Origin of the sequence: Ochrobactrum quorumnocens (assembly GCF_002278035.1) — a bacterium.
Classification (GTDB): domain Bacteria; phylum Pseudomonadota; class Alphaproteobacteria; order Rhizobiales; family Rhizobiaceae; genus Brucella; species Brucella quorumnocens.
The window spans coordinates 1-461,373 of sequence record NZ_CP022603.1 but is presented as its reverse complement, the minus strand read 5'-3'; the positions used below and the strand labels follow the sequence as shown (position 1 = coordinate 461,373).

The window sequence follows — 461,373 nt, the reverse complement described above, 5'->3', positions numbered from 1 at the left end:
CAGACACGTCGTTGATGACGATCACTTCAACCGCATCGACCCATGCCGAATTTGGCTTCCAGTAGCTTTCATTGCGCGTGAAACGCGAACGCACGCCTGGCTGGAAACGCTCGAAAACGAAAGGTCCGGTGCCAACCGGCTTGTTGAAATCGGTCCAGCCCTTCGGAACCACGAGGAAGTGGTAGTCAGACAGGATGTAAGGCAGATCAGCATTGCCGCTATTCAGCGTAATCTTGACTGTGCCAGCGTCAACCTTGACGACATCGGTGAATTCTGACGCCAACGAGCGCGCACCGGATGTGGTTTCGCCGCGATGCAGGTTGATCGAATAGATGATGTCATCGGCATCAAGCGTCTTGCCATTGTGGAAAGTCACGCCCTGACGAACCTTGAAGGTCCATTCCTTGGCGTCGGCAGATGGCTCCCAGCTTTCAAACAGCTCAGGCACAGCCTTGTTGTTGGCGTCGATTTCGACGAGGCCGTTCATCAGCATGTAAGCCTGATTGACCGGAACCCAATCCTTCAGAAGGCGCGGATCGAAATTGTCGGTGGTGGAGCCGCCGCCAATGCCGAGCTTAAGAACTCCGCCTTTCTGTGGGGTGCCCTCCGTTGCGGCGGCTGCCGGCGAGGTGTTCAGGCCGCTCATGCCGGTGACGGCGAGGAGGCCAAAACCTGCGGCGCCTGTCATGAAGGTGCGGCGGGAGAGGTTAAAATCGTTTCGGTGCTCAGTCATGCGTTACCCCTATTGAAGTCTTAGCTTGTATTTTATGCATAGCTAATTCGATTTTGCGGGTTGGACTAGCCCACACATCCCTCCGTTTTCAAGGGTTCTAGGTGGTTTTTCTGGTATGACTTTTATGCATACCCCCATGCCAAATGTCCTCTTGGCTTTTACGCGAACAGGAATAAAGGAGCACTCCACAGTGACCTGCGGGGGCATATTCTTCTGTAAAAGAAGCGGCTTCTGCGATTGAATTCTTGCTGATCGTGGAGATCAAAATGGGTTTGCCGGATATCGTTGGCTTGTTGGGCGCAGTCTTTTATCTTTCTGCTTATGCCCTGATTCAGCTGCGGATTTACACGGTGGACGATGCCATCATCACGGTGCTCAATATCCTGGGCGGTATAGCGCTAATCTATTCACTTTCGTGGAACTTCAATCTGGGTTCCATCATCACGCAAATCGCGTGGCTTGTCTTTACAATTGTTGGCTATGTGCGTTTCCGCGTGATAGCGCGCCGCCGCGCAGCTATTGTACCTGCCGAATAAGTATCATCATCTTTATGTGATCGAATCTGCTCCGTTGCTGGTTATCAGCCAATCGGACACTTCACGCACAATTTTACGCTGATGGCGGTCGGCTGGCCGCATCAGATAGAAATAGGCGTCGGATCGCATCATGTGTTCGTGGACAGGTACAAGCGTACCTGCTGCAAGCTGCTCCTTGATGAGCCATGTCCAGCCAAGCGTAATTCCTATACCTTGTGTAGCCGCTGCAACGCAGAGGCCATAGTCACCTAGCCGCCATTCAAGTGCGCCGGGAGGAGGAGAGAGGCGGGCATCCTGCCACCATTCTGGCCAACCTTGCCATTCGCGCATTGTATCTTCTATTGAAAGAAGAACAGGTGTTTCCTGCTCCATAATACTGGCTGTGCCGGGCGCTGAAACCGGAACGACTTCTTCACGTCCGAGCACTGTGAGGTTCACTCCAATGGGGCGTTCTTTGCGATAGAAAAGGGCTAGGTCAAATTCGTCCAGACGTAAATGCGCCACATCGTCGGTTACGCGCAGCCGGATTTCGATACCGGGAATTTCTGCTTTAAGCATTCCTACACGCGACAGGAACCATTGATCGGCAATCCCACGTGAGCAGGCTATGGTGATCTGTCGAGGGCCGGTCCATGCACGCAGACCGTCGGTGACTGCGGTCAAATCACCAAGCAAACGGCTGACATCGGAGGCGTAGCTTTCACCCATAGTGGTCAGCTGAACGCCGACGGGGAGGCGATTGAACAGCTTCGAGCCGATAAAGGCTTCCAGCTTGCCAATCTGACGACTGACAGCACTCTGAGTAAGGCCGAGTTCCAGACCCGCGCGCGAAAAGCTGCCAAGACGCGCAGCACTGTCGAACACAACGAGCGCGTTAAGCGGCGGCATAGATTGGCGTCCACCTGCCATGAAAATTCTCCAGAAGAATGAGGCTGTTGTTAATGCGATCTCGCCTCCACTGCAAGATCGCTCAACATGCGCGAATGCGCCCTTTTTTGATTTCTTCCATTTTGGAAGAAGTTCAATTCGGAACGACTATCTAATCATTTCACAAACTTTTCGGCATGGTCACGCTGAACCAGCATTCGTTAAAAACGAGGTCTATCGTGATCGATAATCGTACTGCCCCTTATGCAATTTTCCTTCTTCGTCTCGCACTAGGCATTCTTTTCCTTGCCCATGCTGGACTGAAAATATTTGTATTCACACCTGCAGGAACTGCAGCATTCTTTGGTTCGCTCGGTCTGCCGGGCTGGTTTGCCTATGTCACCATTCTCTGGGAAGTGGTTGGTGCAGTCGCGCTGATTATCGGCATTTATCTACGTGTTGCAGCCGTTGCTCTGATCCCGATCCTTCTGGGTGCAATTTTTACGGTTCACGGCGCTGCCGGGTTCTTCTTCACCAATACTAATGGCGGTTGGGAGTTTCCCGCATTCTGGATCGTGGGCGTTCTCGTCGTAGCACTGGCCGGCAATGGCGCCTATACTATCAAGCCTGCTGCGTCTGGCCGGTGAACAGTAGATAGCCGTTTAACGAATTCTCGCGGGGCAGGGTGTCTCTCCGCGTAGCTTACCTGATTACGAGGAAAGCGCTATGCTGGTAGATGGGAAGTGGACGGAGGACTGGCAGCCGGTCCAAGCCAAGGACGAAAAAGGCGGCTTCGTGCGCCAGATTTCAGGCTTTCGAAACTGGGTAACGCCTGATGGCAGGGCGGGGCCGACAGGCGAGGCGGGTTTTAAGGCGGAAGCCGGTCGTTACCATTTATATGTTGCTTATATCTGTCCGTGGGCCTCGCGCACGTTGATCGGACGTAAACTTAAGAGACTTGAAGATGTTATCTCTGTATCTGTGGTGGAACCTGCTCTGACCAATCAAGGTTGGCGGTTTGGCGATTATCCCGGTGCAGATCGTGATATCGTCAACGGCGCGACCTACATGCATGAAATCTATACGAAAGCCGATCCGCATTATACTGGCCGTGCAACCGTACCTGTGCTGTGGGACAAGCATAAGCAGACCATCGTCAACAATGAGTCTGCTGATATTTTGCGTATGCTCAATTCAGGTTTTGGCAACCTAGCTCGATCTGATTTCGATCTTTATCCAGAAGCATTGCGTTCAGAGATCGACGCGTTGAATGAACGTATTTACCCACGCCTCAATAATGGTGTTTATCGGGCCGGTTTTGCCACGACACAAATTGCGTATGACGAAGCTTTCCTCGACGTATTCGGTATGATGTTTGAGTTGGAAAACAGGCTCACCGACCATGGTCCGTTCTTGTTTGGCGATAGTCTGACAGAAACAGATATCAGGCTGTTTGTAACTCTCGTTCGCTTCGACGCTGCATACCATGGCTTGTTCAAATGCAATCTTCGCCAACTTAAGGATTGTCCGGGCCTGAGCGCATGGCTATTGCGTGTTTTAGAAATTCCGGGTGTCTGCGAAACAGTCAATATCGACCACATTAAACGTGGCTATTATTCAATCAAGACATTGAACCCGACAGGTATTGTACCGCTTGGCCCTGATTTACCCGGGATACTCAGTGTTCAAATCTAAACGATTGCTTTAATTATTTCCATATTCTGGCTATTTTACGCAAAACACGCGTAAAAATAGCCAAAATGGAAACAGTCAATGGATCGGCTTGATAGTGAACGGATGTTTGTTGCCGTACTGGATACGGGCAGCTTTTCTGCGGCCGCTCAGCGCCTCGGCACAAGCAGCGGGCAGGCCTCCAAGCTCATATCCAAGCTTGAGGCTGCTCTGGGCGTTCAACTCATAAAAAGGACCACCAGAGCGCTTTCTCCGACCGAGGTCGGGTACGCATATTATGAGCGGATCAAAGGGTTGTTACATGATTTTGATGCGCTGGATGCATCTGTGCGTAATGCATCTGGTGCGCCGAGTGGGCGAATAAGGCTTACCGCGCCCATGTCTTTCGGAACGCTACAGCTGACACCGGTGCTGCTTGCATTTGCCAAATCATTTCCAGAGATTCAAATAGACGTCAATTTTTCCGACCGTATCGTCAACCTCGTGGATGAAGGCTTTGATATTGGGGTCCGGATAGGTAAACCGCTGGATAGCACTCTCATCGCAAGGCGATTGTGCGATGCCCGCGTCGTACTCGTGGCCGCGCCGGGTTATATTCGTGAGCAGGGCGCACCGCAGCATCCACGCGATCTATCCAGACATAATTGTATCGTCGATACGAATTTCCGCGAGCCGTTTGTTTGGCGCTTTGTACCGTCGTCAGATGGTGAAACGCAATCTGTCAGCATTTCAGGGCGGCTTCAGTTTTCAAATGGTGAAGCCTGTCTGCAAGCTGCGAGCGCTGGATTGGGGATTGCACACGTACCCACTTTTATAGCCGGTCCATTCATTCGTGATGGTGAGGTGCAACGGTTGCTCGGTGAGTTTGAAGACAGACCACTTGGTATCTATGCGGTTTATCCGCCAGCCCGGCATCTGGCTATAAAGGTCAGAGCGCTGGTCGATTATCTGGCCGATAACTTCCGTGGGGAACCAGCATGGGATCGCGGCTGGAACTCACATCTCTCGTAGATTTCAAGGGATATTCTGGAAGTCTTATTTCTCGTTGAATCGATACCATCCGCGAAAGACCCTTACAAAGTGTGCATGATGGTCTCTTCCAGAAGTGGCGGCGTTACTACTTAGATAGACCTTTAAATGAGCCAGGCGCGTCAAAGGTAAATACTCAGCTAGGCATGCAGCACTAAACGGCTCCATCACAATATTTTCCATTCGCACGATGCGATGAATTACTGAGTATATTTGGCCATCTTTGGCTAATCGCTCCTGGCTGATGCGCTTTTGGGGAACTGCAAAGTTTCGTGTCTCATTCGTCATGAGCTCGTTCCAATCCATGTCTTATCTAGGCCGAATACGCATGATCGGTTGGCTTGATAGCTTTTGTAAAACAGTAAACCCAGCTTCATTTTCCAGAAGTTGAATTGCAGCGTCCGCGACAGCCGTTATGCACGAACGCGGCATTATTTCTCACTGCGTTTGCTCGTTATGGACGTGACGCGCGATGAACGTGAGCGGGAAAAACCACCGCATGAACGCCTTAAGATATTGGCCAGTTTCGTCCAATCTTTTGATGGTGCTGTCATTTGATGATGAGCCTTTTTCAGTTCACCTTTACTGGCAGCGTGCTTCTCGTCGTGTTGTGGATTGATGGGCAAAGCTCGCTCTGTAGTGTTGTTGATATTTTCTGCTGCCATGATGCCTCCTGGTGATCTGTTTAACGCTTTCGTGAAGTGCGATCCGAACAATGAGAAAAAGTCTTCGGAAATGCAGTTCGCTAAAACAATCTATTAGAACGCTCTGACGAGCGCGCTGCCGGTATTAGTCAAAGGAATATCGAACATGTGGCGACTGCTGCGGCAGCATCGATAAAAGACCTGCCAACAGCAGGTTTTACCTGTTCTAATTTGTTCATAGGTGGATCCGATATTCCGGGATTGGATACACCAAATTATGTATTAGTATTCCACCATACTACCTTTAGTCGTAAATCGCGCATGAATTCGTGGGCGAAATGATCTATGTATCGTTGAATAAAGTGAAACGGGGAGAAAAAGCCCGTTATTACAACCGATAAGCCATTGGTATCATTCATAAGTAGCATCAGAATGCTGAAACCAACTGGCTGCAAAAAAATGTGGCAGCCATGTTGAATTGTCACATCTGCTGCAAAGTTAAAAATGTCACTTTGATTTCTTTGCGGGCACGTCGACCAGCCCCGCTCTGTCCGGCTAGTCGGGGTTGCAAGGGCAGAGCGGGGCGGATGGTTTGGCTTTCTCGGCTTTTGCTTTGGGCCTATCGGATAGGCCCAGTCGGCCTCGAACTGAGCGGGCCACGCTTCATCTGAGCTTATAATAGAAACTTGCCAAGGGCATCCCGAGTTTCTTCGTTCTGCGACATCACAGTTCCTCACATCGATCGATGGCCCATGCGACATTTTCCACTGTGCCGCGAAGGGCATTCTCAAAGACTTCTTCCAGCCTGATCCGGAGCTGGTAGCATCGGAGCCTTTTGGTATGGCGAAGACGATCGGTACAGTGGGCTTCGAAGAAGCGAGCCTGTTTTTCCATGCACTCCAGCCAGTTGCGCCAGAACAAGATATTGGCGACATCATAGAGTTTTTGGAAAAGCTATCCCAAGTGCATCATGCCGTTGGTGAGGCTATCTGATTATGCTGCTTCCTGCAAAAGGGAGGCGAACACTTCAGCGGGTGTCTTGAATCCAAGACACTTGCGCGGGGTTGCGTTGAGATCATGGGCGAGGGCAGTCAACTGCGCCTGGTTGACCTGCGTCAGGTCAGTGTTGCTGGGCAAATAACGTCGAATGCGCTTGTTGATGTTCTCAATAGCACCTTTTTGCCATGGCGAGTTTGGATCGCAAAACCAGCTTCTGGCCCCCATTCCATCCTCCAAAGCCCTATACCCCATAAACTCGGAACCGCGATCAAAGGTAAAACTGCGGCGTGCGTGATAAGGCAGTGTAGCAAAGGCCTGAATGATTTTGTTCATGATAGGCTTTGAGTGCCGACTGTTGTTTTTGATGATGACGCAATAACGACTTTTGCGTTCAACAAGCGTCATGACATTGGCTTCTCCCAGGTCACGATCAAAGATAATCAAATCACCTTCCCAGTTGCCGAATTGCAGACGATTGCCAATAAAATCAGGGCGTTGATGAATGCGAAACGCTTCTGGAATACGGGAACTGCGCGATCGTCTGGTGCCGCGTGGGCAGCGTTTTGTTCGCATCTCGGCAAGGTGTTCAAACAGCTTCAGCCCATATTCTTCCTTTGAGTAAATGAAGCGATAAATCGTTTCCGCACACAGTCGTATCGCGCTCAGACCATGGCGAACCAGTCGGCCGCAGATCTGCTCTGGCGACCAATGGGCTTCCAATTGTTCAATGACAAACTTGCGCAGCTCTGGGTAACGTCTGAGCTTGCGCAACCGTGTTCTGCGGTCTTTGCTGATATTGTCGGCAACAACGCTGTGATAGCCATTATAGTCTGGTATCTCAGTGTCCCGAAAGCTGTTACGCTTGATCTCGCGATAGATCGTCGAGCGATGACGACCCATCAGCCGCGCAATGTCGCCGAGAGGGACTTTGAGCTGTTTAAGTTCGAAAAGACGGCGACGTTCACGCAAAGTGATCTGTGAATAGCAATTCGACATCCAATTTCCTCCATGGCTAACCTCATGAATTCATTGACATGTTGCAGTTTAAAATAGAATGTACCCCCCTACATGTCGTGTCAAAGCTGATTAGAGATGCGACACCGGTGGCCAGATAGAAATGCGACACTTCTTGATGAAGGACGCAGCGCCAAGCCCCCGATCTGACCGGCTGGTCAGGGTTGCAAGGGCAGATCGGGGGCGGATAAGGGAACGCCTCTTCGGGCTTTAGCTTTCCTCCGAGATCACCGCCTCAGCGGTGCTCAAATGAGAGCGTTGGATATGGAGCCATTGTTCCGGGAACGGCTGGTAATCCTCAGAATGCTCCGTCTTGTATTCGCCCCACCCTTGATATTTCCAATATCTGGTCATCACGTCAAAATGGCTGTGCCCACTCAAAGTCCCGACGCGAATTGCCCCTTCGTTGAGAAGTGATCGAAATCCGTCCCCCATAGGGCCAGCTTGGCAAAGCCCAGGGAGCATTTGGCCATCAGGTTCGGGATCAAGCCATAACTCAAAGATTAGCTCTTCTTTCATGGAGTGAGTATACGAAAAATGTTCGGGCTCTCCAGTATATAATGCCCGCGTTGGTCAACCTCATTTCCCAGCTTCTATTCGCGCCAGCGCCTTCTCACGTCTGGCAATGACCTCCGGATCGTTCATGAAATCGGTCCTGCGTCCCGGCTTGCGCCCACGTTTCTGATAACCATTACCGACGCTGCCATCGCGTATGCCAAACATATGGTTTGTCTGACCTGTTCGGCGCGGGCCGCTCCGTTTCTCTTCGCGTCCAGCTTGCATCTCGGCGACAATTGACAGCATGTCGTCCAGCCGCTTGTTATCGACAACCTCCGCACGATGCACCGAGCGCAACGTGTCGAAGGTTCTGTAGGGCAGGGAAAAGCTCTCGTGCATGATCTCGAGCCGGCCGTCCGGATAATCGCAGACGATCACCTTCTGGCCCGCCAATGGCCTGGAAATCTCGGTCGGGTCGAGAATGAACAGCACCTTGTCGTAGCGCAGCGTCAATGACTGCGAAAGGGTGCGGACTTCCTTGCGGCACATGGCGCCATCAAGGTTCTCATGCTCGGCCAGTGGCCGGTGCATGTCCTTCGGATTGCGTGGTTGCTTGCCGAAGCGAGTGTTGAAATCCATAATGAACTCAGTGGCATAGGCATTGGCGGCCTCGATCGTGTCGATGCCGCGCAGCCGCATCTCCTTGACCAGCCGATCCTGCAGCGTCTGGTTGGCACGTTCCACACGGCCTTTGGCCTGTGGGGTGTTGGCACAGATGATGTCGATGTTCAGCTCGTAAAGCGCCCGGCCGAACTGCGTCAGACCGCTCGTCCGGTCTTTCTTCGACGCATGGAGCGAGCGGAAAACGCCGTGCTTGTCGCTATAGAAAGCCAGCGGCTTGCCCCATTGCTGCAGATAAGCCTTCGTCGCATGCAGATAGTCGAACGTATTTTCCGATCCGGCAAAGCGAAGATGCAAGAGCTTGCCGGTGGCGTCATCGATGTAGACGAGCAGGGCGCATTTGGGGCCGCGGTTCTCGAACCACCAGTGATGCGAGCCGTCGATCTGCACCAGTTCGCCAAAGCAGTCGCGCCGGCCGCGTGGCTGGAAAACCCGTTTCTTGCGTTCCCGGCGCGAGATCCAGATGCCGGCCTCGGTCATCCATTGCCGCAGCGTCTCCTTGGCAACAGAGATCCGGTGCAGTTCGATCAGCTTCTCGCGCGCCAGCGTCGGACCGAAATCCAGATAGCGTTCGCGGATCAGGTCCAGCGCCGTATTACGGAAATCCTCGCTGTGACGCCGGTTGCTCGGACGCGATCGCTTCTTGGAAACGAGGCCAGCTGGACCATCCCGGTCATAGGCTTGCAGCAGCCTGTGAACCTGACTTCGACTGAGGCCAAGCAGCTCAGCCGCCTGGACAACACTCAGGCGTAGATCACGGATCTTCTGGACGACTTCGAGGCGATGCAATTCTTTCTGCGACATGGTGATCAAACAGGGCATGACGACTCCAACCGCTCATGGTCTCAACCAGACTGAAGATCGTCATCCTTGCCTCCAACGTTGACATTGACCAGCACCTCAAGAGGCGACACGTCGCATCTCTAACTGGCCCAACTGTCGCATTACTAAATAGCCCCTACATGTCGCGATCACATAACGTATGTTATGGAACAATGATGCACATATAGCCAGCGCCTTATTGGGATGACCCATCTGAAACGAATTTAATATGATGCCCTGATGATCCGGCAAACTCGGCTTATAATCAGTGTTTTCCGGGACCCGAAGTCGATGATCAAAATTTAGGCGAATCGTATGTCTCAAACTGGATGAAACTGCCTCCAGCGGCAGCGCGAAAGTGCCGTAAAATAAGGAGTTTTCGTGATCTCTTAGCGTCTTGTACTAAGCATAACCCTTTCGTTTAACAGCTACTGCGTACCAGATTTTTTCCTTCTAGATTAGCTTTGCTGCAGTAAATCCACCAACTAATTCAATGCGTTGAGAACTTCTCTTGCAAGAGCTAATCTTATCCATAAGATGAAAACCATTTCAAAAATTACCAAGGAGGGGTTCTTCGTGTTCCGCAAAACTTTACTGACAAGCGTGTGTCTTCTGGCATTGATGGGCGCAGCATCGGCTGAGACTGTTCTAAACCGTGGCAATGACACCGATCCGGCCACGCTTGACCATCATCGCACCTCCACAGTTTCCGAAGGCAATGTGCTTCGTGATCTCTACGACGGTCTGACCATTCAGAATGCGGATGGCGAAGCTATCCCCGGTGTGGCGAAGTCCTGGGATATTTCCGAAGATGGCACTTCATACACTTTCCACCTACGCGATAATGCCAAGTGGTCGAACGGCGATCCGGTCACAGCTGGTGATTTCCAGTTTGCTTTCCGCCGTCTGATGGACCCGAAGACCGCTGCGGGCTACGCCAGCATGCTGTTTGTTATCAAAAACGCTGAAGATGTTGCTGGTGGCAAAAAGCCAATTGATGAGCTTGGCGTTGAAGCAGTCGATGATCACACGCTGAAGGTTACGCTGAACTCCCCTACTCCTTATTTCCTTGAACTTCTAACGCACCAGACGGGTTTCCCGCTGCACCAGAAGAGCGTTGAGGAAAATGGCGACAAGTTTACGACACCGGGCAAGATGGTGACGAATGGCGCTTATGAGCTTGTCAGCTTCACGCCAAACGACAAGATCGTCATGAAGAAAAACCCGAATTATTACGAAGCGGATCAGGTTAAGATCGATACGATCAACTGGATTCCATTCGAAGATCGCGCCAGCTGCATGCGTCGTTTCGAAGCCAAGGAAGTTCAGGTTTGTTCTGACGTTCCTGCTGAGCAGATGGATTACGTGAAGAAGAACCTCAGCAACGAATTCCGCATGGCACCTTATCTCGGCGTTTATTATCTGCCAGTCAAAGGCAAGACTGCCGACAGCAAGTTGAAGGACCCTCGCGTTCGTCAGGCTATTTCCATGGCAATTGATCGTGACTTTATTGCAGAGCAGGTTTGGCAAGGCACCATGCTGCCGGGCTATTCTCTGGTTCCTCCGGGCATCAATCATTACGTCAAGGACGCGCCAAAGCTCGACTATTCCGATGATATGCTTGATCGTGAAGACAAGGCCAAGGAACTCCTGAAAGAAGCGGGCGTTGAACCAAACACGTTGTCGATCGAACTGCTCTACAACACATCTGAAAACAATAAGAATACGATGGCGGCAATTGCCGACCAACTTGGCAATATCGGCGTGAAAGCGACACTCAACGAAACCGAAGGCGCCACTTACTTCAACTTCCTGCGCGAAGATGGTCCATTTGATATAGCACGGGCTGGCTGGATCGGTGATTACAACGATCCGCAGAACTTTCTCTACATCAGCCAGAGCGATGTCAGCTTCAACTATTCCAAAGTAAAAAACCCGGAATATGATGCGAAAATGGCTGAAGCTGAGAAAATCCTTGATCTCGATGCCCGCGCCAAGGTTCTGGCTGAAGCGGAGCAGCTCAAGCTCGACGATATGAGCAATATTCCGATCCTTTATTATTCCTCGCGTGCTCTTGTTTCTGACAAGATCGACGGTTGGAACGACAACCTTATGGACAGTCACAAGACCCGTTGGCTTTCGTTCAAACAATAAATTTTCAGTTCGGGCTGCACCTATTGCATCGGCTCAAAAATCGGAAACGATTTAGGGCCGATGCGTAGATCAAATAAGTTGGAGCGATCTTTGTGCGTCCGAAAGGACGCACGGTACTCTGGTGGCGCAGCCCCTTTTTCTTTCGACCTTGGGAGGGTCGAAAGGTCCCTTTTTCATGGGGCGTATATTTTAAAATTTTATGGGAGTTCTCGATGGTTCGCGAAATGTTATTGGCAGGCGTTTGTCTGGTTTCGCTAAGCAGTGCCTCTTCAGCTGCAATTGTACTTAATCGTGGAAATGACATGGATCCATCGACACTGGATCAACAGCTCACCACAACGGTCCAGGAAGACCGTGTTTTAAAAGATCTTTATGAGGGCCTGGTCGCTCAGGACAGTCGCGGTAAGGCCGTGCCAGGCGCTGCCACGTCATGGGAAATTTCGCCCGATGGCCTCACCTACACATTTCATATGCGTGAAGATGCCAAGTGGTCCAATGGTGATCCTGTCACCGCAGGTGATTTCGAATTTTCCTTACGCCGTTTGATGGACCCCAAGACTGCGGCTGGCTATGCCAGCGTTTTCTACTCGATCAAAAATGCCGAACAGGTCGCAACTGGCCACATGTTCGTTGATCGGTTGGGCGTGAAAGCTTTGAATGACAAGACACTTCAGATCGCGCTGAATGCTCCGACTCCCTATTTCATTGAGTTGCTTACCCACAACACTGGTTATCCCGTCAATGCCAACGCAGTAAAGGAATTTGGATCGAAGTTCAGCCAGCCAGGCCATATGATTAGCAATGGAGCTTATGAGCTCGTCAGCTTCAACCCTAACGATAAGATCGTCATGAAGAAAAATCCCTACTATTGGGATGCTGAGCATGTTCAGATTGATCAGGTGAATTGGATACCGTTTCAGGATCGCTCCAGCTGCATGCGTCGCTTCGAGGCGAAAGAAGTAGATGTCTGCTCTGATGTTGCTGCCGAACAAATGGATTATGTGAAGGCGAACTTCGGCAAAGCTTTCCGTCAGACACCTCTGCTTGGCGTCTATTACATCAACATCAAGGGAGAGCCTTCCAGCAAGTTGCGTGACCCGTGTGTCAGGCTAGCTATTGGAATGACGATTGATCGCAATTTTCTGTCACAGGAAGTGTGGCGTGGCACAATGCTGCCTGCCAGTTCTATGGTGCCGCCCAGCATCAATAATTACGTGAAGGACGCGCCGCAGTTAGATTACGCCAAACAGGACATACTGGATCGAGAAGATGAGGCAAAAAAGCTTCTCGAAGAAGCAGGCGTCACACCTGGAAGCCTTTCGGTGGTTCTGAAATACAGCACGTCAGAGAACCATAAAAATACGATGGCGGCCATTGCCGACATGCTTAAAGAGGTTGGCATCAGCGCCACGCTCGATGAAGCCGATGGCACGACCTATTTCAATTATCTTGAGCAGAAAGGCATGTTCGACATCGCGCGTGATGGTTGGGTTGGCGATTACAACGTTCCAAACTCGTTCCTGTCATTATTCACAAGCGACAGCTATTTCAATTACGCGCAATGGTCGAACAAAGGCTACGACGACAATCTGATGAATTCGCATGCCACGCACTGGTATCGATAAAAGGCTAAATAAAAGCAGGAACACTCTTAGAGAGCCGTGCGCCCGCAGGCGCACAAAAGGACGCTCTAAAATTCAAAAGGCTGCATAATTTTCTTCAATCGGGTTCGATTTAAAAATTATGCGGAAATGGGATTTGCCGGATCGCTTCAAAGCGGTCCGGCAAAGAAGGGAAATAAAAATGCTGGGCTACACGCTCCGACGATTGGGTAGTGCAATACCCACGATCTTTATAATAGTGACTTTGACTTTCTTTCTTATAAGACTGGCTCCCGGTGGGCCTTTTGATCTGGAGCGTCCGATCGACCCTCTGATCCTTGAGAACCTCAAGAAAGCCTATAATATGGATGCGCCGCTTTGGCAGCAGTATCTGATTTATCTGGGCAATCTGCTGCGTGGTGATCTTGGACCAAGCTTCACGCGTCGCGATTTTACCGTGAATGACCTGTTTGCTTCCGGTCTGCCGGTTTCGGTCATGCTTGGCGCTTTGGCGCTTAGTCTTGCTGCGATTATCGGAACATTTCTTGGTACAATTGCAGCACTGAAACAGAATTCTTCCATCGATTATTTCGTTGTAGCACTTGCCACTTTCGGTATCACAACGCCCAACTTCGTTGTTGCTCCCCTCCTCAGCCTGCTTTTCGGTGTCATTCTTGGCTGGGTCCCAGCCGGAGGCTGGTCGTCTGCGAATATCACTTACTGGATGTTGCCGGTGCTAACTCTGGCTTTGCCGCAGGTTGGCGTTATTGCGCGCCTCGTGCGCGGGGCAACCATTGAAGCCTTGCGCGCTAATCATGTTCGCACCGCCCGCGCCTATGGTCTGCCATCGCGCGTCGTGGTCGGCGTACATGCCTTGCGTGCTGCGATGCTGCCCGCTGTTTCCTATCTCGGCCCGACAGCTGCAGCACTTCTTACCGGCTCTGTTGTCGTTGAAACCATCTTCGGCATTCCCGGCATTGGTCGCTACTTCGTGCAGGGCGCGTTGAGCCGCGATTACACGATGGTCATGGGCACCGTGGTTGTTATTTCCGTTTTCGTCGTGGTGTTTAATCTCATCGTCGACCTCCTTTATGCATGGCTTGATCCGAGGGTTCGCTATGACTGATTTTACTGCAGCCGTGGAAACAGAAAAATTGGGTTCAGTCCAAAGCCGCTCGCTCTGGCAGGATGCTTGGTTGCGTCTGCGCAAGAACAAGGCAGCTGTTACAAGTGCCATCGTCCTCATCGTGCTGGCACTTGTCGGCATTTTTGGACCCATGATCAGCCCACATCCTTACGACAAAATCTATCCGCAGTTCGTGCGCGTGGTTCCAAGTCTGGAAGCATATCCGCGTGCCGATACGATTATGCCGGGACTGGAACGCGAACTTGCCCGCGCCCGCCTTGACGCGTCAGCGGAGCCGGAATTGACCGGCAACAGTGTGTTGGTTAACTTCACCACCCAGCGCCCGACCGATGAGCGCGTGTTGCGTTATTTCCAGCGCTCTGACCTGTTTAGCAATCCGAAAATCGAACTTGCTGCAGATGGGTTATCGGGCAAGCTTACACTCAACGTCTCGCGCAACTATTTTGTACTCGGTACAGATAATCTTGGCCGCGATTTGATGACACGCATCTTTATCGGTGTGCGCATGTCGCTGGCAATCGGCTTGTTGGCTTCGGCAATGGCTTTGGTGCTCGGCGTTGGATATGGCGCGATATCGGGCTACCTCGGCGGGCGCGCCGACAATGTCATGATGCGGCTTGTCGATATTCTCTATTCCCTGCCCTTCATCTTTTTCGTCATATTGATGCTCGTCTTCTTTGGGAGGTCGATTTTCATCATCTTCATTGCCATTGGTGCAACCGAATGGCTGGATATGGCGCGCATCGTGCGTGGGCAGACATTGAGCCTTAAACGACAGGAATTCGTGCAGGCAGCGGAAGCGCTAGGCGCAACACGGCGTGGCGTCATTACACGACACATCATTCCGAACGCGCTCGGACCGGTCATCGTCTTCGTGACACTGTTGGTGCCCAAGGCAATTCTTCTTGAAAGCCTTCTGTCATTCCTCGGTCTCGGTGTGCAGGACCCACTCACCTCGCTCGGTCTTCTCATCTCGGAAGGTGCGCAGAACATGCGCGGCGCAAGCTGGCAATTGATCTGGCCTGCCGCAACCCTCACCATCATTCTGTTTGCGCTGAACTTCCTGGGCGATGGCCTGCGTGACAGCCTTGACCCGAAGGATCGCTGAGATGACGAACGAAAACATTCTAAGCGTGCGCGACCTGCGCGTTACCTTCGATACAAACGACGGACCGGTTGAAGCCGTCCGTGGCATCAATCTGGACGTCAAAGCTGGTGAGACGGTTGCCATTGTTGGTGAATCTGGCTCCGGCAAAAGTCAGACAACCATGGCAATGATGGGCCTGCTGGCCCAGAACGGTAGGGCTACAGGGCAAGCGCTTTATCGCGGGCAGGACCTGATCGGTATGACCGATAAGGCACTCAACAAGATACGCGGCGCAAAGATCACAATGATCTTTCAAGAGCCGATGACCTCACTCGATCCGCTTTATCGCATCGGCGATCAGTTGGCAGAACCGTTGCGTTATCACCGGGGTATGAGCAAAAAGGAAGCGCGTCCGCGTATTCTTGAACTGCTAAAACTGGTTGGTATTCCAGAACCCGAACGCCGCATCGACAGCTATCCTTATGAGCTTTCAGGCGGACAGCGTCAGCGTGTCATGATTGCCATGGCGCTTGCCAACGAACCGGATGTTCTGATCGCTGACGAGCCGACGACGGCGCTCGACGTCACCATTCAGGCACAGATACTCGACCTGTTGGCAGATTTGCAAAAACGGCTCGGCATGGCCGTGGTCTTCATCACGCATGATCTCGGGATCGTCCGCCGGTTTGCGGATCGGGTTTATGTCATGCGTTACGGTGAGGTCGTTGAAACCAACGAAACGGACAAGCTCTTCACTGCGCCTAAGCATCCTTATACGAAAATGCTTCTTGATGCCGAACCGGAAGGCGAAAAGCTCTCACCGCCTGATGAGGCACCAGTGCTGATCCGCGCTGATAATGTGAAGGTCAACTTCCTTATCAACAAACCATGGCTGGGTGCTGCAACCTATCTCACTGCCGTCAACGATGTTTCACTGACCCTTAAACAGGGCCAAACCATCGGTATTGTTGGGGAATCCGGTTCGGGTAAATCGACGCTTGGTCGTGCTATTCTGCGATTGCTGCCGTCCGACGGACGTGTGGCTTATCTTGGCAAAGAGTTGCCTGTTGAATCGCAGGCCATGCGGCCAAAGCGCCGCGAATTGCAACTTGTGTTTCAGGATCCGTTCGGTTCTCTAAGCCCACGCATGACGGTAGGCCGCATCATTACCGAAGGACTTTTGATCCACGAGCCGAACCTGTCGGCCAAGGAACGCGACCGCCGTGCCTGTGAAGCGCTTAAGGAAGTTGGCATGGATCCGGCGATGCGCAACCGGTATCCGCACGAGTTTTCCGGTGGTCAACGTCAACGTATCGCGATTGCCCGCACCATGATCTTGAAGCCGAAAGTGATCGTACTTGATGAGCCGACAAGTGCGCTCGACCGTTCGGTTCAAAAGCAGATCGTCACTCTCTTGCGTGATTTGCAAAAGGATTATGGACTTTCCTACATCTTCATCAGCCATGACATGGCAGTGGTCCGTGCGGTATCAGACTACGTGATCGTGATGAAGAACGGTAAGATCGTGGAACAAGGTGATACGGAGCAGGTCTTCGATAATCCGCACGAGGAATACACCAAAGCGTTAATGGCGGCGGCACTGAGCGAAGAACGTTTCGGAACTGATGCATAGTTATAAATTAGCAATAAAAACGGGGCATTGGCCCCGTTTTTTTATAATGTAATACAACTCTAAAAAACAAGCGAACGGTGAGCCGAGACGCCTGCGGTAACTCCATCCGAAACAGACCACGCAACGCTGTGCGCGCCGCGTGTAACATCGCCTGCCGCATAAATTCCCGCAACACTTGTCGCTTTCATCTCGTCTGTCTTGATAGTTTTACCAAGCGGCATTTCTTCGAGTGTGCAGCCGAATTGTTCGGTAAGAGAACTGCTGAGCCGGTTGCGGGGAGCAATATATAGCGCCTCTACCGAAGTCATCCGGCCATCAGCCAATTCGATTTCCGACAGAGAAGTCCCCTCGCCTCGTAATCCCACAACTTTGGCAGGTTCTATAGTTATGCCGCGATTTTCCAGTTCTAGGAGAGTCGCTTCGTCTGGTTCATTGCCACCATTCAAATAGAATGTTGTCGGCCCCCATTCTGCGATTAGCATGGCCTGATGGGCTGACATTGGTGAAAGGTTCAGTACACCAAGTTTTCTGCCGCTGAACTCATAGCCATGGCAATATGGACAATGGATAACCGAATTGCCCCATCGTTCCGGGAGTCCCGGCACATTTGGTAATTCGTCCGAGATACCAAAGGCAAAAATGAGCCTACGTCCGCGCACTGTCTCGCCTGTATCGAGTTCGATTGAAAACTCATCAATCTCCCCGGTTCCACCAATGGCCTGTCCTTTGGTTATTTCGACACTGGGATAGGCCAGCACCTGAGCTCTTGCCGTTTCAAGCATGGCTGCCGGATTGCTGCCATCCTGCGCAAAGAAGCCATGCGAGTGCTCAGCAAAGCGATTGCGGGGCTTGCCTGCGTCGATCACGCGGACAGATCGTCTGCCACGAGCGATGTAGGTGGCAGCGGTGAGCCCGGCAAAACTTCCGCCGATAATGATTGCATCATGATGCGTCATGAGCTGTCTCCAAATCGAATGTCGCGCCGCGTTCGAGGGCGCGTTTATGGAAATCCTCGCTCAACATGGCGAGTGACACTTCTCCAAAGCGTTTCAACAGGAGTTTCTCTGCGTCATGAAACGCTTTGTTCAGAGAGGCATTCACTGCCTGCTCAACGATGCATCCCGGCATTTCGGTGCGATTGCTCATGGCAAGCAGCGACGGTTTGCCGATAGCATCATAGATGTGTCGCAACGTGACCTTTGATAGATCACAGGCGATCTCCCAACCACCACCATGTCCTTTTTCGGAGCGAACATAGCCCTGCTCGCGCAGGCCGCCCATAACGCGACGGATCACAACAGGATTGGTGCCCATTGCTTTCGCCAGCACCTCGGAAGTCACCGGCCTCTGATATTCAGCCATGTGAAGGAGGACGTGCAGAACGCCCGATAATTTGCTGTCTCTCTTCATGTAACTTTATATGTTACGAGTCTTGTGCATTGTCAAGCGGACAAAATTTGGAAGCAATTTTCGGGAAGCGGTGGCAGGGCTTTATGCTAAGATCGCTCAATGAACGATCTCTTTTCCAATCTAGAAACGCGTGAAAATCTGACAGACGGAGCGATGCTTTTGCGCGGCTTTGCTCTTGCGAACGCCAAAGACGTTATCAGTGCATTACGAAGTCTCGCTGAAGAAGCACCCTTTCGCCACATGACCACCCCGGGCGGTTTTCGCATGTCTGTGGCGATGACCAATTGTGGTTCATTCGGTTGGGTCACAGATCGCCGCGGCTATCGTTACAGTCCAGCCGATCCTGAAACTGACAGGCCATGGCCCGAGATGCCGGATGCTTTGCTTAATCTGGCTGAAACTGCTGCGCAGGAAGCGGGTTACGCTGCATTTTCACCCGATGCCTGCCTCATCAATCGCTATGAACCGGGTGCAAAGATGTCGCTTCATCAGGATAAGGACGAGAAGGATTTCACCAATCCGATTGTGTCCGTATCGCTTGGCCTTCCCGCGACATTTCAGTTTGGTGGTTCGCAGCGCAATGACCCCGTGCGCAAATTTGTGCTGTATCATGGTGACGTGGTCGTCTGGGGTGGCCCCTCAAGGCTGTTCTATCATGGCATTCTGGCGCTTAAAGACGGCGAACACCCGCAGCTGGGGCGCTATCGCTACAATCTGACATTCAGAAAAGCGCAATAGAGCGCCGTGCGCTATCACAGTGTAATTATGCAATAGTCGAAACCAAACGGGGATCGTTCTTACAAGGACGATCCCTGATTGAATTGCTTTAATTGAAAGCGCCGCTGTCACTTTTGCTTTCAGGACGCTCTTTGGCAACTTTTTCGCGATAGCCGCTGGCGCGATAGGCCGAAATTGGTTCAATCGCCCCACCAGTTCGGCGACGTGCTTCGGCCAATATAGGCTCAACATCTGTGCGATACGCACGTTTCAGCGTGTCTGATGCCATCAGAGCATCGTTTTCCTGCTGATAGGTTTCTAGAGCCTCGCGATCCACCAACAGTGCTTGCGCATAAGCACGGCGTATTTCGTTTGCTGAAGAGATGAGGCTTTCCAGCGGATCAGTCACATTATGCGACTGATCAATCATGTGAGCTGGATGAAAGTCCTTCACACCGCGATAATCCGCATCAACCAATTCGTTGAAAACAAGGAACAGGCGATAAGGATCAATAGACCCCGCATCAAGATCATCATCGCCATATTTGCTGTCGTTGAAGTGAAAGCCGCCAAGCTTTCCAAACTGCATCAGCCGGGCAACGATCATTTCGATATTGGTATTTGGGGCGTGATGGCCAAGATCAACCAGACATTGCGCTTTTGGACCAAGCGTTGAGGCTATGAGGTAATTTGTACCCCAGTCCTGCACGACCGTCGAATAGAAGGCTGGCTCGTACATCTTATGCTCAGAGAACAACCGCCAATCATCCGGCAGCGCCTTATAAATCTCGCTCATCGAATGCAGATAACGCTCGAAAGCGCGGGTGAAATTCTGCTGGCCCGGGAAGTTTGAGCCGTCAGCAAGCCAAACCGTCAGCGCCTTGGAGCCAATAGCATTTCCGATTTCAATACACTCAATATTGTGCTCAACGGCCTGCGCGCGGACTGCCACATCCACGTGCGTAAGTGAGCCATACTTATAAGAATGTTGCTGATCGGCTGAATCCGCAAACGTGTTGGAGTTCATCGCATCAAAGCCAAGCCCCAGGGCAGCGGCATGTGCCATCAGCTCTTTCGGATCGGCTTTATCCCATGGAATGTGCAGTGAGACATTTGGTGTTGCGCGCGATAGCTCGTTGATAACGGCGCAATCATTGAGCTTGTCAAAAATACCCCGTGGTTCACCGCGCCCCGGAAAGCGACCGAAGCGTGTGCCGCCCGTTCCCGCACCCCAAGACGGTACGGCAACATAATACTTCGCAACCTTTTCGGTGATTTTTTCGATTTCAATGCCGCGGCGTGCAAGGTGGTCGCCAAGCGCCTGATAATCGCTCTTCAATGGGCTTTCGTAACCGAAATTATGCTCAGCGATGAAATCGGCTGCAATACGTTGTTCCGACATGGTTCCTCCCAGAATGCCCTCAATTTCTTGGATAAAAGGCAGGAAGGCAAGATCGCCTCGCCCGCCTTTTCAATGATCAGCGCGGGAAGCTTTGCTGGTTTCCGGCATCCACATTAATGATATTGCCGGTAGATTTGGCCGAGGCATCACTCGCGAGGAAGTAGATTGCTTCCGCAATATCTTCGGGCAGCACATTGAGCTTCAAAAGGGAGCGCTTGCGGTAATGTTCCTCGAGCTCCGTGACGTCGATTTTGGAAGAAGCTGCGCGCTGCTCCCGCCACTCACCATCCCAGATTTTCGAGCCACGCAAAACAGCATCAGGATTGACGACATTCACCCGAATGCCGATCTCTGCGCCTTCGAGTGCCAGACAACGTGCCAGATGAATTTCGGCCGCCTTTGCAGTGCAATAAGCGGATGCGCCGGGTGACGCGGCCAGACCGTTCTTGGATGCCACGAAAACAACATTTCCGCCAAGCTTTTGACGCCGGAATAACCGGAATGCCTCACGAGAGACAAGAAAATATCCTGTAGCGAGAATGTCAATATTGCGATTCCACATCGAAAGCTCGGTAGTTTCGATGGGTGCCGATGATGCAATACCTGCATTGGAAACCAGAATATCAATGCCACCAAGTTCAACACTTGCCTCGATGAAGGCGCTTATCACGGCCTTCTCATCGGTCACATTCAGCTCAACGCTACGCACCTGATCCGCGCCGAAGCGTTTCGACAAATTATCATGAGCGGATTTGAGCGACCCTGCGTCAATATCAGCCAGAACCACGCAAGCACCCTCGCCTGCAAGATGTTCTGCGGTCGCGTAACCGATACCACCTGCTCCACCGGTAATGAGTGCGATACGCCCTGCTAGGCTTTTCGGCTTTGGCATCCGCTGGAGTTTTGCTTCTTCGAGCAACCAATATTCGATGTCGAAGGCTTCCTGCTCCGGCAAGCCTTGATATTCGGACACGGCAGATGCGCCGCGCATGACGTTGATCGCGTTGACGTAGAACTCACCGGCAATGCGCGCTGTAGCCTTGTCGCGTGCAAATGACAGCATACCAACGCCCGGGATCAGGAAAATTACCGGGTTTGGATCGCGCATTTTTGGCGAATTATCGCGCTTGCAGCTCTCATAATAGCGGGTGTAGTCAGCACGGTAGGCTTCTAACGCGGCGTCCAGTCCGTCAACTATACGATCCACATCGGGCTTGGCTGGGTCAAAATCGATTACAAGCGGGCGGATTTTCGTACGCAGGAAGTGATCCGGGCAGGATGTGCCCAGGCGAGCCAACGGCTGAAGATCTTTCGCGTTTACGAATTCAAGCACAGCCTCCTGATCATCAAAATGACCAAGCTTGCGTTCGCTGTTTCCAATAAGACCGCGAATCTCCGGCATAAGACGCGCGGCAATGGCGCGACGTTCCGGTGCTTCGAGGCTTTGTGCGACAGCTCCACCGAAAGCAGCTTTATCGTCGGTCTTCTGATCAAGCCATTCGATAGCCTTGTTGATGATTGCTAGGGTCGTTTCATAACAGGTCTTTGCATCATTGGCCCAAGTGAAAAGACCATGACTTTCAAGGACTACACCCTTTACCTTCGGATTTGACTTCACAAAGGCTTCGAGGTCGAGGCCAAGCTGGAAGCCCGGTCGGCGCCAAGGCAGCCAGCCAATATCATCGCCAAAAATCTCGGCGGTCAGTTCGCGGGAGTTCTTAGATGCGGCGATCGCGATGATCGCGTCAGGATGCATGTGATCGACATGGATGAATGGTACAAAACCATGTAGCGGCGTATCAATGGAAGCGGCGCGCGGATTGAGGTTGAAGGTACAATGCGGAAGAAAGCCGACCATGCGGTCTTCATCATCACCCCCCTTGTAAATACCCTTCAGTGCATCAAGCTTATCCTGATAAAGCGTGGCAAAGCCATCCAGCTTGATCGTGCCAACATCGCCGCCTGAACCTTTGACCCAGAGAACCTGAACTTTCTGGCCTGTCAGCGGATCAATTTCCTCCACCTTTGCAGACGTATTGCCGCCGCCATAATTGGTGATGCGCTTGTCGGAGCCAAGGAGATTGGAGCGATAAAGCAATTTACCCGGTTCATCCAGCGTCGCTGCCTTGGCATCATCCCAGCGGTTATGCAAAAGCCTGCTTTCGGCCACCATGTCATCCTCCCGTTTTATGGTGAAGACCTGATTGCGCACTTTCTTTTTCGCGCACAAACGATCATGTTGGCGACAGATATGGCGTAATGTGCAAATTAATGTCAATCACAAACGATCAAAAATAAGCAATACTATTCTTACTTTGCATAAATATGATTGTTTATGATTGACACTGCCCGCATTTGTGTTTGATACAAGAAAAAGGAGGAGCCATGCACGAAAGAGAGCGCCACCGTATTATCCTGAGCGCGGTTCAGGAGAAGCCGGTGATCACCATTCAGGATCTGGTGGAATTGACGGAGGCGTCCGAAGCGACCCTTAGGCGCGACATTGCATCGCTTCATATGCAGGGCCGTATCAAGCGAGTACGTGGTGGCGCAGAGGCCATTCATCCACCACAGCTTGGCAGTCTTGCTGGCCGACCTTTTAAAGTATCGGAAACGGAAAATACTGACCGCAAGCGTGCAATCGCTCGCGAAGCTGTGTCGCTTTGCGAGGAAGGCGACAGCATCATTATCAATGGTGGCTCAACCACTTTTCAGATGGTGCACTACCTCGCAGCGCGTCGATTGCAGGTTCTGACCAATTCCTTTGCCATTGCCGAACACCTTCTGCGTCAGTCCAAAAGTACAGTTATCGTGCCTGGCGGAGCCATTTATCGCGATCAGAGCCTTATTCTTTCGCCCTTTGATAACGATGTGATCCGTAATTTCTACGGTCGACGCATGTTCATGGGCTGTCAGGGCGTCAGCCCTCTCGGCGTGATGGAATCGGACGCACTGATCATTCAGAGTGAACAAAAACTGATGGGCCAGGCAGACGATATTGTTCTGATGGTCGATTCATCGAAATTCACCCGTCGCTCCAGCCTTATTCTCTGTCCTCTCGACCGTATCAGCACGCTGATTACCGATGATGGCATCTCGGATGAGGCGCGGCGGATGGTGGAAAATGCAGGCATCAAGCTCATCGTGGCTCAGGTTTCTGCCAATGCCGGTAAAGGCAGCGAACGGGGGGAAGCCACAGAAGTCGCCTGAGCCGGACTTATCAATCTTAATGTTCTTAATCGGGAGGAATAGGACATGAAACTTTTCAAGAAACTGGCAATGGGCACGGCGTTGGCCGTTGCCTTCATGGCGACTGCCGCTCAGTCTGCCGACATGAAGATCGCACTTGTCGCGAAATCGCTTGGTAACGGCTTCTTTGAAGCGGCCAATAAAGGCGCACAGGAAGCCGCCAAAGAATTGGGTGGCGTTGAGGTCATTTATACTGGCCCGACAACAACCACTGCTGAAGGCCAGATCGAAGTCATCAACTCGTTGATCGCTCAGGGTGTCGACGCAATCGCTATCTCGGCCAACGATCCGGATGCTGTTGTTCCAGCGCTCAAGAAGGCCGCACAGCGCGGCATCAAGGTTATCTCTTGGGATTCCGGTGTCGCCGCCGAAGGTCGTATTGTCCATCTTAATCCCTCGTCAAATGATCTGATCGGCAAAATGTGCCTGACGCTAGCAGCTCACCATTTGCCGGACGGCAAGGGTGATTTCGCAATCCTGTCGGCAACGACCACCTCGACCAACCAGAACATCTGGATTGACGAGATGAAGAAGCAGCTCAAGGATTTTCCGGGCCTCAATCTCGTAACCACCGTTTACGGTGACGACCTTGCCGACAAGAGCTATCGCGAAGCGCAAGGCCTCCTCACTTCCAATCCAGCTGTGAAGGTGATTGTGGCGCCGACCACCGTTGGTGTACTCGCGGCCTCGCAGGCAGTTAAAGATGCAGGCAAGATCGGCGATGTTTATGTGACCGGCCTTGGCCTTCCATCTGAAATGGCTGGTGCCATCAAGTCGGGCGCGACCAAGGAATTTGCGATCTGGAACCCGATTGATCTCGGCTATTCCGCAACGCAGATTGCCTATCACCTCGTAAAGGGTGATGCAGATGGCAAGCCGGGCTCGGAAATCGAAGCTGGCCGCATGGGCAAGATCAAGATTGGCGAAAACGGCGAAGCGGCAATGAGCGATCCGTTCGTTTATGATGCCTCGAACATCGACGAATTCTCCAAGGTCTTCTGATTTTAGATTGAGACTTGATTGAGGTTGGCGGTGTAAGGCAGCACCTGACACCGCCATCATCTTCCGAATTTATTTCAGGTATTTCTGATGAATGCAGCTTTGCAAAAAAGCGGGCAATCGACCTTGTCTGCGGAGCCTGTTGATGGAACGGTTCAACCGTTGCTGGAGATGCGCGGCATTACCAAGACATTTCCCGGCGTCAGCGCGCTCGATAATGTCAATATTGCGCTTTACCCCGGCAAGGTAACTGCACTCATTGGTGAAAACGGTGCAGGCAAATCGACCCTCGTTAAGATCCTGACCGGGATCTACCAGCCCGATGACGGCGAAATCGTTATCGACGGCAAAGCATTGCGTTTTGCGACAGCGCAGGATGCGACCAATGCGGGCGTAACAGCAATTCATCAGGAAACCGTACTTTTTGACGAATTATCCGTCGGTGAAAATATCTATCTTGGTCATGCGCCACGCACAAAGCTTGGTTTTGTGAATTGGAGTGCCGTTTATGCACGGGCACAGGCCCTGCTCTCCTCACTTGAAATTACTGTCGATGCCCGCATCAAGCTCAAGGAGCTTTCGATTGCGCAACGACATCTTGTGGCGATCGCACGTGCGCTGTCGGTTGATGCGCAGATCGTCATCATGGACGAACCAACGGCAGCACTTTCACGCAAAGAGGTCGACGATCTTTTTCGGATCGTCGAGCGCCTGAAGGCGCAAGGCAAAGCGATCCTGTTTATCAGCCACAAGTTCGATGAAGTTTATGAAGTCGCCGATCATTATGCGGTTTTCCGCGATGGTTGTGCGGTGGGACACGGACTTCTGTCCGAAATGAACGAAAAAGAAATCGTCCGGCTGATGGTTGGACGTTCTGTGGCGAAAGCTTTTCCCAAGCAGGATTTTGCGCTTGGCGACACGGTTCTCAGTGTTGAAAATTACTCGCATCCAACCGAGTTTCGCGACATTTCATTTCATCTCAGGCGCGGCGAAATTCTCGGCATATATGGGCTTGTTGGTGCAGGTCGTTCAGAGTTCGCGCAATCATTGTTTGGCATGACAACACCTTCTGAGGGGCGTGTAACCCTGGAGGGCAAGGAAATCAGAACACGCCGCTCTGGCGAAGCCATCGCGCATGGCATTGTCTATGTTCCCGAAGAGCGCGGTCGGCACGGCGCAGTTTTGCAAATGCCGATTTTCCAGAATATTTCCCTGCCCTCGCTTGGACGCACATCGCGTCATGGGTTTCTACGAATGGCGAAAGAATTCAAGCTCGCGCGTAAATATGCCGAGCGGTTTGATCTTCGCGCCGCGGCACTTTCTGTACCTGTCGGAACGCTTTCTGGTGGCAATCAACAGAAGGTTGTTATTGGCAAATGGCTTGCAACCAATCCAAAGGTCATCATTCTCGATGAGCCGACCAAGGGCATCGATATAGGTTCCAAAGCCGCCGTTCATGAATTCATCAGTGAGCTTGCTGCCGAAGGTCTCAGCATTATTATGATTTCGTCGGAACTGCCTGAAATCATTGGTATGTCGGATCGTGTCATGGTCATGCGTGAAGGCTTGGTGGAAGGTATTTTTGATCGAGCAGGGCTTGATGCAGAAGTGTTGGTGCGTGCTGCAACGGGGAATGCGGGTTGAATATGAAACAGCTTCTCAAACAGCGCGAAGTTCTACTGCTTGTTATCATTGCGATTATGATCGGGCTGTTCTCATTGCGCGCACCTGGCTTTGCCTCACCACGTAATCTGGCAAATATCTTCAATGACACGTCGATCCTGATCATACTGGCACTGGGCCAGATGTCGGTCATTCTCACTAAATCCATTGATCTTTCCGTTGCGGCCAACTTGGCTTTTACCGGTATGGCTGTGGCGATGCTCAATGCAACCTTCCCGGAGCTACCACTGATCCTCCTGATCATAACGGCCATTGGCATCGGCGCGATCCTCGGCGCAATCAACGGTATCCTCGTCTGGAAGCTTAATATCCCGGCGATTGTGGTCACGCTTGGCACACTCACCATCTATCGCGGCATGGCCTTTGTGCTTTCTGGCGGTGCGTGGGTGAATGCGCACCAGATGACAGCGCCGTTTCTGAATACGCCACGCACCGTCTTCCTTGGCCTGCCTTTGCTGGGCTGGACAGCTATCGTAATTGTTGCGCTGGTCTTTGTGCTGCTGACACGCAGTTTCTTTGGACGCGCGCTTTATGCATCGGGCGGCAATCCAACAGCCGCGATCTATGCCGGCATCGATGTCGGACGCACACGCTTTTTTGCCTTTGTACTCTCTGGTTCTTTGGCAGGGCTTTGCGGATACCTCTGGGTGTCGCGCTATGCAGTTGCCTATGTCGATATCGCCAACGGGTTCGAGCTCGATAGTGTTGCAGCATGTGTGATTGGCGGCATTTCAATTGTGGGCGGCATCGGCACAGCAGTTGGTGCGGTGCTTGGCGCTTTGTTTCTCGGCGTGATCAAGAACGCCCTGCCCGTCATCAATATTTCTCCCTTCTGGCAAATGGCGATTTCCGGCGCTGTCATCATCGCCGCTGTGATCTTCAATGCACGACAGGAAAAGCGCGGTGGCCGCATCATTTTGCGTGAGAAAGCCGCAAAGACTTATGAGGAGCCAGCCGCGTGAGCGAAATAACCGAACGTCGTCAAATCCCTGATCGGCTTGGAACCTCCTATACGCGCCTGTTCGCCAGCTGGGAAATGTTGCTGCTTGGCGTTGCCATTGCGATCTTCATTGCAAACGCCTTTGCCTCGCCATTTTTCCTCAATGCTTGGAACTTGTCGGATGCGACCTTCAATTTTACGGAAAAAGCACTCATCGCTTTTGCCATGACGCTATTGATCATATCCGGTGAAATTGATCTGTCGGTCGCAGCAATTATCGCACTGGCCTCCACAGCGATGGGAGCTGCGGCACAAGCAGGCGTCGGCACGCCCGGATTGGTCCTGATAGGTATTGGCACCGGTCTTGTCTGCGGAGCAATTAATGGGGGTCTTGTTGCAGGGTTGAAACTCCCCTCCATTGTGGTCACCATTGGCACTATGAGCCTCTTTCGCGGTGTTTCCTATATCGTGCTTGGCGATAAAGCTTATGGCGGCTACCCGGCAAGCTTTGCTTATTTCGGGCAGGGCTATGTTTTCTGGGTTTTCTCATTTGAATTTGTGCTGTTCATTGTTGCCGCCATCATTTTCGGCACGCTCCTTCACTGCACTAGTTTCGGCCGGCGGATCTATGCCATCGGTAACAATGAATTCGCAGCGCGCTTTTCAGGTATTCCGGTAGAGCGGATGAAGTTCACCCTGTTTCTGCTAACCGGCGTCATGAGCGGCACTGCTGCCGTCTGTCTTACGTCTCGCCTTGGCTCCACCCGGCCTTCCATCGCACAGGGATGGGAACTTGAGGTGGTGACAATGGTCGTGCTTGGCGGTGTGTCTATCCTGGGCGGTGCAGGCAGCATCATCGGCGTAGTGATTGCCGCTTTCGTTATGGGACTTGTGACCTTCGGGCTTGGGCTTCTCAATGTGCCAGGTATTGTGATGTCTATCTTCATTGGCCTTTTGTTGATCATCACGATTTCGCTTCCGATCCTTGGCCGAAAATTCAAGGCGAGGCACAGGATATGACGACTGAGCGCTATGCTTTCCGGATGCAGCTACATCCCGGTATGGAGGCTGAATATCGCCGCCGCCATGACGAAATCTGGTCTGAACTCGTTGATCTTCTGCATGAGGCGGGTGTTTCTGATTATTCAATATGGCTGGATGAGGATACGCATATTCTGTTTGGTGTGCTGACACGCACCAAGCCGAATGACATGGCAGTCTTGCCCGATCATCCTGTGATGAAAAAGTGGTGGGCGCATATGGCGGACATCATGGAAACCAACCCCGATAACGCGCCGATCTCCTCCAACCTCAACCTTGTATTTCATATGCCATGAAGCGCATTGCCATTCTCGATATCGGCAAGACCAATGCCAAGACCGTTCTTTTGAACTCAGAAACGGGTGAAGAGATTGCGGTTCGTCGCACACCGAACACGGTCCTGCGCGATGGCCCATATCCGCATTATGACATTGAGGCTTTGTGGCGCTTTTTCATCGAGAGCCTGAAAACCTTTGCGAGAGAGCCGGGTTTTGATGCCATATCAATAACGACCCACGGTGCAAGCGCTGCCCTGCTTGATAAAAATGGCGAGCTTGCCATGCCTTTACTCGACTATGAGCACGATTACGGGTCTGAAATTCGTGCAGCTTATGCTCGCATCAAACCTCCTTTTGAAGAAACGTTCTCGCCGACACTATCGCTGGGGCTTAATGTCGGTGCGCAACTTCACTATCTGAAAAAGGAATTTCCAGATGATTTTGCGAATGTGCACCGCATTCTGACCTACCCGCAATATTGGGCATATCGGCTTACCGGAATTGCTTCTGTGGAAGTTACATCGCTCGGTTGTCACACAGACCTGTGGTGTCCAAAGAGCGGCACCTTTTCTTCGCTGGTCGAAAGTCTAGGTCTTGAAGGTAAGTTTCCGCCCTTGCGGTCCGCTTTTGATGCGCTTGGAACACTGCGCCCGGAAATAGCCGATGAAATCGGATTATCGCCCCCCGTACCGGTTCACTGCGGGCTTCACGATTCAAATGCATCGCTGCTATCACATCTCATGGATCGTAAGCCGCCGTTCTCAGTTGTCTCTACTGGTACTTGGGTGGTGAGCTTTGCGGTGGGCGGCAATCTTGAGGGCCTCGATCCGAAGCGCGATACGCTGGCAAATGTCGATGCCTATGGTCGTGCTGTCCCCTCCGCCCGCTATATGGGTGGGCGGGAATTCGACCTTATGACCGAAGGCATCGATGCACCTTCATTGAAGGAGGGTGCCAGAATGGTTGAGGAGGTTCTGAAGCGTGGCGTCATGGCGCTGCCATCTGCTGTTCCGGGCTGCGGTCCTTACCCGGACACAAGTCTGCGCTGGATCAATACAGAAAGTGCCAGCTCGGAAGCGCTTTATATTGCTGCCTGCCTTTATGCGGCGCTGATGACGGAAGCATGTCTTGATCTGTTGGGTGCGGATGGGCCGATTATTGTCGAGGGACCATTTGCGGCAAACAGTTTCTATCTCTCAGCATTGGCCGGATTTTCAGAGCGCGAAGTGATTGCTGTTTCGGGCTCGACTGGAACGGCATTAGGTGCAGGTTTATTAGCAGGGGCCACAATTCCGGTGATGCACAATCAAAGATATCTAGCCGATATTGACCAGTATAAAATTTATAAAAAACAATGGGTAAATCTATCTAATTGACAGTTTAATTTATCAAGAAAAGCCCGGATTTCACATCTGAAATCCGGGCTATCATTTATTAGTTCAGTGCCTTGTCCCGCGTTTCCACATTGATGAAGAACGCGATGATCCCGGCCAACGCCAGCAATCCGGCAAACATTGCCACCGCCACGTTGAAGCTTTGGCTGATGACCAAAGCGAGGGCAGACGGTGCGAGCAATCCACCAAGACGAGCCATAGCGCCTGCCGCACCCATTCCGCTTGCGCGCAAGGCTGTTGGATAAAGCTCAGGCGTGAACGCATAAAGTGCCCCCCACGTTCCGAGCAGAGCAAAGCTCATGATCAGGATTGAAGCACCAACCAAGGTCGAGCTAACCGCAACTGTGAAGAGCGCGCAGGCAGCAGCACTGATGAAGAGAAAGCCGATCAGCGTTTTCTTGCGGCCCCATGCTTCGACGCCATAGGCTGCAAGCGCATAACCCGGCAACTGCGCCAGAGCAACGATAACCAGAAAGCCATAACCGCGTACAAAGCCAAAACCGTCACCTGCAAGCTTTGCCGGGATCCATGTGAAGATGCCGTAATAGGAGACCGATACAAGGAACCAGATCGCTAAGGTGGTCAGCGTTCGCTGACGTAAGTTCGGCGATAACAGCTTTTCGTTGGTCACCATAAGCGGCGCGATAAGAATCGTCTTGGGTGGCAGTTCGGCCTTACCGTTCTTACGCAGAACGCGATTCATAACGGCTTTGGCTTCTTTAGTCTGGCCGATTTTGAGCAGGTGCATTGGCGATTCCGGCACCCAGAAACGCAACCAGATGCCGATCAACGCAGGAGCAGCAGTCACGACAAAGATATAGCGCCACGCGTCTGCAACGCCTGCAAGGCTTGCAGCCCATGCGGCCAACGCAATGATGACGGTGCCAACGGCCCAGAAACCTTCAAGCATCACCAGCCAGCGCCCGCGGTTCTTTGAGGGGAGGAACTCCGCCATCATCGCATAATCGACAGGCAAGGTGCCACCAACAGCGATCCCCGTCAGAAAGCGCAACCCAAGCAGAATGGCAAAATTGGGTGAGAAAGCTGATAGCAGGCCAAACACGGCATCGCAGGCAACTGTAATAAGAAGGACGCGACGACGACCATATTTATCAGCGAGCCTGCCGAAGAGCGCAGCACCTATAAGCATCCCGAGAAAGAATAATGTGCCGGTCTGCAGAGCTTGCGGGACGGTTAAGCCGAAAGTCATTGCAATCGAAGCGGCAGTAAAGCCTACGGCCAGCACTTGCATGGCATCTGCAGCCCAGACCAATCCAAATACGCCGAGAAGGTTACGCTGGAAGGGGCCGGCTCCGGCCTGATCGAGCGTTTGTTCGATAGTAACTTTCATGCCGCGCTGATCCCCTCTTTCCGGCCAAAATTCTACGGTGCTTTTGCTGCGCCTCTCAATGACATCTGTCAATGATAGTCCGGCGAAAAAGCCCTGCTTTTGCTTAAAGTGAGCATAAGTAATGTATCGGTGCGACTTTCATGACACTCTCAAAGGGCTGCTATACTCCGACTCGGCGTTCGTGTCCCAAATGGATGCTGCGCGCTGGCGGGCGAGTCGAGCAAGTCGTGTCACACTGAGTCTTACGGTGGGTGCGCATACAGCCGCAATCGCAACTGTAAACCTTGCCGCGAGGTGGCTTAATCGTCATATTTTAAATTAATAATCTTTTGTATCTATCTGGTATTTATATATATTTACCGTTACCCTATCATTTTCGAGACTACTTTATGACTGACCCCATCTGAGAAATTTGTCGGTTTCGAGTGAATTATGAAGGGGGTTGTTAACCTTCATTTTTTATTACTAAGGCTCATTCGGGCGACATATCTATGGTTCAGGTATCATGCGTAATTTGAGAGAAAACTTTCCCCATACTAATGGTAATCGTGCAGAAACTGCTTCCGAGCAGAAGCCGCAACGCGACCCGTTGGGAGCGCATTCACCGGATTCGGATGGAGCGTGGAAGGCGCATTTTTCGCTTGGAGCAAATGTGCGCTTTACGCGTACGCCGGAGGTTGAACTCGTTCGACGTCGCGGCGAAGATTTGCCGGATATCAACGGTCGTACGAAGGGTGCCGTTTCAGAAGCCTCTCCTGCTGAAGTTGAGAAGGCTGCGGAAGCCCAGCCGATGGCTGTCGCTGCTCTTCAGCAGTCGGTATCACAAAATATGGTTCGCACGCCCGTCGCACCTGTTCCACCTGTTGTGACGGCCGCCCCTGTCGCTCCGCTCGCACAGCCGGTTGAAGCTGCACCTGCGCAGGTCGCTGTGACGGCGGAGGTTGAGCCGATTAGCTCAAGCAACCCCATCAGTAATGCAACTGTTTCTGCATTCGCTCATCTGTCAGATTTCGCGTTCTGGGAAAGCTTCGATTTTGATTCAGCTCCGGCACAGCCTATTGCCGCTGTCGTCGCAGAAACACCAAAGCGCCCTGCTCCAACAGTTGAATCCATCATTGCGCAGTTCCGCACTGTCGAGTGGAACAAGCAGAAAGTTGAAGAAGTACCAGTTGCTGCGGTCGCGCAGCCAGTTGTCACCGAGCCTGCACCACAGCCCACTGTAGCAGCTGTCGCAGAAGTGAGAATTGAAGCGCCCATCATGCCTGAGCCTGTTGCTGTTCAGGTTGAAGCACCTGCGGCACCAACTGTTGAAGCGGAAGCGCCGAAGGTCGAGGAAGTCGTCGCAGTATCTCAGGAACCTATCGAAACCGATGTGGTCCTGAATGTTGTCGACGAGCAGTTTGTTGAAGAGGCAGAACAGCCCGCGCCGGTTGCTGCACCTGCAAAAACTGCACCTTCTATTGCGCTTTATCAGCCTCAGCCCCTCCCCCGTACGGAAGCTGTCGTCATGCATGGCGACTACGAGTTTCCGCCGCGCGATCTGCTTCAGGAGCCTCCTTCGCTAGATGGCAATGTCATCACGCAGGAAATGCTTGAGCGTAGCGCTGGCCTGCTCGAAAGTGTACTGGAAGATTTTGGCGTGCGTGGCGAGATCATTCATGTTCGCCCCGGCCCTGTCGTTACGCTCTATGAATTTGAACCTGCACCGGGTGTAAAGTCTTCCCGCGTCATCGGTCTGGCGGATGATATTGCGCGCTCAATGTCAGCATTGTCGGCCCGCGTTGCTGTTGTTCCAGGCCGTAATGTCATTGGTATCGAGTTGCCGAATGCCAATCGCGAAACGGTTTATCTGCGTGAGATGATCGACTCCCGGACGTTCGAATCTTCGAACTATCGTCTGCCGCTTTGCCTTGGCAAAGGCATTGGTGGCGAGCCGATTATCGCAGAACTGGCCAAGATGCCTCACCTGCTCGTAGCTGGCACCACAGGCTCGGGTAAGTCGGTTGCCATCAACACTATGATCCTATCGCTGCTCTACCGCTTCAAGCCGGAAGAATGCCGTCTGATCATGGTCGATCCAAAGATGCTGGAACTCTCCATCTATGATGGCATTCCGCATCTGCTGACGCCTGTTGTTACCGATCCGAAGAAGGCCGTTGTGGCTCTTAAATGGGCCGTGCGCGAGATGGAAGACCGCTATCGTAAGATGGCACGTCTTGGCGTGCGCAACATCGAGGGCTTCAATCAGCGTGCAGCTTCCGCCAAGGGCAAAGGCGAAACCGTGATGTGCACGGTGCAGTCGGGCTTTGACAAGGAAACAAGTGAACCCACCTACGTTCAGGAAGAACTCGATCTGACGCCAATGCCATACATCGTGGTTATCATCGACGAAATGGCTGACCTGATGATGGTTGCTGGCAAGGATATTGAAGGTGCCGTGCAGCGTTTGGCGCAGATGGCGCGCGCCGCAGGTATCCACCTTATCATGGCAACGCAGCGTCCTTCGGTTGACGTTATCACTGGCACGATCAAGGCAAACTTCCCGACCCGTATCTCGTTCCAGGTCACGTCCAAGATCGATAGCCGAACGATCCTCGGCGAAATGGGCGCAGAACAGCTTCTCGGCCAGGGCGACATGCTGCATATGGCTGGTGGCGGCCGTATCGTTCGCGTCCACGGACCATTCGTTTCTGATGAAGAAGTCGAAAAGGTCGTCAATCATCTGAAGGAACAGGGCCGCCCAGACTATCTGGCGACTGTAACCGAAGATGAAGAAGATGATGACACAGCCCAGGACGCGGCGGTGTTTGACAGCTCTGCAATGGGTTCGGAAGATGGCGACGATGTTTACGAGCAGGCCGTCAAGGTCGTGATGCGCGACAAGAAATGCTCGACCTCCTACATCCAGCGCCGTCTAGGCATCGGTTATAATCGCGCTGCCTCGCTCGTTGAACGCATGGAACAGGAGGGCCTGGTTGGCGCTGCCAACCATGTCGGCAAGCGCGAAATTCTGACTGGTAGTCGCGACTGATTGGTCAAAATAAGAGCGTCAAAAAGCCGGGTCGCGTGAGCGTTCCGGCTTTTTTTATACGCACGGACAAGGGCTTACGCAGGGTTGCAAAACGCCGCTTGTCAACTTATCCATTTAGGTTAATAATTGGTTCATTCGTACATTCTTGACTACCGGACGGCGTAGCTTTCGAAGTTATCGCCGCGCCCAAAAACAGGGAGAATGATCGATGAAAAGCATAATCGTTGGACCCAGCGACAGAGATCGAGTGGTCACACAGCAGGTATTGCAAAACATAAAATCCCAGATGGAAAAGCCGTCCGAAGATCGGACACAGGTTTGCAATGTTTTGCGCCTTTCTAAAGGTGGTTATTCGCATCGCAGACGCAGAGTTCATAAAAGCGCATAACCTGATTTATATATGCCAGCGCCATGTCCGCTCAGAGGACATCAGGCGCTGTTTTTTTGGCTAAATCATGTCGCATCTAATCGTAACCACTGCACGCGCTCTATCTCTTTGTTTTTCCGCGACATGCTCTAATATGCTCTTTCAGTAACATTCTTTTGCCGTGCGCTGCACTTTCTTAAGTATGCCTTCTGGGGTATCTGAGGGCAGTTTGTCCCTCGCCCAAGTTCAGGAAACTGCCATGTCCGCCCCGGCCCAAACAAATGAAGCCCCTCAAAAGAAGAAGTCGCGGTTCTTCCTCGGTTTTTTGTCAATTCTGGCTTTTGGTTTGTTTGCCTTGTTTCTTGGTCTGGGGATTTGGCAGGTAGAGCGCTTACAATGGAAGCTCGATCTCATAGCGCGTGTTGATGCACGTGTGCATGCCGAACCAATTGCAGCTCCGGGGCGTGATGACTGGGCCAATGTCAATCAGGCTGAAGATGAATACAGGCATGTCGCACTGACCGGAACCTATCTTAACGACAAGGAAATACTTGTTCGTGCTTTGACCGAGCGTGGTTCAGGTTTTTGGGTTCTTACCCCTTTACGCTCTAACGATGGTGCTCTGACATTCATAAATCGCGGTTTTATACCAGACACCAAGCGTGATCCTGCATTGCTGGCCGAGACGCAGATTGACGGGGAAACGACTGTAACTGGCCTTTTGCGTATGCCTGAGCCAGATGGCTTTTTCCTTCGCCCCAACGATCCCGTCCGCAATGAATGGAACTCGCGCGACGTGGTGGCTTTTGCCGCCAAAGAAGGCCTTGGCACCGTAGCGCCTTATTTCATTGATGCCGACGCACAGTCAAACCCGGGCAACGTGCCAATTGGCGGTCTGACTGTCGTCGCTTTCCGCAACAACCATCTTTCTTATGCGATTACATGGTTTGCACTCGCGGCGATGGTTGCCGGTGCCGCCATTTTTGTCTGGCGGCACGAGCGGAAGGCAAATAGCTAGACATGCAGCGCATGGCCGAGCGCCTTCATGCTGGCTTCGGCAAAGCCTTCACTCAGCGTCGGGTGGGCATGGATCGTACCGGCAATATCTTCCAGACGTGCACCCATTTCGACGGCTTGAGCAAAGGCTGCTGATAGTTCCGAAATGCCTGCCCCAACTGCTTGAATACCAAGGATGACATGATTGTCAGCTCGCGCCACAACGCGGATCATGCCGTCCTCCCTTTCGATGGTCATCGCGCGACCATTGGCCTGAAATGGAAAAATTCCGGTCTGAATATTGTGTCCTGCCTTGCGGGCATCGTCAGGCGATAAGCCCACAGTCACGATTTCAGGATCTGTAAAGCAGACGGCAGGAATGCAGCGTTTATCCCAGACCTGCTTGCCGCCTGCAATAATTTCAGCCACCATTTCGCCTTGCACCATAGCTCGATGCGCAAGCATCGGTTCGCCGGTCACATCTCCAATCGCGTAGACACCGCGCATGGAAGTGCGGCATCTATCGTCAATACGAATAAAGCGCCCTTCCATATCAAGACGGATCTCGCTCAACCCCCACCCATCCGTCTGCGGCTTGCGTCCGACCGTGACAAGCACCTTGTCTGCATCGATTGAATGGGTAGCACCATCGGATGTCGTGACCTCCAATGCTGTGCTGTCCGACTTCATGCCTTTGGCGGAGGTATTGGTGAGTACCTCAACACCAAACTGTTTCAGCCGCGCCATGACTGGTCGCGTCAGTTCCACATCATATTGCGGCAGAATGCGGTCAGTTGCTTCAACGATCGTGACTTTCGAGCCGAGTTTGGCAAATGCCGTGCCTATTTCAAGCCCTATATAACCGCCGCCAACGATTGCCAGTTTTTCTGGTATTTTTTCGAGAGCGAGTGCTTCGGTCGATGAAATAATATTGCCGCCAAACGGCAACGAGGTAATTTCTACCGGCACAGAACCCGTCGCAATGACGATGTTTTCAGCATGGATTGTCTGGCGTCCGGTATCGGTATCGACCAGCACGGTCTTGCCATCGATGAACCGGGCCTGTCCCTGAAACATGCGCACATGGGAGCGTTTTAGAAGACCCGCCACGCCGCTGTTAAGCCGGTTGACGATACCGTCTTTCCACTCAAGCGTTTTGACAAAGTCAATTGCGGGGTTTTGTGTCGTAATGCCAAGAGAACTCTTGTTTGCGAATGTTGTGAGGCGATGAAACTCGTCTGCTGCATGGATCAGCGCCTTCGACGGAATGCAGCCGACGTTCAGACATGTGCCGCCGAGACGCTTTTTTTCGACGAGTACGGTATCAATGCCAAGCTGTCCTGCACGTATGCCGCAGACATATCCGCCGGGACCACCACCAATGATCAGAAGTTTGCAGGAAATTTCACTCATAGTGTCAGCCTTCCACAAAGATCATCGCAGGTGTTTCGAGCAGGCTTTTTAGTTTCTGCACAAAGACGGCAGCGTCCCAGCCATCAATCACGCGATGGTCGAAGCTGCACGAAAGGTTCATCATCTTGCGCGGCACAAATTGTGTGCCGTCCCACATCGGGCGGACGGCCATCTTGTTAATACCGACAATCGCAACTTCCGGTCGATTGATGATTGGTGTCGTGGCGATTGCACCGAGCGGTCCGAGCGATGTGATTGTGATTGTGGAACCGGACAGCTCTTCGCGCTTCGCAGTTCCATTGCGTGCAGCTTCTGTAACGCGCGTGAGCTCGGTTGCAGCTGCAAACACACTCATGCTTTCAGCATGACGCACGACCGGAACGATCAGCCCGTTCGGCGTTTGCGTAGCAATCCCCATATGCACGCCGCCGAACTGACGGATAATGTCGGCTTCGTCGTCAAAATGTGCATTCAGTCCCGGCTGCTCTTTCACAGCCTTAACGATTGTGCGGATAACAAAAGGCAGCAGCGTTAATCTCGGACGCCCTTCCTTCTTTTCATTATTGAGACCCGCGCGCAGTTCTTCGAGCTGCGTAACATCGACCTCTTCGACGATGGTGATATGTGGGATATGACGTTTGGCTTCCGCCATGCGTTCGGCAATTTTGCGTCGAAGCCCGATTACTTTGATTTCATTAATCGAGGTATCGGCAACATATCCAGCTGTTTGCGGCGAACCACCTGCTTCCAGCTTGAAGTATGCATCCATGTCTTCATGTGTAATACGCCCTGCAGGGCCTGTGCCACGAACACGTCTGAGATCTATGCCTGCATCCCGTGCTCGCAGCCTGACCGAAGGTGTCGCGAGCGGCTTTTCGCCCTCTGCGCGCACGGGCCCTGCTCCGGTGAAGGTACGATTTATGGCTTCGCGTTTGGGCGCGGCGGGCTTTTCTGGAACCGGTGTTTGCAAAAGAACCGGTGCCGCTTCTTCAGCCTTTGCCTTGGGAGGCTCGACTGACGCCGATGGCTCAGTCTTTACGGATTCTGGCTTTACAGATTCTTGTTTGCTATCCGCAGCGCCTTCGATTTCAAGTCGTACGAGTTCGGAGCCTACCGCAATTTTTTCACCGATTTCGCCATTGGTCAGCACGACCTTACCGGCACGTGACGATGGAATCTCTACCGTCGCCTTATCGGTCATAACGGCGGCAAGCAGGTCATCTTCGCGCACGATATCACCGACCTTCACATGCCATTCGACAAGCTCGGCCTCGGCAACACCTTCTCCAACATCGGGGAGCTTGATTGTAAAATGAGCCATGTTTCTCTCCCCTCAAGCTTCCATGATCGATGTGAGCGCGCGCCCAACCCGGTCAGGACCAGGGAAATAAGCCCATTCCTGCGCATGTGGGTATGGCGTGTCCCAGCCGGTCACACGAACGATTGGCGCTTCGAGATGATAGAAGCAGTCGCGTTGCACGAGGGCTGCAAGTTCCGCACCATAGCCACAGGTAAGTGTTGCTTCATGCACGATCACACAGCGCCCAGTTTTCCTGACGGAAGCCATAATGGTTTCCGTATCAAGTGGTAACAGCGTACGCAGATCGATGATTTCAGCATCGACGCCTGTTTCTTCTGCCGCTGCAAGAGCCACATGCACCATGGTGCCGTATGCCAGCACGGTCACATCATTGCCTTCACGACGAATTGCGGCCTTGCCAAGTGGTACAGTGTAATAGCCTTCGGGCACATCACCCAAATCGTGCTTTTTCCACGATGTGACTGGCTTGTCATGGTGGCCATCGAATGGGCCGTTATAAAGCCGCTTCGGCTCAAACATGATCACCGGATCAGGATCTTCGATGGCTGCCAGCAGCAAGCCTTTCGCGTCGGCCGGCGTTGAAGGCATTATCGTTTTCAAACCCGAAACGTGGGTGAAAAGTGCTTCCGGGCTCTGGCTGTGGGTCTGTCCGCCATAGATGCCGCCGCCCGAAGGCATACGGATCACCAGAGGGCAGGTAAATTCACCCGCCGAGCGATAGCGCAAGCGTGCCGCTTCGGAGACAATCTGATCATAAGCCGGATAGACATAATCCGCGAATTGCACTTCGATACAGGGCCGCAGGCCATAAGTCGCCATACCGATGGCTGTTCCGACAATACCAAGTTCGCTGATAGGCGCGTCGAAACAGCGTTCTTTGCCATATTTTTTCTGCAAACCGGCAGTGCAACGAAACACGCCGCCAAAATAGCCGACATCCTCACCGAACACGACGACCTTCTGATCGCGCTCCATGGCAATGTCATGGGCGCTCTGAATGGCCTCGATCATGGTCATTTTCGTTGTCTTGGTCATGTCTTAGAACCCCGCTTCGTGGCGCTGGCGGATCAGATGCGGCGGCGTTTCGGCATAGACATCCTCAAACATGTCGCGCATGGAAGGCTTGCGTCCGTCATGCAATGTGCCGATGGCCTCCGCCTCGCGCTGCGCTGCCACAACCATGTCCATCACTTCCGCTTCGGCCTGCTTGTGGCGTTCATCACTCCAAACGCCGCGCAAAATGAGATGGTTTTTCAATCGCAGGACTGGATCGCCCAAAGGCCAAGCATCGCTTTCAGCTTTCGGACGATACGCGGACGGATCGTCGGATGTTGAATGCCCACCGGCCCGATAGGTCACATATTCAATGATTGTCGGGCCTAGATTACGCCTTGCGCGCTCGACAGCCCATTTGGCCACTGCATGGACAGCCAGATAATCGTTACCATCTACACGCAATGACGGAATGCCGAAACCGTGGCCGCGTGCTGCAAACGTACCCGAGCCGCCGCGCGCAATGCCCTGAAATGTCGAGATCGCCCATTGATTGTTGACGATATTCATCACCACAGGCGCTTTGTAGGTGGATGCAAAAACAAGTGCCGCGTGAAAATCACTTTCTGCGGTCGAGCCATCGCCGATCCAGGCAGCGGCAATCTTGGTATCGTGGCTGATGGCCGATGCCATGGCCCAGCCAACAGCCTGCGTATATTGCGTGGCAAGATTACCGGAAATGGTGAAGAAGCCATGCTCCTGTGACGAATACATCACCGGCAGCTGACGGCCTTTCAGCGGGTCCTGTTCGTTGGAGAAAATCTGGTTCATCATCGTGACCAGTGGATATTCGTCAGCGATGAGAAGCCCCGCCTGTCGATAGGTCGGGAAATTCATATCACCTTTACGCAACGCCTTACGGAACGCGCAACTGACCGCTTCTTCCCCCAGATGTTGCATATAGAATGATGTCTTACCCTGCCGTTGCGCCATCATCATGCGCGCATCATAAGCGCGCAGTATCATCATGTGTCGCAGGCCCTCTTTCAGCTCATCGTCAGTGAGGGTTCCAGCCCACGGACCAACCGCCTCGCCATCCCGATTGAGCACCCGGATGATGCTGAACGCCAGATCGCGCATGGCTTCCGGTTTTTCATCTATTTCAGGGCGGCGCACGCTGCCTGCTCGCGGGATTTTAACATGGGAGAAATCCGGCGCATCGCCGGGCCGCCATTCCGGTTCAGGAACATGCAGGGATAGGACGACATCGTCGCTCATGCGGGCATACCTCGCAAAACTGGCACAAAATGTCGAACGGGTGGATTGTGATTTTGTTCCGGCAAAGCATCTACGCTCTTCCGATAGCCAAACTTAAACAGATTGGCTTCATTCCTCCCATGCGACGTGAAGCCGGTTTTCCTCCTCCGATTTCACTTCATTCAGGGTGGAACGGCTTTCAGAATAAAGCAAGATTATTCTTGACTGGCCTTGCTCAATAAAAATCCAGTTAGTTCCCACGAGAAATATGGACCGTTGAAACCCGCTGTCGAAACAAGCTTATACAACTGATTTCATATATGTTTTTTATGAGAAGATTGATTGCGTATTGCGCAATATTATTTCCTTTCGTTGACGGAAAGGTAAGTACCAATTGGTACTGATTGGATGTAACCGCCGAGAAAATTATGCGCTTTGCTGCCATGTGAGGCATTTTGTCCACAGCTCCAATAGCTGTGTTTGTTGCCGGATTGTAGGAATCGATTTGGTTTTGGCACCAAATAAATAAATGGCCCGTTTCCGGGCCATTTCTGTTGGTAGTCTAATGATGCTTGATGCCTTCGCGCGCCAGTTCAGCGGTTGGGTCTCCGGCAAGGCGCTTACGCGCCCTGTCGTCCATCAACTCATACCACATGGCGTTCAATACGGCGAAAGCTACAGCAAGCGGCAGGCCAAGAAGCCAGGAGAAATACCACATCTTGCTCTTCCTTTCTTAGTTTGAGCTAAAATTATGCTCTCATTTTAAAGTGTTAGAGTGACCTTTGTGCGCCCAAGTGGGCGCACGGCGCTCTAATAAGCGTGGTTGCTTTCGTCTTCGATCATTTCCTTATCAACCTTGCCCCACAGAACCTTATAAACCCACGAGGTATAGGCGACGATGAGTGGAAGGAAGATCAAGGTTACAACCAGCATGATGAACAAGGTCATGTGGCTCGACGATGCATCCCAGACTGTCAGGCTCGAACGGGGATCGATCGAAGATGGCAGAATGAACGGGAACATCGAGACACCGACTGAAGCGATAATGCCCAAGACGGATAGCTGTCCGGTGAGTATCGGTGCGATCTCACGTTTGCTGCGAAACATGATGAAAAGCAGCAGCGGACCGAGAATGCCAAGTGCCGGTGCGATCAGGAGGATCGGATAGTTCATGTAATTAACGAACCATGCACCGTGATCCAGTTCAACGGCCTTGCGCAGGGGGTTCGATGGTCCTCCTGTCACCACAGCACTGGTGATTGTGTAGCCCGATACCCAGAGCCAGCTGATGATGCCTGCCACCACGTAAAGTACGGTCGTCAGCAACGCTGCAATGCTGCCAAATGAACGCGCCCTTGCCTGCACCTCGCCAGTGGTCTTCAGCACCAGCCATCCCGCGCCGAGCATCGTCAGCATCGTGACGGAAAGCACACCGCAGAGTAGTGCGAACGGATTGAGCAACCCGAAGAATGTTCCGTCATAGAAGATCTGAAGATCGTCGTTGAAACGGAATGGCACGCCTTGCAAAACGTTTCCTACCGCAACGCCGAAGATCAACGAAGGCACGAAGCCACCGATGAACAACGCCCAGTCCCAGCCCGTACGCCACGCCACGCTGTCGCGTTTCGAGCGAAACTTAAAGCCAACCGGACGCAGGATCAGGGCAAACAATATAAGAAACATTGCCAGATAGAATCCTGAGAAGGATACGGCGTAAAGCGGCGGCCAAGCGGCGAAGATAGCGCCGCCGCCAAGGATCAACCACACCTGATTGCCTTCCCAAATGGGACCGATGGTATTGATGACAATACGCCGCTCGACATCCGTTCTACCGGCAAACGGCAACAAAATGCCGACGCCAAGATCGAAACCATCCATCGCAGCAAAGGCGATCAGCAATACACCGAGCAGCACCCACCAGATGATGCGGAGTGTTTCATAGTCCAACAAGTCGCTGAGTATCATGATCTTTACTCCGCTGGCGCAATGCTTACAGGTGCAAGCTTTGCTTCTGGTTTGCTGTCGGGTTCAGGCCCGGCTTTGATCGCGCGCAACATCAGGCCCATTTCGATGATGAACAGGACTGTGTAGATCGCTACAAATCCGACGATCGTCAAAAGAACCGTCGAGGCACCAAGATTGGAGACGGCAACCGCTGTTGGCAGAATACCTTCAATAATCCAAGGCTGTCGTCCGAACTCAGCGACAATCCAGCCCATTTCCGCAGCGATCCATGGCAGTGGAATGGCAAAGACTGCAACTTTGAGCAGGAATGGATGGCGATCCAGCTTGCGCCGCGCAGACAGCACGAAGAATGTGCCGGTCAACAGGATCAAGAAGAAGCCGATGCCGACCATGATGCGGAACGCCCAGAACAAGGGCAATACGCCCGGAACGGTGTCATTGGCCGCCTGCGCGATTTGCGCATCAGTTGCTTGACGCGGATCATCGACATAGCGCTTCAGAAGCAGCGCATAACCCATCCATTGGCTATTATCGGCGAATACATCCTTGACGTCCTGCGGCACAACGCTTGTATCGCCTGCAGCACGGATTTTCTGAAGCGCATCATAAGCGATGATACCCTTACGGATATGGCCCTGCGCATTTTCGACGAGCTGCTCAATGCCTTCGATTGGTGTTGTCAGCGAGCGTGTACCAATCAGACCCATGACCCAAGGAATATGCACGGCATAATGGGTTTCACGTGCTTCCTGATTTGGAAAGCCGAAGACAGTGAATGAAGCCGGAGCCGGCTCTGTTTCCCACATGGCTTCGATGGCCGCGATTTTCATCTTCTGATGTTCATTGGCGAGATAACCGCTTTCGTCGCCCAGAACGACCACTGAAAGAGAAGCCGCGAGACCAAACGACGCCGCAACAGTCATCGACCGCTTGGCGAGCTCGGTGGAGCGACCCTTCAACAGATACCAGGCAGAAACGCCGAGTACAAAAATCGAAGCCGTTACATAGCCAGCCGAAACGGTGTGTACGAATTTCGCCTGCGCCACCGGGTTCATCAGAACCGCAAAGAAGTCGGTGATCTCCATACGCATCGTTTCGGGATTGAATGCTGAACCAACCGGGTTTTGCATCCAACCGTTGGCGATCAGAATCCATAGCGCGGAGAAGTTTGACCCGGCTGCGACCGCATAGGTCGCCATGAGGTGACCGACCTTGGACAGACGATCCCAGCCAAAGAAGAACAGGCCAACGAAGGTTGCTTCAAGGAAGAAGGCCATCATGCCTTCAATAGCAAGCGGCGCTCCGAATATGTCGCCGACATAATGGCTGTAATAGCTCCAGTTCATGCCGAACTGAAACTCCATCACAACGCCGGTCGCGACGCCCATAACGAAGTTGATACCAAACAGCGTACCCCAGAATTTGGTCATCTGCCGCCAGATGAGCCTTCCGGTCATGACATAAACGGTTTCCATGATGGCAAGCAGCACGGACAGACCCAATGTCAGAGGTACGAAGAGGAAGTGATAAAGTGCCGTAATTGCAAACTGCAATCTCGACAGGGAGACAATATCGAATTCCATCTCTTTAAGCCGGCAAATCCGGCCCTCCTGATGTTACGAGCTGCTACCGATGCTGAACCGGCTCACAGCCCCCCTACTTAAAATTCACCTCAAAGATTTGAGGGCTTTGTCGAAAGAGGGTTCTCCTTTGGTCATCGAATGAACGAGCGCGCCTTGATCCAAAACAATTGCACGATCACAAATGCGTGCTTCGCGTTGAATATGCGTCGCGATCAATAAAGTACGGCCCTTGGCCTGTTCACTGAGGCGGCAAAGCACATCCTCGGCAGTTGCCTGATCGAGCCCTTCAGTGGGCTCATCAAGGAGCCATAAAGGAGAATCGGTCAGGAACAGTCGGGCCAAAGCAAGGCGTCTGGCCTGACCACCAGAGAGCCCAAGTCCCCCCTCGCCCAAAACCGTATCCATTCCCTCGGTCTGGGCGTCCATGAAGTCGCCTAGACCGGCGGCTTCTAATGCGGCGTTTAACTCCGCATCGCTTGCATCTGACTTCGCGAGCTTGAGATTGTTACGAAGACTGTCTTTGAACAGCTCAGTTCGCTGCGTCAGAAGTCGTGCTGGCAAAACTCGGACATTGCCGTCCTCGGCATTGATCTCGCCAGCCAGCACATTGAAAAGAGTAGACTTACCAGCGCCACTGGTGCCGATGATCGCCAAGCGTTCGCCTGTAAAGATGTTCAGATCAACCGTATCAAGAGCTTTTGCTACAACACTTTCATGGCGAACGGTGACATGTTCCAGGTTCACGGCATAGCCTTTTGCAGGCGCCGCCAGCGTTTGGATGTTGTCCGGTGCTTCAAGTGCGGGAGCGACGCGGCGCGCAGCGAGTATTGTGCGGCCGAGTTCCATTGCACCACGGCGCAGTGCTGCAAATGGCTCCATCGCGCCAAGGATGATAAGCAATCCGAGCGCCGCTACCGGGGCATTGATCAATCCAGCTTGCATGAGTAACCCGACACCGATCAGTCCGCCCGCCAGTAGGCCAGCATGAAGAATGCCAAGACCAGCACCGGTCGAAATTTCAATGCGGTTGAGAACGCGGTCGCTTGATGCGATGTAGCTATCGGCCCGCATGATGCTTGCATTCTGACTGTTCATGCGCCCAGCCATTATGAGTTCAGTTTGACCTGCGACCAGATCGACCGTCCGCGCACGCAATGCTTCAGTGCCTTTGGCGCGCTGGCGCATTGGCTTTTCAGCCCGTTTAGCCGCAATAAGTGGCAGTCCCAGTCCGATAAAAAGCAACGTCAACGCAATGATCAAACCAAAAAGCGGATACATCAGACCAAGCGCCACACCAGTGATGAGCGCTGTTACGAGAGCTGCCCCTGCTGGCACAAGGACGCGCAGATAAAGTGAATCAAGTGCATCGATATCAGCAGTCAGTCTGAATAGAAGCCGTGCTGGTCGTTTGAGCAATGCACTGGCCGCTGCCGGGCGGGCCCAGCTGCGGAACAGCTTTTCGCGTAGCGCTGCGAGAATGGCGAGCGTCGCATCATGCGTTACAAGACGCTCCAGATAGCGCGCGCCTGTACGTAAAATTGCCAGAAGTCGAATACCGGCAGCTGGCGCAAAAACATCGAAAACTACGGCAGTTGCAACACTTAAACCGGCAATAGCAGTGGCTGTAATAAACCAACCGGAAAGCCCGAGCAGCGCGATGCCCGCGAGAACCGTTGCTGTTGCGGCTGCAATGCCCACATAAAGCATCAACGCTTTTGTGCGGAAGAAAAGCTGCAGGATCGGGCCGAGCGATTGAAGTCCCTTCATTCTGCTGCCCTTTTCTGCCAGATTTGCCCATTGCCACTCAAATCATTGAGCCGAACCACGCGATCCATACGGCTTGCGAGCGTCTCATCATGTGTTGAAATGATGAGCGTCTTGCCCTTGGCAAGACTGATCAGAGTATCAGCGATGCGATCCGCTGTTTCATGGTCAAGATGTGCCGTTGGCTCGTCAGCGAGAATGATATCGGCGTCTTGATCAACAGCGATCCGCGCTAAGGCCAATCGAAGTGCTTCACCACCGGAAAGCCCGGCACCATTTTCGCCGATTACTCCGGCTCCGGTAATGCCTGCCACATGGCTCAAGGCCATCTGGTCGATGATAGACGCGGTCTTCTCGACACCGGCATCGCGACCAAGAGTTATATTGTGTCGGGCGCTGCCTGCAAAAATATGGGGCTTCTGGCCAACCCATCGCATTCTTGTACGCAGGGTTGCAGCCGTTTCATTTTGAAGCGTAACACCACCAATCCGGATTTCACCTTCCTGTGGTGCCGCCAATCCAGCAATCAAAGCAAGCAATGTCGACTTGCCATAACCGCTAGGGGCGAGAAGTGCCACGTGCTCTCCCGATTCAATATCGAGATTAAAACCGCTGAAGACATCCTCACCAGTGCAATACCGAAAGCGGACATTCCGAAGCATCAGCGAAGGCGCGTTCTCGACTTTCTTCACAGCAGTAATGCCACCAACCACAGGCATTTCGTGCATTGAAAGTTCTTCGAGCGCATCAATGGCGGCTTCGCCAGATGCCCTGTCATGCCAAACGGCGGAGAGATCGCGCAGAGGTTCAAAGAATGCGGGGGCAAGCAAGAGAATAAACAAGCCTTCAGCGAGGCTTAGCTTATGTCCCCAAGCACCAAAACCTAAAGGTCCGAGCAGATGAAAGCCGATGTAAACCGCCACCATAGCAACGCCAAGGGCCGCGAAGAGCTCCAGAACGGCAGATGACAGGAAGGCTATACGCAGAACAATCATTGTCTTGCTGCGTAGTGTCTCGGCATTATCACGGAGACGTGTCGCGGTCATATCGACAGCATTAAAGCTGCGAATTGTTGCAAGCCCACGCAGACGATCAAGCAGAAAACCGTTCATGTCGCCCAACGCAATGAGTTGCTTTTCACTGGCAGCTTTTGCACGCCAGCCAATGAGCGCCATGAAAATCGGGATCAAAGGTGCTGCTATCAGCAGGATCGTTGCTGCTATCCAGGAAAACCAAAACACGACGACAAGGATTGCCAGTGGCACGAGCATAACTCGAATGCGAACTGGTAAAAAGCGAGAGAGATAGGGGACAATCATCTCAGCCTGTTCAGCGAGTATGCTTGCAGCTTCTCCGGAAGACGGACGGGACGTATCAAGGGGAGAGCGGTGCGATAACGCCGTTACAGCTTTTTCTCGTAGCTTGGCCAACTCACTTCTGGCTGCATCGAACGCCTTTTTCGCGCCATGTGCGTCCAGAAGATTACGCACACAGCCTATAAGAAATAGTCCCGCAGCAAGATAATAGATTGTGGCATCAAAGCCTGTATTAGCGAGATAGCCTACGCCATAGGCGAGAAGTGCAGCCTGTGGCAGCCATAAAAGTGCTGCCACAGCTTGAAACCTTGCCCCCGTTTGTAGCAGAGACGGAACTGGACGCGGACGACGTTTGTCGCCAGAGGTTTCGCCGTCTTGTCGTGCCGCTTCTTCCGTTCGGGGGGCAACGGGTTTCACTCTCGCTTAGGCTCCTTTTTGGCCGATGTTCTACCCCTTCCCAGAGCCACGATCCTGTCGGTCGTCTCCAGAAAGCGGGTAACCTTGGCGCCAAGCGCCAGCAGGCTGGTCAATCTGTCGGTATCGAGTTTCTTGACGTCGTCGTACCAGTTGGTTAGCCGCTCGATGAGCGCGTACATGTCCTTCATGCGGTCTTGCGCATATTGATCGCCGGCGTCCTGCGGCTGTTCCATCAGGACTTCGCGCAGAACTGTAAGGGTTGGGTCGATCTCGCGCTTCTTGCGCTCTTCGGCAAGCGTTCGCAAAATCACCCATACATCGCCCGGCGTCGTGAAAAAGTCGCGACGATCACCGGGTATGTGCTTTAACAGCACAAGATTCCAGCCCTGCAACTCGCGGATGCCCATCGAAACGTTGGAGCGCGAAACACCAAGCGCATCAACGATATCGTCCGCACACAAGGGTTCAGACGATAAATAGAGCAGCGCATAAATCTGTCCAACCGTACGATTGATACCCCAGCGACTACCCATCTCTCCGAAGTGGAGTACAAACGACTGAACAATTGGCGATAATTCCAAGTTCTCTCTCCCGTAAATTCTGAACTTTCAGAAATTACTGAAATTCAGATAATTCAAATGGCCTCAACCTTCAATCCGCATGTCTGGATGCAAGGTGCATATGGACAATTGGCCGCAGCCTTCAGCACTCCTCCAAATGCCTCAAGCCGATGCTTCCAACCATCATTTCTGGTCGGAAGATGAAGGAAGCTCTTTGCTGTCCTGCGTTTGATCACGATGAATCACCGCGCGGCTTAGCAACATGAGCGTTACCGGCGTTGTGATGACCACAAAGACGGTAATCAACACTTCATGCAGAATCGGCTTGGATTGCAAGATGGAGAAAAACATGATGGAAGCAATCAAGATTCCACCGGCACCGAACGAAGAACCAATAGTTGGCGCATGAATGCGTTCATAAAAACTCTTAAAACGAACAAGTCCAATGCAACCGACGAGCGTCAGGAAGGCGCCGGAAACAAGAAAAAACGAAATGACGATTGCGGCCCAGACGGGCAGATCAGCAGCTCCGATCATTCGATGACCTCCCCGCGCATCAGGAATTTGGCAAGTGCAACAGTGGCTACAAAACCGAGCAATGAAATGATAAGTGCGGCTTCAAAATAGATGACGCTGCCTGTGCGCATGCCAAAAGTAAGCAGCAATAAAAGCGCATTGAGATAAAGGGCGTCAGTTGCCAGTACGCGATCTTGCGCACGTGGTCCGATGAGCAAGCGATAAATCACACAGCCCATGGCGGCGATGAGCATGATCTGTGCGGCGAGTAGTGACCAGAAAAGAATAACTGCGCTCATGCCGATTGCTCCTCTTTCACTATGTCTCGCGCCCCGAAGATGCGAATGAGTGGCTGTTCATAACGTTGCTTGATCGTTGTTCGCCAGGTTTTGGCATCTTCCAGATCAAGAACGTGGATCGTCAGCGCCTTACGGGCAACGTTGTAATCAACCCATGCAGTTCCCGGCGTCGTTGTGATGATACAAGCAAGGATTGCCAGCCCTGTCCGGTTTTCAAGATCAAGCGGAATGACCACGAATCCCGGATGGCGCTCCTTACGCCGAGACAGGATCAGTTTCACGACTGCAATGTTCGATGTGAGGATGTCGATGCTGACGGCCCAAAACAGCCACAACATGGTCGGTATCGAGCGCAAATGATTTTTCTGTGGCTGAAGCGCTGTCATCGCATGACAGGCAAAGAGCGCAATAACGATGCCCAGGATCAGCTGAGCGCGTGTAAACCCGTTCAGCAGAAGCCAAAACACTATCAAAGATACAAAGAGCAGCGGGAAAGGTAGAATTTTTCTCATTTTACCTCCACCGTTGCTCCGCCCACACGCGGGGCGTCCAGGACACTGTTGATGTAGTCTTTCGGATTGTGCAGCGAACGAGCTGTTGCATCCATATAACGCATGGCCGGACCTGCTGCGATGGTGAGTGCCAGGCAGACGGCCAGTAGACCCGCTATAGGCACCACTTCGCGGACCAGAACGCGCGGGACATTGCCCTCAAGCGACGCCCAGAATGTGCGAATGCCTGTGCGGGTCATCGCAATCAGCGCCGAAAGTCCAGAAAGCAGGATAAGCGCGATCAGTGCCCAACTTGCCGGGCTGACTGGCATAGCCAATGTCGGTGCGGCTCCATCGCCGTTGAAAACGGCTGCAAGGATCAGGAACTTCGCGATAAAGCCAGAGAATGGTGGCAAGCCGATCAGAAGTATAGCCACCACGGCAAAGCAGGTGCCGAGAATGGCGAGGGTTGCAGGCAGTACTACGCCAACTTCCTCTTCCTCTTCTTCTTCCTCGTCGTCGCCATAGGCTTCCATCGTGACCGCAAGAACGTTTGCCGCAGCATCCTGACCACGCTCGACAAGTTCGATCAGCAGGAAGAAAGCAGCAATCGTCAGTGTGGAGCTGACCATGTAGAAGAGTGCTGCACCTGTCATCGCGGTGTTGCCGCTGCCGATGGCGGCAAGCAATGTGCCGGAGGATACCAGAATGCTGTAGCTCGCAAGACGACCCATAGCCTGCGATGCGACCACTCCAATCAGGCCAAAGGCCAGTGTGACCATGCCGCCGTAATAGAGCCAGTCGTTACCAAACCCGTAGGATTCGCCAGCTCCAATACCGAACATGAGCGGTGAAAGACGCAAAAGAACGTAAATGCCGACCTTACTCATGATCGCGAAAATAGCCGCAATCGGAGCCGCAGCTGCCGTATAAGCAGGTACGAGCCAGAAATTGAGTGGCCACATACCGGCTTTGACGAGGAACGCAACGGCGAGAATGGCAGCGCCTGCTTCAAGGAGCATACGATCTTCTGGCGCAACCTGCGAAATCTTTTGCGCCAGATCCGCCATGTTAAGCGTACCCGTCACGCCGTAAATCAGACTGACACCAATCAGAAACAGTGACGACGCAACCAGATTGACCGCGATATAGTGCATGCCAGCTTTAACGCGTGCCGGACCTGAACCATGGAGCGCCAGGCCGTAAGATGCTGCAAGCATAACCTCAAAGAAAACAAAGAGATTGAACAGATCGCCTGTCAGAAACGCGCCATTAAGGCCCATGAGCAGAAGCTGGAAAATCGTATGGAAATTCGGGCTTGCCTTGTGCCAATGGGCAAGCGCAAAGCTGAGTGCTGCCAGTGCAAGCACACTGGTTAGCATCAGCATCAACGCAGCAAGCCTGTCGAGAACCAACACAATGCCGAATGGTGCGGGCCAGTTGCCGATCAGATAAACTGGTGCTTCCGGTGCTTTTTCGCTCGCAACGCCGAGTAGCGTGTACGCAATGTAGATCAAGCCGATGATAGAGATCGTATTGATCGTCATTTTGAGCTTGCGCTTGCGTTCGTCGAACATCAGCAACAATGCAGCTGTTACAAGCGGCAAGAGAATGGGCGCGACGATGAGGTGTGCCTTCCAATCCATCATCAATTCTCCTTGCCGTCGACATGGTCGGTGCGTGTCATTCCGCGCGATGCGAGCAACACGACAAGGAAAAGCGCAGTCATTGCAAAGCCGATAACGATCGCTGTCAGAACCAGTGCCTGAGGCACAGGATCGGTATATTGCGCGGCCTGAACATTAATGCCGGAATCAAGAACAGGAGGTGCATTGGTGCGCAAACGGCCCATCGAGAAGATGAACAGATTAACCGCATAAGAGACAAGCGCCAGACCGATGGCGACCTGAAACGTGCGTGGGCGCAGGACCAGCCAGACACCAGACGACATCAACACGCCGATTGCTATAGCGAGAACCAGTTCCATCAGTTCTCCTCCTTCGCAGCGGCAAGTTTTTCAACACGATGTTTACGGATCGACTGGTGAGCAAGCGCAATCAACATCAGAACCGTGGCGCCCACGACGAGAGCGAAGACGCCGATATCGAAGATCAATGCGCTCGCAACGGGCATTTTTCCTACATATGGAATATCTGCATACTGGAAGAACGTGGTCATGAACGGGTAACCGAATATCCATGCACCTGCACCAGTTGCCGCCGCTATCAACAAGCCGAAACCGATCCAGCGCACAGGAAGAATACGCAGGTGGTCTTCAACCCAGCGCGTACCAGCCGCAAGATACTGCAAAATGAATGCAACGGCCAAAGTGATACCGGCTGCAAAGCCGCCGCCCGGCAGATCGTGACCGCGCAGGATTAGATGAACTGCAAGCACGATGATGACCGGGAACAGCCACTGCATGATCACAGAGGGTACAGCCAAATAATCGGTGAGGGTTTCGCCCTTCTCGCGATCTTCCATAGCCTCATCATACGCATCCTGAATCTTCTGCTGTGCAGTTGAGCCAGTGCTGTCTGGTGCCGGACGGAAACGGCGCAACAATGCGAACACAGTTAGGCCAACGATGCCTAGAACCGCGATTTCACCGAAAGTATCGAAGGCGCGGAAATCAACCAGAGTGACGTTTACGACATTTTTGCCGCCGCCGCCCGAATAGGCGTTTTGCAGGAAGTAGTCGCCAATGCTGACAGGCGATGGGCGGGTCATCATCGCATAGGAGATGATAAACACACCGACACCACTGCCAATAGCCAGCGCGAAATCGCGATAACGGCGAATTCTTGGCCCGAATTTCACCGGAATCGGATCTGGATCTTCCCAGCGCTTTGGCAGCCAGCGAAGACCAAGCAGGAGCAGCACGGTCGTCACGATTTCCACCAGTAGCTGCGTTACGGCAAGATCAGGCGCTGAGAGCCATACAAACGTTATACAGGTGATAAGCCCTGCCCCGCCAAGCAGGATCAAAGCTGCAAGACGGTGATATTTTGCCTGATAAGCAGCGCCAATTGCACATGCTCCGCCCAAAATCCAAAGGCCGGCAAAAATTGGATCGACAGGCTGCACGCCAAGCATACCCGCATGGATGCCATCTTCGAAAATTGGCCATGCGGCTGCAACGAGAGCAACGGCCACGACAATACGCAGCTGTGGCTGGAGACGACGCGTGCTAAAGAAATTTTCGGCCTTACGCGCCCAGTTCCATGAGACCGTGACGAGCACACGCTCGAAAATACGCTGACCCTGTAAATGACGGAAGAAGGGTGGTCCATCTTCACTGGTCGCCAGATAATTTTTCAGCGCCCAATGCAGAATAATACCGCCAATCATGGCAACGATACTCATCATCAGCGGAAGGTTAAATCCGTGCCAGACTGAAAGGCTATATTGCGGTGCTGCATCTCCAAGCACTGAAACCACAGCCGAGTGCAGGAAAGGTCCGATTGCGATATTCGGAATGATGCCGATCAACAGGCAGAGTAAGACCAGAAGCTCGATCGGGCGACGCATCCAGTGTGGCGGCTCGTGCGGTGCTTTCGGCAGGTCATGCGGTGCAGGGCCGAAGAAGGTCGAGTAGATGAAACGCACCGAATAAGCGACCGTGAATATACCTGCTAATGTGGCAATATAAGGCGTGATTGTATCCAACGACGATGCCATGTGCGTTTCGACGGCTTCGGCAAAGAACATTTCTTTGGATAGGAAGCCGTTGAGCAGCGGAACACCGGCCATGGAAGCGCTCGCAACCATTGCAAGCGTCGCGGTGTAAGGCATGGCGCGAGCAAGACCACTCAGCTTGCGCATGTCACGCGTGCCAGTTTCATGGTCGATGATGCCCGCTGCCATGAACAAAGACGCCTTGAAGATGGCGTGGTTGACCATGTGGAAGATCGCTGCAACAGCAGCAAGCGGACTGCCAAGGCTCAACAGGGCGGTAATAAGCCCAAGATTGCTGATGGTTGAATAAGCCAGCAAACCTTTGAGGTCCTGCTGGAATACCGCAAAGAAGCTGCCGATCAACAAGGTTGTCAGGCCGGCAAGACCCAAAATCCAGAACCATTCTTCGGTGCCCGCAAATACTGGCCACAAGCGCGCGAGCAGGAAGACACCCGCTTTCACCATCGTTGCCGAATGAAGATAGGCGGACACAGGCGTCGGCGCTGCCATCGCATTGGGTAGCCAGAAATGGAACGGGAACTGCGCCGACTTGGTGAAAGCGGCCATAAGAATAAGAACCAGCGCGACCGTGTAGAGTGGATGCGCGCGAACGACATTTCCTGCTTCAAGAACTTTGTCGAGATCGTAGCTGCCAACAATGTGACCGAGCAAAAGCACGCCTGCAAGCAAGCAGAAGCCGCCAATACCGGTTACTGTCAAAGCCATACGCGCGCCATCGCGGGCGCTGGCATTGTGATACCAGTAGCCGATGAGCAGGAACGAGAAGATGCTGGTCAGCTCCCAGAACACGGCGAGCAGAACAATGTTGCCCGACAGGACGACGCCGAGCATCGAACCCATGAAGGACAACAGGAACGAGAAAAAACGCGGGACCGGATCTTCCGGTGACATGTAATAGCGTGCGTAAATGACAACCAACAGACCGATGCCGGTAATCAGCATGGCGAATAGCCACGCAAAACCATCCATCCGGAACGTTACATTCAGGCCGTAGTTCGGAAGCCAGTCAATTGATCCGCGAACAACACCTCCGTCCGCGACGATGGGGTAAAGGCTTGCTGTAATGATAAAGGCTACAAGCGCAATCGCCGCTGTAAACCATGCTGAACCTGTGCGATCAACACCCCTGAATAGACCTGTTATAGCGCTGCCAAGAAACGGTAAAAGGACAAGCAAGAAAAGCATTCTGCCGTCCATCGTCATGCGCCACAGGCCTCCATTCCGTAATCAATGTTGATCCGAAGCAGGCACCGCTCATGAAAACAGCAACAGGAACGCTCCGGTAAGTTGTCGAGAGGAATCATATATTCCGATGTCTTTATTATGACCGGCTAGGGGTTATTATGGCAATAGCTTTCAATGGCTTATCGCGATATTTTGAATCGTTTTAGTCTACAAACACGCCAGAAAACAGCTTCCTTAGTGCCAGATTTCCACACAACCGCATTCTATCGGGCATATTGACGCGCAATTTTGCAACCGAATGACAGCCTGCACCGTGTGCGTTGGCGGATTAATTAGTGATTCCTAACCTTCCAGAAGCGTCTTAGCGAGTTTCTCTGCTTGAACGCGAATATCCGGCACGGCCGTCACTTCCCAGAAGACACCTTTTGTTACCGGTCCAATCGCGAAGATTGGCCCTGACGGTTCGCCACGCGCATTCAAGACTTGCAGATCTGCTGTAACGTCAAGGCCTAGATCGACAGCGTCAGGCTTTGCAAGTCCGTGCTCCATCAGACTAGTCAGCGCGAGATTGCGCGTCGTTGAAAATCGCGAACTTCCGCCACGACAATCAATGATCGTTTGAACATCAAGCTCCTCAAGTCCAACGCCCCATCGTTTGCGATAGCAAATTATGACGTGATCAGCTTTGTTCTTAACAGAAGTGAGATGTGCAGCGGTGATTGTGAGCTGCCCCGATTGCTGTGCAATTTGAATGCGATCAGCAACCTCCGGGGCCATCCGGTGACGATGTACGTCCCACCATGGCCGTAGGTGCCGCAGAAAGCTCTGGCGTTGCCTCACAGGTAGTCTGTTCCAGATGTTCTTCGTGTGAGGTCGCAATCCATCAATTACGCTGCGCCAGCTTTTACCCTCCGCCTCACATTGAACAATCATCTTACGAACAATATGCAAAAGCCTAGGCAATCCATCGGCAACCAGTAGCGCATCCGCGTCGATTGGGAATGGTTCAGCCGGTGCATGGCGTGCAGGCAGCAAACCACGCCGGGAAATCGCATGAATCTTGCCCTTGTGTCCCCTGTCTAGCAGTGAAATCACACTGTCGACCATGGACAATCCTGTGCCAAAAATCGCTACCGGATGATCGGAAGGAATGTCGAAATAGCCGTCACTGGACCAGTATTCGGTCACATGAACGCCAGATGTCGCAATTGCGGCTTCATTGCCTGTGGCGACAATAATAGTATCTGCGGGGAAGGTTTCACCTATAGAGTTTGTTACCTGCGGACGCAGGCCTTCAAAAGAGACGTCGGAAACATCTGAAGTTTCAATGAAAATTCGCGGCGCATCACTCTCGATATATGGTTTGAGCAAATCATTGAGGTATAGCCGATAAAGAGCGCGTGGCGCGAAGGATTGCGGCTGCCACGCAGTTTCCGTCATTGAGTGAGAATTGTTTTGAAGCCAGTTGAGAAAATGTTCTGGCTGATCTGGAAACGCGCTCATATTGCTGGCGCGGACATTCAACAGATGATTGGGATTTTGCGTTGAATAGGCAATCCCTGCCCCTAAATCACCGGAACGCTCGAAAACACGAACCGTCGTTTCTGGGGAACGGCCAAGCAATTGTGCGGCCATGAGAACACCACTCGCACCACCTCCGATAATAATAAATGACTTCAAACGATCGTAACCTCGTAGTGCTCAGTCAGTTATGAACTGGCGGTTCACACCGCCTTTTTCTTTGGCGTTCCCATATTCCGATAAATTTTGTCAGATTTCGAATAAAAACGAAAGGCAAAAGCTAAATTATCCCAAAAATCAGCATCGCTCAGTTCACAGAACTGAAACAATTAAGCGAAGAAACGCGTCATCTGTTGACAGTGTGTTTCAGAAACATGGGCTGGCTTCTTGTTCAAAAATCACAATATTTTGCATGAGATTTTCCCAAGCGCTGCAATAAGTTTGCAGCACAGAATCGCTGTAAAAACAGGACACTGATGATGAGCAATAGTTATATCGCCGCCCTTAAGAAGCGTCGTACACAATACGCACTCGGCAAAAACCTTCCCCTCTCCCAGGATGCGACTGCCGAGCTGATCCGCGAAGCAATTAAGCATTCGCCATCCTCCTTCAATTCGCAAAGCTCGCGCGCTATTGTTCTTTTTGGTGCTGAGAGCGACAAACTCTGGAACATCGCCAAGGAAGAGCTCCGCAAAATCGTTCCTGCTGATGCTTTTGAGCAGACCGAAGCCAAAATCAACAGCTTTGCTGCTGGCGCAGGCACTGTGTTGTTCTTTGAAGACCAGAATGTCGTTAAGGGCCTTCAGGAGAACTTTGCACTCTATGCAGACAATTTCCCGGTTTGGTCGGAACAGGCTGGCGGCATGGCACAGCTTTCGGTTTGGTCGGCACTTGCCAATGCAGACATCGGTGCAAGCCTCCAGCATTACAATCCGCTGATCGACGCCGAAGTTGCCAAGACCTGGGATATTCCATCGTCATGGAAGCTGCGTGCGCAGATGCCATTTGGCTCGAATGAGCAGGCTTTTGGCGACAAAGCTTTTATGGATGATGGCGAACGCTTCAAGATATTCGCATAATACATTGCTATTGATTTATGAAACGGCTGGAATTTTCCAGCCGTTTTTATTTTACGGCTAAATATCTCCCGCCATTGTGCCCCCTTTAAAAACGGAATCTAATACTTCCACGTTCAGGAGAGTCGTCACCGGAACGAGTTGGGAATTGATGAGCATGTCCGAACAACGGACGTGATCTCCAGGGGAAAACACATGAAATTCGGAACTACATTACCTGTTATTGCTTGGCAGAATGGGACACTCACCACCAGACTGATGCGTACGTCCATTCCTGCGGCGCTGGCATTCGCTCTTTGCCTGTCAGCCTCACCAAAGGCCGTGGAAGCCGCTACGCCAGCCGACACGCTCGTCATTGCGATGAGTATCGATGATATTATTTCGCTCGATCCAGCAGAAATCTTTGAAATCACTACGTCTGAAATGCTGACCAGCACTTATGAACGACTGGTGACGACAGACACGAAAGATCCAACCAAGATCATACCACAGATCGCCGAGAGCTGGACTTTCTCCGACGATGGCAAATCGATCACGTTCAAAATTCGCGATGGCCTAAAATTTGCCTCCGGCAACCCTATTACGGCGCATGATGCCGCCTATTCGCTCCAACGCGCAATCAAGCTCGACAAGAGCCCTGCATTTATTCTGAGCCAGTTTGGCATCACTGCTGAAAACGTCGACCAAAACGTCGTTGCAACCGATGACAAGACATTCGTTTTCACGACCGGCAAGGCCTTTGCGCCAAGTTTCGTCATGAACTGTTTGACCTCCAGCGTCGCATCGATTGTCGATAGCAAACTGGTCAAGGAACATGAACAGAAGACCGAGAAGACGGACACGTATGCTTATGATACGGACTTCGGTTATGACTGGCTGAAGAATAATTACGCTGGGTCTGGGCCATTCGCTTTGAAGCAATGGCGCGCCAATGAAGTTATGCTTCTGGAGCAAAACGAGAATTATTCTGACACCAAGCCGGCCATGAAGCGCGTTATCTATCGTCACGTGAAGGAAGGCGTGTCGCAGCGTCTTCTGCTACAGGCTGGAGATATCGACATTGCGCGCAATCTCGAACCGGGTGACATTGAAGAACTTGGCAAGGATGCCAAGTTCAGCGTTATCAACGCTCCAAAGGGCCGCATTTATTACCTTAGCGCGAACCAGAATGTGCCGGAACTAGCCAAGCCTGAAGTGCGTCAAGCACTGAAGTATCTGATTGATTACGATACGATTGAAGCAACCCTGATCAAAGGAATTGGCCGCAAGCATCAATCCTTCTTGCCGGTCGGCATGTTTGGTGCAGTCGATGACAAACCTTTCAAGTATGATGTTGAGAAAGCAAAGGAATTGCTTGAAAAAGCAGGGCTAAAAGATGGCTTGAGCATCACGCTTGATGTTCGTAACAACCAGCCATACGTTGGCATTGCTGAAAGCATCCAGCAAACCATGGCCAAGGCCGGGGTCAGTGTTGAAATCCTACAAGGCGATGGCAAGCTTACGACCACCAAAGTTCGTGCCCGCAAGCATCAGCTTGCATTGGGTATTTGGGGTCCAGATTATTGGGACCCACACACCAACGCCGTCACATTCACTAACAATCCGAATAACGGTGATGAGGTAAATTTGCGGACAACCGCCTGGCAGGCTTCATGGGATATTCCAGAACTGACCGCCGAAACCATGGCAGCGGCAGAGGAACGTGATACGACCAAGCGTGAAGCCATGTATCATGATCTTCAAAAGAAATTTCAGGAAGATAGCCCGATAACGGTCATTTATCAGCAGATCGAAACGGCTGTGACGGTTTCAAACGTTCACAACTTCGATATGGTCGCCGATGCGAACTATGTTGCGACCGTAACAAAAGACTAAAAAGTAAAAGCCGAGTGGATTAGAGTATCGATCGGAATCAATAGATCGGTACTCTAACACTTTTCGGGATGCGCTCTGACCCCGTCTTTTCTCTACTGATCAAAACTGAAAGACGGCAACTGCTCGAGCGCCGACTTCAGCGCTTCAGACCAACTTTCCGAAACCGTCTGATAATAAGGGTCGCTTGCTTCAAAGCGCCTGTGTTCGCCGAGCTCGAGGCTGTCGGTCTCATAAATCTGCATATCAAGCGGCAGCCCTACCGAGAGATTTGCCTTCAATGTCGAGTCAAAAGAAACGAGCAGCAGCTTGACCGCTTCCTCGAAACTCATTGTCTCCTGATAAGCGCGCACCAAAATTGGCTTGCCGTACTTGTTCTCACCAATCTGAAAAAATGGCGTATCGACCGAGCTTTCGATGAAGTTGCCTTCGGGATAAATATAGAAGAGCCGAGGCTGTCCGCCTTTGATCTGCCCGCCCAGAATGAACGATGCGCCAAATGCGTCCGCACTCTGCCCGCCTGTTGCCGAGTTCGTAATGACTTCCTTGACCGTATCGCCAATGAGACGTGCCACCTGAAACATGGAGGGTGCGTCGAATATTGACGGGTGCCTGTCCTCTGGCGCCTTCATGCGCTCTTCAAGCAGGCTCGCAACGGCTTGTGTGGTAGCGAGATTACCCGCCGATAAAAGCACAATCACACGTTCGCCAGCTTTGTTCCAGCTACGCATCTTCGAGAATGTCGAGATATTATCGAGGCCTGCATTCGTCCTTGTATCGGACATAAACACAAGGCCGCGATCAATTTTCATTCCAACGCAATAAGTCATCAGCAGTTTCCGGCATGCAATTTATAATCATAGAGCATTTCCAGCAAAAGTGCGCAGCGGTTTTGCGTAGGACAATGCGACAAAACAAACACTTAGAGCATTACTTCTCATTCAGTCATGAAGCACAATGTTCTTAACAATCACTGCCCTACATTGATGTGGACCGCAAGGCTTTCAACAGCGCCTCCAAGCCTTACCCCGGAAATTGGCGCTGCATCGCGATAATCAAGCCCCGTTGCCAGACGAACATACCGATCATTTGGGCAGACATTATTGGCAGCATCAAACCCTACCCAGCCAAGTCCATCGATATGCGCCTCTGTCCATGCATGGCTCGCGGTTTGCTCATCGATGCCTTCCATTAACAGATAGCCGGACACATAGCGGGCCGGAATTTTAAGCAATCGCGCTGCAGAGAGAAAGATATGACTGTGGTCCTGACAAACGCCCCTACCCGCCTCGAGTGCACTTTCTGCATTGGTCGCGACGCTAGTCGTGCCAGGCATATAGGCAACTGCAGTATGAACTGAATTCATCAGTTCATGTAACAATGCAAGACGTTCCTTATCTTTCGGCAGATCACCAGAAAGTGCGCGGATGCGATCGCCGGGCATCGTCAGGTGGGTTTCGCGTTCAAACAGCCACAGAGGCGCATAGCCATACACTGGACCCAGAACGCCAACACGATCTTCCACTTCAACATTGCCGCTCGCGGTAATGATGATCTCGTTCACATTGCGGGCATGCTGGACAAGATCGGTCTTGTTGCCGAAGCCATCGATATAGGAAACTTCAGGCTCGCCGCCTTCAATCTTAAGTTCCCAGTGTTTGACCACTTGGCCGGGTAAAGTCGGCGGGCGCAGCCGCAACCGCTGAACCGCATAGGGAACCGGGTTTTCATATCGATAATGCGAAACATGCCGGATATTGAGCAACAAGCAATCACCTCAATAAAAATTATAGGTTTCAGCGATCTCGTTGCCGAGCCGGTTGTTGCGGGAAATGAAATCAGTCAGGAACTCATGTAAACCGACATCGAAAATTGCACCAATCTCCTGATTTTGCAGGGTTGCATAGATTTTCTCGCCCGTCTGGTGACAAACAGCGCTATCGCCATAATCCTTGGCTAGATAGTTCAAATGTCCGTTAATGCTCTGATAGCAATAATTGAGCGATCGCGGCATACGCCCATTGAGGATCAGATAGTCCGCGACATGCGCAGGACGATAGTCACCATCATAAACCCAGCGATACGACCGATGTGCTGAGACTGATCGGAGAATCGACTCCCACTGATAATTGTCCAGCGTGGTTCCGACATAAGAAACAGCCGGCAGGAGCACATAATATTTCACATCGAGAATACGTGCCGTATTGTCTGCGCGTTCGATAAAAGTGCCGAGCCCCGCAAAATCGAAGATCTCGTTACGCAGCATCGTCCCGTGAAACGCACCGCGGATCAGTGCTGTCTCGCGTTTGATCTGATCGAGCAGCGGCGGTAAATCGGCTTCTTTCAATGGCTTACAGAGCGACTTTTTAAGGACCATCCACGCTTCATTGACGCTTTCCCACGCTTCGCGAGTTAGTGCAGTTCGCACCATACGTCCATTGGAACGTGCGTTTTCTATGCAGGACATGACGCTTGACGGATTATCCATATCCCGAAGCAGAAAGTCAGCGACGTTTGCAGCATTATAAGCGTGATATTTCGCCGAGAACGTCTGGCTTGCGCCTGCCGATACCACCACAGAAGACCACTCTTCCGGTGCATCCGATGTTTTTGTAAGTGCCATACGCAATCCCGCATCAACCAGACGCGCCATGTTTTCAGCGCGCTCGATATAGCGGAACATCCAGTAAAGCCCGTTTGCCGTACGGCCAAGAAGCATAAATTCATTCCCCTTCAACACGCTCCGGTCTTATCGCCGGTTTTGATGCGCAATTCCAAAAACTATTATCTTATACCAAAGTTCATTGAGTAAGACTCATCGGACTTTGATTAAGCCCGTGTGGCGATTGAACATTTTCAAGGCGTGATGCGTCAGCATCTTAGCACCTTGGTATTAGAGCGGGCCGAGTTAAGACTGAATCATTAGAACCGCTCTTACTATTTGTTTTTGCGCCTTTTCCCACACAAAACCGCTTCGCACTTTTGCTGGAAATGCTTTAGTCGTCGAGTACCCAAGTGTCCTTTGTGCCGCCGCCCTGACTGGAGTTCACAACGAGCGAGCCTTCCTTCAGCGCCACACGCGTCAATCCGCCGGGTGTGATGCGAATGCGGTCTGACACCAGTACGAACGGCCTAAGATCGACGTGGCGTGGAGCAAGGCCGCTTTCAGTGAAGATCGGTGTCGTTGAAAGTGCTAATGTCGGCTGCGCAATATAGTTCCGAGGACGGGCTTTCAGTTTCTCCGCAAAAGTGTCGCGTTCAGCCTTGGTCGCGGCCGGGCCGACTAGCATGCCGTAGCCCCCTGAGCCATGCACTTCCTTGACGACAAGATCGGCAAGATTATCGAGCACATAGGCCAGACTGTCAGGCTCTGAACAGCGCCAGGTCGGAACGTTTTCCAAAATAGCCTTGCGACCGGTATAAAACTCAATGATCTCGGGCATATAAGAGTAGATCGCTTTATCGTCGGCAATTCCTGTGCCCGGCGCATTGGCGATTGTGATGTTTCCAGCGCGATAGACATCCATGATGCCTGCGACGCCAAGCGTGGAATCTGGTCTGAATGTTAGTGGATCAAGATAATCATCGTCGACACGACGATAAAGCACATCGATGGCGCGATAGCCTTTCGTAGTGCGCATGGCGACACGCCCATCCACAACGCGCAGGTCACTCCCCTCTACAAGTTCCACGCCCATTTGATCTGCCAGAAAGGCGTGCTCGAAATAGGCCGAGTTGTAGATGCCAGGTGTCAACACTGCCACCGTTGGCACACCTTGCGTTCCGGGTGGTGCCACACTTGCGAGTGATTGGCGCAGCAATTGCGGATAGTTCTCGACTGGGCGAACCTTCACATTCTGAAACAACTCTGGGAACAGTTGCATCATAGTTTCGCGGTTTTCCAGCATATAGGAAACACCGGAAGGTGTTCGCGCATTGTCTTCAAGCACATAGAATTGGTTTTCAGCCGTGCGCACGATATCGACGCCGATAATGTGCGTATAGACATTTCCGGGTGGGCGAAACCCGATCATTTCCGGAAGAAATGCTTCATTATTGGTAATGAGTTCTCTTGGGATACGCCCTGCCCGGACGATTTCCTGTCGATGATAGATATCGTCCAGAAAAGCATTGAGCGCCATCACGCGCTGCTCGATGCCTTGTGAAAGTCGTCGCCATTCCTGACCTGAAATAATACGCGGAATGATATCGAATGGGATCAGACGTTCCGCTGCGTCTTCATCGCCATAAACCGCAAATGTGATGCCTGTCTTGCGAAAGACGCTTTCAGCATCCTGCGTTTTCTGCAGAAGTTTGTGTTGATCCTGCTGGTCGAGCCACTGCTTGAGAAATTCGTAAGGTTGGCGGACACTCCCGCCATGATTGAGCATCTCATCGAATGGCTTCACTGAATTCCCCTTCTTTTCGCTAATATTCAGCTTCAAATCAGGGAAATGCAAGTGTGCATATCATGCAAAAGCGCAAGGCTGGGTTGCGCAATTTCGTCGCGACAGCGGCTTAACGATAGTTTCTAATCCCGCGCAACTGGTATTCAGCGCTGGATTTCAGCCGGGACGATGGGCTTTGACAACCGCCGGATCGGTCTCGATGCGACCTGCTCCGATTAAATCAAGGCAATAAGGCACAGCCGGGAAAATGGCCTGTAAGGTCATTGCGATGGATACAGGTTTACCCGGCAGATTGAGTATGAAGCTCTTGCCGCGACTGCCAGCGGTCTGACGTGAGAGTATTGCCGTTGGTGTTTGCTCGAGGCTTGCGCGACGCATCTGTTCGCCAAAACCCGGCAACTCTTTATGTAAAACAGCATTCATTGCTTCCGGTGTTTCGTCACGTGGACTAGGACCTGTGCCACCTGTGGTCAGGATCAAATCGCATCCAATATTGTCTGCGAGATCGATCAGCGTATCACGCACAGATTCCATGCCGTCCGGAATGACGCATTTGATGATTTCATAGGGCGTTACAATCGCGCTTTTTAGCCAAGATTCGATTGCCGGACCGCTCAAATCTTCGTATTCGCCGCGGCTTGCACGGTCAGAAACTGTAACGACGCCGATTTTCACTATCGCATCCTCTTCATTTGGCTTTTGTCTTGGCTTATATCGTTGTATCTCAGGCTTGTGAAGGTTTGGCTTCCAGGCGGAGGCATCACGAAAACAGTTGAACAAATCCGCTTTAAAATGCTGTTGCTTTCCTTTGAAATTCGAGCTTCAATCAAATAATTTAGGGGGAGAATACCATGCCATTCAAAGGCAGCCAATATCACGGAACGTTCACGCCCGAGGACTTGCAGTTGATGCAAGCCGCCTATAATCGAAGCTGTGCTTTGTTGGAGCGTTGTCCAACCACGCATGAGGCCAAAAACGATCTAGCACGTGCCATTATCAGGACATTTCAATCCGGCGAGTGCGACCCAGAGAAAATTGCTGCAATCGCAGCGCGAGTAGAGCATATGCGCAGTTGAAACCAGTTACTGAATGTAAACTATCCCTATGTATGGTAGTAAAGCGTTCAGATTTACTAAGGACATGCTTTTAGAACGCATCCCGAAAAGTGTGAAACGGTTTTCGGTAAGATGCGTGTTAAGACAAGTGAGTGGAGCGCCGGTCTGGTGTAATCAGATCGATAAGCGCTCTAAACTATCGTCAAGGTTATGAAATTCGGTCAATCACGACCAAACTGCGAATGAAATGATATGCCGTTTTCGAGAGATTATTATTTTAAGCGTTTCAAGCCCGCTGAACTGGAACAGTTGCAGGCGGCCTTTATAGAGACGTGTCAACGTTTAGGGCGTTGCCCGATAACCTCTCCTCAGAAAGATGAAATGGCGCGAGAAATCATTCAGATTTATGAATGTGGTATTTCAAATCCTGACAAAATTGCCGATCTCATGATGCAAATTGAAAGCGTGAAGCCAAAGCCGTTTGCAGAACAGGTCTTTGAGCAGGATTTTGATCGCACCGCGAAAACCGCCTGACATTTCTGCTAAAAATCTGGAAATTTATCTGACATTCAACAGGTGGAAACCTTCCTCTCTTAAGTAATATATTATATTAATAACATAACATATTGTTTTAGTTTCATAATAGTTGCTCCCATCACAGTCACTCGCTCATGCGCCCTTAAGTCTTTCGTAAACTTTGGATTCAGCTTTGTGCGGTAATCTTTGGTTAGCAATTTGCTCGGGAGGAGCGTTGCGAGTTTTGGTGGATGGCATTTCTGCAACCTTTTTTGGTCTGGCTGTAGAGCGCCTGAGTTTTGTGTACGGGTATCATGCGTTTTTCAGTTGTGTCAGCAATTGCCCTTGCCTGCACCGCTCTGGCGGGTTGCACGTCAAGTTCCGGCATCGACAGTCTCATGCCGCAGCCATCTGCTGAGCTGACCAGCTCCGTGGTCCGGCCATCTGCACCTGTGATAGAAACAGCGAGGGCGTCGCAATCGATGCCCGCCGCCCCGCAGGAAGAAGTTCTTGCTTGGGCCGGTCCCGTTCCCGATGCAGGCCCGTTTAAAACCGAGCCTCCCGCTCCCTTGACGCAGCGCCCTGAACAAAGGGTGGCGGCGCCTATTTCAGTTCCCAAGCCAGAAGTTGCCGCCTATCCGCCTGTGCGTCTTGCACCTCAGCAACGTTCGCGCGTCTATAGCCAGCGCTTCCGGGATGCAAAGCCAATCAACTTCGGAAGCGTATCGCCGCGTAGGCACGCCGTACACGGTGTCGACGTCTCGCGCTGGCAAGGTAATATTGACTGGGCTACGTTGCGCCAGAATGGTGCTAACTTCGCATATATTAAAGCAACGGACGGTGGTGATCATCTCGATCCGATGTTCCGCAAGAATTGGCGCGATGCAAAGGCAGCAGGCCTGAAGCGCGGCGCTTATCACTTCTTCTATTGGTGCCGCGTCGCAAGCCAGCAGGCCGATTGGTTTATCCGCAACGTGCCGGTCGATCCTGACGCATTGCCACCTGTTATCGACGTGGAATGGAATGGTGATTCATCCTGCAAGCGCCGCCCATCTCCGGCACAGGTACGCGAAAAGATGCAGGTCTTTATGGATGCACTTGAGCGCCATTACGGTAAGCGACCGGTTATCTACACGGCACCAGATTTCTATGATGATAATCTCAAAGGTGCATTCACGGATTATCCGTTCTGGCTGCGTGCGGTGGCCCAGCATCCATCAAAAGTCTACCCCGGCCGTCGCTGGGTCTTCTGGCAGTATTCTGGCTCAGGCTTGTCTCAGGGCGTTAATGGTAAGATCGATTTGAACGTCTTCCATGGCAGCGAAGAGCAATGGCACAAATGGGTTGACCGCTTCGCCAGTCAATCTTGATATTTAGAAAGCTAATCCCCGCGAGGGGATTAGCTTTTTTTGTTTAGGACTTGCCGATATTTTCGAGGTCATAAGGCGTTGACTGGTACATCTCATTGATCCAGTTGCCAAAAAGCAGATGCGCGTGGCCACGCCAGCAGTTCTGTGGCTTACGGCTGACATCATCATTTGGAAAATAATTGGCAGGCGGTGGTGTTTCCGGTTGAAGCTGGATATCCCGGAAATACTCATCTGCAAGCGATGTCGTATCATATTCAACATGGTTGAACATGTGTAGCGCGCGATGCTGCGGATCTTCCAGCAAGCACAGGCCGCTTTCTGGACTGTCAACCAGAACCCTCAGGCTGCTTTCTGACGGGATGTCGTCTTTGCGCACTTCTGTCCACCGAGAGACTGGGATTGCGAAGTCATCTGAGAAACCGCGCAAATAAGGCGAAGACGGTGCCAAATTCTGCTGGCTGTAAACACCGGAGGCTTTACCGGGCAGATCATATTTACTCATGCCGTGAAAATGATGCACAGCAGCTTGCGCAGCCCAGCAGATATTCAGCGTGCGATGAACATGCGTCTGCGTCCAGTCGAAAACGCGCTGCATCTCATCCCAATAAGTGACTTCCTCAAATGGCATGCGTTCAACTGGCGCGCCCGTAATGACAAAGCCATCAAAGCGCTCATCACGCACCTCTTCCCATGGACGGTAGAAGGAAAGCATGTGGTCGGCTGACGTGTGACGTGCAACGTGATTGGTTATGCGCACGAGCGTTAGTTCGAGTTGTAGCGGGGTAGCCCCCAGCAGCCGCGCAATCTGCGTTTCTGTCGTCGCTTTATTCGGCATCAGATTAAGAAGGCCAATTTTCAACGGCCTGATATCCTGACGGATAGCATCCGCCTCACGCATGACCATAACGCCCTCGGCTTCGAGAACACTGGTTGCGGGCAGATCGTCAGGAATTTTAATAGGCATGTCGCGTCGGTCCTTCTTTATATCAGAGCAGACGCGCGTGGCTTTATCCGTATACTTGCCGGTTGGCCACATCCTTCCTTTTTTAAGGAAGTACCACCTTGCCCGGAAAGGCAGGTTGGCGTTGGGCGTCGCCCCAACTCTTGATGTGACGCTACTTCTACTCAAACTGATGCGCGCTGACAAGAGTGTTTAAACACTCGCCACTCCAACACTGCGGAATTTTATTCTGTTCACTCACGTAATGAAGGCGGTCAGATCGCCCTTAAAGAGCCAAAGACGAAAAGAACTGTCTTTTCAATGCAAATGATGAGCTCCGAGTGGAAAGCATCACAATCGATACGTTCTGGGAACCAGCCGTCATTTCGCGCGTTTTTCCTTTATCCGGCGGATATGTTAAACTGGCGGAAAAGGGAGGGAAAAATGAGCAATATTATTTTCTGGATGGCGCTTGTCATTCTGCCGATTCTGGCAGGAACAGCTTTCGCCTATCTTCGTCATATGCATCACGGCGATGATTTTTAAGACGGTCCTTTAATGATGAGGCTAACTAACTGGCTTGACGAAATAGATTGATATCAACATTACTAGGCAATGCCAGAAGTTCGCGACGTCCCGTTTGAAACCACGCTTCTTGTGCGTGACACTTGTTTATGTCTGCATGTACAGCGTGCAGCACGCGCACTTGCGCGCTTTTTTGATGAGGAGCTGCGCCCATCGGGCTTGAATAACGGGCAATTCTCGCTGCTCATGTCACTCAATCGCCCTAGCCCACCTCCTATGAAACCAGTGGCTGAGCTTCTCGCCATGGATCAGACCACCCTCACCGCAGCACTAAAACCCTTGCAGCGAAATGGCTGGGTCGAAGTTGTCGTTAATCCGAAAGATCGTCGCGAGCGGCTTCTTGTTCTAACATCTGAAGGACAATCAGTGCTTGCCTCTGCCGTTCCTATCTGGATGGCAGCGCATGCGAAACTTGAAAACACTTTTCCCGGCAATAAGCTTGAGTTATTTCGTCAAGAATTAGTTTCACTTTGCCGTTAGTCTCTTTACCATCCACCTGATAGCGTTAGTTTGCAAAGCACGACTATCTTTTGACGAGCGTGAACAGGCTTCACGCCAAATGCAGGTGTAAAATCTCAATGAGCGGACCGGATACCCCCCATATCCTCGTCGTTGGTGCAGGCTTTGGTGGCCTGCAATTTATCCATGATCTGAAAAGCGCGAATGTTCGCATTACGCTTGTCGATCAACGCAATCATCATCTTTTCCAGCCGCTGCTTTATCAGGTTGCGACAACAATCCTCGCCACGTCTGAAATTGCCTGGCCAATCCGCCACCTTTTTCGGGATCGCAAGGATGTCACAACCTTACTCGGCACAGTTGTCGGTGTGGATACTGCGGCACAAAAAGTGCAACTCGAAAACGGTGAGGAAATTGCTTACGACACACTCGTGCTCGCAACGGGCGCGCGCCACGCTTATTTTGGCAATGATCGTTGGGAAAAAGTTGCTCCGGGTCTGAAAGCGCTGGAGGACGCCACGACCATTCGCCGCCGTTTACTTCTCGCATTTGAGCGTGCGGAGCGCGAGACTGATCCTGCGAAGCAACAGGCATTGCTAACATTCTCGGTGGTTGGTGGGGGACCGACCGGCGTTGAATTGGCGGGCATTATTGCAGAGCTCGCCAAGCAAACCATGTGGCCGGAATTTCGCAATATCGACACGCGGCAAGCACGCATTCTGCTTGTTGAGGCGGGACCACGTATTCTGGCGGCGTTCCCCGAAGATCTTTCGACTTACGCGCAAAACGCATTGCAGAAGATTGGTGTTGAAGTCCGTCTCGGCGTGCCCGTCAAGGAAATCACCGAAGACGGAGTGACCGTTGGTGAAGAGTTCATCCCTTGCAAAACAGCCATTTGGGCTGCTGGTGTTGCGGCATCACCTGCAGCGGTATGGTTGGGCGCTGAAAGCGACCGCGCTGGCCGCGTTCGCGTTCTACCCGACCTGACCGTAGCTGGTCATGAAAACATCTTCGTGATTGGCGATACGGCGTGGGTTGAAGGTCCGGACGGAAAACCTGTCCCGGGTATTGCTCCGGCGGCCAAGCAGCAGGGAGCCTATGTTGCGAAGGTCATTCGCAGCCGCACGTCGGGAAAGGCAATTCCAGCGCCATTTCGCTATCGCCACCAAGGAAATCTTGCGACCATCGGTCGTGGTGCGGCTGTGGTCGATATGGGACGCATCAAACTAACCGGTGCAATTGCTTGGTGGGTATGGGGTATTGCCCATATCTTCTTCCTGATTGGTACGCGAAGCCGAGCCGCTGTTGCATGGAGTTGGCTCTGGACCTTCATATCAGGCCAACACAGTGCGCGCCTGATTACGCAAGGCAAAGCCGCAGAAGACAATAAATGAAACAAAACGGCCCGCCAAAAGCGGGCCGTTTCTGTTGCCTGAGATATTACTCTGCAGGTTGCAAAACCAGTTCGCCCACTGGCTCCGGTTCTATGACTATCGGTTTGCCATTCATCGCGGCATTAAGACGCTCGACATCCAGTTCGTTTTCCCAACGCGCGACCACGATGGTCGCAACTGCATTGCCGACAAGATTGGTCAGTGCACGGCATTCCGACATAAAGCGGTCGATACCCAGGATCAACGCCATACCGGCAACTGGAACCGCAGGAACAACAGAAAGCGTGGCTGCAAGAGTGATGAAGCCAGCACCGGTGATGCCCGCTGCACCCTTAGAACTCAACATAGCCACAAGAAGCAGCAGAATCTGGTCGGTTAGCGAGAGTGGAATATCTGTCGCCTGCGCGATGAACAGTGCTGCAAGCGTCATGTAGATATTCGTGCCATCAAGGTTGAACGAGTAGCCAGTTGGAATAACGAGGCCAACGACGGAGCGCTTGCAACCTGCCTTTTCCATTTTGTCCATGAGGCTCGGCAACGCGGCTTCCGAAGAAGATGTACCAAGAACCAGCAGGAGCTCTTCCTTGATGTAGCGAATGAGCGCAATGATCGAGAACCCGTTATAGCGAGCAACAGCACCCAACACCACGAGTACGAACAACAATGCCGTGATGTAGAATGTAGCGATGAGCATTGCCAGATTGGCAATAGACCCGATGCCATATTTGCCGATTGTGAATGCCATTGCGCCGAAGGCACCAATTGGCGCAGCTTTCATCAGGATCGAAACCAACTTGAAAACGGGTGCAGTCAGCATCTGCAGGAAGTCTGTAACTGGCTTGCCTTTATCGCCAACCATGGCAAGAGAGACGCCGAACAGGACCGAGAAAAACAGAACCTGAAGAATGTCTCCTGAAGCGAATGCGCCAACGATTGTGGTTGGTATGATGTTGGACAGGAAGCCGCTGATCGTCTGTTCATGCGCCTTTTCGGCGTAATTTGCGACCGCGCTTGGATCAAGCGAGGCCGGATCAATATGCATACCTGCGCCCGGCTGCACAACATTGGCAACGATGAGACCAATGATCAGTGCCAGTGTGGAAAACGTCAGGAAGTAGATCATGGCCTTACCGGCCACGCGCCCGACTTTCTTCATGTCGGTCATACCGGCAATGCCGGTTGCTACCGTCAGGAAGATCACCGGAGCGATGATCATCTTCACGAGCTTGATAAAGGCATCGCCCAAAGGCTTCAAAGAGGTGCCAAGCTCAGGATAGAAATGTCCAAGCAAAATACCTGCAGCAATCGCGAACAGAACCTGCACATAAAGTTGCTTATAAAATGGGATTGGGCGGCGTGGTTCAGCCACAGCGCCATTCGGTACGGCAATCATGATGTCCTCCGTTTGGCTCTATCTGGATCCCGTCCAGCCTCCCGAGCCTTTCGTCCTCTTGTTCAGCGGCCCTCGCCGCCGCTCACATCATGATTTGCAAGGACTATGCCAGTTTTCATTAGGTGATTAATATATTGAAATATAATGGTAATTTCTTTGTTCGCCGAATATTGCGTTTCATTTGTGCGATTTATCGCACATATATCTTTTCATGAAGTGCGGATTAATGCACAATAAGCTTTATGAAGGAAGCGCCTGTCTCAACGATCGAAACAAGCCCGTCACCCGCCAGCAATCGCCGGACATGGTGGATATTTGGTGTGATTTGCGCTGCCATTTTCGCAATGGCTTTCTGGTTTGTTGGCAATGCGGCGCGTGGCCGTGCTTTGCTCTCATTGGGTGAACAGACGCGAATAGATGCTAATCTAAACACGGCCCTCCTCCGTACTGTTCTGGAGAAACAGCGTGCACTTCCATTGGTTCTATCCAAAGACAAAGAACTGGCGGATGCGCTTGCAATGCCGAGTGCGGTGGTTGTGGACCAGTTAAACCGTAAACTGGAGGCACTCGCTGAAGGCACGCAAGCTGCTGTGATCTATCTTGTCGGCCTACACGGCTATGCGATATCGGCCAGCAACTGGCGCGAGCCTGACAGCTTTGTCGGCAACGACTATAAGTTTCGTCCCTATTTCAATGATGCTCTGAAAAATACCAATGCCGAATACTTTGCGCTCGGTAACGTTAGCCTTCGTCCAGGACTTTACATTTCGCGTCGGGTAGACGGGCCAAACGGACCGCTTGGCGTCGTTGTGGTGAAACTATCGTTCGATCAGCTCGAAAGCGATTGGAACGAAGCCGGTCGCCCGACTTTTGTGACAGACAATAGAAATATCGTGCTGATCACGACCATGCCGTCTTGGCGGTTCATGACCATTGGTGAACTACAGCCTCAGAATGTCGAAACCATCCGTAATAGCCTCCAGTTTGGCAATGCGCCTTTGAAGGCATTGCCACTATCGCTAAAGCCTGTGGCTGGCGATGATATGGTGCTGGTCGATGCCATTCTGCCCGGCTCGGCACGCAGCACGGACTTTCTGGCCATTCGCTCCCACGTGCCGAGCACACCATGGTTGATGTATAGCCTTGCTCCCATCAGACAGCCGGTTGAAGCGGCTATGCGTGAAGCGCGCCTGATTGCCTTCATTCTACTTGCGAGCATCGCCACTGTTGCAGGTATCCTATTGCGTCGTCGCCAACGTGTTGTTGCACGAATCGCCGATGCACAACGCAGACAGATTGAGCTGGAGCAGCGAGTAGCGGAGCGGACTCGTGATCTCATCACAGCGCGTGACCGTCTCGAAGCGGAAATCGGCGACCACCATAAAACGGAGACCATGCTGCAAGGTGTTCAACAAGACCTCGTTCATGCAAACCGACTGGCTATTATGGGGCAAGTAGCAGCGGGTGTCGCACATGAAATTAATCAGCCCGTCGCGACAATCCGCGCTTATGCAGACAATGCCCGCACCTTCCTTGATCGAAAGCGCCTGGATGAAGCAGCTGATAATCTGGCTGAGATTGCATCGCTTACGGAACGCATCGGAACCATTACAGGCGATTTGCGCGCGTTCGCTCGTAAAGGTCATCGTGCCTCCGAGCCTGTGCCGCTTGCACAAGTAATTTCCGGCGCATTGGTGCTGCTTCGCAGCCGGTTTGCGGGAAGTATGGATCAGCTCAATATCGAACTGCCTGCGCGTGACCTCTGCGTAGCCGGACATTCAATTCGACTTGAACAAGTGCTTATAAACTTGTTTCAAAATGCTCTGGAAGCTGTTGAAAATAAAGGTAATAAAGGTCACATAGAAGTTAGAACAAAAGCTCTGTCAAAAAGCGTTGTGCTCACAGTTTCTGATAATGGCCCCGGTATTCCGCAGCAAATTCTGGATAACCTTTTTACGCCGTTCAACACCTCTAAGGAACGGGGCCTTGGGCTTGGTCTGGTGATCGTCAAAGAAATTCTGACCGATTACGGCGGCAAGATTTCAGTGAAAAGCAGCGCGTATGGCACTCTATTCCGCGTGGAATTTAAGAAAGCATGATGAACATTCCAGTCATACTCGTCGATGACGACAAAGCACTACGCCGTGCAACCAGACAGACATTGGAACTCGCGGGTTATGAAGTGTTGGATTTTGCTAGTGCCAGCGAAGCATTGGCCGCTATCAGCGGTTCATTCGAAGGGGTGATCGTTACAGATGTGCGAATGCCACAGATAGACGGGCTTGAGCTATTTGCCCGCATTCGTGAAATTGATCCCGATTTACCAGTTATTCTGATCACAGGTCACGGTGATATTCCTATGGCAGTTCAGGCCATTCAGGATGGCGCTTATGACTTCATTGCCAAGCCTTTCGCGACGGATAGGTTGGTTCACAGCGTTCTGAGAGCCGGAGAGCGGCGCAAGCTTGTTCTGGAAAACCGCAGTCTGCGTCAGATGGCCGATGAAGCGCAGAATGATATGCCGCTCATAGGCCAAACGCCCGCGATTGAAAATCTTCGCCGCACGATACGCGACATTGCCGACACGGATGTCGATGTGCTGATTGCAGGAGAAACCGGCAGCGGCAAGGAAGTTGTGGCTCAATTGCTTCACGATTGGGGCCGAAGACGAAAAGGCAATTTCGTTGCACTCAACTGCGGAGCATTGCCTGAAACTGTGATCGAAAGCGAATTGTTCGGCCATGAGGCGGGAGCTTTCACCGGTGCTCAGAAAAAACGTGTTGGTCGTATTGAGCACGCGAGCGGCGGTACTCTGTTTCTTGATGAGATCGAAAGTATGCCAGCCGCAACACAGGTAAAGCTGTTGCGCGTGCTGGAAATGCGCGAGATTACCCCACTTGGAACCAATGAAATCCGGCCAGTTGATCTTCGCGTTGTCGCAGCAGCCAAGATTGATCTCGGCAGCCCCGACCAACGGGGTGATTTTCGCGAAGACCTCTATTATCGGTTGAATGTCGTCACACTGACCATTCCGCCCTTGCGCGAACGCCGCGAGGATATTCCCCTTCTTTTCTCGCATTTTCTTGCGCGTGCTGCGCGGCGCTTTAATCGAGATATTCCCGTACTGGACGCCTCCACGCACCGACATCTCATGGAGCATAACTGGCCTGGCAATGTCCGCGAACTTGTGCATTTTGCGGAGAGATTTTCGTTGGGCGTGTCCGCTCCTGCCAAGTCTGCGCCGGTTCTGGATGAACAAGCAACGCTACCAAAGCGGCTTGAATTTTATGAAGCGACACTCATCCGCGAGACGCTTGCAACAAACAATGGCGATGTGCAGCAAACGCTCGAAGCCCTCGGCATCCCGCGTAAGACCTTTTACGACAAGATGCAGCGCCACGGCATAAATCGAGCGGATTACAAATCCGACGGCTAACACTTCCTTTTATCGAGGTGCCGCGATCAGGTGGCCTGTTGATGCATGTTGCATAACGTCCATCTGAATGCCGTAAATCTCTTTAAGCTGTTCCGGAACCATAATGCCGGTCGGTGTCGATTGCGCGATGAGACGACCGCTGTGTAGTGCGAATACAGCATCGCAGAAACGCGAAGCCATATTCACATCGTGAAGTACGACGAATACACTCAGGTTCTTTTCATGCGAGAGTTTCTGCACAAGCGAGAGAACATCAATCTGGTGAGCAATATCGAGCGCCGATGTCGGTTCGTCCAGCAGCAGGCATTCTGCATCCTGTGCGACCAACATTGCCAGCCAAACGCGCTGACGTTCGCCACCCGAAAGCGTATCGACCATGCGATCCACGAAACGCGAAATACCCGTCAATTCGATGGCTTCATCGACCTTTTGACGGTCAATAGCGCTAAAGCGACCAAGAGCGCCGTGCCATGGATAACGACCAAGTGCCACCAGCTCTTTAACCAACATGCCCGATGCTGCCGCTGTTTGTTGCGGTAGATAAGCGAGCTTGCGCGCAAACTCGCGATCACCCCAATCGTTCAATGGCTTGCCGGCAAAACGCACTGTTCCGCCCGACGCGGGATGCTGACGGGCCAGAATTTTCAGAAGCGTCGACTTTCCCGATCCATTATGTCCGATGAGTGCTGTCAGGCTTGCCGCTGAGATCGACATGGTCAACGGCTGCAACAAGGTGCGCCCGGGAACTGCGAAGCTGACATTCTCAAGTTCGAACAATGCGGAAGTCATTAATTTGTCCCGTTTTCGGATAGCTGCCGTGCGTTAAAACTATGTTTGGCCGGTTGATAGCAAAACATGACGAATATATACATGTTAAAATTGTTTCATCAGGAAAAATCCTATTGGGCTTCCATCCGCATATGAAAAGCCGCATCGAAGACGTCTGTTTGCTGGACGATCTTCATTATCGCGTCTGGAACGGCGCCATCGCGGATGTGTGGTCAGTCGAATGCGGTCCGGATGCGCGTGGAGAATATGTTTCGCAAGCCCCACGACTTTTTCTGGTGCTTGAAAGCCGTGGTGAACTGGCTATCAGGCCTGAGCAAAGCTCCCGTGCCATTGCACAAACCGCAGAGCAACCAAAACTTTGTTATATACCCGCTGGTATGACGATCTGGAGTCGCGTCACCAGACCGGGAAAGCTGAAACATCTTGATCTGCATCTCGACACCTGCGCGCTCCAACAGCGCTTTGGCAATGCGCTTGACGTTAATGCCATGGAGCGCCCGCGCCTGCTCTTCTCCAACACAAAAATAGAACAGATCGGCACTCTGCTTGCTGAAGAATGCCTGTCTGACGCGCCATTGCATGGGCTATATGGCGAAGGACTGATCAATGCGCTTGTCAGCGAGCTGTTTGAAGCGCGCCCCGAACAGGCAGCACGCACGAGCAAGCTTTCTCCGTGGCAGCTGCGCCGTGTCACTGATTTCATCGAGGATAATTATTATCGCATTATCCGCCTTCAGGAGCTGGCTTCACTGGCAGAGTTGTCAGAATCCTATTTCTGCAGCGCATTCAAAGCATCAACCGGCGTTTCACCTCATGCCTGGCAGATGAAGCGGCGCATTGAACATGCGCGGTTATTTCTCCTGCAGCCTCGTGCTTCTCTGCCTCATATAGCGGCTGTCACCGGCTTTTCTGATCAGGCCCATTTTACGCGCGTATTCAAGAAGTTGACCGGTATCACGCCAGCCGCATGGTTACGTTTGCAATCATAAAACGATCCTGTGGCTGTTTCGTCATATTAGCGAAATATCGTTCAATTTAGCAGAATATCGATCAATCTTCGCGATATATCCTGATGTAAATACTCATATTAACTTGCAGCTTGATCAGAGTTCGCAATGATTGTGCCTGAGAATATATCCAGAGAGGAAATTCTCGCGTTACGCAGGCACTTATCAATTTATATGAGGGGCCATAGCCGTATGACAATATCGATGAAGCAAAAAATGATGACGCTGTTGGCAAGCGGAACGGCTCTCGCCCTGCTTCCATTCACAGGTGCGTCGACTTACGCACAGGATGCTGACACATCGATCCGTCTTGATACAGTTGTCGTACAAACTGGCAATGGCAAACCATCGGACGGCACTGCACCGGTAGAAGGCTTTGTTCCGGCTGCAACGACCACAGGCTCGAAAAGCAGTGTGGCGATCGAAAAAATCCCGCAATCTGTTTCTGTCGTTGGGCGCGATCAAATGGACGCTATTGGCGCACAGAAGCTTGATGAAGCTTTGCGTTACACGCCGGGCGTACTCGGCCAGCCTTTCGGCGTCGATAACGATACGAACTGGATTTATATTCGCGGTTTTGAAGCGACGCAGTACGGCACCTACTTGAATGGCCTTCAAAACTTCAGCTATGGTTTCGGTGGCTTCCTTATCGATAGCTTCGATATAGAGCGTATTGATGTTCTGCGTGGTGCTTCTTCAGCACTTTATGGCGGCACCAATCCAGGTGGTATCGTCAACTATATCAGTAGACGTCCGACCGGTGAGCCCATCCGCTATCTGGAAGCTGGCATTAACAGCTATGGTAACGGTTATCTCGGCTTCGATATCGGCGATAAAGCTACCGAAACCGTCAATTACCGCATCAACGGTAAGATTCAGGGTGGCGACAACTACACTGACTATTCCAAGGAATTCCGCGGCGTCATTTCACCGAGCATTGAATATAAGCCGGATGAAACAACGCGCCTGACCATTCTGGGCAATTATACGCATCTCGACCTGACACATGATGGCGGCGGTTTCCTCCCATATTATGGTACTGTCGTTCCTACCGAGTTCGGCAAGATTTCGCGTAAGACAAATCTGACTGAACCAGATCTGGACGACTATAAGCGGGAGCAAGCCCAGATCGGTTATGAATTCGAACACCAGTTCGACAATGACTGGACCATTCGCCAGAATGTTCGCTACGGCTTTGCGCATGTCAAAGAACATAGCCTTTATGCATATGGCTATAATTATCTCCCACAGCCTGCTCCCGGCGATCCGAATGTCTCGCGCATCAACTTCAAACACGACACGACTGTGCATACGTTTCAGGCCGATAATCAGCTTGAAGGTACTGTAACTACCGGCGCCCTGACCCATAATCTGCTGTTCGGTGCGGAATATAGATATTTCCGCATCAATCAGATGCAGCAAACAGGCGGTGCTACACCAATCAACCCGTATGATCCGGTTTATGGTGAGCCGCAGGGGCCGATGTGGGACCCTTACATCGATCAGGATTTGCGACGTCATCAGCTCGGCGTCTATGCGCAAGATCGTATCGAATTTGGTGATGGCTGGATTGTGACGGCAAATGGCCGCTACGATTACGTCTGGACCGATGCGACTGGCCTGCCTGCATACGAGTATAATACAGGTCGCCTTTCTGGCCGTGCCGGTGTGGGTTATCAGTTTGACAACGGTCTTACGCCTTATCTTAGCGTTGCAACTTTCTTCAATCCGATCATCGAAACGCTTTATGACGGCAGCTATGCCCAGCCAGAAACGGGCACGCAATATGAAGTCGGCTTGAAATACCGCCCCGAACTGTTCGATGGTCTAATCACCGCATCGCTGTTTGATCTGACCAAAGAAAACGCAGTGACCGGCAGCAGCTTCGCTCGCGAACAGCTTGGCAAGGTCAATTCGCGCGGTCTCGAACTGGAAGTTCAGGCTAATATCACCGATGCATGGAAGATTACCGCTTCTGTCACGGCCTATGATCTCAAGATCAAAGAAAACGAGAGTAACGAGGCGCTTATTGGCAAGAGGCCATATCTTTTGCCTGAACAACAGGCTTCGGTCTTTGTTGAATACAAGGTGCCGGAAGGCAAGCTGGAAGGTGTAACTCTGGGTGGCGGTGTCCGCTATGTCGGTTCCTCTTATGCCGACGAAGAGAACACGCTAAAAGTGCCAGCAGTTGCCCTCGCCGATTTGAAAATCGGCTATGAAAAGGACAATTGGGGCATTGATCTCAACGTCACAAACCTGTTCGACAAGAATTATGTTGCCGGATGTCAGGGTGTCTTCGTCTGCGGATATGGCGAAGGCCGTAAGGCGCTTCTGAAGGTTCATACCAAGTGGTAAAATAGAAATCAGATTAAAATTAGATAAGAAAAACGCCCTGAATTCCCATATTCATGGCGTTTCTTTAATTCATATATTACAAATAGATAATAAGTTTTCTTAAAAGATCAATTCAGGACAAACTCAACAATCATCCGGCGGCGGAAAACATCCCGTCACCTGATGAACCTGCCTGTACCGCATGAAGGCGTTTGTAGCGCCCATTCTTTACAGACAGAAGTTCAGCATGACTGCCCTGCTCGACAATCTGACCACCCTCGACAACCATAATTCGATCTGCGTTGACGATGGTGGCAAGCCGATGCGCGATTACCAGCGTCGTGCGACCTACGGAAAGCTCCGACAAAGATTGCTGGATCGCGCGTTCAGTTTCCGTATCAAGTGCAGAAGTTGCTTCATCGAGGATCAGGATCGGTGGGTTGCGCAGGAAAATGCGCGCAATGGCGAGACGCTGCTTCTGCCCACCCGAAAGCTTGACGCCACGTTCGCCGATAATCGTGTCATAGCCTTCTGGCATTGCAGCAATGACAGCATCAAGACGCGCACGACGGGCGGCGTCGGCAATGTCCTGATCACTTGCGTCCAGGCGACCATAGGCAATGTTTTCGCGGATGGTCCCCGCGAACAGAAAGACATCCTGACTGACAATTCCGATATTGTAACGCAGCGATTTCAAGGTCATATCGCGAATGTCGATGCCGTCGACCAGAATTGCCCCACCACTGACTTCGTAAAACCGCGGCAATAACGAGCAAATCGTCGTCTTGCCTGCCCCGGACGAACCAACAAAAGCGATTGTTTCGCCCGCACGGATAGCCATGTTCAGGCCATCGAAAATCGGTCGCTCTGAATTATAGCCGAAGCCAACATCGCGATATTCGATATCACCTTTGAGGCGTGCAACCGATTTCGCATTCGGACGATCGGCGATATCAGGACGTGTATCCAGAAACTGGATATAGCGTTGAAAACCGGCAATGCCCTTCGGATAAGTCTCGATAACCGAATTGATCTTATCGATAGGGCGGAAGAAGACATTAACGAGCAACAGGAAGCCGACAAATCCGCCAGCAGTCAGCTCGCCGCGCAAGACAAACCAGGCACCGGCAAGCATAACAACGACCTGCACAAAACGCATGGAGAGATAAGATAGCGACATAGAGGCTGCCATGATCTTGTAGGCGGCGAGCTTTGTTTTCTGATAGTTCTCGTTGCTTTCCGCAAAGAGTTTGCGTTCATGGTCTTCATTGGTGAAGGCTTGCACGACGCGGATGCCACCGACATTTTCTTCGATACGGGCGTTAAAATCGCCGACACGACGATAGAGAGCATGCCATGTGGTGGTCATGCGGCCACCGTAGCGCAGCGTGACATAAGCACAAAGAGGCACGATAACCGCTGTGATTAACGCCAATGGAACGTGAACCCACATCATCAGGCAGAACGCACCAATCAGCGTCATGATAGCGATGAACAGATCTTCCGGTCCGTGGTGGGCGACTTCGCCGATCTCCTCGAGATCCTTGGTCAATCTGGCAACCAAATGGCCAGTTTTCTGATTATCGAAGAAGCCGAAGGACAGCTTTTGCAAATGGTCGAAAGCCTTACGGCGCATCTCGGTCTCGATATTGATGCCGAGCATGTGTCCCCAATAGGTCACGATAACCTGAAGAAACGCATTGAGCACGTAAATCCCAAGCAAACCTATGGCTGCCAGTGAAATAAGGCCGAGCTGGCCAGTTGGCAGCAGCCTGTCGATGAAGAGCGTTACTGCAATCGGAAAGGCAAGCTCCAGAAGACCCGCGGCCACAGCACTTGAAAAGTCCAGTATAAACAAACCGCGATGCGGTCGGTAATAGCTGGCAAAGCGTTTCAACAAATCGGCCATGGCGTGGCTCCTTCTATTCACAATTAGTAGGGTGCCTAGCGCATTCCGTTTGGGAGTGAAAGGTTATTATGACCTCCTGGATCGGCATTCTTTGGGTAAGGACATTTTTCGATAGAGTGGGCGGCGTTTGATTGTATTTCTACCGCTCACTCTAGATTCCGCTTGCTTTAACCAGCCATGAAACCAACAGCATCCTTGTTCCAATAACCGGCAACGAGTGTACTTTCCCTACTCTTACCGAGTGTTTGCCGCCAATACTGTCGAACAATCTTGGCCTGATCCGCCTCGCCCGCAAACCAGCCGAAACTATCCGGACCTTCTGGCCATTCTGCTTCGCAGAGAACTTGCGTCAATTTTTCTGCGGCACGTTTCTGATCTGAATCCACAATCCAGTCGACGGAAACACCTTGTGGATGCCGCAAAGTTTGTACGTCTTTTTCACTATCAACTGCGATGATAACGCGACCCGTCACGTCTGCGGAAAACTCCTCAAGCATACGTCCAATAGCTGGTAATCCGGTCGCGTCGGCACCAATGAGATAACGGGCTGCCTGGCGCAACGGACGTCCCACAGGTCCCGTCAGGCCGATAGTGTCGCCAATCTGCGCGCCTTTAGCCCACTTGCAGGCCAAGCCTTCCACTTCATGCAGATAGAAGTCAATTTCTAGCCAGCCTGCATCGATATCAAGACCACGGATCGTATAGGCACGTGATGCCGGTTTGCGCGCTTCATCTGGCCAGAACGGCAGGCCGTTTGGTCCCATGATAGGCCATACAGGCCGAGATACCTCTTCTGTTGGAAGCAGCAAGCGAACATGCATTGCGCCAAAGAGTGAAAACCGCTTCAAATCTTCACCTGCCAGCCGCACGCGCAACATATGCGGTGTGAACAGGCTCGTCGACAGCACACGCATCAACCGAAACTGTGGCAAAACCTGTTCGCCTGCATGATCGCCTTGCCACACAATCTCCGGCGCTTCTTCTTTGGTGTAAAGCTTGATCGCCACCGCCGCGAGGTCTTTCAGACGATGCAGGCCGATATCCTCATCAGCGAAAAGCGAAACGCGATAGCCGCTATCAGCGGCATCGATTTCGATTCGACCGAAATCGTAACCGAATGAATGGCGACCTTCATGACTACCATATTGCGCCTGATAGGAATGCAGCCGATCAATAATGTTCGGCAGATAGGCTTCACCGTTTTGAAGGCTAATATGGGAATGGCTTGTCAGCTTGGAGGTCGGTACTGATGACATCTTAGACACGGCTTTTCTCAATCTTTTCTTTCCACAATCTCATAGCATAAACATGAGTATTCTGGAAAAGTTTATCATTTTGATTAAGGCTTGTTAGGGAATGGTGGGCGAGGCAAATCGCCTCGCCTGCTGCAAAGTTATCCGCCGATGCGACCGGTGATGGCGACCATAAAGGTACGCCCCTTTGCCTGTTCGATATCCGTGCTGGTAGCCCAGCCAGTCTGTGCATCGGTATAGGCTTTGTTGAAGAGGTTATCGACGCCGAAGTCGAGCTTCACATTGTCCGTAACCTGCCAGTTGGCGAAGACATTTACGAGATCCACGCGCGGATAGACTTTGACGCCGCCTGTTGTAAGCGCGCGATTGACCTTGCCCACACTTTCATATTCGACACCGTAGACGAGCTTTTCGTCAAACGCCTTAAGGCCGAGCGTTGCACTAAGGTTGTTGAGCGGTGTGTTGCTTAGGCTTTCGCCTTTGTAGACACCATCCTTCATTTCCGCGTCGGTGTAAGAAGCTGCGAGGTTCACGTAGCCCCACCAGTTGTCATAGGTGCCTTCAAGCTCAACCCCGCGCAGACGTGCATCGCCGACATTCTCAGATGTCGTCACGTTGCCGGTCTTGACGGTGTTGATGTAATTCTTGACGTCTGTATGGAAGAAGTTGAGCTTGGCGCGGACCTGATCGCCTGCATCCAGAATGCCGTCCTGGCGAAGATTGACACCGAATTCATAAGAGGTTGCGACTTCAGGCTTCAAGAGCAGGTTCGGTTCATATCCCGAACCGTGCGCTCCGTTCTGCCTGAACATATCTTGCATGTGGGGAACACGATAACCCTGCGAATAAAGGCCGTAGAACTGAACGCCATCCCACGGTGTCACACCGACGCTGAAACGCGGAGAAACGCGATTGCCATCAACGCTGACGTCTTCCGAAGGCAGGACATTGGTGGCCTTGGTCGTGCCGTCGAGACGATAGCCATCGTAACGGAGAGCACCGATCAGCTCGAGCCACTTCTGATAATCGCCCTGCCATTGAATAACACCGCCATAAGCCTGCTGTTCACCGTTGCCGAAGTTGTCGGTGTCGGATTTTCCGCGCATCTTATAATAATCAACGCCATAGGTAAGCGTATGGCTCATGGTCGTCGTTTCAAAGCGCGAGCTGTTATAGGCGCGGAAACCGGCTGTCGAAACGTCGTAATAACGCGTCTTGCCGATACTGGCCTTTGGCCAAACCTGATACTGATCATTGTCGGTGTCGCTGTAATAGGCATTAACCGACAGGTCCCAAAACGGATTATCGTCAGGCTTATAGGTGTAGTTGCCGGTATAGGTGCTGACGATCGTTTCGGCATTATAACGCGACAATGTGCTGGATGTTGATCCGCTGCTGCCTGTCATGATGTCGTTATATTTCTGGCGCTGGAAACCGAGTTTTACTTCGTGACCATCGGCCGGGCGGATCGTAACTTTGCCCAGACCGCTGACGACGCGTTCTCCTGTCCAGCGGACAACATCGCCATCGCCATTCTTATAGGCATCACTATCACGATAGTTGATATTGCCAATGACATCGAAATTTGGGTTTAAGCGATAGGCGCCAACCGTGCTGGTCATCCAACCGTTTCCGTTACTTTCGTAACGCAGCTTTTCGCTCAACGCCCAGGTTTCGTCGTCGCGCAGGAAATCGCCGGCATCTTTGGTTTCAAAGGCGACAAGACCGCCGATACCCCCAGAACCATAGGCATTGGAAACAGGCCCGCGAATAACCGTTACCTGTTTGAGCATTTCCGGGTCAATATAGAATGAACCTGAGCCGTGACCGACGCGCCAATAGTCCTGACGTGCGCCGTCAATCGTTACTGCGACACGGCCATATTCCTGAAGGCCGCGAATATTGATGGATGTCGCCGGATCATCACCATTCAAAGAGGCATGGACACCTGGTGTCGAACGGAAAATATCAGCGGCAGTAGTTGCCTGAATGCGATCCAGCTGCTGCTGCGTGATGACACTCGTTGATGCCATCGCATCAATAGCGGCCTGGTTCTGAATATTGGGTGAAATGGTGATTGTATCGAGCTGAAGTGCCTGCTCTTTCTTTTGAGCTTGCTGTCTTTCCTCAGCTGTCTTCTGATTCTGAGCAGTCTGCCCAAAAGCGGGCATCGCAATCAGGAGACTTAAACCAATTGCTCCACTTAAAACTGTTGTTTCCAACAGATAGCTGCCAAGTCTCGACTTCATTTTCATTGCAACCCCCGAATTGGCCTTCACCGCCATGCCACTAAGATGATAAAAATACTCATATTAATTGGAGGCTATATTAATCCTGATATTATGAGTCAACTTTAATTATATGAATGGGGATAAGGGGTGCGCGCAGGTTGTGAAATGTGAGGCATTGCGTGGCTTTAATCGATTAAAGAATACAGCGTTAAGTTTGCCGAGTTAAGTCATATCTGATGTCAAATAGTGTAATTTTTTGCAGAACGGTGAAATAATTACACTATGTAAGTTGGGGAATGAAGACGTTGTAATTAAAGCTTGGTAGCTATTTTGCATCAACACTTAAATGTACATTAATTTCAGTAATTTCTGAAAATTAGAGCTGAATATAAAGGGGTTGCTTTTTGATCGCTTGCGGTTATTGTCGGCTCCACTTGGAGGAGGATCGAGCCGCCCCAGCGCGTTTATCGCTGCGGGGCGGTCTCTTTTTTTGAGCTATTCATAAATGCATAACTGCCTTGCAGCATCGCCTCTTGTAAGTGGCGGGCCTCGCTCCTATTTTGGGCTTGTTCAGTTTCACTCCTCCTCCCAGAAACTGAACGCGAAGCGCGGCACTCCTCCTCCCAGTCGCGCTTTACAGATCAGCCCGTTGCACACTCCTCCTCCCAGTGCAGCGGGCTTTCTTGTTTTTAGAGCACATCCGAAGATGTGTGAAATGCCTACGCGCTGCGTAGATTCAATCGTTTGGAGCGTGCTTGTGTAGCGCCCAAGTGCACACACGGCGCTTTATCCCTGTGCACTTCCCGAGTCTTTTCAATCAGCTTTCTTTTGCGGAGCGACATCTGTCTTCTGTTCTTGTGCGAGAAGAGACCAGGCAGCGATAAACATGGCAGCAATCATCGGGCCAACGACAAAGCCATTAATTCCCACCAGCGAAATACCGCCGATTGTCGAGATAAGCACGACAAAGTCGGGCATGCGCGTACCTTTACCAACCAACGGCGGGCGCAAGAAGTTGTCGATCAGGCCAATCACGAAAACGCCTACGAATATCAGAACTGCTGCTTTTATCCAGATGCCGTTGACCATGAACCAGATGGCGGCGGGTCCCCAAACGAGAGAAGCGCCGACAACCGGAAGCAGTGAGAAAATCGTCATCATCACGCCCCAAAGCAATGCCGCCTCGATGCCAAGAAACCAGAAGGTCAAGCCGCCAAGTGTTCCTTGAATAAGCGCAATGATGATGTTGCCTTTAACCGTGGCGCGAATAACCGCAGTGAACTTTTCCAGAATTTGGCCGGTATATTCTTCGCTAAGAGGAATTGTTTGGCGAATTTTGGCACCCAGCTCAGCGCCATCGCGGAACAGGAAAAACAGCAGATAAATCATGATGCCGAAGCTTATGAAGAACTGGAGCGTGTTCTGGCCAAAACTCACCAACCGACCAGCAAAGATCTGACTGCCCTGCAAAATGGCGGATGAAATGCGCGAACGCCATTCAGCAAAACTGCCGAGTTCAAAACGAACCATCCATTCTTCAAGTGAGTCAGGCAACGCTCCTAATATGCTGGTGATATAGCTATTGAGATCAAACTCACGCGTACTGAGCCGCTGATAGAGCGAGTTGCCTTCCTGAACCAGCGATCCAAAGATCAAAAGCGTTGGAATGATCACCAGACAAATACACATCAACACCGATAACAGCGCGGCAACATTGCGTCGGCCATTCAGAACTCTCAGCAGCCATTGTTGAACAGGGTAGAAAATGACCGCAAGGATGACGCCCCAAAGCACTGCGGAATAATACGGAATAAGCAGCCATGCGAAGGCTATAGTGACCAGAGCCAGAAGAATGTAGAAGCTTACGCGCTGGACGGACATGAGATCTCTTCAGTCTGGAGTTGGCATCAAACGTGAGTGCAATTCAATTTGCATCCAACAAACCCTAAATCATTTGAGCCAAAAGTGCGAAGCGGTTTCGTGGAAGACGAATACGTTAAAACAAATAGATAGAGTGGTTTCAACGATTCAATATTGAATGAGATCATTCCCCTGATTGGGCATGTGACGTTTACAGGAATGATCAGGGACAAGCCGTTATAATGAAGTATTTTATCCATTTCTAATAAGCATTGTGACCACGCCACTTCCATATTGTTTATGATGATAATTAATATTGTTGACAATTTTTAATATGTGGCGTTCAATCCATCATGCTCTTCTCCATCAAACGAGAGAGGGGTGATTTAAACAAGGGGAATAAAAATGTTTAACAGACGCGCAGTTATTAAAACTGCGGCGCTGGGCGCCGTGTCACTTTTTGCGCTCATGTCCGCCAATGCCTCCCAAGCAGCAGACAAAGAACTCAAAATCGGCTTTGTCGGTGTAACGAGTGGACCGGCTGCATCATGGGGTACTTCCAACGTTCGTTCGATGCAGGTACGTGCCGACTGGCTCAATGAGTCCGGTGGTGTGAAAATCGGTGACGATACTTACAAAATTAATATCGTCACATTCGATGATCAGAAAGATCCAAAACGCGCCATCGCTGGCATGGAAAAAATGGCTCAGGAAGGCGTACATTACGTTGTCGGACCTAATGTCGATGACGGCGCAGCCGCTGTTCGTCCAGTCGCCGAGTCCAAAGGGATTATTTACTTCCCTTATTCATTCCCGAAAGAACTTTACACGCCGCCAGCATCCAATGCCGTTCTTGGTATGATCGCTAACTATCAGTCAGGTCCGGCGATCTATAAATATCTCAAGGACAATAAGGGCATTAAGAGCGTTGCGTTCGTCGCCGCCAATGAATCTGATCCACTGAGCCAGCGCGATAGCGGCATTGAGGCTGCCAAAGCTCTTGGCCTTGAAGTGGTCTCTACCAGCGACGCTTATCAGAACGACACACGTGACTTCACGCCGGTTCTGACGCCAATTATCATGCAGAAGCCTGATCTTCTCGTTCTTTCTGGCGTTGCGCCCGGGAATGCGCCTCTTTTGATCCGTGCTGCACGTGAACTCGGTTACGAAGGCTTCATTTCAACAGAAACCGCACAGGATGCCAAGGTTCTTGAAGAAGGCGCGGGCGAGCTCGCGAATGGCTTCATTTCCGTAGGAGGTGCTTCTACGCCAGAAATCGCGTCTGACACCATGAAGGAATTCGTTGATCGCTACACCAAAGCCTATGGCGAGTATAATGACGAGTCCAACACCAAGGTTTATGCGCTCGATTACATTATCGAAACAATCAAAGCCAATCCGGCAGCAATCGATGATGTCAAAGAATTCATGAAGACCATGGATACCTTCTCGGCAAAGAATCCTTTCGTGAAGGGTGATGACGCGAAGCTGACTTATGTTGGCACAACGTCATTTGGTCAGAAGCGCCAGATCGGCATTCCTATGGTTGTTACAGAATACAAGGACGGCAAGTTCGAAACGCTGTTTGTGGCGCAGGTCGACTAAACGACAGCGCTTAAAACAATTGCCTGATGCGGTGTCGATATATTCCGCATCAGGCCTCCCAACCATAAAGAACTGTCACGGAGGCTTTGGCGTAGCCCTGTCTCCGCAGGGGGAGTCTGCCTTCATGGAACAAATTATAGCCAATGGGCTGTATCTTGGTGCGCAATATGCACTGATCGCGTTAGGTTTGACGCTGATCTTCGCTCTGATGAACGTCCTCAATTTCGCGCACGGCCAGATGTATGTGCTCGGCGGCTTCGTCACTTACACGATCTATGGCCAGCTTGGATTACCATTTGTCGTGGCATTGCTCGCTTCAGCAGTCACATTGATGATTGTGGGCGCGTTGATTGAGAAGCTGTTGTTCAGACCCGTTATTAAACGAAGTCTGCGAGATGAAAGTACGATGCTGCTTGCAGCGGCGGTCGCGTTCTTTCTTGATGCAATTATCCTTCTACTCTTTGGCGAAAAGCAGCGTGGCGTACCGAAAATCATAAACGGTGTCTTCGTTTCTGATTGGCTGATAATGCCTTATGACCGCATGTTGATCGGCGCGCTCGCCGTCATCTTCATCGCAGCTTTCGTTCTCTTTATGCAATTCACGAAACCCGGTCGCGCCATGCGCGCGCTCGCTCAAGACCGCGTAGCTGCGCAGTTGATGGGTGTGAATGTTGACCGTTACTCCATGATCGGCTTCGCAATGGGGGCTATGCTGGCAGGCCTGGTCGGTGGTCTGTTGGTCGCCATTACCGGTGTTAATTCAGGCATTGGTGGAGCAATTTCCATCAAGGCTTTCATGATGGTGATGATTGGTGGCGCAGGTGTCGTCAGCGGTGCAATTGCCGGTGGCTTCATCCTTGGCATGTTGGAGTCGGTCGGCCTCACCGTGCTGCGTCCTTACGGTGATATCACCTATCTCGTCATCTTTGCCGGACTGATGGTCTTCCTCAGTCTTCGCCCGAATGGGCTTATGGGCAAACCTTGGGGTTGATGGGGGCAATCATGACAAAGACAACAAAAATTCTCGGTGTCGTTGCCTTTCTCGCACTCGTGCTAATTGGCATTCCGCTGCTCATCGAAGTGACCGGACGTAGCGACCTCTATTATACCCTGACCTCGGTAGCTCTGTTATCTATCGTCAGCGGTGGTGTGTGGCTTACCTTCTACATTGGCCGCATCAATATCGGTCAGGGTGCCTATGCACTGATGGGGGGCTATGTCTCGGCCATTCTTATGGTCAAATACGGCGTTTCTTTCTGGCTGACACTACCATTGGCCGGTCTGTTCTGCGCCTTCGCCAGCATCCTTATTGGCATTCCGATCCTGCGACTGCGCGGCGTTTACTTCGCCATGGTCACTCTGGTGCTCACAGAAGTTGCGCGTCTGCTGGCGATGGCCCTACCAATCACCAATGGTGCGAAAGGCATGGTAAGCATCCCGATGCCCGGTGGCATATCAATATTCGGTCTGACCATTTTGCCAGATTTCGCAACGCTACAGAACCCGCGTGCAGCTTTCTATTATGTGTCGGTTGTATTGATGGTGCTGTGCTTTGCCGGACTTTATCGGCTTATTCATTCGCGTATTGGCGGGCTTTGCCAGTCGCTGCAACAGAATGAAGAACTCGCCTCCTCCATTGGCGTCAACATCACCTATCTGCGCGTACTGGCCTACGCCATTTCCTCTTTCCTTGGCGGTCTTGGCGGCGCTATGTTTGTGGCAATCTCGCAGTCAATCTATCCTTCAAGCTTCACCGTCACGGACTCCGTTAACTTCATGCTCAACTGCTTCCTTGGCGGCCTTGGCTATGTTTTCGGTCCCATCATCGGCACTTTTGTTCTCTATTTCGGTTGGGATTTCCTGTTCCAGACCGGAAAGTTCCAGCTCCTTATCTTCTCAAGCCTGTTGATCATTCTGATGTTGTTCCTGCCTAACGGCCTGCTCAGCCTTCGACTGACTGGCAAGAAAGGATCGAGATCATGAGTGCACTTCTAGAAATTAAAGGGCTGACGAAGCGTTTTGGTGGACTTGTGGCGGTCAACGACGTTTCCTTCTCGGTCAAGGAAAAGGAAATTCTATCGGTGATCGGACCGAACGGTGCGGGAAAGTCGACCCTTTTCAAGCTGATCGCGTCCTTTATCACACCGACGACTGGCGAAGTTCGCTTTAAAGGTGAATGTATATCGGGGCTTGCTCCGCATATTGTTGCCCGTAAAGGCGTGGTTCGCACATTTCAGGAAACAACTATCTTCAAAGGCATGACGGTGCGTGACAATGTGATTGTCGCTCATCATTTGCGCGCCAAAGCAAGTTTCCTCGGATGTTATGTCGGCACGGGGCTGGCTCGACAAGATCAGGAGGAGTTTGGCCGCTCTGCGGACGAAATTCTGGATTTTCTGGGACTTGGCAGTCAGCGCAATGAAGTTGCACAGAACCTCCCACATGGCCATCTTCGCGCACTTGGCATTGCGATCGGACTGGCAACGGAGCCTAAAATCCTGCTGCTTGATGAACCTTTTGCGGGCATGAACCACGACGAAACCGTCAAGGCGGTGGAAATGGTGCGCGCGGTGCGAGACCGTGGCGTTACCGTTCTTCTCGTTGAGCACGATATGCCAGCCGTCATGAATATCTCCGACCGGATCGTTGTCATCAATTTCGGTCAGAAGATTGCGGAAGGCACGCCCAAGGAGATTCAGGAGAACGAGAAAGTCATCGAGGCCTATCTTGGCGCAGAAGATGAAACGATTGGATACTGATCATGACAGAGCTTCTGAAAGTTACTGATGCTGAACTCTATTATGATCACGTCTATGCCCTCAAAGGCGTTTCGCTAACGGTCAACCAAGGCGAAACAGTCGCCCTCATTGGTGCGAACGGTGCTGGAAAATCCTCAATTCTGCGAGCGATTACAGGGCTGAACAAACTGCGCAAAGGCGAGATTTATTTCGAAGGACGTCGTCTTGATGGCACCCGTTCGGATACGATTGTTGAAATGGGTATCGCTATGGTTCCGGAGGGACGCCGTGTCTTTCCTTATATGAGCGTACGCGACAATCTCTTGATGGGGGCTTTTACGCGATCCGGTAAGGCGGAAATTGCCAACACGCTGGAAATGGTGATGGGCCGCTTCCCTCGTCTTAAAGAACGCTACTCGCAAGCAGCTGGCACTATGAGTGGCGGTGAACAGCAGATGCTCGTCATCGGGCGCGCGCTGATGGCAAAACCTAAGTTGTTGCTTCTTGATGAACCATCACTGGGCGTCGCACCTAAGCTGGTGCAGGACATCGCTCGTTCAATCGTGGCCATCAATCGTGATGAAAAAGTGAGTGTTCTGCTCGTAGAGCAAAACTCGCGCATGGCGCTTCGTATCTCACAGCGGGCTTATGCGCTCACCACCGGCAAGATTGTGCTCTCGGGTAATTCAGAAGAGCTTATCTCAGACGAGCGCGTGAAGAAACTCTATCTGGGGGGCGAAATCTAATTCGCGACACCAGATCAGCAGCCGTATCGTGGGGGCATGCACGGCTGCTCGAATTCGGCTTAGAGGCAATGCTGTGCCTAAAGCATTTCCGGAAATCAAGATCAAGATTTCCTTTTAAAATAACAACTTGAAGCGTGGAGCGGAATTTATAATCGCTGTGCGCTTCAAGCCATCAACAACGATAAAAAAAGATGGTTTGAGGAAATGGACATACTTGTCGTCAACCCGAATACGACCGCTTCCATGACGCGGAAGATCGGCGAAGCTGCGCGCAGCGTAGCAATGGCCGATACCAATATCATAGCCGTCAATCCCAAGGACGGCCCACCCAGCATAGAAGGTTACTTCGACGAGGTATTTGCAATTCCTGGCTTAATCGGAGAAATGCAGAAGCATTCGTCGGCTGATGCTTGCATCATAGCTTGTTTCGACGATACGGGATTAGATGCTGCACGTTGTGCCAGCACAATGCCTGTGATTGGCATTGGTGAGGCTGCGTTCCACACGGCGAGCCTGATTTCAGGCAAGTTCAGTGTAGTGACCACCCTCTCCCGCTCGGTGCCTGCAATCGAGCATAATCTGGTTCGTTATGGCTTGGCGACGCGTTGCACTCGTGTAAGAGCCAGCGATGTTGCTGTTCTGGAATTGGAAGTTCCCGGCTCTGATGCGAGAAAGCGAATTTCTGAAGAGATAGCGCGTGCAATTCGGGATGATCATGCTGAAGCAATTGTGTTGGGCTGTGCGGGCATGGCCGATCTCGCTGCGTCCTTATCGCAAGAACATGGTTTGCCGGTGATTGATGGCGTGACAGCTGCAGTCAAGCTCTGTGAAGGGCTGGTAAGCTTAGGTTTGAAGACATCCAAACGAGGCGGATACCTTCCGCCACGGACGAAGGCCTTTGAAGGAATATTTGAACCATATTCACCAGGCCGGTGAATTGCGCATAAAGACGGAGCGGTTCCAGTGACTGAGGGTTGGCGGGAGCCGCTTTGTCTAACCTATCGATCCCATGTTGTAGATCAAATTGCCGAATTTGTTGACAATTATTGAGGTGAGTTCGATATGTACGTGAGAAGCTCTACGTGTTCGTAGAGTTTCCAGCGAACTGAATAACCTGGCAACCGGACACAAATGAATTCTTTTGGCTCTAACGCACCAGACACAACTGATAACGGCAATAGCAATGGGGGCGCGCGCTGGCACTCCGTTTATCAAGGCCTGCGTGACGCAATAGTTGGCCATCAGTTACTACCCGGCACCAAACTGCCGGAAGATGAGCTGGCAACGATATATTCTGTCAGCCGTGCAGTCGTGCGATCAGCCCTACAGGCGCTCTCGCATGATCGACTTGCGCGCCTTGAACCCAATCGCGGCGCATTTGTTGCAGAACCCTCGCGGGAAGAAGCGCGAGAAGTGTTTGAGGCTCGGACACTGATTGAGCCCGAAGTCGCAGCACTTGCAGCCAAGGTGGCAACGGCAGAGGATATTGCCAAGCTTCGCAAACATCTGGATGACGAACACGCGGCGCTTCATGCTGGCCGCGACAGCGATGCAATCAGGCTTTCGGCACGCTTTCACCTTGATCTTGCAGAGATTGCGGGACATTCCATTCTGGCGGGTTTCGTTGCAGAGCTGTTGCCGCGCTCATCGCTTATCATTGCGCTTTATTGGCAGCGCCGGGAAACGACCTGTGAAAGCCATGCACATAATGCGCTTGTTGACGCTATTGAGCAGCATAAAGTTGAAGAAGCTGAATCCCTGATGAAGACGCATATTCTGGACCTACTTGCCGGCCTCAATCTTGATCGCATGGAAAAAGAGCAGAAGCGCCTCTCCGATATTCTCCGTTAAATAAAAAGGCTGACCTTTGATCAGCTTTTTTATCAGACTTAAAGCATTTGCCGCAAAATCGCGAAGCAGTTTTGCATAAGGATAATGCGTAAAAACAAATAGTTAGAGCAGATTCAACGAACAAGCTTTGCTCTAACGCGGAAAACGTTGATTTTCCTCCAGAACATTCAGATCCATATGATTGCGCATATAGCGTTCTGATGCCTTCTGTAATGGTTGATAATCCCATGGATAGTAAGCACCGTTGCGGAGTGCTGGATAAACCACATGGCGGCGCGCCTGGCTTGCCCGTACCTGGCTATCATAAAGTTCAAGGTCCCAGCGTTGCGCGGCTTGGCCCGAAAGTCGCTCTAGTGTTTCTTTATGTTCAGGCGAAGCAGCCAGATTTTTTAATTCATCCGGATCATTGACGAGGTTGAACAATTGCGGCGGGTCAAATCGGCAAAGATTCAACTTCCACTCGCCTTCCCGCAAAGAAACCATCGGCGCGATGGTGCCCTCAGCGGCATATTCCATAGGCACTGCGCCACGCGGCTGCACACCTGAAGCAACATTGATAAGCGATACACCGTCCGTCCACGGCATGATGCCTTTAAGGTCTATACCCGCGAGATCAGAAAGCGTTGGCAGCACATCAAGCGTGGAGACGGCTTCTCCTACCAATCCCGGCGTTAACTGGGGTGCGGCAATCATCAGCGGTACGCGTGCAGAGCCTTCAAAGAAGTTCATCTTGAACCACAGACCACGTTCCCCTAGCATATCGCCATGATCGGAAGTGAATACGATCAGTGTGTTCTCGCTCATACCGCACCGCTCAAGCACATCAAGCAGATTGCCAATCTTGTCATCGACATAGGAGATATTGGCAAAATATGCCTGCCGAGCGGCTCTTATCTGCTCGCTAGTAATATCATAGTCTTCGGCCTTACAGGCGCGCAGCAGACGCTCGCTATGTGGGTCGATTTCGCATTCCGGCAAAGGCCCAATTTTCGGATCAAGCTCTGGAATATTTGCATAAAGATCGTGGAAACGCTTGCGGGCGACATAGGGGTCATGCGGATGTGTGAAGCTCACGGTCAAACACCAGGGGCGTTCATCATGACCACGCGCAAGATCGTAGAGCTTGGCTTCTGCCTGATAGGCGACTTCATCGTCATACTCGAGCTGATTGGTGATTTCTGCCGTTCCAGCACCGGTGATCGAGCCAAGATTATGATACCACCAGTCAATACGTTCGCCCGGCTTGCGATAATCAGGTGTCCAGCCAAAATCGGCAGGATAAATGTCTGTCGTCAGGCGCTGTTCAAAGCCGTGCAACTGATCCGGGCCGACAAAATGCATTTTGCCTGATAGGGCCGTCTGATAACCCGCATTGCGCAAATGGTGCGCATAGGTCGGAATTTCGGACGAAAACTCCGCTGCATTGTCATAGACGCCGGTTCGGGAAGGCAGTTGTCCCGACATGAACGATGCGCGTGCCGGAGCGCATAACGGGCTTGCTGTGTAGCAATTTGCAAAACGCACCGAGCGCTCGGCTAGTTTGCGTAAGTTCGGCGTGTGCAGAAACTCCGCGGGGCCATCAGGAAAGAAGGTTCCGTTCAGCTGATCAACCATCAGAACGAGGATATTCGGCTTTTTCATTTGGCTGTGACCATAAATTAAAAGAAATCAACGCAGAGCGGCGGACGCTGAAAACGCCCGCCGAAAAAGAATGCTTAGAGCATTTTCTAGCAAAAGTGAGTGAGCCTTCTGCGTTGGATAATGCGTAAAAGCAAACCGATAGAGCGGCTTCAACAATTCAGTCTTAACTGGAACTGCTCTAGCGGATTTTACAGGCCAAGTTTTGCCTTTACCGCTGCCGCTCCTGGTTCGCCTTTGAAGGTGGTGACACCCTCGAGCCACTTATCGATATGCTCCGGATTAGCCTTCAGCCATGCGGTAGCCGCCGCTGGACCTTCGGTCCCTTCATTCAGGATCTTGTCCATCACCTCATTTTCAATATCGACAGTGAAAACGAGCTTCTTGAAAAAGTTCGCTGCATTCGGGCATTCGCCCGCCCAGCCAGTGCGCGACAGCGTATAAACTTCCGCGCCGCCATAGTTCGGGCCGAAATAATCATCACCACCAGACAGATATTCAATATTGAGCTTGGTGTTCATCGGATGCGGCGCCCAAGCCAGGAAGACCACCCATTGCTTGTCCCGGTTTCTACGATCAACCTGCGCAAGCATAGCCTGTTCGCTCGATTCTACGATCTTCCAGCCATCGAGCTTGAACTTCTTGTCTTCGATAATTTTCTGAATGTTCTGATTGGCCGGGGCGCCCGGCTCAATGCCATAAATTTCTTTACCAAATTTGTCGGCGTGAGCCGCGAGATCTGCAAAGTCCTTCACGCCGTCTTTGGCGACATAATCTGGTACAGCCAGAGTAAACTTTGCGCCTTCAAGGTTCTTGACCAGTACTTCAGCAGCCTTGGCGCTATCGAGGTCATCGCGGAACGTCTGTTGCGCTGGCATCCAGTTGCCAAGGAACACATCGGTGTTGCCAGTTTTAAGGGCCTCATAACCAATGGGCACCGACATCGTTTTCACGTCGGCCTTATAGCCCAGACCGTCGAGCAGTACGCTGGCGATGGAATTTGTTGAGGTAATATCTGTCCAACCCGGATCAGAGAGACGAATAGTTTCGCACTTTGCAGAATCTGCTGCAGAAGCCACGCCCGTAAGCCCCGTGAACGCTGCCAGTGCAAGTGTCGTCAGTTTGAGATAGCGCATTCATTTTCCCCTGTTTGGCTCTGACGAAATCCGATCCATAAAATCAAATTTCGTTATGTCTTGCATTCTGCCTTTAAGGAAAACATCTTTAAGGATAAGGGAAAAGACATTCATTTTTTATTGGAGACATAAAGGATATTTATGGTTTCTTCATCATGGGATCTTGGCAGTCTTGGCGTTTTTGAAGCGGTCGGGCGTTTGGAAAATCTGACCCTTGCGGCGCGCGAACTGGGCATGACTCAACCAGCGGTCAGCTATCAAATAAAACGAATGGAAGACCGGCTGGGCGTTTCACTATTCGCAAGACGCGCACGTGGCGTAGAAATATTGCCCGAGGGACGCATACTTTATGAGGCAGTGCGTCTTGGCCTTGATGGAATCGAAGAGGCCATTCAGCAAATCAGACGCAGACAACGGACACCGGGGCTTCGGATAGCCACGGATTATGGCTTTGCCGCCTTCTGGTTGATGCCGCGTGTCGCAAAATTCCGTCCGAAATATCCAGAGGTGGATGTTCGCATCACAGCATCATCCATGTTGCAGCCGCTTGATCACAGAGAGGCAGATATCGCCATTCTGTTTGGTTCGCGGGAGGACTTTCCAAAAGACGCGATTGCTTTTGTGGGAGAGTCCGTTGTGCCGGTCTGTTCCCCCGGCTTTCTCGATCAGCACGGGCCGTTTCCGAATGGAAAGGGGTTAAGATCAACAGCACTTTTGCATCTCGATACCTTGCAGGGTGATCGTTGGTTTACGTGGCCGACCTGGCTTGATGCGATTGATCAGGAAATTGACGACGGTAATTATGGGTTGGTGTTCAACACTTATAATCTGGTGCTAGAGGCGGCAATTGCCGAACAAGGGGTAGCCCTTGGGTGGGCCGGACTGATCGACGGAGCGATTAAACGGGGGCAGCTTGTTCCTGCTTGTGATGTGTCTCTCACGAGTAAGAAAGGCTATTGGCTGGTATTCAATCCCGATATTTCGGACGCCAGCAAGGCATTGTGCATGGAACTGCTTGAATCTGAGCCAAATCTATAAAAACTTGAATGCAAGACCTGAGATCAGCGCTTTGACATAGCGTTGCTTCTGAAAGTTACCATTGAGCGATATGCGCTTTATAGCCGTTGGCTTTAAAGCGTCTGATCGCTGCAAAACTGCTGGCTGAGTCGTAACGGCTGCCACAAAGCCAGCCTTGGCTGTCATTTCTATTTCTCGTTGGCCGACCGCCGAGCACCAACCGTAAGGGTATGAGAATGATTTGGGTCGATAGCCGACACAGTCCTCAATTGCAGCGGTTGATCCATCTATTTCGTGGGCAAGACGTTCTTCATTCACACGTCGAAGGTTAACATGCGCGATCGTGTGTCCGCCAATGTGAACGAGCGGATCGTTCGCCAACGATTTTAGCTGTGCACGGTCCATAACCAGGTTTTCGACAATTACATGCGGATCAATCTTGCATTGCGTGGTTGCAAGTTCGTCAACACGCCGAACAGCCTCATCTTCATCAAAAAAACGAACAAATGCAGCTAATCTGTCAAACACTGCATATTTTTGCGTTACCGTTTCGGTGTGTATTGTCTCCAGCCCTTTACCAAAATCGAACCTGATCTGCGGATTATTTCTCAATAGCACTTCTGTCGTTTCCCACCAGATTGTATGGGTGCGATCGACAAAGCCCATTGTCGGAAAAACAGTATAGGGAATACCAAACTTAAGGAAAATCGGGGCTGCAATCTCTGCATTGTTTCGATAACCATCGTCGAATGTGAAGGCCACAAATTTTCGATCGTCGAAGCGGTCTGCGAGGAGGCCAGGCAAATCATGCAGATGAACAGGCGTTAGGCCAGCTTCAAGCACAGTATGAATTGTCTCTGTAAGAAACTCAGGTGTAACCTTCAGAATGGAATTGGGCTGAAATCCATCAGTCTGGTTTGGGCCAACATGATGCAGTGTGAAGACCACGCCGCGTCCACTAGCAGCCGGAAAAATTTTACCCAGACCCGAAAAGGCAATTGCGTTCAAGCCGGCCCGGATAGCTCCATATCGCATGTTTAGCCTGAAAGATTGCAAACACACCATGTTCGAAAACGCTCCCCCGCGCACTGACATACGTCAAGACTACAAGAATGCAAGATCAGTGTTGGATGCTTGTGCATCTTTGAACTCTCGTTGCAGCCATTCCATAAACACGCGCACGCGTGGCGAAAGCTGACGCTCTCGTCTGTAAAGCAGCGAAACAGGCGTCGGCTTTGGAGGGAAATCCGCAAGCACTTCAATGAGTTCTCCGGATTCCATCAGCTTTGTAACATGATAGATCGGAACTTGGATCAGGCCTAACCCTAGGCGCGCGGCCGAAACATAAGTTTCGGCCGCATTGACTGATATCGGCGCAGGCAAACTGATCTCGACGACCCTACCCGCGACTGCAAACTCTAAAGGCAGCAAACCACCGGTCGATGTTGAGTGAAATCCAACCATCTGATGACCGTGTATCAAACTGTCAGGATGCCTGGGCATCCCATGGCGTTCCAGATAGGCCGGAGAAGCCAGCGTGCTCTCTTTTAGCAAGGCAACGCGGCCAACAATCATGTCGCTATCCTGCAGTATGCCGGCTCTCAACACACAATCCATGCCTTCACGGACGAGATCGACGAAACGGTCGCCTTCACTCATGTAGATCTCAATTTCGGGGTAGGTTTCGAAGAAGCGTGGCAAGGCCGGTAGAAGAAAATGGCGGGCAAGCGTGCCATGCACATCAATGCGCAATATTCCTTTCGGCTTGGTTCCTGCAAAGGCGCCTTCCGCGTCTTCCAATTCTTCGATAATAGAAATGCAGCGCCGATAATAAGCTTCACCGTCAAGTGTTGGGCTTACATGACGGGTCGTGCGCTGAAGCAGACAGACACCAAGACGCTTTTCCAGCTGCTTGATCGCATCCGTTACAGTCGATCTTGGCAGCCCCAAATCTTCCGCAGCAAGTGTAAAACTGCGTCGTTCTGTAACGCGGGTAAAAACCCGCATGGCATCAAATCGGTCCATAATATTATTCGCCATATTCGAATAGTGATGCCGAACTATGCATGATTATCCGGCATTATAGAAGCGCTATGTTTTGTCTCGAACTTGGAGCGTTCATTTCTGCCAATCGACGCTCAAACATCTATTTTCAACGCGCATCTCTCTTTGAGATGCGTTCCAAAAGGAAGTTAAGCTAATGCCTGCAAACAATAACAAGGTTGCAATCGTTACGGGTGCATCACGTGGCATAGGTGCTGCTATCGCACGCCGACTGGCAAAAGATGATTTCACTATTATCGTCAATTATGCAGGTAGCAAGAAAGCAGCCGAAGAATTGGTGGCTGAGATTATCCAGTCCGGGGGCCACGCGGTTGCACATCAGGCAGATGTTAGCGATCCGGCAGCCGTTAAGCACATGTTTGAAAGCGCTGAATCCACCTTTGGTGGCGTTGATGTGCTGGTCAACAATGCTGGAATTATGAAGCTTGCTTCTGTGAAGGATGGTGACGATTCAGTTATAGAAAGCCAGATTGCGATCAATCTCAAAGGCAGCATCTATACAATGCGGGAAGCGGCCCAGCGCCTGCGTGATGGTGGACGTATTGTCAATTTCTCGACAAGCGTGGTGGGCCTGAAGCTTGAAAATTATGGTGTCTATGCTGCAACGAAAGCTGCCGTTGAAACACTGACAGCAATTCTCGCAAAAGAACTGCGCGGTCGCGGCATCACTGTCAATGCGGTCGCTCCCGGGCCAACAGCAACAGATTTGTTCTTGAACGGCAAATCCGACGACCTTATCGAGCGATTGGCTAAAATGAACCCGTTGGAAAGGCTCGGAACTCCTGAAGATATCGCTGCAGCAGTCGCGTTTCTGGTGGGGGAAGACGGACGTTGGATTAACGGTCAGGTTCTACGTGCAAATGGCGGAATGATCTGATTTCCATTAGGTAAAGAGCGAGGATTTCCCTTGCTCTTTACTCTGGTTCAAGCTTTGCCCGTCGTGGCATTCCAAAGGGGCTCTGCAATTTTGGCCATGAAAATCACAATCAGCGAACCAAGCACAAAACCGAACACGCCATCTGCAAAGGCTGTTGCAAACCAGTTTACGGTGCTGGCGAGGCCTGTTGAAACATAGGCTGCCAGGTCGGCGGCAGTTTCCGTAATCCACGCAAAAGGCTGATGAACGCCCAATCCGTGCAACCCATGGATAAATATATTGCCCCCAACCCAGAGCATTGCTGCTGTGCCAATGATTGTAAGCACTAACAGCAGCTTAGGAACCGCGCGAACTGTAAAGCGTCCTAATGCCCGTGTAGCCGAAAGACGACCCTTTCGCGCCATTAACACGCCGAAATCATCAAGCTTTACGATAACTGCTACAACGCCATAGACCAGAACGGTAATCATGATGCCAACGACTATAAGTGTGGCAAGCTCGATCCAGATTGAGTTGGTTTCAATCATCGAAAGAGCCAGCGTCATGATTTCAGCGGAAAGAATGAGATCGGTTTTAATGGCACCTGCGACGCGCTTTTCTTCAAGCGCAGTTGGGTCTTTATCCTCTTGAGAGCCATCTTCATGGTGGTCTTCACCAGGAAACAATTTATGCCAGACCTTTTCGGCACCTTCGAAACACAAATAGGCACCGCCAATCATCAAAAGCGCGGTAATTGCTATTGGTAGAAAATAATCGAGTGCCAGAAGAACAGGAATAAGCAGAGCTTTATTTCTAAGGCTGCCCATTGCAATTTTGCCGATCATTGGCAATTCACGTGCAGCCGTTATGCCAACCACATAATTGGGTGTGACTGCAGCGTCATCAATCAATACACCGATGGTTTTGCTGCCCGCTTTTGCGGCGTTGGCGGATATATCGTCCACTGATGCCGCAGCAATTTTTGCTATCGCTGCAACATCATCCAGAAGGGCAAGAAAGCCGCTCATATAGTCTCTCCGCTTCAAGCATTTCCAGCAAAAGTGGGAAGCGGTCCCAACGATCCAGTCCTAACTTGAATCGCGGTAACGCGCCATCATCTGAGCGCAGAACCTGTCATCATGTGACAGGGATAACGCTTCCAATAAATCTACATTGCAGACTTGCATATAATTCGGCAAGTCACACACAGCGCTCATCTCAGGGTTTTCCAGTGGCTTAGCGTGTTTTAGTTTACGTACTCAAACGAAAAAAGGCGGCTAGTGCCGCCTTTCATGCTTAGAAACTCTGATTGCTGTCGGCTTTACCGTGCAGCAAGGATACCCGCGATAAGACCGGTTGCAGCAGTGACCAGCAAATACTGGTTATCTACCTTTACCCAATGCTGGCCACGGCCTGGCTTGCGAAGACCATATCGCTTGTAATCGCGAATTTCCTGATGACGACGCCAGTCACTGTAGCGTTCACCACGCGACCAACGCTTGTGCCCCTGATCCCGGCGATCATAGCGCCGGAACTCCTTACCATGTGATGGACGAGCAGGCTCTACACGATTGTAACCGGGCTTACGTGGTTGATGGTAATCCTGAGCCTGTGCAAGAGGCGCACCAACAAACGAAAGAGCAATGGCGGCGAGAACGGCTTTCTTAATCATGGAACACTCCTTTTGTGTTGATACGAATGTATCGTCGCTGGAGTGAACGCGAGATGAATAAACTAGGATCCAAACATTAAATAAAATCAATGTGATTAGAATAGAATTGGGCGACATTTAAAGCGCGTAGCTTTCAATGTCGCCCTTGGAATGCGTGGCCCATACTACTCATACCAGAAACAGAGCGAGCGGTACGAGTATAAGAAATGCAGCTGCAACGCCTGTTTCAATCTTCGAATATAGCAACATGTTAGCCTCCATCATGGTTAATGACAGATGAACAACGCAACTGTAGCGATTTGGTTCAATCAGGCGTCGAGATAAGCGATAACTTTTATGAGATGCCCCGACGGGTTGGGCTTCAGAAACACCATCGGCAAAACCCGAACGATATTCCGCCCAAAAAAGGGTTATTGTTTAATGATCATAATCATTTACGGCCTAAATATTTGATAATAATGTTCAGAGGCTCGATGTTGAGCGGGTGGGTAATAATCATGAAAAGAATAAAAATTGCGGGCGCCGCATCGGCTGCCCTGTTTATGCTTGTCGGTGTAGCGAAAGCAGATGATCTGGTCTTTGACCTAAAGAATGGTACGAATTCTGTTCTGACGCATTTTTATACTTCTCCAGTTGGCGTCAACAACTGGGAAGGCGAAGTTTTTGGACAACAGGTGCTCAATCCAGGCGAAACAATCGAAATTACAATCGCCGACGGTCGTCGCGTGTGCAAATACGACATGCGTTTTGAATTTCAGGAAAGTGACGATCTGGACACGACGACAGACACGCAGAACCTTTGCGAGCTCAGCACCTATACCATCGAGGAATAGAGCATGTCGCGCTCAAATGGATTCATCTGGCGTTCGCGAACATGCCGATAATTGAAGGAAACTAGAGCGAACGCCATTGGTGCGATTGAGCGCGACACGCTCTAGGTTTAGTTTTGGGCGAGGAATAGCGGCTGGACCTGAAAGTCCAGCCGCTTTTTTTGATCTGTTTCAGATCCCTCTCCCCAGAGCTACCACTGCGCTGCGCATGGCTTTGGAAATAGCTGCGAATTTGAGCGCCTGCCAATAGCGATAATCATTGACCAAAGTGGCCGATAGCCAGCAATCGCCACGATTGCCGGCGCGTTCCCAGCCCATAAGGCCAGCGTCGCGTGCGCGAGCGAGAATCCGTGCCGTGTTGCTTTGTGACATTCGATATCGGTTGGATATGCCGTTTGATGTCACCTGCCCTATCCATATACGGTCGCCGGAAAGCTCCCAGGGTGCACGCGAAGCGACATCGTGCAGGATATTGTTTCCAGATTCCGCGCGCGTAAAATTTGCGATGCTCGCCACAGGCCTGCACCAGTCGCTGTTGTGCAAAACTTCGCGGGTCATAAGCGGCTGAGCATATCGTAACAGTTCAGGCTTCGTCTGCATAAGTAGAGCGCGATTGCCGCCGTCCATCAAGTCCAATGCAGCAAGATGTGTCGTCAGCCACAAATGGATCAAGGCCTCCGTTTCCGGCTTCGCACGGAACAATTGCTGTCGGCGATCAGAGGTCGGAATTGCCTCGAGCAACTTATAGTGGCGAGTTTCCTGCAGAAATGCCAGCGTCGTGTTTTTGCTGGCAATAGGTGTGCCTTTAAGAAAGTTAAGCAGGTTCGTCGGCGAGATAGGTGGATTATCCGGATTGGTTACGTGTTCGAAATGGACGGCAAACGTCGCTTGGCTGAGCAACCATTTCTGCATGTCGGAAAGATAACGTACTTCGCGCGGTAATCGAGCTGTGATTGCGAGAAGTTCTTTTGCGGCAGATGTAAGACAATCACCAAAGCGCGGGGAATAGCGCAACTCGGATGCTTCGAAAGCCTGAGGCAGAAGGCTCAATTCTTGAATGGACAACGCGGCTTCCATGATTGTAACTGCATCCGAAATTTGCAGGTGGCTAAGTGCCTGATATTTTAGCTCAATCGTATACAGCTTTTGGAACCAGATTTAAGCAGGTCTTTTCGTCGCTTTGACAACTCTGCAAACCTTCAACTTGTCCAGAAAATATGCTTGCTTTGGTTCAGCATAAACAAGGTACCGCATGACAGATATTCCAACCCCTGCAATTCATACCCGCAAGAAAAAAATCATTGTATTTGACACCGAGACGACGGGGTTATTGCCATATGATCGAATTATCACGCTTGGCGCAGTGAAAATTGAAGGTGATGAGCTACTAAACCAGTCGCTCTATTTGATTTTCGACCCAAGAAAAGACAGCTCATCGCAAGCCGAAGCGGTTCATGGCTTTGACAACTGGATGACACGCTATCAGGATCTGTTTGCTGATCGCGCAAGCTCACTACACCAATGGTTCAGATGGGCAGACGAACTGGTCGCCCACAACGCTGAATTCGATATGCGTTACATTCAAAGAGAATTTCGCAAAGCGGATGTTGAGATGCTTACCCAGCCGGTTCGTTGCACAATGATGCGCGCCAGGCTCCTCTGGGGAGGCGAATCCGCCAAGCTGGACCATTGCCTTTCCAGAATTGGTTTGTCGCGCGTAGGAGCCCGCCACGGCGCTCTGGAGGATGCTTATTTGACGGCGGGGCTTTACTTGCATCAACAAGGATCAAGAACGCCGTTGCCGCCAATAAATGCTTGGCAGGAACCAGAGAATATAAAGCCCTACCCGAGTCGTCCTTCGGGTCAGCTTCCTCGCCGAGCACCAAAGCGCAGGCAGGGAGGTGTGGACCTCTCCGAATGACCACGTTCCGACACCTGCATTTAATTCGACAAGGTATGGCCGCTAAGGCTCTATGGCCCGGGGGAGAACGAGTCGTATTCCTGTAGTTGTTTTGTGCGAGCTTCGATCACGCTCGCTCTACAGCCGGGATAATGAAGCACTTGACCTTCCCTGCCCCAATCGCCATTTGCGTAGAAATTGCAGGACGATTCCTTATAGCTATTCCACAGCCGCTGCTCAGCCAGCAGGTCGGTTTTGGTTTGTCCGTCGGCCCCCCCATAAACTTTCTTCCACGCAGCATTCAGCTTATTATCAGCGCGCTTTAACCAGTCACCACCACACTGCCCCCAAGCAGTATTGGTTCCATCGGACTGCTTAATGCACTTGTCATAGACACTATCCGCAGCAACCGGCGAAACGGAAAAGGCGATAACAGCAGCAAGAATAGATCTTTTCATAGTGCCCACCCAGTTAATCTTAGTATTAATAATGTAGTTATGCATCCCCAAGTCAAGAGATAATAAAATCCCTGCCAGCTACTGAACTGACAGGGCAATATTATGGATTGAATATTTTAGATATCTCTAATTGTGAGACTCCCGTTTTTTGGGAATAAAGTAGCGATTACCGCGGTCGCGATAGTGCCTCTCAGACCTATGATGACGCTCGCCTCTCCAGTCGCGGGACGGTCGATCGCGATGCCAGCGAGGCGGTGGCGGTGGTGCATTGCGACGCACACGTACACAGCGTCCACGACGGTCCGTTACACGGCCTGGTCCACAGCGATAATCGACTTTATGCGTCAACCCGGTCTGATTGGTCGGCTCTGGCATGGAAACAGGCGCTGCATTCGCGCCAAATGAAAACATAGCCATGGCAGCGGCCAGCGAAATCACAGAAAGCTTCATATCTTTCTCCATTCATGAGACTTGGCGATGTTGGATAGGATAGTCGAACAACAGGATTCGATGTCATCACTTTGTATTTTCAACATGCCGATATCGTTGATGTTTTCGAAATTGGAACCTCATCAGCGCTTACGAAGAATAAGAAAATAAATCAGAACCACGGCGACCAATGGAACGCCAAACAGCCACATCACACCTGCGGTCAGCATATTTCTCTCCTGCTTACGTAGAGATATAACTGCGAGGATAGCAATCCGGTTCCACGCTTGATGAAACAAGCTGCGATTCTATAAAGTAAAATCTGTTTGAGATTGTTTTGTAGGCAAAGAAGCGAATCATTAGTTCGATCCATAACCATCGATCAATGATCGCGAGCGTGTCTAATGTCCACTTATATATTCGAAAACGGAACTGATATGATTTTGAGCCTTACAGAGAAACTTAGTCTCTCCAAATACTTACAAGAAGTAATTGGCTCCCCGGGCCGGATTCGAACCAGCGACCAACCGGTTAACAGCCGGTTGCTCTACCACTGAGCTACCGGGGAAGAGGTGCTCGTTGCGTCAGCGAGGTGGCGTATAGCAGGAGGATTTCTGATTTGCAAAGCCCTAATTTCGATTTTTTCCAACTTTTTGCATTCTGATCGTGAAACCCTATATTCTCTGGTACGTTTCTAGATATGAAGCGCCCCATTTTAACCTGTGAGAAATGTCGAGTGACCGAAGAATACGAACCCAAACCACGAAAACGTGCAATTGTGATTCTTGGAAAGCGAATCCCGATGCCGCAATCGGTCATGATGCGACGAACACTTGGCGGTTCACTCGTCGTCGGTGGAGCATTGGGATTCTTGCCGGTCCTCGGCTTTTGGATGTTGCCGCTCGGTTTAATCGTCTTATCTCACGACTCTCATCGCGTACGTCGCTTGCGACGCAGAAGCGAAGTTCACATCTGGCGCAAATGGCTAAAGCGTGGTTCGACGACGACGGCGGGTTAAGAGCGTCATTGCCAACGGTTAAATAACAGACGCTCTCCGTTTGTCCCTGTTCAGGGCGTGCGGTATCTTAGGTGTGAGCTCCGGCGCCTAATCTCACCAGGTGTAAGGCGTCTGTATTTCCGCAATGCTGTTGTGAGGTGGCTCTGGCTTGAGAAACTTAATCGTGCCGCGATGGTGCTGATTGGCATATCTGTTTCTCTCAGCCATCGCTCGGCCTCAGCCAGCCGCAAGCTCATGAGATACTGAGTGGGGTTTGTCCGAAGCTTTCCCGGAAACGCGTTGCAAAGTGCCCCGCTGATATACCCAGTGCCGAAGCCATATCAGGTACTGACACTGGTTCACGGAACTTATCTTTCAAATAAGCTTCTATTTGAGAGCTGCATAGCTGCTGAGGCCGGCTGACGTCACCATTGAAGATTGAACGATCATCGCATTTCGCTGCAAAAGATGGACAAGAACAGAATAAAGGGAGGCAAGATAGTTTTGCTCTCCCCCTGCGGGTTCCATCAACTGCTCTATCACAAGCTGGCATACCTGCAGACACTGCTTACTAGAGAAATTGACAATCTCGGCCACCGTGGACGCAGCATCTGTCCCGCTCTCTTTATCAATCTCGACCAAATTGCCAGCTATTGGGATAGTTAGCTGCAAATACTCCGCAGCTTCTGTCCACCAGATTTCCAGGGTTTGGTTTGCGGGAACAACGAAAGCGGTTCCAGCGGTAAAACTAGACACTCGTTCTTCACTGCATCCAGGTTTCCACTTTAGATTGTGCACAGGCTCCAGCAAAATCACTGCGCAATTTTGATCCGAGGAATAAGTATGCTAGCCGAATTCAGTCATGCCATAGGTGAAGCGACTTAGTACAATCCACCATTCCGGGGTGCAGATTTGATCCCACTCGCCCTTTTGTACCAGACACAAGTTCATGTAAATTATTAATATTATCAGTACTTGAACGCCTCCCTGTCCCCGTCTCAAAAAATCAATATGAGAATGAATTCGAGTGTATGCACGTCGTTAATCACGGAATTTACTTGTACAGTTGATATAAAAATCGTCCGAAACGTCCCTAAGCTAGACGTATCCACCATGCGCGAAGTTACACAATATTAATTTAAAATACACCTTATAGGTGCATTTCCTAACAAATATTTGTGACCAAATAAATTCGGTTCGTTTGCAAATGATTTGCAAAAGCGCTTGTGAGTCGCCATTATCTAATTTATGCAATTGCAAATTATTTGCATTAAGGAGATGGGAATGATTCGACCTTTCATGCGGGCTTTGACGGCTGGTCTTGCCGGGAGTGTGTTGTTTTGTGCAGTATCTGGAGCTGCCTTGGCAGCTGAAAAATTCAAAGCTGTAACCACATTTACAGTGATTGCGGACATTGCACGCAATGTTGCAGGTGACGCGGCAACGGTTGAATCAATTACCAAGCCAGGCGCTGAAATTCATGAATACCAGCCAACACCCGGCGATCTTATAAAAGCGCAAGATGCCAAGCTTATCCTGTGGAATGGCCTTGGGCTGGAGCTATGGTTCGAAAAATTCTTCTCACGCCTGAAAGACGTGCCGAGTGCCGTTGCGTCTGACGGGGTTGTGCCGATGGATATCAATGAAGGCCCATATAGTGGCAAACCCAATCCCCATGCGTGGATGTCCCCAACCTCGGCTCTCATCTATGTCGACAATATTCGTGATGCCTTTGTAAAATATGATCCGGAGAATGCGGAAACCTACAAGGCGAATGCTGAAAATTACAAAGCCCAGATTAAAGCTGCAATTGATCCGATCCATGCTGAGCTTGATTCAATTCCGGCAGACAAGCGCTGGCTGGTGACGAGTGAAGGCGCGTTCTCTTATCTCGCACGAGATTTCAACCTGAAGGAGCTGTACCTCTGGCCGATCAATGCTGATCAGCAAGGCACGCCGCAGCAGGTTCGCAAGGTGATTGATGCCGTGCGCGAGAACAACATTACCGCTGTGTTCTCTGAAAGCACGGTTTCCGCCGCTCCAGCAGAGCAAGTTGCGCGTGAAACTGGGGCGAAATACGGCGGTGTCCTCTATGTTGATTCTCTTTCAGAAGCCGATGGCCCCGTGCCAACATACCTTGACCTGCTGAAAGTCACCTCGAGCACAATCGCAAAAGGCCTCAAACAATGAATGTCCCGATCAGTCATCACGCTGAAAATCTCGCCGCGCTTGAACAAAGCGCGGCTAAAGGTTTGAACGTGAAAGATGCGACTGTAACCTATCGCAACGGTCACACTGCCTTGCGCAATGCGACGTTCAATATCCCGACCGGAACGATTACAGCACTTGTGGGTGTGAACGGTTCGGGCAAGTCAACTTTGTTCAAAGCAATTATGGGCTTTGTGCGCCTCGCCAAAGGTGAAATCACAATCCTTGGCGTGCCGGTTAAAGAAGCGCTCAAGAAAAACCTTGTCGCTTATGTGCCACAAAGTGAAGAAGTTGACTGGAACTTCCCTGTTCTGGTCGAAGACGTCGTCATGATGGGGCGTTATGGCCATATGGGCATGATGCGAATTCCCCGTCGCGCTGATCACGAGGCGGTCGAAACCGCCTTACGCCGTGTGAACATGCTCGAATATCGCAAGCGTCAGATCGGTGAACTCTCGGGCGGGCAAAAGAAGCGTGTGTTCCTTGCCCGCGCCCTTGCTCAGGATGGCCGCGTAATCCTACTCGATGAGCCATTCACTGGTGTGGACGTGAAGACGGAAGAAGCAATCGTCACACTTCTACGCGGACTCCGTGACGAAGGTCGCGTGATGTTGGTTTCAACACATAATCTAGGCAGTGTACCGGAATTCTGTGATCGAACGGTTCTGGTTAAAAATACCGTGCTCGCCTATGGCCCAACGGAAGAGATTTTCACGCAAGCCAATCTAGAAAAGACGTTTGGTGGCGTTCTGCGCCATCTGGTTTTAGACGAAGCAACCAAACAAAATCGCTCAGCTGTCGGCGTAATTACCGATGATGAGCGCCCTTTCGTTCTCTACGAGCAAAATGCAAAGGGACACGATTGATGGCTCTTCTGCTCGAACCGTTTCACTACGGCTACATGATAAATGCGATGTGGGTTTCTGCCCTTGTTGGTGGTGTTTGCGCGTTTCTTTCGGCCTATTTGATGCTTAAAGGCTGGTCACTCATCGGTGACGCCCTCTCCCACTCCATCGTTCCGGGCGTTGCGGGTGCCTATATGCTGGGCCTGCCCTTTTCCATCGGTGCATTCTTCTCCGGTGGGCTTGCGGCGGCGGCGATGCTGTTTCTCAATCAGCGCACCAAGCTCAAAGAAGATGCAATCATTGGGCTTATTTTCACAGCGTTTTTCGGCCTTGGTCTTTTCATGATTTCGCTCAGGCCAACCTCGATCAGCATCCAGACAATTGTGCTTGGCAATATTCTCGCCATCACCCCCGGCGACATCGTTCAATTAGCGATCATCGGCTTCGTGTCGCTCGCATTGCTTCTGTTGAAATGGAAAGACCTCATGGTGGTCTTTTTTGATGAAAGCCATGCGCGATCGATCGGCTTGAAGCCAACCGCACTCAAAATCATGTTCTTCACGCTGCTTTCGGCCTCAACGGTTGCAGCAATGCAGACGGTGGGCGCATTTCTTGTCATCTGCATGGTCGTGACACCAGGTGCGACGGCTTATCTTTTGACAGACCGTTTCTCACGGCTTTTATGGATTGCAGTCATTATCGGTGCGCTGACAAGCTTTATCGGTGCTTATGTCAGCTATTTCATGGACGGGGCCACTGGTGGGATTATCGTCGTGTTGCAGACACTCGTTTTCCTCACTGTGTTCTTTCTCGCACCAAAACATGGAATGCTGGCGGCCAGAAGACGCGCCGCAAGCGCATTGCGGGAGGCGCAGTCATGAACTGGTTTGACATGCTTTTAATGCCATTTCAGTTCGATTTTATGGTCTATGCGCTGATCGCTTCGGTGCTGATTGCAATACCAACCGCCCTGCTCTCATGCTTTCTGGTGCTTAAAGGCTGGTCACTGATGGGCGATGCTATCAGTCATGCTGTTCTGCCGGGCGTCGTTATTGCCTATATGGTGGGACTGCCCTTTGGCATCGGTGCTTTCGTCGCAGGCATGATTTGCGCTCTGGCAACCGGATTTCTCAAAGAAAACAGCCGGATCAAGCAAGACACAGTGATGGGCATTGTTTTCTCCGGTATGTTCGGGCTGGGTCTCGTGCTTTACGTATCGGTACGTGCAAATGTACACCTCGATCACATTCTGTTCGGTGATATTCTGGGCATCAACACGGGCGATCTTATCGAGACAGCTATCATCGCTGCGGTGACAGCCGGCGTTCTCATCGTCAAATGGCGCGATTTTCTGCTTCATGCATTCGATCCGGCGCAAGCGCGTGCGGTCGGATTGCCGGTAAGGCTTCTGCATTATGGGCTTCTGTGTCTGATTTCGCTGACGATTGTCGGTGTTCTAAAAGCAGTCGGCATCATTCTTGCCATCTCTTTGCTCATCGCGCCCGGCGCAATCGCTTTTCTGCTCACCCGCAGGTTCAGCAGTATGATGATTGTCGCAGTCGTTGTTGCAGTCTTTTCATCATTCATGGGTGTTTATCTGTCTTTCTTTATCGACAGCGCCCCTGCTCCTACAATCGTTCTGCTGATGACCCTAATTTTCATTGTAGCGTTTCTGTTCTCGTCTTGGCGCACCGCCCGAACAGAAGCACGACATGATGCTGAAACGGCCTGAATGAATTACCTGTAGGCTGTCTTCAAGCGCGACGCATGTCTTTATCCCAAAACTGATTTCTGCTTTTGGGAGACATGCCTAACGTATCGGAACAGCTTGCGTGCAGCGTGGACAGCTTTACAAAGCTGTCCACGTTTTGCACACCTGCGCAGCGCCAGTCATACGACTGTTATAAAACCTCGTTAGATAGCCATATCAACGGGCGGCAAATATATGCTGCTCACGATTTTCCGCTGCAATTCAATTTGTCGCTTGTCGAGGTAAATTAAAAATGCTTCAATCCAGATTGCACGGCTGTGCAGAAAAAATAATACCGGCCGTCGATCCTGGGGAGGATACGCAAATGCCTGCGTTTTTGGAGGTAGCGGATGCACGCGTCCGTTATGGCAATAATGAGATTCTTAAAGGTGTAGACCTTTCGGTCAAGAAAGGTGAATTCGTAGCGCTGCTTGGCTCGTCGGGATGTGGAAAGACAACCTTGCTGCGTGCGATTGCCGGCTTCAACACGCCGAGCGATGGAGCGATCCGCGTCGGCGGTAAGGAGGTCACTCGCCTTCCGCCAGACAAGCGCGGCATGGCTTTGGTTTTTCAATCCTATGCGCTCTGGCCACATATGACGGTGGCGCAGAATATCGGATACGGTCTGCGAATTCGTGGAACGTCAAAGGACAAAGTTCGTCAAAAAGTTCAGGAAGTAGCGCGCCTTTTGGGACTTGATGCTCTTCTCGATCGCAAGCCTGCCGCACTTTCCGGCGGTCAGCGCCAACGTGTTGCACTGGGCCGGGCATTGGCTATTGAACCTGATATTCTGCTGCTCGATGAACCGCTCTCTAATTTGGATGCGCGCATCCGCCTGTCGGTTCGTCATGAAATCAGCGCCTTGCAGCGTCGTCTGGGTATTACGGCGGTTCACGTGACCCATGACCGCGAAGAAGCAATGGTTATGGCAGATCGCATCGTGATCCTAAACAATGGCGAAGTGGCGCAAGCCGGGGCACCGGAAGAAGTCTATAATCATCCGGCTTCCGATTTTGTTGCCGCTTTCATGGGGGCTGAAAACCTCATTGAGCTGCCTGTTACAGTCAAAGCTGACCGTATCGAGATTGCTGCCGGACCACATAACAAGGCGAGTACAATTCCGGCAGGCCGCCGTAATTTGTCGGATGGGATAGCGGCAGCACGTTTTCGCAGTGAAGCAGCAAAGCTCGCAGTGCCGGGATCGCCCAACTCCGCCACAACGCCGGAACTCATTCTGTCCGGAACGGTCGACCAGACCAGCTATCCTGGTGGTCTTTGGCGGCACATGGTGAGCGCAGGCGGCAGACACCTGCTGGTCGATTCAGCGGAAAGTCACCAGCCCGGTTCACAGGTAGAAATTCGCATTCCCGAACAGGCTTTATTTTTGTTCGACAAGTGATTTGATCGACCAAACTGTAGGCTCTAGAGCATTGCACAGGTGTGCACCACTCCAAGGACTGACTCGAAAGGCGATCTTAGCAGTGTCAACTGCTCACCACAGGATTGCGGGCCGTCAATCGTCCGCAGCCGCACAAAATTCCCGATCATACCTCACCGGATATCCAATATCCAACCGTCGAAATCTTCCGCTATGCGGATCAAAAAAGCAGGAATTATTCGATGAAGACGATTCTGAAAACAGCTCTCGTCCTTGGTCTGACGGCATCACCCGCCGCAGCCGATGAACTGACCGTGCTAACCGCAGGCGACCAGAACATGGTTGACTATGTGAACGAGTATCTCGGCCCATTGTTCGAGAAGGAAAATCCCGGCACGACGGTTCGCGTTGTTGGCACCGGCCCCGGCGATGCGGGTTCACAGAAGATTCTCGAGCGCTTTGAAGCACAGTCCAAGGCTGGGGTTGAAAAGTGGGACGCGGATGTCGCCGTCGTCCATGAGAAGTTTGCTGGCCCAATGGTCGAAAAGAAATTTCTAGAAAACTACCGCAGCAAGATCGACAGCGGCAAGCTCGTAACGCGTGGCAACGCCAAAATGGCGCTTGGTACCGATGTTGATGGCTATGTCATGCCAATGTTCAACAGCCAGACTGCCCTTGCGTATAATCCTGCGCTCGTTGCCAATCCACCAAAGAGCTATGACGAGCTGGTTACATGGGCCAAGGAAAACCCGAAGCAATTCGGCTATAATGGCATCAAGGGCGGCGCTTCCGGTGTAAGCTTTGTGATGGGCTGGATTTATGCCTATGGCGGCGATGCCGACAAACTCATGAAAGGCCCGTTTGAAGAAGGCGAAGCCAAAAACTGGGACAAGGCTTTTGCCTCACTCAAGGATTTCACCACCGATGCAACGCTGACGCCCGGCAATGCAGGCACGCTCGACATGCTGAGCCGTGGGGAAATCGCTATGGGTCCAGTCTGGGTGGACATGTTCTATTCTTGGAAAGCCAATGGTCAGCTTCCACCAGAAATGAAGCTCGTTCTGCCTTCGCCTGGCATGCCTGGCCAGCCGATGCATTACGTGATCCCTGAAAAGAGCGCCAACAAGGAACTTGCTGAGAAGTTCGTGGCACTGGCAACCAGCCCGAAAGTTCAGGCTGAAGGCATTGTAAAACGTTTCAACTGGTATCCGGGCATTGATGCAGATCACGTCAAGGCGGAGCTTGATGCCGATACGTGGAACAAGCTTTTCACCGACATTTCGCCTGAAGATCTGGCCAATTACGGCAAGCCTTTCCCGATCGCCCCATACAACACTGCGATACTGGAAGCTTACGAACGTCAGGTTGGCAACTGATAAAGGCCTAGACCGGGGGCGTTAAACACGCATCCGGTCGATAATTCAAAAATTCGGGGAATATTCATGTCGCAGAGAATGACGGGTTTTCTGCTGGTCGCTCCAGCGCTGGCCATCGTGCTGTTTCTGTTCATCGTACCGCTATTTGGTTCGATAAGCGGCGCATTTCATGTTGGTGAAAACTGGGGCTTCGGCAACTTCACAAAGGCATTTGAGCTTTATTCAAGCGATATGCTGTTTACCGTTGTGATTGTCACCCTCTCCTCAGCGCTGATCGCGCTTTTTGCGATTGCTATTGGCGGATATTTGACCCTTGGATCCAATCAGCGCGCCGTAACCGTTCTGCGCTGGCTTTATCGTTGGCCACTGTTCATTCCCTTCATCGTCGTCGGCCAGATATTGCGCACATTTCTCGCCAAAAATGGTCTGATGAATAGCCTGCTGATCGAAAGCGGTGTTCTGACACCACTCCAAGCCATGAGCTTTCTCGACTGGCGCGGCATCGTGATCGCATTTGTCTGGAAGCAGACGCCATTTGTCACTTTGCTACTGGCTGGCGCAATGGCATCGATTGATCGCAGCACCATTGAATCGGCACGTAATCTTGGCGCAGGACGCCTGCGCATTCTGATCGAAATCGTGCTGCCCCAAGTGCGCCCGACACTGCTGGTGGGCTTGATCCTCAGTTTCGTCACCATGATGTCGGTGCTTTCCGTTCCGCTTATGATCAATGCCCAATCTCCAACGATGATCACCGCCAATATGGCTTTCCGCATCAATGCCTATGGCGATTATGGCGTTGCCAATGCGCTCGGCACTATCTCGCTCCTGATGACCAGTCTGGTCGCGTGGATTTATCTTAGACAAACCATGAAGGAGCACGGCTGATGAGCACTGCATTTGACTGGCGTTGGATACCACGCGGCATCGTGCTTGGCCTGCTGGCCTTCGCCATCTTCGGACCGTTGGCCAATCTGCTTCTTTGGGCTGTCGCTGAACGCTGGTATTTCCCGCATACGCTGCCTATTCAGTACGGCTTTTCCTTCTGGGCGAATGTGTTTTCGGCGCGGGGCAATGCGCTTTCATCGCTCGGGACCAGCGTGGTTATTGCAAGCCTGACAGTCGTCGTCTCGCTCGGCCTTGCTATTCCGGCTGGCTATGCGCTGGCACGATTGAAACTACCGTTTCGCGGGCTAGTGTTGCTGATCCTCTTGATCCCGCAAGCCTTTCCAAACTTGCCGATTTACGTCAACATCGCGCAGATGTTCTATTCGCTGCGTCTGAATGGAACGATTACCGGCGTTGTGCTGGTGCATGTGACGCATGGTCTGGTTTATGCCGTGTGGATCGCGACCGCTGCGTTCTCAGCGATTGATCGAGAGCTGGAAGAGGCAGCGCGCTCCATGGGCGCATCAGCCATGAAGACTTTCTTCCACATCACATTACCGATTGCAGCGCCTGGCCTGCTCGCCAGCGCAATCTTTGTGTTCCTTGAATCACTTGATGAATTCACCGGGACATATTTTGTGGGCGCACCCGACATTACAACATTACCGCTCATGCTCTATACAGCAAGCTCGGGTGGCAATTATCAGATCGCATCGATCAGCGCATTGATCCTGCTGGTGCCTTCAATTGCCTTCATGTTTGTGGTTGAGCGTTTCCTGAGAGCCGATGTGCTTTCCAAAGTGGGTCGATAGCAATGGCAGATAGTGATCGCGGTCATGATGAGCTTTCAGAAAATCTGCCCCGTTTTATCAGCGCGCATGAGGTCGCGGTAGAAGCCGGTGTATCTCGCTCTGCCGTGTCTCGAACGTTTACGCCGGGTGCCAGTGTGTCGCCTTCCACGCGTGAAAAGGTGCTGAAAGCAGCCGAAAAGCTCGGCTATCAGGTCAATGATCTTGCACGTGGCTTGTTGGCCAAGCGCAGCCGAATTGTTGGCATGATCGCTGCTGATCCAGCCAGTCCGTTCCGTTCGCGCCAGATTGCAGCGCTTTCACGCAGGTTGACCGCGCGTGGCAGCGTTCCCGTACTGATTCCAACCGGACAACATGGTGAAAATCTGTCCGCGGCGCACCAGACGCTTCTCCGCTATCGAGCTGAAGCAACTGTCGTTCTGTCCGGCATGCCGTCGTCATCGTTTGTCGAACTCGCGCAACGCAATGGACATACATTAATTGTCGTTGGTCGTAACGAGGATGGCCCCGATCATATCCGTATCAATAACCGACAGGCTGCAGAAACAGCGGTTGACGTATTTGCAGCACGTGGCATGAAACGATTGGGGCTGGTCACGTCCAATGTCCGTAGTCCCAATTTGTTGGAACGCGAAGAAGCTTACATCACACGTGCCGAAAGCATTGGTCTCAAGGTCAGTGTTCAGCGTGGCGAACTGACAGACTACGACGGTGGCTTTGCCGCAGCATCCTTGCTTTTGAGCGAGCGTGACCGGGTTGAAGCTGTGTTCTGTGTGAACGACTTGATGGCTTTCGGTCTGATTGATTGCGCCCGTGATGTCTTCAATCTCTCGATACCAGATGATCTTTCGGTGATTGGCTTCGACAATGTCACTGAAGCGCGCTGGGGTGCCTACAGGCTCACAACTTTCGACCAGAATGCCGAGCGTTTGTCAGCCGAGATTATTCGCCTGCTCGACGAACGGCAGAGTGCACCCAACGCACCGCCTCAAATGGTGATGATTGATACGCCGTTGATCCTGCGGGGAAGCGTGCGGCCACTCAAAGCTGATAATGCTGCTAACGGAAGCAAATCCTGAATGTCTGACTATTCCATATGGCTCCGCCCCGCACAGGACGATCTTAAGTTTCTTGAAGAAATTGTCCGGGATTTAAGCCAGCGTTTCAATTCAACAGTATTCGAACCACATGCAACGCTTGTCCCTGACATGAGCTATTCAGCAGAAGAGCTTCTGCCAAAAGTGATCAGCCTTGCGATCGGACGCAGGCCGCTTGAGCTGTTGATTGAAGATGTGACCGGAAGCGAAGCCTATTTTCGCTCATTCTATGCGAGGCTTGAGAAAGCACCGCCCCTGATGCGGCTTAAGCAAGACTCTCTTGAGATATCCAGTGAAGCCAGCTTGCAAAGCTTCATGCCGCATGTCTCGCTGGCCTATGGTGTTGACGATTCAACGCTCAAACAGACCGAAATGCAACGCCTCGCCAATAAGCTTTCAGGGCGAAAGCTGCGATTTGACCGTCTTGTTATTGTGAGTTCATCAAGCGACACGCCAATTGATGAGTGGCATGTAAAACACGAGATTTATCTTAAAGGTTAGGCCAGCCACCATATATGTGGCTGGCCTTCTATAATTAAAGTGGACGTGGATAGGTACGATAGACTTTTTCAATATCTACCAGAACATCGTCTGAAAGATTTACTTCGCTTGCAGCGATATCTGTCTTGAGCTGCTCCACTGATGTCGCACCAATAATGACCGAGGTCATGAAGGGGCGTCTCAGCGAAAAGGCGATTGCCATCTGCGCGATATCGAGATCGTGCTTCTTCGCAACATCAATGTAAGCGCGAATGGCAGGTTCTGAATAGGAGTTATCGCGCCAAAGGCCGCCGTCAGTAACAGAGGCACGTGAGCCTTCCGGGATCTTTCCGCCAAGATACTTTCCAGTCAGAACCCCGGCAGCGAGTGTGGAATAAGCGAGCAAACCAACGTCTTCGAATATGGAAACTTCGGCCAGGTCGAAATCAAACTGGCGCTGCAGCAAGCCATATTCATTCTGGATTGACGCCATACGCGGCAGCCCGTGTTCTTCGGCAATTTTCAGCCATTGCATCGTGCCCCAGGCTGTTTCATTGGAAAGACCGACATGTCGGATTTTGCCTGCGCGAACTGCATCTTCGAGACCGAGAAGAACATCGTGAATCTGCGCGGTTTCGGCCTTCGGGTCAACTTTGGATGGATCAAAACTCCAACCCTGACCGAAGTGGTAGTGCGGGCGGGATGGCCAGTGGATCTGGTAAAGATCGATGTAGTCCGTCTTAAGACGGGTCAGGCTGTCATTAACCGCCTCGGCAACACTTGCGCGACTTGGCTTTGCACCACCGCGAATCCATTCCTGACGTCCACCGCCTGCAATTTTGCTGGCGAGGATGACGCGGTCGCGTTTTCCTGACTTTTTGAACCAGTTGCCAATATAGGATTCAGTCTTGCCATAGCTTTCCGAGCTCATCGGAATGGCATAACCTTCGGCCGTGTCGATGAAGTTAACACCGGCATCAATGGCATAATCAAGCTGTTCGTGGGCGTCGTTTTCAGTATTCTGCACGCCCCATGTCATGGTTCCAAGGCAGATTTCAGTTACATTGAGGCCCGTGCGGCCCAAAGTTTTCATTTTCACGAGATTTTTCCGGATCGGTTTGGCCGCAGAACGCGGATTGGACGGAGGTCGAATTGATAACCCCCAGACACCGCCGCTGACAAGACCGCTCTCTAAGATTTGAAACCGCTTATAGGAAACGTTTTGCCGAATATGGCGTCGGATCCGTAAATGTCTTCTCGCCCGCCATCATTTCGGCCAACAAGCGGCCGCTGGCTGGTCCAAGCGTCAGACCATGATGGGCATGGCCGAAATCAAACCACAGCCCTTTATGGCGTGGTGCTGGCCCGATCACTGGGCGCATGTCTGGCAAACAAGGCCGCAAACCAAGCCATGGTTCCGCTTCGACAGCCTCTCCCAGTTGTGGTAAAAGTCGGCGCGCCACCTTTTCGGCTCGCTTAAGCTGGATAAAGTTGGCAGGCGTGTCGGGCGAAGCAAACTCGATACCTGTCGACAGGCGTACGCCCTGCACCATCGGCGCAAGTACATAACCCGCTTCCTCATCGACCAAGGTGTGACCGAGCCGCGCACCATCCTGCATTTCAAAATGCATATGATGACCACGCTTGATACCAAGCGGGATTGCATAACCGAACTTCTGGAAAATCAACCCCGATTGCGGGCCAAGCGCCACCACAGCATCGCGTGCAGAGATTGGACCTTGCTCGGTCGTCACTTGCCAGCCATTTCCGGTTTCAACAAGCGAGGCTGCGTCCCCATGCAAAAGAGTTCCACCGTTCTGACGGAAAAGATCGGCGTAGGCTTGCACAAGGCCGCCCGGGTTTACGATTGTCTTCGGATCAAGCCAATGAATGCCGCCAGCAACCGCGCCAAGTGTTGTTTCCCTCTGCCTCAGAGTATCAGAATCAAGGACATCATAGGCAAGATTATAGGGCTGCAATTGCGGCAGGCGCTGAACGGCTGCATTAAATGCGTGTTCATTGCGAAACACTTCGATCCAGCCCTGCGAACGAACAAGCCTTTCACAGCCAGCTTGAGCTATCAGCGTGTCATGTTCTCTAACGCTCGCTTCAATAAGCGGCAGCATCGCGTTTGTTGCAATCTTCAACCGTTCAGGTGAGGATTCACGCCAATATTGAAACAACCAACGTGCAATGCGCGGTACATAAAACGGATCATAACGCACGTCTGAACGGCGATTAAGGCCATAGCGCAAAAGCGCGCCAAAGCCCTGCGGGAATGAATAAGGAATAACGCTTGAGCGTTCGATGAGGCCGGCATTACCAAAGCTCGTGCCCTGCCCCGGTTCACCTCGATCAACCAGAACAACAGAACGGCCCCGCGCTTGTAAATGCAACGCTGCGGAAACGCCCACAATACCCGCGCCCAGAACGATGACATCTTGTTGCTGCATGGTATTCCCGCCAATCCCATAAAACGAAAGAGCGTGCTGACGATTTGCCAGCGCGCCCTTGCATACATCAAAGAGTGAAACTTTTTACAAGTAACTTATCTTGGATTGCTGCATAATTCCCTAAACATGAAGCAGGTTAAGGTAAAATTATGCAGCAAGTCTAAACTGTTAGAGCGATCTTTGCGCGCCCTATGGCCGCACGGCGCTCTAGTAAATATCGAAGTCGAAATATTTCTTCACCACAGTTGCGTAGGTGCCGTCCTCACGGATTTTCTTGATTGCTGCGTTGAACTGCTCACGCAGATCGTTGTCGTCCTTACGCACCGCAATAGCGGTGTCTGTCTGCGTACCCGGCACATCGCCAATCAATTTGCAGCACTCACCACCATCGCCCTTGATCCAATCGGAAATCGGGAACTTGTCCGAAATGACTGCATCAAGACGGCCGTTTTTAAGATCGGCATTGGCTTCGTCTGCAGTCGGGTAAAGCTTCACATCAGCACCGGCCTTGCCGTAGACGTCTTCGGCATAGGTCGCCTGCGTAGTCGATCCTTGTGCGCCGATTGATTTACCCTTGAATGCTTCTGCATCAAGCGCTGTGATCGGGCTATCTTTTGGCACTGCAACCGAAAGCGGTGTCGAATAATATTTGTCGGTGAAAGACACCTGCTTCTGGCGCTCTTCGGTTACGCTCATCGAAGCGATGACTGCATCGAACTTGTTTGCCTGTAGTCCTGGAATCATGCCGTCCCAATCATTGGCAACGATTTCACATTTGGCTTCCATTGCCGCGCAGAGCGCCTTGGCGATTTCAACATCAAGCCCTTGCAACGAGCCATCAGCCGCGACGAAATTGAACGGAGGATATGCACCTTCCGTAGCAATCTTGATTTCTTTCCACTCCTTGGCCTGCGCTGGAAGCGCAACAAGAATGGAGGCAACGCCTGCGAACAGGATGGATTTCAACATGATATTCCCCTTGACCGTTGTTATGGTTCTGTTTTGCAGGTTTCCCGCCCGCATATTTATTCGTTGAATGAAGCACCGGACGCCTCATGTTTCAAGTGAGACATTTGGAGGCGTCCGGTTATTTTGTATCAATAGATGTCGAAGTCGAAATACTTCTTGCGGATCGTTTCATAAGTGCCGTCGTCACGGATTTTTTTGATTGCCGCATTCAACTGTTCCCGCAGATCATCGTCACCCTTGCGCAAAGCTACCGCAATCTTGGTTTCTGAACCTGGAATATCCCCTAGGAACTTGCAGCAATCAGCGCCTTGTTTCTTCAACCAATCAGCTGCAAGGAACTTGTCAGCTGCAATCGCATCAAGGCGACCGCTTTCAAGGTCGGCATTGGCTTCGTCCGCCGTCGGGTAAAGCTTCACATCTGCACCAGCTTTACCGTAAACGTCATCGGCATAATTGCCCTGCGTGGTGCCAGCCTGCGCACCGACTGTCTTGCCGTCGAATGCCGACGGCTCAAGCGATGTGATGTCGGTATCCTTGGGAACAACAACGGCTAGCGGTGTGGTGTAATAGCGCTCGGAGAATGCGACTTGCTGTTCGCGCTCTGGCGTAATTGCCATGGATGCGATCACGGCATCAAACTTGTTTGCCTGCAGGCCGGGGATCATGCCGTCCCAATCATTTGCAATGATTTCGCATTTGGCTTCCATGGCTTCGCAAACAGCGTTGGCAATGTCGATATCGAAGCCAGCCAGCTTGCCGTCTGGAGACATGTAGTTGAAGGGTGGATATGCGCCTTCGCTAGCGATACGGATTTCTTTCCATTCCTTTGCCTGAACAGGCATGGCAAAAACGACAGTGGCCAGACCGGCCAGCAAAACTGATTTAAACATCGCTTCCCTATTCCAGTTATTAGTCGCGGGCTTTGTTAAGTTCTCAGTCCGGCTTGCCTGCAAAGCAGAACGAATTCAACTGCAACTTTGGTGTCATTGACTGAACGCAAAATGACCCGCTGCGTGTTTAACGCAACGGGTCACGTATGGCCTCAACGGTGCTTTCAGGCAACGAGACGCGTCGAATGATCGTCTTGTGCATAGGCTTTGCCGAAGCGGTTTGCGAGGAACGCATCAAGTGTGATGTCTTCCTGACGAACGAAACCCTTCTGTGCGATTTCGCCCTTGGCCAGCATGTCGAGCACGGCACAGATGGCCGAAGCTGTGGTGATCTGGATGCCCGAGCGGACGATCTTGCCAACCTGATTGGCATAAACCTTGTTCGCGTAGGTTTCCTGAACCAGACGGCCGTTCTTTGTACCGGAAACGGTTACGAAGATCACGATAACGTCCTGCAATGTGCTTGGCAGAGCATTTTCGAAAATGTCCTTGAGCACTTCACGGCGATGACGAAGACCGAGATCGTTGAGCAACGCCTTCATGAGTGCAACGTGGCCCGGATAACGGATCGTGCGGTAGTTGAGCGTGCGTACCTTGCCTTCAAGCGTGTCGCAAAGCGTGCCAAGGCCGCCCGACGTGTTGAAAGCTTCATAGGTCACACCGTCAAGCGAGAATTCTTCGCGTTCTTCGAGCGCTGGAACCTTTGTCAGCTTGCCATTTACGATGGCTTCGCATGGTTCGATATATTCATTGATCAGACCGTCGGTGCTCCAGGTCAGGTTGTAGTTGAGAGCATTCGATGGGAATTCTGGCAGAGCACCAACGCGCATACGCACGTTTTCAAGCGTGTCGAAGCGCTTTGCGAGGTCATAAGCAACGATCGAGATGAAGCCCGGAGCCAAACCGCACTGTGGAATGAAAGCAGTCTTGGCATCCTGTGCCAGTTCCATGACACGCTTGGTGCTGGCAACGTCTTCGGTGAGGTCGAGGTAATGAACGCCAGTCTTGGCTGCAGCTTCAGCAATCAGCGTGGTCAGCTGGAATGGAGCGGCACTTAATACCGCGAATTTGCCCGCCAGAACTGCTTCAAGTGCCTTGGCATCTGCGATGTCCAGAGCCTGCGTCTTAACTTCCGCACCAGTGTCCAGCGCATCGAGCTGTGCCTGCGAGCGGTCAACAACCGTTACAGCATAATCACCAGTCGAAGCCAGAAGATCGGCAATGGTCGCGCCAATTTTGCCCGCGCCTACAACAACGATCTCTTTCATGTATTTTCCCCTTCAACAAATAAGTTGGGTAATGCAATTACGATGGATACAGAATCTCACAAATTTCGGCGAAAAGAAGCATTTAAACCGACGATTTCACGTTGTTTGTTTGTGCAAAATGACGTATCTAATATGCATTATGACGACAAATGCAGACCTTACCCTTATCGCCCTATTGCGTGAAAACGCCCGCGCCTCCACTGCAGACCTCGCAAGGCGGCTCGGTGTGTCACGTACGACCGTGCAAAGCAGGCTGGAAAAGCTGGAAAAACGGGGTGTGATCGAGGGCTATACCGTTCGAATCGCGCCGGAATTCGAACGTGATCTGGTTCGTGCCCATGTGCTGGTAACGGCGTTGCCCAAGTTTGCACCAAAGGTTGAAACTGCGTTGCGCAGCATCATGGCAGTGCGCACGCTGCATTCTGTCAGCGGCCATTTCGATATGATTGTTGTGGTGGAAGCGCCGTCAATTCAGGAACTCGACATTGTACTCGATAAAATCGGGGCGCTCGAAGGTGTTGAGCGCACCATGTCTTCAATCATTCTTTCGACGCGGATTGATCGGTAATCAATCCTTAGAACTGCCTTCCCAGCCAGCATAAAAGACACCGTTCTGTGTCTCCATAAAATGCGCGACGGCGTCAATTTCATCTGGATCGATTGAGGTACTGACAAGCGTTGCGAGTATCTCAACAGTCTCTGCATTACGATCTGTAAGCTCTATATCGCTAACGGGATATTTCGCCTCTTCGAGTTTTTCAACCAGCAATTCACGCATTTCTTCCATAACTGAATGCGAGACTATTACGCGAACCTCATAGGTTTGTTCGAGCGCCTGCTCGCTGATGGGAATGCGGTTGATGAGCTTAACAAGCGGCCGCAGCAACGTATTGCCGAGCAAAACGTAGATTGTCAGCAAAGCTGCTTCTGCCAGCATATCTGTGCCAGCACACGCTCCAACGGCTGCCGAGCACCAGAGGGTGGCCGCCGTATTGAGGCCACGAACACTCATGCCCTCCTTCATAATGACGCCAGCACCAAGAAAACCAACACCGGAAACCACGTAGGCGATCACACGTAGCGATTCCGCGCTGCCTGCGAGACGCGCAGCCAAATCAACAAAGGCCGCAGCACCCAATGCTACGAGCGCATTGGTTCGCAGCCCTGCAGTTCGCTGACGATACTGTCGTTCAGCGCCGATCATTGTGCCAAAGATAAAGGCGGCGGTGAAACTCACCGCCGTATCAAGGAATGGATAAAGGTCAAAGGTATTCAAAAATTGCATGGTCAAAAATCCAATTTTTGCCAGTGCGTTAGCAGGTTAATTTAAACCCTTTATGACAATTTTATTAGTCCGACTAATTGCCGACGAATTCAAACTTATCGACATCGACAAGCCCGCGATCCGTGATCTTCAGATGCGGGATGACCGGCAGAGCAACAAACGCTAGCTGCAAAAATGGTTCTTCTAAAACCGAACCGAGCTCTTCAGCCGCATGTCGCAGTTCGCGAAGCTGTTCACGCACGGTTTCATAAGGCTCTATGCTCATCAGCCCAGCGATTGGTAGCGGCATTTCAGCCAATACTTTACCGTCAAGAACCACTACAAAACCGCCTTCAATTTCACCAAGTCGGTTAGCGGCAGCGGCGATATCTTCGTCCGACACACCGACCACGCAGATATTATGGCTGTCATGGCTGACAGTTGAAGCAATCGCACCTGCTTTCAAGCCAAATCCATGCACGAAACCGGTAGCGATATTGCCATTCTTTCCATGCCGTTCAACCACTGCGATTTTGACAACGTCGCGATCAAGATCTGGTTCAACGCCATGCGCTCCGACTTTCAGATCAAACTCGAGGCTTTCGGTAATGATCTTGCCCGGAATAATGCCGATTGCACGCGTCTTTCCACTGTTGGATTGTGATCTGAAGCTTGATGCACTAACAGTTGGCGCTTTCACGCTGTTGCGACCGACTTCCGCAACTGATCCACGCGTTGAGAACAGTTCTTCCGAAACCACCCTGCCCGCAGACAGAACGATTTCAGCATTGCAGCCTTCAAGAGTGTCGACGATCACGAGATCGGCGCGCTGCCCCGGCGCAACAAGTCCGCGATCAAACAGCCCGAAAGCGCGCGCTGCCGAAACACTTGCCGCGCGATAAATAGCAAGCGGTTCAACACCACCAGCAATTGCCGTGCGGATGAGATAATCAAGATGGCCCTGATCAGCGATATCGAGTGGATTGCGGTCATCCGTGCAAAGCGCCAGAAACTGCGAGTGCCTCTCTGTGATAATCGGCATCAAAGCATGCAGGTCTTTGGAAACCGAACCTTCACGCACAAGCACATGCATACCCTTGCGCATCTTTTCGAGCGCTTCCTCAGCACTTGTCGCCTCGTGTTCAGTGCGGATACCGGCTGCGATATAGCCATTCAGATCTAGCCCTCGCAGCAGTGGCGCGTGACCATCTATGTGGCGTCCCTGAAAGGCTTTGAGCTTCGCCATACATTCAGGGTCTTTCGACAAGACGCCCGGAAAGTTCATGAACTCAGCAAGCCCAATAACCTTGGGGTGGTCGGCAAAAGGCAGCAGATCGTCGATCAGAAGTTCGGCACCAGAGGTTTCCATATGGGTTGCAGGCACACAGCTTGAAAGCTGCACCCGAATATCCATGATCGTTTCCAGCGAGCTATCGAGGAAGTATTGTAGGCCTTCGACGCCCAGAACGTTGGCGATTTCGTGCGGATCGCAAATAACTGTGGTGACACCTTGTGGCAGTACGCAGCGATCAAATTCATGCGGGGTCACATTGGATGATTCAATATGCAGGTGCGTGTCGATGAAACCCGGCACGACGATGCGGCCCGAAATATCGATTTCCTGCTTGCCCCGATAGGTGCCAAAGGTGCCCACGATGCGATCACCGCTAATCGCAATATCGCTTTCAACGAGTTCGCCCGTCACGAGATCGAAGAAGCGGCCGCCTTTCAATACGATATCGGCGGGTTCGCGACCGGCACCTTGATCGATCATCTGCTCAAGCATTGGCTCACTCCATTCACATCATTTTCGGAATCAATTTTCCGAAAATAACACAATGAAGCTTGTTCAACGCTGATATTCAATCATGCGGCTGCGGTTAAGAACCAGTTCAAGACGATCTTTGTCGAGCATATGGATACAGATGCGCTTGTGCCAAGGCCCATCGCGCAATGTGAACAACGCCCGGCCATTTCCGAGGTCTTCCAATGGCATGACCTGTCGCGTTGGGCCAATTCCCATAATGATATGGCCGTTATCGATGGTGAAGGAGGCACCATAAAGTCGTGCGGCCCACTGGCCATCAAACTCTTTGCCTGCGGGGCGAGCGGTTACAGACTTCAATTCGCGCGCTACATGGCCGATTTCGCCTTGCAGCGCATCACCAGTCCAACGCAGCTTCATTGGCGATGACGGTGACAACGACGAGAACCAATCATCGCCGATATTGTAGAGACGATCTTCAGCACCAAGGTAATTGGCGACGCCTTCACGCATCTCGATCCAGAATGGCCCGGCTTCCGTTACGTATAATCCGTCTGGAATAGTGCAGCTGGTATCAGGCAGATCCAACCCGTTGAGCGCTGCCATGCAGTCACGCGCGATTTTATAAGTGTCAGCGTCTTCGCGGTTACTAACAACTATCATGCCGGTTTTCTCAGCCGGATCAAGCATAAAATAGCTTTTGTAACCCGGATGCGATCCGCCATGACCAATGAAGCGCTTTCCGTCAATTTCATTCCAGCGCAAACCGAGACCATAGCCGGTCGGTCGACCATCGTTGAGAAACCGCTCGATCGAAAGTCTCGAAAGCAATTCGTTTAACGACCCTTGGTCTTCCAGGAGAGTCTGCGCCCATTTAGTCAGCGCCATACCACTACCTGCAAGACTGCCTGACGCGGAAAGCTGAAGGCCAGCCGCACTTTCCTGCCATTTGTCTCCAGACTTCCAATAACCCGGCGCAAGTCCTTTGACAGGATCGGCCCAAACATTGGGGACATCAATGGAATCGCTGATATCGGATTTCACAAAATCCTTGAAAAATAGTCCTTTACGCTCAAAGGCTGCTTCAACAAGCCTATAACCGGTATTTGAATAGGAAATTTCGCTACCGGCGTTAAAGTTCAGCCGGTTGATTGTTGAAAGAAATTCTAGAAGGCTTTCCGCATTGGTATGCGTGTAGACAGACAGCCCCAAAAGCGTCAGGCACTCGCGCACATCCGGCAAACCCGCCGTCATATCAAGCGCCCGTCCGACAGAAACGTCAGCTAATGGGCTTTGCAGCTCCGGCAGATGATCTCCAAGCCGATCATTGAGGCTAATCACATCGGCATGGTGCAGTACCATGGCACAGAAAATATGCTTGGTTATGGATGCGTAACGAACAACCGTGTTGGCTGTAAAAGGAACGCCTGTCGCGAGACTTTCCAAGCCACCGGCATATGCAAACTTCACGCCCTGCGGATCAAACCCGATAATAACGCCGCCAGGTTCGTTCTTGCCCCATGTTCTGGAATAAAGCTTTGCAGACAATGAAGCTGCATTCCAGTCAGTGCGAATGGGCATAAAAACTCCGTCATGCGGTTTCCGGAACAGAAAACTGCTCCATATATGCGAATACTCTAGTTCCTGGTTGTAAGGGTTGACTATATATTGAGCGCCACCAACAGCAATCCTCACAGGTTGGGAGCCACATAATTGAGATTCTTGCACTCACGCAAGCCCCTGAGTTTACTGAATTTTATATAGCGCTCTTGATGGGAGCAGGAAGGTCGTTTCAATTCTGCAGAGTGAAGAATGGACGAGGGCACAGTTTGTGAGTTGGCTAAAGGGCCAAGAGCTGTTGTTGTTATGCTAAAGCGATATCTTGAAAAGCTATCCACATCTTCTCCCCAATATTATCGATTCTTTTTCGTTTTTTTTCCTTTTAACCATTAACATTTTCGGTTTTATTCTATTAAAGCGATCTAGAAGTTGATCCAGTGAAATTGCAGTCATATAAGTGTAATAACAATAATGCAGGTTCCGGCACCCTGAGCGGTGGATTCCACTCTCGATGTTCACGCAACCTCATTTCCGAGGAGGAAATATGCTTACCCGTCTGATCACGACTTCGGCGCTGACTGGCGCCCTTGCCCTCACCATTGGTTCGCAGGCTTTCGCACAGACGGAGCTTAGCTGGTGGCACGGCATGACCGGTGCCAACAACGAAATGGTCAATGAACTTTCCAAAGAGTTCAATGAAAGCCAGAGCGAATACAAAATCGTTCCGGTCTATAAGGGCAGCTATCCTGAAACGTTGAACGCAGGCATCGCCGCATTCCGTTCAAAGCAGCCACCAGCAATCATTCAAGTTTTCGATGCCGGTAGCGGCGTCATGATGGCCGCCGAAGGCGCGATGGTTCCAGCAGCTGAAGTGCTCGAAAAGGGCGGCTTCAAGTTCGACAAGTCGCAGTACCTGCCGGGTATCGTTGCCTATTATTCGAAGCCAGACGGCACAATGCTGTCCTTCCCATACAATTCGTCTTCGCCGATCCTTTATTACAACAAGGACGCTTTCAAAAAAGCTGGCCTTGACGAAAACAACCCACCAAAGACCTGGCCGGAAGTTTTTGAAGCAGCCAAGAAGATCAAGTCGAGCGGTGCATCTGCCTGCGGCTTCACTTCGACCTGGCTCACCTGGATTCAGACTGAAAACTTTGCTGCCTGGAACAATGTTTCCTACGGCACCAATGAAAACGGCCTCGGCGGCACCAACGTCGAACTCAAGATCAACGAACCGCTTTTCGTTGAGCATTTCCAAGCCATCGCTGATCTGGCCAAAGACGGCACTTTCCGTTATGGCGGGCGCGTTTCTGAAGCCAAACAGCTCTTCACCTCGGGCGAATGCGCAATGCTGACGGAATCTTCGGGCGGCCTCGGTGATGTCATCAAGTCAGGCATGAACTACGGCATTGGCCAGCTTCCTTACTATGAAGGCCATGGCCCGCAGAACACTATCCCGGGTGGTGCCAGCCTCTGGGTCTTTGCTGGCCTCAGCGATGAGCAGTACAAGGGCATTGCTCAGTTCTTCAACTTCCTTTCGCAGACCAAAATTCAGCAGAAGCTGCATGAAAAGTCGGGCTACTTGCCAGTGACGATGGCTGCTTATGAAGCAACGAAGAACTCGGATTTCTATGAAAAGAATCCGGGCCGTGAAACACCCATCCTCCAGATGATGGGCAAAGCACCAACGGAAAACTCCAAGGGTGTGCGTCTCATCAACCTGCCGCAGGTTCGCGATATCCTCAATGAGGAATTCGAAGCCATGCTAGGCGGTAAGCAGGATGCAAAGACTGCGCTTGATAACGCCGTAAAACGCGCAAACGAAGCGATTGCAGCAGCACAATAATCTGATGAACTAGAGCGTGCCGCCTGCCCTTAAAAGGGTTTGGCGGCATTGCTATCCGCAAGGAAACTTCCCGTGCAGAAAGTCACGTTTCCAAACAAGATCTTACCCTACTTCCTGCTGGCTCCGCAGATCATATTGACTGTGATCTTCTTTTTTTGGCCAGCAAGTCAGGCGATTTATCAGTCATTCATGCGCGAAGACGCATTTGGACTGAAATCTACATTCGTTGGGCTCGCCAACTTCACCACCGTTCTGGCTGATCCCAATTATCTGCATTCCTTCAAGGTAACGATTGTCTTTAATCTTTTGACCGCATTTGTAGCCATGGGCGCAGCATTGTTGCTTGCAACGGCCGCTGACCGTGTCATTCGCGGCAAGACATTTTATCGTACATTGTTGATCTGGCCTTACGCTGTGGCACCCGCTGTTGCTGGTATGCTTTGGCTTTTCATGTTCAATCCTGCCATGGGTACGCTTGCGTATCTGCTGCGCAGCTACGGAGTTGCATGGGACCCACTGCTTAATGGTAATCAGGCGATGGCCATGATTGTGGGTGCTGCGGCATGGAAACAGATTTCCTACAACTTCCTGTTTTTTGTTGCAGGCCTTCAGGCAATTCCGAAATCACTCATTGAAGCGGCGGCTATTGACGGCGCGCGCGGTGCACGACGGTTCTGGTCAATTGTGTTCCCGCTTCTGGCACCAACCACATTCTTTCTGTTGGTGGTCAACACGGTTTATGCCTTCTTCGACACATTCGGCATTATTCATGCCGTCACCGGTGGCGGCCCTGCCAAAGCTACTGAAACCCTGGTCTACAAGGTTTATAACGACGGCTTCGTCAATCTTAACCTCGGCTCCTCATCGGCGCAGTCGGTTATTCTGATGATTATCGTGATCGCCCTGACCGCATTCCAGTTCCGCTTCATCGAGAAGCGCGTGCATTATTCGTGAGTGAGGCGACCATGATTGAAAAACGCCCAGTCTCCAATCTGTTAGGCCATCTGATCCTGATCATTGGGATCATCGTTGTAGCCTTTCCGATCTATTACACCTTTGTCGCTTCGACGCTGACCTCTGGCGATATCATTCGCCCGCCAATCCAGCTTGTGCCCGGTGGACACATGATGGAGAACTATGGCGATGCCATTTTCGGTGGCGTTGAGCGGGTCGTTGGTGTCAGTCTCGAGCGACTTCTGTGGAATTCGTTCGTGGTGGCAATGCTGATCGCAGTCGGTAAGATCATCATTTCTTTCATGTCGGCATTTGCGATCGTGTTCTTTCGCTTTCCGTTCCGCATGTTCTTCTTTTGGATGATTTTTGTCACGCTGATGCTGCCTGTCGAAGTGCGTATCCTGCCGACCTATAAGGTCATCGTTGACCTCGGCATGATCGACACCTATGCGGGCCTCACGCTACCGCTTATGGCATCGGCGACGGCGACGTTCCTGTTCCGACAGTTCTTTCTCACCATTCCAGGTGAGCTGGTTGAAGCTGCACGCATTGACAATGCAGGTCCGTTTCGCTTCATGCGTGACATTCTGCTGCCGCTGTCGAAGACGAATATCGCTGCCCTCTTCGTCATTCTCTTCATTTATGGCTGGACCCAGTATCTGTGGCCGCTGCTCGTCACCAATGATGCAAAAATGAACACCATCATTATCGGTCTGCGCCGCATGGTGGATTTCGCTGATGCTTCCACGCCGTGGAACTACGTCATGGTAACGGCCATTCTGGCTATCATACCGCCGATCCTTGTGGTGGTATTGATGCAGCGCTGGTTCGTCAAAGGTCTCGTTGAAACGGAAAAATAATGAGCAAGATCATTCTTGATAATGTCCGCAAGAGCTATGGCGGCAACATTGAAGTCATCAAAGGCGTTTCGCTGGAGATCCAAGACGGTGAATTCGTTGTCCTCGTCGGCCCGTCGGGCTGCGGTAAGTCGACACTTCTGCGCATGATTGCAGGGCTTGAAGGCATCAGCTCTGGCACGATTGCTATTGGCGACCGCGTTGTAAACGATGTGGAGCCCGCTGAACGCGACATCGCAATGGTGTTTCAGAACTATGCGCTCTACCCGCATATGTCCGTGCGCGACAACCTCGCCTATGGCCTGAAAAACCGTAAAACACCGAAGGACGAAATCGAACGCCGTATCGCCAAAGCGGCAAAGGCGCTCGAAATTGAGCCTTTCCTTGATCGGAAGCCACGCCAGCTTTCGGGTGGTCAGCGCCAGCGTGTCGCTATGGGTCGCGCTATCGTGCGCGAACCGGCTGCATTCCTTTTTGATGAACCACTGTCGAACCTTGATGCGAAGCTTCGGGTGCAGATGCGCGTTGAAATCAAGCGGCTGCAGCGCGCGCTTGGAACGACAAGCGTTTACGTGACCCATGATCAGATGGAAGCCATGACCATGGCGGACCGTCTTGTCGTTCTCAATGCAGGTAATATCGAACAGGTTGGCACCCCAATCGAACTCTACGAAAAGCCTGCTTCTACCTTCGTTGCGACTTTCATCGGTTCGCCTTCCATGAACCTGCTTGAAAGCGGTGACAACAATGTCTGGCAGCCAGGCAATGCTGTGCCCCTTCCTTCGACCAAGTACACCTTTGGCGTACGCCCTGAAGACATCCGTATCATCGAAAACGGTGAAGCTGACGCAAATGGGTTCAACACCGAAGTGCGCATTGATGCCATTGAGCTGGTCGGTGCGGAAAGCTATATTCATAGCTCTCTCGCCGATGGAAAATCGCTGATTTTCCGCGTCGCAGGCCGTTCAGAGCACGCGATTGATGAAAAGATCAAGATTGGTGCGCTTGCCAAAGACATCCATATTTTTGATGCCGATGGACGCCGCACAGGCAACTAATGTTAATATCGGGCGTTCTGGATTTTGAGCGCCCGATAGATACGAATGCGAATTAATTTGCCGTTTTCGTTTTCTTTTTTATGCGCTACACAACGGTAGAATATTTTTCTCTTTTTGAGGAATGCGCGTAGAATGACCCATCCGCAGATACTGTCCTTTGCCGTGATTATTCTCATGATGGGGGCATTTATCTGGGGTAAGTTTCGCTACGATATTGTGGCTCTTTGCTCACTACTGCTGGCTGTTGCGGTTGGCGTCGTTCCCTTCGATCAGGCCTTTACAGGTTTCAGCGACGATATCGTTATCATCGTTGGTAGCGCACTCATCGTTAGTGCAGGCGTTGCTCGATCCGGCCTCATGCAAGAAGCCGTCCAGCGTTTTCTTCCAGAAATGAACAGCGTGCGTTTGCAACTTGCTGTCCTTGTGGCAATCGTCACAGTTCTATCCGCATTCGTAAAAAATGTGGGCGCACTGGCAATCATGATTCCGGTCGCATTTCAGTTTGCGCGCCGTTCCAACGTTTCGCCATCCACATTTCTAATGCCGATGGCATTTGGTGCGCTTCTTGGCGGCTTGATGACACAGGTCGGCACTTCGCCCAACATCGTGGTTTCGCGTATTCGCGGCGAGATGGTGGGCGAGCCTTTCACCATGTTTGACTTCACGCCGGTTGGCGCTGTGTTGGCAGCGGTTGGGTTGATTTATCTCGTTACTTTTTATTGGCTGGTACCCGAGCGCACACGCGAAAGCGTCTCGCTGGACGAAGCCATCAAGATCAAGAATTATGCGTCAGAAGCAAGTGTAGCCGCCAATTCCTCCGTCATTGGAAAACGGATCAGCGACCTCATCAAGCCCGCGGAAGGCGAGGCCATGGTGACGTCAATCATTCGGAAGACGAGCCGCATTACACCGCTGCCCGACACCGTTCTTCTCCAAAACGACGTTGTATTGCTAGAAGGAGATCCCAAGGCGCTCGATCTAGTGGTTAGCTCAGGAAAGCTCAGCCTGTCTAAGAACCGCAATCCATCCGATACGAGTGGGTCGACCGAGATCGAGGCTGTTGAAGCAGTTATTGGAACCAATTCCCGGCTCGTCGGCCTAAATGCTCAACAACTCGATCTATATGCCCGCCATGAGGTCAATCTGCTCGCTGTCAGCAGACCAGGAGTGCGTATATCGGAGCGTCTGAGTGAAGTGCGCCTTAACTTTGGTGATGTGGTCGTCTTGCAGGGCAGACAGGCGAGCCTGTCCACCTTTCTTACAGAGTTTGAACTGTTGCCGCTCGCAAGACGAAAACTCATGCTGGGTAGCGTGAGGCGCGGTCTGATCCCATTGGCAATACTGATTGCGGCAATCGGTGCCACGGCACTCAGCTTAGTTCCGGTAGCAGTTGCGTTCTTCGCAGCAGCAGTCGCCATGCTGCTCTTTAAAGTTATCCCGATCAACGAAGTTTACGATGAAATTGACGGGCCCATCCTGGTGATGCTTGCCGCTCTCATTCCCGTTTCCGATGCGTTACGCACAACGGGCGGCACGGAGCTTATTGCTCAATGGCTTTCCAGCATCGGCCACCAGTTGCCGCCTGCTGGCGCTCTCGCGCTCATTCTTGTCACTGCAATGATGGTGACGCCGTTCCTCAACAATGCAGCAACCGTGCTGGTTATGGCACCGATTGCGACGAGCTTCGCATCGGGGCTTGGCTTCAGACCGGAAGCATTTTTGATGGCTGTGGCGATCGGCGCAGGTTGTGACTTCCTCACGCCAATCGGCCATCAATGTAATACATTGGTGATGGGGCCGGGCGGCTACCGTTTTAGCGATTATCCGCGGCTCGGCCTGCCGCTTTCAATCATCATCGCGCTTGTAACGATACCGACGCTGATGTTCTTCTGGCCGTTAAAGTAGATTGTCTGCACGCGCAGTCGACTGGACCCAGCTGAGACTTTCGGCAACTATTTTCTCAATCGGGTCAGCCACATCAGCTCGAAATACAAACGGCTCGCCGACAGGGCTTTCCAAGGTCGCAAGCTGACTTTCAAGCATTGTCACCGGCATAAAATGGCCGGTACGGTGGCCCATATGCTCGTACAGAACATCAAAGCTTCCATCGAGGAACACGAACAACAGCGGGCCATCTGATGCGTTGCGCAAGCGATCACGATAACTTTTTTTCAGCGATGAGCAGGACACAATGATACCGTTTTCTGCTTTCGCCAGTCTTTCTCCAATTGTATCGAGCCACGGCCAGCGATCTTCATCCTGCAAAGGAATGCCGGAGGCCATCTTGTCTACATTGGTTTTAGGATGGAGGCTGTCGCCCTCTAGAAAAGGCAGAACAAGCGCTGCGGCCAACTTCTCTCCAACAGTCGACTTTCCAGAGCCGGAAACTCCCATTACGATAATGTGCAACTTCATTTTCCTTAAAATGTTTCGAGCTGAAGATTAACGCGACTTGCCGCACCAACGACGTGGTTCCGCATGACTTCGCGCGCCTTCAGGGGATCACGCAGCGCAATCGCGTCTCGAATAGCAGTATGCTCTGCAATGGTGATTTCGACGATCTCTTCAAGCACAGCGCGGGCGCGGGCCGCCCGAATTGCCTGACTTATCCGCTCTGCAATGAAGCCTAAAACGAGCGGGAAATATTCATTATGCGTTGCAGCTGCAAGCGCGCGATGAAATGTCAGATCGGCAGAAATTCCCTCATCCGTCCATTTTTCTGTTCCGTTCATCGCTGACAGCGCTTCATCGAGTTTGCACATATCCTCAGCTGTGTGATGCACAGCAGCAAGGCCAGCCGCTTCAATCTCAAGAGCCATACGCAATTGAAATAGGCTTTGGAAATGATCTCGATCAGCAAGTGTTTCTGGTTCGATGCGGATTGCATGACGACGATCTGGCTCGGTGACAAAAGCTCCAACGCCCTGCCGAGTTTCGATCAGCCCCTCATTGCGCAGCTGAGCAATTGCTTCGCGGATAACGGAACGGCTGACGCCAAAGCTTTGTGCGAGATTGTGCTCGGTGGGTAATTTATGCCCAGGCAGAAAACTACCTTCTGTAATCTGGCGCACAATTTCAGAAGCAATGCGGGCGGGTAGCTGCTCGTTGCGTCTAATTTCACCGAACACGTCCTGCTCCTCCCTGTATATCCTCTGCCACTGATTTGTCGTCAGTTTTTGCCCGAGTCAAGCGAAAGCTGGCACCCAGGGTTCATGATCGCATCGGGATCAAGAACGTGTTTCAGGCGGGTTAGAAGCGCTTTGCGTACAGGATCAAGACGGTTCTCGAAATCCTCCCGCTTTAGACGACCAATGCCATGTTCCGCGCTAATGCTACCGGCATAGCGATCAAGCACCCCGTTGATGGTTTGCTTGGCAAGTTTGATGTTCTTGTCCTTGCTCGCAATATCCAAATCGCTAGGTGGAATGACGTTGAGGTGCACATTCCCGTCCCCAACATGCCCATAAGAAATAGCCAAACAATCCGGCAGAGCTCCCGCCAGTTCAGCCTCAGCCTCGGCCACAAATGCGGCCAACTTTGAGAGCGGTACAGATATATCTGTGCGCAAATGCTTGCCGCGGAGCGCCTGCCCCTCATTCATCCCTTCGCGAAACTGCCAGAGATTTTGTGCTTGCATGCGTGAAGAAGCTATCGTGCCATCGAGCACAAGACCGCTTTCCAAAGCTTCGCCCAAAAAGGCTTCCATGAGTGCCGCTGTATCGACCAGACCAGAGCCTGATATTTCCATCAATACATAGGCCGGATATTGCCCTAAAGGCGCTACGAGGTCAGGTATTGCCTCTTGTGCGAGGGTAAATGCCATTGGTGGCATAAACTCGAACGCTGACATCAGATCACAACACTGAATGCGCGCACGACGATAAAGCGCAATTGCATCTTCCAGCGAATTGAGCCCAAGCATTGCAGTTTCAATCTTGTCGGGCAAAGGCATCAGCTTTATTGCAACAGCGGTGACAATCCCGAAAATGCCTTCAGCACCGATAAACAGTTGCTTAAGATCAATTCCGCGATTGTCTTTCCGCAAAGTGGAAAGCCCATTAAAGATGGCTCCATCAGGCATTACCACTTCAAGACCCAGCACCAGTTCTCGGGTCATTCCGTAGCGGAGAACGTTGACACCGCCGGCATTGGTACTGACGTTACCGCCAATCCGGCAACTTCCCTGTGCGCCCAATGAAAGCGGAAAGAACATGCCCTGTGCGGCGAGTTGCGTTTTCATTTCAAGGAGAATGCAGCCAGCGTCTACAATCGCCGAAAAATCGTCGGGATCGACTTGCCGGATGCGGTTCATCCGTTCAAGGCTCAGTATAACAACAGCGCTTTGACCATCGGGAACCCCGCCCTGCACCAAACCTGTGTTGCCACCTTGCGGAATAATGCCAAGACCAAGCAAGCGGCACGTTTTGACAGCTTGCGAGACCTCTTCTGTGTTACGCGGCCGCAAAATGGCTACGGCGGCATTCTCCACATCGCCAGGAAAGTCGCGGCAATAACGCGGCATCGCCTCTGGATCGGTCAGCACCATATCCAATCCGAGCGCCTGTTTCAGTGCTGCTTGCCGGTCAGTATTCATATTGAACGATTCTCGCATTTTAAACCTCAAGCCATACGATCATGACCTGTGCCATCATAAATCTCTGATCTATGCGAACATCAGCTGCACGGCATGCTATTTCATTCCAATTCTGGCGCTCGACGCATAAAAGAGTTTTCAACCATTGAATATATAGTTATCAGACAACCCAACAATATAATCTTGGAGGAATTAGATTGTGATGTTTTCAGCGTGGCCAAAAGCGGCCAGCATTTGATTTGAACATCACGCCTTCATTCAGCAAATCCAATCATTCACATCTTGAACTGAACAAACCGGGAGGAATATCCGTGCAAGACAAGCATACTCTGAACTCGTCCGTCATCCTGCCAGAAGACAACGCTTCGGCAGTGCTCATCGGACGTGTATGGTCGAAGGCAGAAAATGGTCCCTGCCCCGTATTGATCGCAAACGGCCGTGTGCATAATCTTTCAAACATTTCTGCAACCGTCTCAGGTTTGCTGGAGCGTAAGGAGTTGGTTGGCGAGTTGAAAGAAGTAAGCCGATTTGCTGATCTCGGCGCGCTTGACGACTATCTTTCCGGCGAAAAGGGTGAATTGCTTGCGCCAATTGATCTGCAGTCGATCAAGGCCGCAGGCGTAACCTTCGCTGACAGCATGCTTGAGCGGGTAATCGAAGAACAGGCCAAGGGCGATCCAAGCCGTGCTCGCGAAGTGCGCGATCGTCTGGCACCGGTGATCGGTGACAGCTTGCGCGGTGTTGCTGCAGGCTCCGAAAAAGCGGCACAAGTCAAAGCATTGCTTCAGGAAATGGGCCTGTGGTCGCAGTATCTGGAAGTTGGCATTGGCCCGGACGCTGAAATTTTCACAAAGTCACAGCCAATGTCTGCAGTCGGCTGTGGCGCGACCGTTGGCATTCTGCCAATTTCTCAGTGGAATAATCCAGAACCGGAAGTTGTTCTGGCTGTCGCTTCTGATGGCCGTATCGTTGGTGCAACGCTCGGAAATGACGTCAATCTGCGCGACGTCGAAGGACGTTCTGCATTGCTGCTTGGCAAAGCCAAGGATAACAACGCATCTTGCGCAATTGGTCCGTTCATCCGACTGTTTGACGGCGACTTCACCATGGACGTCCTGCGCAAGCTCAAGCTTTCGCTGAATGTAAACGGCACCGATGGTTTTGAGATGACCGGCGAAAGCCCGATGGAAGCAATCAGCCGCGACCCCGAAAATCTTGCCGGACAGATGATGAACCGTAATCATCAATATCCAGACGGCGCTGTTCTTTTCCTCGGCACCATGTTTGCGCCGGTCAAAGACCGTCGTGGCGCGGGTCAGGGCTTTACCCATGAAATTGGTGACAAGGTAGACATTTCGACACCAAAGCTTGGGCGTCTGGTCAATTGGGTGGATCGCACCGATAATTGCGCAGAATGGACGTTTGGCATTCGTGCGCTGATCCAGAACTTGCAGAAGCGCAACCTACTCGACAAGATCTAAAGTCAAAGGCCGCATATCATTTTTGATATGCGGCCTTTGATTTAGAGCGCATCCCGAAAAGTGTGAAACGGTTTTCGGACAAAGATGCGCGTTAAAACAGATAATTAGAGCGCCGATCTGATCCAATCAGATCGAAACGCGCTCTAATTCAATGGAATGGCATTTCCGACTTTTGAAGACTGGTAGGCACCAGACATCGCGTCATATTTGGCGCGAATGGCATCAAGTCGCTTTTCAAAGCGGGAACGATCCGGCTCGGGCAGCGAAGCCACCATTTTGGGGATCGAATGGCTGTGCCAGAAGCTATTGTCGCGGTTATAGCCGCCTGGTTCTAGAGTGAAGACTTCTTTGAGTATTTTCAGATCGTGTGGGATCGAAAACGCGTCGCGGGAATCCTCATGACTGAACAGATAATAGAAATTATCAAAGCCGCTCCAGGTAATTGCCGAAAGGCACATGGAGCAAGGCTCGTGCGTTGACAGAAAAACCATACTCTTCGTATCCGGGCGCCCCTGCTCCGGCATTTCATAGAAGCGCTTCAACGTATGCACTTCACCGTGCCAGAGCGGATTCTCGGTCTCGTTGTTGGTTTCAGCAAGTACAAGAGACAAATCAGACTTGCGCAATAATGCTGCCCCGAAAACCTTGTTGCCATCTGCAACGCCCTGCTCCGTCAGGGGAATAATGTCTTGCTCGATGACATCAAAAAGCTTCTCGAGCAATTTCAATTCTTCCGGTGTCATGCCCTTAACTCCCAAATAAGGTAGACTGGAGCATTTCCTGTTTAAGATGAATCGTTGGAAATGCTGTATATCTTTGTTTTTGTGCACATCTCATTTCGAAAACCGGTTCCCACTTTTTGGGGATGTGTTCCAGATAATGCACCAAGAAAAACGCCGGGGTGTTGCCCCGGCGTTTGTTGTTATTCTGGGAAGAATGCGAAGCGGATCACGAACAATGCCGCCACGATCCAAGTCGCCAAGTGCACCTCACGCGCTTTGCCGGTTACAGCCTTCAGGACAACATAGCTGATGAAGCCAAAAGCAAGACCGTTTGCGATCGAGTAGGTGAAAGGAATTGAAAGCGCGGTAAGAGCTGCTGGTGCTGCTTCCGTGATTTCATCCCACTTGATTTCCGACAATTCACGCATCATCAGGCAAGCGACATAAACGAGCGCTGGCGCTGTTGCATAGGCAGGTACGGAACCAGCCAGTGGCGAAATGAAGAGCGCCGCGAGGAACAGCAGAGCAACAACAAGCGCCGTCAGACCTGTACGACCACCGGCCTGAACGCCCGAAGCGCTTTCGACGTAAGCTGTCGTTGAAGACGTGCCCAGCAGCGAGCCACCAAGAATTGCCGTGCTGTCTGCGAACAAAGCCTTACCAAGACGGTTTGGCTTGCCTGGTTCGATCAGGCCGCCACGTTTGGCAACGCCAATCAGCGTGCCCGTCGCATCAAACACTTCAACCAGGACAAAAACCAGAATGACGTGCAGGATACCGGTGTGCAGCGCTCCCATGATGTCGAGCTGCAGGAAGGTTGGCGCAAGACTTGGAGGGGCGGAGAACACGCCGCCAAACTGGGTGATGCCCAGCGATATCGATGCGATGGTGACAACAAGGATACCGATCAGGATCGCACCGCGAACCTTGAGCGCATCAAGAGCTGCGATGATAAAGAAGCCACCGATAGCGAGAAGAGGACCAGATTCACGCAAGTCACCAAGACCTACGAGCGTTGCTGGATTGTCAACGACGACGCCTGCGCTCTTCAACCCAATCAGGGCTAGGAACATGCCGATACCGGCAGCAATCGCGCTACGCAACGAATGCGGAATGCCCTCGACCAGCCAACGCCGGATACCCGTTACCGTCAGGAACAGGAAGATAATGCCGGAAATGAAGACCGCACCGAGTGCTTGTTGCCATGAGAAGCCCATAGCACCGACAACGGTAAAGGCGAAGAAGGCATTGAGGCCCATGCCTGGTGCCATGCCAATTGGCCAGTTGGCCACGAGCGCCATGACAATCGAGCCCAATGCTGCCGCAAGACATGTAGCAACGAAGACTGCGTTGCGATCCATGCCTGTTGTAGACAGAATATCAGGGTTGACGAAGATAATGTAAGACATCGTCAGGAAGGTCGTCACACCAGCGATGACTTCCGTTCTCACCGACGTGCCATGTTCCTGCAATTTGAACAGCTTTTCCAGCATGATCCCTCCAGGGCAAAAGCTCGCTTTCAAAGGCACCAATGATCAGCCGAGGGCAATTGCTTGCGATCAGCTGGATAAGATCGGTGCAATCTATTGCGATTGCCGTATTTGTTAGCCGCAGCCGCATTTTGCGCGAGCGGATTTGTTCCCCATACACCCAACGCGATCAAAAACACAGTTCTGCCGCAAGAATGCCTGTTTATTAACGTGATTTAGTTTGGACTGACTTTCGAAAGCGCGCCAGTCACCTATTCGGGCTTTATTTTTTGAAAGTGCTTCAAAAATGGTAGCTGCCTAAGTTACAGCTACCAAACCTATCTATATGATTAAGCTAATGTTTTCAGAATAATACCTGTGCCATACATGCCAAGGGCAAAAAATGTATGAGCGACGAGATTGAGAATACGGACATTTCCGGCATTTGGCAAACGCGATGCTGCCCAGCCGATTCCCAGGCCTGGTTGCAAAAGAAACCAGCCTGCTGCCACGGTCAGGATACCGAATATCCAGACGGGAAGGAAAATTGGATTCGCAAACCATGCCGCGCCGCCGTAAAGCGCAAATATAATGCCGTAGAGAATGCCAACCGCATAGTGACCGATCCAACCCAAGGCAACTTCATGCGCATAGGGTTTTGAAGCCGCAATATCATCATGAAATATCTGGCCTTTTCGTAAATGCCAGAACCAGCGACCCACAAGGCCCCAATTTGGGCGAGACTGCCCCGGAAATTGCGTAAGAACCAATGCCCAGATGTCCATAATGATCGTCGCGCCTAAGCCGATCAAAGTTCCATTTATGATGAGATTGAGCATGGTGAGGTCCTTGTGCCGTCGGGCAGCCACATAACCGTGTGACCGCCCGACACGCAAGGCATATAATCAGTCAGAGTGAATGTTCGGCAATAAAACAAAATGCAATTATGCTTCACATTAACAGTTAAAATAACTTTCGGTCATGAAAGACTCAATAAATTGGCGGCAATGAAGACAGGTGAGTTAGCAGTAATAACTATTCACAGACCCATCTTCATCGCCAGCCCCCGCATCACATCAATACTCCTTCAGCCACCTTCCACTCAAGTGGCAGATGTCCCAAATAGAATATCGTTTTGTCTCATTGGATGGAATCGCTGTCGGGCGCGAATAAATATGACACCACTTGCAGATAGCAGATATCTTATGAAATTTCCTAGGCGTTCAAAATGAGCGACCGATAGAATAAATTTACAATATACATATAAAAAACAAAAGCGCCGGGACTGGAGTACCGACGCTTTGTTATTTTATTTCAGTTTCACTTTCGGGGCGATTAATTATCAGCCGCGCCATCAGTGATTACTTACCGAAAACTGCGCTCTGGATCTGCGAACGCGAAACGCCGATATCGGCAAGAAGATGGTCGTCCATTGCACCCAGTTCACGCATTGCGCGACGGCGGGAAACGTACTGCTGGAATTTCTGACGAATGTTCATTTCTTTTCTCCTCGTTGGATGCCTGTTAAATAGTCTTTTGCACAAAATTCCACCACGGATATGATTGCAAATGAGGCATGCGTTTTCGATGGAGCTCGCCTTCTTGAAAACGCCGCAATCGCCTACGTCGTAGGGGATTGCGGCCGGTCATTATTTTGAATTTTATAAAATTGCCTTTTGCAAAACCGGCTTTAATCGATTAATCCGGTCAGCGGAGGAGATTATCTCTAGCCCATTGCGGACACCACCATGCTTTACGGTATTTTCCTCGCGTTTGCGTCCTATGCTGCATTCGCTGTAAGCGACGCCTGCGTCAAGTTTCTCGACGGCACGCTATCGCCCTATGAAATCGCCTTTTATGGTGCTGTTCTGGGCTCTCTTGCCATACCCTTTGTCAAGAAACCCGAAGATCAGTGGCTCGATATGTTTCGAACCACAAATATAAAGCTCTGGTTACTTCGTACACTCACCGCTGCAATGGGTGTCATTGGCAGTGTCGTAGCCTTCACGCATCTTTCTATGGCCGAAGCTTTTGCGCTTATCTTCCTGCTCCCGGCATTTGTGACGATACTCTCGGTGATTTTCCTCAAAGAGCAGGTTGGCTGGCGTCGATGGTCAGCGGTCGTGATCGGCTTTATCGGCGTTATGGTTGTTTTGCGTCCGGGCTTTCGTGAATTGTCTATTGGTCATCTGGGTGCACTCGGCGCAGGCTTGGGCGGCGCATTCAGCATCATCATTTTCCGCGCCATGGGCAAAAAGGAAAAGCGCATCTCGCTTTATACGGCCGGGCTTGTCGGACCGATCCTGATCTGTGGCGTGCTTATGATCCCAAGTTATCAGCCCCCGTCTGCCGTTCAGTGGGGCTATCTCGCTGGTTATGGCCTGCTTGCGGCGCTTGCCAACATTCTGCTGATGCTTGCAGCGCATCGTGCACCTGCAAGCGCGATTGCCTCACCACAATATAGCCAGATGCTCTGGGCGATCCTGTTTGGCTATTTCATCTTCCACGACCATATCGACCTTCCGATGCTCATTGGCATCATATTGATCACGATTTCAGGCCTGTTCACGTTTGTACGCGAACGCCAGCGCGGCGTGGAAGGACCAGCAGCCGTTGCCACTTCCGATCCATCGCCTGCCTTGGCTGAAGAAAAATAAGGCGGCACATATCGCACACTCGTGATCTTTCCGATTATTTGAAAGGCCTGAAACGGGTTCCCAGTTTCAGGCGACGTGCTATAACATGCTCGGAATTCCCACCAGCACTCGCGCGTCTTCCAGAAAATTAGTCTGATGTCGAAAGCGTCGAACGCGGGTCTGCGCGGAAGAACGAGATTTAAAAGGACGAATACAATGACCGAGACGCGAGCAATGTGGACCTATTACAAGGGTGAATGGCGTGAAGGCGATGTGCGCATACTTGGTGCCGCATCGCATGCAACCTGGCTCGGGTCGCTCGTTTTCGATGGTGCGCGTCTGTTTGAAGGCGTCACACCGGATCTTGATCTTCATGCCGCCCGCGCAAATGATTCAACACGTGCGCTTGGACTCGCCCCCACTCTGAGCGGCAATGACATTGAAGCGCTGGCCCGCGAAGGCCTGAAGAAGTTTGCGCCCGACACAGACGTCTATATCCGCCCCATGTATTGGGCAGAGGACGGAGACGCCAGCACGGTTGCTGCTGCTCCTGAATCGACCGACTTTGCCCTTTGTCTCGAAGCCATTCCCATGGTCGAGCCAAAAGGCTTTACCGTTACGACAACATCGTTCCGTCGTCCTTATCTCGAAGTGATGCCGGTCAATGCCAAGGCTGCATGCCTTTATCCGAATAACGCCCGCATGCTGCGAGAAGCCAAGGCCAAGGGCTTCCACAATGCGCTTGTGACCGACGTGCTCGGCAATGTTGCAGAAACTGCGACGTCAAATGTGTTCATGGTTCGTGGCGGCGAAGTTTTCACGCCGGTTCCCAATGGCACCTTCCTCAACGGCATTACGCGTCAACGCGTGATTGGACTTCTGCGTGAAGCGGGCGTCAACGTTCACGAAACGACACTTAAGGTTCAGGACTTCCGCGAAGCAGATGAAATTTTTTCGACCGGCAATATGAGCAAGGTTGTGCCAATCATCGGCTTTGATGAACGCAAACTGGAGTATGGTGCTGTTACCAAGCGCGCGCGTTCGCTCTATTGGGAATGGGCACATAGCTGATAGAAGCGCTGATAAGCCATTATTTTACTTGCATCACGGTAACTGTCTGAATGCTTGAACATACCCCGTTGTTTATGACAGTTGCCGTTATTGCGGCTTTTCTGGTTGGGCTGTCGAAAGGCGGCTTGCCGTCAGTCGGAACGCTTTCGGTTCCACTGATGGCGTTGGTTATATCGCCGGTCACAGCCGCCGCTCTTCTGCTGCCAATCTATGTTGTCAGCGACATGTTCGGCCTATATCTCTACCGCCATCATTTTTCAGCGCGAAATCTGGCGATCCTTACTCCTGCCGCTATTGTCGGCATCGGGCTTGGTTGGTTGTTCAGCTCACATCTTTCAAGCACGTTCATTGGGATGCTTGTGGGACTTGTTGGCCTCTTTTTCTGCTTCAATGTCTGGGTGGGCGCCAGATATCGCCGTCAGGCGCGCAAGGCGGATATTCCCGGCGGAACGTTCTGGGGCATTCTGACTGGTCTTACGAGCTTTGTTTCGCATTCGGGCGCTCCGCCCTTCCAGATGTATGTGTTGCCACAGCATCTTGAAAAGCTTGTCTTTGCCGGCACTTCGACCATCCTTTTTGCGATCGTCAACGCGGTTAAACTGATCCCCTATTGGCAATTGCAGCAGTTTTCCAATCTCGACTGGTCGCTCGGTCTTTGGCTTTTGCCTGCCGCAATTATTGGAACATTTGTCGGCGCAAAGCTCACCCGCATCATGCCAGACGGTCCGTTTTTCCTGTTGGTTCAGCTGACGCTTTTCGGACTTTCAATCAAGCTGATTGCTGATTGGATTCTACCCTTCTTCGCGGCTTAAGAAGACCTTGCCAGCAGCATTCCCATAAGCCACTCTCCCGGTGAGGGAGGACGCGGGTATGAAAAATGCGGATGCAATTATCATTGGCTCAGGTCTGGCGGGGCTTGTAGCTGCTCAAGAGCTCACGAGCGCCGGGCGGAAAGTCATCCTTCTTGAACAGGAAGGCGAAAATTCAGTCGGCGGACAAGCGTTCTGGTCGCTTGGTGGGCTGTTTATGGTCGACAGTCCCGAGCAACGACGTCTCGGCATAAAGGATAGCCTTGATCTGGCTCGACAAGACTGGCTTGGATCAGCGCAATTTGATCGCCCGGAAGATTATTGGCCCAAACAATGTGCTGAAGCCTATTTGCAGTTTGCAGCCGGTGAGATGCGATCTTGGCTGCACAGTCTCGGTATGCGCTGGTTTCCCGTTGTTGGCTGGGCAGAACGCGGAGGTGCTCAAGCACACGGTCACGGAAATTCCGTTCCGCGTTTTCATGTGACATGGGGCACTGGCCCCGGTGTGGTCGCTCCCTTTGAACGTCTGATGCGGGAGGCTATTTCAAATGGCTTGCTCACACTGAAATGCCGCCACCGTGTCAATGAAATTGTCATGACCAACGGACAGGCAAGTGGAGTTCGCGGGGATATTCTTGTGCCTTCCACAATCGCACGCGGACAATCGTCATCACGTGACACCGCCGGTCAATTTGAACTGTCAGCCAGTTGCGTGATCGTAACATCGGGCGGTATCGGCGGCGATCCAGAACGTGTCCGTAAGGCATGGCCGCGCGACAGGCTCGGCAACCCACCCGAAAATATGGTGCTAGGTGTGCCTGCGCATGTGGATGGCCGCGGCATCGACATAGCCGTAGCTGCAGGTGGACACGTTATTAATGGCGACCGTATGTGGCACTATACAGAAGGTATTCGCAACTGGCGCTCCATCTGGCCCAATCATGGCATCCGTATTCTGCCGGGACCGTCATCGATGTGGTTCGATGCGGAGGGCAACCGCCTGCCCTCACCCTATCTGCCTGGTTTCGATACCCTCGGCACGCTTAAGCATATTCTGGCAACGGGTTATGATTATTCATGGTTTATTCTCACTGAGAAGATCATTCGCAAGGAGTTTTCTCTCTCGGGCTCCGAGCAAAACCCGGACCTCACCGGCAAAGACTGGAAGCTTCTGATCAAAAGCCGCCTTGGCAAATCGCCGCCACCTCCTGTTAAGGCATTCATCGATCATGGCGAGGATTTCATTACTGCAACCAGTATTGAACAACTTGTCGTCAAGATGAACCGGCTAACCGGAGAAAAGCTGCTGAACCTCGCTCATATCCGCAACCAGATCGAAGCGCGTGATCGCGAAGTTACCAATCGTTATTCCAAGGACGCACAGATCACAGCCATCCACAATGCACGTGCTTATATTGGCGACCGGCTGACACGCGCGGTTCCGCTTCACGCGTTGCTTGATCCGAATAACGGTCCGTTGATTGCCGTCAAACTGCATATCCTGACCCGGAAAACCCTCGGTGGACTGCATACAGATCTAAATTCTGCTGTTCTCAACGAGAAAGGCGAGCCTGTTCCGGGCCTTTATGCAGCTGGAGAAGCAGCAGGCTTTGGTGGTGGTGGCTATCACGGGTATAATGCGTTGGAAGGGACTTTCCTCGGAGGCTGCATATTCTCTGGCCGAGCTGCAGGAAGAGGTGCAGCACGTGCGCTTTAGAGAAATGCGGAACCACACCTATCGTCCCGCGTTCGGTAAGTAGTGAATGACGTCAACGGAGGCACATCATGGTTGAGCTGGTCAATAATATCGAGAATATCGAATTCATTATCTCCAAAGCGCGTGAATATGACGTTCAGGTGCCCGCAGTTGATGAAAATTCCGGCTCAAATGCCTCCGATGACGGCGATATTGATATCCTTGATGCCTCCATCGACAATCCCACGCGTAAGGAATTGGCGGCAGCCATTCGTTCTCTCAATGAAGACGAAAGAGTAGAGTTATTGGCCTTGGTATGGGTCGGGCGCGGCGACTTCAGTGCTGAGGAATGGGAAGAGGCTCTCTCAACCGCAAGTGATCGCCACAATGGACGCGAGGCAAAGTATCTGCTCGGTATCCCCCTCCTAGGTGATTACATTGAAGAGGGACTGGAAACGCTGGGCATCGAGTTTGAAGCTTACGATAATGAATAAGAAAAATTGATACATCCATCGAACCTTCTGTTTTGACGCAGCCTCTTATGGCGGCTAGTCTCCGCGCAAATCAGGGAAACGCGTGGAATATCGCCTCTCAAAGACAACATTCCCATCAAAGACAGCATTCAAGGAGGACTTCATCATGCTTCAGAAAAATCTGGATCAAAAAACGGATTTCTATATCGACGGCGCGTGGCGCTCCCCACTTGAAGCAAAATCGATTGAGGTCATCAACCCGGCGACCGAAAAGCCTTATGCAGTAATTTCTGCAGGTTCAGCCGCTGATATTGATCTCGCAGTTGCAGCCGCTCGCAAAGCGTTTCCATCATGGAGCGAAACGCCCGCTGAAGAACGTATCGGCTATATTCGCCGTATTGTTGAAATTTATGAACGCCGTCTTGAAGAAATGGCTCAGGCAATTTCCAAGGAAATGGGCGCGCCAATCAAGCTCGCACGTGAATCTCAGGCTGCTGCCGGGCTGTCGCATACCAAGGCGTTCATCGCAGCTTTTGAGAATTTCGAGTTTGAAGAAATTCTTTCACAAAAGCATTCCAATCAGGCCATCGTGCGTGAACCGATTGGCGTCTGCGGTCTGATTACGCCATGGAATTGGCCGATGAACCAGATCGCACTCAAGGTCATTCCCGCAATTGCAGTGGGCTGCACGGTTATCCTCAAGCCGTCCGAAATCGCACCGATGTCAGCCATGCTGTTTGCTGAATTTGTTGATGAGGCAGGTCTGCCAAAAGGCGTGTTCAATCTTGTCAATGGCGAGGGCCCGGTTGTCGGTGAAGCGATGTCGCAGCATCCCGATATCGACATGATGTCATTTACTGGTTCAACCCGCGCAGGCACCGCTGTTTCTCGCGCGGCTGCAGCAACCGTCAAGCGCGTGTCGCTTGAACTCGGCGGCAAATCGCCAAACATTGTGTTCGCTGATAGCGACCTTGAAAAGGCCATCGAGCGCGGTGTGAACCATTGCTTTGAGAATACCGGCCAGTCGTGCAATGCCCCAACACGTATGCTGGTTGAACGTTCGGTTTACGATAAGGCGGTCGAGTTCGCCAAAAAAGCAGCCGCGAAAACCACTGTTGATGATCCGGCCAAGGACGGCGAACATATCGGTCCTCTTTCCTCTTCGATCCAGTTTGAAAAGGTTCAGGCGTTGATTCAGAAGGGTATTGATGAAGGTGCGCGTCTGATTGTTGGCGGCACAGGACGTCCCGATGGTATTTCGGAAGGTGACTTCGTCAAACCGACAATCTTTGCTGATGTGAACAATGATATGACAATCGCCCGTGAGGAAATCTTTGGCCCTGTGCTGGCGATGATCCCTTTCGATACAGAAGAAGAAGCAATCGCCGTTGCCAACGACACACCTTATGGGCTTGCGGCCTATATCCAAACCGGCAATCCAGAGCGGGCCAAACGTGTTGCGCGCAAGCTCCGTGCAGGCATGATCCAGATCAACGGAACGTCGCGTGCACCCGGAAGCCCGTTTGGCGGATACAAGCAGTCCGGCAATGGTCGTGAAGGCGGCAAATGGGGTCTCGAAGACTTCATGGAAGTCAAGCTCATCAGCGGCTGATAAACCTCCTCAGAGCAAACAAAAAGCGCCGGTTATCCGGCGCTTTTTTATCTGGGATTTCTGCCAGCTACCATAAGCGGCACAACAGGCACATGATACCCTGGTACCCCCGAACCTGTTCCTTGACGGAACCATCAAGGAATGGGTTTAATTAGTAAGAGGAGCCCAGCTTCAAGCTGGCGAATTCCGGGGAATCCAGCAGATCCTGATGATGGGCGCGTGCCACATCTGGATGTGAGCGCAGACGGCTCTTAAGATTGTTCTGGCCTACTTCGCGGAAGAGCGTATTGAGCGGATCGACTGTTACGCCGCGTTCCTTCGTCTTCAGTTCTTCCGGCAAATCGATAACAGGGATCGTCGCGTCATAGCGAGCGCCTAGGAAGAAGGCGACTGAGAAGCGCTCAGTTCCAGCAGGTGGTGCGACAACGCCATGAACATCCGCTTTCACGAAGCCGTTGGTTGCCAGTTCAAGCAACTCACCAGTGTTGATAACAAACGTACCCGGCACCGGCGGTGCATCAATCCAGACACCGTCTTCACGCTGCACGCGCAGACCCGGTACAACGTCTTGAAGCAGCACAGTCACGAAGCCGCCGTCCTTATGTGCACCAACGCCCTGCTCGCTTTCAGCGACGTCACGACCCGGATAGCGAATAATTTTCAGAAGCTGGGACGGGTGAGGCTCATAAATCTGCGCGAAGAAATCTTCGCTCTGACCAAGCGCCTGCGCAATGGCTTTCAGAACATCTATACCAACGCGTGTGACTTCCGCTTGATAGGCAAGCAATAGTGGCTTCAATTCAGGCAGTGCTTCTGGCCACTGATTAGGACCAATCAAACGCTTCCATGCCGGGCTGTCAGGACCCAATTCGGTGGGTTCTGCTTCGGTGTTGATATCGAGTTGCTCACGCCAATCCTGCTCGCCACGGGTGCGTTCAAGACCGGCACGGTTATAGCCGCGGAAATGCGATGTGTTGATCATTTCGATCTTGAGCTTTTCTTCCGTGGGCAAGGCGAAGAAGCGCTTGGCCGTAGCCACAACATCAGAGATCAGTTTAGGGGCAACACCATGGCCTGTCAGGTAGAAAAAGCCATGATCGTGAAGCGTGCGGCGAAGTTCATCAATGAAGCTTTTCCTTTCTTCAGGTGAACCATTGTAACGAGAGATATCAAGCAGCGGCAGGTTGATCGGATGTGAGTGTGCGGTCATTTTATGTCTCCTCTAAATTTCAGCGTGAGCGGCGGCTGCGCGCTATGCGATGATTGACGACCCGGGCGGCATAATCGCCCGTAACTTGAATGGACTGAACGATGGCAACAAGAATGATCACAACGGCGATCATCACTTCTGGCATAAAACGCTGGTAACCAAAGCGGATACCAAGATCGCCAAGACCGCCACCGCCAACTGTTCCCGCCATTGCTGAATAACCGACAAGGCTCACCAGCGTGACAGTCTGGCCTGCGATAATTCCAGGTAAAGCCTCGGGCAGAAGAACCTTGAATATGATCTGTAACGGCGTTGCACCCATACTTTCAGCAGCTTCTATAAGACTTTGATCTACCTCACGCATTGCGGTCTCAGCAAGGCGCGCATAGAGCGGAATGATTGCAACTGTCAGTGGCACGATTGCCGCGTAAGTGCCGACCGTCGTGCCTGCCACAAGACGGGTAAACGGAATGATTGCCACCATCAGAATGATGAAAGGCGTGGACCGCACCAAATTGACGATAGTGCCCGCAATGCGGTTGAAAACTGGTCGCTCAAGGAACTGTCCTGGAGCGGTCACAACCAACGCGATGCCGAGCGGCAAGCCGATCAGGGTCGAGAGAATTGCGGAAGCAGCCACCATCATGATCGTCTGCTTGAGTGACTCCAGCAGCAGGTTGACAAGCGCAGGTGAAAGCAGATCAGACAACATGGCCGAGCACCTCTCCATGCAGATCGAGCGAAGTAAGATATGCGAGGACGTCAGCAAGATCAGGCTCGCCGTTTTCAGCGATCAGCGTCATGATTCCGAGCGGCTTTCCGCCGATATAATCGATGCGCCCATGCAAGATATTTGGTTTGATACCAAAGCGCTGAACAAGTGTTGCCACCACCGGTGAATGGGCAGCCTCCCCCGAAAAGATAATCCGCAATACAGGGTTCGATCCGGGAACTGCTTCTGGCATCAGTTTTTGCGCAACTTCAGGCGGCAGATCATGCGCTACGATGCTCGAGAGAAACGACCGTGCGATGGTCGATTTTGGAAAAGCGAAAACATCAAATGTCGGGCCGCTCTCAACCACGCGTCCCCCCTCGAGTACTGTCACATGATCCGCAATCTGGCGCACCACATCCATCTCGTGGGTTATCAAAACGATGCTCAGGCCAAGACGACGATTGATATCCTTGAGAAGTCCCAAAATTTGTTCGGTTGTTTCAGGGTCAAGCGCAGACGTAGCCTCGTCTGATAAAAGGACACTTGGCTCCAACGCCAAAGCACGTGCAATGCCCACACGCTGTTTCTGCCCGCCAGACAACTCGGACGGATAAGCATCGGCCTTTCCATCCAGCCCTACCAGATCAAGCAGTTCAGAAACGCGCTTGCGGATGCTTTCGCGCGGGACTCCAGCCAATTCCATAGGGAGAGCTATATTAGCTGCAGCACTTCGAGAGGAAAGAAGGCTAAAGTGTTGGAATATCATGGATATATCGCGACGAGCCTGTCGCAGTTCACGACTGTCCAGTTGGCTCACCTGACGTCCAGCGACGAAAACATCACCTCTTGTTGGCTGCACAAGACCATTAAGGCATCGTACCAGCGTGCTTTTACCAGCGCCTGAACGACCAATGATACCGTGTATAGATCCTTTGCCGACCTGCAACGAAACGTCGTCTAAAACCGCGCCAGCTTTCGGATCATAGGTCTTGGTCAGTGACTTAACCTCAATGATCGGCGGTACGGAGCCGACCTGGCTCCGTGCTGTTTTAGCTATGCGAACCGAAAGGTTCATCTCACCATCCCGCAATGATATTGCCTTCGAACTTCTGTTCGATAAAGGCTTTGACTTCTGGCGACTTGTAGGATTCGATCAAGGTCTTGACCCATGGCGCATCCTTGTTCTTTTCCGCAACGGCGATGAGGCAGAAATAGTCGGACAGTTGGTCTTCAATCAGGATTGCGTCGCGGCTTGGAACTAGACCGGCGCTCAGCGCGAAGTGAGATGTGATTACCGAAAAATCGACATCTTCCAATGAACGAGCAAGCTGGGCGGTTTCCATTGGAATGATTTTTACTTTCTTCGGGTTCTCAACAATGTCGAGCTCTGTGGCATTGAATGCCACGCCGGGTGTAAGCTTGAGAACACCGCTCTTTTCAAGCAGTTTCAGCGCGCGCCCAGCATTGCTTGGATCATTAGGGATTGTGATCTGTGCACCTTCCGGCAGATCTTCGAGCGTCTTGAACTTATGCGAATAACCCGCCATCGGCAGCAAAACGGTGTTGCCGCCAACCGCTACGAGATTAAGTCCGCGATCCTTGTTTTGCTGATTAAGATAAGGCGTATGCTGAAAGCCGTTGGCATCCAGATCGCCATCATTCGTAGCCGGATCGATCATCGCGCCATCGGAAAACTCAACAATTTCGATCTGAAGCCCCTTGGCTTTCGCGATCGGCGTCAGAGCTTCGGCAATCTGGGCATGCGGACCGGACGTGACACCGAGGCGTATTTTTTCGGCCAACGCAGGCGATGCTGCCAGCATAGAAAGCAAGACCGCTGATAGAGCGCCACGAATGAAAGGGGTATATTTCATGCAAATGTTCCTCGAAATGATTTTTTGGCCGTTTCTTAAGCGGTTGTTTTTACGCATGTCTTTATCCCAAAACCGGCATCCACTTTTGGGAGACATACTTTAGGAAGCCGCGCGCCAGTTTTGTTTTGCTGACCACTGACCAAGCCGTTCGACAGCTTTTGAAAGGGTTTCTTGCTTCTTAGCAAAGCAGAAACGGACATGGCTTTTGACATCACGCTCGCCGTAGAAAGATGAAACCGGTACCGGCGTCACGCCTGCCTCAAGCGTTAGACGGCGGCTGAAGGCAAGATCATCGCCATCCGGATCAAGCGCGCTGATATCGGCGACGGCAAAATAGGTTGCCGGAGCATCCGCAATCTCAAAACCCGCGCCCCGCAAACCGCTGAGCAACAGATCACGGCGCGCTGCCAGCGCCTCACGCAGATTGATGAAATAACTGTCAGGCAAAGAAAGACCGACAGTCACAGCGGCTTGCAAGGCAGGCGGAGTGGTAAAGGTCACGTATTGATGAGCGCGGGCAATCGGCGCGAGAAGTTTTGCGGAAGCTGTCACATAGCCAACTTTCCAGCCCGTTACTGAAAAGCTTTTTCCAGCGGAGCCGATCCGCACAACGCGATCTCGGATATCAGGCACCGCAAAGAGCGAGTAAAACGGCCTTCCGTCGAAGATCAAATGTTCATAGACCTCGTCGGACACAATCGTCAGATCATGCTTGATCGCAAGGGAGGCCAGAAATTTCAATTCTTCAGGATCAAAAATCTTGCCAATCGGGTTCATCGGCGTGTTGATGACAATCAGCTTTGTCTTTGATGTGATAGCTTTTTCCAGCGCCTCACGCGGTAATTCCCAGTGTGGCGGCGTCAGGCGAAGTGGCACGACCTTGCCGCCTGCACGGCGAATAAGCGTTGCATAGGCATCATAAGCGGGCTCAAAGACGATGACTTCATCGTCGTGGTCGAGCAGCGCAAGAAAGGTATCGGTCAGCGCTTCCGTTGCACCGGAGGTGACAAGAACCTCTGACTCCCAATCTATATCCAATCCGAGAAACCGGCGCGCATTTTCCGCCACTGCTTTGCGCAAAGATGGAATTCCGAGCATCGGTGGATATTGATGAGGGCCATCACGCAATGCATGAATTGCGGCTTCAACCAGCTCCTGCGGCTCAAAGCCTTCTGGAAACCCTTGTCCGAGATTAATTGATCCAGTTTCAGCTGCAAGGCGCGACATGGATTCAAAAATGGACGTGCCTGTTGCACCAAATATTGGATTGACCATCAAATCGCCCCGCTGCCTATTATGAGTTACGGCGGAACGATAGGGCTTATAAAAATATCAAACAAAGCATCGACTTGCTGTTCTTAATCTGTAACCGGAATGCTTTTCCCTAAAACAGCATAAGTAGAATAGTTTTCGACGCCTGCTTAAAAATTGATCACAAAACTCCAATAATCAGTTCTGGTGGCGTTCCTTCCAAAGCTCCTCAGCCTTTTTATGGAATTGGCCATAGCTGTCATTATCGGCTGCGAGCACCGTCATCAGCGCCATGGCGGTTGAAGCGATGACCGTCAGCTCGGCTCGTTCATCGGCCGCAGCACCAGACCAGACAGCGAGCCAGTATTCAAAAGTCGTCAGGCTTGCATGTTTGTCAGTCACTGCCTTCGACAGAGTGGGTAATGTCAGTTCTGATTTTTGACCACCAAACCATCTGTGGATGCTATGTGCGTGGTGTGGCACCAGCTCAGCCACATCGCGACTTGTCGAGACGACCGAAACAGAGGGCCAGTCGAGTAAGGCTCCAGCATCGCGATGCAATTCACGGTAGGCAGGCTGCGTCACACCAAGGAAAGAGGCTGACAGTCCCATCGGATTGAGCAGATGCGCCAGACTGTTAATAGAGGATCGTGAATCAAAAAGTGGATAGAGCGCGAGCAACGCATGAACCTGCGGTGCGAAACCGGCCACCGGCATGAAGCAGATGCCATGCGCTTTCAACGCACTTTCTGCCAGCGTGAGCGAGCCGGTAATCGGCATGTTGAGAGCTTCAGCGGCCAGCTCAAGCTTACCTGAAAGATCTCCCATACCGCAGTTGCCGTGAAGTGCTACTGGATAGCCAGCTCGAGCGACAAGGATTGCTGCCAGCATGAACCACGGCGCTTGATGGGAGTTCGGTGAGAGATAGGCAGGCCAATCAAGTGCTGGTAAGCGGATATTCGCTTTTGTTGAGCAATATTTACGCGCTGCCTGTGTCATGCCTGCAAGTTCAGGTGCCGTTTCACCACGATAATGAATTAGACGTAACAACGCACTGATTTGCATGGGATCTGCCTCTCCTGCAAATATCGTATTAAAGGCATCTTCCGCTTCATGCATTTCCAACGGGCGCGTATAGCCAACCTTTCGCCCGGTGATTGCTATGTATTTTGCCAGTCGTCGCGCAGGATCGTGTTCATCCTGAATATTGGCGAACTGTGCCGCGAGCTGTTCCGGTGTTGGGTGATTTTCAAGTTTCACGACTCTCCGGATTCCGAGCGGCGGGGGAGCCGCAATGGCGCTCGTGCGTGCCCAACCATGTCTGTTGTTGCAATGAGCTTGCGACGCATCATTGCCATCGAAATTCATCAGCGCTTCAGCTTCATTTGCCAAACGTCGCAAGCGCCCGCGTAAAGCTTCTGCTTTGGGAGTGGCGATCATGTTGCGTCCAGAACGAATGAAAATAGGATCGTCAAACTTCTCGCGTATCTGTCCGAGCAACCGGCTCATGGCGGCCATACTCAATCCCATCTGCTTGGCAGCACCTCCGACGCTTCCTTCCACAAGAAGTGCATCAAGCGCAATCAACAGGCGTAATTGGCCGAGTTTCTGGCTTTCGCCATCCACAATGCCCGCCTCCGTCTGTGATTTCATGCGCTTGCCAGACATTGCTGCTTCATCCGTTCAGTTGCGTTTTACGAAACTTAGAATCGTTATAAAAGATGATCGTTGACGTCATCTTGTTGCCATACATAAGGAGAGCGGAAAACTCAACTTTAAGGGTGACATTTATGACCAGCTTGTTTCGGGGATTGCGCGCTCATGGGACGCAGAACAGGCAATTGGCCAGCAAATCGCTTTTCGCAAAAGCCATTCTTGCGGGTACATGCCTTTCGACTGCACTCATTCTGAGTGGGACGGTTTCTTTTGCACAGACAACCTCAGTAGAGGACCAAGCCGCGAAAAAGAAACAGGCTGAAGCGCAAGCCGCAGAACAAGTAAGCGCCGATGGCGGCATCAAGCTCAATCAGATCGTGGTGTCTGCAACGGGGTTCGAACAGAACATTACTGACGCGCCTGCAAGCATTTCGGTTGTACCGGGTGAAGAACTCGAAAAAGGTTCTTATCGCGATCTGGGCGATGCTTTGCGCGATGTACAGGGCGTCGCCGTCACTGGTGCGGCTGCCGAACGCGATATTTTCATCCGTGGCCTACCCGGTAGCTATACGCTCATTCTGGTTGACGGAAAGCGTCAGAGCACACGTGATGCCCGCACCAATGGCAATTCCGGTTTTGAACAGAGCTTCCTGCCGCCAGCCAATGCGATTGAGCGCATCGAAGTTATTCGCGGTCCGATGTCATCGCTTTATGGTTCCGATGCAATGGGCGGCGTCATCAACGTCATCACCAAGAAAGTTTCAGACAAGTGGAGCGGCTCGCTGAGCTTCGACACCACGGTGCAGCAGCACTCGAAGTTCGGCAATTCGGCTCAGGGTTCTTACTATATGACCGGGCCTCTCGTACCGAATCTGGTTGGTGTACAGCTTTGGGGTCGCGGTCTTAAGCGTCAGGAAGACAGCATCATCAGTGGCACGCCTGAGCAACGCGATATCGATATCACCGGTCGCGTCACGATCACGCCGAACGCTGATCATGACATTCAGTTTGAAGCCGGTCGCGCAAATTTGCGCCGCGATTCGACTGTTGGCAATACGATCAATCCTGTAGCAACGGGCAGCACAGCACCACTCGACTCCTATAACTACAATGACCGTAATCATTGGTCGATCAGCCACACAGGCCGTTGGGGCCCAACGACTTCAGAATTCTCTTTCATGCAGGAAACGGCTCAAAGAACGAACTACAACTGGAACACCGCAAGAGGTGAGTTTGTCGAGAACCTGCGTTCTCCGCATATCCGCAACTCCACTCTCGACGGAAAGTTCACAACGCCGTTTGAGCTCTATGGCAACCATACGCTCGTGACGGGCGGCCAGTTTATTGACGCCACACTGACAGACCAGAATCCCGGCAACCGCTCCGGTCTGGATGAACAGTTCACAATCAAGCAGTGGGCACTTTTCGCTGAAGACGAATGGTGGCTGACGCCTGACTTCGCCCTGACTGGCGGTCTACGTATGGATCACCACGAAATCTACGGCTCGCATTGGAGCCCTCGTGGCTATGCCGTTTGGCACGCTACCGACCAATTGACCCTTAAGGGCGGTATCTCAACCGGTTTCCGTGCTCCAGAAATTCGCACGATCGCGCCCGGTTACGCTTACACGACAGGCGGCGGGAATTGTACTTACGGTCCGACTGGAAACTGTGGCGTAATCATCGGAGATCCAAATCTACAGCCGGAAAAGAGCACGAGCTATGAAGCCAGTGCCCTTTGGGACAATCAGCAAGGCCTGCGTCTCGGTGCGACGTATTTCTACACCGACTTCAAGGACAAGATCGCCAGCAACATTCAGTACGACCCGATTACCGGTCAACCGCTTCGCTGGGCTCAGGATCCAAACTATGTCCTCTATTACAGTTATAACATCGATGAAGCTGTCATTCAGGGTGTGGAACTGACGGCGGATTGGGAAGCAACCGACACGATTAAAATTCGCGGTAGCTATACCTATACCGACTCGGAGCAGAAGACCGGCGAATATGCTGGCCTGCCATTGGCCCGCACGCCAAAGCACATGGCAAACATTCGCGCCGATTGGGAAACACCTGTCGACGGTCTGACTGCATGGGCGGCTGGGAACTATCACGGCCCGGAAATCAATGCTGGCCTGCGTATCGGCACCCTCGGTGAACCTTATGCCTATAATAGCAAAGGTCAGGTTATCGCCCGCAAATATAAGGGTTATGCCACTATAGATCTCGGCGGTTCTTATGAGTTCAGTGAGAACGTGACGCTCAACGCTGCCGTCTACAACATCTTCGACAAGAAGGTCACTGTGGATGAAACAAATAACGTGGTTGAAGGCCGTCGTCTTTGGCTCGGTATGACCTCGCGCTTCTGACACTCTATGACGCCAGCCGCTTTTGGCTGGCGTTATTATTTATGAAATGGATGCTCTCGTGAGCAAAACAAAGAACGTTTTTTTTAAGGTTTGTCTCATGCTCGGAAGCGTGCTTGTGAATGCAACCGCGCAGGCAGAAAAGCCGCAAGTCGCTTCTTTTGACATGCAGGCGAACGGCATCGACTATCGAATTTTCGTTGCTGCTCCGGCAGAAAAAGCGCCCTCGAATGGTTTCCCTGTCGTCTATATGACTGACGGAAATCGTATGCTTCCAATTGCTGCAAAGTTAATGGAAGAAAATCCGAAACTAAACGCTGTTTTTGTAGGCATCGGCTATCCAACTGAAGACAAGGACGAGATTGTTCGTCTGCGCTATTTCGATCTCACGCCGCCAACACCAAATGATCTGATCCCAGTCCGATTCAATGTTCCCAAGACTGGCGGACGTGATGCCTTTTTCGACTTTTTAGATCAACAGGTCAAAGCGGAAATTGAAGGTCGCTTTCCAATCGATCCAACCAAACAAGCTCTGTTCGGCCATTCGCTTGGCGGTCTTTTTACGCTTTACGCGTTGTTCAATCACACAGATTCTTTCCAGACTTACAGCGCCGGTGATCCATCAATCTGGTGGAACGGTCGCGCAATTTTGGCCGATAAGGATCAGTTTGTGAAAGCCTTCAAGGCCGGTCCAAAACCTCTGCGTCTCCTGATCGAATCCTCTGGCAAGCGCGGCGAACGTCCCAGCCAATCGCAAGAAGAAACAGATCGCCTGAAGACGTTACGCGGTGGCCCATCAGGCGCGGATATTCAAGCCGAACTCAAGCAACTGCCCGGATTTGAGGTTGCATATCGTCGTTTCGACAATGAAAGCCACGGCTCGATGATCCCACTGACGGTTGAAGACAGTTTGAAGTTCATCCTGCTCAATGAGACGCCAGGCAAACAAAACAACTGAATTACCATCTTCCGGCTTTGACTGGAGCAAAACTGGACTATAAAGCACAAGATTGACGAAAGGATTGAACGCCATGCTGAAATTCAGCCAACACTTTTCCCGTCTATGCGGCGCAGCACTTGTTGTCGCAGCGCTTGCCTCCGGCGCTAACGCCGCTGACGTCTCTGTCAAACATGCGCAAGGCGAAACGACCATTGCGACAAATCCTGAGAAAGTCGTTGTGTTCGATTTTGCGACGCTCGACAACCTTGACCGTCTGGGAGTTAAGATCATTGGCGTTCCCGGCAGCATCGCTTTCCCAGAGTATCTCAAGAAATATGACAGTGCTGATTACGCCAAAGTCGGCACGCTGTTTGAGCCAGATTACGAAGCCGTCAATGCCGCAGAACCCGACCTCATCATCGTAGGTGGTCGCTCGGCCGCGAAATATGGTGAACTCGCGAAAATTGCCCCGACAATCGACCTAACCGTCCCTGCCAAGGAATTTATTTCCGGCACCGAAGCCAATGTCGAAAAGCTTGGCCAGATTTTCTCCAAGGAGACGGAAGCTAAGGCCGAAGTTGAAAAGCTCAACAGCGAACTCGCAGCGCTGAAAGACAAGGCCAAGGGTAAAGGCAAAGGCCTGATGGTCCTGACGTCTGGCGGCAAGATCAGCGCCTACGGCCCCGGCTCGCGTTTTGGCGTGCTGCATGACAGCTTTGGTGTCGAGCCAGCAGCCCCTGACCTTTCCGTTGGCAATCATGGCCAGCCAATCAGCTCGGAATTCATTCTGGAAACCAATCCGGATTGGCTTTTCGTACTGGATCGCGACGCGGCAATCGGTCGTGAAGGCACATCTGCCAAGCAATTGCTCGACAATGAACTCGTGCGTCAGACCAACGCCTGGAAGAAAGATCAGGTCGTCTATCTGAATGCGCAGAACTGGTATCTCGTCGGCGGTGGCCTTGGTGCGCTGCACAGCACAATCCGGCAGCTTTCGGAAGCTTTTGACAAAACGAAATAAAGCGCATCCCGAAAAGAGGGAACCGATTTTCGGACAAGATGCGCATTGAAACAAACCATTAGAGCGCGATCTGATGTAATCAGATCAAAAGGTGCTCCAATATCTTCTGACCCAGTCATTTCGGGCCGCACAATTTGTGGCCCGATTTCATGACAAGGCAAGAGAACGGGAATTAAGCGTGAAGGCACTCGCCGCGGCTATAATTGTTGTCGTCATACTGGCTTTTATCAGCCTGTTTATCGGCGTCAGCGATGTATCGCTCAGCACACTGTTTGGTGCAAATAGCACCGATCGGGCGACCGAAGTTCTTTTGATCAGCCGCATACCGCGTACGCTTGCAATCATTCTTGCCGGCATGTCGATGGCCGTGGCGGGCATGATCATGCAGATGCTCACCCGCAATCGTTTTGTCGAGCCATCAACTGCTGGCACAGTTGAATCTGCGAGCCTCGGCATTCTGTTGGTTATTCTATTTGCATCCGACACCCCGGTCTTCGGCAAGATGTTGGTAGCATCTGTCACTGCTCTCGCAGGCACAGCCCTTTTCCTACGCATTCTGCGTAGTATTCCGCTTCGTTCGGTTCTCGTAGTGCCGCTTGTCGGCATCATGCTGGGTGGTGTGATCAGTGCCGTGACGACCTTCATTGCCTATCGTTATGATCTGCTTCAAGCCCTAAATTCATGGGCAACGGGAGACTTCTCCGGTGTCTTGCGGGGGCGCTACGAATTGCTGTGGTTGTCGTTTTTCCTGACCGTCATTGCCTATATCGCGGCTGACCGGTTCACGGTTGCCGGTATGGGCGAGGATTTCACAACCAACCTCGGCCTAAACTATCGCCGCGTCGTAACACTGGGGCTTGTGATCGTTTCAATGGTCAGCGCCTGTGTGGTTGTAACAGTAGGCATGATCCCGTTTCTGGGGCTTATCGTGCCCAATGTGGTGAGCATGTTCATTGGCGATAACATGCGCCGTTCCGTGCCATGGGTGGCTGTGCTGGGTGCGGGTCTTGTACTTGCCTGCGATATCGTCGGGCGCCTGGTCCGCTTTCCTTATGAAATCCCCATCGGTACCATGATGGGCGTCGTCGGCAGTGCGATCTTCCTCTATCTGCTTTTGCGCCGGGGATCACGCCTTGCTTAAACGTCCCGGCATAATCATCGCGCTTCTTGCAATCCTTGTTATTGCTTCCTGCATCGCCTTCATGACGCTGGGTGCAAAAGGTAGTTGGTCTTTCATCTTAAGCTTTCGAGGCACCAAGCTTGCGGCAATGGTGCTTGTTGCCTATTCGATTGCGGTCTCGACGGTACTGTTCCAGACAGTCACAAATAACCGCATCCTCACACCCTCGATCATGGGGTTTGATGCACTTTATATTTTGATCCAGACACTTGCAGTCTTTGCAGTTGGTGCCATCCATGTGAACGGGATCGGACCCAATGCGCGTTTCTTTGCCGAAACCGCCATTATGGTGGTTTTTGCCAGCACGCTCTATGCATGGCTGTTTTCGGGCGCTGCTCGCAGCCTGCATCTCGTCATGCTTGTCGGGATTGTCTTTGGTGTCTTTTTCCGAAGCCTGTCGAACCTCATGCAGAGGATGATCGACCCGAACGAATTCGCCGTACTTCAGGACCGCTTCTTTGCAAGCTTCAACAGTGTTAATGCGGATATTCTGCTTCTTGCGGCAATCATTGTGGCGATAGTCACAGTTTACGGTCTGCGCTTTCTCAATATGTTCGACATTCTGGCACTTGGCCGCGACCCAGCCATCAATCTGGGCGTCGATCATCGTCGAGTTGTGCACCGCATTCTGCTGATCGTTACGATCCTTGTTTCCGTATCGACTGCCCTTGTTGGGCCGATAACCTTCTTCGGCCTGTTGGTCGCCAATCTCGCTTACATGATTGCTGGTTCGTCAAAGCACCGCGTCGTGTTGCCCGTCGCCGTCTTGCTGGCAATCCTTTGTATTGTCGGCGGTCAAACCATTCTTGAGCGCGTTTTCTCATTCAACACCGCGCTCAGTGTCATCATCGAGTTTCTGGGCGGGCTCGTCTTTATTATCCTTCTCGTCAGGGGGAACGCACGTTGATCGAAATAAACAAAGTCAGCAAATCCTATAGCGATGCAATCGTTGTCGATGATGTCACGCTCAAATTGCCAGCGCGTGGCATTACCTCGATCATCGGGCCAAATGGCGCTGGAAAATCGACTTTGCTTTCGATGGTCAGTCGCCTGCTGCCAATGGATGAAGGCCGTGTCACTGTAGATGGGCTGGATGTTTCAACCACGCCGGGCGATGTGCTGGCAAAACGCCTTTCGATCTTAAGGCAAGAGAACGCGATCAATTCACGCCTGACCGTGCGCGATCTGGTGACGTTTGGGCGCTACCCGCATTCCAAAGGGCGGCCAACGCACGAAGACTTCAATCACGTTGAACAGGCAATCGGCTATCTCGGGCTTGAAGAACTGGGGGAACGCTTTCTGGACGAACTATCAGGCGGGCAGCGTCAACGCGCCTTCGTAGCGATGGTTCTCTGCCAGAATACAGATTACGTCCTGCTTGATGAACCGCTCAACAATCTCGATATGAAGCATTCAGCTTCAATGATGAAACTGTTGCGGCGTGCAGCAGACGAACTTGGGAAAACAGTCGTACTGGTCCTGCACGACATCAATTTCGCGTCCTGCTATTCCAACCATATCGTTGCCATGCGCAAGGGCAAGGTCGTTCATCAAGGGTCACCGGAAGAAATCATTCACCCGGATATTTTGCGCGATATTTACGAGATGGAGATTGCCGTCGAAATGATTGGCGGCAATCGTATTGGCATTTACTATCTCTGATTAAGCGACAGGCGTGGTCGGCAACAGTTGCTGTAAGGCGTCATAAGCCGAGAGAACGGTTTCCATCTGCGCCGTATGACCTTTTACAAAGGCATCGCCATAAATGGTTTCGTCCGGATATTCGGTAATCAGGGTCAATGGAACCGTGTGACGGTCATCAACACCGACCATGCACGGAAAACCGTTGATGATGCGAAAGCCGGTTTCGCCTGCATGTTGCTCGAACAGCTTGATCTGAGCGTTGTTGTACTCAACAAGACCGTTGATCGCGCCAAGATGCCTGGTCACGTAATCCATAAGCTGTTCGGCTTCTTTTTCCCATGACGCATGATGGCGAATAATCAGGAAAAAGCCCTTCGGTAGCGTCCACATCGCAAAGGAGCGTGGGACATAACCCGACAGCGGCCGTGTCCACTCATGCGATGGATAACCATGCAGATTGACGTGAAGCTTCGCATTCGTGAGCGCTTCCGCCTCTACGCGAATAGCCTTCTCATAAAGCCCCTCACCGCTGCGATACTCCAGATCGTCACCCAAAGCAGTATAACGTGAAGCATGATGCATATGATGCGGCTGCAACGCACAGAGACGCTTGTGAATTTCATATCCGTCAGGGTTTTCCTGCGGCGAAATTGAGAAATGCGCTCCATTACGTGCTGCAAGACGATTTGCTGCACGCAATGCACCGACGACGCCTGTGGTCTCATTCGCATGCTGACTGGCACTGATCATCATCGGTGCATCGCTACCTTTGACAAAGGTTGCGCGCACGGTGCGGCCTGAACGAGTTTTTGCTTCAAAAGGCGAGCCGCCAAGCTTTGCAATCTCACGACGGATTTGATCAGCGGAAAGCGGTGCCTGTGCATTTTCAAGCACCTGCTCGGCAGTCAAGGCATCTGTCGTCGAAAGCGGACGTGTTTCAATTTTGACTGAAGCTTCTGTATCGCGGAAGCGCACTTCCGGTACAATCTGACCCGGCTGCAATCCGCGATCGCCGACAGGACGACCTGACTTCTTCTGGAATACTTCGAGAAGCGAGAAATAAATATCCTCGTGCAGCGCCTCAGTAAGGCTCAGCGCTTCCTCATCATACGGCAGGCGCCGATCCGTGATCGGCAAGCTGACTGAAATATTCAGCTCTTCAAAGTAGGGTTCGCCCCGACCCCAGTCATGGACCGCAACGGTCGAAATCGTATCATGAAACAGCTTCTCATAAGCTGTCTCAAAGCGCGCATTTTCAACGCTGCCTTCATGTTCGACAATCAGCCAGCCTGTCGGTGAAACAAGCGTTTCGCCAATAAAATCTTCATGCACGCGATTGGGCGCGAAGACCCGGTGGCTTTCATTACGTCCATCAAAAAAAGTAAGGTCAACTTCATAGATGAAATCGTCCTTGCCGGATGCGCTAAAGCTAATTTCAGCCTGTGGCAGAAGCGCCGATAGTGGATAGGTTTCCAGCAAAAAGCGGTTTTCTACGCAATTATTATGGCGAGGATAGCGAATTGATGCCGCTTTGAGTGCGGCGCCATCTACCTCTTCAAGGAAAAAATGCAGAAGCGGCTTATAGGCCGAGCGCAGCTTGGCATTGATCCCTGCTTCACGCAATTTAGTTTCCGCTGAATAGCGGCTTGGCTGATCATCGAACAACCAGGCCTCAACCTTCGCACCGCGCATTTCCGGCTTTGCAAAGCGTTCGATCAGCAAATTGATCGAACGCGGATAGGTCTTTTCAAAAATCACGCTCATCGCGAAGTCCTGCCAGTTGGATCGAGGCTATCACGCAGCCAGTCACCCAGAAGGTTAAGACCGAGCACGGTGAAAAGAATGGCAAGGCCCGGGAAAAGGCTTACCCACCACGCAGTCTGCAGATAAGTACGGCCGTCGGCCAGCATTCCACCCCAGCTGGGAATGGTTGAATCAATGCCGAAGCCCAGGAAGGTCAGGCTGGATTCAAGCAGGATATTGTTGGCGACATTCAGCGTCATCAAAACGATGACAGGACCCAGCAAGTTAGGCAGAAGATGCTGGAAAATGATGCGCCAGTCCTTCACGCCAATCGCACGAGCCGACAGGATGAACTCACGTTCGCGCAGCGACAGCACGGAACCACGCACCAATCGTGCATATTGCACGCATTGCGAGACGATCAGCAGAATGATCGTGTTGAGCAGTCCGCCACCAAGAATGGCCATGAAGGTAATCGCAAGCAGGATGAACGGCATTGCGAGCTGCACATCGACAAAGCGCATGAGCGCCATGTCCCAGAAACCGCGATAATAACCCGCAACAAGCCCCATGATGGTGCCAATGATTACTGAACCGATCACCGAGACAAAGCCAACGAACAGCGAAATCTTGCCGCCGATGACTACGCGCGCAAGCACATCCCGCCCAAGCGGATCGGCGCCGAAAATATGTGCTGGATTGACGAATGGCGGCATGAGACGCGCCATGAGATCAATCTTGTTGGCACCGGCTGGAAACAAATAGCCTGAGAAAATTACTGCAAGACAGATTACGCCGGTGAGCGCAAAGCCAACCACGAACTCCAGGCTTGCAAAGCGCGAGTACACGAGGCTCGATGTTTTGGTCGCCATTTGCTCTACTCCGTACGAATGCGCGGATCGACAAGGCCGTAGGCGATGTCCACCAGAAGATTAACGCCGATAATCAGCATCGACAGAATTGCGATTGTGGCCTGCAAAACCGGATAATCGCGGCTGGCAACAGCTTCAAAGGCAAGCGTACCCATGCCGGGCCAGTTGAACACGCGTTCAACCACAACGATGCCGCCCAAAAGTCCACCAAACTGAAGACCGATATAGGTAATGAGCGGAATGGCGCAGTTACGCAATGCGTGCTTGTAGAGTACCTTGTTCTCGCTCAAGCCTTTAGCACGGGCGACCATGATATATTGCGACTGTAGGGTTTCGAGCATTGATGTCCGCACCAGACGAACATTGGTTGCCGTCAGAATGATGCCCATGGTCAACGCTGGCATCACAAAGCTTGCAATACCGCTCATGCCACTCGGTGGCAGCCATTGCAGATAGATACCAAACAACAGCACCAGCATGGTGGCAAGCCAGAAGTTCGGAAAAGACAGGCCAACGAGCGAACATATACGAATGAGCTGATCGGCCCATTTGCCGCGCGATACAGCGGCCTTAATGCCAAGCGGTACCGAGATCACAATAGAAACGAACAAAGACGCGAAGGCCAGCATCAATGTTGCAGGCAGCGCGCTTCCAACAAGAACCGAGACTTGAGTACCGCCAAGAAAGCTCCGCCCGAGATCAAGTGTGAACAGTCCTTTGAGGAACTGCCAATACTGCACGAGGAACGGCTGGTTCAAACCCAGCCCTTCACGGATACGCACAAGATCGGCTTCAGTAATACTACCCGCACCTTGCGTCAGCATCAGTGCCGGATCGCCCGTGAGGCGGATCGCAAATGCGACGAGCAGCGTCATCGCGATCAACACGAATAACGCCTGCAAAATTCGTTTTATGAGAAATCCGGCCACCAGAGCGCCTCCGAAATGCTGCGGCAAGCCGATGATAACCGGCTTGCCGTATTAGTTACTACTCAACGGTTACGTCGGTCAGACGCAGACGGCTGTCAGGAACCGGAACGAAGTTCTTCACACGCTTGTTGACGCCGAAGATTGCCTTCAGGTTGTAAAGCGGCATTTCGAGAGCCCGATCGGCTGCATATTGCGCGATTTCCTGAAGCAGCTTTTCACGCTCGCCGCGGTCGAGAACAGAACGCTGTGCTTCGAGCATCTTGTCGAGCTTTTCGTCCTTGTCGTACGGGTTCCACTTTTCGCCCGAATGATACATTGAGTAAGCAGTGTTATCGTAATCGAAGGTCCAGCCGCCCCAGGCCTGCTGGAACATTGCGCCGGTCTTGCCCTGCGGGATGATGTCGTTGAGCAGAACGTTGGTGTCATAAGGCTTTATGGTTGCATTAACGCCAACCATCTGCAGGAAGCTTGCGATGGCCTGTGCAACTTCATTAAAGCTCGCATCCTGACCACGCACGTCGATCTGCACCGTTGCACCCGGCTGCACGCCGGCTTCTTCGAGCAGCTTCTTAGCCTGTTCAGGATCGTAAGATAGTGGCTTCATGTTCGGATCGAAACCAAACGAGAGCGAACCCTGGAAGCTTGCGATAGCTTCCGCCTGTCCAGCAAGGATCGACTGAATGATCGCATCACGATCCACGGCCATGATGAGGGCCTTGCGGACACGTTCATCTTTGGTGATACCGTCGGCGGTGTTGAAACGCAGAGCGTAAACCGTTGGCCCTGAGGTCGTTACGAGTTCCAACTTCGGATCGCCTTCAATTGTCGGGATCATGCCAATTGGAATTGTCGGTGGGATGACAATGTCAACGCGACCGGCCTGAAGTTCGGCTACAGCAGTCGAAGGCTCAGTGATGAAGCGGTATTCGACTTCTGAAAGCTTTGGTGCGCCACCCCAATGATCAGCAAAGGCTTCGAGCTTGATGCTGACCTTCGGTTCATAGGAAACAACCTTGAACGGGCCAGTTCCGACCGGATGCGTGTTGAAATAATCGTCACCCTTTTCGGTGATGTATTTCGGCGGAACGATCATCGCGCCATAACCGGCGAGCTTGGTGATCAGGACCGGATCAGGGGTTTTAAGGTGGAAATCGACAGTCTTGTCGTCGATAACTTCAACCTTGTCGATTGCGATATAGTTGGAACGCTGCGGACCTTTCGCGCCATCTTCGCCAAGCAAACGATCAAAGGTGAATTTTACGGCTTCCGCATTGAACGGCTCGCCGTCATGGAACTTGACGCCTTCGCGTAAGGTGAAGCGGATGCGCTTGCCTTCGTCGAGTTCTTCCCATGAAGTCGCCAAGCCTGGAACGATCTTCAAATCAGGACCGCGATAAACCAGACCGTCAAAAATATTGGTGGCGACCGACGCCCAGTTGACGAGGAATGTGTCGATCGGGTCCCAGCTGCCCGGGTCCTGCGGCGATGAAATGGTCAGCTTGCCGGCGGCAAACGCCGGAGCAGATGCAAACACAGCCGCTGACAGAGCGGAAGCCAGCAGAGCAGCTTTCAGTGTTTTCTTTATCATTATTTTTCCCCTTTGGGTTTGTGGAGCATTTCCGGCAAAGGTGTGAAGCGGCTTTGCGTAGGAATAATGCGACGAAAACTACTTCGGTCGGTCAGGCGCTTTCGGCGACAAAATGCCCTGACGCAACCTCGCGATGATTATAGATTGTAGGCTTGTCATCGATACGACGCGTGGTGCTCGGAATTTCACCTTCCAATGCGGCGCGCTCAGTCCGAACCGAAGGATCGGCAACAGGAACAGCCGACAACAGACGCTGCGTATAAGGATGCGACGGCGTCTCAAAAACCTGCCTGCGCGAACCGAGCTCCATGATTTGACCGAGATACAGAACAGCAACGCGGTGGCTCATCTTTTCAACAACAGCCATGTCGTGACTGATAAAGAGATAGGCCAATCCATGTTCCTTCTGCAGATCCATGAACAGATTGATCACCTGAGCCTGAATGGAGACGTCGAGGGCAGACAGCGCCTCATCCGCAATAATCAGCTTGGGTTTTGAAGCCAATGCGCGCGCAATGCAGATACGCTGTCGCTGACCGCCTGAGAACTCGTGAGGATAACGCGTTGCGTGTTCCGGTCCAAGACCTACACGCTCAAGCAACTCAGCCACGCGTGCATTAATGGCCTTGCTATTGTCGAGAAGACCATGAGTGCGGATTGGTTCAGCGATTGAAAATCCGACAGTCTTGCGCGGATCGAGCGATGCGAACGGGTCCTGAAAAATATACTGAACTTCACGGCGCATTGCGTAGCGCTCGGAAGAACTCATCCGAGAGTAGGCTTTGCCATTGAATCGAATATCGCCAGCCAGCGGCGACTGAAGCTGTTGGATTGTGCGCCCAATTGTTGACTTGCCGGAACCGGACTCGCCAACGAGCGCCAGCGTTTCGCCGGGATATATATCGAAACTCACTTTCGATACGGCGTTGCAGACATGGGTGACTTTACCGAAAAGGTTTTTCTTGATCGGGAATCGCACATAAAGATCGTCAACAGCCAATAGCGGCTTGTCGCTATAGCTCGCCGTATCCTGAATGCGCTCCTCCCCGGAAAGAACAGGCACACCATCGCGCATCATCATGACCGGCATACGCTTGGGGAATGCTTCGCCTGTCATGCTGCCAAGCTTGGGCACGGCAGACAAAAGCGTTTGCGTGTAAGGGTGCTGCGGCGCTTCGAAGATACGGCCAACCGGGCCCTCTTCAACCTTCTTTCCCTTCCACATGACGACGACATCATCAGCCATTTCTGCCACCACGCCCATGTCATGCGTGATGAAAATGACTGCCATTTCAAGCTCTTTCTGCAAATCCTTAATAATATGCAGGATCTGAGCCTGAATGGTGACATCGAGCGCTGTTGTTGGTTCGTCGGCAATCAGAAGCTTTGGACGACATGCGAGCGCCATGGCAATCATCACGCGCTGACGCATCCCACCGGAAAGCTGGTGCGGATAACGCCTGAGCAGCCCTTCCGCATCCGGCAGGCGCACCATTTCCAAAAGGCGCTTACCTTCTGCGAGAGAAGCAGCTTTAGACATGCCCTCATGCAGCATAAGCACTTCGGAAAGCTGATTTCCGATGGTAAATACCGGATTGAGCGATGTCATCGGCTCCTGAAAAATCATCGCGATGTCTTTGCCGCGAATGCCGCGCATAGCCTTCTGATCAGCCTTCAACAGATCGCGCTCGCCATCCGGACTATTGAACAAAATGCGACCGGACGGAAATTTTGCACCGCTCATATCTGCGAGCCGCATAATGGAAAGCGACGTAATCGACTTGCCCGAACCCGATTCACCAACGACAGCCAAAGTACGTCCGGGCGCGACGGAAAAGCTCAAATCATCGACTACCCGGCTCGAGCCAAATTCTACACTGAGGCCCTCGACCGTCAGCAGAGGTTTTGAAACAGATAAGTTCAACTCGTTTCCGTTCAAAAGCGTAACTCTCTTATAACGTGATGGCAGACCGTGTGGCCTGATTGAATGCACCGGACATGAAACGCAGCAATGCCGCCACTTCAGATAAGGTCTCTTCAGATGGACGCGCATTGGCTGTGGAATCAACCAGAAGACGTTCGCGGATTTGCGCATAGCGGGCGCAAGCCTCCGCGCCCTTCTCCGTAATTTTGACCGTCTTTTCCTTGGAAGCCTTGCCGGTTGTCAGCAGTCCGGCTTTTTCCAGCTTGCGGATAGCGTAAGTTGCGATGTGCGTGTCTTCTATATCCAGCACGAGGCATATATCCGCGAGCTTCTTCTCCCGCCCGCGGTGGCGGATCGAATGCAGGATCAGTACTTCTATGGGAGAAAGTCCCGGCAAACCAGCGGCTGCCATGCAGCGAACCATCCAGCGCGAGAAAGCATGCGATGCAAGAATAAGGCCATACTCAACTTCGGACATACCGGGAGAGCCGCCTTCGGCGAGATGAGCAGACGAAACAATAGGACCGAGAGAGGCAACAGAACGCAGATGCTTTGGCAGTGAAACTTCATCGAAGCCCTGCTCTGGCATTTCTGCCGCTATTTCCGAGTCTCTCTTATTCCCCATTATGGTTGCTCCCTTACTTATGTGAATTTTATGTCACCATCTTATCGACATTTTGTCAATAAAGTGGGAGTATGAAAATCCGAAAAGATTTAGAAATACACTGTCTTCATGCATGAGGGAGCCAAGAATGAGCGGAACGGGAAGCGGGGTGTGGGACTTCTGGATCGACCGTGGTGGCACATTCACCGACGTCATCGGACGCGACCCGCAGGGCACTCTTCATGCACGCAAGGTTCTCTCCGAAAACCCGTCAGCCTATAAGGACGCAGCCGTTCACGGCATCCGTTTGCATCTTGGCCTGACCACTGGCGAGCCAGTTCCAGCAGGGCTGATTGGCGAAGTGCGCATGGGCACCACCGTTGCCACGAATGCACTTCTCGAGCGTAAGGGCGAACGGCTGGCACTTATCACCACCAAGGGCTTCCGTGACGCTCTGCGCATCGGTTATCAGGAACGCAAAAACATCTTTGCGACCGAAATAATCAAGCCAGAAGCGCTTTATAATAGTGTGACCGAGCTAAATGAGCGCGTCCGTGCAGACGGCACAGTCGAAAAAGCGCTCGATCCTGCCGAGGCAGCAGCTGCGCTGCATTCTCTTAAAGAACAGGGCTATAAGTCGATCGCAATTGCCCTCATGCATGCCTATAAGTTTCCTGAGCATGAGGCTGAAATCGCTCGCATTGCGCGCGAAATCGGATTTGAACAAGTATCCGTCAGCCATGAAGTCTCTCCCCTGATCAAGCTTGTCGGGCGTGGCGATACGACTGTGGTCGATGCTTATCTTTCGCCTGTCCTTCGCCGCTATGTCGCACAGGTTTCCAATGAACTCGACGTCGAACGCACTGGCGCTCGCGTTATGTTCATGATGTCATCGGGTGGCCTTACCGCCGCTGATCTGTTTCAGGGCAAAGATGCAATTCTGTCCGGCCCTGCGGGTGGTGTCGTAGGTCTCGCCCGTACCGGTGAGACTGCCGGATTCGGTCAAGTCATCGGCTTTGATATGGGCGGCACGTCAACCGACGTCGCCCATTTTGATGGCGAATATGAGCGCGCCTTTGAGACAGAAGTCGCGGGCGTCCGTGTTCGTGCGCCGATGATGCTGATCCATACAGTCGCTGCTGGCGGTGGCTCTATCCTGCATTACGATGCTGGACGTTTCCGCGTTGGACCAGATTCGGCGGGTGCAAACCCCGGCCCTGCCTGCTATCGTAATGGTGGGCCACTCGCTGTCACAGACGCCAATGTCATGCTTGGCAAATTAATCCCCGATTACTTCCCTGCGATTTTTGGACCTGAGCAGAATCAACCGCTCGATGTCGCGCGCGTGCGTGAGTTGTTCACAGATCTGGCCGCTCAGATTGGCGACGGCCGTTCGCCGGAGACAGTGGCAGACGGCTTCATCCGCATTGCTGTGGCCAATATGGTCGAGGCGATCAAGAAAATCTCCGTCCAGCGCGGCTATGATGTCACCCGCTACGCGTTAAGCTGCTTCGGTGGGGCTGGCGGTCAGCATGCTTGCCTCGTTGCTGACGCACTCGGCATGAAGAACATCCTTATTCATCCAATGTCGGGTCTGCTTTCAGCCTACGGTATGGGTCTCGCGGATATTCGCGCAACGCGTCAGAAAGCTCTGGGCGTATCACTTGATGCTTCGGCACCTGCCGCACTGAATGTCCTTGCCGAAGAACTCGCACTAGAATGCGTTGCGGAACTCACAACACAAGGCATCGAAACCGATGCCATCAAGCGACATCTGCGTGCGCATATCCGTTATGCGGGTACGGATACGGTGCTTTCAATTGAAGCAACCTTCCCTTCTGAGGACAGCGCCCAACGTTTGCGTTCGGAATTTGAAATCGCACATAAGCGCCGTTTCGGGTTCATTGCAGAAAACAAGGCATTGGTCATCGATGCTGTTGAAGTCGAAGCAGTTGGCGGTGGTGCAGGCGAAACGGAAACGAGCCTCCCTCTCGAAAGCGATCTGGAGGCGGAAACCGCGAAGCGCTCTAGCTTCTTTTCCCATGGGGAATTCCATGATGCAGGCGTTGTTATTCGCGAGAAGATCCAGCGTGGCCAGACTGTTACCGGCCCTGCAATCATCATCGAAAAGAACCAGACGATTGTCATCGAAGATGGTTGGCAAGCCCGCCTGACCCAGCATGATCATATCGTTCTGACACGTATCAAGGCACTCCCTTTGCGCACAGCAATCGGTACAGAAGCCGATCCGGTGATGCTTGAGATTTTCAACAATCTCTTCATGTCTATTGCAGAGCAAATGGGCGTAACGCTCCAGAACACGGCCTATTCGGTCAACATCAAAGAACGTCTCGATTTCTCTTGCGCCGTGTTTGATGCAGAAGGCAATCTGGTTGCCAATGCACCGCACATGCCAGTGCATCTCGGCTCCATGGATGCGTCCGTTGCAACGGCTATCCGTGAGAACACAGATATCAAGCCGGGCGACGTGTTCCTGATCAACGCGCCTTACAATGGTGGAACGCACCTGCCCGATTTGACCGTCTGCACGCCAGTGTTTGACGATGAAAATCGTGAAATTCGGTTCTGGGTTGCAAGCCGTGGTCACCATGCCGACATTGGAGGCATCGCGCCTGGTTCAATGTCGCCCTTGGCAGTGAACATTGAGCAGGAAGGCGTCTATATCGACAACTTCAAGCTGGTTGATCGTGGTACTTTCCGGGAAGATGCTCTCTCAACACTTCTGACAGGCGCGACCTATCCGGTGCGCAACCTCACTCAGAACGTCAACGATCTGAAAGCGCAGATTGCGGCTAATGAAAAGGGCGTCGCTGAGCTTAAAAAAATCATCGGCCTCTTCGGCGAAGATGTCGTCAAAGCTTATATGGGCCATGTTCAGGACAACGCAGCTGAAAGTGTGCGCCGTGTTCTCGACAAGCTGCCAGACGGTCATTTCACCTATGAAATGGATCAGGGTTGCCAGATCGAAGTTCGGGTCACAATTGACCGCGATAAGCGCGAAGCAACGGTCGATTTCACCGGCACCTCAGAACAACGTCCAGACAACTTCAATGCACCCGAACCCGTAACGCGTGCTGCAGTGCTGTACGTGTTCCGCGTGTTGGTTGAAGGCGACATTCCGATGAATGCCGGATGCCTGCGGCCGATCAAGATCATCGTTCCGCAAGGCTCGATGCTCTCTCCACGCTTCCCGGCTGCTGTTGTAGCAGGCAATGTCGAAGTCAGTCAGGCAGTCACCAATTGTCTGTTTGGCGCAACCAAGGCGATGGCTGCAGCGCAAGGCACCATGAATAATCTCACATTCGGCAATGACGAGTATCAGTATTACGAAACCATCTGCTCCGGCGCGCCAGCCGGGCCGGGATTTAATGGTGCTGATGCGGTCCATACGCATATGACCAATTCCCGCCTTACCGATCCAGAAATTCTGGAAACACGTTTCCCGGTATTGCTGGAAGACTTTCATATCCGCGAAGGCTCTGGTGGAAAGGGTAAGTGGCATGCAGGTGATGGCACCAAGCGCACGATCCGTGCACTGAAGACGCTCGACTTTGCAATTTTGTCTGGTCATCGTCGGGTAGCACCATTCGGTCTTGAAGGCGGCGAACCGGGTCAGACCGGACGCAACGAAGTGCGCCGCAAGGATGGCACCGTTGAGGTGCTCGGCAATTGCGACCAGACCGTGCTTGAAGCAGGTGAAGCCTTTACCGTTGTGACGCCAACAGGCGGTGGCTTTGGTAAAGCCTGATTACAGAGACAATCGATCTACAAACGCCGCCGAAAGGCGGCGTTTTTCATTGTGGTTCAGCATGTCTCCCAAAAGTGGGAACCGGTTTTGGGGCAAAGTCATGCGTGAATATAAAATACGCCGTACTTTAGAACCAGAAATTGCCAGATCCCGATATGCGGATTCAGATTGCTGTAATTGATAATAAAGTAGAAATAATTTCTTCATGGGAGGCTACGGCTGCGATTTTAGACGCTTCATTAGAATTAAATTCCTGTATTTTACGTCTCACCGAATAATTTTACAGGTAGCCTCAAAATGAAGTTCGCAAAAATCCTCGCCACCGTTGGTGTTCTCCAGGCAGCCCTCCTCTCGACCGCACTGGCCGGTGAAAACCTTGACGCCATCAAATCGGCAGGCGTGCTGAAGATCGGCACAGAAGGCACCTATGCGCCGTTCACCTTCCACGACAAGGAAAACAAACTTGTCGGTTTTGACGTGGAAATCGGTGAGTCTGTTGCTCAGAAGCTCGGCGTGAAGCCTGAATTCGTCGAAGGTAAGTGGGACGGTCTTATTGCCGGTCTCGATGCCAAGCGTTATGACGCCGTCATCAATCAGGTTGGCATCACTGAAGAACGCCAGAAGAAATTCGCTTTTTCCAACCCTTACATCGTTTCCAAGGTTGTTCTTATCGTCAATGACAAGAACGATACGATCAAGGATTTTGCTGACCTGAAGGGTACAAAGTCTGCTCAGTCGCTGACCAGTAATTATGGTCGCATTGCCAAAGAAGCCGGCGCAGAACTGGTTGCAACCGACGGCTTTGATCAATCGGTCCAGCTGGTGCTGACCGGCCGTGCCGACGCGACGCTCAATGACAGCCTGTCGTACCTTGATTTCAAAAAGCATCAGCCAAACGCACCTGTGAAGGTTGTCGCTGAAAAGGAAAATGCAGACGCTTCAGGCATCATTGTTCGTAAAGGTGATGACGATCTGGTCGCTGCAATCAACAAGGCTCTTGATGAAATCAAGGCTGACGGCACTTACGACAAGATTTCGCAGAAGTACTTCGGCCAGGACGTTTCGAAATAATTTTCGAATAAGTGCAATTAAGGAAGCCGGAACATGTTTCCGGCTTCCTTTCGTTGTGCCTATATACCGTTCTGAAGCGCATCATTTCTGGAATCTCCCATTTAAGGACCGAACACGTGCCCGATTGGCTTCTACTCATGGCAGATTCCCTGCCCACCCTGCTGTGGGCCGGGCTGATGTTCACCATCCCTTTGACAATTCTGTCCTTCATATTTGGGCTGTCCCTCGGGCTTCTTACAGCGCTCGTACGCCTGTTTTCCCCGGTTTGGGTGTCGCTCATCGCACGCTTTTACGTGTGGATTTTCCGCGGCACACCAATGCTGGTGCAGCTGTTCGTGATCTTTTACGGCCTTCCAAGCGCTGGCATTTATCTCGACGCCTTTACAGCAGCAGTCATTGGCTTTTCGCTCAACGTCGGCGCCTACAGTTCCGAGGTCATTCGCGCTGTTATTTCCTCAGTGCCGAAAGGCCAGTGGGAAGCCGCGTATTCGATTGGCATGAGCTGGCGTCAGGCGCTGACCCGCACCATTCTGCCACAAGCAACCCGCACTGCTGTTCCGCCGCTATCGAACACCTTTATCTCGTTGGTAAAGGATACCTCGCTTGCCGCAGCGATTACAGTACCTGAGCTTTTCCAGTCAGCACAGCGCATCGTTGCGACGACCTATGAACCTCTGATCCTCTATATCGAAGCCGCGCTGATTTATCTGGCGCTCAGCACTGTCCTGTCCCATCTTCAGGCTCGGCTCGAAAAGCGCTTCAGACGCTATGGCGGAACATTGGAGACAAACGCATGATCGAGCTCAAAAATATCGTAAAAAGCTTCGATAACGTTGTTATCCTCAATGATATCAATGCGAAGATCGCTGAAGGCACAGTTACGGCACTTGTCGGCCCGTCGGGCGGCGGCAAAAGCACCTTGCTGCGCTGCATCAATCTGCTTGAGATTCCAACTTCCGGCACGCTGGTTCTTGGCGGACAAAGCATTACGCTCGATCCTGATCGTAAGCCAAGCTGGCAGGCAATCCAGTCGATCCGCCGCCAAACCGGAATGGTGTTCCAGAACTTCCAGCTCTTCCCGCATCAGACAGCGATCCAGAACGTGATGGAAGGCCTCGTAACGGTCCTGAAATGGCCAAAGGCAAAGGCGCAGGAACGGGCAATGGAATTGCTGACAAAAGTCGGAATGGCGCACAAGGCCGATGCATGGCCTGCAACCCTTTCCGGCGGGCAGCAGCAGCGCATCGCCATAGCGCGTGCGCTGGCTCCTTCGCCGCGTGTGCTTCTGTGTGATGAGCCGACGTCAGCACTTGATCCAGAGCTCGCATCCGAAGTTGTAGATGTGTTGAGCAAACTGGCCAAGGAAGGCACGACAATGGTCATTGCGACGCATGATTTGCGTCTTGCTTCCAAGATCGCGCAAAATGTCGTGTTTCTGGAGTCAGGCAACATTATCGAGACTGGCAGCGCGCATGATGTCTTCGTCAATCCGGCGCGCGAACGCACCAAACAATTCGTAGCTACGATCAATGCGGCACATAGCTACGATATCTAACGCTCACCAGAACAACTTATACTTCGAGATCAGGGGCTTTTGTGCACAACGAAAGCCCCTGATCATATGTGCCCTATTAAATTCATTCGTGGTTTTATCAATTTTCCAATGTCACTTCCCTGCCTGCCCCTTGGTAAATGCCCAAAGCGCTGTTACATTAAGGACAACGTAAAAATTGAAGCGCCTTGCTTGCGTCCTTTCAGGTTCGCGCGGCGCCATAAGGATAAAAACCTTGAAGAACCCCGAGGAGCGCCCTGCAGGAATGGCGCATCAAGGGGCGTCCGGTGGACAAACGGGCAATCTACAGACCCGGAATCCGCCCGAGAACGGCAAGCGCAAACCGCGCAAGGAAGCCGTTTCAGAAGTCGGCAAGGCACCCAATGCCTCCGATTCAGGACGCTCAGACACGGAAAGCAAGGGCTCGCAAAGCCAGCGCAAGCGTGCACGCCGTCGCAATCGCGGAAAAGTATCTCGCGGTACGGAAACGCATACGCAAAAGCCAGTCATTGCTGAAGCTCCTACTGTCGATGCCAAATCTGTCGACGGCAAACCAGTTGGGAAAATATCGAATCGCCGTCGCCGCGCCCGCAAGAAAAAGCAGGCCCGGCAGCAAAGCGGTTTGCCTTTGCATGCAGACAATGTAGCGAAGGCCCAGAATGCTGCTCCCCGCTCAGATAACTCTCAGGGGCAATCACAGCAATCCAAGCGCAATCAAAGTGGAACGCATCTTCCGCGCAGCAATGTGCAGGAAGCACCGCTTTATGCAGCGCTGGATCTTGGTACCAACAATTGCCGCTTGCTGATCGCCTCGCCAACACGCCCGGGCCAATTCCGCGTAGTCGATGCATTTTCGCGCATTGTTCGCCTTGGCGAAGGCCTTAGCTCATCTGGTCGTTTGAGCGAACATGCCATGCAGCGTGCAATTGATGCGCTCAAAATCTGCCACGATAAGCTTGCAGCACGTAAGATCAGACGTGCACGCCTGATTGCGACTGAGGCTTGCCGCTCGGCAGCCAATGGCGAAGAGTTTCTCGCTCGGGTCCGTGAAGAAACCGGGCTTGAACTTGAAATCGTTGACCGCCAAACAGAAGCGCGCCTTGCTGTATCTGGTTGTGGAACACTGGTAACGCGCGAGACCGACGCAGTCGTGCTTTTCGATATTGGCGGCGGTTCGTCAGAAATCGCACTGATCGATGTATCCCAGCGCCGTTCGCCGCGTCTTGCCGAACATATCACGGCATGGACTTCCCTCCCCGTCGGTGTTGTCACTTTGGCCGAACGCTTTGGTGGACGTAACGTCACGCAAGAAAGCTTCGACGCCATGGTCGGCCATGTCACGGAACTTCTGTCCGGGTTTGCGGAACGTCATTGTCTGGGCCAGCTCACCGCAAGCTCACGTTTTCACCTGCTCGGTACATCCGGCACCGTGACCACACTCGCCGGAATCCATCTCGGACTGGAGCGCTATGATCGGCGTCGCGTCGATGGTATGTGGATGGGATCAGAAGAAGTGACACAGATGACAAGCCGTCTCTTGTCATGGGATTTTGACGCGCGGGTTGCCAATCCTTGTATTGGTGCCGACCGAGCTGATCTCGTGCTGGCGGGCTGTGCCATTCTCGATGCCATACGCAATGTCTGGCCCAGTGAAAAACTTCTCGTTGCTGATCGCGGACTACGCGAGGGCATATTGACCGAACTCATGTCGCGTGACGGTGCCTGGCGCCATAACCGCGCCCAAACTGCCAAAGCTGGCAGTAAAACCGACGTAAGAAACAGGCATTGAAGATGAGCAAAGCAGGCGGAAACAAAGGCGGCACGAAAACCGGTGGTCGCGGCGGTGCTGGCACAAGCAATCTGCGCGTTCGCGTGAAGAAAAAAGCCGGAACGATCAAGGAATCCTCGCGGCGCTGGCTGGAACGTCACCTGAACGATCCCTACGTGCACAAGTCGAGAAAAGACGGCTATCGCTCACGCGCGGCTTATAAGCTGATTGAAATTAATGATCGCTACGACCTTCTGAAAAAAGGCCAGAAGATCATCGATCTGGGTGCAGCACCCGGCGGTTGGTCGCAGATCGCAGCTAAGATTGTCGGTTCCACCGATGAAAATCCGCAAGTCGTCGGCATCGACTACCTGCACGTTGATCCATTGCCCGGCGTTATTCTGCTGGAAATGGACTTTCTCGATGAAACGGCACCAGAGAAGCTGATGGAAGCGCTCGGCGACAGGCCGGATCTGGTGATTTCGGACATGGCGGCACCGACGACCGGTCACCGCCGTACGGACCATTTGCGTACCGTGCATCTTTGTGAAGTGGCCGCCGACTTTGCGGTTTCAGTGTTGAAGCCGGGTGGGCACTTCCTCACCAAGACATTCCAGGGCGGCACTGAAAACGACCTGTTGGCAATGCTGAAACAGAAGTTCCGTTCCGTTCATCATATCAAGCCACCAGCATCGCGTGCAGAATCTGTTGAACTGTATCTGCTTGCCCGCGATTTTAAGGGTTAGTCGTGGCGCGATAAGATAGGTTGAGAAAAAGGCGGCTTTCAAAGCTGCCTTTTTATTTTCCATTAGCGGAATCCGCGGCCTCTAAAGCTGTGCGCTCTTTGCTCTTTGACTTGAGGATTGCCGGGCCGGAAAGCTCACGTCCAGCATCTGGCGCCAGCTTTGCAAACCAGAAGAAGGCTGTGGCCGAAACAGCTGCAACGACAAAAAAGCCAGTATGGAAATCCGCAAGCTGCAGCGGAGCATCCCGCACAGCTGTACTGATTTCAAGAATGCCACCCGCCATCGCAACACCCAGCGCAATTGAAACCTGCTGTGCAACGGCTGTAATCGGTGTCGCCTGACTTGTCTTTGCATCTGGGATTTCGGCAAAAGCCAACGCATTGACGCCGGTAAAGAACATCGAGCGGAAAAATCCGCCAATCAGCAGGAAGCCGATGATGAATCCATAAGGCGTTTCAGGAAAGAACAGGCCGTTTGCGGCAATGAATGCCGCTGAAATCAGTGAACCATACATCAAGGTTCGGCGGAAGCCGAACAGGCTAAAGACGCGCTTAGCCCCAAACTTCATGCTGATAGCACCAATCGCGGAAACGAATGTCATCATGCCTGACTGAAACGGCGTCATGCCAAAACCAAGCTGAAACATCAAAGGCAGCAGAAACGGAATTGCGCCGATACCCAGCCGGAACACGCTGCCGCCAAAAACCGCAGAGCGAAAGACCTGGTTATCGAAGAGTTTCAGGTTGAGAAGCGGATCGCTGACACGACGCGCATGAAGGATATAAAGCACCGAACAGATCAGCCCGACAGCGACTGTCACAACACCGATCACCGGCGGCAGAGCCGGAAGGCTTACAACCGACAGGCCGAACACGACGCCCGACATGGCAATGCCGGATAGGAAAAATCCGGGCCAGTCGAGGGGCTTTATGATCCGCTCATCATTGTCGGGCAAAAAACGGGTCGCAAACCAAATTCCGATTACGCCGATTGGAACGTTGATCAGAAATATCCAGTGCCACGAGAAGAAAGTCGTTATGAAGCCGCCCACAGGCGGGCCAACCAACGGCCCAACCATCGCAGGGATCGTGAGCCACGCCATGGCTGAGACGAGTTCGCTTCTGGGTGTCGAACGGATGAGAACCAATCGCCCGACCGGCGTCATCATCGCGCCACCCATACCCTGCAAAAACCTTGCGCCCACAAAAGCAGCAAGCGAGTTGGACGCAGCACAAGCCAGCGAGCCAACCACGAAAATCGCAATCGCTGCCCGGAAGACATTCTTGGCACCGAATCGGTCGGCCATCCATCCGCTCACCGGAATAAAAACCGCAAGAGAGACAAGATAAGCCGTCAATGCGAGTTTTAACGCAATTGGACTGGTGCCGATATCCGCGGCAATTGCAGGAAGCGATGTTGAAATAACGTTCGAGTCCATTTGCTCCATGAAAAGAGCAATTGCGAGCACGAGTGGAACGATCCGGTTCAAGATGAAAATCCGAATAAAAGCAGAGAATTAAGGACGACTTCGTCAGTCAATCACAACTTCTGCTTTATGTAGCGTCCGCGCGAAATTTGCCAGTTAATTTCACGTCACAATGCGGTGACTATCTCACAAACCAACCAATATCGGGGATCTGGGCACTTTCTCACGGGCTGTTACACTCGTTCACATTTATGTAAAATGGGTTGCGCTACCCGTAACGGGCTGTTACATTTCGTTACAGTTCTCGAGCTTTAGAATCCGATGTGGAGGCGTCGCGGTTCAAGGAGGTAGAAAATGAGCGATATTACAAGAACAGCGATCGTCTATGGAATGATGATCATTTCGCTGAATACCGCACTGGCAATCGGTCTTCTTGGGTTGGACTTCCTGCGTTAGACGCAGCATCCACAAAATAGAATTTTGCCCTCCAGGCAAGCATGAAAAAGGGTGTTCCTAGTTTTGGGAGCGCCCTTTTCATTTGGAGCGCCAATCTGCTGCAATCAGATCGGCGCGCCGAATGGTTGCAGTGTGCAGTTAATGGGTCGTTCCATAGGCAAAAGTCAAACCATCAGCCAGCTTGCAGTCAAAAACCTTTTCTCGGTTATAACGTCATATGTTCTTGGAAAGTGCGTTTGAACGGTAACCGTTGCACTGTCGTCCGACATCAAGCGATAACGGATAAACTCAAGGACAGGTGTACCGTCTTCTCGAACAGTCATATGCGCAGCCGAGAATACAATCGACGGATTGGAGTTCGACAGCTTCATAAAAGACTGAACAATGATCCCGCCCTGGCCTTGCCCTTAATCTTATCCCCGGACACTTGCTGGAATGCGTCAAGTTTCAGCAACGCGGATGCCCTGCCGCCTGCTAAAAGATGCGAGCCAAAAGCTTCATACTGACTATTAGTCTAGCATGTGCTGCCCCCGAAAGGACGGTAGCGGTCAACACGATTGCCAGTTTGGTGTTCCAATGCATCACATGAACTCTCCGTTCAGTTTCCATGCATTGGAAGCTAGTCATATCCACTGCTCGAGCTATTCCAAAGAATAGCCCGTTAAAATGAGCCGCTATAAAATCCGACCCTGAGTTGATGGATCGAAAAACACCGACTTGTCGAGATTGAATGCAAGCCGCGACCTTTGGCCTGCAACAATACGGGCATCAGCACGTAAACGCGCGACAACCTGCTTGCCACCAATGCGCGTCACAGCGAATGTGTCCGATCCTGCTGGTTCCACAACATCAATCAGGCACTCACCTTCAACCACAGCTTGAGCATTGCGGTCAGCGCCATCAGGATCGGTCAGGGCTTCAGGGCGGATACCAAACATGACTTGCTTGCCCACATACTCGCGGAGGCTTTGTGGTGCTGTTTTCAGCGGCAGCTTCAGCGTTTCACCCTCGCCCTGCTCAAGCACGACCGCAAGCTCTGAGCCGTTCTTTTCGATGCCGGCATGAAGAAGGTTCATCGCAGGTGAGCCCATAAAATCCGCGACAAACATATTGGCCGGGTTGTTATAGATTTCAGCCGGAGTGCCGAATTGTTGCAAAACGCCGTCCTTCAGAACAGCGATCTTGGTCGCAAGCGTCATCGCTTCAATCTGATCATGGGTCACATAGACAATCGTGGTCTTCATGCGATGATGCAACCGCTTGATCTCGGTTCGCATATCAACGCGCAGCTTGGCATCGAGGTTCGAGAGCGGCTCATCGAACAGAAAGACCTGTGGATTGCGCACCAGAGCGCGCCCCATCGCTACACGTTGCCGCTGACCACCAGAAAGCTGACTTGGTTTGCGGTCCAGCAGATGGCCGATCTGCAGAATATCTGCGACTTCCTGAATGGCTTTCTCGCGTTCAGGCTTAGGCACTTTGCGAATTTCCATCCCGAAAGCGATGTTTCCGCCCACGGTCATGTTCGGATAAAGCGCATAGGACTGAAACACCATCGCAATATCGCGCTGCGAAGGATGCAGGCCGGAAACGGAGCGATCATTGATCAGAATATCGCCAGACGTAATAGGCTCAAGACCGGCAATTGTGTTCAGCAATGTGGACTTGCCGCAGCCTGATGGGCCGACGAGTACCAGAAAGCCGCCTTCCTCAATCTCGATATTGATATCCTTCAAGACCGAGACATTGCCGTAGGATTTGTAAAGATCAGTAATTTTCAGAAATGACATGTCAGACTTATCCCTTAACGGCACCGGACATCAGGCCGCGCACGAAGTAGCGCCCGGAAACAATGTAAACGATCAGCGTTGGCAACGCCGCCAGAATGGCAGCTGCAAAGTGAACGTTATATTCCTTGACGCCTGTGGAGGAGGAAACGAGGTTATTGAGCGCCACAGTCATGGGTGTTGAATTTGCACCAGAGAAAGACGCTCCGAATAGGAAGTCGTTCCAGATATTGGTGAACTGCCAGATGACCGAGACGACGATGATCGGGCCAGACGATGGGAGAAGAATGCGCGAGAAAATCTGGAAAAAACTAGCTCCATCGATCTGCGCCGCACGTACCAGCTCGGTCGGAAATGCCTCGTAATAATTGCGGAAGTAAAGCGTCGTGAAGCCGATACCATAGACCACGTGAACGAGGATCAGACCCCAGATCGTGCCCGCAATACCGAGCATTCCCAGAACGCGCGCCATTGGGATAAGCACAATCTGAAACGGGATAAAGCAGGACAGCAGCAACAGGCCGAAGAAAATATTGGAGCCGCGAAAGCGCCATTTAGTAAGCACATAGCCGTTCAGTGCACCGACAACTGTGGAGATGGCAACGGCAGGCACAACCATCAGGATCGAATTGATAAAGAAGGGTTTGAGGCCTGTAGGCTGCACGCCGATTTGTGCAGTCGACCACGCTGAAAGCCAGGGTTCAATGGTCCATTGCTGCGGCAGGCCCAGCATGCCGCCCTGACGAATTTCTTCCAGCGGCTTGAAGGAATTCACCAGCATCACATAGAGCGGCAGCAGATAATAAATTGCGAACAGCAGCAGCGCAGAATAAATCAAAGCGCGTGTCAGCTTGCCACTGTTGATGGCGTTTTCCTGGGTCTGGGCGCTCATGACCGCGACCCTCCACGAATTTCCGAATAGAGATACGGAATGATAATCGAGAATATCATCACAAGCATGATGATTGCCGAAGATGCACCGATACCCATCTGATTGCGGGTGAACGTATAGGAATACATGAAGGTCGCGGGCAATTCGGTTGCCTGTCCGGGTCCACCGCCAGTTAACGCGATCACAAGATCATAGGCCTTGATTGCAAGATGCGCGAGCACCACAAAAGCCGATAAGAACACCGGGCGCATCAAAGGAATGATGATGCGGCGATAAATTGTTCCGGTCGAAGCGCCGTCGATCTGCGCCGCTTTGATGATCTCGTTGTCAACGCCACGCAGACCAGCAAGGAACATGGCCATGACGAAGCCTGACGACTGCCAGACGGCAGCAATCACCAGACAGTAAATTGCCATCGTGTTGCTCTTGATCCAGTTGAACGTGAAACCTTCCCAGCCCCATAGGCGAACCGTGTGCTCAAGCCCGATACCCGGATCGAGAAACCATTTCCACGCCGTACCCGTCACGATGAAGGAAAGCGCCATCGGATAAAGGTAGATCGGACGCAGAAAGCCTTCTCCGCGGATCTTCTGATCGAGCAGGATTGCCAGAAAGAGGCCGATAACCGAACAAATGATGATGTAAAGCGAGGCGAAAATCGCTAGATTGGTTACCGCACGCCACCAGTGTGGCAGTGCCCAAAGCTTTTCATAATTTGACAGGCCAACAAAGCCGTAGGACGGCAACATGCGACTGTTTGTGACAGAAAGAACGCCTGTATAGATAATAAATCCATATACAAAGACGAGGACAATCAAGAAGCTCGGCGCGAGAACCAGCTTGGGCACCAGTTCTTGTAGTCGGCTGTTACGCTGCATATTTGCGCCATCCTGTTTAAGCTACCGCTTCCTGCTGCCCGCTTGTTTAAGAGCGCATTCCGAAAAGTAACAAATGATTTTCGGATCAGATGTGCGTTAAGACAAGACCTTAGAGCGCAGGTGTTGTGGGCGGTATCAAGCCATTATTTTCAATGAATTATAGCGTATGCAATGAGAGCATCCGGGCGTATCCCGGACGCTCCCCAGACAATCTCTGTCTGCTTACTTCGCGCCTTCCACGGCGGTAACCAGTTCCTTGACGGCGTCTTCCGACGAGAGCTGACCGTTAAACTGACGGGTTACGACGTCATAGATCGCATTCTTAACGGAAGCCGGATTTGCATAGCCATGAGCCATGGAACCGAGCATCGTCCCCTTATCCGCAGCTTCTTTCACATCAGCGATGGCCTTCTTGCCGCAAGCGTCGAAATCGGTGTCAGGCACATCGGTACGTGCAGGAGCCGAACCCTTGACCACATTGAAGGCCGACTGGAATGCTGGGCTTTCGATAGCCGAAGCCATTTCGAGCTGTGCAGGCACCTTGTCGTCAGCAACCTTGAACATCGCAAACATGTCGGAGTTGAAGGTCACAGAACCCTGTGTTTCTGGGTAACGCATGCAGACAAAATCTTCGCCCGGCTTCTTACCAGCCTTGATGAATTCGCCTTTTGCCCAGTCACCCATGAACTGTACGCCAGCCTTGCCTTCGATAACCATTGCCGAAGCAAGGTTCCAGTCACGGCCGGAGAAGTTGTCGTCCACATAAGAACGCAGCTTGGTCATGCGGTCGAAAGCTTCCTTCATCTTATCACTACCCAGAGTTTCCGGGTCGAGATCGACGAAAGCCTTTTTGTAGAAGTCCGAACCAAAGGAGAGCACGACGGCATCAAAAATCGTCGCATCCTGCCATGGCTGACCGCCGTGAGCGATTGGGGTAATACCCTGTTCCTTGAACTTGTCGAGGAGCGCTACGAGTTCATCCCAATTGGTTGGCTCTTTACCGCCAGCCTTATCGAGCGCTGCCTTGTTGATCCACATCCAGTTGGTGGAGTGAACGTTTACAGGCGCTGCAATCCAGTGACCGTCATATTTGGCAAATTCCTGCAGAGGTGCCGGGATAACCTTGTCCCAACCTTCTTTGCCTGCAACCTCATCGAGATTGCCGAGGGCACCCTGCTCCGACCAGTCGCGGATATCGAAGCCGAGCATCTGCACTGCAGTTGGCGCATTGCCTGCCGTAACGCGCGCACGAAGAACCGTCATGGCTTCCGTACCGCCGCCGCCTGCAACTGGCATATCCGTCCAGCTGATGCCTTTGCCTTCGAGGTCTTTCTTCAGAACATCAAGGGCCGCAGCTTCGCCGCCAGCTGTCCACCAATGCAAGACTTCAACGTTCTGCTTGTCTTGTGCGCTGGCCGTAGCAGGTGCCATTGCTGCAAGCATTGCACAGGCAGCTGTGCCCATCGCGGCCATTCTGAAAAACTTATGCATGTGTCTACCTCCCGTAGAACTCTACAAAACAAAATTTCGTCGGATGCTGTCGTCAGGCATCAGGCCCGCACACCCAGAAGATCGTTCAATCTGCTTTGAGACCTCCATCCCACTTATTTCTCGCAGCTCCTTCTGCGATTGACAACGTTGTCTTTTTTGAATGAAAATCATCTGCAAGACAAGATGTGTTCTTAGGATAGGCTCAAATACGGGATATGTGTCAATATGGGTTAGGTGAGAAAAATCGACCCGTTCAATTCAAGCAGGTGGATGGTTGGAAAAATTCACCAAATATCCCAGCAAAATTAAATACTTGGTTCGTTCATCATATTTCTGATGACAAAACTTCGCTCAGTTCAGAAAATCGGCAAAATGCAACGCATTCCGCTTTTTAAAGTAGTATAAAATTACCGTGAGCGGGCTAGACATTATCCTCCAGAATGCATAATTTCCGTTCGCTCGCACAATGGTGTGCGGGTTTGTTCTCGGGGCGGGGTGAAACTCCCCACCGGCGGTATGAAGAGCGATCTTCGAGCCCGCGAGCGCCTGCAACAGAAAGCCGATTCGGCAGTTTGTTTCAGGGTCAGCAGATCCGGTGAGATGCCGGAGCCGACGGTTAAAGTCCGGATGGAAGAGAGCGAAAGAATGTTTGGTTGCGCTTAAATTGGCGTGACTCGCGTTCCTTTGTGCGCCCTGATTCTAGTTTCGTGAGGAACCTATGAACCAGAGCTATCCGAACAAGACATCCTTCAAAATTGCCTTCATTCAGGCACGCTGGCATGCGGATATTGTCGATGAAGCACGTAAAAGCTTCATCGCCGAACTGGCCGCCAAAACTGGCACCAACGTAGAAGTTGATGTTTTCGACGTTCCCGGTGCTTATGAAATTCCACTTCATGCAAAGACACTCGCCAAGACCGGCCGCTATGCCGCCATTGTGGGGGCTGCTTTTGTGATTGACGGTGGCATTTATCGCCACGATTTCGTTGCTACTGCCGTCATCAACGGCATGATGCAGGTACAGCTTGAGACTGAAATTCCGGTGCTTAGCGTATCGCTCACCCCGCATCATTACCATGACAGCAAGGAGCATCACGACTTCTTCTTCAACCATTTCAAGGTGAAGGGTGTCGAAGCCGCGCACGCAGCTTTGCAGATTGTTAGCGAACGCGCCCGCATTGCGGCACTCGTATAAATAAAGATTAGCCAGCCTCAAATCTGATACCAAAGTTCATTGAGTGCAACTCATTGGACTTTGGTTAAGCCCGAGTGGCGACTGAACATTTTCAAGGCGTGATGCGTCAGCATCTTGAGCCGCCTTGGTATGAGAGGCTGGCTATTGAATAACAATGCGCTCAGGATGGGTGTAGACGTCGAAATCGTCGCCTCTGACGAGCGCCACAAGCGTCAGTTTGGCCTCTTCTGCTGTGCGGATGGCAAGAGCCGTCGGTGCTGAAATCGCTGCAAGCAGTGGTACTCCGAGAATAACGGCCTTCTGCACCATCTCCACTGAGACACGGCTCGTAATGGCAACCAGCCCGCTGTTTGCGGGTTTGCTTGCGCGAGTGAGCGCGCCGATTAGCTTGTCGAGCGCATTATGCCTGCCAACATCCTCGCGAACCGCAAACAGCCCCTCACCCGGCACAAAAAAGCCAGCGCCATGAACTGCGTGTGTCTGCTTATTCAATTGCTGCGCGCGCCCCAAGGCATCCATTGCAGCAACAATTGATCCAGTTTTCACCTGAAAGCTATCCGCCTTGATCGCAGATAATGGGCGTATGGCCTGATCTATGGAATCGATTCCGCACAAGCCGCAACCGACCGGCCCGGCCATGAAACGGCGACGAGCGACAAGCATTTCCTCCCGCTGTCCGACAAGCCGCATCTGAACATCAATGCCTTTTTCAAAGACTTCAATGTTCAGATCCTCGATTTCGGATATGCAATCTATGACGCCTTCGGTCAGGCTGAAACCTACTGCGAAATCTTCGAGATTATTGGGTGTAGCCATCATGACGGCATGCGTCGTGCCATTATAGCTCATGGCTACAGGCACTTCCTCCGGGACGTCACGGTTGCTTTCGTGAAAACCGGTTTCACGACGAGCAAGACGCGGAACACTTTGGCTGATGTTCTGCATCGTCATATCGTTCCGCTGCCTGTCGTTTCTGCCCGCATGTGGAATTACTATCCAACACCTCTGCAGCAAGCAAGTCCAGCGGCTCAACACTTGCGGATAAAGTCGATAACGAGCTATACCCGCTAACCGGAAATGAGCCTTTCAGCGATTTACAATACAGGTGGAAAAACGATGGATATTCGGCAGATCGACGACAATTACTCAGTCACCGGCCAAATTTCGCCAGATGATGTGCGTGATATTGCGGCTGAAGGTTTTCAGACGATTATCTGCAATCGTCCCGATGGTGAAGGCGGTGAAGATCAGCCAAGCTTCGCCGAAGTTGCCAAAGTTGCCGAAAAGGCTGGCATCAAGACCTATTACATCCCGGTTGTTGGCGGCCAACTGACCCAGGAGAATGTCGATGACATGGCCTCGGCTCTCACTGAAGCCGAAGGCCCTATTTTGGGCTATTGCCGTTCAGGCGCCCGTTCTACGAATATCTACGGTATCGTCCAGAACCAAAAGCGCGGATAAAGAACGAACGCAGACTATGTGGACGGTGTTGCCGCAGAGGCATTTGAACAGTCTTTGCAAACATGGCTATCACCGTCCAGAAACGCGTGGGCCAGAAAAGCGCGCATCTGTAAATTTGGTACGGCGCACATTATGCGCCGAATATTGGCGATAATAGCCCATGCCTGTGCGGATGGCTGTCGCAACGACACCGCCAGCCACCATCATCCAACCAATAATCATTGGCCAGTTGAAGCTTTCAATTCCACTGCTCAGAGCGACGATGACAACACCCGCCCAAAGAACTGCTGCGGTACGGCGCCAGAAAACGGGATTGAGTTCATCGAAGACAGCCTTCCACAAAGAGTGCACAAGGCAGGCGAAGAAAACGGCGGCAGCCAAACCAATATTCAGCAACTCGACCGGGAGCCATTGTTGCGTATCCAGCATTGTTTTCATCATCCAAGTCATGCCCAGAGTTTTTAAGACCAGCCCGTATGGCTATCGTGTCTAAATCCGAGACGTTGTTTCCATGTGCCCATTCAGCTTTCGCTTTGTGGCTTCAACGTGGTAGAAGCATGGAACCCCCTCCACAATACAGTCACATATTATTGCGTTCACGCGAAATATCGTGTTGAAATCATTAAGATATCTCGGTCAGAGGGCACCTACGCACCGCTGCAAAGCCCTTGATAGAGCTAGACTTTTTGGATTTATGGAACTTCGAAAGCGGGAAAGTACTGCCGCGTTAAAGTCGCGATACATAACGGCTTTGTAACAATTTGATATTGCAGAACTTCCACCGTTAACTGCGTTGTCCACCCAAACGGCGTCCCACGCGGGCGAGCAGAATAACCGGCAATATGCCAACTGCCACAATTGCCAATGCTGCAACTGACGCCTCTTCATAGGTTCCACGCGCAGCCTCGCCATAAAGATGGGTGGCAAAAGTCTCTATATTGAGCGGGCGTAACAGAAGCGTTGCAGGCAGCTCCTTCACGCAATCAACAAACACCAGAAGCCCAGCAGCAACGATAGCCGTTTTTGAAAGCGGCAGATGTATCTGGCGGAATGTTGTCGTTACCCCTCGCCCCAGAGTGCGTGACGCATGATCAAGCGATTGTGGAATGCGTTCGAGCCCCGCATCTATACCTCCGGCAGAGATTGCCAGAAAGCGCGCTACATAGGCGTAGATAATGGCAGCGCCTGTACTGATCAGCAGCAGCCCCGTTGAAATACCAAAAAAGTAACTGAAGACCCCATCGAACAGCCGATCGACCGCACCTGAAACGATCATGATGCCAATTGCAATCACCGTGCCGGGTGCCGCATAGCCCATGGTCGAAAAACGGTAGAACCACCGCGAGGCAGTTCCCGGAAAGAGCCGCATCGCATAAGCCACCACCATACCAAACAGCAGGACCAGAACAGTTGCGACCGAAGCCAGCATCACCGTGTTGAACGCTTCACTGGCAAGGCGGGGAGAAATGCCCGCAAAACGTATGCGTTTAACCGCCTCAATTACGAGATAGGTCGCAGGCATGATAAAGCCGACGATTATTGGAGCGGCACAGAGCACAAAAAGCCAAAGGCCATTGATGCCGCTTACCCTAAGCGGTTCAAACCCACGCGAGTGGCGAATATTGGATGAGAAGCGTTGCTTGCGCCGCGCCCAGCGCTCGATTGATACAAGTGCGACAACCAATAACAAAAGCGCTAGGGCGAGCTGTGCAGCACCGGGCAAATCAAAGCGCGTGACCCATGTTGTGTAGATCGATACCGTCAATGTCCGAACGCCAAGGAACTCGGCGGCACCAACGTCATTGAGCGTTTCCATTAAAGCGAGGCTTACACCGACGGCAACAGCGGGACGCGCGAGTGGCAATGCCACGTGCCAGAAAATTCCTCTGCGGCTAACGCCCAATGTGCGCGCTGCTTCAATCAGGCTGGCCGATTGTGTGAGGAACATCGCCCGTGTCGGAATATAGACATAAGGATAGAGAACGAAGCCGAGCAGGATAATACAACCGGTCATAGATCTTATATCCGGCAAGCGAAACTGGCGTGGCGTATCATAGCCAAGCACAAAGCGGATCGCACTCTGTACTGGTCCGATCGGATGCAGAATATCGAGATAGGCGTAAGCGACAATATAAGTAGGAACCGCGAGGGGCAGCAAAAGCGCCCATTCGAGCACGCCACGACCGCGAAAATCATATGCCGTTACAAGCCAGGCTGCAGACGTGCCAACCAACGCGGTGATAAACCCGACACCCGCCAGCAAGATAACCGTATCAGTGAAGGCCGTCGCAAAAATTGTTGAAAACAGATGGCCCCAAAAGCCGGAAGAGCCACGAAGCGCTTCCACAACCAATGCCAAAACAGGCAAGCAAACCAGCAGTGCAATCAGTCCTGAAAGCCACAACCAGCTGCTCCCGGAACGGCTGCGATAAGGCATGGATGACGATGCGGCTTGCACAGGTTCCGGCACTTTGGTCGACCTTCATATTACAACGCCGGCGCAATGGTTTTGCACCGGCGTCATTTTTACAAGAATAATCAGCTTTTAGTTATCAAAGCCGACTTTGTCGACCAGTTCGCTGGCCTGCTTGCGATGCTTTACGATTTCCGAAAGCGGCACCTTGTCGATCTTCAGCTCGCCAAAGGATGCAACAATTGGATCAACTGGAGCGCCTGTCTTGACCGGATATTCGTAATTGGCCTTTGCATACAGCTGCTGAGCTTCGTCCGAAGCAAGGTATTCGAGAAGCTTGACAGCTTCGTCCTTGTTTGGCGCATTCTTGGCAACAGCAGCACCGCTGATGTTTACCTGCGTGCCGCCGTCCTGGAACGTTGGCAGGATGACCTTGATGCCATCGCCCCATGCCTTCTGCTCGTCGCCGCTTTTACCTGAGCGCATCAGGCCAACGTAATAGGAGTTCGCGACTGCGATATCGCAGATGCCGCCAACAATATCCTTGGCGCCGTCACGGTCACCACCGGCAGCCTTACGCGCCAGATTAGCCTTGAGGCCAGTCAGCCATTCTTCGGTCTTTTCTGCACCGTGATGAGCGATGTAATCAGCAATCAGCGCGGTGTTATATGGATGCTGGCCAGCACGGATGCAGATCTTGCCCTTCCACTTCGGATCAGCCAGTTCTTCATAGGTGATCTTGTCGAGTTCGAGATCTTTGTCTGCATAGACAACGCGAGCGCGCATCGACAGGCCGAACCAATTGCCATTGGCATCGCGAAGTTGTTCAGGCACTGCATCTTTCAGAGCCTGGGATTCGACCGGCTGGGTGAGGCCCTTGTCGACAAGATCAACCAGATTGCCCGCATCGACCGTCATGAGAATATCGGCTGGCGATTTGTCACCTTCAGATGCCACACGCTCGGCAAGGCCATCCTTCAGGAAAACAGTATTAACGGTCGTTCCGGTCTTTTCCTTATAGGCGTCCAGCAGAGGCTGGATCAAGCCAGGTTCACGCGTCGTATAAATGTTTACTTCATTTGCATTGGCTGCACCTGAGAGAAACGTCGCCGCCATAAGAGCCAGTCCAGCACGCGCGATCTTGGGCATTTTACCTCCGGTAGAATTTGGTTCATTTGAAACGATAAGTCATGCAATCAGACTATAGGAAGCGGTATATGCAGGGTCAATAAACTACGCCCTAAAATATGAGTTATTTACTCATTTTTTGCAAAAACCAACGCTTTGCTCCAGTCGATCTGCACACAGACATGCGTTGCTCCGGCGGCAATATACTGATCTGTCCGCACACGGAGGCGGACGTTCTGATCATCCAGATAGACAGTCAGCTCTTCCGTTTCGCCCAAATAGGTGCGGCTTTCGATGCGACCGCACAATCCGTCTTGTACTTTAGTCTCAGTAGATATGACTTCTATATCTCTTGGGCGCAAATAGACGGCGACATCTCCGGTTTGTCGCATATTATCTGGTAATGCCAATGCGCCGACAGGTGTCTGAACGGAAACATCATCTACCCTCCCATCGAGGGCGTTAAAATCGCAGAAGAAATCCGCAGCGTAGCGCGTTGCAGGCTGGTTATGGAGTTCGCGGGCTGGACCGGCCTGAATGATCTTTCCAGAACGCATCAACACCACGCGGTCGCCCGTGGACAAGGCTTCTTCAGCCTCGTGCGTCACAATAATGACTGGCGTACCCAATGCACGAAGCAAAGCAATAGTCTCGCTTCTGACACGCGCACGCAAACCGCGATCAAGATTGGAAAAAGGTTCATCCATCAGCAGCAAATCAGGCTTTGGTGCCAACGCTCTGATAAGAGCGACCCGCTGCTGCTCTCCGCCCGAAAGCATATGCGGATAACGATCCGCCATTGCTACCAGACCAACCAGCGCAAGTAATTCATCAACTCGTGCTTTCGCCTCGTCCTTGCGCATCTTACGCAAACCGAACAGCACATTTTCCCTTACCGTCAGATGCGGGAAGAGCGCATAATCCTGAAACACGACGCCTATATTGCGTTTTTCGGGCTCTACGAAGATAGAAGAACTGACGAGCGTCTTACCACTCATGGTAAGCTGACCTTCATCCGGCGCGTCGATCCCTGCAACAATCCTTAAGAGCGAGGTCTTGCCGCAGCCGGAATGACCGACGAGACAGATGATCTCTCCCGGTTGAACATCAAGCGAAACATCATCAACGGCGCGCACCGTACCAAACTGGCGACATATGCCTGAAAGCGTCAGCGCCGGAGCAGTATTCCTATCCAGTCTGGTGTTTTGCAGAGTGCGTGCGTCCATAGATGAGGCCGAGAGTCCTGTTATCATCAGATGGCATATAAATGCAGTTGAACGACTTTGCCAATAAAACCCGACCAAAGGTCTCAGGCATTTGCTAAAACATGCTGGAACGCACAATAATTTTCTGCACTATCCAGTTGAAAAAGCTCGTAAATCGCGCAATGTTTCTCCGGTGTTAATTCGATATTCGTATTGCAGGAGTCTGATAATGGGGCCGATCACCGACAAGGTGGCAACCGCCGAGCGTTTGCCACAGGGAACGAAGGTCGCCGTTATCGGTGGTGGTGTGATCGGTGTATCGACAGCTCTTTTCCTGGCAGAGCGTGGCATTCCTGTCGCTTTGTTTGAGAAAGGCGAAATTGCAGGCGAACAATCAAGTCGCAATTGGGGTTGGTGCCGCAGAACCGGACGCGACAGTCGAGAAATGCCACTTATTGTCGAGAGTATGCGCCTCTGGGAAGGTATGAATGAACGTACGGGCCGCGAAACCGGGTTTCGTGTTACGGGTATCGCTTATACCGCCGAGAAGGAAGAAGAAGTCGAGCGCTATTCGCAGTGGATTAAAATCGCCAGTCAACACGGTATTGAAACAGAACTCTTAAGCAGCAAACAGGCGACCAGCCTTGCCCCCGGACTCACGCGTCCGCTCAAAGGCGGTATGATCACCCCACTCGATGGGCGTGCTGAACCACAGAAAGCAGTTCCTGCCTTCGCAGCCAAAGCGCAAGAACTGGGTGCCGTCATTCTGCAAAATTGTGCGGTGCGCGGCATTGAAACAACCAATGGACGCGTTTCCGCAGTCCTGACCGAAAAAGGCCGCGTTGCCTGTGAGGCGATTGTGGTGGCAGGCGGGGCCTGGTCGCGGTTGATCATATCGGACTTCAAGGCCCGCCTTCCGCAACTCAAAGTCAAATCATCGGTGTTTCGCACTGCCCCTATTGAGGCAGACGTCGATCCGGCAATTGCGTTTTCAGATTTCGCGCTGCGTAAGCGGCTCGATGGCGGCTACACGGTCGCGAGCCTTGGTGGCTCGATTGCGGATATCGTACCTGACAGTTTCCGTTTTTTCCGGGACTTCCTTCCATCGCACTCGACCGAATGGAAATCTTTGCGTTTTCGCTTCGGTGAGCGGTTCTTCGAGGAAGCCTTCCAATGGAAGCTTCGGCCCGCAGATCAAGTTTCGGTCTTTGAAAAAATCCGCATACTTGATCCTGAACCGCACCGCGCTGCGAATGCGGCAGTATTGGCCAAACTCAAGGCTGCTATTCCATCCTTTGCATCAGCAACAATTGCTCAGGAATGGGCCGGTCTCATTGATACTATGCCGGATGTCATACCAGTAATTTCACCCCTGCCCGATATTGATGGTCTTATCGTTGCAACAGGGTTTTCGGGGCATGGGTTTGGCATCGGGCCGGGTGCCGGGCGACTGGTTGCAGATATGGTCAGCGGCGAAACGCCAGTGGTTGATCCGTCGCCGTTCCATATTTCGCGTTTCTCTGACGGTTCAAAAATCCGCATAGAGAATTGGGGTTAAAGCATTTCCGGTAAAAGTGAGAAACAGCTACTCAGGGAAATCAGTCCGCTCGACTGATTTCTTACCCAAGAATGATGCGTAAAAAGCTGATGAAACTTTACTCAATTACGCCACAGGCAAAACGCGCACCGCCACCACCAAGTGGCTTGGGTTGGTCGGCATAGTTGTCTCCACCCATATGCACCATCAGTGCTCGACCTTTAATGTCGTCCAGTGACTTAAGGCGTGGCGCAACAACCGTTTCACTGACCTTACCGTCCGCATCAGCCTTCAACAGCGGTAAATCGCCCATATGACCATGACCTTCCGGACCCATGTGGTGTTTCGAACCTTCCGGATCGTAATGGCCACCGGCGGCTTGAGCCGGAACCATTTTCCCATCCTGTTCCGCAGGCGCACAACTGCCCTTTTCATGAACATGGAAGCCATGTTCACCACCGGGAAGTCCATTTAAATCCGCTTTGAATGAAAGGCCGCCAGCGCCTTGGGACACGGTTACGGTTCCCATCTCCTTCCCCTGCCCGGTTTCCAGAGCCTCGTACATTTTAACGGTCACGTCTTGGGCAAAGGCTGGTGCTGCAATAAGTGCTATCGATGAAGCTAGAACGAAAGATCGCATTATCTCCTCCTCTTATTTAGTTTGGTGATAAGCGGTAAACGCACAGCGAAGCGAATTGTTCGAAACTTATAAAACTGCGCGTCGTTTCTGAACGACGCGCAGAATACTTGTTGATCAGGCCGTTACGAATTGCGCCATCATACCAACGTCTTCGTGTTCCAACACGTGACAGTGGAACATGAACGGATGATCGCGCGTAGCTTCGCGATCAAAATGAACCAGAATTTCGGCCTTGCCATTGATCAGAGCCGTATCTTTCCAGCCTGTTTGATGGACCGGCGGTGCCTCGCCATTCAACGAAAGAATGCGGAACGACGCTCCGTGGATATGGAACGGATGCGCCATTTCTTTGGTCATCAGCTCCCAGATTTCCCACGATCCAAGCTTAACTTCGGCATCAATGCGGCTCATATCGAAAGGCTTTTCCGCGATGGCCATTTGAACGCCTGATGTGAGCGCCTGCAATGCAGGGCCGGTGTCGGTATTGTTCCGACCCGAATGCATGTCGTGATCGCTAATAGCTGGCATGTTATGCCCGGCATGTGGATCGCTCGACATACCGCCCATCATAAGCTTCATGTTTTCGGCCATACGTTCATCGAAGAAATATGACCGCCTGCGCACCGAAAGCTTTTCGTCAGGCTTATCGGGACCATCAAGCGTGGCAGGCAAAGCTTTCACCGGACCGTCGATTTTGTCATCCACGATGAACTGCATCAAAGACAGGTCGTCACCACCGCTGTCATCGCTGGCCGTGAGCAGATCCAAAGTGCCTTTCGATTTGGAAAAATCGACCAGAACTTCATAGCGCTCGCCCGGGCTGATCGTCAGGCGTTGGACTGTATCGAGCTTGCTTATATAGCCACCATCCGATCCGATGACGTGCAATGGCTGATCATCGCTGAGACGCACATGGAAATTGCGCGCATTGGCACCGTTCAGAATACGTAACCGCACAATGGATGCCGGAACTTGCGCTTGTGGGGCAATCACACCATTGACGATTAGCGTGTCGCCGCGAAAGCCGTGCATCAGATCCATGATATCGGGCTGATAAACCTTGTCTCCGTCGACAACTCTGCGATCCTGCAATACGAGCGGGATGTCATCAATTCCGTAGCTCTCAGGCAGGCCACGTTCACTATCCTTGCCATCCGTAACAATCATCAGCCCGGCAATGCCCATATGCGCCTGTCGGGCGGTGTCCCCATGCAGGTGCGGATGGAACCAGTTAAACGAAGCAGGCTGATTGACGGTAACTTTCGGCTCCCAGCTTTTACCTGCTGCGATCACATTATGCGGCCCACCGTCCAGAATGGAGGGAACGAAAAGACCATGCCAATGAAGGGTTGTTTCCTCATCCATACCATTTTCAACGGAAAGCGTGACCGCCTCTCCATTCTTCAAGCGGACAACCGGACCAAGATAAGTCCCGTTAATCCCTGCTGAAGCCGCACCACTTCCTTCGATGAAGGAATGTCGCCCCTTTTGAACCTTCAGCTTCACAAGGCCTGCGGCATCCGGTTCTATTAGTGACGGGATCGGCAAAGCCTGTGCTTTTGTTTGTGCCTCGGCTGCACCATGCTGCATATGTTGCTGATGGGCGTCTTGCGCGAAGGCCTCAAAAGGCCAGACGACAGATAAAGCAGCCGCGCTTGCACCAAGCGTCAGCAGACGGCGGCGAGTCATACTCGTCATGATTATTCTCCAGATAATATCTCGATCAACGCGCATCGTGTCCCAAATCGCTTCACGAATTGGGAATGCGCTTATTGCTGCCGAGAGGTGGCAGCGTTTCAGAGGATTAGATCTGGTAAGATATTGGAGGGCGTAACACGCCAAATGGATCGCTGCTATTCAATGCGGCAACGCGCGGTGGAAGCCCGAATTCATGATCCGGCGTAAACAGAGCAAACTCAGAGGTAAGCTGTATAATCCCGCCACAGCTCATCATTACACAGGCGGAAGATGCCTTCTTGCTGTGATCGCTCGGAGCTGAATGCCCGCCACCATGCTTTTCGACTTTTACAATCGAGTGGCAGTCGGTGACTGTTGCGATCTGCGGAAGATCGTGCGCCATGGCATAACAAAGTTGCGTCGAAACCAGAAAAAGCAGCGAGAATAGAGCAATCAGCATACGAGAGGGCATTCGCAAAACAGAGTGTTTGCGAAAGTTCACGCCGATAATGCTGTATCTGAAAGACTGCGCAGTCATTATGATTCCAAGTTGCGGAATTCAGCTTAAGGCTGCCTTAAGGCAATTAAAAGACCTCAGTTCTTTTGCTCGAATTCAGCTCAAACATTCATATTGTTTCGAAAACACCACAATCGAAATCAGAAAATTACGCGGAAGCCCTTTTAAGCTTGCGGTTTCGTATTTTGAGGCACTAAGAAGGCAGCATCTCGGGCTTCCCCCAAAAATGTTCAGCCCACAAATATGGATATGGATCAATGACTGTCGCTCAAGCAGTTGTTCCGAAGAAAAATTCTGCGCGCCGCGTTTTGGCCGCGAGCATGATCGGCACAACAATCGAATTTTTTGACTTTTATATTTATGCCACCGCTGCGGTAATCGTTTTCCCGCACCTTTTCTTCCCGGCAAGTGACGGCAACTCCGCGTTGCTCCAATCTCTGGCAACATTCGCAATTGCCTTCTTCGCACGTCCTATCGGCGGCGCGCTGTTTGGCCATTTCGGCGATAAGGTCGGCCGTAAGGCGACGCTCGTGGCAGCACTCATGACCATGGGTATTTCCACAGTCGCAATCGGCTTCCTGCCAACTTACGAATCCATCGGCGTATGGGCAGCTCTGCTGCTTGCTCTCTGCCGTCTGGGTCAGGGCCTTGGTCTTGGTGGCGAATGGGGCGGTGCTGTTTTGCTCGCGACTGAAAATGCGCCGGAAGGCAAGCGCACTTGGTACGGCATGTTCCCGCAGCTTGGCGCACCTGTCGGCTTCATTCTCGCAACAGGCATCTTCCTGATCCTTGCTGAGCTGCTGACTGAAGAACAGTTCATGTCTTTTGGCTGGCGTATTCCGTTCATCGCCAGTGCTCTTCTGGTTGGTGTTGGCCTCTTCATTCGTCTGAAGATCGCTGAAACACCAGAATTCCAGAAGGCGATAGATAAGGCTGAACGCGTCGAAGTTCCGGTCGCAACCCTGTTCAAGAAACATAAGGCGAGCCTTTTCCTCGGCACCATCGGCGCTGTTGCAACTTTCGTTCTGTTCTACCTCATGACCGTGTTCTCACTTGGCTGGGGTACGCGCGCGCTAGGCTACAGCCGCGAACAGTTCCTTATTCTGCAGATGGTTGGCGTGATCTTCTTCGGCCTCACCATCCCGCTTGCAGCACTGCTTTCCGATAAATACGGCATGCGCCCGGTTATGATCATCGTCACAGTCCTGATCGGTCTGTATGGCTTCATCATGGCTCCACTCTTCCTCAGCGGAACTGTTGGCGTTCTTGCCTTCCTCGTTATCGGTTTTGGCCTGATGGGACTGACCTATGGTCCAATTGGCGCAGCTCTTGCTGAACCATTCCCGACCTCAGTTCGCTATACGGGCGCGTCACTTACCTTCAATCTGGCAGGTATTCTCGGCGCATCGGTTGCTCCATATATCGCAACGTGGCTCGCAACCCACTATAGCTTCGACTATGTTGGCTACTACATGTCTGCCGCCGCAGTCGTCTCATTGATCGGCTTTGCATTCATTTCGTTCAAACGCGGTGAATAAGCCTCGTTAAACGCCGATAAAAAGCCCGCGTGGAGCGATCCACGCGGGCTTTTCTTTTGGAACCAAATCAAACTTATTCGGTATCAGCAGCTTCCAGAGCAATCGCAACCGACTGGATGATCGACGCGAAACGCGCGGCGGTCTGGATCACTTCGGTTGTCACATTTGCTTTGCGCAATACGTCTTCATGCGCGTCAATGCACATGCCACAGCCATTGATTGCCGAAACGGCCAGAGACCACAGTTCGAAATCGACCTTGTCCACACCTGGATTACCGATAACGTTCATGCGCAGCTTGGCTGGCATGGTGCGATAATCCTTGTTGGTGGCCAGGTGCACGAAGCGATAATAGACATTGTTCATGCCCATGATCGATGCAGCCGACTTTGCAGCCTGCACAACACTCGCATCAACCTTACCAGCTGCTTCAGCAACCAGCGCCTTGCGCACATCCGCATTGCGCGAAGCAATACCGCAGGCAATGAACAGGCCGTATTTCTGCTGTGGCGTCAGCGTTTCATCGCTCGCCATGGAAGAAAGGTTGAGACGAACATCCTTGGCGAAATCCGGGATTTTTGACTTCAGATCATCAATGGACATGGAACCCTCACTATTTGTCATTATGTGTATTAGATAAACAAAAGGCGGGCCTTAACCCGCCTTGTCTCAGATCGTTAAGGCTTGTTAAGCAGCCTTGAGCGTTTCGCCACCGACTTCGCGGTTGCATGGGCAAAGCTCGTCGGTCTGCAGAGCGTCGAGAACGCGCAGCGTGTCCTTAGGAGCGCGACCAACATTGAGGTTGGTTGCATAAACGTGCTGGATCGTGTTGTCCGGATCGACGACGAAGGTGTAGCGGTAAGCAACGCCATCTGGCGAACGAACGCCGAGGCCGTCAACCAGCGAACCGTTGGTGTCAGCAAACGACCAGATTGGCAGCTTGTCGAGGTCCTTGTGATCGCGGCGCCATGCGAGCTTCACGAATTCGTTGTCGGTCGAACCACCGAGAACAACTGCGTCACGGTCTTCGAAATCCGAAGCCAGACGTGCGAATTCAGCGATTTCGGTTGGGCAGACAAAAGTGAAGTCCTTAGGGTAGAAGAAGATGACCTTCCATTTGCCTTCGAAGCTTGCTTCGGTAACTTCTTCAAAAGCCGAAACGCCGTTTTCTTCGTGGAAGTTGAAGCCAGGCTTAACGCCAGTTACTTTGAAAGAAGGAAGCTTGTCACCGATACCGAGCATCTCATACCTGCCTGTAAATTCGTTGTTATGCAGAAAATTCAGAAGTTTCAGAACTAACTGCTTGCGAGTCATATATAGGCATTCTAAATCAATCGGTCAAAGCGATTAAAACGATCCAATCCATCGATTTTAACGATGAGGATAAGTTTCAGACTGAAGACCATGCTCAACATCAGTGTTCGTCAACTCCACTATTTTATAGCCCTTGTCAAAGCGGGCTCTTTCTCGCGTGCAGCCGAAGCGGTTGGTGTCACGCAATCCACCTTAAGCGCGGCCATTCAGACGCTGGAAGCCGAGATTGGCGTTACCCTGATTGATCGCACCGGGCGGCGAATGCAACTGCTGCCTGCCGGAGAAGATTTCCTCAACCGCGCGCGCGAGATCGTGGCTTCCATTGAAGAATTGCCGGAACATGCAAAGCAGGCCGAACGCCCGCTGACCACGCGTCTTCGACTGGGCGTCATCCCCTCTATTGCCCCTTTCCTGCTGCCAAAGGTATTGCCCAGGACCGCGCAGGCATTCCCCGAACTGCAACTGAGTGTTCGTGAAGGTTTGACCCGTACTCTCCTCGACAGTCTTCGCTCGGGAACGCTTGATGTGGCGCTGGTCGCCCATCCATATGATCTCGACGACTTTGAAGTCGCAGAGATTGGCAAAGACACGTTTTTCCTGGCTGTGCGCAGAGACCACGCTCTTGCAAATCGCGATAGAATTGATGCCAGCGACTTGCAGGATCAACCGTTTCTCTTGCTTGAAACCGGCCACTGTCTGCGTGAGCACGTGATGGCCGCCATCGGTTCCAAACCCACACATACCGGTGGTGATGTTCATGCAACAAGCATCATGACGCTGGTACAGCTGGTGGAATTCGGCATGGGCGTAACGCTCTTACCTGAGGTCGCTATCAAGGCAGGGGTTACACGTGGTAGCGAAATCAGCATCGTGCCTTATGAGGGACAGCATAATTTCCGCTCACTTGCCTTGGTATGGCGTGCCAATGCCGCTCGGCGCAATGAATATCAGCTATTTGCCACCCATCTGCGAAATCACTGCATGAAGAAGTAAATTACAGAATGCCCCAGGCGCGAAACCGTCCGCGTCCGGTTATTTCCCGCAGGTTGAGATCGGAAATCAGCTTCAGCGCGCCCTGCTGCGTAATCTCCAGTTCTTTCTCAACCATCTGGCTTGAAACCAGTGGACTGCGCATCATCATATCGACAAGTTGCGGCAACCGTGAATTGGAGCGCCGGCCTTTTAACTTGCGCTGCATCTGTTCACGCGCAAGCATCAAACGGTCATGTTCTTTCATGCTCAGTTCCGCGGCCTCCTCTACCGCATCAAAAAAAGTCTTAAGCCGCAGCAATCGGTTGGTTGAACGCCGTTCATCAGGCCTCTTTGTGCGAAGACCTATATTGAGCGCTGGCAAATGATGGGCAGCAATGCCCGCCTGGCGCAAATATGCGGCAGCAAGCAGCCGACCGATCCAATTTGATCGCTGAACCACTTCGAGTGAATACCATGCGTCATGCATCAGTGCGGCGCGTAAAAGTGGTGGGAAGTGAGCCGTTCTGGCAAAAAGATCGCGCCACGCCTGCAGGCGGGCATCTCCATCCCAATCGTCATCGTAAAGAAGTGAATCCGCGTCAACTGGCTGTAGTTTGGGTTGCTCTTTGACAATGCCTTTTAGCAGAGCGTCGGTACGCGCCAGTAAGGCATCTACATCATCAAGAAGAGGATCGCTCTCATCGTCTTCCAGTTGACTATAGTCACGCATTTCTTCGCTGCGAACGTCAATATTCCGTCCGAGAACCTGCTGCATACCTGCCGGACTCAACGCCCAACCCGGTGCACGGCCAAAAATCTGACGTCTCAAACGCAACACGGAATGCGCAATCGTCAGCGCGTGGCTCGGTGTGCGCGTGTCCATGAGCGCATCATGCAGCACGAGATCTTCGAGATGCACCAGTTCACCCTCAAGCCACATGGATGCAACGGCATCATGCATATGCATGCGCTCAAGCATTCCATCGCGGATCGGAGAGCGTGCAAGCCGCTCGTCAAGTCTCGTCAGTGCAGCCGTGGCATTCGTCACGGGCACAAAAAACTCTTCGAGCGGCAGCTTGTCGATTTCATAAGCCATGTTCCGCATATCGCAGTCGATCGCAGAGAAAGGCAAATGAAAATGAATGCTTAAGCCAGAACTTCCGCAACTTTCACAGTCCGACCTTCTTTGACAGAAAGAAGAGCTGCTTCCGCAAGCGCCAAAGCCTGCAAACCATCTTCAGCCGAAGGCGTCGGCGCCTTGCCACTATCAATAGCATCAATGAAAGCTGCAATTTCTGCAGCATAAGCCTCCGTGTAGCGGGTCATGAAGAAATCATGCAGCGGTGGACGCGTATAACCAGCCTTGGAAGCAATTTCGATGGAAACAGGGCGCTGGTTTTCAGCCGAGACAGCGCCTTCCGAACCATGCACTTCAATGCGCTGGTCATAACCATATGATGCACGGCGCGAATTGGAAATCACGCACTGACGACCCGACGCGGTGGTCAGGATGACGCTGGCACTGTCAAAGTCGCCGAGTTCACCGATCTTTGGGTCCACCAGAACCGAAGCAGACGCAGACACCGTTGCAATTTCTTCGCCGAGCAGAAAACGCGCCATGTCAAAATCATGGATGGTCATGTCGCGGAAGATGCCGCCCGATACCTTGATATATTCCGCAGGCGGAGCACCCGGATCGCGGCTGGTGATTGTCACCATTTCGACCTTGCCGATACGGCCATCATTGATCGCCTTGCGGACAGCGGCAAAATGCGGATCAAAACGGCGATTAAAACCAAGCATGACCTTGCCGCCAGTTTCCTTGATGACGCAGAGGCAAGTCCGCACGCGCTCGATATTGAGATCAATCGGCTTTTCGCAGAAAACAGCCTTACCGGCGCGCGAAAAACGTTCAATCAGATCAGCATGTGTGTTGGTTGGCGTGCAGATCAGCACAGCGTCCACATCCGTCGACTTTTCAATCTCGTCGATTGTACGAACTTCCGCACTAGCCGCATCGGCAATTGCACGCGCTGCGTCCTGATTGGCATCAGCCACCGCAATCAGTTGAGCCCTCTTGTCGGAAGCGATTGCGCCCGCATGTACTTTTCCGATACGACCAGCGCCAAGCAGAGCAAGACGTGTAACCATTGCCTTCATTCTCCCAAAACGGCCAACGACGATTGACCGACAAAACAGATTCTCTATTCCGTTCTGCGCATTTCCTGATTATGTCACGGATGCAAAGCGCAATGGAATATTTATTCTATTTTGCTAGATTGTGATATATGGGATGTCAAGAGAACGTTTCTGAAAGGATGGCAATGGACCCCGAACAAGCTGTTGCAGCACAAGCCGATACTTCCGCCAGTGTGCCAGCCCCGACGAATGTCAAAGAATTTGAAGCGAGACTGCTCGAAGTGGCTGACCGATTGCCAAAACGTCTCAAACAATGCGCCGATTTTGTTGCTGCCAATCAGGACCGTATCGCTGTCTCGACGGTCGCGGAAATGGCAGAAGGTGCAGGCGTTCAAAGTTCGGCCTTCATGCGCTTTTGTCAGATATTGGGCTTTTCCGGCTTTTCGGAAATGCAGAAACTTTTTCGCGACTCCTATGCTGGCGGTTGGCCCGATTATTCCACGCGCCTTGAGCATTTACGCGAAACAGCAGCGGGCAGCGCCCCTGCCTTGTTGGCCGAATTCGCAGAAGCCGGACGCACATCGCTTGAAGGCCTTCTGAAGACGATTGAACCCGACGCGCTTGAAAAGGCCGTCAAACTGCTGGCGAATGCCGAAACCATCCATATTATTGGTGTTCGTCGCGCATTTCCGGTTGCGAGCTATCTGGCCTATGCGCTTGAAAAGATGCAGGTTCCGGCAATGCTTCACAGTACCGTTGGCAAGCTGGAAAACCAACACGCTATCCGCAAAGGCGATGTGCTGCTCGCGATTTCGTTCTCGCCCTACTCGCCAGAAACCATTGCCATGGCAGAAAACGCGAGTGAACGAGGCATAGACGTCGTTGCGATAACAGACACAATTGTCAGCCCAATGAGTAAATTTGCCAACCAGTCGCTACTTGTCTCTGAAGTTGATTTCGGTGCTTTCCGTTCTCTTTCCGCAACGCTGTGCCTTGCCATTACGCTTGCTGTCGCTGTCGGCACAGAGCAGCAGTCTTAATATTTAATCGGCATTCTATTTTTCGGTTGAAATGGAATAATAAATCCATTTTAATCAGAAATAGAATGGCTACTGCGTGTCGTGAGTCCCAGGCAGCCTTTCCGGGCTACCGCATCGGTCCAAAAATCGATTCAGATTTTTGGATAGCACGATGCGTAGATCAAAAGAGTTAGAGCGTCCTTTGTGCGTCCTTTCTGACGTGCGGCGCTCTGATAAAAGCATGCGCCGAGGGAGGACTTTAATGAAGCGGCTGGATTTGATTACGATTGGCCGATCTTCGGTAGATCTTTACGGTGCACAGGTTGGCGGCCTTCTCGAAGACATGTCATCCTTCAACAAATATGTCGGCGGCTCTCCTACCAATATTGCGACTGGCACTGCGCGACTGGGCCTTAAATCGGCACTCATTACCCGCGTGGGTGATGAACATATGGGGCGCTTTCTGTTGCGCGAACTCGCACGTGAAGGCGTAGATACACGCGGCATCGTCACCGATCCACAGCGCCTGACAGCACTTGTCATTCTCGGTATTCGCGATCAGGAACATTTCCCGCTGATCTTCTACCGCGAAAACTGCGCTGACATGGCGCTTTGCGAAGACGATATCGATCCCGATTTCATCGCCGAGGCTGGTTGTGTGTTAGCTACCGGCACACATCTATCGCATCCGCGCACCGAAGCGGCTGTCATCAAGGCACTCAAGCTTGCCCGCGAAAATAATAGCCGTACCGTGCTTGATATCGATTATCGCCCCAACCTCTGGGGACTCTCCGGGCATGGCGATGGTGAGAACCGCTTTATCGAGTCCGCTTCTGTCACCATCAAACTGCAATCGACGCTGCATCTCTTTGATCTCATTGTCGGCACCGAAGAAGAATTTCACATTGCAGGCGGCTCTACCGATACTCTGGAAGCATTGAAAGCCGTCCGCAAAGTGACGCAGGCAGCGCTTGTCTGCAAACGCGGCTCACTCGGCGCTGTCGTCTTTGACGGCGAAATTCCCGACAATCTCGACAAGGGACAATCTGGACAGGGCTTTCCGATCGAAGTGTTCAACGTGCTTGGCGCAGGTGACGGCTTCATGTCTGGCCTGTTGCGCGGTTGGCTCAAGGGTGAAGATTGGCCAACCAGCCTGAAGTTCGCCAATGCATGCGGTGCCTTTGCAGTGTCGCGTCATGGCTGCACTCCTGCTTATCCAAGCTGGGAAGAGCTGCAATATTTCTTCAAGACCGGCATTCGCGACAAGGCGCTGCGCAAAGATCTGGCGCTTGAACAGGTACACTGGTCCACAAATCGTAATCGTGAATGGCCGCATATGCGCGTCTTCGCTTTTGACCACCGTATTCAGCTTGAAGAAATGGCACAGGAAACCGGCGCCACCGATGAAAAAATTGGTGAATTCAAGGAATTATGCCTGAATGCTGCATTAGAGGTTTCAGGCGGAGAAAATGGCTATGGCATTCTTTGCGATGGTCGTCTTGGACGCGATGCGCTTTACCGTGCTGCTGGCACTGGGCTGTGGATCGGACGCCCAACAGAGTGGCCCAGCTCACGCCCTTTGGAGCTTGAGCCTGAACTCGGCCCCGATTGCGGTGGCCTTGTTGAATGGCCCGTCGAAAACGTCGTGAAGGTTCTATGCTTCTATCACCCTGATGACAGCGCCTACGTAAAGGCACAACAGGAAGCCACCGTGAAGCGACTTTTCACGGCTGCTCGCCGCAACCGTCTCGAGTTTCTACTGGAAATCATTCCGTCCAAGGTCGCACCCATTGATGACTTGAGCACTGCCGCGGTCATTGAACGCTTTTATGAAATCGGTGTTTATCCAGACTGGTGGAAGCTCGAACCGCTGAAGACAAAGGAAGCTTGGAGCAACGCTTGCGACGCGATCACTCGCAACGACCCTTATACGCGCGGCATTGTGGTTCTGGGACTTGATGCCCCTGCTAGAGAACTTGAAGCAAGCCTTAAAGTCGCGGCAGGCTTTGATCTCGTTAAAGGTTTCGCCATTGGTCGCACCATTCTGGGTGACGTTGCCCGCCAATGGCTCGCAGGCAAGATGATTGACGCCGACGCGGTTGCTGAAATGGCAAAACGTTATCGCGGTTTCTGCGATCTTTGGGATAGGCTGCGACAGAAATAAGCGCATCTCTGGCACAGGTGGAGGCCTGTCTTCTGAGTTTGCGAGAATGCGGATTTCCGCCGGGAGGAAAGATGAAGACCGTTCGACTGACAGCCGCACAGGCGCTTGTGCGCTATATTGCCAACCAGATGACTCCGGAGGGCGAACCTTTCATCGCTGGTGTCTGGGCTATTTTCGGCCATGGCAATGTGGCAGGGCTTGGCGAAGCGCTACATGGTATCCGCGATAAGCTCGTTACATGGCGCGGCCATAATGAACAAACCATGGCGCACGCAGCCATTGCCTATACCAAGCAGCTAGGCCGTAAACGTGCCTGCGCCGTAACATCGTCCATCGGCCCTGGTGCAACCAATATGGTGACGGCAGCAGCTCTCGCTCACGTCAATCGCCTGCCGGTTTTGTTTATTCCCGGCGATGTCTTCGCCAATCGCGGCCCTGATCCGGTCCTACAGCAGATCGAGGATTTCAACGACGGCACCATGACCGCCAATGACTGTTTCCGCCCGGTGAGCCGCTATTTTGATCGCATCACCCGTCCAGAACAGCTTCTGACCGCCCTGCCGCGTGCCTTCCGGACAATGACCGATCCTGCCGATTGCGGGCCTGTAACGCTGTCTTTCTGTCAGGACGTGCAGGCAGAAGCCTTTGACTGGCCGGAAGAGTTCTTCGCGCCAAAGGTTTGGCATTGGCGGCGTCCACCAGCGGACGAGCATGAGCTTGCAGCAGCAATTGCCGCGATCAAGGCGGCAAAGACGCCTGTTATCATTGCTGGCGGTGGCGTGCATTATTCCAGCGCACATGAAGCGCTGAGAAACTTTGCGGAAACCCACAATATTCCTGTCATCGAAACGCAGGCTGGTAAGTCCGCTCTGCCGTGGGATCATGCGCTCAATTTTGGACCCGTCGGCGTAACAGGCGCAGACTCTGCCAACGCAATTGCAGCAAGCGCAGATCTGATCATTGGGGTGGGAACACGCTTTCAGGACTTCACAACCGGCTCATGGGCGCTGTTCAGACATCCGGGCCGCAAGCTGCTCTCGGTCAATGTTCAGCCATATGATAGCAGCAAGAACGCCGCAATTTCGCTCGTTGCAGACGCAAAAATTGCGCTCATAACGCTCTCTAATGGCCTTAAAGACTATAAACGCAGCACTCTCGACAACACGCTCAAAGCGCATTGGTTTGAAGCAGCGGATCGTTTCACTGCAGCTCCCGGTGATGCCAATCAGCTTCCCACCGACATGCAGGTGATCGGCGCAGTTCAGCGCCAATCAAAAGAAAACACCGTCGTCATGTGCGCGGCTGGCACCATGCCGGGTGAATTGCACCAGCTCTGGAAAGCCGGACGCCCCATGTCCTATCACATGGAATATGGCTTTTCCTGCATGGGCTATGAGATCGCGGGTGGCCTTGGCATCAAGATGGCTGAACCGGACCGCGACGTGATCGTGATGATAGGCGATGGCTCTTACATGATGGCCAATTCCGAGCTTGCCACCTCAGTGACGATGGGCATCAAAATCACCGTCGTCCTCACCGATAATCGCGGCTATGGCTGCATCAACCGGTTGCAGATGACAACGGGCGGCGCTGAATTTAACAACCTCCTCGACCACACAACCCATGTGAACCCATCCAATATCGACTTCGCAGCCCATGCGAATGCGATGGGTGCGGATAGCAAAAAGGTTGGCTCAGTCCGCGAGCTCGAAGATGCACTTGCCGAGGCTCGCAACAGTCCGCGCACGACCGTGATCGTCATCGATACCGATCCTTATCCAACGCCTGAAACTGGCGGCTGGTGGTGGGATGTGGCAGTGCCAGAAGTATCGGAACGCAAAGAAGTGCGTGCCGCACGCGAAAACTATGAAGCCCAGATCAAAGAAAGAAACTGACCGATGATCCTCTATGGCACCAACCCGATTGCCTGGTCGAACGATGATGATCGCAGCCTAGGCGCGCATATAAGCCTTGATCAATGCCTAGACGAGGCTTCAAAAATCGGCTTTGACGGAATAGAAAAAGGTCATAAATTTCCGCAGGTAGCACGCGAACTTAAAGCAGTACTCGAACCACGCAATCTGCACTTCGTATCTGGCTGGCATTCACTCAATCTGTTGACCTGTTCGGTCGAAGACGAGAAGGCTGCTATGCAACCAGCGCTTGATCTTCTGAAGGCAATGGGCTGCAAAGTCATCATTGTTTGCGAAACGTCGAACGCCATTCACGGCGATGACGATAAGCCGCTTTCTGAGCGTCCCGTTCTGGAAGAAGCCCGCTGGGAGGCTTTTGGCGCAGGCGTTGAAGCACTAGCCGAATATGCCTCAGCACAAGGTATCGCACTCGTCTACCATCATCACATGGGCACGATTGTTCAAAGCGAAGACGAGATCGATCTTCTCATGAAGCATACCGGGCCTCACACCAAGCTACTGCTCGACACAGGCCATTGCCTGTTTGGCGGCGGCAATCCGGAACGCGTTGCGAAGAACCATATGGGCCGCGTTCGTCACATCCATGCGAAGAATGTGCGCCCGGCGATTGCGACGGAAGTACGCGATCAAAGCCTGTCTTTCCTCGAAGGTGTGCGTCGCGGTGTTTTCACTGTTCCAGGTGATCATGAAGGCGGTGTCGACTTTGTGCCGGTGCTCAAGGTTGCTGCTAAACATGGATATCAGGGCTGGCTGGTCATCGAAGCGGAGCAGGACCCGGATGTCCGCAATCCATTTGAATATCAGTCGCTAGGGCTGAAGTCTTTGAAGGCGTTCGCGCACGAAGCAGGACTCGATAAAGGAGACTGAGCAATGGCCAATCTGTTACGCAAACCCAATGGCACGCATGGCAAGGTGCACGACATCACGCCGGAAAGCGCCAATTGGGGTTATGTCGGCTTTGGCCTCTATCGTCTGAAAGCTGGTGAAACCGCAACGGAGAAAACCGGTGACCGAGAAGTCATTCTGGTTCTGGTCGAGGGCAAAGCAAAGCTCAAAGCCTCCGGTGAGGATTTCGGTGAAATGGGCGAGCGGATGAGCGTGTTTGAGAAACTCGCCCCGCATTGCCTCTATGTGCCAGCTGAGAGCGATTGGGATGCCGTTGCGACAACGGATTGCGTGCTTGCTGTTTGCACAGCACCTGGCAAACCGGGCCGCAAGGCACAAAAAATCGGACCGGAAGGCCTGACATTCGATACGCGTGGACAAGGTGCTAACACCCGCAACATCTTCAACATTGCCATGGAAGGCCGCGATGTCGCCGACAGCCTCTTGGTGACGGAAGTTTTCACACCACAGGGCAACTGGTCATCCTACCCGCCGCACCGGCACGATGAAGATAATTTCCCTGATATGACCTATCTGGAAGAAACCTATTATCATCGCCTCAACCCCTCACAGGGCTATGGTATTCAGCGGGTTTTCACCGAAGACGGTAGTCTTGATGAAACCATGGCCGTCTCTGACGGTGATGTCGTTCTCGTGCCAAAGGGACACCATCCTTGCGGCGTGCCTTATGGATACGAGATGTATTACCTCAACGTCATGGCTGGTCCCATCCGCAAATGGCGGTTCAAGAACCACCCGGATCATGATTGGATTTATAAACGCGACAACCCATCCGCATAAAAAATGCCTCGCATATGCAGGGCTAGCGGGGGCGGCTGCGCGTCCGCGATTTTCTGCGCAACTCATAGACATTCATCTGAGTTAAGCGGGTCATCCATCTTGAGAAAGTTATGGACAGGATGCGTTCGCCTGTATTTTAAACAGTGCTAAATCTTCATGGCGCTTTCAGCAAGGTCCTATAAATTAGCGTTGCTGAGTCTATTTGGGGGCTAGCATGGGGATATCCCGAGGGGCACGTTATGAAAATTATGACTTCGATGCTGTTGACGGCAGGCGTTTTGTTGTCCACTGCTTACGGTGCTGGTGCACAGACGGTGGGCGATTGGGTGCTTGGAAATTACAAAAATGCTGGTTACTGGTTTCCGGGCGTTATTGAAAAGTTGCAGGGTGATAAAATTACTGTTCGTTATGACGATGGCGATCGTGAGAGTGTCAGCATTAGCGCGGTTCGTCCTTATGACTGGAAAATTGGCACGAAAGTCGAGTGCAACTATAAAGGTGCAGGCGATTGGTATCGTGGCACGATTTCATCTTTAGCCGGCGAGAAAATTGGCATCGCTTATGATGACGGTGATAAAGAAACCACAAAAACGGGCCGCTGCCGGACTAAATAGTTTGCACGGAAGCGGCAATTTTCAAGCTGAAATTGCTATTCTATAGATGACCGGGTCCTGCAAACGCAGGGCCTTTTCATTTACAGCTTTGCAACCTTTTTCAGATCATCGATTGCACCGGGCGCAGCTACAAACACCTTGTTGCCCTTGGTCAGTTGCTCACCTTCCGTTGGAAATGGATGCGCATAGCCGCCCGCTTCCTTGACGAGGCAGAAACCGGCCATGCAATCCCATGCGTGCATGTAAGGCTCATAATAGCCAACCAGACGACCGGCCGCGACATAAGCAATCATAAGCGCGCCTGAGCCGTTGCGGATGAATGTGCCACCCGCTTCAAGCAGGTCTTCTACAATTTTTGCAACCACTTGCGGCGTGACATAATTATTCGCGCCGATGCCTGTCACCGAGTTGCGAATGTTGCGGGACGGGTCAAGTGTCAGTTTCTTGCCATTAAGCGTTGCACCCTGCCCCTTAGCCGATGCGTAAAGCTCATCAAAGCAAGGTGCCTGAATAACACCGATGACTGGCTCGCCATCCTTGAGAACCGCAATGGAAACACACCAGTTCGGCATTCCATTGACGAACGGGCTGGTGCCATCGATCGGATCGACCACCCATGTAAAGCCTGAGCTACCTGCATTCAGCCCATATTCTTCACCCAGAAAGCCATCGTCGCTGAAAGCTGCCGAAACGCGCTCGTTAATCAGCTGCTCGACATTGCGGTCAGCAATGGACACCACATCCTGCGGATCGCGCTTGATTTCAATCACAAGCGTCTCGCGGCGATTGAAGTAATCGAGTGCCAGCGCACCAGCCTCGCGCGCAATGTCTTGCGCAAGCTTAAACCGTGCTTCAAGCTCTTTTGAAATGTCTGATGTCATGCTTGGTTTCCAGTCAGAGGGAATAAAGGCGCATGGTTCATGCGCTCAATTGTTGATGATGGCAAGGCCGCGTGGCTTGAAATGGATAGCCACATCCGTTTGTGGCGGAAGTGCTTCTTCAACAGCCGGATCGACAATGAAAAGCTTGCCGTGTTCAGTCTCGATTTCATATTCGATATGATCACCGAGATAGGCGGAATGGGCCACGCGTCCGGGGAAGTCTCCGCCACTCTGGGCTTGCAGGCTCACCGCATTTGGGCGAACCGCCAGCTGTGCTGGTCCTAGCCTTGCATGTGATGATGCAAGGCGATGACTGAGCTTCCCAATACGAATGACAGCTTCTCCATTTTCTGCGCTGACAACTTCACAGGGAACGACATTTGCCTCACCCATGAAGTCTGCAATGAAGGCAGAGGCGGGAGACTCATATAGATCGCGCGGGCTGCCTTGCTGCGCTATATCGCCGTCTTTCATGACAATAATTGTATCGGACACAGCCAAAGCTTCGTCCTGATCGTGGGTGACATAAACTGCTGTAAAACCAAGCCTTTGCTGTAGTTCTCTGATTTCGGTCCTCACGCGACGACGCAGCCGCGCATCGAGATTGGAAAGCGGTTCATCAAGCAGCAGCACCTGCGGCTCCAGCACAAGAGCACGCGCAACTGCAACACGCTGCTGCTGCCCGCCGGAGAGCTCTGCCGGAAGGCGATGTCCCATACCGGCAAGGCCAACAAGCTTCAGCCCTTCCTCCGCCCGCTCACGCGCTTCCTTCTTCTTTAATCCAGAAGATTCAAGCCCATAAGCAACATTATCGAGCGAACTCATATGCGGAAACAGCGCATAGGATTGAAACACCATCGATACATCGCGCTCGTTGGCGGGAAGCATTGTCACATCCTTGTCGCCGATCAGAATGCGGCCTGAGGTTGGATGTTCAAGGCCCGCCAGCAGACGCAGGGTCGTGGTCTTCCCGCAACCGGATGGGCCGAGCAACGTAACCAATGTGCCGGGTTCAACGGTGAGCGAAAGGTCAGGCAGAGCGGTGAAATTACCGAACTTCTTCGTCACGTTTTGAAAGGTAACGGAGCCGGGACGGATCGTGGTCATACGGCTTTCTCCTGTTGAACGGTTTTGATCGGCGTGAGCGTTGCGACGCGATTTTCGCGCCGCAGCCTGCGTTCGCCGACAAGAAGCTGGAAGGTGACGATCACAACCACCATGACGAGGATGAGTGCCGAAGAATAGGCGATCGCCACACCGAACTCGCCATTTTCGACAAGGCCTACGATGTAAGAGGTCGCCATGTTGTATTCCGCCGAAACAAGGAAGATCACGGCGCTGATCGATGTGATGGCACGCACGAAGGAATAGACGAGCGCTGCTGTGATCGCAGGTCGCAGAAGCGGCAGGATCACCTTGCGGATGGTGCGGAAACTACCTGCCCGCAGGGTAAGCGAAGCTTCATCAAGGCTCTTGTCCAGCTGGCTCATCGCAGCAATCCCACCGCGCACGCCAACGGGCATATTGCGGAACACGAAACAGGCAATCAGGATCAGTGCTGTGCCCGTCATTTCAAGCGGCGGCAGATTGAAAGCCATGATGTAGCTGACACCAATGACCGTTCCTGGAATGGCGAAGCTCAACATCAGTGCGAACTCAAACACACTGCGCCCAAAAAACCGCTGTCGCACGATCAGATAAGCAGTGAGCAGCCCAACCGCCGCGGTGAGCGGTGCCGAGATAAGCGATATCTCCATCGTGGTCCAGAAGGAGTTCCACGCAACGCCCGTCCAGGCAAAGCCGCTATCGGTCCACGCAACCGAGAAAGCACGACGATAATGATCAAAGGTCAGTGAATTATCGAGGCCCCATGTACGTACAAAGCCACCAATAAGGATCATCAAGTAAACAACGACCGTGAAAATCATCCATGGAATAACAAGAGCATAGACGCCGATCTTGAGTCCATTTGGCAGCGCGGCATGTATGCCGGAATCACCCTTGCCGGTGACGGTCGCAAAGTTTTTGCCCGATAGCCACAAACGCTGGATAAGAAACGCAGACAGTGTGAAGCAGAGCAGAACGATCGCGAGAACCGCAGCGCGCGACGGATCGTTTTGCGCGCCTACAACGGCAAAGAATATCTCGGTCGAAAGCACACCATGGCTGCCACCCAGCACCATCGGGTTACCGAAATCCGCCATGCTTTCGATAAAGGCAATCAGGAATGCATTGGCAAGACCCGGCGCCATAAGCGGCAGCGACACACGATTAAACGTTCGCCAGCGATCAGCACGCAGAGTTTGCGATGCTTCTTCCATTGAAGGAGAAACGCCCTCAACAACGCCGATCAAAACCAGAAAGGTAATGGGCGTGAACGAAAGCACCTGTGCGATCCAGATACCCGTAAGGCCATAAAGCCAGCGGCCCGGTTCAACGCCAAAGAAGTAGGAAATCTGTTCAGTTACCACACCAGCGCGACCGAACAGCAATGTGAGCGCCAGACCAATGACAAATGGTGGCGTGATGATCGGCAGCACAGTGAGAATACGCAGGCCCTTCTTAAACGGAAAACCCGTACGCGTTGCAACAAGCGCAAACGAAAGCCCAAGCACTGTGGAACCTGTGGCGGTCATCAGTGCCAGCCACAGCGTGCGCCATGCAACGCCGCAGCGCCCGTCGCCAATCACACAGGCAAGGCTCCAGATCGAGGAATCCTGAATGTTGCCGATGAAACCATCGGGATTAAAAGAGCCATCAAAGTCCTGAACCGAACCTGCAAACATGCTGATGATCGGATAGAATACAAAGACACTGACAAGGGCTACCAGCAACGTGATGGAAGAGACAACAAAAGCATCACCTTTCATCACCCCACGTTCAGCTAGAGCGAACGAAAAAATCAAAAGAAAGCATAGGCCTGTCAGAACAGCACCCGCACCGAACGCTGGTTGCCCGTCTGCAAGCTGCCCGAAGAATGTTTCGCTTAAGGCCCAGTTCCAGCCGGTAAAGCCGATTGCCAGCCCCTGCAACGCGAGGAATCCAGCGCCCAAAAGGCTCGCACCGATCAGAACAGAGGTGCGTTTTTCCACAGACATCGCAAAACGTGCAAACCCACATATGAGCATAAGCACCGCGACTACAGCGAGCCAAGGTCGACCGTAAGCGAATATTTGCAAAATGCCCGGAGCGTTTTCGGCTTGACTGAAAAACCCGTCAAGCCAGCTGAAGCGGAAGAAGCCTTGCTCGATGCGGTACCAGGGCAAGATAAGAAACGCTATCAAAGCCAGCGCCAGAACCACATCAAGCCGTCGATTGTGTTGTTTCATATTCTATCCGCTTTTCTGCTCATTTTTTGCTCATGGCCTGCAAAGTGGACGCAATTATCCGTCTCCCGCCTGATGAAGGCGGGAGGGTTCGTCACGAAAGTGGATTGCAACCGCGGATGCGGTTAAGTTTTAATTGGCCTTGGCACCAATTTCCTTGTCCCAGCGTTCAAGGATTTCCTTGCGCTTGGTCGGTTCGCCATAGGTCTTGAAGTCGTAGTCGATCAGCTTGATATCCTCAAAGCGCGGTGACTCTTTCGGCACTTCGGCGTTCTTGTTGGATGGAAGCTGGAAGGATTTTGCATCCTTCATCTTCGACTGCACTTCTGCTGTTAGCGCCCAGTCATACCATTTCTTGGCATTCTCGAGATTGCGGGCACCTTTGATGATTGACATGGAGCCGATTTCGTATCCCGTCCCTTCGCAAGGCGCGATGGATTTGATCGGGAAGCCTTCGGCAGTCATCGCAACTGCATCATGCATGAAGACAATACCAATGCCGTTTTCGCCACGCGCTGCCGACTTTACGGGCGCAGAGCCGGACTTGGTATATTGCGAGACGTTGGCGTTCAGTTTTGCCAGATATTCAAACGCCTTTTCCTCGCCCATCAATTGTATGAGCGTTGCAAGAGCCGTATAGGCTGTGCCGGATGAATTCGGGTTGGCCATCTGGATTTCGCCCTTATAGGACGGATCAAGCAAATCAGCCCAGCAGGCCGGTTCCTTCAGGTTCTTTTTCTTGAAAATGTCGGTGTTGTAGCCCCAGCCTAGCGCACCAGCATAAACGCCGACGGTGCGAAATTCAGAGCTTTCTGCCTGCTTCTTCGCCCAATCCTGCAACTGGTCGAGCATTGGTGACTTATATTCGAGCGTCAGTCCTTCGGATGCAGCTTGCAGATGCGGGTCTCCTGTACCAGCCCACCAGATATCAGTCTTTGGATTACGCGCTTCAGCGCGCACTTTCGCATAGGTTTCGCCGGAAGACAGGCGCACCATATTGACTTTGATATCCGTTTCTTTCTCGAAGTTATTCTTCATTTGCTCGCAGATCACGACATCTGCCGAGCAGATGAGATTGAGATTGCCTGAAGCCTGTGCCGAAACCGCAAATGATGAAACGCCAGCGGCAAACGCCGCGGCCATAAGTGCCCAACGCATCATTATTCCTCCCTATGATCAGCGCCTCCACGCTGTGGCTTTTTGCAAGCCTGTGCACAGTCTTTGCCTTTTAGGCTTATGTGTCAATCTGCTTTTGTAAATTTCATTCTGAAAACTCTGGAAACAATCTAATAATTCTGTTTCTGCACAGCCTTGCAATGATATGCAAACAAAAAAAGGCGACCCGAAGGTCGCCTCTTTCGAAGTGTTATAAAGGCTTATCAGCCGATGGCCATGAGGCTGGCATTGCCGCCCGCGGCTGTTGTGTTGATGGAAGTCGAAACCTCTTCAAGCAACCAGCTCAGGCAATAGCAGTCTGCATTCTGCGCCAACTGCGCCGAGGTTGCAGCCTGTGTCAACACGAGCGGACCTGGAAGCCCGGCCAGCTTCTTGTTGATATCGGTCAGGCGTTCACCCTCTCCTTCAACAAGCGCACCGGCGAAAGGCGCATCCGCCTGCCAGTCCTTTGTCCAGACAACACGAGCAGCGACGCTTGAAGGCAAGTCCTTCAGAACATTGCGCAAGCCTGAAGCCTCGTCGATCACGGCGTCGTTGCCAGTGGCAAGTGCAGCTGTCAGCTGACGATAGAGGCCTGTTTCTGTCTGTGGAGCCAGTAGAATGCGACCACGCGCATGCAGCGCATAGAGGTTGCGTTCGCCAACCGGACCCGGAAGCTCAATATTCAGACCAAGTGCTGAAACACTGCCAGTTTCGCGTGCTGCTTGCGCAAGTTCGTTCATGCCGCGATTGCCGAGCCATTTTGCGAAATCATTAAGCGCAGCATCGGTGTGAACTGAAGCCATACGCGGCGGGATTGGCGCTGTTTCGACAAGGCGACCGAGATAGAGCGGACCACCAGCCTTCGGGCCCGTGCCGGACAGACCACGGCCACCGAAAGGCTGGACACCCACAATCGCACCAATAACATTGCGATTGATATAGATGTTACCAACCCGGATGCGGTCGGCAACATGAGCGATGGTTTCATCAAGGCGTGTATGCAGACCAAAGGTCAGACCATAACCGGTTGCGTTGATGTCATCAATCAGGCGATCCATGTCATCACGCTTGTACCGCACCACATGCAGAACCGGGCCAAACACTTCGCGTTTCAGATCACGGAGGCTATCAATCTCAACGATTGTCGGCGCTACGAAAGTGCCCTTCTCTGTTCCCGATCCAAGCGGAAGCTGCTCAACCTTGCGACCCATATCGCGCATCGCCTGAACGTGCGTTTCGATAATGTCCTTGGCTTCTTGCGTGATAACTGCACCGATATCAACCTTGAGCTGGTCGGTACGGCCAATGGAAAGCTCCTTAAGCGCACCCTTGAGCATCGTCAAAATGCGGTCGGCGACATCTTCCTGCAGACAAAGCACACGCAGCGCCGAGCAACGCTGACCGGCGCTGTCGAAAGCCGAGCCAATCACGTCGAACACGACCTGCTCGGCGAGAGCGGACGAATCCACGATCATTGCGTTCTGGCCACCTGTTTCAGCGATCAACGGGATCGGCTTGCCATTTGGCAGCAGACGCGAAGCAAGCTGCGCCTGAATGAGGCGTGCAACTTCGGTCGAGCCGGTGAACATTACGCCACAGGTTTCCTGCGCTGCAACAAGTGCTGCACCGATGCGGCCATCGCCAGGCAGAAGCTGCAATGCATCAGCAGGAATGCCAGCTTCGTGCAGAATGCGAACGCCCTGCGCTGCTATGAGTGGGGTTTCCTCAGCAGGCTTTGCCAGAACAGGATTGCCCGCAACAAGAGCGGCTGCAATCTGTCCGGTAAAGATTGCCAGCGGGAAGTTCCACGGGCTGATGCAAACAATGGGACCGAGCGGCTTGTGAGCAACGCCCAGTGTGCGGCGGGTCTGTTCTGCATAGTAACGCAGGAAGTCAATAGCTTCGCGCACTTCTGCAATCGCATTTGGCATTGACTTGCCAGCTTCACGCATGATGAGGCCAAGCAGTTCCGGCATTTCGCGCTGCATGATGTCGCTCGCGCGATCGAGGCAAGCTGCACGGTCAGCCGGCGAAACTTTAGACCAGCTTGCGGTTGCTTTTTCGGCTGCCTTCATTGCCGTTGCAACATCGGCTACTGCGATTTCCGTGACTTTGCCAACCACATCGGAATGGTCGCCGGGGTTAAGAACCGGACGTGTTTCACCCCTGACCTTGGCACCCGCAACCTGCGGCTCGGCAGTCCAGGCACGCGAGGCATTGGTTTTAAGTGTTTCGCTCAGTGCGGCCAGCTGCTCTTCGTTGGAAAGATCGAAACCTGCCGAGTTTTTGCGAATACCGTAAAGGCCTTCAGGAAGATTGATCTGGTCGTGGCGCGCGCCAACCACAGCCATCAAACGAACGACTTCTGCAGGATCGGCAATCAGTTCATCAACCGACACGCTCTTATCGCCAATGCGATTGACGAAGGACGAGTTGGCACCGTTTTCAAGCAGACGACGCACCAAATAAGCAAGCAGCGTTTCGTGCGTGCCGACAGGCGCATAAATACGTGCCGGACGACCAAGCTTTGATGCACCAACCACTTCATCATAAAGCGGCTCACCCATGCCGTGCAGGCACTGGAATTCATAAGAGCCGGTTTTGAAGTCTGGACCTGCCAGATGGTAGATCGTGGCGAGCGTCTGCGCATTGTGTGTTGCAAACTGCGGGAAGATTACATCCCGCGCGCCAAGCAGCTTACGGGCGCAAGCAATGTAGGAAACGTCGGTATGAACCTTGCGGGTATAGACCGGGAAATCTTCAAGGCCGTCTACCTGCGCGCGCTTGATTTCCGCATCCCAATAGGCACCCTTGACCAGACGAACCATGACGCGACGATTGGTGCGACGCGCAAGGTCAATAATAAAATCAAGTACAAACGGGCAGCGCTTGCCATAAGCTTGGACCACAAAGCCGATGCCTTCCCAATCAGCGAGATCAGGGTCTTCACAAAGGCTCTGCAGAAGGTCGAGCGAGAGCTCCAGACGATCTGCTTCTTCAGCATCGATATTGAGGCCGATATTGTACTTCTTGGAAAGAGCTGCGAGCGCTTTCACTTTTGGCAGAAGCTCGTCCATGACGCGCTCGCTCTGCGCGCGAACATAACGCGGATGCAGTGCCGAAAGCTTGATTGAAATACCCGGGCCATCATAGATGCCGCGACCGGCCGAAGCGCGACCAATCGCGTGGATCGCAACCTCATAATCCTTGTAATAGCGTTCTGCATCAGCCGCAGTAGTGGCTGCTTCACCCAGCATATCATAGGAATAGCGGAAGCCGCGTTCTTCAAGCGACTTTGCACGCTTGAGTGCTTCATCAATGGTTTCGCCAGTGACGAACTGCTCGCCCATCATGCGCATGGCCATATCCACGCCACGACGGATAACCGGCTCACCGCAACGAGCAATGAGGCGCGTGAGTGCTGCCGAAAGGCCGCTGTCATTAACGGTGTTCGTCAGCTTGCCGGTGACAACAAGGCCCCAGGTCGCGGCATTAACGAACAGCGAGCGACCACCGCCGACATGCGACTTCCAATCGCCGTTCGAAATCTTGTCACGGATCAGCGCATCGCGCGTTGCCATATCCGGAATACGCAGCAGAGCTTCGGCCAGGCACATCAGCGCCACGCCTTCCTGGCTCGACAGTGAATATTCATGCACCAGACCTTCGACGCCTGTGCCTTTATGCTTGGCGCGCAGCGCTTCGATCAGCTTACGAGCTGTCGCGCGAACCTGCTTTACCGTTTCTTCAGGCAAGGTTGCCTGCTGAACCAGCGCGGTTACGCATTCTGCTTCAGGCCGACGGTAGGCATCGGTGATTGCCTTGCGCAGGGGCGTCTCCTCGCGGATCGGCGGCGCGAAATTCTGGAAAACAGGAGTGGGAGCGGATATCTTATCAGTCATGGTGCAATGCTCGCGAAAACAGGCTCAGGCCCAGTTCAACTGTGCTTTTATGTGGGGGCACACTATCATCAGCGCAAATTGCATTCTGCCTTCATTTGATCCATATAAAGACAATTCGATCTTATTAAAGTGACTTCCAGAGGCAGTTTGAATGCGAAAGATAGACTCTGTAGACGATCTGGATCAGTTCGATCGCCGCATTCTTGAAGTGCTGAGCGATGATGGTCGCATCGCTATGACCGAGTTGTCAAAAAAAGTCGGTCTTTCCAAGACACCGTGTCAGGCGCGCGTCAAACGGCTGGTCGATGAGGGCTATATTTTAGGCTTTCGCGCGGCCATAAATCCGGAAAAACTCGGCCTCGATCATATCGCTTTTACGACTGTAAAACTATCGGACACACGTGAGACTGCACTCACAGCGTTCAACGTCGCTGTGCGCAAGATACGCGAAGTCGAAGAATGCCACATGATCGCGAGTTCCTTCGACTATCTCTTGAAAGTGCGAACGCCCAACATCCGACGTTACCGCGAGGTGCTGGGCGAAAAAATTTCGAGCCTGCCGAATGTGGCAAGCACCTCCACCTTTGTGGTGATGGAGTCGGTGAAAGACAACCGCCCGGTAAGGGTTTATCCGGGCGCGCTGTAACTGTTCATTTCACGCTTGTCCCGAAAACTGGTTCCGCTTTTCGGGATAGGGTTTATAGCGCTTCGTCTGCCAGGTAACGCTCAAGCGTTTTGGCTGTTCCATCATGCCAGATGCGCTTAAGCGCTGCAGAGAACGCGGCAACATAAGCCTGATTGGAAGCGAGTGAACCGAAAATATCGGTCATTTCGAGCCAACGTAACGGTTCATCCTTGGCAAGTACCGCATGCTTCACCAGACGATCCCATGACGGATCATTCGGCTCGATAACCGCACCACTATCTGTCGTTCCGTAGCAGTAACGGCACCAGAGAGCAGACACCAAAGCAAGCCCAGCGACCGAGTGGCCTTTGGCCAGACGGTCCGTAACAGTCGGCAGAATGAATTTCGGCTGGCGGTTCGAGCCGTCGAGGCACAGACGACGGATCGTGTCGCCGATCTTCGGATTGGCAAAGCGCTTATCGATGAGCAGACGGTAGTCTTCCAGAACAGTATTCGGCACTGGCGGCACTTCTGGAATGATTTCTTCCTTGGTGAGCTTTTCCAGATATTTCCGGATCAACGGGTTTTCCATCGCTTCATGAACGAAGTGAATGTCGAGAAGTCCGCCCGGATAAGCAATTGCCGCATGGCCGCCATTGAGGATGCGAATTTTCATCAGCTCATAGGCATCAACCTGATCGGAAAAGGTAACACCGACCTTATGTAGCCTTGGACGCCCGGTTGGGAAATTATCTTCAACAACCCACTGCTTGAAACCTTCGCAGAAAACCGGCCAGCCATCCTCGACTTCGAACTCATTCAAAGCAATTTCGCGTTCACGTACACCCGTTGCGGGTGTGATGCGATCCACCATGGAGTTGGGGAATGCGACATTCGCTGCAATCCAGTCTGCGAAGTCTGGATCGCTGAGTTTTGCGAGCCCGACAACCGCATCTTCCGTCACGTGACCATTGCCCGGGATGTTGTCACAGGACATCACCGTAAAGGGTTCAACTTCTGCCGCGCGGCGCTGTTTCAGCGCCTGCACGATGAGACCAAAGACGGTCTTCGGTTTATCAGGATATGCTCCGTCAGCGACAATATCAGGATGAGCCGCATCAAAGTGCTGACTAGCCGGGTCGATATAATAACCGCCCTCAGTGATCGTCATAGAAACAATGCGAATATCGGGCGACGTGAGATAATCCATCAGGGCTTTACGCCCCTCCTCCGTCGAAATAGTCACATAATCAACAATGGAAGCGGTAATTCGCGCTTCCGAGTGTTCCGCTTCCTGATCAACAACAGTCGTCAGCCAGTCCTGGGCTTTGAGCGTATCGCGCATGGCATCATCGCTTGCCCTCACACCTGCGCCGATCAACGCCCAGTCGTGATCCAGACCAAGCCCGAAGAGATCATCCAGATAAACAGCCTGATGCGCGCGATGGAAATTACCCACGCCAAAATGAACTATCCCGGGTACAAGGTCTGCCGGATCATAACCAGGCTTGTGAACTTTGTTGAAGCTCTTGAGCGTTGCTCGCGACAGCTTGGTCATAACCATAATCCTCCTCGATGAATCCAGACAACCCAGCCTATGGCCTGATCTCGCGGCGGGCAATATCTCTTTATAAGTATCGTTCATTACAAATGAAAATGGCGGGCAAGGCCCGCCATTTTCATTTTCCATTTAGAGTGATCAGTTCAGACCGAGCGTGCCTCGCAGTGTCGAAAGATCTTCTGCGAGCGTCGTGATCGCGCCAGCCATGACCTTGCGATCGTCCTCAGTCAGCTTATCGTATAATTCATAGCCGTCGCCATTCTTGTATTTCACAAGAATGTCGTTGACGGTTTTGAAGTTGGCATCCGACTTTTTGAGAAGCTCAGGATTTTCCTTCTCGATAAGGGGACGGAAGAGTTCTACGATCTTCTGCGAACCATCGACATTGGCTTGGAAATCCCAGATGTCTGTGTGGCTGTAACGATCTTCTTCGCCAGAAATCTTGGTAGCCGCGACCTCTTCCATAAGGGCTGCTGCACCGCCGACAACCTTTTCAGGTGGGAAGGTCATGTCCTTGATACGCTTCTGCAGCTCGACAACATCCGAATAGAGCTTATCGGCATATTTATCGAGACCTTCAGTCGAGTTCTGCGAGAATAGGCCATATTCGAGACGATGGAAGCCAGTAAAGTCGTCAGACTTTTCTGCATCTTCATGGTCATCTGCGCGGCTATCGATGGAGGCGTCGAGGTCTGCAAAAAGCTCTGCAATCGGCTCGATCTTTTCGTAAGAAACACGCGAGGATGGATAAAGTTCTTTCGCCTTCGCCAGATCGCCAGCCTTGATCGCGTCGGTGAAAGCCTTTGTGTCTTTCACGAGAATATCAAGATTGTCCTGAACGTAGATCTTGTAGTCAGCAATCGGTTGAACCAGATCGAGTGGGGAGACTTCGGCCTTTGCAGCACCGAAGCTGAGGGACAGAGCGACGACACAAGCCGACGCGAGCAGTGGCAGACGATATTTCATGTTTACCTCTCCGTGGTGATAAGACCTTCACCCACGCGCGTTCTGCGGCCCACTCGCCTGCAGGAGTGCTCGTGCGTAAAAGTCATCCTGATTTTTCACGCCGGGTAGCGTGAAGAAATAACCGCCGCCGACGGGCTTGATATACTCTTCCAGAGGTTCGCCATCGAGGCGCTTCTGAACGGTGATAAAGCCCTTTTCCAAATCGGCCTGATAAGCGATGAACAGCAGCCCCATATCGAGCTGGCCGGACTTCGTGACCCCGTTGGAATAGTTGAATGGACGCCGCAAAATCAGATGCTGCTCGGCATTGGCATCGCGTGGATTGGCCAACCGAATATGAGAATCCATCGGCGTAACCTTGCCTTCCGGGTCCTTCGAATAGTCCGGAACGTCAGCTTCGGTTTTACCGTCGAATGGCGCGCCACTATCCTTATGGCGACCAAAAATCGTCTGCTGTTCCTGCAGCGGTGTGCGATCCCAGCGCTCGACGAAATTACGGATGAGACGCACGACCATATAATTGCCGTGAGAAGCCCATTCCGGCTCATCTTTGCCCGGCTGAATCCAGACAACTCGATCCATCAATCCCTTGTCGGCAGCATCAGGATTGGCAGAGCCATCGCGGAAACCGAGGAAATTGCGCGCACTTTCCTTCGCTTTGGGCGAATGCGGCGGCTGAACCGGCACTGAACCTTCTTGTTTCCAGCGCACCATCAGAAGATCAGGCATGTTCTTCATGATATCGCGCAGCGCATGGATATTAGTGTCTGCAGTGTTGGAGCAAAACTGAATTACCAGATCGCCATGGCACAAATCCTTTTGCAACGCGTCATTGGGGAACCCCGTCATGCGTTGCAACTGTTTTGGCTTAAACGGCTTGAGCCCAAAACGATCATCAAAAAGCGAGCTACCCAGACCCACCGTGATCGTCAGGTTATCAGGGGTAACAGTCGGCCCGAGAATGCCGGAATCGGATGGCGGAAACTTTGGATCAAGCGCCAGTGGCTCGCCACCCTTCATGAGAAAGGCTGCGCGCTCTGTCAAAAGTCTGAACATGCGTTCGAGACCCGCGCGATCACGCGCCAGAACATCGAAAGAGGCCACGAGACCAGTTGCAGGGCGTGGTGTCACAATGCCGGGTTGATGCACGCCATAAAATGGCTGGCTCTCCTGCAGCTTGTCGCTTTCAGGTGCATTCGTCACGCTTTCCGATGAAAGCGCGTTGTTAGAGGCGCGCGCGTTAGCCGCCTGCGATGCAAGTACGCTCGCGACACCTGTGGCACCGGCACCGAGCAAAAGGGCGCGGCGCGTTGGCGATGTTGGGTTGTCTGTTTCAGAACTATCGTCTTTGAAAAATTTCTTGGTCATTAATCCACTCCAAGTTGATCGCGGAGTTTTGAAAACTGGTCGGCGAGAGCAGTCGCGCCGTCCTTGATCTTCGCCTTCTCGTCTGTAGAAAGCGTGTTGTATGCCTTGCCATTCTGAGCACTTAGCAGCGCCTTCACGGCAGACACCTGAGCATCAATCCCTTCAAATGCCTTAGAATCGACTTTGACGATGATCGGACGCAATACGTCCGCCGTCTTTGCGGAGCCTTCAACAAGGCCTGCAAATACCTGCAAATCTGTGTGTGCATAGCGATCATCGCCTGCGTCAGCAGCGGTAGACGCAAAGCGGTTGAGCGCTGACGATGTGCCTGCCAGCATCCGGTCAGGCGAAATACGCAACGCACGGATGCGGTCTTTCAGACCAGCGGCATCCTGCACGAGCTTCGTTGCTACAGGCTGAAGGCCATCCAGCGACTTCTGCTCAAAAAGCCCGTACTCAATGCGATGAAGACCACCGAATGCTGGGTCCTGCTCACGCCTTTCAAAGAAATCGGCGCGTGCATTGATTGCCGTATCAAGATCAGAGAAAGCTTCTGAAACGGGAGCAATACGGGCATAGGCTTCGCGCGCCGGTGCATAAGCAGTCTGTGCGGCTTCGATATTGCCGCTTGAAACGGCATCCGAAAGCGTGGCAACAGCCTTCTGGAACTCAGCGACTTCGGTAGCCAGATAAATCTGATATTCAGCCAACGCACCAAGGAAAGCGGTCAGCGGCATCTTACCCTTTTCTGCTTCGCTGCTTGCCGATGGTGTCACAATCAGCTTTCCGCGCGGATTGGAAAGAAGGCCGCAAGTAATCTGGTATTCGCCTGGCGAAAGCTTGGCGGAAAGCATCTGCTTGAAGCCCGGTGCGATATTCTCGCGCTCTTCTAGAACCATCACGCCGTCGAGAATTTCCCATTCAACCGAGCGGTCGGACTTGTTGACGATTTCAAAAACCGTGCGCCCAGCCGGAACCGTCAGTTCATTTGGATCGCAGCTTTTCGCGTTGACCACGATCTGTACTTTGCCATCACCATCTGCATGGCGCGATTTATCTGAAACGCGCGAGGCGTAATAGAAAGCAGCACCTGCCGCCAGCACCAGCAGAATGGCCAGCACCAGAACCGCTCGCACGAGGTTGCGGGAGAATGGTGCAGCAGGTTTTGGGCTTTGCGGCTTGGTCATGGAAAATCTCTTCGATTAAACTGTGTGCTTCGCGGCTGCGCTCTGCGCAGGTGCGGAAGACGGCATCAGGAAAATAATGAGCGCAGGCACGAGGAAGCCGAGATAGGCAACCACTTCGCTGATCGTCGGCGTTGCGATATAGCCGAAGATACCAGCCAGAACCGAGCCAAGCGTGCTGTCGAGCGGCAGGATTTCGCTCGTGTCGAACACGACCGTCTGGAAGTGGTTCCAGATACCAGCCTCATGCAGCGCCATCACCGAATTTGCGAGAATGCCCGCTGCGATAATCAGTATGAAAACACCGGTCCAGCGGAAGAAGCGGCGCAGATTGAGTTTCAGGCCACCACGATAGATACCGTAACCAACCAAAGCGGCAAGCAGAACACCGAGCAATGCGCCAAGCGGTGCCGCGCCACCTTCGCTCTGCTGGAATGCGGCGAGCAGGAAGAAGACCGACTCAAGCCCCTCACGGGCCACAGCAAAGAACACCATCAGGATCAGACCGAAGCCCTTATGCGTGGGCGTTTCAAATGCCGCATCAATGGAATGATGCAGTTCCGCTTTGATGGAACGAGCCGCCTTACGCATCCAGAAAACCATGGACGTCAGCACGAAAACGGCTATGAGCCCGATAATGGCCTCGAAAAGCTCCTGCGCCCTTTGCGGGAATTCTGCGCTTACAAGCTGGAGGATTGCGCCAACTGCCAGCGACATCGCCAGGGCCAGCAGCACACCAATCCAAACAACCGGCATCCAGGCGCTGCGTCCGGTCTGGTGCAGATAGCTCGCGATAATGCCAACGATTAGCGCAGCTTCCACGCCTTCGCGGAACATGATGAGAAATGGTACGAGCATTCGAGTTCATCCAAAAGGCAGAGTGATCAATCCGCCCCTTGATTGACACTCTTCACAACCGGCACAAGCCTTCGTCTATTTGTCATCTTTCTATATCTACGCGCGCACCGCTGCAAGCCAAATGAAGTTGACTACCATGGGAATGTTTTAGAATTATTCTAACTATTTCAGAAACTTACAGCGATGTAAGTTAGCTACCCCTGATGAGACTGCAATTTTTTTGAGGTACAGTAAGCCTTTGAAAAGGCTTCATAGTGAAGCCTTTTCGCGTATTGAATTGCGGCTATCAAGCCTCGGCTACCATCCGAAATTCTATCGAATTACCGTTTAATATTTCCGGGCAATCCCGCTTTGCCCGCTTCCGACGGGTTAAGCCTCACATAGTCAGCCTTCAAATCTTCCGATGTTTTGCGGCTTCCGTCGTGACTCCAGCCAGGTGGCGCGATCATATATAGAAGACGTTGGCGCAAGGTCAGGCCCGGCGAGAACACGTCCTTCAACATACCGAACCATTCATGGAACGCCACGCGCACGGGATTGAACGTGCCAACATTCTTCACAATGCCGTAGCGCGGCATATCTTCCGGTAATTCTTCGACAAATGTGCCAAACATCCGATCCCAGATAATCAGCGTGCCCGCATAATTGGCATCGAGATAGCGCGGGTTCGTGGCGTGATGTACGCGATGATGCGACGGCGTGTTGAAAATATACTCGATTGGCCGCGGAAGTTTGTCGACGGCTTCGGTATGGATCCAGAACTGATAAATCAGATTAAAGCCGTAGACAAAAGCAATCACTGCCGGATGAAACCCGAGCAGAACGAGAGGGACCTGCAGCACGAACATGCCTGTCATCTGCCCGGTCCACGACTGCCGCAAAGCGGTTGTTAGATTATAATGCTGGCTTGAATGATGGTTGACGTGCTCTGCCCAAACCCAACGCACGCGATGCGCTATGCGATGGTAGCAGTAGTAACGCAGATCATCGAAAATGAAGGCGACAACGAAAACCCACCAATGCAGGCCCAGGTCGAAGAGCCGAAACTGCCACACCCACAATAGCGCAACGACGGAGACAAAACCGAGCAGCAGACCGGCTGCAACATTCCCCGCCCCCATCAGCAGGCTGGTCAGAGCGTCGCGTGTTTCGAACTCTCCCCTCCGTTTCCAGTAGCGGATCGCAACCAGCTCGATCAAAATTCCCAATACATAAAGTGGAATTGCGAGGCGCGTCACATCCAAGAATACCGGATTGCTATTCATGCAGCTTCCCCTCGTAAGATGGAACCGACAGCCAGTCTTTCACCTTCTTCCGATCTATCGCGTCGGTAAAGACCAGTTCGACCTTGGGCCAGGTGAAATCTTTCATATGCAGTATGAGTTCGGTATTGCCGTTCTCCACAAGTGCGAGAACATCGGACGCAACCAGACAGCGCGTCAAAAACCGATCCCCAACGCTATGCACCAGCCCCGTTCCAAGTCCTGCCAGCGGAAAAAATGCTGTGCCGCGAACTTCGGTGTAGCAAATTTCACCAATCTCGATTTCGGGATAATCGAGATGGAAACGCTCTTTGACCGTTTCGTCGTCAGCAAGAATGCTGCGCTTTGTTCCCCCACCCAAAAAATGAATTGCCAGAACGCCAAGCCCTATCCCGGCGATAACCATAAGTAGAAGCAGCCGCAAATCCATGAACTCTCCCGTTCGCAGCGATGCCAATCAATTTCCCGACTATACTCTAGACATGAGGCCACGCGAATACACCCGCAAAACTTAGGGGCTTGATTTACGAGTCGCAGTTGCCTCGGCAATGCAACAGGAGATTGTTTCGATTTGGAGCACCGTGAGCCTGCATAACGAGCTCAAACATTGACCAATCAACTGCCTGAAACAGTCAAAATTCCGAAAAGTTTCAGAATTTTCCGAAATGGTCAAAAATTTCGTGTTTCAGGGGTTGAAGAATGGTTGCAACCGGTCCATATGACAGGTGCTTACCGCTTGCGCCTCCTCCCATTGCGCGCGGTAAGTGTTCCCCTCTGGAGGTTTGCCTTTATGGCACCTTCATAACTTAGCCGGACTTTTTAGTCCGGCTCTTTTTTTGGCTAAATTTCAGTAAGTTAGAACTAAAATAAAAAGCGCTACGTTACCGCAGCGCTTTCAAAAATAATGACAGTTTTCTGACGGAAATGACTGTTAGAGAACATGGTTCTTGCATCATTTCCGCTGCAAAAAGACGTTCCCAATTCTTTCGCCGACAAACAAAACCGGCATTAGAATCAGGTGATTTTATTTCTGTCGGAGCGATAGAGTACCGCTCCGACCTGTCGCTTTACAAAGTGTTAAAACACCACCAGATATCAACCGTAAGACGCAACCGGCGGGCAGGAACAGATGAGGTTTCTGTCACCACCGACATTGTCGACGCGGCTGACCGGCGGCCAGTATTTTGCCGTCGTGTCAAAATCACCACCAAGGGCACTCGCCGGGAACACAGCTTCCTCACGCGTATAAGGGTGAGTCCATTCTGTTGCCAGAGTATCACCTGCCGTATGCGGCGCGTTGGCAAGCGGATTGTCATCCTTTTGCCAGATGCCGTCGGCAACCTTCTTCGCCTCGCCTGCAATGGCAATCATCGCATCACAAAGACGATCGATTTCCGACTTTGGTTCAGACTCGGTCGGTTCGATCATCAGCGTTCCGGCAACCGGCCACGACATGGTCGGTGCATGGAAACCGTAGTCGATCAGGCGCTTGGCCACGTCTTCTACGGTGACGCCTGCGCTGTCTTTGAGCACACGCGTATCCACGATGCACTCATGCGCCACGCGATCATGCGCGCCGGTGTAAAGGATCGGATAAGCGTCCTTCAGACGATGCGCGATGTAGTTGGCGTTGAGGATTGCAGCCTCGGTCGCCTTCTTCAATCCAGCGCCGCCCATCATGCGGATATACATCCACGTAATGACCAGAATGGATGCACTACCAAAAGGTGCAGCCGAAACCGCGTGCTTGGAACCGATATCAACATGACCCGGCAGATAAGGTACGAGATGTTTAGCAACGCCAATCGGACCGACACCCGGACCACCGCCGCCATGTGGAATGCAGAAGGTCTTGTGCAGGTTCATATGGCAAACGTCGGCGCCAATATCGCAAGGACGAGCAAGGCCAACGAGCGCATTGAGGTTTGCGCCGTCGAAATAGACCTGACCGCCATTGTCATGGACGATTTCGCAGAAAGCCTTGATGCCTTCTTCGAACACGCCATAGGTCGACGGATAGGTGATCATGAACGCGGCGAGATTATCGCGATGCTTTTCAGCCTTGGCTTTCAGATCATCAATGTCGATATCGCCGTCAGGACGGCAATTGACGACGACAACGCTCATGCCGGCCATCGAAGCACTGGCAGGGTTGGTGCCGTGTGCGGATGATGGGATCAGGCAGATATTGCGATGACCTTCGCCGCGCGACTGGTGATAGTGACGGATTGCGAGAAGACCCGCATATTCGCCCTGACTACCAGCGTTTGGCTGTAGCGAAACACCTGCAAAGCCGGTGATTTCGCAAAGCCACGCTTCGACATCCGAAGTCATCCTGGCATAACCGGTTGTCTGCGCGGCTGGAGCAAATGGATGCAGATTGGCAACTGTGTTCCAGCTTACCGGCATCATTTCTGCTGCTGCATTGAGCTTCATTGTGCACGAGCCAAGTGGGATCATTGCACGGTCAAGCGCCAGATCCTTATCGGCCAGACGACGCAGAAAGCGCATCATCTCGGTTTCGGAACGGTGCGAATGGAACACATCCTGGGTCAGGAAGCCTTCGCCACGTCCCTTGGATGGCACGAGAAGATCGTCATTGCCGACTGGCTTTGCACCAAACAGAACAGCGAGTGCTGCAAGATCGTCTTCGTTCGAGGTTTCATCAAAGGTCACACCAACCGTATCCGCATCGATGACGCGGAGCAGACGGCCACCCTTGTCGGCTTCGTCTGCAATGCTTGCGGCTTTGCCCGAAAGCTTAATCGTGACCGTATCGAACAGGCTGTCGCCTGCGATTTCGATGCCAGCAGCCTTGAGGCTCGTTGCAAAGCGCGACGCAAGACCGGCAACACGCGTTGCAATGGCCTGAAGGCCTGTCGGGCCATGCCAGATGGCGAAGGATGCAGCCATATTGGCGAGCAGCGCCTGTGCGGTGCAGATGTTTGATGTCGCCTTGTCACGACGGATATGCTGTTCACGCGTCTGGAGCGCCAGACGATAGGCAGCACGGCCATGTGCATCAACCGACTGACCGACAATGCGGCCCGGAATGATGCGGGTCAGAGGCTCGGACACTGCGAGATATGCAGCGTGTGGACCGCCAAAGCCCATCGGCACACCAAAGCGCTGCATGGAGCCAACAACCATATCCGCGCCCCACTTTGCAGGGGCTTCCAGAATTGTCAGCGCCAGTGGATCAGCGACAGCGATCACCAGAGCGCCTTTGGCCTTTGCATCGGCGATGACAGCGGTGAAGTCGCCATAAACGCCGCGTGTATCCGGCCAAGGTACAATGACAGCAGCCGTGTTGTCATCAACCGTGCTTCCAGCTTCAACCTGCCAGCCAAGCGGCTCGGCGCGGGTGTTGATCACATCAACAGTCTGCGGATGCAGATCGCCTGCAAGCAGAACGCGCTCACGCTTGTCGCGATGATGACGAACGGCAACTCCAACAGCTTCAGCAACGGCAGTTGCTTCATCCAGAAGCGATGCACAGGCAACCGGAAGACCGGAAAGCTCGGCAACAAGCGTCTGGAAATGGAACAGCAGTTCCAGACGGCCCTGGCTTATTTCCGACTGGTAAGGCGTATAGGCCGTGTACCATGCCGGGTTTTCAAACAGGTTGCGCTGGATAACTGGCGGCGTCAGCACGCCATGATAGCCCGCACCGATGAAGCTCTTCTTCACCACGTTGCGGTCCATAATTTCGCTGAGTTCCGCAAGCGCTGCGTGCTCGCTCAAAGCTGCTGGCAGATCAAGCGCGCGGTTGAGCCGGATCGAAGCCGGAACAGCCTGCGTGATCAGCGTTTCCATGGAAGGAAGGCCGAGCGCTGCAAGCATTGCGCGCTCGTCTTCAACTCTTGGCCCGATATGACGGGCAACAAAGGGTAGAACCTGTTGCGTCATTTCATTATCCTACGAGTTTGTCGTAACCAGCTTTGTCTAGAAGACCCGAAAGCTGGCCTTCATCGGAAAGCTTCAGCTTGAATAACCAGCCTTCGCCTTCTGCGGCCTGATTGATGAGTGCTGGATCGCTCGATACGGCATCGTTAACTTCAACCACTTCGCCATCGACCGGCGCATAAACGTCGGAAGCAGCCTTGACGGACTCTACAACGACGATGCCCTCGCCCTTGGAAACGGTGCGACCGACTTCCGGCAGATCAACGAATACGAGGTCGCCGAGCTGTTCCTGTGCGTGGATCGTAATGCCGACAGTGGCAACGCCAGCTTCGACGCTGATCCACTCATGATCTTCGGTGAACAGGATATTGGCCATGGATATCATCCTTTGCGATAGCGATGTGGTGTGAAGGGAAGCGCTGAGACGTCAACGGGAACCTTGTTACCGCGTACTTCAGCGAAAATGCGGGTGCCGGGCTTTGCGAGACTAAGCTCGACATAGCCCATGGCGACCGGAAAACCGGCGGACGGACCAAACCCGCCCGAAGTGACGGTGCCGACCTGACGGCCGCTCTCGTCAAAAAGATCAACGCCTGCGCGCACTGGCTGGCGACCTTCAGCCTTCAGGCCAACGCGCTTTGCGTCAACGCCCTGCTCCAGTCTAGCAAGCACGGCTGGCGCGCCGTTAAAAGCGGCCTTTTCGCGCACTGGCTTGGAAATTGCCCAGGTGAGACCAGCCGAAACCGGATCGGTCTCTGGCGTAATGTCCTGACCATGCAGGCAAAGTCCGGCTTCAAGGCGCAAGCTGTCACGGGCGGCAAGGCCGATCCACTCGACACGCTCATCGGCGAGAAGCTTCTTCACCAGTTCACGCGCTTCGTCGGCAGGCAGGCCAACTTCAAAGCCGTCTTCGCCGGTATAGCCTGAGCGGGTCATGAACCAGCCAGCCTTTGGCTCAAAACCGTTCATGAAAGAAAGATCGGAACCAGCAAGTCCCAAATCTTTAATGACGCTATCTGCTTCTGGTCCCTGAATGGCGATGAAAACGCGGTCAAGCGGATTGACCTTTACGTCCTTGCCAGCGGCTTCTTCCTGAAGATGCTCAATATCTGCATCAGCATTGCCAGCATTGGCGACAACCATATAGCGATCTTCGCCAAGGCGCGTGACGATAAGATCGTCAAGAACGCCGCCTTTTTCATTAAGGAAGAAAGTATATTTCGACTGCCCTACCCCAAGCGCTGCGGGATCAAGCGGACAGGTCTGCTCCAGAAGTTCCGCCGCTTCCGGGCCGGACACTTCGATCAGCTTCATATGGGAGATGTCAAAAAGACCGACATGAGCGCGGGTGTGAAGGTGCTCCTTCATCACGCCGAGCGGATAAGTGATCGGCATGTTCCAGCCAGCAAAGCCGCCAAAGCGCGCGCCAGCTTCTTCATGCAGGTCATGCAAAGGCAGAGTATTCAAAAATGCGGTATCGCCCATAACAACTCCAGAGTCGCACGTATGCCCCCGCGAAATGCGGTTGCTTCGTGCCCCTCTGTCTCAGGCCTGAGAGACTCGCATGGCTATATAGAAAGCCATACTTACACCTTCGGCGCGGAGTTTCCCCCGACTTTCCAGAGTTGCCTTACCCGTCTGCGGTTCATGGTACCTGAGAGATTTCGGGCGATTTCCCCTTCGGTGGCCAACTTGCGTCAGCTCTCTCCCGCAGACAAACAGTGATGGAACATCCTCGCAAAACGTAATGCTCCACCACACGACATAAGTCACTTAGCTTAAACCGTTTCTGGAGTCATGTAGAATTATTGTCACAAGACGACAATTCCCGGGGATTTTGCGACAAAAATTGCACAGCTCTTTCCCAATAAGCCGAAAGAATAACTTTAAGTTTCATGCAAGCACGGCGATAGGCAGCAAGCGCATTGACAGTCATTTCATTCGAAGGAATATTCTCTTGTGTAGACGTAAAATTGGTTTGGCAATCGTTCTGTCTTTATCGAGTGCATCCGTAGCTTATAGTGACGAACCATCCAAGGCAGATTACCTTTCTTTTGCAGAGCGATCATGGAAGCATTTTCAATGCGGCTATCTGCATGAAGCCGCTATGGGCCACAATATAACCGGCATACAGTTTACGCGCCGGGGCTTTGAACTCGGCAAACAGTTCTTTGATGCGGTGAAAGACGGGAAAATAAACCAGATGGATTTTACCCTGAAAACGCCGCGTGATTTTTGGGTCGGCATCACAGAACTATCGCCCGAATTCGATCTCGGACGCGCTTCGATCATTGCACAACATCAAATCGCAAGTGAAATACTTGCCTTTAATGAAAACCTTCCTGCGACACTCAACGACATCAAAGACAGCGGGTTTCAGATCGATGACGAACAAACCGCAAGCAATGCGATTGAGCGCATCAAAACCGAAAACTGCGATTATGAAGATCTGGGCTTTTCAGCAGAGATAACAAAGAGCATGCGCGAGAATGCTCTGCGCGGCCCCATGCTTTTAAATGACCGCAAACCACCGAAAAAAGGGTGATTTGGTCAGTGCGCCTGATGATTGTGATCACATAATGACCAAGCTGCGCAAAAGACGTGCAATCGACAGGCTAAATTGCACAGCAGCTATGCAAATCTGTCTCTGCAACTTTCAGATCAACCCACCTATATGCTGTTGGCAACAAAGAGATTTGATTTTTTGACTAGGTGAGAGAAATGAACCTGATCCGCTCGTACAACAACTGGCGCCGTTACCGTAACACTGTAAACGAACTGAGCCGCCTGAGCCCACGTGAACTGAACGACCTCGGCATCATGCCTTCGGAAATTCCGTTCGTCGCACGCAAGGCTGCTGCTCGCTGATAGCGAATTCCGAAAAGCGTAAAGCGGTTGTATAACAAGCGACGCTGATCTCGGAAGGCAAGCGCCGAATACAGGCCACTAGATGGCCTATTAGGGACCGCGCCCTACAAACCGTGCGGTCCTCACAGTTTTCCAATTATCGCCGGGGCATCCCTCCTCCCATTAGCCTCGGTGATTATAAAGATCGGAACTCCTCCTCCCAATCCGGTCTTACCCTAAACACACCCGTCGCTTCCCCTGCGACGGGTGTTGTTTTTTGTGCACTTCATTAAGATGCAAGTAATGCCTTTGCCCGGCCTGCGCGATCCAATACAACCGACAACGCGAACACGCCGAGGCCTGCAACGGCCAGTAACGCGCCAACAGTGCCCGTCGATGTCCAGCCAAAGCCCCACGCCACCGCTAACCCGCCAAGCCATGCGCCAATTGCATTGGCGAGATTGAGTGCAGAATGATTGAGCGCTGCGGCCAGCGTCTGTGCGTCAGCGGCCACATCCATCAAGCGTGTCTGTAAAGCTGGAACAAGCGCAAACCCGCCGCCAACAAGCAGGATATTTAAAAATGCCGTGGCTGGATGTTGCATCAGAAACGGAAAGACCAGCATGACGGCCATATCGTAAAGCAGCACCATTCCCACTGTTCCCATGACAGTGCGGTCGGTCAGTTTTGAGCCAACGACATTGCCCAACACCATGCCAAGACCGAATGTGGCGAATACAACCGGCATCCACTTTGCGTCGATATGCGAGACTTCCGTCACTGTGGCAGCCACATAGGTAAAGACGGAGAACAGACCGCCGGTTCCAATAGCGCCGATACCGAGCGTCAGCCAAACCTGTTTGCGGCGAAATGCACCCAGTTCTCGCAATGGAGATGCGCCTTCATCGGCAGGCTGCTTCGGCACATAAATCATGACCAGCACCATTGTAAGAATGGCAATCAGGCCAACGGCTGCAAACATCGCGCGCCAACCAGCAGCTTGTCCCAGCCATGTCGCCAAAGGCGTTCCGCACAATGTGGCAATGGTCAGCCCCATCATAACACGCCCAACAGCCTGCGCACGCTTGCCAGGCTCCGCCAATGATGCCGCTACCAACGAGGCTACGCCGAAATAGGCGCCGTGCGGAAAGCCTGCAACAAAGCGCATTATATAAAGACCGGTATAGTCATGCATGAATGCGCTGGCGAGATTGCCGAAAGCAAAAAGCCCCATCAGCAAAAACAGCAGCTTGCGACGATCGAGCTTTGCACCCAGAACGGCCAGTACAGGCGCACCAATCAACACACCCAAAGCATAGGAACTGATAAGATGCCCGGCGCTTGGTATGGTGACATTCAGATCGCGCGCGATATCGGGCAAAAGCGCCATGATCGCGAACTCTCCGGTGCCAATACCGAAGCCGCCGATGGCGAGTGCAAGTTCTGCAGGCCTTGCGGATGCACGCGGCGATGTTTCCCGCAGCGCTGCGGAGGACTTTAACTGAGACATGAATGAGCCTGAAGGGAGCGGAGGATGTCGGACAACCCTACCATTCCTTTCAGGCAAAGGCGATACGCATTGTTGTGATGCGGTATCGTATCAGCGCGCCGCGACAGCCTCGATTTCGACCTTGAATTCCTCTCGCGTAAAGCCGGAAACAATCATCAATGTCGAGGTTGGTGCTGGCTGTGGAAACAGCCGGTCACGCACGTCCATATAAGGGCGCATATAGGCACGATCCGTTACATAGGCATTGATACGCACGATGTCAGAGAGTTCCATGCCACCGTCGCGCAGGATGCGGCGGATATTCTCAAAGCAAAGCTCTGCCTGTGCGCCCGCGTCTTCAGGTACCGAACCATTTGGTCCAATGCCAAGCTGGCCAGAACAGAAAACCAGCTCTGCACCGGCACTTACCTTCACGCCGTGGCTATAGGCAGCAAAGGGAGCCGCCATATCGGTAGGCAACAGATGTTTCAAAACAGTCATCGTAAATCCTCAAACCTTCGGTACTGACGCGAGCAGTTCTTTGAGACGCGCTGGACCTGATGAAATGTCATCTACTGTGGGATTTATCCCCGCAGCCAAAAGACGCCGTGCAATCATGTGATCGGTCGGACGATTAATTGAATCGACAGCAACCAGCCTGTCGCCTGCAAAATGGAACACCGAGAAAGCATTATCTTCCAAATTGCCCGACAGAATATGACGGTCGGCATCAAAGGACAGCCCAGCCGTCTGCAATTTCATGTCACCCTGATCCGACCAGAACCACGCAACATCGCGGAAAGGCGTGCCGCGCCCGACAATCGAACGTGCAACGTGCTTGGCCTGATCAGTAGCATTCTGAACCGATTCCAGGCGCACGCGCCGTCCGGCATGAAAATGTTGATAGCTGACACAATCACCTATTGCATAAACATGCTCGACGGATGCGCGCATATGCTCATCGACTATGATGCCATTATCGACGGCGAGTCCGGCTTCGGTCGCAAGTTCGACATTTGGAACTGCGCCCGTACCAAGTACCACCATATCGGCAGGATAAACTGTGCCATCTGCCGCCGTTACGCCTGTCACACGTCCATTTTCACCTTCAATAGAAGTGACACCAAGTCCGGTCAAAAGCGTAATATCCGCAGCGCGGCTGCGTGCTTCGACATGGGCAGAAATATGCGTTGCAACAGAACGCCCAAGAACGCGCGGAGCAGCCTCAATCAGTACGGTGTTTTTACCAAGTGCTATGGCACTATGCGCCATTTCGAGGCCGATAAACCCACCGCCGATAATCACGACATTCTGCACCCTCGGCATCATGTCTGCTATGCGGCGCGCATCATCCAGACGGCGCAGCGTCACGACACCTTCAAGAGCGACGCCCGGAACGTCCGGGATACGCGGGCGGGCGCCAGTGGCGAACACCAATTCCGACCAAGTCAGGATGACACCGTCGTCAAGAGTGACAGTCTTGTCAATGAGCGAAACGCCATCGACGCGGCGACCGAAAAGCATCTCAATATTGTTATCGCGATAGGTGTTTTCCGGGCGAAGCACCAGAACACCACTTTCAGGAGCTTTCAGATAAGATTTGGATAAAGGCGGCTTGTGATAGGGGATATCTTGCTCATCATTGATAAGCACGATTTCGCCAGCATACCCTTCCTGCCTCAGACTGATTGCAGCCTGCGAGCCCGCGTGGCCCGCACCAATAATTATGCATCTGTTGTCCATAGGACCTCCGGAAAATTCCCGCGCATCATAATCATGATGGCAGGCTGTCGCGTGGCGAATTCGTCACGGATTCACACCTTAATTGCATGCATCTTTGAAATTTTAAACATTTAGTTTGACCGATCGGTCAGATTGTTTAGTAAGTTCTGTGCTTCAACATGCGGCCATCGCCAGCAGCCAGCCCAAAAGCACGCCTAGAAGCAAGCCCCGAGGCAAACAAGGAGCGCCACCTTGAAACGATATTGGTCCGATTATACGAGCGAAGCGTTCTCACGCCTCGATCGTGAGAAGCTCGTAGCAGTTCTGCCCGTGGGGGCGATTGAACAGCATGGGCCTCATCTGCCGGTCGCTGTCGACGCGGCAATAGTGGACGGCATGGTCAAGGAAACCATCGCGCGCCTACCTGACGAAAGCCACGCGCTGTTTCTCCCAACTCAGGCCATTGGCAAGAGCAATGAGCATAGCCTTTATCCCGGCACGCTGACTTTCTCTGCTGAAACGATTATCCGCATGTGGTGCGAGATTGGCGACTGTGTAGCCGCAAGCGGCGTGCGCAAGATGGTGCTGCTTAACAGCCACGGCGGCCAGATCAGTGTCATGGATATTGTCGCGAGAGAACTGCGCATCAAACACAACATGATGGTGGTCAGCGTCAACTGGTTTGCGCTCGGCATGCCCGAAGGCATCTACAGCGAGCATGATCTCAAGCACGGCATTCACGCTGGCGACATGGAAACATCAGTGATGCTGGAACTGCATCCAGATTTGGTCGACATGTCAAAGGCGCAGGATTTCCGAACGCTTACGGAAACTTTTGCAAGCGAATACAAGCATCTTTCATTGAATGGCGGCGCAAAGCCCGCCTGGCAGATACAGGACATCAATCCTTACGGCGCGGCGGGTGATGCAACGCTTGCAACGGCCGAAAAAGGCCGCAAAACCATCGACTTCGCTGCTGAGCGGTTGGTCGAGGTGCTGGATGAAATTGAACGTGCGCCACTCTCGTGGTTCGCAAACAAACCTGCCTGGTGAGGAGGATGAGCGTGGCCCCCAACTCGCAAGCCCCATCTTCCCTGATTGATATCAACGGAGTCTACAAGCAGTACGGCACCGGTGTCATGGCCGTGAGCGATATGTCGCTCAAAATCGAACAAGGCCAGTTCGTTAGCTTTCTCGGCCCGTCGGGCTGTGGCAAGAGCACGGCTCTGCGCATGATCGCTGGGCTTGAATCTATTTCCGCAGGCGATATTCGCGTCAACGGCCATACACCGGGCAAAGGACCGGTTGGTGCTCAGGACATCGGTTTTGTGTTTCAGGAACCAACGCTGATGCCGTGGGCCAGCGTTTTCGACAATGTTTATCTGCCGCTTCGTCTTTCCGGCCTTTCTCGCAAAGAAGCAACGCCGCGCGTGGACGAAGTGCTGGCGCAGGTTGGCCTATCCCGTTTTGCCAACGCCTATCCGCGTGAGCTTTCCGGCGGCATGAAAATGCGCGTGTCCATTGCCCGCGCGCTGGTCACGCGTCCTCGTCTTTTGCTTATGGATGAGCCGTTTGCAGCATTGGATGAAATGACCCGCTTCAAGCTCAACAATGACGTGTTGCGGCTCTGGCAAGAGCATGGGCTGACGGTGATCTTCGTCACGCACAGCGTTTATGAGTCTGTGTATCTGTCCAATCGCGTGATCGTCATGGCAGCGCGTCCCGGACGTGTGGTTGCCGATATTGCCATTGAGGGCAGCTATCCACGCGCTGAGAACTTCCGCACCACGGAAGCTTATGCAAAGGATTGCGCGCGCGTTTCTGATGCACTCACCGCGACGCTTTCGTCTCAAGACATTGACCACTGAGGGCGGGAAAATGAACCAAATGCAAAACCAACTGCCAGTTCTTAATTCCGAACAACACCGCCTCGCCCGCCGCGATCGAAATCTGCGTATCATTATGCCAACACTTGCGATCATCATCGCACTTGGCATTTGGGAAGGCCTCGTACGCTTTTATGAAGTGCCGCATTACCTGATCCCGGCTCCGTCGCTTATTGCAGAAACACTGGTGAAAGACGGACCGTCACTGATGACGTCAATGTGGTTTACGGTCAAGCTCACGCTGATCTCGCTTCTTTGCGCGATTGTCGGCGGCGTTCTGCTCGGCATGATCTTTGCCCTCTCCCGACCGATTGAAATGGCATTCTTCCCATTCGCCGTTATTCTTCAGGTGACACCGGTTATCGCTATTGCACCGCTGATCCTGATCTATGTGCGCGATACGTTTTCAGCATTGCTGATCTGCGCATGGATCGTCGCCTTCTTCCCGATCCTGTCAAACACCGTCATCGGTCTGCGCAGTGCGGATCATAATCTGCGCGATCTGTTCAAGCTCTATCGTGCATCGCCTTGGCAGCGTCTGCGCTACCTGCTCGCGCCAAGCGCTTTACCTTATTTCATGGCAGCACTTAAGATTGCCGGTGGTCTTTCACTGATTGGCGCAGTCGTCGCTGAATTCGTTGCTGGCAGCGCTGGCCAAAGCACAGGCCTTGCCTCGCGTATTCTGGAATCAAGCTTCCGCAACGAAATTCCGCGCATGTTTGCAGCGCTGTTCCTCGTTTCACTGCTCGGCATTGTGATCTTCCTTATCACAAGCTGGCTGTCGCGCCTTGTCCTTGGACGCTGGCATGAAAGCGAGATCCGCCGTGAACGTTAAGACTGGGGACGATGAGTTACTGAAAGGCGTAGCCGTAGCTAACCTCAGGGGGTATTACGACATCGGCCTAGATGCTGGGCGCATTACATCGCTTACGCCTTCACAGGCAACAAATGGCGGCTTTGTCACGCCACTTCTCGCCGACGTTCACGTACATCTCGACAAAACCTTCACTATTGAGCGTATTGCCCAACGGGGTAGTGCCAAGGTCGAGTGTCTCTTCGATGCGATCGACCTGATGAATGTTGATCGTCAGACTTGGAACGCCGATGATATTCGCGTGCGTGCTACACGCGGACTTGAGGCAGCTTTTGCGCAAGGCGTAGGTGCCATGCGCAGCCATGTCGACTGGACAACGCCTGAAATGCCGACCGCATGGCCGGTTCTCAATGAGCTGCGGGACGAATGGAAAGACCGCATTGATCTTGAGCTTGCAGCCCTTATTCACGGCGATATCGTGCTTGATGCAGGAGTTGAAATTGCCGAACGAGTGGCAAAAGATGGCGGCGTTCTCGGCGCTTTCTTTTATCGCAATGCCGATCTGGAAGCCAAAGTCGAAGCAATGTTTCGTCTGGCCGTTCAGCATAGTCTCAAGCTCGATTTTCACGTCGATGAAGGGCTTGAACCAGAAGCTGACGGCTTCTCACTGATCGTGGCTGCAACCAAACACCACAAGATGAGCGGACGCGTTCTTTGCGGCCATGCTTGCTCACTTTCTCTGCGTTCACCGCAAGAACTAAGCAGCATTCTCGATGCTGCTGCGGATGCGGGAACCGCTCTCGTTTCGCTGCCGACTTCAAATCTCTATCTGCAAGACAGGCTTGGCGGAAAATCGCCGCGCCAGCGTGGTGTAGCGCCTCTCATAGAAGCGCGTCGGGCAGGCATGGACGCCATGCTTGGTTCCGACAATGTGCGCGACGCTTTCTATCCTTACGGGGATTACGATCCGCTTTCGGTTCTTCGCCTTGCAGCCCCGGTCTGCCACCTTGAGCCGGATGATTGGCTTGACAGCGTCACCACCCTGCCCGCCCGCTTCATCGGGAGTGACTGCGTTCAGGTGCTCTCTGAGGGCGGACCTGCTAATTTCATCTGGCATGACGCCACAGACATTAACGACCTCATCAGCCGTCCGCAGGCGCGTCGCGTCATCTGGCGTGATGGAACTATAATTTAATCGGAGAACCCCATGAATTCTGTCGCACCGCAGCGCATCTATGACTGGGCAGCATTTCGCGCCGAAATCGAAGGCATCCGCATTTATGACGACCCCAAGCAGGTCGAACTGCGTTCGCGCGATTATTTCTGGTACAGCCCGATCCTGACCGAAGATATCGGCCATTACCTTGGCGATCTCGTCGTCATACCAAAAGATCAGGATGAGGTGCGCCGCGTGACAGCGGCTGCAGCCAAGCTCCGTATCCCAATTACTGTTCGCGGCGGCGGCACTGGCAATTACGGCCAATGCGTTCCGCTTGAAGGCGGTGTCATCCTCGATATGACCAAGATCGACCGCATCATCGCAATTGAGCCGGGTAAGGTTCGCGTTGAAGGTGGCGCACGTATTTCGCGCCTTGACGATGCTGTGCGCGAAACGGGTCAGGAATTGCTGATGTATCCGTCCACCCGCCGCATCGCCACTATTGGCGGTTTTTTCTCGGGCGGTTCAGGCGGCATTGGCTCGCTTCGCCATGGCATGTTGCGTGACGATGGCAATGTCTTTTGTGTGAAGGTTCTGACGGTTGAACCAGAACCAAAAATCATCGAACTGACAGGTCGTGATATCCACAAGGTGCAGCACGCTTATGGTACCAACGGCATCATTCTTGAGCTTGAAATCGGCCTGACGAAAGCAACGGAATGGGTGCATACTGCTGCATTGTTCGATACTTATGAAGCAACGCTAAACTTCTGCCTGAAGGCGCTGGAAAACAACCTCGACTGCTATCTACTGACGACTGTGGATCGCCGTTTTGCGCGCTTCTACACCAAGTTTGGCGAACTCTTCCCATCCGATAAGGATGCCGTTTTCGCGATGATCGCGCCACAGGAAGTCGCACGTTTTGAGGCGCTTGCAACCGAGTTCGGCGGCAAGGTCTCTTTCTCGATGACGCTCGATGAATTGCACAAGGCTGGCCTCCAACCCGCTTATGAATGTGGCTGGAATCATACAACCCTTCAGGCGCTGAAAGCGGAACCGGGCTGGACTTATTTGCAGGTTGCCTATCCTCGTCCGTTTGATGTGGCGCTGGTCAATCGCCAGATCGAACGCTATGGCGAAACGCAATACATGCATCACGAAATGGCGCGCCTTGAGGGTGAAGTGCAAATTTTTGCCTTACCGCTCGTGCGCTTTGAAGGCCGTGATCAAATGTATCGCCTCATCGAAGAGCTGGAACAGGTCGACGGCTGCGACATCTATGATCCACATGCCTACACGATCGAAGACGGTGGCATGAAGGAAATCGACAATGTTCAGATCGAGTTCAAGAAGCAGGCCGATCCTTACGGTCTGCTCAATCCCGGCAAAACTCGCGGCTGGACGGCCGACATGGCATTGAAGAACTAAAACCAGGGGAACCAGAATGAAAAAGACACTCGTTGCAGCCCTCGCTGCACTATGCATGGGCCTTTCCGCACAGATGGCCTATGCGCTCGACAAAGTGACGCTCGGCACCAACTGGCTGGCACAGGCAGGTCACGGCGGCTTCTACCAGGCTCTTGCCGACGGAACTTATGAAAAATACGGCCTCGACGTAAAGATCGAGATGGGCGGACCGCAGGTCAATAATCGTCCGATGCTCGCCGCTGGACGTCTCGATTTTCTCCTGACCGGCAATCTGCTTTTGTCATTCAACAACGTCGCCAATGGCGTGCCGACCACAGTTGTTGCAGCTTTCTACCAGAAAGACCCGCAGGCGCTGATGGCGCATGAAGGCGAATATAAGGACTTCAAAGACCTCGCAAATGCGCAGACGATCCTGATTTCCAAGGATGGCCAGTTCTCGTTCTGGCCGTGGCTAGTCAAAGATTTCGGCTTCAAGGACGAACAGCTCCGCCCTTATGGCTATAGCCTGGCTCAGTTCCTCAGCGACAAAAAGGCTGTGCAGCAAGCCTATGCAACTGCCGAACCTATCTATGCCGAAAAGGAAGGCGCCAAGGTTACAACCTTCCTGCTCGCAGATCAGGGTTACAGCACCTATGCGAACACCATTGAGACGCGTCAGGATCTCGTCGAAAAGAATCCAGAACTTGTGCAGCGCTTTGTGACGGCTTCCATCGAAGGCTGGACCAACTTCCTCTACGGCGACAACAGCAAGGCCTACGAACTGATCCTCAAGGACAACGCGGATATGAGCAAGGAAACGCTGGATGCGGAACTTGCACGTCTCAAGGACCTGAAGCTCATCGACAGCGGCGACACGCTGGAAAAGGGCATCGGCGCAATCGACATGAACCGGGTCAAGCAGTTCTACGAACTGGCTCGCAAGTCGGGCATCGTCAGCGGTGACGAATTGGACATGACCAAGGTTGCCACCGACGCGTTCGTAAACAAAGGCGCAGGTCTGGCCATCAAGAAGCAACTGGACCAATAAGCGCCTATATTTTAGATAGCGGCTGGCACGTATGACAATAGATGACCAGAATGACGACAACGAACTGACCGGACGAGACAAGGTTCTCGGCCGCAGGCGTCGTATTCAAGGTGCTATTCGCACAGCCGCTATCGATGAGTTTGCGGAAAAAGGACTGGTGGGCGCATCAACGCAAGGAATTGCCCACCGTGCTGGTCTCACCAAGCCGCAGCTTCACTACTATATTTCCAGCAAGGAAGAGCTCTACGAGGATATTATTGTCTTCATCCTCGATGATTGGGAAGAAATTTTCCTCGGAGCCAGCACCGAACAGGACCCGGCCAAGGTGATCCGGCAGTATATTCGCGCAAAACTCGCCTATAGTCAGAAAAACCCCAAAGCCTCTCGGCTATTTACTACCGAGATTGCCAACGGTGCGCCCTATCTCCGCCGTCATTGGGCAAAACACGTCAGTGCGACCCACAATGCGGTAAAGCTCATCCAGTCATGGGTAGATGATGGCCGTATCAAGCCGGTCGATCCGCTTCTGTTTCAAATGCATATATGGGCTGTCACACAGCATTATGCTGACTTTGAAACACAGGTTCGCAGCATGATGGAACTGAGCAAGGACGAGCCACTCGATCTTGACCGCATTGAGAAAGAAGTTTCAACGCTGTTTCTCCGCGCTTGTGGACTTGAGTGAAAACCTCGCAGAAATACCAGCTTTTCCGTTAAAGCCTAAAAATGTCAAATTTGGCATAAGGCGAGCAAGAATCTGGTTGCATCCATAATAAAACGTGCGTTAAAGTTGCCCAAACAAGGTTTAGTGACCTCAATGAGTTAGTCCTAATCTTGACGGTATCAGGTCAAGCATCGACCAACCCTTGGCGGGGGGCGATGCATTAAGGAGCAGGTTCTTGGGGAGGAACCTGCTCCTTTTCATTTTACCAGAGCATTTCTGGTTTAAGTTGAATCCTGGAGAATGCTCTGTCTTTGTGCTTTACGCACATCTTGTTCCGAAAACCGGTTCCCACTTTTGGGGATGTCTCAGGACTTCACACATGCAAAAAGCCCCGGCAAATACCAGGGCTTTGTTGTATTCAATGATCTGACGGAATGTTTATTCAGCCAGCCATTCCTTGATCCGATCAGGATGCTCGGCAATATACTTGTCGACAGCCTTCTCGTAAGATGTTTCCTGCGCTTCAAACATTGCGGTTTCAAGCTCATTGATCGGAATGCTCATCTTGGTGAGGAAAGCGGCGGCCTTAGGGTTATCTTCCTTGAAGCCCTTACGTGCAATCGCGTCAACATGTTCTGCGCCGCCCAATGCGCCTTCCGGATCAGCGATATAACGCAGCTTATATTTGCCGAACATCCAGTGTGGGCTCCACGACGTGGCAACAAACCAGCCATCAGAACGGGTCGCGCGGTCAACAGTCGTCAGCATCGCGGCTTCACTGGAAATATTGAGCTTATAGTCCAGCCCATATTTCTTGATTGCTTCGTCCGACAGACGGGTCAAACCTGCGCCCGGATCGATGCCTTGAATTTCGCCCTTAAGCTTCTCACGAACTTCCGGCTTTTTCAGATCTTCAATCGAGCTGATTTCGCTTTCAGGAATATAGTCCGGAACGATCCAGCCAAGCTTTGCGCCTTCATATAGCGGGCCAAGGTTTTCGACCTTGTCTTCGACGCGCTTGTAATAATCCGCATGAGTTTCAGGCAGCCAGGCCATCATCATCGCATCGATGTCGCCACGGCTAACACCCTGATAAAGCGGCGCTACGTCAGTCTGCACCAGCTCCACTTTCTGACCGAGATTGTCCTCGATAAGCTTCGCAGCAAGTTTGGTCACAAATTCTGCGTCAGACCATGGAGCCCAGCCAATTTTGACTGTTTTGCTGTCTTGCGCGAAAGCCGCTCCGGCAGTCATGCTGCCTGCAACTACTGCTGCGAGACCGATTTTTGTTAGCTTGCCTAACATGGCTTCTCCTTTTCCGATTAACTGTCGTTCCCGTTTATTTGCGCGGTTACAGCAAAGACGAATGCACGGTAACCGCTCAATCTTTTTGTTTTCACGCATTATCCAATGCGAAAGGCTCACGCACTTTTGCTGGAAATGCTTTGTATTCATACTTCCTGCTTACGGAGCGCAGATGAGGACTGCTCACCCGCCGTCTTTTTCATAAAGGACAGCCTTTTGAAGAAGCCCAACACGCCCCCCGAATTTCCTTTGCCAAAGCTTTGTGTAATGCGGTCGAGAATAACGGCCAGAATGACCACGGCGAGACCGCCCTCAAAACCCTTGCCCACATCGAGACGCTGAATGCCCGTAAGTACCGTGTTCCCGAGACCACCAGCACCAATCATCGATGCGATGACCACCATCGAAAGCGACAGCATGATTGTCTGGTTCATACCCGCCATGATTGATGGCATGGCATTTGGAAGCTGAACCTTGAACAGCAACTGCCGTGAGGTGCAGCCAAATGCCAATCCTGCTTCGACGAACTCGGCATGGACCTGACGGATACCAAGATTGGTTAGACGCACAACCGGCGGCATCGCAAAGATGACTGTTGCAATCGTGCCCGGTACGGCACCAAGACCAAAAAACATCGCAGCCGGAATGAGATACACGAATGCGGGCATCGTCTGCATGAGATCAAGCACAGGGCGAACAATGGAAGCCACCGCATCGCTGCGGGCCATGGCGATACCAAGCGGAATACCAATCACCACCGCGATGATTGTGGACGCCAGTACCAGCGACAAGCTTTCCATAGTGCCATTCCACAGCCCCATATGGATGATGAGTGCCAGCGCGAGCGCAGTGAAAATCGCAAACTTCCAGCCTACACGCCAAAGCGCGAGCAATGTGAGAATTCCGATACCCGCCACAGGTGGAATGGAAAGAAGTGCATTCTGAATTCCGTCAGTGACGAAACCAATTGTAGCGGCGATCATATCGAGCGCTGGCGTAAAGTGGTCAAGAATGTAGTTGACCACCACGTCTGCCCATCCGCCAATACTAAAATTCAATTCCATATTTTACCGTCCATTTCAGATTTTGTTGCCTCTGGATTGGACCAATCCTATTAATTGCTGGCCTATTAATTGCCGGTCTCTTGCCCGGCAGGCATATGCGCGATGGAATTCAGCCAGCGCGGCCGAGCGTTTCAAGCAGTGCCGATTTACTGATCGCCCCAAGATAGCGGTTGTTCCGGTCTGTCACCGGTACCGGCCATGGGCTCTCAGCAACACGCATCAACAGTCCGGAGAGTGGCGCATCGGCCTGAATGGCAGCAGCACTGTCGAGTTGATCATCGCCCGGCTTGAAACTTCCGCTGGCAAGAGCATCACGGGTAACGACGCCGCGATAAATCCTGTCAGCGTCAAGCAGGACACCATATGTCTGCCCGCTCGCATCAAGGCGCTCTAGTGCCGAAGTCAACTGTGCTGGATTGAACATGATCAGCTCGTCATCGCGAGCGACATCGGACGCCTTGAAAACGCGCGAAACATCAACATTGCGGAAGAATGAGCGGACGTAATCATTGGCAGGTGAAGAAACGATCTCGTTCGGCGTTCCAACCTGAACAACCTTGCCGTGCTGCATGATGCAGATACGGTCGCCTATTCGCATTGCCTCGTCGAGATCGTGGCTCACAAAAATGATTGTACGGCTGTTTTCGGCCTGAAGGCGTTTCAACTCATCCTGCATCTCCGTGCGGATCAAAGGATCGAGCGCGGAGAAAGCTTCGTCCATAAGCAGGATTGTTGGCTCACTCGCCAACGCTCTCGCAAGACCGACACGTTGCTTCATACCGCCCGAAAGCTGATCTGGCATACTATTGGCATAGGGTTCGAGCCCCACAGCGGCCAGCGCTTTCAATGCTTTTTCGTGGCGCTCGGCTTCACCCATTCCAGCCACTTCAAGACCGAAAGATGCGTTGTTCAACACCGTGCGATTGGGAAGCAGCGCAAAAGACTGAAACACCATGCTCATGTCACGGCGGCGAAGATCAATCAGCTCGCGCTTCGACATTTTGACAATGTCACGGCCATCCACTTCGATGGAACCGGCTGTCGGTTCAATAAGACGATTGAGCAGGCGCAGAAGTGTAGATTTACCTGAGCCTGAGAGGCCCATGATGACGAATACTTCGCCTTCTTTAATATCGAAGGTCGCGTCATCTACGCCGATTGTGGCACCATGATCACTGTGAATCTGAGCCTTTGATTTGCCTGCACGCAATTCCTGCATTGCGCGCTCCGGATCGTCGCCGAAGACTTTAAACACGCCACTTAAGCTTATCTTTGTCTTAGCAGGCGACTTCATACTATCTTCCTTGTATAAAATACCATGCATAATGCTTAACCCCGCAGTGCTGGCGGGTTTAATCTCCTTTTTAACATCATTATTTCTTCATTCTTGCGCGAATTGGACATGCGCAACTTGCAGGCAGCGAACGGCCCACAGAGAATGATTAGCGATTGGTGTGACGTATTTATATAGACCATTTCCCGACATGTCCACCCACAGTCATGGATTCATCTCTGCGCGACCCGTCCCCTTGTTTGTTTTTGATGGGTTGCGCGACGAAATATGCGGACTAACCGACGCATCCGATTATCAGAAATAATCGGCCAGCCTACCAACAATAGTAATCCTGTGAAAGCGCCACACACGAGCGAGCTGCGACAAATATGCAATTAGCTGCGACATGAGGCAATTTAGTATTCGTAGAATATAATTTCGCTTAATTGCAGTAAATTTGTGTGATTATACTTTTGCCCTATCTGGTGCCATTTGCCAGAAAAATGGGCGTAGATCAAGCGATCCGCGCCCATAGAATTCTCAAATTAAACTCGGCCTAAATTAGCTATTAACCATATATCCAATGAAGCCCGTAATACGCCAACGTTCTTCGTGCCGACGGCAAAAATAAAGTGTCTGCCAATCCAGCCGATCATGTGTTCCATCGATCTTTGCGATCGTTCCATCGAACTTTTTGCGCGCGACAGCAATGTCGCCATTGATCTCAATGACGCTAAGTCGAGTTGCACGAAACACGCCATCAGCCAGAGATTCGGCATATTCGGTAGCTGCACTATCGGCAGCCTGACGTAACCATTCATCGCGATAGGCGGTCAAAGTTGGAAACGCAGCATCCCATTTGTCAGGATTAGCTTCTCCATGGGCATGAATCCCCACAAACCGTGACTCATCAAAATCATCGGCAACAAGCGCCCAGTTTTGGCCGACAAACGCCTCGATATCGCGGCGCACGAGCATTTCCCAAATCTGCTCACGATCCCTGTCGCCGGCAAATGGATTGATGGCTTCTTTCATACTGGCCCCTTTATTAATTCAGCTTTCCACGCGCAGCCACCGGCAAGATGTCGATAACATCGTCGCCTGATATGAGATGCACTTCATCAAAGAGATTGGACACAACGCACACATGGTCGGGAATGACCCGCACCTTGTCACCCACTTTCAGCCCGGCAATATCACCCTTGAGCGTGCCGTGTTCTTCACTCAAGCCTGTGACACGCGCATCTGGCCTCTCGGCCAGTTCTCCGAAATCGACAAGTCCCAACGTGTCACTCGAAAGCGACTTGGAACCAGCATCAATTATTGCACGGTCGGGGGTTGGATGGCTGACGATCGTCGAAAGCACAGTCAATGCACAGTCATCGAGCACTGCTGCCCCCTGCCCGACTTGATAACGATCGAAATAGATATAGGTGCCGGGCCGATATTCCGTGATCACGCTCTCATTGGGAGAACGCCACATATCCGGTGTGCCGCCACTTGAAATGGTTTCACATTGGAGGCCGTTCGTAACGAGCAGGTTACGTGCCTCCACAAGCCATTGTTCAGCTTGTTCGGCTTTGCCCGTCGCCGGATACGTCATCAACCCACCAAACTTGAGCCCCTTGCTCTGATCAATATGGCGCGCGAGTTCCAGCGCCTCTTCCGGCATCTGGACGCCGCAACGTCCCATGCCGGTGTCGCATTCGATCAGCACCGTAAGCGGGCGCCCATCGTTGGTGAAACGCTTTTCCAATCCTTCGAGGCTCGTGAAATTATCGACGGTCACCGAGATCGTTATGCGCTGATGAAGCGAATGGAGCCTGTCGAGTTTTTCCTTGCCTAGAATATTATATGGAAGGAAAATATCGACAATTCCCGCATCTGCCATAACCTCAGCCTCGCCAAGCTTCTGGCAAGTAATCCCCACTGCGCCTGCTTCAAGCTGGCGGCGCGCAAAGAACGGCAGTTTGTGGGTCTTGATGTGTGGACGAAGTTTTACACCAATAGCGTCGGCGTGAGCTTGCGCCTTCTTGATGTTGGCCTGGACACGATTAACATCAATCAGAATCGCCGGCGTATCGATTTCATGGACAGTTTTAGGCCGTGTCATTGGTCAGTCTCCCATCAGTCACCCAGGGGCAAGCGCGGATCATCAATCTTGAGTGTGTTTAAACTGTGCTTGATACGACGCAGGCTCTCAAGCACCTTCGGCCCATGAACTTCAGCCGTTGCGGTTGCAATCATGTCCAGTATTGCCATCAAGGCAAACCGCGACGATGTTGGCTTATACAAATTACCGTCTTCATCGGCTTGAAACGGAATGACGGTATTGGCAGCTTTTGCGAGATCAGATCCTTGTGCAGTGATAGCAACCGTTTCCGCACCATATTGCCGGGCAACCAAAATCGCCTCGACCACAGAGCGAGCATAACCAGAAACCGAAAATGCAATCACCGTAGTCTCACGCGTTGCCACCGCCGCATACATGCGCTGCAACTGGCCATCCACCTGCGCCAGAACCGGAATACCTAGTCTGAACAGCCGATTTTGCAACTCTGTCGCCATCATGGAAGAAATGCCACCCGAGCCCACGCAAAGGACCGAGCCCGAAAAGGCAATCCGTTCGGCAATTTTCATGACGACAGACATGTCGAGATTATCGCTGGCACGATGAATAGCTGCAACTGCGGCATCTGTAACAGCAGAGGCAATACGCGCCTCGCGAATATCGCGAGCGGGCGCTTCCGCCGTCAGGTACTGACCACCAATTGCCAGAGCCTGCGCCAGGAAAAACTTGAAATCTCGCACGCCATCGCAGCCCAACCCGCGACAAAACCGCGTGACTGTGGGCTCACTTACTTCCGCACGCGCCGCTATTTCAGATATAGCAGCTTTGGATGCGTAATCAGGATCAGACAAAACCAATGCAGCCAGTCGGCGGTCAGATTTTGACCCCTCCTGTGCTGCGGCATGAAGCCTTGTGATAATATCCGCAACCTTGCTCATGCGAGTTCTACAGCGGTAAACCGCTTTCCTTATCAAATAGATGGATGTGTTCGGGCTTTGCCGTTACAGGGACTCGCTCTCCCGGTGCAAGGTGAATACGCTCACGGAATACTGCTCTCACAGCTTCACCGGCAATTTTCCCATAAACATGGGTTTCCGGCCCCGTGGGTTCGACGACCTCAATAGCAAGCGTAAGCCCCTCGCCGTCTTTCGCGACGATGAAATTTTCCGGCCTGATACCCAGTTCCGCGCCCCGTTCCGATGTCGTGCGCCCCGGAGTTGCAATCTCTTCGCCGTCAGTGGTGCGGAATCTACCACCCTCAATCACAGCACCCGGAATGAAGCTCATCGACGGTGAGCCGATGAATCCGGCTACAAACTTATTGGCAGGATGATCATACAGTTCGAGCGGTGCACCGATCTGCTGAATTTTTCCCTGATTCATAACCACGATGCGGTCAGCCATGGTCATGGCTTCGATCTGATCATGCGTCACATAGATTACGGTTGATTTCAGCCGATGATGCAGTGCCTTGATTTCGGTGCGCATCTGCACACGAAGCTGTGCATCCAGATTGGACAAGGGTTCGTCGAACAGGAACACCGACGGTTCGCGTACAATTGCCCGGCCCATCGCAACACGCTGACGCTGGCCGCCTGAAAGCTGACGCGGATAGCGGTCGAGATAAGAATGCAGATTGAGAATCGATGCGGCTTTGTCCACCTTTGTCGCTGTGGTCGAGCTATCCTCGCCGCGAATGCGTGGACCAAAACCGATATTCTCGCGCGCAGTCATATGCGGAAACAGCGCATAAGACTGAAACACCATCGCGATATTGCGTTTTTGCGGTGGCAATTCATTGGCGCGTTCGCCACCAATGATCAGATCGCCACCGGAAATTGGCTCCAGTCCCGCGACCATACGTAAAAGTGTGGACTTACCACAGCCAGACGGACCAACGAGGACGAGAAACTCGCCATCCTCAATCTCCAGATCAACGCGATCCAGAACATTCATCTGTCCGAAAGATTTGGTAATTCCACGCAGGGAAACATTTTTCATCACTCAGTTCCCACCTAGGATATCTTCAATAAAAGGTCTGCAACCGGCCATGAGTCCGGCATCGACCGGCAGAATTGTGCCGGTTATGCCGGACGCCCGGTCAGACGCGAGAAAGGCAACCGCTTCGGCCACCTCATTAACGTTGACAATACGGCCCAGCGGATAAAGGCGCTTGAGCTTGTCGAGAACAGCGGGGTCTTTCGCGATGCGATGATCCCATGCAGGCGTATGAATAGAGCCGGGGCATACAACATTGGCACGCAATCCCTGTTGCCCATATTCAACCGCGATAGCGCGTGCAAAAGCATTGATGCCGGCCTTGGCTGCTGCATAGGCTGGATTGCCGAAATGCGAAAGTGCGTTAACCGAGGATATAAAGACAAAAGCCCCACGGCCGTTGGCCGCCATTTTCTGTGCAAATGCCGTCGAAAGTGAACAGACGCCGGTCAGATTGAGATCAATTTCCTGGTTGATTCGCGCCTGATCAAGCTTTTCAAATGATTCCGTCCGGGTCCATCCGGCATTATTGATAACGATATCAGGCACGCCGTCGGCATGTGTAATGGTGTTTACGGCAGACTGCAGCGAGTGGCGGTCAAGCAGATCAAATGCATGACGACTGTAAAAATTATCAGCCTGCATGACTTCCAGACTGGAATCACAGCCGATAATTTTCGCTCCGCGCGATGAAAACATTTTCACAAGCGCTGTGCCGACACCGCCCCCGGCACCGGTAATCAATACGGATTTTCCGGCAAATTCGCCTGAATGCTCCACTCTCTTCCCCTTTAAAAGCACTTTTCGCGCATACTTATTCAGGCCAGCCTAAAAGTGAAAATGTAAGTTTGCAACAAAACTTTTTACTTGAAAGCGCAAAATTTGCCGATAATGTAAGAAAATAACAAAAATCAAGACGTCTTCACATGAAGCATGGGCAAACAAGGGAACGGGAAAATGTCTATCAATAAATGGAAGGCCGGCCTTTTGGCTGGATTGAGCATTCTGGCAATTGGCTCAGCCGCACAGGCTGGCGAAGTGCGTATGACGGTCGCTGAATATAGCTCGAAGACCGGCCCATACTTTGAAGAAGTAAAGAAGGCTTTCGAAGCCGAGAACCCAGGCATCACGCTCAAGTTCGAGATCGTGCCATGGGATGTGCTTCTTCAGAAACTGACCACCGACATTTCAGCTGGCACCAATGCCGATCTTTCGATCATCGGCACGCGCTGGCTGATCGACTTCGTGCAGCAGGGCATCGCCGAGCCACTTGATGGCTATATGGACGATGCATTCAAGGGACGTTTCATCGAAACATTCCTGTCGCCTTCGGTGCTAGAAGACAAGACATACGGCCTGCCGATCGCTGCATCCGCTCGCGCCATGTACTACAACAAAGACCTGCTCGAAAAGGCTGGCGTCGCCAATCCACCAGCAAACTGGGATGAGGTGAAGGCCGCAGCAGAGAAGATCAAGGCGCTTGGCGGTGAGAATTACGGTTTCGGTCTGCAGGGCAAAGAAATCGAAACTGACGTTTATTACTATTATGCGATGTGGTCGCAGGGTGCAGAAATCCTCAACAAGGATGGCACTTCTGGCCTGAGTACACCGGGTGCGCTTGAAGCTGCCAAGCTCTACAAGTCGATGATCGACGGTGGTCTGACCCAGCCAGGCGTCACATCCTATGCGCGTGAAGATGTTCAGAATCTCTTCAAGCAGGGCAAGGTCGGCATGATGATCACTGCCCCGTTTCTGTCGAACCAGATCAAAGAAGAAGCACCAAATCTCAAATATGGTGTGACTGCAATTCCTGCTGGTCCAACGGGTGCTCGCGGCACTTATGGCGTAACGGACTCCGTTATCATGTTCCAGAACTCGAAGAACAAGGAAGAGGCCTGGAAGGTTCTCGACTTCCTGTTCCAGACAGAATGGCGCGCCAAGTTCACACAGGGTGAAGGCTTCCTTCCTGTGAACAAGGAAGAAGCGAAGATGGATTATTACGTTAATAATGCCGATCTCGCTGCTTTCACTGCCTTGCTCCCTGATGCGCGCTTTGCGCCAATCATTCCGGGCTGGGAAGAAATCGCCGATATCACGTCCAATGCGATGCAGAGCATTTATCTTGGTCAGGGCGAACCGGAAGCCGTTCTCAAGGATGCCGCCGCGAAGGCAGATGCAATCCTGAAGAAGTAATCTCACCACCCCGGCAGCAAACGCAACTGCAGATAATTTAGAGCGGTTCGAGTTAAGACAGAATCGTTATAACCGCTCTAAATATTTGTTTTTAAGCATTATTCTACGCAAAACTGCTTCGCACTTTTGCTGAAAATGCTATAATCTGTTCTGCTGCCGGGTCCCTTTTCTTCCTTGGAATTTTTGGCCGATGCAAAATCGCACCCTGCCCTATTTTCTGATCCTGCCAAGCCTGCTGCTGGCTGCGGTAGTGATCTTCTGGCCGGTCGTGCATCTCTTTGAGATCGCCACGCATGATGTGAACCGTTTCGGGCAATTGCGCGATTTCAACAATGGTGCAAACTTCTCTGCCCTTTTCGCGTCACCGGATTTTCTGAACGCATTGTGGCGAACAGCCGGCTGGACCGTAGCCGTTGTCGGTGGTGCGCTTGTCGTTTCCATACCGGTTGCGGTCATCCTAAATATGGATTTTTACGGTCGGTCCATCGCGCGCGTCATTGTTATGCTGCCGTGGGCCGTCTCTTTGACTATGACGGCCATCGTATGGCGCTGGGCGCTGAACGGCGAAAGCGGAATGCTTAATTCCGCATTGCGTAATCTTGGTATTATCGACAGCAATATTCAATGGCTGGCCAGTGCCACGACCGCATTTCCAATGCAGATTCTCGTTGGCATTCTGGTCACTGTGCCGTTTACAACCACGATCTTTCTTGGCGGTCTCTCTTCCATTCCTGACGACCTTTATGAAGCATCGTCATTGGAAGGTGCCAGCCTCTGGCAACAGTTTCGTGAAATCACCTTGCCGCTGCTTAAGCCATTTGTGAACATCGCAATTGTTCTCAACACGATCTATGTGTTCAATTCATTCCCGATCATCTGGGTAATGACGCAAGGTGGACCGGCAAACACGACCGATATTCTTGTAACCCATCTTTACAAACTGGCTTTCAGGCTCGGAAAACTCGGTGAAGCTTCGGCTGTCTCGCTGATCATGCTGGCCATCCTTCTCGTTTTCACAGCTATCTATATCCGGCTATCCATGCGGAGCGAACGCACATGATCGCATCCAAAATCAAACGCACCATCCTTGCCTGGATCATCCTCGCTCCGCTGATCGTGCTGACGCTGTTTCCTTTTGCGGTCATGTTTTTGACTGCCGTCAAACCACCACAGGAAGTGCTGTCACCGACCTGGTGGCCGAGTGAATTCCGCTGGCAGAATTTTTCTGAAATGTGGGTGCGCACCGGCTTTGGCAATGCCTTGCTAAACTCATTCTATGTCTCGATCATCGCATCAGTTGGTGCGATCATCGTATCTATTCCGGCAGCCTACGCCATGTCGCGTTTTCACTTTGCCGGTCACGGTGCTTTTCGTCAGTTCTTGCTGGTCTCACAGATGATCTCGCCGATCGTTCTGGTGCTTGGCCTATTCCGCCTGCTTGCAGCTTACGGATTGATCGAGAGTGTCACGGCGGTTGGCGCGATTTACATGGCCTTCAACATCGCCTTCACCGTTTGGATGTTGCAAAGCTATTTCGACACCATTCCCAAAGACCTTGAAGAAGCCTCCTGGATGGAAGGTGCTGGCCGCTTCAAAACGCTTGTCAAAGTGTTCCTGCCGCTCTGCATACCTGCCATCGCCGTAACCGCTATCTTCACTTTCATCAATGCATGGAACGAATTCGTGGTGGCTCTGACCATGTTGCGCAGTCAGGACAGTTACACGCTTCCAATCCAGGTTTTCTCGCTGGTGGCGGGCCGATATACCGTTGAATGGCACTATGTCATGGCCGCAACGCTTGTCGCCACTCTACCCGTCGCGATCCTATTCATATGGCTGCAGCGTTACCTCATCAAAGGTCTTTCGCTCGGCGCTGTAAAATAAGCGGAGTTCAACATGTCCAAGAAACAGGCATTCGGCGCATCACATGTGCCGCTTTCCCCCGCCGTGCGCGCTGGCGACACCGTCTATATTTCCGGTCAGGTACCAATGGGCGCAGATGGTAGAATTGTCGAGGGTGGGATCGAAGCGCAAACCGCGCAAGTGCTAGAAAATATCAAAGCGGCGCTGGCCCTTGCAGGGGCCAGCATGGAAGACGTCGTCAAAACGACCATCTGGATCGAAGATGCGCGTGATTTTGGGCGTATGAATGCGGTTTACGCGACCTATTTCCCGAAAGATCCTCCAGCACGCACAACGGTCGAATCCCGTCTGATGATTGACATCAAGATCGAGATCGAAGCCATCGCCTACGCACCGCAAAAATAGCCCGGGCAGACCATATGCGTATTTTCACCGCGTCGCTTGCTACTGAAACCAATACATTTTCGCCCGTACCAACCGACCGCGCGTCGTTTGAAATGGCTTTTTATGCCGCCCCGGGCAAACACCCTGATACGCCGACGCTGTGTTCATCGCCAATCGTGGCATTGAGAAAGCGAGCCGCTGCAGAAGGTTTGACAGTAATCGAAGGCACAGCCACTTGGGCTGAACCGGGCGGTTTGCTGCAGAAGCAAGCCTTCGAAGAACTGCGTGATGAAATCCTTGAACAATTGAAAGCTGCGATGCCGGTGGACGCCGTGGTGCTTGGCCTGCATGGAGCCATGGTTGCCCAAGGCTATGATGATTGCGAAGGCGATTTACTTGAACGTGTGCGTGCAATCGTGGGACCTGACATTCTGGTTGCCAGCGAGTTCGATCCGCATAGTCATCTCACGCAAAAACGCGTCGAAAACCTGAATATTTACGCCGCTTTCCTCGAATTTCCTCACACGGATTTTTATGAGCGTGGCGAACATGTCGTGTCGATGGCGCTCGATACCTTGAAGGGGAAAATCAAGCCCGTCATTTCCACTTTCGACTGCCGCATGATCGGGGTGTTCCCTACAAGCAAGGAACCGATGCGCTCGTTCATTGATCGTATCAAGGCCATGCATGGCAAAGACGGAATTCTATCCATCTCCGTCATTCATGGTTTCATGGCAGCGGATGTTCCTGAAATGGGGACGCGCATTCTTGTCATTACCGACAACGACCGCGTAAAAGGCGATGCGCTCGCGGAAAAACTGGGGCGAGAGCTTATCGGGATGCGCGAGCAGACATTGATGACCATGTACAGCATTGATGACGGTATCGACCGCGCGATTGCGGCACATACGGTCAATGCGGCAAAGCCCGCCGTGATTGCCGATGTGTGGGATAATCCAGGTGGTGGTGTTGCGGGCGACGGCACGCATATTTTGCGTCGACTGATAGAGCGCGGTATCCAGAAAGCCGCTGTTGCGACCATATGGGATACACTGGCCGTCACTTTCTGCCATGCAGCAGGCGAAGGCGCCGTGATCGATCTGCGTATAGGCGGTAAATCTGGTCCACAGGCCGGAGAGCCAATTGATGCGCGCGTGACGGTTATGAAAGTATTGCCCGAAGGCTGGCAAAGCTTTGGCCTTAGTCGTGTCACGCTCGGACCTTCGGCAGTCGTGCGAATTGACGGGACGGAAATAGACGTCATCCTCAATACCAACCGCACGCAAACTTTTGAGCCGGATGTTTTCTCCAATATCGGCATTGATCCGATGCTGAAAGACATTCTGGTCGTCAAATCGACCAATCATTTTCATGCGGGCTTCGCGCCGATTGCAGCCGAGATCATCTATGTCGATGCGCCGAGCTCTTATCCCGTCAATCCGAGAGCTACGAACTACCAAAAAATGACGCGGCCAATATGGCCGCGTGTAGATAACCCTTGGGCGTAAAATAAAAAGCGCGTGAAGCTTCCCGCGCTCTATTTTTTTAGTGCGCCAGGAATGTTGAGATCATAGGCACGTATGTAATCAGAGCCAACAAAATAAACAGCCCCAGATACATGCTGAATGCTTGACGGGTAAAGTCACCCACTCGGACTTTCGCAATATTACACACCATCAGCATGACCGTACCAACCGGCGGTGTCAGCGTGCCAATCGAAAGATTGACGATGACCACAATACCGAAATGTACCGGATCGATGCCCAAAGCCTTCACTGTCGGCATTAACAGCGGCACCAGAACGATCATCAGCGCAGTGCCTTCAATAAGCGCACCAAGCACGAGCAGGATAACGTTGACCGCAAGCAAAAATGCATACGGATTGCTGGTGAATGTCGAGATGAGCTGCATCAGCGACTGACCGGCTTGCTCAAGCGAAAACACCCAAGCAAGTGCTGACGAGGCCATGATAACAAGCATGACCGAAGCTGTAGACTTGGCAGTTTCGACCAGGGAATCCACCACATGCGATACGCGCATTTCGCGATAGATCACAAAACCGATAATCAGCACCAGAGTGACTGCTACCGCGCCAGCTTCCGTTGGCGTGAAGATATTGAGGCGAATACCGCCAATGATTGCGAGTAAGAGCACGACCGCAGGCCAGGCAGAGGCTAGTGTGGATGCAACTTCGGCACCGCTCATTCGCTTCTCGCGGCTTGGCTTATAGCCGCGCTTGACGGAAGTTATATAAGCCGCAATCATCAGGATAGCTGCACCAAGAATGCCCGGAATAACACCGGCCATGAACATCTTGCCGATCGAAACATCCGCGATCAGGCCATAGATGATCAGCGCAATACCCGGAGGAATGATTGGCGTGATCAATGAGCCGGCCGCCGTTACAGCACAGGAGAATGCTTTGTCATAACCACGCTTGACCATTTCCGGCACCATCATGCGGGTCAGCATGGCGCTGTCCGCAAGATTGGACGCACTGACACCGCCCATCAGGGTCGAAACCATGATGTTGGTAAGCGCCATCCCACCGCGCATACGGCCGACCAGAATATCAGCAACCTTGATTAGTCGCTCGGCGATACCGGTATGCGACATAACAGTGCCAAGCATGATGAAGAACGGAATAGCGAGCAGAGACGTATTCTGTGCAGGGCTGATAAAACGCTGAACAGCGATTGCGATTGGCATCTGATTAAAGAAGATAAAGTAGGTGAAAACAGCAATCAGAATAGCAACGTACAGGCGCATGTTGAGCGCGATCAGCGCCAGCATGATGAGAACGATAGTGGTAAGATTCATGCCTTGCCTCCCGCAAAGGCGGCGCGCAAGGATTTGAAAGCGCCAGTAAACATATAAAGAGCGATGATGACGAACCCGACAGGCACTGCGATATCGATCCAGTAATAGGAAATCCGCAAAACGTCAGTTACTTTGAACTGAGCCGCTACCGACAGCTTGTATCCGGCATAGGAAACATAGAGCAGAAACAGTCCCGAAAGGATCGAGATGATTGAATTAATCACCTCGCGGATCTTTTCGGGCAAAATTTCTACGAGCATCGGAATAGCAAGATGCTGGTTGTCACGTTCCGCTGCGACACTGCCAAGCATGATGATCCAGATCATCAACAAGCCAGAAATTTCTTCCGTCCATTGCAGCGGCTGATGAAGCCAGTAGCGCATCACCACGGCCACATTAAACAGCGCAAGCAGAATCAACAGCGGAGCAGCTGCAAGCCAGTCGATCAGTTTTTCAAAAAGTTTCATCGGATTAAATTCCATGCAGATGCCATGCCGCAGTTAGACTGCGACACGGCAATATCCGAATTGAGATGGATCAGTTCTTCAGCTCTTCTTTGATCTTTTCGTAAAGACCTGGCGACCATTCTGGGAACTGCGTGTAGACCTTTTCAGCAAGTGCCTTGAAAGGAGCACGGTCGACATCGATCACTTCGACACCTGCTTCCTTCATCTTTTCGATCATTTCATTGTCTTTTTCGATCGTAAGCTTCTGGCTGTAGAGACCTGCATCATAAGCAGATTCATGGATCATCTTGAGTTGTTCTTCTGGCAGTGTCGAGAAGAAGGCTTCACCGCCGACGATCAGCGCAACGTTGGTCAGATAACCGACCTTGCTCAGATACTTGGCTTCTTCCTGGAATTTCTGGCCATAAAGAACCGAAATCGGATTTTCGACGCCATCGATCACACCCTGCGCCAGTGCCGGGAAGGTTTCACCCAGGGGCATAGGGGTTGGTGTTGCGCCCATAGCTTCAAAAGTTTTGATCTGCATGACGTTGTTTGGCACGCGGATTTTCATGCCTTTGAGGTCTTCAGGCGTGCGGATCGGCTTTTTGGAAATGATCTGACGAATACCGTAAAGATAGTTCGGCATTACGATGTGAATGCCCTTCTTTTTCAGTTCTTCGCTCTTCTCCTTGAACCAAGGACCGTCATAGACCTTGAAAAGCTGTGCCGGATCATCAGTCAGGAACGGGCCATAAAGCACGCCGAGGTCCGGATCATATTCTGCCAGAAAGCCAACATCGGAAATGGTCACGACGTTGAGACCCATCATGGCCTGCTCTGTCACGTCTTTTTTGGAGCCTAGCTGCGAGCTTGGATAAAGCTCAAGCGTGATTTCGCCATTGCTGCGCTTGGCGAGATCGTCTTTCCAGTAATGCATAACCTGGTCAAAAGGCTCGCCGGGATTGTTTTCATAGGCCACTTTGATCGATACATTGGCGGCATAGGCAGCCATGCTTCCTGCCAGCAACATGCCAGCGGCGATCATACCGGTAACGAGTTTCTTCATCAGTATCCTCCCTTTCAGGGTATTCGAACAAATGGCCACGAGGCCGGTTTCCTCCACTAGCGCTCAATCCCGTCCTTCCCGGCACAGAGCATTTGCTTCGATTCAGTTGCGTTCAATGATGATCTTCAGAACATTGCGATCGCCATCCCAATAAGACAGCGCCTGTTCGGCATCCTCGAACGGAAATACCTTCGAGATAAGCTGATCCGCATCGTCCCCAAGCTTTTCCAGATGCGCGATGACCGCCTCGAAATCAGTGAGTGTCGCGTTGCGCGATCCCATGATGTCGAGTTCTTTGAGATTGAAGAACTGGGTCTGATACGTCACCGGCGACTTAGAATAGCCGACATAAACAACTCGACCAGCAAAGCCCGCCAGATCAACAGCCTGCGTGAAGGTAATCGGTAGTCCGACAGCTTCAAAAGCCACATCCACGCCATCGTCGTTGGTTAATTCTTGTACCTTGGCAACGACATCCTCGCCGCCTGGCAGCGCATGCGTTGCGCCTAACTTCAAAGCCAGTTCGCGCTTTTCCGCACTTGGATCAATCGCGATAACCTTGGCTCCACGCGCAACCGCACCGATCAGCACGCCCATACCGATCATGCCACAGCCGAGAACGGCAACCGTGTCGCCAGCGTTGACCCGCCCGCGTTCAACAGCATGAAACCCGACAGAAAGCGGTTCAACCAATGCCAGATGACGTGGTGCCAGGCTTTCGTTCAGAATGAGCTTTTCGGCTGGAAGCACAATCTGTTCTGCCAGTCCGCCATTCTGCTGAACCCCGAGTGTCTTGTTGTAGCGACAGGCGTTCAACCGGCCTTTACGACACGATGAGCAGGTGCCGCAATGGGTGTAAGGCAACACGATAACGCGCTTACCCTTGGCATAAGCAGCACTCACGCCCTCACCTGTTTCGATGATCTCGCCACCAATTTCGTGCCCCGGAATACGGGGAAATTCGACCAGAGGATTTAGCCCTTTGAACGTGTTCAAATCGCTGCCGCAAAGTCCCACATGACGCACGCTCACCCGGACTTGACCAGGCAGGAGGGGGGCTTCGGGAATTTCAGCAAAACGAGTAACGTTTTCGCTCTCGATACGCAGAGCTTTGACCATCGAAATATTCCTGTCAGTCGTCATTGAATTAAGGGCAGATCAGGGAATTAAGGGCAGATCAGGTTACGGCACCGACCTGCCAAGGTACGAATTCGTTATCGCCATAGTCGTAGATTTCGCTGAGCGTCTGCTCACCTGAAGCGACTGCGATAATGTGTTCGAAAATGCGCGTGCCAGACTCTTCGATGGTTTCGTCACCTGTGACGATGCCACCGCAATTGAAGTCCATGTCTTCCTTCATGTGCTCGTACATTTCGGAATTGGTCGCGATTTTGATGCAGGGCGCTGGCTTGAAACCTGAAACCGATCCGCGACCCGTCGTGAAGCAGATCACATTGCAACCGCCGGCAACCTGGCCCGTGACAGCAACCGGGTCATAGCCCGGCGTATCCATGAACGTGAAACCCTGTTCCGTGACGGTCTCAGCAAATTCATAGACGGCCTTAAGCGGCATCGAGCCACCTTTGGCAACAGCACCCAGCGACTTTTCGAGAATGGTGGTCAGGCCACCAAGCTTGTTTCCGTGCGATGGATTGTTGTTCAGCTCGTCACCGTTGCGCGCCGTATAATCACGCCACCAATCGATACGCTGCAACAGCTTCTCAGCTACCGCAGGCGTAACAGCGCGGCGCGTCAGCAGATGTTCTGCGCCATAAATTTCAGGCGTCTCGGCCAGAACGGTCGTGCCACCATTACGCACGATAAGATCAGACGCATAACCCAAAGCCGGATTTGCAGAAATACCCGAATAACCGTCAGAGCCACCGCATTCGAGCGCGACTTTCAGCTTCGACAAAGGCTGCGGAGTGCGCTTGGCAGAATTCACCAGTGGCAGCATTTCCTTGATCTCAGCAATAGCGTGGTCGATGGTCTTGCGTGTGCCGCCATGCTGCTGGATTGTCATGGTGCGCAGACGTGCGCCCTCTTCCATCCGATAGTGTTCCATGATCGGCGCGATCTGGTTGGTTTCACAACCAAGGCCAATCAGCAGAATGCCGCCGAAATTCGGATGCTTGGCGTAGCCCTGAATTGTCCGGGTCAGTAGGCGATAGCCTTCCGATTTGGTGTTAAGCGCACAGCCACTGCCATGGGTTAGCGCCACCACGCCATCGACATTCTCGAAGCCATCGAGACCGCCCATGCGGTTAAAATAATCCGCGATATAGCGCGAAACCGTAGCCGAGCAGTTTACCGATGAAATGACACCAATATAGTTACGCGTACCAACACCGCCGAACCCGCGATCATAACCCATGAACTTACGACGCTCTGCTTGCGGCAGCATTCCGCGTTCTTCGATATCAACCGAAAACTGATGCTCATGTTCTGATGGAAGCATTGCGAGATTATGCAGATGAACATGCTCGCCAACAGCAATATCCTGAATGGCAACACCAATCACCTGACCATATTTGTGCACTTCCTTGCCGGCCGAAATATCGCGCAAAGCCACCTTGTGGCCACGCCCGATCAGATCGCGTGCGATGATATCGCCAAGCCCAATTGGGTCTCCTGCACGGACCGAAATGCGCGCTACCGCCACATCGTCGGACGGATGTAAAAGGATTACCGGCGTCACAGCCGAAATAGCCTTATCGTTCATAGTTCTGACCTCACTCCCAAATCCGCTACAGCAAATGTTCGAACCTAATCCCGAGGCTCGTTCTCCATCCATCGCTGCTTTGATGTATCCAGATGCGTTCGCATCGCTGCCTGTGCCAGAAGCGGATCCCTCGCTTCAAGGGCAGCAAAAATCTTCTCGTGTTCCGCCAAAGCATATGTCCATGTTTCGGCGTTCTCGTAACGCGTACGCATCTGCGCTGTGAGTGGACTATGCCGCTCGTCAAACAGGTCGCGTACAATACGCATCACGACCGAATTCCCAGACTGCTCGGCAATAATGAGATGAAACTGTCGATCCAGTTCGATGGGTTTGCGACCGGCCTCAATCTGCAACCGCATGGCATCAAGGTTGCCACGCAGGCGATCCAGCGCATCAAGCGTGATATGGCTGCACGCCATGAGCACAGCACTACCCTCAATCAGTGAGCGCGCCTGCATGATTTCAAGCGGACTTTCGCCAATCGAGCCCCCTTGTGCTGGAAGTCGCGTTTCTTCGGCCGCAACATAGATGCCGGAGCCCATGCGGATTTCAACATTGCCTGCAATTTCAAGCGCGATGAGTGCTTCACGCAATGACGGTCGCGACACGCCTAGCTGATGCGCAAGTTCACGCTCAGCGGGAAGCCTGCTTCCAGCCGGAAAATGCCCCTCGCGGATCAACAGCCTGACCCGGTCGGCAATCTGTTGGTAAAGCCTCCGTGGTTCCACGGAGCCGATGTGCTCACTCATGCTCTCTCCCAAATTGGCCTTACCATATTTTGAAGACACAGAAAGTGCAATATCACCTATATCATTGTTATTGCGTGATTTTGATGATTTTGTCAGTTTTGTCGCAGCTCGCTTTAGATGACTTTTAAAGAGTGGCTTGACCAATTTTACTCGCTGGAATAGCTATTCCAACCTATTCAAGGGAGGACTTCATGACCGATCAGCCATCGATTCTACAGTTCGGAACGAGCCGTTTTCTGCTCGGACATGCGGATTTCTTCATTTCGGAAGCGCTTGCAAAGGGCGACGCAATCGGAACGGTCGCAATCGTTCAGACCACCTCCAATCCAGAAAGTGCGCGGCGCATCGCAGCGCTTAATAGCGGCGAAGGCTATCAGGTCATCATTCGCGGCCTCACAGGTGGCGAACCAATTGATGAGAAACATCAAGTCAAAAGCGTGATTGCCGCTTATTCCGCTCATACGGATTGGCAGACGATCCGCACGCTGGCAACAAAGGTTAAGGTCATTCTGTCCAACACGGGCGACAAGGGTTTTGAGCTCGACGCCAGCGACGATGTTTCTTTGCTCACCGAGACAGCCCGCCTTCCAAAAAGCTTCCCCGCAAAGCTACTTGTGCTGCTGCACAATCGCTGGCAGGTCAATCCTGATGCTTCGCTGTCGATTTTCCCTTGCGAGCTAATCTCACGCAATGGCGACAAACTACGTTCGATTGTGCTTGGTCTCGCGGAAACGTGGAGCTTGCCCAAGGCTTTCACTCAATGGATTGAAAGCAAATGCGTCTTCGCCAACAGCCTCGTTGACCGCATCGTATCAGAGCCGATTGATCCGGTTGGCGCGATTGCCGAACCCTATGCAATCTGGGCAATCGAGCAGGCGAATGGCCTGACGCTGCCCTGCACGCATCCCGATATCGTCTTGACGGACAATCTTGCACTCTATGAGCGTCTCAAGCTTTACTTGCTCAACCTCGGCCATAGTTTCATTGCCGAACAGTGGCTGAACGGCAATCGTCCGAAAGATGAAATCGTGCTGGAAGCAATCAACGACGAAACGATCCGCAACGAGCTTGAGGCGCTGTGGCGCGAAGAAGTTCTGCCGGTTTTTGCCGCAGATGGCCTTGGCGAACAGGCGGAAGCCTATGTTGTTACCGTTCGCGAGCGCTTCCTCAACCCGTTCCTCAAGCACCGCATTGCTGACATTGCTTCAAATCACGCAGAAAAGAAGCAGCGTCGCTTTGCGCCAATCATTGCTCGCGCGAAGGAGCTCGGCCTCGATCTGGAACAGCGTCGTTTAAAGACGGCTGTCGGCTGAGCCAGTCGTTAAGTTCAATTTCGGCGCGCTCCAGCGCGCTGTAATTCAAAAGCTTGCGCAAAAACGCGACTGTCACGGCACGAGCGCGGAGGTTGAAACGCCCTTCCTCCAGCTCACCCTTATCCTGATAAACACCCAGCTTTTCATAGAGTTGCTGTAATCTGTTCTGCACACTTCGCAGTGACAGATTGCGCCGCCGTGCGATCACCCGATCAGTCAGCCCGAGTGCGATATCAATCAGAATTTCATATTCGCTTTCGCTGAAACCGCTGGCGTGACCAAGACTTTTTTGCTGCAAACCACGCACTTCGCGATCAATCACACATTGCGCTTCGACAAAAATGCTTCGTAACGCCAGTCGCAATTTGTCATCAGATGCCGACTTCAGCACGTAGCCATAGGCGGCCCCTTCCGGCACGATGCGCGAGACACCACGCACATAGGCTTCATCAGCATAATTCGACCAGAACAGGATGCGGGTTTCCGGATTTTCCTTCCAAATTGTGCGGGCCGCTTCGATGCCATTTCGCCCGCTCATTTGTAAATCCATTACGATATGGGCGGAACGGTGCATCCGCGCGAGCTTCTCGCCCGCTGAACCATTGTCTGCTTCCAGCACATCGTTGCACTCCGGCAATGCTGCGCGGATCGCTTCGCCCAGATAGGTACGATGCAACGGATCATCTTCCACGATCAGAACCTGCATCCTATCCTCCACTTGACTGACATATTTCCGATGGCAGATGGATCGTCACGCATGTGCCGCTGCCCTCCGTATTCTTTCTGATGGCAAAGCTCGCCGAAATCAGTCGCGCACGTGTGCGCATATTGTCGATACCATGACCAACACGCTGCGCCTGACGGTCCATACCAATACCATCATCCATAACTTCGACCAGAAGCCGCCCGCTTTTATCGCGAAGACGAACACGGATTTCCCCGGCTAGCGCATGGCGGATCGCGTTGTTGATGGCTTCCTGCACGATTCGGAAAAGCGAGGTCGCAACCGTCTCCTCGAGCTCCTCCGTCATACCTTCGCTATAGTCGTCCAGAAACCACTCGATTGCAGCCCCGCTTTCGCGAATTGAACGATCAAGATGGTTCTCTGTTGCCTGTGCGAAGCCAAAAAGCTGCAACACAGAAGGCTTTGCTTCTTCAATGATTTGACGCAAATCCTGCATGCAGTGCTGTAGGCCACGAAACAGCGGTTCCAGTTGGTCCCCGGAAAGATCGGGGGCACGCGTCAAACGTTCGACATGACGCGCTAAACGGGTCAGATCTGCCAGCGTCTGATCATGCAGATCCATACCGATGCGATGCCGCTCAATCTCCAGCGCTTCGGTGAGTTTGAGGGCGCCAAAGCGCAATCCTTCCTCCCTCGCGCGCGCTTCCGTCTCAACAATGGCTGATCGTTTGGCCTGTTCCGCAGCACGGATTGCAAAGAAATATGGGGCCAGAAGATCGGCAATCGACTGCGCGTTTTCAACATCCCGTATTGAATAGCAGCCCGATTGCAAACTGGAGCAACTCAGCGCCCCGATAATATCCCCTTGCGCCTTCAGCGGCACATGGAGACGGGCCTTGAGATCATGTTCGATGATCGGCGTTGAAAATGATCCCTCGAAATGAAACCGAGTGTCGCTGCGTGCATCATCCGTTAGCAGATATTCAACTTCACCGGATAGAAGAGTGCGAATTGGACTGCCTGATAAAAGTGCTGGCGGATTTCGGCTCCAGGCCGTCTCGATCCCGCTTTCATAGGCGATGTGAAACTTACCATCGACCATCTTGATACAAACGTCGAGGTGGTCATAGGGCAGGATATGATTGATCTCTGCTGCCACCGCTTGAATGATGGAATCGAAATCCAGCTGGCCAGCCAGCAATCTCGAAATATTGAGATAATGGTCGAGCAGGCGCTCAGGCGCTAGTTCCAGCAAGCGACTCTCCTCCCAAAGACAGATTGCTTTGCTTCTTATCATACGCCGTTAGCCAATAGAGCGCTGCGCCCTACCGGGCGTATTAAAGTCGCTCTAATATCTTAAATAGCTGCGTAATTTTATCTAAAACTGACTTCAGTTTAAAAAATTTTGCAGTGGCGCGTCTTGCGGGTTCCCGCAATTATGCTGCAGGAAACCGCATCATGGTTGCTGCGATCAGCCTTCACAGAACCACGCATTTATTTCATTCTCGCTTCACCAGAAAATTGCCCACAAGACAATAGGTAATGTGATGCGCAAACTGGGACCGTTGAGGAGCGGTCGTGCGGGAGGCTTCGCACAAAAGGATTCAAACGGACCGAAGCGTCAAGAACGCTGCGGCACCGCAAATTTGTAACCGGGAGGAATAAAATGAAACTTGGGAAAATTCTTTTGGCATCCGCAGCACTCGCCACTGTGATGGCGACTGGTGGTGCATTTGCCGACACAGCGTCGAAGAAGATCGCCTTCTCGAACAATTATGCTGGCAACTCATGGCGTCAGGCCATGCTTCAGAGCTGGGATAAGGTAACGAAAGAAGCTGTCACTGCCGGCACGGTTTCTGCAGCAGACGCTTTCACCACCGCAGAAAATCAGGCGACAGAGCAGGCCGCACAAATTCAGAATATGATCTTGCAGGGTTATGACGCTATCGTCATCAATGCAGCGTCGCCGACGGCACTCAATGGTGCAGTTAAGGAAGCTTGCGATGCGGGCATCACGGTTGTTTCCTTCGACGGCATCGTAACCGAGCCTTGCGCATGGCGCATTGCGGTGGACTTCAAGGCGATGGGCGAAGGTCAGGTCGAATATCTTGCAAAACGTCTGCCTGAAGGCGGCAATCTGCTTGAAATCCGCGGCCTTGCCGGCGTTTCGGTGGATGATCAGATGCATGCCGGTATCGAGGAAGGCGTCAAAAAGCATCCGAGCTTCAAGATCGTCGGCTCAGTCCATGGCGATTGGGCAGCCGACGTTGCACAGCGCGCGGTTGCCGGTGTTCTGCCAAGCCTGCCAAAAATCGACGCTGTCGTGACGCAGGGTGGCGACGGTTATGGCGCAGCGCAAGCATTTGCCGCTGCAAAGCGCGAAACACCAATCATCATCATGGGCAACCGTGAGGACGAACTGCAATGGTGGAAGCAGCAGAAAGACGCGAGCAGCTATGAAACCATGTCTGTTTCGATTGCACCAGGTGTTTCAACACTTGCTTTCTGGGTCGCGCAACAGATCCTCGACGGCAAGGAAGTCAAGAAAGACCTCGTCGTTCCGTTCCTGAGCGTTAGCCAGGAATCGCTCGAAAAGGACCTCGGCAACACCCAAAAGGGTGGCGTTGCCAATGTCGAATATTCGCTTGAAGACGCACAGAAGGTCATCGCGGAAGCGAAGTAATCCTTTTCCTCCCGGGGTAGGCGTGTCTCATGCCTGCCCCTCCCTCATCTCTAATACAGTTCGGGTGCATGTCTGAAACAATCGACAAACGCGAGGTCGTCGCCGCACGCAATATTCGCGTGCAGTTCGGTGCGGTAAAGGCACTGGATGGCGCTGAGCTTGTGATCCAGGAAGGCGAATGCGTGGGGCTTGTCGGCCATAACGGCGCGGGCAAATCCACCATCGTCAACGTCATTAATGGCGGGCTTTCGCCGCATGAAGGCAGCATCTCCTACCATGGCGAAGAAGGCCACGGCGTGGCGACTGCGCGCAAGCACGGTATTCGCTGCGTCTTTCAGGAATTATCACTCTTTCCTAATCTGACGATTGCCGAAAATGTGCGTATCATGCAGCGCGACCTTACGGGCGCGAACTGGCGCGGCAAGGCGGTCGACCTCATTTCGCAAAAGCTCAGCGAAATTTTTCCCGGCCATAAGATTGATTGCTCTTCAACAATCGATGAGCTCTCGATTGCCGAACGGCAGATGGTAGAAATCTCCATTAATTTTACAGCCCCGAGCATAGCACCTAAACTGGTTATTCTCGATGAACCTACTTCGTCGCTTGATGCGGGTATTGCAGCTCAGTTGATGGCCTATGTCCGCCGCTTTGTTGGCACAGGCGGCTCAGTTATCCTTATTTCGCATATGCTTGGTGAAATTCTCTCGACCTCAGACCGCATCGTCGTGATGAAGGATGGTAAGGTCGTTGCCAGTCGTGCGGCAAAAGATTTCACCAATCGTAGCCTTGTGGAAGCCATGGGCAGCGTGGAACGCGAGAAATCTGCTCGTCGGGCGGCTAAGACCGATTCAAGCGGCAAACCTGTGCTCGCATCCACCAAGCGTGCCAATGACATTAAGCCGTTTCAGGCTTTCAAAGGCGAAGTTATCGGGCTTGCGGGACTTGCCGGTCATGGTCAGACAAAGATGCTGCTCGATCTTTATTATGCTCGTCGGCCAAACTGGTTGCCTGCGCGCAATTGCGAGATAGCCTTCGTGGCGGGGGATCGCAGCCTCAACGGCACGTTTCCGCTCTGGAGCATCCTTCACAACCTCACGATCGGTTCGCTTGACCGTCTTTCATCCATGAAACTCGTTGATGAGAGCCGCGAAGATACGCTTGGCGCGCAGTGGAAAGACAAGATCCAGATCCGTACACCGGATATGGGCAATCGTATTCTGTCACTCTCCGGCGGCAACCAGCAGAAAGTGCTTTTTGCGCGCGCACTCGCGACAAGCGCCAATGCCATTCTGATGGATGACCCCATGCGCGGCGTCGATGTCGGCACCAAGCAGGAAGTCTACGAAATTCTGCGTCACGAAGCTGAAAATGGCCGAACCTTTGTCTGGTATTCCACCGAAATGGACGAAATCGAACTGTGTGATCGCGTCTATGTCTTCCGCGACGGTGCAATCGTGACAGAACTCGTCGGCGACGAAATCACGGAAAAAAGCGTGCTTGCTGCATCATTTGAGGGAGGACACGAATAATGCGCCTCTCCGCATCATCCCTTCGCCTGCTAACGCCGGTTTTCTCACTCGCTCTGTTGCTGGCCGCTGTCTTCTACATGCAGCCCCGCGCCATGAGCTATACCGGCCTCAATCTCCTGTTCAATCTGGCGGTGCCGATTGCACTCGCTACGATTGCGCAAATGCTCATCATGGCGGTCAACGACCTTGATCTTTCGATGGGGACCTTTGTGAGCTTCGTGGTCTGTGTGGCCGCTACTTATCTCAACACTAATCCGGTCATCGGCGTTCTGATCCTGGCCGCAGCCATTGCCGCCTATGCGGCCTTGGGTGCAATCATCCACCTGCGCAATCTGCCGTCCATTGTCGTAACACTTGGTATGAGCTTTGTCTGGGGCGGACTGGCCGTTCTGCTGTTGCCCTCGCCCGGCGGTCAGGCACCAGACTGGGCACGCTGGATCATGACCACCAAGCCACCATTTGTGCCAATGGCTATCGTTGCCAGTGTGCTGGTCGCTATTGTCACCCATTTCATTGTCATGCGCACCACTTTCGGCGTGCTGATGCGCGGCGCAGGCGGCAATACGCGCTCCATCGAACGCGCAGGCTGGTCCATCACCGCAATCCGTGCAGCTACCTACGCATTGGCTGCTTTCTTTGCCGTGCTTGCCGGTATTGCACTTGTTGGCCTCACGACGTCAGCCGATGCCAATATTGCGCTGCGCTATACGCTGCTCTCGATAGCCGGTGTCATTCTCGGAGGCGGTGAATTTGTCGGCGGCCGTATCTCTCCCATCGGTGCCGTCATTGGCGCACTAACGCTGACGCTTGCAGGTTCGTTCCTCTCCTTCATGCGTATTTCGCCAGACTGGCAGATTGGCGCGCAAGGTGGAATTCTGATCGTCGTTCTGGCCCTGCGTCTCTTCCTCAACCGTCTCGACAGCCGTGGGAAAAAGCAATGACCGCAATTTCTGTTCTCACAAGCCGTCCATGGATTTGGTCTTTCGTTGCAACCATCGCGGTCTGGATCATCACCGTACTGTTTACGGGCGGGGCCGGAGCCCATGGTCTGTCCTATGCAGCTTTCACTTTCGCATCCTTTTCTGTGATTGTTGGCCTCGGGCAGATGTTCGTCATAACGCTAGGCCCCGGCAACATCGACCTCTCGGTGCCTGCTACTATGACGCTGGCTGCAACATTGGCCCTCAAGCTGATGGATTCCCAAGACAGTATGGTGCTGGCCGGTCTGGCCGTTGCTCTGCTGATCGGGCTGGGAATTGGCATTTGCAATTATGCGCTTATCAAGCTGCTGCGCATTCCGCCCATCATCGCGACCCTGTCGATGAGCTTCCTAATCCAGTCGACTGCAATCTGGAGCAATCGGGGCTTACGTGTAAAACCGCCAGAAGTTCTGGCACAGTTCACTACGTCATCAACGCTCGGCATACCCAACGTTGCTATCGTGGCGCTTGTACTGTCCCTCATCGGCTGGGTACTCCTTAAAAAGAGCATCTATGGTCGGTGGATTTCGGCGATTGGGCAAAACCCGTTTGCTGCACGCATGGCAGGCGTTCCGGTCGATGGTACGCGTTTCATCACCTATCTGCTCTGCGCTGTTCTCGCTTCTCTTTGTGGGTTTCTGCTTGCCTGTTTCTCGGGCGGAGCGGCACTCAACATGGGCGCTGAATATCTGCTGATGTCGATTGCCGTGGTTATCATCGGTGGCACAGCTGTTGCAGGCGGCGATTCCAACATCCCCGGCATTTGGGGTGCCGCACTCTTCATGTTCCTCATAGTCTCGATGCTCAACACCTATGGCTTCGGTGCCGGTGTTCGTCTCGTTCTGACCGGACTCACCATCATTGCGGTGATCTTCCTGGCCAGCAGTCGCAGACCTGAGCGTTAAACAGCATTCCTGGAGTAATTTTGTTGTCCCAGAATAATTCAATTTACGAAATCCACGACGAGCGTTTCAAGCAGATGATCGTGGCAAGCGCCGATCTTGATGAACTTTATACGGGCTGTCGTTGGGCCGAAGGACCGGTTTGGATCAGCGATCATAATTGTCTGTTGTGGAGTGACATTCCTAACGAGCGTATCTTGCGCTGGGTTCCTGAAGGCGGAGTTTCTGTTTTTCGGCAACCGTCCAATTTCGCCAATGGCAACACACGCGACCGCGAGGGACGGCTCGTTACCTGCGAGCATGGCGGACGTCGCGTTACACGCACGGAAATCGACGGCAGCATCACCGTGTTGGCCGACAGCTATCAGGGAAAGAAACTGAACGCTCCCAATGATGTCATCGTGCGTTCAGATGGGACTGTCTGGTTCACCGATCCGACCTACGGCATCATGGCGGATTATGAAGGCTACAAGGCCGAACCGGAACAAGCGACACGCAATGTTTATCGCCTCAATCCGACAACCGGCGAGCTTATGGCAGTCATCACTAACTTTAATCAGCCAAATGGTCTCGCCTTTTCACCCGATGAAACAAAGCTCTTTGTTGCCGATAGTGCATATAGTCATGACGAGAATGCACCACGCCATATCCGCGTTTTCGATGTCGCGGATAACGGCAAGAGCGTGGCGGGTGGCAAGATTTTCTGCACCGTCGATAATGGCCTGCCAGATGGCTTTCGTTTCGACACAGACGGCAATCTGTGGACCAGTGCGGGCGACGGCGTTCATTGTTTCTCACCGCAGGGCGAGCTTCTCGGTAAGATTAAGACACCACAAACAGTGGCAAATGTGACCTTTGGCGGACCACGCCGCAATCGTTTGTTTATCACCGCGACCAAATCGCTCTATGCGGTTTATCTGACGGTCACAGGCACACAGTATCCTTGAATAAAGTACGGCGACCATCCGAAAAGGCTGGTCGCCGTTGAATAAATCTTACACTAATTCATTTGAAAAATTACATTAGCCACATGCCCGCTTTAGGTTCTGCCTCCCGCAGCACAGACATGCCAACATCTATACCTTATTCAAATTTGAACCATCATCGATCCACGAAATCGCCCATAGAAACCGATTTAGGTTCACACATCTGGAACCCAAAATAACGATGCATCGCAATATGATTGCATCGATCACTCCGGTGACGCGATCTCAATTTTTACAATCGAGAAAGCGCTTTTCCAAATGCGACATGCGCCCATATAAACAAACCCTCAATGAAATAGAAACAGCTTGTCAACTAAATCACTCGCAACGACGTGACAAACTTAAGAAAAAATGAAGGTTTTCACAAATTTAGTAGAAAACCATCATTCTATATACTAGCGAATACTTTAAATAACGCCCATTTATTTCGATCCTAATTGATGAATATTACCAAAGGCGAATGAATGGTTTCTATGCCGCTATGCCGACTGCTTAAGTTCTAGCGCGGCATAACCCGGCACACGATAGCGAATATGACATCCATGCACACCGTGATATTCGACATCCACCTCGACGCCGAAAACACTGCGAATACATTCGGCTCGTAAAACCTCGCGCGGCGTCCCTAATTCTACAATCCGCCCCTTGTTCATAATTGCAATACGGTCGCAGAACATGGCAGCATGGTTCAGGTCATGCAGTGCGGCGACAACAGTTAATTGCTGGCGCCGGACCAGATCGAGCAACCCGATCTGGTGACCGATATCGAGATGATTTGTCGGCTCGTCCAGAAGTAATATCTGCGGGTCTTGTGCTAATGCACGGGCGATATGTACGCGTTGACGTTCTCCACCTGAGAGCGTGTGCCAGTAACGATCCGCCAGATGTGCCATATCGACATTGGCCAGGGCGCGATCGACAATGGCATCGTCCTGTTCTGACCACGGAGATAAAGCGCCGAGATATGGTGTGCGCCCCAGCTCCACCGCCTGCCTCGCGGTGATACGCTCAGTCGTTCCGGCCTGTTGCTCAACAAGTGCCAGCTTGCGCGCAATCTCACGCCGGTTGAATTTCTGGATTGGCTTGTCGCAAAGTCTTACTTCACCTGAGCGGCTTCGCCTTACACCTGAGAGCAAAGACAGAAAGCTCGTTTTGCCCGAGCCATTTGGCCCGATGATGCCGAGAAATTCGCCCTCTGTCACAGCGAGTGAAACATCGCGCAGGATTTCAACGCCTCCTGCCGACCAGCAGACGTTGTTTGTAGAAAGCATCATGATTGTGCCCTTCTCTGTCCAAGCAGCAGCGCAAATGCTGGGGCACCGACCAATGCCGTAATGACTCCGATCGGCAAAACCTGACCGGGAATGATAATGCGGGACACAATATCGGCGAGGATCATGAAGATTGCCCCGATAAGTGCTGCCGCAGGCAACAATCTGCCATGACGCACACCGACCAGCATGCGGGCCGCATGGGGAATGACCAGACCGATGAAGCCAATGGAACCGACAATCGACACCATCACCGCCGTCATCATGGCGCTGACACCAATAAGAACAGCGTAGACGCGCCGCACGGGAATTCCAAGCGACGCAGCAGATTCCGAACCGAAGGTGAAAGCATCTAACGCACGGGCATGCCATAGACAGATCAGAAGCCCCGCCACGCAGGCGGGCAAAGCGAGCGCCACATCCGGCCAGCGCACACCAGAAAGATTCCCCAACAACCAGAACATGATACCGCGCGCCTGTTCGGCGTTTGCTGCCTTCGTGACGATGAGAGATGTCAGCGCGTTGAAAAGCTGCGAACCCGCAATGCCGGCTAGAATGATCGCACTGTTTCCGCGCCCTGCCCGCAATGCGAGCAGGGAAACGAGAACAAAAGCAACGATTGCGCCAATAAACGCTCCCACTGACAACGAGAGCACACCAGCACCAATTCCGAGAATAGCAACGCTCACTGCCCCCGTTGAAGCCCCGGCAGAAATACCCAGAATATAGGGATCAGCCAGCGAATTGCGGAGAAGCGATTGCAGAACCACACCTGACAAGGCCAGTGCCGCACCGCAGCAAGCTGCGACAACAGCACGGCTCAGCCGATAGCTCCAAACGATACCTTCATCAATCGGCGCGAGTGGGTAACCGGCATTCCAGACGCGGTTGGCGATGGTTTTAGCCACCACGTCCAGAGGTATTGCGGTTTCGCCAATGGCAGCACCCAGCCACAAAGCAACAAAGAGCAGGACGAGCGCAAGTGCTCCCCAAAGCACCCGGGAACTCATCGTGGTTTTTAATGAAATGCCTGCCGTGGCTGCCTTTGACGTCACTTGTTCATATCCGAACCGGCGATATCAGCAGCCAGCGTTTCAATGCCTTCGATCACTCTCAGCGACGTGCTCATCGACTGCGCATCGATATCAAAAACATACCCGTCTTCAACAGCAGGCATCAACTTCGTCACTGGATCAGACTTGAGAAACTCGTGTTTGACTGCAATGTCATCAGCAGGATAACGACGACGATCCAGCTTTGCTGCAACGATCATCGACGGCCCCGCCTTGGCGATGGTTTCCCAACCCACGGCTGGCCATTCTTCTTCACTCTCAATCACATTCTTGATGCCGAGTGCAGAAAGGATATAGGCAGGAGCGCCGAACTTACCGGCAACATACGGATCAGCATCAACCTGCGTGCTTGAGAACCATGCAACCGCTGAGAGCTTGCCATCGGAGGAGCCGATCTTTTGGCGGGCCGCGTCTTCACGTGCCTTGAGGTCTGCGATCAGCTTTTCACCACGATCCTGTACATTGAAGATCTGAGCCAGTTCGCCGATTTCCTGATAGACGATATTCATCGTGAATGGCGCTGTGCGAATACCATCGCCGCCACCTGAATTATCTTTGCCAACGCAATCGGAAGGCGATGTATAGGCAGGAATACCTAATTCTTCGAACTGTTCCGGCTTTGCGACAATGCCCATTGGGCCAACGTGCCACTGGAAATCCGCTGTAACGATATCTGGCTTCTGCGCCAGTACGCTTTCAAAACTCGGATCGTTATCTGCCAGGCGCTTTACCTTGGCATTCACATCTTCAAAGCCTTTGAGGACTGGGCCGAACCAAACGGCCGTACCCACAACTTTGTCGCCGAGGCCAAGGCTGTAGAGAATCTCGGTGCTGCTCTGACCAACGGCCACTGCCCGCTCCGGTGCATGTTTGAAGGTTACATCGCGACCACAGTTTTTCAGTGTTAGCGGATATTGGGTTTCAGCTGCCTGCGCTGCGAAACTGGTTGCGAAAAGAGCGACTGCGCCCAGAAGTGCGCTAAATGGCACTTGGCCTGAAAGTTTCATTTAAATCCCCGAAATGACATGAGAAAAAGCCGCATCAAACGGCGGAAGCGATCCGGCGCATGAAGCAGACTGACATATCCGGGGATATGAATGACAATGGGAGGCGACGTCTTACGACGTTTAAAGCTGTCATAACCAACTCCTGCTCCGGGCATCCCCGCCCGTGACAATGGACTACGTTAGACGGCAGGTCTCCTGGCTTGCGGATATTCGCTGTTCATCTGCCTTCCCGAGCCGTTTTTAAGTGACTCAGTGGCATGACGCTTTTGGGGCGTCACGAGGATGAACGGCAATCCGCTTACAGTTGCGGGGGCAGCCACGGTCTCGGCCCCTTTTGGGTCGTCCTCACCGTGTTCCCTATTAATCCCCTTCACTCTCGGTCGGGGGAACCGTCGTAACTGTATTACATTCTGGTATTATACGCGTCAAGCGAAGCCGAAGACTTAATCGGCTATATAAAACCGTCGCATCAGACTTTTTGCTAATACTGTCAAACGAGTAAAAAGTTGAGGGGAACCTTGCTGGTATATTGCAATTCTCTGCTGTAGTCTCCAGATCAAGAGTCTCTGCCCGGGAAGCAGAGGATTTTGAGGAGGGCTGTCAAAAGACAGCAGCAAAATGCGCGCAAGTGCATTCAGGGAGGATTTATGCGTAAATGGATTCTGGCCATTACATCCGTGACGGCGCTCGCGATAGCGGGAGCAGCTTCGGCGGAAGATTATAAGGTTCTAGCACCAGCAGCACCGGGCGGCGGATGGGATCAGACAGCACGCACAATGCAAAGCGTGCTTCAGGACGAAAAGATTTCCGGTAGCGTTCAGGTTATTAACGTTCCGGGTGCAGGTGGCACCATTGGCCTTGCCCAATTTGTCAATCAGAACAAAGGTGATCCGAGCCAGCTTATTGTGGGTGGATATGTCATGGTCGGCGCAATTCTGACCAACAATTCTCCCGTAAATCTTGATGCAATCACTCCGATTGCTCGCCTTACCGGCGAGTATGAAGCCATCGTTGTTCCAGCTTCTTCAGATATTCAAAATCTGGGTGATCTCGTCACCAAGCTCAAAGCCGATCCCGGTTCTGTTTCCTGGGGTGGCGGTTCTGCTGGCGGCACGGATCACATCACCGCAGGACTTTTCGCCAAAGCCATTGGCGTTGACCCGACCAAAGTCAATTACATCGCCTTCTCTGGTGGCGGTGAGGCACTTGCTGCTATCCTAGGTAATCAGGTCACCGTGGGCATTTCTGGCTACGGCGAGTTTGATCCACAGATCAAGGCTGGCACGCTTCGCATCATCGGTATTTCCAGTGACGAACGGGTTGAGGGCATCGACGCACCGACCTTTAAGGAAAGCGGCGTTGACGTTTCGATCCAGAATTGGCGCATGGTGGGCGCTGCTCCCGGCATTACTGCGGAACAGGTAGCGGGCATCAACACCGATGTTGAGAAGATGGTGAAGTCGGAATCCTGGCAGAAGGCCCTCAAGGATAAAGGCTGGGCCGACACCTATCTCGCAGGCGATGCGTTCAAGGAACAACTTGCCAAAGACGTGGCGTCTACTGAAACTATCCTCAAGGAAATCGGCCTCGTCAAATGACAGGACCTGAACAGCAGGCAGAGCGCCGTTCCACAGAAACGGCGCCAGATTACGCAGCTCTTGTGATCGCCCTCATTCTGGGGGCGGTTGCTGTCGCAATTGCCTGGTCCACGGCCTATGGGAATAACGTTCTTTCGTACTCACCGGTCGGGCCAAAAACAGTACCCTACATCATCGCAGCCGGACTGTTCATTCTGTCTATATGGACGGTGATCAGCGCATTTAAGGGTGAGTTTCCAGAGCGCGAGCATCAGGAAATTGCGCCGATGGCCTGGATCATCGGTGGGTTGGTCATTCAAATGCTGACGATGAAGACCCTGGGCTTTTCCATTGCAACGGGCTTGCTCTTTGCGGCAACGGCGCGCGGATTTGGTTATCGCAAGTTCTGGATCAGCGTCCCTGTCGGCATCGTCTTTGCATTCGCAATCTGGTTCATTTTTGCACGCGGCCTGCAGCTTTCGCTGCCATCAGGTTGGCTTGAGCATCTGGTTTAGAGCGAGATAACAATGGATACTGTCACTCTTCTCGCCAACGGACTTCTGGTGGCGCTTGAACCAGCGAACCTTATTTATGCGCTGATTGGCGTCACACTTGGTACGGCTGTTGGGGTGCTTCCGGGCATTGGTCCCGCACTCACTGTGGCGTTGCTTCTACCCGTTACCTATAAGCTGGATCCTGCTGGATCGCTCATTATGTTCGCGGGTATCTATTACGGTGGCATGTATGGAGGATCGACCACATCGATCCTGCTCAACACGCCTGGAGAAAGCGCTTCCATCGTCACGGCATTGGAGGGCAATAAAATGGCCCGAGCGGGGCGTGGAGGGCCAGCACTGGCGACCGCCGCCATCGGCTCATTTATTGCAGGGCTCATCGCTACTCTGGCATTGGCATTCGTTGCCCCCTGGGTGGTGAAGTTCGCCCTCTCCTTCGGTCCATCCGAGTATTTCGCGTTGATGCTGCTCGCTTTCATGACGGTGTCGGCAGCTTTCGGCGATTCCACTTTGCGCGGCCTCACCTCACTTTTCGTCGGCCTGACGCTTGGCCTGATCGGCATCGATCAACTGACCGGACAGGCACGTCTTGTGATGGGGACACCGAACCTTCTCGATGGCATCAATGTTACCACGCTTGCGGTGGCACTCTTTGCCATCGGCGAAACGCTTGCAGTCGTTTCCAAGAAATTGAGCCCTGACGATGAAGTTATTGCGGTCAAAGGCTCTGTCTGGATGACCAAGAATGACTGGAAGCGCTCTTGGATGCCATGGTTGCGAGGAACGGCAATCGGTTTTCCTATCGGCGCAATGCCTGCAGGCGGCGCAGACGTGTCGAGCTTCCTTTCCTATTCGGCAGAACGTCAATTCTCCAAACATCCGGAAGAGTTCGGTAAAGGCGCGATCGAGGGCGTTGCAGGGCCGGAAGCCGCGAACAACGCATCAGCTGCAGGTACTCTCGTACCCTTGCTGACGCTCGGGCTGCCAACGACAGCGACGGCTGCAATCATGCTTGCCGGGTTCCAGCAATTCGGTCTGCAGCCCGGACCGTTGCTCTTTGTGACAAATGCTCCACTGGTTTGGGGGCTTGTCGCAAGTCTTCTGGTCGCCAATCTGATGCTGCTGGTTCTGAACCTGCCGCTTATCGGTCTATGGGTGAAGATGCTCACCATCCCACGCCACTGGCTTTATGCGGGTATTCTGGTGTTCGCCACACTCGGCACCATTGGCGCCAATGCATCGACATCGATGCTATTCGGCCTTCCGGTTTCGTTCGAGCTTGGCCTGCTTTTGGCATTCGGCCTGCTCGGTTATGTGCTCCGGCGCTTTTCCTACCCGATTGCTCCTGTCGTCGTGGGACTTATTCTTGGGCCGATGGCAGAGAAAAGCCTCCGCCAGGCACTGCAGATTAGTCAGGGAAACCCAATGACGCTGATAAACTCATGGGTGTCGGTGACGTTGATCGCATTGGCACTCGCCGCTGTGGTCGTGCCGATGATAATGCGTCAACGTGGCAAAGGCGAATTGCTCAAGCAAATGGCTGCCGACGAAGACTAAAAAGCAAAAAGCCCCGGAAAACCGAGGCTTTACGTCATTCAGCAATTATAATCTTAGTCATTGATTTTACGGAACTGAGCCACGTCGATGCCGAGCGTCTCAAGGTCTCTGGCAGTCGGTTGATGACCGACTCGCAGGGCAGCAGACGCGCGGACGGCACTGCCGAATTGCGCAAAAGCACGACCGAAACGATTATTAAAACGGGCAAACATTTTCATCTCCATCACGGACGCTCTATTGGTCCGCTTCCTAAAAGATGGTGTCGTTCAACCGCTGTTTAAACATCGGACTTTGCATGTCAGCCATGCGCTATCTGCATGTGCTGATATTCCTCCCTATTGATCGGGATCAATGAGACTCCGTCCGACAACTGCCAACCTGCTTCTTATCAAAGGAAGGAGAAGAATATGTCCAATACACCACACACCCTCGGTGAGGAGTTTCCAGGAAAGCTTGTCACAATTCACGCGTTGAAGGCAGCCGATCCACGCTTTGCCCGCATCCTTGAAGAGTACGATTCAGTTAATGACCGTATCCATCGCGCGGAAACTAAGATCGCACCCGTCAGCCAGGAGGAGGAAACGAACCTTCGCAAACAGCGGCTCGTTTTGAAGGACACAATCGAACAGGCTCTCGCTCCGCTCTGAGCTGTTTCTTGTAAGCAGAGCGCTCAACTCGGATCGCTATTGTCCGAAGCAACCTTTTGCTCCAGTTTACCGACAAGGATCAACATGGCGACGGCAATGACTGTCGCCATGATGGCGATATGCCAAAGTCCAAGGCCGCTGGCCAAGCCAATCGCCGCCGCTAACCACATGCCGGCACCTGTGGTTATTCCAGTTATCTTGCCTTTGGCGAAAATGATGAAGCCCGCAGCCAGGAATGCGACACCGCTTGTAATCGCCTCTACCAGACGTGACGGGTCCATGCGGATATTCTGATCATCAAAAACAGGCACATTCACCAGTTCGAGTGAGACGATGGTAAAGGTCGCCGAAGCCAAACAGACCATCATATGGGTCTTTAATCCGGCAGGCCTTTGCCGCCATTCACGTTCAAGCCCGATGATTGCTCCCAGCAACGTTGCCAGCAGCATACGCGCCAGAACAACTGGCAGGCTTATCAAATTGTCGTGTGTAAATTCGGCCCAGAATTGTTCCATTCCCGTCAACGGAAATGAACGGCTTTTGTTCCAACCTGCTCGGATAGAAAAGCCTTCGATGCCTATCTAGGGATCGTTTTACTGGCCCTGCCCTGATGCAGGAGGCACAGTTTCTGTCGCTGCTGGCGGAACTGAGCCTTCGCTATTTGAAGGAACGTCAGGCGCAATGACATTACCGAAAATTTCGACGAGAAACCAAACCACTGCTGCCGCAGCAATACTCACCAGCAAGATAATCAGAACTGGCTTACCCTCTCGGCCTTGCCGTGCTTCACGCGGGCTGACCTGTTTCATGGATCAATACCTCCTGTTTATCTCGAAGCCATGCAATAGCCCAATGAGCGGCGGCTAGATTGGTTCCAATTTCAACAGAGAGGGTCGATCGACGCCCACAAGTCGTTGCCTTTTCAATCTTTTAAGAACAGGCCGCATCCCAAACTTCTGCGAATTCAACAGTATCGTCTTCAGTGAACGCGCCGATGCTTGTCCCAGCTCCCTTGTAGCGCATGCTACCGCCGTTGCTAACAAAGCTATTCTTCGGTTCCACTCTCCCACATACGACTGGAGAGCCTGATTTATAAGATACAAATTCGTCGCTAAACTTGGCATCAGCTGAATATTTTAAGTGCTCAAGAAGAAGCTGTCGATTTTCCTGTATCCAGAGAGTTTCTTTCTCTTTAGACAAGGTTTCGGCCTTCGTCGGCATCACCGACATTGATGCAACTGACAGCAAAAGCACAAAGACTTTCAGCTGGCTCGTAGTTTTCACCGAAGCTCTCATCGCCTACCCTGTCCCCTAACAATTGTGCCAGACCCTGGCGCCAACAGGTGTGATAAAAGCCGAAAATCTACACCATTCCGTCGCGTGGTAAGATGTCTCTTTTGGATTTGCCCTTTTGATGGCGGCACTTACATCTTACCCTTTCGCTACACACAAAATATACACAAGTGCGCCACTTACAGTGGAATGCATCAACGATGATAGACGCAAAATCCGGCTTAAGGCCAAGATTGCGCTGGTGTTAGATAAATTGACATGCGCATGGAAAGCTAAATGGCGGAGGGGGTGGGATTCGAACCCACGGTACAGTCTCCTGCACGCCGGTTTTCAAGACCGGTGTTAAATTGTTGATTAACTTGCGTTTTTTGGCTTATTTTTGTATATGTTGCGCTATTGTTGCAAACGGAGCAGAAATGGCATGGCAAGTCTCGTAAAACGTGGTGGTCGATGGACAGCGACGGCACGGCTTCCCGATACGTTTCAAGGCTTGGCTAAATCGAAATCGATCAGTCAGACCTTTATTAAAAAGTCTGATGCAAGACTTTGGTTGGAGTCAACCGAAGCGGCTATGAAGCTTGGAACGTGGATTGATCCGCGTTTAGAGATCAAGCAATTTGGACCTCTTGGCTGGCCTGATAAAATTTTTAAAGAAGCAATCGAAGCATACCGTGACACCGAGACGCCAAAGAAAAAAGGCGCGTCTCAAGAGCGCTCCATGCTCAATATGCTTGCGCGTCAGGACTTCGCAAAAAAGAAAATCCGTGAATTGAGCGTTTCTGACTTCGTTGAATACCGTGATACTCGAATGATCGAAGACGGCAAATCTGAATCTACGGTTCGCAACAATCTGAATACGGTATCCGCAATTTTTGAATGGCTCATACATGCGAAGTCCGTTGACGTCGCAAATCCAATTGCTACTTTGCGAAAAATCAAGCGTGGAATACCGCAGCCTAAAGGGCATCGTGAGCGCAGATTGCGCACCGGGGAAGCGGAAAAAATTACCGCTGCCATTAATTCAATTGAGACGCCAGTCGGCAGGCAGTGGGCAGTTCTTTTTCCGTTGCTTCTCGATACAGGAATGCGCCTTGGTGAGGCCCTTTCTCTGAAATGCGGCTGGCTTCGTCAAGAAGAAGGATTTATCTCAATTCCAGATTCAAAAAATGGCAGCCGTCGATATGTAGCGCTTTCAGATCGTGCATATCATGCTCTCTTAGCTCATATCGAGAAAGAACCCGACGATTCAAAAGTTTTTAGGTTCAGTGCATGGACTGCAAAAAATGAATGGCGCAACGATATTCGCATAAAAGCAGAATGTCCGGATTTGCGAATTCACGATCTTCGTCATGAAGCCCTTTCAAATATGGCTTCACGCGGTGCAGATTTGAAAACTCTCATGCGTCAGAGCGGACATAAAACCGTAGCTGTTTTGATGAGATATTTGAACCCTACGCCACAGGAACAGCGTAAAAGACTTTTTGGGGAAACTGATGGGTACTAAAAAATCTAAAAGACAAAAAGATTTCGACAATATTGAAGAATATATTCAGTCTGACAGTGATCTAATAAATGAAGTGAGATGGGCGGCTCAAGCATATTTATCACATGCTGAAAACGCAATGAAATTTGAACTAGGAAAAGTAAATTTTCTGGACATTAATCATTGGTATATAGTCCATCATATCAGTTATATATCCGTAGAATTATTTTTGAAGTCTTTTTATGCTAAACTCACTGTTCATATAGAAGAAGATTTTGAAATAACCGATGATTACAGATATGAATTTTCTGATAATGTATACGTCAAAAATTTTGCACCAGATGGTCATTTCGATATACATAAAAATTATCCAGAAGATTTACTTAATGCGTTGAAAGAATTCATATCTGTAGAAGAATGGCAGATTGTAGAGAGTATGTCTTTTGACGAGCTAACAAGAGGTCGTTATCCTTACGAAGAAAACTCACAATATGTTTCTGAAGAAGATGCTTTTTCGTATTTAAGTTTGGCTAGAAAACTCAGTAAATTTCAATACAATATTTGATTGTTCGATGACAAGAATTTGAGAAGCGGGCGGCGTCCGCTTGCGGGGGGAACCGCTTCTTAAATTGGCAGGCATCGAACAGTAAAAATATTTCTTGCAACATTCTCCGCCGACAGACATCCTAAACTCATTACGGAAGCGTAATGAATTTTAAGAAGTCAGTTTTTTATTTATCGGAGAAAAGTTTTATGATTAAGATCGAAGTAGCAAGCAATCATGTTGATGAACGTTCAGGAACCAGAGCAGACGGCTCAAAATGGACTATGCGTTCGCAGGAAATTTATGTTGATACTGGAGACAAATACCCCGCCAAGTCTTCTGTGTCGCTTGAAGAAGGTCAGGCTGCTTATGCAGTTGGTTTCTACACTTTAGCACCAGCTTCCGTTAAAACTGGCGAGTACGGTCGACTTGAGTTCACTCGTCGTATCGTACTCGCCCCGATTTCCTCGTCTCCTGCGCCTCGCGCGTCTTAATGACGAGATCAGACGGTGCAGCCTCACCAGTATACATGTTTAGAACTTGATGGTGGGATTTGCCGTGTCTGGACGCTATTCCAGCCGCCCGAAGCAAATTTAAATTATGATATGCTCAACGAGAATTTTATCTACGGATTTGCAATTATTTTTGGTCTCTGGAGTCTCGGCTTTGCTGTCAGCGTAGCCGTGAAACTGGTCAAGTTAGCTTAATAGCTTGGCTTAATAGTTAAACCCATTTTTCAAGGAGTTAACGATATGGGTGAAAATAGTGCAATCAGTCAGATTCTCGCAAACTTTGATGTATCTGACATCACGACTTTTGCAGTTACCGCAGGTGCTGCAGTGGTTGGCATCGCTCTTGCTATCAAGGGCATTCAGTACGCTAAGCGTTTTGTGCGCATGTCGTAACTGAGGAACGAACGCACATGTCTGCTCTCATAGAAGTCTTCCCCCTCGCCTTCGGAGCTTCGTGTGCGTTCGCTTTTATTATTGGTATGAAAGGTATTTGACCCCATGTTTTTTGTTTCTCGAACCCCGCCGTGGGGTCTGTTTTGGGTCGCTTTAGCGGCCATTTTTTTTGTCTATGTGCAGCCAGTTGTGGCGCAATCGGCGGGGTCTTGGCGTGTCGTCGATTTTCGATTCAGTGATACCGGTACTATTAAACATGTGATGCCGCCGCCAGTTTGTCGATCTTCTTTTGCGACTGCTGCTGCTGCCGTATCGTGTCTGTCTGGCAAAAGATGGAAGGCGGGATATTATACTTCTCGTGTTGGACACACAGATGTGATCAATTCAGAATTCAATATATCTGCACTTACTGAAGGATTTTCTGCTTGTAGTTCAACGCAACTAATTTCTAGTGTACTGAGTGCATCTGATGCCGCTTCGACGAGCGGAGCCACATCTTTATATAGTTTAAGTTGTAATTTATATTTGTGGGGTTCTTCTAAATTAGACGAATTTGTTGATGTAGCTGGTGCGAGATATTATAAAAAATATATTCTCACTATGAATTTGCCTTCTGGCCGGTCTGGTTCAGTTTGTTCGGGTTCTCAATGCTCTAATGCTCCTACCGTTTCTTATGGGAATTATATTTCGCGTGTTGGCGTCGCTTTCTTTCCGAACGAACCCGTTGAGGAAAGACCAGATGAATCAGAAGATAATGAATGTGTCGACAAAACTCTTACGCTCGCTCTAAGTGCAGCAGAGAAAAATCAAAAGAATCCGACGCCGGGGCAGGAATTCGATTTCAGCGGCTGCACGTATGTTTGGGAAAAGCCACGCTCAACACCGGATAACTATTCTTCAGCTTGCTTGACGCCAATCGGCAATGAGACTTTGTGCTTCGCAAAAGGCATTCGACTGCTCTCTCCTCCTGCTCCCAAAGCCTATGAAGAAGTCACAAAGGAAAAACCCCTTACAGTAAAAATTGGCAATACGGCATCTGAGCAAAAAGCTTTGAAAGCGCCAGACGTTGCTAAGGACTTCATTGGTTGGGGCGGTGCTTTCGGAAAGATCATTCCTCTAGCAAGTCAGCTTCCTGTCGTCGGAAATTTCGTTCAGGCTGCTTCTCAAGTTAGCCCCGACCTGTGGACAGCATGGCTCAATTCCTTCGACGAAGGCCTCGTAAAATTCGAACTCGATTACAAGAAAGAGCAATCTCCGCAAGACTATTATCACCCCGGAAATCACACCGAGGGCGGTGCGTATTTAGGCGCTTTTGATCGAGACTGGGGCAAAACTGAATACGATGCAGACAAAGCGTGGAATTGGAATAAGACGCCAGCAACTGAAGTGGAGGACACTGGAAAGCTCGCAGTAATTGAGCAGCCAAATGGTCCAGGTAGCGGCGGCGGCGACACGTACGTAACGAACATCACAAATCATCACAATAATACAACAATAAATTATCCTCCTGGCGTCACCGCTCCGGGCGGCAATCCAAGCGCTCCACCTGATAGCAGCGTTCCACAGCCACCCGAAGACGGCGGCGAAGGTGGTAACGAGGGAGGTTATGATGGCGGAAATTCTCTTTACACAGCCAAATATCCCGATGGCATGGCGGGCGTCTGGAACGGATTCAAGGATGACATCATGCAGACATCGGGCATCGGTGAATTTTTGAACGCATTTAAAATGCCGACTGGCGTCGCGACGTCCGATCTCTGTTTCAATTTCAATTTCAATATGGGCAAAACAATAAACTTGGGTGAACAAGGCTTCTGTATTTCAGAAAACATCATTTTAATAGTGAAAGCGCTTCTTATTATTTCAGCATTTTTAGTAGCACGTAGATTAGTATTTGGAGGTTGATTACTATGTGGGATTCTATTGTAAATTTTGTGAAAGATGCTTTTGAAAGTCTGCTTTTGCTTTTAGTCGATTTTGTCTGCTCAATTTTTGAAGCGATCTTGAATATCGCGAAGACAGCTATGGAGGGAATATTTTCTTCAATTGATACAAGCTTATTGACGCAAGCAATGGGAAATGTGCCAGGGCAAATGCTTCATGTTGCTCAAATGGTCGGCGTCGGCGAAGCCGTTGGGATCGTTTTAACTGCGATCACTATCCGTTTCATTCTTCAGCTCATTCCATTTTTGAGAACGGGGAGCTAATAGATGATCACTCTTATAACCGGGACACCCGGCAGCGGAAAATCTTACGAAGCCGTAGCTCATCATATTTTGCCAGCGCTCAATTCTGGCAGAAAAGTCGTCACGAATTTGCCACTCAACATCCATTACTACATGAAGATCAATCCGTCATTTGACCGGAACCTTTTTGTTCTAATTCAGCCGACGCCCGATAATCTCGTCCCATTTTCTACTCCTGCTGACTTTGCCGATGAATGGAAAGATAAGAACGGCGTTGGGCCACTTTTTGTAATTGACGAAGCGCACATGGCTTTTCCACGCGGCGATAAAGATAAGAAGATGCTCGAATATTTCACGATGCATCGGCATACAGGGGCAGACATCCTACTTATTACACAGCAGCTTAATCAGCTTCGTCGTGAGATTTCTGGTCTGATTGAACTTAGCTACGTATTGAAGAAAAACACCGTTCTCGGTTCTTCAAAATCGTATCGCAAGCAAACACGGGACGGGACAAAAGGTGCAGTTATTTCGACTGCGGTGCACCGATACGATCTGAAGATTTTTAAGTTTTACCAATCATACACATTAGGCGGACAAGCCGAGGCGGCTCATAAAACAAAGAGCATTTGGTTTCGCTGGCCGTTCATAGCCGCAGCACTTGCTTTTTTATATGTTGGTTATGCAGCACTCTCAGGCGGTTTAAACCCGTTCGGCAAAGCTGCGGAGCTTCAAAAGCCGAAAACTGCTAAAATAGAGGCGCTCGAAGTGCCAAAAGAAGCACCTAAGCCGCGTATCGTAGTATCTGCACCACCAGATCCAGCTTCCGATAAGTCGCTTCCGCAGCTCGTAGTCGCGACGCCCGTTTTATCTGTATCAGAACCTGAGCCAGTCGTGCAGCGCGTAGTGTCCGAGCCTTTTAATTTTTTGGACGTCACAGATCAGACGTCCGTTCGATCGGGGCAGCTGTGTCGCATCATGCTGCATATTGGACAACAGAAGCTCGACGTCTTCACGTTACAGAATAAGGGTTACAAAGTTGAGATAAAACTAAATGAAGGAAAAGATCGCCAGCGTTTTGGCGGCTGCAGCATGTTCGTGAAATATCCGAAGAACGAATCCGAGTATGTTTTTCACGCAAACAAATATTCTTTTTGACTGTTGATTAATTTTGCGCCGTCAGACCTAATAAAAAGAAGAGCCCGTTGCTTGTAACAACGGACTCTCAGTCGGAAGGAATAATTACATTGTTCGTTTCGGCTAAAAATAAGTCAATAGTCGGAAGCAAAAACAATGAAGAAAGTATCAAAAAAACAATTAGCAGAAACAGCGCTTGCGGCATCGCGCTCTTTTTATGTTGATCAGACTGCTAATATTGATACTTTTCGCACTCATGATGAACTTCTTAAAGCTAATATTTTTAAGGAAGTTTCTGCAATAACGTATGTTGAACGCTTGTTATCAGATGCGTTAATTTCTGATCAGTCAAAGAAAATCGCACGCAAACTTAGTGAAGGTGGCTTTGATCCGTATCTTCCAAATGATAACCAGGTTTCGATGATCGGACTTGTTTCCGGTGCTGTTTTTCGTTTTTCTCCGTATCGCAATATTAATCTGATCCCTGAAGTCGCGCAGCGCAATAGGCAACCTCTTTTGCAAGAGTTTGACCTCTTTTTAAAAGAGCATCCAAAGATTAGACGCTATGCCAGATACATGGTTGTCACATCAGGCGAACGCTTCAAAATCTATCATTTTGCAGAGCGTTTGAAGCACTTTAATAAGCAGCTTGGTCGCTATTTCGAAATGTCGTCGAAAGCCGGTATTGACGTCATCTTATGCTCAATTGAGTTCACAGTAGACGAAGAAAACACTATAAACCTTCATGCAAATATTGTTAGTGCACCGCGCCGCGCGTTTGGTCCAAACGGATGGTCAGATTGGCTTAAACTGACTAGGCGACACTTTGACGGTCAGACTTTGCATGATGCCGGACGAGTAAAAGATACAAAAGAAATCATCAAATACGTTTGTAAATTTAACGAAATAGCTGGGCTTTCTAGTAACTGGCTCATCGAGATTGCGCATGCTCTTTATAAGAAACAGCTGGTCCGTCCGCTGGGGCTTTTCCGTGAGTTTCGTAAAGATTTGAAAGCTCGTGGTCAGAAGGTTCGTTTCGATAACGAAAACAAAGAACTCGTGCGTTGTCAGGTTTGTCAGCGTACGAAGCCCGAATCCGCAGAAGACTTTACTAAAGAAGATATTCTCGATGAAGCAGCGCAAGCAGCAGCGGCTGAGCGTTTAGCTTTGGCGTCTAGATATGATCGTCTCGATGAAAAAGAGAAAATCGAAAATCAAATCATTTGTAAGACGCTCCCTCAATCAAGAGCGACTTTGAACGGTGAACCGTTTGTTGTCGTGATGAACTATGAAGCACAGCCGAGTACAAGGAACGGTAGAGACGGTCTCGATGCTATTGAGTCACGTCGTGCATTTCATTTTCGCTTGCTTGCTGAAGCTGGTGTAGAAGTCGAGGACTTGAGCGACGTAGGAGCTTCTAACCTTGACACTCTTACGATAATTCCCAAACGCTTTATCGCTGACTACATGAATACAGATTCAAAGCGACGTCAAAAACTAAATAGTCTTTTAGGTCTTTTCGATAAACCGACACTTGAAGCTGTTGAGATGGCACTTTCTGATGCTCTAGAGCAGCATTTTCCGCGCGAATATCATGATTGGTCTATAGATGTAGAAGATTCTGTAAAGCTTCTCGAAAACGGTCGCAAGCGGCACGAAGAATGGAAACAGCAGACAGAAGTGGGCCGTGCGATGTATCGCGAATATAAAGCGTCACTAGATGACGAGTTTTTTGATTCTTCGAAACGCAACGCTGCGAACGATAATATTCTTTATCAGTTCGATGAGCTCGATTTTGCAATCCCATATTGATCATAGTAATTCTATCGGCGGTTAAACAAACACAATTTTGTTTTTATCCCAAATTGATTCTAATCTTAGTAAGCCAGCAGGGGGATGGTCTGACCATCCCCATTTACTGGCCAAGGGGAGTATCTCCCCTGTGGAACCCCACGAGGCTAATGGCCTCATATGATGAAAGCGGAAATAATAATGGCTTTGACATCTCTTAGTGTTGCAGAACGTATGTATGTTGAGCGCAAGAGTACTTATGCGACGACCAAAATTGATCTGGCAATGTGCACAACTTTCATCGCAGATCTGAAAATGTTTGGTGAAATAATACATAGCTCCTGCACCCCAGACGAAGTTCTTTCTCTTTTGAGAAAAGCAGAAATAGACGGGGGCATCGATTTTTATGGTTAGCGAGCCTCGCACCGAAAAACGGAACACTACAGCACGCGTAACAATCAGGATGACACCCGCTGAGCGCCAGCGGTTGTCATCTCTATGTGAACAGTCAGCGTTGAATGCATCCGAGTTTATAAAAAGAGCTACTCTCTCTTCGGAGTTGACTATTATCTCCAGTAATCATGTTGATCGTGAAATAACGGCAAAATTTCTCGGTGAACTCGGTCGCATCGGAAATAACATCAATCAAATCGCCCGTGTTCTTAATTCCTCTAAAAACTCCGCCTGCAATTTTGAGGCTACTCCGTTTTTAGAGGAATTACGAGCACTACGCGCTGCCATCATCTCTGTTAATGGAGGCCATTAATGGACATGATAGGCGGCATTCATAAGCACGGGCGAACGACACGAGACAGCGCAAATCTTTTCCGTCATCTCACGAAAGACGCCAAGAAGATCGAGATCGTGAATTCCGTTGCGACGTCGCTTGATGACTTGATGAGCGATCTTGCGCTCATGCGCGATGCTACGAAAGCAGATGCCGCTTTCTATCATGTGTTTTTGTCACCGTCGTCAGACATGTCAGATGAGCAGTTGCGTATTGCAGCGCAAACAATCGTTGCGCATATGGGCGCTGAAAATAATCCGTATGCAATTATCTATCATGACAAAGATCGTCGCCCAGGCGGCGGAAATCGGCATGTTCATATTGTCATTGGTCGTGTCGATTCATCTTTGCGCGTTCTTGAAAACAAGTTTGAAAAGATACGTCTAGAGACGGCGGTGAGAATTTGTGAGTATGAAGCTGGAGAGCCTCCGGTTTTTGGACGTCATTATAATTCGTCTATTAAATGGCTTGAGCAACACCGCCCTGAAGTCGCAGACTGGCTTTACAATCACTACGGCAATGATGGTCAAAAGCCGAATTCATCAGCTTCACCAGACAAGCGTCAATCATTGGAACGTCAGGGGGTTAACTTAAGTGGCGTCAAAGAACTGCTTCAAAAAGCATATTCTGAAGCTTCAGACGGACAGTCATTCGCTGACAATGTCCGTAAATACGGCATGCAATTGGAAGTTGGACAGAAATCTGGCGTCTACATCGTTAAACTTGCTGACGTCGAGGTCGGTTCTGTTGATCGTTTGCTCAAGCTGAAGCGTGCAGACGTCCAAAAATTATTATCGAACATTAATTTTAAAAAGGAGATTTCTAATGAACGAGCAATCAGTAGCAACAGCGAAACACGCGAAGGCAATCTACGACAAAGTGCAACAAGTCGACCAGAAGCTGACGCCACTATTATCAGCACTGTCAGACGAGAAGACAGAAAACAGCGAGAATCCGCTTCAGAACATACAAGAGATTTTGGAAGCACTTCTAAACTCAAATCGCATTCTGCATGTGTCGTTGAGCAAAATGCACGACCGCTTAGACGATCTGGAATCGAGTTTGCGCAGGAGACGATAGCTACTGCAGCACTAGCAAAAATTCAGATAAATGTGTCAATGCGTGAAAATATCGATTTCATTACTTCAAGGGTTGAAAGCTCTAAGAAAGAAAATCCCGAAATATGGAAAATTTCTTTACTTGATAAAATCCGTCGGCGCTTTTCAAAAGCTTTTATACGTTTAAAAGAATGCATCGAGATGATGAAAATGTGTGCCGAAGATAATGAAAAAAGGTTTACAGAAGCAGATAAACGGAAGCTAAAAGAGCCTGTAGTTTCTATAGTTCATAAACCAGATCGATCTTATACTGTAAACAAATTTGGATATAAATAAAATACTGTCGGCGAATACTTTTCTTGTTGACTTCATAGTCAGTTTATTTTAATCTGATAATCAGATAGTAAATAACTGACTAGGGGAATGAAAAATGCAGTTTAGAAAAGTTACCGACACAAATAAAATTCAGTGCTTAATTGCTCAGTATGACACTGAAACGAAGCGGACTCGACAGAAGCTGCTTTGCACACTTGATATTTCGACGCCTGCTTTATCCGGCGAATACATGATCAACAAATTTGCTTTCGGCTCTTCAGAAGAGAGAGCTGCTTATGCAGCAGAGATCGATGCTTTTCTGGCTCAGCATCGAAAAGATAATAGTGACGAAATAGCAAAAACGACGTCGCTCGACCTCGGCTTACGTTCTTACGATCTGATAGCGCTGCTTAAAGACGCGCCGGACGCTCTTTCTGAAAAAGATCGCGAAAATCTTGCTGCATCACTTGAATCCTTAATTGTTCAACTCCGGACTTCAAAATAATGGAGCGTGAAGCTTGTCAATCTGAAAAACACAAAGTGGTGCGGGCGCAACGCAGTGAGCCTCGGTTTGTGATTTTTCTGATTTACAGGCTGGAGCGACCCCATCCTCGTTCCCTCCCAAGGGCAGGAAAGAATGACCTGCCCTGGGAATGCCCAACGGCGAGTTGTTGTTATTTTTTGTCAGGTAATTTTTGAGTTTGACGTCTTTTATATTTTCTGATTCTGATAGCTAGCGAGTTTTTCGGGGGAAATATTATGCGCACTTACATAAAAATCTGCATGGGACTTTTGATTGTCGTGCCACTTGCTGTGTTGATGTTGAGTGCTGCACCAGCAATCAATCGCGGTCACAATGCATTTAAGGCTCCTGTTGTCGATAACACTGAACCTGAAATATGCCAGCGTATGCGCGGTGAAGGCATGATGGGCAAGGTTAAGGCTTTCTTTGCTTTCGGTATCTGCAACCGCTGGTAAGTCTCTAATAGCGCATTGACTTCTTCTTAGAAGTGCAATGTTGAAACACTTTGCGCCGACACGCATACTTCATGCATTGTTTTGAGGTATTTTAAATGAACGATTTAGTCGGTGTCTTTTCTTCGGGCGTCTCGCACTTGTTTACTTTTTCTGTCGGTGCTGGCGCTGCAATTATCGGTGTTTCGTTAGCTACTCGCGCAATCGAATACGTGAAAAGTTTTATCGGCATGTCCGATCCTTTTTCGTACGTCTCTAATATCGATGGCGTTGAATATGGCGAATTCGGCGACTTCTCTATCAAGTATGGCGGACTCTATTTCGAATCAGAAGCCGATCTAAATGATCATCTTCTTGAAAAGAGGGCTAACTTAGATTTCGATTCAAACACGGATCTAGGGGACGATTTTGAAGACGGCTGGGACTGGGCTGAGAAATGAGTCGTCCGCAACAGAAAAATTGTTGCATCATTGTTGCAGCTGTAAACAAATTTGTTGCAGCATCGTCTTTGAACCGCCAAATTTCGTCAACTAAATTTGCGTAATGAAATCATAAGGTTATGGCGGAGGGGGTGGGATTCGAACCCACGGTACGGTCTCCCGCACGCCGGTTTTCAAGACCGGTGCCTTAAACCGCTCGGCCACCCCTCCGCATCTGAACGAAGCAGACTTGAACGCCTCTTTATCGTTATCAAATAGCAGCGTCAATCTGCCACTTGCTATCATCCGCTATTAAATCGCTGATAGTCTTGCTCTCATCGTTAATGAAGTCTAAACTTGAAAGTAATAGTCATAAAGAAAAGGGAACTCATGAGCCTGGAATCGGTCAAGGCATTTTTCGCGTACAAGGCACCAGAAATCGAAGTGATCGAATTGCCGACCAGCACCGCGACGGTTGCTCTCGCCGCTGAAGCACATGGTGTGGAACCGGGACAGATCGCGAAGACACTTTCCTTCTCAGCGAAAGATCAAACCATTCTGATCGTTACGCGCGGGGACGCGCGAATTGACAATCGTAAATTCAAAGACCGCTTTGGTACCAAGCCGCGTATGCTAGATGCCGAAAGCGTGCTGAACGAAACAAGCCACCCTGTCGGTGGCGTGTGCCCATTCGGGTTGCCGAACGCCCTGCCCGTTTATTGCGACTTATCGCTCAAAAGTTTTGAAGTAGTCGTGCCAGCCGCTGGCGCCACAAATAGTGCGGTGCGGATAGCACCGCAAAGAATCGCTGAACTTGTTTCGGCTGAATGGATTGATGTTTGCCAGTGAGAGCAATCATCATCCGTAATGCCAGATCGCGATCACGTGATGATTGAAGCGCTTTTTTGCTCTTTAAAGGTGATAAAAGACTTCATATATTTTAAGAATAGTTCTAAAGTGGATTCGAGATGAATGCACTTGCTTGGCACATGCCCCCCGAAAACTCCGGCTTCGGATGGGACTGTGACGTAACAAAAGCAGAGTTTTCCTACGAATAAAACCCTCTGGAAAGCTTGAGAATGTGCTGAAAGGAATAAACAATGCGTCTTACTCGTCAGACGAATTATGCCATTCGCATGCTTATGTATTGTGCCGCCAATGACGGCAAACTGAGCCGCGTTCCAGAAATCGCCCGCGCTTATGGCGTATCAGAGCTATTTCTTTTCAAGATCTTGCAGCCTCTTGTTGAAAACAAACTCGTGGAAACAGTGCGTGGCCGCAATGGCGGCGTACGTTTGGGCCGCGAAGCGCAGAATATTTCTCTGTTCGATGTTGTACGCGTAACCGAAGAAAACTTCGCAATGGCGGAATGCTTTGAGAACGACGCCACTGAATGTCCGCTCGTTGATAGCTGTGGCCTAAATTCAGCGCTACGTGAAGCACTTAACGCCTTCTTCGGCGTTCTGATGAAGTACAGCATTGCAGATTTGGTTAAGGCTCGTCCAAATGTTCGCGCCTTGCTTGGTATCGATGAAGTTGAAGTAGAGCGTGTTGCCAGCTGACGTTTAGCGGCAACCGGAAAATACAAAAAGGCTGAGAACTGGATAAGTTCTCAGCCTTTTCTTGTTGCTAGCATGGTATTGAAGCCAGTGCGGTTTACAGTGACGCGGCATAAGCCGACTGTGGCAGCACGAACGGCACGCCCTGAGCTGGTGGTACACCCACCCGTAACGAACATTCATAGACCCGTTCCAACCGATCATCCGTCAGAGCATGCTGCGGTGTGCCGATAGTATCGAGCCTGCCTTTGTGCATGACTGCAATGCTGTCAGCAAACATGGCAGTCAGATTGAGATCATGAAGGATCGCAATCACGCCGCCGCCTTCTGCCGCAAAGTCGCGCGCGATTTCCATCACTGTGATCTGATGTTTGATATCGAGACTGGAAATCGGTTCATCCAGAAACAGATAACGCGGCTTGCCATCAACAACAGGCTTCCAGACCTGACACAACACGCGCGCAAGCTGCACACGCTGCTGTTCGCCGCCGGAAAGCTCCTGATACAACCTGCCACTGAAGCCAGCCAGATCAACTTTCTGCAACGCAAGATCAGGTAGCCTTTCCTGTTCAGCGCCTGTTACGCCGCTAAAGCCACCCGTTAGGCCAATATGTACAATCTCGCGGACCGTGAATGGAAATGACAAAGCACTGGCCTGCGGCAATACTGCGCGCCGTGCCGCCATTCGCCATGGTTTGATCCCAGCAAAATCCTCACCGTCGAGATAAGCCGAACCAGTGTAAGAAAGATCACCCGAAAGCGCACGCAACAACGTGGTTTTCCCGGAACCGTTGGGACCGACGATTGCAGTTACTTCACCCGGGTGCGCAACAAAATCGATATTCTCGATGATTTGTTTGCTGCCAATGGAAACGCCTAATTTTTTGGTTTCAATCATCTCGTGCCTCACAGATCAAGAACACCGCGCTGACGCAGCAATATCCAGAGGAAAAACGGAGCGCCACAGACTGCCGTAATGATGCCAATGGGCAATTCCGCAGGTGCGACGATCGTTCGGCTCACAGCATCAGCAAGCAGCAACATGATGGCGCCGAGAAGTGCTGCCGAAGGCAACAGATAGCGATGATCCGGCCCGATGCTCAAACGCAGCATATGCGGAACAACAATACCGATAAAGCCGATACCACCGGATATGGCCACCGTTGCACCGGTCGCAGCCGCCACCGTTACAATTGCTACGTTCTTGATGCGCTGCACAGGAATGCCAAGATGCCCGGCTGCAGCCTCACCCAAGGCTAAAGCATTAAGACCGCGCGCCAGAAACGGTGTTGCGACCAGAACAACTGCAATGATCGGACCGGCAGTTCCAATTTTGCCCCATGTAGCCCCGGCCAACGAGCCAAGTCCCCAGAACGTCAGGTCACGCAGCTGGCGGTCGTCGGAAATATAGACAAGCGCGCCTGTCGCAGCGCCTGTGAGCGCACCAAGGGCGATACCGGCCAAAAGCATCGTTGCTACTGATGTGCGTCCACGTCGGGTAGCCACGCGATAAAGAAGAAGCGTGGTGATAAGCCCGCCCAAAAATGCCGCGAGTGGCAAGGCATAAAGGCCGAGCAGCAGATAAATCGGAGCGAGCGCTGTTCCACCGAGAACAATCATCGACACGGCACCCAGGCTGGCGCCGGCGGAAACGCCGACAAGACCCGGGTCAGCAAGAGGGTTGCGGAACAGTCCCTGCATAACTGCCCCCGAAACTGCAAGCGCGGCGCCCACCAATATTCCCATGATGATACGTGGCAAACGTATTTCCATGATGATCAGATGGTCGCGCCGGAATACCTCGACGCTTTCCTGCGTACCGAAAACGAGCGCACGCATGACGCTTAGAACAGAAGCGTCCGACGCACCCGCTGTCAGGCTAAAAAGTGCCGTCAGGCAAAGCGCTATAGCAAGAATTACAATAGCCATACGGGCTCGCACTGAGCGATCTCCGACATGCTTGCTGGTGGCTTGATCAAGCACGGCAAAGCCTTCCGGATTTGCTGCGCGATCTTGGCTGGTCATTTCGATATGCCCTCATTGCGGATTTCCGCGCGATACCTGCCCGCATTTTCGCTCGGCAGACACATGCTTTAATTAGCGGCCTGCTTGCCATAGAGCTTTTCTGACAACTCACGGCTGGCTGCCCCCGTGCGGGGGCCAAAACCAAGCAGATACAGTGAATCCATCTGCACAATATTGCCGCTACGCCCTGCTGGGGAACTGGCAAGCACCGGGTTCTTCAGAAGGTCTTCTTTCTGTACACTGTCCTTGCCGATACCCATGGTGAGGATCAAATCAGGTGCGGCCTTTTCGACAGCTTCATCAGTGAGTTGCTTATAACCCTGATAAGAGTCGATTGCATTCACACCACCAGCAAGGGTGATAATGCCATTAGCACCCGTGCCAGTCCCAGACGCGGTGATGCGTCCATCCTGCGCCGACATGATGAACAGCACGCGCTTGCGCGGGTTCTGGTTAGCAGAGATTTTCTGCGCGGTTTCCAGATCACGCGACACGTCTGCTGCAAGCGCTTTGGCCTTATCTTCAAGTCCAAGCGCTTTACCGACCATCTCAATTTTCTCAATCACACTCTTCGCAGTGTGATCGTCAGGAATCATAGCGATCGGAACAGTAGCTTTCTTAAGCACCTCCAGTGTTTCCGGTGGGCCACTTCCTTCCGATAATAAAATACCAGTAGGGTTGACCGAGAGAACGCCTTCTGGCGACAGGCGACGCATATAACCCACGTCAACAAGCTTTCGAGCTTCTTCTGGATAAGTGCTGGTCTGATCGCGAGCCACCAGCTTATCGCCTGCACCAAGTGCATAGACGATTTCGGTCACCGCACCACCGACGGAGACAAGTCGCGATGTATCGGCGATTTTCTCAACCGTATCGGCATTTGCAGTTCCGCCAAAGGCAACTGAAGCAGCCAGCACAGCCAAGGCCGCACAGCGCCCGATGCTCGATGAAATAATTGACATGTTCTGTTTCCCTAAAGCACATCGCGGAAAATTAGGAACCGAGGATCCGCCAAAGTCATGCGTAAAAACTATGGTTCGAGGTGCAGTCCGGAAGTGAGAGACACTTCCGGACTGCACTTTAAAACAAAGGCTTGGCTGCCTTTTAAGCAGCGGTCGACTGCGGCAGACGCGGGAGATTTTCGGCAATCATGCGCCAGTCAGCAAGTTCAACTTCACCTTCATGACGCTCACCGAAGAACTGAATGATCAGTTCACCATTGGCGTCATAAGCTTCGAGCGAAGTGACATGACCGTCTTTCGTGGGCTTGCGGACGACCCAAGCATCAGCAATGTGGTCGGCGCGCAGGTGTAAGTGAAACGTTGGATCAAGCACATTGAGCCACGGACCCATCATCTTGATTTCTGCGATTTTGCCAGTGTGGATCTGAATGCAGCCACGGCTGCCGACAAAGCACATAATTGGAATCTGTTCCTGAACGGCGTGGTTCATCATGGCTTCAACTGCAGAGAGATCAACGCGCCAGGCAAAGTCCTGTCCGGCAAGATGTACGGCCTGATGACGATCAACACCAAAGTCTTTCAAGAGACCGACAAACTGGTGAACATCAGTCAGAGAGCCCCAGCGTTCACGGAATGCATCGGCGTCGATCGCAGAAACGTCAGCTTTTTCTGGCTTTGCAGCAGTAGGCTTCGTTTCGATCGCAGGGCTCTGATCGTCAAGCAGCAATTCCGAAACGAGCTGCTCATAGGCTTCCAGATTGGACGCCGGACGAAGATGAATTTTGTGAACGGCTTCGCCTGAAGCATCAAAGAACTGCAAGCTGCGGCGAATATGTTCACCATCAAGCTTTGCTACAGCAAAACCATGGACCCAATGTTTTGGGAAAATACGGAGATCGATTTCCTTACCAAGCGTAAGGGACGCATGCGGCCCCCATATCGTCTTTTCAAAAGGGCCAATCTTTTCATGCACGGCGCTTTCATTGCGCGTCAGCGCCATGACTTCGCCAAGCGAAGGCGCATGTTTGAGCAAGGTTTCCACATCTGCACGGATGCGGCGCGCTGAGATCGAGCTTTCAGCTTCTGCACCGGTGTAAGCCGCAATGAAGTCGGCCTCTGCTACCCCGAGACTTTGAGCGAAATCACGCTCGCGCATTTTCGGGTTATCTGCCCGTGCCTTGAGTATCTGCTCTGGGGAGGGCTTGGTCTGGGTCGTCATCTGTTGTTTGCCTATTTGTTCAGGATGAGCTTGCCTTGACGGGTGATCTTCAAACGATAGAGAGAGCCGCCATGCTCTATCGCCACTTCGCGGGAACCGTTGAAGAGTTCACGGCTGCCATAAGTCTGGAGCTGCGGCTCTAGCGGAGATTCAGAAGTGCGCGCTTTTATTTGTCCGTCCGCTGCAAGGCGGGACTGGATTTCGGGCATGCGGCTGGAGACGCGTTCCCGCGGCAACCGCACCTGCATGTCGATGTGAATACGCCTGTTCATTTTTCTGCCTCTGCGCCAGTTATGGAGCCGTCTTGTTAACTGACCGAATGTCGACCAAATCATTAGTTGACATCTAAAGTCATGTTTAATAATCACTGCCTTACTGGATTAAACGAGTCAAGTTTAATTCTTGTTTTTCCAGAGCAAGCCCGAAGGTTTCTCCTTCCAGCCAGCGCTGTCACTCCCCTCGGGATGGGGAGGATGTAACCTATTGAGAAATTTAACTTTCTCACCTCCGGCGGGGCGTGAGAATTTTGCTTTGTCCTTCAGGAGATACTAGGCAATGCGGGCAATAAATGGGGAACAGAAGCGGTCATTCTTGGCGAGCACCAGTCTCGCAGTCGTAATTCTGGCAATGGCGTCGAGTGCATACGCGCAGGAACAAACTGCAGCGACTGAAAGCAACGGCGTCGAGCTGAAACCTATTACTATCAAGAATACACGCGGAACAAAGGGATCGGTTTCGGATACACCTTTGGCAAACGTCACAACTGCTGACGAAATCCGCAAAAAAGACATCGATTCTGTCAACGATTTGAGCAACACGCTAGAGCCAGGTCTTGCTGTAAACACGACAACTGGCAGCGTAAATATTCGTGGCCTTCAGGATGATCGCGTACTGACGACCATTGACGGCATTCCAATTCCTTATCTAGATGCGGCGGTCCGCACTGATGTAAATGGCGGCGGAAGCGATGCATATGACATTTCCGCTCTCTCCGCATTTGACGTCTTATATGGCGCGGATGCCAGCCGCCTTGGTTCAGGGGCTATGGGTGGCGCAGTTGCGCTTAAGACATTGGAACCTGAAGATCTGCTCGCTCCCGGTAAGGCATTTGGCGGTCTCGTCAAGCTGACCTATGATGGCTCGGACAGAGCTTTCATCAGTTCTGGTGCTGTTGCACAAAAAATTCAGAACACGTCTGTTCTGTTTCAAGGCTCGTACAAGCGCGGCCATGAAATTCAGGGCACTGGAGACATCGGTGGATATGGTGCAGCACGCACCGAGGCCGATCCGAAAGATTATGATCGCAGCAATCTCATGTTCAAGCTGCGCCAGGAGCTCGAAGGTGGGCACACCATCGGCATAACGGCTGAACGCAATCGTTATGACTCTGATACCAATTTGAATTCTGATGCTGGGACGACCTACGACAATCGGAACTATAACCAAGGTCGCAAGAACGATCGTGATCGCGTATCGCTGGATTATCGTTATGAAAGCCAGAATGACGGCCTCGTAAACAATGCCTGGGCAACTGTCTACTGGCAGCGGATGACGCGCTCTTATGAGACAGATACAGTACGTCGCGGGTCGGTAGCTGGACCTTACAGCCGTAGCTATAAACTAGAGGATGAGCGTTACGGCACCAGCGGTTATGCAAACCTCGGGTTTGATACCGGTACATTGTCTCACTCGCTGACTATTGGCGGTGACTTCAGTATCGGAAAGAACACGCAATCTATGACCGGCGATGACGCTTGTATCCGTGGCACTGCTACGCCTTCTGATTTGCAGCGCGTCTGCCCATTCCTGCATATCAATCAGGCGGACACACCAGATGTGGATTCCTATCGTCTGGGCCTGTTTGCTGAAGACCGGATCGAAATCGGTGATACGCCTTTCGCAATCACTCCGGGCGTACGGTTTGACTGGTTCAAGTATGAACCAGATTCAATTAGCGGATATGCCAACAATTCAGACAGCCGTATTTCGCCAAAGCTTCGCTTCTCGTGGCAAGCCACATCAAATCTTGAGCTATTTGCGCAGATATCCACGACTTATAAAGCCCCGGAAGTTGATCAGCTTTATGTCACCTACCTGTCTGCCGGTTATGGCACGATCGGCAATCCTAACCTTAACCCTGAAAAGGGTTACGGCATTGATGTCGGCGCAAACTTTGGCGATCAGAATTCGGGCGGCAAGATCACGGCATTCGTGAACCGCTACAGTGATTTCATAGATACCGTGACCACCCGTACAGCCCAATTCCCATTGGGTCTGACCGAGTATCGTAACCTCGACAAGGCACGGATTGCCGGTATTGAAGTAAAAGCGCACCATAACTTCGTAAACGGCTTCAACGTGCATGGTACGTTGGCTTATGCGAAGGCTATGAACCTGGATGACAATATTCCATTGGCATCATCACAGCCCTTCAAGGGTGTGTTCGGTGTAGGCTACAATACTGAAACCTGGGGCGTTGACACCAGCGTTGTCGCAGCAGCCTACGTCAATCAGACCATTTCAACCCAAACCGGGACACAAACACGTCGTTTGCCAGGCTATGGTCTCGTCAATTTGACGGGTTGGTGGGAGCCAAAGCAACTGAACGGCACACGTCTCCAGGCTGGCGTCTACAACGTATTCGACAAGACCTATTACAACGCTATGAACGTCAACAGCTTAGCTAACGTGACTGAGCGTTACTCAGAAGCAGGCCGATACTTCAAAGTATCGCTAACGCAGAAGTTCTAACACTTTTCGGGAGGTTACGACCTCCCGAACACTGATCGTCGTGTCTACGAAGTCCACCCATCTCTGACCGCGGCTGTGGCCTTCATATCCCAAGATGCGGCGCGGCGAGTGCGGGCCCTACCACCGCACTCGCCGGAAAACCAACAGGACAAGGCAGAACATCTGTGCAATTGTTCTGTAAAATTTTTTAGCCAGTCCATCTTTGTAAAGAAAAGGATCAGCAATGTTCATCGCAATGAATCGCTTTAAGGTTCTCGTCGGCAATGAAGCCGATTTCGAGACCGTTTGGAGAAACCGCGATTCCCAGCTCTCCGAGCTTCCGGGCTTTGAAAGCTTCAATCTGCTGCGTGGCGCGACCAATGAAGAAGAAGGCTATACGCTCTATTCTTCCCACACTGTCTGGCGCACACGTGATGATTTCGTCTTCTGGACAAAGTCCGAACAATTCCGCAATGCTCACCGCAACGCAGGCAACAATAAGCCGCTCTATGCGGGGCCACCACAGTTCGAGGGATTCGAGGCCGTTGAAGGCGTTTGAACCACTCTCACGTGATGTTTTCCACATCGTGCGGCGAAATAGCGCATAAGTTTGAAGCAGGGCAATAACCGCCCTGTTTTACCCATGTAAAAGTCTAATTAACGTTTAAAGATGGGTGCTTAACTCATATTTAGAATAATTCTAAGTTGTTGATTTTTAGAACGTTTCAAAAACATAAAATTTGACAGAACCACTCCTCCCCCGCCATAACCTGACTTAAATTGGTGGGTTTTAAAGACTTGCCTAAGTCTACCTTTGATGTTCGGGCCTTTAACCCCTGCGATTGGAGGAACCTTTGTTCGGTTCAACACGGAATTTTGCCAATACTGAAGTAAAAATGGATGCGACACGCTATATTTTTAACGATGAAAATAGCAACGAACAAGGTGTGTCACTCCGCATTGTGAACTTTATACAATCACAGCGCATTGCAGATGCTGGAGTTTACTTTTCATGCTAGTCTGCAGCTGTAACGTTATTACCGAAAAAGATATTGAGATCGTCGTCACACAGCTTCTCGATGAAGACTGCTGGCGATTAATTGTTCCTGGTACCGTCTATAACGCCATGTCCAAGAGCGGTCGCTGCTGTGGCTGCTTCCCAAACGTCGTAGAAACGATCATAAGGGTGACCGAAGAATACCATCTTCGTCACAACCAAATGGACGAAAACGTGGTCCTGTTCATGGATCGTGTGCGTTCTCTACGAGACAAATTCGGGAGTTCATGGAATGAAAGGCGAACCAAAGGTCATCGAGCGGCTTAACGAGGCACTGTTTCTCGAACTTGGCGCAGTAAACCAGTACTGGTTGCACTATCGTCTGCTCAACGACTGGGGTTTCACGCGTCTTGCTAAGAAAGAACGTGAAGAATCCATCGAAGAAATGCAGCATGCGGACAAGCTGATCGACCGGATCATCTTCCTTGAAGGCCATCCGAACCTGCAGCAGGTTGCGCCACTGCGCATCGGTCAGAACGTCAAGGAAGTTTTGGAATGCGATCTTAAGGGCGAATACGACGCTCGCGCATCCTACAAGAAGTCCCGCGAAATCTGCGATGAACTCGGTGACTATGTTTCCAAGCAGCTTTTTGACGAGCTTCTGGCAGATGAAGAAGGTCACATTGACTTCCTCGAAACCCAGCTCGATCTGCTCGCCAAGATTGGCGAAGAACGTTACGGCATGCTCAACGCAGCACCTGCCGACGCAGCCGAATAAGTTCGGTTGAGCGAAACTTTAAGCCGGGGCTTTGCTCCGGCTTTTTATTTGTTTTGGCCTTCGTAACGGTATGCGAACGCATAAGTTTGTTTTTTCAGAATCCAAGCCTGTGGAAATTTCCAATGATCGATTCCACCATATCCATTCGCAAAGCCATTGACGCTGATCTTACGGCAATTGTAGCCATGCTTGCGGATGACGCTCTGGGGGCCACTCGCGAGGACAACAGCAGTCCGCTGAACCGATGCTACACGGATGCGTTTAAAGCCATAGATGGCGACCCCAACCAATTACTCGTCGTCGTCGAGCATGGTGGAAAAATAATCGGCTGCTTACAGCTCAGCTTCATCCCGGGGCTATCGCGCAAAGGCATGTGGCGCGGGCAAATCGAAAATGTGCGCATCGCCAGTGACACACGTGGCGGCGGCATCGGTAGGCAAATGATTGAATGGGCAATTGAACAATGTCGCGAACACGACTGCGGTCTGGTACAACTTACGACCGATAAATCTCGTTCCGATGCTATACGTTTCTACAAGTCGCTCGGCTTCGTTGACAGTCATGAAGGTATGAAATTGTCGCTTTAGGGCACAAGTCCTATTGGAGTAAAACGGGGATCGCACTGCGTTCAAAAAAACAAAAAAGGGCGCTTGAAGCGCCCTTTTCTTTGTTTAAATGCGTCACAGCTTATTGCGGCAGCTTGTCGTCAACGCCAGCAACGTAGAAGTTCAGACCGAGCAAGGTCTTGTCGTCAGCCTGTTCGCCTTCCTTGAGCCACTCGGAGCCGTCCTGCTTCTTGATCGGGCCAGTGAACGGCTTAAGTTCACCCGACTTGATCTTGGCTTCAGTTTCTTCAGCCATTTTCTTAACGTCATCAGGCATGTTGGTGTAAGGCGCCATCTTCACGAGGCCTTCCTTCATGCCCCACCAGATGTTCTGAGTCTTCCACGAACCGTCAAGAACTGCCTTGGCACGGTCGATATAGTATGGGCCCCAATCATCAACGATTGCCGTAAGCTGGGTTTCAGGACCGAACTTAATCATGTCCGAAGCCTGACCGAATGCCTTGATGCCGCGCTCATGCGCAACCTGGATCGGTGCGGTCGAATCCGTATGCTGGGTGAGAATGTCTACACCCTGATCGACGAGAGCTTTAGCAGCATCCGCTTCCTTGCCCGGATCAAACCAGGAATTGACCCAGATGACCTTGACCTTGAAGTCTGGATTGACCGACTGTGCGCCGAGCATGAATGCATTGATGCCCTGTACGACTTCCGGCACAGGGACCGACGCGATGTAGCCTGCAACGCCCTTGGTCGACAGCTTGGCAGCAATCTGGCCCTGTACATAGCGTCCTTCATAGAAGCGCGCATTGTATGCCGACATGTTGTCTGCAGTCTTGTAGCCGGTTGCGTGCTCAAACTTCACATCCGGGAACTTGGCCGCCACTTTGAGTGTCGGGTCCATGTAACCGAAAGAGGTTGTGAAGATCAACTTATTGCCTGCACGCGCCAGACGCTCAATCGAGCGTTCAGCATCCGCGCCTTCGGGCACGTTTTCGAGGAAAGTCGTCTCGACCTTGTCACCGAGAGCTTCGATCATCTCCTTACGGGCAACGTCGTGCTGGTATGTCCAGCCGAAATCACCTGGAGGCCCGATATAGATGAAGCCGATCTTCAGCTTGTCTTCTGCATGTGCCGCCCCACCAAGCATAAAGCTGGCCGCGGTGGCGATTGCCAACATCGTCTTTTTCATGTTCCCTGCGCTCCTTTTTCACCCTCAAAATATAACAGCACCCCGTGGGAGCCGGACTGCCGTTCAAAACTGTTACCTGTCTGGCACGAAAGACTTGCCGAGCGATGCAGGCGTGTTCATCATCGTCAAACGCCTGTTGCGTGAGATGATAACCAGAACCACGATGGTCGCGATATAAGGCAAGGCCGACAAAAACTGCGATGGCAGGCCGAAACCAAGCGCTTGCGCGTGCAACTGGCCAATTGTGACTGCACCAAACAAATAAGCGCCGATCAGCACGCGCCACGGACGCCATGAGGCGAACACAACAAGCGCGAGCGCTATCCAGCCGCGTCCTGCCGACATGTTCTCAACCCATTGCGGCACATAAACGAGCGAAAGCTGCGCCCCGGCAAGCCCAGCGCAAGCACCACCAAACAACACAGCAAGATAACGGGTGCGTACCACATGCACGCCGAGCGAATGGGCCGAGCCATGACTGTCACCAATGGCACGCAATTGCAGACCCGCACGCGTGCGGAACAGAAACCACGTCACCCCAACAACCAGCAGAATGGAGATATAAAAGATCGGGTCCTGCCCGAACAGGAAACGGCCGACATAAGGAATATCGCTAAGATATGGAATGCTGATTGCATTAAGCCGCACACCCGGCATACCGACAAAGCTTTCGCCAAGCATTGCTGAAGCGCCAATCCCAAGAATGGTCAACGCCAGACCGGTCGCAACCTGATTGGTTACAAGAGTCAGCGTCAGAAAAGCAAAAATGCCTGAAAAGAGACTGCCTACAAAGATAGCAGCCAACATGCCAAGCCAGGCCGAGCCTGTGTATTGTGCGGCGGCAAAGCCCGAAACCGCACCCATCAGCATCATGCCTTCGACGCCAAGATTCAGCACACCAGCGCGCTCGACGACAAGTTCACCAATTGCTGCGATCAATAGGGGGGTTGCCGCGGTTGCAATGGTGAGAAGAATTGCCTGTGTCAGGTCCATTGATCACACCTTCCCTGCTGAACGGCCCGCTACAAAGCGGATGCGATAATGGATGAGCGTGTCGCAGGCGAGTACGAAGAACAGGATCATACCTTGAAACACACGGGCCGATTTTTCTGATATGCCAATGGCGACCTGTGCGGCCTCGCCGCCCAGATAAGACAGTGCAAGCACAAAGCCTGCGGCTATGGCACCCAGAGGATTAAGGCGGCCAAGGAACGCAACAATGATCGCCGTAAAGCCGTAACCAGGTGAAATCACGGGACGAAGCTGGCCGATGGCACCAGATGTTTCCGCCATACCGGCAAGGCCCGCTAGCGCACCTGAAACAGCAAAGACAAAGAAGACCAGCTTGCCAGAGCTGAAGCCAGCAAACCGCCCCGCCCTTGGGCTTTGTCCGATGACCTTGACCTCAAAGCCTTTTAGCGTTTTGGCGAGAAGAAACCACACTGCCACAGCAGCAAGGATTGCAAAGATGAAGCCCCAATGAGCGCGACCTGATGCGCTCCAGATTTCCGGCAAAACGGCACTCGGATTGAATTGGCGTGTTTCCGGGAAGTTGTAGCCATCAGGATTGCGCCAGGGTCCGCGCACCAGCCAGTCAAGGAACAACTGCGCGACATAAACCAGCATGAGGCTCGTCAGAATTTCATTGGTGTTGAAACGAACTTTGAGCAGCGCCGGAATGGATGCATATGCGGCGCCACCTGCCATACCCATCAGCATCATAAGCGGAAGAACGATCCAAAGCTGCAATTCTGGAAACATGACTGGCAGAATGGAGCCGGTGATCGCACCTATAATGAACTGACCTTCGGCGCCAATATTCCAGTTATTGGAAAGGAAGCACACGCAAAGGCCAACAGCAATCAAGATAAGTGGCGTCGCCTTGACCAGCAACTCATGCCACGACCAAACATCAAGCAACGGCTCGACAAAGAAGACGTAAAGCGCCTGAAACGGGTCTTTTCCCATCATTGCAAAGGCAAGTCCGCCAAAGACCATCGTGAGCGCCAGCGCCAGCAAAGGCGATACTGCGCTAAAGATTTTTGAAGGCTGAGGCCGTTTGACCAGTTCTATACGCATTATGCTGCCCCTGCCTGATCCGCGCCGGAAACACCGCCCATCAGAAGGCCGATCTTTTCCAACGTCACTTCGGCGATGGGCATGGGATAAGAAAGCGCGCCATGATTCATGACTGCAATATGATCGCTGATTTCGAGCAGTTCATCGAGATCCTGACTAATGACGAGAACAGCAGAGCCGGAACGTGCCAGATCGAGCAGTGCCTGACGGATATGCGCAGCAGCTCCGGCATCCACGCCCCATGTCGGCTGGTTCACAACCATGACAGATGGAGCGCGATCGAGTTCACGACCGATGATGAACTTCTGGAGATTCCCACCAGACAGTGCAGAAGCCGGTGGGTTTTCAGCGCTCTTGCGAACATCCATCGTTTCGATAATACGCTTTGCAGCGGAACGCAGCGCGCTTTCGGCAATCAGCTTTAGTTTACCACCGCGCAAAAACGCTTTCGCGTCAGTCTTATAGCGCGACAGGAAGAGATTATCCGTCAACGGCAGGGATGGCACAGCACCGTGGCCAAGTCGTTCTTCGGGGACAAAGGCCGCACCCATCAAACGTCTTTCGCTGATGCCGAGTTTACCTGCGTCTTTGCCCCGAATACGCACGGCTGAAGCTGACGATTGAAGAAACTCGCCGGATACAGCTTCAAAAAACTCGCCTTGCCCGTTGCCCGCCACACCCGCGATACCGACCACTTCACCTGCTTTTACCGAAAGCGAGATATTGTCGAGAGCGGTCGAAAAGGGGCCGCGCGGTGCCTGAGACAAGTTTTTGATTTCAAACAACGGAGTAACCGTGGCTTCAACGACATCAATCGGTTTGCGGGCTACGACCTTGATGTCATTGCCGACCATCATGCGTGCAAGCGACGCCGCAGTTTGCTCTCGCGGGTCGCAATGAGCGACCACCTTGCCATGACGAAGCACGGTTGCGCGATCACAAAGCCGCTTCACCTCTTCCAGCCGATGGCTAATATAAAGGATCGATTTGCCTTCTGATTTCAGGCGCTCCAGCGTCTCAAACAGCCGATCAGCTTCCTGCGGCGTCAAGACTGAGGTCGGCTCATCGAGAATGATCAGATCCGGCTCTTGCAGGAGACAGCGCACAATCTCGATACGCTGGCGCTCACCCACCGACAGATCACCAACATGAGCCTGCGGATCAATAGGCAGGCCATATGCTTTTCCGATCTCGCGCGCACGTTTCGCCACTTCGGAAAGCGGCAGTACCCCGTCAAGAGACAATGCGATATTCTCGGCAGCAGTCAGCGAGTCAAACAGGGAGAAATGCTGGAAAACCATACCGATGCCCAGCTTTCTTGCCGTGGCGGGTTGGATAATCGCCACGCGTTCTCCCTTCCAGACGATTTCGCCCTCCAGCGGCTGTAGTGCACCGAATAGCATTTTAACGAAGGTGGATTTCCCAGCGCCATTTTCGCCCAGAAGCGCGTGAATTTCCCCCTCTGCAATGACGAGATCTATCGCGTCGCAGGCTCTGAGTTGACCAAATACTTTTGTGAGCCGGCGGACATCTAAAAGAGGCCGGTCGGATAAAGACGCTGACATTGTTCCCCGAGGTTATTTTTTTAAGACCTTATCCAGCAAGACCGCAATTGAAAAGCCAAAAAGAAATCGGCGGAGGACATATGCACACCGCCGATATTGCCGAAGCACAATTCGTTATCCTTATGGGAGCAGAATACTCGCGCCCGTCGTCTTGCGCGCTTCCAAATCTTCATGCGCTTTACGCACATCTTTGAGCGCGTAAGACTGATTGATTTCAATCTTAACTGCACCGCTTGCTACAACGTCGAAGAGATCGTTTGCGGTTCTCTCCAGATCAGGGCGCTTCGCCACATAGTTGAACAATGTAGGACGGGTCGCAAAAAGCGACCCCTTCTGCGCAAGAATGTTCAAATCAAATGGCGGGATTGTTCCAGAAGACTGGCCGAAGCAGGCAAACATGCCAAGCGGCTTCAACACGTCGAGCGAGCCCATATAGGTGTCGCGCCCAACCGAGTCATAGACGACGTCCACACCTTCGCCGCCGGTCAGTTCCTTGACGCGTTCGACGAAGTTTTCCGTGCGATAGTTGATCATATGGTCATAGCCGTGAGCCTTGGCAAGCGCGACTTTGTCTTCTGAACCTGCCGTTCCGATGACAGTCGCACCAAGATGCTTGGCCCACTGGCCTGCAATAAGCCCAACGCCGCCTGCAGCCGCATGAAACAGGATCGTGTGGCCGGGTTTGACGACGAAGGTCTGACGCAGAAGGTATTGCGCAGTCATGCCCTTGAGCATCATCGCAGCGGCCGACTTCAGCTCAATCGTTTCCGGCACTTTCAGCAAACGATCAGCTGGAAGAATGCGCTCATCGGCATAAGAACCTGGTGTCGCCGCATAGGCAACGCGATCACCAACCTTGATACTATCGACGCCAGAACCCACAGCAACGACAGTGCCTGCGCCTTCATTACCGGGGATGAACGGCATCTGAGCGGCCTTGTAAAGCCCAGTCCGAAAATAGACATCGATGAAATTCAGGCCAATCGCCTCGTGGCGCACTTTCGCCTCACCCGGACCCGGCGCACCAATTTCAATCTGTTCATATTGCAGAACGTCAGGACCACCAGTCTGATGGACGCGAATTGCATTGATCACGATGCTTCTCCAGTCGTTGTTTTCCTATAACCTCGTGCGCCGCTTGGTCGCTACACAACGACGCTCTAAACTATTGAACCTACGCATCGTGCTTTCCAAAAATCGATTCCGATTTTTGGGCCGATGCTGTAGCAGCCGCAGCCTCAGCGGCAATCACTGCAGCCGTCCGACCAAGATTGGGGAAGAATTGCATGATGGCACCGATGAAGTAGATATAAAGCCCGGTCACTGTGATACCGACACGGACCCAGAGCGGCGCATCAAGCATGTAATACAGACCTGCCGCACCGAAAGCACACCACAGAAGGAAGACAGTCAGGTTCAATGGGCGTAGACGCACCACGCGCACCGGATGCAGGAAGCTGATGGGCAGGAATGAGAGGATCGCTGAAGCAACGACGATGGCAAAGGCTTCCCACTCGCCGGGCCTGACGATGAAGAGCGTGAACACCACCATATTCCAGACAACCGGGAACCCTTTGAAGAAGTTCTCTTTCGTCTTCATACCCGTGTCGGCGTAATAAATAGCACTCGAAACTACAATAATTGCGCCAGATATGAAGGACAGGTTCGTCCCCATAAAACCGCTTTGGTAAAGCGCGAAGGCCGGTATCAGAACGTAAGTCACATAGTCGATGATGTTGTCGAGCAACTCACCAGACCAGTTGGGCAGCACATATTTGACTTCGAGCTTGCGAGCGATCGGACCATCAATGCCATCAACGAACAGAGCCAGACCCAACCACCACCACATTGCAGTGTAGCGGCCATCACTCGCTGCAACAATTGACAGAAACGCCAGAAACGAGCCTGATGCTGTGAGAAGATGAACAGAAAATGCCTTGGCCTGAGGCGCGGTCACCTTCTTCGCTTTTAATTTTCCGGTCAGTCTGGTTTTCACGCCGTTCGCCATTTCTCTTGAAGGCTACCCTCAATCTTCCAGCATTCATCCTGCCGGGTGCGGGTTAGCCAATATGACTCTGAGGCTTCAAGCCAAAAAGCCGTGATCTTGCGTAAAGCTTTCCCCGAATAAGGTGAAAAGAGCAAGTAAGTCATGAGACAAAACCGCCCTCATTCCACCAAAGATTAGGTTTTAATTAACGCGACATTGGCCTTTTCAGCCTATTTGCGGTTAAGTGGGGCTGAAACAGAACGAATAAGAATCGCTTTCGGCCAGCATTTTGGCGAAGGATAGAATACGATGAATGACGTGGTTGTCGAGAAGCCCCTTACCGAGATCGTCATCAGTGGCGGTGGACCAGCCGGGATGATGGCAGCACTTGCTTTGAGCGCAAAAGGCTATCGGACAGCATTGCTCGGCCCCGAAACCGACAAGAGCGACCGCCGCACGACCGCACTCATGATGCCTGCAATTCGCTTTCTCGATGAGATTGGCGTTTGGAACGACATTGCTCCGGAAGCAGCCCCTCTCGCCTCCATGCGCATTGTTGATGCAACGCGTCGCCTCATTCGCAGCCCAGCTGTTACATTTCGTGCCGGCGAGATCGACGAAGTTGCTTTCGGCTACAATATTCCAAACGCAGCACTCAATCAGAAGCTTGCGGAAGCGGTTGAGAAAAACAGAGCGATTGAACGCATCACGCTTCCGGCAATCGAATATCGCAACAACGACGACCACGTGACAATCACGCTTGCAGGCGGCGATACGCTCCATACGCGCCTTGTTGTTGCCGCCGATGGCCGCAACTCAGCGGCACGAGAGGCTGCAGGCATTCGCACGCGCCGCTGGAGCTATCCGCAAACAGCTGTCGTGCTTTCGTTCAGTCATACGGTCGATCATGAAAACATCTCGACCGAATTTCACACCGAGGAAGGCCCATTCACACAGGTTCCGCTTAAGGGTAAACGATCCAGCCTCGTCTGGGTGGTTAATCCAGGGCGTGCAGAAACGCTGCTCGCACTTGGTGATGAAGCACTGGGGCAGCGCATCGAAGAAATGATGCAGTCCATGCTGGGCAAGGTCACTCTGGACGTCCGTCCGCAGGCATGGCCACTGTCTGGTCTGGTTCCGTATGCTTTTGCTGCCAAGCGCACTGTGCTGATAGGCGAAGCTGCTCACGTGTTTCCGCCAATCGGTGCGCAAGGCCTTAATCTTGGGACGCGCGATGTGGAAACGCTTGTGAAGGCCATCGCGAGTGATCCGTCAGATCCGGGTTCTGATCGTGTCATGCGCGCTTATGATCGTGGTCGTCGCCCAGACATTCTGGCCCGCACAGGGTCGGTTGATGCGCTGAATCGGTCGCTCCTGTCACCAATGCTGCCAGCACAGATTGCACGCGGCGTGGGACTTGAAATGCTGCGTTCTTTTGCACCACTCAGAGCATTCTTCATGCGCGAGGGTTTGCGTCCCGGCAGTGGTTTTTCGCAGTTTATGCCCAAGCTTCCAAGCTTGAGCGAACGCGGGAAAACCTCACCAAAGCAATAAAACGCCCCAATAAACGAACCTGAAACCTCCCGCAGCTTTATTTCGGCGCGCGGTGAACTACATATGTCTTATGAGTATGGCACAGATAAAACACGCTAAGTTTCAGATCGGACAGGTGGTCAAGCATCGGCTGTTTCCGTTCCGCGGAATCATTTTCGATGTCGATCCGGAATTCGCCAATACGGAAGAATGGTATGAATCCATTCCCGAAGAAGGGCGTCCGCGTCGTGATCAGCCATTCTACCATTTACTGGCTGAGAATTCAGATTCGGAATATGTGGCCTATGTTTCGGAACAGAATCTTGTCCCAGATCTCAGCGATGAGCCACTGCGCCATCCACAGCTCAACGACATGTTTGAGCGTTTGGAAAACGGATCATATCGCGTAAAACTGCACGCAAACTGAACTTTGCTGGTTGTTTCTGATTAGAAGGCACAACAAAAAGGGCGCTTTGAAGCGCCCTTTCATTTTCATGACATCAGAACAGCTTAGTTAGCTGCACCCTTTGCCTTGGCCTGTTCAGCCTTCATCTTTTCTTCGAATTCCTTCTGGCGCTTTGCAACAGCGTCCTGAAGTTCCTTCTGACGTTCTTCAAGTTCAGACTGCTTCAGGCCTGGACCCGTAAGAGCGGCTGAGAAGCCGGTCAGTGCGACTGGAATCGGATTCTGCTTGTTCTGGTAGTTGACCGAAGTCAGAGTTACCTTGCTGCCCTTCTTGAGAGCATTGATCAGATCGTCGGAAAGCGGAGCTTCCGCAATGCAGCGATCTGGGAAGCAGATGCCGTATTCAAGCTTGGTTGGCTTGTTGTTGTCGATCTGCAAACCAACGCCAGCCGGGATCAAGCGACCAATCGGAACAGTGACCTGAAAAATCTTACGATTGATCTTGCCCTTGATTTCGATGAGGTTGACAGCGGTTAGCAGCTGGCCGGAGTCAGCAGTGATAATGTTCTGCGTATTGCAGATATCGTTATCTTCCTGCTTCGAGCAAACCTTGAACCAGCCCTGTGGTGGCTGCTGCTGTGCGGCTGCAGGTATCGTCGCAGAGGCAAGCAGGGCGAACGCGCCAGCAAATGCAGATGCGGCAGCGATTGTCTTCGTGCTGGTCATGATCAACAGTTTCCTTTCAAGGCTTTGATCTTCCGTCTCTGGTTTGAGTCAGCGATAGACCGTCACTGATTTGAAAATGCGGCAACAGCGTGACCTCCGGGACTTATCGTCCCAATCCGAGGGTCGTGTTACAACGAGTTCAGCTATGAATCCAGATGGTCGACTACATTCATATAGCAAAATACGCTATATTTTTTGTTTTAATCTGCACTGTCACGCGCCAGACACGCTCTTAATCCGCACAAACGCAAGGTTCATGCTAATTTCGCCACACGAATCGATACTAAACTCACACTTATTTACAATGGACCTATTAAGTTGAACGGGGACGCGAGAAAGTTGACTGGATTGTTTGCTCTTTTCCGCAACACAGCTTTAGCAAGCCTGCTTGGCTTCTTTGCGGGTATTGCTCCAGCATTGGCAGAAGATAACGCATCGCCAAATTATGCGCTTTCAATGCATGGCGATGTGGCCCTGCCCGCTGACTTCGCGCATTTTCCTTATGCGAACCCGAAAGCGCCCAAAGGTGGCGCGCTTAAAATGGGAGTCGTTGGTACATTCGATAGTCTCAATCCGTTCGTGCTCAAAAGCATGCGCACGACCGCCCGCGGTTTGTTCGGCGATCTAGACTTCGGCAATCTGCTCTATGAAACGCTCATGCAGCGCTCACGGGACGAGCCGTTTACCCTTTACGGACTGTTAGCCGAAAAAGTTGCAATCGATCCAGAACGCAAATGGGTAGAGTTTACGCTTAATCCAAAAGCCAAGTGGTCTGACGGTGAGTCGGTCACTGTGGATGATGTCATCTTCACCTATGAGATTCTGACCGAGAAAGGTCGCCCACCCTATAACAACCGTATGAGCCGGATTGAAAAGATCGAGAAGACAGGCGAGCGCTCGGTGCGCTTTGTCTTCAATGACAAGTCAGACCGTGAATTTCCGCTGCTGATTGCAGCAACCATGCCGGTGCTTCCCAAGCATGCAATTGACCCCGCGACTTTCGGCAATTCGACACTTAAAGCGCCGGTCGGCAGCGGTCCTTACACTGTATCCGGCATACAGCCAGGTCAGCGGATCATCTATAAACTGAACCCTGACTATTGGGGCAAGGACCTGCCCGCCCGACGCGGGTTCGATAATTTCGACACCCTGAGCATCGAATATTATCGCAACGAAACGGCCTTGTTTGAGTCCTTCAAGAAAGGACTGCTTGATGTGTTTCTTGAAGGCAATCCAACACGCTGGGAAAAATCCTATAATTTCCCGGCCGTGATACAAGGAAAGGTCATCAAAGAAAACTTCGAAAAAGGCACACCAGCAAACATGCTGGGCTTTGTCTTCAACACACGCCGCCCGGTTTTCGAAGATCGCCGCGTGAGACAGGCGCTTGGGCTGCTGTTTGATTTTGAATGGGCCAATCGCAATCTCTTTGCCGATCAGTACAACCGCTTGCAGAGTTTCTGGGAAGGCTCTGAGCTATCGTCCGTAGGCAAGCCCGCAACCGCGCGCGAACGTGAGTTACTGGCACCGTTCCCTGATGCGGTTCGCAAGGACGTTCTGGACGGGTCCTGGCACCCTTCAATAACAGACGGAAGTGGTCATGATCGTGGGCCAGCAAAGACAGCCTATGACCTTCTGATTGAGGCAGGTTTCTCTTTCGAACACGGCAAAGCGATCGATCCATCCGGCAAGCCATTGCAGTTTGAGATCATGACGCGCTCGCCAGACGAGGAAAAAGTAGCGCTTGCCTATAAGCGCAATCTTGGACGCCTTGGTATCGATGCCGAAATTCGCAGCGCTGACGATGCACAATATCAGCAACGCCTGCAAACCTTCGACTATGATATGATCCTCGGCGCCCTGACCGGCTCGCTGTCGCCGGGCAACGAACAATGGCAGCGCTGGGGCTCAGCATCGCGCGAAGCCCAAGGGAGCTTCAATTATCCTGGCGTCGCCGATCCGGCGGTTGATGCCATGATCGAAGCGATGCTTGCAGCACGCAAACGTGAGGATTTCGTGAGTGCTGTACGCGCGCTCGACCGCATTCTCATATCCGGAGACTACTATATCCCGCTCTATTACCTGCCTTATCAGTGGGTTGCGCGCTGGGATCGGATCGGACATCCTGAGAAGACATCGCTGTATGGTTATCAGCTCCCAACATGGTGGCAGGTTGCCAAATAGCTTCAGTTGATAAGGCCGTAATTCACCCTACATTTTAGAACTATAGAGATAAGCGAGCAGGAGAACACATCTCCTGCTCGCTGAACGGAGCACCTTTATGACAGCAAGAAAAATCACCATCGATGTTGTTTCAGATGTCGTCTGCCCATGGTGCTTCCTTGGCCGTAAAAGACTTCAACAGGCCCTTGCTCTGGCGCCTGAAGTCGACGCCGAGGTCCGCTGGCGCCCCTATCAGCTCGACCCATCTTTGCCGGCACAAGGCAAGGATCGTCAGGCTTATATGCGCGAAAAATTCGGCACCGGCTCAAAGATTGACGATATTCACAAACAACTCACCGAGCTGGGCGAAGAGAATGATATTGTCTTCGATTTCGAGGCTATCACACGTGCGCCGAACACGCTTGATGCACATCGCCTGATCCATTGGGCAGCACAAGCTGGTCCTGGCAAGCAGGATAAGCTCGTCGGCACCCTGTTCTCACTCTATTTCGAGCAGGGACAGGATATTGGCGATCACGACGTGCTTGTTGATGCTGCCGCCAGCATTGGCATGGAAGCACCAATTGTCGCCCGGCTTCTGCAAAGCAATGCGGACACGGATACGATCCGCGAGGAAATTGACACCGCCAATCGCATCGGTGTCCGCGGGGTGCCGTGCTTCATTATCGATCAGAAATATGCCGTCATGGGCGCTCAGTCAGCCGCTGTACTTGCTGAAGCTATTCAACAGACGGCAGAAGGATTTGAACCGGGTATTGCCGAAGATCGCTGACAATAAAGCACATCAAACAAAAAGCCCGTGCGTCCAGATGGAGCACGGGCTTTTTGTTTGAATATCAATAGAATGCTTACATGCTCTGATCAGACACCCGAACCAGAGTCCAGCATGGCTGCTTGGCAAATTCATATTCCATATACTCGCCGCCATCCGTGCCCTTGATGACAACGACCTTATTGCCATCGGCGGCATCTTTGTATTCAGCCTGAAGCTTCTGCCGATCCAGGGTTGCCATATCTGGCATCACCGGCCATTCGACATCAGCGAGTGGAACTTCCTTGCTTGTCTTCTTTGGCTCTGGATCAGCTTCCATATCGAGGCCTTCAAAGATGACTATCTTTGCGGTCTGAGCTTCCTGAATTACAATGTTGTGGCTGAAACGCGTGACAAAATTCTCAATACCTTCAACCTTGCAGTTGAGTGTGGTTAGAGCGAAAGCCGATTGGGAAGCCAAAACAAATGCAGCAGCAGTGCAGGAAATGCGCAAAGCATTCTTAAACATCAAAGTTCTCTCCGTTTTAAACTTCGGAACCAACAGGCGACTCCGAACCCTCAGTGTTTAATCTCTGTGTGCCTCAGCCACCAGTAGCGATTTTTGCAAGCTGAGTCATGATAACTGCCGAGCCGTTAAGCCGCTTTTCTGGTGTTGCCCAGTCGCGGATGAAAACGATACTCTGATCTGGTCTGATCTTGGCCATTGAACCCTGTTCCCCGATCATCTTCACGAGACCAACTGGGTTTGCAAAGATTGCGTTGCGGAATTGGATAACCACGCCCTTTGGACCGGCATCGAGTTTTTCGACATTGGCGCGGCGGCACAGAGCCTTGATATAGACGATCTTGAGCAAATGCTGCACTTCTTCCGGCATCGGGCCGAAGCGGTCGATCAGTTCTGCGCCGAAGGCATCGATATCCTGTGGCTCAGCCAGATCGGCGAGACGGCGATAAAGCCCTAGACGCAACTGCAGATCCGGCACATAAGCTTCCGGGATCATAACAGCCGTACCAATCGCAATCTGTGGCGACCACTGGCTGTCTTCGACCTCAATTGTGCCCTTGAGGGTGGCAACAGCCTCTTCCAGCATCTGCTGGTAAAGCTCAAAGCCCACTTCCTTGATGTGACCCGACTGCTCTTCGCCTAGTAGATTGCCTGCACCGCGAATATCCATGTCGTGACTTGCAAGCTGGAAGCCTGCACCGAGTGTATCAAGCGACTGTAGAACCTTGAGGCGACGCTCGGCAGTAGCCGTCAATGTGCGTCCGGCAGGAAGTGTAAAGAGCGCAAAGGCACGCTGCTTGGAGCGTCCAACACGTCCGCGCAACTGATAAAGCTGCGACAGACCAAACATATCCGCGCGATGCACAATCATTGTATTGGCCGTCGGAATATCGAGGCCCGATTCCACGATGGTCGTGGACAAAAGCACATCATATTGGCCGTCGTAGAAGGCATTCATAATGTCATCAAGCATACCTGGTGCCATCTGACCATGAGCCACGGCAACTTTCAGCTCGGGAACATGTTCCTTGAGGAAATCCTCAATTTCGGTGAGATCGGCAATGCGTGGACAAACATAAAAGCTCTGACCGCCGCGATAGCGTTCGCGCAGCAACGTTTCGCGGATCACCAACGGATCGAAAGGCGAAACAAAAGTGCGTACCGCCATACGATCCACCGGCGGAGTGGTGATAAGCGACAGCTCGCGCACACCGGTCAAAGCGAGCTGTAATGTGCGTGGGATCGGCGTTGCTGACAGCGTCAGCACATGAATGTCTGACTTCAGCTCCTTGAGTCGCTCCTTGTGCTTGACGCCAAAATGCTGCTCCTCATCGATGATAAGCAGACCAAGATTCTTGATCTTGATAGAATTGCCAAGCAGAGCGTGCGTCCCAACGACGATATCGACAGTGCCGTCTTCGAGGCCCTTTTTGGTGGCGGCAAGTTCTTTTGCGCCAACAAGCCGCGAGGCGTGGGCTACATTGACGGGCAGGCCGTGGAAACGTGCGGAAAAAGTCTTGAAGTGCTGACGTGACAGAAGCGTCGTTGGCACCACCACCGCCACCTGAAACCCACTTAGTGCTGCAACAAAGGCGGCGCGCAGTGCTACTTCGGTCTTGCCGAAACCAACGTCACCGCAGATGAGACGATCCATTGGTTTGCCTGCCGCAAGGTCATCGGCAATGGCATCGATTGCACGCTGCTGGTCTTCGGTTTCATCATAAGGAAAGCGCGCTGCAAATTCAGCATAAAGTCCATCGGGCGGCGTCATGGATGGCGCGCCGCGCATCTGGCGTTCAGCGGCAATCTGGATCAGATGCCCCGCAATCTCCAGCAAGCGCTTCTTGAGCTTTGCCTTGCGCATCTGCCATGCGCCGCCGCCGAGCTTATCCAGAACGGCTTCAGACCCTTCCGACCCAAACCGCGAAAGCAACTCGATATTTTCGACCGGCAGAAACAGACGATCATCGCCTGCATAATGAATCTCCAGACAGTCATGTGGCGCACCCGCCGCCGTGATTGTCTTGAGGCCAATAAACCGACCGATACCATGATCGACGTGGACGACGATATCACCAGCTGAGAGCGATGCTACTTCGGAAATGAAATCCTGATCGCGTTTGCGGCGCTTGGTGCGGCGCACAAGGCGATCACCGAGAATATCCTGCTCGGCAACGACGACTAGATCGCCCGCATCAAAGCCACTCTCAACGGCAAGAACAGCTGCTGTAATCTTGTCACGCGAGAGTGCTTTGACCGTCGAGAGGCGATCGACGGTTTCGATTTTCTCAAGTCCGTGCTCATCGAGCACCTGCAGCAGACGATCGAGCGAACCTTCGGACCACGCAGCCACCAGCACTTTTTTGCCCGCGACGCGCAAATCGGCGATGTATTTCACCACCGCTTCAAAAAGGTTCACATCGGTTGCGGCACGTTCTTCAGCAAAGTTGCGGCCCTTGTGCACATCAGCATGAATGATCGAACGGCCAGAGACTTCTGGTGTGCCAAATGGTGTCAGATCGATACGCAGGCCGACAGACGCGGCAACCGCTTCAACTTCCCGTGGCGTCAGATAAAGTGCTTCCGGCTTGACCGGCTTATAAGGAATAGCATCGCTGCCCGGCTCTTTGCCTTCGGCCTGTCGCAGACGCGCCTCATAATGATCCACGACCATCGTATGACGCTCAGTCAGCGCTTCATGCACCAGATGATCGAATACCACCGGCATATCGCCTGCATGGTCGAACACGGTTTCGAGATTATCGTAGAACAGCGGCAGCCAGTGTTCCATACCCGCAAAGCGGCGACCTTCACTGATTGCCTGATAAAGTGCATCGTCGCGCTGTGGCGCGCCGAACATGGCCACATAATTCTTGCGAAATCGGCTGATCATATCCGGTGAAAGCGAAATTTCGCTCATCGGCTGGAGCACGAATTCCTTGCGCGCACCCGTGGTGCGCTGCGAAGCCGGGTCGAAAGCGCGGATGGTTTCGAGTGTGTCACCAAAGAAATCGAGACGAAGCGGTTCTTCTGAACCCGGCGCATAAAGATCGAGAATACCACCGCGAACCGCATATTCGCCGATGTCACGCACGGTCGAGACGCGCTCAAATCCGTTGCGTTCCAGCCGTGCACCCAGATCGTTCATGTTGAGCTGATTGCCGGGACGTGCTGAAATCACCTGCTCGGCGATCGCGGCCTGTGGCGGCAGCTTTTGCAGAATGGCATTCGCCGTTGTGATGATGACTGCAGGATGCGGCGACTTTTTCAAGGAAGCCAAAGCGGCAAGTGCCGCAAGCCTGCGCGCGCTGGCATCAGCCCCCGGCGACACACGATCATAGGGAAGACAGTCCCATGCCGGCAGATGCAGAACCGGCAGATCAGGCAAAACGAAATTCAGTACCTGTTCCAGATCAGCAACCCGCTGACCATCGCGGACAATATACATGACAGGCCCACGCTCCCCGATCTCCTCGACCAGACGCGCAAGGCAGAACGCTTCGAAACCATCGGCGACACCGTCGATGACGATATGCCTGCTGTTTTTAACGCCTGGACTGGTTTTGAGACCGAGTTTGCTGAATACGGGCATGGGGACTTATTCTCAGAATTCGATGCGGTCGCGAAAAGCGATAATATCGCGGAACAGGGGCGTATCATGTTCTTCAGGCGTCGGGCTTTCACCTGTCACCCATTTCAGAAGATCACGGTCAAGCACTTCAAGAATCTGCTCAAACTCATCAAGTTGAGCATCGGTGAAGCCAGCGAGATATTGATCCGCATATTGCCCAAGGATCAGATCCATCTCGCGCATACCACGGTGCCAGGCGCGAAACAGAAGCTTGCGACGCCTTACATCAAGATTTCCTGCCGCAAGTGTGCTGCCAGTCATTGTTCAAGCGCTCCATTTATAAAGTTCGAAGCCGGTATATAGCATCTGCTGCTCATCTGGGAACCCTTTAAGCCGTTAGAGCGCTGCGCACCCAATTGGTCCCGCAAAGGCCGCTCTAACGGGTTGAACCCGGGCACCGTACTCTCCAATAATCGATTCCGATTTTCGGGTCGATGCATTAGAACAAAAATAGTACAAAACCATTTCAAAGGCTTGCACAGAAAAGCAAAGCAGTTAATGCTCGCCACCATGCGTCCGTCTGTACTCGATCCTTTTTTCGCTTCCGTCCGCTCGCTTTCAGGCATTGGCCCGAAAGTGGCTGCTTTGCTTGGCAAGCTTTTAGGAACGGATGCCCCCGGTGCCGAGCCGAAAGTTGGCCAGCTTCTCTTTCTGCCGCCACATAGTGTGATCGACCGGCGCAATCGTCCCGGCGTGGCTTTTGCGCAGGAAGGCGCGATCGTTACACTGGAGGTGATGGTCGATCAGCACCAGCCCGCGCCGCGCGGTAGGGGCAATGTTCCCCATCGGGTTATTGCCCATGATGATACCGGTGAAATCATTCTCACCTTCTTCCACGCGCAATTGCCGTGGCTTGAGAAGATGCTGCCCGAAGGCGAAACTGTCATTGTTTCCGGTAAGGTCGAATGGTTTAACGGACGCGCTTCAATGGTGCATCCGGATTATATTGCGAACTTGGAAGACGCGGCCAACCTGCCGATGGTTGAGCCGGTCTATCCGCTGACGGCTGGCCTTTCGTCCAAAACACTCGGACGAGCAATGAAAGAAGCACTCACACGCGTACCAGTGCTACCAGAATGGATAGATCTACAGCTTCTCGCGCGTGAGCGGTTTCATGCTTTCAAACATGCACTCGATACAATGCATCTGCCGGAAGACCCCAGCGATATTGCGCTTGAAAGCATCACGCGTCGCAGGCTGGCCTATGATGAATTCCTGGCCGGACAACTGGCATTGGCTCTCGTGCGAGCCAAAACGCGTCGGCTTTCAGGCCGTCCGCTGGAGGGCAATGGGCGCATTGTGAGCGAAATTATGCGCCACCTGCCCTATCGGCTGACAAACAGTCAGGATCAGGCGGTACGCGAGATTATCGCCGACCTTAAATCGCCTGAGCGTATGCTGCGACTTTTGCAAGGCGATGTTGGCTCTGGCAAAACGGTCGTAGGTCTGCTTTCTATGGCACATGCCGCTGAATCCGGCGGCCAATCGGCACTTATGGCACCCACCGAAGTGTTGGCGCGACAGCATTTTGCAACCATTGCACCTCTGGCCGAAAAGGTTGGCCTCAAAGCAGCCCTCTTGACTGGTCGTGAAAAAGGCAAAGAGCGCAATGCCGTGCTTGAGGGCCTGAAAAGTGGTGAAGTCGATATCGTCATCGGCACACATGCGCTTTTTCAGGAAAAGGTCGAATATCACGATCTGGTCTTCGTCATCATTGATGAGCAACATCGCTTCGGTGTGCATCAGCGCCTGATGTTAACCGCAAAGGGCAGCGCGCCCGATATGCTGGTCATGACGGCAACGCCTATCCCGCGCACACTGGTGCTGACGGCCTTTGGCGATATGGATGTGTCTAAACTCACCGAAAAGCCAGCCGGCCGCCAACCGATCACCACAGCAATTCTGCCGATGGAGCGCATGGGCGAACTCGTTGAGCGCATCCGCAAAGCAGTAAGCGAAGGGCAGAAAATCTACTGGATTTGCCCGCTCGTGGAAGAATCCGAGGTTGTCGAGTTGACCTCGGCCGAAGAACGCTTTGAATCGCTCAAATCTGTTTTTGGCAACAAGATCGGGCTCATTCACGGCCGCATGAATGGCGTTGAGAAAGACGAAGCCATGCGCGCGTTCAAGCAAGGCGAAACGCGGCTTCTGGTGGCAACGACGGTCATTGAAGTCGGCGTCGATGTGCCGGATGCGACGATCATCGTGATCGAACATGCTGAGCGTTTCGGCCTCTCACAGTTACATCAGTTGCGCGGACGTGTCGGTCGGGGCAACAAGCCTTCCACATGCCTGCTACTCTATAAAGGCCCACTTGGAGAAATCGGTCAGGCGCGTCTTAAGGTAATGCGCGAAACGGAAGACGGGTTCAGAATTGCCGAGGAAGATTTGAAGCTGCGCGGCGAAGGAGAACTGCTCGGCACCCGCCAGTCCGGCACACCGGGTTTCCGCCTTGCTTCGATTGAAGCACATGGCGATTTGCTCGAAATTGCGCGCAAAGACGCGCGTTATATTCTGGCAAGTGACCCCGATCTTGAAGGCGAACGCGGGCAAGCGCTGCGCGTACTGCTCTATCTCTTTGGTCGTGATGAAGCGATCCGCCTGCTTCGAGCAGGATAATGGATACAAAAATGGTCGCATTGCTGCGGCCATTCCATTCATTTATCAAAGTCTATATATAACAGTCTGTTTTTATTTTACTCCACAGTCACCGACTTCGCGAGATTACGCGGCTGATCGACGTCAGTACCCATAAGAATCGCAGTGTGATAAGCCAGCATCTGGATCGGCAGAGCATAAACCAGCGGCGTGATAAATTCTGGCACGTCAGGCAGAACGATCGTTGCCATCGTATCAAGACTTGCTGCCGCAGCGCCCTTCTTATCGGTGATCAGAATAATGCGACCGCCGCGTGCTGCGACTTCCTGCATGTTGGAAACGGTCTTCTCATAAAGACGATCCGACGGCGCAATGACGATTACCGGCATGGTTTCATCGATCAGCGCAATCGGTCCGTGCTTCAGCTCACCAGCTGCATAGCCTTCCGCATGAATATAGGAAATTTCCTTTAGCTTCAGCGCACCTTCCATCGCCAGCGGGAAAGACGTGCCGCGACCGAGGTAAAGCACATGATTGACCTTCGCCAGTTCATGGCAAACCGCAGCAATCTGGTCTTCAAGCTTCAACACCTGATTGATGAAACGCGGTGCTTCGGAAAGCTGACGCACCAGTTCCTGCTCGCGTTTGTCGTCAATCACCCCGCGCGCCTTTGCGGCAGCAATTGCAAGTGACGCCATGGTCGACAGCTGACAGGTGAATGCCTTGGTCGAAGCGACACCGATTTCAGGACCGGCAAGCGTCGGGAATATTGCATCCGATTCACGCGCAATGGTCGAGCCGGTGACATTGACCACGGAAGCAATCTTCAAGCCTTGCTGCTTGCAATACCGCAGCGAAGCCAGAGTATCAGCCGTTTCGCCAGACTGCGAAACAAACATCGCCAGTGAATCCTTCGAAAGCGGCATTTCGCGGTAGCGGAATTCCGAGGCGATATCACTGTCGACCGGCAAACGCGCAATCTGCTCGAACCAGTATTTGCCAACTGAGGCTGCATAAAAGGCAGTGCCGCAGGCAGAAATGGTCAGACGATCAACCTTGCTGAAATCAATGCCGACTGCCTCTTCACGCACTTTTCCGGTGGTGAAATCGAGATAGTTTGCAAGCGTATGGGAAATAACTTCCGGCTGCTCGAACATCTCCTTGTGCATGAAGTGGCGATGATTACCCTTCGACACCAGCATATTTGCAGTCTGTGATTTTTGGATCTCGCGCTCGACCTCGGCATTGGTTTCGTCATAGACGGTTACACCCTTGCGCGTCAGCACAGCCCAATCGCCATCTTCCAGATAAGCAATTGTGTCCGTGAATGGTGACAACGCGATGGCATCGGAACCAAGGAACATTTCACCCTCGCCGTAACCGACAGCCAGTGGCGGTCCCTGACGCGCACCGATCAGAGTTTCTTCATCGCCTTCAAACAGGAAAGCAAGTGCAAAAGCACCCTGCAACAATGGCAGGCTGTCGCGTACAGCTTCAACCGGCGACTTGCCCTTTTCCAGCTCGCGCGTCACGAGATGCGCCACAGCTTCGGTATCAGTCTCGGTCTCGAATTTGCGCCCTTCGGCTTCAAGCATGGTACGCAGTTCAGCAAAGTTTTCGATAATGCCGTTATGTACCACAGCCAAACGGGTGGTGATGTGCGGATGCGCGTTGCGCTCAACCGGCTTGCCGTGCGTTGCCCAGCGCGTATGACCGATGCCGATCACGCCGGGAAGTGGTTCACCAGCAAGGCGATTTTCGAGATTGACGAGCTTGCCTTCAGCACGACGGCGATCAAGTTTGCCATTTTGGAGCGTGGCAATGCCGGCAGAATCATAACCGCGATATTCAAGCCGCTTCAGCGCATCCACCAGACGCGGCGCGACCTCGTTATTTCCGATGATGCCGATAATTCCACACATAGGGTGCTCCAAATCCGATATTCACGCGTATAGCCGCGATTTAAAGAGTCTAACGCGGAACGGCAACCCAAGGGACTGCCGTTCTCTTCATCTATTCGTCGATTTATTTCGAAGACGTTTTAGCCGCTTTGATGGCGGCATACTTCTCCCGCAGGATCTTTCCCCGACCTACTTTGGTTTCCTGCCGTGCCCGACCGAATGCCAGCGCATCGGCTGGCACATTATCCGTGATCGTGCTGCCTGAAGCGATATAAGCATTATCGCCAATTTCGATGGGTGCCACGAGCGAACTGTTGGAACCTATGAAAGCATTTTCGCCGATCACAGTCTTATATTTGTTATAGCCATCATAATTGCAGGTGATCGTGCCGGCACCGATATTGCTCGACGCCCCGACAGTCGCATCGCCGATATAGGTAAGGTGATTGATTTTTGCCCCCTTACCGACCTCAGCATTCTTCACTTCACAGAAATTACCGACTTTGGAGTTTTCGCCAAGATTTGCACCCGGACGCAAACGTGCGAACGGCCCAATCTCAGCTTTCTCGCCGATATTGGCGCCTTCAATATGCGAGAAAGCGTGGATCAGCGCGCCCGATGCAACACGGACTTTAGGTCCGAAGAATACATTTGGCTCAATTATGACGTCGGCTTCAATCAACGTATCATGGGAGAAGAACACGGTTTCAGGGGCGATGAGCGTTGCACCGGCCAGCATGATGTCCTGACGCTTGCGGTTTTGCCAGATGCTCTCTGCCTCCGCCAGTTCTGCACGATTGTTGATACCGATTACATTCTCGACCGGCACTTCAAGGGCTGTAACATTCAGACCTTTTTCGTGGGCGAGACCCACAATATCGGTGAGATAATATTCGCTCTTGGCATTTTTATTATCCACTGCATCTAGCAAGGCCAACGCATGTGCACCACGTACAGCCATCAGCCCACCGTTACAAAAACCAATCTTTTTCTGAGCGTCGGTTGCTTCTTTTTCTTCCACAATTGCAACCAGCTTGCCATTTTCTTCGATCAGCCGGCCGTAGCCCTGCGGACTAGCTGGACGGAAACCGATCACAACAACATCGGAACCCTCTGCGAGCTTATTGCGCGCAGCCTGTAGCGATTGCGCTTCAATAAGCGGCGTATCGCCAAAGACGATCAGCAGATCATCATAGCCACGTGCGATTGCTTCGCGTGCTGCGAGCACGGCGTGGGCCGTGCCCAAACGCTCGGCTTGTTCAAAAGAGGAAACAGCATCGGCAACTTTTTCGACGGCCGCCTGCACTTTATCGGCACCACGTCCAACGACCAGCGCAACGTCGCTCTTACCCGTGCCCTGAACAGCTTTCACTACATGGCAGACCAGCGGAAGCCCCGCCACCTGATGCAGCACTTTCGGCAGGCTCGACTTCATTCGCGTGCCTTCGCCAGCGGCAAGCACAATGGAAAGGCAGGTACGTTCGGTCATTGTATCGTCCAGAATAATTGAAGGCTTATCTGCTCATAGCATTAAAGCGTATATGGAAACTTACGGATTGCTTATCCCAATCGGCCCAGCGCCGGGAAGGTCTCAAGCAACCAGAATGAAAACGACTGCATGCCACCGGTAAGAAACAGAACACCTGCAATAACGAGAAGTGCACCCATTGCCTTCTCAACTTTGCCAAGATGAATGCGGAACTTGGATAGAAACCGCATGAATGCGCCCGAAAAAAGGGCTGCAATCAAAAACGGAATACCAAGCCCGAGCGAATAAACGGCCAGAAGGGCCGCCCCCTCACCTACCGTACTGCTGCCGCCAGCCAAAGTGAGAATTGGTCCGAGAACCGGCCCGATACAAGGTGTCCAGCCGAATGCAAATGCCAGGCCCATGACATAGGCTCCGAGCGGTGACGCAGGTGCATTGCGCGCCTGAAAGCGGGCTTCGCGAGACAAGAACGAGAAACGCAATATGCCAAGGAAGTTCAGGCCCATCAAAATGATGACGACACCCGCGACCATGGCGATTTCCTGCTGCCACATGCGCAAGAACGCGCCAATGGACGAAGCACCAGCACCAAGCGCTACAAAAACTGTGGTAAAGCCAAGCACAAATGAGATCGCAGCCAATGCCAACGAGCGACGCTGCAAGGAAGCGGCGGCAACGCGTGATTCTTTTTCGGCGCGAAAATCCTCAACGCTCACACCCGCCATATAACATAGATAGGGTGGAACCAGCGGTAGAACGCAGGGCGATAAGAACGACAGCGCACCCGCACCGGCAGCCGTCAGATAAGAAACACTGAGCACCAAAACCTCATTTTTCATATAGAACATTTCTTATCTGAACCAGATAAGTCGTCCTATTGATTTGTTTTTGAACAAAGTGAGAAAATATAACTAACTTTCCGACTTTCCTCAAAATGCTAGCGGCGAACGCCGTTTGCTGGCCTTATAACCCAACTTCGGTATTACTTTGAATATTTTCAATGCGGCATCTCGCTCGAACATAAGTTCGCCCTAAATCAGGATCACTTGCGCAATTTTAGATTGCTCCAACTGGACGACGCTCCGATGAGCTTAATTGATAACGAAGAACCTTCTTCAGCATCCCCTAAACAGAATAAGTCTTTCGGATTGCTGAAGCGATACCAGCATTTTCTGTTTCCCATAGCGGGCATCGCCATTGCCCTGCTGGCAATCTATATTCTGGAAAATCTGCTCCAGAATACTTCACGCAAGGACACGCTCGAGGCGCTTCATGTAATTTCATGGACGACCATTGGGCTCGCCGTATTTTTCACGATGCTCAGCTATGCAGCCGTGGCGCTATATGACGTGGTTGCGGTGGACACCATTGCGCCCAACCAAATACCACGCCGTATCGCCGCGGTGGCCGGGGCTGCTGGCTATGCGATTTCAAATGCGATTGGCTTCTCGCTTCTGACTGGTGGTGCGCTTCGCTATCGGATTTATGCGGCTGAAGGCATCAGCCTTGCTGACATCGGCAAGATCGTCGGCACGTCCTGGTTTGCGATCTGGTTTGCGCTCATCATCATGGTGGGAGCAGCCCTTCTTATCGACCCACAGGATGTACCGTGGATTTCGACGATCGACTCTCGTCTGGATATCGTTGCAGGCATCATCATTTTGGGCGGCATCGGCTGGCTGATCTACTGGCTTTCCCATGGAGAGCGCACGCTGCGCCTTGGCTCGCTGAGCTTGCGCCTGCCTAACTCCAAGGGTGCGATTACACAGATTTTTGCAGGTCTTGTTGATGTCGGCGCTGCGGCAGCAACACTCTATGTGCTGATGCCACATGATGCAGTTCCAAGCTTTGCAGTCTTCGCGCTCGTCTATGTCATCGCCATTGTGCTCGGCATCGCAAGTCATGCGCCAGGCGGGCTTGGCGCTTTTGAAGCCACGATCATCGCTGGTCTCGGTATCGGCGGGCAACCCGACGCTATCGCAGCTCTCCTTGCTTATCGTGTGATCTATACGGTTATGCCGCTTGTGGTCGCCACAGCAGGCATCCTTGTATGGGAAATCATGCGGCGCAGGCAGATACTTGGACAGCAAGCCAAGTTTGCCAAGCGCCTCGTAGAACCTCTGATACCTGGACTTTCCGCCAGTATTATTTTCCTCGGCGGCATTATTCTGCTGGTTTCGGGCGCAACACCGGATATGCGTTACCGCGTCAAAATTCTCTCCGACGTGGTGCCGGAATTTTTCGTCGAAACATCGCATCTTGCAGCAAGCCTCGTGGGTGTCGCCCTGCTCATCGTCGCGCGCGGCCTGTTCAAGCGGCTGGAACGTGCGTGGATCGCGGCCCTCTTCCTTTTGCTTTTCGGCGCGGTTTTCTCGCTTTCAAAAGGCTTGGACTGGGAAGAAGCAACCATCCTCTGCCTCTTTGCCTTTGCGCTCTGGGGCTTTCGCGACTCCTTCTACCGTCGTCCGATCTCAGGCCCGTTTGAACTGAGCTGGAGCTGGATTACATCCGTTGGCACCACGGTTATTGTTTCCACATGGCTTGGCTTCTTCGTCTATCGACATGTTGAATATTCCAATGACCTCTGGTGGGATTTTGCATGGAATGACAATGCGCCGCGCTTCCTGCGTGCGACCGTTTTGGTCTTCGCGGTCGTCGCAGCAGTTGGTCTTCATTCAATGATCAACCGGCACAGCCAGCGCAAGCGCAAACGCGATTATTCTATTCCAGAGGCAGTTCCTGCACTTGTGGCCGCCTGCCCGCACACAGATGCGGCACTTGCGATGCTTGGCGACAAGCAATTCTTGCTCGCACCCGATAACAACGCGTTCATTATGTATGCGCAATCCGGTGGTAGCCTGATCGCCTTGGGTGAACCTATCGGAGACATAAAAGCTGCCAGAGAACTTGCGTGGTCGTTCCACGGCCTTGCCGACAAAATGGCATTGCGCACGGTGTTTTATGGTGTTGGCCCTGACAGCCTGCCGCTGTTTCTTGATATGGGATTGGTCGCGCTGAAGCTCGGCGAAGTTGCTCGCGTCGATCTCACTGATTTCTCGCTTGAAGGTCCTCGCCGTCAGCCATTCCGCTATGCTGACCGCAAAGTCGACAAGGATGGACTGACATTTGAAGTCATCGATGTGAAAGATGTGCCGCCCCTCGTCCCTCGCCTGCGTGAAATATCCGACGCATGGCTCGACCATAAGTCCGGCAGCGAAAAAGGCTTTTCACTCGGCTATTTCGATGACGATTACATGGAGCGCTTCGATGTTGCCGTGATGAAAAAAGACGGCGAGATTGTTGCCTTCGCAAACTTGTGGCGTGGGGCCGACAAATACGAAATCACAGTGGACCTCATGCGTTATATGCCCGACGTGCACAAGCTTCTGATGGACGCGCTTTTTGCCAAGTTGCTTATGTACAGTAAGGATCAGGGCTATAAATGGTTCAATCTGGGCGCGGCACCGCTCTCTGGCTTGAACCGCAGCAGACTTGCTTCGCGCTGGAACCGTTTTGGTTCATTTATCTATCGACGCGGTGCCGATCTCTATCACTTCGACGGCCTCAAGGCCTTCAAAGAGAAGTTCGACCCGATCTGGACCCCCCATTACATGGTTTGTCCCGGTGGCCTGGAAACACCCCGTGCTCTTATCGATGCCACAACGCTGATCAATGGTAGCCCTCTGGAGTTCATGCGCAAATGAAGAAGCGACGCATTCTTTTAACTGTTCTTGGGTTGGCGCTGATTGGAGGTGCAGGTGCCTATGCAGCACTGCATCCCGGCAAGATTGCACGCCAATGGGCACAGTTCTTCAACGCGGATGAGCCTGTCATTCATGCGAGCGCCGAGCGGCTTTCAAACATTCCGGTCTATATGCCGAAAGGCGATCCGGTTGGTCTTGCCATCCTGTTGAGTGATGAAAACGACGTTGGAGACAAAGAGCGCATCTATATGGATGCGATGCTGGCGCGAAACATAATCGTTTTGCCCGTCGAGCTTGGTCCGTGGCGGGCAGCGCTCGATAAGGAAGATGGTGAGTGCAACTATCTCGACTCCGACTTTGAAGCGATTGCCAAAGAAGCCCTCCGCGGACTTGATCTTGGCGTTTATTTCCATCCCGTCGTAACCGGCATCGGTCAGGGTGCAACGATTGCCTATGCAGCAGCGTCAGATTCACCTGATGCGACCATCGCAGGTGCTATTGTTCTTGACCCTACACCTGCGAAAACGCGCCTGCCCTCCTGCACCGAAGCGGCTGAAGCCACCAAAGCGCCTGATGGCGGCTTCACTTACGGCTATGATGCCAACATGCCAGCTCCGACGCTTGTGATCGGGCCGACAGGCTCGCCGGTGAATAATCCGGTCGATGCACGTCAGAAGAAGATTGCCGTGTTGCAATCGGGGTCGGACTTCCCGGTACGCATGAAGATGGCGGTCGATAACGTTGTCGCTATGGCCGATCAAGATGCCAAGAACGAAGCGTTGCCAATTGTCGATCTTCCTGCCAAGGGCGGCAAGAGCGACATGGTTGCGGTGTTCTATTCGGGCGATGGCGGTTGGCGCGATCTCGACAAATCAATTGGCGAGTGGCTGCAAGCCAATGGCGTTCATGTCATCGGCGTCGACTCTCTGCGCTATTTCTGGTCCGAGCGCACGCCTGAAGAAATTGCTCGGGACACAACGGCGATGATCGAGAAGGCCGACCCGACCGGCAAATTGCCAGTTGCCGTTCTTGGCTATTCATTCGGAGCTGATACATTCCCATTTGCGTGGAAATATCTTGATCCAGCCTTGCAGGACCGCACGAAGATGGTAGGGCTTCTCGGCGTTGAAACCACCACAACATTCCAGGTTTCTATTGAAGGCTGGCTTGGTATGGATGGCGATAAGGACGTCGTACCAGCTATCACCACCATCCCGCTTGATCGCGTTGTCTGCGTCTATGGCGAAGAAGAAGATGATACCGCCTGCACAGCAACAGAGCTTAAAGGTGCTGACCTTATGAAGCTGTCGGGAGGGCATCATTTCGATGAAAACTATGAACCGATTGCAGCGGCTTTGCTTGATAAGATGCGCACTCGCGCAGGTCTGCCACCACGCCCTGCAAGCTGAAACAAAATGGCACCGACAATATTGTCGGTGCCATTTTTACTCATATTTTCAAAGCCTTTCGGCCGCCTAATTTCCAGCGCACAAGATCAATCAGTAAAAACGCGGTCAAGCTCAGACCAATCATCGGTAAAGCCCAACCAATCACAACCGCAATCAGTACGACAAAAAGCTTCTGCAACACTTTGAGATAGAGCCAGCTCTGGATCAGGGTTCGCGGCATAGAACCAGCAGGCGGACGCCGCTGCCACCAGATGCGATAGCCATAGATAGTCATGCCAATCAGCGCCAAGCCCAACAAAGCCATAACAATCTGATTGGCGACGCCGAACAGAACACCCATGTGAAGATCAATTCCCCAGCGAATGAGCTTGGCAATGATCGGGAATGTTTCAAAATCGGCCCTGCTGATGACCTTCATTTCACGCGGGTCGATAGCAAGCGTGTCAACCTGCGTAGGCCACGAGCGATCATATTCGCGGACCAGCCAAGCTTGATCAGCACTTCGCGGAATACGAATTTCCAGCATTGGCGACTGAAGACCGGATTGTCGCGACAGGAGATTTACAGCGTCAAGCTGGCTGACATAATCAATTGCCGATGCAGCAGCATTGTGGTCCTGATGACTATCATGATCACGGTGTTCGGCATGCGCGTCGGCAGCCACAGCGGGTTTATCAAGAGCGGTCGAAACAGACGGTGTTATCCACCCGACTGCCACACGAAAATCGTCAATCCGCCCACCTGCTAGTTGCGACCATGTCATGCCAGTCGCTGAAAGAAAAAACAGACCTACAGCGATCCAGATACCGATCTGACTGTGAAGGCGCCGTGTACGCAAATGCGCATTTGCTTTGGTCTTTGAACTGCGCCGGACATCCCGCTTCCACCACCAGAGCAGAACACCGCCGAGTGCTGCGACCCACAACCAGGAAGCGGCAAGTTCGCTATAATAGCGTCCAAAATCTCCGAGCATCAGATTGCGATGCAAATAGTCGATAGACGCACGCAGTGGCAATACGCCGCTCGTGCCGTAGACGACGAGATCTCCCGTAATTGCCAGCGATATTGGATCGACAAAAATTGCTCGACTTTCAGATTCCCCTAAACCCGGCTCGCTGAACATAACACGCGTGTTCCAGCCAGGACCTGTCGATGGTCGAATAGCAAACAGCCTCGGATCGTCACCGATAAAATCGCGGGCGGCCTTAACCTGATCGGCCAATGGCTGCACAGTGCCTAATGACGATGTGCGCAATTGATCACGATAGATCATGTCTTCGAGTTGCGGCGTCAGTACATAAAGTGTGCCTGTGATCGCCGCGATCACAATGAATGGCCCAACGAATAGACCCACATAAAAGTGCAGTCTGGTGATGAAGGCCTTTAAACCCGAACGGGCAACGCGCGTTGCCTCAGTAGCACCGTTCTTTGATTGAGCTTTTGGAAGTGTCGCATCGGTCATGTCTGCACCTCATTTCGTGCAGCATCTGCGAATAGATAAAAAGAACACATTGGCATCTCCAGTCTGTGTGAAACAGCCGGACGATATGCAACTGCGCTTCTCTAAGTGTTTGTTTTAAAGCACATCTAATCCGAAAACCACTTCACGCTTTTCGGGATGCGCGCTTGAGCATATCTTTCAAAAGTGGGCCCCGGTTTTGGGGTAAAGACATGCATAAAAACAAACAGCTAGAGCATTTTCTACAATTTATCTTAAACAGGAAATGCTCTAGAACGCGCAAGCTGCATAACGCCGGAATTGATCCATGCGTCAGCTGAAAAGTGCAGGTGGTCCTCTGGGGAGATAGGTTTCGGCCAGAAAATTTGGCGGACCGTGAACCACGAGCTGCACGACATGATAACGGGCAACAAATACTGCTTGGTAGGCAAACGACAGTGTTAGAGCTGCGAGGCCAGCACCAACAGCACACGCGGCCTGACAAAGTATCGAACAACACGAACGCGCGAGGTCCTTGAACGGAGCTTCATCGCCATTGGTTTGACCTTCATGGATCGAGCAAATGACTGAAGTTTGGCCATTCGACCACGCAACCATCGAGGCTTGCGCGTAAGATGTTATGATCCCCTGAAACAGAATGACGAGCGCAATTGATACCGCCCAAAGGGCGGCTTCAAATTTGTTGCCGACTATTCTAGTTTTGAGGCTCATAATCGCTCATCTCATTCCTTGATGAGATTGTCACTGCGACAAATGCGAGAAGTAAATGGCAACGGCGTTCAAATTTGGGAACAGGTGCTCATATCGATTCATGGTGATCGCATAGCTAGCATGGCCCGCCAGTGTCTGCACCGCTTTTGGAGAAAGGCCAGCCTCGATCCAGGTCGAAATGGCGAAGTGACGAATTGCGTGCCAGCCGATATCTTCAACCTTTGCACTTTTGATCATCGACTTCCAATCTCGTTTCATGAAACTGGTGTGACGCACAAAGCCACCCTTGCCGTCGGTGAAAACAAAAACGTCAGGCTCGCTGTACTTCGTTTCACCCTTCCAAGATTTCAACTGTTGGATCATCGCCTTGCCGATTGGAACAGTGCGACGCCCTGCAGATGACTTTGTCGTGTCAAACTCACCATATGCATCCACACGCGTTTCGACCGAGACACAGCCTTTTTCAGATCCAAGTGCATCCATCGCAGTGCACATTGCTCATACGCTCGCAGGCCTGATGAAGCTGCAAACTTGGTTCGAAGCGCTAATTTCTCGTCAGACTTTTTCAGGATTATTGCCCGAGCCGCCTTCATCGGTGGCGTGACCCTTTCTCCGGCCTCATCTCGCTTGCTAATTACGCCCTTAGCTACATTTATGCCGATCTTATCCGTCTCGACGCCATACTTCAAAATGTGGCTCAGAGTTCCGAGAACCCGCCGCGTAGTAACAACGCCGGCCGATGCGTCGCGCATTTCATTCCTGAGTTTGATCACTTCCGCGGTCATTAATTCAGACAGCGTTTTATTTCCGATACCTTTCGTGAACCCGACAGTGCTTTCTTCTTTCGGATCAATCCAATTATCGATGTGCTGCTTCGTACTGCGCAGATACGCCTGAACAACGCTTTCACAACCTTTGTTGCGCTTCTCCATCTCTTCATAATAATCACGATAGATGCCAGCAACATTCGTCTTTTGAGCTGCTTCCTTGTAGGTCCCCGCCCCTGTCTCAGTCATAAGATCAGCAAGACGAGCTTCAGCTTCGCGTTTCTTTGCGTATTGTTTGCGGTGACGTTTCCCGTGCCTGTCAGTAAAATTCAACTGCCAAGCTTCATGTTTTCCGCTCGTATTTTCCCCCGAGCATTTCTTAATTTTTGCCAAGAATGATCTCCTGATATTCTAGGCACACTATATTCTGGCACACAGAGAAACAAATCATCGCCGACTTTGCGATCTGAATAATCAATTCCGTCCGCATCAGAACGACATTAGATATCCACACACTATCCACAGTGCTTCCCCAACCTTTTCACAAAATACAAAGGACAATTGACAGCATATAGGATTAAGAACAAAATAGGAACACTGGTGACAAAAACGAACTTTACCGGGCACGTTTGGCGGCGTGCCTTCGCTTAGTATGGAGTCCGCCATGAATGCGACTGTGGAAAGCTACGACGACGAAATCGAGATGGTTCTCGCCTATCACAAAGGCGATATACGCGCTGCCATGGAAGCGCTGCTGAAAGACCGAGATTTTCTTATCAAAGAAATTGAGTACGCCAGTCTCGCAATGTCGCTCGGATTTTCGCGTGGCTGGAAACCGACGGTGTTTGCGAAATGACACGCTCACGTGGTGAAGCAAGCTCCACCGTCGTGAATATGACGTAGCTCGTAATAGCTTGTTGATCCACCGTCTGAGGTTACAGTTGACGGGATGCCGGGATCGAAGGTGTCAGGCACACTTGCCCCATCGAACGTCGAAGCTATTTTCCCGTTCTCGCTGCGCCCACCATGCACGTGTAGCTGCCTCTCGTGCCTCCTTGTTGCGAGCGCAGAGGTCTGCAAATGTTGGTTTGTCCAGCTCTTCGTGGTCAATCCTTGCGTCTGGCACCATTATACACCCTCCGGAGGTTCTGGAGGGAACATCCAATGGCTCGGGACTGGTGGAACCATCCCATCGAAACGGATGCCAAACCAATTTTTTATTCCAACAGTGGCGCCGTTCCCACCACGTTTATGTTTAAACGCACAGTTAGTAATTCTGCCCATATCAGTCCAAAGGTCGACCCTCGTACCATCAAGAGGCGCGGTATCCATGGTTTTCCAAGTGCTCATACTTTTTCCCTCACCTTACGCTTTGGCTCTTCAAACTTCTCGGTAACAGGCCAGTCGTTCAGCAATCTGCGCAAGGATAACAGCTTGTCACGAACAAGCGGACGGAATCGGCGCGCTGCAAAAGGCGGTTTTTCGTAACCGAACTGCGGACAGGTGCCGCGTTCAACGCCCTTGAGCCCAACGCCAATATAACAGCCGTGAATGGAATGTTCGAAAGGGCCGATCCAAGCGATCTCGTAAATCTCACCTTCCTTGATCTCGATGAACTGCTCAAAGCCAACGACCGAATCGATGCAGACCACTTGCTGGTCCACGTGGAATTGGTTCATGGATTCTCCCCGAGCATTTCTAGCGCTTTGAGATAGCGAGCACGCCTGTCAGCATCATCTTTTGAAGCGCGAAGATTATCGCGCAGGTCCGCGATCTTCACCGGCCTAGCAATCGGATTGGAACACGCCCGTTTGACATAAACGAAGTAGTCCTCGTCATCCCGACGGGTTATTGCATTCAAGGCCAGCACGATGTCGTCGTCAAAGCCGAACGAATAGATGTCGTTCATAGACGTGTCTGTGTCCTCAATCAAATCATGCATCACACCTACGATCTGCGTTTCGGTCGTGGTCTGAGCCAGCATCACCCGGATGGGATGAAAAATATAAGGCTCGCCGTTCTTGTCCAGCTGCCCCATGTGAGCGGCGGATGCCACGGCAATTGCTGTTTCAATGTTGCTCACTGTTTTCTCCTGCTAGCCACGCATTCTTTTCTAGCCATCGGCACTCTATCGCCACGCCATGTTGCTCTGCACGATCAATGCCTCGCTCCGTGCCGCCGCTGATACCACGGTCAGTGTAAACAACGCATTTCGTTGCCGCTTGATACCAGGCAAGACCGGCCTTAATGCCTAACGACCGCTCATCTGGCCTCATATTGTCCAGAACTTGAGTGTGCAGAAGGTGGCTGACAATCGGCGCTTCGCCACGACGCAAGCTGTCTAAAAGGCCAACACGAGCATATGCGGTGTTGGCTTCTACATCGCCGCTGTAAGGGGTTTCGATGATGACGAGTGGTTGCTCATTGTCGTTACACCTTTCCTGCAAAATGGTATACCCGTCCATCCTTCAACAGCCGCGTAAGGCTTTGTCTTCTGCTTCTTCAAGCATATTCTCTCCTCGTGTTTTGGTGAAACCTCGCTGGGTAGGCGGCGCGATATACTTGTGTTGATGTGCATCCCTATATTAAACTGGCAACTACGCAGGAGGCCAAGATGCAAATATTAGATGCCAAATACGTTGGGACAATAGCATCGATCACCGTGCAGTTTTCAGGTCGGGAAGTCGTCGTGGAGTACGGTCATTTCGCGCCATCCTCGGATAATGGGCGTATGAACTCACCGTTTGCTGACAACAAAGATTTGGCTATCAAAGAAATTCTGGCACAGACAAATCAGCTGGAGACTGAAATTGGCTCTGCTGTTGACCATTATTTAGCTTCCAAAGGCGGATAAGAATTACGCCGCTGCCCTTTGACTTGCCACATTATCATTCGCAGCCTGATATTTGGTATTCACACCATCCGTCATGGCAACGCGCATCCGGCTAATCTCCCCATATATCGCGTGATACGTGATCGCCTGCATTGGACGACCCGATAGGAAGCCCGAACCGAAACCTAAAGAACAGAGACAGGTCAACATCGACCACGACGCGTGGCTCATTGCGATACCAAGCAAGCAGAAAGTAAGCGACCGCCACCGATGCATCCTCGTCGTGATTGCCCGGTAAAATGCGTAACACCGTCGCCACAGGAAGCTATCAGGGCCGCACTAAAGCGTTTGCTGCCGTCCGAAATAATTTCATCGCAGATATTCATCGCGGTATTACAGTTCCAGACGAACTCAGACGAGCTGTTCCACATATACCAAAAGCCGGTGCCGAACTGAAATTCTCCGAGAGAGTGCACGACGATGCGCCCCTCCTCCAGCAATTGTTGTAGACGAGTTGGGAAAGCCATGAAGCCTCCGAATAATAATAACTGTGGGCTAGCTTTACTGAAGGATACAGATGGTTAACCACACCGTTTTACTGAGCTTTAAGCTAAATACGCTATTAATAGACAATGAGAAAACGATCCCGCTCACCAATCGCTGAAACCGCAATCAGAAGCGCCATCCTTGCCGCACCAATGGTGCTGGTAATGCTTGCTGTCTATTCAGCGTACGGCTCTGATAGCCGCATGACTGTCGCGATTGACCAGACAATTACCGGATCAATTAGCAAGCCTCAATACTGATACGACATCAAAGCGCTGCTTTATCTCGGCACCTCGATCAGCTGGAAAGTTGTGGTCGGCCGCAGACCTTTCGTCATTTGAAAGCTGTCCTTCACAAGCCGCGCATTCATTTCAGGCTGCTTGAACCGGGCCGTTGTGCCAGCTGCAATAGACGAGGCAATCGGCTGATCGACTTTGACGGTTATCGTGGTACTGACAGCTGTTGCGCCACCATCATAAGCGACCTGCAAGAACTGCAGATAATCACCGCTCTTCAGCGAGAACATATCACCGTCCATCAATCGTAGCCTGGGGACAACACCTGTTAGCTGAACAGTGTATCCGCCCGTCACGGTCCCGCGCGAGGCGGTGCCGGTGATGTGCGTGTTATTCGGGTCACCCCAATAAGCGCGCGGGATGCAAATATGCTTCGGACGATAAACAATCGTCTCCATCCTGCCCTTTGCTGCGGCAATGAATGCTTGAAGCTGAACAGCCTCGCTGGCCTTCATCGTCAGTGCTTCCATATCAACGGCTCGATACGGATCAACGAACTCGACCGTCGATATAACCCGGCCGCCGAATTTCGTCTGACTGATCGGATAATTAAGCAGCAGATAAGATTGCACGAAGACCGATCTGTTAAAGCGTTGCCTCGCCAATGATGTAATATTTGACGACCGATTGGATTGAGCAGTTCAACACCAATCCCAGAATAACCGGGCTCAGATGCACCAGAATTGCCGCAGTTATTGTACACGCTGTTCGATTTGGTCTTATTGAACGCTGTTGCTGTGGCCTCGTACAAGAAGTAATACCGAATAATCAGTCCGATTGAAAAGACCAGGCGGGCCGAAATTAATTCGCGAGGAGCCTATGGAAACGTTGCCAGTTGTAAATCACCTTGCATCAGTGGTACAAACCTCGCTTGCTCCAGTGTTTCTGCTAGCGGGCACGGCCGGGTTCGTGAGTATTTACACTACCCGTCTGGGACGCGTTTCGGATCGACTGAACGAGCTGGCGGACACAGCGACGCAAAATCGCCTGTTTTCCCTTCAGAGAACTTATCTTCAGCGAAGAATCCTTGCGCTGGAGCTTGCAGTAATACTTGGTGTCATAGCTGGCATCTGCACGTGCGGTGCGATACTTAACCTCCTTGCAAGCGCTCTCGCCGTTTCGCTTCGTCAAGAGAACCTCTACTGGCTTTTTGGAGGCGCACTCCTGTCGCTGGTGGGATCACTCGTCGCTTTCCTGTTTGAGGTGCTAATCGCCGGACGTAATATGTTGCGGCAGATACGGATTGATCGACAATCGGACAAACTAGATTGATCGAAACTATCCAAACTACCTAACAAAGAGAATTAACGTTCCGTTTGAGGTGTGGTGGCGGAGGATTGCACACCGAAGCCATTTCGCTTTCGCATCGATCATCGTACTAAACCCCGCCTTGAAGCCTGTTTGCTGTCCCGAGCAAAGCGCATCGGTCCTGATTTATCGTACTGCCGAAGTCCCTGACTAACGCAATCGCTGACAACGGCGCGGATGTAGTCGTCACCGCTTGCACTTGATACGTTGATTTGTGGCGCGGGTTTCTGCGCAGCATTGAGCAGTTACTGCTCGGTACGCGCCCCTTCAGTATCAAAGCCGTAATCATCGATTAGCGGGTTGATCTGACGAAGCGCCTCAGTCTCGGCGACCAGTGCCGCTGTGCGATCATTTGCGTCCTGAACTGTCGTGTCGAATTTTTCAGCCGGTGTATTTTTTCTTTCTTCGGGTTCTTGCCTTCGGCAGTTCGAGATTCCCGTGCTGCAACATTCGCGCATGCGATGGCATCAATTTGCTTTTCGGTAAGAGCAATGTCGTTTTTAGTTGCTGCGTCACGAACTTTCTTGCGCTCCATTTCGAGCCTGTGTTCTTCTTTATTGAGGGCAGCCAGACGCATCTGATCACGCCCATACTCATTCGCAGCTTCGCGCTGCGATGTATGGATCTTTGGCCGAACGGGTTGAGCGGTCTTCTATAACGGATCTGGCACCTGTAACCGCAGCAAGATCAGCTGCAGCACTGCGAGCGGCAATAAACACCATTGTCAGGCGATCGAGGATCGTGCCGATTGCGTCAGCAACTTCCTGAAAGTTGTAGTCAGCGTTCGCCATAGCGAACAAGGATTGCTTGGCGTCTTCGGCCAAACAGTTCCTTCTTTTACGCCATCACGCAGACGAGCACGCTCATCGTACTGCTCCGGAGTAATGAGGCTCATTGACGAAACTTGCACAAACCAGGCCAGCATGTTGACTGCGGCTTCCGTGGCAGCTTCCATTTCTTTTGTTCCGGCCTCAACTTCTTTACTCAGTGAGTTCTGGGTATACGCATCGTTCTGTCTGCCGATCTGTTCGACAGCGTTGCCGGAAGACTTCGCAGCCTCTTCCATCTTCTTAAGCCGCTCGGCAACAGTTGAATTGTAGAGAATAGCGATGAAACAACCGCGCCACCGATGACCATGCCTACAGGGCCAGCGGCTGCACCAAGCCCACCGAAAGCTTTGACCAATCCGCCCATTGTGCTTGCAGCAGCTAGAGCTTGTCTGAACTGGCCGAGTGCTACACCAGCAGTTCCGAGCGTGCGGATCACGCTGAGTAAAGAACGGCCAACCAACGCGCCAGGAACGACCGCAGCGAGCTGCAAAGCGCCGTCTGCGACCTTGTCGAAGTTGTCAGCAAACATCACAAGAGCTTCGGAAATTTTCGCCGATACGCCAGCTGCGCTATCAGCATTACCGACGTACTGAAGCAGCGCATTATTCAGAAGTGTAAAGTCCTGAAAGCCGGTGAGCGATGACTGAAAAAACAAGGAGGGAACCAACATGCACCATGAAAACGACAATGAAGCCGATCTTCTGATGGATGTCGAGCCTACTGCTAAGTATCTAGGTGTTACGTGGCGCCAAGCTACTACAAAATTATGCCAAGCTTCAAACTTGGCGGCACGATCGCCGCTCGCAGGTCTAGCCTCAAAAAATGGATGGAAAACTTAGAATCAGAGCACGCCGCGTAACCTATGTGCCATGTGCCGTCGATTCCCCGCGCATTTCTGAAAATGCATATTTTTCTGGGAAACTCTTGAGCATTCGCGGAACATGACTGAAACAGCCACACCAAACCCAAAAATTGATATCGTTGAAGGATTTTGGTGAGCGCGCAGGGATTCGAACCCTGGACCTACTGATTAAAAGTCAGTTGCTCTACCGGCTGAGCTACGCGCTCCCTTGAGGAACAAATCGTCCCTGGAAGTGCGGCGGAACATAAGGGCGGCTTTCGCATTGGTCAACACCATAAAATCAAGTTTCTCCAACATAAATTCAAAAAAAAGCTCCAATTGATAGAAACTTCGAGCCCACGGGGCTTGTCGATGAAATAGCCACGCTTGAATTCGGCTTTTTGGCAGAGAATTTGATCTGTTGCCTTCCAAAAATGTAGAATCGCTCAGCTCAATAGCGGTTACAAAGAACCAAAAATGATTCCAGAAATCGATTCCGGTTGTTGAATTGATACTATAGGCTCTTCCGGGTAACTCATTCCAACGTTTCGGTTTTTCATGTCATTTGTCGCCAATGCCTTTTTTCGTTTCAGACATTCCCTTTCCGGCATCGGGCTGGCCCTGGGTACTCTGCTGTTCGCAGCAGCTCTCACCCCGAGCCTCGTTCCACGAACATACGTGATGCAAGGCATCTTGTGCGGCGTGGCATTTGGTTCAGGATATGGTTTTGGCGTTTTTTGGCGTTGGATTTGGCATTACCTCGAAATGCCGGAGCCTTACGACCGTTTGCGCAGCCGCGTTAATCTGATCGTCGGACTAATTTGTCTGGCGGTCGCGATAGTAGCGCTTTATCTGTCAGCCGGTTGGCAGAACTCCGTGCGATCCGCAATGAGCATGGAGCCCGTTCCAAGCGCCTACCCCGCAAGCGTTTGCGGATTGGCTATCGTTACGTTTTTGTTCCTGCTGCTTTTGACGCGCGCCCTTATCTGGCTTGGGCGCTACATTTCGGCAAAGATACACCGGTTTGTCCCTAGAAGAGTGGCCAATGTCGTTGGCATCACACTGACCGTTATCCTTATCTGGACAATTGCGAACGGCCTTCTGATCCAGTCAACCTTTGAAGTTCTTGACCGATCATTTCGCGAGTATGATGCACTAATCGAACCGGATCGTCCGCAACCTGTCGCAGCCGATAAGACCGGAAGCGCTGCGTCTCTTCTCAAATGGGATGAGCTGGGACGCGCCGGCCGTGAATTTATAGCGTCAGGACCGACAGCAGGAGAAATTTCGTCGTTAACAGGACGTCAGACGGTTGATCCTATCCGCGTTTATGCCGGATTGAATGTTGCCGATGAACCAAAACAGCGTGCCGAACGCGCCCTAGAAGAACTGAAGCGGCAAAATGGATTTGATCGCTCGATCCTTGTCATCATCACACCGACAGGCACGGGATGGGTCGACCCGGCAGCAATGAACGGCCTCGAATTTCTTTATGATGGCAATGTTGCCAGCATCGCTATGCAATATTCCTATCTCAACAGTCCGCTGTCGTTGCTCTTCCAGCCCGAATATGGTGCTGAAGCCTCGCGTGCACTGTTCACAACCGTTTATAACTACTGGAAAACCCTGCCGAAAGACCATCGTCCACGACTGTATCTCTATGGTCTCAGTCTGGGTGCAATGAACTCCGAGAAGTCGATTTCACTGTTTGAAATGCTGGAAGATCCAATCAACGGAGCATTATGGAGTGGTCCGCCCTTCCCGAGCCGCGACTGGAAACGGATCACACGCGACAGGAATGAAGGCACACCTGAATGGTTGCCTGTTTTCCGGGATGGCGCTTTCGCTCGTTTCATGAACCAGAATGGAGAGGCTCCCGGCAACGGGACACGATGGGGACCACTTCGTATCGTCTATTTGCAATATGCGAGCGATGCGGTGGTCTTCTTTGACAGTCATGCGTTTTATCGCCAGCCAGACTGGATGAATGCTCCTCGCGGACACGATGTTTCACCGCAACTGCGATGGTATCCGGTGGTTACGATGTTACAATTAGCGTTGGATATGGCTTTCGCGACGACGACTCCTATGGGTTATGGCCACGTTTATGCGCCAGAACACTATGTGGATGCTTGGATTGAAGTCGCAGACATCGATGGCTGGAGCGAAGATCAGATCAACCACCTCAAGCAGTATCTGCATCATAAGATGACCGGCGAGGACGTTGAAGGATACGACCAGCGCGGCGGCTAGAGCACGTTCGAATTACTCGCCAAACAAAAACAGCCGCCCTTTTGAGGCGGCTGTGTTTTAAGAAGCTTAGTTTATCAACGGTATGGCGAATAGCACTGCTGACGCGGGCCGTTGTACGGCTGGAACGTATTGTCCGAAGCGCGGTAGGACTTATACCGGTTATAGCACCACTGAACGTGGTTGTTGCTATAGCGATAAACCGGCTGAGGTGCTGGCTGTGCAATCGCACCGCCGATGATTGCACCAGCACCGAAGGCTGCCAGCGGATACCACCAGCCGTCATTATGACGACGATAGCCATTACGATAGTGGTTATAGCCGCGATGACCGTTCCAATAACCTGGACGCGGGCGATGGTTGCCATTCCAGCCCGGACGACCTGGACGGTGGCCATTCCAGCCTGGACGACCCGGACGATGACCATTCCAATTGCCGTGACCACGACGATCCCAACGATCATTCCGAACCGGAACGACGTTATCGCTGCCAGCGACCTGTGCAGTGAGCAAGACCGGAGCAGCGGAAACTGGTGCCATCGCACCGATCATAAAAGTTGCGCCGATTAAGCCAACCATCATTTTCTTCAAGGTGGTAATCATCTTGTTCTCCAGTTCAACTGCACACATCATGATTGATGTTAGATGAACGTGTGCTGAATGATAGTTAAGAATATATAGCACGCTATATGTCTGACAAGAGATGCGCCAAAGCTCAGCTCAAACATAATTAACGCAAAACTAGCTTGGTGCCGATCCAACGAGATGATAGTTAGAGGTAAAGGTGATTTCATTCGCAATTGCTGCGATTATCGGCTAGTTTTGCAACATTCTAACTGGAGTTGTATCGGCTTGTGTACGTTGAGGGTGTCGTGTCAACCGAATTGGAATCGGCTAGCAATTTTTTCCCTGACTTGATGTCGAAAGATGCCAATCCTTTTCTGGCTGCGGTAGAGCATACGCCTACCCCAATGCTCATCACCGATCCGCGCTTGTCGGATAACCCTATCGTTTATGCGAACAAGGCCTTCCTGCAACTGACAGGATATTCGATAGAAGAAATCATCGGAAAGAATTGCAGGTTTCTACAGGGTCCAGATACATATCATGAGCATGTAACGGTAATCCGGACCGCTTTGGCGGCGGGAACATCGATTGATATCGACATATTGAACTACAAAAAGTCTGGTGAAACCTTCTGGAACAGACTGCATATCTCACCAGTTAAGGGTCCTGATGACACGCTTCAGCATTTTGTTTCAACTCAGCTTGACGTCACGCTAGAACTCAAACGTCTTGTCGAACTTCAACAAGAACGAGACTCGCTTTCCGATGAGACCAAGCGACATCAGAAGCATCTCGACTACATCGTAAATGTTGCCAATATCGGCTATTGGACTAGCGATTTGACCACCGGCAAGGTCACCGGTTCAGCCGAGTGTCGTCGGATTTTTGGCTTCGACGAGAACGAACATATCCATTTTGATCAGATCATGGATATGGTGGTGCTGGAAGACAGAATGGCTGTTCAACAACAAACTGAAGAGGCTGTAGCGACTGGCAAGCCTTACTGCATGGAATATCGAATCGTTAACAGAGCGGGTGAAACTATATGGGTGGAAACGCGTGCAAAAGCGCTGCTCGGTGAACAACCGACATTGCTTGGTGTCATGTTGGACGTCACTGAACGTAAACAAACCGAAGCAGACAAAGCCCTCGTAACCCGCGAGATTTCACACCGTTTCAAGAATTCGATGGCGATGGTGCAATCCATTGCCAATCAAACATTGCGCAATGCCAGCAATTCCGAGCAGGCAAGCCAACTCTTCAATGAGCGCTTACATGCGCTCGCACAAGCGCACGATATGTTGCTCCAAGAGGATTGGGGCGGCGCGACCATTCGGCAAATATCCGATATGGCGTTGGCTCCATTCAACAAAACATTCGGCAACCGTATCCGCATGAGTGGTCCTTCATTGTTCGTGAGTGACCGCGTGACCGTGTCGCTTTCGCTGGGCCTCTATGAACTTGCGACCAATGCCGTCAAATATGGCGCTCTATCTAACGAACATGGTGGCGTTGATTTCAGCTGGAACATCGTCGATGATCAGGGCCAAAAGAAATTCCAGATGCGCTGGGTGGAAACCGACGGCCCGTCAATCACCCGACCATCCCGCCGCGGTTTTGGCCAGCGTCTGTTGCGGCTGGTGTTGGCCAAAGAACTGAAAGCACAATGCGACATTGATTTCGCACCATCAGGTCTGACAATTAATGTTCTGGCGCCGATCACCCCCGATGTGTTTCCTGGGTTCGATCACAAGATGAAATCAGGTCAATTGATCACCTGAGTTTGCTTGACGCCAATGCATAGAGGCATTTTGACATCTGGCAGTGGCGCAAAAAAAGCGTCATATGCTGCGATCATGAACGATAGCTCTTCCCCCTTTTTCACGGCTCACACGCACAAGCCACTGTCCTCTACGCGCCATGTTGCGACTGGTGAAGCGCATTTCCTGCCAACATCCGCCGACGCTCCGGCAGTCGAATGGCTGACCGCTGATGGCTTGACGGATTATGAAACGGCGCTCGCCTTCATGGAAGCGCGTGTTCAGGCCATTCGTGAAGGCACAGCGAATGAACTTGTCTGGCTCGTCGAGCATCCATCGCTTTATACAGCGGGTACAAGCTCCCACACTGAAGATCTGCTAACGCCGGATCGTTTCCCGGTCTTTAACACCGGGCGAGGCGGCGAATATACCTATCATGGCCCTGGCCAGCGGGTGGCTTACATCATGCTCGATCTTAAACGACGCCGTGAAGATGTGCGCGCATTTGTAACCGCGCTCGAACAATGGATCGTCGAGACGCTTGCACAATTCAACGTCAAGGGTGAGCGACGTGCAGATCGCGTTGGTGTGTGGGTTGTACGCCCTGAAAAGCCGCCGCTTGCCAATGGAGGCATGTGCGAAGACAAGATCGCAGCCATCGGCATTCGCTTGCGTCGCTGGGTCAGTTTCCACGGTATCGCAATCAACGTCGAGCCGGAACTCGAACATTTCGGCGGCATTGTCCCATGCGGCATCGCCGAATATGGCGTTACCAGCCTGGTGGATCTGGGGCTGCCGGTGGTGATGGGCGACGTGGATGTCGCGCTCGGCAAGGCCTTCGAAAGCGTTTTCGGCCCTCGCCAGACAAAGTAAGATCAGACCGACTTTACGCGCCGCTCACGCATGAAGACATAGAAGCCTGACCCGACAATGATTGCGATGCCGAACCATTTTGACGGCGTCGGAAAATCACCAAAAACAATCAGTCCGACCAGAACAGCGTTGACGATTTCCAGATATTGGAATGGCGCGAGCATCGATGCAGGCGCAAGCTTGAACGCCTGCACGACCAGCAGATGGCTGACCGTGCCAATCGTGCCCAGCAAAAGCAACAATAGCCATGGTTGCAGGCTGGACGGCAGCAAGAACGTCAGATCCGCGACGCCGACGGCCGTGCCTAGTACCATGGCCAGACCTGCAAGAAATGCACCGCCAATGCCTGCATAGAATTGCATGACGACAGGGCTTTCCTTAGCGCCATATTTGCGGTTCAGAATAAGATAGATTGCGAAGGTGACAGCGGTCGCCAATGGCAGTAGCGATACGGCCCCAAAAATCTCAAAACTCGGCTGAATAACGATCATTGTACCGATCAACCCGATGCCGACCGCACTGAAGCGGCGCCAGCCAACTTTTTCTTTCAAGAAAACGGCAGAAAGCAGCGTTAGGATAAGTGGTTCGGCGAAAAACACCGCCATAGCATCCGCCAGGGGCATATATTTGACGGCGGTGAAAAAGCACGTTCCGCCAAACCCCATCAGTGCACCGCGAACCAGATTGCCGGTAAGGTACGTCGTGCGCAACGCGGCGAAGCCGCCCATGACGATCAACACCAAAAACATCATCACAGACTGGATGAAAAACCGCATAAAGGTGACTGTTGCGGGCGGCATATTATCCATCATGGCAAGCCATTTGCCGATGGCATCCATAAGCGGCAGCAACAACACCGAGAGCACCATGATTGCCATGCCCTTCACATGCGCTTCTACGCCAACCGCTGCCCTGCCCTGCATTTCACCACTCGCAATTTTCTCGCCACCCTTGCGCTTACGCGAATGGACTCTTCGTTTCCATCTTAATCAGCCCCGGAAAAGCGTGCGGTTTGACTTTCGCCACGTTTCTGGTGCAAATCCTGTTGCGGATGAATAAAACCCTTTGATAAAGCCCGGCAAAAGCAGAACGTAAGGCGAACTTTAGTCGCCTTTCGTAATTTCCCGTGGCATCATCTATGTGATTCGCAGACACACTATTTTCGGCTTAAGCGTGTATGACGCGGCCATCGTAGATTCAGACAGAAAGCTTTTCGGACAAAGATGGACGATAACGATCTCTTTTCCAGAGTAGTCAACAATGCCCGCGAACGGGTGCAGGAGCGACAGTCTGAAAAGGCTCCCGCTCCGCGACCTGTTGCGCAGCCGGCAGCGACGCCGTTGCCATCTGCCCCAAAGCCCGCGTCTGTTGCCACCAAGGCACCACCTGCTTCGTCGGGAAGTGACGACTATAATGCGTCGTCCATTCGCGTTCTTGAAGGGTTGGAGCCTGTCCGTTTGCGCCCCGGCATGTATATCGGCGGCACGGACGAAAAGGCTCTGCATCATCTTTTCGCTGAAGTCATCGACAACTCAATGGACGAAGCGGTTGCAGGCCACGCCAACTTCATTGAAGTCAGCCTCGATGCTGAAGGCTTCATAACCGTCAGCGACAATGGTCGCGGTATTCCGGTGGATGAACACCCACAGGTGCCGGGAAAATCCACGCTTGAAGTGATCATGACCAAGCTGCATGCCGGCGGTAAGTTTGACGGCAAAGCTTATGAAACATCCGGTGGTCTGCACGGCGTCGGTGTGTCCGTCGTCAATGCGCTTTCCGACGTTTTGGAAGTGGAAGTCGCGCGCAATCGCCGTCTTTATCGCCAACGCTTTTCACGCGGTATTCCGCAGGGTGGTCTGGAAGACGCCGGCGAGGTACACAACCGTCGTGGCACGCGCGTCCGCTTCCATCCAGACCCGGATATTTTTGGCAAAAGCGCGCATTTCGACCCGCACCGGCTTTATCGCATGGCGCGTTCGAAAGCCTATCTGTTTGGTGGTGTGGAAATCCGCTGGAGCTGCGACCCAGCTCTCCTGGACCCGAAAAAAGAAACTCCCGAAAAGGCTGTGTTTCACTTCCCAGGTGGCCTGAAAGATTATCTTTCTGCATCGCTCGGCAAGGAACATCAGGTTACCCGTGAGATTTTTGCGGGCCGCACAGAAAAACAGGGTGGGCATGGCGCAGTTGAATGGGCGGTGTCGTGGTATGGCGGGGACGGCTTCGTCAACTCCTATTGTAATACGATCCCGACCGGCGATGGCGGCACGCACGAAGCGGGCCTGCGTATCGCTTTGACGCGTGGCCTGAAAGCCTATGCAGAACTGACCAACAACAAGCGTGCTTCGATCATCACGACCGATGACGTGATGATTTCGGCAGCTGCTATGATGTCGGTTTTCATCCGCGAACCTGAATTTGTCGGCCAGACCAAAGACAAGCTTGCGACCGTTGAAGCACAGCGTATCGTGGAAAATGTCATTCGCGATCCGTTTGACCACTGGCTTACAGCTTCGCCGCAGGAAGCTTCACGTTTGCTCGAGTGGGTTGTCGACCGCGCTGAGGAACGTCTGCGTCGCCGTCAGGAAAAGGAAACTGTCCGCAAAAGTGCTACGCGTAAGCTGCGCCTTCCTGGCAAGCTTGCTGATTGCACGCAGAATGCTGCCGCAGGCGCAGAACTGTTCATCGTCGAGGGTGACTCGGCTGGTGGCTCGGCCAAGCAGGCGCGCAATCGCTCCAATCAGGCGATCCTGCCTCTGCGCGGTAAAATTCTGAACGTAGCGAGTGCAGGCCGCGAAAAACTCACCGCAAACCAGCAGATTGCCGATCTTGTACAGGCGTTGGGTAGTGGTACGCGCAAGAATTATCGCGAAGATGACCTTCGTTATGACCGCGTCATCGTCATGACCGATGCTGACGTGGATGGCGCGCATATCGCATCGCTTCTGATTACTTTCTTCTATCAGGAGATGCCGGACCTCATTCGTAACGGTCATCTCTATCTCGCCGTACCGCCGCTTTATCGTCTTAGCCAGGGCGGTAAAGTCGCCTATGCACGCGATGATGCGCACAAGGACGAATTGCTTCGTACGCTGTTCACAGGACGTGGCAAGATTGAAATCGGCCGCTTCAAAGGCCTAGGTGAAATGCGCGCGGAGCAGCTCAAAGAAACGACCATGGATCCCAAGAAGCGTACGCTTTTGCGAGTACATGTCGATGAAGACTATATCGATGAAACCCGCAACACGGTCGACGATCTGATGGGCACCAAGCCGGAAGCCCGCTTTCGCTTCATTCAGGATCGTGCTGCCTTCGTGGAAGAACTCGACATCTGATGAGTGCATTCGAATAAGAATGCGTGAATATCAAAACGGCAACTCGTCAAACCGGGTTGCCGTTTTTTATGAATACTCAGCTTTTCACGTCGATACCGAGCCTGCTCTCAATCTCTTCGGTTGATTCTTTAACAAAGAAAGTCAGATCGGTGCTCAGCGTTACGATGCGGGTTCCTGTCCCATATGCGTTATAGGAAAGAACGTGATTGAAATTCACAGCAACTCTTTCACCGCTGACATCAGTAAGCATGATCCACATAAGCCCCTCCTCCTGAAAATTGATTCCTTACAAGAGGATAGGCGCATATGTGCAAATGACAATGGAGCTTTAAGGAGGAGCTTTTCCGGGAGTTTTATAAGCTCGCCTTCATGCGAACCTTTTCGACCCGACGACCAAAGCTCTCAGACCACTCTTCTTCCTCTCGGTAAATAGCGAAGCCGGCTTTTCTATAAAGCCCGATTGCCGGAAGATTATCAGCGTGCGTTCCAATTTCGGCTTCAGCAAACCCATCAAGCAGAATCTGCGCCAACAGTGCATTAAGCAATAAGCCGCCCAACCCCTGACCGTGATAGGCGGGATCAATCCAAAGATCGGAGACGTAATTGCAATTCGGTACGCGCGCGCCCCAGCCGCAAATCTCACCTTGTCGCTCAATCACAAGAACGCCATCGGCATTCGCGTTCAGATCGCGCAGAAATTTCGCTTTAAGCACGGACCGACTTTCATCCGTCAATTCAATGGAGCGAGCTGCGGTTTGCCACGCACGGACGGCCAACTGAGCCATGAAAACAAATTCGCCGGGCGTCTTGGCCCGGCGAATGAGAGGTTCAGATTTTACCACCATTTCTTAGGGATAAAGCGTCCAGCTGCCTGTTCAATAGCGCCAGCGGCCTGAAACAGCGTTTCTTCCTCGAATGGACGTCCGATAAGCTGTAAACCAAGCGGCAGCCCCTGATCGTTAAGACCGGCTGGAACCGAAATACCCGGCAGACCCGCCATATTGAGCGTGATCGTGAAAATGTCGTTGAGGTACATTTTGACCGGATCGTTCGCCAGTTCCTTGTCACCGATGCTGAATGCAGCGGAAGGCGTGACGGGCGTCAGGATTGCATGGACACCGCTCGCGAAGACGTTTTCAAAGTCCTTCTTGATCAGCGTACGTACCTTCTGCGCGCGCAGATAATAGGCATCGTAATAACCAGCTGATAGAACATAGGTGCCGGTCAGAATACGGCGCTTCACTTCCTTACCAAAGCCTGCAGCACGGCTCTGCTCATACAGGTCGGCAATGTCTTTGCCCGGCACACGCAGACCATAACGCACGCCATCATAACGCGCGAGATTGGACGAGGCTTCCGCTGGGGCAACGATATAATAGGCAGCAAGCGCGTATTTGGTATGGGGCAGCGAAATATCGACGATTTCTGCACCAGCATCCTTGAGATACTGAACGCCCTTTTGCCAGAGCGCCTCGATCTCTTCCGGCATGCCTTCAGCACGGTATTCTTTTGGAATGCCGATCTTCATGCCCTTGAGGGACTTGCCAATGGCTGCTTCATAATCAGGCACCGGCAGATCAACCGAAGTTGTGTCCTTAAGATCGAGCGAGGCCATGGATTTCAACAGGATCGCAGCATCGCGAACATCGCGGGCTATCGGACCAGCCTGATCGAGCGACGACGCATAGGCAACGACCCCCCAGCGCGACACGCGGCCATAGGTCGGCTTGATACCAACTGTACCCGTGAATGCTGCAGGCTGACGAATTGAACCGCCCGTGTCGGTTGCAGTGGCGCCAGCGCAAAGCTGCGCGGCAACGGCTGCGGCTGAACCACCAGACGAACCACCCGGCACCAGATTGACATCTGAACCGTTTGCGCGCCACGGATTCTTTACGGCACCATAATAGGAATTTTCATTCGACGAGCCCATGGCGAACTCATCCATATTGAGCTTACCAAGCATGACTGCACCGTCTGCCCAAAGATTGGCCGTGACGGTTGATTCATATTCAGGCTTAAAGCTATCGAGAATATGCGAGCAGGCCTGAGTATGGATGCCCTTGGTCGCAAACAGATCTTTCACACCGAGTGGAATGCCTTCAAGAGCGCCAGCTCTGCCTTCAGCAATGCGCGCATCCGAAGCTTTTGCCATTTCCCGCGCCTTTTCAGGCGTCGCGGCAACATAGGCATTGATCGCCTCATTGGCGGAATCGATCGCCGCAATATAGGCTTCCGTCAGTTCGGTCGCGGTAATCGCCTTGGCCTTCAGCTTGTCGCGCGCTTCGGCAATGGTCAGTGCGGTCAGTTCGCTCATCGTCAAATCCTGTCAGTGCGCCTCAACGAGACGCTTTTCAAAAAAGGCGCTGTATTCGGAGTCCGGATAATCCAGAACCACGCCGCAGCGCGCAAAACCTGAATTCTCATAAAGCCGCCAGGCACCATCAAAGCCGGGACCAGTGCCCGTTTCAAGGACCAGACGCGAAACACCTTTGGCTCTTGCCAGCTCAACAATCGCATCGACAAGTAACGAGCCAACGCGTTTTCCGCGGACTTCCGGTCGGGTGAACATGCGCTTCAATTCGCCCACACCGTCGTCGTGCATTTTTAATGCACCGCAACCGACAGCCTTACCGTCTTCATCGCGAGCCAAGAAAACCGTTGTCGCAGGCTCAGCCATCTGCTCAACCGTCATCTTGAACTGGAATTCGAGCGGCGAGAGCGGCAACATATGTGCGTTCAAGGCTTCAACCAGATCGCGCACATCATCCTGCAACGGGGTCTCGATGGAAACCCGAATGGCCATGACTTACTCCACGACCTTTGGAACGACGAAGAAATTATCTTCCGTGACCGGTGCATTCGCAACGACGGCACTGGCAATATTGCCATCCGTAACAGCATCTTCACGCAAACGCATCTTCATCGGCGAGACCGATGTCATCGGCTCAACGCCATCAATATCGACTTCGTTCAACTGCTCGACAAAGCCCAGAATTGCATTGAGCTCACCGGTCATGCGTTCAGCTTCATCTTCGCTGACAGCGATGCGCGCGAGATGCGCTACACGCTTGACGGTGGAAATATCGACGGACATCCTGTTCTCCGCAAATGCTTGATTAGGGCAGCACGAAGCTGCCCCGAAAAGGTTCTTTTACCGGCTATAACGGTGCAGGTGGGGAAGCGCAACATTTCTTGCGCTTCCATACGCAGTTAGAGTGCATCCCGAAAAGTGCGAAGCGGTTTTCGGACAAAATGCGCGTTATAGCAAATCGCCAGAGCGCCTGTCTGATTGCATCAGATGGAAAGGCGCTCTAAAAACTGTGAACAGTACCGGGTCCGGCGACCAGAACCTTCGTTTCCTTATGATCGGCCATCGCCGCAACGAACTTGTCGGCGGTCTTTTCAATGAATGGGAATGATCCGTAATGGCACGGCATTACGGTCCTGAAGTTGAAATAACGCTGGCAGGCAAGGGCTGCAACAGCACCACCCATGGTGAAGCGATCACCAACCGGCACGATGCCGATTTCTGGTTGATGCAGTTCGTTGATCAGCGCCATGTCGGAAAATATATCCGTATCACCCATATGATAAAGTGTCGGAGCATTTTCGAAATGGAAAACCAGACCGTTCGGATTGCCCATCGATTGTGTGATGCCGTCTTCTGTCATTAGCGCTGAAGAATGCAACGCGTTAACAAATGTCACGCTAAAGCCGTCGAGAACAATCGTCCCGCCCGTATTGCCCATGCTGAAATTTTCAAGGCCTTGGCGACCGAGCCAACCAGTAATTTCTGGGTTCGCGATGACCGTTGCGCCATGCTCTTTGGCGATTTCGACAGTGTCGCCGATATGGTCGCCATGACCGTGGGTCAGTGTAATATGCGTGACACCCTGCGTTGCTTCTTTAAAATCGATGCCTTTGGCGCCAGGGTTTCCATTGATGAATGGATCGATCAGAATGACCGCTTTGTCCGTTTCAACACGATAAGCAGCGTGGCCCAACCAGGTGATTTTCATTGCAGTACTCCTTGCGGCTCGATTTTCAGTTTTAAAACAGATATTACGACGGTCAGCTTCGGTTAAAATGCAAAGCCGCAGCTGTTTTATCTCTTTGTTTTTCGCATTATCCAACGCAAAATCGCTACACACTTTTGCGGGAAATGCTCACCTAACGTTTCAGGCAATATGACGCCTGATCAAATTGCCCTGATCAGAAAGCTATGAGGAACAATGGCCGTCGTTGAAATCGAAGACGTTTTGGAAATCCTGCAACCCGGCCAGACCATTGCCGGGCTTGATCTTGGCACCAAAACCATCGGCCTTGCAGTTTCCGATCTTGGCCTGTCATTCGCCAACCCTCGCACTGTTATCAAACGTGCCAAGTTCACAATCGATGCTCAGGTGCTGCTCAAAGCCTTGGAAGCCGACAAAGTTGGCATCATCATTATCGGCCTGCCAATGAATATGGATGGCACTGCGGGACCACGCGTTCAGGCGACACGTGCATTTGTCCGTACCATGCAGCCGCTTACTGATCTACCATTCGTCTTCTGGGACGAACGGCTGTCGACAGTTGCTGCAGAACGCGCATTGATCGGCATGGACGTCTCGCGCGGCAAGCGAGCCGAACGCATTGATTCAGCCGCTGCTTCATTCATTCTGCAAGGTGCACTGGATCGCTTGCACCTGCTTCGATCATCACATCGAGACGATAGCGATTACGACGCCGGATAGAGCTGATCAAGAATCCTGTTGGCATTGTGGCGCGCGTCTAACATGCCATAGGTCGAGCGCCACTGCCCGCCGAGCCGGGTTTCAATGAAAGCATCTGCAATGTCATCTGCACCAAGGTTACGCAGTTCGGCGGCGGCGGCGGCATAGGCGAGCTGTTCTGTCAGAAGACGCGCGACACCCTGATCGGTCTCAGTCAGTTGCAATGCGGCCTGAAGTACATCGATTGTGCCCTGCCCACGCACGCCCAATTGTTCGCTGATCCAATCCAGCACTTCATCAAAAAGTGCCGGTGCGCGCGACAGCACGCGCGCCACATCGAGCGCCATAACATTGCCGGAACCTTCCCAGATCGCGTTGACAGGGGCTTCACGATAGGCGCGGGCGAGATTACCCTCCTCGATATAGCCATTCCCACCAAGGCACTCCATCGCTTCGTAAAGCAGTGCTGGAGCGATCTTGCAGACCCAATATTTAACGACAGGTGTCATGCAGCGAGCGAAAGCGGCTTCCGCCCGGTCGCTTGCCGCCATGTCGAACGCACGGGCAAGGCGCATGGAAAGTGCTGTTGCACCCGCTACATCCAGCGCCAAATCAGCCAGAACACGGTTCATCAGCGGCTGTTCGATCAATGGCTTATCAAACACCACGCGATGACGCGCATGATGAACGGCTTCAGCCAGACCGGAACGCATCAAACCAGCAGAAGCAACCGCACAATCAAGACGGGTAAGCGTCACCATATCCATGATGGTTTTCACGCCTTCGCCGGAATTTCCGACGAGGTGGCCGATAGCACCGTCGAATTCGACTTCTGCGGAAGCGTTGGACTTATTGCCCAGCTTGTCTTTCAGGCGCTGGAAGAAAAAGCCATTTCCCGCGGCTTCATTGGTCAAACGCGGCAAAAGGAAGCAAGAAAGCCCTTCTTCCGCTTGGGCCAATACGAGAAACGCATCCGACATTGGAGCCGACATAAACCACTTATGGCCGCTCAGTGTATAAGTACCATCCTCATTGCGTTCCGCACGGGTCGTGTTGGCACGCACATCTGTGCCGCCCTGCTTTTCGGTCATACCCATGCCGAGCGTGATGCCTTGTTTGCTAAACGCGGGCTTTTGCGAGGAATCATATTTGCGCGACAGAACCTGTGGCGACCATTCCTTGTAAAGTTCGGGCGATGCCATCACGGCGGCAAGCGACGCGTTCGTCATCGTCAACGGACAAAGATGTCCAGCTTCAAGCTGCGCTGTCAGATAAAAACGCGCGGCACGTGCCTGATGACGGCGTCCGGTTTCAAGAGGATTCGCTTCCCAGATCGAGCAATGCAGCCCCTGCGCAATCGAGCGGCGCATCAAGGCGTGGTAGGCAGGATGATATTCAATAAGATCAGCGCGCCGTCCCTGCCGGTCATGCGTACGTAGTTTTGGCAGCTCAGTATTTGCCAAGCGCGCAAGATCCTGCGCTTCAACTGATAAGACAAAACGTCCGGTATTCTCCAGATCGCTGTGGAGTTCCTTCGGAAAACGCGCTGCGATTTGTATCAGAAGCGGATCGCCCAGATATGCATTGTTGCCCGTCATGGACGGTGTCTGGTTGGTGACTTCGTGAGTTTTCACAGGCTTATCCGTTTGGTTAGAGCATTTGCCAAAAGTGCGAAGCGGTTTTGCGTGAGGCCAATGCGTAAGAACAAGTAGTTAGAGCGGAGACCAAATTCCGTCAGATCAGCGCTCCGACCGAATTCAATTTATGCCCTCTTGCATCCCAATTTCCTAACATTTTCCAACGGACGTGCAATTTCCACCCAAAAGAATACAGGTTTTTCTTTGTGAATCGACCAAAGCCATTATAACGGCGGTTGCGGTCCAGCTGTCGCAGCTCTATACGGATGACTTGCCATGACAAACCAAACGGTCTCTCCGCTATTCCCTCACCGCCACCTGCTTGGCATCAAGGGGCTATCGCCCCTGGACATTCTTTGCCTTCTTGATCTTGCCGATCAGGAAGTCGCTGTTTCGAGACAGCCAGAAAAGAAAAAGTCCGTGCTGCGCGGTCGCACACAAATCAACCTCTTCTTTGAAGCATCGACGCGAACACAATCTTCGTTCGAACTCGCCGGAAAACGGCTGGGTGCTGACGTGATGAACATGTCCGTCGGCAATTCGTCGGTCAAAAAAGGCGAAACGCTGATCGATACTGCCATGACGCTCAACGCCATGCAGCCCGATATTCTGGTCATTCGCCATGCTTCGGCAGGTGCTGCGGCACTGCTCGCACAGAAAGTCGGCTGTGCAGTCGTCAATGCGGGTGACGGTGCTCATGAGCATCCGACGCAAGCGTTGCTTGATGCGCTCACCATCCGTCGCGCCAAAGGCGATATCGGAAACCTCATTGTTGCGATTTGCGGCGATGTACTTCACTCTCGTGTTGCGCGTTCCAACATCCTGCTTCTCAATGCACTCGGCGCACGTGTTCGTGTCGTCGCTCCTTCGACACTGCTGCCTGCTGGTATCGCTGATATGAGTGTCGAGGTTTACAACACTATGGAAGAAGGCCTGAAAGACGCAGATGTCGTCATGATGCTGCGCCTTCAACGCGAGCGTATGGCCGGCTCCTTCGTGCCTTCGGTGCGCGAATACTTCCATTTCTATGGCCTCGACAACGAAAAGCTCAAATATGCCAAGCCTGACGCTCTCGTCATGCATCCCGGCCCGATGAACCGTGGGGTGGAGATTGCCTCGGACGTTGCCGATGGTCCGCAAAGCATGATCCAGCAACAGGTTGAGATGGGTGTGGCCGTTCGCATGGCGGTCATGGAAGCGCTGCTTGATCCCCGACGTAACCAGATGAGCGACGGAGAGCGAGCATGAGCACGACCCTGTTTAAAAATGCCCGCATCGTTGATCCTTCGCGTGGACTGGACGAAAACGGTAGCCTGCTCATCGAGGATGGCAAGATCGTCGCCAGCGGTGCCGATGCGCGCAATCAGGGCGCTCCGGAGGGCGCAGAAATCATCGATCTCAATGGCATGGCGATTCTGCCGGGTCTGGTCGATTCCCGTGTTTTCATCGGCGAACCTGGTGCCGAACATCGCGAAACCATTGCTTCCGCAAGCCGCGCGGCAGCAGCCGGTGGCGTCACTTCCATCATCATGATGCCTGATACAGATCCGGTCATCGATGATGTTGCGCTTGTGGAATTCGTCAAGCGTACGGCGCGCGACACGGCCATCGTCAATGTCCATCCGGCAGCAGCTATCACCAAGGGGCTGCATGGCGAGGAAATGACCGAAATCGGTCTGCTTCGTAATGCTGGAGCCGTTGCGTTTACTGAAGGCCGTCACACAATTGCCAACACGCAGTTGATGCGGCGCGCGCTAACCTATGCCCGCGACTTCGACGCGGTGATTGCCTGCGAAACCCGCGACCCCTATCTCGGCGCAAATGGCGTGATGAATGAAGGTCTGTTCGCAAGCTGGCTTGGCCTGTCCGGCAGCCCACGTGAAGCTGAAGTCATCCCGCTCGAGCGCGATCTGCGCCTTGCTGCGCTGACCAGAAGCAAGTACCATGCGGCCCAGATTTCCTGCGCCATGTCTGCCGATGCTTTGCGCCGCTCAAAAGAACTCGGCACGAAAGTCACCGCCGGTGTTTCTATCAATCACCTGTCGCTCAACGAAAACGATATTGGTGAATTCCGGACATTCTTTCGTCTTTCACCGCCTCTGCGCAGCGAAGAAGATCGCCTTGCGATGGTTGAAGCGGTCAAAAATGGTACGATAGATATAGTCGTTTCTGCCCATGACCCGCAGGATGTCGACACCAAACGTCTTCCATTCGCAGATGCCGAAGCCGGGGCGATTGGCCTGGAAACTCTGCTCGCCGCAGCACTTCGCCTCTACCACAATGACAGCATTCCTTTGCTGCGCCTTACGGAAGTCCTTTCTACCGCGCCCGCACGTATTTTCGGTCTTGATGCCGGGACGCTCAAGCGGGGTGCAAAAGCTGACCTCGCCATCGTTGATCTCGACGAGCCTTGGGTCGTTCGCGAGCCGGATTTGCATTCACGCTCGAAGAACAGCTGCTTTGAGGGTGCTCGCTTTCAGGGACGTGTGAACCGCACCGTAGTTGGCGGCAAAACGGTTTATTCAGCTTAACAAATCTGGGAAAGCCGTCTTGCTTTTGGGCGGCTTTTCTTCTCAAGTAGAGTGGTTTCAGTGAAGGCTGAATCGTTGAAACCACTCTAATTATTTGTTTTAACGCATTATCCAACGCAAAACCGCTTCGCACTTTTGCTGGAAATGCTTTAATTAGAGCGGTTCAGTGAAGGCTGAATCGTTGAAACTGCTCTAACTATTTGTTTTGACGTATTATCCTTCACAAAGCCGCTTCGTACTTTAATTTATATATGGAACAAATGGGGAGTTTCATGGCCGAAGCAGGTCTTTTCAATTTGGTGTCGCTCGGCACGCTGGTTTTCGGTTACATTCTCGGTTCTATTCCCTTCGGGCTTATCCTGACCCGGTTTGCCGGACTTGGCGATGTGCGCGCCATCGGCTCTGGCAATATTGGCGCGACCAACGTCTTGCGCACCGGAAACAAGAAACTCGCTGCTGCAACGCTTCTTCTTGATGCATTTAAAGGCACCCTCGCTGTACTGATTGCTTCGCGCTTTGGTGAATATGCTGCGATTGCAGCCGGATTTGGTGCCTTTATCGGCCACCTTTTTCCTGTCTGGATCGGCTTCAAAGGCGGCAAGGGCGTTGCGACCTATCTGGGCATCCTGCTTGGGCTTGCCTGGTCCGGTGCGCTGGTGTTCATCGCCGCCTGGATCATCACAGCCCTACTGACCCGCTATTCGTCGCTTTCGGCTCTGGTCGCGAGCCTTATTGTCCCAATTGCACTTTACGTGCGTGGAGATCTTGCGATTGCAGCATTGTTTGCCGTCATGACGGTGATCATCTTCATCAAACATCAAGCCAATATTTCGCGGCTTCTGAGCGGCACGGAAAGCAAGATCGGTAAAAAGGGATGAAAGAGGGCGCGAATTCGAAGACTTTCGCCTCTCCGTCCGCCAGCGGATCAACTGGCTATGCCTTATCCAAACCGAAAACATCGGTCCGGTTGCTTTCCGAGACCTGATTCTCTTTTGTGGCTCCGCAGCTAACGCCATCGAACGATTGCCCGACCTCAATTTTCGTGGCGGCTCGCGGCCAGAGTGTGTTTTGTCATTGGACGATGCTGAGCGTAAGCTTGAAGTCATTGAGCGTATGGGAGCCCGCCTTGTTGGCATGGGCGAGCCCGACTATCCGCAACAACTGAAAAATTGCGAAGCACACCTCTGGTTATCATCAAGGGCGACGCGAATGTGTTTCACTAACCACCCGTAGCAATCGTTGGGTCGCGCAATGTGTCTGTCGTTGGCGCACGTTTCACCGCGCAACACTCGTTACCAGAGCAGACGACGTTATCGAATCTCTTGCACCACTTATGCCCGATGGCAGCATTTTATCCGATCTGGAACAGGCTGATCTCTTGAACCAGCTTGATGAAGAACCGGCAGTGCTGCAACCAATCGCCAAAGACAAGGAGGGTGATGTTATGGTCGACGCCCTTGACCCTGTACCGATTGATGTGGACACTTTGGTCAGGCATGTCGGCATTAATGCCGGTCCGCACAACTAGATCTTGCTCGAACTTGATCTTGTCGGGAGGCTGTTACACTTTCCCGGCAATCAGGTAGCTCTTATGCCGCAAGAGGAGCATTTATAAAGTCAGTTATGTATAGTTATGTTGATTGTCTCGCGCTTCCTGCAATGCCATATCCATCAGATAGGCCAAAAGATGACTATCGGTTGTCCTTGCCATCTTGACGAGTTCTTGAAACATTTCTTCATTATGCGCCAATGTCTCGCGGTGAGCTGTCTCCCGTTGAACCATTTATGCCCCCACGACGTTTCTGTTTCCATCACGTGAAAATCACCCTCCTGGTTCAAACCCATCGGATATACCCAACCAAATACTACCATTGGTTATACACTTAACAGCAGCAATTTTAAGTTGTATTTGACGAATTTTGTCATCATGCTCTTGACCAAACGCAAACCGCTGTTCATGTGAAAGGCAACAATTTGAACGCGATGAATGGGCATTTTGCCTTGGAAGATCGCGAATCTAGGCTGCTTTAATGAACGTTGTCGTTGTCGAATCGCCTGCCAAGGCCAAAACTATCAACAAATATCTCGGCTCGAACTATAAGGTTCTGGCTTCGTTTGGTCATGTGCGAGATCTGCCAGCTAAGGATGGCTCCGTCCGCCCGGACGAAGATTTTGCCATGTCCTGGGAAGTGGACAGCAATTCCGCCAAGCGTCTGGCAGATATTGTCAAAGCGTTGAAGGACGCCGATGGCCTGTTTCTGGCAACTGACCCTGATCGCGAAGGGGAAGCCATTTCATGGCATGTGCTGGAAGTTCTCAATCAAAAGAAAGCTCTCAAGGGCAAAACGGTAAAGCGCGTTGCATTCAACGCAATCACCAAGAAGGCTGTCCTTGATGCTATCGCCAATCCGCGTGACATCGACGAGCCTCTGGTTGACGCCTATCTGGCTCGCCGTGCTCTCGATTATCTGGTCGGCTTTACCTTGTCGCCGGTCCTGTGGCGCAAATTGCCAGGTGCTCGTTCGGCTGGCCGCGTTCAGTCGGTAGCCCTTCGTCTGGTCTGTGATCGCGAGTCCGAGATCGAGCGCTTCATTCGTGAAGAATACTGGAACATTGCCGCGCTTTTAAAAACGCCACGCAATGATAACTTCACGGCACGCCTAACCGCTGTCGATGGTAAGCGTCTTGGCAAGCTCGATATCAAGAATGAAGAGCAGGCAAGCGCGATCCGAACCATGCTTGAAGGCGCAAGCTTCAAGGCAGTCTCGGTCGAGGCAAAGCCAACCAAGCGCAATCCTGGGCCTCCATTCACCACATCGACCTTGCAACAGGCAGCGTCCGGTCAGCTCGGCTTCTCTGCTTCGCGCACCATGCAGGTGGCGCAGCGCCTTTATGAAGGCGTAGACATTGGCGGCGAAACCACCGGTCTCATCACCTATATGCGAACTGACGGTGTGCAAATGGCGCCCGAAGCGATCACTGCAGCGCGTGATGCGATCGGCAAAAGCTTCGGCCCGAACTACGTACCGGAAAAGCCACGCTATTATGCCAGCAAGGCGAAGAACGCACAGGAAGCGCACGAAGCAATCCGCCCGACTGACTTCATGCGCCACCCCAAAGAAGTGCGCCGCTATCTAGATGAAGATCAGGCGCGTCTTTACGAGCTGATCTGGAAGCGTGCTATCGCAAGCCAGATGCAGGCTGCCGACATTGAACGCACGACAGCAGACATCGAGGCCTTGAACGGCTCGAAGTCGGCAATGCTGCGCGCCAATGGTTCGGTCACCAAGTTCGACGGATTCCTAGCTGCCTATACAGATCATCGCGAGGAAGAGGACGAGGATGAAGACAGCGCAAAGCTGCCGGAAATCCGCTCTGGTGAAGCGATTGCGCGTGAAAAGATCGACGCCACGCAGCACTCCACAGAACCACCGCCGCGCTATTCCGAAGCCTCTCTCATCAAGAAAATGGAGGAGCTCGGCATTGGCCGTCCTTCGACCTATGCGGCGACACTCGCCACCTTGCGCGATCGGGAATATATTACCATCGACAAGCGCAAGCTGACGCCAGACCCGAAAGGCCGTCTGGTAACATCGTTCCTTGAAAGCTTCTTCAAGCGCTATGTCGAATATGATTTCACGGCCGATCTGGAAGAAAAGCTCGATCTGATTTCCGACGGCAAGCTGTCGTGGAAAGACGTGCTGCGCGATTTCTGGCGTGATTTCTCCGGCTCTGTCGACGACATCAAGGAACTGCGTGTTACCAATGTTCTCGACGCGCTCAACGAAGAACTGGCACCGCTTGCCTTCCCGGATCGCGGCGATGGCAGCGATCCACGCACCTGCCCAACTTGTGGAACAGGTCAACTCTCGCTGAAGCTCGGCAAATATGGCGCATTCGTCGGCTGCTCCAATTATCCCGAATGCAAGTTCACTCGTCAGCTCGGTGGTGAGGGAAGTGGCGATGCTGCGGCTTCTGATGAACCAAAGTCACTCGGCAAAGATCCTTTCACCGGCGAAGAAATCACTGCCCGCACCGGACGTTTCGGACCTTATATCCAGCGCGGCGAAGGCAAGGAAGCCAAGCGCGCGAGTCTGCCGAAAGGCTGGTCGGTCGATACGCTTGATCATGAAAAGGCGATTGCCCTTCTGTCGCTGCCACGCGATGTCGGACAGCACCCTGAAACCGGCAAAATGATTTCAGCCGGCATTGGACGCTATGGTCCTTATGTCAGCCATGACGGTACGTTCGCGAACCTCGAAAATGCTGACGAAGTTTTCTCGGTCGGCCTTAACCGTGCGGTTGCTGTGCTTGCCGACAAACAATCCAAGGGTGCTGGTCGCGGGCGTTCCACACCTGCAGCGCTTGCAACGCTTGGCGATCATCCTGATGGTGGTTCAATCACCGTCCGTGATGGCCGCTATGGTCCGTATGTCAACTGGGGCAAAGTCAATGCTACCCTGCCAAAGGGCAAAGACCCGGCAAGTGTGACGCTTGAAGAAGCGCTCGCCCTGATTACGGAAAAAGCTGGCAGCACGAAGCCCAAAAAGGCTCCGGCACGTAAAGCCGCCAGCAAGTCAGCGACTGCTGAAAAGAAGACAACAACGAAAAAGACCGCCGCAAAGAAGCCCGCTGCTAAATCAAAAAGCAAGGCGAAAGCGGCAGAGGAGTAAGACTTGGCGCGCCGTTTCCCCAAACCAGATACCGGACGATCCGCGCGGACCGAACGGCGTGCAACAACAGCAAAATCAAACGCGGCGAAATCGGGTGATCCGATTTCCTTTTTGCCGACGCGTGACGAAGTTCTTAAGTTCATTGAGGAAAATCCGGATCGCGCTGGCAAGCGTGAACTTGCCAAAGCCTTCAACATCAAGGGCGACGCACGCGTCTATCTAAAAGACCTGTTGCGTGAGCTAGCCGATGAAGGGCTCGTTGAAAAACGCGATCGCAAATTGTCGCGCCCTGGTTCGTTGCCCCCGATCACAACTTTAAACGTAACCGGACGGGACAATGACGGTGGTCTCGTTGCGCGTCCAACGGATTGGGACGAAGCCGAACATGGTAAGGCGCCGGTAGTGCTGATCCGCCGTACGCGTCTCAATAAAGCCTCCGATGGCCCCACTGTGGGTGTTGGCGATCGCGTATTGGCCAAGATTTTCCGTAGCAAGGAAAATGACGGCCCGGAATATTCGGCTCGCGTGATCAAGGTAATCGACCACAGCAACAATGCAGTGCTCGGCGTGTTACGCAAGCTCAGCAACGGCGAATGGCGGTTGGAACCAGTCAACCGCAAACAACCGGAAGTGCAGCTGGACCCGCAGTCCCTACAGGATGCTAAAAGCGGCGATCTGGTCGAAGTCGAGCTTACATCCTCGCGCCGTTACGGCCTGCCAGCAGGCAAGGTGCGTCAGGTAGTCGGCTCCATCGACAGCGAAAAAGCGCTGTCGATGATTGCGATCCATGAACATGAAATTCCGCATATTTTCCCGGATGATGTCATCCGGGAAGCGGAAAACGCCAAGCCTGCGACGCTTGATGGCAATCGGGAAGACTGGCGTAAGATTCCGCTCGTTACCATCGATCCGGCAGATGCAAAGGATCATGACGACGCGGTTTATGCAGAACCCGATACAGACCCGGATAATACTGGCGGACATATTGTGATCGTCGCTATTGCCGATGTCGCTGCTTATATTTGCCCGAATTCTGCACTTGATCGTGAAGCGCTGAAACGCGGCAATTCGGTCTACTTCCCCGACCGCGTTGTACCGATGTTGCCCGAGCGCATTTCCAACGATCTCTGTTCATTGCGTGAACTGGAAGATCGACCCGCGCTTGCGGTGCGTATGGTGTTCGATGCCAACGGTCACAAGAAGTCACACAAGTTCCACCGCATTCTGATGCGTTCAGCTGCAAAATTGGCCTATCCGCAGGCTCAAGCAGCGATTGACGGTGCGACGGACGATAAGACCGCACCCATTCTTGATACCATTCTCAAGCCGCTGTGGGCCGCCTATGCAGCCTTGAAGCGTGGTCGCGATGCACGCGAGCCGCTTGAGCTCGACCTTCCAGAAAAGAAAATTCTACTGGCTCCCGACGGCAAGGTTGATAAGGTCATCGTGCCGGAAAGGCTTGATGCACATAAGCTCATTGAAGAGTTCATGATTCAGGCCAACGTGGCTGCGGCTGAAGTGCTTGAAGCGCGCCGCCAGCCGCTGATCTTCCGTATTCACGACGCGCCTGCACTCGCAAAACAGGAAAGCCTGCGTGAATTCCTGCGTACGCTTGATATGAACCTCGCAAAGGGGGCCGAACTCAGGCCGGGCCAGTTCAATCGCATTCTGGAAGCAGTTGATGGCACGGATCATCAGGATCTAGTCAATCAGGTTGTGCTTCGCACGCAAAGTCAGGCTATCTACAGCCCTGACAATATCGGCCATTTCGGTTTGAATTTGCACAAATATGCGCATTTCACATCGCCAATTCGCCGTTATGCAGATCTCATCGTCCATCGCGCTCTGATCAAGGCTCTTGGCCTGGGTAATGACGGGCTGACCGCGATAGAAGAATCGCAACTTGAAAAAACTGCGGCACTGATTTCCTCGACTGAACGCCGGGCCATGCTCGCCGAACGAGAAACTGTTGATCGTCTTATCGCACACTTCCTCGCCGCCCATCTTGGTGACGATTACGAAGCCCGCGTCACAGGCGTCACCAGGGCTGGTCTTTTCGTGTCTCTTGCGACATATGGCGCAGACGGACTTGTGCCCATTTCAACTTTGGGTGATGAATACTATCTATATGACGAAGCGAACCATGCGATCGCCGGAGAAAGAAGCGGAAAAGGCTTCCGTCTGGGCGATACTGTCACGGTAAGACTTGTGGAAGCGCTCCCCGTTGCGGGTGCGCTTCGTTTTGAGATGGTTTCCGAACCGCATTCCCTGCCGATGTCGACACGTTCGCATCATAAGGCAAGCAAGGGAATGCGCGGGCGCAAAGGAAAGCCTGCAGGCTTTTCCGGCGCCTCCAAAACAGGGCCCAAGAAAACGGGTTCTAAGAGAAAAGGTCGCAGATGAGCACGTTAGAGGCCAATTCCACAAATAGTCATGTTCAGGTTTTCGGTGGCGAAAGCCAGAAAACCGCGCGTCCGAGCCGCCCTCTTGGTCAGGCTCTCTGGCGCGGATTCAAATGCCGCTGCCCGCATTGTGGTGAGGGAAAGCTGTTTCGCGCCTTTGTAAAGCCAGTGGATCATTGCTCTGTCTGTGGAGAAGATTATACCGAGCAGCGCGCTGATGATCTTCCTGCCTACCTGACGATCCTCATCGTCGGACACATCGTGGTTGGCGCATTCATGGGCGTGGAAGCCACGACCAACCTCTCATTGTGGGCTCATATGGCGATATGGGGTCCGATGATTGTGATCATGTCCCTGATCTTGCTACAGCCCATCAAGGGCGCAACCATCGGCCTGCAATGGGCATTGTTCATGCACGGCTTTGGTGGACAGGGCGAAGGCGATTACGGCGACGTCACATAACAGGCGGTTCTGCCGTGACCTCCCCCGTCCATTCCAATCAGTCATCAACTAAATCGGCGCTGCGTCCACACGATGCAGCGTCGTTGTTGTTGATTGACCGGACAGGTCGCACGCCACGCATTCTGATGGGCAAACGTCATCCCAGTCTGGCTTTCATGCCGGGCAAATTTGTCTTCCCCGGTGGACGGGCAGAGGCAGGGGACGGCGCGGTAACGGCGGCAACAGAACTCAGTGAAAACGACACCCAAAAACTGATGACAGGCATGGGAACCCGCGCTTCGCAGCGCAGGGCTCGTGCGCTAGGGCTTTGCGCTATCCGAGAAACTTTTGAGGAAACCGGGCTAAGGATTGCACGTACATCCTTTGACAGGCCGAACTCCGATCAAACCTCTTTTGCCAAACGTTTGTCATCCACCAACATAATAATGCCTGATAACAAGGATTGGTGTGCATTCCTTGAACGTGGTGCGTTGCCAGCGCTTGGTGATCTGCGCTATTTCGCTCGAGCGGTAACGCCACCCGGCAATGTCCGTCGATTTGATGCGCGTTTTTTTATCGCCTTTCGCGACAGCCTGCCGGAACTTGAACGAGCATCACTTGTTCCAAGTGGCGAACTGGAAGATTTGGATTGGGTGACAATTGATGAAGTTGATAAACTCGACGTTGCCCGAATTACTCAGGCCATTCTAAAGGAAGCGCGAATGCTGCTCACAGAAACTCGGCTCGACCTGCCTGCCACCTTGCCTGTGGCACAATACAGCAAGCGGCATGGCCGCTTTGTCCGTGAAGTGATCTGACAATATGAACAAAGAAATCCACCCTACCGATCTTGCCTCCCGGGAACCGGAAGGCGGGCCGAATGAGGGCCAGATGCATTGGCGTTCGCTTGCTGCAGCAATAGCTACGATCAGCGCTATGGGCGCTGCAATTGGCTTGGGCATACCGCTTCTGAGTGTACTTCTTGAAGCACGCGGTCACTCCGCAAGCCTGATCGGCGCCAACACGGCTGTCGCTGGCCTTGCGTCGATTGTCGCCGCACCACTCGCGGCACCGATTGCAGCCCGGCTGGGCGTCGCACGCGCCATTGTGCTCATGCTTGTCATCGGCAGTGTTGCTTTTCTAGGCTTCCACTTCCTGCAACCGCTCTGGGCATGGTTCGCCTTGCGGATCGTTCTGCATTTTGCGCTGACTGTGCTGTTTGTTTTGTCCGAATACTGGATCAATGCCTCCGCCCCGCCTGAAAAGCGCGGACTTGTGCTTGGCATTTACGCGACGTCACTTTCGCTGGGTTTCGCACTGGGCCCATGGCTATTCTCCAAGATCGGCAGTGCGGGAGGCATGCCCTTCTATGTCGGCTTTGCAATCATCATAGTGGCTACGATACCCGTGCTACTCGCCTGGCGCGACAGTCCGGATTTCGAGGAAGGCGATCATGTTCCCTTTCTGCCGTTCATCTTTGCTGTTCCCACTGCAACCATGGCAGTCTTCGTATTTGGTGCCGTCGAAACAGGCGGTTTCGCTCTGTTTCCGGTCTTTGGCGCGCGAGTCGGATATGATGAAGGGGACGCAGCGCTGCTGCTGACAATGATCGGGCTTGGTAATGTGTTGATGCAGATACCGCTCGGTATCATAAGCGACCGTATTTCAGACCGGCGTAAGCTGCTGCTGTTCTGTGCTGTGACGGGCCTCATCGGTATGATTGCCCTGCCATATCTCATGCAAAGCTGGTATCTGATGGCAGCCGTCCTGTTCTTATGGGGTGGCGTTGTGGCGGGACTCTACACGGTCGGCCTCGCGCATCTTGGTTCAGAACTCACCGGTCGCGAGTTGGCTTCCGCCAACGCTGCCTTTGTTTTCTGCTATGCAATCGGCATGCTCGCAGGACCTCAAGCGGTCGGTGTGGGCATGGATGCCATGGGACCAAAGGGCTTTCCGCTCACTCTCGGCATCTTTTTTGCAGCTTTTGCACTCTTTGCTGCGATAAGACTTGTCCAAAGGAAGAAGCGGGGTTGACTTTTCGCCCTCAATCCGTAGTGTCGCGCCGAATTTCCGCTTCTAGCCAATTGGCGAGACTCGCAGCGGTTTAATCATGAAAGAGCAGGTATTTCGATATGGCCAAGGCTACGACCATCAAGATCAAGCTTTTGTCGACCGCTGACACCGGCTTCTTCTACGTAACGAAGAAGAACAGCCGCACGATGACGGAAAAGATGACAAAGACAAAGTACGACCCGATTGCGCGCAAGCACGTCGACTTCAAGGAAACGAAAATCAAGTAATTTTCGTTTCCTCCGCCAGACATCACACACTGGCCGGAATCAAAAAAGCCGTCTCTCACGAGACGGCTTTTTTCGTTTAAGCGTTGGATGTGTCCTGACTTTTTTAATACGCATCTTGTCCGAAAACCGCTTTGCACTTTTCGGGATGCGCTCTAAGCAGCAGACAGAGCAATCCTGTTGCGGCCGTTTTTCTTGGCTTCATAAAGTGCAGCATCAGTTCGTGAGAAGAGCGCCTCGGCGGTGTCGCCTCCCATGAGACGCAGCGATGCGATGCCGATACTGATCGTCATATTGATCTTATGCTTGCCACTAGCCAGAAGGAAAGGGGTCTCTGCCACCGCTTCGCGAATACGTTCGGCCACCGCAGCTGCAGCCATTATATCAGTATCGGGCAGGACGATCGCAAACTCCTCGCCGCCATAACGGCACATGACATCCATGCCGCGAATCTTCTTGCGCAGCCGCACCGCAAATTCTCGCAGCACATCATCTCCACCATCATGACCATATTTGTCGTTCACGCGCTTGAAATGGTCAAAGTCGATCATAACGACTGATAAAGGCCGCTCACGCCCCGTAGCGCGCGAAAGCAGCACCGGCATGTGGGTATCGAGGTAACGACGGTTATGCAGTCCTGTGAGGCTGTCTGTCACCGCCATGGTGATTGTACGGTGCAGGCTTTGACGCAAAAGGTCGTTGTAGCACTTGCGCTTGATTTGCGTGCGCAGCCGCGCATAAAGCTCGAGCTTCTCCAGCGGCCGCATCACATAGTCATTTACGCCAAGCTCAAGTGCGCGGACGACCAGCGAGCCTTCATCCTCGTTCACGATCAGGATGATCGGCACAAGCCTTGTGCGCTCGATTGTGCGCATCTGTGAACAGAGCCGTAACGGATCGTAATAGGTAAAATCGGCAGAAATAACGATGCTGTCGTAGTCACTGTCAATCGCCTTGATCAGCGCACCATTGGCGTCATGAGCAACATCGACAAAATAATCTTCGCCCAAAATCATGCGAAGACGAGCGCCAGCCAGTTCGTTCTCATCAACAACGAGAATGCGGGCGGCATCCTCTCCGCCCCCAAACCGGCCAGAAAGTTTGGTGACGAGCAGCGCTTCCACTTCCGTGTCGGCAACCGTGCCTGTGCGCAGGAACAATTCGTCGGAAACCATTTTGAGCCGGGCAAGGCTCTTGACGCGGGAAAGCAGCTGAAGATCTTTGACCGGCTTCGACATGAAGTCATCTGCGCCTGCTTCAAGTCCCTTGATCTTATCTTTTGGGCTATCCAGTGCCGTCAGGATCACAACAGGAATATTGGTTGTGCGCGGGTCATCTTTCAGGCGACGGCAAACTTCAAAACCATCCATTCCCGGCAATAAGACGTCGAGAATAACCACATCAATCTGGCCGCCAAGGCAAATTTCGATAGCTTCTGCGCCGTTAGAGGCCGTTACGACCTCGTAATACTCGCGCAACAGGAGAGCTTCCAGCAGCTTTACGTGTGATTCCGCGTCGTCAACGACGAGAATTCTTGCCGTCATGATGCCTAGCCCCCCAGATTCTCACTCCGTAAACTTCCCCACATTGAAAATGATCAGGCGTCGCCCAGATAAGATTTTATCGTCTCAATAAAACGCGGAACAGAAATCGGCTTGGATATATAGGCCTCACAGCCTCCCTGACGAATACGCTCCTCATCGCCTTTCATGGCAAAGGCCGTGACTGCGATTACTGGTATGTGGCGCAGTTCTTCATCATCCTTGAGCCATTTCGTCACTTCCAGCCCGGACACTTCAGGAAGCTGGATATCCATCAAGATAAGATCAGGGCGGTGCTCTCGGGCAAGATCAAGCGCCTCAAGACCATTTCTGGTCCTGATGGTTTCATATCCGCTGGCTTCGATAAGATCGCGAAACAACTTCATATTCAGTTCGTTGTCCTCGACGATCATCACACTTTTGGTCATCGAATATTCCCTGGCCTTATTCTTTCCTGTTCAAAGACAGGTTTGTTCTGCCCATCACACCGACATGGTTCCTATATAGTTTAAGCGCATTTCATTGACGAATGGCAAATATTCGCCAAATCTCGCATTGTCGCGCGGCTATTGTAAGATATATCCGGGAAGAACAGGAATCGGCCTTTCCGGGACCTGAAATGCCAAAACAAATGATTTAAAGCGGAGAAGCAGATGAAAAGCCTCATGAGCCAAGCGGATGCAGAAAACCTTGCAGTCGAAGCGCTCGTATGGTTGGCTCAGGACAAGGATCTGATGCCGCGCTTTCTCGCACTCACTGGGATCGAGATCTCATCAATTCGATCTGCGGCTCAAGAACCGGGGTTTCTGGAGGGCGTCCTGCAATTTTATCTCAGCCACGAACCGACCCTGCTGCGCTTTTGCGAGGAAACAGGGCGCGATCCAGCGAGTATTGAAAAGGCCGCTTCACTGCTGCCCGGTGGGTTAAACCAGCATCTTTAGAACGGCACAGCGAATACACACCGTCTCAGCAGCTCCCTATATAAAAAGCGCCCGTTCTAGGCGCTTTTTTGTCGTCGCTAAAATTTACTCTGCGCCTGCGACTTCTGCAGCAGATACACTCAAAACGCTCAACTCATGAGCTTTGCCGTCGCGTGCAATCCATGACATGGACTGGCCTGGCGTCAGGCCGATAAGTGCCGTGCCGATTGGCGTCAAAATAGAAATCTTGCCCTGAGCAATATCCGCCTCGCCCGGATAAACCAGCGTTACCTTACGCTCGTGACCGTCATTAGAGCGAAATTCGACAGTCGACCCCATATGAACGACATCCGCTGGCAGTTTCTTCTGCGGCACCACCTTGGCGCGGTCGAGTTCCTGCAACAATTCCTCGGCCACTTCCTCCAGTTTTTCGGAGACGTTACCGGCCAGAATTGTCAGGCGTTCGTGATCGATGTCGCTGACGACGATCTTAGGCTTCTTGCGGTTCTTTACGCTCATGACGATAGCTCACTGCTGTCTAATGATAATTGTTCTCCGTAACGATTCCGGTCCGGAGTAACTGATTGAATTTTGGAAGAAAGCGCTTTTAGTAATTCCGCTTGAAGGCAAGCGGCAAACCGTCCCCCGGAATCCTCTGCGCTGAGCAGGACTCGAGGGTTGCTATCCCGTGATCGGTTGAACCCGATGGAGTATGGAAGCAAAACGGTTGTTCATAGTGCTAAACTTGGTGATATCCTTGCCAATGTCAAGTGCACAGCTGACAGGACATCAGTGTGACGATGGCATTCCCAAGCTTTAGTGCTATAAAACGATGTTCCTTTTATGTTCATCAAACCGCATGCAGCCATGGCCAACCAATTCGCAGAAAATAGTTCAGAACATGGTTTCTGCCGCGATTGCCTATCGCTGCAAAAACTCGAAACCGCGCGACGCTGCCGCGCCTGTGGCAGCCCACGTCTGGTTCGCCATGCAGAGCTTTACAAGCTGTCGCTCGCCCATGTCGATTGCGACGCATTTTATGCATCGGTAGAAAAGCGGGATAATCCGGAGCTTCGCGACAAACCGCTTATCATTGGTGGTGGCAAGCGTGGCGTAGTTTCGACCGCTTGCTATATTGCGCGCATTCATGGTGTTCGGTCTGCCATGCCAATGTTCAAAGCGCTTGAAGCTTGCCCTGAAGCAGTTGTCGTTAAACCGAATATGGAGAAATACGCGCGTGTCGGGCGTGAAGTTCGACAACTGATGCGCGATCTCACTCCACTCGTCGAACCCATTTCCATTGATGAGGCATTCCTCGATCTGGGAGGTACAGAGCGACTGCATCGTGCACCAGCGGCGATTGTGCTGGCACGCTTTGCCAGACGGGTCGAAGAAGAAATAGGCATTACCATTTCGGTAGGCCTATCCTATTGCAAGTATTTGGCTAAGGTGGCCTCTGACCTTGAAAAGCCGCGTGGATTTTCTATCATCGGTGAAGCCGAAGCGCTCGATTTTCTGCGTAACAAACCGGTCAGCATGATCTGGGGTGTAGGCAAATCCTTCAATGCCAAGCTCGAGAGTGATGGCATTCGCACCATCGGACAACTTCAGATGATGGATGAAGGTGCACTGATGAAAGCCTATGGCACAATGGGTCAGCGGCTATTCAGGCTGTCACGTGGACAAGATAGCCGCAAGGTTGAACCCGAACATGATATGAAAAGTGTTTCAGCCGAAACAACATTCAACAAAGACCTCTCGCAAGCAAGCGATCTGGTCCCTGTCCTGCGTGCGTTGTCCGAGAAGGTATCGCAGCGTCTGAAGGCTGGTGACATTGCCGGACGGACGGTCGTGCTCAAGCTCAAAACACAAGACTTCAAGTTGCGGACGCGCAATCGCCAACTGGCTGACCCTACTCAGCTTGCGGATCGTATTTTCCGTACTGGCCTTCAGCTTCTGGAAAAAGAACTGGATGGAACCAAGTTCCGGCTGCTTGGCATTGGTGTGGGTGAACTCTCATCAGACGACCGCGCCGACCCGCCGGATCTGGTCGACACACAGGCCACAAAACGTGCTGTCGCAGAAGGTGCTATTGATCGCCTACGCAACAAATTTGGCCGGAACGCAGTCGAAACAGGCTACACGTTTTCAAAAGGTAATCTTGCACGCCCGCAAACGCCCGCCGACCGTGACCCGGACGAATGACTCTTTCCTCCGGTACCCGCAACAAAGTCTTGGAGAAAAATAAATCAATCACGGCTAACCGCTTGACGAAGCGTGTCTGGATCAATATTGGAACTGCTCAAGAGAGCGCTGACTGATTTGACAGACCTCTTACGGATGGCCTCATGGCGGAGTGGTTACGCAGAGGACTGCAAATCCTTGCACCCCGGTTCGATTCCGGGTGAGGCCTCCAAAACATTTCCCTTTGAAATCAATGCGTTAAGCCTGCACAATTATTCATTTATATGACATTTCATGCCACGTCGTTCTACAAGTAGATTCTCTGCAATTACAACTGGTTACAAAAATGTCCGGCAAATGCATGCAACATATTCTGCACTGATATTGAGACAGATCAAGACGAGCAAATGCTTTTAACGAAGAGAATAGTCGGCATCGGCAATCAATGAAAACATTATCATACTTCAGTTTTTGTTGAAGTTTCCCCTCTCAGGGCCACTTATAATTATAATAAATTCAATCCTTTAAAGATAAATCACGTCTGACTTATCCACAAAGCGCTCCACAGGATAAGCATAAATTATCCACAGGTTGTTCTAAACTCGACCGCACACTCTATCCAGTGTATTACGCTGGCATTCAGTCCGGTCCGTACCTACCTTGTTCATACAGGGTTATTAACCGAACTGGCCTGCAAGGGAGACGTATGAAAAACCTGATCTTACTTGGAATTGCCACACTCACATTGAACCCAGCCGTCGCGTTTGCTGCCACGGATGCGGAAATAGTGACAGAAATGGCAGCCAAGTGTTGGACACTCCCTGAAGGTGTTGATTATCAAAGGGCATCAGCGACATTTGAAGTCACCTACAACTCAGACGGTGAGTTATTGCGCGTTGTGACAGTCGATTATCAGCCTGTACGCAAAGCCGGTGAGGAATTTGCTGTTAGTGCCCAACAGGCATTGTTGGAATGCGCAAGCAAGACTTCTGTTAAATCAAGAACCGTTCGCGTTGTGATGAGATTTACGGCCCCTCAATCGAATGGCCCGTTAATCATGAAGAAACCTCTTCGTTAAGCTTTCCCAGTCCGCGTTCTCTCATCAACGAATAATTTCGGCCATTAGAATATTGAATTCTTATGCCCCAAGATTATCGCAATCATCAGATCCCACTAAAGAAATCTTAGCGTTTTCTCCGTTAGAGCGCTGAATACTATCGCGGTTTGAACGTAATATTTCTATCGGGAAAACTTTCGATATAGCAATTTTCGCGGCAATATATATTTCTATTCCATTCTGGGAGGAGGCGGAATGAGAAGACACTGGCGATTTGACTGGATGACCTTGGCGATACTCGCCCTTTTGATATCGGTCCTGATTGCTGTTTTTGGCACAAAACACATGATGTCTATCGCGCTGAACGGATTGCATCAGCGGGGCGAAAATACTTTAGGGTTGGCGTCTTCTGCGCTCGCGGGCCAATTGGCACGCTATGAAAAGCTTCCGGCGCTCATCGCCGAACATGACACCATTCAAAATCTGGTTCGCGACCCTGCCGCTAAAAATGTCGCGGCAGTGAACCAGTATCTGCAATCAATCAATAACCTACTTGAGTCTTCAGACATTTATCTGATGAACGACAATGGCGTGACGATTGCCGCCTCAAATTACAATGATCAGAGGCCTTTTGTCGGAGAAAACTTCAGCTATCGCCCCTATTTTTTCAATGCGATCGCTGGCGACAGCGGCCGTTTCTTTGCTCTTGGTACAACATCCGGCAAACGCGGCTATTACTTCAGTGCGCCCGTTATGGTCGATGGACAAGCTCGGGGTGTTCTTGCATTTAAAGTCGATATAGATGTGATCGAGCGTTCTTGGCATGGCAATGATTTCGAAATCATTGTGACCGATCCCGAAGGTATAATCTTCATGTCGGGACGGCCTGAATGGCTCTTCAAAAGCATAGGCCCCCTCACCCCTGATCAGGTTGCCCGCACTGCCCATACCCGACGCTATGCGGAAACACCATTGGTCGCAATACCAGTCAGAAGCACCCAAACAGATCGCGGCGACACGCTATTGGAGATGGACGACGCGGAACGGACAATTGAATATCTTATACTGTCCGACGAAATGGCCGACGCAGGCTGGACTGTCAGCGTGTTGTTGGCAACTCGTCCCGCGCGAAATCAAGCATATACATCCGTGATTGCCCTGTTATTGCTGGTTGGTCTCGGGGCAATGGCAATCGCGGTCTTCCTGCAAAACCGTACCCGACTTGCTGAACGACTCGCAGCCCAACGAGAAATCAAGGAACAATTGGAGTTTCGTGTTGCGGCGCGCACCGTTGAACTAGCGACTACGAATGAAAAACTGGCAACCGAAGTGGAAGAACGACGTGCAACCGAGCGCCAGCTGCGCCGCACGCAAGTTGAGCTTGTTCACGCAGGAAAGCTCGCGGCACTTGGTCAAATGTCGGCAGCACTCTCGCATGAGTTCAATCAGCCGCTTGCTGCAGTACGCGCCTATGCCGAAGTCTCTGGCCTGATGCTCGATCAGGGACGTGATCGAGATGCCAAAGCGGGGTTGGACCGGATATTGAAAGTCGTGGAGCGCATGACAAGCATTAGCAAGCACCTACGCAATTTTGCCCGGCGGCCCAATAAAAAGCTGCGCTCCGTCAAAGCACAAGATGTCATCCGCGATACGAAAGAAATCATTCTCTGGCGCCTCAGCGTCGCGAAAGTTGACCTCTCCTTCATTCAGCACGACGAAGAGACTTGGGTGCTCGCTGACTCTGTGCGACTGCAACAAGTCCTGGTTAACATCATCTCGAATGCTGCCGATGCCGTCGAAGGGCAGGAAAACAGATTTATCGGCATCGATGTGAACACAGAGCTTAACCGTGTCCTGATCAAGATCACAGATAACGGCCCCGGCGTTCCCGATGCTATCGCCGCCCGCATTTATGACCCATTTTTCTCGACCAAGGGCGTCGGTAAAGGTTTAGGCTTAGGCCTCTCCATTTCCTACAACATTGTCAAAGACTTCGATGGGGAACTGTCCGTGCGTAATCTGACCGAAGGCGGTGCAGAATTCTGCATCAGTCTCCAAAAAGCAGCCGCACCATCGAAGCAAGGAACTGGAAAAGACATATGAATGTTGGCGAAATCCTCCTGATTGATGACGAGGAAGAGACACGCGAAGCCATAGCACTTGGGCTCAAATTCATGGGTTATCGCGTCCGTCAATTGGCCAGTGCGGAGCGTGTACTCGAACTGGTCGGCTTTGGCTTCAAAGGCATTGTTGTCACTGATATTCGTATGCCCGGCATGGATGGTCTGACACTGATGTCACGCATTCATGAGCTGGACCCGGAAACGCCTGTCATTGTGTTTACGGGTCATGGCGATGTGCAATTGGCGGTACGTGCGATACGTGACGGCGCCTATGATTTTCTCGAAAAGCCTTTTGCCATGCAGCAACTGGCTGAGACCGTCGGGCGTGCGCTCGATCGGCGTCAACTGGTCATGGAAAACCGCCTCCTGCGTGCTGCCGCTGGACAGAGAGACGATATAGAGCAACGCCTCGTCGGACGAACACAGGTCATGATTGACTTGCGCTATCATGTGCGAGCAGTCGGTCCCACAGAAGCCGATGTTCTGATCGTCGGCGCAACCGGTACGGGTAAAGAAGTGGTGGCTCGGACTCTGCACGACCTGAGCGGCCGGGCTGACAAGCCCTTTATCGCAATCAATTGTGCAGCGCTTCCGAGCAATCTTATCGAGAGCGAATTGTTCGGTCATGAGCCGGGTGCTTTTCCGGGCGCAATGCGTGCTCGCTTTGGCAAGTTTGAACTCGCTCAAGGAGGGACAATTCTCCTTGATGAAATCGCAACCATGCCCAGCGACATGCAGGCGAAGTTATTGCGTGTCATTCAAGAACGCACGATCACGCGGCTGGGATCGAACGAAGTTTATCCGCTGGATGTTCGCTTTATCGCGACCAGCAAAGCAAATCTTGAAGATGAAGTAACTGCCGGTCGCTTCCGTGCCGATCTGCTTTACCGCCTCAATGTCGTGACAATCAAGGTGCCCTCGCTGGCCGAACGCCGGGAGGATGTGTCACTCCTTTTCCTTAAACTCGTCAACGAAGCCGCAGCGCGTTATCGCAATGATCCGACACCCGTTCCACCGCATCTCGTAACGACACTTACGGAGCGTGAATGGCCGGGGAATGTGCGTGAACTGCGCAACGCTGCCGACCGCTTCGGGCTTGGTCTTGGTCTGCAGTTTGATGATGATCGCAAACACCAGATGCGCCCCATGCGCCTTGCTGATCGCGTTGCTGCTTTTGAAAAAAGCATCATTGCGAGCGAACTCGTGATGCATCGCGGAAGCCTCAAACCGGTCTATGAAACCCTCGGCCTATCGCGCAAATCACTCTACGAGAAGATGCAGAAATTCGGCTTGGACAAACAGAGCTTCATCAGCTCGCAGGAAGATTGACTGCCAACATGGGTGGAAATCCACCCATCTATTTGCGTCGAACGTTACCGTTTCCACCCATGACCGCACATAAACTGACGAAAAAAGCCAGTTTACGCCGAGCTTTACCTTGCGCGGCAAACGATCCGACCGCGTTATCGCGATGAGTGGTCTGGGAGGAACCACTGCGTAAGCGGGTGCGCTGTGCCCGTTTACGTTGTTCCGCCCGTCCACACCGTGAGCCTTTTCAGGGCATCAGGGGCAAAGACATCCGGGAGGAACTCAATTGAAAAAAGCCATTTTCACTGCTTTGGCATTCACCGCTCTTACCGCAACCGCATTTGCGCAGTCCTTTCCAAGCCAGCCGATCACGATCATCGTACCATTCACGGCCGGTGGACCGACTGACACTGTGACGCGTCTTGTCGCGCAGGCCATGAGCCGCGATCTTGGCAGCCAGATCGTCGTTGAAAATGTTGGTGGCGCAGGCGGAACGCTGGGTGCTGCGCGTGCCGCTCAAGCCAAGAATGATGGTCACACGCTGTTGCTCCATCATATCGGCATGGCGACATCGGCCACTCTCTACCGCGAATTGCCATACAAGCCGCTGGAAGCTTTCTCCTATGTTGGCCTCGTCACAGAGGTGCCGATGACTATCATTGGCCGCTCCAATCTTGAGGCCAATTCCGTCGAAGAAATGCTGGAATATATCAAGACCAATGGCGAAGAGGTCATGTATGCCAATGCTGGCATTGGCGCGGCATCGCATCTTTGTGGCCTGCTGCTGATGAATGCGCTTGGTACACAGATGACCACAATTCCATATCAGGGTACTGGCCCTGCTATGACCGACGTCATGGGCGGACAGGTGGATCTGATGTGCGATCAGACAACCAATACCACCAACCAGATCCGGGATGGATCGGTAAAGGCTTTTGCTGTCACCGTGCCTCAGCGCGTGGCAAGCTTGCCCGATCTGCCAACTGTTGCTGAAAAAGGCATTCCTAATTTCAACGTCAGCATCTGGCATGGACTCTATGCTCCAGCTGGGACCGATGAAGCTGTTGTTGAGCGTTTGAGCAAAGCTCTTCAGATTGCGCTCAAGGACGAAACCGTCATCGCGCGCTTTGCTGATCTCGGCACCACGCCTTCATCGGAAGAAGATGCCACACCAACGGCGCTAAGGGCAAAGCTTGAGAGTGAAATCGAGCTTTGGCGTCCGGTGATCGAAGCAGCTGGCGTTTACGCAAACTAAGCATCACAGGCCAGACTTCGAAGCTGTGAGCGCATCCCGATAAATTTATGGCGCTCGTCGGGATGCGTTTGAGCAGTGCGAAATCCGGCACAATTTAACCTGTTTCATTGGGGTGCTGCACAATGCTGTCCCGAGATTATAGAGATATTGTTGGCGGCATCCTGCTGGTTGCCCTCGGCCTCGCATTCTCCTGGTATGCGGCTGTAACTTACGAGTTGGGCACGCTCCGGCGCATGGGGCCGGGCATGTTCCCAACCGCGCTGGGCATCGTGCTGGCCGGATTTGGTCTCGTGATCGTCATTCCAGCTTTCTTCCGCACGGGCGTCATGCCGGAAATCCGCGTCTGGACACCGATCTACGTTCTGACCGGCGTTGCGGCCTTTGCGATTATGATCCGTCCTCTCGGGTTGATCCCCGCCGTGTTAGGCGTTGTGGTGATTTCGTCATTCGCGGAATTGCGCGTCAAACCACTTAGCCTGACCATTCTCTCAACCGCACTTTGCCTTATCGCCTGGCTGGTCTTCCGTGTCGGGCTTGGGCTTCCTGTTGCCCTGTTCCGGTGGCCATTCTGATGGATATATTCTCCAATATCGCGATTGGCCTAGAAACGGCGCTGACGCTCAACAATCTGTTCTACTGTTTCCTTGGCGTGTTTCTGGGAACGCTGATTGGCGTGATCCCCGGCATCGGGGTGCTTTCTGCCATTTCGATGCTGTTTCCGCTCACCTTCTATCTTGAGCCGACAACCGCGCTCATCATGCTGGCCGGCATCTGGTATGGCACGTCTTATGGTGGCAACACGGCCTCTATTCTGCTCAACATACCCGGCACGCCTGCCAATGCAGTCACCTGCCTCGACGGTTATCCGATGGCGCGTCAGGGGCGCGGCGGTATCGCGCTTCTCATGACCACAATCGCCTCGTTTGTCGGCGGCTCCATCGGCATTATTTTGCTAATGCTGTTCTCGCCCATCATTGCAAAATATGCGCTGAGCTTTGGCTCGGCAGACTACTTCTCGCTGATGGTTCTGGGGTTAGTTGCCGCCTCCACAATCTCGGATGGCTCGCTGGCCAAGGGCCTCGCGATGGTTGTTCTTGGCATCATGTTCGGCACAGTCGGCGCTGACATCTATACCGGCACTGCACGCTTTTCCTTTGGTGTGCTTGAACTGACCGATGCCATTAGCCTGATCGCGCTAGCAATGGGCATCTTCGGTGTGTCCGAAGTGATCGCCAGCGTGCGCAAAGTCAATGTCGGCGACATTGACCCAGAGAGTGTAAAGCTCAAGGCCATGAAACCATCACGTGATGACATGCGCCGGTCGTGGTTTCCGATGCTGCGCGGATCGTCCATCGGTGCCTTCTTCGGTACATTACCCGGCACCGGGCCATCAGTTGCAGCTTTCATGGCCTATGCCGTGGAAAAGCGTGTGGCAAAAGAGCCAGAGCGTTTTGGCAAGGGTGCTATCGAAGGCATCATGGCGCCAGAATCTGCCAACAATTCTGCAGATCAGACATCGTTCATTCCAACGCTTTCACTTGGCATTCCGGGTAGCCCGACCATGGCGCTTATGCTGGGCGCGCTGATGATCCACGGGATAGCGCCCGGCCCCACCCTCATGACCGATCAGCCGTCCCTGTTCTGGGGGCTGATCATGAGCTTCTGGATCGGCAATCTGTTGCTGGTAATCCTGAATATTCCGCTGATTGGCGTTTGGGTGAGGTTGTTGACCATCCCCTATCACCTGCTGTTTCCAGCCGTTCTGATGTTTATTTGCATTGGAACTTATTCGGTCAACAACAGCGCATTTGAAGTGTGGCTCGTGGTGTTCTTTGGCTTTGCCGGATACCTTATGCGGATCTTCAATTTCCCTGCCGCACCCTTGCTGCTGGGCTTCGTTCTCGGTCCTCTGATGGAAGAGCATTTCCGTCGCGCGATGCTGATGTCGCGCGGTTCATTCTCCACCTTTATCGACCGCCCGATCAGCGCCACCGTTCTTGGCATAACTGCAACACTGCTTGTATGGGGAACGTGGTCGGCTTATCGCAGGCGCAATCAGCGCATGCTCACGGCACAAACGTTACGCTCTTAAAACAACATGACCGGTGAGAAATGCGCTTCTCACCGGTCATGACTTTGTTCAATCCGGCTTAGAACTTTACGCTAAGCTTGGCTTTGCCAGAGTTCTGACTAAAGCTTGAACCGTACTGCCCCGAATATTCGAGCCCCAAAGTCGTCTGGTTGCCGAGATCAATATCAAAGCCTGCCTTGATGATCGCAGTGTCCTTGGTAATTGGCGCGCCTGCCACTTCAAATACTGTTCCAGCACCGAATGCGGTAGTTGCAGCCGGGATAGTATCGCCATAGGCATGTTGCCAACCAACCGTACCGTTAAGCTTGGCATTCATGCTGCCGAACACGACTGGAGCAGACGCGCGAAGACCAAGCGTGGTGAACGTGGTTGTCGTCGTTTCTTTTCCAATCTGCAGTGCCGCATTACCACCCTGCTCGTTAAACCGGTCGGTCTGCAGGCGAACCACAGCAAGGTTCGCAAACGGCTCAATCGCAGTCCCGTTCAGGTCGAAACGGTGTAAGAGTTCGCCAAATGCCTGGAAAGTATCTGCGTTGTAGTCCGCATCGAGGCTTTCCGAGAAACCGGGGAAGGCAACAAAGCGATCGGTTTCGATCTTGTGCCAGGTATAGGCGAGACCTGCCTTGAGCATGGTCGCATCCCATTGCGTGCCACCATAGATACCAACATGATAATTATCGCTATGGCCAGACGAGTTGCTATCATTCACATCGAAGCTGGTGCGGCTATAACCTGCAAGAGCACCCAGCCTCCAGTTTTCGAGAACTTCCGCATCATAGCCTGCAACAAAGCCACCGGTTGATTGCTTTAGCTTGCCCGCATTTCCGTCCGCTCCGGTTTTACTCCATTGGCCGAGCGCCTGCCCCCAGATTGCTGCACGTGGTGCCGAAATATGGGCCGAACCCACATCCGTTGCAATCACGGAACTCTGTCCGTCAGTACCAAAAGCTGCGCCAATTCGATCCATTACAGCGTTACGTACGATGGAGCTGTCATTGATGATTGCAGTTCGCGTCGAAGCGTGAATTTCCCCCGACAGCGCATTGAATGCGCGAAGTGCATCGTCTTCGCTCTCCTGCATGACCACCGTATCGTAAACGGCATTCCCTGCCCCAAGAGCCTCGACGGCTACCGCCACCGATTTCTGATTGCTTGTCTTTGCCGTGGCAATGAAATCGACATCATTACGAGCAATGTCGAGGTAGACCGCATTGGGATCATAGGCCAGACCAAGATCGACAAATGGCATATTCTGGCTCAGATCGCCAAACGTACCCGTGATGCCGCCTTCAGCACTCAGAATGGTGTAGCGTTTGCCAGGCATATAAGTACCGACTGCTTTTTCTACATAGACCTTGGCGCCACCAAGCGTTGCAGTTCCGCTGACATCAATACGGTCGCTCTCGCCGGAAGCGTCGATTTCAGCAACATAAGTTGCTGCGGAATCAAATGCCAAATCGCCTGTGACCTTCAGCGTGCCAATGGAGTTTCCCGGCGCAATGATACTGCCAGCACCGGCATAGAGGCCTCCTATTGCGCCTGCACCAGCCAGATATGCGCCGTTTTCAACGCTGATTGTGCCACCAAGGAATGCACCTGAATGGGATGCGTCACCAATGACCAGACCACCATTTTTTACAGTGGTTCCGCCTGTATGGGTGTTGGCACCATTCAGAACCAGAACGCCTGCTCCTGATTTGATGAGGCTGCCTGTGCCATCGATATTCCCGTCAAAACGCGTGTTAACGGACTGGTTTACGGTCAGAGCTGCCGAGCCAAGGCTCAATGTACCGCCCTCGCCTGAAAGCGATGACATGGTCACATCGAAGTTGTTAAGGTCAAGCTTACCACCATTCATAGCAAATACTGTATTATTAACGAATGAACCGGCAGCACCTGCCTGAAGCACACCGGCTTCAACCAAAGTTCCTCCTGTATAACTGTTCGCCTGACCAAGAACGAGTGTGCCAGCGCCGCGTTTGAGCAGAGCGCCTTCTCCTGTCGCCTGCTGTAACAGCGTCACGCGATTATTCGCGTCAGCAATGTCGATCCATCCGAGCCCTTGAAGGGATACGGTGCGACCTAGCGCTTTCATATCGCTGCCGGTAATCCGCAGACCACCGTCAATCAGACGCAGACGCGCGTCTGCGTTTCCAAGCGCCGCATCTTCGCTGACGATGATCGTGCCACCGTCGGTTACTGCTGTTTCACCGATGAAGGAATGATCGTCGATGCAGTAGTCCTTGATCGCCTGTTGGAAGCGTGCATCCTTGCTATTACAATTGAGCAGCGTCTTCTTTTCCTCAAGCGTCAGGCCGCTCAGAATTGGATTACCGTTGTCGTCCGAGATTTGTCCGAGATAGAGGTCCGTCCGATGGTTGTTGCGTGTAAGAACAAACTCTTTGTTTTTGTCCGCAAAGCCGTAAGCATTCTCACCCCAGACGAGACGCGTTTTGTCTGTGTTGTTTTCTGAATATGTCTGGAGCTGTGGACCTACCCAGCGGAAATCATGTGCAACCGGTTCATGATCAGAGATAGCTTCTGGCTGGCCGCCAGGTTTAGTGACCATTACGTCTTTGATTACGCCGGTATGCGGATCTTTCGGATCGTCAACAATTTCATACCATTTACCAAATGGGCGCGAGACCAGGAAATGATCGATCTTGGCGCGATCCCAGCTCGCCCAGGTATTTGTCGCATCTTCCCCTGCCGACGGCCATGTAGTACTGCCATCATTAAGATCATGTGGCTTGAAACCTTCACGGATCGCGTCGGTCTGCAGCAGCATGTACTTCTTCTTGAGGACATTCATAGTAACCGGCGTGTTGTTATCAACCGCGTAGGTTTCCTCTTGCAGACCAACATCCCTGCCAGCTTTATAAGCTGCTGAGAGAGCGTCTCCCCATTGTTTCCATGACAGATTGTCGATGTTCTGTCCGGAATATGCTTCCTGAATGATCGCACGCATTGTTGGCTCGTTGGCATTCTGAACATATTGCCGTGAAAGATCGCGGTAGAAATTGTTACCATCCGACTGCTGCATCAGCCGAATTTGCGCATCAATGTGATGAAGTCCACGCTCCGAAACGTCGCCCGCATTGAAATCACCCATGACAATAATTGGCTGCGTTGACCCTTTCGCCCATGTATTGAGCGCCTTGGCTTCGTTAAGACGACCGGTTGAACCGTCCGCATAATCCAGATGAACCGTGCCAATTAACGTCTGTGGACGGGAGCCTTGGGCATCTAGCTGAGTATAGCTGACATAGCGGCCTTGCGTACTTCCACCCAGATTGATAGTGCCGAATTTGCCCGGCAAACGCGAAATGATACCCACATCGCCAACTTGCACATTGCCATAAGTACCGCGACCAGCGGCTTGAAGGAAATCGGGTATCCGCGTGACATAGGTACTGCCGTTAATTTCCTGCATGCCGAGGACATCGAAATTAGCCGCAGCCATGAAAGCCGCCGTCACTTCCGGACTCTGCTTGAACTTGCTCCAAATATTGAGCGTCATGACGCGAATATCATAGTTGTCGGCTGCGCGTGCCGGAACAGCGGTAATGCCTGCGACTGCAACACCGCACAAAAGCTGCGCAGTTATAGCCAGAAATTTTCGGTTGCGTTTGGTTGTCCCCGGTACCATCCCTCAGTCCTTTTCTCGGAAAATGCTTCCAATTCATCAATGTGACAGCTGGATTGGTCACCCAACTTCACCTAACGCTGAAATGACAGAGTTCAATGTCACTTTTATTACATTTTACTCATACGATGGAGTTCCTGGCTCTTAAATCGACACCCTTGAATAGTAAATGTCATTAATATTACATTTTTATTCGCTATCACTTGATGTAGATGTTCATGGCGTAACCCCACAATTTCCTTGCATAATTCAACCGGGGAATGAGAAATGTATCTGAGCAACCAACCGCATAGGGATGCGACGGCGAGCATGAGGGAACTTTCTGGCTCCGGTGGCAATAAGAAGGAAATTCGGCAGCAGACGCTGCTGCAATGGATTGAAAACAGCCATTATGTTTCTCTTGAAGAGATCGCAGAACGATTCCGTGTCACCACGCAGACGGCGCGGCGGGACATTGCTGATCTGGAGCATCAGGGAAAAGTCAGAAGGCTACATGGTGGTGTATCGCAATTAGCTCCACTTGATCCCATAACCTACCGTCAGCGCAGACATGATCGAACGGATGAGAAGGCGCGAATTGCCGAAGCTGTCGTTGCACTCATTCCCGACAATGCCAGTATTTTCCTCGACACCGGCACAACCTGCGAAGCCATTGCCAATGCACTTGTCAGCAGGGAACGACTGCACGTGGTCACTTACAGCTTGCGATCTGCCGCCATCATCAGCGAGAAGACGGATTTCACGCTCGCTGTTCCCGGTGGTTTCGTAAGGCCTATCGATGGTGGGATGTTTCAGGAAGATACGCCGGAATTCGTCCGGCGCTTTAAGTTCGACTATGCAATCATTTCCGTGAGTGGCGTCGATGATGACGGCGACTTATGCGACGACGATCATACCGAAGTGGCCGTCGTTTCAGCAGCTCTCAAACAGGCTTCGCACAAACTGCTCGCAGTGGACAGCTCGAAATTTGGCAAACGCGCCATGGTGAAACTCGGTTCGGTTCACGACATTACCGCCGTCATAACAAACGAACTGCCCTCTCCGGTCTTGTTTGGCATTTTGAAGGAAGCCAATATTCCGATCGTTCTAGCGAATATGGGCGAGTGACGTTTGCCGTCAGCCTAGCGGCCTGATCCCTTTGTTGCGCTTGGTGCAAGATTTTGCGAGCGAGCCACAACCTTGACCACCCAATCGGCAAATACGCGCAAACGATTACTAAGATGGCGATTTGGTGGATAAACAAGATGAATCGGCATCGGGTCGATTTGCCAGTCTTGCAAAACCGGGCGCAAAGTACCTTTCTCAATATCGTCCTGGACCATGAAGAATGGAGCCTGCACAACACCCAGCCCGGCCCGCGCTGCCGCGAGGTAAGTTGTCGATTCATTTGCGGCTACGATGTAACGGCCACTGATCTCGACCTCTTCAGTGCCACGCCTGAAATGAAATGGCGTCTGTTGGCCAGTCAAAGGTCGGAAATACCCCACGACATAACAGTCTCTGCTCAAATCTGATGGATGTTGCGGTGTCGAACAGCGATCAAGATATTCAGCTGAGGCGCAGGCGATGAAATGCATGTCGCCAATGCGTCGCGCGATCAGAGATTGATCTGTCAGATCACCAATACGAATCGCGCAGTCAACGTTCTCCGCCACATAATCGACAGGACGATCCGATACGCCAAGATCAATCTGGATATCCGGATAGCGCTGATGAAACTCGAGTAGAGCCGGAATGATGATGAGATTTGCAACGGCACTCGCCATTTCCACGCGCAACCGCCCTTTCGGCAGGGTTTGAGCGCTCGAAAGACTGCCATCCAGTTCCTCCAGATCGGAAAGCAATCGTGCAGCCCGCTCATAGTAAAGTGCGCCGTCCGGTGTTACGAGAACACGGCGGGTCGTACGATTGAGGAGTTTTGTACGAAGATGGGCTTCCAACCCCTGGATAAGATTACTGATTGTGGCCTTGGGCACGTTGAGAGACGCGGAAGCGCGTGTGAAGTTTCCGGTTTCAACGACCCGGAGAAACGCGCGCATGGCCGAAAGTTGATCCATTTGAAATAGCCATCATTGTTCGAAACTATGGATAGTGTAACCAATTCGAGGGGACTATTCCAGATAATAGACAATGATAATATCTCACTATGGCAGTTTGCCGCTAGTGGTTTGATTCCGACATTTGCCGATGCCTATATCTAAGCAATGCAAATGTCGAAAACAGATCCCTAGTAACGAAAGCAAGAAAGATGAGCGAGAAATTCACGGTTGGAACAATGCAGGCTGGCGACACCACCTGCACGGCACGCATCTATCGCGGTGCCAAATTGCTTTCGCCGCCGCCAGTGGTACTGCATCTCCACGGTGGAGCTTTTTCGGTCAGCTGTCTTGGTGCCTGCGAGCGCGTTGCTGAAACACTTGCCGAGGCAGGTGCAGTGGTGGTGTCGCCGGAATATTCATCGGCCTGCCTCAATCCGTTCCCGGCGGCACTTGAGATAGCCTATTCAATTATGACTTCGATGCGCGCGCGTTGCCCGGAGTTTGCGCACAAGAAGTCGATGCTGTTCGTCGCCGGTGAAGAGGCGGGTGGCAACATTGCAGCTGGTTTAGCGCTTATGGCGAGAGATCAAAATCTGACAGAACTCAAGGGTCAGATATTGCTTTCGCCTATGCTCGATCCCTGCCTCGCTACGGCGTCTTTCCGCAAATATTGTCCGGAAAGTGCAGTTCAGTCGATGGCGGATGGCTGGCAGAATTATCTTGGCGAGTGTGCGGGGTTTACGCACCCTTATGCCGCTCCCGCACTTTGTACGCGTCTGGCGGGGCTGGTGCCAACTCTGCTCGTGTCCAGCGCCCAATGCCCGATGCGGGATGAAACGCAGGCTTATGCCGAGCGTCTCCGGCAGGCAGGTGTGAAGGTTCAGTCGCATATTCTGCCCGGAAAAGCCGGGTGGATACCTGAAAATAAAGTGGCGGGTACGGAGTGGTCGCCGCAGGAACACAAACTGATTGACCTGTTTTCCGATTTTTTCCGGCAATCAGGCGCAAAACAAATCGCAGCTTAGCCTCAGCTCGTATGGTCTCCCAACTGTCGGACTGAGGTTCAAAATGAAACCGGCCCCCACCGGTTAGGAGATACAACATGACCTCGAACATTGCCCGCCGGGTCCTATGGGGCGCCGGCCTCGGTATTCTATTGTCCGCAGCAGGTGGCGGTGCCATTTTCTTTGGCGCTCCGTACCTCAATGCTGACGCGGCTACCGATGTTTCCGTTTCTCCGCCTGCCGTTCCAGTTTCGGTTACTCAGGCCGAGTCCCGCTCGATCAACAGCTGGGAAGAGTTTTCCGGCCGTCTGGAAGCAATCGAACGCGTCGAAATTCGCCCACGCGTTGGCGGCGCGATTCAGAAAGCGCATTTCCGCGAAGGCAGCCTCGTCAAGCAGGGCGATCTGCTGATCACTATTGATCCAGAGCCTTATGCAGCAGCCGTCGACAAAGCCAAGGCGCAAGTTTCTGCCGAAGAAGCGCGTACAGCGCTGGCCAAAACCGAACTTGAACGTGGACGTCAGTTGGTAACGACGCGCACGATCGCTCAGAGCGGTCTTGATCAGCGTTCAAGCGCTTATGATGAGGCACAGGCCAGCCTTCGTTCAGCCAAGGCAGCACTCCGTTCTGCCGAACTCGACCTCCAATATACAGAAGTACGTGCGCCGATCTCTGGTCGTGTCGGACGGCTGGATGTCACCGCAGGCAACCTTGTTGCCGCAAGTTCAGCCTCCCCGGTTCTGACCACGCTTGTTTCAGTCGATCCGATTTACGCAAGCTTCAGCGCCAATGAGGAAGTGGTTACGAAGGCACTGGCAAGGCTAGCCACTTCGCCCGGCGGTAGCGCCATTGAGCGCATTCCGGTTCAGATCGGTACAGCGGCAGATGATGGCACACCAATTTCCGGCCATATCCAGCTCATCAACAACGAAGTCGATGCCACCACCGGCACAATCCGTGTTCGCGCGGCAATCGACAATCCAGATGGCAGGCTCATTCCGGGCCAATTTGTCCGCATCCGCTTTGGTGAGCCAGACCCGGATCAGAAGCTCGTCGTGAGCGATCGCGCTATCTCATCCGATCAGGACAAGAAGTTCGTCTTCGTGGTGGGTGCCGACAACAAGGTTGAATACCGACAAGTAGTGCTCGGCCGCAACTATGACGGTCTGCGCATCGTAGAAAGTGGCCTTAAGGCTGGCGAGAACATCGTCGTTAACGGCCTGCAGCGCATTCGTCCCGGTGTCGTCGTGGCCCCGCAGCCGGTCACAGAAACGCTTGCCAAAAACTGATTGAAACGGCGCAGGTTGAAAGCCTGCGCATAAATGCACCGAACTCAGCCTATTCAACCTGCGAGAACGTATCTTCTCGCGGGACAGGAGAGTTTTTGCTTTCCCGCTTAAGGGGGATAAAAGATGAACTTTTCACGCTTTTTCGTTGACCGTCCGGTCTTCGCCGGCGTTCTGTCGGTCCTGATCTTCGTTGGTGGTCTGCTCGGCATGACAGGTCTGCCAATCTCTGAATATCCGGAAGTCGTGCCACCACAGATCGTGGTACGCGCGCAATATCCTGGTGCCAACCCCGCCGTTATTTCCGAAACAGTGGCAACACCGCTCGAAGAACAGATCAACGGCGTCGAAGGCATGCTCTACATGCAGAGCCAGGCAACTGCCGACGGCGTTATGACACTGACTGTCACTTTCGCGCTTGGCACCGATCCCGATCAGGCCCAACAGCTTGTGCAGAACCGTATTTCACAGGCCGAACCGCGCCTGCCCGCAGAAGTGCGTACGCTTGGTGTCACGACAGCTAAAAGCTCACCCGACCTGACACTTGTTGTTCACCTCATCTCACCCAACGGCCAGTATGACGTGAACTATCTGCGCAACTACGCCGTTCTCAAAGTCAAAGACCGTCTGGCACGTATCCCCGGCGTCGGACAGGTGCAGATATTTGGCGGCGGCGACTACTCGATGCGTGTGTGGATCGACCCGCAAAAGGCCGCAGAGCGCGGACTTTCAGCTGGCGATATCGCCAATGCTGTGCGTCAGCAAAACGTTCAGGCAGCAGCAGGTGTCATCGGCGCTTCGCCTTCCGTTCCGGGCCTCGACATGCAGCTTTCCGTCAATGCACAAGGCCGTCTCCAGAACCCCGAAGACTTCGCCAATATCGTCGTGAAGTCGGGTAGCGAAGGCGAAATTACTCGTCTTGGTGACGTTGCCCGCGTTGAAATGGGTGCTGCAGATTATTCGTTGCGCTCACTACTCGACAATAAGTCGGCAGTGGGTATGGGCGTCTTTCAGGCACCGGGTTCCAATGCTTTGGAAATCTCTGAAAACATTCATGCGGCTATGGCAGACTTGAAGAAATCAATGCCTGAAGGCGTCGATTTCGATATCGTCTATGACACCACGCAGTTCGTGAAAGCCTCTATTGAGTCCGTGGTTCACACACTGCTTGAAGCCATCGTTCTCGTCGTGATCGTGGTTATCCTGTTTCTGCAAACATGGCGTGCCTCGATCATTCCGCTGGTTGCCGTACCTGTCTCCATCGTCGGTACGTTTGCGGTAATGTATATGTTTGGTTTCTCCATCAATGCACTCAGCCTTTTCGGCCTCGTGCTTGCCATCGGTATCGTGGTCGATGATGCCATTGTGGTGGTGGAAAACGTCGAGCGTAACATCGAGCAAGGGTTATCACCGGTCGAGGCCACTTATCGTGCCATGAAGGAAGTGTCTGGTCCGATCATTGCAATTGCGCTGGTGTTGGTCGCAGTCTTCGTGCCGCTTGCCTTCATCACTGGATTGACCGGTCAGTTCTATCGCCAGTTCGCACTGACGATTGCGATCTCGACAGTGATCTCTGCCTTCAATTCGCTGACACTTTCGCCTGCTCTCGCAGCTCTTTTGCTCCGCGGCCATGATGCGCCGAAAGACCGTCTGACCCGCATTATGGACAAGCTGTTTGGCTGGTTCTTCCGCGGCTTTAACCGCGCCTTTGGAGCAAGTTCAAACGTCTATGGTCGCGGCGTTGGCAGCATTCTTTCGCGCAAGTCGCTGGTGATGGGGCTTTATATCGTCTTGCTGGGCGTTACCTTCGTTCTGTTTCGCGCAGTACCCGGCGGTTTCGTTCCAGCACAGGACAAGCAATATCTGATCGGCTTCGCGCAATTGCCCGATGCGGCAACGCTCGACCGCTCGGAAGACGTGATCCGTCGCATGACCGACATAGCGCTCAAGCAGCCAGGTGTCGCGAATGCTATCGCCTTCCCCGGCTTGTCGATCAATGGTTTCACCAACTCCTCGAACTCCGGTATTGTTTTCGTAACCTTGAAGCCGTTCGAGGAACGCAAGACACCTGATCTTTCGGCCAATGCCATCACCATGCAGCTTAACCAGCAGTTTGGTGCCATTCAGGATGCCTTCATCGCCATGTTCCCGCCGCCACCGGTTCAGGGACTGGGTACGACTGGCGGTTTCAAGCTTCAGCTTGAGGACCGTAATGGGCTTGGCTTCCGGGCACTGGATGATGCGACGAAGGCGTTTCTTGCTAAGGCCTATCAAACACCGGAACTGGCTGGTCTTTATTCGAGCTACCAGGTCAACGTACCACAGCTTTATGCCGATCTCGATCGTGTGAAAGCGCGTCAGCTTGGCGTTGCTGTCACGGATGTTTTTGAAACCCTGCAGATCTATCTGGGTTCCCTTTATGTCAATGACTTCAATGCCTTCGGACGCACCTACAGCGTACGCATTCAGGCGGATGCGAATTACCGCAGTCATTCCGAGGATATAGGTAAGCTGAAAGTGCGTTCACAATCGGGAGAAATGATCCCGCTGTCAGCGCTTTTGAAAGTTGACCAGACGGTAGGTGCGGAACGGGCCATTCGCTATAACGGCTTCCTTTCTGCCGATATCAACGGCAATCCCGCACCCGGATTCTCGTCTGGCCAGGCACAGGCTGCCATTGAACGGATCGCCGCCGAAACCTTGCCTGCTGGCATTGCCTTCGAGTGGACTGATCTGACCTATCAGCAGATCCTAGCTGGTAATTCCGGTTTCCTGGTATTCCCGCTCGCACTGCTGCTGGTCTATCTGGTTCTGGCTGCGCAATATGAAAGCCTTGCTCTGCCTCTGTCGATCATCATGATCGTGCCGATGGGCATCATGGCAGCACTGACGGGCGTCTGGCTGACAGGAGGTGATAACAACGTCTTCACCCAGATCGGCTTAATAGTGCTTGTCGGGCTGTCTGCGAAAAACGCGATCCTCATCGTCGAGTTCGCGCGCGAACTGGAAATGTCAGGACGAAGTGCCGTTGAGGCAGCTATCGAAGCAAGCCGGTTGCGTCTGCGTCCTATCCTGATGACATCGCTTGCTTTCATCATGGGCGTGGTCCCGCTGGTGATTTCGACAGGTGCGGGTGCGGAAATGCGCTCGGCAATGGGCATTGCGGTCTTTGCAGGCATGATTGGCGTGACGGCTTTCGGTATCTTCATGACACCGGTATTCTATGTGCTGATCCGCAAGTTAAGCGGCGAACACCCACTGAAGCATGCAGGGGCCAAGATTGAGGCCCCGCATCTGGCGCCGGGCGAATAATCCTGTCGCCAAAACAAAAGCCTAAGCATTAAGGCCGGAGGATACACCTCCGGCCTTTCTGCAAATGACCACCTGACTGTTATAACTGACCGCCGTCTCTCATGAGTTTCCTTTTGAGAGCAGCTAATTCTAAGTCTTTTTTAAATGAATATCGTTCCAGATCGGTGACTGGGGGGACTGTCACTTTCGCAACTAAAACAGCAGAACTTGTTTGAGCGCCTTCCTTGTTATAGGCGTTCCAATAGTCGCATCAGAAGCAGTAGTTACGCCTGCCTTGATGACGTGATCATTCACATTGGTTTTGGTCTTGCCATATAATGTCGTCGTCGAGACATCTTTGGTGGTCACATAATTATATTCGATCGTTGCAGACAGACCGCCACCAAATCCCTGTTCGATACCCCCGCCCAAAAGATAGCCCGGCTTCCAGCCGCTAGGACCGGTGAGGTCGTCACCATCCTTGAACTTTGTCATGGTCAGACCGGCGTGCCATAAATGAGCGATTGGTAAACAGGCCTATCAATGGCGTCGAACCAAGACACAGGCCGTGGCAGGCGAGTTTAACGGTGAGGTGCGTGAAATGCGGCGCGGCGAACGTTATAAAGGAACTGAAACGCCTGGATATATCGAGCGCACCGAGTGCTTCGATACCTTCTCCACACACCGATAAGGTCACGATTGGTACGTGACGAACTTCCGTTAACCGTCTCTGGAATGCAAATAAATTCAAGATTCTAGCCACGTCTTTTGAATATGACGGACAAGCGGAAAACGATCAGTTTTTCTTCCACTGAATTTCTTCGATTGCGACTTTGCCAGAACGCTTATCATAGAGGCAAACGACGGTCGTATCTTTAGGCTGCTTGCGATTACGGGTCGATCCCTCGCGCAACAGCAACGCAACCTTGCCGACACTATCATCGAAATCGACAGGCTCGGAAACGAATGGGCTGACCATGGATGATTTGGCCATGCAAGAGCTGACAACTTTGGTATGAAGCGCTTCCCAAGCAGCGGGGCTCGATGCATGCGCTAAACCCACGCAGAAAGCAAATACAGTGAGAGTAAATGCTGCCGCCTTCATTGGGATACCCTTCGCTTAAAAGCCGGATGGCTGCTTCTTGCCGATCGGTTACCTAAATGGGTAAATGCGGTCGGCTAAACTAACTCTAACGATGAATAAGCCGCAAACAAGGCCTTGTTTGCATGAAGTGGATGCAAAAGGGCGTGGATCGCCCTCTTGCCATTCAGTCTGGCTAAATCAAGTCTCAGCGTGAATTGATAGTCCAAAAGTCCTGCCAATCCTGAAGTTTGGAATAGTCGCTTTCGGAGGTTTCAGAATGCGGAACGTAGAGCTTGTCGATCACGTTCACGATGCCTGAAACTTCCCCTTCAGGAATTTTGGCGTTCTTGTTCGACGAAATCTTTCCGTCTGCCAGCTGTGGCGCCATGCCCTCTTCTGTCATCATGTAATGAACGAAGAGCTTTGCAGCATTCGGGCTTTTGGTACCCGATGCAATAACAGCAACACGCGGCGTCAACTGACCTACCCACGGCTTCATATTGGCACAGATTCCCATCGTGTAACCGTTTTTCTTCGCATCACGATAAATGGCGGTGCTGAGGAAACCCATGAACGGTTTCTCCTGCCCCTTGGCACCAATGATTGGACCAACTTCCGTGTCGCTGCGGGTAACAGTCGGGCGGTTTTTAGCGAAACGCTTGACCCATTCTGCGGTCGCGCTGGCTTCTTCTGTCTTCAGCGGCTCACCAAAAAACTCTTCATAAGCCTTGCGCATGGCTTCGTCGTCATGTTCGGCAATCTGATTGAACCAGAACATCGTTTCGTTGCGCAGAAGTGGATCAGGAATTGCTATACGGCCCTTCCACTCTTCAGTGGTCAGCGCCCAGATATTGTCGACCGGGCATTTATCACCGTGAACGTCCGAGTTATATGTCCAAACCCACGGGTTTAGGCTGGTGATCGCAGGATTCTGATATTGAGCAGGAATCTGATCCTTAAGATCGACCGGGAGCCAGCTGAGACCTGCACCCTGAACGATGATTTCCGACGTTACCGAAGGCAGATTGCTCATGTTGAAAACGTCTGTACGAACATTGTTCGCCGCCGCTTCACGCAGAATGACCTGCTCCTGGTTCTGACCATTCATCTTCACGCCAGTGGCCTTAACACCGTATTTGGCGGTGAAAGCCTCGGCCATGGTCACGATCTTGCCAGTCGCATCCACAACAGTGATGCCTGGCTCTTTCTTGGCGGCTTCGATCAGAGCTTCAAGCGAGTAGTCCGCATCTTTGATGCCGATCTCAGCAACAGGCTCGGCGAAAACTGCAGTGCTCGCCAGAAGTGCCGCACTAAAAGAGAGAGCAGCATAAGTACGAAGGGTTAAAGTCATTATTTCCTCCAACGTTGATGATTATTATTTGAGATCACGCAGCGGCTTCGGCGTTTGCCACGCTTTAATCAGCCGCTGATACGCTTGCCTTCTTTGTCGAACACATGAACGTGACTGCGTTCGACGTGGAACCAGATTTCATCGCCAGCCTTTTGAGCGGGGGCATCTGAAGCGATGGCAAAATACTGCTCGCCTTGAACCGACAATTCGACGATCCAGCTGCCGCCAGTCGGGACGACATCGACCACTTTGGCGACGCATCCGTGTTCAATTGTCTTGTCACTCAGGCGCACGGATTCAGGCCGAATGCCAACAGATCCGACGCCATTTGCCGCAAAATTCTGAGCCTTCAGATAATCGCGAGCCCATGTCGCCAGTGCTCCATTATTGCTGTCGTTCAGCTCTGTGATGTTGATTGGCAGGTTGCCAATGAATTCAGCTACGAAGCGATTTGCCGGACGTTCATAAATGTCATCTGGTGTGCCAAGCTGCTGCAACTCGCCTTCGCTCATCACCGCAATGGTGGTAGCCAATGTCATCGCTTCCCACTGATCATGAGTCACAAACACAACTGTTGAGCCCATTTCCTGATGAATGCGCTTAAGCTCTGCACGCATTTCGAGACGCAATTTTGCATCGAGATTGGAAAGGGGTTCGTCCAGCAAAATGATGTCAGGCTTGAGCGCCAGCATACGGGCAAGCGCCACGCGTTGTTGCTGACCACCAGACATTTGCGCAGGCAGTCGGTCGCGATAACGCTCGATGCCAAGCTTCTGCAAGACGTCATCGATAATGCGCTGACGTTCGACCTTGGCGACCTTATGCAGCTTCAAGCCGAACTCGACGTTCTGCTCCACAGTCATGTGCGGCCAGAGGGCATAATTCTGGAACACCAGTCCCATGCCGCGCTTTTCCGGTGGCACATAGATACCTTCATCAACCGAAACGATCTTTTTACCGTCGACTAGAATTTCGCCTTCAGTTGGATATTCCAGCCCCGCGATCATGCGTAGCGTTGTCGTCTTTCCGCAGCCCGAAGGTCCGAGCAAGCACAGAAATTCCGACTTTGGAATTTCAAGGGAGAGTTTTTCAACTGCGGCGCGGGTGGCTTTGCCGTAGCTCTTTCTGACATCGCGAATAGTAATGTTCGACATTATTTGCCTCCCAATCCGTCAGACAGTTTGCTGTTGGTGAGTTTTTGAACGATGACCGTGCCGCCAAATGCGATAACGCAGATCATCAAAACGACTGCATTTGCGGCCTGACTGTAGCTGTAATCGACAAGGCGCAATGCATAGGTGGTGAGAACGTCAGTGCCCGGAACAGCAAGCACGACAACAAGGCTTAAGCCTTTGATGCCGGAGATGAACGGCAGCAGAATCCCGGAAACCAGAGAGCCTTTCTGGATCGGCGCGACAATCGAAACCAGACGACGCCAGAAACCGGCACCCGCGATCTGAGCCGCTTCTTCGGGCGCTTTGCCAAGCTGCATCATTGACGAAATACCTGCGCGTGATGCGAATGGCATCTGATCGGCAAGGATTGCCAGAACGAGGAGGATTGGTGTTCCGTAAAGGGCCGGAAGTGGACCACGCTGCACTGCAAACATCGTGAGGTAGGCCGCAGCAAATGCAATGCCCGGCACCAGATAGGGCAGGAAAGTCACTTGTCGCAGGAAGCTTCCGACCAGTGAAATCGGTGTGCGCGCAACGACATACCCAACCAGCAAACCAAGGAAGCCTGCACCGATCGCAGCAGAGCCAACAATCCAGAGTGTGTTCCAGGTTGCTCGCCAGAATTCACCCGTCAGCAAAATGCCATTGCTCATGGCAGTGGTGTTGAGATCGGTTCCGATCCAGAAATCCAGCGTGAAATTATCAAGCGTAAACACGCCTGGAACACGCATGACAGTGGTCAGCAGCAGTGCCATTAGCGGAATAAACGCGCTGACAACAAACATCAGCATGGCAAAGCTGAATGCAGGCACACGGAAACGTCCAAGATCAGTCTGACGGTTCATCGAACCTTTATTGCCAATCGTCACGAAACGGCGGGCTTCCTTGAGCAGATACATATCGAGGAAGATCGAGATGCTGCCCAAGACGACAATGGTTGCCGCGAGAACTGCGCTCATGCCAGCCTGACTGGTCGAGATTGCACGGAACAGGGACGTTGCCAGCACGTCAAAGCCGATCGGCACGCCCAGAATATAGGCCACGCCGAAATCACCGAGGCACTTCGCGAAAATCAGTGTTGAAGCCGAAACAAGCGACGGCAGCATGAGTGGCAGAATAATGCGGCGCGCTATCAGTAATTTGCCTGCGCCCATGACACGAGCCGAATCTTCCAAGGTGGAATCAAACTGGCGCAACGCGTTGCCAAACAGCAGAATTACGAACGGCGTGTAGTGCATCGCCAAAATGAGGGTGATCGGCAACATGCCATAGGCAAGCCAATCAGGTGGTGAAAAGCCCAACGCCTCCATCCAGCTTGGCTGACCACCGGTGGTGCGGTTTTTAAACAGGGTCAGCCAAGCCAGTGCGAAGGTCCACGATGGCAGCATGTAAGGAACGATCAATGCCGTCGAGAACCACTTTTTGCCGGGCAAATTTGTGCGGCTTAAAAGCCATGCCAGCGGAATGCCCGTAACAAGTGCAAACACAATCGAACCAAGAGCTATGATCGCCGTATTCCAAAGCGGCCGCCAGAACACATCCGTGGAGATTGCCGAGAAGAATGCCCGGTTGAAGTAGTAAAAGGTCAGCTCACCAATCTGCTGGCCGGAACGTGCCCGATCAGCGAACTGAACCAGCACCGCATCCGACAACAACAACACGATGGGCGCTGCGATCAGATAAGCAAATGCGACCGCAAGCAGAACCCCGATCAACGTCGTGGGATCTGCATTGTAGACCTTATATTTGTAAGTCAGTTGTTTGTAATAACTCATGATTTTATCCACTTTGAGCCGAAGCTGCTCTTGTCGGAACCCAAGAGGATTTCGACTGGAGGATTTTCTGGCTTGCTGCGGGAGCTGGCGTAGGAAGAATGCCATGCGAAAACTCCGCTCGTTGTTGAGCGAAACTATGGGGGCGGCGCGCCTGCCTTTTCACTCACCTCACGGACGACAGACCATGCCGAGCCGTAGTCGATGGGAATGAAGTGATCGTCGCCCTGAAATTCAGCCTTCATTTCCGAGGTGAATGTGAAATTGAAAAAGCAACGCTTCATCTCAGTCACAAGCGATGGCGCAAGATTATGAGCATAGGCAAAGGAAGAGGTCGGAAACAGATCGCTCTCGTAGATCACGCGCAATGCTTCGCGTTTGACCAACCCACGGTCAATCATACGTTCCAGCACATCTGACGCGACAGCGGCCATATCATAATCACCGGCGACCACTCCAAGGATCGACTTGTCGTGTCCGCCAGACATGATCGGCGCGTAGTCCTGTCCCGGCGTCAGGCCCTCTTTGGGGAAGAGCGCACGTGGAGCAACATTTCCTGAATTTGAGAACAGTGAGGCGTGCGCAATGCGCTTTCCTTTAAGATCGCTGAGCGTCTCATAGGCGGAATCGGCACGCACAACCGCAACCAACCGGTAGCCGCGCATCTGGTCGCCTGTGCCCTTGGCTGCGAAAGGTACCGCACCCGCCCGATTAACCGCTTCAATTGTCGGGCCGGTTGAGAAGCCCGCAAAATGCAGTCGGCCCGAACGAATTGCCTCAATTTCGTCAGCGCTCGACTGAATTGGATAATAAACAATTTGCCGACCGAGACAGGCTTCCAGATGCTGCGTGAAAGGCTTGAAAAGGCGGGCATAAACTGCAGGGTCTTCGATAGGCGAATAGGCCCAGACAAGCGTCTGCGGGTCGCGCCATTGGGAAGAGTCTTTGGGGGCATCAGCAACAAGATCGCGGTTCTCATCACAATAGCGCTCGTCCAGCGCACCGCGATAGGCGCAAGCAGCATCAACAGCATACGCATGAGCGATGCATAATTGAAGGCCAAACAAGGCTATGCCAATACGACATGCCAAACCGCGCCAGAACATTTTTTCCTCCCCTGCGCACTTGCTATGTTACAAGCGCTACAGCCTCATCCAGTATTGCCTCAGATAGTAGCAATTCTAACTGTCAGAATCCTGTCGTCTCAAGAACATTGAAATTGAACACAACATGCGCATCCTTCTCGTAGAAGACACAATCGATATTGCGTTTGCTATTGCATCAAAGCTTGAGAAGGAAGGCTATGCCGTCACGACTGTCTATGACGGCGTACAAGGCGAAGAGTTGGCTGTGAACGGCTCATTTGATCTGCTTGTGCTCGACATCAACCTTCCTGGCCGCGATGGTTTTGCGATCCTGCGCAGTATGCGCGAACGTTCACTGTCCTGCCCCGTCCTTGTCATTACTGCCCGCAACCAGATTGCAGACAAGATCGATCTGCTGGAACTCGGTGCCGATGATTATCTGGTGAAACCTTTTGATCTCAGAGAGCTCGTTGCCCGGATCAGGGCGGTCGCAAGGCGACACATGGGGGTCGCGCAACCGGTTTTGCGAATTGGCAAACTATCGATCAATTTGACCCAAAGATCAGTGATGGAAGGTGACCAGCCGCTCGACTTCGGACGGCGTGAGTTTGATGTGTTAGAAATGCTTGCAACCCGCGTTAACGTCACGGTGCCTAAGGATATGCTTGTGCTTAAGTTGTTCGGCCACGATGACACTGGAACGCCCAACGCTATCGAATTGCTGATCTCACGCGTCAGAAAGAAACTGGAAAACAGCGCCGTGGAAATCGTGACACAGCGCGGTGTTGGATATCTCCTGCGTTCCAAGACAACCCAGCAATGATGGCCCAAGCAACAGCAAACAGAGAATATTCAATCCAGCGCCGTATTCTCATCGGCGGCGGCATGACTCTGCTCACTGTGACTGTTTTGCTATTTTTTCTGGGCCGCTGGTATGCACACCGCGCGGCTGATGAAGCCTTTGATCGTGTGCTTGGGGCAGCAGCACTTTCCATCGCTGACACCATTACATTGCAGGATGGCGCGCTTAGTGTGGACCTTCCTCACTCCGCCTTTGCCATTCTTGGCACATCGCGGCTCAACCGCATTTTTTATCGCGTGGTCGCGCCCGATGGCAGTCTACTTACCGGCTCGCCCATTCTGGGGCTGGAGATTGAACATGGTAGCAATAGCCGACTTCGCCTGAGTGATAGTGTCTATCGTGGCGAAAAGGTACGGATTGCCGCTGTCGCCCGTTATCACAGTGACGCTAAAGGCGGCGGCTGGGTGGATGTTCTGGTCGGCGAAACCCGTGAGGCACGGCGGCAGCTTACGCTGCAATTAAGCCTCAACACGATATTGCCTGCTTTTGGCGTCGCGCTGTTAGCTTTGGCCCTTATCTGGCTGGCAATCAGACTCGCATTTCGACCACTGCGTACCGTTGAATCTGACCTTCGCCAGCGATCTTCATCAGATTTAAGTCCCGTTCCAGGCCCCATCCCCAAAGAAGTAAGTGCGCTTGTGTCTGCACTCAATGATTTCATGGATCGCCTGAATACCGTGCTTGCCGGGTTAAAACTTGTCACCGCCGATGCCGCTCATCAGATGCGCACGCCACTAACAGCATTACGCGCCTTGACGGAGCTGTCTCTGGAAGAACCCGACGAACGCCGGAAACAGGAAATTCTGACCCGGATCCACGCCAATTCCATCAGCGCCAGCTTGCTCGCCAATCAGCTTTTGTCTGAAGCAACCACGTTGCACAGTATTCAGTCGCGAAACCTCGAAATTCTCGATCTGCGTCAGGTCGCTCAGGAAGCAGTTCGCAGATTGCGCGCTGAAGGACGCTATCAGGATTTGCACGGAACGATCAGCCTCAATGCTCCCGACAACCCGCTTTATGTGAACGGCGAAACAATCAGCCTTCGCGAGATGGTCCGCAACATCGTCGAAAACGCTCTCATCCATGCGCCGGGTTCTATCGTTATCGATCTGCACGAGAAGAATGGCATGATCGAGCTCTGCGTCCATGACAGGGGGCCCGGCCTGTCGCCAGAAATTAAAGAACGCGCCTTTGAACGCTTCGTCCGTGCCGATCAAACCAAACCCGGCTCTGGCCTTGGATTATCGATTGCAAAAATGGTCGCTGAAGCGCTTGGCGGACATATCGAATTGCGAGATCGACAGGGCGGCGGAACAAGTGTTGTTGTAACCCTGCCAACTGCCCCCCTCGGAGGGACAACTCCATGAGGCGTGCGGCCCTGCACCTTTGTAGCTTTCTGATGCTGATCGTGTCCTCATGGCACGATGCAAACGCGCAGAATGGTCCGGCTTCCAGACCTGAATTCCGAATTGTTGGCGACATCGCTCCGGAAACACTCGGACCTGTAGCAACCGGATTGGCCGAGCAATTGCCCGGCATGAATATCGTCTATCGACAGATCAGACCCGGTGAATGGACATCGCGGCTTCTCGCGGGTGCAGATGAAGCAAGTGCTGCTGACCTCGTCATTCTTTCTACACCCGACCTCGCCGTTCTCATCGCCAATGAAGGTGGAGCGCAGCAAAGAACCGCCATCGCTCGTAACGCCGGACTACCAGCGCAGACGCACTGGCGAAACGAGCTTTTCAGCATTGGTTTTGATCCTGCCGTGAGCGTTGTCAGACGGAGCGCTCTGGACAATGAATTTCCTACGACGCGCATCGAACTGGCACGTTTGCTGGAACAAAACCTCTCACGTTTTCAGCGCCGCGTGGGGCTTGTAAATATCGGTATCGACAATGTCAGCTATACACTGGCGGCGCAGGATTCTATACGGTCGCCACTGTTCTGGCGCATTGTTCGCGCCTTCGGTGTTTCTCAAGCGCGTATCTATGAAAATAGTGAAGACCTGTTGCACGCGTTATCGTCCGGCCGGATCGATCTGGCCTATAACGTTCCGCTGTCGGACATCAGCAAGTGGCATTACGATCCGAAAGACTTCATCGTGATCATGCCCCAGGATTACGTAGTTGCCCTGCCCTGGACAGCACTCATTCCTGGCCGAAGCAGGCACTCTAACATTGCCGAGCAAGCCATCACATTCCTGCTTTCTCCAAGTGGTCAGGACATACTGGAAAAGACTGGTTTGGCATCTGAAGCAAGCCCATCAGAATTGACCTCTCTCCAGCCAGTCGAGCTTGGTCCAGAACTTCTCGTCTACCTCGATGGGCTGAAGCGCAGCCGCTTTCTCGATATATGGTTTCAACTCATCATTCATGAGTGATTGGCGCATCCAAACGAGCACCCAAGTTTTAGCATCTCATGCGACATAAATCATCGCCTGTCGCGCGAAAGCGCTGCGAGAGGCCTTCGGCGTTGGTTGGTCTTGGCGATTGGGCGACTGCAAAGACGCTTCAATTCCGGCGGGCCGCTAAAACCCAAACGTCAGGCAGCACGGATAAACATCGCATCACTGGTTCCGCTTTTTGAAGCGATATCTTCAGCGTTCTGAAATATCATTTCTTCGACCGGCATCGACAACAAGTGCTCGATAACAACCAAATCAGAACGGGTTAATTCTGATCGATGTTTCTCAAAGCGCTGCTTGGTATCTAATCTTGAGAAGACGTGGTTAGCATTTCGATCTCCAGTGACGTGCGTCGATACATCAAACTTTCTCAACCGAAAAGCATTCTTCTTTGAATATCAACCCGAAAGCAGCTTTGAAGCAGTGCGTTGCCCCTCAACCGGGCCGGACGACGCGCACTCGTACCGCCCTCTTCTCCCACGCGACAAGCACAAGGCTGGAGCAGACAATCAAGACCGCTCCGAATGCAACGTTTGATGCCGGAACCTCCGCCCAGATCGCATAACCGTAGAGGAATGCCCAGATTAGACCGGTGAACTCAGTTGGTGCAAGCGCCGAGGCTGGCGCATAGCGGAAACCTTCATAAAGAAGATATTGTCCAACCGTTGCAACAAGACCAAGCCCAATCATCAAGACCCACGCTGATACGTCGGGTGTCTTCCAGACCCATGGGAAGGAAACCGCGCAAGCGATACCAAACAGCAGACTGGTCGCCCACATCTGGGTCAAAGTTGTCTCGGTTCTGCTGACAAGGCGGATCAGGATCGTGCTCAAAGCCCAGCAGAAGCCTGCAACCACGCACATCGCAGCGGGTATCAGATGGGGCGAATGGGTCGGGTTGGCCGCGATGAGTACGCCCACGAACCCACCGAAACACGCGACCCAGCGCCCCAACCCAATCTTCTCTTTGAGAATAAAGATCGACAGGAACATCACCATAATCGGTGCTGAGAAGTAGAGCGTCGTCAATTCCGCAAGGCCGAGATGGCGAGCCGCATTATAAAAGAGCAGCCAGGCAAGCAGCATCAAACCAGCCCGCAGAACAAGCGTATTGCGATATTTGCTTTTAAAGACGGAAGGATGACCGAGCCGCCAGGCTAGGCTACCGGTGATGATCACAATAACGAGGCTTCGCATGAAAAGAATTTGCGGAACCGCATAATCAGCAACGAGCCATTTGACGATGGCGTCTTGCAGAGCGAAGCAGGCGTAACCTGCGGAGGCGAGTGCAATCCCGAAGATCGGCTTCGACTCAGCGTTTCCAGAACTCATGATGACCTCACAGTGAAGCGAAGCCGCTATAGCTTACGTCGAGCCACTTGAGAAGGCTTGTTCTGAGGTGCGTTAGACACCGACCATCTTGCAAAGGCATAACGCGCGGAGTAAGCAGTTCTCATTCAAACATGCAGCGATATTATCCGGCAAACTTCAGTGATGGATTTGCGCGCGAGAACGCGTTGAACCAGTGGTCGGAGCACCCCTAAATCATGAATAAAAAAACGGCTTTGGCCGTGGGCGGCAACGCTGTTATGGCTGGCATTCTTTTGATGCTGCTCGGCGATTTCATGTTCGCTTTGAACGACGCCATGGGCAAATGGCTAGTAGCCAGTTTTTCGGTCGGTCAAGTTTTGTTGATCCGCTCCTTTGGCGCGTTCTTTGTGCTCGGCCCGATGTTGTCACGACAGCCAGTCACGGCACTGTTTCAAGTGCAACAGCCTTCGCTGCAGTTGGCACGCGTCGTTTTAGCAACGGCTGATACCGCCTTGTTCTACGCGGCGGTAACATTCCTCCCCCTGGCTGACGTCATGACCTTCTACATGGCCGGACCAATCTATGTGGCAGCACTCTCCCATTTTCTGCTTGGTGAACGTATCGGCTGGCGGCGTTGGCTTGCCGTCTTCATCGGCTTCATCGGCGTCATCATCGCTCTGCGCCCTTCTTCGGCGATGCTTTCATGGCCGTCAGTGTTCGGTCTTCTCGGTAGTATTTCTTTTGCTATGACGCTTGTGCTTGGTCGCGTGCTGCGTTCAACGCCGGATGCAACGCTGGTAACGTGGCAGACTTTGGGCTGTCTCGTCGTTGGCGCAGTCCTCAGTATTGGACATTGGACCCCTTTCACTACAGGCGAGTTGCTTGCCTTGCTACTGCTCGGGATCGTTGCTTGCCTTGCACATTTGTTGATCACCCGCGCACTCAAGCTTGCCCCCGCTTCTATGTTGGCACCGTTGCAATATACGCTGTTGCTTTGGGCGATCATTTTCGGATGGATGTTTTTCAACGAGTTGCCCGATCAGCAAACCCTCATCGGAGCGGCCATCATCGTGCTTGCCGGACTGTTCATCTTCCACCGCGACAAAGTCAAAAAGGTCACGCCGTTGGTGCCAAATGATGCCAGCCACGGTTAAAGCATTTCCAGCAAAAAGTGAGCAGAAATTTTGCGTAGGATAATATGTAAAAACAAACAGGTACAGCGGTTCCAACCATTTCGTCTTAACGGGAGCCACTTTAAGTAAATCCGTCTGTTAATTCGCGGCGGTATCCACCCGAACCACGACAGACATGCCGGGTGCCAGCAGATCGGCATCCGGTTGGCCGTCATCTATGGCTATGCGCACGGACAATCGCTGAGTAATCTTGGTGAAATTGCCGGTGGCATTATCGGATTTGATAACGCTGAATTCCGAGCCCGCTGCTGGCGCAAATGCCTCCAAGTGGCCCCTTAGTTCGGCATGGCGCAGCGCATCAACCGTAAAGGTTACAGGTTGGCCAACCTTCATGCCGTAAAGCTGGGTTTCCTTGAAGTTTGCAATAACCCACTTGGTGTTGGGCACGAGCGAGACAAGCTGAGTGCCCGCCGTCACATATTGTCCGAGACGAACACCGACTTCGCCCAGCTTGCCATCACGCGGGGCAATGATCCTGGTGTTCTGAAGATCGATCTTTGCCAGTTCCACCGTAGCTTCCGCGCTGGCGATATCGGCGTTAAGGCTCTCACGATTAACGATAATGGATTGAAGATCTTGCTTCGCAACGGCTAGAGCGGCTTGGGCTTCCGCAACTGTTGCCTGCGCCTGAAGCAGCGTGCCATGCGCAGTATCGGCCGAACTTTGTGTCGTCACACCACGAGGCAGCAAGGCTTCAACACGCTTGGCATTGGCCTGCGCAACTTCCAAAGCAGCATTTGCGCCTGAAATCTGTGCCTGCCGCGACTGAATTGTTGCTTCTGCGGAACGTTGGCTTTGCTGCGAATTGGCCAGCGCCGCCCGCTTGGTGGCGAGCGATGCCTCTGCCTGATCCAGCTTTTGCTGGTAGCTTCGGCTGTCGATCTCAAACAGAAATTGCCCCTGCTTGACCACCTGATAATCGTTCGCATCGACCTTGGTTACATAGCCTGCGACTTGTGGGCTGATGATTGTTACCTGTCCACGGACATAGGCATTATCCGTCGTCTCGACACTGTGCTTGAATGGCGGCAATTGCCATGCCCAAAGAACCATAAAAACGCCTGCAAAGCCAATGATGAGGGCTAAGCCGCCGCGAATATATTGTTTTCCAACTGACATGTTCAAACACTCGTCGATTAAATTAGAGAATTTCTGGATTAAGTTGGATCATTCGAAATGCTCTATCTTTTTGTCTTTAAGCTCATCTTATTCCGAAAACCGGTTCGCGCTTTTGGAGCTGTGCTCTAACTTGCCCTCACTTCCGGATGGCGGCGGATTTGCATATTCTCAAAAAGCCGATAGGCGATCAGGCATCCGAGCGAGACAATCGCAATGACTGAAATCGCCAGGAACGCATCATTGTAAGAAAGCACCGTTGCTTCACGCGTGACCTGCTGCCCCAGAAGAACCAGCCCTTCGGCCTTGGTCAGGCCCTGATCGGCGAGGACCTTTGAATAGCTGCCTGAAAGTGCCTGAACACGCTGCGCGACGACCGGATTAGACATCACGAGCTGTTCGACCAGATGAGCCGAATGATACTTCTCGCGGATCGAAATGAAGGTGCTGAACACGGCTGAGCCAATCAGACCACCAATATTCTGCGTGAACAGGAAGATGACGATGAAGCTCGTCATGTAAGTTGGCCCTTGCTTCATCGCCTTAGTGATGCCTGTCAGCATTGCCGGAGGCAGAAACAATGCGCCACCAAAAGCAATCAATGCCTGACTGAGATAGGCATTGTGTGGCCGTGTCAGATTGGTCGCATGGCTATCCATAAATGCGCCAACTGCGATGAAGATCAACGCCAGTCCGAAAATAGTCGAGACGCGTTCAAGGCTCATCCACATGCCACACACAAGGCCACCCGCCAGCGATGCAACAAGGATGATAAGATAAAGCCCCTGACTTTGGCCATCCTGTAGGCCAAAAGCCTGAAACAACCCTACCGCACCTGCTGTCTGTTCGGCCAGCACAATGCGAAACACGAACAAGATCAGTGTGAAGCGCAGAATTTCCGGCGAAAATAGCCACTGAAGGTTCATCAGCGGCTGTTCGCGGTTAATTTCAATCGCCACAGCACAGGCAAGAGCTGCGATGGAAATGGCGAGGCAGACGCCAATCCAAGGCGCTTCGAACCACCAATAATTTTTGCCCTGAACGAGAATGGCAGCCAGAAGGCCGAAGCCGATGGCGATCAATCCATAGGCGACAAAATCCAGCCAATGCAGCACTTTTGCACGTGGAACCTGCGTCATCGGCAAAACGTACACGACCGCGAAGGCGGCAAGCGACAGACCGATTTCGACCATATAAAGCTGCTGCCATTGCCCGATATCAAACAACATCGGCGAAATCACGCGCGCGAACGGACCAGCCGCCGCAGAACAGGTGAGCGCAAGACTTAGACCCCAGGTCATCTTCTTTGCAGGCGGAAAGGCCTCGAGCATATAGAGAAAGCCGATGGTCGAAACGGGAGCGGCGGCAGCGCCCGCGATAAAGCGGATCGGAATGGCCGACCAGATATCATAGACCAGCAAATGCAGTAGCGACGATACGAGAAAGATTGCGATAGCAATTTCCGCAAAACGACGAAGCCCAAATTGCGTGCGTATCTTGACCAGCAAAATGGTGAGGCTCGCATAAGGCGCCATATAGGCCGCAATCAGCCATGAGGTTTCGGTCAATGTCGCGCCGAGCGAACCCTGTATCTGCTGCGTGTTGGCTGAAATGAAATACATGCTCAGGCCGCGTGTCGACCACATGAGGACCGACGCTGCAATATAGATTGCAGACATATAAACCGGCATATGCGGAACCGCGGGCGCTGCAGCCTGCGCCGTGGAAGGTGGCTCGTTCGTTGCTGTCGGTTTATCGTCGCTTCTGTCCGACATCGCGCATCACTTGGCTTTTTCAGTCAGCGCCGTTTCAACGGTCTGGCTGATTTCGTGAAGAACGGAGAGTGCGGTTTCAAGTGACTTCTGGTCGATCCGTTGCAAGAGTTCTGTACGGATGGCTTGAGTGACATCCTGAAGCTGCTTGACCTGTGCCTGTGCTTCATCCGTGAGTTCGATGCGCTTGGCGCGCCGATCCCCTTCTACTACAGCACGATAAATAAGCCCCTGCTTTTCCAAACCATCGAGCAGACGAACCACAGACGGGTGCTCGATTTCGAGTGCATCTGCCAGTTCACGTTGGTTCCAATCTCTTTGTTCCGCAAGAAGCAGAAGCACACGGGCACGCGCAAGTGTCAGGCCCCGCTCACGCACGCGGGAGTCGAAAAGGTTGCGCATTTTCCGGGCTGCCGTGGAAAGGCCCATCGTGAATGCGGCTTCGAGTTCTTGCTTGGCCTGAGACATTGTATAGCTATCTATAATATAAGTAGCTACATATATAGCGTGCAATTGGGTAAAGTCAAAGTACCTCTAATTTTCCCCTTAATAAATAATGAGTTAAGTCAGAAAAATCGTATATTTATTCGAGTTTCGGGAATAAAATAGGCCTTCCGATTGTCTTACGTCATATCGCATGTCGCGATTGGAAACTCGTGTGAGGTAATCATGAAAACCGCAACGTTTATGTCTGTTCTTGCAATTGCGGCGGTGGCGGCATCTTCCGTATTGGCCGCCCCCGCAGTCAAGACAATGGACAGCTCCAAAGGCTCGGTACTAACGGGCGCAAAAAGCATGACGCTCTACACTTTTGAAAAAGACAGCAAAGGCATGTCGAGCTGCTATGATACTTGTGCAACCAACTGGCCGCCATTTATGGCAGCAAAAGGCGACAAAGCTTCTGGCGCATATACTCTTGTGAAGCGTAAGGATGGTAGCGAGCAATGGGCGAAAGATGGAATGCCACTTTACTACTGGATAAAGGACAAAAAGGCCGGCGACGTCACTGGAGACGGCGTTAATGGAGTCTGGCACGTCGCAAAGCCATGAGGCTGATGTGACCCGCCCCACTCCCGACAGTTTTGAGGGCCAGCTTCTGGCCCTCCTGCCGATCATGCGGCGCTATTCGCGTAGTCTTGCAAAATCCGATGCCGAGGGCGAGGATTTGCTGCAGGACTGCGTGACCAAAGCGCTATCTCGGCGCGGCCAATGGCGTGGCCTCAATCTGCGTGGGTGGATACTCACGATCATGACCAATCTTTATCGAAACAGATATAAAAGCAAAGCGCGCACCCAGTATGAAACGCTGGACGCAGCCGAGAACATAAGCACCGCCACCACGGACGAAGATCCATTTCAATTGCAGCAGCTTGAAGTGGCAATCAACAGTCTGTCAGAAGATAATCGCGCAGTCTTGATGTTGGTTGTTGTCGAGGGGTACAGCTATGGCGAGGCAGCGGGGATACTTAAAATCCCCGTTGGCACGGTCATGTCGCGCCTCTCGCGTGCACGGCAACGCCTTGGGGAACACATGAACGGCGCAAATGTCGTAACGCTTCGGAGAAACAAATGACGCAACGCAACTCTCCGATAAGTGAAGTGGAACTCCTTAGTTTCGTGGACGGTCAATTGTCCGACGACGAAAGAGCCCGTATCGCCAAAGCTCTTGAGAACAACCCCGAACAGGCCGCATTGGTTGAGGAATGGCGCAAGCAGAACGAAGGCATCAGACAGCTATTTGGCGGTTATGCGCTCGAAAAAGCCAGTGATGTCGGACTGATCCGCTCAACGACCAAACAACACATTTGGCAATATCGCGGGGCAATTGCCGCATCTATCCTGACCGCCTTGGTCATCGGTTGTATTGGCGGCTTTATGGGCTCTCGCCTCTATGACGAGCCAAGACAGATTGCAAATGTGGAAACCCTGCCGGAACAGGCACAGGCCGCTTACCTTGTCTATGCAAGCGAAGTGCGCCATCCGGTCGAAGTCTTCTCCGAGGAAGAGGCACATCTGGCAACATGGCTCGGGAAAAGGCTTGATATTCCCGACTTTAAAGTTCCTGATCTCAACGCGCTTGGCTTTCAACTTGTCGGCGGCCGACTTCTGCCTGTCGATAGCAAACCCGGGGCATTCTTCATGTATGAAGATGCGACCGGAAAACGTCTTTCAGTTATTGTCGGCCGAAATCCCGAAAATCGTGACACGAGCTTCCGTTTTGCCTCAAACGACGGGGTGGAAACCTTCTACTGGATCGACGGCGAACTCGGTTACGCAGTAAGCGGAGAAACATCGCGCGATCAGCTGCGGCAGATCGCTGAAGAGTGTTATCGTCAGTTCCCGGGCTGAAATAATAAAGACAAGTAACTATAATAGACGTTCTCTAAAGACAGGCCTCCGAAAAAGGCTATAGCGTGCAGACCGACAAAAACGCACGCAAACAAACGAACGATGGGGAACTCGTGTGCTTAAATTCCAGAACTCAGTTCTTGAGCTGATCGCAAGGGGGAAGCCTCTGAAGCAGACGCTTATGCGACTGTGTCTTGAAATGGAGACGCTGATCGCAGATACCAGTGCGATGGTTTGTTCTGTCGATAGTGCAGGCATGATGCATTTGCTTGCAGCACCCAGTATCCCCGACAGTTATAGCAACGTGCTTGACGGAACCGTTGTCGGACCAGAAGTGGGTTCTTGCGGAAGCGCGATTTATCATAACGCTCCCGTTAGTGTTGACGACATCGAGAATGATCCGAAATGGGCAACATACAAAAAATGCGTGCTGCCATTTGGTTTGCTAGCGTGCAGTTCAGTGCCAGTGCACAACGAAGCGGGAGATGTAGTCGGCGCGCTGGCCGTCTATTTTCGCAAGAAACACATGCCCTCGGCTTACGAAAGAGAAGTCATCGATACAGGTGCAACTCTCTGTAATCTCGCGATGGCGCGCGAAATGCGCATTCTCAATTATGAGCGCCGGGCGACTGTTGACGAGCAGACAGGGCTTCCCAATCGCGCCGCCTTCGACGACGCCCTTTCACAATTGCGCTGTGAATTGGCGGGTAGTTGGGCGTTGTTTGTCATCGATATCGACAATCTGAAGGTCACAAACGATACCTTTGGCCATGAAGTCGGCGACTTTCTGATTAACACCATCGCAAGCCGCATTTCAGCATCAATGGCACCAGACATCACCTTCCGTACTGGCGGTGACGAGTTTACAGTCGTCATCCAGAGCCATAACGCGCTTTATGACCTTGACCAGACTGCAGAACTGATTTTCAGTGCACTCTCCTCGCCCGTCGAATTTGACGGCCAGACAATCCTGCCCCGCGTGACAATCGGCGGCGCAGTTCTCGCTGCGCAAGACACACAACCGCTGATCGTAAGACGCAATGCTGATTTTGCACTCTATCACGCCAAAGAAAATGCGCGCGGCGGCTTTGTGCGTTATCAGCCCAATGTCGACACCCGCATCGTCCATCGACGCAATTCAATACGGGAAGTGCGTGAAGCACTCGATGAAAAGCGCATCACCGCTCATTATCAGCCTTTGATGCGGCTCGATACGAGAGAAGTTATCGGCTTTGAAGCACTGAGCCGCATGACCACAAAGTCCGGCGACATACTGCCAGCGTCGGTATTTCAGGAGTCGTTTTCGGATGTGCATATCGCATCCGAGATAACACAATATATGCTCACGATCGTCGCGCAGGACATACGGCGCTGGCTCGACATGGGACTGCCCGTGCAGCATGTCGGTGTAAACGTCACGGCGGCCGACTTCTATGTGGGCGATCTTGCGGCCTTCATTTCAAAGACCTTTGGTCGCTACGATGTGCCACTCAGCCATCTTATTATCGAAGTGACCGAAAACGCCTATATCGGCCAACGAGATGATGTTGTCGCAACGGGCATTCGAAACCTCCGTTTGCTAGGCGTCCGCATCGCGCTTGACGATTTTGGCACAGGCTTTGCCGCTTTGGCGCATCTCCTCACTGTTCCCGTCGATATCATTAAAATCGATAAGTCGTTTGTGTGCAGGCTCGCGCCGGGCGACCCGAGTGTAGCGATTGTCAAAGGCATTGTGCAGATCGCTGGCGACCTGAAAATCAAGCTGGTCGCAGAGGGCGTAGAGACCATGGCTCTCGCCGAAACGCTCCAGCAGATGGGGTGCCAGTTGGGTCAGGGTTATGCTTTTTCAAAAGCTGTCAATTACGATAAAGCCACCACATTGCTGCTGGAACGCGGCCAATATGTTGAGCGCCATCCAATTGCGGAGCCGGGACCTTTAAAAGCAATAAACTGAAGCCTCTTACCCTGCTGTGTGATCCAATTTCAGAAAGCCTTCGTATGAGGCTTCATGAATACAAACGTTTCCTTCGGCTCACAGACGTGGCACAAGAAAGCACAGCGCAATTTGCAGCTTCTGGCATTGCCACGTTTGAGCATACGGGATTCAATAGGGATGAACGAACGGACTGCTTCTGAAAATCAGCCCTCTCTGGAGGAATTGATGCTGGCGGTCAGTTCTCGGCGTGACGTGGACGCATTTGAGGCGATTTTCAAACATTTCGCACCGCGTGTTAAAGCCTATATGGCCAAACTGTCTGCCGATGCGCAAACAGCGGAAGAATTGATGCAAGAAACAATGATTACGGTCTGGAACAAGGCAGACCAGTTCGATTATTCAAAGGGAGCCTTGTCGACCTGGATTTTTAGGATTGCACGCAATCAACGCATTGATGCGGTACGTCGCACCCGCCGACCAGAGTTTGATCCCACAGACCCTGCCTTTGTGCCTGACGAAGAGCAACCCGCCGATGTGAGGATTGCGGAGCAACAATCGGCGAGCCAATTGCGCGCTGCCATGGCCGACCTGCCGAAAGAACAATGTGCTTTGCTGGAACTGGCTTATTTCGAAGAAAGTACACATAGCGCCATAGCAAAGAAGCTCAACCTCCCCTTGGGAACGGTAAAATCCCGTTTGCGGCTCGCGTTCACCAAATTGCGCACAGCGCTCGATAATTCGGGAGAACGCTGATGAGTATCAACCATCATCTTAGCGACGAACTTCTCTCAAGCTATGCTGCAGGCACTCTTGCCGAAGGCTGGAGCATTGCTGTCGCAACACATCTGGCGCTTTGCCCTGCATGTCGTTCGCGTTTGAATCATTTTGAGGATATCGGCGGACAGCTTCTGGACACCGTAGAACCGCAAGAAATCAAAGAGGGTTCGTGGGGCGCTATTAAAAGCAAGCTTGCAAACCCATCCCTGCGCGAACCAAAGCCAACAAAAACCTCAGCTCCCATTGCAACACCCGCAATTCTGCCGGAGCCTCTTAGATCTTATGTCGGTGGCGATCTGCCAGATCTGAAATGGAAAGCGCTTGGGCGTGGCGCCTATCAGGTGCCTATTGCGATCAATGATGGTGAAACCAATGTGCGCTTGCTCAGAATTCCCGCTGGCAAGCCAGTGCCTGAACATGGTCATGGCGGACGCGAGTTGACGCTGGTACTCAGCGGTAGTTTTCACGACGGAACTGGCCTTTTTGCGCGTGGGGATATCGAAGAGGCAGATGCCGATCTGGTGCATCAGCCGATTGCGTCACCCGGTGGTGATTGCATATGTCTTGCAGTGACTGATGCTCCGCTCAAATTCCAGAGCTGGCTGATGCGGATGGTCCAGCCTCTGATTGGGATTTAAAAAAGGCGGCAGGAGTACCGCCTTTCATTTAGAGCGCATCCCGAAAAGTGGGAACCAGATTTCGGAACAAGATACGGTAAAAAGAAATAGATAGAGCATTTCAATGATTCAAATTAAGCTGAAAATGCTCTAGTTCAGCGCGATAATTGCTGCGTTCAAAGCAGTCGCAAGCGATAGCCAGACGAGATACGGCACAAACAACAGCGCCGATATTCGATCCGGCCTCCATGCACGAATGATAAACAGCAGCACACAAAGCCAAACGCCAATAATGACGATCAGTCCCAGCACTGTCAGATGCGCCCCGAAAAAGATTGGCGACCAGAGAAAATTCAGCACCATCTGACCAAACCAAGGTCCGCGACGCTGCCAACCCGTATCGCTTATCCAGGTACGCCACCCGGCAATGGCTATGAAGATATATAATATCGTCCAGATAGGGCCGAAGGCTGCATTGGGAGGCGTAAACCAAGGCTTCTGCAAAGACGCATACCATTCGCCCGGCGGAAAGCCGATACCGATTGCCATTCCAATGACAACAATGATGAAGGCGAAGACGGCTAGAAGACCCAATTTCTGCATATGTTTATTCCAATCTATCCGCTGATCCGCGATGTTACCCAATAGCCAATATAGGCCGACACCGCAGAGAGGACAGTGCCCCAGATCAAGTCAGCAATCGTCAGAGTCCACGACCAGTTCTTTAACGTCGCCTGATTGGTCAGATCGTATGTTGCGTAGGCGACAAACCCCAAAAGAGCACCATGAACAACCGTTACGGTGGCGCTACCAGCCAAAAGGCCCGGGCGTACCGCAAAAAACACCAGTCCGAACACGAAGATCACATAGAAAACAATAGCCGGTGCCAAGCGAAAGCCAGGCGCAAGCATATCGCCCATGACAGGACGATAGAACACATTTGCCATGTTGGAGAGCCAGACTGAATCAGTCGCCAGAAAGGCGATTGCTGTGACCAGATAGGCGGTGAAATAGGTTTTCATCAATATCATCGCTCTCTCAATTAATACGGGACCAGCCGACATTCCGGCATAAAAGACCTGCCAGAACGCAGCCATTAGTCGTCATTTTATCGCCGTCCACCTTCACACTGATTTTGTAGGTCAGATTACGTTGCGGATCGAAAGCAGTGCCCGAATATTGGCCGTCCGCCGTTTGATTAATGCTCATGACCAATCGGTCACCGGTTTTTTCCTTGGCTGTTCCGGGCTTGATCCACGTGTTGGTAGCGCAGATATCCTTGCCGCATTCGGCAATGCGAACGCGCGCCTTGCCATCGCCCCGCGCCCAGTTACCACTAATATCAGTAGCCTGCGCCGAGACGGGAAATAATAGTATCATCATGGTAATCGTCAGTATCCATTTCATCGACGCCTCCTGCATCAGTGGACCCGATTTTTATTCATGCTCAATCGTATAAAGGCCGACATTGATCGCGCCTTCCTTAAACCCGCCTTCGCAATAGCAAAGGTAATATTCCCACAGCCGCCGGAACCGATGATCAAAGCCCAGCTTTTCGATTTCCGACCAGTTGGACACGAAACGATGACGCCATTCAGCAAGGGTCTGGGCATAGGAGTGGCCGAAGTGCTCCACCTCTTTCAACACCATTCCCGCCTTGGCGAGATGCCGCTCCAACACCTTGTCTGAAGGCAGAAATCCGCCCGGGAAAATGAATTTCTGGATGAAATCTGCCTTGCGGCGATAATCCTCAAAATGGGCATCCTCTATCGAAATAATCTGCAGCACGGCCCGACCATCTGCTTTGAGACAACGCTTCAGCGTGGCAAAATAATCAGGCCAATAGGCTTCACCAACTGCCTCAAACATTTCGATGGAGACGATGCGGTCGAACTGACCTTCAACATCGCGGTAATCCTGAAGACGCAGATCAACTGCATCGCTTTGGCCGGTCTCAGCCACCCCTGCATTCGCCCATGCAAGCTGAGACGGAGACAAGGTGATACCAGTTACGTAGGCATCGCCATGTTCCGCCAGATAGCCCGCAAGGGCACCCCAACCACAGCCGATTTCCAGAATTTTTTCGCCGCCTTCGAGTGCCAGCTTTTCTCTAATGCACTGCAACTTATATTCCTGCGCAGTTTCAAGTGTGGGCGTCTTTTCGTTCCAGATCGCCGATGAATAGAGCATCGATGGATCAAGCCAGCGGCGATAAAAATCATTACCGAGATCGTAGTGAGCCTCAATGTTTTTGCGGCTGCCGCGCTTTGTATTAGCATTGAGCAAATGTCCCAGCCGATGCATAAGCCGCATCCAGCGTGATCCGCGCAAAGTGGAAAGCAACGTGTCGCGATTGCGGGCTGCAAAACGAATGACGGACGTCAGATCAGGTGTTTCCCAATCACCATCGATATAGGCTTGAGCAAAACCGATATCGCCGCCGGTCAACAGACGGCGCAGCGAGCGCCAGCTTTTGATTGCAATGTTGGCTTCAGGACCGGGGACGGTTCCTTGTGCTGAAACCGACGTCCCTGAAGGCAACACAATGTTCAGCCGACCATGCCGGACTTGATTGAGCAGCCGTCGTAATATGCGGGTTGATGGGCTCAATCCTGCATGGACCGGCGAAGCCGGAGTCGGAAAATGAGAGAAATCGTCAAGCTGGCTCATGCTGCTTTATTCCTCTGCGGTGCGTTCTCGTTGCGGATATGCGTGATGGGTATCTTTGGGGGCTGCGGACGCTTACGAAACCCTATGCCTTTCGCCCAAATTTTCAGCGCTTCCCAGTGGATCCCGCCAACAACACGCAAGGTGAGAAACGGGATGGTAAAAAAGGCACGCAACAGCGCCGCATCGCTCAACTTTACCCGGCGGGCGAGATGACGGGCGGTCAGCAACAGCCCTTCATCATCGAAGCTGTTGATCCTGATCATGAGTTTGTCTGCCGGTGACAGCACTTCAAACTCATAGAGCAGCTTCATGTCCATGAAGGGTGAGACGTAAAACGCCTTGTCACAGCTCTGAACGATCCGACCGTTCTGCGCGTCATCAACAGGGATCATATAGCCGTGGCGTTGCTTGAACGTATTGTCGACTTCCCACAAAATGGCAGTCAACTCGCCCCCGCGATTGTAGCAAAAGAAGACGCTGAGCGGATTGAACGCCCAACCAAGAATCCGCGGCATGGTGAGCAATCTAATGGCACCGCCATCCGGCTCAATGCCTGCACCGCGCATGGCATCTTCCACCTGCTCACGAAGCGGTGTCACTGAACCGTTACCTCTGTCTTTCTCGTGGAAAGAAAAGAGATTGAAACGATTGACCGAAAACAGCCTCAACCTGCTGTGAAGGGCTTCCAACTCGTCTAGATCAAGCAATAGCGAATAAATCTTGTAGCCAAGCTTATGAACCTTTGGCCGCAAGCGCGTATGGGTGACGTGGCCGGGAAAAAGCGCAGATTGGAAGGGCTCGGTCATGCCAGCGCCCTTTCCCTGGTGGGTACAGCGTGGCGAACGATGCGTGCACTTTCCTGCTCTACCTGCCACGGACGGCGCAATCCGCCCAAGTCTTCGGCAACCGCCAATCCTGCCTGAAGGCCGTCTTCATGAAAGCCTGAGCCAAAATGCGCCCCGCAGAACCATGTCCGCCGTCGGCCTTGCAAAGACCAGATTTCCTTCTGCGCGCGATTCGTCGCCATGTCGAAAATCGGATGCTCATAGATCTCGCGGCGGATGACCAGATTCTCACGCAGCGCACGACATGGGTTGAGCGTAACAAACGTATCAGGAGCTGCGCCCAATGGCTGCAAGCGGTTCATCCAATAGGTGATCGATGGCTGCGATGGTCCCGTTGCTGAATTGGTCAGATAGTTCCAGCTCGACCAAGCCGCGCGGCGCTTGGGCATAAGTGAGGCATCGCGGTGAAGCACAGCTTCATTGCGGGAATATTGAAATGCACCAAGAATGTGGCTTTCCTCAACGCTTGGATCGGCAAGCATTCGTAGCGCCTGATCAGCATGGGTTGCGATAACCACATCATCAAATGCATAGGAAACACCGTTTCTATCGACCAACTCCACTGCATTTCCAGAGCGCCGCACTGTTTTAATCGGTGTTGAGAGTTTGATGTTGTCCGCATAAGGCTTCGTGATACGCTTCACATATTCGCGGCTACCGCCTTCCACCGTTCGCCAAATCGGGCGCCCCCGCAGATCAAGCAAGCCATGATTGCAGCAAAAGCGCACAAAGCTTGCAGCCGGATAACGCCCGACCTCCATGGCAGGCGTGGACCAGATCGCAGCCGCCATTGGATAAAGATGGTCCTCACGAAACGCTCTGCCATAACCATTTCGTGTCAAATAATCATCAAGTGAAATGCTGCCCATCATTTCCAAATCTTTGGGCGCATTGCGATAAAAGCGCAGAAGATCGCGGATCATCGACCAGAAGCGTGGGCTTACGAGATTGGAGCGTTGGGCGAATAAACCCAGTCCCGTACCGCCCGAATATTCGTAGGCGCCATTTCCGACTGAAACCGCAAAAGACATGTTCGATGAGGCTGTAGGGACTTCTAGCGTGCGGAAGAGTGCTGTCAGGTTTGGATAGGTTACTTCATTATAGACAATGAATCCCGTATCAACCGCGACGCTTCCGGCGCTGCTTGCAAATTCGACAGTGTTGCTGTGCCCGCCGATGCGGTTTTCCGCTTCAAACACAGTGACATGATGGCGTTGCGAGAGGAGCCACGCAGCCGACAATCCGGAAATCCCGCTGCCGATAACCGCGACTTTGAGACGTTTAGAGCTGCCCGGATGGTTCGTGATATCCATAAGTCCCTCTCTTTGCAGTGTCTTTGCTGCATTTTCATCGTCTTACGTTTTGAGAAGGGAATTGGTTCAATCCTGTGCCGAAATTTTTTATTTTTTCAGCGGACTAAGGAAACCAAAAGGCAAGACTGAACGTATTGCATGTAGGAAATGCACTCATGACCAAAGGTCTGTCATGCAACTCGGTCTGCTTTTGATTGTCGCGATAAGCCTGTCTGCCATCATGGTTTTTGCATGGGCGCTTGAGCAGAAGACCGGCAAAAGCGGCTGGATCGATGCGATTTGGTCGTTCTCAGTGGGTGTGGGGTCTGTTATCGCCGTCCTTCTAGCAAATGCGTCGTGGCAGCGCCGTTCAGCGATCCTGCTCCTTATTCTTATGTGGTCGCTGCGTCTTGGTTTGCACATTACCCAGAGAAGCATGGGACATGGTGAAGACCCGCGTTATGCAAAGCTTATGAAAGAATGGGGCGCTGATGCTTCAAAGCGCCTTTTCTGGTTTTTACAAATACAGGCATTGGCCGCATTCATTCTGGTTCTGGCAGTCTATCTTGCGGTAATAAGCCGACCCGACTTTCCGCATTTTTGGGACGTTATCGCGGTTGCAATCATCGCAATAGCGCTCACGGGTGAAGCGCTTTCTGACGCGCAGCTCGCACAGTTTCGCAAAACACCAGAGGCCAAAACCGAAGTCTGCGAAACAGGTCTATGGGCCTATTCGCGGCATCCAAACTATTTCTTCGAATGGCTGTTCTGGTGCGCGTGGCCACTGATGGCGATCACCACCTCGCCATGGAGTTGGCTGTCGTTGCTCGCGCCTATCCAGATGTATTGGCTGCTGGTGCATGTCTCAGGCATCCCGCCGCTCGAAGAACACATGCTGAAATCACGCGGTGAAAAATGCCGCGCCCTTCAACACCGCGTCAATGCGTTTTTCCCCGGCCCCCGAAACAATTCACACGGATCAGGAGCCTCAACATGAATATGCTGGCATACGCAATCAATGCTGCAGAGCGCGTTCCTCTGAGCGATACGATCACGCTTGCGGGTATCGATTATCTTTGCGGCCGCACCAAGCGGCGGCTGGCGGAAACGCCGGAAGATATCGAACAGGATTTTCTTCGAACCATGAAGAGTTTTCCTGTTGCCACCCATACCGAGGACGCCAATCGCCAGCATTATGAATTGCCCCCGCATTTCTTTGAACTGGCGCTGGGGCCGCAGCGCAAATATTCCTGCTGTCTCTATCCCGATAAAAACACCACCCTCGAAGAGGCCGAAACCTACGCGCTAAGCGAAACTGTGCGCCATGCCGAGATCAAGGACGGAATGAATATTCTGGAGCTTGGCTGCGGCTGGGGTTCACTCTCGCTTTATCTCGCTGAGAACTTCCCCAATTCTCACGTCGTTTCAGTCTCCAATTCTGCACCACAGCGCACATATATTGAAGCACAGGCAGCGACGCGTGGTCTTAAAAACCTCACGGTCATCACAGCAGATATGAACGACTTTTCAATCGACCAGCGCTTTGATCGGGTGGTTTCGGTTGAGATGTTCGAACATATGTCGAACTGGCAATCATTGTTTGAACGCGTCCGCGGATGGCTTCACGCGGATGGCAGACTGTTCATCCATGTCTTCACCCACCGCGATCGCTCCTATCGCTTCAATCATGAAAATCCTGCCGACTGGATTGCCCATCACTTCTTCACAGGTGGCATCATGCCCGCCTTCGATCTCCCCCACCGCTTCGGCGATCTCTTCACGGTCGAACAGGACTGGCGCTGGTCGGGCAGGCATTATCAGCAAACAGCTTTGGATTGGCTCAAGAATTTCGACAATTCGATTGATCAGATCAGGCCAATTCTGCAACAGGTTTACGTGCAGGATGCTGGCCTCTGGGCACGCCGCTGGCGGCTTTTCTTTCTCGCAACTGCCGGGCTATTTGGCCATGAAAATGGTGATGCCTGGGGTGTCGGGCACTATCTTTTGAAGCCTGTCAAATAAGGGTTATTCTATGACTGCGAATGTGCTTGTCTGGTTGCGCAATGATCTGCGCCTTGCCGACAACCCTGCCCTTCATGCCGCGGTTAAGCTCGGTGGCAAGATCACAGCGCTTTATGTACATGAGACCAATCAGCAATTGCGCTCGCCCGGCGGAGCTGTGCTTTGGTGGCTGGAGCAGAGCCTTAATTCGCTTGAAAAGAGTCTCAACGAACGCAATGTCAATTTGCTTGTAGCGCGAGGCGAAGCACTCGATATCATCGAAAAACTGATCGAAGAAAACGGCTTTGATGCCGTTTTCTGGAACCGGCGCTATGCTCCGCCGGAGCGGGACGTTGATTCAATCGTCAAATCCACATTAAAAGACAAAGGCCTCAATGTTGAATCCTTTGCTGGCAATCTTCTGTCGGAACCATGGGAGATCAAAACAGGTGGCGGCGGTCCTTATCAGGTCTTCACACCCTATGCCAGAACGCTACGTCAGCAGGGTGTAACCCGACCGCTCTCCTCGTCTGACTGGAAAGCCGAGCAATCTACGGGCAGGCAAAAGCGGGAAGCTTACAAGCAACCGTTCTGGTCAAAAAAGATGATTGGTTTGTGGGAGATAGGCGAAGCGGCGGCTATTGATCAGTTATATCATTTCTTCGATGAAACTATTCAAAACTATGCTGGTGATCGTGACCGGCCTGATGTCGAAGGAACCTCCAAACTCTCGCCGCACCTCCGCTTTGGAGAGATCAGCCCACGACAGGCATGGTACGCTACGCTGTCGTTGATGGATGAGCATCCAAACACCCAGACCGGTGGCGAGAAGTTTCTTTCCGAACTGATCTGGCGCGATTTCCATTATCACCAGCTCTATTATCGTCCTGACATTGCCGAAAACGATATGCGCAACACGCTTGCCGATATTCAGTGGCAAAGTAACCCGCAAGCACTGGGGGCATGGAAGAAGGGTAAAACCGGTATTCCGATGATTGATGCCGGTATGCGTCAGCTCTGGGCGACAGGCTGGATGCATAACCGTGTGCGAATGCTGGTGGCATCCGTGTTGAGCAAAAATATGCAGATCGACTGGCGTGAAGGCGAAAAATGGTTCTGGGATACGCTGGTTGATGCTGATATCGCCAGCAATCCGGGGAGCTGGCAATGGGTTGCTGGATGCGGCATGGATGCGGCCCCCTATTTCCGCGTGTTCAATCCCATTCTACAGGGTGAGAAGTTCGATACCGGTGGTGCATATGTGCGCGAATGGGTGCCGGAAATCGCATCCCTGCCAGATCGCTGGATCCACAAGCCGTTTGCGGCGCCGGAAAACGTTTTACGAGAAGCGGGGATCGTTCTTGGCAAAACTTACCCACTTCCCGTCTTCAAAGCGCCGAAGGCAGGGAAATAATCCCGATCAGAACTTCTGCATTAACCGACGCGCAGCGAGCTCGCTGCGCTTTAGATCTTTGTAGATATCGCGCTTGGCAGCATGGAATTCGCTGACCAAGCCTTTCTGCGGCTCAATTGTTTCAGCAATGGCGCTCATGCTGGCTGCAACTTGAGACAAATCGCTTTTCTCAAAAGCGCTCGCACCTGCGATACCAGAGCCAAGCAGAACTGGTTCTGCTGAAGTCGGCAGGGCCACTTCCAGTCCCGTTGCATCGGCCAATATCCGGCGCATGAGCGCGCTTCGTGCAGCACCTCCACTGACGATTATCGAGCGGATGGGAATATCCTTGGCAGTCAGTGCGTCTAGAATGTCTGCTGTGCCATAAGCCAGTCCGCATAGGCCAGCGACGAACAGATGAACCAGATTCTCGCGGGATGCATCAAGCTTGATACCCGTGATCGTGCCAGTGGCTTCGGGATCGGCATCTGGTGCACGATTGCCCAAAAACTCCGGCACGACATGAAGCCCCTTTGCCAGAAACGCCACTTTTGAAAGCTCCCCCGCAGCATCGATAGCGAGTTGTTCAAGATAATCGAGGAGCGACAGGCCTTTGGCTGCCGCTTCCTTCTCGGCCTCGGCCTTGTAAGGATGCATACCAACCAGATAATCAGTCGCTGCACCAAATGCCGACTGCCCGCCTTCATTGAGCCAGAGGCCAGGCATCATCGCACCCCAATAAGGACCCCAGACGCCATCCACAAAGGCAGGCTTCTCTGTAACACTCATCGTGCAGGCGGAGGTGCCGATAATCAGCGCCAGCCGTGAGCGCATATCGACAGCGCTATCGCCGTCCGCAATGCCTGCAATGGTGCCCACACCACCTGCATGGGCATCGATGAGAGAGGCGCCGACAGCCGTACCAGCAAGAAGTCCAAGTTCCTTTGCAGCCTGCTCAGTCAGGCCCTGCCCCAATGGGGTCGCAATATCAACGATGTCAGTTCCTATGCGGGCAAAACCTTCATCGGCCAGCACACCAAGACCGATAGTGCGGAAATAGTCTTCATCCCAGCGTTTTTCATGGCCAAGATAGGTCCATTTGCAAACCACTGTACAGAGTGAGCGCGAATGGCTACCAGTTGCACGATAGGTGAGATAATCAGGCAAATCGAAAAAAAGGCCCGCGGTATTGAAGGTTTGAGGGTTGTTTTCCTTCAACCAGAGCAGCTTCGGTGTTTCCATTTCTGGCGAAATGCGGCCACCTACATATTTCAAAACGGGATGGGCTGTCGCGTTGATGCGTTCGGCTTGTTCGCGGGCACGATGATCCATCCAGACGATGATATTTCGTTCCGCTTCTCCTGCAGGGCTCGCGGGCAATGGATTGCCCTCTTTGTCGAGAATAACCAGCGAACAGGTGGCATCAAAGCCAATGCCTTTGACGGATTCCGGGGCAATTTTTGCCTGCTTCAGCGCTGCCGCCACTGAGTTGCAAACAGCCTGCCATATATCTTCCGAGGATTGCTCGACGATATCCGAGCCCTGTTTCCACATACGAATATTTTGCTTAGCACTCGCAAGTAGGGCTCCATCGCGTGTAAACAGTCCTGCCCGCGCACTGCCTGTGCCGACATCAACACCCAGAAATACGTCCACTTTATGCCTCCCATCCGAGACATGGCGCGCTAAAATCAGCGCGCCATGCAGGGTCTTGGCTACAACATCGGTCAGAAAATCGGAACCGATTTTTTACTGTTCTATTGCAATGGAGAACCGCTCGCACGCGTCCCGCAAAGATGAACTTCAATGCCCAGCTGATGCGCGAGACTTGCCTTGGCCAGCATCGCATCATCCGCTGCAGATGCGTCACTCGCATAGACGACCTGAATGTGGTTGGCCTTGTGACGCGCCATCATCTGATCGCGGCTTACGCCATATAGCACGCCATGCATCATCGGCCATTCGCGATTGGTAAGGTTCCAGCGCCTTTCGGTCTCTTCTGGAGAGAGCGACACCGCTTGTCCGCGGCCAATATCCATTTTGAGACGCCCGTCTTCAACATAGATACGCGACCATATGAGTTCACCCGGCCTGGCAATGCCGCGCAGGGTGCCACCACCTTTGGCGAAGAACATCGGTGGCTGGCGCACAGAATCCGAGCCACGATAACCGCCCTCATGATGCGCCGGTGGTGCTGCACCTGAAATCTCGAACACCCAGACGTAATCGCCCGTCGTGCCACCATGATCCGCATCGCCCCAACGCAGATCATGGAGTGTCGTTTCGACAGGTTCCCCAAGAGCGCGATGCAGACGGTTGATCATCAAAGCATCAAGACCGGCGCATTCATCCACCTCATTGAAGTGAACCACAGCCTTGCCGTCACGGATGATCTGCCCTTCCGCATTTCGCACTGGCGGGCGATCCTCATTGTTGAGCAGCCCTTCAACAAGATCGGACGCTGGGAGCAAGTCTCTCAAACCCTGCTGATATTGAATGCCAATTGTTTCGCACCCAAACTGCTCTGCCAAGCGCACAGCAGCGATATAGGTCTGGCATTGACCAATCACCTGCGCTTCCGTCAACTCCTGCGCATCGTCTTTGCCAAGATGAAAGGTCATCCCGGCATCGAGCAACCATTGATAAGCCTGCCAGGCCTCATCCTGCGAAACATTGATTGCCGCATGATAAAGCGCTGACTGAGACAGGCGCTCTTTGAAGACGCCCAATGGAAACAACAGTTCGTCGGGAATGATCGCATTATACATTCCCATGCAGCCTTCATCGAAAATACCCATAATGGATCGATTTTCAATGAGGTCTTTGGCGATGTGCGAAGCCTGTTCGACAAGATGCGGCGGCACCTGCGCGTTATCAAACGGCGTCACATGGGATGTATCATGTGAGGCAATCTTGCCGGTTTTCAGCCATTCATCAAGCTTGTCGAGAAACCACTGGTCCGTGAAATCCTCGCTCCAGAGCGACGCATATTCAACACCTGCCTTGGTCAGCGATCCGTTGAGATTGAGCAGCCCAACCAAACCGGGATAGGTTCCCGACCAGTTGGCAACTGTCAGGATTGGTCCGCGATGGGCAATCAATCCGGCCAGAACGTTCTGCGAATATTGCCAGACTGCCTCGGCAACAATCAGTGGCGCATGGCGATCAATCTTGGAGAAGACCTCAATGCCCTGCTTTTGCGTGGCGATGAAACCGTGGCCGGTTTTTGGATCAACGCCATGTCCGCGCGACGCTTTCCGACCCAGTTTTTCGATTGCCGCGATCAGGCGACTTTCCATACTGGCCTGTTCCGGCCAGCATTGAATGTTTGCGCTTTCACGCAAGTCACCGTTGGCGACAAGAATGATATCCTGCATGTGGTCTCCTCCTCTGGAACCGATGCTTTGTCCTCAACAAGCGGTTTAACTGCTCTGATCAGACAGGACCGGTTGATCCCAAAGGCCAAACACTCTGCAGCTTCTCACCAGACAAAATGCGTTCACGGCATTGGATTTCTCCATCGCCATTGGCATCTGCGTCGTCCGCTATGACGGCAACCAGTTCTTCCGGGATAACCACGACACCGGAGATATCAGCAAAGATCACATCGCCCGGACGCACGCGAACGCCATTGATGTTCAGCTCAACCTGCGACTTGGTTGGCTCCATTCGTCCCGATACGCCGACCGGGCTTACACCGCGCGCGAACAGCGGGTAGTCGAGCTTCTTCACCTCGGCGATATCGCGCACCGTGCCATTGACGATGGTTGCAGCAGCGCCTGCAGTTTTTGCACCGGTCGACATCAGTTCGCCTGTACCCGAACCTTCGGCACAAGATGCATCCACCAGCAAAATACCGCCATCAACGACTGTATCAATCGTGCCGTGATAGACATCCTGTGGCTGACCGGTCCGGGTGCTTTTTTCATAAAGAACAGTGTGAACGGGACCGCAAATAACCTGACCAGGCTTCAACACGCTTTGCAGGCTGAGACCCTGCAGAAAGCCATAAAAGCCGTGCTTGTCCATGACGTCCTGAATGTCGCCGGAGTACCAGCGCGAAAGACGCTTGATGGCATCCCAGTTGACGCGCGAATAATCATAGCTGCTCATTGTTTCGTTCTTCCGTTTTAGCCCGTTTCAGGCCTGTTTCTGGATTGTCTGATCGCCTGTTCGAGATAAGCTGTGCTGTTGGTGATGTGTTCACGCATTGCTTCGCGCGCATCACCGGCTTTACCTGCTGCGATCAGCCCGTAAATATTCTCATGTTCTGCAAGCCCCGCACTCAACTTCTTGCGCGGGACCCGGCTTGAAACCTTGATCACTTCTGAAATCAGCGAGTGCAGGTTTGCATGTAAGGAAGACAGAATTTCATTGCCCAAAGACTGAACCAGCGCCCTATGAAAGGCCGCATCACCCTCTGCGAAGCGGGAAAAATCATTATCCCCGGCAGACTGGCGCATGACATCGAGCGCTGCTGTGACGCCATCGCGCAACTGCCCCTCACCCGATGCAAGACGCCCAGCCACGTCCACTTCGATCAGACGACGTACATCCATCGCCTGAACGAGATAGGAGGAATCACGCGCAAAGAGTGATCCAACAGACGAGACAAGCGAATCCATGAATTCGCCCACATCATCCCGCACCACCTCGGCTCGCTCACCGTGCTTGCGGCGCACAAGACCTTTGGTCTCAAGAACCTGCATGGCTTCGCGAACGGATCGCGTGCTGACACCGAATGTCCTGCCAATTTCCGCTTCTGACGGAAGACGTTCTCCGACTTGAAGTTCCCCTGACAGAATGCGTGCCTCGATCGTTGCAACAATATGCATATGCAGCTTGCCGCGATCGACATGTGGAGAGACCGAACCTATCACCATTTTACAGCTCCGAAGCCCGAGATAAGGCACTTCTTTATAAATTAGAGTTATGACATATGTCATATGTAAAATCGCATTATATGTCAAGTTTTCGACATATTCGCAAGCAATTCCGGCTCCCATTCAGTCAGGGAAAACCTCAACAATTACCAAGCTGTAAAACCACCATCCACCACGACATTCGAACCGGTCATGTAAGACGAAGCATCGGATGCCAAGAAACGGATGATACCGTTATATTCATTGATCTCGGCCTGACGGCGCATTGGCACGCGATCAAGGAAGGCATCGATGAATTCCTTATCGAAGCTTGCGGTCTTCACACCACCAAACGAAATCAGGTTCACACGAACGTTCTTTTCACCCCAATAGGTGCCAAGATAGCGCGTGAGATTGATCAGGCCCGACTTGGAAGCCGCATAGGAAATCGCCTTGATAAAGGGGACGCCGTCGCGCTTTTCACGATAGGCGTAAAGTGCCTGATTGGGTGAAACCAGACCATAGATCGAGCCAACATTGATGATCGAACCCCGACCTTCAGAAGCCATGTAGCTGCCGATAACCTGACTGGTGAGCATAACGCCGGTGAGGTTGGTATCGATGATGTCATCCCAGAATTTCTGCGGATAGACCTCGAACGGTGCATTCTGCTCTGCTGAACCGTCTGGCTTTGAATCGATGCCCGCATTGTTGACAAGCACATGTGGCACGCCCCAATCGGCGATCAACTGCTTGGTCGCAGCTTCCAGCGCAGTCTTGTCGGTGACGCTGGCTTCATAGACGCGGATGCGGTCTTCAAGTCCGGGAAACTTTTCAGAAATCTGCTCACGTGTGAACGGGCGACGGCTGAAGATCGCCACTTTTGCACCGGCTTCGGCCAGCGACTTGGAAAACTGCGTTCCCAGCTGCCCAAGTCCGCCTGTTACAACCGCAACGCGGTCTTTGACGCTAAAAATATCAGTCATTATTGTGTTCTCCTCGCAGATTTTATGCCTTGGCCGACGTGTCGATGGCTTCGCGTGCGCGACGGTTTCCTTCATTGAGGAACATCACGTCATTGCCCATGATGATCATGTCCACGCCCTTCTTCTTGAGCGCAGTCACGCTTTCAGCAACCGGCGGAATGCATGGGGCCATAACCTTGATGTCGCGCGCATGGCACTTCTCAATGAGCTCGCTCAGCTTCTCGTCAACTTCCGGATGCGACATCGAATAGTCGATGGAAATGCGGCGCGAGATTGAGTAATCGGCTGGGCCGAAGTTGATGACGTCAATGCCTTCGACGTCGAGAATTTCATCGATATTGTCGAAGAATTCAAAGCTCTCAGCCATTGGGATTACAAGCTTATTGGCGTTCTCACGTTCCATATAGGACGACCATTGAAAGCCCGGTCCGGCAAATCCTGCGGCACGGCAGGACGCATCACCACCACGACGACCATAAGGTGGGAATTTTGCAGCCCGCACGATAGCGCGGGCCTGTTCCGCTGTATTGACCTGCGGTACGATAACGCCGGTTGCGCCGATTTCGAGCGACTTGCGGATATCCCATTCATTGGTGCCGCGAACGCGAACCAGCGGCGCAATACCCGACAGAAGCGCTGCCATCACCAGCTTTTCCATATGGGTATCTACATTGACCGGTGTATGTTCGGCGTCAATGAATGCGAAATCCAGACCCCAGTTGCCAGCAACTTCGATTGCTGTCGTCGAACCGGTGTAGAATGTCGTACCGAATGTCGCTTCGCCATTGCGTAGCTTTTCGGCCAGTTTAAGATTTTCAACTACAGGCACTGCTCTCTCCTTGAGTCAGTTGTTATGTGGGGAATAGAATTTAGTTGGATTACTTCACGTCGGAGGCAATAAAGGCCTGCAGCTCCGGCGTTTTAGGATTTGCGAAAAGGTCTTCGGAAAGGCCAGCCTCCCAGACTTTGCCCTCGTGCATGAAAACGGTATGGGTCGCGACACGACGGGCAAAACCCATCTCATGCGTAACCAGAAGCATAGTCATGCCGGTTTTGGCGAGTTCGGCTATGGTCTTTAAAACCTCGCCGGTCAGCTCGGGATCAAGCGCCGAGGTCACTTCGTCAAACAGCATGACTTTCGGCTTCATCGCCAGCGAACGTGCAATGGCTGCGCGCTGTTGTTGCCCGCCGGATAAGGAATCCGGATAAGCGTTTTTCTTCTCAAGCAGGCCGACTTTCGACAGCACTTCATCAACGAGTGCATCCTGCTCCGCCTTGGGTACATTTTTGACGATGCGTGGTGCCAGCTTGATGTTTTCAGCGACCGTCAGATGGGGAAACAGATTATAGCTCTGGAACACCATGCCGACTTCCTTGCGCAAGTCACGCAAGCGTTTGTTGGTGCCATCGAGCTTGTGTCCAACTACCTCAATCGATCCGGCATTAAAGAGCTCAAGCCCATTAATGCAGCGAAGCATGGTGCTCTTGCCTGAACCGGACCGTCCGATCACCGCGACTGTTTCGCCGGGTTCGACCGAAAGGTTCACCCCTTTGAGAACCGGAAGAGATCCGAAAGATTTTTGCAGGTTATCAATGCGCAGCGCTGGCATTTTTCTGCTCCTTTAATTTCTCGCTCCACCACGACAACGGATAGCAAAGGGCGAAATACATCACCGCAACCGTCAGGAAGACGTGGAAAGGCTGAAAGGTCATATTGTTGAGAAGCTGCCCGGCACGGGTGAGTTCGACAAAGCCGATCAGGGCCGTTACCGAAGTATTCTTGATCACCTGCACCATGAAACCGACTGTTGGCCCAAGTGCGATCCGGAAAGCTTGCGGCAGGATCACATAACGCAGTGTTTGTGGTCCGCTGAGCGCGAGTGAGTCCGAGGCTTCCCACTGGGCACGCGGAATGGATTCAATACATCCGCGCCAGATATCCGCCAAAAAGGCCGTCGTATAAATCGTCAGCGAGATCGCTGCGGCAGCCAATGGCGGGAAGTAGAACCCAAGAAAGCTCAAACCGTAGAACGACAGAAACAACAGGATCAGAAGCGGCGTTGCCTGCACGAGCTGGATATAGCCCATGATGATCCAGCGCAGCCATTTTGGTCCCAGCGAGCGACCCAGCGCAAAGAGCAATCCGAGAAAACCGCCGCAGACAAAAGTGATGAGTGAAAGACCGACCGTCCACCAAAGGCCTTGGATCAGGAACTGTATGCTTGTCCATCCGAATGACTGGATCATGGCTTTTGCTCCTGTACGTCGAGCATCAATGCAGCCGTCTCATTGCTGACATCCACGCGGCGGCGGAACAGCCAAAGGCCAAACAGCATATAGATGAAGCGGAAAAAGAAGGTGATACAGATATAGATGGCAGCCACGATCAGGAAGGTTTCAAGACTTCTGAACGTCTGGGACTCGATGGTCCCCGCCGCCATGGTCAGTTCTTTTGCTGAAACCGCCGACACAATTGAAGTGCCCAACAAAGTCAGCGTCAGCTGTCCCGTTAGTGCAGGATACACAATCTGCAAGGCTGGAACCAAAACTACATAGCGCATGACCTGCGGCTGCGACAAACCAAGTGCCAGTCCAGCCTGAATCTGGGTCTTCGGAATTGCAACCAGACCAGCGCGAAATATCTCCGCCGAATAGGCGCCAAGATTGAGCGACACCGCAAAAATTGCTGCCTGATTGGCATCGAGTTTGATCCCTGTATATGGCAAACCGAAATAAATCAGGAAGAGTTGCACCAGAAGCGGTGTGTTGCGGAATGCTTCGACGTAGATCGCGCCGATATTCCTGCCCCAACGAGGACCGTTGAACCGCAGCAGAGCCACAGCAAGACCGATCGTCAGGCCGATAGCGATCGCCTCCGCAGACAGAATTATCGTGTTGATTGCGCCGGTTACAAGCTCTGGAGCTCGGGCAAACACCGGAGCGAAGTCCATCACATAGGCCATTGTGTTGATCTTTCAGAGTTAACAGCGGCGCTAAAAGAGATGACGAGACGCCGTAACACTTTAACTTTTATGCTTATTCTTCGGTCGATCCAAACATCGCACAAGGAACACGGCATGAAGGAACGGACTGTCGCATACATTTCAGCATGCGACGCCGATCAGACAGAAAGGGCTTAGAATGTCGGGAGTTTTCCACCCGGAATTGGGCCACCAATCCACTTTTGATGGAGTTCATTCAGACGGCCCGTAACTTCTTCGTAGTAGATGAAATTATTCAGCCACTGATGAAGCTCAAATGCATCCTTGCGCGTGGCCATAGACCAGTAGAGCGTAAAGATCGGCACATCTTTCTTGATTTCAAGATTGGTGAGGTTCCGCTTTTTGATGATGTCTTCGGCAACCGTTGCAACTGCTGCTGTGGCATCAACCTGCCCCGAAATCAGCGCCTGCATTGCAAGCGCATCGTCATCGAAACGGACAACTTCAAGCCCTTCGATGCCATAACCACTTACCGCAACATCCTGCGTACTGCCCTTCGGCACCGAGATGCGCTTGCCTGCAAGGTCCTGCAAAGATTCAACCTTGAGGTCTTTTGCAGCAATGAAGCGCATTTCATAAGCGCCATAAGGGTTGGTCATCAGAAAGGTTTTGGCGCGCTCTGGCGTTGCGGTCATCTGTGCAATCAGAAAGTCTACACGCCCGGACTCAAGCGCTGCCGAGCGCGAAGCATTATTTACCGGCACGATTTCCAGATTAACGCCGAGTGCCTTTGCGGCATCACGTGCGACTTCGACGAGAAACCCGTCGGTTTTGCCGCTTGCATCAACCGTGTCGTATGGCGGAATGCCTGTCAGTACACCGACCGTGACAGTTCCTTTTCCAGTAATGTCAGACAAAGATTGCGCCATGACTGATGATGCACCAGCGCACAAGGCAGAAGCGAAAGTTGCAGCAAGCGCAAAACGCTTCAACAATTTCGAGATCATGATTTCCTCCAGCTTTTTCTGCCCAAGCACCGTCCCATGGCACTTCGACATTTCCTCCCGCAGTGCCTTTTGTTTCTGCCCTGATCCTCATCAGGCTGACACAGCATCTGTCATATGACTTATGTCATAAGTTGAGTCAAGCTTCTTTTCCGCGCTTTTGCGCGAGAAAGAAACGTCTCTGGCTTATCCAAGAGGGTAAAATTGTGAGAATTTGGCCGTAAGAAACCCGGCCTCACCATCCGATAGAATCAGATTAATTTATAATATTATCAAAGTATTATCGATCAGATCGGCGCATCTCACGTGCGGGAAAATAGATGGCGGAGGCCATCAAAAACTTTAGGTTCTTTATAAGAAAGTATCTAGCGGAGTGCTTCAAGTTCAGCGATGCGCGCAGCACTATCCTGCTCCAAAGCTCGCGTCATTTCGCGGATAATTGTTTCAGCCAGCACGAAAAGCGCTGCCGATGAGTCCCATGCGGAAGGCACGGTAATACGGCCTGCCAATACGTGACGTGCCACGCGCGCGATGGGTGAAAGCCACTGATCCGTAATCAGGACGACTTCAACGCCTCGCCCCCTTGCTTTCTCTGCAAGCTTCAACAGACTGTCCTGATAACGGCGAATATCGAAGACGACCAGAACATCCCGTTTGCCCATATCCAACAAGCGATCTCGCCACACACTTTCCTGTCCGCCCAGATGAAACACATGCGGGCGAATGATCGACATATGCGCCGCCATATATTGTGCAATCGGGTCAGTGAAGCGCCCGCCGATCAGATAAACATTACCCTTGGAATTGCTGAGTGCCGAAACCACCTGTCGCAATTGCTTCTCGCCCAAGTGACGGAAGGTCTCGCGGATGTTCTCAAGCGTATGTTCCACTGCCGGATAAGCAGCATCCCTGCCCTTTTCGGGATGCTCATTACGATGGTGCGGTGACTGAAGCTGAGCTGCAAGTTCATCCTGCAACCGAGCTTGAAAATCGGGGTAATTCTGAAAACCAAGGCGGTTAACGAACCGTAGGATCGTGGGCGAACTAACACCCGCCTGTGCGGAAAACTCGGCCACAGTCTTAAGTCCCAACATGGGATAATTCGCAATCAAGGTCTGCGCCGCACTGCGTTCACCCGCGGGCATGGCGTCAATACGTTCGTTAATCAGTTCCGCGACGCTTGTGCTCGTCATTGCGGCATTTTCCATTCTGGCAGCTCTTTTCCAATTTGGGCAAAATTGTGTTTGACAAATTATCATACGGCGTATCAAATAATCCGCAATAGCGCATAAACGTAAAAAACGTAACATAAGTTACAGCGCGGGGAACAAGCAGAATGACGGACGAGCGAGATAATCGCGCGGCTATTGGAGCTGTGTCTTTTGAGCCGTATTTTGTTGTGAACGAGGAGGGGAAAAGCCCCTATCTCTTCGTTTGCGAGCACGCATCTAATTTTATACCGGATAGTTTCGACGGGCTTGGGCTCGACGCAGAAGCTCTCAACGCGCATATCGCATGGGACCCTGGCGCGGTTGAGATCGCACGGCATTTAAGCGCCGCACTTGATGCCCCTCTTGTTGAAGCCGGCCTTTCACGTTTGCTTATCGATTGCAACCGGCCTCTCGATGCGCGGGATCTTATTCCTGAGATTAGCGAAACGACAGTTGTTCCCGGCAACCATGATCTCGGCTCTATGGAAAGAACCGCGCGGATTGATCTGTCGCACAGGCCGTTTCACCGCCGCATTGAAGAGGTCATCAATGCCCGCGCAGCGCGCGGTCAGGCATCATGGGTGGTTACGATCCATTCTTTCACACCGATTTATCGCGGTGTTTCGCGCCCCTGGCAGATCGGCATTATTCATGATCGGGATGACCGTATCGCCGCACCACTAATCGCTGCTTTGAAGCGGGATAAGGCCCTTAATGTCGGAGTGAATGAGCCATATTCACCTGCAGATCGGGTCTATTACACGCTGGAGCGTCATGCACAGCCGCGCAATATGCCTTGCGTGATGATTGAGCTCCGCAATAACGAAATCACCAGCAAAAACAAACAAAACGCCTGGGCAGCACGACTTGCAACCATCTTCACGGATATTGCGAAGACGCTGGACCCTCAACTCCAACTCACAAGACCGAAGGCCTGAAGGAGCGGGAAATGCCGAAGCCGATCAGACTGTTCGTCAAATATGTTGATGCGCTGAATTATTATGTCGGGCGCTTTGCCATGTATCTGTTTTTCGTACTTGGTGCCTGCCTTCTCTATTCAACCTTTTCGCGCGTTGTACTGGGTGTGCCGGTAAACTGGGTGCTGGAAATGTCCCAGTTCCTTCTTTCTGCCTATTATCTGCTTGGCGGAGCCTATGCCATGCAACAAGGCGCGCATGTGCGTATGGATCTGTTCTTTGATCGCCTGAGCCCGCGCAGGAAGGCGATCACTGACATGATCACCATCCTCTTCATCATCTTCTATCTGGGCGTGATGGTAATGGGCGGGATTTCTTCCACCAACTACGCCATCGTCTATAGCCAGAAGAATTATACGGCCTGGGCACCGGTTTTGTGGCCAATCAAGCTCATCATGACGGTAGGCATCTTCCTTCTGCTTCTTCAATGCCTCTCTAATTTCTTCAAGGACTGGGCATCCTGGCGGGGGAAACCAATCGACACCGTTGCAGGCCCTGCGATTGAGGAAGGCCACCACATATGAGCTCGGAATTCATCACGCTTTTTATGTTCGCCACGATGATGGTGCTGCTGATGACGGGTCAGCGCGTCTTCGGTGTGATCGGATTTGTGGGCACAATCGCGGCACTTCTGCTCTGGGGCAAAGGCTCGTTCGAGATGCCCTACAATGCCACATTCGCGGTATTGAACTGGTATCCGCTCATAACCGTGCCGTTCTTTGTATTCATGGGCTATATGCTGTCGGAATCCGGCATTGCTAGTAATCTCTATCGTATGTTCCATGTCTGGTTTGGCGGCATTCGCGGCGGGCTGGCCTTGGGCACCATCGGCCTGATGGTCATCATTTCCTGCATGAACGGATTGAGCGTCGCGGGCATGGCAATTGGTGCAACCGTTGCTCTGCCTGAACTTCTCAAGCGCGGTTATAACAAGGTTATGGTGACAGGCGTCATTCAGGCTGGCAGTTCGCTCGGCATTCTGATCCCACCAAGCGTGGTGCTGGTGCTTTACGCCATGATCGCCCGACAACCGGTCCTGCAGCTCTGGCTGGCAGGCATCGGCCCAGGCTTGCTGATGGCTGCACTTTTTGCCATCTACATTTACATACGCTGCCGCATAAATCCTGAGCTTGGACCGACCTTGCCCAAGGAAGAGCTGGAACGCATTACCTGGGGCGAACGCATCTCGTCCCTGCGGGTGGGGCTACTTCCACTTGTCATCTTTGGCACCATGATGGGGCTGTTTCTCACGGGTGTTACAAGCCTCGTTGAAAGCTCAGCCATTGGTGCTCTTCTGGCAACTCTTGCAGCGTTGTTCAGCAAGCGTCTGACGAAAGTTGTTTGGGAGACCACCACCCGCAATACGCTGACCATCACCTGCATGTTCCTCTGGATCATTCTGGCGGCCCTTTGCTTTTCGTCGGTCTATGACGGTCTTGGCGCGGTCAAGGCAATCGAGCGGCTTTTGCTTGGCACTTTTGATTTGTCGCCCTGGACAATTCTGATCCTGATGCTCTTTTCCTTCATCATATTGGGCATGTTTCTTGATGACACCGCCATGCTGGTCATTGTGGCACCTCTGTATATCCCGTTGGTGAAGAGCCTCGGCTTCAACCCCATTTGGTTTGGCATTCTTTATACGATCACCTGCCAGATCGCATACATCACGCCGCCATTCGGGTACAATCTCTTCATGATGCGAGCGTTGGCGCCAAAAGAGGTGACGCTGATGGATATCTATCGATCCATCGTGCCATTCTTCTTCCTCATGGTGCTGACCATCATCATTCTGATGATCTTTCCGCAGATCGCGATGTGGCTGCCCAACTGGTATATGGGCCGATAACGCAACTTCAGGGAGAAATGCATCAGCATAAACGGTCAAAAGAGCCGCCAATGGCCAAGCCGTTAAAATAGCAGGGAACTTCAAACACTTAATGGGAGAATGGGCATGAGTGAGAATAACAAGCTTAACAAACGCGACTTTCTCAAAAAGGCCGGGCTGACAACTGTGGGGGCCATTGGCGCCACTACACTTGCGACGCCTTATGTACGGGCTCAAAGCCCGATCAAATGGCGTCTCCAGACCTATGCGGGTCCGGCACTCGCAGAACATGTCATCAAACCGTCTATCGACGCCTTCAACAAGGCAGCAAACGGCGAAATGGTGATCGAACTCTACACCGCCGACCAGCTTGTCCCACAGGGAGAGCTCTTCCGTGCTGTACAGGCAGGCACGATTGATGCCGCACAAAGCGATGACGACTCTATGGCATCGCCGGTGGATGTCGCCGTGTTCGGGGCCTATTTCCCGTTTGCGTCACGCTATAGTCTCGACGTACCGGCACTCTTCAACTGGTACGGCCTTAATGAAATCTGGGAAGAAGCCTATAAGGAAATCCCCGGCGTCACATGGCTCAGCGCCGGTTCATGGGATCCTTGCAACTTTGTAACAACAAAGCCGATCCGCAGTGTTGCAGATCTTAAGGGCTTGCGCGTCTTCACCTTCCCCACCGGCGGCCGCTTCCTTACGAAATTCGGCGTTGTTCCGGTCACATTACCATGGGAAGACATCGAAGTCGCCATCCAGACCGGCGAACTCGACGGCGTTGCCTGGTGCGGCGCGACGGAGGCCTATACGGTTGGTTGGGCGGATATCAACAAGTACTATCTCACCAACAATATCAATGGCGCATGGGCCGGTTCCTATTTCGCGAATTCCGAAAAATGGGACGCTGTGCCGGATCATCTGAAGACGCTTTTCCGGTTAGCAATGGATTCCTCGCACTACCATCGCCAGCATTGGTATTGGTGGGGCGAAGCCCATTACCGTACCACCGGCGGCAAGCTGGAACTCACCACCATTCCCGAATCCGAATGGAAGCAGATTGAAGATGCTGCGGAAGAGTTCTGGGATGACATCGCCAAGCAGAGCGAACGCAATGCCAAGGTTGTGGCAATCCTGAAAAAATATCAGGAAACCATGCGCAATGCCGGTGCTCCATACCGCTATACCTGACGAATTAGGCGCCGCGCTTTGGCGCGGCGCCCTCTCATTTTTCCCGTGAGGAGCGAAGCATAAATGGCCGACCAGTTGACTTTCGACAGATTAAAAAAAGCCGTTGCGAATGATGAAATTGATACGGTTCTTGCATGTTTTGTAGACATGCAGGGCCGCCTGATTGGCAAACGCTTCTACGCGAGCTTCTTTGTGGAAACCGCGCATGATGAAACGCATGGCTGCAATTATCTTCTGGCCAATGACATCGATATGGAGCCGGTTCCGGGCTATGAAGCGGCGAGCTGGGACAAGGGTTACGGCGATTTCGTCATGAAGCCAGACCTCTCCACCTTGCGCCTTGCGCCCTGGTTGGAAAAAACGGCCATTGTGCTTTGTGATGTGCTTGATCATCACGATCATAAAGACCTCGCGCATTCACCGCGCGCCATCCTTAAGAAGCAGCTCGCACGCTTGCATGAGCGCGGATATCGCGCTTATTTCGCGTCCGAGCTTGAGTTTTATCTTTTCGACGAAACCTATAAGACCGCCCGCGCCAAACATTGGCAGGATATGGACACCGCCTCGCCTTACGTTCAGGATTATGTAATCCATCTGACCACAAAGGAAGAACAGGTGCTGCGCGCCATGCGCAATCATCTGGGTGCTGCCGGCATTCCGGTTGAAAACTCCAAGGGCGAATGGGGCCCCGGCCAGCAGGAACTCAACGTGCGCTATGCCGAAGCGCTTGAAATGGCCGACCGTCATGTCGTCATGAAAAACGCTATGAAGGAAATCGCCGAGACGCATGGCAAATGCATCACCTTCATGGCCAAATATGATTACGCCAAGGCCGGAAGTTCGAGCCATGTGCACAATTCCATATGGAGTGCAGACGGAAAAGACCCACTCTTCTTTGACCCTAAAGCACCCTACACCATGACGCCGCTGATGCGGTCCTGGGTTGCGGGTCAGCTGAAATATGCTGCCGATTACACCTATTTCCTCGCGCCTTATATCAACTCCTATAAGCGCTTTCAGGCAGGAACTTTCGCGCCAACCAAAATCATGTGGAGTCAGGACAACCGAACCGCAGGCTTCCGGCTTTGCGGAGAAGGCACCAAGGGTATCCGGATCGAATGCCGTATCGGCGGCGCGGACCTCAATCCGTATCTTGCCTTTGCGGCCCTTATTGCTGCCGGTCTTCGGGGCGTAGACGAAAAGTTGGAGCTTGATGAGCCTTTCGTTGGTGACGCCTATGCAGCCGTGAAGCTGAAGGAAATCCCCTACACCTTACGCGAAGCCGCCGAAGCGCTCAAAAACTCAGAGTTCCTCAAGGAAGCGCTCGGTGAAGGCGTGGTCAATCACTATGTCCACACCGCTCATTGGGAGCAGATTGAATATGACCGCCGCGTCACCGATTGGGAACTGCATCGTGGCTTTGAACGCTATTGACCTGCGGCTCCAAAACAGACTGAAATACCGAATGACTTCATACAAAGGAACTGCCCGATGAGCGGCACTGCCAAGATCATCTCACCAATTGATGGCTCGATTTATGCGGAGCGTCCTTATGCGAGCGACGCCACGATTAAGGCGGCAGTCACCGCAGCACGACAGGCGCAGGTCGGCTGGGCTCAGTTAAGCATCGCTGAACGGGCCAGCTATTGTCGTGCTGCACTGGATGCACTTGCCGCAATGCAGGAAGCAATCATTCCTGAAATTGCCTGGCAGATGGGGCGCCCAACGCGCTATGGCGGCGAAAATGGTGGTGTACAGGAACGCGGCCAGTACATGATCGACATTGCCGAAGAGGCACTCAGCCCCTATGTGCCTGCACAGAAGGATGGCTTCCGTCGTTATGTGAAGCACGTTCCACTTGGGGTCGTGATGGTTATCGCGCCTTGGAATTATCCTTATCTCACTGCGGTCAACACCATCATCCCGGCGCTTATGGCGGGTAACAGCGTGGTCCTCAAACACGCCACCCAGACATTGCTGACCGGCGAACGTTTTGCACAGGCTTTCGAGAAAGCGGGCATTCCCAAAGGCGTCTTCCAGAATATCGTTCTCGATCACGCATCGACTGAGAAGTTGCTTGCATCCGGCAGCATCGACCACGTCAATTTTACCGGCTCTGTCGGTGGGGGGCGTGCGATCGAGAAAGCTGCGGCCGGCACTTTCATGTCGCTTGGGCTGGAACTTGGCGGAAAAGACCCAGCCTATGTATTGCCGGACGTCAATCTCGATCATGCAGTCGCCAATCTGGTCGATGGTGCATTCTTCAATTCCGGTCAGTGCTGTTGCGGCATTGAGCGTATTTATGTGCACGAAGCCGTTTATGACCGGTTCGTAGACGGCTTCATCGATCTCACAAAGCAATATGTCGTCGGTAACCCGCTCGACGCATCAACAACGCTTGGACCAATGGCTCAGGCACGTTTTGCCGACCTCATTCGAGAGCAAAAGGCTGAAGCCTTGCGTAAGGGCGCTAAAGCCCATGTGAACATGACAGTCGACAACGATGTGGCCGGTTCGCCTTATATTGCGCCGGAAGTGCTCACCAATGTCGATCATCAGATGAGCGTCATGCGCGAAGAAAGCTTCGGCCCCATCGTCGGCATCATGAAGGTGCGCAATGATGAAGAAGCATTGGCGCTGATGAATGACAGCATCTACGGCCTGACCGCTTCGCTCTGGTCGACCGATACCGATCACGCGGCAGCATTGGGCGACCGAATTGAAACCGGCACTGTCTTCATGAACCGATGCGATTATCTCGACCCCGCACTTGTGTGGACCGGCGTGAAGGATACCGGCAAAGGTGCTGCCCTTTCCCCCATCGGTTACGGCAATCTCACACGTCCGAAGTCCTTCCATCTGCGTGAAAAAATCTAGAGCGGTTCACGTAAACCAACCGCATCAGAACCGCTCTATCTGTTTGTTTGACGCATTATCCTACGCAAAACCGTTTCTCACTTTTGCTGGAAATGCTTTAATATCTGGAAAGCAATCGACATGACCACTTTGACTGCCAAATGGAATTTCCCGACCACCGTGCTTTTCGGACCGGGCCGCATCAGGGAACTGCCCGCCGTGCTGAAAGCGGCAGGCATCGAACGCCCGCTCTTCGTCACCGATCCGGGACTTGCAAAGCTGCCAGTGGTCGCTTCCACACTCGACATCCTTGATACAGCAGGCGTCAAATACGCGGTCTTTTCCGACGTTAAGCCCAATCCGGTTGAGAGCAATCTTTATGCTGGCGTCAAGGTTTTCAATGAAGGCAAGCATGATGGTGTGATTGCATTTGGCGGCGGCTCGGCGCTTGATCTTGGCAAGCTCATCGCCTTTCAGGCCGGCCAGACCCGCGACGTCTGGGATTTCGAAGACATTGGCGATTGGTGGACCCGCGCCGAAAGTAACGCAATCGCACCGATCATCGCCGTTCCGACGACAGCTGGAACAGGTTCGGAAGTTGGTCGCGCTGGCGTTCTGACCAATGAAGCAACCCACACCAAGAAGGTCATTTTCCATCCGAAAATGCTGCCCGTGACCGTCATTGCCGATCCGGAACTCTCGACCGGCATGCCACCTTTCATCACGGTCGGCACCGGCATGGATGCGCTCGCTCATTGCTTGGAAGCCTATTGCGCGCCGGGCTTTCATCCGATGGCAGATGGTATCGCTGTTGAAGGCATTCGTCTTGTGTTTGAAAACCTGCCCAAGGCCTATGCCGATGGTTCGGATATCGAAGCGCGTGCGAACCTGATGGCGGCGGCTTCCATGGGTGCCACCGCTTTCCAGAAAGGGCTCGGCGCGATCCACTCGCTATCCCACCCTATTGGTGCGCTTTACGACACACATCACGGCATGACCAACGCCGTCTTCATGCCCTATGTTTTGCACCATAACCGCGCCGCGATTGAAAAGCGCGTCGAACGCCTGGCCGACTATCTTGGCATTGAAGGCGGTTTCGACGGCTTCGTCGATGCTATCATGAAGCTGCGCAAGGATCTCGGCGTGCCAAACACATTGCCGGAATTCGTCAAGGGACTGGAAATGGATGCATCGCGTAAGGAGCTGATCGCCGAAATGGCCATCGTCGATCCGACGGCTGGCGGCAATCCGATTGAACTGACCAAACAGGGTGCGCTTGATCTGTTAAATGCAGCCTTTTCTGGAAAGCTCTGACCGGTAAATCCGGTCAGAGCCATTTTTGATCTCAGGCGTAGTGGCGATAAGTGACTACGCTTCCTGCTCGATGAGAATCCGCCTCTCACGGGCTTCAGCATCGAGTTTTTGTGCTTTCTCGACGCACAGAACCGACACTGTCGTGATCAGGCAATAGAGTGCCGTGATGATTGCGACAGGCCAGGCAGAACCATACCAGCTCACCAAAGCTGTCGCCACCAACGGCAGCGGACCAACAAAAATCGCACCAGTGACTTCCCGCGCAAAAGCGATCGCGCTGTAACGCACTTCTGTGGGGAAAATATCGCAATAGAAGGCTGGCTGAACACCAAACGATGATCGTGCGCCAATCGCATGTCCAATGATGATCAGCACAACCGCCGTCCATGGCGTCCCCGCACCAAGCAACTGGAAATAGACCAGCGAATAAATTGCCGCAGCAGCAGACCCCATGGCCATGATTGGCACACGCCCAACACGGTCAGACAACGCACCGAACACCACGCACATCACCGCGCCAAACGCACTTGAAAGCATAACACCTGTCAGAATGATTTCACGCGGGAAGCCAAGTTTCGATGTGGCATAGGCCAGCGTAAATGTCTGGAAGACGTAAGACAGGTTGGGAGCAAGGTTCGCACCCATTGCGGCAAGCATGGTCCGCGGATGATCACGCAGCACTTCGAGTACTGGCAATTTAGCGTCGCGACGCTCTTCCTTAACCTGCACGAACTCCGGCGATTCAGGAACTTTCTGACGGATGTAAACGCCGAGAAACAGCACCAGACCACTTAGCAGGAATGGGATACGCCAACCCCAACTCATAAAGTCATCTTCAGGCAACAGCGTGAAAAGAGCGAAAATACCTGCCGCCAAAATTGTAGCGACATCAACAGCTGCCGCAGGAAGACTTGCAAAGAAACCACGGCGGCCACCGGCGATCTCGCCTGCCATAACCACGGCACCCGCATATTCAGCGCCCGCGCCAAGCCCCTGGACAACGCGCAGCAGGAGCAGAAGTATCGGTGCCCAAATGCCGATCGTGTCATAGGTCGGCAGACAGCCGATCAATGTGGTGCTGATACCCATCATCAAAAGCGTTATCATCAGCACCGGCTTGCGCCCGATGCGGTCACCCATCCAGCCAAACACGATGCCGCCCAGCGGACGCACCAGAAAGCCAACCGTATAAGTTGCGAAAGACGCAATGATACCCGTTGTAGGGTCAAATTGCGGAAAGAACAGATGGTTGAAGATAAGTGCGGCAGCTGTCGCATACAGAATGAAGTCGTACCACTCGACGACTGTACCGATGGTGCTGGCAAATATCGTACTGCCAAGCGCCTTTTGCTTGCCCATGGTTTCGGTTGTCAAAATCCCTCTCCCTCGATTTGACGAGCTAGAGCGTGTTTCGATCTGATCAATTGAGATCGTCGCTCTAACATTTTGTATTGGTACGCATCCCGAAAACGGCTTTCAGGATGCGCTCTAAAGGCCCCCAACCCTGTTAGCGTCGATGAAAAAACGGTGCCCTTTTCTCCTTGAAGGCAGCGCGCCCCTCCTGTGCGTCGGCCGTGGCAAAACAGATTGTTTGCAGATCGCGCTCATATTCGATTGCTTTTTCAAGCGGCATCGAAACAGCGGCCTTGAGATTGAGTTTCGCCGTTTCTGCGGCAATCGGCGCGCGCGAGGCGATCACATGGGCGATTTCACGGGCGCGCTTGAGCAGATCGGCTTGCGATACGACTTCGCTTACAAGTCCCCAACGCTCGGCTTTATCTGCGGCTATCGGATCGCCGGTCATAATCATAAGTGCTGCATTGGATGCACCGACGGAGTGCGCCAGATGCGCCGCCATGCCACCGCCACCAATCCAGCCGAGCTTGATTTCAGGTGCTGCAAACTGGGCGTTTTCAGAAGCAATTCGGATATCGCAAGACATTGCGGTTTCAAGTCCGCCGCCAAACGCATAGCCATTGACGGCTGCAATTGATGGCTTAAGCAGCGCACGAAATGCATCGCAATAATCCGGGCGATTGCGAAACTGCCAAGGCGTCTCATAAGTATCGAGTTCGCGAATGTCAGAACCCGCACAAAAAGCGCGCTCACCAGCGCCCGTCAGGATGACGCAACGGATCGTGTCGCTGTCATTGCATTCTGTAACGGCAGCAACGATTGCGTCGGCCATTTCCGGCGTGACGGCGTTGAGTTTTTGCGGACGGTTCAACGTGATAATGGCAACGGCGCCATAGATCTCGAATTTTATATCTTCAGTCATGGGAAACTTACCTTTCACCGCCATTTGCACGCGAAGCCGCATAAAGAGATTGCAGTTCGCTCAACACATCGATTGCAGGGCGTCGCTCATCAAAAGCTGCACCCAGAAGCGCTGACGCTTTGCCCTGAAAGGCGATGTATCCGTTGTGACGCGGGCGCACATAGGCTTGCTCGAGCGTGTCTGCCGTGTTGCGATAAAAATCGCCCCAATGCACATTCACGCGCTCGTCATGCCAGGCATCGCGGCGCGAAGGTTGCCCTTCATGATCTGGAATGAAACCGGACTGCACTTTCTGGCTCATCAGCCACAAAAGATGGGCTTTGAGTTCTGGTGTAACATTACAACGGCGCGAAATGCCGATGCCAGTACCGCCTAATGTCGAACCCGGGCGTCCATCAGCACGAGCGCGCGGTGCGTTGTGGAAAGCCAGAGGATGACCGCTTTGCGGAGCAGCATAATTCACATAGCCGTAAACGAGGGGGCATAAAGCCACGTCATCATGCTCGGCCATGTGGCCAAGAATACCGATTGGGTTCTTCTGCTTGACCGATGCCGGGCTGCGCGCTGCAAGTTCCGACATGAGATCGTAAACCTTGCGACCAATCTCACCCGACACGAGAATATTCGGGTCTTCTTCAGCTGGCGGCTCGCCAAGAGCCGCTGCAATGGACAAGAATGACAGACAGGCATGGGGACCAGCGAGCGAAAGCGCAACATTGCCACTTTCACGCGACAGGCGCACAACCTCGTCCCAAGTCGTCGGTACATTGGCCAAAAGATCGGGCCGCAATGCCATGACCTGCGTAGCGGCATCAAGCGGCAGCGCCCAGTGCTTTCCCGCAAAACGGTAGCTCGTCAGCGACGGGCCGATGCTTGCACTGGCCAATGTTGCAACGATTTCATCGCCGAACATATCCTCCAAAGAAAGAAGGCAGTTGCCGGAAATGGCCTCTCCTACATGCGGATGATCGAGAACCACGAGATCATAGCGGGCGCAAAGATCGGCAATCGGGTGCGATTCAAAGCCTTCAAGCGGCTGCTTATCCCAATGGATATCCAAGCCTGAATTGGCGGTTTCCGACAGTTTTGCCGCTGCAGCCAGCGCGTTATAGCCACGCGGATGATCCCAGGTAAGAGCTTTAATCACCTGCATTTCAGATGTTTCCTGAAACGATAACGCCGGACTGCTCAAGCGCCGCGATCTTATCCGGCGCATATCCTGCTTCTGCCAGAATATCGCGCGTGTCCTGTCCGGTGATCGGGGCACCGCGATCAACCGTCGATGGTGTTTTGGAAAAACGGATCGGGAAACCCGGCGTTTTCACTTTGCCTTCGGTGGGATGTTCATATTCCACAAACGTGCCATTATGTTTGATCTGTTCGTCCTCAACGAGATCGGCATAACCATAAACAGGGCCACACCAGATATCGGCGGCGCGCAAAAGTTCCAGCCATTCGGCAGAGGTTTTCGCCTTCAGCTTATCTCGCGTTTTGGCAAAGATTTCATCGCGACGGGCCCAGGTATCAACCTCGTCATTCATGGTGAGGAAGCTGTCTTCGCCGATCACTTCGCCCAGCGTTTTCAGCTTTGGGAAAGCGACAATGATGAAACCATCAGACGTTGCAAAAGCACCGTAAGGCGCGCGGATGTAAACATGCGCGTGCGGTTCTGCCGAGCGGGTCTGCGGCTTGCCGCCAACCGTGAAAACCGAAAGCTCCTGCATCTGGATGGTGGTGATCGCATCCAGCATATTGACCTGAACTAACTGGCCTTCACCCGTGCGTTCGCGATGGAGAAGTGCTGCAAGCGCACCCTCAAAGGCGTTATACGCTGTGATAGCATCAACGAGATATTGCCCGGCAGCAGTCGGCGGCTCGCCTTCGCGGCCTGCCGAAAGCATTGCCCCCGACATGCCTTGTAAAACCAGATCCTGTCCCGGACGCTGAACATAAGGGCCATCCTCGCCGTAACCGGAAATCGAAACATAGATCAGCTTCGGATTGATCTGGGAGAGCGACTCGTAATCCACCCCGAGACGCTTTGCGACGCCGGGGCGATAGTTCTGCAAGAACACATCAGCCGTTTTGACCAAGTCGATAAGAACCTGTTTGCCGTCCGTGGATTTCAGATCAACAGCAAGCGAACGCTTGTTACGGTTAAGCGACAGAAATGAGACATTGACCTTGTTGCCTTCCGCTCCGCCTGCAGCCACATGGCGCTGCCATTCACCCGTTGTCGGCTCAACTTTAACAACATCGGCGCCAAGATCACCCAACCGCTGCGCTGCAAACGGCCCTGCCATAGCAATCGAACAATCCAGCACCCGATAACCTGATAAGACACCCATAGCTACCTCCTCCCTATTGAAATCCATTTGCGCTGAACCTATCGAATATTTTTCGATTGTCTATAGTGAGCGCTAACATTTTAATGTACATATCGTCATGATTTGCACGATAATTCTATCATCAAAATTAGCGCTCACATTTTTTAATTGACGTGAGGCGGCATATGTGAATAAAGTTTTTACAAGTGAACGGGAGGTTCACACTGGAGGAGAACACATGACCAGAATTCGCTCAGGCCTTGGCCTAAAGGCACTTACGCTTGCTATTTTGTCGGCTTCGGCGCTAAACGCACAGGCACAAAATCAAGACCGCGCAACGCTGCTCGGCACACTTCCAACCGAAATTCAGGCACTTTATACCGACATGGTTGAAGTTGGCCCTTCGGCTTATGGCAATTTCAACGCCCCCGCCAAGCCATGGCGCTGGTGCCATTCGGAATCCTATATGGGTAATCCATGGCGTGTGACCTTCAATGATGAACTCAAGCGCCTCGTGAATGGTGCAATCGCGGCTGGCGATGTGTCTGAGTACGTTGTTTCAGACTCCAATGGCGACGCCACGCAACAGATTTCACAAATTCGAGCTTTCATCGAGCAGGGTTGCAATGTCATCACGACCATTGCCGGATCTTCTACTGCGCTCAATGCCGTAATTGATGACGCCTATAAGGCAGGTATTCCGGTCATCACATCGGCTGGTTCCGTCACTACGCCAAATGCCATCAATGTCATGCACAACCAAAACCTCTGGGGCTACCAGATGGGCAAGGGCATTGCTGAAGTGCTAAAAGATGGCGGCACCGTCCTTCAGGTTGAGGGCATTTCTGGCCATCCGCTTGTCCAGCAGGAAAATGCTGGACTTGAAAAGGCTGCCGAAGAAGCCGGCACCCTCAAGATTGCCCGCAAGGTGAGCGGTGAATGGACCGGCACAACAACAAAATCCGCAGTACTTCAAGCGCTTGCCACCACGCCACAACAAATCGATGCTGTCTGGTCGACGGGCAGCGAAGCCCGCTTCATTGCGGAAGCCTTCCAACAGGCAGGACGTCCATTGCCATTGATTGCAGGCTCCATCTCCGGCGATGCACTTGGCTACTGGAATGCCAATCAGGACACATTCAAGTTCTATGGTGGCGAAGTTTCACCGCACGTAGCGGCACAGAATGCTTTTCGCATCGCTTTGCGAGTTCTTGATGGCCAAAAGCCGCGGGTCAACACGATCATCGCTCCGATGCCGACCGTGACACAGGCCGATCTTCCGAACTGGTACAAGGACTGCATGAAGCCGGATTCCGCGGCCATTTTCCCGATCCCGCCACAGGATCCGTTCCCAGAAGAACTGATGAACGGATATTTTACGAATGGAAGCGCCACGCCGCTTTATGATTTCGCAAAAGTGCCCGCCTCCTGCGCCAAGTAAACCATCTGCGCAAACACAGCCACTGCCAGTCTTGCTGGCAGTGGGTTTTGCTTATCGTCTGCGGAAAGCAATTTTATCATGCCTGAGTCTGATCTGAATTTAGCCGGTACATCCGGAATACACAGGCTGCTCCACGCTGCCGGTTTGCCTGACGTAACACACGCGCCGGTTAAAACACTGGCAATCAAAAACATCGAAAAACGTTATGGTGAAACCGTTGCGTTGACAGGTGCTAATGTCGATTTCAGCTATGGCGTTCATACGATTCTTGGTGAGAACGGCTCCGGCAAGAGCACAATGCTCAAGATATTGTCAGGAGTGGTTGCACCTACTCTGGGTCGCGTTGTTCTCAACGAGAACGATATCTCAGCCAAATCTCCCGCAGATATGAAGGCATTGGGCCTGTCCACTGTTTTTCAGGAAGTCCTTATCGCTCCACATCGTTCGGTGGTCGAGAATATCTTTCTCGGCTTTGATGGGCTCTTCACCCGTCAAGTTAATAAATCGGTGCGCGAGAAGGCCGCAAGTGCGGTCTTGTCAAAAATTGCACGCTTTCCGATCGACCTTCATGCCGCGGCCGGCAGTCTTTCACTTGCCGCACAGCAGCTCGTAGTCATTGCGCGCGCCTTCATCAGTCGTCCCTCGATCCTGCTGCTCGACGAAGCCACGGCAGCGCTCGACTATGCAGACCGCGATCTCGTTTTTGAAACCATCGAAGATTACGCCGCTTCGGGCAATATTGTGATCTTCATTTCGCATCGACTTGAAGAGGTTAAACGCCTTTCCGATCAGGTCACAGTGCTGCGGAGCGGCCATGTTGTCGACACGCTCGACAGGAAACAAATCACCAGCCAGATCCTTTTGGAACTCATGGCTCCCGAGGCTCACCTCCATGTCGAGTAAGCAGATCATTCTTTCCTATGAAAATCTGGTTCTTGCTCCGGGGCGTAAAGCCTTATCCGGTACGATCCGCGCAGGCGAAATAACTGGGCTGGCTGGACTGGAAGGCCACGGTCAGGAACAGTTCCTGCTGGCGCTTGCGGGCTTCAATCAGCCACGCCATTCCACGGTGGAAGTCGTTGCCGGGTCTGGCGTAAAAAACGCCTATCGCAATCACCACGACGCAGCAAAACGCGGCGTAGTTTATCTGCCGCGTGACCGTCGTGCGACCGGAATTTTCCCAGTGCTTTCCGTACTCGATAATTTCGGCATGCCTTCCATGCCGCGTTTTTCATGGGCTGGCATTCTTAATCGCCGTAAACAGAAAGAAGAGTTGCAGCGTCATACCGACTTTCTGTCGATCCGCTATCCTGCGATGGACGCGCCGATCACTACATTAAGCGGCGGTAATCAGCAGAAAGTTCTGCTTGCCCGGCTTCTGGCACTCCAGCCGCGTGTGATGTTGCTCAACGATCCAACGCGCGGCGTTGATCTGAACACGCGCATGAAATTCTACGAAGCCTTTCGCAAGCTCGCCCGCGAAGAAGGTATCGCGCTCGTCATCTCGTCGAGTGAAATCGAAGAAATCTTGCAAATCTGTGACAGTGTTTCAGTGTTCCGCGATTTTGAGTGTTCGAAAACCATCGGCAAATCCCAAATGTCGATGTCGGGCGTTCTTGCAGCCATGTTCGGACAGGAAGAGGTGGAGCTATGATCGCACGAGACAACAATTACGGCTTATTGCGCATATTCTCCGGCGGTCAAGAGACACGGCTTGCTGCAGTCCTCTTCATCATTCTACTTGTCATCAACATCGTGCTCAATCCGGTGCGCTTTGCACCCTCAAACTGGGGCTCGGTGCTGGGGCTTGCCGCGCCACTGCTGCTGACCTCGCTCGCAATCACCATACCGTTCCTTGCTGGTCGTGGCTCGATTGACATCTCCGTCGGCCCACTTATGGGTTTGATCAATGTCATTCTGGTCCAGATACTGATTACAGAAGGCGGCATCTCATCACCCTTTATCATCATCCCGGCAGCCATTTTACTTGGCGTTTTAGCGGGCGCACTGAACGGCCTTCTAGCAGCGATCATTCGCATCCAGCCGATCGTCGCAACCCTTGGAACCTACCTGATCTTTGGCGGGCTGGCGCTAACCATCCTTCCTTCGCCATCAGGTTCGGTGCCTGCATGGTTAGCATCCCTGGCTGGACCATGGTCCATTCTGCCAGTGGGCACGGCCGTTTTGATATGGATCGGCATCAAACGCCTGCCATTTTATGAGACGCTTATGGCCGTTGGTAGTGAGGACCGTGCAGCCTATACCGCTGGCATCAATGTCCCGCTCGTCCGCTTCTTCGCATATGTGCTGGCCGGATTATTTGCAGGCTTTGCAGCATTGTCGCTTACGGCTCTGATTGGTTCGGGCGACCCGATCATCGGCCCCGGCTACACGCTGATTGCTATCGCCGCAGTTGCCCTTGGTGGCGTCAGTCTTGCTGGCGGAGTTGGTGGACTCACCGCTGCGTTCCTGGGTGCCGCGGACATTTTCCTGCTACAAAGCATGTTGACCGCGTTCAACGTCTCGACTTTCGTGCTTCAGGCAGTTTATGGCGCCGTACTTGTTCTGGCCGTATGCCTCAACTGTGAAAAAGTGAAACTCTATTTCCGACGCAAGGTGGCGCAGTCATGATCAAAGCACTCGCTACAAATCGCGCCCTAATCGCTTTTATCGGGGTCATACTGATCTTCTTGCTTGGAGCAGCACTCATTCCGGGCTTTGCCAGTCTGTTTTCCATTCGCGCCATGCTGGTTTTGGCTGCACTTTTAGCAATTGCAGCACTTGGTCAGACACTGGTGATGATCCTGGGCGGCATCGATCTTTCCATTCCCTTTGTGATCGGTTTTGCCAATGTCGTTTTTGCAAGCCTCTATGGCGATGGAATGCCGCCACTTGTGGCGGGCGTTATCGTGCTGGCATCGGCGGGGCTGATCGGTGCCTTTTCGGGAGCGTTGTCAGCGGCACTTTCCATCCATCCACTAATTGTCACGCTTGGCGTTGGCACCATGGTTCAAGCCGGGGTGCAGATCTGGACCCGCGGATTGCCGACAGGTTCAGCACCTGCTTTCATCAATGATTTCGTGTCCTTGGGTGGCACTATCGGACCATTGCCGTTTCCGTGGCTAATCCCTTTCACACTCGTGCTCAGTATTGGCACTGTCTTTGTGTTGCAGCGCACGATTTATGGTCGCAAACTTTATGCATTGGGGTCAAACATCAAGGCCGCTGAACTGTCATTGATCCGGCCGGTGGTAATCTGGGCCATCACATTTGGTCTAAGCGCGATATTTGCTGCCCTTGCTGGCATTCTTCTGCTCGGTTTCACTGGCTCGTCAAGTGCTATAGTCGGCACGCCTTATCTCTTCCAGACAGTGTCTGCGGTTGTGATCGGCGGAACCGCACTTATCGGTGGGCGCGGTGGTTTTGTCGGAACTGTTGCGGGCGCAATTATGCTGATGGAACTGCGCACATTTCTCATCGGCATGGGCTTTTCAGACGCCATGGTACAATCAGCTCTCGGGATACTCATCCTGCTTCTGGTTGCCGCCTATGGTCGTGACCGCCATATCCGTAATCTGATCTAGGGAGTTTCTGATGGATGAAAGGCTCGCACGGACGATTGAAGCCATCAAAGCATCCGATGCTGATTGGGGACTATTTACCAGCCCTGATGGCATCGCCTATGCCTCAGGTCATATCGTTTCCATAGAAGCGGGACCATCGCCCTTTGCCGGTGGGCCTGCCATCGCTCTCGTGGGCAAAAATGGCGAATGCGGACTTGTCGTTACCAATCTTGAAGAGGGAACACCAAGCTGGGCTGAAATCATTCTCAAATATGAGGGTTTCTCATACAAAGAGCCGATAGAAATTTTTACGAACTATCGCCAAGTGGTGCGAGCGCTCTTCACCAAATTCGGAGTCGGCGGAACAATCGCAATAGAGCAGAGCAGTTTTCCACTGTCGCTGCTGCCACTCATCGAGGCGCACCAGCATGTCTCAATTGATGATGCCTTCAAGCGCCAACGCATGGTCAAAACAGTCACCGAGGTCGCGTTATTGCATGAGGCAGCACTAACCGCTTCCGCCGGACAACGCGCCTTTATAGAATACTGCAAGGCAGGCCGCAGCGAGCTGGAGATATTCGCCGATATAAGGCTCTCCATGGAAAGCAGAGCCGGTGAACGCCTGCCGATCACCGGCGACTTCATCTCCGGCAAAGAACGGACATCCGCATTCATGGGCTGGCCAACAAACCGGATCATCGCGGCCGGCGACCCACTCATCTGCGATCTCGCACCGCGTGTTAAAGGCTATTGGGGCGACAGCTGTGCATCGGCAATGCTAGGTAAAGTGAGTAACGGGTTTGAAAAGCAGTTCAAGGCCGTAAAATCAGCACTGGATCTTGCAGTTGAACTTGTCCGTCCTGGTCTTAGCATCGGTGAATTGGATCAACAATTGCAGGCGCATATCACATCACATGGCTATGGTTATGCCCACCATTCTGGTCATTCCATCGGCACATCAGTGCATGAATGGCCACGACTTGTCGGCTACGAAACCGAGACCTTTAAGAAAGATATGGTCGTGATGGTGGAGCCTACCGCCTTCGACCCAGATATTGGCGGTGTACGGCTCGAATTCATGCTGCACGTAACCGAAAACGGGTGCGAAGTGCTGACGGACTTCGAACACAAGCTGACAGTTTAACTAATTAACCACTGGCCCTGATCTTCAGCTCAAAGCCGACATCAACGATGGTGTTAGCCGATGTCTCACCGCGCATGGCTTGCAGCAAAAGCTCACCCGCCTGTCGTCCAATTTCTGCCGAAGGCACCGCAACCGTCGTTAATGGCGGTAGCAGATGACCTGATAATTCAAAGTCACCAAAGCCGGTAATCGCTAAGCGTTGCGGCACCTTGATACCAATACGCTGCGTTTCCAGCAGCGCGCCTGATGCCAGAATATCGCTCGAAAACATGACGGCATCAGCTTCAGGATATTGCGCGAGTGCCCGACGCAAAAGATCAACGCCCGAAGCCATGGCAATCGGCATTTCGGTCGCCACGGTGATACGTGGCTTTTCGTCTGGAAACAGCCGCTCCATTGCCGCCTTGAACCCGGCACGACGCTCGGCTGCACGACTGTCACCTTTTCTGACAACGCCTGCGAAAACAATATAACGCCTGCCTGCATTAATCAGATGATCGACCATCTCTGCAATCGCGGCCGTGTTGGAAAACCCAACCAACCGATCAATCGGCTTGTCTGTAAAATCCCAACCTTCAACGACAGGTATCGCAGCCCGCTTAAGCAGCGCCACGCTGCGCTTGCTGTGATGCGTACCGATGAGAAAAATGCCGTCCGGACGACGACCCAAAAGGCTGCGGATAATTTCTTCCTCACGCTCAGGGCGATAATCCGTATTACCTAAGAAAATCTGATACCCCGCATGGTGGAGCACGTCGGAAAAATGCTGGATGGTTTCTGCAAAAACAGAAGCTGAGAGTGTCGGGATAATTGCTGCAACCGTATTGCTCTTATGCGAAGCAAGGTGGCTTGCAGCGAGATTATGGACGTAATGGGTTTTCTCAATCGCGTCCTGAATAGCCTTGCGCTTTTCAGGCATTACCGAATCTGGAAAGCGGAGCGCCCGCGAGACCGTCTGCATCGACACGCCTGCAGCCGCAGCCACGTCGGCCATGGTCACGCCAGAGCCCTTACGGCGTTGCTTTCGTGGAAGACTAGATTCACCGCTCACAGATAGAACGGCCTCACACAGACGGGAGTGCCAATTTCGATGCGCTTGCCAGTATCGTTCAAGATACCTGTCTCCTTGTCGATTGTGAAAATTGCGATGCAATCTCCGTTCTGGTTTGCGGCAAGAAGCCATCCACCATCTGGTGTCACAGCAAAATTACGCGGTGTTTTTCCACCCGTAAAGCTCTGGCCGATCTCAACCAAGCTGCCATTTTCCTGATCCACACGAAATGCCGTGATGCTGTCGGGCCCACGGTTCGAACAGTAGAGAAACCGCGCATCGGGTGTCAGATGAATATCTGCACCATGAGATTGGACGTCCGCAGGCACGCTTGGCAGAGTTTGGCCAAGGCTCAACTGCGTGCCGTCACGATGAATAAGCGAAACACTGGAATCAAGCTCGTTTGAAACATAGACAAACCGACCGTTCGGATGCTGCGCAATATGTCGAGGCCCGGAGCCAGCTATAACAGCAACACTGCTGAGGCGCTCAAACGCACCCTCATCATCCAATCGGTACGTTATGATTTCATCAAGGCCAAGATCGGCGGCGAGAAAGATACCGCCCTCTGGCGTTTCAACCACACAATGCGGATGGCTTCGCTCCTGCCGATCGGTGATTGGTCCAAGCACTCCCTCGTGACGAACAGAACCTTTAACCGGCCCCAAACCACTATCGGCTAAGACCGGCAATGCGACCAGCGATTGATCCGGCCCACCGGTTCCCATGGCATAATTGGCAACCAGCACAAATTTTCCATCGCGCGTAACCATATTATAGGCCGATATGCTGCCCAGGCACGCCTGTTTGTTGAGATAAACAAGCTCACCACGCCCGGCATCAAATCGATAGGCGGTAACAGTGCCTTCATGCCAGTTGAACACTTCCGAATTGGCGTAAATGACGCCTGAAGCCGGATCGACGCTAAGAAATGTCGGATTATCGACTGAGCTTGTGCCGCAAATGCGCTGAGCTTCACCTGTCGTCGTATCGAACGCGTAGATAGAAAGGCCTTCGCCACGCGCGCCCTGAAAATAAGGGGCTTCGCGATTAAGCGACCCGACTGCCAGATAAAGTTTCCTCACGCATTCCTCCAATGCAAATTTGTTCCCTAATGCATCACCCATCCGCCATCGACATTCAAGGTCTGGCCGGTGATAAACCCAGCTTCTTCAGAAGCAAGAAACATCAATGCGGAAGCAATATCATGGGCGGAACCACGACGTTTCACCGCCTGATGGTCCAACACAAAGCGCGTATAGCCTTCTGGATCGGGATGGATTTTTTCTGCGTCCGTTGGAAATGCGCCCGGAGAAATCGCATTGACGGTAATGCCATAGGTACCAAATTCACGTGCCCAGGCGCGGGCAAGCCCGATCAACGCGCCCTTAGACTGCACATACGGCGATAGCTGCGCCCAACCGCCATAGGCGGTAACGCTGGCGATATTGATTATCCGCCCCCAACCCTTTTTCCGCATATGCGGCAACGCCACCTGAACGCAGACAATGCCCGCATCAACATTGATGTGCTGCACCTTCTGCATTTCCTCAAGCGTGTATTCTTCAAAAGGCTTTGAGGGATAAATCGCGGCATTGTTAATCACAACATCAAAGCCCCCAACGTCACTGGAAATAGCCTCCAATGCCGGGCGAAGTGCCGATAAATCAGACAAATCAAGTGCGTGGATCGAAAGACCGTCAAGGCTCTCAAGTTCTGCTTTGCTTTTCAGCTCCTCGATCTTCTTCGGGTCATGATCTATGGCGACAACCCGCGCACCGGCGCGCAGGAAATTCAAGGTTGTTTCAAGCCCCAAACCACCGGCAGCACCTGTATAGAGAATGGTTTTCCCCGCTACTGAAAACATGGGTGCACCGCTCATGAGCGGCCTCCAATGGTAATGTGATTACCTGATGGTGCCGGATAATCGCCATCAGGTTGCCTGCAAATCGCCACAATTCGAGCCTCGCTTGCCACAATTTCCGAGGTATTTGCAAGGATACGGAACGTGCTATCGTAGCGACGCTCCTCGCCGTGTTCGAGCCAGATCAGCTCATTGCGTTCACGCGCAGCTCCATGCCCAAGGACGTGGTTGGTGGCTGGTTCAATGCCAAGTGCATATTGCCCAGCCTGCAGGTTCTGCCACTCATACATGCAGGGGAACTGATCCTTGCGGGTGACAACCTCAAAGCCGATACCAAGCCTGTCATTGACCAGCGCGACCGGCACTTCGCCATTGGCATCCGCACCCATTTCATGCTGCCAGACCTGCTCATGAAACTGCATTTGCGGCGCAGGCATTGAGCGATAGCCGACGCCCTGCTTTTGGTAATCCTCGCCCGCATGCGCTGCCCAGACAACATCCTTGATGGGAGCGAGATAGCGCGACCCCTCAGCCAAAACCGGATGACCGACATTGATGTGATAGCAATACATATGCGGCGTGCGATAAAAGCCGCGATTGGTCACACGATCCGTCAGCTTAATATCGTTGGTGCCAGCTTTAATTTCGATACGACGTGTGAGTTCAAGATGTTCGCCGAAGACGGTTCCTTGCGTGACGACACCTTCGCACCAGAGAAAGCATTCATCGCCTTCCCAGCGTTCACCATAGCCGGTGAGTTTCGCCGGAATGGTGCCAACGCGACCATGAATGGAATGCTTGATCGTCTCTCGCGGTTTGTAATTATAATGATCCGCCGCCTCGTCATACATGAAGAGGATATGATCGAGACCGCATGTGATCATCAGGCCCGAGAAAGAGCGCATCCAGCCGAGGCCACCCTCGCCTTCATATTCATGCAGGCCCGGATGGCGGAAGCCAGATGGCGAATTCCAGCCGATAGCCATGCCGCGATAATCGCAATCGGCGATATCCAAAGCGCGGTCAACCAGTACGGTAAAACGCAAGCCGGTGCCTGAACGAAACTCCAGCATTCTTATGCCGCGCTCCAATCCGTCTTCCAGCGTCATCAGGCGAACGCCTGCAAATTGCGCAAAAGAGCCACTGCTCGCGGCAATATCGCGACGCGATCTCGCCTCTCCGTAAAGCTTCACCATGTTCGCACCTTAAATAATACTGCGTACAGCCATTTCATTCAAAAGGCGGCCAGTGTCTAAACGCTTGTTTGTAGTACCGGCCGCCTCACCCCGCCCAGGTGTATTAAAGTCCCTGCGCGCGCAGCTTGCCATCAAGGAACTTCTTCGCACGCGGCACATCAGCCTCATCAAGATGTTCGATGATCATCGGAATATTCGGATGCTTTTGGGCAAGGCGCTTGAGATAAAGGTCATAGTTCAATGAACCGAGACCCGGAGCAGGCAGTTCGATTTCGCCAACACCACGGAAAGTATGGCTTTCAAGCGCATCGGCATCACCAATATCGGCATGCTTTTCCGTCTTGTCATCGCCCGAGCGCTTGACGTCTTTCGCGTGGCCGATCTTGATCTTGTCGCTTAGCGTATCAAAAACCTGATTGAGGATTTCATCCATGCGGTCGATATTGTGCGTCTCAAAATAATTGGTCGGATCCATCAGCAGGCCAAGCCCCGGATGATCGACCTGCGCAAACATCTTCACTGTTTCCTCGACCGAACCGACCACATTGTTCACATAGGTTTCGAGCAGGAATACTGCGCCATGATCATAGGCAAACTGCGAGAGGTCAGCGATGACCTTGCGGCATTCTTCAAAACCTTCTTCGGTCTTGTTTTTCGGATGATGAACCCAGTCGGAATCGGTGTTGTAAGTGCCGGTTTCTGAAATCACATAAGGTGTACCGAGATATTGCGCATGGCGGATGATCTCTTTGAGATAGCCGACGCGACGCTCACGCTCTGCCTTGTCTGGATGAATAATGTTCGTGTAGCCGGAAATGCACGAGATCGGCAGATTGTTATCGCGGAAAGTCTCACGAATTTTGACGCACTTATCCTTGGTGATCTGACCCGCACTGAGGTCGATGTCTTTGAAGTGCATATCCAACTGGACTGTATTGAAATCCAGCGCCCGGATTTTTTTGGCTGTTTCCTCTAGCGAATAAGGAAAATAGCCACTGAAAATACCTACCTGCATCATGATAAAACCCTCCCGTTTTGTCTTCTTAATCTACCGATATTTCGGATAATCTGACCGTGCGGCCTTCATCGATCGACTTGTAACCAGCCTCAACAAGTGCAACTGTCTTTACATTGTCTGCGACTGATAATGCTGGCGGCTCGCCCGAGTGGATCGCATATTGCAGCTGCTCCATGACGCCAATGAAGGCATGCGGAAACCACATGGTTTCCCATTTCGGGCTCACCCACTTGCCATCTGTCGTCTTTTTGGAAGCATAAGTCAGCGTCGATGGCGAACCATCGGGCCAGCCAATCGTGCCTTGCGCCACACCATCCGTGCCTTCGACGCGCCATTTGATGTAAATATCGCTGTCAAAGCCTTCTTCGCGCGGCCCCGACCACACATCTTCCATCGAAACCGCCATCACGCCACTCGGGAACATCAATGTCGAAACAGTGATGCCATCCTTATGCGCAAACTTGGTGCGCGGATCGGTGCGCGTCAGTGTGGTGATTGTGTCCGGCTCACCAAACAGGAAGCGCAACACATCCAGATGATGCACACTCATATTGGAGAGTGTCAGACGGTCATAGTCTTCAAGAAATCCCTGCCAATGCGGGATGGCGCGCATCTCGATTGTCGCCATCACAGGCGTGCCCAGCTCACCATTGTCGAGAATTTGCTTCAGCACGCGCATCGACTGGTCGTAGCGCATGTTCTGATTGACTGAGAGAATTTTACCGGCTTTTGCCGCCTCATCGCGCAGAGAAATCGCTTCTTCAAGCGTCAGAGCCAGCGGCTTTTGCGCAAGAATGCCCTTGATATGTGGCTGTGCAAGCGCTTTACGAATGATATCTGGTTGCTGATCCGGTGGATAAGCTATGTCGAGGATTTGGATTGCTTCATCAGCGATCAGCGCTTCGGGCGTGTCATGTACGGTCGCAATGCCCCAACGCTCTGCGACCTCTGCGGCCTTCGCCTTGGTACGTGAAGCAATTGCCGACACGGTGAAGCCAGCTTCCTTATAGGCTGCAAGATGGCATTCGGCCATAATCATACCCGCACCGATACAGCCAATTTTGAAATCCCGAACCCGGACTTGCGGATCAGGGGCAAAGCCCTGCGCTGCGCTCATTTAATCCTCCCGCTACAATTCCCCATCGAGCCATATGAGACGGAAAGGCATCCGCCCAATCTACAAGACCCTGTGAACGATGAGAAATATCAACCTCCATTGATATGTTGAGGATTAATGAAGACTGATGACGAGAGTGTCAACATCAGAAGAAATCATTTTACATCATTTTGCATCTTTTTTAATCGACGCAATCGCAGTCGAGACAATTTGCACTGCCTCTTAGATAGAAATGATGTAATTTGATGCATTATGGCGAATTAATGAGGATAAGTCAGGTTCGGCAAGATTTAGGCTTGCAACATTTCCAAATCGAAATACATCATTTTACATCATTTTTCTGGGGGTCCGGACTTGCGCTCAACATTGACCGACATCGCCAAAGCCGCTGGCGTCTCGAGTGCGACAGTTGATCGTGTGCTCAACAATCGTGACGGCGTCAAAGAACGCACCCGTGAAATCGTATTCGAGGCAGCCCGCACTCTGGGCTACCTTCCCGGCGGTGCTGGAACAACCACAGCCGCGCCAGACAAAATTAAACTCGACTTCGTTCTGCCAGCCGGAACCAATACGTTCATTGCCAACCTGCGCGATCAAATCATCAGACAATCTGCGCTAAATCCTGAAATTGATCTGACCATTCACAGCGTCGAAGGCTTTAACCCGGATACACTGGCCCATGCATTGGAAAACCTCAAAGGACAAACCAATGGCGTTGGCGTCATCGCATTGGATCACCCTACAGTGCGCGAGGCAATGCGGACACTCGCCCAGTCCGGCACTCCCATCGTAACGATAGCATCCGATATTCTGCATGTGCCGCGCGTTCGTTATATTGGCATCGACAACCGCGCGGCAGGCCGTTTAGGCGGTTATGTTCTGGGGCGCTTTTTGGGAAAAGCTGGCGGAACAAAGATCGCGCTTTTTGTAGGCTCGCTGTCTTATCGCGGCCATGAAGAACGTGAAATGGGCTTCCGCCGCGTGCTTGCAGAAGAGTTTCCGCGCTTCAACATTGTTGAGCTCAACGAAATTAAAGATGACCGCGAGCGCGCCTACAACGAAACGACCGCCCTTCTCAAACGCCATCCCGACCTCGCCGGAATTTACAATATTGGCGCAGGCAATCAGGGGATTGGGCAGGCGTTGATAGATTCGGGAAAATCCGATTCCGTCATATTCATAGGCCATGAATTGACAGAAAGCACCAAACGGCTCTTGCTGAACGGAACGATGGATGCAGTGATCGATCAGAACCCACGCGTCGAAGCCCGCGAAGCTTTAGCAGCGCTGATCAACAGCATTAAAGGTGAACAGATCGACGATCACCCGCCACGCATTCAGGTGATTTTCAGAGAAAATATCCCCGAAAGCTGATTAGCCGGTTATTTCGTGTAAAGGTCTCGCGAGCGCTCCAGGTGGTGACGCATGGCGGCTTCCGCGGCATCCGGATCTTTCGCGGCGATTCCATCCAGAATCTCTTCATGCTCGACCAGCGTAAAGTTTTCTTTACCCGTCCAAATCAGCATATGCGTGTGATATTCACGGAGCCATGCAAGCATAGCCTCGCTCAAGCCGACAAAGATCGGGTTGCCTGAAATTTTTGCGATACGAATATGAAAATCCATATCGGCAGAGATGAAGGCATCCGCTTCACCCAGCGATGTACGCTGACGATGAACAATTGCTTTTAGATCGGCTATGTCCTGCGGCGTTGCTTTCAAAGCCGCTTCGCGCGCAATCCCGCGCTCGAAGAAGATGCGCGCGCTCTTCAAATGTTCAAGTGAATCAATCGATTGCGCCAACATGATCTTCGCTGTCGGATCAACCTGCAGAAAGATCGATCGCGCCGTCAGCTTCAAAACCTTCGCACGCTCCCCATGCGAAATGCTTACAAGTCCCATCTTGGCAAGCGACTGCATTGCCTCACGGATTGCAGGGCGCCCCACGCCGAAGCGCTCCATCAGAACACGTTCAGACGGCATTTCATCGCCGGGGTTCAGCTCACCGGACGTAATCATGTTTTCGAGCCTGTCAAAAACCTCGTCGGATAATTTGCGGCGAACGATAGGTTCTAATGGCTTGTTCATTGGATTTCACCGCTCATGAGCTTCTCCCCCTTTATGCATCTTCAAGCGCCGAGATGAAAGCAGTTACCCACGCTCTCGTGATTGGGTTCACAATTTTCCACTTGCAGATATTGGAATACTCATTATACCAGTTCGCATTCGGAGCCAAGGCTTCAATCGCATCCCCGAAGGCGAGGAGCGGCTTTCTGGCAAATGCATTGAATAAAATGCCGGGGCTATCCGGCATGGGTGGAACACGAGAGCACATCCCGAAAAGTGTGAAACGGTT

419 protein-coding genes, 4 tRNA genes, 3 pseudogenes and 4 riboswitches (1 of these 430 only partly in view) are annotated in these 461,373 nt (G+C 52.3%); of the genes and pseudogenes, 202 read left to right on the top strand and 224 right to left on the bottom strand.

The features are described 5' to 3' along the window. Positions 1–733 carry the beginning of an ABC transporter substrate-binding protein gene (locus CES85_RS02275; protein ID WP_095444449.1) on the bottom strand. The gene continues 845 nt to the left of window position 1, outside the view, so the window shows 733 of its 1,578 coding nt (coding positions 1–733); its start codon is at positions 731–733; the stop codon falls past the left edge of the window. A gap of 266 nt (positions 734–999) precedes the next feature. Between CES85_RS02275 and CES85_RS02270 the strand changes: the two genes are divergently transcribed. Beyond that, positions 1,000–1,269 (top strand): CBU_0592 family membrane protein, encoded by a 270-nt coding sequence (locus tag CES85_RS02270; RefSeq protein WP_095444448.1) that lies wholly within the window; start codon positions 1,000–1,002, stop codon positions 1,267–1,269. Between the two features lie 12 nt (positions 1,270–1,281). Here CES85_RS02270 and CES85_RS02265 read toward each other — a convergent pair whose 3' ends face one another. Beyond that, complete coding sequence (locus CES85_RS02265; RefSeq protein ID WP_095444447.1) at positions 1,282–2,178, bottom strand: LysR substrate-binding domain-containing protein; 897 nt, start codon at positions 2,176–2,178, stop codon at positions 1,282–1,284. 197 nt (positions 2,179–2,375) lie between these two features. On the opposite strand from CES85_RS02265, the gene CES85_RS02260 reads away from it, so the two are divergent. From CES85_RS02260 to CES85_RS02250, 3 genes are all read left to right on the top strand, one after another. Next, complete coding sequence (locus tag CES85_RS02260; RefSeq protein ID WP_095445662.1) at positions 2,376–2,783, top strand: DoxX family protein; 408 nt, start codon at positions 2,376–2,378, stop codon at positions 2,781–2,783. A gap of 79 nt (positions 2,784–2,862) precedes the next feature. Beyond that, entirely contained in the window at positions 2,863–3,831 is a 969-nt protein-coding gene (locus CES85_RS02255) for a glutathione S-transferase family protein (protein WP_095444446.1), read from the top strand. A 78-nt stretch (positions 3,832–3,909) separates the two neighbouring features. After that, positions 3,910–4,839, top strand: a complete 930-nt coding sequence (locus CES85_RS02250) for a LysR family transcriptional regulator (RefSeq protein ID WP_095444445.1) — start codon at positions 3,910–3,912, stop codon at positions 4,837–4,839. 24 nt (positions 4,840–4,863) lie between these two features. On the opposite strand, the gene CES85_RS02245 is transcribed toward CES85_RS02250, so the two are convergent. Together CES85_RS02245 and CES85_RS02240 are read right to left on the bottom strand one after the other, a co-directional pair. Beyond that, positions 4,864–5,145 carry a hypothetical protein gene (locus CES85_RS02245; RefSeq protein WP_095444444.1) on the bottom strand — a complete coding sequence of 94 codons (282 nt, stop codon included), beginning with the start codon at positions 5,143–5,145 and terminating at the stop codon, positions 4,864–4,866. Between the two features lie 143 nt (positions 5,146–5,288). Further along, positions 5,289–5,522, bottom strand: a complete 234-nt coding sequence (locus CES85_RS02240; protein ID WP_095444443.1) for a hypothetical protein — start codon at positions 5,520–5,522, stop codon at positions 5,289–5,291. Between the two features lie 819 nt (positions 5,523–6,341). Between CES85_RS02240 and CES85_RS27040 the strand changes: the two genes are divergently transcribed. After that, positions 6,342–6,494, top strand: a complete 153-nt coding sequence (locus CES85_RS27040; RefSeq protein WP_157743391.1) for a hypothetical protein — start codon at positions 6,342–6,344, stop codon at positions 6,492–6,494. On the opposite strand, the gene CES85_RS02230 is transcribed toward CES85_RS27040, so the two are convergent. Together CES85_RS02230 and CES85_RS02220 are read right to left on the bottom strand one after the other, a co-directional pair. Then, the gene (locus CES85_RS02230) at positions 6,495–7,496 is read right to left on the bottom strand and encodes an IS30 family transposase (protein WP_095444441.1); all 1,002 of its coding nucleotides are present in this window, start codon (positions 7,494–7,496) and stop codon (positions 6,495–6,497) included. It abuts the gene before it with no gap. A 597-nt stretch (positions 7,497–8,093) separates the two neighbouring features. Beyond that, entirely contained in the window at positions 8,094–9,515 is a 1,422-nt protein-coding gene (locus CES85_RS02220) for an ISNCY family transposase (RefSeq protein WP_095444439.1), read from the bottom strand. A 576-nt stretch (positions 9,516–10,091) separates the two neighbouring features. Here CES85_RS02220 and CES85_RS02215 point away from each other — a divergent pair. From CES85_RS02215 to CES85_RS02195, 5 genes and pseudogenes are all read left to right on the top strand, one after another. Beyond that, a complete protein-coding gene (locus CES85_RS02215) occupies positions 10,092–11,669 on the top strand; it encodes a peptide ABC transporter substrate-binding protein (RefSeq protein ID WP_095445661.1) in 1,578 nt (525 codons plus the stop codon). Between the two features lie 212 nt (positions 11,670–11,881). Then, a pseudogene (locus tag CES85_RS02210) lies at positions 11,882–13,279 on the top strand (peptide ABC transporter substrate-binding protein); the annotation flags it as partial. 193 nt (positions 13,280–13,472) lie between these two features. Further along, on the top strand, positions 13,473–14,396 hold the full coding sequence (locus tag CES85_RS02205; protein WP_095444437.1) for an ABC transporter permease: 924 nt from the start codon (positions 13,473–13,475) through the stop codon (positions 14,394–14,396). Next, a complete protein-coding gene (locus CES85_RS02200; protein ID WP_095444436.1) occupies positions 14,389–15,525 on the top strand; it encodes an ABC transporter permease in 1,137 nt (378 codons plus the stop codon). Before CES85_RS02205 ends, CES85_RS02200 begins: the two co-directional genes overlap by 8 nt. Before the next feature lies 1 nt (position 15,526). Continuing rightward, a complete protein-coding gene (locus CES85_RS02195; RefSeq protein ID WP_095444435.1) occupies positions 15,527–17,137 on the top strand; it encodes an ABC transporter ATP-binding protein in 1,611 nt (536 codons plus the stop codon). A 59-nt stretch (positions 17,138–17,196) separates the two neighbouring features. Here CES85_RS02195 and CES85_RS02190 read toward each other — a convergent pair whose 3' ends face one another. Both CES85_RS02190 and CES85_RS02185 read right to left on the bottom strand, forming a co-directional pair. Continuing rightward, a complete protein-coding gene (locus CES85_RS02190) occupies positions 17,197–18,093 on the bottom strand; it encodes an NAD(P)/FAD-dependent oxidoreductase (protein WP_095444434.1) in 897 nt (298 codons plus the stop codon). Further along, entirely contained in the window at positions 18,080–18,547 is a 468-nt protein-coding gene (locus CES85_RS02185) for an Rrf2 family transcriptional regulator (RefSeq protein ID WP_095444433.1), read from the bottom strand. Before CES85_RS02185 ends, CES85_RS02190 begins: the two co-directional genes overlap by 14 nt. Before the next feature lie 99 nt (positions 18,548–18,646). Between CES85_RS02185 and alkB the strand changes: the two genes are divergently transcribed. After that, complete coding sequence (gene alkB / locus CES85_RS02180) at positions 18,647–19,285, top strand: DNA oxidative demethylase AlkB (RefSeq protein WP_095444432.1); 639 nt, start codon at positions 18,647–18,649, stop codon at positions 19,283–19,285. A gap of 88 nt (positions 19,286–19,373) precedes the next feature. Here the strand turns inward: alkB and rhaI are convergent, their stop codons facing one another. Further along, entirely contained in the window at positions 19,374–20,666 is a 1,293-nt protein-coding gene (rhaI, locus tag CES85_RS02175; protein ID WP_095444431.1) for an L-rhamnose catabolism isomerase, read from the bottom strand. 76 nt (positions 20,667–20,742) lie between these two features. Continuing rightward, entirely contained in the window at positions 20,743–22,839 is a 2,097-nt protein-coding gene (locus tag CES85_RS02170; RefSeq protein WP_095444430.1) for a bifunctional rhamnulose-1-phosphate aldolase/short-chain dehydrogenase, read from the bottom strand. A gap of 212 nt (positions 22,840–23,051) precedes the next feature. Between CES85_RS02170 and CES85_RS02165 the strand changes: the two genes are divergently transcribed. The 7 genes from CES85_RS02165 to CES85_RS02135 all read left to right on the top strand — a co-directional run bounded on the left by CES85_RS02165 (position 23,052) and on the right by CES85_RS02135 (position 30,232). Next, positions 23,052–23,876 (top strand): DeoR/GlpR family DNA-binding transcription regulator, encoded by an 825-nt coding sequence (locus CES85_RS02165; RefSeq protein ID WP_095444429.1) that lies wholly within the window; start codon positions 23,052–23,054, stop codon positions 23,874–23,876. Positions 23,877–23,921: 45 nt separating this feature from the next. Beyond that, the gene (gene rhaS, locus CES85_RS02160) at positions 23,922–24,917 is read left to right on the top strand and encodes a rhamnose ABC transporter substrate-binding protein (protein ID WP_095444428.1); all 996 of its coding nucleotides are present in this window, start codon (positions 23,922–23,924) and stop codon (positions 24,915–24,917) included. Between the two features lie 87 nt (positions 24,918–25,004). Beyond that, positions 25,005–26,558 carry a sugar ABC transporter ATP-binding protein gene (locus tag CES85_RS02155; protein WP_095444427.1) on the top strand — a complete coding sequence of 518 codons (1,554 nt, stop codon included), beginning with the start codon at positions 25,005–25,007 and terminating at the stop codon, positions 26,556–26,558. Between the two features lie 2 nt (positions 26,559–26,560). Next, on the top strand, positions 26,561–27,559 hold the full coding sequence (locus CES85_RS02150; RefSeq protein WP_095444426.1) for an ABC transporter permease: 999 nt from the start codon (positions 26,561–26,563) through the stop codon (positions 27,557–27,559). After that, on the top strand, positions 27,556–28,557 hold the full coding sequence (locus tag CES85_RS02145; protein ID WP_095444425.1) for an ABC transporter permease: 1,002 nt from the start codon (positions 27,556–27,558) through the stop codon (positions 28,555–28,557). Before CES85_RS02150 ends, CES85_RS02145 begins: the two co-directional genes overlap by 4 nt. Next, positions 28,554–28,874: an L-rhamnose mutarotase gene (rhaM, locus tag CES85_RS02140; protein ID WP_095444424.1), complete on the top strand. Its 321-nt coding sequence runs from the start codon at positions 28,554–28,556 to the stop codon at positions 28,872–28,874. The genes CES85_RS02145 and rhaM overlap by 4 nt, the downstream gene beginning before the upstream one ends. Beyond that, complete coding sequence (locus tag CES85_RS02135) at positions 28,871–30,232, top strand: FGGY-family carbohydrate kinase (protein ID WP_095444423.1); 1,362 nt, start codon at positions 28,871–28,873, stop codon at positions 30,230–30,232. Before rhaM ends, CES85_RS02135 begins: the two co-directional genes overlap by 4 nt. A 58-nt stretch (positions 30,233–30,290) precedes the next feature. Here CES85_RS02135 and CES85_RS02130 read toward each other — a convergent pair whose 3' ends face one another. Continuing rightward, on the bottom strand, positions 30,291–31,601 hold the full coding sequence (locus CES85_RS02130) for an MFS transporter (protein WP_095444422.1): 1,311 nt from the start codon (positions 31,599–31,601) through the stop codon (positions 30,291–30,293). Positions 31,602–32,106: 505 nt separating this feature from the next. Between CES85_RS02130 and CES85_RS02125 the strand changes: the two genes are divergently transcribed. The 3 genes from CES85_RS02125 to CES85_RS02115 all read left to right on the top strand — a co-directional run bounded on the left by CES85_RS02125 (position 32,107) and on the right by CES85_RS02115 (position 36,017). Then, the gene (locus CES85_RS02125; RefSeq protein ID WP_095444421.1) at positions 32,107–34,632 is read left to right on the top strand and encodes a DNA translocase FtsK; all 2,526 of its coding nucleotides are present in this window, start codon (positions 32,107–32,109) and stop codon (positions 34,630–34,632) included. A gap of 208 nt (positions 34,633–34,840) precedes the next feature. Next, entirely contained in the window at positions 34,841–35,020 is a 180-nt protein-coding gene (locus tag CES85_RS02120; RefSeq protein ID WP_095444420.1) for a hypothetical protein, read from the top strand. A 238-nt stretch (positions 35,021–35,258) separates the two neighbouring features. Continuing rightward, positions 35,259–36,017: an SURF1 family protein gene (locus tag CES85_RS02115; RefSeq protein WP_095444419.1), complete on the top strand. Its 759-nt coding sequence runs from the start codon at positions 35,259–35,261 to the stop codon at positions 36,015–36,017. Here the strand turns inward: CES85_RS02115 and lpdA are convergent. The 17 genes from lpdA to CES85_RS02030 all read right to left on the bottom strand — a co-directional run bounded on the left by lpdA (position 36,014) and on the right by CES85_RS02030 (position 56,454). After that, positions 36,014–37,408: a dihydrolipoyl dehydrogenase gene (lpdA, locus tag CES85_RS02110; protein ID WP_095444418.1), complete on the bottom strand. Its 1,395-nt coding sequence runs from the start codon at positions 37,406–37,408 to the stop codon at positions 36,014–36,016. The genes CES85_RS02115 and lpdA overlap by 4 nt on opposite strands. A gap of 4 nt (positions 37,409–37,412) precedes the next feature. Then, on the bottom strand, positions 37,413–38,729 hold the full coding sequence (locus CES85_RS02105; protein ID WP_095444417.1) for a dihydrolipoamide acetyltransferase family protein: 1,317 nt from the start codon (positions 38,727–38,729) through the stop codon (positions 37,413–37,415). A gap of 12 nt (positions 38,730–38,741) precedes the next feature. Next, positions 38,742–39,764 (bottom strand): alpha-ketoacid dehydrogenase subunit beta, encoded by a 1,023-nt coding sequence (locus tag CES85_RS02100; RefSeq protein ID WP_095444416.1) that lies wholly within the window; start codon positions 39,762–39,764, stop codon positions 38,742–38,744. Between the two features lie 3 nt (positions 39,765–39,767). Beyond that, positions 39,768–41,000: a 3-methyl-2-oxobutanoate dehydrogenase (2-methylpropanoyl-transferring) subunit alpha gene (locus CES85_RS02095; RefSeq protein WP_095444415.1), complete on the bottom strand. Its 1,233-nt coding sequence runs from the start codon at positions 40,998–41,000 to the stop codon at positions 39,768–39,770. A gap of 541 nt (positions 41,001–41,541) precedes the next feature. Then, positions 41,542–41,697: a cytochrome bd-I oxidase subunit CydX gene (gene cydX, locus CES85_RS02090; RefSeq protein WP_095444414.1), complete on the bottom strand. Its 156-nt coding sequence runs from the start codon at positions 41,695–41,697 to the stop codon at positions 41,542–41,544. A gap of 92 nt (positions 41,698–41,789) precedes the next feature. Continuing rightward, positions 41,790–42,944: a cytochrome d ubiquinol oxidase subunit II gene (gene cydB, locus CES85_RS02085; protein WP_095444413.1), complete on the bottom strand. Its 1,155-nt coding sequence runs from the start codon at positions 42,942–42,944 to the stop codon at positions 41,790–41,792. Between the two features lie 5 nt (positions 42,945–42,949). Next, a complete protein-coding gene (locus CES85_RS02080; protein WP_095444412.1) occupies positions 42,950–44,527 on the bottom strand; it encodes a cytochrome ubiquinol oxidase subunit I in 1,578 nt (525 codons plus the stop codon). Between the two features lie 84 nt (positions 44,528–44,611). Beyond that, positions 44,612–46,294 (bottom strand): thiol reductant ABC exporter subunit CydC, encoded by a 1,683-nt coding sequence (gene cydC / locus CES85_RS02075; RefSeq protein ID WP_095444411.1) that lies wholly within the window; start codon positions 46,292–46,294, stop codon positions 44,612–44,614. Next, complete coding sequence (cydD, locus tag CES85_RS02070; protein ID WP_095444410.1) at positions 46,291–48,024, bottom strand: thiol reductant ABC exporter subunit CydD; 1,734 nt, start codon at positions 48,022–48,024, stop codon at positions 46,291–46,293. Before cydD ends, cydC begins: the two co-directional genes overlap by 4 nt. Further along, on the bottom strand, positions 48,021–48,605 hold the full coding sequence (locus tag CES85_RS02065; RefSeq protein ID WP_191793232.1) for a GbsR/MarR family transcriptional regulator: 585 nt from the start codon (positions 48,603–48,605) through the stop codon (positions 48,021–48,023). Before CES85_RS02065 ends, cydD begins: the two co-directional genes overlap by 4 nt. Positions 48,606–48,767: 162 nt before the next feature. Then, entirely contained in the window at positions 48,768–49,121 is a 354-nt protein-coding gene (gene mnhG, locus CES85_RS02060) for a monovalent cation/H(+) antiporter subunit G (protein WP_024897890.1), read from the bottom strand. Continuing rightward, entirely contained in the window at positions 49,118–49,399 is a 282-nt protein-coding gene (locus tag CES85_RS02055) for a K+/H+ antiporter subunit F (RefSeq protein ID WP_095444408.1), read from the bottom strand. Before CES85_RS02055 ends, mnhG begins: the two co-directional genes overlap by 4 nt. Next, positions 49,396–49,911, bottom strand: coding sequence for a Na+/H+ antiporter subunit E (locus CES85_RS02050; protein WP_095444407.1), 516 nt, complete (start codon positions 49,909–49,911; stop codon positions 49,396–49,398). Before CES85_RS02050 ends, CES85_RS02055 begins: the two co-directional genes overlap by 4 nt. Beyond that, a complete protein-coding gene (locus tag CES85_RS02045; protein WP_095444406.1) occupies positions 49,908–51,536 on the bottom strand; it encodes a monovalent cation/H+ antiporter subunit D in 1,629 nt (542 codons plus the stop codon). Before CES85_RS02045 ends, CES85_RS02050 begins: the two co-directional genes overlap by 4 nt. Before the next feature lie 2 nt (positions 51,537–51,538). After that, positions 51,539–51,877: a Na+/H+ antiporter subunit C gene (locus CES85_RS02040; protein WP_095444405.1), complete on the bottom strand. Its 339-nt coding sequence runs from the start codon at positions 51,875–51,877 to the stop codon at positions 51,539–51,541. Next, a complete protein-coding gene (locus CES85_RS02035; protein WP_095444404.1) occupies positions 51,877–54,792 on the bottom strand; it encodes a monovalent cation/H+ antiporter subunit A in 2,916 nt (971 codons plus the stop codon). The genes CES85_RS02040 and CES85_RS02035 overlap by 1 nt, the downstream gene beginning before the upstream one ends. Positions 54,793–55,116: 324 nt before the next feature. Continuing rightward, the gene (locus CES85_RS02030; RefSeq protein ID WP_095444403.1) at positions 55,117–56,454 is read right to left on the bottom strand and encodes an FAD/NAD(P)-binding protein; all 1,338 of its coding nucleotides are present in this window, start codon (positions 56,452–56,454) and stop codon (positions 55,117–55,119) included. A 320-nt stretch (positions 56,455–56,774) separates the two neighbouring features. On the opposite strand from CES85_RS02030, the gene CES85_RS02025 reads away from it, so the two are divergent. Together CES85_RS02025 and CES85_RS02020 are read left to right on the top strand one after the other, a co-directional pair. Next, a complete protein-coding gene (locus tag CES85_RS02025; protein WP_095445660.1) occupies positions 56,775–57,374 on the top strand; it encodes a nitroreductase family protein in 600 nt (199 codons plus the stop codon). Between the two features lie 192 nt (positions 57,375–57,566). Beyond that, positions 57,567–59,246 (top strand): ABC transporter substrate-binding protein, encoded by a 1,680-nt coding sequence (locus CES85_RS02020; protein WP_095444402.1) that lies wholly within the window; start codon positions 57,567–57,569, stop codon positions 59,244–59,246. Between the two features lie 92 nt (positions 59,247–59,338). Here CES85_RS02020 and CES85_RS02015 read toward each other — a convergent pair whose 3' ends face one another. The 5 genes from CES85_RS02015 to mog form a co-directional block, all read right to left on the bottom strand. Beyond that, a complete protein-coding gene (locus CES85_RS02015) occupies positions 59,339–60,073 on the bottom strand; it encodes a proteasome-type protease (RefSeq protein WP_095444401.1) in 735 nt (244 codons plus the stop codon). A 140-nt stretch (positions 60,074–60,213) separates the two neighbouring features. Beyond that, the gene (locus tag CES85_RS02010) at positions 60,214–61,011 is read right to left on the bottom strand and encodes a transglutaminase family protein (RefSeq protein ID WP_095444400.1); all 798 of its coding nucleotides are present in this window, start codon (positions 61,009–61,011) and stop codon (positions 60,214–60,216) included. 9 nt (positions 61,012–61,020) lie between these two features. Then, a complete protein-coding gene (locus tag CES85_RS02005; protein WP_095444399.1) occupies positions 61,021–61,962 on the bottom strand; it encodes an alpha-E domain-containing protein in 942 nt (313 codons plus the stop codon). Positions 61,963–62,239: 277 nt separating this feature from the next. Beyond that, complete coding sequence (locus tag CES85_RS02000; protein WP_095445659.1) at positions 62,240–63,652, bottom strand: circularly permuted type 2 ATP-grasp protein; 1,413 nt, start codon at positions 63,650–63,652, stop codon at positions 62,240–62,242. A 156-nt stretch (positions 63,653–63,808) separates the two neighbouring features. After that, on the bottom strand, positions 63,809–64,327 hold the full coding sequence (gene mog, locus CES85_RS01995) for a molybdopterin adenylyltransferase (protein WP_095445658.1): 519 nt from the start codon (positions 64,325–64,327) through the stop codon (positions 63,809–63,811). Positions 64,328–64,503: 176 nt separating this feature from the next. On the opposite strand from mog, the gene CES85_RS01990 reads away from it, so the two are divergent. The 3 genes from CES85_RS01990 (at position 64,504) to CES85_RS01980 (ending at position 66,593) form a co-directional block, all read left to right on the top strand. After that, complete coding sequence (locus CES85_RS01990) at positions 64,504–64,728, top strand: hypothetical protein (protein ID WP_095444398.1); 225 nt, start codon at positions 64,504–64,506, stop codon at positions 64,726–64,728. Between the two features lie 231 nt (positions 64,729–64,959). Continuing rightward, a complete protein-coding gene (locus tag CES85_RS01985) occupies positions 64,960–65,241 on the top strand; it encodes a hypothetical protein (protein ID WP_095444397.1) in 282 nt (93 codons plus the stop codon). Positions 65,242–65,537: 296 nt separating this feature from the next. Next, positions 65,538–66,593, top strand: a complete 1,056-nt coding sequence (locus CES85_RS01980; protein ID WP_095444396.1) for a glycoside hydrolase family 25 protein — start codon at positions 65,538–65,540, stop codon at positions 66,591–66,593. A 43-nt stretch (positions 66,594–66,636) separates the two neighbouring features. Here CES85_RS01980 and CES85_RS01975 read toward each other — a convergent pair whose 3' ends face one another. Next, positions 66,637–67,557, bottom strand: coding sequence for a homoserine O-succinyltransferase (locus CES85_RS01975; protein WP_095445657.1), 921 nt, complete (start codon positions 67,555–67,557; stop codon positions 66,637–66,639). 41 nt (positions 67,558–67,598) lie between these two features. Next, positions 67,599–67,709, bottom strand: a riboswitch (SAM-I-IV-variant riboswitch). A 439-nt stretch (positions 67,710–68,148) separates the two neighbouring features. Between CES85_RS01975 and CES85_RS01965 the strand changes: the two genes are divergently transcribed. After that, positions 68,149–68,598, top strand: a complete 450-nt coding sequence (locus CES85_RS01965) for a MarR family winged helix-turn-helix transcriptional regulator (protein WP_095444394.1) — start codon at positions 68,149–68,151, stop codon at positions 68,596–68,598. Between the two features lie 98 nt (positions 68,599–68,696). Beyond that, complete coding sequence (locus CES85_RS01960; protein ID WP_095444393.1) at positions 68,697–69,971, top strand: NAD(P)/FAD-dependent oxidoreductase; 1,275 nt, start codon at positions 68,697–68,699, stop codon at positions 69,969–69,971. 46 nt (positions 69,972–70,017) lie between these two features. Here the strand turns inward: CES85_RS01960 and CES85_RS01955 are convergent, their stop codons facing one another. Beyond that, complete coding sequence (locus tag CES85_RS01955) at positions 70,018–71,364, bottom strand: dicarboxylate/amino acid:cation symporter (RefSeq protein WP_095444392.1); 1,347 nt, start codon at positions 71,362–71,364, stop codon at positions 70,018–70,020. 242 nt (positions 71,365–71,606) lie between these two features. Here CES85_RS01955 and CES85_RS01950 point away from each other — a divergent pair, with 242 nt between their 5' ends. Together CES85_RS01950 and CES85_RS01945 are read left to right on the top strand one after the other, a co-directional pair. Beyond that, positions 71,607–73,463 carry a sensor histidine kinase gene (locus tag CES85_RS01950; RefSeq protein WP_095444391.1) on the top strand — a complete coding sequence of 619 codons (1,857 nt, stop codon included), beginning with the start codon at positions 71,607–71,609 and terminating at the stop codon, positions 73,461–73,463. After that, entirely contained in the window at positions 73,460–74,800 is a 1,341-nt protein-coding gene (locus CES85_RS01945; protein ID WP_208636279.1) for a sigma-54-dependent transcriptional regulator, read from the top strand. The genes CES85_RS01950 and CES85_RS01945 overlap by 4 nt, the downstream gene beginning before the upstream one ends. A gap of 9 nt (positions 74,801–74,809) precedes the next feature. On the opposite strand, the gene CES85_RS01940 is transcribed toward CES85_RS01945, so the two are convergent. Next, positions 74,810–75,589 (bottom strand): ATP-binding cassette domain-containing protein, encoded by a 780-nt coding sequence (locus CES85_RS01940; RefSeq protein WP_095444390.1) that lies wholly within the window; start codon positions 75,587–75,589, stop codon positions 74,810–74,812. Between the two features lie 131 nt (positions 75,590–75,720). Between CES85_RS01940 and CES85_RS01935 the strand changes: the two genes are divergently transcribed. Together CES85_RS01935 and CES85_RS01930 are read left to right on the top strand one after the other, a co-directional pair. Beyond that, positions 75,721–76,578 carry a helix-turn-helix transcriptional regulator gene (locus CES85_RS01935; RefSeq protein ID WP_244923198.1) on the top strand — a complete coding sequence of 286 codons (858 nt, stop codon included), beginning with the start codon at positions 75,721–75,723 and terminating at the stop codon, positions 76,576–76,578. Between the two features lie 210 nt (positions 76,579–76,788). After that, positions 76,789–78,951, top strand: a complete 2,163-nt coding sequence (locus CES85_RS01930; RefSeq protein ID WP_095444388.1) for a TonB-dependent siderophore receptor — start codon at positions 76,789–76,791, stop codon at positions 78,949–78,951. A 130-nt stretch (positions 78,952–79,081) separates the two neighbouring features. Here the strand turns inward: CES85_RS01930 and CES85_RS01925 are convergent, their stop codons facing one another. The 4 genes from CES85_RS01925 to CES85_RS01910 all read right to left on the bottom strand — a co-directional run bounded on the left by CES85_RS01925 (position 79,082) and on the right by CES85_RS01910 (position 86,204). Beyond that, positions 79,082–80,839, bottom strand: coding sequence for an ABC transporter ATP-binding protein (locus CES85_RS01925; RefSeq protein ID WP_095444387.1), 1,758 nt, complete (start codon positions 80,837–80,839; stop codon positions 79,082–79,084). A 167-nt stretch (positions 80,840–81,006) separates the two neighbouring features. Continuing rightward, the gene (locus CES85_RS01920) at positions 81,007–82,095 is read right to left on the bottom strand and encodes a siderophore-interacting protein (protein ID WP_095444386.1); all 1,089 of its coding nucleotides are present in this window, start codon (positions 82,093–82,095) and stop codon (positions 81,007–81,009) included. Positions 82,096–82,232: 137 nt separating this feature from the next. Next, positions 82,233–84,347 carry a TonB-dependent hemoglobin/transferrin/lactoferrin family receptor gene (locus CES85_RS01915; RefSeq protein WP_208636278.1) on the bottom strand — a complete coding sequence of 705 codons (2,115 nt, stop codon included), beginning with the start codon at positions 84,345–84,347 and terminating at the stop codon, positions 82,233–82,235. A 789-nt stretch (positions 84,348–85,136) separates the two neighbouring features. Beyond that, positions 85,137–86,204, bottom strand: a complete 1,068-nt coding sequence (locus CES85_RS01910) for an AI-2E family transporter (RefSeq protein ID WP_095444384.1) — start codon at positions 86,202–86,204, stop codon at positions 85,137–85,139. Positions 86,205–86,588: 384 nt separating this feature from the next. On the opposite strand from CES85_RS01910, the gene CES85_RS01905 reads away from it, so the two are divergent. The 7 genes from CES85_RS01905 to CES85_RS01875 all read left to right on the top strand — a co-directional run bounded on the left by CES85_RS01905 (position 86,589) and on the right by CES85_RS01875 (position 93,123). Beyond that, positions 86,589–87,788, top strand: coding sequence for an ABC transporter substrate-binding protein (locus tag CES85_RS01905; RefSeq protein ID WP_095444383.1), 1,200 nt, complete (start codon positions 86,589–86,591; stop codon positions 87,786–87,788). 124 nt (positions 87,789–87,912) lie between these two features. Beyond that, positions 87,913–88,779: a branched-chain amino acid ABC transporter permease gene (locus tag CES85_RS01900; protein WP_024896230.1), complete on the top strand. Its 867-nt coding sequence runs from the start codon at positions 87,913–87,915 to the stop codon at positions 88,777–88,779. 11 nt (positions 88,780–88,790) lie between these two features. Continuing rightward, entirely contained in the window at positions 88,791–89,771 is a 981-nt protein-coding gene (locus tag CES85_RS01895; RefSeq protein ID WP_095445655.1) for a branched-chain amino acid ABC transporter permease, read from the top strand. Further along, complete coding sequence (locus CES85_RS01890; RefSeq protein ID WP_095444382.1) at positions 89,768–90,547, top strand: ABC transporter ATP-binding protein; 780 nt, start codon at positions 89,768–89,770, stop codon at positions 90,545–90,547. Before CES85_RS01895 ends, CES85_RS01890 begins: the two co-directional genes overlap by 4 nt. Positions 90,548–90,549: 2 nt before the next feature. After that, positions 90,550–91,272: an ABC transporter ATP-binding protein gene (locus CES85_RS01885; RefSeq protein WP_095444381.1), complete on the top strand. Its 723-nt coding sequence runs from the start codon at positions 90,550–90,552 to the stop codon at positions 91,270–91,272. A gap of 204 nt (positions 91,273–91,476) precedes the next feature. Then, positions 91,477–92,208 (top strand): aspartate/glutamate racemase family protein, encoded by a 732-nt coding sequence (locus CES85_RS01880; RefSeq protein ID WP_095444380.1) that lies wholly within the window; start codon positions 91,477–91,479, stop codon positions 92,206–92,208. Positions 92,209–92,403: 195 nt separating this feature from the next. Beyond that, the gene (locus CES85_RS01875) at positions 92,404–93,123 is read left to right on the top strand and encodes a GntR family transcriptional regulator (protein ID WP_095444379.1); all 720 of its coding nucleotides are present in this window, start codon (positions 92,404–92,406) and stop codon (positions 93,121–93,123) included. A 132-nt stretch (positions 93,124–93,255) separates the two neighbouring features. Here the strand turns inward: CES85_RS01875 and betC are convergent, their stop codons facing one another. Together betC and choX are read right to left on the bottom strand one after the other, a co-directional pair. Further along, positions 93,256–94,764, bottom strand: a complete 1,509-nt coding sequence (gene betC / locus CES85_RS01870; protein WP_095444378.1) for a choline-sulfatase — start codon at positions 94,762–94,764, stop codon at positions 93,256–93,258. A 188-nt stretch (positions 94,765–94,952) separates the two neighbouring features. Beyond that, positions 94,953–95,897, bottom strand: coding sequence for a choline ABC transporter substrate-binding protein (gene choX, locus CES85_RS01865; protein ID WP_095444377.1), 945 nt, complete (start codon positions 95,895–95,897; stop codon positions 94,953–94,955). A gap of 141 nt (positions 95,898–96,038) precedes the next feature. Between choX and CES85_RS01860 the strand changes: the two genes are divergently transcribed. Further along, positions 96,039–96,935 (top strand): LysR substrate-binding domain-containing protein, encoded by an 897-nt coding sequence (locus CES85_RS01860; RefSeq protein WP_095444376.1) that lies wholly within the window; start codon positions 96,039–96,041, stop codon positions 96,933–96,935. On the opposite strand, the gene CES85_RS01855 is transcribed toward CES85_RS01860, so the two are convergent. Together CES85_RS01855 and CES85_RS01850 are read right to left on the bottom strand one after the other, a co-directional pair. Further along, positions 96,930–97,922 carry a polysaccharide deacetylase family protein gene (locus tag CES85_RS01855; RefSeq protein WP_342352138.1) on the bottom strand — a complete coding sequence of 331 codons (993 nt, stop codon included), beginning with the start codon at positions 97,920–97,922 and terminating at the stop codon, positions 96,930–96,932. The two genes, CES85_RS01860 and CES85_RS01855, sit on opposite strands and share 6 nt — an antisense overlap. Positions 97,923–98,018: 96 nt before the next feature. Beyond that, on the bottom strand, positions 98,019–98,939 hold the full coding sequence (locus tag CES85_RS01850; protein ID WP_095444374.1) for a LysR family transcriptional regulator: 921 nt from the start codon (positions 98,937–98,939) through the stop codon (positions 98,019–98,021). Between the two features lie 175 nt (positions 98,940–99,114). On the opposite strand from CES85_RS01850, the gene CES85_RS01845 reads away from it, so the two are divergent. Further along, on the top strand, positions 99,115–99,855 hold the full coding sequence (locus tag CES85_RS01845) for an SDR family oxidoreductase (RefSeq protein WP_095444373.1): 741 nt from the start codon (positions 99,115–99,117) through the stop codon (positions 99,853–99,855). 47 nt (positions 99,856–99,902) lie between these two features. Here the strand turns inward: CES85_RS01845 and CES85_RS01840 are convergent, their stop codons facing one another. Beyond that, on the bottom strand, positions 99,903–100,862 hold the full coding sequence (locus CES85_RS01840; protein WP_095444372.1) for a DUF808 domain-containing protein: 960 nt from the start codon (positions 100,860–100,862) through the stop codon (positions 99,903–99,905). Between the two features lie 293 nt (positions 100,863–101,155). Continuing rightward, the gene (locus CES85_RS01835; protein ID WP_095444371.1) at positions 101,156–101,506 is read right to left on the bottom strand and encodes an RcnB family protein; all 351 of its coding nucleotides are present in this window, start codon (positions 101,504–101,506) and stop codon (positions 101,156–101,158) included. A gap of 497 nt (positions 101,507–102,003) precedes the next feature. Between CES85_RS01835 and CES85_RS01830 the strand changes: the two genes are divergently transcribed. Further along, complete coding sequence (locus CES85_RS01830) at positions 102,004–102,339, top strand: hypothetical protein (RefSeq protein ID WP_095444370.1); 336 nt, start codon at positions 102,004–102,006, stop codon at positions 102,337–102,339. 168 nt (positions 102,340–102,507) lie between these two features. Here CES85_RS01830 and CES85_RS01825 read toward each other — a convergent pair whose 3' ends face one another. Next, complete coding sequence (locus tag CES85_RS01825) at positions 102,508–103,401, bottom strand: hypothetical protein (protein ID WP_157743389.1); 894 nt, start codon at positions 103,399–103,401, stop codon at positions 102,508–102,510. Positions 103,402–103,588: 187 nt separating this feature from the next. Here CES85_RS01825 and CES85_RS01820 point away from each other — a divergent pair, with 187 nt between their 5' ends. Further along, the gene (locus CES85_RS01820) at positions 103,589–104,257 is read left to right on the top strand and encodes a 3'-5' exonuclease (protein WP_095444368.1); all 669 of its coding nucleotides are present in this window, start codon (positions 103,589–103,591) and stop codon (positions 104,255–104,257) included. 50 nt (positions 104,258–104,307) lie between these two features. Here the strand turns inward: CES85_RS01820 and CES85_RS01815 are convergent, their stop codons facing one another. The 3 genes from CES85_RS01815 to CES85_RS01805 form a co-directional block, all read right to left on the bottom strand. Continuing rightward, on the bottom strand, positions 104,308–104,694 hold the full coding sequence (locus tag CES85_RS01815) for a lysozyme inhibitor LprI family protein (RefSeq protein ID WP_095445654.1): 387 nt from the start codon (positions 104,692–104,694) through the stop codon (positions 104,308–104,310). A 126-nt stretch (positions 104,695–104,820) separates the two neighbouring features. Next, positions 104,821–105,144 carry a hypothetical protein gene (locus CES85_RS01810; RefSeq protein ID WP_095444367.1) on the bottom strand — a complete coding sequence of 108 codons (324 nt, stop codon included), beginning with the start codon at positions 105,142–105,144 and terminating at the stop codon, positions 104,821–104,823. 472 nt (positions 105,145–105,616) lie between these two features. Further along, positions 105,617–105,691 (bottom strand) — tRNA-Asn (locus tag CES85_RS01805). 168 nt (positions 105,692–105,859) lie between these two features. Here CES85_RS01805 and CES85_RS01800 point away from each other — a divergent pair. After that, positions 105,860–106,141, top strand: a complete 282-nt coding sequence (locus CES85_RS01800; protein ID WP_095444366.1) for a hypothetical protein — start codon at positions 105,860–105,862, stop codon at positions 106,139–106,141. A 50-nt stretch (positions 106,142–106,191) separates the two neighbouring features. On the opposite strand, the gene CES85_RS27615 is transcribed toward CES85_RS01800, so the two are convergent. Both CES85_RS27615 and CES85_RS27605 read right to left on the bottom strand, forming a co-directional pair. Next, a complete protein-coding gene (locus CES85_RS27615; RefSeq protein ID WP_244923197.1) occupies positions 106,192–106,377 on the bottom strand; it encodes a helix-turn-helix domain-containing protein in 186 nt (61 codons plus the stop codon). A 130-nt stretch (positions 106,378–106,507) separates the two neighbouring features. Beyond that, positions 106,508–106,876: a hypothetical protein gene (locus CES85_RS27605; protein WP_244923196.1), complete on the bottom strand. Its 369-nt coding sequence runs from the start codon at positions 106,874–106,876 to the stop codon at positions 106,508–106,510. A gap of 528 nt (positions 106,877–107,404) precedes the next feature. Between CES85_RS27605 and CES85_RS01790 the strand changes: the two genes are divergently transcribed. From CES85_RS01790 to CES85_RS01745, 10 genes are all read left to right on the top strand, one after another. Further along, a complete protein-coding gene (locus CES85_RS01790; protein WP_095444365.1) occupies positions 107,405–108,310 on the top strand; it encodes a metal ABC transporter substrate-binding protein in 906 nt (301 codons plus the stop codon). Beyond that, positions 108,307–109,194 carry a manganese/iron ABC transporter ATP-binding protein gene (locus tag CES85_RS01785; RefSeq protein WP_095444364.1) on the top strand — a complete coding sequence of 296 codons (888 nt, stop codon included), beginning with the start codon at positions 108,307–108,309 and terminating at the stop codon, positions 109,192–109,194. Before CES85_RS01790 ends, CES85_RS01785 begins: the two co-directional genes overlap by 4 nt. Continuing rightward, positions 109,194–110,054 (top strand): metal ABC transporter permease, encoded by an 861-nt coding sequence (locus CES85_RS01780; RefSeq protein WP_095444363.1) that lies wholly within the window; start codon positions 109,194–109,196, stop codon positions 110,052–110,054. The genes CES85_RS01785 and CES85_RS01780 overlap by 1 nt, the downstream gene beginning before the upstream one ends. Further along, on the top strand, positions 110,051–110,905 hold the full coding sequence (locus tag CES85_RS01775) for a metal ABC transporter permease (protein WP_095444362.1): 855 nt from the start codon (positions 110,051–110,053) through the stop codon (positions 110,903–110,905). The genes CES85_RS01780 and CES85_RS01775 overlap by 4 nt, the downstream gene beginning before the upstream one ends. Before the next feature lie 343 nt (positions 110,906–111,248). Next, complete coding sequence (locus CES85_RS01770) at positions 111,249–112,322, top strand: ABC transporter ATP-binding protein (RefSeq protein WP_095444361.1); 1,074 nt, start codon at positions 111,249–111,251, stop codon at positions 112,320–112,322. 221 nt (positions 112,323–112,543) lie between these two features. Continuing rightward, positions 112,544–113,677, top strand: coding sequence for an ABC transporter substrate-binding protein (locus CES85_RS01765; protein ID WP_095445653.1), 1,134 nt, complete (start codon positions 112,544–112,546; stop codon positions 113,675–113,677). 66 nt (positions 113,678–113,743) lie between these two features. Continuing rightward, positions 113,744–114,565, top strand: a complete 822-nt coding sequence (locus tag CES85_RS01760) for an ABC transporter permease (protein WP_095444360.1) — start codon at positions 113,744–113,746, stop codon at positions 114,563–114,565. Next, entirely contained in the window at positions 114,565–115,377 is an 813-nt protein-coding gene (locus CES85_RS01755; protein ID WP_095444359.1) for an ABC transporter permease, read from the top strand. Before CES85_RS01760 ends, CES85_RS01755 begins: the two co-directional genes overlap by 1 nt. Before the next feature lie 2 nt (positions 115,378–115,379). Next, on the top strand, positions 115,380–116,453 hold the full coding sequence (locus tag CES85_RS01750; RefSeq protein ID WP_095444358.1) for a LacI family DNA-binding transcriptional regulator: 1,074 nt from the start codon (positions 115,380–115,382) through the stop codon (positions 116,451–116,453). Next, positions 116,454–116,972 (top strand): haloacid dehalogenase, encoded by a 519-nt coding sequence (locus tag CES85_RS01745; RefSeq protein ID WP_095444357.1) that lies wholly within the window; start codon positions 116,454–116,456, stop codon positions 116,970–116,972. It begins immediately after the preceding gene. A gap of 34 nt (positions 116,973–117,006) precedes the next feature. Here CES85_RS01745 and CES85_RS01740 read toward each other — a convergent pair whose 3' ends face one another. From CES85_RS01740 to CES85_RS01720, 5 genes are all read right to left on the bottom strand, one after another. Then, positions 117,007–118,044, bottom strand: a complete 1,038-nt coding sequence (locus CES85_RS01740; RefSeq protein WP_095444356.1) for an aldo/keto reductase — start codon at positions 118,042–118,044, stop codon at positions 117,007–117,009. Between the two features lie 115 nt (positions 118,045–118,159). After that, positions 118,160–119,404, bottom strand: a complete 1,245-nt coding sequence (locus tag CES85_RS01735) for an NAD(P)/FAD-dependent oxidoreductase (RefSeq protein WP_095444355.1) — start codon at positions 119,402–119,404, stop codon at positions 118,160–118,162. Between the two features lie 207 nt (positions 119,405–119,611). Then, complete coding sequence (locus CES85_RS01730; protein WP_095444354.1) at positions 119,612–120,373, bottom strand: ABC transporter substrate-binding protein; 762 nt, start codon at positions 120,371–120,373, stop codon at positions 119,612–119,614. A gap of 128 nt (positions 120,374–120,501) precedes the next feature. Then, positions 120,502–121,263, bottom strand: a complete 762-nt coding sequence (locus tag CES85_RS01725; protein ID WP_095444353.1) for an ABC transporter substrate-binding protein — start codon at positions 121,261–121,263, stop codon at positions 120,502–120,504. A gap of 164 nt (positions 121,264–121,427) precedes the next feature. Then, positions 121,428–122,531, bottom strand: coding sequence for a saccharopine dehydrogenase family protein (locus CES85_RS01720; protein WP_095444352.1), 1,104 nt, complete (start codon positions 122,529–122,531; stop codon positions 121,428–121,430). A 139-nt stretch (positions 122,532–122,670) separates the two neighbouring features. Between CES85_RS01720 and CES85_RS01715 the strand changes: the two genes are divergently transcribed. Further along, complete coding sequence (locus tag CES85_RS01715) at positions 122,671–123,099, top strand: Lrp/AsnC family transcriptional regulator (RefSeq protein ID WP_039860826.1); 429 nt, start codon at positions 122,671–122,673, stop codon at positions 123,097–123,099. Here CES85_RS01715 and CES85_RS01710 read toward each other — a convergent pair whose 3' ends face one another. The 3 genes and pseudogenes from CES85_RS01710 to CES85_RS01700 all read right to left on the bottom strand — a co-directional run bounded on the left by CES85_RS01710 (position 123,100) and on the right by CES85_RS01700 (position 127,141). Continuing rightward, positions 123,100–123,816 carry an MgtC/SapB family protein gene (locus CES85_RS01710; RefSeq protein ID WP_095444351.1) on the bottom strand — a complete coding sequence of 239 codons (717 nt, stop codon included), beginning with the start codon at positions 123,814–123,816 and terminating at the stop codon, positions 123,100–123,102. Between the two features lie 73 nt (positions 123,817–123,889). Continuing rightward, positions 123,890–125,603: pseudogene (gene ade / locus CES85_RS01705) on the bottom strand (adenine deaminase). Positions 125,604–125,644: 41 nt separating this feature from the next. Continuing rightward, the gene (locus tag CES85_RS01700) at positions 125,645–127,141 is read right to left on the bottom strand and encodes a serine hydrolase domain-containing protein (RefSeq protein WP_095444349.1); all 1,497 of its coding nucleotides are present in this window, start codon (positions 127,139–127,141) and stop codon (positions 125,645–125,647) included. A 523-nt stretch (positions 127,142–127,664) separates the two neighbouring features. On the opposite strand from CES85_RS01700, the gene ugpB reads away from it, so the two are divergent. From ugpB to CES85_RS01675, 5 genes are all read left to right on the top strand, one after another. Next, positions 127,665–128,966 (top strand): sn-glycerol-3-phosphate ABC transporter substrate-binding protein UgpB, encoded by a 1,302-nt coding sequence (ugpB, locus tag CES85_RS01695; RefSeq protein ID WP_167388238.1) that lies wholly within the window; start codon positions 127,665–127,667, stop codon positions 128,964–128,966. Positions 128,967–129,038: 72 nt separating this feature from the next. Continuing rightward, entirely contained in the window at positions 129,039–129,920 is an 882-nt protein-coding gene (gene ugpA / locus CES85_RS01690; RefSeq protein WP_095444348.1) for a sn-glycerol-3-phosphate ABC transporter permease UgpA, read from the top strand. Between the two features lie 11 nt (positions 129,921–129,931). After that, a complete protein-coding gene (ugpE, locus tag CES85_RS01685) occupies positions 129,932–130,780 on the top strand; it encodes a sn-glycerol-3-phosphate ABC transporter permease UgpE (protein ID WP_094574358.1) in 849 nt (282 codons plus the stop codon). After that, positions 130,780–131,835, top strand: a complete 1,056-nt coding sequence (locus CES85_RS01680; protein ID WP_095444347.1) for a sn-glycerol-3-phosphate import ATP-binding protein UgpC — start codon at positions 130,780–130,782, stop codon at positions 131,833–131,835. Before ugpE ends, CES85_RS01680 begins: the two co-directional genes overlap by 1 nt. A 132-nt stretch (positions 131,836–131,967) precedes the next feature. Continuing rightward, a complete protein-coding gene (locus CES85_RS01675; protein ID WP_095444346.1) occupies positions 131,968–133,740 on the top strand; it encodes an SLC13 family permease in 1,773 nt (590 codons plus the stop codon). Here the strand turns inward: CES85_RS01675 and CES85_RS01670 are convergent. Genes CES85_RS01670 through CES85_RS01660 form a run of 3 tightly spaced genes read right to left on the bottom strand, consistent with a single transcriptional unit; the run spans position 133,732 to position 136,447 of the window. After that, positions 133,732–134,250 (bottom strand): gluconokinase, encoded by a 519-nt coding sequence (locus CES85_RS01670; RefSeq protein WP_095444345.1) that lies wholly within the window; start codon positions 134,248–134,250, stop codon positions 133,732–133,734. The two genes, CES85_RS01675 and CES85_RS01670, sit on opposite strands and share 9 nt — an antisense overlap. Before the next feature lie 5 nt (positions 134,251–134,255). Then, complete coding sequence (locus tag CES85_RS01665; RefSeq protein WP_095444344.1) at positions 134,256–134,963, bottom strand: FadR/GntR family transcriptional regulator; 708 nt, start codon at positions 134,961–134,963, stop codon at positions 134,256–134,258. A 41-nt stretch (positions 134,964–135,004) separates the two neighbouring features. Next, positions 135,005–136,447, bottom strand: coding sequence for an FAD-binding oxidoreductase (locus CES85_RS01660; RefSeq protein WP_095444343.1), 1,443 nt, complete (start codon positions 136,445–136,447; stop codon positions 135,005–135,007). Between the two features lie 293 nt (positions 136,448–136,740). Here CES85_RS01660 and CES85_RS01655 point away from each other — a divergent pair, with 293 nt between their 5' ends. Continuing rightward, positions 136,741–137,910 (top strand): fumarylacetoacetate hydrolase family protein, encoded by a 1,170-nt coding sequence (locus tag CES85_RS01655; RefSeq protein ID WP_095444342.1) that lies wholly within the window; start codon positions 136,741–136,743, stop codon positions 137,908–137,910. 143 nt (positions 137,911–138,053) lie between these two features. On the opposite strand, the gene CES85_RS01650 is transcribed toward CES85_RS01655, so the two are convergent. From CES85_RS01650 to CES85_RS01635, 4 genes are all read right to left on the bottom strand, one after another. Then, a complete protein-coding gene (locus CES85_RS01650; RefSeq protein WP_095444341.1) occupies positions 138,054–138,653 on the bottom strand; it encodes a deaminase in 600 nt (199 codons plus the stop codon). Positions 138,654–138,832: 179 nt separating this feature from the next. Continuing rightward, the gene (locus tag CES85_RS01645) at positions 138,833–140,125 is read right to left on the bottom strand and encodes an NCS2 family permease (RefSeq protein WP_095444340.1); all 1,293 of its coding nucleotides are present in this window, start codon (positions 140,123–140,125) and stop codon (positions 138,833–138,835) included. Positions 140,126–140,451: 326 nt separating this feature from the next. After that, positions 140,452–140,940, bottom strand: a complete 489-nt coding sequence (locus CES85_RS01640) for a DUF2938 domain-containing protein (RefSeq protein ID WP_095444339.1) — start codon at positions 140,938–140,940, stop codon at positions 140,452–140,454. 522 nt (positions 140,941–141,462) lie between these two features. Then, on the bottom strand, positions 141,463–141,600 hold the full coding sequence (locus CES85_RS01635; RefSeq protein WP_084486677.1) for a DUF1127 domain-containing protein: 138 nt from the start codon (positions 141,598–141,600) through the stop codon (positions 141,463–141,465). Positions 141,601–141,849: 249 nt separating this feature from the next. Here CES85_RS01635 and CES85_RS01630 point away from each other — a divergent pair, with 249 nt between their 5' ends. The 6 genes from CES85_RS01630 to CES85_RS01605 all read left to right on the top strand — a co-directional run bounded on the left by CES85_RS01630 (position 141,850) and on the right by CES85_RS01605 (position 148,398). Next, entirely contained in the window at positions 141,850–142,758 is a 909-nt protein-coding gene (locus tag CES85_RS01630) for a DMT family transporter (protein WP_095444338.1), read from the top strand. A 195-nt stretch (positions 142,759–142,953) separates the two neighbouring features. Beyond that, on the top strand, positions 142,954–143,808 hold the full coding sequence (locus CES85_RS01625; protein WP_095444337.1) for a branched-chain amino acid aminotransferase: 855 nt from the start codon (positions 142,954–142,956) through the stop codon (positions 143,806–143,808). A gap of 50 nt (positions 143,809–143,858) precedes the next feature. Further along, positions 143,859–144,620, top strand: coding sequence for a sulfite exporter TauE/SafE family protein (locus CES85_RS01620; protein ID WP_095444336.1), 762 nt, complete (start codon positions 143,859–143,861; stop codon positions 144,618–144,620). Between the two features lie 58 nt (positions 144,621–144,678). Further along, positions 144,679–146,334 carry an FAD-binding dehydrogenase gene (locus CES85_RS01615; RefSeq protein WP_095444335.1) on the top strand — a complete coding sequence of 552 codons (1,656 nt, stop codon included), beginning with the start codon at positions 144,679–144,681 and terminating at the stop codon, positions 146,332–146,334. A 68-nt stretch (positions 146,335–146,402) separates the two neighbouring features. Further along, positions 146,403–146,807 carry a DUF3775 domain-containing protein gene (locus CES85_RS01610; protein ID WP_095444334.1) on the top strand — a complete coding sequence of 135 codons (405 nt, stop codon included), beginning with the start codon at positions 146,403–146,405 and terminating at the stop codon, positions 146,805–146,807. A 145-nt stretch (positions 146,808–146,952) separates the two neighbouring features. After that, positions 146,953–148,398 (top strand): aldehyde dehydrogenase family protein, encoded by a 1,446-nt coding sequence (locus CES85_RS01605; protein WP_095445651.1) that lies wholly within the window; start codon positions 146,953–146,955, stop codon positions 148,396–148,398. 151 nt (positions 148,399–148,549) lie between these two features. Here the strand turns inward: CES85_RS01605 and CES85_RS01600 are convergent, their stop codons facing one another. The 6 genes from CES85_RS01600 to CES85_RS01575 form a co-directional block, all read right to left on the bottom strand. After that, the gene (locus CES85_RS01600) at positions 148,550–149,608 is read right to left on the bottom strand and encodes an isopenicillin N synthase family dioxygenase (RefSeq protein ID WP_095444333.1); all 1,059 of its coding nucleotides are present in this window, start codon (positions 149,606–149,608) and stop codon (positions 148,550–148,552) included. A gap of 19 nt (positions 149,609–149,627) precedes the next feature. Continuing rightward, the gene (locus CES85_RS01595; protein WP_095444332.1) at positions 149,628–150,320 is read right to left on the bottom strand and encodes a methionine ABC transporter permease; all 693 of its coding nucleotides are present in this window, start codon (positions 150,318–150,320) and stop codon (positions 149,628–149,630) included. After that, complete coding sequence (locus tag CES85_RS01590; RefSeq protein WP_095444331.1) at positions 150,310–151,398, bottom strand: methionine ABC transporter ATP-binding protein; 1,089 nt, start codon at positions 151,396–151,398, stop codon at positions 150,310–150,312. The genes CES85_RS01595 and CES85_RS01590 overlap by 11 nt, the downstream gene beginning before the upstream one ends. Before the next feature lies 1 nt (position 151,399). Continuing rightward, positions 151,400–152,197 (bottom strand): MetQ/NlpA family ABC transporter substrate-binding protein, encoded by a 798-nt coding sequence (locus CES85_RS01585; protein ID WP_095444330.1) that lies wholly within the window; start codon positions 152,195–152,197, stop codon positions 151,400–151,402. A 99-nt stretch (positions 152,198–152,296) separates the two neighbouring features. After that, positions 152,297–153,472 (bottom strand): aminotransferase, encoded by a 1,176-nt coding sequence (locus CES85_RS01580; protein WP_095444329.1) that lies wholly within the window; start codon positions 153,470–153,472, stop codon positions 152,297–152,299. 174 nt (positions 153,473–153,646) lie between these two features. Further along, positions 153,647–155,101, bottom strand: a complete 1,455-nt coding sequence (locus CES85_RS01575) for a glycosyl transferase family protein (protein WP_244923195.1) — start codon at positions 155,099–155,101, stop codon at positions 153,647–153,649. Positions 155,102–155,238: 137 nt separating this feature from the next. On the opposite strand from CES85_RS01575, the gene CES85_RS01570 reads away from it, so the two are divergent. From CES85_RS01570 to CES85_RS01545, 6 genes are all read left to right on the top strand, one after another. Next, on the top strand, positions 155,239–157,473 hold the full coding sequence (locus tag CES85_RS01570; RefSeq protein WP_244923194.1) for a TonB-dependent receptor domain-containing protein: 2,235 nt from the start codon (positions 155,239–155,241) through the stop codon (positions 157,471–157,473). 97 nt (positions 157,474–157,570) lie between these two features. Beyond that, complete coding sequence (locus tag CES85_RS01565) at positions 157,571–158,428, top strand: alpha/beta hydrolase (protein ID WP_208636277.1); 858 nt, start codon at positions 157,571–157,573, stop codon at positions 158,426–158,428. Positions 158,429–158,501: 73 nt separating this feature from the next. Further along, entirely contained in the window at positions 158,502–159,431 is a 930-nt protein-coding gene (locus CES85_RS01560) for a siderophore ABC transporter substrate-binding protein (RefSeq protein WP_095444326.1), read from the top strand. A gap of 178 nt (positions 159,432–159,609) precedes the next feature. Next, entirely contained in the window at positions 159,610–160,572 is a 963-nt protein-coding gene (locus CES85_RS01555; protein WP_095444325.1) for an ABC transporter permease, read from the top strand. Next, a complete protein-coding gene (locus CES85_RS01550; protein WP_095444324.1) occupies positions 160,565–161,518 on the top strand; it encodes an iron chelate uptake ABC transporter family permease subunit in 954 nt (317 codons plus the stop codon). The genes CES85_RS01555 and CES85_RS01550 overlap by 8 nt, the downstream gene beginning before the upstream one ends. After that, complete coding sequence (locus CES85_RS01545) at positions 161,515–162,273, top strand: iron ABC transporter ATP-binding protein (RefSeq protein ID WP_095444323.1); 759 nt, start codon at positions 161,515–161,517, stop codon at positions 162,271–162,273. Before CES85_RS01550 ends, CES85_RS01545 begins: the two co-directional genes overlap by 4 nt. On the opposite strand, the gene CES85_RS01540 is transcribed toward CES85_RS01545, so the two are convergent. The 6 genes from CES85_RS01540 to CES85_RS01515 form a co-directional block, all read right to left on the bottom strand. Beyond that, a complete protein-coding gene (locus CES85_RS01540; protein WP_095444322.1) occupies positions 162,274–164,019 on the bottom strand; it encodes a peptidase M14 in 1,746 nt (581 codons plus the stop codon). Further along, positions 164,016–164,870: an ABC transporter permease gene (locus tag CES85_RS01535; RefSeq protein ID WP_095444321.1), complete on the bottom strand. Its 855-nt coding sequence runs from the start codon at positions 164,868–164,870 to the stop codon at positions 164,016–164,018. The genes CES85_RS01540 and CES85_RS01535 overlap by 4 nt, the downstream gene beginning before the upstream one ends. A 5-nt stretch (positions 164,871–164,875) precedes the next feature. Then, the gene (locus CES85_RS01530) at positions 164,876–165,799 is read right to left on the bottom strand and encodes an ABC transporter permease (protein WP_095445649.1); all 924 of its coding nucleotides are present in this window, start codon (positions 165,797–165,799) and stop codon (positions 164,876–164,878) included. Between the two features lie 58 nt (positions 165,800–165,857). Further along, entirely contained in the window at positions 165,858–167,387 is a 1,530-nt protein-coding gene (locus CES85_RS01525) for an ABC transporter substrate-binding protein (RefSeq protein ID WP_095444320.1), read from the bottom strand. Between the two features lie 91 nt (positions 167,388–167,478). Further along, positions 167,479–169,326, bottom strand: a complete 1,848-nt coding sequence (locus CES85_RS01520; protein WP_095444319.1) for an ABC transporter ATP-binding protein — start codon at positions 169,324–169,326, stop codon at positions 167,479–167,481. 13 nt (positions 169,327–169,339) lie between these two features. Next, positions 169,340–169,936: a winged helix DNA-binding protein gene (locus CES85_RS01515; protein ID WP_167382733.1), complete on the bottom strand. Its 597-nt coding sequence runs from the start codon at positions 169,934–169,936 to the stop codon at positions 169,340–169,342. A gap of 112 nt (positions 169,937–170,048) precedes the next feature. On the opposite strand from CES85_RS01515, the gene CES85_RS01510 reads away from it, so the two are divergent. From CES85_RS01510 to CES85_RS01485, 6 genes are all read left to right on the top strand, one after another. After that, complete coding sequence (locus CES85_RS01510; protein ID WP_208636276.1) at positions 170,049–173,684, top strand: hydantoinase B/oxoprolinase family protein; 3,636 nt, start codon at positions 170,049–170,051, stop codon at positions 173,682–173,684. Positions 173,685–173,981: 297 nt separating this feature from the next. Then, on the top strand, positions 173,982–174,755 hold the full coding sequence (locus CES85_RS01505) for an amino acid ABC transporter substrate-binding protein (protein ID WP_095444317.1): 774 nt from the start codon (positions 173,982–173,984) through the stop codon (positions 174,753–174,755). 116 nt (positions 174,756–174,871) lie between these two features. After that, positions 174,872–175,552 (top strand): amino acid ABC transporter permease, encoded by a 681-nt coding sequence (locus CES85_RS01500; RefSeq protein ID WP_095444316.1) that lies wholly within the window; start codon positions 174,872–174,874, stop codon positions 175,550–175,552. Beyond that, a complete protein-coding gene (locus CES85_RS01495) occupies positions 175,549–176,310 on the top strand; it encodes an amino acid ABC transporter ATP-binding protein (RefSeq protein WP_095444315.1) in 762 nt (253 codons plus the stop codon). Before CES85_RS01500 ends, CES85_RS01495 begins: the two co-directional genes overlap by 4 nt. Positions 176,311–176,542: 232 nt before the next feature. Then, positions 176,543–178,096: a Ppx/GppA phosphatase family protein gene (locus tag CES85_RS01490; protein ID WP_095444314.1), complete on the top strand. Its 1,554-nt coding sequence runs from the start codon at positions 176,543–176,545 to the stop codon at positions 178,094–178,096. Positions 178,097–178,098: 2 nt separating this feature from the next. Next, positions 178,099–178,821, top strand: coding sequence for an RlmE family RNA methyltransferase (locus CES85_RS01485; RefSeq protein WP_095444313.1), 723 nt, complete (start codon positions 178,099–178,101; stop codon positions 178,819–178,821). Positions 178,822–178,873: 52 nt separating this feature from the next. On the opposite strand, the gene CES85_RS01480 is transcribed toward CES85_RS01485, so the two are convergent. From CES85_RS01480 to CES85_RS01455, 6 genes are all read right to left on the bottom strand, one after another. After that, positions 178,874–180,310 carry an MFS transporter gene (locus tag CES85_RS01480; protein WP_095444312.1) on the bottom strand — a complete coding sequence of 479 codons (1,437 nt, stop codon included), beginning with the start codon at positions 180,308–180,310 and terminating at the stop codon, positions 178,874–178,876. A gap of 557 nt (positions 180,311–180,867) precedes the next feature. Then, the gene (locus CES85_RS28210) at positions 180,868–181,089 is read right to left on the bottom strand and encodes a VirK family protein (RefSeq protein ID WP_491562643.1); all 222 of its coding nucleotides are present in this window, start codon (positions 181,087–181,089) and stop codon (positions 180,868–180,870) included. Between the two features lie 288 nt (positions 181,090–181,377). Further along, positions 181,378–182,493, bottom strand: a complete 1,116-nt coding sequence (locus CES85_RS01470) for an ABC transporter ATP-binding protein (RefSeq protein WP_095444310.1) — start codon at positions 182,491–182,493, stop codon at positions 181,378–181,380. A gap of 7 nt (positions 182,494–182,500) precedes the next feature. Beyond that, on the bottom strand, positions 182,501–183,382 hold the full coding sequence (locus CES85_RS01465; RefSeq protein WP_095444309.1) for a carbohydrate ABC transporter permease: 882 nt from the start codon (positions 183,380–183,382) through the stop codon (positions 182,501–182,503). Next, positions 183,379–184,260 carry a carbohydrate ABC transporter permease gene (locus CES85_RS01460; RefSeq protein ID WP_024896313.1) on the bottom strand — a complete coding sequence of 294 codons (882 nt, stop codon included), beginning with the start codon at positions 184,258–184,260 and terminating at the stop codon, positions 183,379–183,381. The genes CES85_RS01465 and CES85_RS01460 overlap by 4 nt, the downstream gene beginning before the upstream one ends. A 222-nt stretch (positions 184,261–184,482) precedes the next feature. Next, positions 184,483–185,751: an ABC transporter substrate-binding protein gene (locus CES85_RS01455; protein WP_095444308.1), complete on the bottom strand. Its 1,269-nt coding sequence runs from the start codon at positions 185,749–185,751 to the stop codon at positions 184,483–184,485. Positions 185,752–186,228: 477 nt separating this feature from the next. Further along, positions 186,229–186,394: riboswitch (FMN riboswitch) on the top strand. Between the two features lie 75 nt (positions 186,395–186,469). Between CES85_RS01455 and CES85_RS01450 the strand changes: the two genes are divergently transcribed. Further along, positions 186,470–186,946, top strand: coding sequence for a 6,7-dimethyl-8-ribityllumazine synthase (locus CES85_RS01450; protein ID WP_095444307.1), 477 nt, complete (start codon positions 186,470–186,472; stop codon positions 186,944–186,946). Positions 186,947–187,087: 141 nt separating this feature from the next. On the opposite strand, the gene fdhD is transcribed toward CES85_RS01450, so the two are convergent. After that, entirely contained in the window at positions 187,088–187,897 is an 810-nt protein-coding gene (gene fdhD / locus CES85_RS01445) for a formate dehydrogenase accessory sulfurtransferase FdhD (RefSeq protein WP_095444306.1), read from the bottom strand. 165 nt (positions 187,898–188,062) lie between these two features. Here fdhD and CES85_RS01440 point away from each other — a divergent pair, with 165 nt between their 5' ends. After that, positions 188,063–188,407: a protein tyrosine phosphatase family protein gene (locus CES85_RS01440; RefSeq protein ID WP_095444305.1), complete on the top strand. Its 345-nt coding sequence runs from the start codon at positions 188,063–188,065 to the stop codon at positions 188,405–188,407. 69 nt (positions 188,408–188,476) lie between these two features. Here the strand turns inward: CES85_RS01440 and CES85_RS01435 are convergent, their stop codons facing one another. The 4 genes from CES85_RS01435 to CES85_RS01420 form a co-directional block, all read right to left on the bottom strand. Continuing rightward, a complete protein-coding gene (locus CES85_RS01435) occupies positions 188,477–188,836 on the bottom strand; it encodes a hypothetical protein (RefSeq protein ID WP_095444304.1) in 360 nt (119 codons plus the stop codon). A gap of 355 nt (positions 188,837–189,191) precedes the next feature. Beyond that, on the bottom strand, positions 189,192–190,844 hold the full coding sequence (locus CES85_RS01430; protein WP_095444303.1) for an ABC transporter permease: 1,653 nt from the start codon (positions 190,842–190,844) through the stop codon (positions 189,192–189,194). 108 nt (positions 190,845–190,952) lie between these two features. Further along, positions 190,953–191,969, bottom strand: coding sequence for a Fe(3+) ABC transporter substrate-binding protein (locus tag CES85_RS01425; RefSeq protein WP_095444302.1), 1,017 nt, complete (start codon positions 191,967–191,969; stop codon positions 190,953–190,955). 107 nt (positions 191,970–192,076) lie between these two features. Further along, positions 192,077–193,174, bottom strand: a complete 1,098-nt coding sequence (locus CES85_RS01420) for an ABC transporter ATP-binding protein (RefSeq protein ID WP_095444301.1) — start codon at positions 193,172–193,174, stop codon at positions 192,077–192,079. Positions 193,175–193,382: 208 nt separating this feature from the next. Here CES85_RS01420 and CES85_RS01415 point away from each other — a divergent pair, with 208 nt between their 5' ends. Continuing rightward, complete coding sequence (locus tag CES85_RS01415) at positions 193,383–194,711, top strand: NAD(P)/FAD-dependent oxidoreductase (RefSeq protein ID WP_095444300.1); 1,329 nt, start codon at positions 193,383–193,385, stop codon at positions 194,709–194,711. 97 nt (positions 194,712–194,808) lie between these two features. Here CES85_RS01415 and sodC read toward each other — a convergent pair whose 3' ends face one another. From sodC to CES85_RS01400, 3 genes are all read right to left on the bottom strand, one after another. Next, on the bottom strand, positions 194,809–195,330 hold the full coding sequence (gene sodC, locus CES85_RS01410; protein WP_095444299.1) for a superoxide dismutase family protein: 522 nt from the start codon (positions 195,328–195,330) through the stop codon (positions 194,809–194,811). Positions 195,331–195,444: 114 nt separating this feature from the next. Beyond that, on the bottom strand, positions 195,445–197,028 hold the full coding sequence (cueO, locus tag CES85_RS01405; protein ID WP_095444298.1) for a multicopper oxidase CueO: 1,584 nt from the start codon (positions 197,026–197,028) through the stop codon (positions 195,445–195,447). Between the two features lie 106 nt (positions 197,029–197,134). Then, positions 197,135–197,545 carry a hypothetical protein gene (locus CES85_RS01400; protein ID WP_095444297.1) on the bottom strand — a complete coding sequence of 137 codons (411 nt, stop codon included), beginning with the start codon at positions 197,543–197,545 and terminating at the stop codon, positions 197,135–197,137. Positions 197,546–197,781: 236 nt separating this feature from the next. Between CES85_RS01400 and CES85_RS01395 the strand changes: the two genes are divergently transcribed. After that, complete coding sequence (locus tag CES85_RS01395; protein WP_095444296.1) at positions 197,782–199,062, top strand: MFS transporter; 1,281 nt, start codon at positions 197,782–197,784, stop codon at positions 199,060–199,062. Between the two features lie 73 nt (positions 199,063–199,135). On the opposite strand, the gene ahpD is transcribed toward CES85_RS01395, so the two are convergent. Then, the gene (gene ahpD, locus CES85_RS01390) at positions 199,136–199,663 is read right to left on the bottom strand and encodes an alkylhydroperoxidase, AhpD family (protein WP_095444295.1); all 528 of its coding nucleotides are present in this window, start codon (positions 199,661–199,663) and stop codon (positions 199,136–199,138) included. A gap of 84 nt (positions 199,664–199,747) precedes the next feature. Next, on the bottom strand, positions 199,748–200,302 hold the full coding sequence (locus CES85_RS01385; RefSeq protein WP_024896329.1) for a peroxiredoxin: 555 nt from the start codon (positions 200,300–200,302) through the stop codon (positions 199,748–199,750). 162 nt (positions 200,303–200,464) lie between these two features. On the opposite strand from CES85_RS01385, the gene CES85_RS01380 reads away from it, so the two are divergent. After that, positions 200,465–201,367, top strand: coding sequence for a hydrogen peroxide-inducible genes activator (locus tag CES85_RS01380; protein ID WP_095444294.1), 903 nt, complete (start codon positions 200,465–200,467; stop codon positions 201,365–201,367). 1 nt (position 201,368) lies between these two features. Here the strand turns inward: CES85_RS01380 and CES85_RS01375 are convergent, their stop codons facing one another. Then, positions 201,369–202,442, bottom strand: a complete 1,074-nt coding sequence (locus tag CES85_RS01375) for an RHE_PE00001 family protein (RefSeq protein ID WP_095444293.1) — start codon at positions 202,440–202,442, stop codon at positions 201,369–201,371. 50 nt (positions 202,443–202,492) lie between these two features. Next, entirely contained in the window at positions 202,493–203,497 is a 1,005-nt protein-coding gene (iolG, locus tag CES85_RS01370; RefSeq protein WP_095444292.1) for an inositol 2-dehydrogenase, read from the bottom strand. A gap of 173 nt (positions 203,498–203,670) precedes the next feature. On the opposite strand from iolG, the gene CES85_RS01365 reads away from it, so the two are divergent. From CES85_RS01365 to CES85_RS01340, 6 genes are all read left to right on the top strand, one after another. Further along, positions 203,671–204,525: a MurR/RpiR family transcriptional regulator gene (locus tag CES85_RS01365; RefSeq protein WP_095444291.1), complete on the top strand. Its 855-nt coding sequence runs from the start codon at positions 203,671–203,673 to the stop codon at positions 204,523–204,525. A 241-nt stretch (positions 204,526–204,766) separates the two neighbouring features. Further along, positions 204,767–206,668, top strand: coding sequence for a bifunctional 5-dehydro-2-deoxygluconokinase/5-dehydro-2-deoxyphosphogluconate aldolase (locus tag CES85_RS01360; protein WP_095444290.1), 1,902 nt, complete (start codon positions 204,767–204,769; stop codon positions 206,666–206,668). Positions 206,669–206,739: 71 nt separating this feature from the next. Then, positions 206,740–208,563: a 3D-(3,5/4)-trihydroxycyclohexane-1,2-dione acylhydrolase (decyclizing) gene (gene iolD, locus CES85_RS01355; RefSeq protein ID WP_095444289.1), complete on the top strand. Its 1,824-nt coding sequence runs from the start codon at positions 206,740–206,742 to the stop codon at positions 208,561–208,563. A gap of 3 nt (positions 208,564–208,566) precedes the next feature. Continuing rightward, positions 208,567–209,469: a myo-inosose-2 dehydratase gene (gene iolE, locus CES85_RS01350; RefSeq protein WP_095444288.1), complete on the top strand. Its 903-nt coding sequence runs from the start codon at positions 208,567–208,569 to the stop codon at positions 209,467–209,469. 3 nt (positions 209,470–209,472) lie between these two features. After that, positions 209,473–210,288, top strand: a complete 816-nt coding sequence (iolB, locus tag CES85_RS01345; protein WP_095444287.1) for a 5-deoxy-glucuronate isomerase — start codon at positions 209,473–209,475, stop codon at positions 210,286–210,288. Between the two features lie 239 nt (positions 210,289–210,527). Then, positions 210,528–210,902 (top strand): tudor domain-containing protein, encoded by a 375-nt coding sequence (locus CES85_RS01340; protein ID WP_095444286.1) that lies wholly within the window; start codon positions 210,528–210,530, stop codon positions 210,900–210,902. Positions 210,903–210,982: 80 nt separating this feature from the next. On the opposite strand, the gene CES85_RS01335 is transcribed toward CES85_RS01340, so the two are convergent. From CES85_RS01335 to putA, 5 genes are all read right to left on the bottom strand, one after another. Beyond that, positions 210,983–211,783: an inositol monophosphatase family protein gene (locus tag CES85_RS01335; protein ID WP_095444285.1), complete on the bottom strand. Its 801-nt coding sequence runs from the start codon at positions 211,781–211,783 to the stop codon at positions 210,983–210,985. Positions 211,784–211,828: 45 nt separating this feature from the next. After that, a complete protein-coding gene (locus CES85_RS01330) occupies positions 211,829–212,890 on the bottom strand; it encodes an ABC transporter ATP-binding protein (RefSeq protein WP_095444284.1) in 1,062 nt (353 codons plus the stop codon). Continuing rightward, complete coding sequence (locus CES85_RS01325; RefSeq protein WP_095444283.1) at positions 212,887–215,112, bottom strand: ABC transporter permease; 2,226 nt, start codon at positions 215,110–215,112, stop codon at positions 212,887–212,889. The genes CES85_RS01330 and CES85_RS01325 overlap by 4 nt, the downstream gene beginning before the upstream one ends. A 129-nt stretch (positions 215,113–215,241) precedes the next feature. Next, on the bottom strand, positions 215,242–216,267 hold the full coding sequence (locus CES85_RS01320) for an ABC transporter substrate-binding protein (protein WP_095445648.1): 1,026 nt from the start codon (positions 216,265–216,267) through the stop codon (positions 215,242–215,244). A 221-nt stretch (positions 216,268–216,488) separates the two neighbouring features. Then, positions 216,489–220,169: a trifunctional transcriptional regulator/proline dehydrogenase/L-glutamate gamma-semialdehyde dehydrogenase gene (putA, locus tag CES85_RS01315; protein WP_095444282.1), complete on the bottom strand. Its 3,681-nt coding sequence runs from the start codon at positions 220,167–220,169 to the stop codon at positions 216,489–216,491. 151 nt (positions 220,170–220,320) lie between these two features. On the opposite strand from putA, the gene CES85_RS01310 reads away from it, so the two are divergent. Beyond that, positions 220,321–220,815, top strand: coding sequence for an Lrp/AsnC family transcriptional regulator (locus CES85_RS01310; protein ID WP_095444281.1), 495 nt, complete (start codon positions 220,321–220,323; stop codon positions 220,813–220,815). A gap of 52 nt (positions 220,816–220,867) precedes the next feature. Here the strand turns inward: CES85_RS01310 and CES85_RS01305 are convergent, their stop codons facing one another. From CES85_RS01305 to gcvT, 10 genes are all read right to left on the bottom strand, one after another. Further along, positions 220,868–222,352, bottom strand: a complete 1,485-nt coding sequence (locus CES85_RS01305) for a mannitol dehydrogenase family protein (RefSeq protein ID WP_095444280.1) — start codon at positions 222,350–222,352, stop codon at positions 220,868–220,870. A gap of 141 nt (positions 222,353–222,493) precedes the next feature. Then, entirely contained in the window at positions 222,494–223,321 is an 828-nt protein-coding gene (gene efeO / locus CES85_RS01300; RefSeq protein ID WP_095444279.1) for an iron uptake system protein EfeO, read from the bottom strand. A gap of 27 nt (positions 223,322–223,348) precedes the next feature. Next, on the bottom strand, positions 223,349–224,689 hold the full coding sequence (gene efeB, locus CES85_RS01295; RefSeq protein ID WP_095444278.1) for an iron uptake transporter deferrochelatase/peroxidase subunit: 1,341 nt from the start codon (positions 224,687–224,689) through the stop codon (positions 223,349–223,351). Continuing rightward, complete coding sequence (efeO, locus tag CES85_RS01290) at positions 224,689–225,876, bottom strand: iron uptake system protein EfeO (RefSeq protein ID WP_095444277.1); 1,188 nt, start codon at positions 225,874–225,876, stop codon at positions 224,689–224,691. Before efeO (CES85_RS01290) ends, efeB begins: the two co-directional genes overlap by 1 nt. 15 nt (positions 225,877–225,891) lie before the next feature. Next, the gene (gene efeU / locus CES85_RS01285; RefSeq protein WP_095444276.1) at positions 225,892–226,731 is read right to left on the bottom strand and encodes an iron uptake transporter permease EfeU; all 840 of its coding nucleotides are present in this window, start codon (positions 226,729–226,731) and stop codon (positions 225,892–225,894) included. 320 nt (positions 226,732–227,051) lie between these two features. After that, positions 227,052–227,996, bottom strand: a complete 945-nt coding sequence (locus CES85_RS01280; RefSeq protein ID WP_095444275.1) for a sterol desaturase family protein — start codon at positions 227,994–227,996, stop codon at positions 227,052–227,054. Next, entirely contained in the window at positions 227,989–228,423 is a 435-nt protein-coding gene (locus tag CES85_RS01275; protein WP_095444274.1) for a hypothetical protein, read from the bottom strand. Before CES85_RS01275 ends, CES85_RS01280 begins: the two co-directional genes overlap by 8 nt. 665 nt (positions 228,424–229,088) lie before the next feature. Continuing rightward, entirely contained in the window at positions 229,089–231,902 is a 2,814-nt protein-coding gene (gcvP, locus tag CES85_RS01270) for an aminomethyl-transferring glycine dehydrogenase (RefSeq protein ID WP_095444273.1), read from the bottom strand. A 4-nt stretch (positions 231,903–231,906) separates the two neighbouring features. After that, positions 231,907–232,275, bottom strand: a complete 369-nt coding sequence (gene gcvH, locus CES85_RS01265; protein ID WP_095444272.1) for a glycine cleavage system protein GcvH — start codon at positions 232,273–232,275, stop codon at positions 231,907–231,909. 5 nt (positions 232,276–232,280) lie between these two features. Continuing rightward, positions 232,281–233,384, bottom strand: coding sequence for a glycine cleavage system aminomethyltransferase GcvT (gcvT, locus tag CES85_RS01260; protein WP_095444271.1), 1,104 nt, complete (start codon positions 233,382–233,384; stop codon positions 232,281–232,283). A gap of 146 nt (positions 233,385–233,530) precedes the next feature. Continuing rightward, positions 233,531–233,620, bottom strand: a riboswitch (glycine riboswitch). A 128-nt stretch (positions 233,621–233,748) separates the two neighbouring features. On the opposite strand from gcvT, the gene CES85_RS01255 reads away from it, so the two are divergent. Continuing rightward, on the top strand, positions 233,749–234,444 hold the full coding sequence (locus CES85_RS01255) for a hypothetical protein (RefSeq protein WP_157743388.1): 696 nt from the start codon (positions 233,749–233,751) through the stop codon (positions 234,442–234,444). Positions 234,445–234,620: 176 nt separating this feature from the next. Next, positions 234,621–234,767, top strand: a complete 147-nt coding sequence (locus CES85_RS01250; protein ID WP_084486680.1) for a DUF1127 domain-containing protein — start codon at positions 234,621–234,623, stop codon at positions 234,765–234,767. 268 nt (positions 234,768–235,035) lie between these two features. Here CES85_RS01250 and CES85_RS01245 read toward each other — a convergent pair whose 3' ends face one another. The 3 genes from CES85_RS01245 to CES85_RS01235 form a co-directional block, all read right to left on the bottom strand. Further along, the gene (locus tag CES85_RS01245) at positions 235,036–236,256 is read right to left on the bottom strand and encodes an MFS transporter (RefSeq protein WP_095444269.1); all 1,221 of its coding nucleotides are present in this window, start codon (positions 236,254–236,256) and stop codon (positions 235,036–235,038) included. A gap of 90 nt (positions 236,257–236,346) precedes the next feature. After that, positions 236,347–236,736, bottom strand: a complete 390-nt coding sequence (locus tag CES85_RS01240; protein ID WP_095444268.1) for a RidA family protein — start codon at positions 236,734–236,736, stop codon at positions 236,347–236,349. 9 nt (positions 236,737–236,745) lie between these two features. Continuing rightward, positions 236,746–237,978, bottom strand: a complete 1,233-nt coding sequence (locus CES85_RS01235) for an NAD(P)/FAD-dependent oxidoreductase (protein ID WP_095444267.1) — start codon at positions 237,976–237,978, stop codon at positions 236,746–236,748. 231 nt (positions 237,979–238,209) lie between these two features. Here CES85_RS01235 and CES85_RS01230 point away from each other — a divergent pair, with 231 nt between their 5' ends. Genes CES85_RS01230 through CES85_RS01200 form a run of 7 tightly spaced genes read left to right on the top strand, consistent with a single transcriptional unit; the run spans position 238,210 to position 244,956 of the window. Next, the gene (locus CES85_RS01230) at positions 238,210–239,010 is read left to right on the top strand and encodes a creatininase family protein (RefSeq protein ID WP_095444266.1); all 801 of its coding nucleotides are present in this window, start codon (positions 238,210–238,212) and stop codon (positions 239,008–239,010) included. Between the two features lie 5 nt (positions 239,011–239,015). Next, a complete protein-coding gene (locus CES85_RS01225) occupies positions 239,016–239,825 on the top strand; it encodes an ABC transporter ATP-binding protein (RefSeq protein WP_095444265.1) in 810 nt (269 codons plus the stop codon). Positions 239,826–239,835: 10 nt separating this feature from the next. Beyond that, positions 239,836–240,678, top strand: coding sequence for an ABC transporter permease (locus CES85_RS01220; RefSeq protein ID WP_208636274.1), 843 nt, complete (start codon positions 239,836–239,838; stop codon positions 240,676–240,678). Further along, positions 240,650–241,852, top strand: a complete 1,203-nt coding sequence (locus tag CES85_RS01215) for an amidohydrolase family protein (RefSeq protein WP_095444263.1) — start codon at positions 240,650–240,652, stop codon at positions 241,850–241,852. Before CES85_RS01220 ends, CES85_RS01215 begins: the two co-directional genes overlap by 29 nt. A gap of 12 nt (positions 241,853–241,864) precedes the next feature. Continuing rightward, on the top strand, positions 241,865–243,244 hold the full coding sequence (locus tag CES85_RS01210) for an FAD-binding oxidoreductase (protein ID WP_095444262.1): 1,380 nt from the start codon (positions 241,865–241,867) through the stop codon (positions 243,242–243,244). Between the two features lie 16 nt (positions 243,245–243,260). After that, positions 243,261–244,271 (top strand): ABC transporter substrate-binding protein, encoded by a 1,011-nt coding sequence (locus tag CES85_RS01205; protein ID WP_095444261.1) that lies wholly within the window; start codon positions 243,261–243,263, stop codon positions 244,269–244,271. A gap of 31 nt (positions 244,272–244,302) precedes the next feature. Then, positions 244,303–244,956 carry a TetR family transcriptional regulator C-terminal domain-containing protein gene (locus CES85_RS01200; protein ID WP_095444260.1) on the top strand — a complete coding sequence of 218 codons (654 nt, stop codon included), beginning with the start codon at positions 244,303–244,305 and terminating at the stop codon, positions 244,954–244,956. A gap of 417 nt (positions 244,957–245,373) precedes the next feature. On the opposite strand, the gene CES85_RS01195 is transcribed toward CES85_RS01200, so the two are convergent. The 8 genes from CES85_RS01195 to CES85_RS01160 all read right to left on the bottom strand — a co-directional run bounded on the left by CES85_RS01195 (position 245,374) and on the right by CES85_RS01160 (position 253,426). Beyond that, the gene (locus CES85_RS01195) at positions 245,374–246,240 is read right to left on the bottom strand and encodes a glycine betaine ABC transporter substrate-binding protein (protein ID WP_095444259.1); all 867 of its coding nucleotides are present in this window, start codon (positions 246,238–246,240) and stop codon (positions 245,374–245,376) included. A gap of 146 nt (positions 246,241–246,386) precedes the next feature. Next, positions 246,387–247,304, bottom strand: coding sequence for an ABC transporter permease (locus tag CES85_RS01190; protein ID WP_095444258.1), 918 nt, complete (start codon positions 247,302–247,304; stop codon positions 246,387–246,389). A 109-nt stretch (positions 247,305–247,413) separates the two neighbouring features. After that, positions 247,414–248,598, bottom strand: a complete 1,185-nt coding sequence (gene proV, locus CES85_RS01185) for a glycine betaine/L-proline ABC transporter ATP-binding protein ProV (protein WP_095444257.1) — start codon at positions 248,596–248,598, stop codon at positions 247,414–247,416. Positions 248,599–249,138: 540 nt separating this feature from the next. Continuing rightward, complete coding sequence (locus tag CES85_RS01180) at positions 249,139–249,612, bottom strand: hypothetical protein (RefSeq protein WP_095444256.1); 474 nt, start codon at positions 249,610–249,612, stop codon at positions 249,139–249,141. A 13-nt stretch (positions 249,613–249,625) separates the two neighbouring features. Further along, positions 249,626–250,690, bottom strand: a complete 1,065-nt coding sequence (locus tag CES85_RS01175) for a D-TA family PLP-dependent enzyme (RefSeq protein WP_095444255.1) — start codon at positions 250,688–250,690, stop codon at positions 249,626–249,628. Between the two features lie 14 nt (positions 250,691–250,704). Then, complete coding sequence (locus CES85_RS01170; protein ID WP_095444254.1) at positions 250,705–251,586, bottom strand: MurR/RpiR family transcriptional regulator; 882 nt, start codon at positions 251,584–251,586, stop codon at positions 250,705–250,707. Positions 251,587–251,593: 7 nt separating this feature from the next. Beyond that, positions 251,594–252,649: an ABC transporter ATP-binding protein gene (locus tag CES85_RS01165; RefSeq protein WP_095444253.1), complete on the bottom strand. Its 1,056-nt coding sequence runs from the start codon at positions 252,647–252,649 to the stop codon at positions 251,594–251,596. 3 nt (positions 252,650–252,652) lie between these two features. Then, the gene (locus CES85_RS01160) at positions 252,653–253,426 is read right to left on the bottom strand and encodes an SDR family oxidoreductase (protein WP_095444252.1); all 774 of its coding nucleotides are present in this window, start codon (positions 253,424–253,426) and stop codon (positions 252,653–252,655) included. 177 nt (positions 253,427–253,603) lie between these two features. On the opposite strand from CES85_RS01160, the gene CES85_RS01155 reads away from it, so the two are divergent. The 5 genes from CES85_RS01155 to CES85_RS01135 all read left to right on the top strand — a co-directional run bounded on the left by CES85_RS01155 (position 253,604) and on the right by CES85_RS01135 (position 258,594). Continuing rightward, a complete protein-coding gene (locus CES85_RS01155) occupies positions 253,604–254,839 on the top strand; it encodes an ABC transporter substrate-binding protein (RefSeq protein WP_095444251.1) in 1,236 nt (411 codons plus the stop codon). Positions 254,840–255,029: 190 nt separating this feature from the next. Next, complete coding sequence (locus CES85_RS01150; RefSeq protein WP_095444250.1) at positions 255,030–255,899, top strand: carbohydrate ABC transporter permease; 870 nt, start codon at positions 255,030–255,032, stop codon at positions 255,897–255,899. After that, complete coding sequence (locus CES85_RS01145; RefSeq protein ID WP_167388237.1) at positions 255,896–256,723, top strand: carbohydrate ABC transporter permease; 828 nt, start codon at positions 255,896–255,898, stop codon at positions 256,721–256,723. Before CES85_RS01150 ends, CES85_RS01145 begins: the two co-directional genes overlap by 4 nt. 12 nt (positions 256,724–256,735) lie before the next feature. After that, positions 256,736–257,107 carry a RidA family protein gene (locus CES85_RS01140; RefSeq protein WP_095444249.1) on the top strand — a complete coding sequence of 124 codons (372 nt, stop codon included), beginning with the start codon at positions 256,736–256,738 and terminating at the stop codon, positions 257,105–257,107. Between the two features lie 14 nt (positions 257,108–257,121). Continuing rightward, positions 257,122–258,594, top strand: coding sequence for a M81 family metallopeptidase (locus CES85_RS01135; RefSeq protein WP_095444248.1), 1,473 nt, complete (start codon positions 257,122–257,124; stop codon positions 258,592–258,594). A gap of 37 nt (positions 258,595–258,631) precedes the next feature. Here the strand turns inward: CES85_RS01135 and CES85_RS01130 are convergent, their stop codons facing one another. The 6 genes from CES85_RS01130 to CES85_RS01105 form a co-directional block, all read right to left on the bottom strand. Then, positions 258,632–259,906, bottom strand: a complete 1,275-nt coding sequence (locus CES85_RS01130) for a TRAP transporter large permease (RefSeq protein ID WP_095444247.1) — start codon at positions 259,904–259,906, stop codon at positions 258,632–258,634. Continuing rightward, entirely contained in the window at positions 259,903–260,373 is a 471-nt protein-coding gene (locus tag CES85_RS01125) for a TRAP transporter small permease (protein WP_095444246.1), read from the bottom strand. The genes CES85_RS01130 and CES85_RS01125 overlap by 4 nt, the downstream gene beginning before the upstream one ends. A 70-nt stretch (positions 260,374–260,443) precedes the next feature. After that, on the bottom strand, positions 260,444–261,421 hold the full coding sequence (locus CES85_RS01120) for a C4-dicarboxylate TRAP transporter substrate-binding protein (protein ID WP_095444245.1): 978 nt from the start codon (positions 261,419–261,421) through the stop codon (positions 260,444–260,446). A gap of 102 nt (positions 261,422–261,523) precedes the next feature. After that, positions 261,524–262,540: a zinc-binding alcohol dehydrogenase family protein gene (locus tag CES85_RS01115; RefSeq protein ID WP_095444244.1), complete on the bottom strand. Its 1,017-nt coding sequence runs from the start codon at positions 262,538–262,540 to the stop codon at positions 261,524–261,526. 58 nt (positions 262,541–262,598) lie between these two features. After that, a complete protein-coding gene (locus CES85_RS01110) occupies positions 262,599–264,143 on the bottom strand; it encodes a UxaA family hydrolase (RefSeq protein ID WP_095444243.1) in 1,545 nt (514 codons plus the stop codon). A 44-nt stretch (positions 264,144–264,187) separates the two neighbouring features. After that, positions 264,188–264,892, bottom strand: coding sequence for a FadR/GntR family transcriptional regulator (locus CES85_RS01105; RefSeq protein WP_095444242.1), 705 nt, complete (start codon positions 264,890–264,892; stop codon positions 264,188–264,190). A gap of 191 nt (positions 264,893–265,083) precedes the next feature. Between CES85_RS01105 and CES85_RS01100 the strand changes: the two genes are divergently transcribed. Then, the gene (locus CES85_RS01100; protein ID WP_095444241.1) at positions 265,084–266,205 is read left to right on the top strand and encodes a mannitol dehydrogenase family protein; all 1,122 of its coding nucleotides are present in this window, start codon (positions 265,084–265,086) and stop codon (positions 266,203–266,205) included. On the opposite strand, the gene CES85_RS01095 is transcribed toward CES85_RS01100, so the two are convergent. Then, positions 266,138–266,911, bottom strand: a complete 774-nt coding sequence (locus CES85_RS01095) for a response regulator transcription factor (RefSeq protein ID WP_095444240.1) — start codon at positions 266,909–266,911, stop codon at positions 266,138–266,140. The genes CES85_RS01100 and CES85_RS01095 overlap by 68 nt on opposite strands. Position 266,912: 1 nt before the next feature. Further along, positions 266,913–268,145 (bottom strand): GAF domain-containing sensor histidine kinase, encoded by a 1,233-nt coding sequence (locus CES85_RS01090; RefSeq protein ID WP_095444239.1) that lies wholly within the window; start codon positions 268,143–268,145, stop codon positions 266,913–266,915. 411 nt (positions 268,146–268,556) lie between these two features. Here CES85_RS01090 and CES85_RS01085 point away from each other — a divergent pair, with 411 nt between their 5' ends. The 5 genes from CES85_RS01085 (at position 268,557) to CES85_RS01065 (ending at position 273,931) form a co-directional block, all read left to right on the top strand. Continuing rightward, positions 268,557–269,573 carry a substrate-binding domain-containing protein gene (locus CES85_RS01085; protein ID WP_095444238.1) on the top strand — a complete coding sequence of 339 codons (1,017 nt, stop codon included), beginning with the start codon at positions 268,557–268,559 and terminating at the stop codon, positions 269,571–269,573. Positions 269,574–269,641: 68 nt separating this feature from the next. Continuing rightward, positions 269,642–271,102 (top strand): ATP-binding cassette domain-containing protein, encoded by a 1,461-nt coding sequence (locus tag CES85_RS01080; protein ID WP_095444237.1) that lies wholly within the window; start codon positions 269,642–269,644, stop codon positions 271,100–271,102. Further along, positions 271,102–272,043, top strand: coding sequence for an ABC transporter permease (locus CES85_RS01075; RefSeq protein WP_095444236.1), 942 nt, complete (start codon positions 271,102–271,104; stop codon positions 272,041–272,043). The genes CES85_RS01080 and CES85_RS01075 overlap by 1 nt, the downstream gene beginning before the upstream one ends. Continuing rightward, a complete protein-coding gene (locus CES85_RS01070) occupies positions 272,040–272,987 on the top strand; it encodes an ABC transporter permease (RefSeq protein ID WP_095444235.1) in 948 nt (315 codons plus the stop codon). The genes CES85_RS01075 and CES85_RS01070 overlap by 4 nt, the downstream gene beginning before the upstream one ends. 74 nt (positions 272,988–273,061) lie before the next feature. Further along, positions 273,062–273,931: an SMP-30/gluconolactonase/LRE family protein gene (locus tag CES85_RS01065; RefSeq protein ID WP_095445646.1), complete on the top strand. Its 870-nt coding sequence runs from the start codon at positions 273,062–273,064 to the stop codon at positions 273,929–273,931. Positions 273,932–274,449: 518 nt separating this feature from the next. Here the strand turns inward: CES85_RS01065 and CES85_RS01060 are convergent. The 3 genes from CES85_RS01060 to CES85_RS01050 are packed head-to-tail and all read right to left on the bottom strand — an operon-like array spanning position 274,450 to position 277,321. Next, the gene (locus CES85_RS01060) at positions 274,450–275,244 is read right to left on the bottom strand and encodes an ABC transporter ATP-binding protein (RefSeq protein WP_095444234.1); all 795 of its coding nucleotides are present in this window, start codon (positions 275,242–275,244) and stop codon (positions 274,450–274,452) included. After that, positions 275,241–276,296, bottom strand: a complete 1,056-nt coding sequence (locus CES85_RS01055) for a FecCD family ABC transporter permease (RefSeq protein WP_095444233.1) — start codon at positions 276,294–276,296, stop codon at positions 275,241–275,243. Before CES85_RS01055 ends, CES85_RS01060 begins: the two co-directional genes overlap by 4 nt. Then, on the bottom strand, positions 276,293–277,321 hold the full coding sequence (locus CES85_RS01050) for an ABC transporter substrate-binding protein (RefSeq protein WP_095444232.1): 1,029 nt from the start codon (positions 277,319–277,321) through the stop codon (positions 276,293–276,295). The genes CES85_RS01055 and CES85_RS01050 overlap by 4 nt, the downstream gene beginning before the upstream one ends. A gap of 168 nt (positions 277,322–277,489) precedes the next feature. Further along, a riboswitch (cobalamin riboswitch) is annotated at positions 277,490–277,730 on the bottom strand. Positions 277,731–277,968: 238 nt separating this feature from the next. On the opposite strand from CES85_RS01050, the gene CES85_RS01045 reads away from it, so the two are divergent. The 3 genes from CES85_RS01045 to CES85_RS01035 are packed head-to-tail and all read left to right on the top strand — an operon-like array spanning position 277,969 to position 280,970. Further along, complete coding sequence (locus CES85_RS01045; RefSeq protein WP_095444231.1) at positions 277,969–278,919, top strand: Bug family tripartite tricarboxylate transporter substrate binding protein; 951 nt, start codon at positions 277,969–277,971, stop codon at positions 278,917–278,919. Next, complete coding sequence (locus CES85_RS01040) at positions 278,916–279,413, top strand: tripartite tricarboxylate transporter TctB family protein (protein ID WP_095444230.1); 498 nt, start codon at positions 278,916–278,918, stop codon at positions 279,411–279,413. Before CES85_RS01045 ends, CES85_RS01040 begins: the two co-directional genes overlap by 4 nt. A 12-nt stretch (positions 279,414–279,425) precedes the next feature. Further along, complete coding sequence (locus tag CES85_RS01035) at positions 279,426–280,970, top strand: tripartite tricarboxylate transporter permease (protein WP_095444229.1); 1,545 nt, start codon at positions 279,426–279,428, stop codon at positions 280,968–280,970. Positions 280,971–281,023: 53 nt separating this feature from the next. Here CES85_RS01035 and CES85_RS27035 read toward each other — a convergent pair whose 3' ends face one another. Further along, positions 281,024–281,182: a hypothetical protein gene (locus tag CES85_RS27035; protein WP_167388234.1), complete on the bottom strand. Its 159-nt coding sequence runs from the start codon at positions 281,180–281,182 to the stop codon at positions 281,024–281,026. Positions 281,183–281,377: 195 nt separating this feature from the next. On the opposite strand from CES85_RS27035, the gene CES85_RS01030 reads away from it, so the two are divergent. Next, on the top strand, positions 281,378–281,617 hold the full coding sequence (locus CES85_RS01030) for an HP1242/YdcH family protein (protein WP_095444228.1): 240 nt from the start codon (positions 281,378–281,380) through the stop codon (positions 281,615–281,617). A 23-nt stretch (positions 281,618–281,640) separates the two neighbouring features. Here CES85_RS01030 and CES85_RS01025 read toward each other — a convergent pair whose 3' ends face one another. The 3 genes from CES85_RS01025 to CES85_RS01015 all read right to left on the bottom strand — a co-directional run bounded on the left by CES85_RS01025 (position 281,641) and on the right by CES85_RS01015 (position 282,901). Next, positions 281,641–282,132, bottom strand: a complete 492-nt coding sequence (locus tag CES85_RS01025) for an MgtC/SapB family protein (RefSeq protein WP_095444227.1) — start codon at positions 282,130–282,132, stop codon at positions 281,641–281,643. Between the two features lie 78 nt (positions 282,133–282,210). After that, positions 282,211–282,426, bottom strand: a complete 216-nt coding sequence (locus CES85_RS01020; protein ID WP_095444226.1) for a hypothetical protein — start codon at positions 282,424–282,426, stop codon at positions 282,211–282,213. Between the two features lie 121 nt (positions 282,427–282,547). Beyond that, on the bottom strand, positions 282,548–282,901 hold the full coding sequence (locus tag CES85_RS01015) for a hypothetical protein (RefSeq protein WP_095444225.1): 354 nt from the start codon (positions 282,899–282,901) through the stop codon (positions 282,548–282,550). Positions 282,902–283,331: 430 nt separating this feature from the next. Between CES85_RS01015 and CES85_RS01010 the strand changes: the two genes are divergently transcribed. From CES85_RS01010 to CES85_RS00950, 14 genes are all read left to right on the top strand, one after another. Then, positions 283,332–284,414, top strand: coding sequence for a tyrosine-type recombinase/integrase (locus CES85_RS01010; RefSeq protein WP_095444224.1), 1,083 nt, complete (start codon positions 283,332–283,334; stop codon positions 284,412–284,414). Next, a complete protein-coding gene (locus CES85_RS01005; RefSeq protein WP_095444223.1) occupies positions 284,404–284,958 on the top strand; it encodes a hypothetical protein in 555 nt (184 codons plus the stop codon). The genes CES85_RS01010 and CES85_RS01005 overlap by 11 nt, the downstream gene beginning before the upstream one ends. Positions 284,959–285,101: 143 nt before the next feature. Continuing rightward, positions 285,102–285,431 carry a single-stranded DNA-binding protein gene (locus CES85_RS01000; RefSeq protein WP_095444222.1) on the top strand — a complete coding sequence of 110 codons (330 nt, stop codon included), beginning with the start codon at positions 285,102–285,104 and terminating at the stop codon, positions 285,429–285,431. 258 nt (positions 285,432–285,689) lie between these two features. Continuing rightward, positions 285,690–285,842, top strand: coding sequence for a hypothetical protein (locus CES85_RS27030; protein ID WP_157743386.1), 153 nt, complete (start codon positions 285,690–285,692; stop codon positions 285,840–285,842). 105 nt (positions 285,843–285,947) lie between these two features. Further along, complete coding sequence (locus CES85_RS00995) at positions 285,948–287,747, top strand: hypothetical protein (RefSeq protein WP_157743385.1); 1,800 nt, start codon at positions 285,948–285,950, stop codon at positions 287,745–287,747. Positions 287,748–287,752: 5 nt separating this feature from the next. Further along, positions 287,753–288,049: a DUF2523 family protein gene (locus CES85_RS00990; RefSeq protein ID WP_095444220.1), complete on the top strand. Its 297-nt coding sequence runs from the start codon at positions 287,753–287,755 to the stop codon at positions 288,047–288,049. 3 nt (positions 288,050–288,052) lie between these two features. Further along, on the top strand, positions 288,053–289,186 hold the full coding sequence (locus tag CES85_RS00985) for a zonular occludens toxin domain-containing protein (protein ID WP_095444219.1): 1,134 nt from the start codon (positions 288,053–288,055) through the stop codon (positions 289,184–289,186). Between the two features lie 135 nt (positions 289,187–289,321). After that, positions 289,322–290,977 (top strand): hypothetical protein, encoded by a 1,656-nt coding sequence (locus CES85_RS00980; protein ID WP_095444218.1) that lies wholly within the window; start codon positions 289,322–289,324, stop codon positions 290,975–290,977. Positions 290,978–291,157: 180 nt separating this feature from the next. Then, complete coding sequence (locus CES85_RS00975) at positions 291,158–291,370, top strand: hypothetical protein (protein WP_095444217.1); 213 nt, start codon at positions 291,158–291,160, stop codon at positions 291,368–291,370. Continuing rightward, positions 291,363–291,722 (top strand): plasmid mobilization protein, encoded by a 360-nt coding sequence (locus CES85_RS28205; protein WP_095444216.1) that lies wholly within the window; start codon positions 291,363–291,365, stop codon positions 291,720–291,722. Before CES85_RS00975 ends, CES85_RS28205 begins: the two co-directional genes overlap by 8 nt. Next, positions 291,722–293,137 carry a relaxase/mobilization nuclease domain-containing protein gene (locus CES85_RS00965; protein ID WP_095444215.1) on the top strand — a complete coding sequence of 472 codons (1,416 nt, stop codon included), beginning with the start codon at positions 291,722–291,724 and terminating at the stop codon, positions 293,135–293,137. The genes CES85_RS28205 and CES85_RS00965 overlap by 1 nt, the downstream gene beginning before the upstream one ends. Before the next feature lie 94 nt (positions 293,138–293,231). Continuing rightward, positions 293,232–293,621 carry a hypothetical protein gene (locus CES85_RS00960; RefSeq protein WP_095444214.1) on the top strand — a complete coding sequence of 130 codons (390 nt, stop codon included), beginning with the start codon at positions 293,232–293,234 and terminating at the stop codon, positions 293,619–293,621. Between the two features lie 254 nt (positions 293,622–293,875). Continuing rightward, a complete protein-coding gene (locus CES85_RS00955) occupies positions 293,876–294,094 on the top strand; it encodes a hypothetical protein (protein ID WP_095444213.1) in 219 nt (72 codons plus the stop codon). Positions 294,095–294,189: 95 nt separating this feature from the next. Further along, positions 294,190–294,531 (top strand): hypothetical protein, encoded by a 342-nt coding sequence (locus CES85_RS00950; RefSeq protein ID WP_095444212.1) that lies wholly within the window; start codon positions 294,190–294,192, stop codon positions 294,529–294,531. A 120-nt stretch (positions 294,532–294,651) separates the two neighbouring features. Here CES85_RS00950 and CES85_RS00945 read toward each other — a convergent pair. Next, positions 294,652–294,741 (bottom strand) — tRNA-Ser (locus tag CES85_RS00945). A 159-nt stretch (positions 294,742–294,900) separates the two neighbouring features. On the opposite strand from CES85_RS00945, the gene CES85_RS00940 reads away from it, so the two are divergent. After that, the gene (locus CES85_RS00940) at positions 294,901–295,359 is read left to right on the top strand and encodes a YbaK/EbsC family protein (protein WP_095444211.1); all 459 of its coding nucleotides are present in this window, start codon (positions 294,901–294,903) and stop codon (positions 295,357–295,359) included. Between the two features lie 251 nt (positions 295,360–295,610). Continuing rightward, complete coding sequence (rirA, locus tag CES85_RS00935; RefSeq protein ID WP_095444210.1) at positions 295,611–296,072, top strand: iron-responsive transcriptional regulator RirA; 462 nt, start codon at positions 295,611–295,613, stop codon at positions 296,070–296,072. 94 nt (positions 296,073–296,166) lie between these two features. Here the strand turns inward: rirA and CES85_RS00930 are convergent, their stop codons facing one another. The 5 genes from CES85_RS00930 to hemP all read right to left on the bottom strand — a co-directional run bounded on the left by CES85_RS00930 (position 296,167) and on the right by hemP (position 300,547). Beyond that, positions 296,167–296,967: a heme ABC transporter ATP-binding protein gene (locus CES85_RS00930; protein ID WP_095444209.1), complete on the bottom strand. Its 801-nt coding sequence runs from the start codon at positions 296,965–296,967 to the stop codon at positions 296,167–296,169. A gap of 8 nt (positions 296,968–296,975) precedes the next feature. After that, a complete protein-coding gene (locus tag CES85_RS00925; protein WP_095444208.1) occupies positions 296,976–298,094 on the bottom strand; it encodes a FecCD family ABC transporter permease in 1,119 nt (372 codons plus the stop codon). Between the two features lie 68 nt (positions 298,095–298,162). Continuing rightward, positions 298,163–299,056: a heme/hemin ABC transporter substrate-binding protein gene (locus CES85_RS00920; RefSeq protein WP_095444207.1), complete on the bottom strand. Its 894-nt coding sequence runs from the start codon at positions 299,054–299,056 to the stop codon at positions 298,163–298,165. Positions 299,057–299,198: 142 nt separating this feature from the next. Continuing rightward, on the bottom strand, positions 299,199–300,275 hold the full coding sequence (locus tag CES85_RS00915) for a hemin-degrading factor (RefSeq protein WP_095444206.1): 1,077 nt from the start codon (positions 300,273–300,275) through the stop codon (positions 299,199–299,201). 11 nt (positions 300,276–300,286) lie between these two features. Then, positions 300,287–300,547 (bottom strand): hemin uptake protein HemP, encoded by a 261-nt coding sequence (gene hemP, locus CES85_RS00910; RefSeq protein WP_024900274.1) that lies wholly within the window; start codon positions 300,545–300,547, stop codon positions 300,287–300,289. A 319-nt stretch (positions 300,548–300,866) separates the two neighbouring features. Between hemP and CES85_RS00905 the strand changes: the two genes are divergently transcribed. The 5 genes from CES85_RS00905 (at position 300,867) to CES85_RS00885 (ending at position 305,367) form a co-directional block, all read left to right on the top strand. Then, a complete protein-coding gene (locus tag CES85_RS00905) occupies positions 300,867–303,026 on the top strand; it encodes a TonB-dependent hemoglobin/transferrin/lactoferrin family receptor (RefSeq protein WP_157743383.1) in 2,160 nt (719 codons plus the stop codon). A gap of 223 nt (positions 303,027–303,249) precedes the next feature. Further along, positions 303,250–303,564, top strand: coding sequence for a heme-degrading protein HmuQ (hmuQ, locus tag CES85_RS00900; RefSeq protein ID WP_095444204.1), 315 nt, complete (start codon positions 303,250–303,252; stop codon positions 303,562–303,564). A 453-nt stretch (positions 303,565–304,017) separates the two neighbouring features. Next, entirely contained in the window at positions 304,018–304,329 is a 312-nt protein-coding gene (locus tag CES85_RS00895) for a (2Fe-2S)-binding protein (protein WP_084486986.1), read from the top strand. Next, positions 304,295–304,780 carry a bacterioferritin gene (gene bfr / locus CES85_RS00890; protein ID WP_095444203.1) on the top strand — a complete coding sequence of 162 codons (486 nt, stop codon included), beginning with the start codon at positions 304,295–304,297 and terminating at the stop codon, positions 304,778–304,780. Before CES85_RS00895 ends, bfr begins: the two co-directional genes overlap by 35 nt. Before the next feature lie 122 nt (positions 304,781–304,902). Then, on the top strand, positions 304,903–305,367 hold the full coding sequence (locus CES85_RS00885; protein ID WP_095444202.1) for a GNAT family N-acetyltransferase: 465 nt from the start codon (positions 304,903–304,905) through the stop codon (positions 305,365–305,367). Between the two features lie 100 nt (positions 305,368–305,467). Here the strand turns inward: CES85_RS00885 and CES85_RS00880 are convergent, their stop codons facing one another. From CES85_RS00880 to pcsA, 6 genes are all read right to left on the bottom strand, one after another. Beyond that, positions 305,468–306,535 (bottom strand): BMP family ABC transporter substrate-binding protein, encoded by a 1,068-nt coding sequence (locus tag CES85_RS00880; RefSeq protein ID WP_095444201.1) that lies wholly within the window; start codon positions 306,533–306,535, stop codon positions 305,468–305,470. A gap of 72 nt (positions 306,536–306,607) precedes the next feature. Further along, positions 306,608–307,528 (bottom strand): ABC transporter permease, encoded by a 921-nt coding sequence (locus CES85_RS00875; protein ID WP_095444200.1) that lies wholly within the window; start codon positions 307,526–307,528, stop codon positions 306,608–306,610. Positions 307,529–307,531: 3 nt separating this feature from the next. Next, positions 307,532–308,614: an ABC transporter permease gene (locus tag CES85_RS00870; protein WP_095444199.1), complete on the bottom strand. Its 1,083-nt coding sequence runs from the start codon at positions 308,612–308,614 to the stop codon at positions 307,532–307,534. Further along, positions 308,614–310,179: an ABC transporter ATP-binding protein gene (locus CES85_RS00865; RefSeq protein WP_095444198.1), complete on the bottom strand. Its 1,566-nt coding sequence runs from the start codon at positions 310,177–310,179 to the stop codon at positions 308,614–308,616. The genes CES85_RS00870 and CES85_RS00865 overlap by 1 nt, the downstream gene beginning before the upstream one ends. A 120-nt stretch (positions 310,180–310,299) precedes the next feature. Beyond that, on the bottom strand, positions 310,300–311,274 hold the full coding sequence (locus CES85_RS00860; protein WP_095444197.1) for a quinone oxidoreductase family protein: 975 nt from the start codon (positions 311,272–311,274) through the stop codon (positions 310,300–310,302). Positions 311,275–311,353: 79 nt separating this feature from the next. After that, the gene (gene pcsA / locus CES85_RS00855) at positions 311,354–312,187 is read right to left on the bottom strand and encodes a phosphatidylcholine synthase (RefSeq protein ID WP_095444196.1); all 834 of its coding nucleotides are present in this window, start codon (positions 312,185–312,187) and stop codon (positions 311,354–311,356) included. A 288-nt stretch (positions 312,188–312,475) separates the two neighbouring features. On the opposite strand from pcsA, the gene CES85_RS00850 reads away from it, so the two are divergent. Then, the gene (locus tag CES85_RS00850) at positions 312,476–313,720 is read left to right on the top strand and encodes a UbiH/UbiF family hydroxylase (protein ID WP_095444195.1); all 1,245 of its coding nucleotides are present in this window, start codon (positions 312,476–312,478) and stop codon (positions 313,718–313,720) included. 70 nt (positions 313,721–313,790) lie between these two features. After that, positions 313,791–314,126 (top strand): heat shock protein HspQ, encoded by a 336-nt coding sequence (gene hspQ / locus CES85_RS00845; protein ID WP_095444194.1) that lies wholly within the window; start codon positions 313,791–313,793, stop codon positions 314,124–314,126. 83 nt (positions 314,127–314,209) lie between these two features. Here the strand turns inward: hspQ and CES85_RS00840 are convergent, their stop codons facing one another. Beyond that, positions 314,210–314,830, bottom strand: a complete 621-nt coding sequence (locus tag CES85_RS00840) for an invasion associated locus B family protein (RefSeq protein ID WP_095444193.1) — start codon at positions 314,828–314,830, stop codon at positions 314,210–314,212. A 456-nt stretch (positions 314,831–315,286) separates the two neighbouring features. On the opposite strand from CES85_RS00840, the gene CES85_RS00835 reads away from it, so the two are divergent. Continuing rightward, complete coding sequence (locus CES85_RS00835; RefSeq protein ID WP_095445645.1) at positions 315,287–317,014, top strand: extracellular solute-binding protein; 1,728 nt, start codon at positions 315,287–315,289, stop codon at positions 317,012–317,014. Between the two features lie 97 nt (positions 317,015–317,111). Continuing rightward, positions 317,112–317,786: a DsbA family oxidoreductase gene (locus tag CES85_RS00830; protein ID WP_095444192.1), complete on the top strand. Its 675-nt coding sequence runs from the start codon at positions 317,112–317,114 to the stop codon at positions 317,784–317,786. Between the two features lie 76 nt (positions 317,787–317,862). Here CES85_RS00830 and CES85_RS00825 read toward each other — a convergent pair whose 3' ends face one another. From CES85_RS00825 to CES85_RS00815, 3 genes are all read right to left on the bottom strand, one after another. Then, entirely contained in the window at positions 317,863–318,294 is a 432-nt protein-coding gene (locus CES85_RS00825; RefSeq protein WP_095444191.1) for a hypothetical protein, read from the bottom strand. 73 nt (positions 318,295–318,367) lie between these two features. Further along, entirely contained in the window at positions 318,368–321,883 is a 3,516-nt protein-coding gene (gene mfd / locus CES85_RS00820; protein ID WP_095444190.1) for a transcription-repair coupling factor, read from the bottom strand. Positions 321,884–321,895: 12 nt separating this feature from the next. After that, complete coding sequence (locus CES85_RS00815; protein WP_095444189.1) at positions 321,896–322,183, bottom strand: FAD assembly factor SdhE; 288 nt, start codon at positions 322,181–322,183, stop codon at positions 321,896–321,898. Between the two features lie 237 nt (positions 322,184–322,420). Here CES85_RS00815 and recG point away from each other — a divergent pair, with 237 nt between their 5' ends. Continuing rightward, on the top strand, positions 322,421–324,541 hold the full coding sequence (gene recG / locus CES85_RS00810) for an ATP-dependent DNA helicase RecG (protein ID WP_208636273.1): 2,121 nt from the start codon (positions 322,421–322,423) through the stop codon (positions 324,539–324,541). 77 nt (positions 324,542–324,618) lie between these two features. Here the strand turns inward: recG and glmS are convergent, their stop codons facing one another. The 3 genes from glmS to CES85_RS00795 form a co-directional block, all read right to left on the bottom strand. Continuing rightward, on the bottom strand, positions 324,619–326,442 hold the full coding sequence (gene glmS, locus CES85_RS00805) for a glutamine--fructose-6-phosphate transaminase (isomerizing) (RefSeq protein WP_095444188.1): 1,824 nt from the start codon (positions 326,440–326,442) through the stop codon (positions 324,619–324,621). Positions 326,443–326,545: 103 nt separating this feature from the next. Then, complete coding sequence (gene glmU, locus CES85_RS00800) at positions 326,546–327,910, bottom strand: bifunctional UDP-N-acetylglucosamine diphosphorylase/glucosamine-1-phosphate N-acetyltransferase GlmU (RefSeq protein ID WP_095444187.1); 1,365 nt, start codon at positions 327,908–327,910, stop codon at positions 326,546–326,548. A 71-nt stretch (positions 327,911–327,981) separates the two neighbouring features. Continuing rightward, the gene (locus CES85_RS00795) at positions 327,982–328,731 is read right to left on the bottom strand and encodes a cytochrome c biogenesis CcdA family protein (protein ID WP_095445643.1); all 750 of its coding nucleotides are present in this window, start codon (positions 328,729–328,731) and stop codon (positions 327,982–327,984) included. Positions 328,732–328,995: 264 nt separating this feature from the next. On the opposite strand from CES85_RS00795, the gene mprF reads away from it, so the two are divergent. Together mprF and CES85_RS00785 are read left to right on the top strand one after the other, a co-directional pair. Next, positions 328,996–331,614, top strand: coding sequence for a bifunctional lysylphosphatidylglycerol flippase/synthetase MprF (gene mprF / locus CES85_RS00790; RefSeq protein WP_095444186.1), 2,619 nt, complete (start codon positions 328,996–328,998; stop codon positions 331,612–331,614). Then, the gene (locus CES85_RS00785) at positions 331,611–333,023 is read left to right on the top strand and encodes a virulence factor family protein (protein WP_208636272.1); all 1,413 of its coding nucleotides are present in this window, start codon (positions 331,611–331,613) and stop codon (positions 333,021–333,023) included. Before mprF ends, CES85_RS00785 begins: the two co-directional genes overlap by 4 nt. A 40-nt stretch (positions 333,024–333,063) precedes the next feature. Here CES85_RS00785 and CES85_RS00780 read toward each other — a convergent pair whose 3' ends face one another. The 4 genes from CES85_RS00780 to CES85_RS27025 form a co-directional block, all read right to left on the bottom strand. After that, on the bottom strand, positions 333,064–334,485 hold the full coding sequence (locus CES85_RS00780) for a PepSY-associated TM helix domain-containing protein (protein ID WP_095444185.1): 1,422 nt from the start codon (positions 334,483–334,485) through the stop codon (positions 333,064–333,066). A 309-nt stretch (positions 334,486–334,794) separates the two neighbouring features. Continuing rightward, complete coding sequence (locus tag CES85_RS00775) at positions 334,795–335,193, bottom strand: hypothetical protein (protein ID WP_095444184.1); 399 nt, start codon at positions 335,191–335,193, stop codon at positions 334,795–334,797. A 30-nt stretch (positions 335,194–335,223) separates the two neighbouring features. After that, positions 335,224–335,544 carry a tyrosine-type recombinase/integrase gene (locus CES85_RS00770; protein ID WP_244923193.1) on the bottom strand — a complete coding sequence of 107 codons (321 nt, stop codon included), beginning with the start codon at positions 335,542–335,544 and terminating at the stop codon, positions 335,224–335,226. Positions 335,545–335,552: 8 nt separating this feature from the next. Continuing rightward, positions 335,553–336,353, bottom strand: coding sequence for a hypothetical protein (locus CES85_RS27025; protein ID WP_157743381.1), 801 nt, complete (start codon positions 336,351–336,353; stop codon positions 335,553–335,555). 271 nt (positions 336,354–336,624) lie between these two features. Between CES85_RS27025 and CES85_RS00765 the strand changes: the two genes are divergently transcribed. Then, on the top strand, positions 336,625–336,816 hold the full coding sequence (locus CES85_RS00765; RefSeq protein ID WP_095444182.1) for a hypothetical protein: 192 nt from the start codon (positions 336,625–336,627) through the stop codon (positions 336,814–336,816). Between the two features lie 490 nt (positions 336,817–337,306). Here CES85_RS00765 and CES85_RS00755 read toward each other — a convergent pair whose 3' ends face one another. Genes CES85_RS00755 through CES85_RS00745 form a run of 3 tightly spaced genes read right to left on the bottom strand, consistent with a single transcriptional unit; the run spans position 337,307 to position 338,425 of the window. Further along, positions 337,307–337,639 carry a hypothetical protein gene (locus CES85_RS00755; protein ID WP_095444180.1) on the bottom strand — a complete coding sequence of 111 codons (333 nt, stop codon included), beginning with the start codon at positions 337,637–337,639 and terminating at the stop codon, positions 337,307–337,309. Next, positions 337,636–338,043 (bottom strand): GTP pyrophosphokinase, encoded by a 408-nt coding sequence (locus CES85_RS00750; RefSeq protein WP_095444179.1) that lies wholly within the window; start codon positions 338,041–338,043, stop codon positions 337,636–337,638. Before CES85_RS00750 ends, CES85_RS00755 begins: the two co-directional genes overlap by 4 nt. Then, positions 338,030–338,425: a DUF7768 domain-containing protein gene (locus CES85_RS00745; protein ID WP_095444178.1), complete on the bottom strand. Its 396-nt coding sequence runs from the start codon at positions 338,423–338,425 to the stop codon at positions 338,030–338,032. The genes CES85_RS00750 and CES85_RS00745 overlap by 14 nt, the downstream gene beginning before the upstream one ends. A 149-nt stretch (positions 338,426–338,574) precedes the next feature. Here CES85_RS00745 and CES85_RS00740 point away from each other — a divergent pair, with 149 nt between their 5' ends. Further along, positions 338,575–338,814 carry a hypothetical protein gene (locus tag CES85_RS00740; protein WP_095444177.1) on the top strand — a complete coding sequence of 80 codons (240 nt, stop codon included), beginning with the start codon at positions 338,575–338,577 and terminating at the stop codon, positions 338,812–338,814. 206 nt (positions 338,815–339,020) lie between these two features. On the opposite strand, the gene CES85_RS27020 is transcribed toward CES85_RS00740, so the two are convergent. Continuing rightward, complete coding sequence (locus CES85_RS27020; protein WP_157743380.1) at positions 339,021–339,320, bottom strand: hypothetical protein; 300 nt, start codon at positions 339,318–339,320, stop codon at positions 339,021–339,023. A 105-nt stretch (positions 339,321–339,425) separates the two neighbouring features. Here CES85_RS27020 and CES85_RS27015 point away from each other — a divergent pair, with 105 nt between their 5' ends. Next, on the top strand, positions 339,426–339,599 hold the full coding sequence (locus tag CES85_RS27015) for a hypothetical protein (protein WP_157743379.1): 174 nt from the start codon (positions 339,426–339,428) through the stop codon (positions 339,597–339,599). Positions 339,600–339,619: 20 nt separating this feature from the next. Here CES85_RS27015 and CES85_RS27370 read toward each other — a convergent pair whose 3' ends face one another. Beyond that, entirely contained in the window at positions 339,620–340,207 is a 588-nt protein-coding gene (locus CES85_RS27370; RefSeq protein ID WP_095444176.1) for a hypothetical protein, read from the bottom strand. A gap of 247 nt (positions 340,208–340,454) precedes the next feature. On the opposite strand from CES85_RS27370, the gene CES85_RS00725 reads away from it, so the two are divergent. Next, positions 340,455–340,907, top strand: coding sequence for a DUF2721 domain-containing protein (locus tag CES85_RS00725; protein ID WP_095444175.1), 453 nt, complete (start codon positions 340,455–340,457; stop codon positions 340,905–340,907). Between the two features lie 328 nt (positions 340,908–341,235). On the opposite strand, the gene CES85_RS27005 is transcribed toward CES85_RS00725, so the two are convergent. The 4 genes from CES85_RS27005 to CES85_RS00700 form a co-directional block, all read right to left on the bottom strand. Continuing rightward, positions 341,236–341,520 carry a hypothetical protein gene (locus CES85_RS27005; protein ID WP_157743378.1) on the bottom strand — a complete coding sequence of 95 codons (285 nt, stop codon included), beginning with the start codon at positions 341,518–341,520 and terminating at the stop codon, positions 341,236–341,238. Between the two features lie 16 nt (positions 341,521–341,536). Further along, on the bottom strand, positions 341,537–341,767 hold the full coding sequence (locus CES85_RS00715) for a hypothetical protein (RefSeq protein WP_095444173.1): 231 nt from the start codon (positions 341,765–341,767) through the stop codon (positions 341,537–341,539). Positions 341,768–341,927: 160 nt separating this feature from the next. Further along, on the bottom strand, positions 341,928–342,428 hold the full coding sequence (locus CES85_RS00710) for a hypothetical protein (protein WP_157743377.1): 501 nt from the start codon (positions 342,426–342,428) through the stop codon (positions 341,928–341,930). Positions 342,429–342,765: 337 nt separating this feature from the next. Continuing rightward, positions 342,766–342,841 (bottom strand) — tRNA-Lys (locus tag CES85_RS00700). Positions 342,842–343,172: 331 nt separating this feature from the next. On the opposite strand from CES85_RS00700, the gene CES85_RS00695 reads away from it, so the two are divergent. Continuing rightward, entirely contained in the window at positions 343,173–344,867 is a 1,695-nt protein-coding gene (locus tag CES85_RS00695; protein ID WP_095444171.1) for an alpha/beta hydrolase, read from the top strand. Positions 344,868–344,941: 74 nt separating this feature from the next. Here the strand turns inward: CES85_RS00695 and CES85_RS00690 are convergent, their stop codons facing one another. After that, positions 344,942–345,466, bottom strand: coding sequence for a BA14K family protein (locus tag CES85_RS00690; RefSeq protein WP_095444170.1), 525 nt, complete (start codon positions 345,464–345,466; stop codon positions 344,942–344,944). A 269-nt stretch (positions 345,467–345,735) separates the two neighbouring features. Here CES85_RS00690 and CES85_RS00685 point away from each other — a divergent pair, with 269 nt between their 5' ends. Both CES85_RS00685 and lipB read left to right on the top strand, forming a co-directional pair. After that, positions 345,736–347,211, top strand: a complete 1,476-nt coding sequence (locus CES85_RS00685) for a PAS domain S-box protein (protein WP_434063351.1) — start codon at positions 345,736–345,738, stop codon at positions 347,209–347,211. Positions 347,212–347,286: 75 nt separating this feature from the next. After that, positions 347,287–348,063: a lipoyl(octanoyl) transferase LipB gene (gene lipB, locus CES85_RS00680; RefSeq protein WP_404902628.1), complete on the top strand. Its 777-nt coding sequence runs from the start codon at positions 347,287–347,289 to the stop codon at positions 348,061–348,063. Positions 348,064–348,065: 2 nt separating this feature from the next. Here the strand turns inward: lipB and CES85_RS00675 are convergent, their stop codons facing one another. After that, complete coding sequence (locus tag CES85_RS00675; protein ID WP_095444168.1) at positions 348,066–348,986, bottom strand: DMT family transporter; 921 nt, start codon at positions 348,984–348,986, stop codon at positions 348,066–348,068. Positions 348,987–349,286: 300 nt separating this feature from the next. Between CES85_RS00675 and parE the strand changes: the two genes are divergently transcribed. Beyond that, the gene (gene parE, locus CES85_RS00670) at positions 349,287–351,395 is read left to right on the top strand and encodes a DNA topoisomerase IV subunit B (RefSeq protein ID WP_095444167.1); all 2,109 of its coding nucleotides are present in this window, start codon (positions 349,287–349,289) and stop codon (positions 351,393–351,395) included. A 76-nt stretch (positions 351,396–351,471) separates the two neighbouring features. On the opposite strand, the gene CES85_RS00665 is transcribed toward parE, so the two are convergent. From CES85_RS00665 to CES85_RS00640, 6 genes are all read right to left on the bottom strand, one after another. Then, positions 351,472–351,654: a hypothetical protein gene (locus CES85_RS00665; RefSeq protein WP_024900242.1), complete on the bottom strand. Its 183-nt coding sequence runs from the start codon at positions 351,652–351,654 to the stop codon at positions 351,472–351,474. 94 nt (positions 351,655–351,748) lie between these two features. Continuing rightward, positions 351,749–352,180, bottom strand: coding sequence for a GNAT family N-acetyltransferase (locus tag CES85_RS00660; protein WP_244923191.1), 432 nt, complete (start codon positions 352,178–352,180; stop codon positions 351,749–351,751). 50 nt (positions 352,181–352,230) lie between these two features. Continuing rightward, positions 352,231–353,712 carry an Asp-tRNA(Asn)/Glu-tRNA(Gln) amidotransferase subunit GatA gene (gatA, locus tag CES85_RS00655; protein WP_095444165.1) on the bottom strand — a complete coding sequence of 494 codons (1,482 nt, stop codon included), beginning with the start codon at positions 353,710–353,712 and terminating at the stop codon, positions 352,231–352,233. Between the two features lie 12 nt (positions 353,713–353,724). After that, positions 353,725–354,201, bottom strand: a complete 477-nt coding sequence (locus CES85_RS00650; protein ID WP_095444164.1) for a GNAT family N-acetyltransferase — start codon at positions 354,199–354,201, stop codon at positions 353,725–353,727. A gap of 3 nt (positions 354,202–354,204) precedes the next feature. Beyond that, positions 354,205–354,492 (bottom strand): Asp-tRNA(Asn)/Glu-tRNA(Gln) amidotransferase subunit GatC, encoded by a 288-nt coding sequence (gatC, locus tag CES85_RS00645; RefSeq protein ID WP_095444163.1) that lies wholly within the window; start codon positions 354,490–354,492, stop codon positions 354,205–354,207. 217 nt (positions 354,493–354,709) lie between these two features. Further along, entirely contained in the window at positions 354,710–355,417 is a 708-nt protein-coding gene (locus tag CES85_RS00640) for a metal-dependent hydrolase (RefSeq protein WP_095444162.1), read from the bottom strand. Positions 355,418–355,630: 213 nt separating this feature from the next. Here CES85_RS00640 and ruvX point away from each other — a divergent pair, with 213 nt between their 5' ends. Beyond that, positions 355,631–356,134 (top strand): Holliday junction resolvase RuvX, encoded by a 504-nt coding sequence (ruvX, locus tag CES85_RS00635; protein ID WP_095444161.1) that lies wholly within the window; start codon positions 355,631–355,633, stop codon positions 356,132–356,134. Here the strand turns inward: ruvX and CES85_RS00630 are convergent. Beyond that, positions 356,119–357,747: an acyl-CoA dehydrogenase family protein gene (locus CES85_RS00630; protein WP_095444160.1), complete on the bottom strand. Its 1,629-nt coding sequence runs from the start codon at positions 357,745–357,747 to the stop codon at positions 356,119–356,121. The genes ruvX and CES85_RS00630 overlap by 16 nt on opposite strands. 279 nt (positions 357,748–358,026) lie before the next feature. Between CES85_RS00630 and CES85_RS00625 the strand changes: the two genes are divergently transcribed. The 4 genes and pseudogenes from CES85_RS00625 to CES85_RS00610 all read left to right on the top strand — a co-directional run bounded on the left by CES85_RS00625 (position 358,027) and on the right by CES85_RS00610 (position 361,896). Then, a complete protein-coding gene (locus tag CES85_RS00625; protein WP_095444159.1) occupies positions 358,027–358,998 on the top strand; it encodes an aspartate carbamoyltransferase catalytic subunit in 972 nt (323 codons plus the stop codon). Continuing rightward, positions 358,995–360,281, top strand: coding sequence for a dihydroorotase (locus tag CES85_RS00620; RefSeq protein WP_095444158.1), 1,287 nt, complete (start codon positions 358,995–358,997; stop codon positions 360,279–360,281). The genes CES85_RS00625 and CES85_RS00620 overlap by 4 nt, the downstream gene beginning before the upstream one ends. Before the next feature lie 272 nt (positions 360,282–360,553). Next, a complete protein-coding gene (gene plsY / locus CES85_RS00615) occupies positions 360,554–361,159 on the top strand; it encodes a glycerol-3-phosphate 1-O-acyltransferase PlsY (protein ID WP_095444157.1) in 606 nt (201 codons plus the stop codon). Continuing rightward, a pseudogene (locus tag CES85_RS00610) lies at positions 361,156–361,896 on the top strand (DprA-like winged helix domain-containing protein). Before plsY ends, CES85_RS00610 begins: the two are co-directional and overlap by 4 nt. Positions 361,897–361,902: 6 nt before the next feature. Here CES85_RS00610 and CES85_RS27000 read toward each other — a convergent pair. Beyond that, positions 361,903–362,064, bottom strand: a complete 162-nt coding sequence (locus tag CES85_RS27000; protein WP_157743376.1) for a hypothetical protein — start codon at positions 362,062–362,064, stop codon at positions 361,903–361,905. Positions 362,065–362,311: 247 nt separating this feature from the next. Here CES85_RS27000 and topA point away from each other — a divergent pair, with 247 nt between their 5' ends. From topA to rpmG, 6 genes are all read left to right on the top strand, one after another. Beyond that, positions 362,312–364,954, top strand: a complete 2,643-nt coding sequence (topA, locus tag CES85_RS00605) for a type I DNA topoisomerase (protein WP_095444156.1) — start codon at positions 362,312–362,314, stop codon at positions 364,952–364,954. Positions 364,955–364,957: 3 nt separating this feature from the next. Next, positions 364,958–367,357: a ribonuclease R gene (gene rnr, locus CES85_RS00600; protein WP_244923190.1), complete on the top strand. Its 2,400-nt coding sequence runs from the start codon at positions 364,958–364,960 to the stop codon at positions 367,355–367,357. Next, positions 367,354–367,818: a DUF983 domain-containing protein gene (locus tag CES85_RS00595; RefSeq protein ID WP_095444155.1), complete on the top strand. Its 465-nt coding sequence runs from the start codon at positions 367,354–367,356 to the stop codon at positions 367,816–367,818. Before rnr ends, CES85_RS00595 begins: the two co-directional genes overlap by 4 nt. Positions 367,819–367,973: 155 nt before the next feature. Continuing rightward, entirely contained in the window at positions 367,974–368,615 is a 642-nt protein-coding gene (locus CES85_RS00590; protein ID WP_244923257.1) for an NUDIX hydrolase, read from the top strand. Positions 368,616–368,688: 73 nt separating this feature from the next. Continuing rightward, positions 368,689–369,831, top strand: a complete 1,143-nt coding sequence (locus CES85_RS00585) for an MFS transporter (RefSeq protein WP_095445640.1) — start codon at positions 368,689–368,691, stop codon at positions 369,829–369,831. Positions 369,832–369,929: 98 nt separating this feature from the next. Beyond that, positions 369,930–370,097, top strand: a complete 168-nt coding sequence (gene rpmG, locus CES85_RS00580; RefSeq protein ID WP_007878621.1) for a 50S ribosomal protein L33 — start codon at positions 369,930–369,932, stop codon at positions 370,095–370,097. Between the two features lie 152 nt (positions 370,098–370,249). Here the strand turns inward: rpmG and CES85_RS00575 are convergent, their stop codons facing one another. Together CES85_RS00575 and CES85_RS00570 are read right to left on the bottom strand one after the other, a co-directional pair. Then, the gene (locus CES85_RS00575) at positions 370,250–371,638 is read right to left on the bottom strand and encodes a PleD family two-component system response regulator (RefSeq protein ID WP_095444153.1); all 1,389 of its coding nucleotides are present in this window, start codon (positions 371,636–371,638) and stop codon (positions 370,250–370,252) included. A 53-nt stretch (positions 371,639–371,691) separates the two neighbouring features. Beyond that, positions 371,692–372,063, bottom strand: coding sequence for a response regulator (locus tag CES85_RS00570; protein ID WP_007878616.1), 372 nt, complete (start codon positions 372,061–372,063; stop codon positions 371,692–371,694). A 225-nt stretch (positions 372,064–372,288) separates the two neighbouring features. On the opposite strand from CES85_RS00570, the gene CES85_RS00565 reads away from it, so the two are divergent. Continuing rightward, positions 372,289–372,576: a DUF3572 domain-containing protein gene (locus tag CES85_RS00565; RefSeq protein ID WP_095444152.1), complete on the top strand. Its 288-nt coding sequence runs from the start codon at positions 372,289–372,291 to the stop codon at positions 372,574–372,576. Between the two features lie 84 nt (positions 372,577–372,660). Here CES85_RS00565 and rnk read toward each other — a convergent pair whose 3' ends face one another. After that, entirely contained in the window at positions 372,661–373,074 is a 414-nt protein-coding gene (gene rnk, locus CES85_RS00560) for a nucleoside diphosphate kinase regulator (RefSeq protein WP_095444151.1), read from the bottom strand. A gap of 348 nt (positions 373,075–373,422) precedes the next feature. Between rnk and CES85_RS00555 the strand changes: the two genes are divergently transcribed. The 8 genes from CES85_RS00555 to CES85_RS00520 all read left to right on the top strand — a co-directional run bounded on the left by CES85_RS00555 (position 373,423) and on the right by CES85_RS00520 (position 382,574). Then, positions 373,423–374,760, top strand: coding sequence for a DNA polymerase IV (locus tag CES85_RS00555; protein WP_095445639.1), 1,338 nt, complete (start codon positions 373,423–373,425; stop codon positions 374,758–374,760). Positions 374,761–374,897: 137 nt separating this feature from the next. Continuing rightward, a tRNA-Cys gene (locus tag CES85_RS00550) sits at positions 374,898–374,971 on the top strand. A 474-nt stretch (positions 374,972–375,445) separates the two neighbouring features. After that, positions 375,446–375,817, top strand: coding sequence for a hypothetical protein (locus CES85_RS00545; RefSeq protein WP_095444150.1), 372 nt, complete (start codon positions 375,446–375,448; stop codon positions 375,815–375,817). Between the two features lie 234 nt (positions 375,818–376,051). Beyond that, the gene (locus CES85_RS00540; protein ID WP_095444149.1) at positions 376,052–377,899 is read left to right on the top strand and encodes a sensor histidine kinase; all 1,848 of its coding nucleotides are present in this window, start codon (positions 376,052–376,054) and stop codon (positions 377,897–377,899) included. Next, the gene (locus CES85_RS00535) at positions 377,896–379,248 is read left to right on the top strand and encodes a sigma-54-dependent transcriptional regulator (RefSeq protein ID WP_095444148.1); all 1,353 of its coding nucleotides are present in this window, start codon (positions 377,896–377,898) and stop codon (positions 379,246–379,248) included. Before CES85_RS00540 ends, CES85_RS00535 begins: the two co-directional genes overlap by 4 nt. Positions 379,249–379,513: 265 nt before the next feature. Beyond that, positions 379,514–380,482 carry a tripartite tricarboxylate transporter substrate-binding protein gene (locus CES85_RS00530; RefSeq protein ID WP_095444147.1) on the top strand — a complete coding sequence of 323 codons (969 nt, stop codon included), beginning with the start codon at positions 379,514–379,516 and terminating at the stop codon, positions 380,480–380,482. Positions 380,483–380,604: 122 nt separating this feature from the next. Continuing rightward, complete coding sequence (locus tag CES85_RS00525) at positions 380,605–381,054, top strand: tripartite tricarboxylate transporter TctB family protein (RefSeq protein ID WP_095444146.1); 450 nt, start codon at positions 380,605–380,607, stop codon at positions 381,052–381,054. Beyond that, a complete protein-coding gene (locus tag CES85_RS00520; RefSeq protein ID WP_095444145.1) occupies positions 381,054–382,574 on the top strand; it encodes a tripartite tricarboxylate transporter permease in 1,521 nt (506 codons plus the stop codon). The genes CES85_RS00525 and CES85_RS00520 overlap by 1 nt, the downstream gene beginning before the upstream one ends. A gap of 58 nt (positions 382,575–382,632) precedes the next feature. Here CES85_RS00520 and CES85_RS00515 read toward each other — a convergent pair whose 3' ends face one another. Then, positions 382,633–386,223, bottom strand: a complete 3,591-nt coding sequence (locus CES85_RS00515) for an autotransporter domain-containing protein (protein WP_095444144.1) — start codon at positions 386,221–386,223, stop codon at positions 382,633–382,635. A gap of 264 nt (positions 386,224–386,487) precedes the next feature. Here CES85_RS00515 and CES85_RS00510 point away from each other — a divergent pair, with 264 nt between their 5' ends. Beyond that, positions 386,488–387,327: a DeoR/GlpR family DNA-binding transcription regulator gene (locus CES85_RS00510; RefSeq protein ID WP_095444143.1), complete on the top strand. Its 840-nt coding sequence runs from the start codon at positions 386,488–386,490 to the stop codon at positions 387,325–387,327. Between the two features lie 14 nt (positions 387,328–387,341). On the opposite strand, the gene CES85_RS00505 is transcribed toward CES85_RS00510, so the two are convergent. Beyond that, complete coding sequence (locus CES85_RS00505) at positions 387,342–388,277, bottom strand: LysR family transcriptional regulator (protein ID WP_095444142.1); 936 nt, start codon at positions 388,275–388,277, stop codon at positions 387,342–387,344. A gap of 191 nt (positions 388,278–388,468) precedes the next feature. Between CES85_RS00505 and CES85_RS00500 the strand changes: the two genes are divergently transcribed. The 3 genes from CES85_RS00500 (at position 388,469) to CES85_RS00490 (ending at position 393,861) form a co-directional block, all read left to right on the top strand. Further along, on the top strand, positions 388,469–389,284 hold the full coding sequence (locus tag CES85_RS00500; RefSeq protein ID WP_167388236.1) for an alpha/beta hydrolase: 816 nt from the start codon (positions 388,469–388,471) through the stop codon (positions 389,282–389,284). A 77-nt stretch (positions 389,285–389,361) separates the two neighbouring features. Next, the gene (locus tag CES85_RS00495) at positions 389,362–390,552 is read left to right on the top strand and encodes an efflux RND transporter periplasmic adaptor subunit (protein ID WP_095444141.1); all 1,191 of its coding nucleotides are present in this window, start codon (positions 389,362–389,364) and stop codon (positions 390,550–390,552) included. Between the two features lie 123 nt (positions 390,553–390,675). Further along, positions 390,676–393,861, top strand: coding sequence for an efflux RND transporter permease subunit (locus tag CES85_RS00490; RefSeq protein ID WP_095444140.1), 3,186 nt, complete (start codon positions 390,676–390,678; stop codon positions 393,859–393,861). A gap of 192 nt (positions 393,862–394,053) precedes the next feature. On the opposite strand, the gene CES85_RS00485 is transcribed toward CES85_RS00490, so the two are convergent. The 6 genes from CES85_RS00485 to phnD all read right to left on the bottom strand — a co-directional run bounded on the left by CES85_RS00485 (position 394,054) and on the right by phnD (position 400,328). Further along, a complete protein-coding gene (locus tag CES85_RS00485) occupies positions 394,054–394,335 on the bottom strand; it encodes a hypothetical protein (RefSeq protein WP_208636271.1) in 282 nt (93 codons plus the stop codon). 301 nt (positions 394,336–394,636) lie between these two features. Then, positions 394,637–394,834 carry a hypothetical protein gene (locus tag CES85_RS27600; RefSeq protein ID WP_244923189.1) on the bottom strand — a complete coding sequence of 66 codons (198 nt, stop codon included), beginning with the start codon at positions 394,832–394,834 and terminating at the stop codon, positions 394,637–394,639. 295 nt (positions 394,835–395,129) lie between these two features. Next, entirely contained in the window at positions 395,130–396,275 is a 1,146-nt protein-coding gene (locus tag CES85_RS00475; protein ID WP_095444138.1) for an ABC transporter substrate-binding protein, read from the bottom strand. Positions 396,276–396,343: 68 nt separating this feature from the next. Continuing rightward, entirely contained in the window at positions 396,344–397,429 is a 1,086-nt protein-coding gene (locus CES85_RS00470; protein ID WP_095444137.1) for an ABC transporter ATP-binding protein, read from the bottom strand. Beyond that, on the bottom strand, positions 397,429–399,225 hold the full coding sequence (locus CES85_RS00465; RefSeq protein ID WP_095444136.1) for an ABC transporter permease: 1,797 nt from the start codon (positions 399,223–399,225) through the stop codon (positions 397,429–397,431). Before CES85_RS00465 ends, CES85_RS00470 begins: the two co-directional genes overlap by 1 nt. A gap of 134 nt (positions 399,226–399,359) precedes the next feature. Next, positions 399,360–400,328, bottom strand: coding sequence for a phosphate/phosphite/phosphonate ABC transporter substrate-binding protein (phnD, locus tag CES85_RS00460; RefSeq protein WP_095444135.1), 969 nt, complete (start codon positions 400,326–400,328; stop codon positions 399,360–399,362). Positions 400,329–400,452: 124 nt separating this feature from the next. Here phnD and CES85_RS00455 point away from each other — a divergent pair, with 124 nt between their 5' ends. From CES85_RS00455 to CES85_RS00445, 3 genes are read left to right on the top strand one after another with little or no spacing between them, the layout of a single operon-like run. Then, positions 400,453–401,130 carry a response regulator transcription factor gene (locus tag CES85_RS00455; protein WP_095444134.1) on the top strand — a complete coding sequence of 226 codons (678 nt, stop codon included), beginning with the start codon at positions 400,453–400,455 and terminating at the stop codon, positions 401,128–401,130. Next, entirely contained in the window at positions 401,127–402,536 is a 1,410-nt protein-coding gene (locus CES85_RS00450; RefSeq protein ID WP_244923188.1) for a sensor histidine kinase, read from the top strand. The genes CES85_RS00455 and CES85_RS00450 overlap by 4 nt, the downstream gene beginning before the upstream one ends. Next, complete coding sequence (locus tag CES85_RS00445; RefSeq protein ID WP_095444133.1) at positions 402,533–403,552, top strand: ABC transporter substrate-binding protein; 1,020 nt, start codon at positions 402,533–402,535, stop codon at positions 403,550–403,552. Before CES85_RS00450 ends, CES85_RS00445 begins: the two co-directional genes overlap by 4 nt. Positions 403,553–403,713: 161 nt before the next feature. Here the strand turns inward: CES85_RS00445 and CES85_RS26995 are convergent, their stop codons facing one another. Together CES85_RS26995 and CES85_RS00440 are read right to left on the bottom strand one after the other, a co-directional pair. Then, positions 403,714–403,950 (bottom strand): hypothetical protein, encoded by a 237-nt coding sequence (locus CES85_RS26995; protein ID WP_157743375.1) that lies wholly within the window; start codon positions 403,948–403,950, stop codon positions 403,714–403,716. A gap of 61 nt (positions 403,951–404,011) precedes the next feature. After that, positions 404,012–404,908 carry a DMT family transporter gene (locus CES85_RS00440; RefSeq protein WP_095444132.1) on the bottom strand — a complete coding sequence of 299 codons (897 nt, stop codon included), beginning with the start codon at positions 404,906–404,908 and terminating at the stop codon, positions 404,012–404,014. Between the two features lie 215 nt (positions 404,909–405,123). On the opposite strand from CES85_RS00440, the gene CES85_RS00435 reads away from it, so the two are divergent. Continuing rightward, on the top strand, positions 405,124–406,041 hold the full coding sequence (locus CES85_RS00435; protein ID WP_095444131.1) for a DMT family transporter: 918 nt from the start codon (positions 405,124–405,126) through the stop codon (positions 406,039–406,041). A 117-nt stretch (positions 406,042–406,158) separates the two neighbouring features. Here the strand turns inward: CES85_RS00435 and CES85_RS00430 are convergent, their stop codons facing one another. From CES85_RS00430 to CES85_RS00420, 3 genes are all read right to left on the bottom strand, one after another. Continuing rightward, entirely contained in the window at positions 406,159–407,199 is a 1,041-nt protein-coding gene (locus CES85_RS00430) for an HlyD family secretion protein (RefSeq protein ID WP_095444130.1), read from the bottom strand. A 125-nt stretch (positions 407,200–407,324) separates the two neighbouring features. Continuing rightward, a complete protein-coding gene (locus CES85_RS00425) occupies positions 407,325–408,971 on the bottom strand; it encodes an MFS transporter (RefSeq protein ID WP_095444129.1) in 1,647 nt (548 codons plus the stop codon). A 6-nt stretch (positions 408,972–408,977) separates the two neighbouring features. Beyond that, positions 408,978–409,436: a MarR family winged helix-turn-helix transcriptional regulator gene (locus tag CES85_RS00420; protein WP_095444128.1), complete on the bottom strand. Its 459-nt coding sequence runs from the start codon at positions 409,434–409,436 to the stop codon at positions 408,978–408,980. A 201-nt stretch (positions 409,437–409,637) separates the two neighbouring features. Between CES85_RS00420 and CES85_RS00415 the strand changes: the two genes are divergently transcribed. From CES85_RS00415 to CES85_RS00390, 6 genes are all read left to right on the top strand, one after another. Beyond that, positions 409,638–410,018: a COG4315 family predicted lipoprotein gene (locus CES85_RS00415; RefSeq protein ID WP_095444127.1), complete on the top strand. Its 381-nt coding sequence runs from the start codon at positions 409,638–409,640 to the stop codon at positions 410,016–410,018. Beyond that, positions 409,990–410,541 carry an RNA polymerase sigma factor gene (locus CES85_RS00410; protein ID WP_095444126.1) on the top strand — a complete coding sequence of 184 codons (552 nt, stop codon included), beginning with the start codon at positions 409,990–409,992 and terminating at the stop codon, positions 410,539–410,541. The genes CES85_RS00415 and CES85_RS00410 overlap by 29 nt, the downstream gene beginning before the upstream one ends. Continuing rightward, on the top strand, positions 410,538–411,317 hold the full coding sequence (locus CES85_RS00405) for an anti-sigma factor family protein (RefSeq protein ID WP_095444125.1): 780 nt from the start codon (positions 410,538–410,540) through the stop codon (positions 411,315–411,317). Before CES85_RS00410 ends, CES85_RS00405 begins: the two co-directional genes overlap by 4 nt. Positions 411,318–411,432: 115 nt before the next feature. Further along, positions 411,433–413,271: a sensor domain-containing phosphodiesterase gene (locus CES85_RS00400; RefSeq protein WP_095444124.1), complete on the top strand. Its 1,839-nt coding sequence runs from the start codon at positions 411,433–411,435 to the stop codon at positions 413,269–413,271. A gap of 159 nt (positions 413,272–413,430) precedes the next feature. Then, positions 413,431–414,006, top strand: a complete 576-nt coding sequence (locus CES85_RS00395; protein WP_208636284.1) for a sigma-70 family RNA polymerase sigma factor — start codon at positions 413,431–413,433, stop codon at positions 414,004–414,006. Then, a complete protein-coding gene (locus tag CES85_RS00390) occupies positions 414,006–414,668 on the top strand; it encodes a ChrR family anti-sigma-E factor (RefSeq protein ID WP_095444123.1) in 663 nt (220 codons plus the stop codon). The genes CES85_RS00395 and CES85_RS00390 overlap by 1 nt, the downstream gene beginning before the upstream one ends. Positions 414,669–414,797: 129 nt before the next feature. Here CES85_RS00390 and CES85_RS00385 read toward each other — a convergent pair whose 3' ends face one another. From CES85_RS00385 to CES85_RS00360, 6 genes are read right to left on the bottom strand one after another with little or no spacing between them, the layout of a single operon-like run. Next, entirely contained in the window at positions 414,798–415,250 is a 453-nt protein-coding gene (locus tag CES85_RS00385; RefSeq protein ID WP_095444122.1) for a TspO/MBR family protein, read from the bottom strand. A gap of 14 nt (positions 415,251–415,264) precedes the next feature. Further along, on the bottom strand, positions 415,265–415,669 hold the full coding sequence (locus CES85_RS00380) for a DUF2177 family protein (RefSeq protein ID WP_095445635.1): 405 nt from the start codon (positions 415,667–415,669) through the stop codon (positions 415,265–415,267). Between the two features lie 16 nt (positions 415,670–415,685). Continuing rightward, positions 415,686–416,054 (bottom strand): DUF2147 domain-containing protein, encoded by a 369-nt coding sequence (locus tag CES85_RS00375; protein ID WP_095444121.1) that lies wholly within the window; start codon positions 416,052–416,054, stop codon positions 415,686–415,688. Between the two features lie 30 nt (positions 416,055–416,084). Next, positions 416,085–417,317, bottom strand: a complete 1,233-nt coding sequence (locus CES85_RS00370; protein WP_095444120.1) for an SAM-dependent methyltransferase — start codon at positions 417,315–417,317, stop codon at positions 416,085–416,087. After that, positions 417,314–418,123 (bottom strand): DUF1365 domain-containing protein, encoded by an 810-nt coding sequence (locus CES85_RS00365; RefSeq protein WP_095444119.1) that lies wholly within the window; start codon positions 418,121–418,123, stop codon positions 417,314–417,316. The genes CES85_RS00370 and CES85_RS00365 overlap by 4 nt, the downstream gene beginning before the upstream one ends. After that, positions 418,120–419,475: an NAD(P)/FAD-dependent oxidoreductase gene (locus CES85_RS00360; protein ID WP_095444118.1), complete on the bottom strand. Its 1,356-nt coding sequence runs from the start codon at positions 419,473–419,475 to the stop codon at positions 418,120–418,122. Before CES85_RS00360 ends, CES85_RS00365 begins: the two co-directional genes overlap by 4 nt. Positions 419,476–419,647: 172 nt before the next feature. On the opposite strand from CES85_RS00360, the gene CES85_RS00355 reads away from it, so the two are divergent. From CES85_RS00355 to CES85_RS00345, 3 genes are read left to right on the top strand one after another with little or no spacing between them, the layout of a single operon-like run. Further along, on the top strand, positions 419,648–420,451 hold the full coding sequence (locus CES85_RS00355; RefSeq protein WP_095444117.1) for a DUF1295 domain-containing protein: 804 nt from the start codon (positions 419,648–419,650) through the stop codon (positions 420,449–420,451). Next, positions 420,448–421,476 carry an SAM-dependent methyltransferase gene (locus CES85_RS00350; protein ID WP_095444116.1) on the top strand — a complete coding sequence of 343 codons (1,029 nt, stop codon included), beginning with the start codon at positions 420,448–420,450 and terminating at the stop codon, positions 421,474–421,476. The genes CES85_RS00355 and CES85_RS00350 overlap by 4 nt, the downstream gene beginning before the upstream one ends. Positions 421,477–421,486: 10 nt before the next feature. Continuing rightward, a complete protein-coding gene (locus CES85_RS00345; RefSeq protein ID WP_095444115.1) occupies positions 421,487–422,869 on the top strand; it encodes a cryptochrome/photolyase family protein in 1,383 nt (460 codons plus the stop codon). Positions 422,870–422,875: 6 nt separating this feature from the next. Here CES85_RS00345 and CES85_RS00340 read toward each other — a convergent pair whose 3' ends face one another. The 11 genes from CES85_RS00340 to CES85_RS00290 form a co-directional block, all read right to left on the bottom strand. Further along, positions 422,876–424,504: an FGGY-family carbohydrate kinase gene (locus CES85_RS00340; RefSeq protein WP_095444114.1), complete on the bottom strand. Its 1,629-nt coding sequence runs from the start codon at positions 424,502–424,504 to the stop codon at positions 422,876–422,878. 101 nt (positions 424,505–424,605) lie between these two features. After that, entirely contained in the window at positions 424,606–426,225 is a 1,620-nt protein-coding gene (locus tag CES85_RS00335) for a fucose isomerase (protein ID WP_095444113.1), read from the bottom strand. A 58-nt stretch (positions 426,226–426,283) separates the two neighbouring features. Beyond that, positions 426,284–426,961, bottom strand: coding sequence for an RraA family protein (locus CES85_RS00330; RefSeq protein ID WP_095444112.1), 678 nt, complete (start codon positions 426,959–426,961; stop codon positions 426,284–426,286). 17 nt (positions 426,962–426,978) lie between these two features. Beyond that, positions 426,979–427,731, bottom strand: a complete 753-nt coding sequence (locus CES85_RS00325; RefSeq protein WP_024900190.1) for a FadR/GntR family transcriptional regulator — start codon at positions 427,729–427,731, stop codon at positions 426,979–426,981. Between the two features lie 146 nt (positions 427,732–427,877). After that, positions 427,878–428,696 carry an SDR family oxidoreductase gene (locus tag CES85_RS00320; RefSeq protein ID WP_095444110.1) on the bottom strand — a complete coding sequence of 273 codons (819 nt, stop codon included), beginning with the start codon at positions 428,694–428,696 and terminating at the stop codon, positions 427,878–427,880. 22 nt (positions 428,697–428,718) lie between these two features. Continuing rightward, positions 428,719–429,525, bottom strand: coding sequence for an HpcH/HpaI aldolase family protein (locus CES85_RS00315; RefSeq protein WP_094576063.1), 807 nt, complete (start codon positions 429,523–429,525; stop codon positions 428,719–428,721). Positions 429,526–429,574: 49 nt separating this feature from the next. Further along, the gene (locus tag CES85_RS00310) at positions 429,575–430,306 is read right to left on the bottom strand and encodes an amino acid ABC transporter ATP-binding protein (protein ID WP_095444109.1); all 732 of its coding nucleotides are present in this window, start codon (positions 430,304–430,306) and stop codon (positions 429,575–429,577) included. Continuing rightward, the gene (locus CES85_RS00305) at positions 430,287–430,943 is read right to left on the bottom strand and encodes an amino acid ABC transporter permease (protein ID WP_024900186.1); all 657 of its coding nucleotides are present in this window, start codon (positions 430,941–430,943) and stop codon (positions 430,287–430,289) included. Before CES85_RS00305 ends, CES85_RS00310 begins: the two co-directional genes overlap by 20 nt. Next, positions 430,940–431,659, bottom strand: a complete 720-nt coding sequence (locus tag CES85_RS00300; protein WP_095444108.1) for an amino acid ABC transporter permease — start codon at positions 431,657–431,659, stop codon at positions 430,940–430,942. Before CES85_RS00300 ends, CES85_RS00305 begins: the two co-directional genes overlap by 4 nt. A 173-nt stretch (positions 431,660–431,832) precedes the next feature. Further along, positions 431,833–432,645, bottom strand: coding sequence for a transporter substrate-binding domain-containing protein (locus tag CES85_RS00295; protein ID WP_157743374.1), 813 nt, complete (start codon positions 432,643–432,645; stop codon positions 431,833–431,835). A gap of 362 nt (positions 432,646–433,007) precedes the next feature. Further along, on the bottom strand, positions 433,008–433,850 hold the full coding sequence (locus CES85_RS00290) for a MurR/RpiR family transcriptional regulator (RefSeq protein WP_095444106.1): 843 nt from the start codon (positions 433,848–433,850) through the stop codon (positions 433,008–433,010). Between the two features lie 128 nt (positions 433,851–433,978). Between CES85_RS00290 and CES85_RS00285 the strand changes: the two genes are divergently transcribed. From CES85_RS00285 to CES85_RS00255, 7 genes are all read left to right on the top strand, one after another. Continuing rightward, complete coding sequence (locus tag CES85_RS00285) at positions 433,979–434,791, top strand: N-formylglutamate amidohydrolase (protein WP_095444105.1); 813 nt, start codon at positions 433,979–433,981, stop codon at positions 434,789–434,791. A gap of 11 nt (positions 434,792–434,802) precedes the next feature. Then, positions 434,803–435,354, top strand: coding sequence for a TRAP transporter small permease subunit (locus CES85_RS00280; protein ID WP_095444104.1), 552 nt, complete (start codon positions 434,803–434,805; stop codon positions 435,352–435,354). After that, on the top strand, positions 435,351–436,676 hold the full coding sequence (locus tag CES85_RS00275; protein ID WP_095444103.1) for a TRAP transporter large permease: 1,326 nt from the start codon (positions 435,351–435,353) through the stop codon (positions 436,674–436,676). The genes CES85_RS00280 and CES85_RS00275 overlap by 4 nt, the downstream gene beginning before the upstream one ends. Before the next feature lie 105 nt (positions 436,677–436,781). Further along, positions 436,782–437,849, top strand: coding sequence for a TRAP transporter substrate-binding protein (locus CES85_RS00270; RefSeq protein ID WP_095444102.1), 1,068 nt, complete (start codon positions 436,782–436,784; stop codon positions 437,847–437,849). A gap of 63 nt (positions 437,850–437,912) precedes the next feature. Beyond that, positions 437,913–439,283 (top strand): glutamine synthetase family protein, encoded by a 1,371-nt coding sequence (locus tag CES85_RS00265; protein ID WP_095444101.1) that lies wholly within the window; start codon positions 437,913–437,915, stop codon positions 439,281–439,283. Between the two features lie 57 nt (positions 439,284–439,340). Next, positions 439,341–440,726 (top strand): aldehyde dehydrogenase family protein, encoded by a 1,386-nt coding sequence (locus CES85_RS00260; RefSeq protein ID WP_095444100.1) that lies wholly within the window; start codon positions 439,341–439,343, stop codon positions 440,724–440,726. Between the two features lie 120 nt (positions 440,727–440,846). Then, positions 440,847–442,019: an iron-containing alcohol dehydrogenase gene (locus CES85_RS00255; RefSeq protein WP_095444099.1), complete on the top strand. Its 1,173-nt coding sequence runs from the start codon at positions 440,847–440,849 to the stop codon at positions 442,017–442,019. A gap of 54 nt (positions 442,020–442,073) precedes the next feature. Here the strand turns inward: CES85_RS00255 and CES85_RS00250 are convergent, their stop codons facing one another. From CES85_RS00250 to CES85_RS00235, 4 genes are all read right to left on the bottom strand, one after another. Continuing rightward, a complete protein-coding gene (locus CES85_RS00250; protein WP_095444098.1) occupies positions 442,074–443,393 on the bottom strand; it encodes an MFS transporter in 1,320 nt (439 codons plus the stop codon). Positions 443,394–443,526: 133 nt separating this feature from the next. Beyond that, on the bottom strand, positions 443,527–444,297 hold the full coding sequence (locus CES85_RS00245; RefSeq protein ID WP_095445634.1) for an enoyl-CoA hydratase/isomerase family protein: 771 nt from the start codon (positions 444,295–444,297) through the stop codon (positions 443,527–443,529). 7 nt (positions 444,298–444,304) lie between these two features. Next, positions 444,305–445,450 (bottom strand): ABC transporter substrate-binding protein, encoded by a 1,146-nt coding sequence (locus tag CES85_RS00240; protein ID WP_095444097.1) that lies wholly within the window; start codon positions 445,448–445,450, stop codon positions 444,305–444,307. Between the two features lies 1 nt (position 445,451). Further along, entirely contained in the window at positions 445,452–446,645 is a 1,194-nt protein-coding gene (locus CES85_RS00235; RefSeq protein WP_095444096.1) for a CaiB/BaiF CoA transferase family protein, read from the bottom strand. Between the two features lie 217 nt (positions 446,646–446,862). Between CES85_RS00235 and CES85_RS00230 the strand changes: the two genes are divergently transcribed. The 6 genes from CES85_RS00230 to CES85_RS00205 all read left to right on the top strand — a co-directional run bounded on the left by CES85_RS00230 (position 446,863) and on the right by CES85_RS00205 (position 452,772). Next, positions 446,863–448,065: a substrate-binding domain-containing protein gene (locus tag CES85_RS00230; protein ID WP_095444095.1), complete on the top strand. Its 1,203-nt coding sequence runs from the start codon at positions 446,863–446,865 to the stop codon at positions 448,063–448,065. Between the two features lie 78 nt (positions 448,066–448,143). Next, positions 448,144–448,968 carry an ATP-binding cassette domain-containing protein gene (locus CES85_RS00225; RefSeq protein WP_095444094.1) on the top strand — a complete coding sequence of 275 codons (825 nt, stop codon included), beginning with the start codon at positions 448,144–448,146 and terminating at the stop codon, positions 448,966–448,968. Continuing rightward, positions 448,958–449,719 carry an ATP-binding cassette domain-containing protein gene (locus tag CES85_RS00220; RefSeq protein WP_095444093.1) on the top strand — a complete coding sequence of 254 codons (762 nt, stop codon included), beginning with the start codon at positions 448,958–448,960 and terminating at the stop codon, positions 449,717–449,719. The genes CES85_RS00225 and CES85_RS00220 overlap by 11 nt, the downstream gene beginning before the upstream one ends. After that, entirely contained in the window at positions 449,716–450,696 is a 981-nt protein-coding gene (locus tag CES85_RS00215; RefSeq protein ID WP_095444092.1) for an ABC transporter permease, read from the top strand. The genes CES85_RS00220 and CES85_RS00215 overlap by 4 nt, the downstream gene beginning before the upstream one ends. After that, the gene (locus tag CES85_RS00210) at positions 450,693–451,649 is read left to right on the top strand and encodes an ABC transporter permease (RefSeq protein WP_095444091.1); all 957 of its coding nucleotides are present in this window, start codon (positions 450,693–450,695) and stop codon (positions 451,647–451,649) included. Before CES85_RS00215 ends, CES85_RS00210 begins: the two co-directional genes overlap by 4 nt. A gap of 10 nt (positions 451,650–451,659) precedes the next feature. Then, positions 451,660–452,772, top strand: a complete 1,113-nt coding sequence (locus CES85_RS00205) for a M24 family metallopeptidase (protein WP_095444090.1) — start codon at positions 451,660–451,662, stop codon at positions 452,770–452,772. Positions 452,773–452,776: 4 nt separating this feature from the next. Here the strand turns inward: CES85_RS00205 and CES85_RS00200 are convergent, their stop codons facing one another. From CES85_RS00200 to CES85_RS00175, 6 genes are all read right to left on the bottom strand, one after another. Further along, positions 452,777–453,823: a LacI family DNA-binding transcriptional regulator gene (locus CES85_RS00200; protein WP_095444089.1), complete on the bottom strand. Its 1,047-nt coding sequence runs from the start codon at positions 453,821–453,823 to the stop codon at positions 452,777–452,779. Then, positions 453,820–454,908: a lactonase family protein gene (locus tag CES85_RS00195; RefSeq protein ID WP_095444088.1), complete on the bottom strand. Its 1,089-nt coding sequence runs from the start codon at positions 454,906–454,908 to the stop codon at positions 453,820–453,822. Before CES85_RS00195 ends, CES85_RS00200 begins: the two co-directional genes overlap by 4 nt. Positions 454,909–454,934: 26 nt before the next feature. After that, the gene (locus CES85_RS00190) at positions 454,935–455,705 is read right to left on the bottom strand and encodes an SDR family NAD(P)-dependent oxidoreductase (RefSeq protein WP_095444087.1); all 771 of its coding nucleotides are present in this window, start codon (positions 455,703–455,705) and stop codon (positions 454,935–454,937) included. Beyond that, a complete protein-coding gene (locus CES85_RS00185) occupies positions 455,702–456,883 on the bottom strand; it encodes an aldose 1-epimerase family protein (protein ID WP_095444086.1) in 1,182 nt (393 codons plus the stop codon). The genes CES85_RS00190 and CES85_RS00185 overlap by 4 nt, the downstream gene beginning before the upstream one ends. 103 nt (positions 456,884–456,986) lie before the next feature. Further along, positions 456,987–457,901, bottom strand: a complete 915-nt coding sequence (locus CES85_RS00180) for a sugar phosphate isomerase/epimerase family protein (protein ID WP_095444085.1) — start codon at positions 457,899–457,901, stop codon at positions 456,987–456,989. Between the two features lie 25 nt (positions 457,902–457,926). Next, positions 457,927–459,018, bottom strand: a complete 1,092-nt coding sequence (locus CES85_RS00175; protein ID WP_095444084.1) for a Gfo/Idh/MocA family protein — start codon at positions 459,016–459,018, stop codon at positions 457,927–457,929. Between the two features lie 354 nt (positions 459,019–459,372). Between CES85_RS00175 and CES85_RS00170 the strand changes: the two genes are divergently transcribed. After that, complete coding sequence (locus CES85_RS00170) at positions 459,373–460,392, top strand: LacI family DNA-binding transcriptional regulator (RefSeq protein ID WP_095444083.1); 1,020 nt, start codon at positions 459,373–459,375, stop codon at positions 460,390–460,392. 8 nt (positions 460,393–460,400) lie between these two features. Here CES85_RS00170 and CES85_RS00165 read toward each other — a convergent pair whose 3' ends face one another. Then, the gene (locus CES85_RS00165; protein WP_095444082.1) at positions 460,401–461,105 is read right to left on the bottom strand and encodes a transcriptional regulator NanR; all 705 of its coding nucleotides are present in this window, start codon (positions 461,103–461,105) and stop codon (positions 460,401–460,403) included. Positions 461,106–461,373: the final 268 nt, after the last annotated feature.

Coding starts and splice junctions, on each gene's coding strand:
- CES85_RS00185 (WP_095444086.1), bottom strand. CDS start 456,883: ATGGTGAAGCTTTACGGAGAGGCGAGATCGCGTCGCGATATTGCCGCG.
- CES85_RS01435 (WP_095444304.1), bottom strand. CDS start 188,836: ATGCTGGATACGCAACAATGGCTCCCGGTCGAGTTGCTGAATATTGGT.
- CES85_RS01590 (WP_095444331.1), bottom strand. CDS start 151,398: ATGAACCTTTCGGTTCGCATAGCTAAAACAGCACGGAGCCAGGTCGGC.
- CES85_RS00455 (WP_095444134.1), top strand. CDS start 400,453: ATGCGCATCCTTCTCGTAGAAGACACAATCGATATTGCGTTTGCTATT.
- CES85_RS00435 (WP_095444131.1), top strand. CDS start 405,124: ATGAATAAAAAAACGGCTTTGGCCGTGGGCGGCAACGCTGTTATGGCT.
- CES85_RS00745 (WP_095444178.1), bottom strand. CDS start 338,425: ATGGACGGGTATACCATTTTGCAGGAAAGGTGTAACGACAATGAGCAA.
- CES85_RS00205 (WP_095444090.1), top strand. CDS start 451,660: ATGGATGAAAGGCTCGCACGGACGATTGAAGCCATCAAAGCATCCGAT.
- CES85_RS01650 (WP_095444341.1), bottom strand. CDS start 138,653: ATGACACCGGAAGAATTGAAATTGCTCGAGAAGCTTTTTGATGTCATC.
- CES85_RS02125 (WP_095444421.1), top strand. CDS start 32,107: ATGCGTAATTTGAGAGAAAACTTTCCCCATACTAATGGTAATCGTGCA.
- CES85_RS00335 (WP_095444113.1), bottom strand. CDS start 426,225: ATGCAGGATATCATTCTTGTCGCCAACGGTGACTTGCGTGAAAGCGCA.
- CES85_RS01635 (WP_084486677.1), bottom strand. CDS start 141,600: ATGAACATTCGTCAGAAATTCCAGCAGTACGTTTCCCGCCGTCGCGCA.
- bfr (WP_095444203.1), top strand. CDS start 304,295: ATGAAAGGCGAACCAAAGGTCATCGAGCGGCTTAACGAGGCACTGTTT.
- CES85_RS01900 (WP_024896230.1), top strand. CDS start 87,913: ATGGAACAAATTATAGCCAATGGGCTGTATCTTGGTGCGCAATATGCA.
- CES85_RS00595 (WP_095444155.1), top strand. CDS start 367,354: ATGAGCACGTTAGAGGCCAATTCCACAAATAGTCATGTTCAGGTTTTC.
- CES85_RS00410 (WP_095444126.1), top strand. CDS start 409,990: ATGGAGTCTGGCACGTCGCAAAGCCATGAGGCTGATGTGACCCGCCCC.
- hmuQ (WP_095444204.1), top strand. CDS start 303,250: ATGTTCATCGCAATGAATCGCTTTAAGGTTCTCGTCGGCAATGAAGCC.
- rhaI (WP_095444431.1), bottom strand. CDS start 20,666: ATGTCGGAACAACGTATTGCAGCCGATTTCATCGCTGAGCATAATTTC.
- CES85_RS00765 (WP_095444182.1), top strand. CDS start 336,625: ATGAATGCGACTGTGGAAAGCTACGACGACGAAATCGAGATGGTTCTC.
- CES85_RS00165 (WP_095444082.1), bottom strand. CDS start 461,105: ATGAACAAGCCATTAGAACCTATCGTTCGCCGCAAATTATCCGACGAG.
- CES85_RS00260 (WP_095444100.1), top strand. CDS start 439,341: ATGAGCGGCACTGCCAAGATCATCTCACCAATTGATGGCTCGATTTAT.
- CES85_RS01830 (WP_095444370.1), top strand. CDS start 102,004: ATGAAAAGAATAAAAATTGCGGGCGCCGCATCGGCTGCCCTGTTTATG.
- rhaM (WP_095444424.1), top strand. CDS start 28,554: ATGACGACTGAGCGCTATGCTTTCCGGATGCAGCTACATCCCGGTATG.
- CES85_RS00540 (WP_095444149.1), top strand. CDS start 376,052: ATGAGAAGACACTGGCGATTTGACTGGATGACCTTGGCGATACTCGCC.
- CES85_RS01110 (WP_095444243.1), bottom strand. CDS start 264,143: ATGAACGATAAGGCTATTTCGGCTGTGACGCCGGTAATCCTTTTACAT.
- CES85_RS01080 (WP_095444237.1), top strand. CDS start 269,642: ATGTCTGAAACAATCGACAAACGCGAGGTCGTCGCCGCACGCAATATT.
- CES85_RS01280 (WP_095444275.1), bottom strand. CDS start 227,996: ATGAATAGCAATCCGGTATTCTTGGATGTGACGCGCCTCGCAATTCCA.
- CES85_RS01580 (WP_095444329.1), bottom strand. CDS start 153,472: ATGGTCAATCCAATATTTGGTGCAACAGGCACGTCCATTTTTGAATCC.
- CES85_RS02120 (WP_095444420.1), top strand. CDS start 34,841: ATGAAAAGCATAATCGTTGGACCCAGCGACAGAGATCGAGTGGTCACA.
- CES85_RS00360 (WP_095444118.1), bottom strand. CDS start 419,475: ATGGATATCACGAACCATCCGGGCAGCTCTAAACGTCTCAAAGTCGCG.
- iolD (WP_095444289.1), top strand. CDS start 206,740: ATGAAGACCGTTCGACTGACAGCCGCACAGGCGCTTGTGCGCTATATT.
- CES85_RS01725 (WP_095444353.1), bottom strand. CDS start 121,263: ATGTTTAAATCAGTTTTGCTGGCCGGTCTGGCCACTGTCGTTTTTGCC.
- CES85_RS01425 (WP_095444302.1), bottom strand. CDS start 191,969: ATGCCCAAGATCGCGCGTGCTGGACTGGCTCTTATGGCGGCGACGTTT.
- CES85_RS00585 (WP_095445640.1), top strand. CDS start 368,689: ATGCATTGGCGTTCGCTTGCTGCAGCAATAGCTACGATCAGCGCTATG.
- mprF (WP_095444186.1), top strand. CDS start 328,996: ATGAGCTTAATTGATAACGAAGAACCTTCTTCAGCATCCCCTAAACAG.
- CES85_RS01610 (WP_095444334.1), top strand. CDS start 146,403: ATGGTTGAGCTGGTCAATAATATCGAGAATATCGAATTCATTATCTCC.
- CES85_RS02240 (WP_095444443.1), bottom strand. CDS start 5,522: ATGGCAGCAGAAAATATCAACAACACTACAGAGCGAGCTTTGCCCATC.
- CES85_RS00660 (WP_244923191.1), bottom strand. CDS start 352,180: ATGGCTCAGTTGGCCGTCCGTGCGTGGCAAACCGCAGCTCGCTCCATT.
- CES85_RS01115 (WP_095444244.1), bottom strand. CDS start 262,540: ATGGTCAAAGCTCTGCGTATCGAGAGCGAAAACGTTACTCGTTTTGCT.
- CES85_RS00675 (WP_095444168.1), bottom strand. CDS start 348,986: ATGCAGGGCAGGGCAGCGGTTGGCGTAGAAGCGCATGTGAAGGGCATG.
- CES85_RS00875 (WP_095444200.1), bottom strand. CDS start 307,528: ATGGACCTGACACAGGCAATTCTTCTCACCATTGCAACCGCGGCAACC.
- CES85_RS01360 (WP_095444290.1), top strand. CDS start 204,767: ATGAAGCGGCTGGATTTGATTACGATTGGCCGATCTTCGGTAGATCTT.
- CES85_RS01505 (WP_095444317.1), top strand. CDS start 173,982: ATGAAGTTCGCAAAAATCCTCGCCACCGTTGGTGTTCTCCAGGCAGCC.
- topA (WP_095444156.1), top strand. CDS start 362,312: ATGAACGTTGTCGTTGTCGAATCGCCTGCCAAGGCCAAAACTATCAAC.
- CES85_RS00780 (WP_095444185.1), bottom strand. CDS start 334,485: ATGACCGATGCGACACTTCCAAAAGCTCAATCAAAGAACGGTGCTACT.
- CES85_RS01340 (WP_095444286.1), top strand. CDS start 210,528: ATGAAAATTATGACTTCGATGCTGTTGACGGCAGGCGTTTTGTTGTCC.
- CES85_RS00740 (WP_095444177.1), top strand. CDS start 338,575: ATGCAAATATTAGATGCCAAATACGTTGGGACAATAGCATCGATCACC.
- CES85_RS01915 (WP_208636278.1), bottom strand. CDS start 84,347: ATGAAAATGAAGTCGAGACTTGGCAGCTATCTGTTGGAAACAACAGTT.
- CES85_RS00590 (WP_244923257.1), top strand. CDS start 367,974: ATGCCGGGCAAATTTGTCTTCCCCGGTGGACGGGCAGAGGCAGGGGAC.
- CES85_RS01025 (WP_095444227.1), bottom strand. CDS start 282,132: ATGGAACAATTCTGGGCCGAATTTACACACGACAATTTGATAAGCCTG.
- CES85_RS27000 (WP_157743376.1), bottom strand. CDS start 362,064: ATGGTTCAACGGGAGACAGCTCACCGCGAGACATTGGCGCATAATGAA.
- CES85_RS01440 (WP_095444305.1), top strand. CDS start 188,063: ATGGATATTCGGCAGATCGACGACAATTACTCAGTCACCGGCCAAATT.
- CES85_RS02220 (WP_095444439.1), bottom strand. CDS start 9,515: ATGCCCTGTTTGATCACCATGTCGCAGAAAGAATTGCATCGCCTCGAA.
- CES85_RS00385 (WP_095444122.1), bottom strand. CDS start 415,250: ATGCAGAAATTGGGTCTTCTAGCCGTCTTCGCCTTCATCATTGTTGTC.
- CES85_RS01885 (WP_095444381.1), top strand. CDS start 90,550: ATGACAGAGCTTCTGAAAGTTACTGATGCTGAACTCTATTATGATCAC.
- CES85_RS01755 (WP_095444359.1), top strand. CDS start 114,565: ATGAGCACTGCATTTGACTGGCGTTGGATACCACGCGGCATCGTGCTT.
- CES85_RS01150 (WP_095444250.1), top strand. CDS start 255,030: ATGCAAAATCGCACCCTGCCCTATTTTCTGATCCTGCCAAGCCTGCTG.
- CES85_RS01585 (WP_095444330.1), bottom strand. CDS start 152,197: ATGAAATATACCCCTTTCATTCGTGGCGCTCTATCAGCGGTCTTGCTT.
- CES85_RS02255 (WP_095444446.1), top strand. CDS start 2,863: ATGCTGGTAGATGGGAAGTGGACGGAGGACTGGCAGCCGGTCCAAGCC.
- CES85_RS02230 (WP_095444441.1), bottom strand. CDS start 7,496: ATGTCGAATTGCTATTCACAGATCACTTTGCGTGAACGTCGCCGTCTT.
- CES85_RS01085 (WP_095444238.1), top strand. CDS start 268,557: ATGAAACTTGGGAAAATTCTTTTGGCATCCGCAGCACTCGCCACTGTG.
- betC (WP_095444378.1), bottom strand. CDS start 94,764: ATGAAAAAGCCGAATATCCTCGTTCTGATGGTTGATCAGCTGAACGGA.
- CES85_RS02080 (WP_095444412.1), bottom strand. CDS start 44,527: ATGGAATTCGATATTGTCTCCCTGTCGAGATTGCAGTTTGCAATTACG.
- CES85_RS02055 (WP_095444408.1), bottom strand. CDS start 49,399: ATGAGCGCAGTTATTCTTTTCTGGTCACTACTCGCCGCACAGATCATG.
- CES85_RS00535 (WP_095444148.1), top strand. CDS start 377,896: ATGAATGTTGGCGAAATCCTCCTGATTGATGACGAGGAAGAGACACGC.
- mnhG (WP_024897890.1), bottom strand. CDS start 49,121: ATGATCGGAGCTGCTGATCTGCCCGTCTGGGCCGCAATCGTCATTTCG.
- CES85_RS00940 (WP_095444211.1), top strand. CDS start 294,901: ATGAGCCTGGAATCGGTCAAGGCATTTTTCGCGTACAAGGCACCAGAA.
- CES85_RS01275 (WP_095444274.1), bottom strand. CDS start 228,423: ATGGATTTGCGGCTGCTTCTACTTATGGTTATCGCCGGGATAGGGCTT.
- CES85_RS00500 (WP_167388236.1), top strand. CDS start 388,469: ATGAGCGAGAAATTCACGGTTGGAACAATGCAGGCTGGCGACACCACC.
- CES85_RS28205 (WP_095444216.1), top strand. CDS start 291,363: ATGGTTAGCGAGCCTCGCACCGAAAAACGGAACACTACAGCACGCGTA.
- CES85_RS01975 (WP_095445657.1), bottom strand. CDS start 67,557: ATGCCTATTAAAATTCCTGACGATCTGCCCGCAACCAGTGTTCTCGAA.
- CES85_RS01075 (WP_095444236.1), top strand. CDS start 271,102: ATGCGCCTCTCCGCATCATCCCTTCGCCTGCTAACGCCGGTTTTCTCA.
- CES85_RS01305 (WP_095444280.1), bottom strand. CDS start 222,352: ATGACCAAGCTGTCGCGAGCAACGCTCAAGAGCTTCAACAAAGTTCAC.
- CES85_RS01130 (WP_095444247.1), bottom strand. CDS start 259,906: ATGAATCTTACCACTATCGTTCTCATCATGCTGGCGCTGATCGCGCTC.
- CES85_RS01980 (WP_095444396.1), top strand. CDS start 65,538: ATGCGTTTTTCAGTTGTGTCAGCAATTGCCCTTGCCTGCACCGCTCTG.
- CES85_RS01120 (WP_095444245.1), bottom strand. CDS start 261,421: ATGAAGAAACTCGTTACCGGTATGATCGCCGCTGGCATGTTGCTGGCA.
- CES85_RS00495 (WP_095444141.1), top strand. CDS start 389,362: ATGACCTCGAACATTGCCCGCCGGGTCCTATGGGGCGCCGGCCTCGGT.
- CES85_RS01225 (WP_095444265.1), top strand. CDS start 239,016: ATGAGCGTGGCCCCCAACTCGCAAGCCCCATCTTCCCTGATTGATATC.
- ugpB (WP_167388238.1), top strand. CDS start 127,665: ATGCTTACCCGTCTGATCACGACTTCGGCGCTGACTGGCGCCCTTGCC.
- ruvX (WP_095444161.1), top strand. CDS start 355,631: ATGGCCGTCGTTGAAATCGAAGACGTTTTGGAAATCCTGCAACCCGGC.
- cydX (WP_095444414.1), bottom strand. CDS start 41,697: ATGTGGTATTTCTCCTGGCTTCTTGGCCTGCCGCTTGCTGTAGCTTTC.
- CES85_RS02165 (WP_095444429.1), top strand. CDS start 23,052: ATGCACGAAAGAGAGCGCCACCGTATTATCCTGAGCGCGGTTCAGGAG.
- CES85_RS00220 (WP_095444093.1), top strand. CDS start 448,958: ATGTCGAGTAAGCAGATCATTCTTTCCTATGAAAATCTGGTTCTTGCT.
- CES85_RS00975 (WP_095444217.1), top strand. CDS start 291,158: ATGGCTTTGACATCTCTTAGTGTTGCAGAACGTATGTATGTTGAGCGC.
- cydB (WP_095444413.1), bottom strand. CDS start 42,944: ATGATACTCAGCGACTTGTTGGACTATGAAACACTCCGCATCATCTGG.
- CES85_RS01195 (WP_095444259.1), bottom strand. CDS start 246,240: ATGTTAGGCAAGCTAACAAAAATCGGTCTCGCAGCAGTAGTTGCAGGC.
- parE (WP_095444167.1), top strand. CDS start 349,287: ATGGACGATAACGATCTCTTTTCCAGAGTAGTCAACAATGCCCGCGAA.
- gcvP (WP_095444273.1), bottom strand. CDS start 231,902: ATGACGCAACAGGTTCTACCCTTTGTTGCCCGTCATATCGGGCCAAGA.
- CES85_RS01595 (WP_095444332.1), bottom strand. CDS start 150,320: ATGTTGTCTGATCTGCTTTCACCTGCGCTTGTCAACCTGCTGCTGGAG.
- CES85_RS00725 (WP_095444175.1), top strand. CDS start 340,455: ATGGAAACGTTGCCAGTTGTAAATCACCTTGCATCAGTGGTACAAACC.
- CES85_RS00285 (WP_095444105.1), top strand. CDS start 433,979: ATGACGGACGAGCGAGATAATCGCGCGGCTATTGGAGCTGTGTCTTTT.
- CES85_RS02200 (WP_095444436.1), top strand. CDS start 14,389: ATGACTGATTTTACTGCAGCCGTGGAAACAGAAAAATTGGGTTCAGTC.
- CES85_RS01005 (WP_095444223.1), top strand. CDS start 284,404: ATGGGTACTAAAAAATCTAAAAGACAAAAAGATTTCGACAATATTGAA.
- CES85_RS01765 (WP_095445653.1), top strand. CDS start 112,544: ATGAAGACGATTCTGAAAACAGCTCTCGTCCTTGGTCTGACGGCATCA.
- CES85_RS01675 (WP_095444346.1), top strand. CDS start 131,968: ATGACCCATCCGCAGATACTGTCCTTTGCCGTGATTATTCTCATGATG.
- CES85_RS00275 (WP_095444103.1), top strand. CDS start 435,351: ATGAGCTCGGAATTCATCACGCTTTTTATGTTCGCCACGATGATGGTG.
- CES85_RS01745 (WP_095444357.1), top strand. CDS start 116,454: ATGTCTGACTATTCCATATGGCTCCGCCCCGCACAGGACGATCTTAAG.
- rirA (WP_095444210.1), top strand. CDS start 295,611: ATGCGTCTTACTCGTCAGACGAATTATGCCATTCGCATGCTTATGTAT.
- CES85_RS01515 (WP_167382733.1), bottom strand. CDS start 169,936: ATGGGGAATAAGAGAGACTCGGAAATAGCGGCAGAAATGCCAGAGCAG.
- CES85_RS01455 (WP_095444308.1), bottom strand. CDS start 185,751: ATGCATAAGTTTTTCAGAATGGCCGCGATGGGCACAGCTGCCTGTGCA.
- CES85_RS01955 (WP_095444392.1), bottom strand. CDS start 71,364: ATGATTGCCGTACCGAATGGCGCTGTGGCTGAACCACGCCGCCCAATC.
- cydC (WP_095444411.1), bottom strand. CDS start 46,294: ATGAAGGGACTTCAATCGCTCGGCCCGATCCTGCAGCTTTTCTTCCGC.
- CES85_RS27035 (WP_167388234.1), bottom strand. CDS start 281,182: ATGTTTGCCCGTTTTAATAATCGTTTCGGTCGTGCTTTTGCGCAATTC.
- hemP (WP_024900274.1), bottom strand. CDS start 300,547: ATGAACAGGCGTATTCACATCGACATGCAGGTGCGGTTGCCGCGGGAA.
- CES85_RS02045 (WP_095444406.1), bottom strand. CDS start 51,536: ATGGATTGGAAGGCACACCTCATCGTCGCGCCCATTCTCTTGCCGCTT.
- CES85_RS01010 (WP_095444224.1), top strand. CDS start 283,332: ATGGCAAGTCTCGTAAAACGTGGTGGTCGATGGACAGCGACGGCACGG.
- CES85_RS01735 (WP_095444355.1), bottom strand. CDS start 119,404: ATGCAGCAACAAGATGTCATCGTTCTGGGCGCGGGTATTGTGGGCGTT.
- CES85_RS00985 (WP_095444219.1), top strand. CDS start 288,053: ATGATCACTCTTATAACCGGGACACCCGGCAGCGGAAAATCTTACGAA.
- CES85_RS00625 (WP_095444159.1), top strand. CDS start 358,027: ATGACAAACCAAACGGTCTCTCCGCTATTCCCTCACCGCCACCTGCTT.
- CES85_RS01485 (WP_095444313.1), top strand. CDS start 178,099: ATGAGCAAAGCAGGCGGAAACAAAGGCGGCACGAAAACCGGTGGTCGC.
- CES85_RS00665 (WP_024900242.1), bottom strand. CDS start 351,654: ATGTGGATCATGCTTACTGATGTCAGCGGTGAAAGAGTTGCTGTGAAT.
- CES85_RS00785 (WP_208636272.1), top strand. CDS start 331,611: ATGAAGAAGCGACGCATTCTTTTAACTGTTCTTGGGTTGGCGCTGATT.
- CES85_RS01040 (WP_095444230.1), top strand. CDS start 278,916: ATGACAGGACCTGAACAGCAGGCAGAGCGCCGTTCCACAGAAACGGCG.
- CES85_RS01615 (WP_095444335.1), top strand. CDS start 144,679: ATGAAAAATGCGGATGCAATTATCATTGGCTCAGGTCTGGCGGGGCTT.
- CES85_RS01860 (WP_095444376.1), top strand. CDS start 96,039: ATGGTTTCTTCATCATGGGATCTTGGCAGTCTTGGCGTTTTTGAAGCG.
- CES85_RS01730 (WP_095444354.1), bottom strand. CDS start 120,373: ATGTTGAAATCCATCCTGTTCGCAGGCGTTGCCTCCATTCTTGTTGCG.
- CES85_RS27020 (WP_157743380.1), bottom strand. CDS start 339,320: ATGGCTTTCCCAACTCGTCTACAACAATTGCTGGAGGAGGGGCGCATC.
- CES85_RS00515 (WP_095444144.1), bottom strand. CDS start 386,223: ATGGTACCGGGGACAACCAAACGCAACCGAAAATTTCTGGCTATAACT.
- CES85_RS00245 (WP_095445634.1), bottom strand. CDS start 444,297: ATGACTGAAGATATAAAATTCGAGATCTATGGCGCCGTTGCCATTATC.
- CES85_RS01780 (WP_095444363.1), top strand. CDS start 109,194: ATGGCTCTTCTGCTCGAACCGTTTCACTACGGCTACATGATAAATGCG.
- CES85_RS01465 (WP_095444309.1), bottom strand. CDS start 183,382: ATGAGCGCCCAGACCCAGGAAAACGCCATCAACAGTGGCAAGCTGACA.
- CES85_RS01810 (WP_095444367.1), bottom strand. CDS start 105,144: ATGAAGCTTTCTGTGATTTCGCTGGCCGCTGCCATGGCTATGTTTTCA.
- CES85_RS00880 (WP_095444201.1), bottom strand. CDS start 306,535: ATGAAAAAGACGATGTTGGCAATCGCCACCGCGGCCAGCTTTATGCTT.
- CES85_RS00420 (WP_095444128.1), bottom strand. CDS start 409,436: ATGTCTCAGGCCAAGCAAGAACTCGAAGCCGCATTCACGATGGGCCTT.
- CES85_RS01770 (WP_095444361.1), top strand. CDS start 111,249: ATGCCTGCGTTTTTGGAGGTAGCGGATGCACGCGTCCGTTATGGCAAT.
- iolG (WP_095444292.1), bottom strand. CDS start 203,497: ATGGTTACACGTCTTGCTCTGCTTGGCGCTGGTCGTATCGGAAAAGTA.
- CES85_RS01790 (WP_095444365.1), top strand. CDS start 107,405: ATGATTCGACCTTTCATGCGGGCTTTGACGGCTGGTCTTGCCGGGAGT.
- CES85_RS01020 (WP_095444226.1), bottom strand. CDS start 282,426: ATGAAACAGGTCAGCCCGCGTGAAGCACGGCAAGGCCGAGAGGGTAAG.
- gcvT (WP_095444271.1), bottom strand. CDS start 233,384: ATGGGCGATACCGCATTTTTGAATACTCTGCCTTTGCATGACCTGCAT.
- CES85_RS00415 (WP_095444127.1), top strand. CDS start 409,638: ATGAAAACCGCAACGTTTATGTCTGTTCTTGCAATTGCGGCGGTGGCG.
- CES85_RS00175 (WP_095444084.1), bottom strand. CDS start 459,018: ATGAGCGCAGCGCAGGGCTTTGCCCCTGATCCGCAAGTCCGGGTTCGG.
- CES85_RS01400 (WP_095444297.1), bottom strand. CDS start 197,545: ATGACTGCGCAGTCTTTCAGATACAGCATTATCGGCGTGAACTTTCGC.
- CES85_RS00405 (WP_095444125.1), top strand. CDS start 410,538: ATGACGCAACGCAACTCTCCGATAAGTGAAGTGGAACTCCTTAGTTTC.
- CES85_RS00325 (WP_024900190.1), bottom strand. CDS start 427,731: ATGGTGATAGGTTCGGTCTCTCCACATGTCGATCGCGGCAAGCTGCAT.
- CES85_RS01760 (WP_095444360.1), top strand. CDS start 113,744: ATGTCGCAGAGAATGACGGGTTTTCTGCTGGTCGCTCCAGCGCTGGCC.
- CES85_RS00950 (WP_095444212.1), top strand. CDS start 294,190: ATGAACGATTTAGTCGGTGTCTTTTCTTCGGGCGTCTCGCACTTGTTT.
- mfd (WP_095444190.1), bottom strand. CDS start 321,883: ATGCCCGTATTCAGCAAACTCGGTCTCAAAACCAGTCCAGGCGTTAAA.
- CES85_RS00465 (WP_095444136.1), bottom strand. CDS start 399,225: ATGAGTTATTACAAACAACTGACTTACAAATATAAGGTCTACAATGCA.
- CES85_RS02155 (WP_095444427.1), top strand. CDS start 25,005: ATGAATGCAGCTTTGCAAAAAAGCGGGCAATCGACCTTGTCTGCGGAG.
- CES85_RS01155 (WP_095444251.1), top strand. CDS start 253,604: ATGTCTATCAATAAATGGAAGGCCGGCCTTTTGGCTGGATTGAGCATT.
- CES85_RS01310 (WP_095444281.1), top strand. CDS start 220,321: ATGCGAAAGATAGACTCTGTAGACGATCTGGATCAGTTCGATCGCCGC.
- CES85_RS01645 (WP_095444340.1), bottom strand. CDS start 140,125: ATGCTGGAAAAGCTGTTCAAATTGCAGGAACATGGCACGTCGGTGAGA.
- CES85_RS01045 (WP_095444231.1), top strand. CDS start 277,969: ATGCGTAAATGGATTCTGGCCATTACATCCGTGACGGCGCTCGCGATA.
- CES85_RS01165 (WP_095444253.1), bottom strand. CDS start 252,649: ATGAAAAATGTTTCCCTGCGTGGAATTACCAAATCTTTCGGACAGATG.
- efeO (WP_095444277.1), bottom strand. CDS start 225,876: ATGACCAAGCCGCAAAGCCCAAAACCTGCTGCACCATTCTCCCGCAAC.
- CES85_RS02005 (WP_095444399.1), bottom strand. CDS start 61,962: ATGCTTCTTGGCCGTACGGCAAACGGGCTTTACTGGATGTTCCGCTAT.
- CES85_RS01385 (WP_024896329.1), bottom strand. CDS start 200,302: ATGCTCGGTATCGGTGACAAGCTTCCTTCTTTCAAAGTAACTGGCGTT.
- CES85_RS00815 (WP_095444189.1), bottom strand. CDS start 322,183: ATGACTGGCAGCACACTTGCGGCAGGAAATCTTGATGTAAGGCGTCGC.
- CES85_RS01335 (WP_095444285.1), bottom strand. CDS start 211,783: ATGACATCAGACATTTCAAAAGAGCTTGAAGCACGGTTTAAGCTTGCG.
- CES85_RS01245 (WP_095444269.1), bottom strand. CDS start 236,256: ATGTCTCAGTTAAAGTCCTCCGCAGCGCTGCGGGAAACATCGCCGCGT.
- CES85_RS01710 (WP_095444351.1), bottom strand. CDS start 123,816: ATGCAATTTTTGAATACCTTTGACCTTTATCCATTCCTTGATACGGCG.
- CES85_RS02170 (WP_095444430.1), bottom strand. CDS start 22,839: ATGGTGGCCGAAAGCAGGCTTTTGCATAACCGCTGGGATGATGCCAAG.
- CES85_RS01600 (WP_095444333.1), bottom strand. CDS start 149,608: ATGACCGCACACTCACATCCGATCAACCTGCCGCTGCTTGATATCTCT.
- CES85_RS00995 (WP_157743385.1), top strand. CDS start 285,948: ATGTTTTTTGTTTCTCGAACCCCGCCGTGGGGTCTGTTTTGGGTCGCT.
- CES85_RS01935 (WP_244923198.1), top strand. CDS start 75,721: ATGAAAAGCCGCATCGAAGACGTCTGTTTGCTGGACGATCTTCATTAT.
- proV (WP_095444257.1), bottom strand. CDS start 248,598: ATGAAGTCGCCTGCTAAGACAAAGATAAGCTTAAGTGGCGTGTTTAAA.
- CES85_RS00650 (WP_095444164.1), bottom strand. CDS start 354,201: ATGGCCATTCGGGTTTCCATCGAGACCCCGTTGCAGGATGATGTGCGC.
- CES85_RS01940 (WP_095444390.1), bottom strand. CDS start 75,589: ATGACTTCCGCATTGTTCGAACTTGAGAATGTCAGCTTCGCAGTTCCC.
- CES85_RS01750 (WP_095444358.1), top strand. CDS start 115,380: ATGGCAGATAGTGATCGCGGTCATGATGAGCTTTCAGAAAATCTGCCC.
- CES85_RS01785 (WP_095444364.1), top strand. CDS start 108,307: ATGAATGTCCCGATCAGTCATCACGCTGAAAATCTCGCCGCGCTTGAA.
- CES85_RS00870 (WP_095444199.1), bottom strand. CDS start 308,614: ATGCGTATAGAACTGGTCAAACGGCCTCAGCCTTCAAAAATCTTTAGC.
- CES85_RS01875 (WP_095444379.1), top strand. CDS start 92,404: ATGAATTCTTTTGGCTCTAACGCACCAGACACAACTGATAACGGCAAT.
- CES85_RS01095 (WP_095444240.1), bottom strand. CDS start 266,911: ATGCAGGTTCTGATCGTGGAAGATGATCCGTTGCATCGTACCTATCTG.
- CES85_RS00240 (WP_095444097.1), bottom strand. CDS start 445,450: ATGCAGGTGATTAAAGCTCTTACCTGGGATCATCCGCGTGGCTATAAC.
- CES85_RS27015 (WP_157743379.1), top strand. CDS start 339,426: ATGAGAAAACGATCCCGCTCACCAATCGCTGAAACCGCAATCAGAAGC.
- CES85_RS02020 (WP_095444402.1), top strand. CDS start 57,567: ATGAAATTCGGAACTACATTACCTGTTATTGCTTGGCAGAATGGGACA.
- CES85_RS01030 (WP_095444228.1), top strand. CDS start 281,378: ATGTCCAATACACCACACACCCTCGGTGAGGAGTTTCCAGGAAAGCTT.
- CES85_RS02015 (WP_095444401.1), bottom strand. CDS start 60,073: ATGACTTATTGCGTTGGAATGAAAATTGATCGCGGCCTTGTGTTTATG.
- CES85_RS00960 (WP_095444214.1), top strand. CDS start 293,232: ATGCAGTTTAGAAAAGTTACCGACACAAATAAAATTCAGTGCTTAATT.
- CES85_RS02270 (WP_095444448.1), top strand. CDS start 1,000: ATGGGTTTGCCGGATATCGTTGGCTTGTTGGGCGCAGTCTTTTATCTT.
- CES85_RS00375 (WP_095444121.1), bottom strand. CDS start 416,054: ATGAAATGGATACTGACGATTACCATGATGATACTATTATTTCCCGTC.
- CES85_RS01125 (WP_095444246.1), bottom strand. CDS start 260,373: ATGAAACTTTTTGAAAAACTGATCGACTGGCTTGCAGCTGCTCCGCTG.
- glmU (WP_095444187.1), bottom strand. CDS start 327,910: ATGACCGAACGTACCTGCCTTTCCATTGTGCTTGCCGCTGGCGAAGGC.
- CES85_RS00345 (WP_095444115.1), top strand. CDS start 421,487: ATGACTGCGAATGTGCTTGTCTGGTTGCGCAATGATCTGCGCCTTGCC.
- CES85_RS00520 (WP_095444145.1), top strand. CDS start 381,054: ATGGATATATTCTCCAATATCGCGATTGGCCTAGAAACGGCGCTGACG.
- iolB (WP_095444287.1), top strand. CDS start 209,473: ATGGCCAATCTGTTACGCAAACCCAATGGCACGCATGGCAAGGTGCAC.
- CES85_RS00445 (WP_095444133.1), top strand. CDS start 402,533: ATGAGGCGTGCGGCCCTGCACCTTTGTAGCTTTCTGATGCTGATCGTG.
- CES85_RS00350 (WP_095444116.1), top strand. CDS start 420,448: ATGAATATGCTGGCATACGCAATCAATGCTGCAGAGCGCGTTCCTCTG.
- efeU (WP_095444276.1), bottom strand. CDS start 226,731: ATGCTCGTACCATTTCTCATCATGTTCCGCGAAGGCGTGGAAGCTGCG.
- CES85_RS01910 (WP_095444384.1), bottom strand. CDS start 86,204: ATGTCCGTCCAGCGCGTAAGCTTCTACATTCTTCTGGCTCTGGTCACT.
- CES85_RS00755 (WP_095444180.1), bottom strand. CDS start 337,639: ATGAACCAATTCCACGTGGACCAGCAAGTGGTCTGCATCGATTCGGTC.
- CES85_RS00425 (WP_095444129.1), bottom strand. CDS start 408,971: ATGTCGGACAGAAGCGACGATAAACCGACAGCAACGAACGAGCCACCT.
- CES85_RS01570 (WP_244923194.1), top strand. CDS start 155,239: ATGACCAGCTTGTTTCGGGGATTGCGCGCTCATGGGACGCAGAACAGG.
- CES85_RS02115 (WP_095444419.1), top strand. CDS start 35,259: ATGTCCGCCCCGGCCCAAACAAATGAAGCCCCTCAAAAGAAGAAGTCG.
- CES85_RS00690 (WP_095444170.1), bottom strand. CDS start 345,466: ATGATTACCACCTTGAAGAAAATGATGGTTGGCTTAATCGGCGCAACT.
- CES85_RS01320 (WP_095445648.1), bottom strand. CDS start 216,267: ATGCGTTGGGCACTTATGGCCGCGGCGTTTGCCGCTGGCGTTTCATCA.
- CES85_RS00920 (WP_095444207.1), bottom strand. CDS start 299,056: ATGTCAATTATTTCATCGAGCATCGGGCGCTGTGCGGCCTTGGCTGTG.
- CES85_RS00470 (WP_095444137.1), bottom strand. CDS start 397,429: ATGTCGAACATTACTATTCGCGATGTCAGAAAGAGCTACGGCAAAGCC.
- CES85_RS02195 (WP_095444435.1), top strand. CDS start 15,527: ATGACGAACGAAAACATTCTAAGCGTGCGCGACCTGCGCGTTACCTTC.
- CES85_RS00355 (WP_095444117.1), top strand. CDS start 419,648: ATGCAACTCGGTCTGCTTTTGATTGTCGCGATAAGCCTGTCTGCCATC.
- CES85_RS01905 (WP_095444383.1), top strand. CDS start 86,589: ATGTTTAACAGACGCGCAGTTATTAAAACTGCGGCGCTGGGCGCCGTG.
- CES85_RS01495 (WP_095444315.1), top strand. CDS start 175,549: ATGATCGAGCTCAAAAATATCGTAAAAAGCTTCGATAACGTTGTTATC.
- CES85_RS01670 (WP_095444345.1), bottom strand. CDS start 134,250: ATGAAGTTGCACATTATCGTAATGGGAGTTTCCGGCTCTGGAAAGTCG.
- CES85_RS01720 (WP_095444352.1), bottom strand. CDS start 122,531: ATGAAAGAGATCGTTGTTGTAGGCGCGGGCAAAATTGGCGCGACCATT.
- putA (WP_095444282.1), bottom strand. CDS start 220,169: ATGACTGATAAGATATCCGCTCCCACTCCTGTTTTCCAGAATTTCGCG.
- CES85_RS00925 (WP_095444208.1), bottom strand. CDS start 298,094: ATGACCAGCCAAGATCGCGCAGCAAATCCGGAAGGCTTTGCCGTGCTT.
- CES85_RS01960 (WP_095444393.1), top strand. CDS start 68,697: ATGAGCGGACCGGATACCCCCCATATCCTCGTCGTTGGTGCAGGCTTT.
- CES85_RS00255 (WP_095444099.1), top strand. CDS start 440,847: ATGACCACTTTGACTGCCAAATGGAATTTCCCGACCACCGTGCTTTTC.
- rnk (WP_095444151.1), bottom strand. CDS start 373,074: ATGAGCGTAAAGAACCGCAAGAAGCCTAAGATCGTCGTCAGCGACATC.
- CES85_RS02205 (WP_095444437.1), top strand. CDS start 13,473: ATGCTGGGCTACACGCTCCGACGATTGGGTAGTGCAATACCCACGATC.
- CES85_RS01965 (WP_095444394.1), top strand. CDS start 68,149: ATGCCAGAAGTTCGCGACGTCCCGTTTGAAACCACGCTTCTTGTGCGT.
- CES85_RS00895 (WP_084486986.1), top strand. CDS start 304,018: ATGCTAGTCTGCAGCTGTAACGTTATTACCGAAAAAGATATTGAGATC.
- CES85_RS02040 (WP_095444405.1), bottom strand. CDS start 51,877: ATGGAACTGGTTCTCGCTATAGCAATCGGCGTGTTGATGTCGTCTGGT.
- CES85_RS27030 (WP_157743386.1), top strand. CDS start 285,690: ATGGGTGAAAATAGTGCAATCAGTCAGATTCTCGCAAACTTTGATGTA.
- CES85_RS00695 (WP_095444171.1), top strand. CDS start 343,173: ATGTCATTTGTCGCCAATGCCTTTTTTCGTTTCAGACATTCCCTTTCC.
- CES85_RS00370 (WP_095444120.1), bottom strand. CDS start 417,317: ATGAGCCAGCTTGACGATTTCTCTCATTTTCCGACTCCGGCTTCGCCG.
- CES85_RS01375 (WP_095444293.1), bottom strand. CDS start 202,442: ATGGCTTATGAAATCGACAAGCTGCCGCTCGAAGAGTTTTTTGTGCCC.
- CES85_RS00280 (WP_095444104.1), top strand. CDS start 434,803: ATGCCGAAGCCGATCAGACTGTTCGTCAAATATGTTGATGCGCTGAAT.
- CES85_RS01920 (WP_095444386.1), bottom strand. CDS start 82,095: ATGTCATCAGTACCGACCTCCAAGCTGACAAGCCATTCCCATATTAGC.
- CES85_RS01470 (WP_095444310.1), bottom strand. CDS start 182,493: ATGTCATTTCTGAAAATTACTGATCTTTACAAATCCTACGGCAATGTC.
- CES85_RS01990 (WP_095444398.1), top strand. CDS start 64,504: ATGCCATTCAAAGGCAGCCAATATCACGGAACGTTCACGCCCGAGGAC.
- CES85_RS00915 (WP_095444206.1), bottom strand. CDS start 300,275: ATGACGACCCAGACCAAGCCCTCCCCAGAGCAGATACTCAAGGCACGG.
- CES85_RS02095 (WP_095444415.1), bottom strand. CDS start 41,000: ATGAGCGACGATGTCGTCCTATCCCTGCATGTTCCTGAACCGGAATGG.
- CES85_RS01105 (WP_095444242.1), bottom strand. CDS start 264,892: ATGAGTGAGCACATCGGCTCCGTGGAACCACGGAGGCTTTACCAACAG.
- alkB (WP_095444432.1), top strand. CDS start 18,647: ATGAACGATCTCTTTTCCAATCTAGAAACGCGTGAAAATCTGACAGAC.
- CES85_RS01925 (WP_095444387.1), bottom strand. CDS start 80,839: ATGGCCGATTTGTTGAAACGCTTTGCCAGCTATTACCGACCGCATCGC.
- CES85_RS00835 (WP_095445645.1), top strand. CDS start 315,287: ATGCATGGCGATGTGGCCCTGCCCGCTGACTTCGCGCATTTTCCTTAT.
- CES85_RS01210 (WP_095444262.1), top strand. CDS start 241,865: ATGAATTCTGTCGCACCGCAGCGCATCTATGACTGGGCAGCATTTCGC.
- CES85_RS01850 (WP_095444374.1), bottom strand. CDS start 98,939: ATGGACCGATTTGATGCCATGCGGGTTTTTACCCGCGTTACAGAACGA.
- CES85_RS00830 (WP_095444192.1), top strand. CDS start 317,112: ATGACAGCAAGAAAAATCACCATCGATGTTGTTTCAGATGTCGTCTGC.
- CES85_RS00775 (WP_095444184.1), bottom strand. CDS start 335,193: ATGAGCCTCAAAACTAGAATAGTCGGCAACAAATTTGAAGCCGCCCTT.
- CES85_RS01145 (WP_167388237.1), top strand. CDS start 255,896: ATGATCGCATCCAAAATCAAACGCACCATCCTTGCCTGGATCATCCTC.
- efeO (WP_095444279.1), bottom strand. CDS start 223,321: ATGAAATATCGTCTGCCACTGCTCGCGTCGGCTTGTGTCGTCGCTCTG.
- CES85_RS00570 (WP_007878616.1), bottom strand. CDS start 372,063: ATGACCAAAAGTGTGATGATCGTCGAGGACAACGAACTGAATATGAAG.
- CES85_RS00980 (WP_095444218.1), top strand. CDS start 289,322: ATGAAGAAAGTATCAAAAAAACAATTAGCAGAAACAGCGCTTGCGGCA.
- CES85_RS01100 (WP_095444241.1), top strand. CDS start 265,084: ATGACCGATCAGCCATCGATTCTACAGTTCGGAACGAGCCGTTTTCTG.
- recG (WP_208636273.1), top strand. CDS start 322,421: ATGCTCGCCACCATGCGTCCGTCTGTACTCGATCCTTTTTTCGCTTCC.
- rhaS (WP_095444428.1), top strand. CDS start 23,922: ATGAAACTTTTCAAGAAACTGGCAATGGGCACGGCGTTGGCCGTTGCC.
- CES85_RS01930 (WP_095444388.1), top strand. CDS start 76,789: ATGACAATATCGATGAAGCAAAAAATGATGACGCTGTTGGCAAGCGGA.
- CES85_RS01035 (WP_095444229.1), top strand. CDS start 279,426: ATGGATACTGTCACTCTTCTCGCCAACGGACTTCTGGTGGCGCTTGAA.
- CES85_RS00850 (WP_095444195.1), top strand. CDS start 312,476: ATGAATGACGTGGTTGTCGAGAAGCCCCTTACCGAGATCGTCATCAGT.
- CES85_RS02190 (WP_095444434.1), bottom strand. CDS start 18,093: ATGACGCATCATGATGCAATCATTATCGGCGGAAGTTTTGCCGGGCTC.
- CES85_RS01775 (WP_095444362.1), top strand. CDS start 110,051: ATGAACTGGTTTGACATGCTTTTAATGCCATTTCAGTTCGATTTTATG.
- rpmG (WP_007878621.1), top strand. CDS start 369,930: ATGGCCAAGGCTACGACCATCAAGATCAAGCTTTTGTCGACCGCTGAC.
- CES85_RS01235 (WP_095444267.1), bottom strand. CDS start 237,978: ATGGACAACAGATGCATAATTATTGGTGCGGGCCACGCGGGCTCGCAG.
- CES85_RS01460 (WP_024896313.1), bottom strand. CDS start 184,260: ATGCAGCGTAACAGCCGACTACAAGAACTGGTGCCCAAGCTGGTTCTC.
- CES85_RS00430 (WP_095444130.1), bottom strand. CDS start 407,199: ATGTCAGTTGGAAAACAATATATTCGCGGCGGCTTAGCCCTCATCATT.
- CES85_RS01895 (WP_095445655.1), top strand. CDS start 88,791: ATGACAAAGACAACAAAAATTCTCGGTGTCGTTGCCTTTCTCGCACTC.
- CES85_RS01950 (WP_095444391.1), top strand. CDS start 71,607: ATGAAGGAAGCGCCTGTCTCAACGATCGAAACAAGCCCGTCACCCGCC.
- CES85_RS00510 (WP_095444143.1), top strand. CDS start 386,488: ATGTATCTGAGCAACCAACCGCATAGGGATGCGACGGCGAGCATGAGG.
- CES85_RS01525 (WP_095444320.1), bottom strand. CDS start 167,387: ATGATAAAGAAAACACTGAAAGCTGCTCTGCTGGCTTCCGCTCTGTCA.
- CES85_RS01250 (WP_084486680.1), top strand. CDS start 234,621: ATGAACCTGATCCGCTCGTACAACAACTGGCGCCGTTACCGTAACACT.
- CES85_RS01535 (WP_095444321.1), bottom strand. CDS start 164,870: ATGGCGACCAAAACATCGAGCCTCGTGTACTCGCGCTTTGCAAGCCTG.
- cueO (WP_095444298.1), bottom strand. CDS start 197,028: ATGACGAGTATGACTCGCCGCCGTCTGCTGACGCTTGGTGCAAGCGCG.
- CES85_RS01945 (WP_208636279.1), top strand. CDS start 73,460: ATGATGAACATTCCAGTCATACTCGTCGATGACGACAAAGCACTACGC.
- CES85_RS02130 (WP_095444422.1), bottom strand. CDS start 31,601: ATGAAAGTTACTATCGAACAAACGCTCGATCAGGCCGGAGCCGGCCCC.
- lpdA (WP_095444418.1), bottom strand. CDS start 37,408: ATGAGTGAAATTTCCTGCAAACTTCTGATCATTGGTGGTGGTCCCGGC.
- CES85_RS27005 (WP_157743378.1), bottom strand. CDS start 341,520: ATGCGTCTGGCTGCCCTCAATAAAGAAGAACACAGGCTCGAAATGGAG.
- CES85_RS01985 (WP_095444397.1), top strand. CDS start 64,960: ATGCCGTTTTCGAGAGATTATTATTTTAAGCGTTTCAAGCCCGCTGAA.
- CES85_RS01835 (WP_095444371.1), bottom strand. CDS start 101,506: ATGATTAAGAAAGCCGTTCTCGCCGCCATTGCTCTTTCGTTTGTTGGT.
- choX (WP_095444377.1), bottom strand. CDS start 95,897: ATGCGCTATCTCAAACTGACGACACTTGCACTGGCAGCGTTCACGGGG.
- CES85_RS01205 (WP_095444261.1), top strand. CDS start 243,261: ATGAAAAAGACACTCGTTGCAGCCCTCGCTGCACTATGCATGGGCCTT.
- CES85_RS02245 (WP_095444444.1), bottom strand. CDS start 5,145: ATGACGAATGAGACACGAAACTTTGCAGTTCCCCAAAAGCGCATCAGC.
- CES85_RS00620 (WP_095444158.1), top strand. CDS start 358,995: ATGAGCACGACCCTGTTTAAAAATGCCCGCATCGTTGATCCTTCGCGT.
- CES85_RS01630 (WP_095444338.1), top strand. CDS start 141,850: ATGCTTTACGGTATTTTCCTCGCGTTTGCGTCCTATGCTGCATTCGCT.
- CES85_RS00210 (WP_095444091.1), top strand. CDS start 450,693: ATGATCAAAGCACTCGCTACAAATCGCGCCCTAATCGCTTTTATCGGG.
- CES85_RS00365 (WP_095444119.1), bottom strand. CDS start 418,123: ATGACCGAGCCCTTCCAATCTGCGCTTTTTCCCGGCCACGTCACCCAT.
- CES85_RS00990 (WP_095444220.1), top strand. CDS start 287,753: ATGTGGGATTCTATTGTAAATTTTGTGAAAGATGCTTTTGAAAGTCTG.
- CES85_RS00330 (WP_095444112.1), bottom strand. CDS start 426,961: ATGAGCAGCTATGATTATTCGCGCGTCAACTGGGATGCCATCAAGCGT.
- CES85_RS00270 (WP_095444102.1), top strand. CDS start 436,782: ATGAGTGAGAATAACAAGCTTAACAAACGCGACTTTCTCAAAAAGGCC.
- CES85_RS01740 (WP_095444356.1), bottom strand. CDS start 118,044: ATGAAAACTTTGGGCCGCACGGGCCTCAATGTAACTGAAATCTGCCTT.
- CES85_RS00440 (WP_095444132.1), bottom strand. CDS start 404,908: ATGAGTTCTGGAAACGCTGAGTCGAAGCCGATCTTCGGGATTGCACTC.
- CES85_RS02150 (WP_095444426.1), top strand. CDS start 26,561: ATGAAACAGCTTCTCAAACAGCGCGAAGTTCTACTGCTTGTTATCATT.
- CES85_RS02035 (WP_095444404.1), bottom strand. CDS start 54,792: ATGACGATGGACGGCAGAATGCTTTTCTTGCTTGTCCTTTTACCGTTT.
- CES85_RS01330 (WP_095444284.1), bottom strand. CDS start 212,890: ATGACCACGATCCGTCCCGGCTCCGTTACCTTTCAAAACGTGACGAAG.
- hspQ (WP_095444194.1), top strand. CDS start 313,791: ATGAGTATGGCACAGATAAAACACGCTAAGTTTCAGATCGGACAGGTG.
- ugpE (WP_094574358.1), top strand. CDS start 129,932: ATGATTGAAAAACGCCCAGTCTCCAATCTGTTAGGCCATCTGATCCTG.
- CES85_RS00190 (WP_095444087.1), bottom strand. CDS start 455,705: ATGAGCGGTGCACCCATGTTTTCAGTAGCGGGGAAAACCATTCTCTAT.
- CES85_RS00575 (WP_095444153.1), bottom strand. CDS start 371,638: ATGACGGCAAGAATTCTCGTCGTTGACGACGCGGAATCACACGTAAAG.
- CES85_RS02025 (WP_095445660.1), top strand. CDS start 56,775: ATGAGCAATAGTTATATCGCCGCCCTTAAGAAGCGTCGTACACAATAC.
- CES85_RS01815 (WP_095445654.1), bottom strand. CDS start 104,694: ATGAAAAGATCTATTCTTGCTGCTGTTATCGCCTTTTCCGTTTCGCCG.
- CES85_RS01715 (WP_039860826.1), top strand. CDS start 122,671: ATGACGACAAATGCAGACCTTACCCTTATCGCCCTATTGCGTGAAAAC.
- CES85_RS01365 (WP_095444291.1), top strand. CDS start 203,671: ATGGACCCCGAACAAGCTGTTGCAGCACAAGCCGATACTTCCGCCAGT.
- CES85_RS00290 (WP_095444106.1), bottom strand. CDS start 433,850: ATGGAAAATGCCGCAATGACGAGCACAAGCGTCGCGGAACTGATTAAC.
- CES85_RS01065 (WP_095445646.1), top strand. CDS start 273,062: ATGATCGTGGCAAGCGCCGATCTTGATGAACTTTATACGGGCTGTCGT.
- CES85_RS01135 (WP_095444248.1), top strand. CDS start 257,122: ATGCGTATTTTCACCGCGTCGCTTGCTACTGAAACCAATACATTTTCG.
- CES85_RS01050 (WP_095444232.1), bottom strand. CDS start 277,321: ATGAAACTTTCAGGCCAAGTGCCATTTAGCGCACTTCTGGGCGCAGTC.
- plsY (WP_095444157.1), top strand. CDS start 360,554: ATGGCCGAAGCAGGTCTTTTCAATTTGGTGTCGCTCGGCACGCTGGTT.
- CES85_RS27040 (WP_157743391.1), top strand. CDS start 6,342: ATGGCGAAGACGATCGGTACAGTGGGCTTCGAAGAAGCGAGCCTGTTT.
- CES85_RS00395 (WP_208636284.1), top strand. CDS start 413,431: ATGAACGAACGGACTGCTTCTGAAAATCAGCCCTCTCTGGAGGAATTG.
- CES85_RS02265 (WP_095444447.1), bottom strand. CDS start 2,178: ATGGCAGGTGGACGCCAATCTATGCCGCCGCTTAACGCGCTCGTTGTG.
- CES85_RS00485 (WP_208636271.1), bottom strand. CDS start 394,335: ATGACAAAGTTCAAGGATGGTGACGACCTCACCGGTCCTAGCGGCTGG.
- CES85_RS00640 (WP_095444162.1), bottom strand. CDS start 355,417: ATGAAAATCACCTGGTTGGGCCACGCTGCTTATCGTGTTGAAACGGAC.
- CES85_RS00825 (WP_095444191.1), bottom strand. CDS start 318,294: ATGTTTAAGAATGCTTTGCGCATTTCCTGCACTGCTGCTGCATTTGTT.
- CES85_RS00300 (WP_095444108.1), bottom strand. CDS start 431,659: ATGGCCTATGTGATGGACTTCGCTCCGGTGTTTGCCCGAGCTCCAGAG.
- CES85_RS01560 (WP_095444326.1), top strand. CDS start 158,502: ATGCTGAAATTCAGCCAACACTTTTCCCGTCTATGCGGCGCAGCACTT.
- CES85_RS00525 (WP_095444146.1), top strand. CDS start 380,605: ATGCTGTCCCGAGATTATAGAGATATTGTTGGCGGCATCCTGCTGGTT.
- CES85_RS01190 (WP_095444258.1), bottom strand. CDS start 247,304: ATGGAATTGAATTTTAGTATTGGCGGATGGGCAGACGTGGTGGTCAAC.
- CES85_RS01660 (WP_095444343.1), bottom strand. CDS start 136,447: ATGCGAGAATCGTTCAATATGAATACTGACCGGCAAGCAGCACTGAAA.
- CES85_RS01200 (WP_095444260.1), top strand. CDS start 244,303: ATGACAATAGATGACCAGAATGACGACAACGAACTGACCGGACGAGAC.
- phnD (WP_095444135.1), bottom strand. CDS start 400,328: ATGTTCTGGCGCGGTTTGGCATGTCGTATTGGCATAGCCTTGTTTGGC.
- CES85_RS00305 (WP_024900186.1), bottom strand. CDS start 430,943: ATGATCCAGTCATTCGGATGGACAAGCATACAGTTCCTGATCCAAGGC.
- CES85_RS01575 (WP_244923195.1), bottom strand. CDS start 155,101: ATGAAATCACAGACGGAGGCGGGCATTGTGGATGGCGAAAGCCAGAAA.
- CES85_RS01620 (WP_095444336.1), top strand. CDS start 143,859: ATGCTTGAACATACCCCGTTGTTTATGACAGTTGCCGTTATTGCGGCT.
- CES85_RS00450 (WP_244923188.1), top strand. CDS start 401,127: ATGATGGCCCAAGCAACAGCAAACAGAGAATATTCAATCCAGCGCCGT.
- CES85_RS00965 (WP_095444215.1), top strand. CDS start 291,722: ATGGACATGATAGGCGGCATTCATAAGCACGGGCGAACGACACGAGAC.
- iolE (WP_095444288.1), top strand. CDS start 208,567: ATGATCCTCTATGGCACCAACCCGATTGCCTGGTCGAACGATGATGAT.
- efeB (WP_095444278.1), bottom strand. CDS start 224,689: ATGACCAAGAAATTTTTCAAAGACGATAGTTCTGAAACAGACAACCCA.
- CES85_RS00265 (WP_095444101.1), top strand. CDS start 437,913: ATGGCCGACCAGTTGACTTTCGACAGATTAAAAAAAGCCGTTGCGAAT.
- CES85_RS01625 (WP_095444337.1), top strand. CDS start 142,954: ATGACCGAGACGCGAGCAATGTGGACCTATTACAAGGGTGAATGGCGT.
- CES85_RS01845 (WP_095444373.1), top strand. CDS start 99,115: ATGCCTGCAAACAATAACAAGGTTGCAATCGTTACGGGTGCATCACGT.
- CES85_RS00320 (WP_095444110.1), bottom strand. CDS start 428,696: ATGACTGATATTTTTAGCGTCAAAGACCGCGTTGCGGTTGTAACAGGC.
- ahpD (WP_095444295.1), bottom strand. CDS start 199,663: ATGTCCATTGATGATCTGAAGTCAAAAATCCCGGATTTCGCCAAGGAT.
- CES85_RS27615 (WP_244923197.1), bottom strand. CDS start 106,377: ATGAGCTTGCGGCTGGCTGAGGCCGAGCGATGGCTGAGAGAAACAGAT.
- CES85_RS01880 (WP_095444380.1), top strand. CDS start 91,477: ATGGACATACTTGTCGTCAACCCGAATACGACCGCTTCCATGACGCGG.
- CES85_RS01395 (WP_095444296.1), top strand. CDS start 197,782: ATGACTGTCGCTCAAGCAGTTGTTCCGAAGAAAAATTCTGCGCGCCGC.
- CES85_RS01510 (WP_208636276.1), top strand. CDS start 170,049: ATGAGGGAGCCAAGAATGAGCGGAACGGGAAGCGGGGTGTGGGACTTC.
- CES85_RS01430 (WP_095444303.1), bottom strand. CDS start 190,844: ATGCCTTATCGCAGCCGTTCCGGGAGCAGCTGGTTGTGGCTTTCAGGA.
- fdhD (WP_095444306.1), bottom strand. CDS start 187,897: ATGACGATGCAGAACATCAGCCAAAGTGTTCCGCGTCTTGCTCGTCGT.
- CES85_RS01380 (WP_095444294.1), top strand. CDS start 200,465: ATGCTCAACATCAGTGTTCGTCAACTCCACTATTTTATAGCCCTTGTC.
- CES85_RS02105 (WP_095444417.1), bottom strand. CDS start 38,729: ATGGCTCATTTTACAATCAAGCTCCCCGATGTTGGAGAAGGTGTTGCC.
- CES85_RS01140 (WP_095444249.1), top strand. CDS start 256,736: ATGTCCAAGAAACAGGCATTCGGCGCATCACATGTGCCGCTTTCCCCC.
- gatC (WP_095444163.1), bottom strand. CDS start 354,492: ATGTCCGTCGATATTTCCACCGTCAAGCGTGTAGCGCATCTCGCGCGC.
- pcsA (WP_095444196.1), bottom strand. CDS start 312,187: ATGGCGAACGGCGTGAAAACCAGACTGACCGGAAAATTAAAAGCGAAG.
- CES85_RS01890 (WP_095444382.1), top strand. CDS start 89,768: ATGAGTGCACTTCTAGAAATTAAAGGGCTGACGAAGCGTTTTGGTGGA.
- CES85_RS01240 (WP_095444268.1), bottom strand. CDS start 236,736: ATGACTGTTTTGAAACATCTGTTGCCTACCGATATGGCGGCTCCCTTT.
- CES85_RS01215 (WP_095444263.1), top strand. CDS start 240,650: ATGAAAGCGAGATCCGCCGTGAACGTTAAGACTGGGGACGATGAGTTA.
- CES85_RS01170 (WP_095444254.1), bottom strand. CDS start 251,586: ATGAGCAAGGTTGCGGATATTATCACAAGGCTTCATGCCGCAGCACAG.
- CES85_RS00545 (WP_095444150.1), top strand. CDS start 375,446: ATGAAAAACCTGATCTTACTTGGAATTGCCACACTCACATTGAACCCA.
- CES85_RS00310 (WP_095444109.1), bottom strand. CDS start 430,306: ATGCCAGCGCTGCGCATTGATAACCTGCAAAAATCTTTCGGATCTCTT.
- CES85_RS01325 (WP_095444283.1), bottom strand. CDS start 215,112: ATGAAACAACACAATCGACGGCTTGATGTGGTTCTGGCGCTGGCTTTG.
- CES85_RS01700 (WP_095444349.1), bottom strand. CDS start 127,141: ATGCCCATTCGCACTGACTGGAATGCAGCTTCATTGTCTGCAAAGCTT.
- CES85_RS01000 (WP_095444222.1), top strand. CDS start 285,102: ATGAATTTTAAGAAGTCAGTTTTTTATTTATCGGAGAAAAGTTTTATG.
- CES85_RS00865 (WP_095444198.1), bottom strand. CDS start 310,179: ATGTCAGCGTCTTTATCCGACCGGCCTCTTTTAGATGTCCGCCGGCTC.
- CES85_RS01175 (WP_095444255.1), bottom strand. CDS start 250,690: ATGACACGGCCTAAAACTGTCCATGAAATCGATACGCCGGCGATTCTG.
- CES85_RS01060 (WP_095444234.1), bottom strand. CDS start 275,244: ATGATGCTTTCTACAAACAACGTCTGCTGGTCGGCAGGAGGCGTTGAA.
- CES85_RS01540 (WP_095444322.1), bottom strand. CDS start 164,019: ATGAGCGTGATTTTTGAAAAGACCTATCCGCGTTCGATCAATTTGCTG.
- CES85_RS02250 (WP_095444445.1), top strand. CDS start 3,910: ATGGATCGGCTTGATAGTGAACGGATGTTTGTTGCCGTACTGGATACG.
- CES85_RS00235 (WP_095444096.1), bottom strand. CDS start 446,645: ATGGGTGTCTTATCAGGTTATCGGGTGCTGGATTGTTCGATTGCTATG.
- CES85_RS01820 (WP_095444368.1), top strand. CDS start 103,589: ATGACAGATATTCCAACCCCTGCAATTCATACCCGCAAGAAAAAAATC.
- glmS (WP_095444188.1), bottom strand. CDS start 326,442: ATGTGTGGAATTATCGGCATCATCGGAAATAACGAGGTCGCGCCGCGT.
- CES85_RS02050 (WP_095444407.1), bottom strand. CDS start 49,911: ATGAGAAAAATTCTACCTTTCCCGCTGCTCTTTGTATCTTTGATAGTG.
- CES85_RS00490 (WP_095444140.1), top strand. CDS start 390,676: ATGAACTTTTCACGCTTTTTCGTTGACCGTCCGGTCTTCGCCGGCGTT.
- CES85_RS01450 (WP_095444307.1), top strand. CDS start 186,470: ATGAACCAGAGCTATCCGAACAAGACATCCTTCAAAATTGCCTTCATT.
- CES85_RS00555 (WP_095445639.1), top strand. CDS start 373,423: ATGGCCAACCAATTCGCAGAAAATAGTTCAGAACATGGTTTCTGCCGC.
- CES85_RS01220 (WP_208636274.1), top strand. CDS start 239,836: ATGAACCAAATGCAAAACCAACTGCCAGTTCTTAATTCCGAACAACAC.
- CES85_RS27600 (WP_244923189.1), bottom strand. CDS start 394,834: ATGGCCAAATCATCCATGGTCAGCCCATTCGTTTCCGAGCCTGTCGAT.
- CES85_RS02135 (WP_095444423.1), top strand. CDS start 28,871: ATGAAGCGCATTGCCATTCTCGATATCGGCAAGACCAATGCCAAGACC.
- CES85_RS01605 (WP_095445651.1), top strand. CDS start 146,953: ATGCTTCAGAAAAATCTGGATCAAAAAACGGATTTCTATATCGACGGC.
- CES85_RS00955 (WP_095444213.1), top strand. CDS start 293,876: ATGCGCACTTACATAAAAATCTGCATGGGACTTTTGATTGTCGTGCCA.
- CES85_RS00225 (WP_095444094.1), top strand. CDS start 448,144: ATGCCTGAGTCTGATCTGAATTTAGCCGGTACATCCGGAATACACAGG.
- CES85_RS00840 (WP_095444193.1), bottom strand. CDS start 314,830: ATGACCAGCACGAAGACAATCGCTGCCGCATCTGCATTTGCTGGCGCG.
- sodC (WP_095444299.1), bottom strand. CDS start 195,330: ATGCGATCTTTCGTTCTAGCTTCATCGATAGCACTTATTGCAGCACCA.
- CES85_RS01420 (WP_095444301.1), bottom strand. CDS start 193,174: ATGGACGCACGCACTCTGCAAAACACCAGACTGGATAGGAATACTGCT.
- CES85_RS02100 (WP_095444416.1), bottom strand. CDS start 39,764: ATGACCAAGACAACGAAAATGACCATGATCGAGGCCATTCAGAGCGCC.
- CES85_RS00295 (WP_157743374.1), bottom strand. CDS start 432,645: ATGATCTCGAAATTGTTGAAGCGTTTTGCGCTTGCTGCAACTTTCGCT.
- CES85_RS00380 (WP_095445635.1), bottom strand. CDS start 415,669: ATGAAAACCTATTTCACCGCCTATCTGGTCACAGCAATCGCCTTTCTG.
- lipB (WP_404902628.1), top strand. CDS start 347,287: ATGAACGATAGCTCTTCCCCCTTTTTCACGGCTCACACGCACAAGCCA.
- CES85_RS01680 (WP_095444347.1), top strand. CDS start 130,780: ATGAGCAAGATCATTCTTGATAATGTCCGCAAGAGCTATGGCGGCAAC.
- CES85_RS00230 (WP_095444095.1), top strand. CDS start 446,863: ATGACCAGAATTCGCTCAGGCCTTGGCCTAAAGGCACTTACGCTTGCT.
- CES85_RS00930 (WP_095444209.1), bottom strand. CDS start 296,967: ATGATTGAAACCAAAAAATTAGGCGTTTCCATTGGCAGCAAACAAATC.
- CES85_RS01070 (WP_095444235.1), top strand. CDS start 272,040: ATGACCGCAATTTCTGTTCTCACAAGCCGTCCATGGATTTGGTCTTTC.
- CES85_RS01180 (WP_095444256.1), bottom strand. CDS start 249,612: ATGAAAGAAGCCATCAATCCATTTGCCGGCGACAGGGATCGTGAGCAG.
- CES85_RS00505 (WP_095444142.1), bottom strand. CDS start 388,277: ATGGATCAACTTTCGGCCATGCGCGCGTTTCTCCGGGTCGTTGAAACC.
- CES85_RS00215 (WP_095444092.1), top strand. CDS start 449,716: ATGATCGCACGAGACAACAATTACGGCTTATTGCGCATATTCTCCGGC.
- CES85_RS01415 (WP_095444300.1), top strand. CDS start 193,383: ATGGGGCCGATCACCGACAAGGTGGCAACCGCCGAGCGTTTGCCACAG.
- CES85_RS00565 (WP_095444152.1), top strand. CDS start 372,289: ATGAAAAGCCTCATGAGCCAAGCGGATGCAGAAAACCTTGCAGTCGAA.
- CES85_RS00390 (WP_095444123.1), top strand. CDS start 414,006: ATGAGTATCAACCATCATCTTAGCGACGAACTTCTCTCAAGCTATGCT.
- CES85_RS00180 (WP_095444085.1), bottom strand. CDS start 457,901: ATGATGCAGGTAGGTATTTTCAGTGGCTATTTTCCTTATTCGCTAGAG.
- CES85_RS01840 (WP_095444372.1), bottom strand. CDS start 100,862: ATGAGCGGCTTTCTTGCCCTTCTGGATGATGTTGCAGCGATAGCAAAA.
- CES85_RS01640 (WP_095444339.1), bottom strand. CDS start 140,940: ATGCTCAATCTCATCATAAATGGAACTTTGATCGGCTTAGGCGCGACG.
- gcvH (WP_095444272.1), bottom strand. CDS start 232,275: ATGGCCAATATCCTGTTCACCGAAGATCATGAGTGGATCAGCGTCGAA.
- CES85_RS02185 (WP_095444433.1), bottom strand. CDS start 18,547: ATGAAGAGAGACAGCAAATTATCGGGCGTTCTGCACGTCCTCCTTCAC.
- gatA (WP_095444165.1), bottom strand. CDS start 353,712: ATGAGCGAACTGACCGCACTGACCATTGCCGAAGCGCGCGACAAGCTG.
- CES85_RS01565 (WP_208636277.1), top strand. CDS start 157,571: ATGCTCGGAAGCGTGCTTGTGAATGCAACCGCGCAGGCAGAAAAGCCG.
- CES85_RS00475 (WP_095444138.1), bottom strand. CDS start 396,275: ATGACTTTAACCCTTCGTACTTATGCTGCTCTCTCTTTTAGTGCGGCA.
- CES85_RS00885 (WP_095444202.1), top strand. CDS start 304,903: ATGATCGATTCCACCATATCCATTCGCAAAGCCATTGACGCTGATCTT.